Here is a 461,373-nt window from a genome sequence, read left to right as displayed (position 1 = left end):
TGACTGCCAAGGAAACGCCCCCACATCAAAAGAAGTGCCGACCGCCAGAGCGGACAGCACAAAAATACGGCCGTTACGGCTCGATCACACAACCTGTTCATTGAAAAAAACTGAAGAGACTCCCGATGCTGCGCCCCAAGACGAGTACAGACGTACTCGATGGACCTTGTGCAAGGTCACCAGGCATCACAGCAAATCACAGGTTCGCCGACCCGAGAATACGGGGCGACCCGCTTCAGAGAATAACCCTATTAAAAAGCGTAGCTTCCGACAGGCTACACAAAACTAAATACCTGGCATGGAACCTAATATCGGCCGGCGACGACAATACTAAAACAGCAGCACAGGTCAAAACCACCTGAAACGCTGCTGGCGTGTCACGACGATCGACCGAAAGGAGCTGACCATGCAACCACGCCAACACAACACTGCGTCTGCCAGCACTCATTCATCCCGGCAAGACGAGCGCCAATACTACTGCCTGCCAAGCCTCAGTGGGTACTCGAATTCGGTTCTTTACCAAGTTGTACCTGCCGGGCGGAACTTCTTTCATATTCGCGAAGTGACCAGTGGCCGGGTCATAGGCTTTCGCAGCGACCATATCCGGGCCTGCAAACTGGCCAAGGAACTGGAAGCCAGCCTGTATGACCCCCATGGCGCAATCGTTTCGTCACCTGGCTGACTTTACTGCGCCGCCGCCCGCCAACAACTGCCATACTGGCCCGTCCATTGAAGTTTGCCCCCTGCGGGTCAGGTTTCATCAGTGCAGTTACCTTGAAGGGAAGGCTATACGTGACGGAATTTGATATTGGTGAATTTTTCATCCATGGCGACGCCAGGGAAGTGGACGGGGAGTTTCAAGCGGTCATCGTGATGCGCGCCAAGCCGCCGCTGAAGGCTGTCACCACGCACCAGGTGGAAAAGGACCGTTGGTTCAAGACCGCAGACGCCGCCGCCATCGCGGGCAAGGAAGCCGCCAAGGCGCTCAAGACCGCCGTCGATTCAGGCGCGCTGACCTCCTGAACCCCGCCCCCCTACACGCCTTCCGGCTTGTACCCCAGTCGCAACCCACCCCAGTGCCGGCCCTTGACCATGATCGGCACCGACAGGTCATGCATCAACTCGCCGGTATCGCGGGTGTAGGTCTGGAGCAATACTGCCTGCTGATGGCTGCCACAGCGAATCCCGGTGCGGTCCTCGAACTTGCGCTTGGTGCGATTCTGCACCGCGTCCACCTGGGCATCGCCGGTCAAGGCTTGGGCAAACGCCTTGTTGTGCGTCGGTACATAGCCTTGCGGCGTGCAGGCAATGGCGAACACCAAGCCCTCGTGACGCGGCAGCAACGCCTCCTGGATCCCCGGTAGCACCTGGTCGGTGTATCCGTCGAAGCGCGTGTGGTACTTGCTCGGCCGCGTGTTCGGGATTGGCGTGTAGCTGCGGTCGAACAAGTCCTCCAGGCTGATGCGGTTTTGCAGCACATCGGCCTCGAACTGCGCGGCGATACGACTCGCGCCTTCACGGGCGAGGTCGTAGATGCGCTGGTGATAGTCATCCAGCCCGACTTCGGCCAGACGCTCACTGATGGTTTCGGCCTGGCCTTCCATCTGCACGGCGGCGTCGGCCAGTTGCCGGGTTTGCTGGTCACTCACGGCCAGGTCGCTGCGCATTTGCTCCACGGCATGGAACAGGCTGTCGAGCTGGGTGCGGTTGGTGTCGGTGCCCTGGGCGATCTCGTTGACCTGCCCTTCCACATCCGCCGCCAGGCTGGCGATGTTCGACAGTTGCTCGCCGGCGTGCTCCACCTGCTCGACACCGGTGTTGAGGTCGGCCGACAACTGGCGAATCTGCTCCACCACCTGGGCCGTGCGCTGCTGGATATCGGCGACCATCACCCCGACTTCATCCGTCGCCGTGGCGGTACGCCCGGCCAACCCGCGCACCTCATCGGCGACCACGGCAAACCCACGACCATGCTCACCGGCCCGCGCCGCTTCAATCGCCGCGTTCAAGGCCAACAGATTGGTCTGGCTGGCGATGGACTGGATGACCAGGGTCACCCGCTGGATTTCCTCACTGCGCTGGCTCAAGGCTTCGATCAATTCACGGCTGGCATTGGCACGCTGGCTGAGCTGGTGCATGCGCGTGATGGACTGCGCCAGCACCTCACGCCCTTCGGTGCTGCGCTGATGGGCCTGGCTGGCCGCACCGAGCGCCTGGCGGCTGAGCTGGGACGTGACCTGCTCGGTGCCGATCATCACTTCGGCGCTGCTGACGATCTGTTTGGCCGCGCTCAACTGCGATTGCAGGCGAGCGGCCAGTTGCTTGACCGAGTAGGCCACGCCGGCAGCGGACAGCGCGTTATGGCTGGTGGTATGGGACAAATCACGCGTCAACTCGCCAATCGCGTCCGTGGCAGCGGACTGCGCGACAACGGGCGTAGGACTTTTCAGGCGAGGCAGCCAGGTCACCAGCAAAACCAGTGGCAGGCAGAGGTACAGCGGCAGGCCGGCAAACACCAGGCCCAACAGGATCAGCACCAGGGCGGTGCTCTGCAAGAGCGGCGTCAGCCAGCCGGGCAGCCCGCGCGCCACCGTTTGCGGTGGCACTGCTGCGCCCATCAGAGATCCGTCTCCAGCCATCGTCGTTACCCCACTGTTTGTCATTATTGTCGCTGCATTAAACGCCACTATCTGGCCATTATCCATGGGCCTTTAGTGGGGTAGCTTGCAGCAGATCAATAGACGGGGCGTAACGGGTATTGCCTGGGGGCCACGTCTGCGCCCCCCAGCTTCAGCGCATCAGGCTTGGCGCTGGTGCTTGTCGATCTGCTCGTGGCGCTCTTGCGCTTCGATGCAGTACTTGGTGGTCGGGCTGATCAGCAGGCGCTTGAGGCCGATAGGCTCGCCGCTGTCATCACACCAGCCAAAGGAATCTTCCTTGATACGCTCAAGTGCACGCTCAAGTTGCGGCAGCATGCGCTGGTCGCGGTCGATGGCATTCACCAGCCAGGTGCGCTCTTCTTCGACGGAAGCGGCGTCAGCCGGGTCGGCCGGGGTGTCCAGGCTTTCAATGGCGATACGGTTCTGTTCAATGCGCTCGTGGTGTTCCACTTTCATGTCTTGCAGCAACTGCTCAAAAAAAGCGTGCTGTTCGGCATTCATGTAGTCATCCGCCGGCATGGCCAGCAACTTTTCCTTTGTCATTGATTTCTCTATAAAAAATACGTGCATTAAGGCGAATAAGGGAGCGTTCCGGCCGACCTCTGCAGGTCTCGGAAGGGCGCCATCCATTTCAAGCGCCACCCGGCACTCAATTTACGAGGGGCGGCAGTCTAAGGCCGACTTGAGGGCGCAGCAACTGAAAAGACAGGCAATTTTTCCGAGATAACCCTTAAAAGCACCAGGACGGGCTTGTTGGACGGTTATCGGAGTGCGTTTATAGCAGGAAAGTTCTTAAAGCAGCTATAAGCCGCAAGCTGCAAGCGACAAGCTGTAAAGCCCGTCTTGCTTGCAGCTTGCGGCTTGCAACTTGTGACTTGCAGCTCACAGCCGCCCTTTAACGCTTCAACTTGCGCTTGTTGCGGTACTGGTCGATGACCACCGCCACCACGATAATCAGGCCCTTGATGATGTCCTGGATATACGCATCCACCCCGACAAAGGTAAACCCGCTGGCCATCACGCCCAGGATCAGCGCGCCGATCACCGTGCCGGTGATGCGCCCTACCCCGCCCGCCAGGCTGGTACCGCCGATCACGGCAGCCGCAATCGCATCCAGCTCATAGGACATGCCCATGCCAGCCTGACCCGTGGCCGCACGCGCCGAGGCCACTACACCGGCCAGGCCCGCCAGGAGACCGGCGATGCTGTAGACGATGATCAAGTGGCGCTTGACGTTGATCCCGGAGGTCCGCGCCGCCTGCATGTTGCCGCCGATGGCGTAGGTGTACTTGCCGTATTTGGTATAACGCAGGGCGATATGGAAGATCACCGCCACCACCAGGAAGATCACCACTGGCATCGCGCCATGGCCGATGGCCGTGTACGAATCAGACAGCATGCTCACCGGCTGGCCTTCGGTGTAGTAACGCGCCAGGCCACGGGCCGAGACCATCATGCCGAGGGTGGCAATGAACGGCGGGATGCCGGTCACGGCAATGATGCTGCCGTTGATCGCCCCCGCCAGCAGCCCCACGCCCAGCCCCATCGCCACCGGGATCCACACCGGCAAGTCCGTCAGGCTCGGGAAAACGGCCCGGGAAAAGTCGGAAGTCTGCGCCAAACTGGCAGCGATCATCGCCGACAGCGCCAGCACCGAGCCGGATGACAGGTCAATCCCGGTGGTGATAATCACCTGGGTCACGCCAATCGCCAGCAGGCCGATGATCGACACTTGCAGGATCATCAGCACCAGGCGCTGGGAGTTCATCAGGAAGCTCTGGTCGCGCACGATCCAGCCAAACAACTCGAACACCAGGCCGATGCCGATCAGCACCAGGAAGATACTCAACTCGGTCGGCATGCGCCGGCGGGTTTTGGTCGGCGCCGTGGCCGGTTTGTTATCCGTTATTGCGTTCATAGCCCATCACCTTTTTTATTCTGTACGTCAGTGAACTGCCGTCATACCGGAAGCCAACTGCATGACTTTTTCCTGGGTCGCTTCGGAGCGATCCAGGGTGCCCATCAATTCGCCTTCGTGCATCACCATGACCCGGTCGCTCATGCCCAGCACTTCGGGCAGCTCCGACGAAATCATGATCACCGCCATGCCTTCGCTGGCAAGGAAGGAGATCAAGCGGTAGATCTCGGCCTTGGCGCCGACGTCGATGCCCCGCGTCGGCTCATCGAGGATCAGCAAGCGTGGGTTGGTCATCAACCAGCGCGCGAGCAAGGCTTTTTGCTGGTTGCCACCGGACAAGGTGTCGATGCACTGCTCAAGGGACGGGGTTTTCACCCGCAGCTTCTTGCACATGTCTTCGCACAGTGCGCGCAGGGCTTTCTGCTGGATAAAACCATTGCCCGAATAGTGCGGCAGCACGGCCATTTCCATGTTTTCCAACACCGACAGGCACGGGAACAGGCCGCTGAGCTTGCGGTCCTCGGTCAACAGCGCAAAACCTTTCTCGATGGCCATGTGCGGGTCGGTGATGCGCACCGCCTTGCCGTCCAGGGTGACCTGACCGCTGCTGCTGGGGGTGATGCCGAAAATGGTCTCGGCCACATTGGTGCGGCCCGAGCCCATCAGCCCGGCAATGCCAAGAATTTCGCCGGCATGCAGGTCGAACGAGACATTCTTGAACACGCCGTCCAGTGTCAGCTCGCGCACCGACATCAGCAGATCACCGATGGGCGTCTCGCGCACCGGGAACAACTGGCTCAGCTCACGGCCCACCATCATCGAGATCAGGCTGTCGCTGTTCATGCTGTCGGCGCGTTGCAGGCCGATGTAATGCCCGTCGCGGAACACCGCCACTTCATCGGCAATCGCAAACACTTCGTTCATTTTATGCGTGATGTAGACGATGCCTTTGCCCCTGGGACTTGAGGTCGGCAATGATCGAAAACAGGTGGGCCACTTCCTTGTCGGTAATGGCCGAAGTCGGTTCATCCATGATCAGGATGTCGGAGTCGTAGGACACCGCCTTGGCAATCTCGACCATCTGCCGCTCGGCGATGCTCAGGTTGCCGACGTGTTCTTCCGGGTCCAGGTTGATCCGCAGGCGGGCCAGCAACTCGGCGGTGCAGCGGTGCATTTCGCGGTGGTTGACCATGTGCAGGCCGTTGAGCTGCTCGCGGCCGATCCAGATGTTCTCGGCGATGCTCATGTGCGGCATCAGGTTGAGTTCCTGGTGGATCATCGCGATCCCGGCCTTTTGCGCCGCCAGCGGCGTCTCGAACACGATGGGCTTGCCCCGCAGGCGGATTTCCCCGGCGTCGGGCTGGTAGATGCCGGCGATGATTTTCATCAGCGTCGACTTGCCCGCACCGTTCTCGCCCCATCAGCGCCAGTACCGTACCCGGGCGTACCCGCAGTTGCACATCGGCCAGGGCCACGACGCCGGGAAAGCCTTTGCTGATGTTGACGATTTCCAACAGGTAGGGTTCTTCCAACTCAATCGGCTGGACGCCGAGAGGCTGCGAGACAGTGGCTTGAGCGAGCATAGGGAGGTACTCCATCGGCAGGGCGGCCGCAGCTGCCCTGCTGGCTTATTGTTGTTATTTGAAGTCTTTGAGGTTGTCCAGCGTGATCAGTTTGAACGGGATGACGATGTTCTGTTCGGTCGCCTCCTTGTTCGCCAACTTGCGTGCCGCGTCCACCGCGCCGACGCCTTGGCCCTTGGCATCCTGGAAGACCGACGCGGCCATTTCGCCCTTGGCGATCGCGTTCAGGCCATCTGTGGTGCCATCCACACCGGCAATCAACACACTGCCCGGCTTGCTCCCGGCGGACTTGAGGGCCATGGCCGCGCCAATCGCCATTTCGTCATTGTTGGAGAGCACGGCGTTGAACTCGCGGCCCTGGGTCAGCCAGTCATTGGTCAGGGTCATGCCACGATCACGCAGCCAGATACCGGTCTGCTCCTGCTCGATCTTGATATCGGGGTATTTTTTCAGGACATCCTTGATGCCCTTGGTCCGGTTGGTCGTGGAGTTGTTGGCCAGGTCACCCAGCAGGATCACGATATTGCCCTTGCCGCCCATTTTTTCGGCGATGTACTGCATCTGCAGCCGGCCGGCCTCTTCATCATCGGAGGTCACCGCCGCTACACCTTTGGGCAAGTCTTTCTGGTCTGGCCGGCGATTGACGTACACCAGTGGAATCCCGGCTTCGGTCGCGGCCTTGCTGATGCGTGCCGTGGAGGCTGTGTCCACCGGCGTGACGATAATCGCATCGACCTTCTGGCTGATGAAACTCTCGACCTGGCTCAGTTGCTTGACCACGTCGGCGCGCGCATCTTCGAACTGCAACTGCACGCCATCGCCCTTGGGCAGCGCCTTGACGTGCTGTTCCATATAGCCGCGAACGCTGGTCAGGTAGTTGTCATCGAAACTGGAAAAGGTCACGCCAATCTTCAGGTCGGCGGCCATGGCAGCACCGCTGCCCAGCAACAGGGACAAGGCCAGCGCGGTAAAACGGATCGGGGTCTTCATGAACGGTCTGTCTCCACTTTCTTGTTGGTTTTTTGGACGTTGCGTTTATCAGAGCTCGGCAGGCAGCCGGACGACGGGTGCGCCTGGAATGCAGCACACCAGCGCGCCTTTGTTTTCGACGCACAACACATTGAGAAAGGAGAAGTAGAACGGCCGGGCGCGGGGCAGGCCGCGTGGCGCAAGGGCTGGGCGTAAAACTCGCAGTACAGCGTTGAAGATTTTCATCTGACGGTACCTGGTTGTTTTTGATCTTGTTTTTGTTGAGTCGCCGGGATCGAGTCCGCGGCGTACTTTATGCAACCTGGAAAAGACTTTATTGGAAAATAATTTCCATATCAACATGTTTTAGAATTTTATTCTATTTTTGTTGAAACCACCTGCTGGCGCTCGGCGCTGAGGCGTGCGGCGTCCAATATACGGGTGGTTTCCAGCGCGTCATAGGCATCCACCGGCAACGGCCCCTGCCCTTGCACAGCCCGTTGCAACTGCTGATAGAACTGCGTCCAGCAGCCCTTTTCCGACGGCACCCGCTCGCGTTCCGGACCTTGCTCGAACCAGCCCCAGCGCCGGTGTTCTTCCGCGCCCCAATGCTCGCCTTCCGTTTTCGGGGTCTTGCCGGCCATCAACGCCTCTTCCTGGCCGTCCAGCCCTTCGACGGTGTAACAACCCAAGGTGCCACTTACGCGAAAGCGCGGCGCCTGGCTGTTTTGCAAGGCGCTGCCCCACAGGTGGGAAATCACGCCATTGGCGTGGGTCAGGGAGACGAAAAAACCATGATCGAGGCTCGGGTGCTCCGCGCTGAACTGTAGCTGCGCGAAAACCCGATCCACCGGACCGAACAGTTGCAGGGCCTGGTCCACCAGATGGCTGCCGAGGTCACGCAACCAACCGCCGCCGCTGGCATTGCCGACGGCTTGCGGGCTGTAGCGTTCCACACGGGATTCAAAGCGGGTGATGCTGCCCAGGGCGCCGGCATCGATGAGTTTGCGCAGGGTCAGGTAGTCCGAATCCCAGCGCCGGTTCTGGTAGACGCTGAGCAGCACCTCATGGCGTTCGGCGGCGGTAATCAACGCCTGGGCCTGTTCGGCGTTGGCGGCGAAGGGTTTGTCGCTGACCACCGGGATGCCGTGTTCGATGGCTTCCAGCACCAGCGCGGGCCGGCCTTTGAGGGTGGTGGAGATGACCAGGGCGTCGACACCGGCTTCGACGATCTGGCCGATGGAATCAAAGGCCTTGAGGCCGGGATGGTCGCTTGCCAACTGCTGGCGGCGTTCGGGGGATCGTGTGACGACGCCGACAAAGGTGGCGCCGGGCAAGGTTGCAATCAGCGGCGCATGAAAAAAGCGCCCTCCGTGGCCGTAGCCGACTAGTCCGATTCGCATGATTTCACTCCTTACTTGAACTGCAAACCCGATGCAAATGTGGGAGCTGGCTTGCCTGCGATAGCGGTGTGTCAGACTACACATCTGTAACTGATGTACCGCTATCGCAGGCAAGCCAGCTCCCACAGTTTGAATCGGGTTTCTTCAGTGGGTTAGCCGTAGAAGTGCGGGCGATCCGGCAAGCTCACTTTCACAATCTGCTCGCTGTTCTGCGCTTCAATGCACGCATCCGCCGCCACCGCTGCCGCAAAGCCATCCCACGCCGAAGGCCCACCCACCTGCCCCGCACGCACGCTGTCGATAAACGCCTGCAACTCCACGTCATAGGCGCCGATAAAACGGTCCTTCCAATCCATCAGAATCGCATTCGACAGCTTCGCACCGCTGCGCAGTTGCACCTGTGAAGGCTCCGGCAGCTTGGCGATACCGGTCTCCCCCACCACTTCGCACTGGATGTCGTAGCCGTATTGGCAGTTCACAAACACTTCCACGTCGATGCGCGTGCCCTTGGCGGTTTCCAGCAGCACGATCTGCGGGTCGCGCAGGTGGGCCAGGGCCTTGCTGGTCTTGCGCGGGAACACCACCTGCACCGACACGTAGTCGTCGTTGAGCAGCCAGCGCAACACATCCAGCTCGTGGATCAGGGTGTCGGTGATCGCCATGTCGGTCTTGTAGTTCTCGCCCACCGTCGGGTTGCGGTGCGCGCAGTGCAGCATCAGCGGCTCGCCGATCTGGCCGCTGTCGATCACTGCTTTCAGGGCGCGATAACCTTCGTCATACGGGCGCATGAAGCCCACTTGCACCAGGCGCTTGCCGTAGGCAACTTCGGCGTCGACGATCTTGCGGCAACCGGCGGCGGTGACCGCCAAGGGTTTTTCGCAGAACACCGGTTTGCCCGCGGCGATGGCGGCGAGCACGAACTCTTCATGGCTCGGACCCCAGGAGGTGACGAGCACCGCCTCCACTTCTGGCGAATTGATCAGCGCGTGGCCGTCGGCATACACCTCGGCGCTGATGTTCAAGTCCGCCACCACCTTGGCCGCTTGCTCCAGGTTGATGTCGGTCACCGCCACCACCTGGCTGTTGAGCAGGGTCTGGCTGCAACGACGGATGTGGTCACGGCCGATGGCGCCGGTACCGATGACTCCAAGCTTCAACGACATGTAAAAACTCCTCTTGTTATTAGTACTGCCGGGCTTTCGCCAGCTGTTCATTGAGTTTTTTTGCAGCGGCGTTCGTGCGTGCGCTGGTGGACACCTGCGCCACCCCCACCCGCCACCACGACAGGTAGCCGTGGATCATGGTTTTTGGCAGGACCTTGATATCAATCAGCGTCGACACCGTTTGTGTGCGCGCATCCGCCAGCGCCGCTTCGAGTTGTTCCACGGTGCTGACCTTGTAGGTCTTGCAGCCATACGCCGCCGCGCTCATGGCGAAGTCCACCGGCACCAGGCCGCCGTCGAGCTTGCCGCTCTCGGGGTTGCGGTAGCGGAACTCGGTGCCGAAGCTGTCCATGCCATTGCCGATCTGCAGGTTGTTGATGCAACCAAAGGCCATGTTGTCCAGCAGCACCACGTTGATCTTGCGCCGCTCCTGGATCGAGGTGGCCAGCTCCGAGTGCAGCATCATGTAGGAGCCATCGCCGACCAGGGCGTAGACCTCTTTGCTCGGCTCGGCGAGTTTCACCCCCAGTGCGGCGTTGATCTCGTAGCCCATGCAGGAATAGCCGTACTCGACGTGGTAGGTGTTGACGCCCTTGCTGCGCCAGGCGCGCTGTAGGTCACCGGGCAGGCTGCCGGCGGCGGCGACGATGATGGCGTCGTCGGCCAGGGTGTCATTGAGCACGCCGAGCACACGGCTCTGGGTCAGGCACGAGCCGGTCAGTTCGATGAATTCACGCAGGACGCCACGGTCGAGGTGGTCATCGACTTCGGGCACGAAGCCGTCGCCGTCGTATTCCACCTGGTGCACGCGGTCGACCTCGGCATCCAGCTGCGCCTTGGCCTCCACGATCTGTTCGCCCCAGCCGGAACGGTAATCGCCAAGGGCGTCGGCCAGCGCTTCAAGGGCCAGCTGCGCATCGCCGAGCACTTGCACGGCGTCGAGCTTCAACACGTCACAAGGGCTGATATTGAGGTTGAGAAACTTCACATCCGGGTGCTTGAACAGCGACTTGGACGAGGTGGTGAAATCGGTATAGCGGGTGCCGATACCGATGATCAGGTCGGCCTCCGGCGCCAGCAGGTTGGCGGCCAGGCAGCCGGTTTCGCCAATCCCGCCGACGTTCAACGGGTGGCTGGAGACCACCGCGCTCTTGCCCGCCTGGGTTTCCGCAAAAGGGATATCAAAACGCTCGGCAAACGCTTGCAACGCCGCATTCGCGCCGGAGTACTTGACCCCGCCACCGCAGACGATCAGCGGCTTGCGCTTGCCCCGGAAGGCCGCCAAGGCATCGCCGATCATCGCGGTGGTGGCCGGGCGCCGGTCGATACGGTGCACGCGTTTTTGCAGGAAATAGTCGGGGTAGTCCCAGGCTTCAGCCTGCACATCCTGCGGCAACGCTAACGTGACGGCGCCGGTTTCGGCAGGATCGGTGAGTACACGCATCGCATGGATCGCTGCGGTCATGAGCTGCTCGGGACGGTTGATGCGGTCCCAGTATTTGCTCACCGAACGGAACGCGTCGTTGGTGCTGATGCTCAGGTCGTGGAACTGCTCGATCTGTTGCAAAACCGGGTCGGGCTGGCGGCTGGCGTAGACATCGCCGGGCAACAGCAGCAACGGGATACGGTTGGCCGTGGCCGTCGCGGCGGCGGTGAGCATATTCGCCGCGCCGGGGCCGACGGAGGCGGTACACGCATAGACCTTGCGGCGCAGGTGCTGCTTGGCAAAACCGATGGCCGCGTGGGCCATGCCCTGTTCGTTGCGGCCCTGGTGCACCACCAGGTCACCGGCGTCCTGTTCCAGCGCCTGGCCCAGGCCGAGCACGTTGCCGTGGCCGAAAATGGTGAACACGCCGGCGACAAACTTGCTCTGCACGCCATCGACTTCGATGTATTGGTTGTCGAGGAACTTCACCAGGGCCTGGGCCATGGTCAGTCGGGTTGTGGTCATGTCGCGCCCCTTAAAGGTCCAGTAGCCAGCTGTGCTGCGGGTCGTTGTGGAAATGCCAGGCACGCTTGGGGCCGGCCATCACGTTCAAGTAATAGGACTCGTAACCGTACGGCACGCTGACCGGGTGGTAACCCTTGGGCACCACCACCAGGTCGCTGTTCTCCACGGCCATGGCCTGGTCGATGCTGCGGTCGTCGGTGTACACGCGCTGGAACACGAAGCCCTGGGGCGGATTGATCTGGTGGTAGTAGGTTTCTTCGAGAAAGCTCTGGTGCGGCAAATCGTCGGTGTCGTGCTTGTGCGGCGGGTAGCTCGACGAATGCCCGGACGGCGTGCGCACTTCCACCACCAGCAGGGAATGGGCCGGCGACGTGTCCGGCAGGATGTCGCACACGTAGCGGGTGTTGGCGCCCTTGCCGCGCACGCTGCGCTTGCAGTCGTCCGGGCGGATCAGACGGGGCTCATAGCCTTCGGTGCCAGGGGCGGCGCACACGGCAATCTGCACATCGCTCAAGGCGGTGACCTGGGCGACGGTGCCGGGCGGCAGGTAAGCGGCAAACGGTGATTTGTCTTCAAACACCGACTGGCGATCACCGAGGTTCTGCCAATTGAAACCCTCGCCTTCGATGTTCACCCGACCGCTGAGCAGCACCAGGCACAGCTCCTTATCACCGGCGCTGACCGGCAAGGTTTCCCCCAGGCTCAGGCGGTAGGCTTTAAAGCCCACGTACTCCAGGCGCCCGTCTTCGAGGGCGACCATGGTTTGCCCGCGTTTGTTGCTCTTGACCAACAGGCTCATGCTTGTGTCCTCTCGGTGAGCAGCGCACGCAGGGTGTCGTAGCCCTTTTTGGCATAGATATAGCTGGGCGCCACGGCCGGGTCCTGCTCGGCTTCCACCACCAACCAACCCTCGTACTTCGCGGCCAGCAGTACGTCGAGCAGTTCGCCAAACTCGATGTCGCCGTCGCCGGGCACAGTGAAGGTGCCGTTGACGATGCAATCCGGGAAGCTCCACATCTGGTTGCGCGCCAGTTGCACCACCGGCTTGCGCACGTCCTTGAAGTGCACGTGGCAGACGCGGTCGATGTGTTTTTTCAGCACCTCGAGGGGCTCGCCGCCGCCCATATAGCAATGGCCGGAGTCGAACAGCAGGCCGACTTCCGGGCCGGTGCGCTTCATGAGTTGATCGATGTCTTCCGGGGATTCAACGTAGGCGCCCATATGGTGGTGATACGCCAGGCGCACGCCCTGGGACAGGGTGAAACGCGCCAGCTCAGTGAGCTTGTCGGCATATTCCTGCCAGGCCTGCTCGCTGTGGAACCGCGGGCGTTCGATCAGGCGGATGCGTGAGCCCTGGATCGAGTCGGCCACTTCGCCGTACACCAGCACCGTCGCGCCGTTTTGTTTGAGCAGCTCGACGTGAGCGGCGATGGCCTCGATTTCTTCCGCCACCGAACGCCGCGCCAGGCGGCTGGAGTACCAGCCGGAGACCAGCGCCAGGTCGTACGGGCGCAGCACATCGCCGACGCCCTTGGCGTCCTTGGGGAATTTGCCGTTGAGTTCGAAACCTTCGTAGCCGATTTCCTTGCCTTCGCTCAGGGCGGTGCTCAGGGGTGTTTCACCACCCAGGGCCGGCAGGTCGTCGTTGCTCCAGGAAATCGGGTTGATGCCAATTCGGATTGCGGGCATGGCTGCACCTTTTATTGTTTTCAGATAGCACTGAGATCTGCTTTATGTGGGAGCTGGCTTGCCTGCGATTGCAGTGTGTCAGGCGATGAATCTGTGACTGGCAGACCGCTATCGCAGGCAAGCCAGCTCCCACATTGGAATGCATTTCAAGTTTTATGCGCGGGCGCTGCGCCAGGCATTGATCAGCTGTTCAAAGGTCGCCTGCACGCGCTGGATCAAAGCCTCATCATCGATTTCCCCCGCCAGCCACGCACGGCTCGGCTCCTGGAAGATCGTGCGGCCCACCGCAAAACCACGACAGGTCGTGCTCTGGCCCGCTTGCTGGAAACCCTCGGCCAGGCATTCGGCCGAGGCGTTCAATCCCAACAAGACCACGCCACGGCAATACGGGTCACGTTCCTGGATCAGCTCATCGAGCTTTTTCCAATCCTCGGCCGACTGCGCCTCGATCTTCCACCACGCCGGGTAGATGCCCAGGTTGTACAAGCGCTTGAGGCTGCGATACAGCACATCCGGATACGTGGACGGGTGATCCTTGGGCGGGATGACTTCCAGCAACAGCTCATGGCCACTGACCACGGAGGCGTCGTACACCGCCTTGAGCTGGGCTTCCTGCTCAAGACGCAACAGCGGTTCGTCGTCCGGGTGGTATTGCACCAGGCACTTGATGATTTGTTCCTGGGGCCAGGCAATCAGGTTGCTGCCCAGCGAACGCCCGTGTTCCAGCGCCAGCGGGCGCGAGTTCTGCACCTCCACCGGGCGCGCGATCCACCAGCCGCGACCGCTGGCAGCATTGAGCGCGTCCTGGCCGAAGCGCTGGTCGGCCAACAGGCCCACATCGGCCTCGACGCCCTGCTCGCTCAGCTTGCGTTCCACACGTTCGATGGCCTGGATAAACAGCTGCTTGATCGCACTGATGCGCGTGGTGTCCTGGCCGCCGCGCTGGGCCAGGTCCACCAGTTGCCAGCGGTGATCGAAGGCAAAGATGAACAGCTGCTTCCAGGCTTTGCGCGGCACCGTCACGCGGTGCAGGCGTTGCAGGGTTTCGTCGCGGTCGGGGCGGGTGATCGGCACCGGGCTGTTGAACAGGTATTCCAGCTCGGCCGGGGTCGGCATGGCCGGCGCGCAGGCGTGGCGTGACACAACAAGACCGCCGCAGGCGTTGGCCAACTGGCTGCAACGTTCGTCGCTGGCGTCGTTGATCCAGCCGCTGAGAAAGCCCGACATGAACGCATCGCCAGCGCCGAGCACGTTGAGCACTTCAACCCGCACGCCGGGATAGATCGCGCCATCTTCCAAGCGCGAAGGGATTGCGCCGTGGATCACCGTGCAACCCTGCGGGCCGAGCTTGACCACCAGGGTCGCCGGCGTCAGTTCACGCACGCGGCGCAGGGCGGTGAGCAAATCTTCGCTGCCGCCGGCGATGAGGAATTCTTCTTCCGTGCCAACGATCAGGTCAAAGCGCGGCAGGATCGTCTGCACATGGGCACTGACATTCTGGTCGGCAACAAACCGCGTCTCGCCGTCGGCCTTGCCCGCCAGGCCCCAGAGCACCGGGCGGTAGTCGATATCCAGCACGCGCTTGACGTTGTGCTTGGCCGCATAGTCCAGCGCCTGGATGCTGGCCTTGTACACGCTGTCGGTGGAGAAATGCGTGCCGGTGATCAGCAGGGCTTTGCTGGAGGCAATAAAGGCTTCGCTGATGTCTTCGGCGCGCAGGGCCATGTCGGCGCAGTTTTCGCGGTAGAACACCAGGGGGAAGGTTTCGCGGTCCTTGAGGCCCAGCAGCACCAGCGCGGTGAGGCGCTCCGGGTCGACCTTGATACCGCTGACATCGCAGCCTTCACGGGCCAGGGATTCGACGAGGAAGCGCCCCATATGGTCGTCGCCGACCCGGCTCAACATCGCCGACTTGAGGCCAAGCCGGGCGGTGCCAAAGGCGATATTGGCGGAGGAACCGCCGAGGTACTTGGCAAAGCTGGACACGTCCTCAAGCCGCGCACCCACTTGCTGCGCATAGAGGTCGACGCCCAGGCGCCCGAGGCAAATCAGATCCAATTGACGCCCACTGGCAAAACGAGTCTGGCCCATGCTGGCTCCTGTTATTTTTATCAGCCTGCGTTGTGCCGCCGTGGCGACGGCAAACGCTCTTGGTGGGATGCAGACTAGAACGTCCGGCGACGGCAATCAATATTTATTCCAGAATTATTTTTAGTGGAATATATTTTCCAATACGTCAGCATAGGGGCACGCCAGCCGCCGTGCATCGTTTCAGCAGGCCACGCGGGCCGTGATGCCGGGGTATTTTTTTGCGCCTACCCTGTAGACTTGCGCCACCCATCAGCGCAACAGAACAACACGCCAGAAGGATTGCCCATGTCCCGCACCGATCCCGAGACCACCCTGGAAGACACCGTCGCCAGCCCTCCGATCAATGCCGAACGTCTGTTGCAGCTGATCACCGACGAATATGAAAGCCTGCCCCGCCAGCTCAAGCGCATCGCCAGCTACATGAGCCAGCAGAGCGACCGCATCATGGTGGACCGCATCAGCGACATCGCCCGCGAGTGCGAAGTGCACCCGTCGGCCATCGTGCGGTTTTCCCAGCGCTTTGGTTTCAGTGGCTTCAGTGAGATGCAGGCGCTGTTTCGCGAGGCCTACACCCACAAGACCACGCCGGTGCAGAACTACCAGCAGCGCATCCGCAGCATGATTGCCAACAAGTCGCAGAAAGCCAGCGGCGGCGACCTGGCGCGCGAATGCGTCAACGCGACCTTGTCCGGTATCGAACGGTTGGGGCTGGAACTGGATGACGTGGCCTTCGACAAAGCCGTGGACCTGGTGGTGAACGCCGACAATATCTACGTGGTCGGCGTGCGCCGTTCCTTCGCGGTGGCCGATTACCTGGTCTACAACCTGCAGCACACCAACAAGCGCATCCACCTGATCTCCGGCCTGGGCGGCAGCTACCGCGAGCAGATGCGCAGCGTGCGCGCCAATGACCTGGTGATCGCCATCAGCTTCACGCCCTACGGCAAAGAGACCCAGCACTGCCTGCGCATCGCCCAGCATCATCAGGCCAAGACCCTGATCATCACCGACAGCAACCTGTCGCCCCTGGCCAAGCGGGCGAACGCGGTGCTGTTGGTGAATGAGGGCTCGTCGTTTGCCTTCCGCTCGTTGAGCGCGACGTTGTGCCTGTGCCAGGCGTTGTTTATTGCGGTGGCGTATCGCTTGGAGTTGAAGGTGGATGAGATTCACGAGCAGGTGGGGTTTGATGATTGATCAATAGCTGCGCCAACGCGCGGCCGTGATAGCGGATCTGCGCCAGGGTCAGGGCGGTGTAGCCGATGATCACCGCCGGTGGCAGGCCCTGGACATGGCAGAACTTGCCCAGCGGTTGCAGCGTTAACCCGACTTGCGCAGCGCGGGCGCAGAAATCGCCCTCCTCCACCCCCACCGGCAACCACAAAACAAAGTGCAACCCGGCCTGCTGGCCGCTGATCGTGCAACCCGCCAGGCACTCGAGCAGCGCATCGCGTCGCGCCTGATAGGCCTGGCGTGAAGCACGCAAATGCCGCACAACGCGCCGCTGCGTAGAAACTCCATCAACCCCAGCTGATCCGTCGCCCCCACCGAATGCCCGGTGAGTTGCAACCTGCGCAGCAGCGAGCGGCGAAGCCCTTTGGGCACCACCATGAAACCCACGCGCAAGCCCGGGAACAGGTTCTTGTTGAAGCTGCCGCAGTAGATCACTCGGTCGCCACTGTCCAGGGACTTGAGCGCAGCCAGCGGCGCGGCGTTGTAGTTGTATTCGCTGTCGTAGTCGTCCTCGACCACCCAGGCATCGGCGCGGGCGGCCCAGTCCAGCAGCGCCAGGCGCCGCGATACCGTCAGGGTCATGCCCCAGCGGCGCTTGGTGGGCCGGGGTGACGTAGGCCAGACGTGCCGTGTCAGGGAGCTGGTCGGTGTCGAGGCCTTCGGCGGTGACGGGAATACTGTGCACCTGCGCACCCGCCAGAGCGAACAAGCGTCGCGCCGGCAGATAACCGGGGTCTTCCACACACGCGCTGTCACCCGGCTTGAGCACCGTGCGCGCAATCAGGTCGAGGGCGTGGCGGATGCCACTGGTGACAATCACTTCATCCGCCTCGCACTGCATACCGCGATAGCTGCGCAGGTAGTCGGCGATCTGTGCGCGCAATTCAGGCAGGCCAGCGGGATGGGCCGCTTCGAGCACGCCCGGCCCTACCGTCAGCAAGCCACGGGAAATACAACGGGCCCAGGCCTTCAAGTCGAACAGGCTGGCATCCGGGCGCCGCGCGACAAAGGGCACATGACTCTGCACGCCCGCGTCCGGTTGATCGGGTACGACCTCGCGGCGCGGTGCGGCGCTCGCCACCGGTGCGGCAATGAATTGCTCGGGAATCACCGCACACACCCGCGTGCCAGAGCCCGCCAGCCGCTGCACATAGCCTTCGCTGTGCAGCCGATCAAACGCTGCCTCCAGCGTGCCCCGGGACACCAGCCATCGCTGCGCCAGGCTGCGGGTGGACGGCAAGCGGCTGCCGGCCGGCAACTGCCGGTTGAGGATCGCCGCGCGCAGGGCGTCGTAGGCGCCCTGCTGCTTCCCGGCGCGCAGGCTGTCGGGGCGCGGCAGGTCCAGGGCAGTTGCAGCTTTTCCGCGGCTCATAGTGGTCCAGTCCATTGCGCCGTAAGTGGCCCTCAGGATTAAACCACAATGGCACTAGAGTTTGAGTCCTACCCCTTGCGAAGAAACTTCCCATGACCCAACGCGCCCTCTCCACCGGGTTCTGGCTGGTGCTGCTGACCGTGCTGATCGCCCTGCCGCGCATCACCCTGGACCTGCACCTGCCCGCCCTGCCGGCCATGGCCGACCACTTCCGCAGCAGCGACAGCCAACTGCAACTGACCCTGACCCTGTACACCCTCGGCTCGGCGATTTCCCTGCTGATCGCCGGCCCGCTCACCGACCGCTTCGGCCGCCGCCCGGTGCTGCTGGCCGGGCTGTTGCTGTACGTAGTGGCGACCGTGGCCTGCGCCCTGGCCGACAGCCTCACGGTGCTGATCATCGCCCGGTTGTTCCAGGCCCTCGGCGGTTGCTGCACCACGGTGATCGGCCGCGTGATCGTGCGTGATCACTTCGACCGTCACGAGCAGGCGCGCTTGCTGGGGCTGATCTCCATGGCCATGGCCGTGTCACCCATGGCCGCGCCGGTGCTGGGCAGCCTGATGCTGCCGTTCATCAACTGGCGTGGACTGTTTGTGCTGCTGGGGGTGATCGGTGCCGTGCTGTGCCTCGTGGTGTTTCGCCGCCTGCCCGAGACCCGTCCGCCTGCCGTCGCCGCCGCGCCGCCGAGCAATCTGTTGCGCATCTACGGTCAGCTCCTGCGCGACCGTTATTTCCTGCGCTATTCCCTGGCCATTGGCTGCGTGTACAGCACGTATTTCCCGTTCATTGCGGAGTCGTCGGCGTTGTTGCAACGGGGCTATGGCCTGTCTGCCACGGCTTATGCGCTGGTGTTTGCGGCGACCATCAGCGGCTACATGCTGGGGGCGAATCTGTTTCGCCGGTTGGTGCTGCGGTTCGAGCCGGATCGGTTGATTGCAGGTGCCATCGCATTGAATGTGCTGGGCAGCCTGATGCTCGCGGCGGCGACCGCCGTGTTGCCGGGTGAATGGCTGGCGATCGTGTTGCCGATGGTGGTGATCATGGTGTCGGTAGGGATGGTGATTCCAGCCTGTCAGCTGGCGGTGTTGCAGCCGTATGGCGCGATTGCGGGGACGGCGTCGGGGCTGTTCTTTTTTACCCAGATGTTTTTGACAGCATTGAGCAGTTGGGCGACGGGGTTGTTGTCCGATGGCACCCCAACTCCCTTGGTGATCATGACTGTCGCCGCAAGCACCTTGCTGGTCACAGGTTGGCTGATGCTGCGCAAAACCAAATGTGGGAGCGGGCTTGCCCGCGAAGGCGGTGTGCCAGTCAACTGATAAGTCACTGACAGACCGCATTCGCGAGCAAGCCCGCTCCCACAGGGGACCGAGCCAGACTCAGGTTTAGTGCATGAAGATGGCGATCAAGATGATGACCGGGATAGGCACACCGAGGAAAAAAAGCAGTATCGAGCGCATGATGTTCTCCTTGAATTAACGGACAAAGTGTTCGGTTTCGACATACACCACTGCATCACGACGACGACCGCCGTAGGTGGCAGCGAAGCTGGCAAAGAACGCGCCGATCAGCAGGGCAATGAAGGTCCACAGCGCTGTGTAGGCGGCCACTTTGGCGGCGGTATCCGCGGCCTGCTTGGCTTTGAGCTTGGCGTCTTCGACGGCTTTACGGGCGTCGCCATACACCTTGTCGATACGTGCCTCGGCATCCGCCTGGCTGAGGTTGGTGCGCTGGCTGATCAACTGGGCCAGGTAGGCGCGGTCCTCGGCAGCGAGTTGGCCATCGTTGCTCAGGGTACGGGCGAAGATACGTGCAACCACGCCGTGAGCGGCATCATCGCTGACGGCCACCGGGCGGTCATCTCGGAACAGGCTGTCGACGTAGTAGCCGAAGTCATCGCCCTTTACCGCCGTGCCCACGGCCTGGGTCACACCCGAGGCCACGCTGGCCCCCGCCTGCACGCTGCCGCCGACCACGCTGCTCACGGAGCCGACGATCAAGGTTGCCGCCACCAGCGTGGCAACGGCCCAGGACAGAAAGCCATGGGCGGTATCACGGAAGTACACCTCATCGCCATGCATATTGGCCCACTTCACCCGCAACCGGCCGGCGATGTAACCACCCAGGCCCGACGCGACGATCTGGGTAAAGGCCAGCCAGATAATCGTGGAAATGCCCAGTCCCTTGGCACTGATACCGCTGTTGGCCCACGGCGACACCGCCGAAAAGCCCAGGCCGAAGCCCAGCAGCACGAGGATCAGGGACAACGCCGCCGCAGCAGCCGCCCCGGCAAAGATCGCCCCCCAGGAAACCCCGGAGCGCGCGCTCGATTCTTGTAGCGTGGATGAGGATGTGATCATTGTTGTTTTGCTCCCGGCAGGAAAAATGGTGTTACATGTCTCGGGAGTGACAGTGCAGGCACCATGCCAGTCGCCTGAAAGTTAAATACCTAGCATTTTCAATAACTTAAATAACTTGAACTTCCTAGGACCATGCAACTTGCAAGAACACACCCTTCCAGGCAGGCGTTCTGCAACCTCCAGCCAGACACAGGACCTGTGGGATCGGCGGTGGGGCATAAATGGTGGTGGTTTTGCCAACATGAAGTTTAATTTAGGAAGCGTTCAGGCATTTCTTGGCAAAATGCCCGCACTTCTAGTGTGAATCGCTCACCAGGTAATCCTATGACCCGCATTTTGACCATCGAGGATGACGCCGTAACAGCCCGCGAGATCGTCGCCGAGCTGAGTAGCCATGGACTGGACGTAGATTGGGTAGACAACGGCCGCGAAGGCCTGGTCCGCGCCGTGAGCGGCGATTACGACCTGATCACCCTCGACCGCATGCTGCCGGAACTCGATGGCCTGGCCATCGTGACCACCCTGCGCACCATCGGTGTGTCGACACCGATCCTGATGATCAGCGCCCTCTCCGACGTGGACGAACGGGTGCGCGGCCTGCGCGCCGGCGGTGACGACTACCTGACCAAGCCCTTCGCCTCCGATGAAATGGCCGCCCGCGTCGAAGTGCTGCTGCGGCGCAAAAGCACGGTCAAGGAATTCGAGACCGCCCTGCGCGTGGCCGACCTCGAACTCAACCTGATCAGCCGCGAAGCCAGCCGTGCCGAGCAGCCGCTGAGCCTGCTGCCCACTGAATACAAGCTGCTGGAATTCCTCATGCGCAACACCGGGCAGATCCTCTCGCGCATGATGATCTTCGAGGAAGTCTGGGGTTACCACTTCGACCCTGGCACCAACCTGATCGACGTGCACATCGGGCGCCTGCGCAAGAAAATCGATCCACCGGGCCTCACGCCGCTGATCCGCACGGTACGAGGTTCCGGTTATGTCATTGCTGAACCCCTCTAAGGGCTGGCGTTCTTCCAGCAGCCGCTTGCTGGCGCTCTACAGTTCGTTGTTTGTGGCCTGGAGCTGCATCCTCATGGGGGTGCTGTATTACGAGGTGTCGGGTTACCTGGGCGACCTTTCGCGCCATTCGCTGATGCAGCGCCAGCACCTGTTCCAGCGCTTCGACGGCGAGGAACTGGTGGAAGCGCTGACCACCAGCATGACCTTCGACATGAAGGGCGTGGACGCCTACGGCTTGTTCGACGAACAATTCAACCCGCTGAGCGGGCCGATCCGCGCCGTGCCGCCCGACCTGCCGCTGGACGGCAAGATCCACGCCCTGGCCAATTGCGTCGACTCCGACGACCCCAAGTTGCCCAAGGACAGCTGCGACGCCGTGGCCACCCACACCGACGACGGCCGCTGGCTGGTGCTGGTGCGCGCCAACGGTTCGCTGTTTGGCGTGACTCGGATCATCTGGCATGCGCTGTTGTGGGCGCTGTCGTTGACCATCATCCCCGGCGCCGCCGGCTGGCACCTGCTGCGCCGCCGCCCGTTGCGGCGCATTCGCGGCATCCAAGCCAGCGCCGAGGCCATCGTCGCCGGCGACCTGACCCACCGCCTGCCACTGTCGAACCGGCGTGACGAACTGGACATGCTCGCCGCCATCGTCAACGCCATGCTCGACCGCATCGAAAAGCTGATGAACGAGGTCAAGGGCGTGTGCGACAACATCGCCCACGACCTGCGCACCCCGCTGACCCGCCTGCGCGCGCAGCTCTACCGCATCCGCCAAGAGGCCGAACAGGACTCCCACTACGCGGTAAAACTGGACGATGCGATTACCGAAACCGACACCCTGATGGCGCGCTTTCGCGGCTTGCTGCGCATCTCCGAGCTGGAAGACCACCAGCGTCGCTCGGGTTTCCTGGTGATGGACCCGCTGCCGCTGCTGCGCGAACTGCATGATTTCTACCTGCCGCTGGCCGAAGAAGGCGAGCTGCAACTGGTGCTCGACACCCCGGAATCCCTGCCCTGGATTACCGGCGACCGCGCCCTGCTGTTCGAAGCCCTGGCCAACCTGCTGAGCAACTCGATCAAGTTCTCCCCGGCCGGCGGTGAAGTGATCCTGCGCGCCGTGAACGACGCCGGCAGCACGCGCATCGAAGTACACGACTCCGGCCCGGGCATCCCGATAGCCGAACGCAACGCGGTGTTCCAGCGTTTCTATCGCGTGGATGAAAACGACCAGCAAGGCGGGTTTGGCTTGGGCTTGTCGATTGTCGCGGCGATCATCAACCTGCACGGGTTCAAGCTGGAAGTGGGCAGCAGCGCGAGCGGCGGTGCACGGTTGGTGCTCGAATGCCGGCAGCAACTGATGCCCGAGTAACCCAAACACCACAAAACCCTGTGGGAGCTGGCTTGCCTGCGATGGCGGTGGGTCAGCTTGCTCATAGGGCACTGATACACCGCTATCGCAGGCAAGCCAGCTCCCACATCAGATGTGCTGTGTGTCAAATCAGGCCGGGAAATTCGCCCGCAGCGCCTCGACCCCACCTTTGTAGACACCGGCAAACAGCTCTTCCACCGCCGCATCCGTCACACCCTCCACCGGCGTGAACACACCCGACCAGGTCACCTTCGCCGACGCATCCGTCAACGCTTCAACCTGCAACGTCGCCAGGTAGGCACTCACCGGAAACGGTGATTGCTCAATGGTGTAGCTGTAGGTGCGCGCCACATTGTCAAAGGTCTGCAAACGCTCGACGATCTCGCCACCGTCGGCGGTCGTCAGGTGACGCAGGCGCCCGCCTTCACTCGGCTCGCTCTTGGCGATCAGCGGCAGCCATTTCGGCAAGTCGTTGAAGCCGCCGACCAATGCCCAGACCTTGTCAGCGGATACCGGGATTTCAATTACTGCGGATGCTGTTGGCACGTCAAATCTCCAAAAGTCATAGGAAAACGTCGCCCAGCCTGCCACGGCCGGCGCTTCAATGCATCAACTCCCGCACCCGATACCACAACATCCCCAACGCCAGCAGCGGCGAGCGCAACACCTTGCCGCCGGGAAACGTCATGTGCGGCACCTGGCTGAAAATATCCAGGCCCTGGCTGTGCCCGGCATGAATCGCTTCGGCCAGCAGGCGTGCGCACCAGTGGGTCACGTTCAAGCCGTGACCCGAGTAACCCTGGGCGTAGAACACATTGGGGTACTGCTGCAAGCGCCCCACCTGGGGGAAACGGTTGGCGGTGATGCCGATCTTGCCGCCCCACTGGAAGGCGATTTCGGTACCTGCCAACTGCGGGAATACCTTAAGCATTTTCGGCTGCATATACGCGGCGATATCGGCCGGATCACGCCCTGAATAATGACAGGCGCCGCCAAACAACAGGCGGCGGTCGGCGGACAGGCGGTAGTAATCCAGGCCGACTTTCTGGTCGCACAGCGCCAGGTTCTGCGGGATCAGTTCATTCGCCAATGCCTGCGGCAACGGCTCGGTAGCGATGATGTAGCTGCCCGCAGGCAGCACCTTGCCGCTCAGGCGCGGTTCCAGTTCTTCAAGGTGCGCATTGCACGCCAGCACCAGGCTGTTGGCCCGTACGGTACCAGCGGTGCAGCGCACCTGCACGGTGTCGCCGTGGACCAGTTCCAACACTTCGGTGTGCTCGAAAATCCGCACGCCGAGGGACTCGGCCACCTGCGCCTCGCCCAATACCAGATTCAACGGGTGCAGATGCCCGGCCCCCATGTCCACCAGCCCCCCGGCATACATCGTCGAACCCACGACCTGCGGCATATCCTCTGCACCGACGAGGCGGGTTTCATGGGCATATCCCATCGCCGCCAGATATTCCTGTTCCCCCTTGAATGCAGCGAATTGCGCCGGCGTATTCGCCAGCTCACAAAAGCCCCAGCGCAGGTCGCAGTCGATGCCATGCGCGCGAATACGCTCCCCCACCAGCGCCACCGACTCGATCCCGGCCCGCTCCAGGTAGCGCACACCCTCCTCGCCCACATACTTGGCGAACCCCGACACATCGTGGCCGATGCCGCGTATCAACTGCCCGCCATTGCGCCCGCTGGCGCCCCAGCCAATACGCCGGGCCTCCAGCAGGATCACCGAGAGCCCGCGCTGGGCCAGTTCGATGGCCGTATTCACGCCGGTGAAACCACCGCCGATCACGCACACATCGGCGCTCAGGTCGCCGCCCAACGCCGGGCGCTCGGGCATGGCATGCGCCGAAGCACGGTAGTAGGACTGGGCGTGGTCACTGGACTGCATCATTTATTGGTCTTCACTTTGCTCCAGGCGCGGGTCATCAGGCGCATGGTCGCCGGGGTCGGCGTGGTGGAAATATAGAGTTTGTCGAGCACGTCCTGGGACGGATACACCTCGGGGTTGTTCACCAGCTCCGGGTCCATAAAGGCCTTGGCCGCCGGGTTGGCGTTGGCGTAGCCCACCGAGGCGCTGACCTTGGCGATCACCTCAGGGTCCAGCAGGTAGTTGATGAAGGCGTGGGCCTGTTTCGGGTTGCTCGCGTCGGCAGGAATGGCCAGTAGGTCAAACCACAGGTTGGAGCCTTCCTTGGGGATCGAATACGCAATATTCACCCCGTTCTTGGCTTCCTTGGCACGGTTGGCCGCCTGGAACACATCGCCGGAATAACCGAAGGCCACGCAGATATCACCGTTGGCCAGGTCCGAGATGTATTTGGAGGAATGGAAATAGGTGATGTACGGGCGCAGCGTCAGCAGCTTGGCCTCGGCCTGTTTGTAGTCCTCGGCGTTCTCGCTGCGCGGGTCCTTGCCCATGTAGTTGAGGATCGCCGGGAACAGCTCATCCGCCGAATCAAGGAAGGCCACGCCGCACTGGTTGAGTTTCTTGATGTTCTCCGGTTCGAACAGCACCGCCCACGAGTCGATATGGTCGATGCCCAGCACCTGCTTGACCTTGTCGACGTTGTAGCCGATGCCGTTGGTGCCCCACAAATAGGGCACGGAGTGGGCATTGCCCGGGTCGTTCTTCTCCAGCAGCGCCAGCAGTTTGGGGTCAAGGTTCTTGAAGTTCGGCAACTGCGCACGGTCCAGCTTGAGGAATGCGCCGGCCTTCACCTGGCGCGCGAGGAAGTGGTTGGACGGCACCACCACGTCATACCCGGTGCGCCCGGCGAGCAGCTTGCCCTCCAGGGTTTCATTGGAGTCGAACACGTCATAGATCGGCTTGATTCCGGTCTTGGCCTGGAAATCGGCCAAGGTGGTCTCGCCGATGTAGTCAGTCCAGTTATAGATACTGACCGTCGGCGCCGCCTGGCTGGTGCTGCTGAATGCAGCCACCAGGGCCAGCGGGAGAAGCTTGTGCACAAGACGCATATCGACACCCCTTTTATGGATTTTTTAGACGCTCAACAGCAGGAACTCACGTTCCCAGGAACTGATCACCCGCTTGAAATTCTCATGCTCGGCGCGCTTGACCGCGACGTAGCCGCGCACAAACTTGTCGCCCAGGTAGTGCCTGACCGTGGCGCACTCCTCCATGCGCGCCAGGGCGTCCTCAATGGTGATCGGCAGGCGCAGGTTGCGCCGCTCGTAGGCGCGGCCTTCCACCGGCGCACTCGGCTCGATCTTCTCGATCATCCCCAGGTAGCCACACAGCAGACTAGCGGCAATTGCCAGGTACGGATTGGCATCGGCGCCGGGCAGGCGGTTTTCCACGCGCATCGCCTCGGGGCTGGAGGTGGGCACCCGCAGGCCGACGGTGCGATTTTCTTCGCCCCACTCCACGTTGACCGGTGCCGAAGTGTCCGGCAGGAAGCGGCGGAACGAGTTGACGTTGGGCGCGAACATCGGCAGCAGCTTGGGAATGTACTTTTGCAGGCCGCCGATATGGTGGAGGAACAGCTCGCTCATCTTGCCCTCGGCGTCGACAAACACCGGTTTGCCGGTGGCGATGTCCACCACGCTCTGGTGCAAGTGCATGGCGCTGCCGGGCTCGTCGGCCACCGGCTTGGCCATGAAGGTCGCCGCAACGTTGTGCTTGAGCGCCGCCTCGCGCAGGGTGCGCTTGAACACGGTGATCTGGTCGGCCAGGTCGAGGGCGTCGCCGTGGCGGAAGTTGATTTCCATCTGCGCCGGACCGTCTTCGTGGATCAGCGTATCGAGGTCCAGGCCCTGGGCTTCGCACCAGTCATAGACGTCTTCGAACAGCGGGTCGAATTCGTTGGCGGCGTCGATGGAAAACGACTGGCGCCCGGTTTCCGCCCGGCCGGAGCGGCCTACCGGGGTTTTCAGCGGCAGGTCCGGGTCTTCGCAGCGCTGGGTCAGGTAGAACTCCATTTCCGGCGCGACAATCGGCTGCCAGCCTTGCTCGGTGTACAACTGCAAGACCTTCTTCAGCACGTTGCGCGGCGACAGCTCGATGGGGTTGCCCTGCTTGTCGAAGGTATCGTGGATCACAATCGCGGTGGGCTCGATAGCCCACGGCACCACGTAGGTGGCGTTGGCCACCGGGCGGCAGACCATGTCGATATCGGCCGGGTCCAGCAGGTCGTAGTAGATATCGTCGTCGACGAAATCCCCGGTCACCGTTTGCAGCAGCACACTTTCCGGCAGGCGCATGCCGCGCTCATGCAGGAACTTGTTGGTGGGCGCAATCTTGCCGCGGGCGATGCCCGTCAAATCACTGATCACGCATTCGACTTCGGTAATCTTGTGTTCTTTCAGCCAGGCGGACAGCTGATCGAAAGGGGCGTTCATAAGGACCTCGGCAGGGTTGCCCGGCTTGTATTGCCGGCGCATTGAGGTCTATCTTGGGCCGGCCTTCGAAGCGCATCTATCCACTTTGCACGAACCACAACGCACCAATAGAGTGCGCACGGATCTCCCATGACCCAGGCAACCGCCTCTCGCGTCCAGGCCTTCACCACCGGTGATGTGGCCGCCCAATGCAGCGCCACACCCGGTTGGGTGCAGCAGTACCAGCAGATGTCCCCGGGGCATTTTGCCGGGCAGATCCGCTACCTCGACCTGCAGGGCGTGGAGGTGTACGAAGAGTGCATGAACACGCGGGTGGAGCAGCATTTCAACGCGCCGCCGGGGTCGTTGGCGTTCTGTTTCGACGGCAGCGATAACGCGCTGTATATGCTCAACGGCGAAAGCCGCAACACCTGGATCACCCCGGAAAACTACCGCGAAGTGGCCGTGGTGTTCGGCCCGCAGTTCGTGCAGCGCCAGGGCCTCGATGTGGCGAAGCTGGAAGGCCTGTTCATGGCCCCGCTGAGCGGCCAGCAAAATGCCCTGTTCACCCGCTGGCTCAGTGGCACGCTGACGCGAATGGCCACCGTGAGCGACCCCGTCAGCCTCACCCAGCAACTGCTCGACGACTGCCTGTTTATCCTCGACAACGCCTGCGTCGGCCTGGACCGCAGCTCGTTGCAAAAGCGCAGCGAAGCACGCCGCTTGATGGCCCGCATCGGCGAATGGGCGGCGGATGCACCGGACGAGACCGTCAACCTGCTGGAACTGGCGCAGATTGCCGGCGTGCCGTTGCGCCAGTTGCAGCAAGGCTTCAAGACCTACACCGGGATGAGCCCGGCGCAGTGGTTAAGGTTGCGCCGGTTGAATGGGGCGCGGCGGGAGTTGTTGAGCGGTGCTGACACAACGGTGGCCGAGGTGGCGATGAACTGGTCGTTCTGGCATTTGGGGCGGTTTTCCAACAGCTATCGGGCGTTGTTCAAAGAGCTGCCCAGCGAAACCCTGAAACGCCAAGGTTGAAATGCAGTCAAAAACTGTGGGAGCTGGCTTGCCTGCGATAGCGGTGTATCAGTGCCCAATGAGCAAGCTGACCCACCGCTATCGCAGGCAAGCCAGCTCCCACATTTAGAGCTTTGTCAGGCTTGGGATTTGAGGAAGGTGGCCATCAGTTGGTTCACCTGCTCCGCCGCCTCCAACTGCACCATATGCCCCTGCCCCGACAGCACCTCCACCTGCGCCTCCAACCCCTGCGCATGCCGCACCGGGATGATTGCATCATCACTGCCCCAGATCACCAGACTCGGCTGACGCCCCACCACATGGCGCAAATCCTGCGCCTGCTGCCCGCCCGCAAACAACGCGCCGTTGAGCTGGCGCAACGCCTGATCCACCCCCTCCAAACGCTTGAACTTGAGCATGTCCTCCAGCATCTGCCGCGTCACCAATGCGGGGTCGCTGAACAGCTGCGTCAGTTGCGGCTTGAGGGCGTTGCGGTTGCTGGCCTCGGCAAACCCTTGCAGGTACTCGCCGTTGATGTCCGCACCGAGGCCGGCGCTGGCGATCAGGGTCAGCGAGGCGACGCGCGCGGGGGCCTGGTCGGCAACGGTCAGGGAAACCAAGCCGCCCATGGAATGCCCCGCCAGGTGCACGCGGTCCAGCTTGAGATGATCGAGCAGGTCCAACACGGCCTGGCTCAACTCGCCAGCATCGCCGCTGTGCAGCTGCTTGCCCGACTCGCCGTGCCCCGGCAGATCCAGGGCGATCACCCGCCGCTCGGCAGCCAGCGCCGGTTGGTTGAACAGCCAGTTGTTCAAGTCGCCGCCAAAGCCATGCACCAGCACCAGCGGCGTGCCGCCCTCGCCTAGGTCGAGATAGCGCAGCAGACGCCCGCCGATCTCGACCTTTTGCGCGCTGGGCCCCGATGCTTCGGCTTCGGCCGCACTGGCGACAAACCCGGCATTGAAGCCTTCGATCACGGCATCGATCTCTGCCTCAGACGCCTCACCCTCAACGACAATCCCCAGCAACGCGCCCACCGGCAAGGTCTCATCGCTCAGCGCCAAGACGCGGCGCAGCACGCCACTGAACGGCGCTTCCACACTGCTGGAAATCTTGTCGGTCTCCACATCCAGCACTTCCTCGCCCTTCTCCACCCGGTCGCCGGGTTGCTTGAGCCAGATATCGATGCGCCCTTCGGTCATCGACAGCCCCCATTTGGGCATGGTCAGGGTATGGATCATGCGGCATTCCTCTTGTCGGCGATCTTCAGCACGGCGGCCTCGATCTTCGCGGCGTTGGGGATGTACAGGTCTTCCAGCGCATCGGAGAACGGCACCGGCGTGTGCGGCGCGGTGACCATTTCAATCGGCGCACGCAAGGAAGAGAACGCCTGCTGGGCGACCAAGGCGCTGATATCGGTGGCAATGGAACAGCGTGGGTTGGACTCATCGATCACCACCAGCCGACCGGTTTTCTCCACGCTTTCGAGGATGCTGTCGACGTCCAGCGGGCTGGTGGTGCGCAGGTCCAGCACTTCGCAGTCGATACCCTGGCGCGCCAGGTTGGCGGCGGCTTCCAGGGCGATGTGCACCATGCGCCCGTAGGTCACCAGGGTCACGTCCTGGCCTTCGCGCACAAAGTTGGCTTCGCCGAAGGGCACGGTGTACAGCTCTTCCGGGACTTCACCTTGCAAGCTGTAGAGCATCTTGTGTTCGAGGAAGATCACCGGATCGTTGTCACGGATCGCCTGGATCAGCATGCCCTTGGCGTCATACGGCGTGGCCGGGCACACCACCTTGAGGCCGGGGATGTGCGTCCACATCGAGGTGAGCATCTGCGAGTGCTGGGCCGCCGCGCGCAGGCCGGCGCCGTACATGGCGCGGATTACCAGCGGCGTGGTGGTCTTGCCGCCAAACATGTAGCGGAACTTGGCCGCCTGGTTGAGCAGTTGGTCGAGGCAGCAGCCGATAAAGTCGACGAACATCAATTCACACACCGGGCGCATCCCACGGGTGGCCGCGCCGACCGCCATGCCGACATAGCCAACCTCGGACAACGGCGCGTCCAGCACGCGCTCGGGGAACTGCGGGTACAGGCCCTTGGTCACGCCGAGCACGCCGCCCCAGGCGTCTTGTTCGCCCGGGGCACCGGTGCCGCCGCTGACGTCCTGGCCGATGATGAACACGCTTTGGTCACGGCGCATTTCCTGGGCCAGGGCTTCGTTGATTGCCTGCTGGTAGCTGATTTTGCGAGCCATAAGATTCTCTCCAGAGCTTGTTGTTATTAGGGATAGGCGACGTAGACATCGCTGAGCAGGTCGGCGGCCTGGGGCTTGGGATCGGACTTGGCGCGGCGCACGGCGTCTTCGATCAACTGCGCGACTTCGCTGTCGATGCGTTCGAACTGCGCCGCGTCCAACCAGCCTTCGGCGCTGCAACGCTGGCGGAACAGCGCCAGGCAGTCGGCGCTGTCCCGCAGGTTTTTCACTTCATCGGGGCCACGGTAGGTTTGCGCATCGCCCTCGAAGTGGCCGTAGAAACGGCTCAACTTCACTTCCACCAACGTCGGCCCCTGGCCTGTGCGCGCACGCTCGACGGCAACGCCGAGGGCGGCGTGCACGGCGAAGAAGTCATTGCCATCGACGATCACCCCCGGCATGCCAAAGCCCACGGCACGCTCGGCGATGTCCTTGCACGCCACCGACCAGCCGGAACCGGTGGCCTCGGCATAACCGTTGTTTTCGGCGACGAACAGGCACGGTAACTTCATGATCGCGGCCAGGTTCATCGCTTCAAACACCGCGCCCTCGTTGGAGCCACCGTCGCCAAAAAACGCCACGGCCACGCCCTGGCTGCCCTTGAGCTTGGACGCCAGCGCCGCGCCCGCCGCCAGCGGTGCGCCGGCACCGACGATGCCGTTGGCGCCGAGCATGCCCTTCTCCTGGTCGGCGATGTGCATGGAGCCGCCCTTGCCGCCACACACGCCGGTCTTCTTGCCGTAGATCTCGGCCATCATGCCGAACACATCCACGCCCTTGGCGATGCAATGGCCGTGGCCACGGTGGTTGGAGGCGATGCAATCGTCATCGTTGAGGTGGGCCATGACCCCGGCGGCGCTGGCCTCTTGGCCAGCATAGAGATGCACAAAACCGGGGATCTCGCCGGTGGCGAATTCCACGTGCAGGCGTTCTTCGAAATCACGGATGGTGCGCATCACGGTGTAGGCATGCAGCAATTGATCGGTGGACAGGTGAGTGGACATCTTGTTGTTCTCCAGGTTGTCTCGACACACAAAAGGCTGATCGTGTTCAGCTACAAGGCCTTCAGCACAGCCTGTGCCAAGGCCCGGAAAAACCTCGCAAAGCCTTGATCCAGAGCAGTTGTGGTGGTGCGGCACGGCACCGCAGAATGAGACGCGGCATTGCACCGCACAGGCCGCGTCTCAGGCGCGGTGAGACGCGGCGTCTCAGCTGGGGCAGTTGGTCAGGCCAGACTTGTCCCGCGCGACCCATGCGCGCTTAATGGCGGGCATAACAACAAAGATCGAGAACCGGAGGCCTTATGCTCGCCGCGAACTCCAGGGAACACGTCGACTGCGTCAGTCGCGTGGTCCGCAATGCCGACCGCCTGCCCCAGGCGCCGGTGCCGTCGCTGATTTTCGATTCGTGGCGGCGCTCCATGGAGCAACACCACCTCGACCCCGGCTCCTTGCAGGGGCCACGCATCCTCAGCGAACCCTTGCTCAAGGAATGCCGCGAGCGCGCCGAACTGTTCATGCGCATCGCCGGCGAGGCGGTCGGCCAACTGCACCATCGCGTGCGCCACGCCGACTATTGCGTGATGCTCACCGACGCCCAGGGCCAGACCATCGACCACCGCGTGGACACCGCGATCCGCACCGACTGCCGCAAGGCCGGCCTGTACCTCGGCACCTGTTGGTCGGAAGCCGAAGAAGGCACCTGCGGCGTGGCCACGGTGCTCACCAGCAAGGCCGCCGTGACCGTGCACAAGCGCGACCACTTTCGCGCGGCGTTCATCGGCCTGACCTGCTCCGCCGCACCGATCTTCGATCCCCAGGGCAACCTGCTCGGGGTGATGGACGCCTCCGCACTCAAATCCCCGGATGACCGGCGCAGCCAGCACCTGGTCCGCCAGCTGGTGGCGCAAAGTGCCGAAGCCATCGAAAACGCCTTCTTCATGCACAGCGCCCGCGAGCACTGGGTGTTGCAGGCCCACAGCACGCCGGGCTTTGTCGACAGCCAACCGGACCTGTTGCTGGCCTGGGACCGCGACGGCCGCTTGCATGCCTTGAACAGCAAGGCACGCCAGGCCCTGCGCCTGCGCTTTGGCCAAGTGCCGGCGCATATCGGCGAGGTGTTCGACCTCGACGCGTTGCGCGCGGTGACCGATCAATCCGCCCAGCAATTGCACTGGCTGGCGCAGCCTGGCGCCTTGCACGCACGCGTCAACGCGCCCCGTCGTACACCGACACGCACCGCGCTGGCGCCGCAGGTCGATGCGCGAGTGGAAGAACACCTGCGCCTGGCCGTACGGGTCAAGGACCGCAACCTGCCGGTGCTGGTGCAGGGCGAAACCGGCGCCGGCAAAGAAGTGTTCGCCCGCCAACTGCATGAGCGCAGCGCCCGGCGCAGCGGGCCGTTTGTGGCGGTGAACTGCGCGGCGATCCCCGAGAACCTGATTGAAAGCGAGCTGTTCGGCTATGTCGCCGGCGCCTTTACCGGGGCCTCCAGCAAAGGCATGCCGGGCCTGCTGGTGCAGGCCGATGGCGGCACCTTGTTCCTCGATGAAATCGGCGACATGCCGTTGGCCTTGCAGACGCGCCTGCTGCGGGTGATGGCCGAGGGCGAAGTGGCCCCGCTGGGCGCGGCGAAGACGCGTGCAGTGGATATCCAGGTGATCTGCGCCAGCCACCGGGACCTGGCGGTATTGGTCGGTGAAGGCCGCTTTCGCGAAGACCTGTACTTTCGCCTGGGCTGCGCACGCTTCTGCCTGCCGCCGTTGCGTGAGCGCACGGACAAGCTGGCGCTGATCAATCGGTTGCTGGAGCAGGAAGCACGCCATGTAGGTATCGGCAGCGCCGCGTTGGAGTTGCTGCTGGGCTACGCCTGGCCGGGCAATGTGCGACAACTGCGGCATGTGCTGGCGTATGCCAGCGCGGTGTGTGAGGGCGATACGGTGCAGGTGGCGGATTTGCCGGTGGAGGTGCGTGGGGAGCAGCGAGAAGCGTTGGTTGAAGAGCGCGTGAGCCCCCGAAAGGCAGATAGTCCTGGATGCGTTGATTCGCCATCGCTGGAAGCCTTTGCCGACCGCGCAGGCGTTGGGGATCTCAAGAGCAACCCTGTACCGCCGAGTCAATCAACTGGGCATCGACATGCCCAACAAAACCACCTGACACAATGGGATCAACATGTGGGAGCTGGCTTGCCTGCGATAGCGGAGTATCAGTGCCAAATAGGCAAGCTGACCCACCGCTATCGCAGGCAAGCCAGCTCCCACATTAGACCGAGTAGACCCTGCCTTATCAGCGGTAGACCAGGCCGCCGTCGATCAGTGGCGCCTGCCCCGTCATGTAATCCGCATCCGGCCCCGCCAGGAACGAGACCAACCCCGCCACATCCTCCGGCGTCTCCGCGCGGCCCAACGCAATGCCATCCACGTACTTCTTGTACGTCGCGCCAATCTCGGCACCGGTAATCTCAGCCATGCGCTTGTCGATCTCGACCCACATATCCGTGCCCACCACCCCCCCGGGCAGTACGCATTCACGGTGATCCCCGCGCTCGCCAATTCCTTGGCCGCGGCCTGGGTCAACGCGCGCACGGCAAACTTGGTGGCCGAGTACACGCCGAGCAGCGCAAACCCTTCATGGCCGGCGATGGAACAGGCATTGATGATCTTGCCCTTGCGCTTGAGCGCCTTGAATTTCTTGCCGGCGGCCTGGATGCCCCACAGCACGCCCTGCACGTTGATGCCCAGGGTGCGTTCGACTTGCTCCGGGCTCACGTCCAGCAGCGAATCGATCTGCGCCACCCCGGCGTTTGTTGACGATGATGTCAAAGCCGCCAAGGGTCTGGTGTGCATGTTCGACAGCGGCCACCACTTGCTCCAGCTTGGAGACGTCAGCGACAAACACCGCCGCCTTGCGGCCCAGGCCCACCACTTCGGCGGCCACGGCTTCGAGCTTGGCGCCATTGATGTCCACCAGAGCGATGTCGGCACCGTCCTGTGCCAGACGCAGCGCAATGGCGCGGCCGATGCCCTGCCCGGCGCCGGTGACCAACGCAACTTTTCCAGCAATAGCCATGACACTCTCCTGCATTCGATGAGGGAAGCCTTGTCTATCGCAGGTCCCTGCCATGGCTGTCGAGGCGCAACGGGATTGGCGTGAGGGCTGAGACGGGGCGTCTCAAGCCGCGAACCATTCTCGAAAACTTGTAAAAGCGCGCACTTATGCCTAGCTTATGCGCCCCCCGCCCTGCGCTTTAAGGCCCTGCCCCCATGGTTTTGCGTTTTCGTCCCGTTGTCACTTCACGTTTCGCCCTCGGCCTGCTGCTGAGCGGCAGTATTGGCAGCAGCTTTGCGGCTGAGCTGGAACTGCCGGCGGTGAACGTCCAAGGCCAGGATGAGTCCGGCCTGCGTAGCCAAACTGCGTCGGTGGGTGGCTTCGACGAAGCGCCGCTGTTGGACACCCCGGCCTCGATCACCGTGCTCAATGCCGCGCTGATCAAGGACCAGCAAGCGCGCCTGCTCAGCGAACTGCTGCGCAACGATGCCTCGGTGGGCGACAGCTACGCACCCATCGGCTACTACGAAAACTTCGTGGTGCGCGGGTTCTCGCTGAATGCGGCGAGCAGCTACAAGATCAACGGGCGCACCATCACCGGCGAGCAGAACGTCGCCCTGGAAAACAAGCAGCAGGTGGAAGTGCTCAAGGGCCTCGCCGGTTTGCAGAGCGGGATTTCCGAGCCCAGCGGCGTGATCAACTACGTGACCAAGCGCCCGGAAGATGTGCGCTCGGTGACGGTGGCCACCGATGATCGCGGCAGCGGTTATATCGCCACCGACGTCGGCGGCTGGTTTGGCAGCGAAAAACAGTTCGGCCTGCGCGCCAACGTCGCCCATGAAGATTTGAACTCCTACGTCGAACACGCCAATGGTCAGCGCGATTTCCTGTCCCTGGCCTTCGACTGGAACATCAGCCCCGACGCCGTGCTGCAACTGGACGCCGAATACCAGGACAAGCAACAGCGCTCGGTGCCGGGTTATCAGTTGCTGGGCGGCACCGAGGTGCCCCACGGCGCTTCGCCGAAGAAGCTGCTGGGGCACCAGAGTGGGTCGAAGCAGGTGAGCATTGATTCGCTGAACCTCAACGGCAAGTTTGAGTACCGTTTCAGTGATCAGTGGAAAGGCAGCGTGAGTGCGGCGCGCAGCAAGGTGGTGATTGACGATTACAGTTCGTTTGCCTGGGGCTGCTATGGCTCCTCCAGTTGCACAGCGAAAGTGCCGAACTACTTCAGCCCCGAAGGCGACTACGACGTCTACGACTACCGTAGCCCTGACGACACCCGCCGCGATGACGAAGTGCAGGCGGCGATGACCGGCCTGTTCGACACCGCGGGCCTGGGCCATGAGCTGACCTTCGGCACCAGCGCCTTCCGCCGGGTGATCGACAAGCGCAAGTCGGTCAACGAGTACATCGGCACCACCAATATCGACGTTGATGCACCCACCTTCCCGCCCACCGACAAACCCTTGAACGACAGCCACCGCAACCTGGACAGTCGCCAATATGGCCTGTTCGTCACCGACCGCATCCGCTTCAACGAGCAGTGGCAAACCATTCTCGGTGGCCGTGAAGTGCGCCTGGATGAAAAAGCGTTCGACGGAATCACTGGCAACCAGACACGCCACACCCAGCAATACGTGTTCCTGCCCCAGGCGTCGTTGATCTACAAACCGGTGGAAAACATCTCGCTGTACACCAGCTACAGCAAAGGCCTGTCCCTGGGTGGCACCGCGCCGTGGTTCGCGACCAATGCAGACGACACCCTCGCCCCTACGACCTCCCGCCAGATTGAAGCCGGGGTGAAATACGACTGGCGCCGCATCAGCTTTGCCGCCGCCGTGTTCCAGACCCGCCAGGCGTACCAATACGCCAAGCCGGACGACGCGGGTGATTTCACCTTCGTGCAACAAGGCGAGCAAAAGAACACCGGCCTGGAACTGTCAGCCAACGGCTGGGCCACCGAGCGCTTGCAGATCGCAACCAGTGTCGCCGCCATTCGCGCACGCGTAACCGGCAGCGGCACCCCGGAGTACGAAGGCCACCAGGCGATCAACGTGCCCAAGCTGCGCGCCAGCGTGTATGCAGACTATGCGTTGCCGTGGGTCAACGGCCTGGCGGTGCTGGGCGGTGTGCAATACAGCGCGAAGAAATCGGCCAATCGCGACGGCACCGTTGAGGTTGGGGATTACGCGGTGGTGAATGTGGGCAGCCGCTACACGACCAAGGTGGACGGTTATGAAACGGTGTTTCGCCTGAGCGTCGACAACCTGTTCGACAAGCGCTACTGGCGCGACGCGGGCGAGTACATGGGCGATGACTATCTGTTCCAGGGCGCGCCGCTGACGGCGCGCCTGAGTGCCTCGGTCAATTTCTAAATCTTCGACATTTCATACGGGCTTGTGGCGTTAGTCATCTGAAACAACTCGGCAAACAGTAACAAGCGCTGCCATGCAGCGCACTTGCCAACTGAAATACGCTTCAAGCCCGCCACAAAGAAACAAGCCAAAACACTTCCCCCCTCGCCCCACTTTTTACCATCGTTATACTCAAAACCGCTCTTGAGACCACTTCCCAATCCAACAACTCGACAACAACACGGGAGTAACGATGATCAGACAACATTGGCCCACCACTCACCCTGCGCAACTCTATCGCCCCGGGCACTACGGGAATACATTCAATACAAATACCCCACCCGGCAAAAAAGACACCCCTATTAACAACCAGATATCCAATAACACAAAACAACCCAGGCATCTGGATCGAATAGATACATCACTGGCCAAGGCCGCGGCAGCCGGAATTGATATATCAAAAACAAATCTTCCTGCTGGAATCGCCATACATCCCGACCTGATGTATTCATTTATATTCAACTCCGACACCAATACATGGAGCATTGGCGGCAAGAATGTCAGTTATCTAACACCATTCAACGTGGGCGCTGCAATTCCAGACTCTCAACCGCCCTTAACATTTTTTTCGTTGACACAGGATAACTGGGTACCCCATGTCAGCCTGCCGACGAAGGCTGCCCATGACGACGTTATCATCTTCAGCTCATCGGCCAGCAAGAGTGTGACAATCACAAGCAAGGACCTGAATCCGGTAACACCGCAGGTTGTGGGGAAAAACGAAAAACTGGTTTTCCGCTATTCTGCTCCCGAGCGTCGCTGGAAAGCCGAGCACGTCGAAAACAAAACCAAGCAGCCAGTACCGCCTCAGAAGGACGTGGTCCAGCCGCCCTTCATACCCGACCGCAAGGATGTACAACGAATAGCACCCAACGGTCCCAAGACTGTCGTTGCACTGACTGATACCAACACGCCAGCGCACCTTCAGTTGCCCAAGCATGCAAATAATCGTGATCGTATTACCGTAACGTCAAGCGCCAGGACGCCAGTATCCATCGACGCCGACAACATCAATAACCCGGGGGCAATGAAGCTGGCAGCGGGAGAGACCTATGACTTCATGTATTTCGACAAGACTAAAAAGTGGGAAATACTCAGTGCCCCGCACACCTACCATTCAGCCGCCCGATTGAATAACGGCAACGTGCCCGACCTGACCACGCCTAAAACATTTATAGACATAAATTCAAAGGACTGGCAAAGCACAATCAATCTTCCAAGCGGTGCAAAAAATGGCAGCAGAATAATCATCCAGTCCAAGTCGGAACTTGCCGGCACCATCAACTACGGCACGGCCAAGGAAACGCTAAAGCCCGGCGAGACGATTTCATTTAAAGTCAACGAGCAGGGTCAGTGGGCCAGGGAAACCGTAACAATCGAACTGTTACTACTTTACAGTGACAAGGCGCGCAAACGATTGGGCGGTGAAGGTATGCACACTCGGCTGACTGAAGGGCTAAAACTGACCAATGAAGCACTTGAAAACTCGGGCGCCAACTTCAGATTCCGCAGTACGGCGATGAAAGAGATACCGGCCAAGTCACACTGGCAATACCTGAAAGACCCCATCAATGATCTGCGATCTGACCAGACGGTTAAATCCATGCGGGATAACTTAAAGGCTGACGGAATATATTACGAAGGCACGGAAATCGGCGGCGGCCTGGGCCATGTCGGGCCCATTAACGATTTCACCCTGTCGGTAGGCTCCATCAACGCACCTACGACGGTGATGCGCCATGAACTGGGGCATAACATGGGTGTGCAACATGGCGGGGAAAGCCGCTCGTACAATCAAGGCTACTCGAAATTCCGGACCGTGATGGGCGGCAACGACATACCCTTTTACTCGACCCCCCATCGATACACGCGTGACGGTCAACCGCTGGGCATAGACAACGAAATTGATGCCGTCCGCACGATGAACCAACTCTCCGCTCGGGTTGCGGGTTTGCGCTGAATACCGGCCGCTTGCCATCACTTCGATCTGAATCAGCGCCATTTCGCTAGCGGACGCATGCGGGGTCGCAACTTACCTAACCGGTAAAACCAGGACCCCGCCGCCTTCCGGTAAAACGCTTACTTCGGCATCTTGCGGAAACCCACCGCCAAGCGGTTCCAGCTGTTGATGGTGGCGATGGCCACGCTCAGGTCGATCTGCTCCTTGGCGCTGAATTGCTCGGCCAGGGCGTTGAAGTCTTCGTCCGGGGCGTGGGTGTGGCTGATCAGGGTCAGGCTTTCAGCCCAGGCCAGTGCCGCACGTTCACGCGGGGTGAAGAACGGCGTTTCGCGCCAGGCCGACACGGTGTAAAGGCGGCGCTCGGTTTCACCGCCCTTGCGGGCATCGGCGGTGTGCATGTCGAGGCAGAAGGCGCAGCCGTTGATCTGCGACACACGCAGGCGCACCAACTCCAGCAGCGGCAGCTCGATGGACAGTTTGCCGACGGCGGTTTCCAGGGCCATCATGGCTTTCATGGCGTCTGGGGAGGCAGTGTAGAAATCGGTACGGGTTTGCATGGTGGAACTCCAGAACGGTGGGGATTGGTGGCTAGATTAGTCACCGCACCGCTCGGGAGGAATATCCAATTCAGGCTAAGAACAGGTGACCAATCGCGTTACAGGCCGCGCTTGCGCAACCACTGCAAAAAGCCCTTCTTCACCGGCACCACCGGCGCTTCCTGAGTCAACACCTGCGCCGCATGCAGGCGGAAATCCAGCAGCGCCTTCATCGCCTCGCCAATGTCATGCCGCGCGTCCAGGCACGGCTTGAGGTATTCCTTTTCAATGCGGTACAGGGTGCAAAAGGTCTTCGCCGAAAAGTCCGCCAGCGCCGCCTTGTCGGAGAGGATGCCCGCCTCGCCAATCACCTCGCCCGGCCCCATGCGCCCGGCTTCGAACGTGTGGCCGTCCTTGATCAGCATCACCGAGACCACGCCGGTCTCGACGATAAACAAATGATCGCTGACCTCCCCCGCCGGCAGGATCATCTCGCCGCTGCGGTAGGTGTGCAGGGTCATGTTCTGGCTGAAGGTGTCTTTTTCTTCCTGGCGCAGGGTGGAGAAAATCGGCGAGCGTTCCAGCAAGGCGCGGGCGGCGGACATCGCCGATGGCGTGCTGCCTTCGGTGGCCGACAGCAGGCTCACCCCCGCCGCTTGCAGGTGGCGGAAGGCCAAATCGTACAGCTGGTTGCGCACTTCGCGCTTGAGGGCCATGGCCGGGACAAAACCGCTGATCTCGTATTCCACGCCACCACTGGCACTGGTCTTGAACGCGACACTGGGCGCCGGTGTGACCAGCAGCGGCCGGCACCCTTGCATCGCCCGCTCCAGCGCCTCGATGACGATCTGCGGGCGCGCATGGGGGCTGACTTGCAAGCTGACCGCCAGGCCGAACATATCCGCCGGGCGCGAAAAGTTGATGATCTTGGCCTTGGCCGCCAGGGAGTTGGGAATCACCGCCATGCTGCCCTGGGAGGTTTGCAGGCGAGTGGCCCGCCAGTCGATATCGGTGACGCGGCCTTCGGTGCCGTCGATGGAAATCCAGTCATCCAGCTGGTACGGCTTGGTGGTATTGAGCACGATCCCCGAGAACACATCGCTCAAGGTGCTTTGCAACGCCAGGCCGACAATGATCGCCACCGCGCCCGACGTGGCCAGCACGCCCTTGACCGGCAGATCGAGCACGTAGGCCAGGGCGGCGATGATCGCAATCAGGAAAATCACCGCGCCAAGCAAATCCTGCAACAACCGCCCGGTGTGCCCGACCCGCTGCATCATCACCGCACCGAGCAACACCGTCAGCGTACGCGCCGCGAACAGCCACCAGCCAATCTGCAAGGCCGTGGCGGCCAGGTGCAAGGCGGTGTTGTCGGCATACGGCGCGACTTGCATGGGGTTCATGCCATCGTTGAACAGCACGGCGCTGAACACCGCGAAGATCAACAGGCGCGCGGCGAGCTTCCAGTTGGCGAGGTTGACGGAGATCAGGCGCCAGACGGCGATGTCGATGAAGATCAGCGCCAGGGCGCAGAACATCGGGTGATCGGAGATAAATGACGGCATCCAGGCGGCTCCAGGGCGAATGCGCTGAAGATCGCATGAAATGGCAACGCTGGAAAACGAAATGTGGGAGCTGGCTTGCCTGCGATGCGGGCACCTCGGTGTGTCAGTGACACCGGGGTGATGCTATCGCAGGCAAGCCAGCTCCCACAGGGGTTTGGCGGGGGGTGGTTAATCGTGCATCTGGCCAAACCTGCCCGAGTGGAAGTCCTCGAACGCCTGGTGGATTTCCTGCTCGGTGTTCATCACAAACGGCCCGTGCCCCACGATCGGTTCATCGATCGGCTCACCGCTGAGCAACAGCACCTTGGCATCGTCGTTGGCCTCCAGGCTGATCTGGCTGCCATCACGTTCGAACAACACCAGCTGGCCTTGGCGTGCGACTTCCTCGCCGTTGACCAGCACCGTGCCACGCAGGATCACCAGCGCGCTGTTGCGCCCGGCGTGCAGGTCCAGGGTCACGGGTTTGCCGGCGTTGAGGCGCAGGTCCCACACGTCGATTGGCGTAAAGGTCCGCGCCGGGCCCTGGGTGCCAGCGAATTCACCGGCGATCAGGCGCAGTTGCCCGGCAGCGTTGGCCAACGGCAGCACGGGGATATCGCCGTCAACGATGGTCTGGTAACCGGCATCGGCCATTTTGTCCGCTGCCGGCAGGTTGACCCACAGTTGCACCATCTCCAGCGCACCGCCTTTGCGGGCGAAGGCTTCGGAGTGGAATTCTTCGTGGATGATGCCCCGGGCAGCGGTCATCCATTGCACGTCGCCGGGGCCGATGATGCCGCCGGCGCCGGTGGAGTCGCGGTGTTCGACCTCGCCGTCGTAGACGATGGTCACGGTTTCAAACCCACGATGGGGATGTTGGCCTACGCCGCGACGCTCGTCGGTGGGGGTGAAATCAGCCGGGCCGGCGTGGTCCAGCAGCAAAAATGGGCTGATGTGTTTGCCCAGGTTGTCGTAGGAAAACAGTGTGCGCACCGGGAAACCGTCGCCGACCCAATGGCCGCGTGGACTGGTGTAGATGCCGATGAGTTTTTTCATGATGTTCCTCCAAAGTGGATACACCTTAAATCCGATAACAATAATGCGCTAGACGGCAAAAATGACCTTGATCGTTCTACTGATGGAACGACATACCGGCACCTCACGACAAATCCGCGTTAATGATAATGACTCGTAGTAATATCCGCCCTCTCCCGCTCAACCCACCGAGGGCTGCAATGCCGTTTGCCGCAGCAACTGTCGCACCGCGCGTGCTGGTGGTGGATGACCACCGCAAGATCCGCGAACCGCTGGCCACCTATCTGCGCCGCCACACCTTCGAGGTGCGCACCGCCGAAGACGCGGCCGGCATGTGGCAATTGCTCAAGCGCCAGGCGTTCGATGTGGTGGTGCTCGACGTGTTGCTGCCGGATGGCGATGGCTTTGAGTTGTGCAACCAGTTGCACCGGCGCAGCAATACCCCGGTGATCCTGCTGACCGCCCGCGACAGCGCCGCCGACCGCATTCGCGGCCTCGACCTGGGGGCCGACGATTACGTCACCAAGCCCTTCGAACCGCGTGAACTGGTGGCGCGCATCAACAGTGTGTTGCGCCGCCAGGGCCGCAACGCCGGGCCAGTCGCCTCCACGAGTGGCGCGCGCGCGTACCAGTTCGCCGGCTGGCATTTCAGCGCGGCCAGTGCCACGTTGACGCGCGCAGACACTCCGGCGATTCAACTCAGCACCGCCGAAAGCCGCCTGCTGCAAGTGTTCCTCGACCACCCCAACCGCCTGTTGCCCCGCGAACGCCTGATCGACCTGACCGCCGCCGCCGACAGCGACGTCAGCGACCGCGCCATCGACCGCCAGGTCAGCCGCCTGCGGCGCAAGCTGGCCCAGGGCGACGCCACGCCGGACCTGCTGCGCACCATCTGGGGCGGCGGCTACCTGCTGGCGGCCGAGGTCAGTGAGTGCACGCCCTGAGCCGGCTGTGGCCGCGCACCCTGGCGCGGCAACTGAGCCTGTTGTTGCTGCTGGCGTTGCTCGCGTCCAACGCCATCGCGATGCTGTTTTTGCAACGCACCGGCAGCCTGATCCACCCGCTGTCCCGCAGTTTCAGCCTCGAGCGCCTGGGGATTGCGCACCACACGGCCATCGACCTGCCGCCGACTGAAACCGCACATCTGCTGGAAGCGATGAGCACGGGCGACACCCGTTTCTGGATCGGCTCCACGCCGGAAGTCCCACCGTTTGAGCTGCGGCCGGAAGAACAACGCCTGGCCAACGAACTGCGCAGCCAACTGCAATTGGACAGCGCCGCACGCATCGGCATGCAGCTGGAACGCAGCAGCGGCGCCAACGCCCGCACCCACGTGTTCAGCCCCGCCGGCTGGGCTCCGTTGCGCCTGCGCAGCAGTATCCCGTTGCCCAACGGTAACTATCTGAACGCCGTGCAATATCCGGCCGGCGCCTATGAATGGGGCCGCGTATTGGCCTACAGCCTGCCTGTCACCACCCTGCCGGTGCTGCTGATCGTGATGTTTTTTATCGCCCGCGTGGTGCGCCCGGTGAAAACCCTGGCCCAAGCCACCGAGCGCGTGAGCCGCGGTGAATGGATCGCCCCGCTGGCGGAAACCGGCGCACAGGAAGCCCGCGACCTCACCGCCGCCTTCAACATTATGCAAGCCAACCTCGCGCGGCATGTCGAAGGCCGCACGCGGATGCTCGCCGCCGTCAGCCATGACCTGAACACACCGATCACCGAGTTGCGCCTGCAAGTGGAACTGCTGGAGCCCGGCGAGACCCGCGACGATATGCTGGAAAGCCTCGCCGAACTGAGCGCGATGGTGCGCGAAACCCTGAATTTCGTGCGCGATGATGCGGTGCAGGAAGCCACCGCCACCCTGTCCCTGAGCGGCCTGCTGGATGACCTGGCCAAGCGTTATCAGCGCCTGCAACAGCCCGTCACCTGGCACGGCGCGCCGCCGCTGATGCTGACCTGTCGCCCCTTGGCGCTGAAACGCGCGCTGACCAACCTGATCGATAACGCCCTGCACCATGCCGGCGACGCCAGCCTGGGCCTGCGCCGCGAAGACGACGGCTGGCTGCGGATCGAGATCCTCGACCACGGCCCCGGCTTGCCCGAGGACTGGTTGAGCAAAGTCTTCGAGCCCTTTGTGCAACGCGGCGTCAGCGACGGTGGCGTGGGGCTGGGCCTGGCGATTGCACGCTCGTGCATCCAGGCCCATGGCGGCGAGTTGCTGCTGGAGAATCGCCCGCCCGCCGGCCTGTGCGCAGTGGTGCGCTTGCCCGCCGCGCTTTAGAAGTTCAGCGTGGCGCCCATCCACAGCGTGCGGCCGTAGTTCACCGTGCCGTAGGTTTCATCGTCGAGGCGCTTGTCGGTGAGGTTGTTGAGGGACGCGTTGAGGGTCAGCGAGTCGGTCACGTCGAACGAACCGCCAAGGTCCGCCGTGGTGTAGCCCGGCGCCGGCTTGTCGGTGGTAATGGTGTTGCCGGTTTCTTCGCCGTAGTAACTCAGCGAGGCCCAGGCCTGAGTGCGGTCGTTGATGCTCCATTCCGTGCGCACATTGGCTTTTTGCTCGGGGGTGAGGGCCAGCGGTGCGCCTTTGTTGGCGCCGCTTTTCTGCTCGGAATCGGTGTAGGTGTAGTTGGCCTTGAGCAGCACGCGGTCGCTGATGTCCCATTGGCCGTTGAGCTCGACGCCCTGGATGATCGCCTTGTCGACGTTGACCCGCTCCATCACGGTGTAGCCATTCCACATACGCTCGGTGGTGACGGTGGAGAGCTTGTCCTGGAAGTCGTTGTAGAACAGCGTCACGCCGCCCGAGAGGTTGTCGCGGTTGCTCCACAGCGCCGAGATTTCGTAGTTGGTGCTGGTCTCGGGCTTGAGGTCGGGGTTGCCGAACATCACGAAACGATTGCGCCGCAGGTAGGCGTAATCGGCGACCACCGCGCGCAGCTCCGGCGCCTTGAAGCCACGGGCGATGCCGCCTTTGAACGTCCACTGCTCGCTGGCGCGCCACACGCCGTAGACCCGCGGGCTGATGTGGGCGCCGTACTCTTCGTGCTCATCCAGGCGCAGGCCGGTGGTGAGGGCGAAGGTGTCGGTGACCGACCATTCGTTCTCGGCGAACAGGGCTTTTTGCGCGACGGAGAAGGTGTAGTCGATACGGTCGCCGAGGCCCTGGTTCCAGTCGGTCAGCTCGCTTTTGTTCCATTGCAGGCCGACGGTGCTGACGTTATGCGCGGTGGGCACCACCAGCTTGGCGTCGAACACGGTGTTCTTGATCTCGGGCTTGCGTCCGTAGATATCGGTTTGTGCCGGGGTGGCCTTGCCTTCGCGGCTGGAGGTTTCCTGGGACAGCGCGACGTCCGACGTGGCCCAACCCCAGCGCCCCTGGTGGGACAGCGACCAGTGATCGCGGTTGTTCTCCTGTTCGCGGGTGGCCCAGTTGGCGCTGGTGCCGTCGCCGTTTTTCAGGCGGGTGGCGCCGGCTTCCAGGAGGATGTCGTGGTCGATGCTCGGCGTGAAGGCCAGGCGCGCGGTGAGGTCGCGGTGGTCGGCGTTGCTGAAGCCATTGGTTTGCTCGATGTCGTCGTCGGCCTGGCGGTCGAGGTAACGGCCCCACACCTGCAAGCCGAGGAAATCCTCTTTTAGCGGGCCGCTGAGGTAGAACTGGGTCTGGCGCGCATTGCCTTGGTCGCTGTGCTGGCGCGCGGAATAGTCATAGCCGATGGAACCGCCCCAGGTTGGCGAGACCTTGCGGGTGATCACGTTGATCACCCCGCCGATGGCATCCGAGCCGTACAGCGACGACATCGGCCCGCGCACCACTTCAATCCGCTCGATGGCGGCGGCCGGCGGTACAAAACTCTGCTCGTAGCCGCTGTTGCCGTTGACCCGCGATTCACGCGCGCTCTGCCGTTTGCCGTCGACCATGATCAAGGTGTAGTCGGCCGGCATGCCACGGATGGAGATGTCGGTTTCATTGGCGCCGCCGTTGACCGTCACCCCTTCCACATCACGCACCGCGTCGCCCAAGTCGCGGTAGGACTTGCGGCGCAGCGCTTCACCATCGATCACCGTGACCGACGCCGGCGCGTCTTCCACGCTTTGGGCAAAGCCGGCAGCGGTGACCACCACATCGTTGAGTTGCAGGGCAACGGGCTCGTCGGCATAGGCGTTGAAGCTACCGGCGACCAGCAGCGCCAGGGGGGTGAAGCGAAAAGCAGGAAGCATGGAGGGGGACCTTAGGAGTGGACTCAAAAGAGAATCGTAATCATCCAGGCCCGGATAACTTGGACAAAGTGTGACATCTCCATAAGCGCCCCCGCCCACCTCAAAGTCAGATGGAGATCAAAATGTGGGGGCTGGCTTGCCTGCGATAGCGGTGTATCAGCTAGCCCATCCATGGCAGACAGACCGCCATCGCAGGCAAGCCAGCTCCCACATTTGATCGAGGATGTTTCCAGATGAGTGGGCGGCATCAAGAAAGAAGAGACTGGCTTATTTTTTATTTCGATCATAATATTCAACAAAATATTACCGACGTAATTTTCTGTAATACCCCCGGAGCCCGCCATGCACCCTTCTCCCCTGCGCCTTCTCACGCCCCTGGCCCTGTTGATCATCCTCAGCGGCTGCAACAGCCAGGCCGACACCGCCGCCCAAGTCCCCCAACCACGCCCGGTACTCGCCGCCAAGGTCGAAGCCGCCAGCACCCAGCAAAACGCCTACACCGGCGTGGTCGCGGCGCGCACGGAAAGTGACCTGGGCTTCCGCGTCAGTGGCAAAGTCATCGAACGCAAGGTCGATCCCGGCCAGCACGTCTCCCGTGGCGACACCCTGCTGGTGCTGGACATCGGCGACTTCGAACTGGCCCTGCGCTCGGCGAAAAACCGCGTCAACGCCGCCCAGGCCCAACTGCGCCAACGCCGTGACGACGAAAACCGCTACCAGCGCCTGGCCAGCACCGGCGCGGTGTCGCGGCAGATCTTCGACCAGTCGGCGACCAACCTGCGCGTCGCCGAAGCCGAACTGGCCGCCGCGCAATCCGATGCCAGCCAGATCGAGAACCGCCGCACCTACTCCGTGCTCAAGGCCGACGGCGACGGCATCATCACCGACGTGCGGGTGGAACGCGGCCAAGTGGTCGCCGAAGGCCAAGTCGTCGCCCGCCTGGCCCATGACGGCGCCCGCGAAGCCATCGTCAACCTGCCGGAAAACAGCCGCGACCAAGCCTCGCAACGCGCCCTGGCCTTTCCCTTTGGCGCACCGGATCAAGCGGTAACCGCCACCCTGCGCGAACTGTCCGCCAGCGCCGACCCCACCACCCGCACCTACCGTGCCCGCTACGTGTTGCATGGCGCCGTCGAGCGCTTCGCCCTCGGTTCGACCATCACCGTGCGCCTGCAAGGCAACGGCCAGGCCCAACACACCCGCGTACCCATCGGCGCCTTGCAGGATGCGGGGCAAGGCACCGGCGTGTGGCTGATCGGCGCGGACGATCGCGTCAGCTTCGCCCCGGTCAACGTCGTCAGCCTCGGCCAGGAAGACGCCCTGCTCGACAGCGGCGTGGCCCCCGGCCAACTCATCGTCGCCCTTGGCGCCCACCTGCTGCACAACGGGGATGCGGTGCGCCTGCTGTCCGCCCAGGCACTGGCCCTCAACCGCAAGCAGGACCACTGAACATGCGCGGTATCAATCTCTCTGAACTGGCAGTCAAACACCGCGCGGTCACGCTGTTCCTGATCCTGGCGATCCTCGCCGCCGGGGTCTTCTCGTCGGCAAGCTGGGCCGCGCCGAAGACCCGTCGTTTACCGTCAAGGTCATGACCATCACCGCCGCCTGGCCCGGGCGCCACCGCCCAGGAAATGCAGGAACAGGTGGCCGACCGCCTGGAAAAACGCCTGCAGGAACTGGACGACTACGACCGCGTCGAGACCATCGCCCAACCGGGCTTCGTGTCGATGCGCATGACCTTCAAGGAGTCCACGCGCCCCGGCGAGATCCAGGACCTGTTCTACCAGACCCGCAAAAAACTCAGCGATGAAGCCGCGAAGCTGCCCAAAGGCGTGATTGGCCCGTTCTTCAACGATGAATATTCCGACGTGTACTTCGCCTTGTACGCACTGGAAGCCGAGCACTTGCCCCACCGGCAACAGGTGCAGATGGCCGAAGAACTGCGCCAGGGCTTGCTCAATCTGCCGGGGGTGAAGAAGGTCAATATCCTCGGCGAGCAAGCGCAGCGGGTGTTTGTCGAGTTTTCCTACGAACGCCTGGCGACACTGGGTATCAAGCCGGAGCAGATTTTTTCCGCACTGGCCGCGCAAAACGCCGTGGCGCCGTCGGGTTTTGTCGAGACGGCCGGCGCCCGCGCCTATATCCGCATCGACGGCGCTTTTGACAGCCTGGCCTTGATCGAAAACGTGCCGCTGGAAGTCAACGGTCGCGTCCTGCGCATCGCCGACGTGGCCACCGTCAGCCGAGGCTATGAAGACCCGCCCAGCTACCGCATCCGCCACCAGGGCGACCCGGCGCTGATGCTTGGCGTGATCATGGAAAAGCACTGGAACGGCCTGGACCTGGACAACAGCCTCAAGGCCGAGGAAGCCAGAATCCACGCCGACCTGCCCTTGGGCGTGAACTTCGCCAAGGTCGCCGACCAGGCGAAAAACATCCGCCTGGCGGTCAACGAGTTCATGTTGAAGTTCTTCGTCGCCCTGGCGGTGGTCATGCTGATCAGCCTGTTGGCCCTGGGCTTTCGCGTCGGGTTGGTGGTGGCGGCGGCCGTGCCGCTGACCCTGTCGATCGTGTTTGTGATCATGCTGCTCACCGGTCGCGAGTTCGATCGCATCACCCTCGGTGCACTGATCATTTCCTTGGGCTTGCTGGTGGACGACGCGATCATCGCCATCGAGATGATGGTGGTAAAACTGGAAGAAGGCTTTGACCGGATTCACGCCGCCACCTTCGCCTGGAGTTCCACCGCGGCGCCGATGTTGACCGGTACGCTGGTGACCATCATCGGTTTTCTGCCGGTGGGGTTTGCGCGCTCTGGAGCAGGGGAATATGCCGGCAATATCTTCTGGATCGTCGGTTTCGCGCTGATTTCATCTTGGCTGGTGGCGGTAGTTTTCACCCCGTATCTCGGCGTGAAACTGCTGCCGCAGATCAAACCGGTGCCCGGCGGGCACGAGGCAATTTACGCCGGGCGTTATTACCAGAAGCTACGCGGCGTGGTCGAAGCCTGCGTGCGTCGGCGCTGGCTGGTGACCGGTTTGGTGGTGACGGCGTTTGTGCTGTGCGGGTTGGGCATGGGGCTGGTGAAGAAGCAGTTCTTCCCCAACTCCGACCGTTCAGAACTGATTCTTGAGGTGTATATGCCACCCGGCAGTGCGTTCAAGAGCACCGAAATGGTCGCCGCCCAGCTGGAAAAGGCCCTGCTGCAAGAACCGCAAACCACCCTGGTGGACACCTACGTGGGCGGCGGCGCGCCAAGGTTTTTCCTGTCGTTGAACCCGGAATTGCCTGACCCGGCATTCGCCAAGTTGATCGTGCAAACGCCAGATTCCCACGCCCGCGACGCCTTACAGCTACGCATGCGCGAGCGCATTGCCGCAGGCGAATTCCCGGCCGCCCGTGTGCGCGTGACGCAGTTGCTGTTCGGCCCGCCGGTGCCATTCCCGGTGGTTTTTCGCGTTTCCGGGCCCAACGTGGAGGTGCTGCGCGGCGTCGCTGAAGACGTGCGCAAGGTCGTCGCCGCGAACCCGCTGACCAAGGACGCCTTCCTCGACTGGGGCGAGCGCACCAGTGGCTACCGCCTGGTGCTCGATCAAGACCGCCTGCGCCTGCTGGGCTTCACGCCGAACGAGGTCAAATCCCAGCTCAACGCCCTGCTCAGCGGCAACCCGATCACCGAAGTGCGCGAAGGCAACCGCACCGTGTCGGTGGTCGCCCGCGCCCAGGGCAGCCAGCGCGAAAACCTCGGCAACCTCAACAACATGACCCTGACCAACAGCACCGGCACGGCGGTACCGCTGGCCCAGGTCGGCCACTTCCAGGCGGTCATGGAGGAGCCGATCCTCAAGCGCCGCAACCGCGCGGCCACCGTGGAAGTGCGCGCCGACATCATCGACGGCCTACAGCCGCCCGATGTGGAAATGGCCGTGTACAAGGACCTGCAACCCCTGCTCGCAACGCTGCCCGCCGGCTACCGCATCGACATCGGCGGCCCGGTTGAAGAAAGCGCCAAGGCCAACGTCGCCCTGGCGGCGCTGTTCCCGATCATGATCCTGCTGACCCTCACGGTGATCATGTTCCAGGTGCGCTCGTTTGGCGTGACGTTCATGGTCTTCGCCACCGCGCCGCTGGGCTTGATTGGCGCGGTGCCGACCTTGCTGCTGTTCAACCAGCCGTTCGGTTTCAACGCGATCCTGGGGCTGATCGGAATTGGCGGGATCCTGATGCGCAACACGCTGATCTTCACCGACCAGATCCGCCAGAACCAGGAACACGGCATGGCCATCCGCGAGGCGATTGTGGAAGCCACGGTACGGCGCGCGCGCCCGGTCATCCTCACCGCGTTGGCGGCAGCGCTGGCGTTTATCCCGCTGACGTTGTCGGTGTTCTGGTCGTCCCTGGCCTATGTGCTGATTGGCGGGGTGCTGGTGGGCACGCTGTTGACGCTGCTGTTCCTGCCGGCGCTGTGCAGCCTGGTGCTGGGGCGAGAGAAGACACGAGTTGTCGAAACGTCCCACCCAAGCGCCGGATAAGCTCTACTCCCCCACCCTGAAAACCTCTGCAAAGTCCCTCGCCTGATTTCACAGTGCGAGGGATTGCAAATGGATTTTCATGTTGTAGGGACACTGTCGTGAACCCGGCCATTGGCAGGCTGGCCCTGACCCCAATGGACGCGAAGACGGTCGATGCCGAAGGTGTCTTCCGCGATTTTCGCGAATGCCTGAACAGCTTTGACGACTGGGCGCAACGCTTCTGGAGCGTTGCGAAGCTGGATGTCGAGCAGGTGTTCAAAGTCGGCGATGAAGTGGCGCTGGTTGCGCCGATCAATCGCTCGATCATACACAGCAGCACCGTGTTCACATGTCCGGCCAATGGCACGTTGACGCTGGTGCACATGTTTCAGAGCACGCGTTTCGTGCCCATCGGCAACACGCCGGTGGTGCTGCAACGCGTTGATCCCAATGGCGGCCCGCTGGGCGAGCCCATTCACAAGACCATCGGCCCGACCGGCATCCTCGAAATCACCGAGTGTGATCGCAACCAGCTGTACCGGATCAATTTCTACCCCAACGTTTCCCAAGATCACGTCAAGGCGCTGTACGCGTCCTACCAATCGGTGATCGCCGAACTGGAAGTTCGCCTACGCGAAGCGTGGACGAATACCTTCCAGGACCAGTGGAAAACCTACACCGACGCCAGCCCGCTGGAGCGTCGCCGGATGGAGGAAAGGGCGTTTCTGGTTGGCATGGGTAAGACGCTCTACAACCTGTGGGACAACATCCCACTGCTGTATGAGCTGCTAGCTGATATCAAGCCCAACAGCGAAAAGCTGTTGCAGTACCTCTCCCAAACCGAACTCGACGATCTGCTGGCACTGGGCAAAGACACCCTGGCCAACGGTTTGCTGGTGCTCAGTGATGAGCCGCTGTTGTTCATCTATGTGTCGGCGGTGGTCAGCTGGATGCGCATGCTGCCACCGCAGGAAGTCAGCGAGCTGATGGGGGAAATCACCAGCGAGGTGTTGATTGCCTTGCTGCTGATCAGGGTAGGCGCCGCGATGGGAGTTGCGTTGCAACTAGGGGCGCATGTGTTGCGCGCTATGAAGTCCGAGCGCGCACGGCAGGGGTTGGCGTTGTTGGCCAAGCAACTGGCGGGGCCGAAGCTGGACGCGCATGTCGAAGCATCGAAGCCGTTGTTGCTGGGTGGACCGGCGACGGCGATCAAGACGATCCCGGATGTACCGTTGAAGGCTGGGGATCAGTTGGTTGCGAACCCGGTGCCGATGGTGCGGGATAAGGCCACGCAGCGGACGGTATTGGTTCGCCAGGACGCGGTCGATGACGTGCCCGCTTCGGGTAGGAATGCCAACGGCGATGCGGCGGTTTCTGCGGACAAGACCCTTACCAATGGCTGCCCAGTGTCGATGGTCACCGGGGAGGAATTGCTCACTCTCACTGACGGCGTGCTCGACGGGATTTTGCCGCTTGAGTGGACGCGGTTGTATCGCACCAGTGCGGTGGAGGTGGAGTGTGGGCTGGGGTTTGGCTGGAGCCATTCGCTGGCCCACAGGCTTTGTGTATCGGGCGATTCGGTGGTGTGGACGGATCATGAAAATCGGGCTACCACCCTGCCCTTGCCGACGGTTGCTCGGCCGGCGATCACCAATAGCTTGGCCGAAGCGGCCATTTATCTAGGTACTTTGCCTGACGAGTTGGTGCTGGCGCAGGCGTCGCGTTTCTACCATTTCCGGGATGGTTTGCTGACAGCCATCAGCGATGCGTATGACAACCGGCTGCGCATTTCCCGGGATGTGTTGGGGCGTATCGAACGGCTGGATAACGGTGCCGGACGTTCGCTGTTTTTGCGCTATTCGCACGACCGTATCGTGGCAGTGGATTACCAGATTCAGCGGGCAGAGGGGTCTGATCCCTACGTCTGGGTGACCGAGTACAGCATTGTGTCCTACGCCTATGACGACCTTGGACGGTTGGTTTCGGCGACCAATGCTGTCGGTGAAAGCGAGACTTATCGCTACAACGAGCAGCATGTGATTCTTGAGCGTGGCTTGGCTGGTGGGGCGAGTTTCTATTGGGAGTGGGAAAGGTCTGGCAAGGCCGCGCGCTGTGTCCGGCATTGGGCGAGCTTTGCGCAGATGGACACGCGTTATGCCTGGGGGGACGACGGGCGCGTCACGGTGTTTAACGCCGATGGCAGCCAGGAAGTCTACGTCCACGATCAGCGGGCGCGGTTGGTGCAGCGGGTTGATCCCGATGGCGCGACGCATTTCAAATCCTACGACGACAAGGGCCGATTGACGGTCGAGCAAGACCCGCTGGGGGCGGTTACGGCGTATCAGTACGACGAAGCCGGACGCTTGGTGGCGCTGTTTCCAGGGGATGACGAGCCGACGTCCTACGAGCATGACAACGGTTTCGTACGGGTTGTGCGGCGTGGTGAGGCGGTCTGGAAGTACGAGCGCAATGATCAGGGCGATGTCACGCGCAGGACTGATCCAGACGGCAATGTCACGGACTACAGCTACAACAGATACGGGCAACTGACGGGAGTTTGGTACCCGGATCACAGTTGCCATCGGCTCGTGTGGAATGAACGTGGGCAGTTGGTGGAGGAACAGTTGCCCAATGGCGGCGTCAAGTGCTATCGCTATGACGATGTTGGGCGGCAGGTTGCCCGTGAGGATGAACACGGTGCGTTGACCCAGTACCAGTGGGACAGCGTGGGTCGGTTGATTCGTGTGGTTTTGCCAGACGATTCAACACGGGAATATAGCTACAACCCGTACGGAAAAATCACCGCTGAATGCGATGAACTGGGCCACGTCACCCGCTACGAATACGTCGATGGCCTACACCTCATCAGTCGCCGCATTAATGCTGACGGCACCCAGGTCAGATACCGCTACGACAACGTGCGCTTATTGCTGACCGAGATCGAAAACGAAGTCGGCGAAACCTATGCATTGCAGTACCACCCCAACGGCCTGATCCAGCAGGAAACCGGCTTCGACGGCCAGCGCACGGCCTACGTCTACGACCTCAATGGCAACCTGCAGGAAAGAACCGAACACGGCGACGATGGCAGTCAGCTCGTCACCCACTACGAGCGCGACTTCGCCGGCCGCCTCGTACGAAAAACCCTGCCCGACGGCGGAGTTGTGGGTTACACCTACGACCGCCAAGGCAACCTCCTCGGCGTCGACGACGGCCACTGGTCATTGGCCTACGAATACGACCGACAAAACCGCCTCACCGCCGAACACCAAGGCTGGGGCACCTTGCGTTACGGCTACGACGCCTGCGGCCAGGTGCAACACCTGCGCCTGCCCGACAACAACCGCATCACCTTCAACCACGGCAAAGGTGGCCACCTCGCCACCGTCGAACTCAACGGCGAAACCCTCACCTCGCACCTGTTCAAAGCCGGCCAGGAACACCAACGCCAACAAGGCCAACTGCTCAGCCACTACCACTACGACGACCAGCACCGGCTGCACGCCCACAGCGTCACCCAACAGCAAAACCACCTGTACCGTCGCCAATACGACTACGACCAGGCCGGCACCCTGAGCCGCATCCTCGACACCCGCAAAGGCGAACACCACTACAGCTACGACCCGCTAAATCGCCTGACCCGCGCCGACCATTCCCAGGATCACCAAGAGCGTTTTTCCCACGACCCGGCAGGCAACCTGCTGATGCAAAACCGCCCAGGCCCGGACATCGTCGCGGGTAATCGGCTGATGATCCAGGGGGATCGGTACTACGACTATGACGCGTTCGGCAACCTGATCCGAGAGCGTCGGGGCAAGGGCCATCAACTCGTTATTGAATACCGCTACGACTGCCAACATCGGTTGGTCAGCGTCACCACACCCAGCGGGCAAACCGCCAGCTACCGCTACGACCCCTTCGGTCGACGCATCAGCAAAACCGTTGACGGCCTGACGACCGAATTCTTCTGGCAAGGCGAAAAACTGATCGCCGAACACCACGCAGAGCGCCATCGCAGCTACCTCTACGAACCCGACAGCTTCCGCCCACTGGCCCTGCTGGAAGGCTTCGGCCCCAACGCCACCCAGCCCTACCACTACCAACTGGACCACCTCGGTACGCCCCAGGAACTGACAACTCCCGAAGGCAAAATCGCCTGGTCCGCCCACTACCGCGCCTACGGCGAAATCACCCGCCTCGACGTCGGAACAATCGACAACCCGCTGCGTTTCCAAGGCCAATACTTCGACGCGGAAAGCGGGCTGCATTACAACCGGCATCGCTACTACAATCCGGATATTGGTCGCTACCTGACGCCGGATCCGGTGAAGTTGGCGGGGGGGATCAATGGGTATCGGTATGTGCCTAATCCTACGGGGTGGGTTGATCCGTTAGGGTTGAACACTTGTCCTAGTGGCGACGGTTGCAAACCGAGTACAACCGTTCGCCCCTCTGCGGAAAGCGTTAATCTCGGCGAACCTACGACTCCTCAGCTGTCACGTGCGGAGCGACAGGCGAAAATTGATGAGCTCGCAGAATCAAACGCTCATCGACGTTTATTGGAACTTGAGGAATCAATCCCTGGAGCACACTTCGTAGAAAAGCACGGTGCCCAAACGTCGTTAGAATCACAACTTGAACGAGTACAGACAGCTAAAAATCCCACTACTGGGGAAATTGAGATCTTCGATAGAGGAAGGAGAGCGGGACAACCAAGGCTTCCCAGTGCCGCTACACACTTCCTCAGCCACCGAGACCAATTAAATACAATTGATCGCGCTATTTTAATTTTCAAACTGAATGGTCGAGCAGAAATTCAGAAACCGATGAACATGGGAAAAGTCGTCGGTGAAGGATATAAAAGAGATGGGTTAGAATATGGAAAGCAAACTAAAGCGACCGTACATTTAAATCAAGACGGAAAGCCAATCACTGCGTATACGGAGTTCTGAAAATGAAAAAGGGTCCAAACCTAGAAATACTCAAAGGCCTGCTATTTACCTACAGCATAGAGAACACCGAGGATCGAGAGCGAGAAGAAATAATAGTCTCGAAAGACGTCAACAACGAAACTGAGCTTTCAGAACTTTTTGATACGTTAACTAAGCCAGATTTTCTCTCATACCGAAGAGATGAGCAAGAGTGGTTCATAGACACCCTCCAACACTATCTGTCTACGGACGAAAACTTTGAGTCCGTATTTTATTTACTCGACACATATTTCGAACAAGAAATAAACAACAAAAGGGAATTTATGAAAGTGCTACTCAACTGCCTAAAAAGCTACAGCACGTAACCGTTAGAGAGCTCTATATTCGCTTCTAGCAAGCAGGTCCCTACACCGACCTCAACCAACCAACCTGCACCGAACTCACCCGATTCCGCCCCCCACTCTTCGCTTCATACAACGCCAAATCCGCATCATTCAACCAACTGGTGGAATCCACATGCCCCAGTTGGTACGGCGCCAACCCAATACTCAAGCTCGCACGCAAGGTCGGGTCCTGCGCATAGGCCAGGGCATTGAAGCGATCCCGCAACGCGTCCATCACTTCCGTGGCGCGGTTGAGGGGCATGTCTGGCAGGATCACGCAAAATTCATCCCCGCCGTAGCGCCCGGCCAGGTCGGTGGCGCGCAGGTTCTGCCGTAGGACTTTGCTCAGCCGGCGTAGGACGATGTCGCCGGTGACGTGGCCATAGGTGTCGTTGATCGTCTTGAAGTGGTCGATATCGATCAGGGCGATGGCCGCGCCGGTCTGGCCACGGCGGCAGCGTTGGAATTCGAGTTCCAGTTGGTCTTTCCAGGCGCCGTGGTTGAGCAGGCCGGACAGGCTGTCGGTGCGGCTCAGGGCCAGCAGTTCGCGTTTATGCGAGGCCAGGGTGACCGCCTGGCGGTAGCAGATCCAGCCGAGGGCCAGGGGGTACACCATCAGGATCGGCAAGCAGGCGTAGAGTTGCGCCTGGGTGGTCACGCCAACAAACGCCGGAGTAAATACCAGCAGCGCAGTGCCGATGCCCAGGCCCTGGGCGAGCCAACCGGTGAGCATGAAGCGCAGCCCGCCGATGGCGACGTTGTTCATGGTCATCATCGACAGGGTGGTCACGCCGGGCAGCGGGTTGAAGTGCATGGCGCCGACCCAGAAGCCGCCGCAGAAGGAGTCGATCAGCAAGTTGCGCCGCTCGCTGCGCAGTGCGTGCTCGGAGCGGCGCGAGATCAGGAAGGCCATGTGCGGCCAGATGAAGGCGTTGGTCAGCATCAGCGCCCACACCCAGGGGTGCGGGTCCAGCGGGTACATCGCAAACGCCACGCACACAAAGCCGAGTGTCAGCCCCAGGGTGCGGGATTTGTACATGCGCGAAGCAAGCGGAAGTCCCTTTCCTCCGACGGCTGCCATGGTGGGGTGCGATCCTGAGGGTGTGCTCGGAGTCTATCAGGGCAACGGCAAATCGCCACTACCGCTCATAAGCTCAGTGCCCTCAGTAGGAAAAGCCCCGCGCCAGCATCAAGGCAACCCCCAGCAGCAGCACCGCCGTGACCCGTTGCAGCAGCACGCGCCGCGCGGGGTTTTCCAGGACATGCTTGATGCGCTGGCCGAAATAGCAGTACAGGCAGCCGCTGGCGAACTGCAACACCAGGAAGGTCAGGCCCAGGATGGCGATGTCCGACGCCGAGTTGTGCTCCCCTCCCCCGGCAAACTGTGGGAACACGGCGCTGAACATGATGATCGCCTTGGGGTTGGAAAACCCCGTCAGCAAGCCCTTGCTGAACAGGCTGCGCGCGCCCTCCACGGCGCCGGCCTTGTCGAGCGGCACGCCGCTGCTGGTCCACTGCTTGTAGGCCAGGTAAAGGATGTAGGCCACGCCCACCAGCTGAATACCTTGGGTAATCGCGATATTGCCCTTGATCAACTCCGAAAAACCCACGGCAAAGATCAGGATGGAAATCAGGTACGACACACTGGCGCCGATCTGGGCGGGGATCGATCGGCGCAGGCCGTCTTTCAGGCCCAGGCTCAACAGCAGCATGGTCATGGGGCCGGGGCTGAAGGTCAGGGTCGCGCAAAACAGTAGGAAGTAGAGAAACGAAGAGAGCGTCAATGCGCTGGTCATGGCCGTGGACCTTGAAGGAGAAGGCTCGCAGTCTAGGCAAGTGGCCTTGCACGAGGCAGGTAAAGTGCGGCCTAATCCGCCCGAACTTCACCGGTAAAATCACCGGCAAAGATAAGGAAGCCCCATGTTCGTCTCCACCATCGCCTTTGTGCCAGGCACACCCAAGGTGCAACAGATCGTCGAGGCGTTCAGCCAGGCCATCGAGACGGGCGAGTGGGCGCCGGGCAGCAAGTTGCCGTCCGTGCGCGAACTGGGCCAGACCCTCGGTGTGAGCAAGTTCACCCTCAATGAAGCCCTCGACCGCCTGCGCGGGCGCAACCTGCTGACGTCCAGCCAGGGCCGTGGCTATTTCGTCGCGGTGGACAGCGCCCGCCCGGCTTCATCGGCCTGGGTCGAATTGCTGCCTCAGGATCTGCTCAGCGTACTGCGCCGCCCGCTGGCCACGGTCTACGGCGACCTGCGTCCCGGTGGCGGCCACTTGCCGGAAGACTGGCTGGACAGCGACGCCATCCGCCAAACCCTGCGCAGCGTGGTGCGCGCGCCGTCGTTGCGCATCGCCGGGCTGGGCACGCCGGCCGGGCTGCTGCCGCTGCGCCAGGCCTTGCAGCAGAAGTTGCACGGCGAAGGCTTGTCGGTGCCGGTGGAGCAAATCATCACCACCCCCAACACCGTGCAGGGCCTGGACATGCTGATGCGCCTGCTCGCCCGCCCCGGCGACAGCGTGTTGCTCGACGCACCGTGCTACTTCAACTTCCACGCCAACCTCGCCCTGCACGGCGTCAAGGTGCTGACTATCGAGCGGCGCCCCGACGGTTTCGACTTTGTCGCCCTCGAACAACTGCTGGCCGAACATCGCCCCAGCCTGTACCTCACCACCGGCGTGCTGCACAACCCGACCGGGCACTCGTTCAGCCCCGGCCAGGCGTTCCGGCTGTTGCAACTGACGCGCCAGTACCAGTGCCACATCATCGAGGATGACCTCTACGGCGACCTGCACCCCAACCCGCCACCGCGCCTGGCCGCCCTCGCCGGCCTGGACCAGGTCACCTACCTGTCGGGTTTCTCCAAGATCCTCAGCGCCAACACCCGCGTCAGCTACGTGGTGGCCGCGCCGCAACTGGCCGCCAACCTGACCAACATGAAGCTGATGAGCGGCGGCATCACCTCGGAGCTGTTTGAACAGGTGGTGTACCGCATGCTCAGCGAAGGCAGTTACGCCAAGCATCGCAAGCGCATGCAGCAGCGTCTGACGGAGGCCGGCGGACGCGTTGAGCAATGGCTCAAGCGCTGCGGTTGCGTGTTGCCGATGGGCTATGAAGGCGGGATGTTTATCAGGGCGCACCTGCCGCCGGGCGTCAACGGCGAGCGATTGGCCCAGGACGCCTTGAAGCAAGGCATGGTGCTGGCGCCGGGCACGCTGTTTGGCTACGACCCGGCCCTGCCGGAGGCGATGCGCTTCAATGTGGCCCACAGTGATGCACCACAGGTGCATCAGGTGTTCGAAGCGCTGCTGCGCAAACACCGCATTAGCGGCGATGGGCCAGCGAGCGCACGCAGCGATCCCCCAGGCTCTGCACGCCCTGCACCAGCAGCACCAGCACAACCACCGTCACCACCATGATCTCGTTGTTGAAGCGCTGGTAGCCGTAGCGGATTGCCAAATCGCCCAGCCCGCCGCCGCCAATCACCCCGGCCATCGACGAAAAGCCGATCAGCATCACCAGGGTCAACGTCACCCCGGCTACCAGCGCCGGCAGGGCTTCGGGCAGCAACACCTTGAGGATCACATGGCGGATATCGCCGCCCATGGCCACGATGGCTTCGATGCGGCCCTTGTCCACTTCGTCCAGCGCGGTTTCGACGATGCGTGCAAAAAACGGGAACGCGCCAATGGTGATCGGCACCACGGCGGCGGTGCTGCCCAAGGTGGTGCCGACAATCAGGCGCGTCAGCGGGATCAATGCGATCAGCATCACCACAAACGGCAATGAGCGCCCGAGGTTGATCACCGCGCCCAATCCACGGTTGAGGCGTGGCAATGGCAACAACCCGCCGCGTCGGCTGATAAACAGCAACACGCCCAGGGGCAAACCGATCAACAAGGTAAACAACCCGGCCAGCAGCACCATGTACAGGGTTTCGCCGGTGGCGTTGAGCAGCAGTTGCAGGATGTCATGCCAATCGGTCTTCATACCGCCCTCACCACTTGCAGGCTGGGGGCCAGCGAACGACCGAGGCGCGAGGCCGGGTCGGCTTGCAGTTGCACCAGCGTGCCGCTTTCCACCACGCGGCCATCGGCCAGGGACACCGCGCTGTCGCAAATCGCCTTGACCACTTCCAGCTCGTGGGTGATCAACACAATGGTCACCCCCAGTTTGCGATTGATATCGCGTAACAGCTCAAGGATCGACGCCGTGGTTTCCGGGTCCAGCGCGCTGGTGGCTTCGTCCGACAGCAAATACGCCGGCCGCGCCGCCAGCGCACGTGCGATGCCTACGCGTTGTTTCTGCCCGCCCGACAGCTGCGAAGGAAACGCCTGGGCCTTGTCACTCAAGCCCACCAACGCCAACAACTCGGCGACCCGCGCCGCACGCTCGGCCTTGGGCACATTACCGATCTCCAGCGGCACCGCGACGTTATCCGCCACGTTGCGCGAATGCAGGAGGTTGAAGCCCTGGAAGATCATGCCGATGCGCTGGCGTTGCTCGCGCAAGGCCTTGCCGGTGAGTTGCGTGAGGTCCCGGCCGTCCAGCAGGATGCGCCCGCTGCTCGGCCGTTCCAGCAGGTTGAGGCAGCGCAGCAAGGTGCTTTTGCCCGCGCCGCTGCGCCCGACGATGCCAAAGATCGAGCCTTCGGCGATGTGCAGCGAGACGTTGTCCAACGCCGGCGGCTGGCCGTCGGCGTAGGTTTTGCTGACGCCCTCGACGGCGATCATTCGACCGCCACCGGGATTACGGAGCCTGCGTATTTCTCGCTGATGAACTTGGCCACCTGCGGCGAGCGCAGGTCCTTGGCCAATTGCTCGATGCGCGGGTCCTGCGCCAGTTTTGGCGTGGTCACCAGGATATTCGCGTAGGGGTTGCCCTTCGCCGCTTCCAGCCCCAACGCGTCCTTGGCCGGTTCCAGGCCGGCTTCCAGGGCGAAGTTGCCGTTGATCACCGCCAGGTCCACATCATCCAGCGCGCGCGGGATCTGCGGCGATTCGATTTCAAGAATCTTCAAGTGCTTGGGGTTTTCGGCGATGTCTTTTGGCGTGGCCTGGTCCTTGGCCGCATCGTTGAAACCCGGCTTGAGCTTGATCAAGCCATTGGCTTGCAACAGGTACAGGGCACGGCTCAGATTGGTGACGTTGTTCGGCACGGCAACGGTGCCTTTGTCCGGCACCTGGTCAAAGCTTTTGTGGCGGCGCGAATAAATGCCCAGCGGCTCGATGTGCACGGTGGCGGCCACGGTGAACTTCTGTCCGAGGGCTTGCTCCTGAGAGGCCAGGTACGGCAGGTGCTGGAAGTAATTGGCGTCCACATCACCATGGGCCAGCAACTCGTTGGAGTTCACGCCGCTGGGGATCTCGATGATTTTCAGCTTCAGGCTCGGGTCGAGTTTCTGTACGTATTCGAGGATCTGCGCGTGGGGAATCGGGTCGGCGGCAACGCGCAAGGCATCGGCTGCCGACACGTTGAACGCGGCCAGCAACACTGCCAGGGTAAGGGCGGATTTCTTCAACATGGGTGAACTCCAGATCAGGCGGACAGTGCTTGGGGAAGTGTGGCGTCGGCGTAGAAACGCTGGGCGACATCGGGGTGCGAACGCAGGCGGCCTTTCAGGTAGTTCCAGCCGACATCGCGCAGCAGCGGGTTGCGCGGGTCGCTTTCGGGGCCGTGGGCATCACGCAGCAATTCAGGGGCAAGCTGGTACACCGGCACCACTGCGTCCAGCTGCGCGCCGAGGAAAAATGCGAGGGACAAGCGCTCGCTGCCCACCGGCGGCGAGACCACACGGTGCACGGTGGCGCGCAGGTAACCGTTGCTGGCCAGCTCGAGCAATTCGCCGATGTTCACCACCAGCGTGTCGGGGCGCGGCGACGCATCGATCCAGCGACCGTCCTCCACTTCCACCTGCAAGCCGGCTTGCTGGTCTTGCAGCAGGAAGCTCAAGAAACCGGAGTCCTTGTGCGCGCCGACGCCTTGGCGACTTTGCTGCGCATGGCGGCCGGGGTAGCGGATCAGCTTGATATGTTCGTTGGGTCTTTCGCCGTACAGCGCGTCGAAGGCGTTTTCCGGCAGGGACAAGGCCTGGGCAAACGCGCGCAACAGGCGCAGGGCCATTTGCGTCATCGCCTGCTGCCAGGCGAGCACCAGGGGCTTGAGGTCGGGCAACGCCTGCGGCCACAGGTTGGGGCCTTGCAGGCGGGCCCAGGCGGCGGGGTGTTGTTGCGCATTTAATGGCTCCCGCTCGGCGCCGACGTCGAACTGTTCGCGCAGGTCTGGCTGGCCGCGGGTGATCTCCGAGGCGGCGCGGTTATAGCCGCGAAAGTGCGGGGAATTGATCATGCCGACAGCGAGTTTGTCGGCTTCAGGCAAGGCAAAAAACGCCCGCGCCTGCTGCTGCACCTGGGCGAGCAACGCCGCGTCGATACCGTGGCCGGTGAGGTAGAAAAAACCGATATGCCGCGCGGCAAAACGCAGCTCGTCGAGGAACTGCTGGCGTTGCTGGGGGCCGGCGTCGAGCAGTGACAAGTCGAGCAGCGGCAAGGTGGTGATTGACTGAAGCTGCGACATCGGCGGCTCACTCCATGAACGTCTTGGGTTGGAGCGACCAATCTAAATGATCTTAAAAAATCGTAATAAATACCTTTTTGGCATTAGCTTAGGCCGCCCAGCGGCCGAACTCGGTCAAAGTGTGGGAGCAGGTTTCTGTGGGAGCTGGCTTGCCTGCGATGCAGGCACCGCGGTTCGCCAGTTAAACCGCGCCGCTATCATCGCAGGCAAGCCAGCTCCCACAGAAAAGCATTCCGGCCTGCTGCCTTCAGCCCGGCAGCGGAATCACCCGCAACGGCCTTACCGACTTATACGAAAAACTCGAATAAATCTCCTTGACGCACGGCAGCGTCTGCAACACCTCCCGCGCAAACTCGCCAAAGGACTCCAAATCCTTGGCCACCACTTCCAGCAAAAAGTCATAACGCCCCGACACGTTATGGCACGCGACAATCTCCGGGATCTCCAGCAATCGCTGTTCAAACGCGCGGGCAATTTCCTGGGTGTGGCTCTCCATCATGATGTTCACGAACGCGGTCACCCCATACCCCAGCGCCTTGGGCGACAGGATCGCCTGGTAGCCACTGATCACCCCGCTCTCCTCCAGGTTGCGCACCCGGCGCCAGCACGGTGAGGTGGTCAGGGAGACGCGGTCGGCCAACTCGGCCACCGTCAGGCGGGCGTTGCCTTGCAGCGCGTTTAAAAGGGCTTTGTCGGTACGGTCCAGGCTTACGGGCATAACGTGCCTCTAATCATTATTTTTATGGGGTTTTCGTCCCGTGGCGCGGGATTTGTCAGCAAACTTTGCAACGTTCATCTGTGGTTATGAGCATAGCATTGTAGGAAATAAGGAGCGTCCGACATGAACAATAAACACAATGCATTCGGCTTTTCCACCCGCGCCATCCACCACGGCTATGACCCGCAGGACCACCATGGCGCCCTGGTGCCGCCTATCTATCTGTCCGCCACATTCGCCTTTCCTACCGCCGAATACGGCGCCGCCTGCTTTGCCGGTGAAGAAAGCGGGCACTTCTACACACGCATTTCCAACCCGACCCTGGCCCTGCTGGAATCGCGCATGGCCACCCTGGAAAACGGCGAAGCCGCCGTGGCATTCAGCTCCGGCATGGGCGCGATTGCCGCGACGTTCTGGACCTTGCTGCGCCCCGGCGATGAAGTGATCGTCAGCCAGACCCTCTACGGCTGCACCTTCGCCCTGCTGCACCATGGCATCGGCGAGTTCGGCATCAAGGTGCGCCACGTTGACCTGACCGATCTGGACGCCTTGCGCGCGGCGCTCAGTCCCGCCACCCGCATGATCTACTGCGAAACCCCGGCCAACCCCAACCTGCAACTGGTGGATATCGCCGCCGTGGCCGCCCTGGCCCATGCCCAGCCGAATATCACCGTGGTGGTCGACAACACCTACTGCACGCCGTACCTGCAACGCCCGCTGGAACTGGGCGCCGATGTGGTGGTGCACTCGGCCACCAAGTACCTCAGCGGCCATGGCGATATCACCGCCGGCATCGCCGTGAGCAGCCACGCCCTGGCGCAACGCATCCGCCTGCAAGGGCTCAAGGACCTGACCGGTGCGGTGATGTCGCCGCAGGATGCGTCCCTGCTGATGCGCGGCCTCAAGACCCTGGCCCTGCGCATGGACCGCCACTGCGCCAACGCCCAGGCCGTGGCCGAAGCCTTGCAGGCCCACCCGGCCGTGCAGTGGGTGACCTACCCGGGGCTGCGATCCTTCCCACAATACGAATTGGCACAGCGTCAGATGAAAATGCCCGGTGGCATGATCGCCTTCGAACTCAAGGGCGGCATCGACACCGGGCGCCGCTTCATGAACGCGCTGCAACTGTTCACCCGCGCCGTCAGCCTGGGGGACGCCGAGTCGCTGGCCCAGCACCCGGCCAGCATGACCCACTCCACCTACACCCCGGAGCAGCGCGCGCACCACGGCATCAGCGAAGGCCTGGTGCGGTTGTCGGTGGGGCTGGAGGACGTTGCCGATCTGTTGGCGGATGTGCAGCAGGCGCTGGCCAAAAGCACGCGCGCGGCACCGCGCCACGCGGCCAGGGTCGAGCACGCGCTGAAATAAATCGTAGGTGCGACGTTGTGCTTTCCCACAACGGTGGTCGGATCGCTCCGACTACCGTTATGCAGTTTTAATCTAGATTAATCCGGATTGGATCCCCTTCCCGCCGCCCCGCTGTACTAGCATACGTCTCGGCGGGAAGCGCTCTCATCGTGGGGTATTCGCACTAGTTGATTCCCGCCGCGTCACGGCTGAATACCTGCACTCGAAACTCATGGACGAAGCAGATGAACTCACACCTGTTCCCACATATAGGCAAGGTCATCGCCAGTACCGGCAGTCGCCATTTCCCACGCATGCTGCATGACCTGATCCTCACCCAACTGGCCGTGGACGCCACCCATATCACGCAGCTGCGGGTCAGTTCCGAAGGGCACACCCGCCGCGCGATCAGCCCGGTCTACACCGATTCAGTGGCGGTCATGGGTAACGAACAACCCGCCGCCCAATTGCACCTCACCCGCCACAAGGACGATGTGCGCTACGTGCTCTCGGTGTACCGCTCGCCCCCCTCGGAAAATTTCTCGCCCCAGGAACGCAGCATGCTGCAGGACTTCTCCACACTCCTGCTGCCCATGGTGGAAAAACACATCGCCGCGATCCAGCCGTGCCGGCTCGACACCGATTCGGTGATGGCGCAGAACCAGGGCATCGAAACCCTGCGTCGGCGCATCGAAGAACGCCTGGTGCAATCGGGGCTGACCCTGTCCAGGCGCGAGCTGGAAGTGTGTGTCGGCCTGCTGGCCGGGCGTACTGCACCGGAACTGGCGGAGCAGTTGGCGTTGAAGGTCAACACCATCGAAAGCTACCTCAAGCGTGCGTCGATCAAGCTGGGGATCAGCGGGCGGCATTCGTTGTTGCGGTGGATGTATGCCACGGAAGACACCACCAGCCTTTAGGCCAACACAGTTCTGACTGTAGGAACTGGCTTGTGTGGGAGCTGGCTTGCCTGCGATAGCGGTGGGTCAGCAACCCATAGGCTGGCTGATACACCGCTATCGCAGGCAAGCCAGCTCCCACATTTGAGTCCTAATTGTTTGAACGGACTCAATCCCGCGCCAACGCCTCAATCGGATCCAGCCGCGCCGCATTCCGCGCCGGCACAAACCCAAACACAATCCCGATCAACGTCGAACAGGCAAACGCCGTCACCACCGACCCCAGGGAAAACACCATTTCCCACTCCTTCACAAACAGCGAAAACAACCCGCCCAACGCATACGACAGCGCGATCCCGATAATCCCGCCGATCAAACACACCATCACCGCCTCCACCAGGAACTGCTGGCGGATATCTGATTGCCGCGCCCCCACCGCCATGCGAATGCCGATCTCGCGGGTGCGCTCCGTGACCGACACCAACATGATATTCATCACGCCGATGCCGCCCACCAGCAAGGAAATCACCGCGATCAACGACAGCAGCAACGCCAGCGAGCGGCTGGTTTTCTGCACCGTCTGCATGATGCTGTCGAGGTTGTTGGTGAAGAAATCCTTGGTGCCGTGGCGTTGCAGCATCAGCTGGTTGACGTTGTCTTCCACCACCTTGCTCGGCTGGCCATCCTTGATGCGCAGGGTGATGCTGTCCAGATGGCGCTGCCCGAGCAACCGCCCCGCCGCCGTTTCATACGGCACCCACACGTTCAACGCCTTGCTTGCGGCAAACATGTTCTTGTTGTCGGCGGTCACGCCAATCACCGTGCACGGCAGGTTGCCCACCAGGATCACCTGGCCCAACGGGTCAACGTTGGGGCCAAACAGGCGTTGGCGGGTGTTGTGGTCGATCACCACCACCTGCGCCTGGCGCCGCGCATCGCTTTCGCTGAAGGCGATGCCGGCTTCGAGTTTCAGACCCTTGACCTTGAAGTACCGCTCGCTGACGCCATTGACCTGCGCATCCAGGTCGATATTGCCAAAGCGCAGCAACAGGTGGCGGCCCACCACCGGCGTGGCGCTGTCCACGTAATACAGCTGGTTCAACGCCTCCACATCCGAGGGCAGCAACGTCTCGATGGCCGACGCGCGGCTGTCGCCAAAACTGCTGCCGGGAAAAATATCGATGGTGTTGCTGCCAATCGCCTGGATGTCCTTGAGCACATAGCGCTTGGCGCCTTCGCCGATGGCCGAGATCGACACCACCGAGGTGATGCCGATAACAATCCCGAGCATGGTCAACAAAGTGCGCATGCGATGGGACACCAGCGCGACCCAGGCCATGTTGAACGCTTCCTTGAACAACCCCAGGCTCGCCACCAGGCGCCGCGCGCCGCTGCGTTTGGGCGCGATGGGCGCTTCGCTGGGCAGCTCGGGGCCGGCATTGAGGCGGTCACTGACGATTTCACCGTCGCTGACCTCGACGATGCGCTGGGCATTGGCCGCCACCTTGGGGTCATGGGTGACGATGATCACCGTGTGCCCGGCCGCATGCAGCTCGGCAAGAATCCCCATGACCTCCTTGCCACTCGCCGTGTCGAGGGCGCCGGTGGGTTCGTCGGCGAGGATCACTTCACCGCCGTTCATCAGCGCGCGGGCGATACTCACCCGCTGTTGCTGCCCGCCCGAGAGCTGGCTGGGGCGATGGCTGACGTGCCCAGCCAGGCCCAGACGCGCGAGCAACTCCCGCGCGCGGCTGTGGCGCTGGGTTTGCGGCGTGCCCGCATAGATCGCCGGCATTTCCACGTTGTGCAACGCGCTCAGGTGCGTCAGCAGGTGGTAACGCTGGAAGATAAAGCCGAAGTAGTCGCGGCGCAGCTCGGCCAACTGCTCGTCGCCCAACGAACGGGTCTCGATGCCGTTGATCTTGTAGCTGCCGGCCGTGGCGTAATCCAGGCCGCCGAGGATATTCATCAGGGTCGACTTGCCCGAGCCCGACGCACCGATGATCGCCAGCATTTCCCCGGCCTCGATCGTCAGGTCGATGCCCTTGAGCGCAATGAATTCACGCTCGCCGGCCATAAAACTGCGGGTGATGCCCTTGAGTTCCAACAGTGGCTGGCTCATCCGTCAGTTCCCCGCCACGGCAGGCGTGGCGTCGCCGATCACCACTTTATCGCCCTCGACCAGGCCGTCGAGGATCTGCACCTTGACGTTGTTGTTGATCCCGGTCTGCACCTCACGCGCCTGCGCCCGCCCTTTGCCGTCCAGCACCCGCACGGCATGACGGCCGTCGTTGTTGCGCGGGCCGAGCGCCGCCACCGGTACGATCAACGCCGCCTGGGCGGTGGCGAGCACGATGCGCACCTGGGCGGTCATGGCGATGCGCAGGCGATGGTCGGGGTTGGGCACATCGAACAGCGCGTTATAGAACACCGCGGTGTTCTGCTTGGGCGTGCCGGCGGCCTGGGTTTCAAGGAAGTTCTGCGGCGCCGGCTCCGTGCCGCGCAGCGTTGCGTAGTAGCGCTTGTCGGCCTCGCCGAGAATGGTGAAATACACCTTCTGGCCAGGGCTGATATGGATCACATCCGCCTCCGACACCTGGGCCTTGACGGTCATGGTGTCCAGGTCCGCCAGTTTCAGCAGCACCGGCGCCAGTTGGCTGGCGATCACCGTCTGGCCTTCCTGGGTGACGATGCCCACCACGTCGCCATCGATGGGCGCGACGATCCGGGTGTAGGCCAGGTTGATCTTGGCGGTGTCGATCTGGATATGCGCGCTCTTGATCTGCGCATCCAGGGACAACAGGTTGGCCTGCTGCACCTGGAACGTCGACTCGGCGTTCTCGAAATCCTGGCGCGACACCGACTCGTCATCCTGCAAGCCCTTGTAGCGCTCGTACACCGAGCGCGCCTGCTTGAGCTGCGCCGCCGTGGCGCGGCGCTGGGCCTGGAGGTTTTCTTCATCGACCTGGGCCTTGCGCAGGGTGTTTTGCAGGATCAGCGGATCGATTTCCGCCAGCCACTGGCCCTGCTTCACCTTGTCGCCAACCTTGACCTTGAGCGACTTCAACTGCCCGGACACCTGGGCGCCGACATCGACCTGCTTGACGCCCTCCAGCAAGCCGGTGGCCAATACGGCGTTTTCAATATCGCCACGCTCCGCCGTGGCAGTGAGGTATTGCGGCCCCTCGGCGGGGGCTTGCACGGTGTAGACAATCAGGCCGACGGCAATGGCCAACACGCTGAACAGACCCGCTTTGCGAAATTTTGAAGTGTGCATAAATGACCATAGGCAAGTGATAAATGTGGGAGCTGGCTTGCCTGCGATTGCAGGCGTTCAGTCAATACATGGACGACTGATCCACCGCCATCGCGGGCAAGCCCGCTCCCACACGTCCCGCCTGCCACCACTGGGCAAGCCCCTGCACATTCGGCGCCTTGAGCAACGTGAAGTGATTGCCGCCGCCATACCACACCTCCAGCTCCCGGCCCTGGCGGCGCCAGCCCTCGATCATCAAACCCTGTTCCCGCTGATTGCCGGCCGCGTCCAATGCCGGGTCTTGCGCCAACACCAGGCGCACCACGCCGTCAAAGCGCCGCCCCGGTCGGTACACCGTGCGCAACGCCGCCGCATAGGTGCGGGCCGGCCCGTCCATCGCCGTCACACCAGCCCGCGCCGGCAACAAGCCAACCGCGACCATGCCGGCATGCAAGCACTGACGCTGCGCCAGCTCATCGCGCCCGGCGAAGTCCAGCGGGTCGATCCCCAGGGACTTGCCCGCCGCCAACTGCATCGACTCGATCAGGCGCAGCAACGCCGTCGTGGTCGTATACGCGCGGCCCGCGCCACCCGGCGCTTCGCTGTCGATCACCGTGAGCGACGCCACCTCGCGTCCTTGCGCCTGCAACTGCAACGCCATCTCCAGCGCGACCCAGCCGCCAAACGAATGCCCGACCAGATGCACCGGGCCGTGCGGGCATTCCTGCGCCAACGCCGCCAGATTCGCCCGCGCCGCCGCTTCCACCTGGCTGTGGGGCACCGCCTCGCCATCCAGGCCACGGGGCTGCAAGCCAAACAGCGGCCAGTCGCGCCCCAGAGCTTCGCTCAAGCCGACAAAACCGGTGACGCTGTCCCCCGCCCCCGGCACGCAGAACAGCGGCGCGTGCCCGGCACGCCCGCTCTGAATGCGCAGCAAGGGCAAATGTGCCGTCGGCGCCACCGGCGTGCAGGTCGCCAATGCCTCGGTGATTGCATGGCCCAGCGTCTGGATATGCGGCGCCTGCATCATGCTCTGGTGATCACCCGGCACTTGCACCTGGCGCAACTGCCCCGGCGCCAGCGCGTCTTCCCAGCCCAGGGAAACGCTACGCCGTGCCAACTCGGTGGGCCGTTCTTGCGCGCTGAACAGATGCACCGGTATCGGCAACGGGAACAGGCTGTAATGCGCCAGCGCATGCCCATGCCCGACTTCCCGTTCAAGGTAATTCGCGAGGTCGGCATCCGTTGCCGCCGCCATTTGCGCGTGCAGCAAACCGCCCGCGCGACAGCGTTGCAGCAACTCGGCAAATTCCAGCTGGGCGATGTCTGCGTCCAACTGCCCAAGGCTCGCCAGCGCATCCGCCCGGCCCAGGGTTTTCCAGTACGCCGTGCACTGCAACAGCAACTGGCGCTTGAGCGCATCCGCCCCGCTCCAGCGCGCCTTGCCTTGATCGGTCAAGCGCGGTACGTAGCTGTCGAGCAAACCGAGAAACGCCACCGGCTCATCCGCGCCCAGCAGTTGCATCGCCACTTCATAGGCCAGCACGCCGCCAAACGACCAGCCGGCCAGTCGATACGGCCCGTGGGGCTGAATGTCACGAATCAGGCCGACCAGCCGCGCAGCCAGGCCTTCCATGCTGTTCAGGTGCGGCTCGCCGAGGGCCACACCCGGCAGGCCATAGATCGGATAGTCGCCGGGCAGATGCTGGCCCAGCGCCGGAAAATACACGTCCATGCCGCTGAATTCGTGGACCAGGAACAACGGCGCCTGGGTGCCTCCACTACGCACGGTGATCACCGGGCTATCACGCAACGGTTCGTCAGTACGCTGACGCAACAGCGCCGCGACCGCCTCCACATTGGCATGCTGGAACAGTTCGGCCAGGGACACCGGCAACCCCGCTTCCTCCAGCACGTTCACCAACCGGATCGCCAGCAACGAATGCCCGCCCAGCTCGAAAAAGCTGTCATGGCGCCCCACCTGTTCCAGCTTCAACACCTCAGCCCAATGGTGCGCCAAGGCTTGCTCCAAGGTATCGACCGGCGCTTCGAACTCACGGCTGATCAGCGCCTGCAACGGCGGCACCGGCAAGGCCTTGCGGTCCACCTTGCCATTGCCGGTCAACGGCAACCGCGCCAACGCCACATAGGCCGACGGCAGCATGTAGTCCGGCAATTGCTCAAGCAGATGGGCACGCAGCTGGTCGATCTCCAGGGGCTGCGCCGCCCAGGTGAAATACGCCACCAGACGCTTGTCCCCCGGCACGTCCTCACGGGCCAGCACCACCACGTCCTGGATACCCGCCAAGGTGCCCAGGCGCGCTTCAATCTCGCCCAGTTCGATACGGAAACCGCGAATCTTCACCTGGTCGTCATTGCGCCCGATGCACTCCAGCAGGCCGTCCGCCGTCCAGCGGCCAAGGTCGCCGGTGCGGTACAGCAGCGCGCCGCCATTGAACGGGTCGGCGACGAACTTTTCGGCGGTCAACACCGGGCGATTCAAATAGCCCAGGGCGACGCCATCGCCACCGATGCAGATCTCACCCGCCACGCCCAATGGCACGGGCAGCAAGTGCGCATCCAGCACATGCACCTGAGTATTGGAAATCGGCCGGCCGATGGGCACGCTGTCGGCGCCATCGGCCAGCGCGCGTACCTCATGGGTGGTGGCGTAGGTGGTGCTTTCCGTCGGCCCGTAGCAATGCACCAGGCGCAATGCCGGTGCCCGCGCCAACAAACGGCGAAACGCCGCCGGGTCGGCCCGCTCGCCGCCGCACAGGAGGATGCGCAGGCCCGCCAGCGCCTCGGGGATCAGTTGCACATAGTGGTTGAACAACGCCGTGGTCACGAACAGCACCGTCACCTCGGCCAGGGCCGCGCCAAACGCCACCGGGTCAAGCACGCTGGCGTGATCGATCACCTGGATCTGCCCACCGTTGAGCAACGGCCCCCACACGTCCATGGTGCTGGCGTCGAACGCCGGGTTGGAGGCGAACGCCACGCGGTCGCTGGCATTGAAGTCGGCGTAGCCATTGTTGAGCACCAGCCGCGTAATGCCGCGATGGGGCACCAACACGCCTTTGGGCGTACCGGTGGAGCCGGAGGTGTACATGATGTACGCCACGCTGTCCGACGACTGCGACAGGCCGGGGTTGTGGCTCGGTTGCGGGTCGAGGGCCAGGGTGTCCAGGTCCAACCGTCGGACCGCGCCATCGACAACGGCATCGCTGCGCGTCAACACGCAGGCGGCGGCACTGTCTTGCAGCATGAACCCCTGGCGCTCGGCGGGCGCATGGATGTCCAGCGGCACATAGGCAGCCGCGCATTTGAGCACGGCGAGTTGGCTGACCAGCAGGTCCACGGAGCGTGGCAACAGCAGCGCAACGTTATCGCCGGCCCGCACCCCCAGCCCCAGCAGGTGATGGGCCAGACGATTGGCGCGGCGGTTCAGCTCGCCGTAACTCAGCCGCTGCGCGCCCTCCACCACGGCCAGCGCGTCGGGCCGCGCCTGGGCCTGGGCTTCGAACAGGCGCTGCACCGTGTGTTCCCGTGGAAACAGGCGCGTGGTGGCGTTGAATCCGGCCAACTGGCGGCGCTCGGCAATCGACAGGATCGGCAAGTGGCCGATGGCAACCGCGCTGTCGTGCTCCAACGCCTGCACCAGTTGCTCCACGGCGGTGTGCAGGTAGTCGCAGACGCGCCGCGCGCCCTGCCCCACGGCCGTCAAGGTGAAGCCATCGGCCAGGTCATCGACACTCAGGGACAAGCCGTAATTGCTGTGTTCCTCGGCCTTGAGCAGTTGAATGCCCTGCCAGCCCTCGCTGCCCACTGGCGCGGCGCTGTGGCGATAGTTGAACAGCGTGCCAAACAACGGCGTGCCCACCGGCACGCCGCTGCAACGCTGGGCCAGCGCCAGCGGCGCATGTTCGTGGCTGAGCAACTGGGTCAGGCGCCCGTGGGTTGCGCGCAACGCGTCCAGTACGCTGTACTCACCCAGATCGACCCGCAACGGCAAGGTATTGATAAACACCCCGATGGCGCGCTCGGCGCCGTCACCACCGTGCAAACGACCGAGCATCACCGTGCCGAACACCACCTGCTCGCGGCCCGCCACCTTGCCCAGCACATGGGCCCAGGCCAGGTGCATCAGGCTCGCGGCGCTGACGCCCGCTTGGCGCGCCTGCACCCGCAGGCGCTGGCTCAATGCAGAATCAATCTGCCGCTGGACATGTTCATCGGCGCCAAGCGCTTCGACGTCGGTCGGCTCATCGATAGCGCCGAGCATCTCGCTAAAGAACGCCGCGTGATCATCCACACCCAGGCGGGTCTGGGCCACATAGTTGCGATACGGCACGGCCGCGCCGAGGGTGTGCGCGGTGCCCAGCAGGAACGCCTGCATCTCGTGTTGCAGGATGTCCAGGGCGATGTGGTCCATCACCAGGTGGTGGAACAGCAAGGTGGCAACCACGCGCTGGGGTTCCTCGGCATACACCAGGCGCATCAGCGGCGCCTGGGCCAAATCCAGGCGTGCCGGCAACGGTCCCGTTTCAACGCACAGCGCGGCCTCACGCCACACCACTTGCAGCGGTTCTTCCAGGCCCTCCCAATGGAACGACGAACGCAACGCGTCATGGCGCTGGATCACCGCCTGCAAGGCCTGGGCAAACGCGTCCAGACGCGCGCGGCTGTCGAAGGCGAACTGCGCGCGCAGCACATAGTCGTCGCTGCCCTGCGCGGCACGATGGTGGTAGAGCATGCCGGCCTGCAACGGCGCCAGCGGGTAGATGTCCTGCACATTCGCCGCACCACCAGGAATGCAGGCGACAACGCGGTCGATGGCCGCTTGATCGAGGGTGATCAACGCCAGCATGTCCGGGGTGATCCGCGTGCAATCAGGCGTTATGCGATTGGCCGGCACCGCGACTTCGCGCCCGCCGCCCAACGCAGCAGCCAAGGCCGCCAATGTCGGCTGGCCAAACAACACTTTCACATCCGCCGAGAGCCCGAGGCGGCGCATGCGCCCCACCAGGCTCACCGCCAGCAGCGAATGCCCGCCCAGTTCGAAGAAGTCATCGTGACGCCCTACGCGCTCCACATTGAGCAGCTCGGCCCACAGGCTGGCCAGGGCGATTTCCGTATCGCCCTGGGGCGCCTCGTAGTCGCGTGTGATCACTGAATCCGCGCCCGGTGCAGGCAAGGCCTTGCGGTCGAGCTTGCCGTTGGGGCTCAGGGGCAGCGCGTCGAGGTGCACGAACAGCGCCGGCACCATGAACTCCGGCAGGTGCTGCAACAGATGGGCGCGCAAGGCGTCGATCTCGCTGCGCACGCCGGTGTAATACGCCACCAGGCGCTCGTCGCGGGCGATCACCGCGGCTTCATCGACGCCCAGATAGTCGATGAGACGCGCATGGATTTCCCCCAGTTCGATGCGCAGGCCACGGATCTTGACCTGATCGTCGTTGCGCCCGAGGTATTCAATAGTGCCGTCGGGCAAATAGCGGCCAAGGTCACCCGTGCGGTACATACGCGCGCCGGTGAATGGGTCCTTGAGGAAACGTTCGGCCGTCAGCTCAGGCCGGTTCAGGTAACCCCGCGCCACTTGCACACCGCCGATGAACAGCTCGCCGACCACCCCCAACGGCACCGGTTGCAATTGCTCATCGAGCACATACATGCGTGTGTTGGCGATGGGTTTGCCGATGGGCGTGTTGTCCGGCGTAACGGCGCCTGCGCAATTCCAGGCGGTCACATCCACCGCTGCTTCGGTCGGGCCGTACAGGTTATGCAGCTCGCTACCCGGCAACTGCTGCTTGAAGCGGCGCACCAGGCTGCCGGGCAAGGCTTCGCCGCTGCACATCACACGCACCAGGCCAGCGGCCTGGGGCATGTCGCCGTGGGCAAGAAAGACGTCGAGCATCGACGGCACGAAGTGCAGCGTGGTGATCTGCTCGGCCGCGATCACTTCACACAGGTACAGCGGCTCTTTGTGCCCACCCGGGCGCGCCATCACCAGCCGCGCGCCGGTGAACAGCGGCCAGAAGAACTCCCACACCGACACGTCGAAGCTGAACGGGGTTTTCTGCAACAGCGTGTCAGCGGCAGTCAGGCCGTAGGCGTCCTGCATCCACAGCAGGCGGTTGACCACCCCGGCGTGGTCGTTGATCACACCCTTGGGCTGGCCGGTGGAGCCGGACGTGTAGATCACATAGGCGCCCACGGCGTTGACCTGCGGGTTGTCGAGGGGTTGCTGCAACCAGGTCGGCTGCTCCAGGTCGATCACCGGCACAGAACCCAGCAATAATGCACGCGTCGAGCCCTGGGCCAATACCACTACGGGCGCGCTGTCTTGCAGCATGTAGACCAGGCGTTCTGGCGGATACGCCGGGTCCAGCGGCACATAGGCAGCGCCGGCCTTGAGGATCGCATAGAGGCCGACCACCATGTCCAGGCCACGCTCCACGCAGATCGCCACCCGCGAATCCACCTGCACGCCTTGCTCCAGCAGGTGATGCGCCAACTGGTTGGCCCGTGCGTTCAGCTCGGCATAGGTCAACACATGGTCGCCCGCCTTGAGCGCAATGGCATCCGGCGTGCGGGCCACTTGCGCTTCGAACATGCCGTGCAGGGTCTGGTCGAGGTCGTAATCCACCTCCGTGGCGTTGAACTCAACCAACAGCTGCTCACGCTCCCGCTCATCCACCAACGGTGCATGGGCCAACACCGCCTGATCGTTATCGACCATGGCCTGCAACACGCGGGTGAGGTAACCGGCATAACGGCGCACCGTCGCTTCATCGAACAAGGCCTGCGCATATTCCAGCGCGCCGAGAATGGCGCCCTGCACTTCGCCCAGGTCCAGGGACAAATCGAACTTGGCAAAGTGGCTGTGTTCGACGATGCCCTCCAGCGCCAGCTCGCCCAAGGCCAGGGCCGGCGCGCTGCTGTCCTGCCAGGTGAGCAGGGTCTGGAACAGCGGGCTGTGGGCCAGGCTGCGGGTGGGCCGGGTGATTTCCACCACTTGCTCGAACGGCAGGTCCTGATGGGCCTGGGCGGCCAGCGCCTGGGCCTTGACCCGCGCCAACAGCGCCTCAGTGCTCACATCGCCCGAGGTGTCGATGCGCACCGCCAGGGTGTTGACGAACAGGCCGATCAGCCCTTCCACCTCGACCCGGTTGCGATTGGCCACCGGGGAGCCAATCACCAGCTCCGGCTGCCCGGACAGCCGCGTCAGCAGCGAGGCCCAGGCCGTCATCAGGATCATGTAGAGCGTGGTGCCGTGGCGCTGACCCAGAGCCTTGAGCGCAGCCGTCAGGCGCTCATCCAGACGCACCTCGACACTGCTGCCGGCGTAGTCCTGCCGCGCCGGACGCGGGCGGTCGGTGGGCAGCGTAAGCAACACCGGCGCAGCGGCCAGCGCCTGCTGCCAGTAAGCGCTTTGCCGATGCAGCACTTCACCGCTGAGCCACAGGCGTTGCCACACCGCAAAGTCGCCGTACTGGATCGCCAGCGGCGGCAACGGGTCGGCCTGGCCCAGGCTGAAGGCCTTGTACAGCGCCATCAGCTCACGGGTGAGCACGCCCATGGAGCCGCCATCGGAGACGATATGGTGCAGGGTCAGCAACAGCACATGGTGATCGTCGGCCATCACGATCAAGCGCCCGCGCAGCAGCGGGCCGCGCTCCAGGTCGAACGGCGCGGACGCCTCGCCGTGGATCAACGCCTCCAGCGCCTGCTGCGGTTGCGGGTGGAGCCGCAGGTCTTGTACTTGCAGGGGCAGCACGTCTTCTGGCGGCAGGATCAGCACCCGCGCCTCGTCGCCGTGCTGGGCGAAGCGGCTGCGCAGGGTTTCATGCCGCGCGACGATCCGCGCCAGCGCCCGTTGCAGCGCCTCCACATGCAACTGCCCACGCAACCGCAGGCCGATGGGAATGTTGTAGGCCGTGTTGGCGCCTTCCAGAAGCGCGAGGAACCACAGGCGCTGCTGGGCGAACGACAGCGGCACGGCGTCGTCGCGATTGGCCGGGAGGATGTCCGGCAAGGTGCTACGCCCGGCGCTGGCCAGCACATCGGCGACGGCAGCCAGTTCGGCGTTGGCGAACAGGTCGCCGAGCAACAGCTCCACACCGAGGCGCTGGCGCACCTGCGAGACCATGCGCATCGCCAGCAGCGAATGCCCGCCCAGTTCAAAAAAGTGATCGCGGCGCCCGACCCGCTCAACCTGCAACACATCGGCCCAGATCTGCGCCAATACCGTTTCGATCTCGCCCTCGGGCGCGGCGTACTCGCGGCTGAATACGGCGGCCATGTCCGGCGCCGGCAGGGCCTTGCGGTCGAGCTTGCCGTTGGCGGTCAGGGGCAGCGCCGGCAGTTTCACGTAGGCCACCGGCACCATGGCGTCCGGCAGGTGCGCCACCAGGTGGGCGCGCAGTTCAGCGACGGTCAGCGGGTCCAGCTGCGGGTTCTCGGTGAAGTACGCCACCAAGCGTTCTTCGCGCACCAGCACCACCGCCTCCTGGACACTTGGCAATTGGTTGAGCTGGCTTTCGATTTCCCCCAGCTCGATGCGCACCCCGCGAATCTTCACCTGATCGTCATTGCGCCCCAGGTACTCCAGGTTGCCATCGGGCAACCAGCGCGCCAGGTCGCCGGTGCGGTACATGCGCCCGGCGTTGAACGGGTCGTGCAGGAAGCGTTCGGCCGTCAACTGCGGGCGGTGCAGATAGCCGCGCGCCACGCCCTTGCCGCCCACGTACAACTCCCCCGCCACGCCCAACGGCACCGGGCGCAGTTGTTCATCCAGCAGGTACACCGTGGCATTGGCGATGGGTTTGCCGATATGCAACGGCTGCCCCGTCTCGACCTTGCCGGACGTGGCCACCACCGTGGCCTCGGTGGGCCCGTAGTTGTTGATCACCTCGAAGCGCTGCCCACGGCCAAACTGGCGCAGGCGATCACCGCCGATCAGCAAGGTGCGCAACGTCGGGTGCTCGATGCGCTGGCTGAAGGCGTACTCGGCCACCGGCGTCGGCAGGAAGCTCACATCCAGCGGCTGCGCGCACCACCAGGCCAGCAGTGCGTCGATGTCCTCATTGCCGTCCTGGGCCGGTGGCAGGTGCAGGGTCGCGCCCACGCACAGGGCCGGCCACACTTCCCAAGCCATCGCGTCAAAGCCGAAACCGGCGACGCTGGCCGTGTGGCGCCCGGCACGCAGGTCGAAGGCGTGGCAATGCCAGTCCACCAGGTTGGCCACCGTGTGGTGTTCCACCATCACGCCTTTGGGCTGGCCGGTGGAACCGGAGGTGTAGATCACATACGCGAGGTTCGCCGGCGTCACCGCCACCTGGGGATTGCACGCCGAATGGTGCTGCCAGGTGTAGCGGTCAAGGTGGATCACCGGCACATCAAGGGTCGGCAGGCGCTCCAGCAACGCCTGTTGGGTGAGCACCGCCACCGGCGCGCTGTCGCTGAGCAGATAGTGCAGGCGCTCGGCCGGGTGCGACGGGTCCACCGGCACATAGCAGGCGCCGGCCTTGAGCACCGCGAGCAAGCCGGCCAGGGTGTCGAGGCCACGGCGCGCAACAACGGCCACGCGCTCGTCAGGCTTCACCCCGAGGGCCAGCAGGTGATGGGCCAGCAGGTTGGCTTGTTGATTCAGCTCGCTGTAGGTCAGTTGCCGGCCTTGCTGCACGACGGCGATGGCGTCTGGCGTGAGGGCGGCCTGGGCTTCGATGCGCGCGTGCAGTGTGCTGCCCTGGGGGAAATCGGCTTGGGTCGCGTTGAACTGTTCCAGCAGCAAGTGCTGTTCGGCAGCGGGCACCACCGCGACCTGGTCCAGCGCGGTCTGCGGCGCCTGCTCCAACGCCGTCACCAGGTTTTCCAGGGCGGTTTGCAGGTAGGCACAAACGCGCTGCGGATCGACCTGGGTGGTCGCCAGCAGCCGCAGGATAAAACCGTCGCCCAGGTCATCCACACTCAGGGTCAGCGGATAATTGGTACGTTCATCCGAGCGCAACGTCTCGATACCCTGCCACGCCGCTTGAGCTTCGCTGCTGCCAGTGGCGCTGTGGCGATAGTTGAGCAAGGTGCTGAACAACGGCGTCGGCGCCAGCACGCCACTGCAACGCTGGGCCAAGGCCAACGGCGCATGTTCATGGCGCAACAGCCCGGTGAGGCGTGCATGGGTAGCCTTGACGGCGCTGCGCACGTCCTCACCGCCCACGTCCAGGCGAAACGGCAAGGTATTGATGAAAATCCCCAAGGCGCGCTCCGTGGTGTGCCCGCCCTGCATACGGCCCATCAGCACCGTGCCGAACACCACCTGGGACTTGCCCGCCAGCGCGCTCAACACCCGCGCCCAGCTCAGATGGAACAGGCTGGCGACGCTCACCCCCAGCCGCCGCGCCTGGGCGCGCAGGCGCTGGTTGAGTGCATCCGCCAGCGGCCAGTCGAGTTCGTTGATCCCGCGGCCATCGCCCTGCACATCCTGCAAGCCAAAGGGCAAGGTCGGCTCGGCCACATCCCCAAGCATCTGCCGGAAGAACGCCTCATGCTCCTGCTCGCTCACCCCCAGCCGCGCCTGGGCCACGTAGTCGCGAAACGGCACCGCCGCCCCCAACTGCGCGCCCTGGCCTTGCAGGAACGCCTGCATTTCGTGGCGCACCACCTCCAGGGCGCTGTGGTCGAGGGCCATGTGATGGAACAGCAGCATCGCGACGATGCGCTGCTGCGCCGGGTCCGCCGCCCAGGCCAGGCGTAGCAGCGGCGCCTGGGTCACGTCCAGGCGGTAATGGCGCGCGTCGAAACGGGCGTGCAGTTGTGCGGCGATATCGCCGTCGGCCGGGTCCAGTTCCACCGCCTGCACCGGCAGGCTTGCCTTGCGCCACACCACTTGCGACGGCTGCTGCACGCCTTCCCACACCACGCCGGTGCGCAGGATGTCATGCCGCTCGATCACCCCTTGCAGGGCCAGGGCAAACGCGTCGAAACGCTCGGCACTGTCAAAGGCGAACTGCGACTGCATCACATAGGGGTCACCCTGCGCGGTGCGCACATGGTGGAACAGGATGCCTTCCTGCAACGGCGCCAAGGGGTAGATGTCCTGGATATTCGCCACGCCGCCGTCGACGCTGGCGACGATGCGCTCGATCTCGTCCTGGCTCAGGCTGGACAAGGTCAGCATGGCCGGCGTGATGTGCTCGGCATCGGCGGGGATGGCATTGGCCGGCACCGCGTTGGCGGCCGCGTATTCACCGGCCTTGAGCAACTCGATCAGCGCCGGTTTGTGTTCACGCAAGGCGGCGAGGATCAAGGGATCGCTCAACGCCTGCTTGTTGCCTTGCACCGCCAATTGCTCGCCCTTGAGCGCCAGTTGTACATCCTTGGTTTTCAGTGTCGCCAGCAGTTCGAGGATGCTCACAGGACGATCTCCATTCGTTCGGTTATTGCGGCGTAGCCGGCCAGGGTCGGCTGTTCGAACAACGCACGCACATCGGCTTCCATGCCCACCTGGCGCAAGCGCCCGATCAAGCTCACGGCGAGCAGCGAGTGCCCGCCCAGTTCAAAGAAATTGTCCTGGCGCCCGACCCGCTCCACCTTGAGCAGTTCGGCCCACAGCTGCGCCAGCAGGATCTCGGTGTCGCCCTCGGGCGCTTCGTACGCGTGTGCACTTAGCGCCTCTACATCCGGTGCCGGCAGGGCCTTGCGGTCGAGCTTGCCGTTGGGGCTCAAGGGCAAGGCGTCGAGGTGCACAAACAGCGCGGGCACCATGAAATCCGGCAGGTGGCGCAGCAGATGCTCGCGCAGGTCGCCGACCCGCGTGCCGGTGTAATAGGCGACGAGGCGCTCGTCACGGGCGACCACAGCGGCTTCGTTGACCTGGGGATGCTCCAGCAGGCGCGCCTGGATTTCCCCCAGTTCGATGCGCAGGCCACGGATTTTCACCTGGTCATCGTTGCGGCCCAGGTATTCCAGATTGCCGTCGGGCAGGAAGCGCCCGAGGTCGCCGGTGCGGTACATGCGGCCGCTGCTGAACGGGTCCTTGAGGAAGCGCTCGGCCGTCAGCTCAGGCCGGTTCAGATAACCCCGTGCCACTTGCACGCCGCCGATAAACAACTCGCCGACCACCCCGAGCGGCACCGGTTGCAATTGCCCATCCAGCACGTACATGCGCGTGTTGGCGATGGGTTTGCCAATCGGCGTGTTGTCCGCCACCTCGGGGCGCGCGCAGTTCCAAGCGGTCACGTCCACCGCCGCTTCGGTCGGCCCGTACAGGTTGTACAGGCCGATCCCCGGCAGTTGCTGCTTGAAGCGCCGCACCAGGCTGCCGGGCAAGGCTTCGCCGCTGCACATCACGCGCACCAGCCCGGCGGCCTGGCGCACATCGCCGTGGGCGAGGAACACGTCGAGCATCGACGGCACAAAGTGCAGCGTGGTGATCTGCTCGGCCGCGATCACTTCGCACAGGTACAGCGGGTCTTTGTGCCCACCGGGGCGCGCCATTACCAGCCGCGCGCCGGTGAACAGCGGCCAGAAGAACTCCCACACACCGACACGTCGAAGCTGAACGGGGTTTTCTGCAAGACCCGGTCGTGGGGCTTGAGGCCGTAGGCGTCCTGCATCCACAGCAAGCGGTTGACCACCCCCGGCGTGGTCGTTGATCACGCCCTTGGGTTGGCCGGTGGAGCCGGAGGTATAGATCACATAGGCGCCCACGGCGTTGACCTGCGGGTTGTCGAGGGGTTGGTGCGACCACGTCGGCTGCTCCAGATCGATTACCGGGACTGCGCCCAGCAACCCACGCGTCGAGCCCTGCGCCAACACAACTAGCGGGGCGCTGTCTTCGAGCATGTAGGCCAGGCGTTCTGGCGGATACGCCGGGTCCAGCGGCACATAGGCGGCGCCGGCCTTGAGGATCGCGTACAGACCGACCACCATGTCCAGGCCGCGCTCCACGCAGATCGCCACGCGGGAATCCGGCTGTACGCCCAGCGCCAACAGGTGGTGCGCCAGCTGGTTGGCTCGCGCGTTCAGCTCGGCGTAGGTCAATACGACGTCGCCCGCCTTGACCGCAATGGCCTCTGGCGTGCGGGCCACCTGCGCTTCAAACATCCCGTGCAGGGTCTGATCGAGGTCATACGCCACCTCGGTGGCGTTGAAGGCGCCGAGCACTTGCTGACGCTCCAGGGCTTCCAGCACCGGCAGGCGATTGACCGGCAACTGCGGCGCCTGCTCCAGCGCTTCCACCAGGCCCTGCAAGGTCACTTGCACATAGCCGCAAATGCGTTGCGCGCCGATTGGCGTCGCCGCCAGGGCGGTCAGGCGGAAACCGTCGCCCTGATCATCCACGTTGAGCGTCAACGGGTAGTTGGTGCGCTCTTCGCTGGCCAAGGTCTCGATGCCCTGCCACGCCTCGGACACCGGCGCCTGCCGGCTGTCACTGTGACGATAATTGAGCATCGCGCTGAACAACGGCTGCGGCGCGGCGACACCGCTGCAGCGCTGGGCCAGCGCCAGCGAGGCGTGTTCATGCCCGAGCAGCGCGCTCAGCCGCCCATGGGTGTGCTTGACCGCAACACGCACGCCGGTTGAGTCGATGTCCACCCGCAACGGCAAGGTGTTGATGAACATGCCCAGCGCGCGGTCGCTGCCCTTGCCGCCTTGCATGCGGCCCAACAGCACGGTGCCGAACACCACATTTTCCTGGCCGGACGTACTGGCGAGCACCCGCGCCCAGGCCAGGTGAAACAGGCTCGCCGCGCTGACCCCAAGCACACGCGCCTGGGCCCGCAGGCGTCGGTTGAGGTCGGGCGTCAGGTGCTGCTGGGCCTCTTCGATGGCCGTGCCGTCGCCGCGCACATCCTGCAGGCCGAATGGCAGGGTCGGTTCATCGATATCCGCGAGCATCTCGCGGAAGAAGTGTTCGTGCGCCTGCTCGCTCACCCCCAGGCGCGCCTGGGCCACGTAGTTGCGGTACGGCGTCGCGTCCCCGGCGGGCTGTGGCTGCCCGAGCAGGCTGGCTTGCATCTCGTGGCGCACGCGGTCGAGGGCGGTGTGGTCGAGGGCAATGTGGTGGAACAGCAGCAGTGCATCCACCCGTTGCTGATACGGGTCCTGGGCATACACGAGTCGGATCAACGGCGCCTGATCCAGCGGCACGCGGTAGTGACGCGGGTCAAAGTCCTGCAACTCACCGGCCTGCACCTGCAACCGAGCCGTGCGCCACACCACTTGCAGCGGTTGCGTCAGGCCTTCCCAGACCACGGCGGTGCGCAGGATGTCGTGGCGGTCGATCACCTGTTGCAGCGCCTGGGCAAAGGCCTGCAGGCGTTCCAGGCTGGCAAACGCCAGGTGCGATTGCAGCAGGTACGGGTCGCCCTGCCCGGCCGTGATGTGGTGGTACAGAATGCCTTCCTGCAACGGCGCCAGCGGGTAGATGTCCTGCACGTTGGCGGCGCCACCGGGGACCTGGGCGACCACGTGATCAATCGTGCCCTGGTCCAGCGTCACCAGCGGCAGCAGGTCCGGGGTAATGCGCGGGCAATCGGCAGAAATGCGATTGGCCGGCACCTCGACCTCGCGGCCACTGCCCACGGCAGCGGCCAGTGCGGCCAGGGTCGGTTGGCCGAACAACACGCGCACATCGGCACTGAGGCCGGCCTGGCGCATGCGTTCGATCAGGCTGACGGCCAACAGGGAATGGCCGCCCAATTCAAAGAAGTGGTCATGCCGGCCGACCTGTTCCACCTGCAACACCTCGGCCCAGATCGCCGCCAGGGTGGTTTCGACGCCACCTTGGGGCGCAGCGTACTCACGGCTGAGCAACGCACCTTGATCCGGTTCAGGCAAGGCCTTGCGGTCGAGCTTGCCGTTGGCGGTCAGGGGCAGCGCGTGCACCTGCACATAGGCCACCGGCACCAAGGCCGCGGGGAGTTGCACTTGCAGTTGCGTGCGCACGTGCTCGATATCCAGCGTTTGCCGGGCGGTGAACCAGGCGATCAAACGCTCTTCGCGCACCAGCACCACCGCTTCGCCAACACCGTCGAGTGCGGCGAGATGGCTTTCGATTTCCCCCAGCTCCACGCGTATGCCGCGCAGTTTCACCTGGTCATCGTTACGGCCCAGGTACTCGAGATTGCCATCGGGCAACCAGCGCGCCAGGTCGCCCGTGCGGTACATGCGGCCGCCGTTGAACGGGTCTTGCAGAAAGCGTTCGGCGGTCACGTCCGCGCGGTTCAAGTAACCCCGCGCCACGCCGCTGCCGCCCACATACAATTCACCAGCCACGCCCAACGGCACCGGGCGCAAGTGCGCGTCCAGCAGGTAGACGCTGGCATTCGCCATGGGCCGGCCGATATGCAGCGCCTGCCCGGCACGCACGCGGCCGGAGGTGGCCACCACCGTGGCTTCGGTGGGGCCGTAGTTGTTGATCACGGCAAAGCGCCGTTCCTGATTGAACTGACGCAGGCGGTCGCCGCCGATCAGCAGGATGCGCAACGTCGGGGTGCAGCAGTTGCTGACTGAAGGCGTACTCGGCCACCGGCGTGGGCAGGAAGCTCACGTCCAGCGGCTGCGCCAGCCACCAGGCGAGCAGCGCGTCGATCTGTTCATTGCCCACCTCGGCGGGCGGCAAGTGCAGGGTCGCGCCGGCACACAGCGCCGGCCAGACTTCCCAGGCCATCGCGTCGAAGCCAAAGCCGGCGACGCTGCTGGTGTGGCTGCGGGCATCCTGGCCAAAGGCGTCGCAATGCCAGTGCACGAGGTTTTCCACGGTGTGGTGTTCGACCATCACGCCCTTGGGCTGGCCGGTGGAGCCGGAGGTGTAGATCACGTAGGCCAGGTGCGCCGGGGGTCAGCGCGCTGAGTTGTGGATTGCTGGTGGGCTGGTCCAGGCCGTGCTCATGCAGGTCGACAGGCACAAAACCGCCCAACAGCGCGCGCGTGCTGGCCTCCGCAAGCACGGCCACCGGGGCGCTGTCTTGCAGCAGATAGGCAATGCGCTCGGCGGGATACGCCGGGTCGATGGGCACGTAGCCGGCGCCCGCCTTGAGGATGCCGAGCAAGCCCACCAGCATCTGCGGGCCGCGACGGCAGCAGATCGCGACGCGGTCGTCGGGCTGCACACCCAGCGCCAGCAGGTGATGGGCCAGTTGGTTGGCGCGCCGGTTGAGCTGCTGATAGCTCAGGGAGACGCCGTCTTGCACCACGGCCACTGCGTCCGGTTGGCGCTCGGCCTGGACTTCGAAGGCGCCATGAACGGTGTGGCCGGTGGGGAAATCTGCGGCGGTCGCATTGAATTCCCGCAGCAGCGTTTCGCGCTCCGCCGCAGGCAGGCTTGGCAGCTGGGTGAGCGCCGTCGGCGTTACGCTTTCCAGGCTGGCGACCAACTGCTCCACAGCGTTGTGCATGTAGCCGCACAGGCGCTGGGCGCCGATCTGCGGCAGCGCCAGTACCGTCAGGCCAAAGCCTGTGCCGAAGTCGTCCACGCTCAAGGTCAGCGGGTAATTGCTGCGCTCTTCGCCGCCCAGCAACTGCACGCCAGCCCAGATACCGTGACCGTCGCGGGCCATGGCTTTGGGGCTGCTGTGGCGGTAATTGAGCAGGCTGCTGAACAACGGCGCCCCCGCTGCCACGCCGCTGCAGCGCTGGGCCAGGGCCAGCGCTGCATGCTCATGGCCGAGCAAGGCGCTGAGCCGCGTGTGGGTCGCCTTGACGGCCGACGCCGCGCTCGCCGCCAGGTCCACCCGCAGCGGCAAGGTGTTGATGAACATCCCGAGCGCGCGGTCCGCACCGTCGCCCGCTTGCAGGCGGCCCATCAACACGGTGCCAAACGCCACCTCGTCACGCCCGCACACCAGCCCCAACACCTGTGCCCAGGCCAGGTGCATCAGGCTCGCCGCGCTCACACCGCAACGCCGCGCCTGCTCACGAACCCGCTGGGCCAGCGTCGCGTCCAGGGCTTGCCCGGCCTCTTCGATATCACGCCCGTCGCCCTGCACATCCTGCACGCCAAACGGCAGGCTCGGTTCATCGATGTCGGCAAGCATCTCGCGAAAGAACTGCTCGTGTTCCGCCTCGCTAACACCCAGGCGCGCCTGGGCCACGTAGTTGCGAAACGGTGCGGCAGCCGGCAACGCATGTGCTTGGTTGCACAGAACCGCTTGCATCTCTTCGCCGACCACCTCCATGGCGGTATGGTCCAGCGCCAAGTGATGGAACAGCAGGATCGCCGCCACGCGGCCATTGGCCGGGTCCTCGGCGTAGACCATGCGCAGCAGCGGTGCCTGGGTGAGGTCCAGGCGATAGTGACGGGCATCGAAGCGCGCGTGCAGTTGGGCGATGACGTCGCCGTCGGCCGGGTCCAGGGCCACGGCCTGCACGCTCAGCTGGGCGTCGCGCCACACCACTTGCACCGGGCTGTCCAGGCCTTCCCAGACCACGCCGGTGCGCAGGATGTCGTGGCGCGCCACCACCTGTTGCAGCGCGCCCATAAAACCGTGCAAGCGCTCCAGGCTGTCGAAGGCCATGCGCGATTGCAGCAGGTACGGATCGCCCTGCTCGGCGCTGAGGTGGTGGTAGAGGATGCCTTCCTGCAACGGCGCCAGCGGGTAGATATCCTGCACATTCGCCGCGCCACCGGGGACGCTGGCGACGATACGGTCAATGGTCGGCTGATCCAGTGGCAGCAGGGTCAGCATCGACGGCGTGATCTGCGTGCTGCCGGCGGCAATGCCATTGGCTGGCACCACCACTTCGCGCCCGCTGCCCACCGCCGCTGCCAATGCCGCCAGGCTTGGCTGGCTGAACAGCACGCGCACGTCGCAGCTGAGGCCGACCTGGCGCATGCGTTCAATCAGGCTGACCGCCAGCAACGAGTGGCCGCCCAGTTCGAAGAAATGATCGTGCCGGCCGACGCGTTCCAGCTTGAGCACGTCCTGCCAGATCTGGGCGAGAGAGGTTTCCACTGCGCCTTCCGGCGCTTCGAAGCCACGGCTGAGCAACGCGCTCGCGTCGGGCACCGGCAGGCCCTTGCGGTCGAGCTTGCCGTTGGCGGTGAGCGGCAACAGGGCCAGCCACACATAGGCCGACGGCACCATATAGTCCGGCAAGCGGCCTTGCAGGTGGGCGCGCAGGGCTTGGATGTCCAGCGCGGCCGGGGCGGTGTAGTAGGCCACCAGGCGTTTGTCGCCGGGCACGTCTTCGCGGGCCAGCACCACCACGTCTTTCACGTTGGGGAAGGCGGCGAGGCAGGTTTCGATTTCCCCGGGTTCGATGCGGAAACCGCGAATCTTCACTTGCAGGTCACTGCGCCCCTGGTACAGCAAGGTGCCGTCGGCCTGCCAGCACGCGAGGTCGCCGGTGCGGTAGAGCACGCCGTCGCCGAAGGGATTGGCGATGAATTTTTCGGCAGTCAGTTGCGGCTGGTTCAGATACCCCAACGCCACCCCCGCACCGCCGATATACAGCTCGCCGGTCACACCCAGCGGCAGCGGTTGTTGGCGCGCGTCCAGCACAAAGGCCTGGGCGTTTGCCAGCGGTCGGCCGATGGGAATCGCCGCCGTACCCGCCGTGGTGATTTCAAAGGTGGTGGAGAATGTGGTCGCTTCGGTCGGCCCGTAGCCGTTGAGCAGGTGTTGCGGCTTGCCGTGGGCGAGTACGCGGTTGATCACCAGCGGGTCGAGCACATCGCCGCCGACGATCAGGTAACGCAGCTGGCGGAACACCGGCAACAAGGCATCGGCGTACTGATGGAACAGCCCGGCGGTCATCCACAGCACGCTGACGGCTTGCTCCTCTAGCAACGCGGCGAAGGCGGCCTGGGACAACAGCACCGCCTGCTCGACCACCACCACGCAACCGCCGTTGAGCAAGGGCGCCCACACGTCGAGGGTGCTCGCATCGAACGCCGGGTTGGAGGCGAAGGCCACGCGGTCGCGCGCGTTGAAATCGGCGTAGCCGTTGTTGAGCACCAAGCGCGAGATTGCGCGATGGGGCACTTGCACGCCCTTCGGCGTGCCGGTGGAGCCGGAGGTGTAGAGGATGTAGGCGACGCTCTCCGAGGACTGGACCAGCTCGGGATTGCGTGGCGACTGTGTGTCCAGCGCCAGCACGCCGAGGTCGTCGAGCACCCGCCGGGCGCCGCTGTCCTGCACGATAAAGGCCTGGCGCTCGGCCGGCGCGTTGATATCCAGCGGCACATAGACCGCCGCACATTTGAGGATCGCCAGCTCGCAGACCAGCAGGTCCAGGCCGCGCGGCAGGGCAATCGCCACGCTTTCCCCCGGCTGCACGCCTTGGCCGATCAAGTAGTGCGCGAGGCGGTTGGCGCGGTGGTTGAGGTCGCGGTAGCTCAGGGACAACGGACCGTGCACCGCCGCCACGGCTTCGGGGTGTGCCTGCGCCTGGGCTTCGAACAGGTGGTGCACGGTGCGGTGCGCCGGGTAGTCGCGGGCGGTGGCGTTGAAGTCCACCATCAGTTGGCGACGCTCGGCGGGCGGCAGGATCGATACAGCCTGCAAGGGCGTGGTCGGCGCCTGTTGCAGCGCCGTCACCAGGTGGCGCAGCGCGGTAAGCAGGTACTGGCCGACACGTTGCACATCGAGGCTGGCCACGCCTTGCACGGTGAGCGCGAAACCCGCGCCGAGGTCATCGACGTTGATCACCAGCGGATAGTTGCTGCGCTCTTCGGAGCTGAGGATCTCGATGCCCCGCGCCGCGAACGGGTTGGCGCCCGGCGCTTCGTCCACCGCGCTGTGGCGATAGTTGAGCAAGGTGCTGAACAGCGGCAGCGAACCCGGCACGCCACTGCAACGCTGGGCCAGGGACAACGACGCGTGCTCATGGCCAAGCAATTGCGCGAGCCGTGCATGGGTGGCGCGCACGCCGGCTTGCACGCCCACCGCGCCGAGGCTGACGCGCAATGGCAAGGTGTTGATAAACATGCCCAGCGCCCGGTCCGCGCCCTCGCCGCCCTGCATGCGCCCCAGCAACACGGTGCCGAACACCGCCTCCTGCTGGCCGGACACCTGCGCCAAGACTTGCGCCCAGGCCAGGTGCACCAGGCTCGCCGGGCTGACGCCCAGTTGCCGCGCCTGTTCGCGCAGGCCCAGGCTCAGTTCGGCTTCCAGCGCCAGGTGCGCTTCGAGGATGCCGCTGCCGTCAAGATTCACGTCGTGCAGACCAAAGGCCAGGGTGGGTTCGTCAATATCGCCGAGCATCGCGCTGAAAAACGCTTCGTGCTGCGCCTGGCTGACCCCGAGCCGCGCCTGCGCCACGTAGTTGCGGTACGGCACCGCCACGGGCAAGTGCGCACTGCGCCCGTCCAGGCTGGCGCTTATCTCTTGCACCAGCACCTGCAACGCGGTGTGGTCGAGCAGGATGTGGTGCAACAGCAGGATGCCGACAAAACGGCCCTGCTGCTCGCTGTAGGCGAAATGCATCAGCGGGGCGCGGGACAGGTCGAGGCGAAAGTGCCGGGGGTCGAAGCGTTGTTGCAGCTGGGCCAGGGATTCGTCGATACGTTCGACTGTCAGCGACGCCTGGCGCAGGACCACTTGCACCGGTTCGTCGAGGCCGTCCCAGAGGATTGCCGTGCGCAGGATGTCGTGGCGTTCGATCACGCTGTGCAGGGCGTAGTTGAACGCATCCACCGCCGCTTGGTCGGCAAAGCTGAACTGCACCTGCAACCCATAGGGATCACCCTCGGTGGTTGCCAGGTGGTGGTACAAGATCCCCGCCTGCAACGGGGCGAGGCCGTAGATGTCTTGCACATTGGCCAACCCGCCGGGCACGCGGTTGAGGATGTGGTCGATGGCGGCCTGGTCCAGGTCAACCAGGGGCAGCATCTCGGGGGTGATGCTCGCGCTGGCCGGGGTAATGAGGTTGGCCGGGACGTGCACCTCGTCGCCCACCGCAGCGGCCAGCGCCGCCAGCGTGGGCTGGCCGAACAGCACACGCACGTCGGCGCGCAGGTCCAGCTGGCGCATGCGCTCGATCAGCTTGACCGCCAGCAGCGAATGCCCGCCAAGCTCGAAGAAATTGTCATCGCGCCCTACGCGGTCGACTTTCAGCAGGTCTTGCCAGATGGCGGCTATGGCGATTTGCGCCGCACCCTCGGGCGCCTGGTAGTCGCGGCGGGCCAGCGCCTGGGCGTCCGGTGCGGGCAAGGCCTTGCGATCGAGCTTGCCGTGGGCGGTCAGCGGGAAGGCATCGAGTTGTACAAAGGCGCTGGGCAGCATGTAGTCGGCAAGGCTGCGCAGCAGATGGTCGCGCAAGGCGCCCGCACTGAATGCGCCGTCGGCAATCACATAGGCCACCAGGCGCTGGTCGCCCGGCGCGTCTTCACGGGCAATCACGATGGCCTCGCGCACACCCTCGGCGCTGGCCAGATGGGCTTCGATTTCACCCAGTTCGATGCGGAAACCGCGGATCTTCACCTGATCATCGTTGCGCCCCAGGTAGTCGACGCTGCCGTCGGCACAGCGGCGGCCAAGGTCGCCAGTCTTGTACAGGCGCTGGCCGCTGGCGGGGTCGGTGAGGAAGCGTTCGGCGGTCAGCGCCTCACGGTTGAGGTAACCGCGCGCCACCCCGGCGCCTCCGACGTACAGCTCGCCGACCACGCCAATCGGCACCGGCTCGCGGCGTGCGTCCAGCACGTGCAGCTGCAAATCGGGGATGGCCACGCCAATCGGGCTGACGCCGACCCGCTGCGCATCCGCCGCTTCCAGGGCGCGATAGGTCACGTGCACGGTGGTCTCGGTGATGCCGTACATGTTGACCAATTGCGTGCCGGCGTTGAGCGCGCGGGCATACCAGGGCTTGAGCATCCCCGGTTCCAGGGCTTCACCGCCGAAGATCACCTGGCGCAGCGAATGGGCCTGCAGGTTGTGCTGTTGCGCCGCGATCAACTGGCGGAACGCGCTGGGTGTCTGGTTGAGGATGCTCACGCCGGCGTCGCACAGCAGCGCATAGCACTCATCCGGCGCGCGGCTGACCAGTTGCGGCACGATCAGCAACTGGCCGCCGTGGATCAGTGCGCCCCAGATTTCCCACACCGAGAAGTCGAAGGCAAAGGAGTGGAACAGCGCCCACACATCATTGCGGTTGAACCCGAACCAATGCCCCGTGGCGCTGAACAGCCGCGCGACCTGGCGGTGCTCGATCATCACGCCCTTGGGCTGGCCGGTGGAGCCGGAGGTGTAGATCACATAGGCGAGGTTGGCCGGGCTCAAGTCCAGGCGCGGGTTGACGATGGATTCGTCGCGCAGGCCGTTGAGGTCGATCTGCGCCAGCGTGCCCACCAGGTGGCGGGTGTTGGCTTGCACCAGCACCGCCAGCGGCGCGCTGTCTTGCAGGGTGTAGGCGATGCGTTCGCGTGGGTAGGCCGGGTCCACCGGCACATAACCGGCGCCCGCCTTGAGGATGCCCAGCAGGCCGATGATCATTTCCGGACCACGCTCCACACAGATCGCCACGCGATCATCAGCGCACACGCCTTGGGCCAGCAGGCGATGGGCGACCTGGTTGGCGCGTTCGTTGAGTTGGCGGTACGTGAGGCGTTGTTGCTCGAAACGCAGGGCGATGGCGTCGGGGTGGGCGGCGGCGTGGGCTTCGATCTGTTGGTGGATCAGCGGGCTGTCGGCGTAGGTTTCAGGGCTGTGGTTGAAGCTGTGCAGCAGGTGCTGGCGTTGGTCTTGCGTGAGGATCGCCAGGCTGTCCAAGGGCGTATCCGGGCGTTGCTCAAGCGCCTCGGCAAGGCTGTCGAGGGCCGTGTGCAAGTAGCCGGCAACCTGCCGGGCGTCGAGGGACGCGTGCACCATCACCGTCAGCGCGAAGTCTTCCCCCAGGTCGTCGACGTTGACCGTCAGCGGGTAGTTGGTGCGTTCTTCGGCGCCCAGCACCTGGATGCCTTCGGCGACCTCGATGATGGCCGCCATGTCCGTGGCCGCGCTGTGACGGTAATTGAGCATGGCGCTGAACAACGGCGCAGGGGCCACCACGCCGCTGCAACGCTGGGCCAGCGCCAGGGACGCGTGTTCGTGCTGGAGCAAGGTGGTGAGGCGCGCATGGGTCGCCTGCACCCCGGCGCGCACGCCCTGCCCGCCCACATCCACGCGCAGCGGCAAGGTGTTGATAAACATGCCCAAGGCCCGTTCACCGCCCGCACCGGCGCCCATGCGGCCGAGCATCACGGTGCCGAAGACCACGGCGTCGCGCCCGCACACCACCCCCAGGACACGGGCGAAGGCCAGGTGCATCATGCTCGCCACGCTGACGCCCAGCGGCCGAGCCAGGGCGCGCAGGCGTCGGCTCAGGGCGCTGTCGACCGGGATGCGCGCTTCGTCGATGCCCTGGCCGTCGCCCTGCACATCCTGCAACCCGAAGGGCAGCGTCGGCGCGTCAATATCGGCCAGCATCTCGCGGAAAAACCCTTCATGGGCCTGCGCGCTGACGCCGTGGCGCACCTGGGCGATGTAGTTGCGAAACGGCACGGGCTCGGCCGCTTGCGCGTGCTGGCCCGCGAGGTACAGCTGGATTTCCTCGCGCACCACATCCAGGGCGGTGTGATCGAGGATGGTGTGGTGGAACAACAGCATCGCGTCCACACGCGCGCTGCCTGGGTTGTCGCGGTACACCAGGCGCAACAGCGGTGCCTGGCCCAGGTCCAGGCGCACGTTGCGTGGGTCCACGTGCGCCGCTTCGCACACCAGCGGCGCCTTGCGCCACACCACTTGCAACGGCTCGTCGAGGCGCTCCCAGGCCATCGAGGTGCGCAGGATATCGTGGCGGTCGATCACCCATTGCAGCGCCTCGGCAAAGGCGTGCAGGCGGGCGCGGCTGTCGAACACAAACTGCGCGTGCAGCACGTAGGGGTCGCCCTGCTGCGCCGACAAGTGGTGATAGAGCATGCCCTCCTGCAGCGGCGCCAGCGGGTAGATGTCCTGCACGTTCGCCGCGCCACCGGGGATGGCGGCGACGATGCGGTCGAGGGCGGCCTGGTCGAGACTGACCAGCGCGAGCATGTCCGGGGTGATGCGATACGCGGGGCTCAGCCAGTCGCCGCCATGCTCGGCCACCAGCGCCAGCAGCCGGGGCTTGTGGGCGATCAGTTGGTCCCAGACGCCCTCCTCCAAAGCCTCGTCGTCACCCAGGACGATCAGGTCGTCGTCTTCCCGTTGCAGCCGGATCGCATGGGTGGAAATCACTGCCAATAATTCGCTGAACTGCATGGGGGTAACCTGCCTGGTAAGTCACGGTTGAGGAGAAAGTCCGTTTTCAGCTGCCGCTTGGTTCGGGGTATCGGTAAAAAATGCGGACGCAGCCGGATGCCTGAAAGGGCTTCCGGTAGAGGTGAAAAACTAAGGGATTTGGCGGCTGGGAGGTGACATGGGAAGCGGGGACAAGGGGAAATCGGCGCAGTGCCGAGGTTATTCGCAGGCCCCCAGCTGCGGCACCAGTTGGATATCCACACGCCGATTGGCTGCGCGCCCGGCCTCGGTTTGATTGCTTGCAAGCGGTTGGCTCGCGGCCAAGCCCTGCACGGCAAAGCAGCTGTCGGCGAGGTCGCCCATGCGTTGCATCCAGTCCCGCACCGCCGTGGCACGGGCGTGGGACAGGGCCAGGTTGTGCTCAAGCGCACCGCTCGCATCGGTATGCCCGGCGATGACGATCAGCCAGCCAGGCCGGGCCTTGATACCGACCAGGGCGTTGACCAGGAGCTTGGTCGAACCCGGTTTCAGGGTTGCGCTGCCGCCCTCGAACAGCGCCAGGCTGTCCAGCCGGATCGGTTCGGGCAGCGGGGTTTCAGTCTGCGCCGGCGTGCGCCATAGCTGCCATCCAGCCCCCATCGCGATGGCGAGTGCTGCGGCGCACAACCACAGGCCCCGGCGCGACCTTCGCGTGACTAAGGCGGGAGGCGGCAGAACCACCACCGGCGCCAACGGTATTTCGCCTGGGACGGCCGGTTGTTCCAAGCGTTGGCTGATCTGGCTGATGTGCTGTCGCAGCGCCGCCAGTTTCACCAACGGCGCACTGAGCTGAGGAGACAAACACGCCTGCAGTCGCGCCAGTTCGGCGTCCAGTTGCACCAGCACGGCAAGGCCGGGCGACGCCGCCGCCTGGCTGCGCAACAGCAGGTGCAGATGCTCGAACAGCCACTCCAGCAGGCCCACGCGCACCGTCGCCAGCGGCGGCCAGACCCGTGACCATTCAGCGCTCAGCGCCGTGATCAACACCACGCCCTGGAGGACGCCCTCGGGCCCGTAGCGCTGGCCCCGCGCCAGGGTGTAGAAGCAGGCGCTATTGAGCTCTACGCCATGTTCCTTGAACAGCGCCAGGCAGCCTTGCTCGACTTTGGCCCAGTCCACATCAGGCCGCGCAGGATGGCCGAGCTTTGCCATCTCGCTGTGCAAGGCCGTGAACGCCGGGCAGTGGCGTGGGTCGCCACCGACCTGGATATGCATCTCAAACAGTGCCGTCATTCGACCGTCCTTGTCGGTTTAGCGTGACTTTGCCCACGGGCCCCAGGGTGGTGCCGACACTCACGTGCTGCCCGTCTTTCAATTGCAGCGCCAGGGCGTATTCAAGATGCCCCGGCAGCACCTGGGGCAGCAGCTCGATGGCGAGCGCCTCCAGGCGCGGTTCGTACTTGAGCAAGGTGGCGTGCATGATCCCCATCAGGCTGTGGGCCGTGGCGGGCAGGCCTTGCAGGATCAGGCCCATGTCCGGCAGGCCGTAATCGGGCAAATGGCTGAGCGCTCCTGCGCGGCTGTTGAGGATACGTTGCAGGTTGTCCAGGACGGACAGGCTGTACTGGTCGGCTTCGCTGACGTGATGCAGGGGCAACTCACCGGCGAAATGCTGCAACAGCAACTCGTACAGCGAAGGGTTGGCTTCGCCCATGGCTCAGTCCTCCGCCAGGGGCCGCAGGGTCAAGCGGTTATCCGCCAGTTCGATCACCCGCGGCCGATCAGGGTCGAGGTCGGCGCGGGCCAGTGTCAGGCGCCAGCTGTTCGTGCGGGCGTCCGGGCTGCGAAACAGCGCCACTATCGTGACGAACTGTGCCTCTTTGTCCATGGGCACGCTCAGCGGCGCACCCGCTTCGGGCTTGACCACTACCGTGCGTTTGTCCAGCAACGCGCCGGCCAGCAGTTGCGCGTCATCGCCCAGCAGGCGGTCGTAGGTCGCTTGTGTCACGGCGGTGTCGTCGCGCAATTGGTAGACCCGCACCAGGGTCGGCACCGACAAGGCATTCATGTCACCGGCATCGGTGTTCAGGGCGGTGCGTGCGCTGAAATCCAGGTGCAGGGTTTTCACCTGCTTGTAGAAAATCGCCTGGGTGGTGGCGGCCGTGCCGTCGGCCACGGTCTGGGCCAACCCACAGCCACCGAGGGGCAGCGCAAGCAGCACCAGGCTAAAAAGAGTACGCGACATGTTGAGTCTCCCGGTTGCAGGGGTTTATCGACAGGCCCTGGTAGCGGCCCAGGTTGATGGTCAGGCGCTGCTGCTCTGGCGCTTGCCAGGCATCAGTGCCCAGGCCCGGCACAGCGGTCATGCCCAGCCGGATCGGCGCCTGCCCCAGCACCGGGACCGGCAGGCTGCGCAGCGGCAGGGTCAGTTGCAGCTTCGCCGTACAGCGCCACCCCAGGTAGACGCGCAGCAGCACCAGCAGATCCTTGTGCAACGGGCCCGCCGGCAACCAGTCATGGGCTTCCTGCGGGTCGTCGGAGTTGAGCACCAGCCGCAACTGGCTGTTGCCATCGCGGGCGACACGGCCGAGGGCCGCTTGCTGGGCCAGGCGCACCGGACGCTGCGGGCAAAGACTTGCGGGCCGCGCAAGCACGATGTCCTGCGGCCAATGTGCGGTGACTTGCACCCGGGTGTTGGGGGCCAGCAACTTGACCAGCGCGCTGATGCCTTCGGCATTGCGCGTGGGCAGGCGCATCACGCTGAGCAAGGCCAGGAAACGCGAGAGCGGCGTGCCGATCTGTTCGGCGGTGCCGGGAATGCCCAGGCCGATAAGGCCCAGCAGGCACTGTGAAGTCGCGTCAACGCCACCCGGCTCAAAGGTGGCCGGGTAGGAGTACTTGCGCCAGATCCGATAGAACTGGGTGAAGATCCGATGGTTGAACATATCCAGGAAGGCTTCCAGCGCCTCGTGCCCGTCACGGCGTTGGGCAATGTCATCCAGATAGGTGCCCGGCAGAGGCGAATCCACCCCGTACAAACCAAGCAGGCGGGTGCGCACCGTGGCCGGGCCTGCGGTAGCAGTTTCAATCCCCCGCAACTCGCCGCCGGGAAAGCCCATGCCCGGGTCGGGCCGAAAGCGCACCGCGTCATCGCCCGGATGCGCCGTACTGCCCAGGGGCGGATGGCCGGGCAAGGCCTGCTCCAGCAACTGGCAAAACCGGTACAGGCTGGCTTCAGCCACTGGCCCGTGCAGCACCTCAAGCAAACCGCTGGCGCTCAGCCGGGAATACGCTGATTGTGGTTCTCGTTCCATCGCAGGCACTTTCCGGTGGGTTGCAGGACCAGCGTGAGCTGGGTGTACAGGTGCACATCCGCATAGAGCGCAAAAAAGCGGTTGAGCATCTCGCCAAACAGGCTGATATCGCCCTGCCCTGAAAAACCGTGGGCATCCAGGACGATTTCGATATCCACGCCGCGCAGCAGGAAGCCCTTTTCAAAGCGCTGCACCAGGTGATGGCGGACCTCGGCAATCGCCGCCAGGCGCCGCCGGTTCAGCTCGCTGCCCGTCCAGTCATAAAGCGCCAGTGTTCCGCGCAGCACTTCGGCGTTGTCGAGCATCGGCAGGAAGTTCGAACCCAGGTGGCTGAGCACCCGCCAGTGGAAACGGTCGCGGTTCGGCGGATAGCAGGGCATGGTCGGCGCACACAGGTTGCGCACGCGCACGCCGGCCTGGGTGGATTGAGTCACGGTGTCGAGCAAGGTGCTTTGCAGGGCCTTGCGGGGCAGTTGGCCGTGGGTGCCGGTGAGGCGCAACGACAGGCTTTTGTGGGCCAGCAAGCGGTCTTTGTCGAAGCCTTCGCCGCCGAGGATCAGCCAGGTGTCGTGCAGGCCATTGGGCGCGCGCTTGAGGCGCGCATGGAAATACCGCTCGGGCGCTTCGTCGCGCAACATGCCGCCTTTGTGGCGAAAGCTGGTGAACGGCACGTAGTCCTCGCGCTCGGCGTTTTCCGAGACGGTGACCCGATCCACCGAATAGCTTTCCGTGTGGCCGTCCTGGACCCGCATGGGGCGCAGCAGGTAGTCGGTTTGCAGCGGTGCCAGGGTCAGCGGGTCCGCTTCCAGTGCAAACAGATTGATCACCGGCACGGCGTGCAGGCGGATGTGTTCGCTGTTCAGCTCGAACGTGGCAGGCCAGGGCTCGCGCAATACCACTTCCAGCTCGAACCAGGCCACGCCCGGCGCGATCTGCAATTGCTCCAGCCCGCACAGGGTCACGAACATGAACTTCTCGCGAAAGGCGAAGTACTCCAACAACAGCTGGTAGCCGCTGAAGGCGCTATCGCCCTTGGGCCACAACCGGTCCTCATCGGCAAACCCCTTGGGGCTGAAATGCCCGGCCAGCGGTTGACGTTCGGTCTGCCCCGGCCAACGCACATACAGCCCTTGGACATTGAGGGTCAGCGCCTGATGCAGCGCGCTGGCCAGCGGCGCGTCGGCGTTGAGGTACAACGGCAGGCGACTCAGGTCGATCTGGCTCCAGTCGCTTTGCGGCCCACAGGCAAACCGCAGGCGCAGACGTGAGCGGCCGTCGGCGTCGTAGCCGCGTCCGACTGCCGTCAGGGCCAGCGGCTGCAGGGTCAGGTCCTGGGTGGTGGTGTAACGACAACGAGTGCGATGAGGTCCAATCGGCTGCGACAGCACTTCAAAGCCCTGGGCGATGGCTTCACTGCGTTTCATCTGCTCCAGTTCGGGCACCAGTTCGATCACCGACAACGACGGAATCGTGCGCAGGTAATGCGGCCACAACAGACTGACCAGGCCTTCGGTCAGTTCCGGCAGATCGTCGTCGAGCTTTTCCCGCAGGCGCCCCATCAGGAACGCGAAGCCTTCGAACAGGCGCTCCACATAGGGGTCCTGCGCGCCTGGTTTGTCCAGGTTGAGCTGCGCTGCCCGGTCGGGAAACGCGTCGGCGAACTCCTTGCCCGCCTCGCGCAGGTAGCGCATCTCGGCATCGAAATAGCGCAGTGTCAGATTGTCCATGTCCATCGCTATCATCCTGATTGTTGACGTTCAGCCACACAGCACGGCGGCGCGCACCGGGTCGATGACCACCAGCGCCGCCAGCAAGGCTTCCATCCTGCGGGCGAGGCTCGGTTTGTCGGTGTCGTTGCGCTGGGCTTTGATGCGCAGCAGTTTGAGCAGTCGCGCCTTGACCTCGAAAAGCAGGTCGGGCTCCCACTCGGCCAAGGCCTGGCGTTGCGCGCAGGCATCCAGTTCACCCAGCAGATGGATGGCCAGGTCGCCCTTGCCGTGTTGTTCGGCGACACGCGCCATCAGCAGGCGCAGCAGCCAGCGCTGGCGCCCGGTCTGAATCCCGGGACGAGCCGCGAGCCAGGCCAGGGCCTGGTCCACGCCGTCGCTGTCGGCCTGGGCCAGGGCCTCGCTTTCCAGCAGCAGGATGTCGGCGGCATCCGCCGTTGGTGCGACGGGCGCAACCGGAAGCCAGGCCTGGGGGCGGTTGCCGCAGACGTGCTGGGCGATCCACTCGCGGGTGGTCTCGTCGGCGAACGGGCTGGCGTCGCTCCAGCGCAGGTCTTCCAACCCCGGCAGGCGCTCAAGGAACATGCCCAGGTCACGCTTGGCAATCTCCGCCCAGCCATCCTGGGGCGGCGGTTGCCGGCTCAGGGCCTGGTACAGATACCATTGCAGATCGAGCCAGAAATGGTTCACGCCCTCGGCGTAGATGCGCTCGACCTGATCGAGCAGCTCGGTCCAGCCCTGTTGCAGGTACAGGCGCTTGAGTTGGGCGCGATAGTCGCCACGCGGCGGCGCCAGGCGGGTGTTGCCACTGGCCTCTTGCGGGGGCGCCTGATGCACCGTGTCCCAGCGCAGGCTTTTCATCAGGCGGTGGGCGGCCAGCCAGCCCTGGGGTTGCTCACGAAGGTAGGCGGCCAAGGCGCGGCCGCTGTCCAGCAGGTCGCGGCCGGACTTGATCATGGGTGCGGGCGACGCCGGACTGGCGCTGTTCTGCGGCACCAGTGCGTCCATGCCACCGGACTGCGCGAGCCGGGCAGTCAACGCCGCATACAGCGGGCCCAACATCGGCCGCTGCGCCTGCGGCCACGCACTCACGCCCCGCTCCAGCCAGGCCAGCGCCGCGGCGGTTCGGCTGGCCTCGGCCTTGACCACTTCCGGGTACAGCAACAGCGTGTCCAGCACCTTGGCGCTGGCCAGCCATTCCAGGGCCAGCTTGCGGCTGTTGCCGCGCGCGGGCAGCACCTCGGCGCCGAAACGTTCCACCAGGGCCGCCAGCAAGCAGAGACCGTCGGCCAGCCCGGCTTCGCCGTCCTGCTGCAAGCGCGCCCACAGGTAATACGTGGCCACGCGCAGGTCCTTGCAATGGTGGAGCAACAGGTTCTGCGCCAACTCGGCAACCTGTTCGGCATCCGCCCCCGAGAGCTTGTTGACCTCTTCGCGCATGTGTTGGAAGTCGTCGTTATAGGCCGGGTCTTCACCAACGGCGCAGCCGGCATTGATCGGCAACAACCAGGGTTGCCAATGGCCCGCCTCGGCCTGGGCGATGGACAACTCACCAGCAACAGCGGCAGCTTGATCCCACGCTTGCGCACCAGGGCGGCCTGGTAGCCAAAGGTTCGCACCCGCCCCAGCAACGCCGCGCTGTCAGCATGGGCACTGGGGTTGACGATAAACATCACGCAAAGTTGAGCCCCCCAACCGGGACGCAACGCGAGGATGGCGTCGCTGATCGCCGGCAATTGTTCCAGGCTTGGCACGCGCACATAACCACCCGACGGAATCACCCGCAGCTCCAGCCGCTCGGCGCAGGCCGGGCCAAACAGTGCATCGAGCCCATCGCCACAGACCAGCAGCACCGGATGCCGGAAGGACGCCGCCGGCAAGGCGGCCGCATCGTCAAGCTGCACGGATGCGCGCAACGCGGCTGCCCTGCGGTTCACGGCGACCCAGGCCAAGCCGATGCCACTCAGCCCGAGCAAGACCCCGGTAGCGCGCACCCAGACGGTGAGTGGAACGATGGCCAGCAGCGCCAGGAGCAATCCCCCACCCCACAGGACGAGCACTCGATGAGAAGTGATGCTCATCTGGCCCTCACGCTTGATCAGGCAAGAGCGAAACCACCGTATCGCTCAACAGTTGATCCAACCCCCACCACATCGCCGCCAACATCACGGCGGCAGCGAGCACATGCAGCAACGGCGATCGCAGCCAGCCTAGCCCCCAGACCACGCCGCCACGCGCCTGGGTAATCAGGCTCTGGCTGAGCCTCAAGGGTGCGACATGGGCATTGAGCGCGTTCAACAGGCGCTCGCGTTCGGGGTCGTTCGGGTCACGGTAGCGACCCTGAAACCCGAGCATCAGCACACGCTGGAACACCGTCAGGACCTGCCGATCAGGCGCGGGTTCGCCTAATACGGCCTGCATGTCCTCGTATAGGAACTCGCCCGCCTGATGATGGTTGAAGAACTCGGCCTGGAGCGGTTTTGCCCACGCGGCCTGATCGTCTTTTTTCGCAAAGGTGAGCACCGTCTCGTCCAGCAACGCGCACTGCGCGTGGGAGATGTAGTCGATGGCGCGCGGGGCCATGCCCGCCGCTGCGAGCCGCTGCCGTACCCGTTCGACCTGCTCGACGCAAAGCGGCCACAGCGGCGGCTGACCCTCGGAGAAAGCGCCCTGGCGCAACTCGACCACCAGGAGATAGGTGTCCTGCAACAGCTCATCGATGTCCACAGGCAATACGCTGCGCCCGCTCGAATTGACCCGGCTCATGTGCGCAACACCGCAAACAGTTCGAGTTTGACCTCGACCAATGTGCTGGGGACGTAGAACGCACACACCCCTTCGGCCAATACCGCCTGCCCTTTCGGATGCGCAAAATTGAGCGCGAAATACTGGTTTTCCAGCCGCAGGGGAATCGCCGCGGGCACATGAGCGAGCGCCAGCAAGGGCACACCGTCGAGTGCCGCGTTGATCAGGTAATCGACCTCGTCCGGCGTGCCCACCTTGCACAACTGCGGGAACTGCTCCTGCAACTGCGCAGCCGGCAGGCGGCTGCGTACCGACAGGTAGAAATCCGCGCCGTCAGGCTCGCGCAGGCGCGGGTCATGCAATTTGACCTGCCAACGATTGGCGCCGTGCACCTCCAGTTCCAGGGCAACCACCCGCGACGGCAGGCTGGCTTCCAGCAACAACGAAATGGTGTTCATCAGGGGCGCGAACACCACTTCCAGCTGGTCGTGATGGTAGGCCGGCACCTTGTCGATATCGTGTTCCAACGAAAACGTCAGCAGGCTGCCTGCGAGTTTGATCAGTTCCCCATAGACCTGCTCGGGATGCCTGGCAGGAAAGTCCCGCAGATCGGCCAGTACCGGCTGGTAGGTATTCAGCGCATTGAGCAGCCAGAACAACGAAACGTCGGCCACGGCAAAGTCGGCCATGCGTTGGTTGCTCTCACGCCGCATGCCCATGAGCCGCTGCCGTTTCGCGGCCAATTGCGTCAACAGGTTGTCCAGCTGGCGCAGCAAGCCTGGATGCGCCGCAAAACTCAGCAGCGGCGGCACATAGACCGGGTCAAGGCTCCAGGCGCCCTGCCCGTCGCGGGCCAGGCGCGCAATGGGACAGGTGACGTAATCGGCGTTGTCATCACTGTGCAGGCGCAGGCTCAGGGTGTGCTCCAGCACGCCGATGGATTGCTTCTCATCGGCGTAGAGGTCCTGGACTTCGCGCCAGTCCTGGCGATAGCGGGTGGGCCGGTCGGGGTTGCCACCGTCAAACAGGCAGTTGTTGCCATTGGCCTGTTCCAGCGGCAACGCCACGTGCACGAGCACCGCTTGATCGGCCGGCAACGGTGCCAACTCCAAGGCAGGCGGCAGGCGGTCCACAGCGTCGGTATCGACCCACGTACCGTCAGGCAGGCGTACACACAATTGGCTGGCCTTGAGTTTGCCCAGGCGCAAGGCGTCCAGATCAAACCCGACCGCCTGGACACCCCACGGGTGCACCAGGCTCAGATGAGCGAGCTGTTGGTGGGCCCAGGCCTCCCATCGGGCCTGTTGCTGGAACTGCTGCGCCGACAGCAATACGCCGCTGGCCCACAGTGGGCGATCAATCTTCATGGCATCGTTTCCCTACGATGGACTCAGGCCTTGGCCTTGGGCATTTGCGAAACCAGCGAGAGGTTCACGTCCATGCCCTCCACCTGGAAATGCGGCACGGCGTACAACTTGACGCGGAAGAAGCCCGGGTTGTCGTCAATGTCCTCCACCGTCACCTTCGCCTCGCGCAGCGGGTGCGAGGCCTGCAGGTCATCGCCGGGATCGGTCATTTCGGTGACAAGCCCGCCAATCCATTTGTTGAGTTCCAGCTCCAGCAGGCGCCGGTCTTTGGTGGTGCCGATGTTTTCGCGCTGGATCAACTTCAGGTAGTGGGCGATGCGCGACAGCAAGAAGATGTAGGGCAGCCGCGCGTTGATGCGGCTGTTTGCCGTGGCATCGGCGGTGTCGTACAGGGCGGGTTTCTGCGCGGAGTTGGCAGAAAAGAAGCATGCATAATCGCGATTCTTGTAGTAGGACAGGGGGATAAACCCGAGGTTGGCAAATTCGAACTCGCGGGTTTCCGGGATCATCACCTCCGACGGAATCTTCACCTGGTTGCCAGTGCCCAGGTCGTACAGGTGAATGGGCAACTCGGTGACCGCACCACCGGACTGCGGCCCCCGGATCTGCACACACCAGCCATTGCCGATGAAGCTCTTGACCATGTTGGCGGCGAACGCGAAGGAGGCGTTGGTCCACAGGTACTTGTGGTGATCCGGCCCCTTGACGCTTTCGATGTAGTTGAAACTGCGCACGGGAACGGTGTCGGGACCATAGGGCAGCCGCCCCAGCACACGCGGCATCGTCAGGCCGATGTAGCGCGCATCATCACTGTCCCGGAACGACTTCCACTTGATGTATTCGGCACGGTCAAAATAATTGCCGATATCCTTGATCGCGGCCACTTCTTCCATGGACGCCTTGCCAAAGAACGCTGGCCCCACGGCCCCCACGAATGGCATATGGGCAGCGGCCGCCACTTTGGAGATATTGCGCAGCAGAGCTATGTCCTGGGGGCTGCGGTCGAATTCGTAATTGGAGATGGCGGCAGCGATGGGTTCACCGCCCGGCGTGTCGTATTCCTGGGTGTAGGTATGCAGGTAGAGGCCACTCTGGGCAATTTCCGGCGCGTCTTCAAAGTCCTGTACCAGATGCTCTTTACTGATATCCAACAGTTCGATGCGCACGTTCTGGCGGAAATCCGTCTGGTCGATCAGCGATTTCACCCCACGCCAGGTCGATTCGACGCGTTGAAAGTCCGGGTGGTGCATGATTGCATCGAGTTGACGGCTTATTTGCCGGTCCAGCGCCGCGATATGTTCATCCAACAGCACCTTGTCCAAACGCTCGAATTTATGTGAAGACTGTTTCAGCAACTGCAGAAATACATTAACCGCCGCAGTAACCCGCTCATCAACCGACACGTCGGAAAGTGCTTCAGTATTTTGAAACACCTCAAGCCCGCCCAACTCCATCACGGGATTCAAGTTGATCTTGCTGAACAGCGCAGCGTAGACCCCGCCACTGTTTTCCGACACGGCAGCATTGCCGTTGGATTGAGATCCAGAATGTTCTACCGACATAGTCAAACCTCCCTTTAAACCGATAGAAATGAATTAACGGCTTGGCGCCAGTGCAGCCAATTCAGCCCGAAGTTCATCACTGAGCGCATCGTCCTTGAGGATGCGTTCCAACTCATGGCGAAAGGTCACGTTATCCAACAGGTTGGATTTGAGATCGCGCAACAGATTGCGCATCGCCAGCAGTGCACGCAGCTGCGGGACCTGCCGCGCGACCTGCTCCGGCTCGAAGTCCTTCAGGCGCTGGAAGCTCAACTCGACGGCGGTGTCGGCGGCCTCATCCGGCAAGGTGTTTTCCACCACCAGTTTGAGCCCTGGCGAGAATTCGCCGAGGACGCTATCAACGTTGTTCTTATTGATATTGATCTTGCCCCGCTCCGACAGCGGGCGTTGCTCTTTGCCGTTGCTGTAGTCGCCCATCACCATTAACTTCAAGGGCAATTCAACTTTTTTCTGGGCGCCGCCGGTATGTAAGTCCAGCTTGATATTGACCCGCGCCTTGGGCACTTCATTTTGAAAACTATCGAGCGTCATAACCCCATCCTTGCCGTATGGCGAACTAATAAATCGGCCGAAGAGGGACTTTATAGTCTGCCCCTGCCGCACCGATGTCTGTCGCCGCAAGAATGGAGTATCCCGGATATTATTTACCAGCCCCCGAACCACGCACGGGAACTTTCGCCAGAGCTTTGAGGATGCATCCTACAAAGTACCCAGATAAACTTTATTTCAACTTTTCATTTATTCACAAACAACAAAAAACGAAATATCTGTCAGAAGAAGAGCTTTCACCCAGACAACAACCTACAACTCGATTATTAAACTTGGGTATAGCCAGATTTTCCCTAACATCAACAGGCGTAAATCCTACAAATACAAGAAGGGAAAGAGAACGACCGGCCGCCTTTCAAAAGGCGATACACGACCAATACCGCAGGGAGCACCTTAGCGCCCCACTGCGGTTCATTGACATCGTAAAAGTTGTAGTTGGCTGCGGCGCGATCAGGCCTCTGGCCGTTTCACCTTCAAATGCCGCGCATACCAGGGCCGTTGCGGCACCCGCTTGAACAACCCCTGCAGCACGTCATCCTCCGTGCCAAAGGTGATGCGCAACGCCAGTTTCATGGTCTCCGGGTCCATCTCCATCGACCGCCCCATCTGCAACCCTGGCGTGGTGCTGCAACCATGGGTATCCGGGCCTAGCCACGGGTCACCGACTTCCACCCAGCGCCCCGGCGCAAACCACGCCACGCCGTTGACCTCAAGCCGGCTGACTTCGCCCGGATTGAAGCGTTCATGGGCACGGAACCAGTCTTCGACACGGTCGTCGATCCAGCCGTGGAAATGCCAGAACACCGGGTTCACATGGGACGAAAACGGGTCGCCGAGAAAGTCGTTCTCTGCCGCATACCAACGCGGGGCAAAGTCTGCGGGGTCGCGGGCGAACGGCACCGGGCCGCCGTTGGAGGGGTCGCGCGGCACCGAGGCCCAGCGCATGTGCAGCCAGTCGTGCAAGCCCAGTTCCATTTCGGAACCGAGCTGGCCCAGGGTCAATTTGGCCAGGTAGCGGGGATCGCGGTATTGGGATTCCCACACCTGGAAATTGCTGTGGTAGGTCTCGGCCGCCTTGATGTCGCTGACCCACTGGGTGTAGTCACCGTCTTCGGGCGCCGACCAGGTGGGCGGCAAGGCGAAGCCGTCGTGGTTATCGAAGTAGCGAACGAAGCCTAGGCGATCACCCTCCAGCGCCGGTTGTGGCTCTGGAAATTGCGGCCAGGATGGCAGGTCTTGCATCGAGCGCGCCGTGCCGAGCATATGGCGATGCATAAAGAAGAAGTCGATGCCCGAGCCGTTGCGGTCCTTGCGTTTGCCCCGTGCATCGCGCTCCTGGCCACGCGGGCCGGGTTGCCAACCGATACCGCGCAGAGCGTCGCGTTTTTCTTCGGAGAGCTTGTGCCATTGGTCACGGGTCGCGTGCCAGAGTTGGTGGAACAAGCGGTGTTCGGCGGAGATCAGCCAGGCCAGCAGGGTTGGATTCAGGCCGATGCGCTCGCGGGCTTCGGGGAACAGTTGTTTGTGCGCGACGAAACGGTGGTCGCGCTCAATCAGTGCCAGTGGGCGATCAAGGTTGAGGATCTGCCCGCTGAGGGTGCCGCTGCCGGCGTTGCCGAACACGCCCCAGACTTCGTCGAGGGTCATCTTGAATTCATAGGCGGGCACACCGCCGGGGGCGTCGCGGTCGATCAGGCGCCAATAGAGCGTGGCGCCCTCCCCCGTAAGCAGGTCGCCAAGGATGCGGTAGCGCGGCTCCCCGGCCGCGCGCAGGTTGGCGGCAGTGTCGAGGTAACCGCGCAGGCCACGACCACGCGGGGCGATGTCCAGCAGCAGCTCCAGGCCTTGCAGCGGCAGGCCCTTGAGGCCGGCGTCGCGGCCTTCCAGGCGCAGGCTCCAGACGCCGCGCAGGCTGTTCGCCAGGTGCTGGCCGGTGGTGTCGGCCAGGTCCACCGTGGCTTCGCCCGGTGTAATGGGGAATTCTTCTTCACGCGTCAGCTCGCGATGGGCATAGAACGCCGCCGGCACGGCCGCGCCGGTCAGGGCCAGGCCTGCGATGAACCCACGTCGAGAGATCGTCATTGTCTACCTTAGGAAACGGCTTAATCAGAGCTAGAACGTTTGCTGGCCGGGGAAATTTACCGCGGGCCCTTTGGCGCCTAAATTTTTGCCCCCAGCGCTCGTTCTTCCCTGATAGCAAAGGCCGCAACTGACTGAGATGGCAATGACAAAACCACGTTCGAAAAAGGCGCTGTACATCGGCTTGCCGCTGGCACTGGCCATCGGCGCCGGGGCCGGTTTCCTGGCCTGGGATCACTGGTTCAGGGGCAACGCCGGCTACCCGCTGGAGGTGATCAAGCAGGCCAATGAGATGCAGGATCGCCTGTTGTCGTTCGACAGCCATATCACCGTGCCCCTGGATTTCGGCGGCGTCGGCAGCGAGGCCGACAAGGATGGCAGCGGCCAGTTCGACTTGGCCAAGGCGGCACGCGGGCGCTTGTCCGGCGCGGCGCTGACCATCTTCGGCTGGCCGGAAATCTGGAACGGCGAAAACGCGCCACACAAACCCACCGAGGGTTTTGTCGAAGAGGCCCGCCACGAGCAGGAGGTGCGCTACAAGATCATCTCCGGCATGGTCCGCGACTTTCCCAACCAGGTGGGCATCGCCTACACCCCGGACGACTTCCGCCGCCTGCATGGCGAAGGCAAGTTCGCGATCTTTATCAGCATGCTCAACGCCTATCCGTTGGGCAATGACCTGAACCAGCTGGATTTCTGGGCGGCGCGCGGCATGCGCATGTTCGGCTTCAGCTATATCGGCAACAACGCCTGGTCCGACTCGTCGCGCCCGCTGCCGTTTTTCAATGATTCCACCGATGCCCTCGACGGCTTGTCGCCGATTGGCCAGCAAGCCGTGCACCGCCTCAATGACCTGGGGGTGATCATCGATGTGTCGCAGATGTCGACCAAGGCCCTGGAACAGGTGGCGCAATTGAGCCGCACGCCGATGATCGCGTCCCACTCGGCACCGCGTGCGTCGGTGGATATTCCGCGCAACCTCAGCGACAAGGAACTGCAACTGATCAAGCACAGCGGCGGCGTGGTGCAAGTCGTCGGCTTCCCGGCGTACCTGCGCCCGTTGAGCCAGCCGACCCAGGACAAGCTCAACACCCTGCGCGCGCGTTTCGACTTGCCGCCACTGCCAAACCTGGCCATGGCCTTGATGCCCGGCGACGCAATCATCGCCGCCTGGCCCGGGCAGAAATTCGGCCAATACGCCCAAGGCCTGTACGGCATCCTCGAGGAAGAACCCAAGGCCAGCCTCAAGGATTGGGGCGACGCCATCGACTACACCGTGCGCAAGATCGGCATCGATCACGTCGGCATCGCGTCGGACTTCAACGACGGCGGCGGTATCGACGGCTGGGAAAACGTCGGCGAGGTGCGCAACGTCACCGCCGAACTGATCCAGCGTGGCTACTCCGAAGCCGATATCGCCAAGCTGTGGGGAGGCAACTTCCTGCGAGTGTGGGACCAGGTACAAAAAGCCGCCAAGCCCTTGGCCAATCGCTAATCACCTAGAAGCACGTCCATGACCGACCGCCGTACGTTTCTCAAGCAGGCCGGCGTCTTTGCCGCCAGCCTGCCGCTGCTGCCCGAGGCACTGGCTGCCACTGCCGCGCCTGCGACAAATAATCCATGGACGGACCTCAAGCAGCTATTCAACCAGGACCCGAGTTACCTGCACTTCTCCAACTTCCTCGTCGCGTCGCACCCAAAACCGGTGCGTGACGCCATTGAACGCTACCGCCAGCAGATCGACCACAACCCCGGGCTGGCGATGGATTGGGGCCTGGAGGAAACCTGGAAACGCGAAGGCCAGGTGCGCGAATGGGCCGGCCGTTATCTAAAGGCCGCACCCGCGCAGATCGCCCTCACCGGCAGTACCTCCGAGGGCCTGGCGATGATCTACGGCGGCATCCAACTGCGCGCCGACCAGGAAATCCTCACCACCGTGCACGAGCACTATGCGACCCAGAACGTGCTGGATTTTCGCGTGCGCAAGCAAGGCACCCAGGTGCGCCGGTTCCAGCTGTTCGAGAGCGCCAACCGCGTCTCGGCCGACGAAGTGCTCGGCAATATCCAGCGCAACATCCGCCCCAACACCCGCGTGCTGGGCATGACCTGGGTGCAGTCCGGCAGCGGCGTGAAGCTGCCCATCGGCGAGATCGGCCAACTGGTCAATGAACACAACCGCCACCGCGATGACAACGACCGCATCCTCTACGTGGTCGATGGCGTGCATGGCTTTGGCGTGGAAAACCTCGATTTCCCGGACATGCACTGCGACTTCTTTATCGCTGGCACCCACAAGTGGATGTTCGGCCCACGCGGCACCGGGCTGGTCTGCGCCCGCGACAGCGAGAACAAATACGTCACGCCGATGGTGCCGACCTTCTCCGAAGACACCAATTTCGCCACCACCATGACGCCCGGCGGCTTCCATGCGTTCGAACATCGCTGGGCGGCGGATGAGGCCTTCAAGCTGCACCTGCAACTGGGCAAGGCGCCGGTGCAGGCGCGCATCCATGCCCTCAACAGCGAGCTGAAAGAGCACCTGCTGGCCCACCCGCAGATCGAACTGGTCACGCCACGCAGCCCTGAACTGTCGGCCGGCTTCACCTTCTTCCGGGTCAAGGACCGGGACAGCAACGACATCGCCGATGACCTGATGAAACAGCGCGTGGTCATCGATGCGGTGAACCGCGACGCCGGCCCGGTGATCCGCACCGCGCCTGGCCTGCTCAATTCCTCCGACGAGATCCAGCGTTTCATGGCCCTGCTGAGCCCACTGCTGTGATGTCCATTTTTCCTTTTGACAAGAGGCCCACATGATTCCATCCCGACTCAAACCCCTGGCCGCCCTGACGCTGGCGACCCTGTGCGGCGCCCTGTTGCCGGGCCTGGCCCAGGCCGCCACGCCGCAGCCGGGCAAGGTATTCAAGGACTGCAAGGACTGCCCGGAAATGGTCGTGCTGCCCGCCGGCACCTTCACCATGGGCACGCCCGAGGATGAAGTCGGCCGCGAGCCCGACGAAGGCCCGATGCACGACGTGACCTTCGCCAAGCCCTTCGCCATGAGCCGCTTCCATATCACCGCCGGCGAATGGGACAGCTACGTGCGCCAGACCGGCGTGAAGATCGCCAACGGCGACACCCGCCCCGGCCGCGAATGCATCGCCAGCAAACCCCGCTACCCGCAAGGGCCGCGCCAGCCGGCGGTGTGCATGGACATGGACGACATCAAGCAGTACGTCAGCTGGCTGTCAAAAAAGACCGGCCAGCAGTACCACATGGTCAGCGAAGCCCAGCGCGAATACGCCGCGCGTGCCGGGACCAAGGGGCCCTTCCCGTTCCCGTTTGACGCGGGCAAGGGCTACAGCATCGCCGAGCACGCCAACACCTACGGCCCGGCGGACGGCTACAGCTATTCCTCGCCGGTGGGCAGCTACGCACCGAATGGGTTTGGCCTGTATGACATGCACGGCAACGTCTATGAACGGGTTGCCGACTGCTACCACGAGAACTATGTGGGCGCGCCGACCGATGGCAGTGCCTGGTCGGAGCAGACGTGCGAGGCCTATATCATTCGCGGCAATGACTGGGGCGAAGCGCCGGTGTTTTCGCGCTCGGGCAACCGCAACAATATCTACCCGCAGACGCGGGGGGATTGGATTGGTTTTCGTGTAGTGCGCGAACTCTGAAGCACTGAACATCCCAATGTGAGAGCCAGCCCATGTGGGAGCTGGCTTTTGTGGGAGCTGGCTTGCCTGCGATAGCGGTCTATCAGTGATTTATGTGCAAACTGGCCCACCGCTATCGCAGGCAAGCCAGCTCCCACATTTTTGATCGGTGTGCGCTTTAGATTTTTGCCAACAGCCCCAACCCCTCATGCAACGCCGGGAACAAGCTGTTATTGAAGTTGTTCCAGCGCAGCTCAAGAATCGTGTCTTCAGGCGAAATCTCCGTCTTCAACACGTCGTGAAACACCTCCCCCGAATCAATGCCGTTATCCACGTAATGAAACGATGCACCGGTGAGGTACAGCGGCTCCGACGGCGTGGTGGCCTTGGTCGCCCAATCCGTCACCGTCAACCCGCGCGCGCCGTACAGCGCATTCCACGTGGCATACGCGCCGCGACGCTCGTAGGGCGATTCGATGCGGGTAATACCGGGGTGAATGTTCATGATGCGCCGCGCAAACGGTGCACCCGGCCGCACCAGTTCATCGAGGATCACCAGCAGGCCATCCAGCACCACGATGTCAGCCTTCAATTCCACCAGCGTGTCATGCAGGCGGCGTTCGAAGTCCTGCTTGCCAGCGATGTGTTCCGCACTGCCCCGTGGCAGGCGGCGATAGGTGGATGGCACGCTCAGCAGCAGGTCGTTGACCAGCTTGCCCTGCACCCGCAGTTCCGCCGGGTACAGCCATTGGCGGCCAGGTTGGTAGGCAAACCCGTAATCCTTGACCAGTTGCTGGTCCCGTGGATTCTGCTCGTCATCGTCGTACACCACGCCGACCAGGTTGTAGGCCTCGCCCAGCGGCGTGTCGTTCAGCGAACCCGCGAGGAACTCCAGCACCGACTTCATATAACGCTCGTGATCCTTGTAGGCCACCGGCTGCCCGGCCTTGTCGGCGGCGGCGTTTCTCAGGGACCACACGTACACCAGATTCTTTTTCGTCATTGTTTCGCTCTCGCTGGATGGACTGCGCGCTGCGTCGGTACGCGTGCGCCTACACCACAAGAACGAACCAGCGCGCCGCCAATTTATCCACGCCGGCCACCGCCGGGCACGCCGCGCTAAATACTCGCCGCGATGCTTCGTTTGTCATGGGTAAGGGTCTGTGTGCCCAGCCCCTCTATTCACTCTCCGGGAAGTATTTATGACCGACCCCAAGCGCGGCGCCTTCAATGGTCTGCTCGCATTGCTCAGACCCTTTCGAACCCTGGTGACGGTGTCCGTCGCCCTGGGCATGGCGGGTGGCCTGGCCATCACCTTCTTGCTGGCCACCATCAACAACGCCCTGCACTCCTCCACCGGCATGACCCAGGGCGTGGTGCTGACGTTTGCCGCCCTGTGTGTGCTGGCCCTGACCAGTTCGATTGTGTCCGACATCGGCACCAACTATGTCGGCCAGCGCATCATCGCGGCGTTGCGCAAGGAGCTGGGTGAGAAGGTGCTGTCGGCGCCCATCGAACAGATCGAACGCTATCGCTCCCACCGCCTGATTCCGGTGCTGACCCACGACGTCGACACCATCAGCGATTTCTCCTTCGCCTTCACCCCGCTGGCCATCGCCACCACCGTGACCCTCGGCTGCCTGGGCTACCTGGCGTACCTGTCGGTGCCGATGTTCCTGCTGATGATTGTCGCCATCGCCATTGGTTGCAGCGTGCAGTTCATCGCCGGGGCCAAGGGCATTCGTGGCTTTGACGAAGCCCGCGACCTCGAAGACGAACTGCAACGCTACTACTCGGCAATCGCCTCGGGGGCCAAGGAACTGCGTATCCACCGGCCACGACGCTACCGCATGAACACCCACCGCATCCAGGAAACCGCCGACCGGATCAGCGATATCCAGGTGCGTTCGGTGAACATCTACATCGTCGCCAAGACCTTTGGCTCGATGCTGTTCTTCGTGGTCATTGGCCTGGCCCTCGCCCTGCAGGCCTACAGCCCCAACCCGGATCCGGCGGTGATCACCGGTTTCGTGCTGGTGCTGCTGTACATGAAAGGCCCGCTGGAACATGTGGTGGGTTACCTGCCGATCATCGGCAAGGCGCGCATCGCCTTTGCGCGCATCACCGAACTGGCCGACCGGTTCTCATCGCCGGAACCGCACTTGCTGATGGACGCCAGCGAAGCCCCGCACCCGCAGGTGCACAGCCTGGAACTGCGCGGCGTGAGCTACAGCCCGCCGCCGGTGGAAGGCAGCGAGCCGTTCCACCTGGGGCCGATCAACCTGAGCATCAAGCAGGGCGATATCGTGTTTATCGTCGGCGAAAACGGTTGCGGCAAGACCACCCTGATCAAGCTGCTGCTTGGCTTGTATCAACCCCAGGCCGGGGAAATCCGCCTCAATGGCGACACCGTGACCGACCCGGTGCGCGACGACTACCGCCAGTTGTTCACTACCGTGTTTGCCGACTACTACCTGTTCGATGACCTGGTGCAAGGCAGCGCCACGCAGTCGCTGGACAGTGCGACCAAATACCTGGAGCGCCTGGAAATTGCGCACAAGGTCAGCGTCAAGGACGGCGTGTTCAGCACCACCGACCTGTCCACCGGCCAGCGCAAGCGCCTGGCGCTGGTCAACGCCTGGCTCGAAGAACGCCCGGTGCTGGTGTTCGACGAATGGGCCGCCGACCAGGACCCGGCCTTCCGCAAGATTTTCTACACCGAGCTGCTGCCGGACCTCAAGCGCCTGGGCAAGACCATCATCGTGATCAGCCACGACGACCGCTATTTCGACATCGCCGACCAGTTGGTACGCCTGCGCGCGGGCAAAGTGGTGCACGAAATGGAGCCGGCGTGAAAAAAGTTTTCCGGTTTCTCCAAGTAGGAACGTCTCACTAGTGGTAATGAGAATCTAACTCAATAAACATCTATAATCTGCCCACTAAAACATAGAAGAGAAAGCATTCATGTCAGTACGACTCGGTCTGAGCCCCCTGAGCAAAGCGCTGTCCATGCGCCGGGCCCTGCACTTCAACCTGTTGCCCAGCGCGCTGGCCCTGGCCGTGTCGCTGCCGATTGCTGGCTATGTGCAGGCACAGGAACTTGAGATCGACGTTCCGGCCCAGCCCCTGGGGAGCGCACTGCAAGAATTCGGTCGCCAGACCAACCTGCAAGTGCTGTACAGCCCGACCGACGTGGAAGGCAAGCGCAGCAATGCCGTCAAGGGCAAGCTCGACCCGGACCGCGCCATCACCAGCCTGCTCAAGGGCACCGGTGTCGGTTACGGCCTGCAAGGCAACACCATCAGCATCAGCGCCCATGCCGCTTCCGGCATGGAGCTGGGCGCGACCCAGGTGACCGCCAACCAACTCGGCACCGTGACCGAAGGCACCGGTTCCTACACGCCGGGCACCATCGCCACTGCAACGCGCCTGGTACTGACCCCACGGGAGACGCCGCAATCGATCTCCGTGGTCACCCGCCAGGCCATGGACGACTTTGCTCTCAACTCGATTGACGACGTGATGCGTCATACGCCCGGCATTACTGTGTCGACCTATGACAGCGAGCGCACCAACTACTACTCGCGCGGCTTCTCCATCAACACCTTCCAGTACGATGGCATCCCGACCCTGCGTGACGCCCAGTACTCCGCCGGCCAGACCCTTACCGACATGGCCCTCTACGACCGCGTCGAGGTGCTCAAGGGCGCCACCGGCCTGCTCACTGGCGCCGGCGGCGTGGGCGGCACGCTCAACCTGATCCGCAAGAAACCGACCGCCGAGTTCCAGGGCAACATCGAACTCGGCGCCGGCTCCTGGGACAACTACCGCTCGCAGATCGACGTCAGCGGCCCGTTGACCGAATCCGGCAACATCCGTGCGCGTGCGGTCGCGGCCTACAACGACAAGCACTCGTTCCTCGACCACTACACGCGCAAGACCAGTGTGTTCTACGGGATTCTTGAAGCCGACCTCGACGAAGACACCCTGCTGACCGTCGGCGCCGACTACCAGGACAGCGACCCCAAAGGTTCCAGCTGGACCGGCAGCCGCATGATCTTCGACGCCGAAGGCAAAGAACTGGACTTGCCACGCTCGTTCAACAACGGGCCGAAATGGGGTTCGTGGGCGCAGTACACCCGCACCGCCTTCGCCACCCTGGAACACAACTTCAGCAATGGCTGGGTCGCCAAAGGCCAGTACAACCACCAGATCAACGGCTACCACGCGCCGCTGGCCGCCCTGTCCCAGGATCGAGGCAACCAAAGCTCGCTTTACGCACGTAAACACGTCGGCGAAACCACCAGCGACAGCCTGGATGGCTACGCCACCGGGCCGTTTGAACTGTTTGGCCGCGAACACGAACTGGTGGTGGGCCAGTCCGTCTCCATCAGCAAATGGAAAGGCAAGAGCTACGACGCCACCTTTGCGCCGGGCACCAACTCTGCGGACTTCTACAACTGGAACGGCAACATTCCGGAACCGGCGTGGTACCTCACCCGCGTCCTCGACCAGACCAGCCGCCAGACCGGCAGCTACGTCACCAGCCGTTTCAGCCTGACCGACGAAATGCACCTGCTGCTCGGCGCGCGCCTGGCCAACTACCAGGTCACTGGCACCAGCCGCTCTACCGAAAGTGGCAAAGTCGTGCCGTATGCCGGCCTGACCTACGACCTGAACGACAACTTCACCGCCTACACCAGCTACACCGAGATCTTCCAGCCGCAGACCGACTACCGCGACCGCAACGACCAGATGCTCGAACCGGATGAAGGCAAAAACTACGAAGTCGGTATCAAGGGCGAGTTCTTCAACGGCGCCCTGAACACCAGCCTCGCCTACTTCGAAGTGCACGAGACCAACCGGCCGGAACTCGATACTTCTGAGGGTGCGAGCCTGATCAACGACTCGCCGTACTACGGCATCAAGTCCAAGACCAAGGGCTACGAAGCGGAAATCTCCGGCGAAATCGCCACCGGCTGGCAGTTGCAGGCGGGTTACACGCACAAGGTGGCTCGTGACGACAGCGGCAACAAGATCTCCACCTGGGAACCGGAAGACCAGGTCAACCTCTACACCACCTACAAGCTCACCGGCCCGCTGGACAAACTGACCATCGGCGGTGGCGCACGCTGGCAGAGCGAGGGTTGGAAGTCGATCCGCAACTCTGGCCTGCGCCGCTCCGAAATCCTCACCCAAGACCCGTACTGGCTGGTTGACCTGATGGCCCGCTACCAGATCACCAAGAACCTGTCGGCGAGCGTCAACGTCAACAACGTGTTCGACAAGAACTACTACACCAACATCGGTTTCTATGACTCCGCCTACCCTGGCGACCCGCGCAACTTCATGGTCACCACCCGCTACAACTTCTAAACCCGGCGTCCAAACAAAAGCCCCGTATCGCGAGATACGGGGCTTTTTTTGTGCCTGCAAAAACACGGTGAGTCAGGTAACAAGGATGTCGTCTGTGCCGCCGCCATCGCAGGCAAGCCAGCTCCCACATTTTGAACGGTGTACACCTGACACAGCCTGTAAACCCACTCCCCTGTGGGAGCTGTCGAGCTTTAGCGAGGCTGCGAAGGCGGCGGCACAGGCGAAAGAGATATCGCCTGTACCGCCGTTTTTATGCCAGCGCGGCCACCAGGCTCTTGATGAACTCGGCATTATCGACAATCCGGTGGTGAGTCGTGTCAATCACCACCGAACGCTCGATCCCCGCCTGCCCAATCACTTCACGCAAACCACTTTCAATCAACGTCTGGTGCATCCCCGCTTCGCTGCGCGCCGCCCACCAGCAACTGACCGAGGCCTTGATCGGCCGGAAATCGGTAGCCTGCAAACGCTCATCGAGGATCTGCTTGATCGCCCACGACCGCTCGGTTTCACCACCGCTTTGCAGCTCGGCCTTGAGCGCCTGGAAGCTGGCGCCCAATGCCCCATCCGCCCAGTCGCACAGGTGCTGCCACTGCTGCTCCTCATCGTGATCCACCTGCTGAGCCTGCTGCCACTGCGCCTGGATCTGCTCGGCAGACGCCGGGAACATCACTTCCATCATCTGTGCCCGGCGTTCCACCGCACTCGATTCCGGCTGCGACTGCCCAACGCCCTGCTCCCAGAACGCGGTAAACCGCGCCGGCGGTGGCGCGTCGATCCAGCCGACAAACTCCACCGTACGCCCGGCCTGCTCCAGCAGGTAAGCCACTTCCATCGCCAGGTTGCCACCCAGCGACCACCCCGCCAGGCGGAAAGCCCCCTGCGGCTGCGCGTCCAGCAGTTGCTGCGCATAGTCCGCGACCATCTGCGTCCAGCCCGGCACCGTGCCGTCCTCTTCCACCAAGGCCCGGCAAATGATGCCGAACACCGGCCGTTGCTCACGCAACGCCAAGGCAATCAGCTTGTAGCAATGCACCGAGCCGAAACTGGGGTGGAACAGGTACAGCGGCGTACCTTGGGTCTGGCTGTTGAGCGGCACGATCAACGAACTGGGCGCATCACCCTCGATGCAACGGGCTTGCCCGGCCACCGTAGGGTTCAGCATCAGCTGGTTGACCGCCAGCGCGGCGCCGCAGAGACGGTTGATCCGTTCCTTGAGCAGCAACACCAACAACGAATGGCCACCCAACTCAAAGAAGTTGTCGTGCACACCGACGCGCTCAACCTCCAGCACCTCGGCCCAAATCCCTGCAATCCGCTGCTGCAACGCGGTTTGCGGCGCCGCGAATTCACGGCCTTGGCCAGCGGCATCCGGCTTGGGCAGCGCCTTGCGGTCCAGCTTGCCGTTGGGACTCAACGGCATCTGCTCCAGCACCACCCATTGCGCGGGCACCATGTAATCCGGCAAGTGCTTGGCCAGATGGCCGCTGACGTCCCCACGCCACTCGACGTCGGCGGCGTGCAGCACCACATAGCCCACCAGCTGTTTGTTATCGACCACCAGCACCGTGGCTTCGCGCACCGATGGGTGCTCCAGCAGACGCGCTTCGATTTCACCCAGCTCAATACGCAGGCCGCGCAACTTGACCTGATGATCGAGGCGCCCGAGGTATTCGATCACCCCGTCGCCACGCTGGCGCACGCGGTCGCCGGTGCGGTACAAACGCGCGCCGCTGTGGAACGGGCATGGCACAAAACGCTCGGCGGTCAACGCCGGACGCCGATGATAACTGCGCGCCAGGCCTTCGCCGCCCAGGTACAACTCGCCGGCAACACCGACCGGCACCGGCAGCAGCTGCGCATCCAGCACATGGGTGCGCAGGTTGGCGATGGGTTCGCCGATAGGCACGGTGTCGCTGCCCTCATCGACGCAGGTCCAATGGGTCACGTCGATGGCCGCTTCGGTCGGGCCATACAGGTTGTACAGGCCGGCGGCGGGCAGTTTCGCAAAGACCTGCTGCTGAGCATCCACCGGCAACGCTTCGCCACTGCACACAATGCGTTGCAGGCTGTGGCAGGTGGACACGGCCGGGTCTTGCAGGAAAGCCTGCAACATCGACGGCACAAAGTGCAGCGTGGTGACGTGCTCGGCGTTGATCAGGCTGACCAGCCTGGCCGGATCGCGATGATCGCCCGGCGCTGCCACCACCAGGCGTGCGCCGGTCATCAGCGGCCAGAAGAACTCCCACACCGACACGTCAAAGCTGAACGGGGTCTTTTGCAGCACCGTATCCCGCCCATCCAAACCATAGGCTTGCTGCATCCAGCACAGGCGGTTGGTCAGTGCCGAATGGCGATTGCCCGCGCCTTTGGGTTGGCCGGTGGAGCCGGAGGTGTAGATCACATAGGCGAGGTTTTCCGGGTCGATCACGATGCCCGGGTTGTGCTCGCCATAACCTTCAAACCACGACTCACCCAGCACCAGGCTGTGCAGCCCCGCCGGAATCGGCAGTTGCTCCAGCAAATGCGCCTGGGTCAGCAGCAGCTTCACGCCGCTGTCTTCGAGCATGTAGGCCAGGCGTTCACGCGGATACTCCGGGTCCAGCGGCACATAGGCACCGCCCGCCTTGAGGATCGCCAACAGGCCGACGACCATTTCGATGGACCGCTCCACGGCCACGCCCACCAACACATCCGGCCCCACGCCCGCTTCGATCAAGCGATGGGCCAGGCGGTTGGCGCGGCGGTTCAGTTCGGCGTAGCTCAGGCGCGTGTCACCAAACGCCAGCGCTGGCGCATCCGGGGTACGGGCGACCTGCTCTTCCATCAGTTGGTGTACACCGCGTTGCAGCGGATACGTCTGTGCAGTGGCGTTCCAGTCGTGGACCAACCCCTGCTGCTCGGTCTCGTCCAGCAACGACAACTGGCCAATGCGCTGTTGTGCATCGCCGGCCATGCCGTCCAGCAGGTTCAGCCAGTGGCGCGCCATCCGCGCCGGGGTGGCCGCGTCGAACAGGTCAGTGGCGTAGATCAGCGAGGCAAACAGCGCGTCACTGGATTCCTGGGTGCTGAGGCTCAGGTCGAACTGCGCGGTGCGGGTTTCCCATTCCAAGCCGCTGACATCCAGGCCCGGCAGTTGTTGCAACTGGTCAGCGCTGTCGGTCTGGTGATTGAACATCACCTGGAACAACGGGTTGAAACTCAGGTTGCGCTCGGGGTGCAACGCCTCGACCAACTGTTCGAACGGCAAATCCTGGTGCGCCTGGGCTTCCAGCGCCCGTTGCTTGACCTGTTGCAGCAGTTGGCTGACCGTCAGTTGCCCGTCGATGTCGGCCTTGAGCACCTGGGTGTTGACGAAGAAGCCGATCAGGCGCTCGGTTTCCTCACGGTTGCGGTTGGCCACCGGCACGCCGACGCGGATGTCCTGCTGGCCGCTGTAGCGGTGCAGCAAGGTCTGGAACGAGGCCAGCAGCAGCATGAACAGCGTGACTTCCTCACGTTGCGCCACCTGCCGCAGCTTCGCCAGCAAGGCCGGCGGCACGCTGATGTCGAGGCTCGCGCCGTGATGGCTTTGCAGGGTCGGGCGCGCATGGTCCAACGGCAATTCCAGCACCGGTTGCTCACCGCCCAGGCGCTCGCGCCAGTAGTCGAGCTGGCGGTGTTTTTCGCCGGCCTCCATCCAGCCGCGCTGCCAGCTCGCGTAGTCGGCGTATTGCAGCGCCATGGCCGGCAGTTGCAGGGCCTGGCCCTGGCTGAAGGCCGCATACAGTTGCACCAACTCATCGACCATCACCTGCATCGACGCACCATCGGAGACGATATGGTGCTGCACCAGCACCAGCACATGCTCATCCGCCGCCAGACGCAGCAGGCTCACGCGCATCAGCGGGCCGTGTTGCAGGTCGAACGGTTCGGCGATCTGTGCCTCCACCAACGCCTGCAAGCCCGCCTCATCGGCATCCAGTCGCAGGATCTCAACGTCGGCGTGCGCGGCAATCACTTGCACCGCGCGCTCGCCGTCCTGTTGCACGTGGGTGCGCAGGCTTTCGTGACGGGCCACCAGGGTGTCGAAACTGCGCTGCAACGCGGCCGTGTCGAGGTGCCCCTTCAGGCGCAAGGTGCCGGGGATATGGTAAGCAGCGCTGTGCGGGTCCAGCTGCCAGAGGAACCACTGGCGCTCCTGGGCATAGGACAACGGCAACGGCTCTTCACGCCCCACCGCCAGCATCGGCGGCGCCAACGGCTGGGCGTTCACGGCGTCGGCCAGCACGCTGGCGACGAAGCCGTGCAGGCGCGGCTGTTCGAACACGCTGCGCAGCGGCACTTCGCGACCGAGCAGATTGCGCAGGCGCGAGATCACTTGCATCGCCAGCAACGAGTGGCCGCCCATTTCAAAGAAGTGGTCGCTCAGGCCAACGCGTTCGGCGCCGAGGATGTCGGCCCAGATTGCGGCGACTTGTTGTTCCAGTTCGGTGACCGGTGCGACCCAATCCTGTTGCGACTGGCTGGCGTCCGGCTTAGGCAACGCCTGGCGGTCCAGCTTGCCGTTCGGGTTGAGCGGCATGCGGTCGAGGAAGATCAGGTGCGCGGGCACCATGTAGTCCGGCAGTTGCTCGCGCAGCACGGCTTTCAGGGCTTCGGCGTCAGTTTCAGCGGCCACAAGATAAGCGACCAATTGATTGTCAGCCGCCAACACCAAAGTTTCGCGCACGCCCTCCTGGGCCAGCAACAGCGCCTCGATTTCCCCCAGTTCGATGCGGAAACCACGGATCTTCACCTGATGGTCCACGCGGCCAACGTATTCGATCACGCCGTCGGCGCGGTAACGCGCAAGGTCACCAGTGCGATACAAGCGATCACCGCCGAACGGATCGGGGACAAAACGCTCGGCAGTCAGCAACGGACGATTCAAGTACGCCCGGGCCAGACCGCACTCGCTGCCGATGTACAACTCGCCGACAGCGCCCAACGGCGCCAGATTCAAATCGCGATCCAGCACGTACAGCGCACGCCCCGGCAACGAACGGCCAATCGGGCTGGCGGTGGCGCCGATGGTTTCCGCGCCGCTGGTGCAGTCCAGCACGCTCGACACCACGGTGGCTTCCGTCGGGCCGTAGGTGTTCAGCAGGCGTACATGACCAAGACCCGCCTTGAGCCACTGCGCCGGACCGTCCAGCGGCATCGCTTCGCCGCCGATATGGATCTGACGCAACGCACCGTAAGAACGCGGCCCCGCTGCCAGGCAATCGAGCAGGAACAGGTTCCAATAGGCGGTCGGCAAGTCCGCCAGGGTGATGCCTTGGCGGATGATTTCCGCGTACAGGCGGCCGCTGTCCCACAACTCCGCACCGCGCAAAACCACGGTCGCGCCATGGGTTAGCGCCGGATACAGCTGCTCGACGAAACCATCGAAGTTCAACGTGGCGAATTGCAGGACACGATCATCCTCGGTCAACCGCGAATAACCCGCCGCAATGCTGGAAAACTCGGTCAACGCCGCGTGGTTGATCGCCACGCCTTTCGGTTTGCCGGTGGAGCCCGAGGTGTAGATCACATAGGCGAGGTTCTGCGGACCAACCACTGCCTGCGGATTATCCTCGGCAAACAGAACGACCTGATCAATCGCCACGCTGCGCAGCCCTTCGGGCAACGGCATCGGCACGTGGGATTGGGTCAGCACCAGGCTGACGCCGCTGTCTTCGAGCATGTGCAGCAGGCGTTCGCGCGGGTATTGCGGGTCCAGCGGCACATAGGCACCGCCGGCCTTGAGGATCGCCAGCAGGCTGACCACCATGGCAAACGAACGCTCCACCGCAACACCGACCAACACCTCGGGGCCGACGCCTTGGGCGATCAGATAATGCGCCAACTGGTTAGCCTGCCGATTCAGCTCGGCGTAAGTCAGCGTCTGCTCATCGAGACACAGCGCAATCGCGTCGGGACGCCGTTGTGCTTGCCGCTCAAACAGCCCGTGCACACCCAACGGGCTGTGGAATGCCGCAGCGCCGTTGTTCCACTGCACTTGCTCGACACCGGCCAGCAGCGCCAGCTCGGCAACCCGTTGGTGCGCATCGGCGGCCACCGCGTGCAACAGGTGCTGCCAATGCTGCGCCATGCGCGCGATGGTCGCGTCGGTGAACAGGTCGGTGGCGTAAGTCAGCGTCGCAAACAGGCCATCGGCCGAGGCCTGGGTATCCAGGCTCAAGTCGAAATGCGCCGGATGGTTGTTGGACTCCAACCCCTCCAGACGCAGGCCCGGCAGTTGTTCGCCGCGCTGCACACGCAGCTCGGACTGGTGGTTGAACATCACCTGGAACAACGGGTTGTGGCTCAGGCTGCGTTCCGGTTGCAGCGCTTCCACCAGCTGTTCGAACGGCAAGTCCTGGTGCGCCTGGGCTTCCAGCGCGCGGCGCTTGGTTTGTTGCAGCACCTGGGCAAAGCTCATCTGCCCGTCGAGATCGGCCTTGAGTACCTGGGTGTTGACGAAGAAGCCGATCAGGCGCTCGGTCTCCACGCGGTTGCGGTTGGCAATCGGCACGCCGACGCGGATGTCCGACTGGCCGCTGTAGCGGTGCAGCAGGGTCTGGAACGAGGCCAGCAACAGCATGAACAGCGTCACGCCTTCGCGCTGCGCCAGGGCCTTGAGGCCGGCGACGGTATTCGCCTCCAGCGCCACGTCCAGGCGCGCACCGCGATAGCTCTGCACGGCCGGGCGCGGATGGTCGAGGGGCAATTCCAACACCGGTTGCTCGGCGCCCAACAGCTCGCTCCAATAGTTCAGCTGGCGTTGCTTCTCGCCGGCGTCCATCCAGGCGCGTTGCCACAGCGCGTAATCGGCGTATTGCAGGGGCATGGCCGGCAACTGCAGGTCACGGCCCTGGCTGTAGGCGGCATACAACTGCACCAGCTCATCGACCATCACCTGCATCGACCAGCCGTCCGAGACGATATGGTGCTGCACCAGCACCAGCACATGTTCCTGCGCGCTCAATTGCAGCAGCTTGACCCGCAGCAACGGGCCCTGGCGCAGATCGAACGGGCGGGCGATTTCCGCTTCCACCAACGCTTGCACCTGTTCGGCGCTCGGGTGGTCGAGGGTAACGCTGTCGATGTGCAGCGTGGCCGCCGGCAGCACCTGTTGCAAGGTGCGCTCGCCGGCGCTGACAAATACGGTGCGCAGGGTTTCATGGCGCGCCAGCAGGCTGTCGAAGCTGCGCTGCAACGCCGCGCGGTCCAGTTCACCGCTCAGGCGCAAGGCGTTGGGCACGTGATAGGCGGCGCTTTGCGGCTCCAGCTGCCAGAGGAACCACTGGCGTTCCTGGGCGTAGGACAGGCTCAACGGTTGATCGCGCCCCTCCGCCAGCATCGGCGGCGCCAACGGCGTTTCATCGGTTTGCAGGGCCTGCAAGGCCAGGACGAAACCTTCCAGTTGCGGCTGTTCAAACAACGTACGCAAGGCGATTTCCCGCGCCAGCAATTGGCGCACCCGCGAGATTACTTGCATGGCCAGCAGGGAATGCCCGCCCAGCTCGAAGAAGTGATCGCTCAGGCCGATGCGTTCGGCGCCGAGCACATCGGCCCAGATCGCGGCGACTTGCTGCTGCAACGCGGTGACCGGCGCGACCCACACGCCTTGGGACTGCGCGGCATCAGGTTGCGGCAGGCCCTTGCGGTCGAGTTTGCCGTTGGGGGTCAGCGGCATTTTGCTGAGGAACATGAAGTGCGCCGGCACCATATAGTCCGGCAGGTGGGTTTTCAGGGCGCGGCGCAGGGTTTCGCGGAACTCGGTTTCGTTGGCCAGCGGCGCATCGGCGGGCACGACGTAGGCCACCAGTTGCTTGCCGGTCGGGCTGTCTTGCGCGACGACGACGGTTTCACCGACGCTGTCCTGCTCCCGCAGACGCGCTTCGATTTCCCCCAGTTCGATGCGGAAACCACGGATTTTCACTTGGTGATCGACGCGGCCAAGATAGTCCACCACGCCGTCCGGGCGGCCACGGGTCAGATCGCCGCTGCGGTACACACGGCTGCCGGGTTTGCCGAACGGGTCCGGCACGAAGCGTTCGGCGGTGAGCGCCGGACGCTCCAGGTAACCCCGCGCCACGCCCTCGCCGCCCAGGTACAACTCACCGGCCACGCCGATGGGTTGCAGGTTGAGTTGGGCGTCCAATACGTAGCCGCTGCGATTGCCCAACAGTGTGCCAATCGGTGCGTAAACGGCGCCGCATGGATCGCCACGGCGGGCCTTCCACAACAGCGGTGTGACCACGGTTTCAGTGGGGCCGTAGCCGTTGAACAGATACGTCGGCTTGAGCGCACGCCAGGCCAGATCGTAACTGGCCTGCGCCACTGCATCTCCACCGAAACAGTAGACCCGCACAGCCGGTGGGTTGCCATCGCGCTCGGCGTGCTCGGCCAGCTGTTGCAGGTACACCGGCGGGAACACCGCCATGGTCACGTTGTGGCGATGCATCTGCGCGTAGGTGTATTCCGGCAACCATAGGCTGTCGTCACGGATCAGCACGCTGGCACCGTTTATCAGCGGGTGCATCCAGCCTTCGTGGGAACCGTCGAAGGCGAAGGACATGAAGTGCAGTTCACAGTCGCTCGGGCTGGTTTCGTAGCGTTCGCCGGTGGCGATGATGTGTGCCACCAACGGGCCGTGGGAGACGGCGACACCTTTGGGCATGCCGGTGGAGCCAGAGGTGTAGATCACATAGGCGAGGTTGTCGCCGTCCAACGCCACTTGCGGCGCCGTCTCGGCGTAATCCTCGGTGTGATCAATCGCCAGCACTGCAAGACCTTCAGGAATCGGCAGTTGCGGCACCGCACTGCTGTGGCTCAGCAGCAACTTCGCGCGGCTGTCTTCCATCATGTACAGCAGGCGATCACGCGGATACTCGATGTCCAGCGGCACATACACGCCACCGGACTTCATCACGCCGAGGAACGCCACCAGGCTTTCGGCACAGCGCGGCATGGCGATGGCCACACGCACTTCCGGGCCGACGCCACGGGCGATCAGCGCATGGGCCAAACGGTTGGCCTGACGGTCCAGCTCGCCGTAGCTGAGGGTTTGCGCGTCGAACTTGACCGCCACCGCCTGGGGATTTTCACGGGCGCGGTCGGCGAACAGCTCATGCACCAAACGGGCACTTGAGAAGCCGGACTCGCTGCGATCCCACAGTTGCAGAATGTGCTGCTGCTCATCGCTATCAAGCAGGTTCAACTGCGCCACGTTCTGCTGCTGATCGGCAACCATCGCCTGCAACAGGTTCTGCCAATGCCGCGCCATGCGCGCAATGGTCGGCGCGTCGAACAGGTCGGTGCTGTAGCCCAGCGACGCCCACAGGCCGTCGCGGCTGTCGTGGGTGTCCAGGTCGAGGTCGAAGTGCGCGGTGCGCCGCTCCCAGGCCAGGTTTTCAATGTTCAGGTGCGCCAGTGCCAGCGGCTCACGCGGCCCGTCGGTCTGGTAGTTGAACATCACCTGGAACAGTGGGTTGAGGCTCAAGCTGCGTTCCGGTTGCAGCGCTTCCACCAGTTGCTCGAACGGCAGGTCCTGATGGGCCTGGGCGTCCAGCGCCCGTCTCTTGACCTGTTGCAGCAGCTGCGCAACGGTGGTCTGGCCGTCGATATCCGCCTTGAGCACCTGGGTGTTGACGAAGAAGCCGATCAGCCGTTCGGTCTCGACCCGGTTGCGGTTGGCGATAGGCACGCCGACGCGGATGTCCTGCTGGCCGCTGTAGCGGTGCAGCAAGGTCTGGAACGAGGCCAATAGCAGCATGAACATGGTCACGCCTTCGCGCTGGGCCAGGGCTTTGAGACTGGCTGCCAGCGCCGCCGGCAACGGCACGTCGAGGCGCGCGCCGCGATGGCTTTGCTGGGCCGGGCGCTGGTGATCGAACGGCAATTCCAGCACCGGTTGCTCGCCGCCCAGCAGGTCGCGCCAGTAGCTCAACTGGCGTTGCTGTTCGCCGGCCTCCATCCAGTCGCGTTGCCACAGCGCATAGTCGGCGTACTGGATCGGCATCGCCGGCAACTGCGCCACTTCGCCCCTGCTGTAGGCGCTGTAGAGCTGCACCAGCTCATCCACCATCACGGCCATCGAGCCACCATCGGAGATGATGTGGTGCTGCACCAGCACCAGCACATGCTCATCCGCCGCCAGGCGCAGCAAGGTCACGCGCAGCAGCGGGCCCTGTTGCAGGTTGAACGGCCGCGCGATTTCGGCGGCGACCCGCGCGTGCAGGTCGGCCTCGTCGATATCGGCCAGCTCGATAGGCAGCGTGACCTGCGCACCAATCACCTGCACCGCGCCCTCGCCTTCTTGCTGCACATAGGTGCGCAGGCTTTCGTGGCGCGCAATCAGGGTGTTGAAGCTGCGCTGCAAGGCCTCGCTGTCCAACTGACCGCTGAGGCGCAAGGCGCTGGGGATATGGTAGGCGGCGCTGTCGGGGTCCAGTTGCCAGAGGAACCACTGGCGCTCCTGGGCGTAAGACAGCAGCAGCGGTTGCAGGCGGTTGCGCGCCAGCAGCGGTGGTGCCTGTTCGACGCTTTCCAGCGCCTGCACCGCCGCCACAAAACCGGCCAACCGGGGTTGTTCGAACACCAGTTTCAACGGTACTTCCTGCGCCAGGGCGTGGCGCAGGCGTGAGACCACTTGCATGGCCAGCAAGGAATGGCCGCCCATCTCGAAGAAGTGGTCGCTCAGGCCGACGCGTTCGGCGCCAAGGATGTCGGCCCAGATCGCGGCGACTTGTTGCTCCAGTTCGGTGACCGGCGCGACCCATTCCTGTTGCGACTGGCTGGCGTCCGGCTTAGGCAACGCCTGGCGGTCCAGCTTGCCGTTCGGGTTGAGCGGCATGCGGTCGAGGAAAATCAGGTGAGCGGGCACCATGTAGTCCGGCAGTTGCTCGCGCAGCACGGTTTTCAGGGCTTCGGCGTCAGTTTCAGCGGCCACAAGATAAGCGACCAATTGATTGTCAGCCGCCAACACCAAGGTTTCGCGCACGCCGTCCTGGGCCAGCAACAGCGCCTCGATTTCCCCCAGCTCGATGCGGAAACCACGGATTTTCACCTGATGGTCCACGCGGCCGACGTATTCGATCACGCCATCGGCGCGGTAACGCGCGAGGTCGCCGGTGCGGTACAGGCGGTCGCCGCCGAAGGGATCGGGGACGAAACGCTCAGCGGTCAGCAACGGACGATTCAGGTAAGCGCGAGCGAGGCCGCACTCGCTGCCGATATACAACTCGCCGACAGCGCCCAACGGCGCCAGATTCAAATCGCGGTCCAACACGTACAACGCACGCCCCGGCAGCGAACGACCAATCGGGCTGGCGGTGGCGCCGATGGTGTCTGCGCCGCTGGTGCAATCCAATACGCTCGATACCACGGTGGCTTCGGTCGGGCCGTAGGTGTTCAGCAAACGCACATGGCGAAGACCCGCCTTGAGCCACTGCGCCGGGCCATCCAGCGGCATCGCTTCGCCGCCGATATGGATCTGGCGCAAGGCCCCGTAAGAACGCGGTCCCGCCGCCAGGCAATCGAGCAGGAACAGGTTCCAATAGGCCGTCGGCAAGTCGGCCAGGGTGATGCCTTGGCGGATGATTTCCGCGTACAACCGGCCACTATCCCACAGCTCGGCACCGCGCAATACCACGGTGGCGCCATGGGTCAGCGCCGGGTAAAGCTGTTCGACGAAGCCATCGAAGTTCAGCGTGGCGAATTGCAGGACGCGATCATCCTCTCTCAACCGCGAATAGCCCGCCGCAATGCTGGAAAACTCCGTCAGTGCCGCGTGGTTGATCGCCACGCCTTTCGGTTTGCCGGTGGAGCCCGAGGTGTAGATCACATAGGCCAGGTTCTGTGGGTCGACCGACCGTTGCGGATTGCCCTCGGCACACCGCTGCAACGCGTCTGCGGCGTTGTCGATATCCAGCCGCGCCACGTCAGCGGGCAACGGCAATTGCTGGGCGGACTGGCACAACACCAGGCGCACATGGCTGTCTTCGAGCATGTGCAGCAGGCGTTCGCGCGGGTATTGCGGGTCCAGCGGCACATAGGCGCCACCGGCCTTGAGAACCGCCAACAGGCTGACCACCATGGCGAACGAACGCTCCACCGCGACGCCCACCATGACTTCCGGGCCAACGCCCTGGCCGATCAGGTAGTGGGCCAACTGGTTGGCCTGGCGATTCAGTTCGGCGTAGGTCAGCGTCTGCTCATCCAAACACAGGGCAATCGCGTCGGGACGTCGTTGGGCTTGCCCCTCAAACAGGCCGTGCACACCCAGCGGGCTTTCGAAGGATGCACCGCCGCTGTTCCAGGCGTTCAGCATGTCGCGCTGTTCAGCGTCGGCCAGCAACGTCAGTTGCGCGAGACGGTTGCCAGCGCTGGCGACCATCCCGTGCAGCACGGTTTGCCAATGCTGCGCCATGCGCGCCACGGTGGCCGCCTCGAACAGGTCAGTGGCAAAGGTCCAGGAGGCCCACAGACCGCTGTCGGTTTCTTCGGTGTCCAGGCTCAAGTCGAACTGCGCGCTCTCGCTGGCCCACTCCAGTGACGTCACGCCCAGCCCTGGCAATTGCTGCGCGCCGGCGTTTTTACGGGTTTGCGCCTGGTGGTTGAACATCACCTGGAACAGCGGATTGTGGCTCAGGCTGCGTTCCGGTTGCAGCGCTTCCACCAGTTGCTCGAACGGCAGGTCCTGGTGACTCTGGGCCTGCAACGTGCGCTCCTTGACCTGGGCCAGCAACTGGCGAAAGGTCATCTGGCCGTCAAGGTCGGCCTTGAGCACCTGGGTGTTGACGAAAAAGCCGATCAGGCGCTCGGTCTCGGCGCGGTTGCGGTTGGCGGTGGGCACGCCGACACGGATGTCCGACTGCCCGCTGTAGCAGTACAGCAGGGTCTGGAACGACGCCAGCAACAGCATGAACAGGGTCACGCCTTCGCGCTGTGCGAGGGCCTTGAGGCCGGCGACCAACGCCGGTTCCAGCGCCATATCCTGACGCGCGCCGCGATAACTCTGGCGCGCCGGCCGTGGGTGATCGAACGGCAGTTCCAGCACCGGCTGGCTGCCACCGAGCTGTTCGCGCCAGTAACCGAGCTGGCGCTCCCTCTCCCCCGCTTCCATCCAGCGCCGCTGCCACAGGGCGTAGTCGGCGTATTGGATCGGCAGCGCGCCGAGCTGGCAGTCCTGGCCCTGGCTGTAGGCGGCGTAGAACTGCATCAGCTCTTGCACCATCACGCCCATGGACCAGCCGTCGGAGACGATATGGTGCTGCACCAGCACCAACACCTGCTCGTCTTCGCCCAGGTTGAGCAGGTTCACCCGCAGCAAGGCACCCTGCTGCAAATCGAAGGGTTCGGCGATGAGTGCCTGCACCCGCGCTTGCAGCCCGGCTTCGCTGACCGCGCTTTCAACGATCTCGACGACGGCGTGGGCCAGCACCACTTGGGAGCGGTTGTCGCCGTCCAGGTGCAGGCGCGTGCGCAGGCTTTCATGACGCGCCAGCAGGCTGTCGAAGCTGCGCTGCAAGGCGCTTTTATCCAGGCGCCCGCTCAGGCGCAGCACGCCGGGGATATGGTAGGCGGCGCTGTGCGGGTCCAGTTGCCAGAGGAACCATTGGCGTTCCTGGGCGTAGGACAGCGGCAGCGCTTCACCGGCCTCGCGGGCCGGGGCAATCGGCAGTTGCCCGAAGTTCATGCCACGGGTTTGCAAACGTTGGTAGAACTGCTGGCGTTGTTCCAGAGGCAGGCGAAGAAAGCGCGACACCAGGTCGATATTAGGGTTGGAAAGCATGGTTCAAATCGCCTCTAGTTCGCTCAAAAAGTCACGAAGATCATCAAAGTCTTCCGCGCTGCCGGCACGGAATGTCGCGGCGGCCTGCACATAGGCGCGCAGCGTTTCGGTCTGGAACACTTCCACCAGCGGCACTTCCAGGCCCAGCTCAGCCTGGACCCTCGAGGTGATCTGGATCGCCAGCAAGGAATGGCCGCCGACTTCGAAGAAGTTGTCGTTCAGGCCCACTTGCTCAAGGCGCAGCACGTCGGCCCAGATGGCGGCGACCTGCTGTTCCAACTCGGTTTCGGGGGCCACATAGTGTTGTTGCAACTGGCTGGCGTCCGGCTCGGGCAGGCCCTTGCGGTCGAGCTTGCCGTTGGGGGTCAGGGGCATCTGTGCGAGGAACATGAAGTGCGCGGGGACCATGTAGTCCGGCAGGCGGGTTTTCAGGGCGCGGCGCAGGGTGTCGCGGAAGGCGGCGGTGTCGGCCAGGTTGGCGTCGGCCGGGACCACGTAGGCCACCAGTTGCTTGCCGGTCGGGCCGTCTTGCGCGACGACGAGGTTTCGCCGACGCTGTCCTGTTCCCGCAGGCGCGCTTCGATTTCCCCCAGTTCGATGCGGAAGCCACGGATTTTCACTTGGTGATCGACGCGGCCAAGGTAGTCGACCACGCCGTCCGGGCGGCCACGGGTCAGGTCGCCGCTGCGGTATACGCGGCTGCCGGGTTTGCCGAACGGGTCCGGTACAAAGCGTTCGGCGGTGAGCGCTGGACGCTCCAGGTAACCCCGCGCCACGCCCTCGCCGCCCAGGTACAACTCGCCGGCCACGCCGATGGGTTGCAGGTTGAGTTGGGCGTCCAGCACGTAGCCGCTGCGGTTGCCGAGCAAGGTGCCAATGGGTGCGTAAACGGCGCCGCATGGATCGCTGCGACGGGCTTTCCACAGCAAGCAACGGTGTGACCACGGTTTCCGTCGGGCCGTAGCCGTTGAACAGATAAGTCGGCTTCAGCGCACGCCAAGCCAGATCGTAACTGGCCTGCGCCACTGCATCGCCGCCAAAGCAGTAAACCCGCACGGCCGGTGGATTGCCGTCGCGCTCGGCGTGTTCAGCCAGCTGTTGCAGATAAACCGGAGGGAACACCGCCATGGTCACGTTGTGGCGATGCATCTGCGCGTAGGTGTATTCCGGCAGCCACAGGCTGTCGTCGCGGATCAACACACTGGCGCCGTTGATCAGCGGGTGCATCCAGCCTTCGTGGGAGCCGTCGAAGGCGAAGGACATGAAGTGCAGTTCGCAATCGCTTGGGCTGGTTTCGTAGCGTTCGCCGGTGGCAATGATGTGCGCCACCAATGGACCATGGGAAACCGCCACGCCTTTGGGCATGCCGGTGGAACCGGAGGTGTAGATCACGTAAGCGAGGTTGTCGCCATCCAATTCCACCTCTGGCGCGGTCTCGGCGTAGCCCTCGGTGCGATCAATCGCCAGCACCTCCAGGCCGTCGGGAATCGGCAATTGCTGCAACGCGCTGCTGTGGGTCAGCAACAATTTCGCGCGGCTGTCTTCCATCATGTACAGCAGGCGATCACGCGGATATTCGATATCCAGCGGCACATACACGCCACCGGACTTCATCACGCCGAGAAACGCCACCAGGCTTTCGGCACAGCGCGGCATGGCGATGGCCACGCGCACTTCCGGGCCGACGCCACGGGCGATCAGCGCGTGGGCCAGGCGGTTGGCCTGACGGTCCAGCTCGCCGTAGCTGAGGGTTTGCGTGTCGAACTTGACCGCTACCGCCTGGGGATTTTCGCGGGCGCGATCCGCGAACAGTTCATGCACCAAACGGGCGCTTGAGAAGCCAGACTCGCTGCGATCCCACAGCTGCAGGATGTGCTGCTGTTCATCCGCATCCAGCAACTTCAATTGGCCAATGTTCTGCTGCTGATCGGCAACCATCGCCTGCAACAGGTTCTGCCAATGCCGCGCCATGCGTTCGATGGTCGTGGCGTCAAACAGGTCGGTGGCGTAGCTCAGCGAGGCGCGCAGTTGCGCGGCCGACTCTTCGATATCCAGCGTCAGGTCGAACTGGGCGACCGCTTCGTCCCAGGCGACCGGACTGATAGCCAACTCGCCCAGGCGCTGCAAATGCCCGCCCGCCAGGCTGATATGGTGGTTGAACGCTACCTGGAACAGCGGGCTCAGGCTGAGGCTGCGTTCCGGTTGCAGCGCCTCCACCAGTTGCTCGAACGGCAGGTCCTGATGGGCCTGGGCTTCAAGGGCGCGCTGTTTGACCTGGGCCAGCAGTTCACGCACGGTGGTGTGCCCGTCGATATCCGCCTTGAGCACCTGGGTGTTGACGAAGAAGCCGATCAGGCGCTCGGTCTCGACCCGGTTGCGGTTGGCGATAGGCACGCCGACGCGGATGTCCTGCTGGCCGCTGTAGCGGTGCAGAAGCACCTGGTAGGACGCCAGCAACAGCATGAACAGCGTCACGCCTTCGCGCTGGGCCAGGGCTTTGAGGCCGTCCAATAGCTGCGCAGGCAGCGGCACATTGAGGCGCGCGCCACGATGGGTCGGCACCGCCGGGCGTTGGTGATCGAACGGCAGTTCCAGCACCGGCTGTTCGCCGCCGAGCAGTTCGCGCCAGTAATCGAGCTGACGGGCCTTCTCCCCCGCTTCCATCCACTGGCGTTGCCACACGGCGTAGTCGGCGTACTGGATCGCCAGCGCCGACAGTTGCAGGGTTTGCCCCTGGCTATAGGCGGCGTAGAGCTGCACCAGCTCATCCACCATCACTTGCATCGACCAGCCATCGGAGATGATGTGGTGCTGCACCAGCACCAGCACATGTTCGTCCGCCGCCAGACGCAGCAGGCTGACGCGCATCAGCGGGCCTTGGCGCAGGTCGAACGGCGCAGTGATGCGCGCCTCGACCAGGGCTTTCAAGCGTGCCTCATCGGCGTCCACCAGCGTGAGTTCGATCGCCACGTGCGGGCGGATCACTTGCACCGTGCGGTCGGCGTCCTGCTGCAAATGGGTGCGCAAGCTGTCGTGGCGCGCGGCCAGGGTGTCGAAGGCGCGCTGCAAGGCGGCGTGATCCAGCGGGCCCTTGAGGCGCAAGGCGCTGGGCACGTGATAGGCGGCGCTGTGGGGGTCCAGTTGCCAGAGGAACCACTGGCGTTCCTGGGCATAGGACAGGGCCAGCGGCTGGTCGCGTTCGATGCGCTGTATCTGACTGATCTGCACCTGTGTTTCACCCAGTGCGCGGACAAAATCGCCGAGCACGGGTTGATCGAACAGGGCTTTCAAGCCCACCTCGAGGCCGAGATCGTGGCGGATGCGCGACACGGCCTGGGTCGCCAGCAGGGAATGCCCGCCCAACGCAAAGAACTGATCGTTGAGGCCGACCTGCGCCACGCCGAGCACCTCGGCCCAGATCGCGGCGATCTGTTGTTCCCGCTCGGTGTGCGGCGCAAGGTATTCACGCGCCTGCACGTCGACTTTCGGCAGGGCCTTGCGGTCGAGCTTGCCGTTGGGGCTCAGGGGCATGCGCTCAAGCGCCAGCCATTGCGCCGGGACCATATAGTCTGGCAGGTGCGCGGCCAGATGGGTGCCCAGCACTTCACGCCAGTCATCAGCGGCGTCATGCAGCACCACATACGCCACCAGGTAGTGGCCATCGACCGCCAACACGGCGCTCTCGCGCACCGTGTCGTGTTCCAGCAGGCGCGCTTCGATTTCCCCCAGTTCGATGCGTTGGCCACGCAGTTTGACTTGATGGTCGATGCGCCCCGCGTATTCGATCACGCCGTCGTCGCGGTAACGCGCCAGGTCACCCGTGCGGTACAGGCGCTCACCGGCAACAAACGGATGGGCGATGAAACGCTCGGCCGTCAGCGCCGGGCGACGGTGATACCCGCGCGCCAGGCCGATGCCGCCGAGGTACAACTCGCCCAGCACGCCGACGGGCGCGGGCTCGAAGTGGCTGTCGAGAATGTAGCAACCGAGGTTGGCAATCGGCCGGCCAATCGGCACGGCATCGCGGCCTTCATCGATGCAGGTCCAGTGGGTCACGTCGATGGCCGCTTCGGTCGGGCCGTAGAGGTTGTAGAGCCTGACCTCGGGCAACTTGGCAAAGACCTGCTGCTGGGCGTCCACCGGCAGGGCTTCACCGCTGCACACAATGCGGTGCAAGGTGTGGCAGGTGGCAACGCTCGGCTCTTGCAGGAACGCCTGCAACATCGAGGGCACAAAGTGCAGCGTGGTGATGTGTTCGGCGTTGATCAGGCTGACCAGCTTGGCCGGATCACGGTGATCGCCCGGCGCGGCAACCACCAGGCGGGCGCCGGTCATCAGCGGCCAGAAGAACTCCCACACAGACACGTCGAAGCTGAACGGGGTCTTTTGCAGCACGCTGTCGCTGACGTCCAGCGCGTAGGCTTCCTGCATCCAGTGCAGGCGGTTGGCCAGGGCGGCATGGCGGTTGCCGGCGCCTTTGGGCTGGCCGGTGGAACCTGAGGTGTAGATCACGTAGGCGAGGTTTTCGCCGTGCAGGTCAATGTTCGGATTGACGTCGCGGTAGCCGTCGAAGGTTGACTCGCCCAGCACCAGGGTTTCGAGGCTCGATGGAATCGGCAGCTGTGCCTGCAGATGCGCCTGGGTCAGCAGCAGTTTTACTCCGCTGTCCTCCAGCATGTAGGCCAGGCGTTCACGCGGGTATTCCGGATCCAGCGGCACGTAGGCGCCACCGGCCTTGAGCACGGCAAGCAGGCCCACGACCATTTCAACCGAACGCTCCACTGCCAGACCGACCAGTACATCCGGGCCCACGCCGGCTTCGATCAAGCGGTGGGCCAGGCGGTTGGCGCGGCGGTTCAGTTCGGCGTAGGTCAAGCGTTGTTGCGCGAAGGCCAGCGCCGGCGCATCCGGCGTGCGGGCAGCTTGTTCTTCGATCAGGTGGTGCACGCAATGCTGCAACGGATAGTCGCGGGCGGTGGCGTTCCAGGCGTAGACCACCTGTTGGTGTACGGCGTCGGTCAGCGCCGGTACATCCCCCAGGCGCCGAGGTGCTGGCTGGCTCAAGCCGTGCAGCAGGTGCTGGAAGGACCCGGTCAGTTGGCGGATTTCATCTTCGCCAAACAGCTGCGTATCGAAGCTGAACTCAAACTCCAACGTCGTCCCCGCGCCGAGCAAGATGGTGAGTGGATAGTGCGTCTGCTCCAGGTTCTGCACATTGCTGAACGCAAGCCCGGCAGGCGCACCATGGGCCAACGCCTCGGAGACCGGATAGTTTTCCACCACCAGCAGCGTGTCGAACAACGCCACACCGCCCGCCCCCGCCCAGCGCTGGATATCGAACAGCGGCGTGTGCTCGTGTTCGCGCAGGCTGAGGTTGAGGGCCTGCACCTGTTGCAACCACTCGCCGACCCACAGTTGCGGGCTCGGCGTGGCAATGACCGGCAAGGTGTTGATGAACAGGCCGACTTGCTGTTCAACCCCCGGCAAACCGGCCGGGCGCCCGGAAACGGTCGCGCCGAAGGCCACGGTATCCTGGCCGGTGTGGCGTTGCAGCAACAGCAGCCAGGCCGCTTGCACCAGGGTATTGAGGGTGACTTTGTGCGACTGCGCGAAGGCCTTGAGTTGCGCGCTGTGCGCCGGGCTCAGGTGCAGGTGTTGGCTGCCCTTGGCCGCTGCGGGCGCCGTCGAAACGCCGCGCGCCAGTTGCGTCGGCGTGTGCAGCGTTGCCAACTGGTTTTTCCAGAACGCTTCGCTGAGGGACGCGTCCTGCGCCTGCAACCAGCCGATGTAATCGCGGTAGTGCCCGTGGATCGCCGGCAACGGCTGGCCGGCATAGTGCTGCAAGACTTCGCCGAACAGCTGCGCACGGCTCCAGCCATCCAGCAGGATGTGGTGGTTGGTGTAGATCAGATGGAAGCGGTCGTGGCCGGTGCGTACCAGTTTCAGGCTGAGCAGCGGCGCCTGTTCCAGCACAAAACCCTGGGCGCGGGTGGATTCGCTCAGTGCGTCCAGCGCTGCTTGCTGATCGGGGCGCGCCTGCCAGTCGTATTCGGCGAACGGCAACGCGACATCCCGATGGACCGCTTGCAACGCTTGCGCTTGCGCGTCCTGCCAGATGAACCCGGTACGCAACATGTCGTGCCGCGCCAGCACCTGTTCCCAGGCCCGCTGGAAGCGCGGCACGTCGAGGCCGTGGATGTCGGCGCGCAGCTGGCTGACGTAGATGTCGTCCTGGCCTTGCTGGTACAGGCTGTGGAACAGCATGCCCTGCTGCATCGGCGACAGCGGGTACAGGTCCTGCACGCCACGGGGAGTGAGCGCCAACTCATCCAGTTGCGCCTGGGTCAGGCATGCCAGAGGCACGTCGGCCGGGGTCAGGCCGCCGTGTTGCGGGTCGAGGCAGTGGGCGATCAGCGCCCGCAGTTCCTGCTGGTAATCGTCTGCCAGGCGTTGAATGGTCGACGCCTGGAACATCTCGCGGCTGAAGCCCCAGCTCAGGCTCAGTTCACCGCCGTACACCTGCCCTTCCAGCGTCAGCCAGTTGGCCAGCGGCGCCTCGGCGTCCTGGGCCTGGCCGCTGCCTTGTGTGGCGGGGACGAACAGCGCGGACGCGTCGAACTGCCGGTCGAACTGCCCCAGGTAGTTGAAGGTGATGCGCGGCGGAACCAGGCCCGCCAGGGCTTCGCGGGATTCAGGCGTGCCCAGGTAGCGCAGCAAGCCGTAGCCCAGCCCCTTGTCGGGCACGGCGCGCAGTTGCTCCTTGACTGATTTGATCGCGCTCGACAATTCGCCGTCGGCCTGCAATCGCACCGGGAACAGGCTGGTGAACCAGCCGATGGTGCGGCTCAGGTCGACGCCGTCGAACAGGTCTTCGCGACCATGGCCTTCCAGCTGGATCAGCGCCGCGTGCTGGCCGCTCCAACGGCTGAGCACCCGCGCCAGCGCGGTCAGCAGCAGGTCGTTGACCTGGGTGCGATAGGCCGCCGGGGCGTCTTGCAGCAGTTGGCGCGTTTGCTCGGCGTCGAGACGGATGTCGATTTTGCTGCCCAGACGGTTTTGCAGGCCGCCCTGGGGGTTGTCACACGGCAGGTCGGCGTCGACCGACTGCGCCTGCCAGTACGGCAGTTGCGCGTCGAGGCTGTGGGCGTGGGCCTGCAACTGCTGCGCCCAGGTTTGATAGGCGCTGGTTTTGGCCGGCAAGGCGGCTCTGTTGTAAGCCTGTTGCAGGTCTTCCAGCAGGATGCGCCACGACACGCCATCGACCACCAGGTGATGGACCACCAGCAGCAGGCGCTGGGTGCCATCGGCCAGGGTGATCAAGGCGGCACGCAGCAGCGGGCCGTGTTCCAGGTCGAGGCTACGCTGGGCTTCATCGCACAGGGCGGCCAGTTCGGCATCACTGCTGGCACGGGATTGCCACAACACCGAATCGGTGACGGCAGCGGCATGGTTTTGCTGCCAACCATCGGCCTGCTGAACGAAGCGCAGGCGCAGGGCATCGTGATGGTTGATCACCTGGGTCAACGCCGCTGCAAGACGCGCAGGCTCCAGGGCCTCACGCGGGGTCAACAGCAGTGACTGGTTCCAATGCTGACGCGCCGGGATCGCCTGGGCGAAGAAGGCATGTTGCACCGGGGTCAGGATCACGTCGCCGCTGACCGGGCCTTGATCGATCAGCGTGGCCTGCTCGAAGCTCGCCACCCGCGCCAAACTGCGCACGCTCTGGTACTGGAACAGGTCGCGCGGGCTGAGGCGAATCCCCGCCTGTCGGGCACGGCTGACCACCTGGATGGAGATGATCGAGTCGCCGCCCAGCTCGAAGAAGTTGTCGTCGAGGCCGACTTGCGCGATGCCCAGCACATCGCTCCAGATCGCCGCCAAAGCGCTTTGCAAAGGGTTTTCCGGGGCACTGTAGGCCTGTTGCGGCGCGGCGTCCGGCAAGGGCAGCGCCTTGCGGTCGAGCTTGCCGTTGGCGGTCACCGGCAGCTTGGCCAGGGCGATGAAGTGGGTCGGCACCATGTATTCCGGCAGGCTGCCGAGCAGCCAGGCCTTGAGGTCGGCGGGCTCGTCCTGTTCGTGGACGAGGTACGCGACCAGTTGCTTGCCGCCGTGCACCAGCACCACGGCTTCACGCACCGCGGGGTGCTGCATCAGGCGCGTCTCGATTTCACCGAGTTCGATGCGCAGGCCGCGCAGCTTGACCTGATGGTCGAGGCGGCCGAGGTATTCGATGACGCCGTCGGCGCGTTGGCAAACACGGTCGCCGGTGCGATACAGGCGCTCGCCAGCCACGAACGGGCTCGGCACAAAGCGCTCGGCGGTGAGCGCCGGACGCCGGTGATAACTGCGGGCCAGGCCCGTGCCGCCCAGGTACAGCTCGCCGGACACGCCGGCCGGTACCGGGTTGAGTTGGGCGTCGAGTACGTAGGTGGCGAGGTTGGCGATTGGCCGGCCGATGGGCACGCTGTCGGCGCCTTCGTCGATGCAGGTCCAGTGGGTCACATCGATGGCGGCTTCGGTGGGGCCATAGAGGTTGAACAGGCCGGCCTGGGGCAACTTGGCGAAGACCTGGGTTTGCGCATCCAGCGGCAAGGCTTCGCCGCTGCACACAATGCGCTTGAGGCTGGCGCAGGCGTGCACGCCCGGCTCATGGATAAACGCCTGCAACATCGACGGTACAAAGTGCAAGGTGGTGATGCCGTGGCGGCCAATGGTCTCGATCAGCCGCGCCGGCTCGCGGTGTTCGCCAGGGGCGGCGACCACCAGGCGCGCGCCGGTCATCAGCGGCCAGAAGAACTCCCACACCGACACGTCAAAGCTGAACGGGGTTTTCTGCAGAACCGCATCACTGTCGTCCAGTGCGTAGGCCTGCTGCATCCAGCACAGGCGGTTGACCAGCGCGCGATGGCTGTTGCCGGCGCCCTTGGGTTTGCCGGTGGAGCCGGAGGTGTAGATCACGTAAGCGAGGTTCAGCGCCTGGATCGGCACGGCAGGCGATTGTGCGCTGTAGCCGCCAAGCCACGGCGCGGGCTGGTCCAGGGCGATCACCCGGATGCCTGCGGTCGGCAGTTGCGCCAGCAGGCTGTGCTGGCTGAGCAGCAGCGTGATGCCGCTGTCTTCGATCATGTACGCCAGGCGTTCCTCGGGGTACTCGGGGTCCAGCGGCACATAGGCGCCGCCCGCCTTGAGAATGGCGAGCAGGCCCACCACCATGTCGATGGAGCGCTCGATGCAGATACCCACCAGCACGTCCGGGCCAACGCCGCTCTCGCGCAGCAGGTTGGCCAGCCGGTTAGCGCGGGCGTCGAGCTGGGCGTAGGTCAGCGTGGAGCTGGCGAACGTCAGCGCCGGAGCATCCGGGGTGCGCTGCACCTGGTCTTCGATCAGGTGATGAATGCCGCGCTCGGTCGGATAGGCCTCGGCGGTGTGGTTCCAGGCGACGACCTGCGCGTGGCGGTCCTCGGCGCTGAGCATCGGCAACTCGCCAATGCGTTGCTCGCCATCGGCAACCATGGCCTGCAACAGGCTGATCCAGTGCGCGGCCATGCGTGCGATGGAGGGCGCGTCGAACAGGTCGTTGGCGTAGGTCAGCGCCGCATGCAGGGTGCCGGACTTTTCGTAGGTGTCGAGGGTCAGGTCAAACTGGGTGGTGCGGCCTTGCCACTCCACAGCGGCCAGCTCCAGGCCGGAGGCGGTGCGGATGCTGGCGATGTCCGCCACCAGCGGCTGGTGGTTGTACATGACCTGGAACAGCGGCGTGTGGCTGAGGCTGCGCTCGACTTTCAGCGCTTCCACCAGGCGCTCGAACGGCAACTCCTGATGATCCTGGGCACCCAGCGCGTGCTCCTTGATGCCTTGCAGCAACTCGCCGACGCGGGTTTGCCCGGTGAGTTCGGTGCGCAGCACCTGGGTGTTGACGAAAAAGCCGATCAGGCCCTCGACTTCACTGCGGTTGCGGTTGGCAATGGGCACGCCGATACGGATATCGCCCTGCCCGGTGTAACGATGCAACAGCACGTTGAAGGCGCCGAGCAGCAACATGAACAGGGTGACGTTGTGCTGCTGGGCACAGCTGCGCAGTTGCGCGGCCAGCGCCGGCTCGATCGCGAAATTATGCCGCGTGCCCTGGTAACTGGGCATGGCCGGACGCGAGCGGTCGGTGGGCAATTCCAGCACCGGGTGTTCGTCGCCCAGGCGCGCCTGCCAGTAGTCGAGCTGGCGCGCCTGCTCGCCCGCTTCCAGCCAGCGGCGCTGCCACAGGGCGTAGTCACTGTATTGGATCGGCAACGGCGGCAGTTGTGGTGCTTCGTTGCGCTCATGGGCGTCGTAGAGGCGGATGAATTCGTCGATCAGCACGTTCATCGACCAGCCATCGGAGACGATGTGGTGCAGGGTCAGCAACAGCACGTGCTCATGGGTGTCGAGCTTGAGCAGTTGCACGCGCAGCAGCGGGCCGCGCTCCAGGTCGAACGGGTGCAGCGATTGTGCGGTCGCGGCGGCATTGACGGCGGGCTCGCGCTCGGCTGCGGTCAGGGCGCTGAAATCCAGGTGGTCGATGACCAGCGAGGTCGGCGTGGCGGCTTGCAGCAGGCGCTCATCGGCCTGGCGCTGGAACACGGTGCGCAAGGTTTCGTGCCGCGCCACCAGGCTGGCGAACGCCTGTTCCATGGCCTCCAGGTTCAGCGCGCCCTTGAGCCGCACCGCGCCCGGCAAGTTATAGGCGCCGCTGGCCGGGTCCAATTGCCACAGGAACCACATGCGCTGCTGCGCGTAGGACAGCGCCTGGCGATCCTCCGTCTCCACCCCTGCCGGAATCGGAAACCGGGAAAAGTCCACGCCTTCTTTCTGCAAGGCTTGCAGGAACAGTTGGCGTTTTTCCAGGGGCAACCCGATAAACCGGCGAGCAAGTTTCAAGGAGTCTTCAGCATTCATTTCTTGGAGTCCGGGGCAATAGGCGGGAAGCACAAAGGCACGTCGTCCCTATAAAACGAACCGGAGGGGGAAAAATTAGCGGGGGGATGGAGGCTGCGTGGAACCGCCCTACAAGAAACCGGAGAGCCATTGCGGCTCAGTAGAAATCAGCGTCGAAGACGACTGCCTGTCTGGCAAGCTTTTGTACATCGACGCCCTGCACAGTTATGAAGGACAAACCCGAAAAGAACTTGAGATTGCCTTTCGCGCAGCAGTGGATGGGTTCATCACCCCAACCGCCGATACCCCAGCACCGCTGACCCCAACACCACCGCCCCCGCCACCAACGCCACCCAGAACCCGCTGGTGGCGCCAAAGTGGTCGATCATCCAGCCGGAGCTGGCGGCGCCGATGGCCACGCCGATGCTCAGGCCAGTAATCAGCCAGGTCATGCCTTCGGTCAGGCGGCTGGGCGGGACGATGCGCTCCACCAGGGCCATGGATACGATCAGGGGTCGGCGCGAAGAACAGCCCGGAAATGAAGATCGCCACCGCCAGGCCCGGGATGTTGGTCACCAGCAACAACGGCAAGGTGGTCAACGCCGTGGCCACGCCGCAGCACAGAAACTGCTTGGGCAACGGCGCCTTGAGCTTGAGCGTGCCAAACGCCAACCCCGCCAGGCACGAGCCGATGGCGTACACCGACAGCACGATGCTCGCCGCCGCCGGCTGGCCCTGGTGCTGGGCGAAGGCCACGCTGACCACGTCCACCACGCCGACGATCACGCCCCATGGCCAGCAACAGGATCATCAGGATCAGCACCGACGGCGAGGCGATCAACCAGCCGCTGTGGTGGTCGTGGTGCGCATGCACGGGCGGTTCGGTTTCACGTTGCAGCACAAAGGTGGTGACGCCCACCGCCAGCAACAGCGCGGCGACCAGCGGCCCGGCCTCCGGGAACAGCACCACGCTCAGGCCCACCGAAATCGGCGGGCCGATGATGAAGCACACTTCATCCAGCACCGATTCCAGGGCAAACGCGGTTTGCAGCTGGGGTTGCCCGCGGTACAACTCGGTCCAGCGCGCCCGCACCATGGCGGACATGTTCGGCATGCAGCCGGCCAGCGCGGCGAACAGGAACAGCGTCCAGCTCGGCGCCTGCAAACGGGTACACAGCAGCACCATCAACAACCCGCCGCCACCGATCAACGCGGCGATGGGCAGCACCCGGCCCTGGCCATAACGGTCCACCAAGCGGGAAACCTGCGGCGCGCAAAACGCCGTGGCCAACGCAAACACCGCCGCCACCGAACCCGCCAGGCCGTAGCCGCCATGCACCTGGGCAAGCATGGTGATCAGGCCGATGCCGGTCATCGACACCGGCATGCGCGCAAGCATGCCGGCCAGTACAAAAGCCCGCGCGCCTGGGACCTGGAATAACGCGGCGTAAGGGTTTGCCATCTTGCTGGACCTCTTCCTTTGCGTCCTGGGGCTTGCCATCTGCAGCCACCAAGGCAGAATACATACGGTGCGTATGTGACGAATCATGCTTAACATACGTACCGTATGTCAATCACTCACTTGACCACAACGAGCCATACCATGAGCCGAGCCCGTGCCGAAATGATCGAAGACACCCGCGCCCGGCTGATCGCCAGCGCCCGCCAGGCGTTCGCCATGCAAGGGTACGCCAACACCTCGATGGACGACTTCACCGCCCGCGCCGGGCTGACCCGTGGTGCGTTGTACCATCACTTCGGTGACAAGAAAGGCCTGCTGGCGGCCGTGGTCGCGCAACTCGACAGCGAGATGGATGCGCGCTTGCAGCGCATCACCGACCAGGCCCAGGACCCCTGGGCCGGTTTTTGTGAGCGCTGCCAGACGTATCTGGGCATGGCCCAGGAGGGCGAGATCCAGCGCATCGTATTGCAGGACGCCCCGGCCGTGCTGGGAGACAGCGGCGCCCAGCAACACTGCGTGGCCTCCCTGAGCCAGTTGCTGGAGGGCTTGATGCAGGACGGGGTGATCCACCCGGTGCCGAGCCAGGCGCTGGCTCAGTTGATCAATGGCAGCCTGGTCAGCACCGCGTTGTGGATCGCCCGGGATGAAGACCCGGACGCGCGGTTGAAGGAAGGTTTGCTCGGTTTAGCGCAACTGCTGCGCGGTTTGAAACTCACACCAACCGCGTGATCTGCTTGTGCCGCCACACCAGCCGGTAATACGCGACCTGCAACCCCAGCATCGCCAGGTAGGTCACCGGAAACGCCATCCACACGCCTTCCAGGCCGAAGTGCGCGTTGAGCAGGTACGCCATCGGCAGCTCCACGCACAGCACGCAGAAGATCGAAATCGCCACCGGCATCAACACCACGCCGCTGGCGCGCATGATGCCGCCGACCACCGCCTGGAAACCGAACACCAGGATGCTCCACAGCATGATATGCAGCAGGTGCTCGGCGTTGACCCGCGCCGCGTCGTCGGTGATGAACAAACCGAGTAGCCAGTGCGACAGCACATACCCCAACACGATCAGGCCGCCGGTGAGGCAGGTGTTGATCAGCAGCCCGGTGCGCAGGATCGGCCCGATACGCTCCAGGCGCCCCGCGCCAATGGCCTGGGCACCGAGGATCGACGCGGTGATGGCAATCGACAACGCCGGGAACTGCACGTAGTTGACGATCTGCGTCACCGCACCATAGGCCGCCGTAGCCTGGGAGCCGTGGCCGTTGACCAGGGCGAGGATGACCAGTTCCGACAGCGACAGCACCACCATCTGCAAGCCGGTAGGCAGGCCGATACGCAGGACTTTGCCGAGGATCACGCGGTCCAGGCGCAAGGCCGCAAGCAGCTCGCGGTCCGGCGCCATCACATGGTTCTTGTGGCGCAGGCGCAGAACCAGAAACAACATGGCCAAGGCGTTGCCCACCAGCCCGGCGAACACCGCGCTCTGGATGCCCATGGGCGGCAAGCCGATCCAGCCGCGAATCAGCGCCGGCGTCAGCAACAAGCCCACCAGGGTGGAGACCACCAGCGCCAGCAGCGGCGAAACCGTATCGCTGACACCGCGCAACAACTGGGTATAGAGGATAAAAACCAGCAGCAGCGGCATGATCAACATCATCATCTGCGCATAGCCCACCGCATCGTCCAACACGTCAATCGGCGTGCCCAACGCTTGCAACGCGGGGCGCGCAAACAGGCTGCCAAGCACCGCCGCGATCACCCCCACCAACGCGCCCAGGGTCAGGGTGGCGCCGGTGATCACCTTGACCAGACCGGTCTCCTGCGCGCCCCAGGCCTGGCCGATCAGCACCGAGGCACCGGCGCCCAGGCCAATCACCAGGGCGATAAAGAAAAACACAATGGGGAACATCCCCGACACGGCTGCCAGCGCCTGGGTGCCAAGCATTTGCCCGACGTAGATGCCGTTGAGGGTGCCGGAAAAGCTTTGCAGGAAGTTGGACAGCACCATCGGTGCCAGAAAGATCAGGTAGATCTGCCACAACGGCCGTTGCTGGGTGACTTCCATGGGGGTTCGAATCCGTGAATTATGGTTGGGCGGTAAAGGCATTGCGCGACAGCCAGGCCAGGTATGTCTGCACGTCCAGCGGCCAGTGCGCGATCGTGTGGGCAAAGGCGGCGGCGTCCTGGGCAAACAGCGCGCGCGAGGCATCTTCAAAACCGGGCAGGTTGCCCGCGATGGCGCTCATGAAACGATCTGGCTTCCTTGCCCTGGCGTATCTGATCACGGGAGGCGTGCAGGTTGCGAGCGTCATCCACCAACCGGCGCAAAGCCGCCGAGGCGCCACCGCGTTGCTGGCCCAGCCATTCCCAGTGGCGTGGCAACAAGGTGACTTCGCGCGCGACCACGCCCAGCTTTGGCCGCCCCACCGAGGGCGCGGCGGGTGGTTCGTCCGCCGCCTCGACCTGCTCTGGCTGATCCGGCGCATAATCCGACGGCCAGGGGTAATCCACCTGGGTGCCGGTGGCGTCATCGAATACCAGGAAACTGCCGGTGGCCAGGTCAAGGCCTGACAGCGTGCGGGCCACCTCGGCGTAGGAGCCCGCCGCCACGCGTTGATGGCTGATGAAGGCAGTGCACAGGGGAATGTTTGGCGTAGACATGGATTATCACCCGGGTGTAATTTGTTTTACCCGGGTTATATTAGTTGGAATGTTGCAGCTTGCAAGCGCTTTTACGCAGACGCGGAGCGTCAAGGGCTGCATTCCCACGCGGAGCGTGGGAACGATCAGCGTGGGAACGATCATTGGCGCGGGGGTAATCGGCAGCGCACGTTTATGGGTGGTATTGGCGTACGCGGTTTCCACGATTCCCCTCACCCCGCTCGCTGACGGGTTGCCCCATCAGGTAGGCATCGATTTCTGCATAGGTGCAGCCATAGGCGTGTTCATCCAACTTGCCCGGCAGCAGCTCTTCCAGGTCGGCGGTCGGGTGTTTGTGCACCAGATTGTCCGGCGCGCCCAGGGCCGTGGCCAGCAGGCGCACTTGGGTCTTGGTCAGGCCGGACAGCGGCGCGAGGTCGCAGGCGCCGTCGCCGAACTTGGTGAAAAATCCCATCAGCGCTTCAGCGCCGTGGTCGGTGCCGACGACCAGGCCGTTGTGCAGGTTGGCCACGGCGTATTGCGCGATCATCCGGGTGCGCGCCTTGACGTTGCCCTTGATGAAATCGACGTGGGCGGCACTGGCTTCGCTGGCGGTCAGGCTGGCCATCAGGCCGTCGACGCTGGCGGCGATGTTCAGGGTGTCGACCTGGTCCGGGGTGATAAAGCCCAGGGCAGCCTGGGCGTCGCCCTCATCGGCCTGGGTGTTGTAGGGCAAGCGCATGGCGATAAACCGCGCGGCGTAGCCTGCCTCGCGCAATTGCTCGCACGCCAGCTGGCACAGGCGCCCCGCCGTGAGGGAGTCAACACCGCCACTGATGCCCAGCACCAGGGCCTTGCAGCCCGACTGGTGCAACGTGGTCTTGATGAAGTCGATGCGCCGTTGAATCGCCTGGGACTCGCCGCCCCTGGCCAGCGTGCGGTCGATATTCAGTTCCCGAGCGATACGTTCCTGGGTTTGCATGTCACACCTCCACGCTGGCGACGTTGAACACCTTGGCCGCGTACTGCAAGAACGAGGGGTCTTCGCAGACGTTCTTGATCGGGTCGTCGGAGAACTTCACCACCGGTTCGCCGTGCACCCGCACCAGTTTCATCACGATGCTCAATGGCTCCACTCCGTCGACGTCACACGCCAGGCTGGTGCCCATGCCAAAGCCGAACCGCGCCTTGCCCCGTACGTGGCGCAGGATCGGCAGGCATTTTTCGAAGTTCAGGCCGTCGGAGAACATCAGGTCCTTGGTCATCGGGTCGATGCCCAGTTGCTTGTAGCGGGCCAGCACCTTGTCGGCCCAGGCGATGGGATCGCCGGAGTCCTGGCGCAGGCCGTCGTAGAGCTTGGCGAAGTACAGGTCGAAGTCCTTGAGGAAAAACTCGGTGCTGATGCAGTCGGTCAGCGCGATACCGAGGCGGCCGCGGTATTCGCGCACCCAGTTTTCCAGGGCGGCGTTCTGGCTCTCGCGCAGGCGCCCCAGTTGCTGGTGCACCATCAGCCATTGGTGCGCCATGGTGCCGATCAGCGGCAGGTCGAACTCATAAGCCAGGTGCGCGTTGCTGGTGCCGACGAACTGGCCGGGGAAGTCGCGGCGCATGATGTCGATCACTTCGCGCTGGGCCTTGAACGACAGGCGCCGGCGCGTGGAAAAGTCGGACACGCGCAGGTCGGCCAACTCGTCGCGGCTGAGGTTTTTCTCCAGCCAGTCGAACTTCTGATAGAGCTTGCGGGTGACGTCTTCCAGGGTCACATCGGGGTATTGGTCACGGTTGCGCAACTCGCTGACCAGGGCCAGCACCGGTTGTTCGAACATGATGCAGTGCAGCATCGGGCCGATGACGCGGATGTTCAGTTGGCCGTCGATTTCACTGACATGGATATAGCGCAGGTTGAACCGGAACAGGCCGAGAAAGCGCTCGTAATCCGGGGTGAGGTATTCGCGAAAGCGCGGGTTGAACAAAAAGCGCAACTCGCCTTCACGCATGTGCAGGCCGGCGAGCTTTTCCAGCTCGTCGCGCAGTGCCGGGATCAAGTGACCGAGCTTTTCCCGTGAACGCACGATGAAGTTGTATTCCACATCGACGTTGGGGTGCTGGTGCAGCACGGCCTGCATCATGGTGAAGGTGTAGTAGTCGGTGTCGAGCAGGCCCTGGATCACCGGGGCGTTGTAGTCGTAGGCACTTTCCATGGTGGGTCTCCTTAACGCGTGGCCATCGCGGCCAGTTCTTCGCGGGTGCTGCTGATGGCGGCACCGGCCTTGCGCAGTTCATTGAGCGCTTGAATACCGCCCTCCTCGCTGATCCCCCGGCACGCCGGCACGTGCAGCACCACCTCCAGGCCCGCCTTGAGCAGTTGCAACGCGGTGGTCTTGACGCAGTAGTCCAGGGCCAGGCCGCCGACGATCACACGCACCACGCCGTGGGCTCTCAGGTACTCGATGACGCCGGTGGAGAGTTTGTCGTGCAGGTCGTGGTAGCAGGCGCCGTAGGGGTGCAGGTCGGGTTCGACGCCCTTCCAGATGAAGTAGTCGTAGTCGTACGGGGTGGGCAACTCGTCCAGCAGCGTGAAGCCCTCGGTACCCGGGACGCAGTGGCTGACCCAGGTCACGTCGGCGTGGGCCAGGCCGGTGGGTTGCAGCATCTCGCTGTGCTGCGCGACGACCCAGGGTGCGTGCGGGGTGTGGGCGTCCTTGCTGCCAACGCGGTGGCCGGCGAGGCTGGCCATGTAGTTGAGCTCGGCGCCGATGCGGTCACCGCCGACCACCGGCAATTCGTTGGGGCACAGGGGCGTGAAGCTCTTCTGGGCATCGACGTCGAATGAAGCAATGGCGGTTTTTGCGAGGGTCATGGCGGTTCTCCTGTGGCCTGGAAACAAAAGTACACGTCATGTACTTTCATGGCAAGAAACATTTGTTTATCTAGTCTTTATTGAGTTCATGACATATCTGTTCGATCCGTTAGACTGTGACCCGCCACTGCTTATAAGGATGTTCCATGCCGCTCAGCGCCTACCTGCATACCGTCGACCTTTGCGTCCTGTTCTACTGCCGCGCGTCCGGCGAATTGAAACTGCTGCTGAACCAGCGCGACGCCGAGCCCTTCGCCGGGCATTGGGCGCTGCCGGGGGTGGTGGTGAATGGCGGCGTGCAGGATCTGAGCCTCAAGGATGCCGTGGAGCGGTTGCGCGCCAGTGACAAGGTGGGGTTTGAGCTGGCCTGGAGCGAACAGGTGGGTACGGTGGGGGATGCGTTTCGTGATCCGCGTTGTTGGTCGTCGTCCACTTATTACCTGGCGATTGTGGCGGATGAGGTGGCGCTGGCCGAGCATCAGGCCTGGTTTGCGCTGGAGGCGGTGGCGGATGGCAGTATCAAGCTGCCGTTCGATCACAATCTGATTGTGGCGGCGGTGCAGGAGCGGTTGTTGTCCAAGTCGCTCTATAGCAGCTTGCCGTTGATGTTTTTGGGGGGGGAGTTCAGTGCGCCGCAGGCGACCTCGATTTTTTCCCTGGTGCTGGGGCGGCCGGTGTTGAAGACCAGTGTTCGGCAGCGGTTGTTGAAGTTGGCTGAGGCGGGGTATTTGCGGGAGACGGGGCGCAAGAAGCCGGGGGACGGTGGGCGGCCGCAGGCGACGGTCGCGGTTTTGAAGCCTGGGGAGGTTTATTTTTTTGATCGGAGTTTTGCTGATTAGTGGTTTGGTCGGGGGGGGCATATCCGTTATTTAGGTAACGGCAGCTTATGGTTCCGCCCTTACGGCGGCTCACTTTGGAAAAGCCCCAAAGTAAGCAAAGGGCTCTTGCCCCAACACTCGGTGCCTCGCCCAGGCTCGGCATGCCCAAATCCATGTCGAATTCCGGCCAGCGTGTTTAACGGGGCGCCCAAGATCAAAATCAAAAACAAAGCGCGGCGGCCTAGTAGCCGACCTAATCGATGAAGCGTGCGCATTCCCCTGTGGGAGCTGGCTTGCCTGCGATAGCATCAACTGGGTGTGCCTGATGTACCGAGGTGTCTGCATCGCAGGCAAGCCAGCTCCCACATTTTGAACCGAGATCGACACAAAGAATCGGTCGGCTCTGAGGCCGCCGCGCTCTGGCTTTTGATCTGGGGTCGCCCCGTCAAACACGCTGGCCGAACGCAGGCTTGAATCCGTGGGCAACCCGGCAGGACGCCGGGTTGCCCACGGATTCAAGCCTGCGTTCGGGCACACCGAGCCTAGGCGAGGTGCCGAGTGTTGGGGCGAAGCGTTTTTGGTTACTTTTTGCGCTCTTCAAAAAGTGACCCGCTGTAAGAGCGGAACCAACAGTGGCCGTTACCTAAATAACGGATATACACACCAACACCCCCTAGCTCATCCAATTCCCCCCATCAACGTTATACGTCTGCGCCACCACATAATCCGCCTCCGCCGAAGCCAAAAACACCGCCATCCCCGTCAAATCCTCAGCCGTCCCCATCCGCCCAAACGGCACCTCCTCCCCTACCCGCCGCTTCTTCTCCCCCGGCGCCAGCCCTTCATGCCGGGCAAACAACGCATCCACCCCATCCCAATGCTCCCCATCCACCACACCGGGCGCGATGGCATTGACGTTGATCCCCTGCTTGATCAGGTTCAACCCCGCCGACTGCGTCAAACTGATCACCGCCGCCTTCGTCGCGCAATACACCGCCACCAACGGCTCCCCACGCCGCCCGGCCTGGCTGGCCATGTTGATGATCTTGCCGCCGTGCCCCTGGCGGATCATCTGCCGCGCCGCCGCTTGCAAGGTGAACAACGTCCCCGCGACGTTGATCGAAAACAGCCGCTCATAACTATCCCGGGTGATATCGACAATGGGCGCCAAATCAAACAACGCCGCATTGTTGATCAAGATATCCAACTTGCCGACCTCGGCGACCGCGGCGGCAATCGCGCCATCGATGGAGGCCTGGTCGGTGACGTCCATTTCCACGGCATACGCCTGTGGCCCCAGTTCGGCAGCTGTTGCCTGGGCCCGCTGCAGGTTGATATCAGCGATGGCGACACTGGCGCCCTCGGCAATGTAGGCCTGGGCAAACGCGCGGCCGATCCCGCGCGCCGATCCGGTGATCAGCGCGCTTTTACCTTCAAGTCGTTTCATGGGGCATGTCTCTGGAGAATTATTTTGGATAACCCGCGCGTTTCATTTCGCGCTCGGTAGTGGCCTGGGCCTGGAGCAATGCCTGGTCAACCGACATGCCTCCGGTCAGCGCCGCCGAGAACATCTTGCCCACCGAGGTGCCGATGGCCTGGAACTCGGGGATGGTCACGTACTGGATGCCCACGTACGGCACCGGCTGGGCCGACGGGTGCGCCGGGTCGGCGTGCTTCATCATCTCCAGGGTCACCTGGGCAAACGGCGCAGCCTTCAAGTAGGCGTCGTTGTAGGTGGACTGGCGAGTGCCGGGCGGTACGTTGGTGATGCCTTCTTTATCGGCGACCAGTTGGATGTAGTCCTTGGACGTGGCCCAGGTGATAAAGGCCTTGGCCGCATCCTTGTGCTTGGACGTTGCCGGGATCGCCAGGGACCAGGCGTACAGCCACGAGGAGCCTTTGTCGGTGACTTCGGTGGGCGCGGCGGCAAAGCCTACGCGGTCGGCCACCTTGCTTTGGCTCTTGTCGGTGGTGAAGGAGCCGGCAACGCTGGCGTCTACCCAGATCGCGCATTTGCCGCTGTTGAACAGCGCCAGGGTTTCGTTGAAGCCGTTGCTGGACACCCCTGGCGGGCCGTATTGCTTGAGGCTGTTGACGTAGAAATTGGCGGCGGCGGTCCATTGCGCGCTGGTCAGCTCAGGTTTCCACTGCTCGTCGAACCAGCGCGCGCCAAAGGCGTTGGCCATGGTGCTCAGCAAGGCGATGTTCTCGCCCCAGCCGGCCTTGCCGCGCAGGCACAGGCCGTATTGGTCTTTGTCCTTGGCGGTGAGCTTGGCGGCGAAGGCACCGAGCTGGGTCCAGGTCGGATGCGCGGGCATGCTCAGGCCGGCCTGCTGGAACAGGTCGGTGCGGTAATAGGTGACGGTGCTTTCGCCGTAGAACGGCAACGCGTAGAGGGTGTTGTTGACCGACAGGCCCTGGCGGACCGAGGGGAAGATATCGTCGACGTCGTAGTCGGCCGGCAGTTGGGTCAGCGGCTCCAACCAGTGTTTGGCGCCCCACAGCGGAGTTTCGTAAGTACCGATGGTCAGCACATCGAATTGCCCGCCCTGGGTGGCGATATCCGTGGTGAGGCGTTGGCGCAGCACGTTTTCTTCGAGCACCACCCAGTTGAGCCGGATGTCCGGGTGCTGTGCTTCGAACACCTTGGACAGGCGCTGCATACGGATCATGTCGCTGTTGTTGACCGTGGCGATGGTCACGGTGTCGGCGGCGTGGCTGGGCATGGCCAACGCCAGGCCGGACAGCAGGAACAACGCTTGCGGGAGCTTGAGCATGGCGGTATCCACCTGTTGTTTTTGTTGTTGAAAGCCGATTACAGCAGGTTGGTCCAGCCCTCACAAACCCGTGGCGGATGCTCGACTGGTACTTTTTTAACCGTGCGCCCCAGGTTAAAAAAGTATCAGTGCCCGGCAAAACCAGGGGTAGCGCCGACACCGCGCAGGCGCGTATTTTGAAGCGCTACCAAGAACAACAAGAAGCCCCGCCATGCCTGTCAGCCGCGCCCAGCTGTTCGAGCACCGCCCCGCCGAACTGGAAGTGATCCTGCCCGAGCCGGACCACTGCTTTCGCTGGTTCGAACACGATTATCCCTATGACCTGGCGCGCTGGAACCACCACCCCGAGTTTGAGATTCACCTGATCCGCCAAGGCAGCGGCAAGTTGGTCGCGGGCGACTATATCGGCGCCTTCGGTGCCGGCCACGTCGCCCTGATCGGCCCCGACCTGCCCCACGACTGGATCGGCGAACTGGCCCCTGGCGAGTACCTCAAGGGCCGCGACGTGGTGCTGCAATTCGACGGCGCCGCCCTGCTCGCCTTGCGCAAGACCCTGCCGGAACTGGGCGACTTGCAGCCGTTGTTTGAGCACGCCCGGCGCGGCCTGCAATTTCACGGTGGCACGGCGCTGCGTGCCGCCGCCCTGATGGAAGACATCGGCAAAGCCCAGGGCCTGCAGCGACTGGTGCTGTTCCTGCAATTGCTCGATACCCTCAAGAATGCCCCGCCGCCGCAGGTCCAGGCGCTGGCCAGCCCGTGCTACGCGCCAACCCTGGATGCACGCAGCGCCGAGCGGATCAACAAGGCCTTCGACTACCTGATGCGCGAACTCGCGGGGGACGTGCGCCTGTCAGTGATTGCGCAGCAACTGGAGATGAGCGAACCGGGCTTTTCACGCTTTTTCAAGCGCAACACCGGCCACGGCTTTATCGACCTGATGCGCAAGTTCCGCGTGCAACGCGCCTGCCGTTTGTTGCTGCAAAGCGAGATGTCCGTGGCGGCGATCTGCTTTGAGGTGGGCTACGCCAACCTGTCCAATTTCAACCGGCACTTTCGCATCGAGATGAATCAGACGCCGAGCGATTATCGCCGGGAAACCGCGCTGCACCGGTTTATCCCCTCGACAAAATGACACCGGGTCAATTCTGACCAAAAGGTCGACTAATCGCGCTTTTTCCCAACCTATTCAAGCCAATAGTCAAAGTTGGTACAGCGTACGCAAACGTTTGCGGAACGAACTTGCCAGCCAAGTTCACCACGACCCGCAGAATCGGGTCCAAACCGCGTACGAATAGGGATTTTCAATGCACTTCACCGCAAGGCAACCTGCCGCCCTTGGTGTTTCCCTGCTACTGGCCGCCGTTACGGGACTACTCAGCGCGCCCATTTTCGCGCAGGAAAAACCCCTCGATGACTCAGCACAGGGCGAAACCCTCAGCCCGGAAGCCAGCCCGACGAAAAAAGGCGTGTACCTGTCGGACTGGTTCAACCAGGACCTGACATTGATCGGCAGCAAAGACATCAGCTTCGGCCCCAAGCCGTCCGACGACATTTACCTGGAGTACGAGTACTTCGGCCGCAAGGGCCCCTTCGAACTCTATGGCTATATCGACGTGCCAAAGATCCTCGGCATCGGTAACAGTAATGACAAAGGCGTGTGGGACCATGGCTCGCCGGTGTTCATGGAGCACGAGCCGCGCATCTCCATCGACTACCTGGCGGGCCGCAGCCTGGCCATCGGGCCGTTCAAGGAATGGTATGTGGCGTTCGACTGGATCTACGACCACGGCAGCAACAAGGCCAACCGCGCCAACACCCTGTACAGCGGCCTGGGCACCGACATCGACACCCATTCGCGGGTCAATCTGTCGGCCAACTTCTACGGGCGCTACCAGTGGGAAAACTACGGCGCCAGCAATGAATATTCGTGGGATGGCTACCGCGCGCAAATGAAGTACATCGTGCCCATCGGCAAGTTCGACAACGGTGCCTCGCTGACCTACATCGGCTTCACCAACTACGACTTTGGCTCCGACCTGCACAAGGACAACCCGGCGCGCACCGCCAACTCGTTGGTGGCGACCAATGTGCTGCTGTATTCGTTTACCCACCTGCGGTTCACCCTGGTCGGTCGTTACTTTCATAACGGTGGCAACTGGGAGGATGGCAGTGAGTTGAACTTCGGCGAAGGCAACTTCCGTGCGCGTTCCGATGGCTGGGGTTATTACGCCGGCGTAGGTTATCAATTCTGATCGAGGAGCTTTTTGGATGAACGTACTTTCCCGTCTGTCGTTGGCTGTGGGCCTGACTCTGTTACCGCACGTGGTATTGGCGGATGCGCCGATCAAACCCAAGGTGATGCTGATCACCATGTTCGCCCCCGAGGCGCAAACCTGGATCGATCGCCTGGAACTCAAGCAGGAGGTCCGCGTGCCGGGCCTGTCCGCCGAATACCCGGTGATCCGCTGCAACACCCAGGACGTCTGCCTGCTCGTCACCGGCATGGGCCAGACCAACGCAGCCGCGTCCACCCTGGCCCTGGCCTTGTCGCCCAAGTTCGACCTGCGCCAGAGCTACTTCCTGATCGCCGGGATCGCCGGCATCAGCCCCAAGCACGGCACCATCGGTACTGCGGCCTGGGCCCACTATCTCGTGGAGTTCGGCACGCAGTGGGAACTGGACTCGCGGGATGCGCCGAAGGATTGGCCGACCGGTTACATCGGCATCAACACCAAAGGTCCCAACGAGAAACCGCCGCTGGACTACAAGACCGAAGTGTTCGAGCTCAACCCCAAGTTACAGGCCAAGGCGTTTGCCCTGTCGCATCAGGTTGAGCTGACCGAAAGCAAGGAATCGGCGGCCTGGCGCAAACACTACCCGGCTGCTCCGGCCAACCAGCCACCACAGGTCACCCGCTGCGACACCCTGGCGGGCAACACCTGGTTTTCCGGCACGCGCTTGAGCGAACGGGCCGAGGTGTGGACCAAACTGTTGACCGATAACAAGGGCGAGTACTGCACCACCCAGCAGGAGGACAACTCCACCTATGAAGCACTGCTGCGGGCCAGCCGTGAGGGGTTGGTGGATATCCAGCGCTTGGCCGTGGTGCGTGCGGGTTCGGACTTCGACCGGCCATATCCGGGCTACAGCGAGGTGGACAACCTGCTGAAATACGCGGACCAGGGTGGGTTTGTGCCGGCATTGGAGAACCTGTACCGCACGGGTAATCCGCTGGTGCAGGCGATCCTCAAGAACTGGTCGGCGTGGGAAAAGGGCGTGCCTGAGGCCTAGTCACAACCACCTGTTGGCGAAAAACTCATGTGGGAGCGGGCTTGCCCGCGATAGCGATAGATCAGCCACTGATGTGCTGGCTGGACTACCGCTATCGCGGGCAAGCCCGCTCCCACACAGGTTTTCCTACAGTACTTAGACCGGGTCAGGGCAGGAAGATGATCTTGTCTACGCTGCCACTGTTCACTTCCACATAGCTTTGCAACCCCTCCACCAACGCCACTTCCCGCAACCCCGTCGGCAGCGGCAGCGAGCCCTCATCAAAAAACCGCCCGAACTGCTCCAGCATCACCGCGCACTGCTCGCAGTTGTAGAGCAACGAGTTGATCCCCACCACCGAACCGCCCTTGCGGTACAACGCCAGGGCCGGCAATTGCACCTGGCCGTCCACCGGCGCGGCGATGATGGCGATGCGACCAAACGGCGCCAAACCGGCGACCGCTGCGGGCAACCAGAAACCAGTGGTGTCGAAGATCACATCGGCGCCGCCCTTGAACACGCTGTTGACCTGCACGCCCAAGTCTTCTGGCTTGCCCAAGGCAATAGCCTCTACCCCCTGCTTCTGCAACACCTCGACCTGCTCCGCCCGCCGCACCGCCGCCAGCACCTGGGCGCCACGAATGTTCGCCAGGGCCAAAGCCGCACTGCCTACGGCACCGTTGGCGCCAATCACCAGCAACCGCGTACCTTTGCCGACGCCGCTGCGCTCCAGGGCATCCCAGGCGGTGGTGTACGGCACGCCAAGGCTGGCGGCCTGGGCGAAACTCAGATGGCTGGGCTTGTGCGCCACACCTTTGGCTGAAACGGTGAGGTACTCAGCGTGGGAACCGTCGGCAAAAAAACCGAGATCTCGCCCCGTGCCCCAGACCTCCTGGCCAAGCAACGCCTGCGGACCTTCAACGACAACGCCGGCAAAGTCACGCCCGGGAATGCGGGGCAAGGTGGTGTAGGGGAAACGGCCGAGCACGTTTTTCACGTCGCTGGGGTTCAATCCCGCCGCCTTGATCTGCACCAGCACTTCACTGGCGGCGGGCACCGGGGTGGCGACGTCGACGTAACGCAGGGAGGCGAGATCGCCGGTGGCGGAAAATTGCAGTGCTTTCATGGCCAACATCCATCGAAGGGAAAAAAGGAAATCAGGACAACCAACCGCTGACCAGCTGCCGCCCCAAGGGCCAGAGCTTTTCGCCCAGCAACATGCCCATCAGGCCGACCAGGGCGATGGCCGGTGGCGCGGGCGAGCGGAAGTCCAGGGCGCCGTAGAGCACGCCGACAAACAAGCCGATGGCGAGGGAAATCAGGTAACTCATGGGAGGGCGCCTGGTGGGTGGATGGGCTCAGTGTAGAGAGCGCACGCCTGAAGCATCGGCCAAGTGCTTCAGATTATCGGCCAACCCCTCAACCGACGTAGTGCGACGGCGCCACCCCGAGCTCGCGACGGAACATGTCGCTGAAACTGCTTGGCGAATAAACCCAATGACCGCGCGATGCTGCTGACCGGCTGGCCCTGGATCAACTCCGCCACCGCCGTGGCCAGTTGCACCTGGCGCCGCCATTCGGCGAAACCCATGCCCAGGTGGTGCTGGAACAGCCGCGACAAGGTGCGCACGCTGGCACCGGCCGCCTCGGCGTGTTGTTCGAAGGGGACTTCCAACGAGGGCGCGGCCATCACGGCCTGGCAGGCGTTGATCAAGCGACGGTCGGCCTCCACCGGCATGGCGATGCGGATCGGCGAGCGGCGCGCCCGTTGCAGTTCCAGCAACGCCAGGCGCACCCACCGCGTCGTAATAGCCCGCATCACCGCTGTCACCCTCGTCCACCAACGTGACGATCAGTTCACGCAGCAAGCCGCCGACCTCGATCACCTGCACCTGGCTGTCCAACGTCGCCGCCAGCGCCGGGCGCAGGTAGATATTGCGCATCTGCAAATCCGACACCACGCGAATCCCGTGTTCCACCCCCGGCGGCAACCAGACGGCACGCTGGGGCGGGACCACCAGGGCTTCGCGTGGGGTTTCGACCCACATCACGCCGCTCATGGCGTAGAGCAATTGGCCCCAGTCGTGGCGATGGGGCTCCACGTACAACCCACGCGGGTAGGTGCGTGCCAGGGGTTGCACGGGGACGGCGTGATCACTGAGGTCGGGGGGCGCGGCCAGGGCCATGGGGAGTACGTCAGTCGGGATCTGGGCGTTCATGGTAATCAGTGACGCGCGCCAAGCCGAGCTGATTTTTAGAAGCAGCACACAAATCCCAATGTGGGAGCGGGCTTGCCCGCGATAGCGGTGTGTCAGTCGATACATTTCTTGACTGATCTACCGCTATCGCGGGCAAGCCCGCTCCCACAGGGGGCACTCCCACATTTTTTGACTGCGTCAGTCGGCCTGACGCGTGTTACTGCGATACATGAACACCAACGCCAACGCCAGGCACAGCATCGCCACAATCCGGCTCCCCGACAACTCGATCGCCGGGTTGCCCAGCCAGCCAAAGTTGTCGATCAACATCCCCATGCCCAACTGCCCGACGATCACCGCCACCGTGGCCACCGCCGTGCCCACAATCGGCACCGCGCCGACCATCACCATCATGTACACCACGCCAAACAAGGCGCCGGTCAGTTGCCATTTCGGCACTTCCAGCAAGCTCACGGCCTGGGTGGGTTCAAAGAAGAAAATCAACAGCGCCGTGGTCAGCGCGCCCACGGCAAAGGTCAGCAGACTGCTGCGCAACACACCCACCGTCTGGCCCAGGCGCCCGTTGATCGCGGCCTGCACACTCAACACCGCACCGGCGGCAATCACCAGCACCAACAACAGAATCAGATTCATCGCCTTACCCTCGTGCAATCAAGATCAGTGCCGCCACAATCAACGCCAACGCAATCCAGCGTTCACCATTGACCCGCTTGCGCGCAGTGCCGAACCAGCCGAAATGGTCGATCAACACGCTCTTGCCCACCTGCCCGGACAGAATCGCGATCATGGTCATGGCGATGCCGATATGCGGCGTGGCCAGGGTCAGCACCACCACGTACATCGGCCCCAGGAAGCCGCCGATCAACTGCCAGCGCGGTAGGTCGGTCAATGCCGGGCCCTTTTGCGGGCCGCTGAACAACAGCAGTAAATACAGAATCGCCGAGCCGACGCCGAAGATGCTCAACGTCGCCCACAAATGGCCGACCTGCACACCCAAAGGCCCCAGCAACCCGGCCTCCACCGACAGGCCCATGCCCGCCAGGATCACCAGCGGCAGCAACAACAGCCGCAAGAGGTTTTTCTTCGGCACGGCCAGCGCCGCGCCCTCCATGGAACTTGCCTGCATACATCACCTGCGCTTCAAGAAAGAGACATGGCGCGCATTATCCGGTGGTGGTGCTGTGCGATAAATGGCAGCATGCCGACAACACCTTTGCGCAATACGCACAGCATGGAGTCCCGATGCAGGGTTTGAATGAACTGAGTTTCAAGGCGCTGCGCCTGTTTGTGGCCGTGCTCGACCATGGCAGCTTTTCCGAAGTGGCCCGCCGCGAAAGCCTGGCGCCCTCCTCTATCTCCCGGCAGATCCAGCTGATGGAACAGGCCCTCGGCCAGCAATTGCTCTACCGCCACACCCGTGCGGTCAGCCCCACCGAGGCCGGGCGCCTGCTCGGGCATCACGCGCGCCTGCTGCTGGAACAACTGGAAACCGCCGGCCAGGCCTTGCAGGAACAGGAGCGCGAACCCAGCGGCCTGGTGCGCATCAACGCGCCGATGGTGTTCGGCCAGCGCCACCTGTCACCGTGGCTGGGCGAGCTGTGCCGGCGCTATCCCAAGTTGCAACTGGACATCCAGCAGACCGACACCTACGTCGATCCCCTGCAAGACGGCACCGACCTGCTGTTTCGCATCGGCGTGCTCAACGACTCGGGCATGCAAGCGCGCATCTTCGCGCCGCAGCGCTTTCGCATCGCCGCCAGCCCCGCCTACCTGGCCCGCCACGGCACGCCCAAGCATCCCGACGAATTGGTCAACCACCACTGCCTGGCCTACAAAGGCATCACCGGCCAGCAACGCTGGTTCTTCCGCCGCGACGGCGGCGACTGGACGCCCTACAGCGTCAAGGGCCCGATCACCGGCAACCACGCCGACACCCTGACCCACGCCGCCGAACAAGGCCTGGGGCTGGTGGTGTTTCCGTCCTGGCTGATTGGCGAAGGCTTGCGCGCCGGCACCTTGCAAGCGGTGCTCACGGAGTACGAAGTGGCGACCACGCTGGAGCCGCAGCAGATTGCCGCGCTGTGGCCGGGTAGCCGGCGGTTGTCGCTGAAGGTGCGCACGGTGATTGATTATTTTGTGGAGTGTTTTGGGGTGGTGCCGTATTGGGATCGGTGAGGCTTTTGAGGATTTTTCCGAACTTCGCAAGTAGGTTCGTTCTGATTGTTCGGGCCACTATTTTGCGGAACCTCGCTCTGGAGCAGACTTTGCCGAAATCATTTTCGGAGAGATGCCATGGACTTCATCTACGACAAAAAACCCCATACCAAGCGAGCGGCTACAGCCAGTTGTCAGGCCGTCTTTGATAGCTCACGGAGCAGTGACTATATTTGGCCCAAACAGGGGGAAATCCGCATGAATACCGTGCCCTTGGGTGAAGCTAAAAACAATCTGTCAAAACTGGTCGATGAAGCCGCCGCCGGCAAAACCATCACCATCTCCAAACATGGCCGCGCGATGGCGCAACTTGTCCCCATAACGAAGCCCAAGGGGCCGCGAATTGGTGCGATGAAAGGCATGTTTGTTGTTCCTGACGACTTTGATGCGCCTTTACCGGACGATCTACTGGACGCCTTCGAGGGCAACCCTCTATGAGGGTCTTGTTGGATACCCACATTTTGCTTTGGTCGCTGACTGATGACCCCAAACTCTCCAGCAAAGCTCAAAAACATATTGAGAATGCGGCAGAAATTTACGTCAGCGCTGCAACATTCTGGGAAATGGCAATCAAGGTCGGCTTGGGGAAACTCAATGTAGACATGAACAAGCTCCGTGAACTTTGCCTGGACAGCGGCTTCGTCGAGCTACCCATCACGACTGAACACGCCAGTGCCGTAAAGGATCTTGAGCATCATCACAAAGATCCCTTCGATCGGCTCATCGTCGCAGTCGCCATGAACGAGCCGATGAGGTTGATTACGGCCGATCCGCACGTAGCCCAGTACACATCCCTTGCGATTCTGGTGTGACGCCCAAACGTTACGACTCAAAACACCCACTGCCCAATCAACCACCCATTCGCCCCACTGATCACCGCAAACAGCAACCACGCCAACACCCGGGTCGGCAGCCGATTCACAAACGGCCCCATCAGTTGTTTATCGCCAGTCATGCGGATCAACGGATACAACGCAAACGGCAACTGCAGGCTGAGCACCACCTGGCTGAGAATCAACAACTTGCCAATGGCTCCGTCCCCCAGCAACCACACCCCGAGAAACGCCGGGATCAGCGCCAACCCGCGAGTAATCAGGCGGCGTTGCCAGCACGGAATCCGCAGGTTGAGGTAGCCCTCCATGATCACTTGCCCGGCGATGGTGCCGGTGAACGTCGAGCTTTGCCCGGACGCCAGCAATGCCACACCAAACAGGAGATGCTGGCAAAGGCGCCGCCCACCAGCGGGTCGAGCAAGTGGTAGGCGTCCTGGATTTCCACCACGTCGGTATGGCCGGTCTTGTAGAACGCCGCAGCGGCCAGCACCAGGATGGCGGCGTTGACCAGCAGGGCCAGGGCCAGGGAGCCGATGGTGTCGATGCGCGCCAGCTTCACCGCGTCCTGTTTGCTGGCGAGGTCCTTGCCAATCAGGCGGGTCTGCACAATCGAGGTGTGCAGGTAGAGGTTATGCGGCATGACCGTGGCGCCCAGAATGCCGATGGCCAGGTACAGCGGCGCAGCATCGCTGATGGCCGACAGTGACGGCGTGAAGCCGCTGAGCACATCCGGCCAGTAGGGCTTGATCAGCAGCAGTTCGATGAAGAAACACACGCCGATCGTTGCCACCAGCGCCAGCATGATCGCTTCCAGGCGGCGGAAACCACGGTTCTGCAGGGCCAGGATCAGCAGCGTATCGAACGCGGTGATGACAATGCCGGTGGTCAACGACACGCCGAGCAGCAGGTGAAACGCCAAGGCGCAACCAAGCACTTCGGCCAGGTCGGTGGCGATGATGGAGATTTCCGCCAACAGCCACTGGGTACGTGCGGAACGCTGGCTGTAGCGCTCGCGGCACAGTTGCGCGAGGTCCTTGCCGGTGGCGATGCCCAGCCGCGAGCACAGGCACTGCACCGCCATCCCCGCCAGGCTGGCCAGCAGCACCACAAACAGCAGGCTGTAACCGTAGCGCGAGCCCGCCTCGATGGCCGTGGCCCAGTTGCCGGGGTCCATGTAGCCGATGGAAATCAACAGGCCGGGACCGGCGAACATCAACATCCGCTTGAAGAACGACGCCTTGGGGTCAACGGCAACGGAGCCGGCCACCTCCGGCGGGCAGAACGGGGCGGTGGCGATTTTCGGCAGGCTGAATTTCACGCGGTATTCCAGGCAAATGCATAGGGCGGGAAGCTTATCAGTCGGACGCAACCGTGCGCATCACCGTGTCCCGGGGCAGGTCGAACGCTTCCACCACTTGCACCACCAGGTCCATTTCCTGGTTCAGCGCCTCGCGTTCCATGCGCTGGCGGATCACGCCCACCACCAACACCGCCAGGGTGGTGATCGAATAGGCCGGGCCGGAAAACGCGCGCACCCCGCTGACCAACAGCATCGCTGCCGCCAATGCCTGGCCCACCACCGGAATCGCCGTGGCCGCCCCGCGCCGCAGGATAAACCCGGTGAGTCCCGCCAACGCCGTGCCACTCAACGCGGTGGTGGCCGAGCGGCCTACGCTGAAGCGCGCAAACACCCCCTGCTCCTTTTGCGCCGCCGCCTGCAGTTCGGCGTCGAACGCCTGCCGGTCGGCGCTATCGAGTTTGTCCTTGTACTGCTCGATAAGGTGTTCCGCGACCTGCGCTTCGATATCTGCCAGCTCGACCGTATCCAGCGACTGATCGAACTTGATTCCCAGCCGCTGTGCGACATCTTCGGCGATCTGGCGGTAACTCACGCCATGGCCCCGGGCGAGGTTCATAAAGCTGTCGCCGCCCATGCGCTGCAATTCGATGGCCAGTTTCAACGGCTCGCGCACGCTGGCATCAATCGATGCACTGCGCTTTTGTGCCATCAGTTCGGCGAGGAACTTCAACTCATCCGGCCGCGCCTGCACCAGCGCCGGGAACAGCTCCCCATCCTCTTCGGCAAAGCGCACTTCGCTGCTGCGCTGGTCAGCGCGGATCATGCCGCGCCGCTCCTGCAACAGGTCGGTGTACTGCACCACGGTCTTCAACTGCGGCCAATACGCCGCATGATCGAAGGTCGCCAGGTGCACATTGCTCACCTTGGCCTTGAGGGCAGGCGTCAACGGGATGGCGTAACGCCCGATGCAACGCTCGTTATCCGGCTTGATCGCCAGCGCCCAGTCCTTGCTGGAATGACAGTTGATCAGCCGCCCCTGGAGCGGCGCCGACACCTCATCCCACGGGCTCGACGTACAGATCGCCCCGCCCATCAGCAGCACGTTGTTCAACGGCAGTTCGCGGGCCGTCTCCGGGTTGGCCAACAGGCTCTTGACCAGGATGCGCGCGCCCAGGGAATGGCCGACCAGATTGATACGCCGTACCGGCAACGCCTCGGCGTGCAGGTAGTTGGCCAGCTCGGGCAGCAAGGTCTGGGCGACCTCATCGACACGCGCCTCGACACTTTTGTAATGGTCCAGAAAGTAGGCAATCGCCTTGCCCACCCCCACGGTCGCCGCGCCCAGGCCACCACCGCCAAGCATCGCGCCGATCACCTCCTTGAACGGGGCGAAGAGGTTTTCCAGGAAATGCCCGGCCGGCCAGAACAGCATCACATTGGTCGAGCCTTCGATGCTCGCCAGTTGCGCCGTGAAGTTGCCCAGTTGCTGGCGGTTGAAGAAGGCCGAGTAACCGTGAACGTAGAGATTGAGCACATCGCCCTGGGGCTCGCCGCACATCACAAAAGTGGGCTTGCGGGTGCGGTGCATTTCATCCCACTGGTGCTGCATGGGGCGGTGACTCCTGGTGACGATGGACGGCGATAGTAACAAAGCGTGGCCGGCACAGAGGTGAATCCTGACCGGCGCAGCCTCAAAACAACGACGCCGCCTTGGATTTGGCCAGGTAACGCGCCGGAGAATCCCCCAGGTTGCGCCGGAACACCGAGGTGAACGCGCTGGAGCTGCTAAAGCCCAGCCCGAGCGCCACATCGGTGATGGACGCACCGTGGCTGAGCCGCGCCGTGGCTTCCAGCAGGCACACCTGCTGGCGCCAGGCCACAAAGGTCATGCCGGTGTGCTCCAGGAACTGTCGGGTAAAGGTGCGCCGGCTCATGCTCGACCACTCGGCCATGGTGTCGAGGGCGATGGTCTGCGTGGGCGCGTCCAGGAAACGCTGGCAGGCCCGGGCCAGGCGCGGCTCGGCGGGCAACGGCGCGCTGAGGGGCACCTCGGGCATGGCGCCGATTTCATCCACCAGCAACGTCAGCACGCAGCGCTGCCGGACGCTAAGCGGCGGCGCCTCGATCGTCAGTGCCGCTTCGAGCAAATGCCGCAGCAGCGGCGAGACTTCGAACACCTGGCAATGGCCCTGCAAACCCGCACGCTCGGCCGCTTCGTCGTCGAGGTAGGTGTTGAGCATAAGCACATCCCCGCGCATCTGCATTTCATGGGGCACGCCGCCGGGCACCCAGATCGCGCGCTGCGGCGGCACCACCCAGTTGCCGAGGTCGGTGAACATCTTCAGGGCGCCGGTGGACGCGTAGGCGAACTGCCCACGGGCATGGACATGCCGCGCAAACACGGTGCCGGACGCGTATTCGTGCAGCGTCACCAGCGCTTCGGGGTCGTTGTCAGTAAAGATCGGGATCATGGCCCGATATTGTCAAAGGATGACCTGACATAGCAAGCGGGCCATTCACCTGCGGCTTAACATCAACGCCTTTGAACACGCCTGCCCGCTTAAGGAAAAGCCCATGCAGAAAAAACACTTGGCCCTTGCCCTACTCGTCACCCTGGTCTGGGGCTTGAACTTTCCGATTACCAAACTTGGCCTGCGCGGTATCGATCCCTTTGTGCTCACGGGCATCCGATTTGCCCTCGCCGCCTTGCCACTGGTGTTTTTCATCCGCCGCCCGGCCGTGCACTTCGGCTACGTGGCCGCGTATGGGGTGATCTTCGGCCTGGGCATGTGGGGCGTGATCAACTACGGCATCCAGGTCGGTGTGAGCCCCGGGATCGCCTCGCTGATCATCCAGCTCAGCGTGTTTTTCACCCTCGGCTGGGGCGTGGTGCTGTTCAACGAAAACCTGCGGGACGCCCAACTGGTCGGCGCCGGCCTGACCTTGCTCGGCCTCGCAGGAATCGTCGTCACCCAGGAAGGCAGCCACGCTGTACTGGGCGTCATGCTGATCGTCCTCAGCGCGTTTGCGTGGAGCGTGGGCAACGTCATCATCAAGCAGTCAGGCGTGAAGGAAATCTTTGCGTTCATGGTGTGGGCCAGCCTGTTTCCACCGATCCCGCTGTTCCTGATGGCCTGGTGGATACACGGCAGCGCCGCGTTCGACAGCCTGCCTGCCAGCCTCGACGTGATGGCTATCGGCTCGATCCTGTTCCAGGTCTACCTGGCCACGCACTTTGCCTATTGGGGCTGGAATTCACTGCTCAAGGCGTACCCCGTCTCGACGGTGGCGCCCCTGTCATTGCTCATCCCCGTGTTTGGCATCGCCAGTTCGATGTTGATCATTGGTGAACGCATCTCCACGCTGGAACTGATCTCGATAGCGATCATTCTGCTGGGGCTGGCGGTGGGGTTGTATCGCCGGCCGGTAAACTTGCCCGAGCGCAAAAGTGCGTAAGAGGCAAAGCACAGATTTCATTCCCCAACGCAATCACACCGCAAAAACACAATTTTCGACACGTAAAAAGCGCTCTAATACGCTCCTGTTGATTCGTTTCAAGATCCTGGAGTCCCCAATGCCCCATGAAGGCAACCTGTTACAAGCAGCCGTGGTGTTCCTGCTCGCCGCCGTGTTGACCGTGCCGCTGGCCAAGCGCCTGCAACTGGGCGCGGTGCTCGGTTATCTGTTCGCCGGTGTGATCATCGGCCCGTCAGTCCTGGGCTTGGTGGGCAATCCGCAAAGCGTGGCGCAATTTTCCGAGCTGGGCGTGGTGTTGCTGCTGTTTATCATCGGCCTGGAATTGTCGCCCAAGCGCCTGTGGGTGATGCGCAAGGCGGTGTTCGGCGTCGGGCTCGCCCAGGTGTTACTCACCGGTTTGGTGATGGGCGTAGTGGCGTTGTGGCTGTTTGGCCAGTCGTGGAACAGCGCGATTGTGCTGGGCCTGGGTCTGGCGTTGTCGTCCACCGCGTTTGGCCTGCAAAGCCTGGCCGAGCGCAAGGAGCTGAACCAGCCCCACGGCCGCCTGGCCTTTGCCATCTTGCTGTTCCAGGACATCGCGGCGATCCCGTTGATCGCCATGGTGCCGTTGCTGGCCGGCAGTGATCACCCCACCACCGAAGCCCAGGGCCTGCAACATGTGTTGCAGATCCTCGGCAGCATCGCCGTGGTGATCATCGGCGGGCGCTACCTGTTGCGGCCGGTGTTTCGCATCGTCGCCAAGACCGGTCTGCGCGAGGTGTCCACCGCCACGGCGCTGCTGGTGGTGATCGGCACCGCGTGGTTGATGGAGTTGGTGGGCGTGTCCATGGCCCTGGGTGCCTTCCTCGCCGGCCTGCTGCTGGCGGACTCGGAATACCGCCACGAACTCGAATCCCAGATCGAACCCTTCAAGGGCTTGCTGCTGGGTCTGTTCTTTATCAGCGTGGGCATGGGCGCCAACCTCAGCCTGCTGCTCAGCTCGCCGCTGCTGGTGATCGGCCTGACCCTGTTGTTGATCGGCCTGAAGTTGCCGCTGCTCTACGCCGTCGGCCGCATGGTAGGTGACCTCAACCGCGAAAGCGCCCTGCGCCTGGGCGTAGTGCTGGCGGCGGGCGGTGAGTTCGCCTTTGTGGTGTTCAAGATCGGCCGCGACCAGGGCCTGTTCGAACCCCACCTCTATGATGTGCTGGTGCTGACCATCACCCTGTCCATGGCCGTCACCCCGCTGCTGCTGTTGATCTGCCCGAAGCTGTTCAAGCCCAAGGTCAAGCCGGTGGAAGTGCCCGAGGAATACCGCACCATCGAAAGCGATGCGCCCCGCGTGATCATCGCCGGCATGGGCCGTATGGGCCAGATCGTCGCGCGGATCCTGCGGGCGCAAAACATCTCGTTCATCGCCCTCGACACCTCGGTGGAAACCATCGAACTGACCCGCAGCTTCGGCGGCATGCCGGTGTTCTACGGCGACCCGCAGCGGCCCGAGATCCTGCACGCGGCCAAGGTCGATCAGGCGGAATTCTTCGTGATCGCCATGGACGACCCGGAGATCAACATCAAGACCGCCGAACTGGTGCGCAACCTTTACCCGCACATGAAGATCATCGCCCGCGCCCGTAACCGCCAGCACGTTCACCGGCTGGTGGACCTGGATGCGTCGCCGGTGCGCGAAACCTTCTACTCCAGCCTGGAAATGAGCCGCCGCACCCTGGTCGGCCTCGGTTTGACCCAGGCCCAGGCCGATGCGCGCATCACCCGCTTCAAGAACCACGACCTGCAAGTGCTGGCCGCGCAACACGCGGTGTATGACGATGCGGCCAAGGTGATGCAGACCGCCCAGGAAGCTCGGGCGGAACTGGCGCGGCTGTTTGAGATGGACCGCCTCGAAGAAGAGTCCGACAAGGTGTAAGACCCGGGGTGAACGACATTGCGAAATTTCTGACAGAATACGCCGCAATTTCGTTCATCCCTGGAGCGCTTCATGGCCACTTTCACCCAGACCGCCGCCCTGCTGGCCCTCGTGCTTGCCGCCGGCAGCGCGTTCGCCGCCACCCCACCGGCCACACAGAGCATCTCCACCCTGGGCGGCAAATTCACCTTCAGCCTGCCCAAGGCCTACGTCGCTGACACCCTGCCGGTCAGCAAGGCCGAAGACAGCAGCACAGCCACCCAGGGCACCTTGTACGCCAACCAGACCACCAAAAGCGTGGTGATCGTCGCCGAAACCGTGCGTACCGACGGGGTAAACATCGGGGATAACGACGCGCCATTCCTCGACGGCGCCGTGGCCGGTTTCGTCAAGGACCAGAGCGCCGCCCTGCCGGATTTCAAGAAACAGAATGAGAAGAAGCTGACCTTCAAGGGGTTGGGTTTGCGCCAGGTGGACAGCACTGCGACGCAGGGCGGGGGCAAGACGCTGAACAGCACCTTCCTTGGTGGATCGGGCAACCACATGCTGGTGATCCAGGCGATTTCCCGGGGGGATGATGCCAAGGGGCATGCAGAGCTGGTTAAGCAGATTACAGCCGGCAAATAAGCCAATTTGCCAAGCAACACAAAACCAATGTGGGAGCTGGCTTGCCTGCGATGCAGGCACCTCGGTCTTTCAGTGACACCTCGGTGATGCTATCGCAGGCAAGCCAGCTCCCACACAAGCCAGCCTCCACACTTCCCGTGTTTACCTCAGGCTCTTTTCCAGCCAGGCCTTCAAGTCCTGCACTTCAGCCTCACTGATGGTATGCGGCATCCCCACATACCCGTGAAACTCCGGCTGCAACCCCACCGCCTGCAACACCTCATTCGCCCGGGTCGCGGAGGCATACGACAGCGCCTGGTCCAACGTGCCATGGCCGATAAAGATCGCCAGCTTGTCCAGTGCCGCATCCGCTTTCAGCTCAGCCTTCAACACCGGCAACACACTGCCACTCAACGCCGCAATCCCACGCAGCAGCGCGGGCTTACGCAACCCCACTTCGTAGGACATGATCGCGCCCTGGCTGAACCCCACCAGAAACACCCGGTCCGGTTGGGTGTGGTACTTGGCGGTGGCCTGCTGCACAAAGTCTTCGATCAGTTGGGCGCTGCGCTGCAAGTCGGCGGTCTCGCCGTCGTAGTCGCCGTCGCCGGGTGTCTTCGCAAACCAGCGATAGCCACTCGCGTCCACCGGCATTGGCGCCCGCGCAGACAGGTAGGTCCAGGTCGACGGCAAGGCGTCCTTGAGCCCAAACAAATCTTCCTCGTTGCTGCCAAACCCGTGCAGGAAAATCACCAGCGGCTCGTTGCGCGCATCGCCCTGAGTCTGTTCCAGGTACGCCAGCGGCAAGTCGCGGTGCAAGGTGTCGTCGGCTTGGGCGGCACCGGCCAAAAGCGCCAGCGTCAGGGCAAACAGCTTGAGCATGGGACGTTACCTCAGGGTTTGCGCAGCAGATAGGTGTCCATGATCCAGCCGTTGGCCAGCCGCGCGGCCTTGCGCACGCGCTCGATGTCGTCGGCCACTTCGGCGACTTTGCCGCTGATCAGGATTTCGTCCGGCGTGCCCAGGTAGGCCCCCCAGTAAATATCCAGGTCCTGGTCGGCCACGGTACGGTAGGAATCTTCCGCATCGAGCATCACCACCAGCGTATCCGCATCACTTGCCTGCCCTGCCGCCAAACGGCGCCCGGTGGTGATCTCGATGGAGCGGCCAATGCGGTTCAGCGGCACTTTGTGCTGGGCGGCCAGGGCCTGCACGCTGGTGATGCCGGGAATCACCTCGAATTCAAACGCACTGCGCCCACTGGCCAGGATCGCCTGCAGGATACGGATGGTGCTGTCGTACAGCGCCGGGTCACCCCAGGCCAGGAATGCGCCCACTTCACCGTCGGCCATTTCCTCGTTGATCATGCGTTCAAAGGTGTGCTGCTTGTCGCGGTTGAGGTCCTGCACGGCCGTGGTGTAGTCAATTTCACCGCGCACGCGCTCGGGGCAGTCGGCCTCGACGAAGCGGTAGCCGGGCTCGGTGATGTAGGTCTCGCAGATCTCGCGGCGCAGGTCGATCAACTTGTCTTTGCTCTGGCCCTTGTCCATCAGGAAAAACACGTCGGTGCGATTGAGCGCCTTCACGGCCTGCATCGTGATGTAGTCAGGGTTGCCGGCGCCAATGCCGATGATCAGGATGCGTTTCATGGGTTGCTCTCATTGCGGGGCGTGGATTTTGCCATGTTCAGGGGCTCAGGCGTGAGTTTCCAGGCGCAGGCGCCAAACGCCATTGAAGCGTAGCTCGGTGGCGGACAGCGGCTCGACGTCGATCAGGTAGAACATCGACAGCGGAAACTGCATGACGTACAGCATGGCGGCGCGGATCACGAAGGGGTGGGTGATGGCGACGACATGGCCGGGCTGGGTTTCCAGGGACTGCATCCACTGCGCCACCCGCGCGCAGACCTGATCCACCGATTCGCCACCGTGGGGGGCGCTGGCGCTGTCGGTCAGCCACTCTTCCAAGCCGTCGCCCGCCAAGCGGCCGACGTCCTGGCCTTTCCACCGTCCGAAATCAGCATCGCGCAATGCGTCCTCAACCACCGCGTCGTGGCCGAACAAGCCCGCCGTCTGCCGGGTGCGAGCCTGCGGCCCACACAGCAGGCGACGGGGTTTCTTGTAGCGATCGGCCAGGGACAGCGCCGCGCGTTGCCAATCCATTGCCACCGATTCGTCATCGGGGAAAAACCCGCGTTTTTGCAGGGGCGTGACGGCATGGCAGATAAGGGTCAAACGGGTGGACTGCATGCGATTCACGCCAACAAATGAAGGCCTGTAAGACTGGCGCAGTTATTCACGGCGTGCAACGCATTGTGTCGGGTGGGTTGCTTCTGTGTTGGCTGACAGGCCGCCTTCGCGGGCAAGCCCGCTCCCACAGGGGATTGGGTTTGCAGGCCAGATCAGGTTTGCACCGATCAAACTGTGGGAGCTGGCTTGCCTGCGATGGCGCTGGGCCAGCCGCCACCATCACCTCAGTCAAACCACTCCTTGCGCCCCTCAAACGTGCCAACGATCAACTCGACAATCACCTGCACCGCCTGCGCGTCCTGCACTTGGGCATTCACCGCCAGCCACACCTGGCGCTGCATGCTGTCGGCCAGCAACCCCGGCAGCGCCACCAGGCCGCGGTCGAAGCTGCTCATGTAGTGCGGCAGCAAGCCGATGCAGGCGCCGCAGCGGATCATTTCCAGCATCAGCGAGTAGGCCTGCACTTGCACCACGGCGGCGCGGCGTTGGTCGACCACGTGGTTCCACGGTTGCAGGGCGCCGACCTGCACGTCGGGTTGCCATTGCACGAGCATGTAGTCGTCGAGGTCATCCACGCTGTCGGGGCGCGTGGTCAGCCGTGAGTAGCGCTTGGCGATATGCGGCAGGTAATGCAGGCGCGCCAGCGGGCGTGGCGGTTGGATCGGAAAGCTCGGGCCGGGCGCGGGGCCGTCGGTGTCGGAGAGCCACAGCACCACGTCCACGTCCACCGCTTGCAGGGACAGCTGACTGTCGATGGAGATGATCTCCAGGCGCACGCTGGCATTGCGGCGCAGCAAGGCGATCAGGTCGCGGCCGAGGATGTCGTGCAGGATCGGCTCGGCCACCGCCAGGCGGATCAGCGGCTGTTCCACCACCGGCAGGCGCCGCTCATGGGCCAGCGCAATCAGTTGCGCCTGCAATTGCAGGCCGTCGCGGCTGAGCACCAGGCCGTTGCCCTGGTAGGTGAACAGCGCATGGCGCACCTGTTCTTCCAGCTGCGCCAGGCGCTTGCGCAGCAGCGTCGATTTGATATTCAGGCTGCGCGCTGCCTGCATGAAACAGCCACAGCGCGCACTCACCAGGAAGTAGCGCGCCACCTCCGGCTCGATCTCGCAGGCCAGGGCCGGCCAACTGCTGCGCGGCTCGCTCGCCGTGCGATAAGCGGCGGGCGCCTGGGGGCCGGACGGTTCTAGATATGCCATGGGAGACTCCCTGTCTTGTTGGTCTGTGCATCCAATGCGGGTTGTCGCGACTTACTCCAGCACCTTGTTCAGCGCGGCGCCGTCGATACTCAAGGTGGCGGTGTTGAGCATGCCTTCCAGGTAGGCCTTGGCGATCTGCTCCTGACGTTGACTGCGCAACGCCTCGGTCAGGCGTTCACGCAGTTCCTCCAACGTCGCCGTGCGCGCCGGTTGCTGGGCGGTGAGCTTGAGCACATGGAAGCCCGCCGCACTCTGCACCACGTCGGACACACCACCGACCTTGAGCCGCGCCACCGCCTCGCGAACCTGCGGCACCAACTGCTGCAACGGTTGCATCCCCGAATCGCCGCCACGCTGGGCGGTGTTCGGGTCTTGGGAGTATTGCGTGGCCAGGGCGGCAAAATCCCCCGGCGTGGCCTGGGCCTTGCGGCTCAATTCCTGGGCCTGGCGGCGCACCGCTTCGGCAGCTTGCGGGTCGTTCACGGCAAGGAAAATCTGGCTCACCCGAACCATCGGCGGCGTCACCCACTGCGCCTTGCCGGCGTCGTAGGCCTGTTGCAACTCAGCCGCGCTGGGATAGCCCGCCGGCACTTGGCTGACCGACAGCATGTAGTCGCGAAACACGATCTGCTCGGTGGCGGCGCGGGTCTGCTGCTCCACCTCCGGGCGCTGGCGCCAGCCCTGGGCGTCGGCCTGTTCCAGCACGGCCTTTTGCGCCAGGCGTGAGCGCAGCCAGGTTTCCAGCGCGCCACGGTTGCCGCGCAACTGCTCGCGGGTCTCCGCCGGCAGGCTCGCCAGCACGCTGTGCATTTCCGTCAGGTCGATCTGCTGGTTGCCCAGGCGCGCCACCGCCGGGCCGCCCGCCGGCGCGGCGAGCACCGGCGCCGGTTGCTGCGCCGCCACTGGGTCGCTGCCCGGCCGCAGGCTCAAGCCCACGGCCACCACCAGCAAGGCCAGCGCACCCGCGCCGACCATCAAGGTTGGCTTTTTCACAATACCGGCGCCTCTTCGCCCACCGATTGCGCGGCAGCCTGCAACTGCGCGGCCTGCTGGCTGTATTCACGCAGGTAGACAATGAACTCCTGCAACAGGCGGTCCCACAGTTCCAGCTGGCTGCGCAGGTAGGTGACGCTGACGCCCGCTACTACCACGTCCATTTCCATCAGCAGGAATTCACCCTGCACCGACAACCGCGCAAACCGGCGCGATGCGTTCCACACCTGGGCCAGGCCTTCCGGCAGTTCGCCCTGGATGCGCAGCGCGCAGCTGTAGGTGAAATCCACATAGCCGCCCTGCTCGCCCGCCGGGTTGCCGAAACGCACGGCAAAGCCGATGCCCTGGCTGGCGCTGAGCAATTGCACGATGCCGTTCTGCTCGCTCGGGTTGACCCGGTAGCCGGCTTCCTGCAGCAGTTCGGTGAGGCTCTGGACGGTGACGCTGGTGATCAATTCGCTCATGGTGAAGTCTTCCTTGTCGATCAGTGATTGGCAGTTGCCTGGGGCGCATCAAAACGGCTCTTGTACAAATCGTCGCCAAAGCCCTGGGCCAGTTCCTCGAACTTGACCCGCGCACCGCTGGCGAAGGGCTGGCGGATGCTCATCACCTCGGCCACATCGATTTTTTCGTAGGCCGCCAGCAGTTGCTGGGCCACGCCGTACATCTGTTGATTCTTGACTGCACATTGCTGCACTTGTGTGTCACGTTCGCTCAGCTTGGCTTGCAGGCTGGCGCGTTCGGCTTCCTTGCCCTTGGCCAGCACCAGCAGTTCCTCGTAGGCCTTCTTGAACTTGCCGATCTGCTCGTTGCTCGCCGCCACCTGGGCTTGTGCCTGGCTGTGCAGGTTTTGTTGCTGGCCGGCCATTTGCTCGGCGACGCCACGGGTCTTTTCCAGCTCGGCAGTCAATTGCTTGATCTGCGCCTGGGCCTGCTTGGCCTGGGTTTCAGCGGCGATGCGCGCGGCACTGGCCTGGGCCTGTTCGCTTTGCAACGCCTGCAACTGCTGGGTGGTGCTGCGCAGTTGGGTACGCAGGCGCTCTTCCATGCCTTCGGCGCTGGCGCCGGTGGCGACGAACAACAACAGCAGCCCGCAGATTCGCGTGTTCATGTGGCATCTCCTGTGCGCGTCAGAAGCGCGTGTTGAGTTCCAGTTGCATCACATCCACTTCAAACGGCTGGCCGTAGACTTCCGAAGCGCTCAACCAACGCGCGCTGGCGTAGATGTTCTTTTCGATGCCGTAGTTGGCACCAATGAAGTAGCCCTTGGCGTTGGTGCCGCCGAGGTGGAACGACGAGTCGTTGAAGCCATCGGGCAAGGCGTCGGGCTGGATGTATTTGTAGCCAGCCAACACGTTCCAGTCGCCGCGCTTGCGCATCTCCAGGGCACTGCCGAGGGTGAACGAGACCATCAACGCATTGCCGCCACTTTCAAACTCGCCGTTGCTGTTGAGGTTGTTGACGATGTGGCCTTCGCTGCGCTTGAGCATCTCGCCCTTGTCGTAGCCCAGGTTGTGGATGAAGTTGGCTTGGCTGCGCAGCTTGAAGTCGCTTGGCAGCTCGCTGTCCCACACCGCGTTGAGGTCGAGGAGGTTGAACTTGGACGCAAGGCCCACGAACTGCGGCTCCGGCGTCTTGCCAGGGGTGGCCGGGTTGGGCGCGATGTCACGCAGGTTGAACACGCTGTTGCCCTTTTGCATAAAGGCCACGCGCGAGCCGTCGGTGTCGCAACCCGGCTTGCCTTCCCACGGCTTGCACAGGCTGGAGCGTTCGCCTTCGATGTTCTGGAACTGGTAGTAGGCGCCCGCGAGCTTGAGGTTGTTGCTGCGATTGATCTTCCAATCGGCGCCGATCTGCCCGCCAAACAGCCATTTGGTGTCGCTTTCTTCCTTGTCGAAGCCGTTGCTGCTGGCGGTGTCCGAGGTGTATTCCACCGGGAACGCGCCAAGGGTGCCGAACAGGTTCCAGTCGCTGGCAAGGCGGTGGTTGAAGATCGCCGCCACGCCGTCGAAGTTGAGGTCGTTGGAATACATCATGTCGGTGGAATAGAACGGGTTGGCAATCCGCCCGCCGGTCAAAGTCACCATGTCCGAAGCTTTCCAGCTCAGGTAACCCTGGTCGAGCCAGATGTCCTTCTTGCCGAAACCACCGCCCAGGGTCTGGGTGGTGGACACCGGGTTGTTGTCGGAGCCGGTGCCGAGGCGGATGCCGGCGGTCCATTCCGGCGAGATCACCGCTTTCATGCCCAGGCGGGCACGGATGCGGAACAGGTTTTCGCGGTCTTCACGGGTGTTGAGCAACGGCGGCAGCTGCGTGCTGGAGTTCGGGTTGACGTCATACGGCCCGTTGTTGTTGAGCTTGGCGTAGTCGGTGATGGTGTCGTCGTTCTTGCCCGAGAAGTAGCGCGACTCGTCACGCAGGCGGATATCGCCGTCAAAGGTCACGCGGGACACCCAGTCCGGGAAGGTATTGGGCTGGGCCCAGTTTTCCTGCTTGGCGGTGGCCATGACTTCGGCTTTCACCTGGTCGCGGATCTGATCGCGCACCGCTTGCGGCACGTACTGCACGCGCACATCCCCTGGCGCAGCTGCAGGCCCTGCGGCGACCACCGGGGCGGCATTCGCCTGGCGCGCTTGCAGGGCTTCTTTTTCCGCCTGGGCGATCAGCCCGTTGGCGGTGTCCTGGGTCAATACGCCCTGCTGCACCAACAGGCGGATCAGGTTGATGGTGACGTTTTCCGATGGCGCAACCGGGGCAGCCGTCGCCTGGCCAACCAGGGTCGCGATGACCATGCCGACCGCCAGGGTCAGTCGATTCACGGGGGAAATCATGTGTACGCAACTCCTGTAAAAAACCGTAGAAAAGGGTTCGATCATTCCGGGCGCCGGCCCTTGAGGGACAGGCGTACCGGCATCGTTACGGCGGCGGGCACCCGTTGCGTGGCATGGGGCGCGCGCAAGGCGGCCAACACCTGGGCATCGGTCTCGGCATCACCGCTGGACTTGGCCAACTCGGCACGGGTGACCTGGCCATCGGCGTTCAGCCACAAATCGGCCTGCACCGCGTACGCCTTCTTGCGCAACTCCGGGTCCTCGCGCAGCAGGCGCTGAAACACCCCTGCCAGGTACTGCTTGTACGTGCCGGTGCCCAGACCGCCGCCACCGGAACCGGCCATGCCGCCGCCTTTGCCGGCGCCGATGTTGAAACCGTCATTGCCCGACTGGGCATCGCCGTCGATCTGCATCGGGTTGGCCAAATCGTCCGCCGGCGAAGGCGGTGCTTCGTCCGCGGGCTTGACCTCTTCCGGCTCGGGCGTGGGCACCGGCTCGGGGATTTTTTCTTCGACCTGGGGCTCAGGTTCCTTGGGCTTTTCCGGTGGCGGCGGTGGCGGTGGCGGCAACGGAATAATCGTCGGGATCTTTGGCGCTTCACGGCGCACGCCACTCATGTCATTGGCCCACTGCCACAAGAACCAGGCCGCCACCGCGCCCAGCAAGAGGCCTGCGCCCCACTTCAACGGGCGCAGCGGCGGCTTGTTCTTGACCGGCAAGGGCGGCATCGGGATCTGTGCGGTCATGGCTCAGCCCTGGCTCGGTTTGCCGGTGACCAGCCCGACCTGGGACAGCTCCAGCCGTCGCAGCAAGTCGAGTACCTCGATCACCTTCTGGTACTGCACCAACGCGTCGCCGCGCACGATCACCGGGAAGTCCGGGTTCTGCGCTTTCTCAATGCGCAGGCGTTCTTCCAGCTCGCCAAGGGTCACCGGGTACGCGTCAAGGAAGACCTGGCCGCCGTCGTTGACGGAAATCGCCTTGGTCTTGGCCTCCGACAGCGACACCGAGGCGCTGGCCTTGGGCAAGTGGATCTGAATGCCCGAGACCTGGGCGGTGGCGGTGAGGATAAACATCACCAGCACCACCATCAGCACGTCCACCAGGGGCGTGATGTTGATGCTATCGACGGCGGCATCATCGTCATCGTCGTGGGAGGCGTTTACGGAAGCCATGCTGATTCTCCTCAGGCCGGGACGGCGGCGTGATGCTCGCGGCGGTGCGCGGCTTCACTGGACTGGCTCTCGCCGTGCATCTCGGCCAGGCGGGTGATGAACTCATCGACGAACACACGCATGTCCGCGCTGACTTCCTTGTTGCGCGTGATCAGGCGGTTGTAGCCAAACAGCGCGGGGATCGCGACGAACAGGCCCATGGCCGTGGCCAGCAACGCGGCGGCCATACCTGGGGCGATGGCGTTGATGTTCACGTCACCGGCCATGGCCGTGCCGAGGAACACCACCATGATCCCCAGCACCGTACCGAGCAGGCCGATGTACGGGCCGCCGGCGATGGCGTTGGACAGGGTCGAGAGCTTGGAACTGAGGGCCTGGTTTTCGCGGGTGCGCACGCCGTCCATGGAGCAGCGGATGGCTTCGATGGTCGCCGCCGAGACGGACGAGGTGTCGGCGCCCTGGGCGCGGCGGGTGCGGATCTCCTTGACCGCCACCAGGTACAGGCGCCACAGCGACGAATGCTGCAAGCGCTGGCCCAGCGGGGCGTCATCGGCATACATCTCCAGGCGCGTGCCGATCTGCGCGAAGTGTTCGCGGAAAATCTCGTTGGCGCCGCTGACGCGGCTGACCTGGCGGTTCTTGCGCAGCATGATCACCCACGACTGGAACATCATCGCCACCAGCACCAGGATGATCACCCAGGCGTCCACCGGCACGGCGTTGAGCAAGAAGCCCAGGCTGCCGAAACCAAAGCCCGACTGCTCTTCATCGACGCCGTAGGCCACCAGTTTCGACTCGGCACCTTGGGCGCTGGCGTCGGCCAACAACAATGTGGCCGGGCGCGCAACCTTGGACAGGCGCAGCTCATCGATGGCGCCGGCGAACGGCAGATGCGTGGTGCCGGCGTCCGGCAGATCGCCGCCAATCGCCAGTTGGGAATTGAACGCTGGCAGTGCGACCGCCAGGCTGGCCGTCTCGCGACCATTTACATACAGCGCAATTTTTTCACCCTCGGCGGTGAACGCCAGGTGCTGCCATTGCCCAGGGTTCAGCGGTTGAGTGGAGACCACGCGTTGGCCATCGACTTCCACAAACGGCGTGCCCTGGTTCAACCCCAGCAGCAGGCTGTGGGGACCGTCGCGGCGGGCGAGGACGATCTGTTCGCCGCTGGCCTGATCCAGGCGCAACCAGGCGCTGAAGGTGAACGCGCCGCCTGCGGCATGTTGCAGCGATGGGCTGGCCGGCAACAGCAGCGGCTGGCCGCCGAACTGCAAGGCGCGGCCGATCACGCCGTCGATGCTCGCGCCGGTGGCGTTGAGCGAGGTATTGGCGTAGGCCGTGGTGTCGCGGGCCGGGGTGCCGTTGGCCCCGTCAAAGTGGTACAGCGCGGTGTAGTTCGGGTCGAACGCCAACTGGCCGTTGCTGGTGGCCGGGGCTTTTTGGTTGCCGTAGTACATCCACAGGTCCTGGCGCTGGCCGCCTTCGACCTTGGGCACATCGACCCAGATCAGCGCCATGCCCATCAGCGGGTCGAAGCTTTCGATCTGGTGGTTGAACACGGTCTTGTCATCGGCACTGACAAAGCGCAGGTCGGCGCCGTCGTCCTTGACCCCGTCAAAGGTGAAGTTGCCGGTGTGCAGGCGCACCAGCAGCGCGGTGCGGCCCAGGGCCTGGTTGATCGCGGCGCCTTGGGCGGTGGTGTCCACGGTGATCTGCTTGCGGTAGTGCCAGTCGTCTTGCCACCAGGCATGGGCGGTGGCCGGGAGCGTGAAGCCCAGGCAGATCAACAGGCTCAGGATTAGGCGTTGCATGGGTGAAGTCTCCGAAAGAAAAAGTCAGAAAGTCGCCTGCACACTGAAGTGCAGTCGCGAGTCCTGTTTCTGGGTGTTCGGTCCATTGAGCAGCGGGTAGCCCCAATCCAGGCTGCCGGACAACCATTTGCTCAAGCTGGCGCGGGTGCCCAGGCCGACACTGGCCAGGCTGTATTCGTCTTCTTGCTCGGGCAGCGGGTCGTGCAGGCGCAGGCGTGCGCCTTCGGCGAACGCATAAAAGCGCCACTCCTGCACATAACTGCCGAGGTACTTGGCCACCGACGGCGTGCGCAGCTCCTGGGACAGCAAGTAACCCTCATCCCCGGTGCGCTCTGCCGCCAGGTAGCCGCGCACCGAAGTGGCACCGCCGGCGGAATACTGCTCGTTGGACACCAACGGCCCCGAGGCCAGCTGGAACGCCGCCTTGGACGCCGACTGCCAGTTGTTGGCGAAGGTGTAGGTGTAATTCAGGTCGCCCTTGAGCACCGCAAAACTGGCGTTGGCCTTGTAGCGCTTGTAGTCGAACTCTTCGGCATCGCTGCCGTAGCCAAAGAACGCGCGGGTGCCCACCACCAGGTTCAAGCCCAGGCCCAGCTGGGATTGCTCGGTGTAGCGATAGCCGTTGTAGCCGAGGGTGAACGGCGCGTACTTGAGCGGCACCTGGTCGCGGCTGGCACCGAATTGCATCTCTTCGTCGAAGTCTTTGAAGTCGATGCCGAACGAGAAGGAGTTGGCCCAGACATTGGTCGCCGGCAGGTTGTAGATCGCCGACACGCCGTAGGAATGGCCCTTGCCGAGCACGTTGCTGCCGCCGATGGTGGCGATGTTGCTGTCGGACTGGTAACCGCTGAACTGCAAGGTCCAGCGCTCATCCAGCGGCGCGCTGTAGGAACCCGACCAGACCTTGGCGTTGCTGCTGTCCTGGGGCGCGGTGAAATAGGTGAGGGATATGCTGTGGCCCAGTTGCCAGAGGTTGTCGTAGCCCAGGGTGGCCACCGAGCGCAGCTTTTCGGTGTCGGCGCTGTAGTCGTTGTTCAGGCCGAGGCTGGCGTGCCAGGGGTTCTGGTCTTCCACCTGCAAGTCCACGTCCATGGTGCCGGGGCGCTGGCCTTCGTGCACCAGCGGCGTGACCTGGCGCCCGACGCCGCGGTTGAGGCCGGCGAGCTGGGTTTGCACGGTGGCAAAGTCCGGCACCTCGCCTTCCTTGAGGGCCGGCACTTCGTCGCGGATCTCCACCGGCGAATAATGCTTGGCGCCGACCACGCGCACGCGGCCGATCTTGGTTTCGCTGACTTGCAGGTAGACGATACCGTCATCGACCTTCTGCTCCGGCAGCTCGACAAACACCGACTGGTAGCCGCGCGCCTGGTAGATCTTTTGCAGCGCATCACGGGCGCCTTCGATATCGCCCAAGGTCTTTTGCGGGCCGAGAAACGGGTACACCGCCTCCTCGATCGCCGCCGCATCGAGCACGGTATTGCCGCGCACGAAGTACTCATTGACGTCGACCCGGCGTGCCGCGCCCTCCTCCTCGGCCTGCGCGGGCAGGGCCAAAGCCCCCAGCGTCAGGCAGCACAGCGCCAGCGTTGACTTGAACAGATGCTCCACACCGCCCCCTAACTTTCCAAGATTCTGCGCCGTCGCCGTTTGCTCGGCGTTTGGCCTGCTCAATTGCTGGTTGTCGACAGGTGGCTGTGCCGGGCCAGCCAGGTGTGCAGCAAGGCGAAGTTCAGCGAGAACTCCGGCATGTGCAGCAAGGCGCCACAAAACACTTCACCGATGATGGTCTGGATCAACTGCACCGCACGCGGGTTGCCCAGCACACTGGCGATGTCCCGTTGCAGGACATGGATGCCCCACACTTTCTGGTTCAGGTCGAGGCCGACAAACCAGCGGAACAGCAGGTTGTAATTGAGTTGCTCGTGCAGTTGTTGCTCGCTGGGCACCGAATACAGCAGTTGCAGCAGGAGGATGTGCACCACGGTGTGCGGCGCAATCAGCATGCCCGGCTCGGGCTGGAGCCAGTCGCGATGGCTGTCGAGCACCTCGTCGATCTGCGGGCGCAGCAACACCAGCGAATGCCCCGCCGGGATAAAGCTGGAGACTTCTTTCAACGCGCCCTGCCAATCGTCCTGGGAGACGATCCACACCCACGGCGCGCCGTAGCGGTACACCGAAACCGGCTTCTTGCGCGCGGCTTCGACGATCTTCGACAGGCGCTGATCGAGCTCCTGCATACCGACTTTCGAGTAACGTTCCATAGTTCCCATTTGCCCCACTCCTGGCGTCCTGCTGACGGCTTTGGCGACGACTTTTGATCGTATCCAGCGCGTTACATAGGAGAGACGGGGGTGGGTGGGAGCTACCGAACTTTTGTCATGAAAGCTTCATTTATGATTGGCTGGGGGGCAATTTCGCAAGGCCGGGCACAGCCAAAAATATGGGAATGGGCTTGTGTGGGAGCGGGCTTGCCCGCGATGGCGGTGTGTCAGTCAGCCTATTCATCCACTGATCCACCGCTATCGCGGGCAAGCCCGCTCCCACATTTGGATCGGCATACATTTTCAAGCATCAAAAAAAAGGGCGATCAGTGATCGCCCCAAAGCTACATCGAGAGGTCCTTCAAAAAACTACAAACTGATCTGCTTGCGCTCCTCATCCGTCAACCGCGCCCGCGCCTGTTCGCTCAGCGGCCCGGCGCCCAGCACCTGCACCGGGCTGTTGGGGTTGTAGCCGGAGCTCTTCTGCTCCGGCTCACGCGGTACCGGCTCCGTGCCAAAGCCCAGCACTTCCACGGTGACAATCGACGGCCGCCCCTGCTTCGCCGCCGCCTGCTGATTGCGCGCCGCGTCTTCTGCAGCCTGGGACGCCGCCGCCCCCGCCGCGCTGGCCGAGCTCATGGCGCCGGTGTTGACCGTGGCCGAGACCGGCACCCCGGACGACTTGCCCTGGGTCTGGATATTCGCCGCGTTCACCACCCGCAGGGCCGCGATGTTGATGTTGCCCGACACGCGAATGCCCGCCTCGCCCGCATCGATGGTGCCCAGCGGCGCGATCAGGTCGATGTCCCCCGCCGGCACTTCCGGGATCGGGTTGAGCGTGGCGATCCCCGCGCCGGTACTCGGCACCGACGGCGACAGGCTCACGTTGCCCCAGTTGTCATAGACCCGCTTGGGCGGCGTGTACACCACGGTGGTCTTGGAACCGCGCCCGGCGTTGATGTCGCCCTCGGCGGTCCAGCCCATGATCGAGCCGCCAAAGGTGGTCATGATCCGGCTTTGCCCGAGCAGGATGCTGCCCATGGAGTACAGCTGGATATCCCCGGCGCCCTGGGTGATCACCCCGGCCGTGGACGGTGGTGCCGCGCCTTCGATGCCGAAGGTCTGGCCGCCGCCCGGGGTGAACATCTGGATCGAGCCGCCGGCATTGGTGTGTACGCCCGAGCCGTTGAACAAGGTGATATCGCCCTGATAGGTGATCGGGTTGCCGGCCACATCCTTGTCCGGGAACAGCGCCGCAATCGCCGTGCGGCCACGCAGGTAGCTGCCCTGGCGCACGCCGCCGTCCTCGTTGTACTCGCGGCCAGCGGCCTTGAGCTCGGCGAAGTACACGTCGCGGGCAAACACCCGTTGCTGCTCGGCAGGCAGCGCCGCGTAGTAGGCCCGCGCCTGCTCGCTGTCGCCGACAAAACCGAAGCGCTCGGCCAGCCAGGTGACCAGTTCGTTTTCGTAGGTCTTGGCAACCTTGACGCCCTGCAACGACTCACCGGGTTGCGCCTGGTTGAGCGGGTTCAGGTAGGTCGCGACAAAGCGCTGGTAATCCGGCCCGTTGGCGCCGACACCGGCCTGCATGACGATGCTCGCACCGGGGCGGGTATCGCCCGGCAGGATCGCGCCAAGGCTGGTCACGCTGTGCTCGCCACCGGCGCCGGTCAGCAGGATGTTGCGCCCGGCGGAAACTTCCAGCAGGCCGGGGCCGGCGACTTGGAAGTTGCTGAAGAGGATGTCGCGGCCGGCGGAGACGATGGAGATGTCGTTGGGGTTTTTGTGCAAGAAAAGGTTATTGCTCGAACCCGCGTCAGTCCTGTCCAGGCCAAAGCTACGACCACTGCTGACGATATCCCGCCCGGCCATCATCCTTATCGCACCGTTACCTTCATACCAAGTCTCACCTTCATGCAGTGACCCTGGGGTTGCGCTAAACGTGATAATCCGACCACTGCTTACTCCGACCAGATCGCCGTCCATCGCATAAAAACGCGCCGGTTCAGCACTGCCAACGGCGGACGCAGCTGCCGTAGCTGGCCCAAACGCAAACAACGACAAGGAGCCCAAGCTGCCACTGGCTGGCAGGTTACTGGCCACCACCGCAGTGCCAATACGAGCTTGATAGGCAGGATTCCAAGGGGTTGCCAGCGAACTTTGCGCCGCCCCGGACTGGCTGACCGCCATACCACCGCCGTAGATCGAGCCCTGAGCAAGGAATTGCAACTGGCCGTTCTGCCCCGGTGCCAGCAGCAAGGGGTAGCTGTAGTTTCCGTCGTTGTTGGCTTGCAGTTCGGCCGCTTTACCGTAATACAGACTCCCGCCAGCCGCCGTTGCCCGCACAATTGACGGATAGACCACCGCCAGGTCGGCCGGCGTATCGGATCGAGTAAACGGCGTCAGGTTCCCACCCAAGGAGAACAGATCGATAGCCGTGTCCTTGGTCCACAACGTGAACCAACTGGCGCCGGTACCCAGGGTGGTGCCTTGTGCAAACGGCGAGGCATGGCTGATCGACACCCGGCCCGGGTCTTCAACGTTCTGTACCACCAGATCCGCCAGGGCCTGCACATTGAACGTCGCGTCGCCCGGCACCAGGGTCAGCCCACCACGCGCCACGCCACGGGTCGAGACCAGCGGGTCGAATGCACGGGTCTCGCCGGGGCTCTGTTCGGTAGATGTATTGCCGTACAACAGATCGACGCTGCCCACGCTGGCGCTGCGCAACTGCACATCGCCGCGAAGGTTGACCAGCACGCCATCACGGTGGTCATCGGAGCTTGCAAGACTGGCGGGGTTCAAGCTGCCACCGATGCGCACCCGCAGGTCGCCGCCGCCGGTCAACTGCAAGCCGCCATCGCTGGCGACCCTGCCCGTACTGCCGACTGCCAGCACCAGGCCTTGGCTATGGGGGTTCAACGCCGTGTTGCTGAGGCCATAACCTAGCGTATTCAAGACCCCGGCGTTGCCATCGACGTTGACCGTCAGATCGCCGCCGCCGAGGGTGCCAAATCCGGTGAAGCCAAGCATGGTATCGGCCCCCGAAGGCGTCGCAGCGTAACTACCGAAGTTGATCCACCAGGCGCTCGGTTGCGCCTGCCCTCCGGTCGCCACCGCATTGCTGCCCTGGCGCCACAGCCAGTTGCCGACGTTGGCCGAGTCGGTCCCGATATCCTTGGGATCGGGGCGCCCGACAGTGTTCAGAGTGGTGCTGGTGATATCACCGGTCAAATCGCCCCCGGCAGTGATCGTCAGATTACCCCCTGCCTCTGGATACCACGCCCGGTACAGGCTGGTGGGCGAGCCGTTGACGAATTGCTCGAACAGGCTGCCCGCGCTCAGCACAGTTTTCGCCACCCCCTGCTTCGCCTTGGCCTGGTTATACGGGTCGCCCTCGAACGTGCCCGACGAAGACGTACCGGCGGTGTACACCCCATACAACGAGTCCATGCTCAGGTTGCCTGCGCTCAACAAGTCCAGGTCGCCGGTGCCGGTGCGGATCACGCTGAAACGTGTGCTCGCCGGTGCAGCCGCATACTCCAGCGGGTTTTTGAGCTGGCAAAACATCATGCTGGCGGCGCACAACTGGTCCACGGTAAACCGGTTGAAGCGATACACCAGTTCGTCGGTCATCTCGGCACCCAGCGTTACCACGACCCCCGCCCTCGCGAAGCGATCGACGGAGTACTGGGTGAAGACATAAGCCCCTGTGGTCTTGCAGAACTGCGGGGACGCACCACAAAAATCATTGATCGAACCCTGGTTGAGGCCATCGAGTACCCGCTGATCAACGGGATCACCCGCCTTGACGGTCACCCCTTTGCCCCCCAGATACGCGACCGCAGCCGCCGTCCAGACTTCCACGCCGCGCGGCGGCAATTGCTTGGCGAACATGCCGTAATGCGTATCCGCCAGATGCAGATCACCGCTGCGCGGATGCGCTTGCAGGATGCGACTGTCGGCAGCCTCGGTATCGGCGCCTGCAACCAAGCGCAACGACCACGACTGCGTGCCCTCGGCCAACATAGGCGCGATTGCCCACAGCTGCCCGGACCCGCCAGCACGCAGTTGCACCGACCTCACGCCATCGGGCAATTTCACGTTGGTGCCGGCAGGAATCAGCGCGCCTTTGGGCAAGTCCTTGGTGCCATCGAGCAACACAAGGTTGTTGCTCAGGTTGGCCTGATGCACGCCTGGCAACGGCACGCCTTTCGGCCAGAGCATGCCCTGCAACACGGTGCCCTCGGTCAACAGCGTACCGGCGCCCAATTGCGTGCCCTCGGCCAATGTCTGCGCCTCGCTGAGCAAGGTGCCCGCGGCGAACAACAGATTGCCGCCCGCATCGCGCACATCCGCCGCGACGACGCTGCCAGCCGCCAATACCAGCTCCTGGCCCAGTGTCGCCGTTACCGGCAGCCGGGTATTGGCCGCGACCGTCAGGCCCTTGATCGGCAGGTCATAGTTCAGCGTGGTGCCCGCCGGGAACGCCGTGCCATCGGCCAGGGTCACGCCGTTGCCCGGCACCACCACCGTACCGCCCCGGTAGTCGATACCCGGCAGCAACACCCAGCCTTTATCGTCCGCCGACGACGGTGGCGGCGCGAAGCCGTCGTTGATGCTGCCGTAGATATTCAGATCGCCACCGGCACGCAGGGTCAGGCTGCCGGATTCACCGGAACCGTAGACCGTGTCGTCCTGCTGGCTATGGGGGTTGAGGCTGGCGTAGCGATAACGGGACAGGTCCAGGTCGCCCTGCACCACCAGGTCACCGTCCGCCGTCTTGCTGACGATTTCCACGCCGGGGCGCACATGGAAAGCATCGGCGTAGGTGGCGTTGTTCAGCCCGGCGAGTTTGTTTTGCAGCAAGTCGGTGTTCTGCAACGCGGCGTTGATGAAGTCGTTGCTCAGCGCGTGCTTGCCATCCAGGTAGCCCTGGGTGATCTCCTGATAGGGCTTGCCGCTGGCGGTGGCGTCGGTTTTTTCCGGGGCATCGTCGTAGGTGGCCATGCCATTGAGGCTGATGGAACGCGCGCCCTGGATCGTCACGCGGCCGCTGGCGTCAATGGCAATGTCATTGCTGCCGAGGCGTGGCGCGTTGAGTTCCAGGGTGCCGCGATTGCGCCCGTCGTTGCCGGCCGCGCCGTCAGTGCCGTGGCGCAGGTCGATACGGGCGCCGCTGGCAAGGGTCAGTTGGCCGTCGCCGGAGCCCAGCACCACCATGGCGCGGTTGGGCGAGTCGATGATCTTGCCGTAGCTGTCCACCCGCAGCTTGCTGCCGTGGGCGTCGAGTACCGCCGTGCCGTCAAGGGTCAGGCCGTGCTTGCCGGCCAGGGTAATGCTGCCGACGCGCTCACCGCTGGCGTCCACCAGGCCGTTGACCCGCAGGCGGCCGTTGTCGAGGGACACGCTGATGTTGCCGGCCTTGAGGCCGTTGCCGATGGTCAAGTCGCCCTGCTTGAGCTGGAAGCTGCGGCCACCATAGACCGCGCCCTGGTTGAGGCGCCCGTTGAGGTCGGCAAATTGCTGGTCGAGGGAACCGCTGCCGCCCAGGTGCTGGGCCTGGAGTTCCACGGTCGCGGCCTCGTAGGGCATCGACGTGCCACCGGCGGCGTAATAACCGCTGCTGCTGCCCAGGATCTTGCCTTGCAGATCGACGATACCGGCCGCCGCGTCGGTTGCCACCGCGCGCAATTTACCGGCCTGGTTGTGCTGGGCCGACAGGTCGATGGTCGAACCGGCGGCCTGGCGGATATTGCCGTTGCGGCTGTCGAGCAACACGTCGCCGCCCCAGCCGTATTGGATTACATCGTTGAAGGCGATGGGGCGCCCGGCCACGTCGATCAGTGCGTCATCGGTCAACACCACATCGCCACGGGCACTGAGGCTGACCTTGCCGCTGGGCAACACCACCGCCCCGGCCACGCGAATGCTGTCGCCTTGCAAGGCCAGCTCGGCACCCTGGCCGCTGGCGGTGCCACGGGGACCGGCGGAGGCGCCGATATCAATTGCGCCACCGGCGGTAATGCGGTTCACCGAGCCGGCAGCACCGGTCATCAGCGGAGTGCGAATGGTCAGGTTGCCGCCGCTGTACTGGAAGCCGGTGACCGGGTCATAGGCGCCCTGGCTCTGGTACACCTTCAGGCTGCCCTTGTGGTTGGCGGTGACGCGCTCGCTGGCGTTGAGATTGACGTTGGCAAACCCGAGGGCCAGGCGGTCGAAGCTTTTCACATTGCTCGGCTGGCCGAAGTCGCCATAGCCAAACTCGATGCGCTCGGCGTTGATGTCGAGGCGCCCGCTACCAGTGCCCGCGCCGCCTGTCACCACCGCGCCAGGGGCATTGGTGGCGCCCAGCCAGATCAGGTTGGCGGTGTGGATCGTCGCCACATCATTGGCGCCACCGGCGCCATACATCGCCGGGGTGGACAGCATCAGGTTGCTCAGCAGCGACTTGCCGGTGAGCGGGTCGTAGGTGTCGAGGCTGGTGGTGCCGTAGAAGTTGAAGCTGTCGCGGGCGGACAGTTGCAGGGTTTCCAGGGCGGGCGCGCCGAATTGCGTGTCGCCGCGCAACAGGCGGTCGAGCAGCGCTTGGGTCAGGGTCAGTCCGGCCGGCACGCGGTTCCCCGCTGCGGCCAGGGCTTCGACGCTGCCCAGGTTGATCGCGCTGACACCGAGGTTGAGGTGACGGGTGCCGTAGCGCACTGAGTCGCCCAGGTTGGAACGTGCCGTCGGTCAACGCGACGATGCTGCCATCGGAATACAAGCCAGTCCCACCACTGCACGCGCCACTGTCGCAAGCCCCCACGTTAATGCCCTGACTGACACCGCCTTGCGAGCGCGCACTGACCACATTGAGTAGCCCGTTGGACACGGCCAGCATGTTCAGCACCTGGTAGGTAAACCCGTCACGCGCGTCGTAGCTGGCCTTGCCACGCCCGAGGGTGTTGATCGAGGCGCCCTGCTCGACCACGATCCCACCGGTGTCGCTGACCAGGAACACTTCCGGCGCGGCAAGGGTGGCGCCTTCGCGCAACGTCACCGTGCTGTTGGCGCCATTGAGGCCTCCTGCCAGCCCGATGAAGTTGCCGGATTGGCCGTACTCCACCACGGTCATCCCGCCCACCACCAGGCGTGAGGCGCCCAAGGCATTGAGGGTGTCGGCCTTGAGGGTGATGCCGGCGTAGTCTGCCGTGGCGGCCTTGCCGGCGCCGATCACTTCAATGCCCTGCCAAGTTGGGTCCGTCACGGCCACCGTACCGCCGTACCCGCCGGAAGCAGGATCAAACCGCCCTACGCCCTCGAACGAAAAGCCATCGGCACCCGCACCGGGGCGCAGCGCCAGCTTCAAGGTCTTGGCGTCGGCTTCCAGCATCGGTCGCGGCACACCTAGCCGCGCGGCATCGGCTTTGGCGAACTGGGCATAGCCTGTTTCGTTGTATTGGGAGTAACGGCGCAGGGTATCGGCGGAAGTCAGGATCAACTGGCTGGCGATGCTGTTGCTGATCCCGGTATTGGCAATCGACAGGTGCCCGGAAGTGGCCCACGAGCCATTGCGCATCAAGGTGGTCGCCGCGTCGCTGCCAAGCCCGGCGAGGCCATTGACCTCCACGCGAAAGGCCCCCGGCAGCAGCGCGTAGGTGGAGGGCATCAGGGTGTAGGTGCCCGCCGGCAACCCCGGCACGCCGGCGCCGATCGTGACCTGCTGGCCGACCATTGGCGCTGAAGCGCCGCCCTCCGGCGCCACGGGCGCGGCACCCGGCTGGATCCCCGGCACAATTGCATAGACCGGGTTGGTGGCCAGGCCCGGCAGCACAAACCCGCCGTTGGCGCCGAACTGCACCAGCGGGTTGAAGCGCGCGTCAGTGGAGCCGCCACGGCCGGAAATAAAACCAGCCCCGAGCAATTCGCCACCGCCGGACAGATCCAGCGTGGCCTGCGGCTGCACGGCCACCGTGGTACCGCCGAGGATCACCCCGACGCTCAGATCGCTCATCGCCGTGGCCACGCCACCCTGGCCGATAAACGTGACCTTTTGCCCGTTATAGCGGTACTCCTGGCCGTCCAGCGTGCCGCCATACGGCAGCACCAGGCCCTTGCCACTCACCGAGGTGAGACTGCCCGGCAACAATTGCACCAGACTACTGCCCATACTGCCGATGTCGATCAGGCCCAATGGCGCACGCACCACACCGCCCTGGCGAACCGTCGCCGCGCCCAGTTGCAGGCGGCCGAAGGCCGAATACGGCATGGCGGCGTCGGCGCTGCCGGTACGGCCGATGGTCAGCGTACGCAGCGGGTCGAATTGGATCGAGTTGGCAGTCACTTCCCCCAGATATCCGGCGATCACCCGCGCACTGGCCTGGGTGCCCGGATACAACTGGGCCGCGCGCAGGGTCATGTCGCCATGGGTCAGCAATTGCGTGCTGATACCCGGCGCAATGGCGTTCTCATTCGGCCCGGCGAGGAAGCGCAGGTCGCCCTGGCTGGTCAGGTTCACCTGATCAAAACCGCGACGCTCGATGTCCAACAAACTCCAATCCGCCTGATTCAGGCTGCCCTTGAGGCCAAACAACACACTGCCGCGCACATCGATCAGGTTGCCACTGGCATTGAACTGCGCGGCTGTCTCCAGAAACGACGGCTTGGGCAGCTCGATAATCGGGCGAATGTACTGATCCTTGCCGGGCGTGTTGATGCCGTTGAGCAATAGATACGGCGCCGACAGGTTGACCCGCGAATCACCCGCAGCATTTTCACTGAGGGCAAACGCCGAACCGAACAGTCGCAGGCTCTGCCCCAGCGCCAGTGCAACGTCGCCGTCAAAGCCCATGATGCCGTTGCTCATCAGCGCCAGGTTATCAAAGCCACCCGCGCTGACTTGATCCACCCCCAGGCGCCCATGGCCATATTCCAGCCCTGCGGCGGCCTCCTCTGGCGTGCCGGCCAGGTCGTGACGCTGATGGGTCTGGCTGAGCAGCAGTTCACGGCCCTTGAGCACCTGATCGACGGCGGTAAACCGCTCGTAGTTCGGACTTTCCAGCGCCACCGCCAGGCTACCGCCCGCCGCGCCAGCACCGCCCGCCCGGGCGACAAAACTGCCGTCCAGGTACAGGCCGTTATTCGACGCCAGGCTGATGCTGCCGCCATTGCTGGCCTGCTGTACCAGGCCCTGCCCGGCAATGTTCAATGGCGCCTGGGTGCCGGAAGCGTCGAGGCGCGCGCCTTCGCGCACCACCACAAACAAATCACTGGCGGTGGCAATGCCCGTCGTCAGGTCGAGGGTGCCGCCGATATTGATGGTGCCGCCGTCGCGGACCACGCCATAGGCGCGGCCACGGTTGTCCAGCGCGGTCGCCGCCCGCGCTGCGGCATCGATCAGCGCGTGTTCGCCGACCCAGATCGAGCGACCATGGCCGAGGGAGTTCACCGCATCGGACGCGGCGGCGCGCAGCCCTCCCAGGGTGATGCTGCCGCCCCAGGCATTCAGCGTGCCGTCCATGTTCAGTTGACCGACGCTGCGCAGGTTGATGGCCTGGCCCGGGTCAACATTGATCACCGCGCCTGGGCCCACGGTCAGCACGGTGCTTGCCATTTGCTCGGCGGTGGAGTTGTTCTCGCCGGCATTCAGGCTCAGGGTTGCGCCACGGCGCTGGGTCAGTACGCCCTTGATCGCGTCTTCTTGGTAGAGCGCGGGGGTCCAGCGCTCCAGGGCGATGGCCGGATCGCTGCCGGTGGCGGCAGACAACGCCTGCTCACCGGCGCGCAGCACCGGAGCAGTGACATCGACCTGCGTGCCGTCGGTGACCAGCAAACCTTCGTTGCCCGTGATGTCGTAGGCCGAAAAGCCCTTGTTGAAGAAGTCACCCGCCAGTTTCAGGGTGTCGGCATCCGCAGCCACGGCGCTGTCGCCGATCTGCACCTTGCGTGTCTGCAACGCCAGGGTGCCGCCGCCGTTGACGCCGTAGCCGCGCAGCTCGCCGTCCAGGCCCAAGGCACCGAGGGCGCTCAAGGTCACGTTGCCGCCCTTGCCGCCCGCCAGTTTGCCGTCCACACCGAGCGTGGCGCCGGAAGACGCGTCCACCACGCTACCGGCCGCCAGGCTGATGTTGCCGGTGCCACGCAGCGAGACCTTGCCGCCGTTCACATAGGCCACGCCGGTGTTGTTGGCCGCGTCCAGCAGCAAGTTGTTCCAGCGCCCACTGACGTCCAGCTTGACCCCTTCCGCCACCGTCAGGCTGCCGTCGCCCGGCAGGATCGTGTCGGCCACCGCGCCGTCCTTGAGCGGGTCGACCTGGCTGAGAATGTTCCCGGCATGAATGCTGCCGCCGTGGGCCGTGAGGTTGGCGTTGACCGCCACCCCCGGCACGAACAGGGTGATGGTGCCGCCATCGGCGACGTTGAGCGCACCGTTGACGCTGACCTGCTGGTTGGCCGCAACCTTGACCGCGCCCAACTGGAAGCCGTTGAGTTGCTCGCTGTCGAGCACAATCTGGCCCTGACGCTCGCTCGGCAGTTCCGTGGTGAGGTCGAGGCCGTCGGCGATTTTTTGCGTGTTGCTGTCGATCAACACCTGCTCGGCGGTCGCGCCCAACGCATAACGCAAGGTGCCCGTGGTCTTGTTATAGATCGGCACGTACTGGCCAATGATCAACTGCGCGCGCTGGGCCATCGCGTTCTGCGACTGCTGGTAGCCGTCGAGGTTGATCGCCGGTGCCTGCATCTGCCGCTCGCCCTGGAACACATCACTGACCACCTGCCCTTCGAGCACCGCACTGGTGGTGCCGACCACCAGCTTGCCGGCATCGCGGCCCACGGTATAACCGGCTTCGTTGCGCCCCTGCGGCGCAATCAGCGGGTTGTAGTAATACTCGGTCTGGCCCCAGCGCACGCTGGTGTCTTCATAACCCTTGTAGATTCCGGAATAGAGAATGTCCCCCGGCGCCCGCGACAGCTCATACAAGCGGCGATCCGGACCCTTGAGCCAGGTTTGCCGGATGTAGCCGTCCTGCACATCCACGGTGCCGCCCGACAGGTTGATCTGCGCGCCCTGCTGGGTCACCACATCCTTGCCGGTAAAGGTCACGGTGCCGCCCTGGGCCATCCACTCACCCACCGAGTGGCCCTGGGTGCCGAGGTAGCCGCCGACTTCCAGCAAGCCGCCCGCGGTGTACCAGCGGTCCGTGGCGTAGCCGTTGGTGCCCGCCGCGACAAACACCAGCTCACGCAGGTCCACCCACACGTCGTTGTTGATCAGTTGCCCATTGTCGCGGTTGACCGCGGCATCGCGCTGTTCGTTGCCCTGCACGTTGATCTTGATGTTGTTGGCTTCCATCGCCACCTTGACGCCGACCGCCCCCGACACGTCGATGATCGCGCCATCGCGCACCAGGCTGCGCTGGCCGGCGCTGACTGCGACCTGGCCGCCGGTGGCCAAGGTGATCGAGCCTTTCTGGAAGTCCACGGTGCCGCCGCTGACGATCTCGATGCGCGACTGGTCGGTGCGGTCGGCCACCGCGCTGAGGTGGTCGAACTGGCCGTCGATCAGGTTGGCGGGCTTGCCGTCGAGCAGGGTCAGGCCGTTGTTCTTCTGGGTATTCAGCGCAGTGCTGCCGCTGGCATCCAAGAGGATTGCGGTGGTGCTGCCGGCGCCGAGGGTGACGCTGCCGGCGCTGTCGCTGGCCGAGTTGAGCAAGTGAATCGTGCCGCGTGTGTCCACCGAGGTGCTGGCCAGCGCGACGCCGTTTTGCTGGACCTGGTGACCGGTCAGGGTGATGTCGCCGGTGGACGCCATGATCAGGCCGCTGTTGCTGACCTTGCCCGCCGCGCTCTCGAAGTTGAGGGCGGTGGCGACTTCATTGCCACGGGTGGTGGAACGCTCGTTGCCCGCCGTGCCGACGCCTTTGCGGATGTAGAAGCTGTCACCGGCCGCCAGGGTGGTCTGGCCCTTGGCGGTGATAATGGTGCCGGCGTTTTCCACCTCGGTGCCGAGCAGCAAGGCATAACCGCCCGCGTCGGTGGAGGTGGCGGCGTTGTGGGTCTGGATCAGCGCACCGCGTTGCACCTCGACCTTGCCGGCCGCGTCGGTGAAGGTCGGCTCGGTGCCGGTGGTATCGACGTAGAGGCCGCGTTGGGTGAACTGCTCATCGGTGATGTTCGCCGCCGCCGCCACCAGGTTGCGCACATTGACCTGGCTGGTGCCGCCGAAGACCACGCCGTTGGCGTTGATGATCATCACCGTGCCCGCGCCCTTGATCTGGCCCTGGATCTCGCTCGGCCGCGCATTCGGATCGTTGACGCGGTTCAGCGCGGCCCAGTTGGACTGCTGCTGGAAGTCCACGGTGGTGTTGCGCCCGACGTTGAAGGTCTCCCAGTTGAGGATCGCCTTGTCGGCGGTCTGCTCGATGCTCACCGTGGTCTTGCCACCCGCCTGGGACTGGGTCGGCGCCTTGGCGTTGATCCAGCCCTGGGTCAGGCTGTTGTCCACCTGCAAACCGCCCTTGCCCAGGCCATCGGGAATAGTCGACACCTGCCCCAACGCCGCCTGCCGCCCCGCCGCCTGCGCCGCCTGCTGGGCCGCAATCGCCGCGACGCTGGTGTTCAGCGTGCTGATGGACCGCGCCAGGCGCTGGTTGACCTGCGCCTGCTGGCTCAGCGTCGGCATGCCCGGCACCTGCCCCGCGCTCAAACGCGCAGCGGTGGTGGCGCGCGTCGCGCCTTTTTCGGCAAACCACGCAGCACTGAACGCCTGGGCGGCATGGGCATTGCCCGCCACCATCAACAAGGCAATGGCCTGGGCCAGCGGCTTGAGGCGCAACACGGTCTGGGCACGCGGGCCCTGGGCATTCAGCTTGAGCGTGGGTTTGCAGCGGACCATCGGGAATCTTCCTTCTTTGTTAGCGCCCCGGGGCAAGACAGGCGCACGTATGAGGGTTAGGCGGTTGGCGAGGGGCGCGACTGAACTTCTGTCATGCAAAGTTCATATACGGCTGCTAACGCAAAAAAAATCAGCAACGGCGCAGGCCGTTGCTGATCGGTGGTGCGGGTCGTTGAAAGCAGGGGTTACAGCGGACGACCGATTTGGTTGCAGACGCTGGTGTTGCCGATGCCTTGGGCGTTGGAAGCGGTCGCGAAGGTGTCGGTTACCGCTTGTTTCCAGTTAGCTGGCAGCGGTACGAAGCGGTTGTCGTTGATGGCGGTGTCGTTGTTGATGGCTGCATCGTAGTGACGCAGGAAGAAGTCTTGCACTTGGGTGGTTTGGTTCGCGTCGGCGTAGCACTGGCTGAAGATCAGGTTAGTGAAGCCCAGGATCGGGTAGCCGGTGGATGGGTAAGCGAAGGTGGACGAACCGCTTGCAGTGGCGGCGAATACTGGAACCCAGTTGTCCTGGTCGGTGGCGTCGATGAACGAACCGTTAGGGCGGGCTTGGGTTGGAGCAAGGATCTGACCGATAGCGGCCGATACGTTGCCTGGAGCCGGCGAAACACCGCCAATCTTGGCAACTTTGGTGGCGTCATCCAGACCGGCCAAAGTAGTCGCCGCGTAGTCCGGGCTCATGTAGGTGATTCGGCCTTGGGCAGCGTTCAGCGCAGTCATCACGCCTTGGCTGGTGGTAGCAGGCACTGCGCCGGCTGGCAAGGTACCGGCGCTGACGCCAGCGACGAAGCCGTAGCTGTCTTTGAAGGTCGTGGTGATGGCGAACTTCTTGGCTTCGGTGCACTTGGCATTGAGGAAGCGGGTGAACAGCTCGGTGGTGCCGCTCGACTCGTCACGGTAAACCACGACGATCGGGCCAGTACGGCCGGAGCCGGTGATTTGGTTCCAGGTGGTCAGGCGACCGGAGAACACGCCGCACAGTTGCGGAACAGTCAGGTCAACCGCGTTGGTGCCGGTCTTGTTGAACGGAATGGCAACCGAAGTGGCCACCGAAGGCACCTGGATCAATTTGCCCCAGGTCGGTTGTTTGTTGGTTTTGTAAGCCAGCAGCTCGGCAGCCGACAGCTTGGAATCGCTACCCGCCCAGTGCACGTTCTTGTTGGTCACACCAGCCACAAACTTGGTGTAGTCGTTGTTCAGGAAAGCCGCCTTGCCGTTGCCGCTGCCGACGCCGATGTAAGGGGCGAAGCCGGCAGTCAGTACGCCGGCAGTCTGGTACAGCGGCTGTGGCAGAGTGGCGCCGCCGCCGTTTACGTCTGCGAATGCAGCCTGTGCCGAGCACAGGGCAGCGAGGGTCATGGATACCGCGAGAACGTTGCGCTTAAACATGAAGAAGCTCCTTTCGTCGTGTTTGTACGTTTGGGGTAGATGGCTCTTGCATGACGCCATGGCTTCGGTCCCAAGCCGTCTTGCGGGGGTGGCCAGGGGTGAAAACCATGGGAGAGAAAGTCGCAGTTTCCGATGACGGTTATGGGAAAAAACCTCGGGAGGAAACGCTTGATTTTTAAAAAGATTCTCGGGTGTTTTGGTCATGGTTCCGAGCGGTTTGGAGGTAGGTGACAGCGAGGTTTCAGTGGGTGGGGCTGGAGGCCGTATAGCGCTTGGGATGTGACGGAATGAGGAACCCGAGGTTGAACGGGAGTACCCAAATTCACTGAACACACAGACCCCATGTGGGAGCTGGCTTGCCTGCGATAGCGGTGGGTCAGTCAATGAATTTGTATCTGGTCCACCGCTATCGCAGGCAAGCCAGCTCCCACAGTTGATTTGTGTTCACACAGCAGGATCAGGTGACGAGTTGGTTGATTTCGATGATGGGCAGCAATACGGCCATGACGATGACGAGCACGACAGCGCCCATCACCACGATCATCAGCGGCTCCAGCAACGCGGTCATGCCCATCGCCCTTCGCTCAATATCCCGCGACAACGTCTGCGCCGCGCGCTCCAGCATCGGCGGCAGCGAACCGGTTTTTTCGCCGCTGGCGATCAGGTGGATCAGCACCGGTGGGAACACCTTCTCCACCGCCAGCGCCGGGGCGAGGTTGACGCCTTCGCGCACTTTGGCCGTGGCGTCGCTGACGCACTGATCAAGGCGGTCGTTGGACAGGGTTTGCCGCGCCGCTTCCAGCGCGCGCAACAGCGGCACACCGGCGCCGCCGAGGATCGCCAGGGTCGAGGCGAAGCGTGCGGTGTTCAGGCCCAGCACAAAGCGCCCGATCAGCGGCAGGCGCAACACCCGGCTATGCCAATTCAGGCGCGCCACGGGGTTGCGCAGATACAGGCGCCAACTCCAGAAACCGCCGACGATCCCGGCAAAACACAGCCAGCCCCAGGCGCGGATGAAGTCGCTGGCGTTGAGCATCGCCAGGGTCAGCCCCGGCAAGTCCTGGCGTGCCTGGGAGAACGCGCTGACCACCTGCGGCACCACGTAGCTCAACAGGAAAATCACAATGCCGATGGACACCAGCCCCACCACCCCGGGGTAGATAAACGCGGTAAGGATCTTGCCACGCAGGTTGTTGCGTTCCTCGATGTAGTCGGCGAGGCGTTCCATCACCTGGGCCAGGTCGCCGGACTCCTCCCCCGCCGCGATCAGCGCGCGGTAGATCGACGGAAAGTCCCGTGGCCGTGCGGCCAACGCCTCCGCCAGGCGCATGCCGCCGCGCACATCGGCGCGCACGGCGGCCAGGGTCTGGGCGATGTGTTTTTTCTCGGCCTGCTCCACCGTCGCGCTCAGCGCCGCTTCCAACGGCAGGCTGGCGCCCAGCAGGCTGGCCAGTTGGCGCGTGGCCCAGGCCAAATCGTTGTCCGAGAGCTTGGGGGTGAACAGGCTACTGCTGGCGACCGATGGGTTGCCTTCGAGCTGCACCAGCAACGCGGTCAAACCGCGCCCGCGCAGGCTGGCAAACGCCGCGCTCTGGCTGTCGGCCTCCACATGCCCGGACTCGACCTTGCCGCTGGCATCGGCGGCTTCAAAACGATAGCGATTCATCAGGCGTCCCGTGTCACACGCAGGATTTCTTCGGGGGCGGTGGCGCCGCTGCGCACCCAGCGCTCGCCGTCTTCACGCATGCTGAACATGCCGGCGCGGCGGGCGGCCAGGCGCAGGTCCTGCTCACCGGCGCCCTGGTGGATCAGGCTGCGCACGTCGTCATCGACGCTGAACAATTCATGAATCCCCGTACGGCCGCTGTAGCCGACCTGGTTGCAGTGCGCGCAGCCGACCGGGCGCCAGGTGCCGGGCGCGGCCGGGTCTTCCTGCTTGCAGTGCGGGCACAGGCGACGCACCAGGCGCTGGGCCAACACGCCCAGCAACGACGAGGCGAGCAGGAAGGGCTCGACGCCCATGTCGATCAAGCGGTTGACCGCCGACACCGCATCGTTGGTGTGCAGGGTCGCCAGCACCAGGTGACCGGTGAGCGAGGCCTGCACGGCGATTTGCGCGGTCTCCAGGTCGCGGATCTCGCCGATCATGATGATGTCCGGGTCCTGGCGCAGGATCGCGCGCAGGGCGAGGCCGAAGGTCATGTCGATCTTGGCGTTGACCTGGATCTGGCTGATGCCCGGCAGGTCGTATTCCACCGGGTCTTCGACGGTGAGGATATTGCTGGTGCTCGCGTCCAGCCGCGCCAGGGCGGCGTAGAGGCTGGTGGTCTTGCCGCTGCCGGTGGGGCCGGTGACCAGCACGATGCCGTGGGGCTGGCGGATCAGGGTGTCGAGGCGCGCCAACAGTTGGGGCTCCATGCCCAGGGTTTCCAGTTGCAAGCGCCCGGCTTGTTTATCCAGCAGGCGCATGACCACGCGTTCGCCGTGACCGGTGGGCACCGTGGACACGCGAATGTCGATGGGCCGCCCGGCCACGCGCAGGGCGATGCGGCCGTCCTGGGGCAGGCGTTTTTCGGCGATGTCGAGTTGGGCCATGATCTTGATCCGCGACACCAGTGCGCCGTGTAGCGCTTTGCGCGGGGACACGACGTCGCGCAGGGTGCCGTCGACGCGGTAGCGCACCACGGAGTGGGTTTCGTAGGGTTCGATGTGAATGTCGCTGGCTTCGTCGCGGGCGGCTTGGGTGAGCAAGGCGTTGATCATGCGGATCACCGGGGCGCCGTCCTGGGTGTCGAGCAGGTCGGTGACTTCGGGCATGTCTTGCATGAGGCGGTCGAGGTCGACCTCGTTTTCGGCGGCGCCGACGACGGCGGCGGCGCTGCCGGTGTCGGCGTAGGCGCTGGTGAGGAGGCCGTCGAGTTCGTCGTCGCGGACGTGTTCGATGGGGGATTGGCCGAATTGGCGGTGGACTTCGCTGATGGACCAGCCGGGGGTTGAGGGGCACACCGTTAGCAGCATGCCTTCGGCGTTGGTGCGCAGGAGGATGCGTTGGGATTTGGCCCAGGCGTAGGGGAGTAGGCTCATTGGCGTGGCCCTGTTTTTATGGGTACATATCCGTTTTTTGGGTAACGGCGGCTTAGGGTTCCGCCCTTACGGCGGCTCACTTTTGAAGAGCGCAAAAGTAAGCAAAACGCTCTTGCCCCAACACTCGGTGCCTCGCCCAGGCTCGGCATGCCCGTAATCCGACATGGATTTGGGGGGCCGCCGCCACGCGCCATCCATGGCGCGGGGCGGCTAAACCGGCATCCATGCCGGTTTACCCCCCAAATCCATGCCGAATTCCGGCCAGCGTGTTTAACGGGGCGCCTAAGATCAAAAACACAGCGCGGCGGCCTGATAGCCGACCGGGTCTCTGGAGCTGACGCGGTACCCTGTGGGAGCTGGCTTGCCTGCGATGGCATCAACTGGGTTTGCCTGATGTACCGAGTTGTCTGCATCGCAGGCAAGCCAGCTCCCACAGGATGGTGCACACCCGACCCGCTCTTGATCTGCTTTTGATCTGCTTTTGATCTTGATGTTGATCTTCGTCGCCCCGTCAAACCACGCTGGCCGAACGCAGGCTTGAATCCGTGGGTAACCCGGCAGGACGCCGGGTTAGCCGTCCTGGGCCAGGGATGGCCCATGACGGCGGCCCACGGATTCAAGCCGGAGTGAGGGCACACCGAGCCTAAGCGAGGTGCCGAGTGGTGGGGCGAGGACCTTTTGGTTACTTTTGGGTCCTTCCAAAAGTGACCCGCTGTAAGAGCGGAACCATAAGCCGCCGTTACCGCAGCAACGGATATGCCCCCCATCACTGCGGCACCGCCCGAATCACCGCTCTAGGCCCCTGCTGACCAGGAATCGCCTTATCCACCGAGGGCAACTGCGGCGCCTGCACATCCGGCATCGCCCAACTATGCTCCGGCTGCACCCCCCCCTGCGCCCGCCGCATAAACTCATACCGATTCAACGTAATACTGCGCCCCGCCCCACTGTCGCGAATGATGTAAGGCCGCAAAAACACCATCAGATTGGTCTTCGTCACACTGCGCTTTTCATTGCGAAACAACGCCCCCAACCCCGGAATATCCGACAACCACGGCACCGCATCATTGCTCTGGCTGTACCCATCCTGCAGCAACCCACCCAGCACCATGATCTGCCCGTCATCCAACAGAATGCTGGTATCAATCGCCCGCTTGTTGGTCACAGTCCCCGCATCCACCGAAGCCCGCGTGTCCACGCTGCTGACTTCCTGATAGATATCCAACTTCACCGTGCCACCCTCGGAAATCTGCGGCCGCACATTCAACTTCAGCCCCACCTCCTCCCGCTGCACCGTCTGGAACGGGTTGTTGCTGGTCCCCCCGGCCCCGGTCACATAGCTGCCCGTGACAAACGGAATCGTCTGCCCGACAAAAATGCTCGCCGCTTCGTTGTCCAGGGTCAGCAGGTTCGGCGTCGACAGCACGTTGGTGCCGCCCTTGCTCTTCAACGCGCGGGCCAACACCTTGAGGTCGAGCACCTTGCCAATCCCCGGAATGTCCACGGTGCCGTTGACCAAACCGATGTTCAGCCCCTTGGGCAACACGTCGATACTGGTCTTGCTGGTAGGCGTCGAATTCACGCCACTGCCGCCAAGGTTGACCCCGCCAAAACCGCCCTTGCCGCCCAGGTTACCGGCCTGCCATTGCACGCCAAACTCGGTGGCATCGTCCTCGCCGACTTCGACGATCAGGCTTTCAATCACCACCTGCGCGCGGCGTTGGTCGAGCATGTCGATCACTTCCCGCAGGTTGCGGTACAGCGGGTCCGGCGCGGAGATCAGCAAGGTGTTGGTGGTCGCATCGGCCTGGATGGTCACGCCGCCGGCACTGAACGCGGTGTCCTGGTCCTTGCTGGTAGTGGCGCCGGTGCTTTGTTTGTCCTGGCCGTAACTCGATTGCACGCCGCTGCCGGTGGGCGTGCCGCTGCTGTTTTGTGCGGCGCTGCCTTGGCTGTTCTGGCCTGTGCCGCCCATGGCACTGAGCTTGCCCCGCGCCTCGTCGCTGACCCCGGACTCACTCTCGCCGGTCAACAAGCCGCGCAGCGACTGCGCCAGCTTGCCCGCCTGGGCGTTGCGCAGGTACACCACGTGCATATTGCTCGGGTTGCTCTGGGCATTGTCGAGTTTGTAGATCAGGTTGCGCGCCAGCTCGGTGCGCTCGGGGCTGCCGGAGCGGATGATGATCGAGTTGGAACGCGGGTCGCCGACCACGTTGATCTTCTGGGTCTGGTCGGCGCCTTGGGTGTCGAGCAGTTCGGCGACCATTGCCGCGATGTCGACGGCGATGCCGTTCTGCACCTTGACCACGTCGGTGTCGATGGCGCTGGGGGTGTCGATGCCGCTGATGATCTGCGCCACGCGGGCGAGGTTTTCTGCGTAGTCGGTGATGACGATGCTGTTGTTGCCAGGGTAGGCGTTGATCGGGTTGTTCGGCGACACGATGGGGCGCAGCACCGGGATCAGGTTCACCGCGTTTTCGTATTGCAGGCGGAAGGTGCGGGTCTGCATGCCGCTGCTGCCGGCGCTGTAGATCGGCCCGCCGAGCAGCTTGGCATCGGCTTCGGGCACCACTTGGGCGACGCCGCCCACGTCCACCACGCTGAAGCCCTGCATGCGCAGCGCCGCCAGCAGCATGTCGTAGGCCTGGTGCGCCGGCACCTGGCCTTCGCTGACCAGGGTCAGGTTGCCTTTGACCCGCGGGTCCACGAGGAACTGTTGGCCAGTGGCGCGGGACAAGGCGCGCACCACCGCCTGGATGTCCGCGTCGACAAAGTTCAGCTGCACCGGCTGGTCACCCAGCGGGTTGCGCGCCTTGATTGCGGCCGGGGCGTGGCCACGGGCGCTGTGGGTGATCGGGTGTTGCACGGCCGGTTTGGGCGCGAGTTCGCGTTGGCGGTCCAGCGGGCTGTCGCTGCTGCGGCGGGTGTCGGCCAGGGGTTGGCCGAGTTCGCTGTCCACCAGCAACGGCTTGGCCGCCTGGTTGCTGCACGCACTCAGGGCCAGCAACAGCAACGGCGCGGCCATACGAAACGGGGGAACTGACCACTTCATGAAGCTTCCTTAGCGCCAAGCGCCTGATCCATGCGAACGGTCCCGGACACAGTGCCGGCCGAGTTATCGACGGCATCCCCAGCACGTTGCAAACGCGCCTCGGACACCTCCAGGGAAAACGAACGGGGATTGCCCAGCAGCCAGTCCACCACCGCGTCGGCCGGGGCGTTGTCGAAGGTCAGGTGCCAGCCGCCCGGGGCCTGCGCCTGCAATTGGTAATGGCCTTGCAGGCCGGCGCTGTCGAGGGCCTGGCGCAGCGTGGCTTCGTCAGCCTGGCGCGGCGCGGCGACGCCTTGCAACAGCACCTGCAAGGCTTCGGCCTGGGCGCGCAACTTCGGGGTTTCGGCCTGCCAGTAGTCGATTTTTTTCAGCGCGGGCTGGATCAGGATCAGCCAGGTCAACAGGCCCGCCAGCAGCACGCCGACGCCGGACAGCATGCGTTTTTCACGCAGGGCCAGGCCGTTCCAGAACAGCCGCAATTGCCGCGCCCACTTATTCATCGCTGGCTCCCGTCGCTGCCGGGCCAATGCTCCAGCCCTTCTCGTCGCGTGTCGCGGCAAAACCGGCTTGGGCCAGCGCGGCCTGCCAGTCGGCCTGGGCCGTGGGGTTGCGGCTGTCCGTGAGCAATTGCAGGTGCAGGCGCCCTTGTTCAAAGGTCAGGCGCTCGACGCTGGCGACCATAAACGGCAGGTTGCTGCCCGCCAGTTGCAGCAGGCTGCTGAAGCGCTGGCCCGGGTCGGCGGCGGCACCGGTCTGGCGCGCGGCCAATTGTTGCCGGGCCTGCTGCAAGGGGTTGAGCACCACCGGCAATTCGGGAAATGCCTGGCGCACCTGCTGGCTCATCAGCGCCTTGATGCGCTGGCCTTCCTCCACCTGACGCGCGGCGTAGAAGTTGAGGCCCAGGGTCCACACGGCCGTGGCCAACGCGACACAGGCCAGCGCCCTGCCCCAGCCGCCGCTGGCCGCCTGGCTGAGGCGTGCGTGCAAACCCCAGGCGGGGGCTGCGCCCGTCCAGCGCTGCGCGGCGTCCACCAGCGGCACATCAAGGCCTTGCTGACCCAACGGATGCACGGCGCCTTGGTGCAGGCTGTCGCGGGTCAACAGGTAGCCGTCGTCCAGGGCGGCCGCGCCCACCGGCAAGGCATAGGGCGCCGGATACAGGCCACGTAACTTGAGCGGCACCTGGGCCAGCCGTTCCAGCCCGGCCTTGGGCACCCAGGCCACTTGCACGCGGCCTTCGCTGTCGCGCGGGCCGTGGGCCACGTGCATGTGTTCCAGCGGGCCGAGGATCAACGCCTGCGCGGCGCAGGCCACGGCGGCGGCGGTTTTTGCGGCGGGCAGTGGCGGCAGTTCAAGGCTGGTGAGCAGGCTGTCGCGCGGATGCAGGAAGCACTCCGCTGCCTGACGGTGTTTGCTCAGTTGGAGCAGGCTTTCATGGCCTTCGGCGACGACCACGCCACGCTCCAGCCAAACGAATTTGACTGCACTGTCGGCGCTCAATTGATCCAGCGGCGGCAAGCCAATGCGCAAGCGTTTCATACGCCCACCCGCGACCAGATCACCTGCGGCTGGCGCTCTTGCGGGCGATGCAGCAACGCGTCGATGGTCACCCGCCGCTGCTCACGCCGCGCCTGGCCCTGCACGCGAAACCATTCGCTGGTAATGCCCACCTGCACCGACTCCACCGCCACCTGGGGCAAGTGCAGGCGGTTGACGAAATCCCCACGGTTGATAAACCACTGGCCGCTGTCACGCTCCGCCACCAAGACTTGGGCCTGGGACAAACTGAGCTGCGGCACCACGGCGCTGAGCACTTCGGCGCTGGCGGTGTTGCCGTTGACCCAGCTCTGCCCGGGCAGCACGCTGATATACCCTTGCAGGCGCCGCAGCAGCAGCGGGTCAAGGCCTTCAATGGCGCTCAACTCGTCCACGTTGCGCAGCATCGGGTACTTGGCCGGCACTTCGTAGGAGCCGATCACCCGTTGGCTGATGCGCCGACTCACCGCCGGATCGACCCCCAACGTACGGCACAGGCGCTCGAAGCTTTGCAGCTGCTCGGCATCCGGCAGCTGGCGGTTGACCAGGTTGCGCAGGTTGAACTTGCCCTGCTCGTCCTCGATGCGACCTTCAAACGCACCCCGTTGGGCATAAGCCCAAGGCTGGTCGAGGCGCGTCAACACGTCCTTCTGGCGCGCCTCCCACAACATCTGCCGGCTGCGCTCAAGGCTGCCCTGCAACAGCCACTGGCCCTGCACGCGTAATTGTTCGGCTTCGAGGCTGCGGGTGAACACGGTCTGGCGCGTGAGCATGCCGCCGGCGATCACCGCCACCACGGCCGCGATCAGCAACGCGCTGATAATCGCCATACCGCGCTGCTTCGCCGCTGGGGGCGAATGCCGTTTCATGGCGCGCCTTACAACTGCCAGGAGCCGATATCGGCATTCACGCCGTCGCCATCCGGCTGGCCATCGGCGCCGAGGGAGAACACATCGACCTCACCGTTGGCGCCCGGGTTGAGGTAGTGATAAGGGTGGCCCCACGGGTCATTGGGCAGGCGGTCGAGGTAGGCGCGCCAGCTGCTGTTTTTTGCATCCGCCGGACGTTCCACCAGCACTTTCAAACCCTGGGTCATGTTCGGGTAGCTGCCGTGGTCGAGGCGATAGAGTTTCAGCGCCTGCATCAACCCGCCGATGTCCTGCTTGGCGGCGGTGGCGCGTGCCTGGTCCGGGCGATCGAGCACCTTGGGCACGACCATTGCCGCGAGAATCCCGAGGATGACCACCACCACCATGATCTCGATCAAGGTGAAGCCACGCTGGCCGCGAGGGCTGGGCAAGGGGGTTGTTAGGCGCGCGATATCCATCTCGACATTCCTTGGCTGGGGTGCATTTCGTGGCGCAGTGTTGCAAGAACACATGTCAGTCGTATTGAAAATCCTCGGGAGTTTCGGTCGCCAATCGGTCAACTCGCGGCGCTAGTCTGCGGGCCTGTTTCCCGCCTTTGAGAGCGCCATGGTCGGCCGTCGCAACGCGCAAGGTTTTACCCTGATTGAAGTGCTGGTGGCGCTGGCGATCATCGCCGTGGCCATGGCCGCCGCCGTGCGCGTGGCCGGGCTGATGACCCAGAGCAATGGCTTGCTGCGCGATAAATCCATGGCGTTGCTGGCGGCGCAGAGTCGCCTGGCGGAACTGCGCCTGGAAGGCCACTTGCGTGGCGGCATAAAGACGTTCGACTGTGACCAGGGCCGTTTGAAACTGCGCTGCGAGCAAACCATCAACGCCGATGGCCGCCTGTTTCAAGTGACCCTGCGGGTGCTCGACGCCAGCCGCGAAGCGCCGCCCCTGGCGCGGCTGGACACCCAGGTCATGGCCGAGTGAGGCGTGGCAACGCGGGGCCATCCGGCAGTTTGTCGAGGTTGACGCGGACCTTTTCGCCGCCGCGCTCAAGCTCCACGGCGCTGCCTTCAATCGCCGTCAGGCGCACGCCGGGGCTGAGGCGTTCGCCCACCAGGAAGCTGCGCGGTGGGCCATCGTTGAGGCTGAGGATCGCCACCGCACCGCGCGCGCCGGCCAGTACGCCGGTGACCTTGACGTGCAGGGCGCTCGGCGCGTTGCCAAACCACTGCAACGCCGGGCTTTCGCTGCGGGCCGCCAACGCCTGGGGCGAGGCCTGGGGCGTGTGGGATTCAGCGGATGTGAGCAGCAGCGGCGTCCAGATCACCACGCCCGCCAACGCCGCGAGCAAGGCCAGCGCCTGCACGCCGTGGGCGGGTGAAACACGAAGGGCGAATGCCATGGGGTGGACCTCCTGTTTGTCCGTGGCCTCAGCCTACAGAGCAATTCCCACTTTTTTATTTCACAAACTCGCCAGTTCTCCAGGAGCCGACGGATGAAACAGCAAGGCTTCACCCTGATCGAGCTGATGGTGGTGCTGGTGATCATCGGCATCGCCAGCGCCGCCATCAGCCTGACGATCAAACCCGACCCGCTGAAACTGCTGCGCAAGGACGCCGAACGTCTGAGTCAGTTGCTGCAAATCGCCCAGGCCGAAGCCCGCGCCGACGGCCGCCCGATCAGCTTGCGCGCCGATACCAAGGGCTTTCGCTTCAACCGCCGCAGTGACGATGGCCTGGGCGTGGAAGCGTTCCAGGGCGACGCCCAACTGCGTCCGCGCTTATGGGAGAGCACGCCGATGCAACTCACCGTCGAGCCCCGGCAAACCCTGGTGCTCAATGCCGAATGGATCAACCCACCGCTGCGGGTGGTGCTGTCGGACGGGCAACACAGCCTCAGCCTGCAACGGGACGCCGCCGGTTTGCTGCGGGTGGTGAGCCAGCCATGAACAAGTCCCAACAAGGCTTCACCCTGATCGAAGTGATGGTGGCGATCATGCTGATGGCGCTGGTCAGCGTGATCGCCTGGCGCGGGCTCGACAGCGTGACCCGTGCCGACCAGCATCTACAGGCCAGCACCGAACAGACCGAGGGGTTGTTGCGGGCGTTGAACCAGATGCAGCGCGATATCAGCCTGCGCGCCAGCGTTGAACTGGCCGAACCCGGTACGGCAAAGGACGCTGGACTGGCCGCCGTGACGGTGCGCAGCTCCGACAGCAAGGGCTTTCGCCTGGAGGTGATCCGCAGCGCGCCAGCCACAGGCGATGGCTTGCAACGGGTGCGCTGGTGGCTCAAGGGCGACTCGCTGTACCGGGCCGCAGCGCCCGCGCGGGACCGCTTCCCACTGCCGGCGGCCAAGGACGGCGTGGTGGTGCTCGCGGGGCGTGAGTGATGTGCAGGTGCGGGTGTGGGACAAGGACAAAGGCTGGCGCCAGTTGAGCGGCAATAAGCGCGAGGAGCCGTTGGGGCTGGAGATCAGCCTGGTGCGCGAGACACCGCAGGGGGTGGAGCGATATCGGCAGGTGGTGGGGCCGTTGCAGTAAGGCGCCTCAACTCAACAACACCACCCCACCCGGCAGCTCCGTGCACTTGGCGCCGTACGCGTCGCGAATCAGCAACGCCACGCCCGCCAGCTGCTGCAAGCTGAAGCGCGCCTGCACCCGGCGCTGGCCCAGTTCCTTGTTGAGCAACACCAGCATCCCTGGGCGGGCGGTAGCGATTGATCTCGTCCACCACCGTGGCCAGCGTGGCGTTGTTGAACACCAACACCTGTTCGCGCCAGGCCACCACGGCTTGGGTGTCGACCACCACGGGCGCGCCGATGCCCGCCGCGCTGTAGGTCAGTTGACGGCCGCTGCCCAGGCTCACACTGTGCCCGCCGGCGTCCACCGACAGCGAACCCTCGATGCAGGTCACGCACACGCTGTGGTCGGTGTTGCGCAGATTGAAGCGTGCCTGCGCGGCACTGACCCAACCGTCACCGGCCTGGACCCGCAGCGGCTGCGCCAGACGGGCGACCACCTCGACTTCGCCTTCCAGCAATTCAATCCCCTCACCGATCCGGCTGATGCGCGTCTGGGTATTGAGCTCCAGGCTGACCCCGTCACTCAACAGCACTTGGCGCTGCTCACCGACCTCGGTGCGATAGTCGGCCGTGAGCCCGGCAAAACCACCCGGCGTGCCGACGCGCACCATGACCAACGCCGCCGAGGCAGCTATCGCGCCGCCCAGGAAGGCACGGCGGCCAAAGCTGCGCGATGGCGCGGCGTGCTCCAGGGCGGGGGCCAGTTGCTGCCACAGGACCTTGGTTTGCTCGAACGCCTGGGCATGCTCCGGGCTCTGGGCACGCCAGGCCTGCAAGGCCTTGGCGTCGGCCACGGTGGCGCGGCCCGACGTCAGCAGGAGCAGCCAGTCGCGGGCTTCATCGTGCAAAGGACTGGCGGAGGCTGCCCGGGCGGTGGAGAGGTTAAAAATGTTCAAGCGCGCACATACTCACGGTTTTATCAGGGACTCGACACTAAGACGGTTTTCCGGCCCCGGGACCGAACCGCTGAATCACTTTTCTTTCGAGGCGCTTGGCGCAGTGGCCGAGGGCGGCCTTGATTTCCTTCTCGACCATGCGCGTGGAAATGCCAAAACGCTGGGAGATTTCCAGGTGCGGCGCTTCCTCCAGACGCGCGGCGATGAGGATTTTGCGCCGGCGTGCGGGCAGCTCATACAGGGCTTTGACCAGCGATTGCACCTCGCGCTGGCCGCCCACCACCCGCGACGGGTCCTGGGCTTCGTCGGCGGCTTGCAGCAGCTCCTCGACTTCGCTGCCGGTGAGCAGGCGCGCGTCGGCCTGGCGGCGGTCGGCAGCGATGTTCAAGGCCATGCGGTAGAGGTAGGCGTTGGGTTGTGCGAGGTTTGGCGGCACGTCCATGCGGTCCACCCGCAGGTAGGTTTCGTGCAGGACGTCGTTGGCCAGGTCCTCCGAGCCCAGGCGCTTGCGCAAACGCACCTTGAAGTCTTCGTAGGACGCCAGGAACAAACTGACCATCGTGCTGTGCCCGGTATTTTTCATCCGTGCGTGGCTCCCTTCCCTGCTGTGCATTCCATGCGTGTTCCTGTGGTGTCGGGCATCAAAAGCAACGTCACCGGCTGGCGCAGCGAGCTCGGCGCGGGGCGTTCGACCCGGGCCGCACTGAGGTTGCGCACCAGTGCTTCATCGCGTTGTTCATCGCCGGTGGAGCTGACCAGCCGGCTGTACTCGATCAGCCCATCCGGGTTGACCCACACCTGCACCAAGGCGCGAAAACTGCCGGGACGGGTCAGGGGCGAACCGCACAGGCTGGTCTCGATGGCCTGCTGCAAGGCCGTGGCGTAGCTGTTGTTGATCCGCGCGGCGTTGCGTGCCGACGCGCCCTTGGTGGTGGCCGGCCGGCTGACCTGCGCCAGTTGCAGGGTGAACGCATCACTGCGGGCATAACGCGCCATCAGGCCACTCCCGGTCAGCAACATTGCCAGAGCCTCCTGCGCCGTGAAGCGCCCATGCACGCTGATGGAGCGCCGGCCCCGGGTCAGTTCGCGGTCCACCAGCACCGCCATGCCGGTGGCGCGGCTGTAGGCTTGCAGGGCGTGCTCCAGGTTTTGCGCCGGCAGGTCCAACGTCAGCAATACGGGTTCCGCCTGCGCTATACGGCCGCCTGCCAGCAGCCACAGCAAGACCAGGGCGCATACGGCGCGCCGCCAGGCCCCCTGTTCACCCCCCGCTCTGCATCGCTGCACGGCCGACGTGTCCTTGAAAACCGTCATCCTGAGGCCAGTTTATGAACCTGATGTTACGGTGATGGCAAAAAAAACGTCACGGTGACGGGATGCCCGCTGCACTACACTTTCAAGCCTTACCGGCCCACTTCCCAGGGCCTGCCAGGAGGCCCGATGAAACTGTTCCCCAGCCTTGCCAGCCTGTTGCTGTGCGCCGCCCTGCCCGTGCTGGCCCACGCCGACAACAGCAAAAGCACCTGCACCGAAGTCTCGGTGGACGGCTACAAGGCGCCCGACTACGGCTGCCTGAGCCAACAGATGGGCAGTGACAGCAACGCGACCAAGGCGGCGAAAAAAAACCGTGAGGCGCAAAACATTCCCGTCGACAAGCGCGCGCCGAACGCCGTGGGCCTGTCCACCCCGGCAGCCACCAGCGTGCGCATGGGCAATAGCTTCGGCACCTCGGTGAAACCGCAACGGCCTTGAGCCGTTTGACGAAATTTTCATCTGTGCCTGCCTATGATCGCCTCCCTCGTTGGGGAGTAACCGGCTTCTGACCCTGTTGGAAGCGTTCGTATCAACATATTCGGCAACCTGCCGTGGTACGAACATCGCTTTGCGGTTGGTGAGACCAGCGACACTTCCATGCCTAAAGTCGGGCGCGTGGACGTGTCGTTGTGTCCCATAGCCCGACTGGAAGCCTGACCGTGAACCCCATTTCCCTGATCCTCCTGGCCCTGGCCATGTCTACCGACGCCTTTGCGGCGGCCATCGGCAAAGGCTCCAGCCTGCACAAACCGCGCCTCACCGAAGCCCTGCGCGCCGGCCTGATCTTTGGCGTGATCGAAGCCATCACCCCGATGATCGGCTGGGCCATCGGCCACGCCGCCACGCGCTGGGTGGAAGACTGGGACCACTGGATCGCCTTTACCCTGCTGGTCGCATTGGGCCTGCACATGATCTACAACGGGCTCAAGGCCGAGGATGAAGAGGCTGAAAAGCCGACCCAGCACTCCTTCATGATTCTTGCCGTGACGGCCTTTGCCACCAGCATCGATGCCCTGGCGGTGGGTGTGGGCCTGGCGTTTGTCGATGTGAATATCCTGGTGGCGTCGGCGGCGATTGGCCTGGCGACCATGACCATGGTGACCATTGGCATGATGCTTGGGCGGGTGCTGGGCACGGTGGTGGGCAAGCGTGCGGAGATGGTGGGCGGGGTGGTGTTGATGGTGGTGGGTGCGACGATTTTGTATGAGCACTTGTCGGTCTAAGCAACAGCGCTGAGCAAACAGGTGGGTGCGGGCTTTTCTGTGGGAGCTGGCTTGCCTGCGATGGCATCACCTTGGTCTAACTGAAAGACCGAGGTGTCTGCATCGCAGGCAAGCCAGCTCCCACAGAAAGCAGTGCCCACAATCAAGTGGGCGGTGTTACTAGGCCGCGTTGCGTTCTTTCTTCAAGCTGTCCATATCAATCACAAAGCGATACTTCACATCGCCCTTGAGCATCCGCTCATACGCCTCATTGATCCCCTGGATATCGATCAACTCGATGTCCGAGACAATCCCATGCTTGGCACAGAAGTCCAGCATGTCCTGGGTCTCCTGAATCCCGCCGATCAACGACCCCGCCAGGCTGCGGCGCTTGAAGATCAGGTTGAACACCGACGGCGACGGGTGCGGGCTGTCGGGGGCGCCAACCAGGGTCATGGTGCCGTCACGCTTGAGCAGGTTGAGGAACGCGTCGAGGTTGTGGGGCGCGGCGACGGTGTTGAGGATGAAGTCCAGGCTGTTGGTGACGGCGGCCATTTCATCGGCATTCTTCGACACCACCACCTGGTCGGCGCCCAGGCGCAGGCCGTCTTCGCGTTTGTTCGGTGAGGTGGTGAACAAGGTCACATGGGCGCCCATGGCGTGGGCGATCTTCACCGCCATATGGCCGAGGCCGCCCAGGCCGACCACGCCGACTTTCTTGCCGGGGCCGACCTTCCAGTGGTGCAGCGGCGAATAGGTGGTGATGCCCGCGCACAGCAACGGCGCCACGGCCGCCAGGTTGCTGTCATCGTGGGAGATGCGCAGCACGAACTTCTCCTTGACCACGATGCTGTCGGAGTAGCCGCCAAAGGTGTTTTCACCGCCAAACACCGGGCCGTTGTAGGTGCCGGTAAAGCCGTTCTCGCAATATTGTTCTTCGCCTTCGGCGCACGACGCGCAGTGTTGGCAGCTGTCCACCATGCAACCAACGCCCGCGAGGTCGCCGACCTTGAAGTTTTTCACGCTGGCGCCCACCGCCGTGACGCGGCCGACGATTTCATGGCCGGGCACCGACGGGTACAGGGTGTTGTTCCACTCGTTGCGCGCGGTGTGCAGGTCGGAGTGGCAGACGCCGCAATACAGAATGTCGATCTGCACATCCTCCGCCCCCGGCGCGCGGCGCTCGAAGGTGTAGGGCTTGAGAGCATCCTTGGCGTTCTGCGCGGCGTAGCTGTAAGTCTTGGCCATTTCGTTCACCTGTGTGATCGGACAGTGGAAGTCAGTGGACCAGCATAGACGCTGAACCGTTCAACCGAGCACACCGGTACAAGCCCTTCGTCCGGTTTCACGCAATAGTGAGCTAGAGTTCTCAGCCCACCCACCCAGGAGTTTTCCATGAGCACATTCGTTGCCAAAGACGGCACCCAGATCTACTTCAAGGATTGGGGCAGCGGCAAGCCCGTCCTGTTCAGCCACGGCTGGCCGCTGGATGCGGACATGTGGGAATACCAGATGGAATACCTGAGCAGCCGCGGCTATCGCACCATCGCCTTCGACCGCCGTGGCTTTGGCCGCTCGGACCAGCCGTGGACCGGCAATGACTACAACACCTTTGCCGACGACATCGCCCAGCTGATCGAACACCTGGACCTCACCGACGTGACCCTGGTGGGCTTCTCCATGGGCGGCGGCGACGTGTCCCGCTACATCGCACGCCATGGCAGCGCCCGTGTCGCCGGCCTGGTGTTGCTGGGCGCCGTGACGCCGATCTTCGGTCAAAAATCGGATTACCAACAGGGTGTGCCGCTGGACGTGTTCGCCGGGTTCAAGGCCGAGCTGCTGAAGGACCGCGCGCAATTCATCAGCGACTTCAACGCGCCGTTCTACGGCATCAACAAAGGCCAGAACGTCTCCGCCGGCGTGCAGGCCCAGACCTTGCAGGTCGCCCTGCTGGCGTCGCTCAAATCGACGGTGGATTGCGTCACCGCGTTCTCCGAGACCGACTTCCGCCCGGACATGGCCAAGATCGACGTGCCGACCCTGGTGATCCACGGCGATGGCGACCAGATCGTGCCGTTCGAAACCACCGGTAAAGTGGCCGCCGAGCTGATCAAGGGTGCCGAGCTGAAAGTTTACAAGGACGCGCCCCACGGGTTTGCCGTGACTCATGCCCAGCAGTTGAACGAAGACTTGCTGGCGTTTCTGAGCCGCTGAAACACCGTCTCCTTATTTGGCCGGGCTTGCCCGGCCTTTTTTTCAGCTGAAACGCTGGCTCGGCACCAGGCGGCCTGGCCCGCTGATCAGCAGCGTGGTGAAAATAATCAGCAGCAACCAGCCGAACTGCGCCTCGAACAGGCTCCACTCCGGGTGCACCACCAGCAACGCAATCAACAATACGCTGAGGATCGGCAAGCACGCCCAGCGCACAAGCACCCCGGCGATGATCAGCAACGGGCACAGCACCTCGGCGAAAATCGCCAATGACAGCGTGACCGTCGCCCCCAGGTGAAACGGGTCCTCGATCAACTTCAATTGCTCGCTGTAATTGAGCAACTTGGGCAAGCCATGCACCCCTAGCAGCAACACCGCTCCGCTGGCCCTCAGAAACAACAGCCCCAGATCCTGATACTTCGATTCGTTCATATGCGCTCCCGTTGAGTTGACCCTCTGTCGAGGTCAATTCTGGCGGCAGGCGCGCATGCAGGCTTGCAAGCCTGTGCTGACCTCAATCCCCCGTGCCGGCAAACGCCGCGACGATTTCATCGATCACCCCCCGCACCCGCGCGGTGTGGCGCAGGTCGGCGTGGGTCACCAGCCACACGTCGTAAGGCAACGGCCGCACACGCTGCGGCCACAGGCGCACCAGACCGTCGCGCTCGCCGGTGTACACCGGGATTTCGCCGATGCCGATGCCCGCGGCAATCGAGCGGCGCACCAGCAGGCTGGAACCCAGGGCGGCAACGATGCGTCCGCGACCCAGCGGCTCGGACACCAGGGTCAGGTCTTTATGCTGTTGCAGGTGAGGCCCATAGACCACCAGGTCGTGGCCGTCGAACTGGCTGCCGGGCTCGGGCACACCGTGCCGGTCGATATAGCCTTGGGACGCAAACAACCCCACCGGCCAACGGGCGAGACGCCGGGCGATCAGATCAGGGTTGTCGGGGCGCGTGTTGCGCACCGCGATGTCGGCTTCGCGCTTGGCCAGGCTGAGGATCTGGGTGGAGGCGTCCAGTTGCACGCGTATGTCGGGGTGTTTGTCGTGCAGGCGGGCGATGGCCGGGATCAGGAAATCGATGGCCAGGGAGTCGGTGGTGCTGACCCGCACGGTGCCGATCAGGCGGTCATCCAGGCCCTGGATCTGGCGCTCCAGATCGAGGGCCGAACGCTCCATTTTTTCCACCGAGCGCAGGGCCGCTTCGCCCACGGCAGTCAGCGCGTAGCCCTCGGAGGTGCGCAGGAACAGCGTCGCGCTCAAGGACTTTTCCAGGGCGTTGATTCGACGGCCCACGGTCGCCTGATCCACCCCGAGTACCCGCGCGGCGCCGCGCAGCGTCGATTCGCGGCAGACCGCGAGGAATACCCGTGCATCGTCCCAGTTCATCGTCTCCCCCAGTGCTGCATATATGCATCTCTGTGCCGCCAAATCGCAGCATTATTGCATCAGTGTCCGGCGCTATGCTGGGGTCCGAGAAAAATACCCGGGACCTACGACCGTTCGCCGCGGTCCCAACCCATACGCTCACCGTTACAGGACACCCACAATGACCCTGCCTACCGACATGACCCTGATCGAAATCACCACCCCCGGCGGCCCCGAGGTGCTCAAGCCTCGCCAGGCGCCCGTGCCCGCCCCGGCCGCTGGCGAAATCCTGATCCGTGTGCACGCCGCCGGGGTCAACCGCCCCGACGCCCTGCAACGCGCGGGCAAGTACCCGATGAAACCCGGCATGAGCCCGATCCCCGGCCTGGAAGTGGCGGGTGAAGTGGTGGCGCTGGGTGACGGTGTCAGCGAATACGCCCTTGGCGACAAGGTCTGCGCCCTGACCAACGGCGGCGGTTATGCGCAATATTGCACGGTACCCGCCGGCCAGGCGCTGCCGATCCCCGACGGCCTGTCGTGGATTCAAGCCGCGGCGATCCCGGAAACCTTCTTTACCGTGTGGGCCAACCTGTTCGGCATCGGCGGCGCCCACCAGGGCCAGCGCGTGCTGATCCACGGCGGCACCAGCGGCATCGGCACCACCGCGCTGATGCTGTGCCGCGAGTTCGGCATCCACACGTTCGCTACCGCCGGCAGCGCCGAAAAATGCGCCGCCATCCGTGACCTGGGGGCCGAGGCGATCAACTATCGCGAGCAGGACTTCGCCGAGGTCATCGGCGCCGAGGGCGCGAATGTGATCCTCGACATCATGGGCGGCTCGTACCTCAACAACAATCTCAAGGCGTTGAGCATGGACGGCCGCCTGGTGATGCTGGGCTTTCTGGGCGGCGCCAAGGCCAATGACGTGGACCTGCTGACCATCCTCGGCAAACGCGCGATTGTGACTGGTTCGTTGTTGCGCGCGCGGACCAAGGACGAGAAGGCCGCCATTGCCGAGCAGTTGCGCGAACATGTCTGGCCGGTGCTGTCAGCCGGGCGCTGCCTGCCGATGATTGATCAGGTGTTTGACTACACCGAGGCTGACAAGGCCCATGGGCGGATGGAAGGTGGGGAGCATATTGGCAAGATTGTGTTGCAGGTGATCTGACCCCAGCACCCATCAACTGTGGAAGCCGGTTTGTGTGGGGTTGGCTTGTGTGGGAGCTGGCTTGCCTGCGATAGCATCACTTCGGTACACCTGATGCACCGAGGTGCCTGCATCGCAGGCAAGCCAGCTCCCACAAAAGCCAGCTCCCACAGTTGAACTGTGTTGTTTAGGAGGCCGCAGCGTAAGTCGGGTAATCGGTGTAGCCCTGCTCCGAGCCGCCGTACATGCCTTCAACCCGCAGTGGGTTCAGCGGCCAGCCGTTAAACAGCCGTTGCGGCAGATCCGGGTTGGCAATAAACGGCCGACCAAACGCAATCAAGTCCGCCAGCCCCGACTGCACCAGTTTCTCACCGCGTTCAGCGGTATATCGCCCGGCATAGATGATCCGCCCGCTGAAACTCTCGCGCACGGCACGGCGGAAGGTTTCCGGCAGTTCCGGCGCGTTGTCCCAGTCGGCTTCGGCGATGGACAGGTAGGCGATGCCCGCCGCTTCCAGCACTTTCACGGCTTCGATATAGGTGTGGTGCGGATCCTCTTCCACCAGGCCGATATACACCCGGTCCTGGTCCGTGCCGCTGAACAGCGGCGAAAAACGCACACCCAGGCGTTGCGCGCCGATGGCCTCACTGACGGCCTCGACGATTTCCCGCAGGAAACCCAGGCGATTGTGCAGTGAGCCGCCGTATTCATCCTCACGCTGATTGGCATGGGCCGAGATGAACTGGTTGACCAGGTAACCGTTGGCCGAATGAATCTCCACACCGTCAAACCCGGCCGCTATCGCGTTGCGCGCCGCCTGGGCATACAGCCCGACCAGGTCCTTGACCTCTTGCGTACTCAGCGCGCGCGGCACCGGCGGTTGCACCAGTTCACCGACGCCCGGCGCGGTTTCGATAAAAGCCTTGACCTGCTGCGGCTGGATCGCCGACGGCGCAACGGGGGCTGCGCCCTCGGGTTGCAAATCGTGATGGGACACGCGCCCCACATGCCACAACTGGGCAAAGATCACCCCGCCCTCGGCATGCACCGCGTCGGTGACCTGGCGCCAGCCCTCGATCTGCGCCGGCGTGTAGATGCCCGGCGTCCACGCGTAGCCCTGGCCACGCGGTTCGATCTGCGTACCTTCGCTGACCATAAACCCCGCCGAAGCGCGTTGGCGGTAGTACTCGGCCATCAGGTCGGTGGCGATATCACCCGGTTGGGCGCTGCGCTGGCGGGTCAACGGTGGCAGCACAATGCGGTTGTTCAGGGTGTGTCGGCCCAGTTGCAGCGGGGTGTTCAAAACGTTGTCGGTCATGTGGGGTTTTCCAAATCCTGGACGAGCAAAAGCCTTGGCGACTCCGTGGAGTCGCCAATCAATAAAAAGTGATGAGTTAACTTACGCGGTGAGTTTCAGCAGCGCCTTGGCCACATCGCTGGAGCTGCCCGGGTTCTGCCCGGTGACCAGCAAGCCATCGACGATCACAAAGGATTGCCAATCAGCGCCCTTCTCGTACTTGCCGCCGAGCTTCTTGAATTCGTCTTCCACCAAAAACGGCACCACGTCGGTCAATTCCACCGCCGCCTCTTCCGAGTTGGAGAAGCCGGTGACGCGACGGCCCTTGACCAACGGCTCACCGTTGACCGCCTTGACGTGGCGCAGCACGCCCGGCGCATGGCAGACAAAACCGATGGGCTTGCCGGCGCGTTCGAACGCCTCGATCAGCGCTATCGACACTGGCGACTCCGCCAGGTCCCACAGCGGGCCGTGGCCGCCTGGGTAGAACACGGTGTCGAAGTCGGCGGCGTTCACCGCGTCCAGCTTCAGCGTAGTAGCCAGCGCCTGCTGCGCAGCCGGGTCGGCGGCGAAGCGGTGGGTCTGTTCGGTCTGGAAGTCCGGCAGGTCGCTGACCGGGTCCAGCGGCGGCTGCCCGCCGGCCGGGGATGCCAGCACCACGTCGGCACCCGCATCCAGGAACGCGTAATACGGTGCCGCAAACTCTTCGAGCCAGAAACCGGTCTTGCGGCCGGTATTGCCCAACTGATCGTGAGAGGTCAAAACCATCAATACTTTCATTGTCGAGTGCCTCGGGATGACTGAGGGTTGAAGCTTAGGAGTCGGGGCGCAACGGCACAACGTCATATCCGCAAGGTTTTCGGACATGCACGCTGGCAGTTGCCGTTTGCCCGCCAGCCGCCGACAATCCCACCTCCCCCGCCCCTTGGAGAGATGCGATGCACAGCGTTGCGCTGCTGGTTTACCCGAATTTTGAATGCCTGAGCCTCAGTGTCGGCTCGGTGTTCGAGTGCGCGAACCTGCTGCGGGGCGAGCCGGCCTATGAGTTCCACCTGGTGTCGGAGCGTGGCGGCGCGGTGATGACGTCCCAGGGGTTCTCGGTGAATACCACGCCGATCCGGCCCGAGGGCTATGACACGCTGATCGTCGGCGGCTACATGGAATTTCGCCTGCCGGAGGCCAACCTGCTGGCGCTGGTCACGGCCGCCGCCGCCCAATCGCGGCGGGTCGCGTCGTTGTGCATGGGCATCTTCGTATTGGCCGAAGCCGGCCTGCTGGAAGGCAAACGCACCACCACCCACTGGATTCACGCGCCGGCCTTTCGCAAGCGCTACCCGCAGATCCAGTTGGACGAAGACCGCTTGTTCGTGGTGGACGGCCAGATCTGGACCGGCGCCGGCATGAGCGCCGGCGTAGACATGGCCCTGGCCATGGTCGAGAACGACCTGGGCAGCGACCTCGCGCGGCGCATCGCGCGCAAACTGGTGATCGCCCAGCGCCGGGGCAGCGAACAGTCGCAACTGTCGGCATTGCTGGAACTGGACCCGAAATCAGACCGCGTGCAGCTGGCCTTGGCCTACGCCCGCGAAAACCTCACCCACGATCTGTCCGTGGACGCCTTGGCCGACGTCGCACGGCTCAGCCCGCGCCAGTTCAGCCGGGTGTTCCGCGAAGAAACCGGGCAAACCCCGGCCAAGGCCATCGAAGCCCTGCGAGTGGAAGCCGCGCGCACGCTGATGGAAACCAGCCGCCACCCGGTGGAAGTGGTGGCCCGCGAAACCGGTTTTGGTGACCGCGAGCGCATGCGCCAGGCGTTCCTGCGCGCCTTCGGCCAACCGCCGCAGGTGATGCAGCAAGCGTTTAATGCAGCGCCACCCGCGTAATCAAGTAGCTCACCAGGTTAGGTTCATCCTCCAGCTCCAGGGTCTGCACCGGGCGCGGCAGGTTATCCAGCACGGTGCGCCAGAACGCCTGGGACACTTCGTCCTGATCATAGAAACGCACCAGCCAATTGGCCGCGCCGCTGCACAGCACCTGGGTGGCAATGGCGCGGCCGATGCCTTTGCGGCGATAGCGCTTGAGAATAAACAGATCGGCCAACTCCAGGGCGTCCATCCCCGGGATTTCACTGCCTTCGATCAGCAGGAAGCCGGCGATATAGCCATCCACCAGCAACAGATTGGCGCTCCACTGCGGGTCTTGCCAGTAGCGCGCCAGGTGTTCGTCATGGATGTAGAAACGGCCGTCGCCCTCGACATCTTCCTGCTCCCAGTCCGACGACTCGTAGGCGTAGTACTGGTAGAGATTGCGGATCAGCTCGGCGTCTTCGGGGCCGGTCTGGATCAGTTCTACGGTGGTTTCAGGCATGGGACTCTCGGTGAAAAATGCAGGGCGCCATTGTTCACAAAACCTTCATGCAGGCCAATACATTGTCCAACCTTTCTGTTTGCTGAACCGAAGGCGGATTTGTGCGGGGCCATGGCAACATCCTGAAACATTTAGCCTAGACTGCCCGGGATTCCGTTTTTTTCTCAAGGACACGCACTGTGAGCAACGTCTGTACCGCGGGCCTGGATGTGGGCTTTGCCTCCCTGGATTACTTGCAAATCTTCATCCTGGGCGTGATCCAGGGCATCACCGAGCTGTTGCCGGTGTCGTCCACCGCCCATATGCGCGTGGTGCCCGCCCTGATCGGCTGGCAAGACCCGGGCTCGGCGTTTTCGGCGGCGATGCAATTGGCGGCGCTGGCGGCGGTGGTCAGTTACTTCTGGCGCGACGTGCGCCAAGTGACCACCGGCAGCCTCAGTGCGGTGCGCCGAGGCGACTACAACGACCGCTGGTTCAAGCTGGCAGTGGCGATTGTACTGGCGACGATTCCCATCGGCATCGCCGGATTGGCACTGTCTTCGACCTTGAACGCGTGCAACTCGCCGTTGCGTGGGTTGATGGTGATCGGCATTTCCTGCGTGGTCATGGCCGTGCTGCTGGCCGTGGCGGAAGTGCGCGCACGCCACACGCGGGAAATGGGTGAGATGCGCCTGCGTGACGCGTTGATCGTCGGCATTGCGCAGATTGGTGCGTTGATTCCGGGGGTATCGCGCTCGGGCTCGACCTTGACCGCCGCGCTGTTCCTCAACTTCAAGCGTGAAGAGGCGGCGCGTTTCTCCTTCCTGCTGGGCCTGCCGGCCATTGCCCTCGCCGGGCTGAAAGAGCTGTGGGTGCTGCTGCACGCCGACTTGCCGGCCCACGCCTGGCCCCATCTGCTGTTTGGCCTGGTGGTGGCGAGCGTCTCGGCGTTTTTTGCGATCTGGGGGTTGATGAAGTTTTTGGAGCGGTTTTCGACTTGGCCGTTTGTGATTTACCGGGCGTTGTTGGGGGTGTTCCTGATTGTGGCGGTCAGCACTGGCCTGCTGACCTGACACCGTTCTAAGACCAACAAATATCCAATGTGGGAGCTGGCTTGCCTGCGATAGCATCAACTGGGTGTGCCTGATGTACCGAGTTGTCTGCATCGCAGGCAAGCCAGCTCCCACATTTGAACCGAGATCGACACAAAGAATCGGTCGACTCTAAGGCCGCCGCGCTCTGGCTTTTGATCTTAAGCGCCCCGTTAACCACGCTGGCCGAACGCAGGCTTGAATCCGTGGGTAACCCGGCAGGACGCCGGGTTAGCCGTCCTGGGCCAAGGATGGCCCATGACGGCGGCCCACGGATTCAAGCCGGAGAGAGGGCACACCGAGCCTAGGCGAGGTGCCGAGTGGTGGGGCGAGGACCTTTTGCTTACTTTTGGGTCCTTCCAAAAGTGAGCCGCCGTAAGGGCGGAACCATAATCAGCCGTTACCTAAATAATGGATATGTACCCCGACCAAAAAATCTCAGCGCCCAACACATAGCTATCGCGGGCAAGCCCGCTCCCACATATTGGCAGATCATTTCTGACAGCTGCGCCACACCTCGCGGATCAACGCTTGCAGCTTCAAGGCCTCACTCCAGCGATCACTGATCTCACGGCCATCCGCCCCAGTGATCGCATAGGGCGGCGGGCCCAGCTCGCAGGTGAAGGACAGGCTGTGCGGCGTATCGGGCCGCGCCAGCCAGTCTTCGATCCCGTAGCGCCACCACTCGGTGAAGCGCTGCACCCAGGGTTGGTGCTGGGGAAACTCCAGCGACACCTGCACCTGTTCGCTGCTCGCCACACGCCCATGAAAACCCCAGCTGTGGCGCAGGATCGTACGGATCTGTTCATCATCTTCAACGGCACCCGGCTCGGGCAGTTCGCGCCCCACCACGTAATGGGACAGGTCGGCCAGCAGCTGCAAATCCGGCATCTGCGCCAGCAGATCCAGGGTGAACAGCAGGTCGTTGGTCAGCCGATAGCGATGGGTTTCCAGCAACACCGGAAAATCCACCTGCTCGGCCAGGCGCTGCCAGCCTTCCACCAGCCGCGCGGCTTCGGCCTGGGTGCGCGGGCGCACGTCGGCCTGCAAGGTGAGGTGGTGACAGCCATGGCGGCTGATCACATCCAGCGCGGCCGCCAGGTCATCCACCGATTGCGGGAACAGTTGGCCCTCGATCTGCAAGCCCCTGGCCGAGGCGGCGGCGTGCAGGCGGGTAACATCGGCGGGCTTCCAGTAGTGGTCGGTGATGCCGTCGAAACCGGCGGCTTTGATGCGGTCCAGTTGCGCCTCGAGAGGACCGGGTTCGGTCTGCATCGCCCACAGGGATTGGAATACCAGGAATTGGCGCATCTTAGCCTCGCAGCAGGTGTTTGAGGGACAGTTCGGGGTCGGCCAGGTCGGCCGCGCTCAGCACCACACGCGCCGTGATCAGGCGTTCACACAGCTTGATATCCTTGGCCGCGCCACTGCCCGGCGCCCAGCCGCAGGCGCCTTGCAAACGCTGCTCGGCGTCGAGGTAGAACTGCAGCAAGCCGCCACCGGGCAAGGTGCGGCTGACCACGGCGGGCGTCATCGTCCCCACGGTGAGCAAGCCCCAGTCGTACTGGTCGGACCAGAAACCCGGCAGCGCGTCGAAGGGCAACTCGCGCCCCAGCAGGTTCAGCGCCGCATGCCGGCCCTGGGCTTCGGCGTTGCGCCAGGTTTCCTGGCGCTGGTACAGGCCATCCTGGCGAAACTCGCAGACATCGCCGGCCGCATAGATGTTGGCCGCGCTGGTGCGCAGAAACCCATCCACACGAATGCCCTGCCCCACGTCCAACCCGGCCGCCGTCGCCAGCTCGATATTGGGCAGCATGCCGATACCCACCACCACCCGGTCGCAGGGCAGGCGCTGGCCGTCCACCAGCAGCACGCCCTCCGCCTGGATGGATTCCAGTGCCACGTTCAAGCGCACATCCACGCCGTGCTCGCGATGCAATTGCAGCAACGCCTCGGAAATGACCGGCGGCAACACCCGCCCCGCCAGGCGCGGCCCGGCTTCCAGCACCGTCACTTCACAGCCCAGGCCACGGGCCGTCGCTGCCACTTCCAGGCCGATAAACCCGCCGCCGACCACCACTAATCGCGTGCCAGGCGTGAGCGCATCACGCAGGGCCAACGCTTCATCGTGGGTACGCAGGTACAGCACGTCGGCCGGCGCCTGGGGCAAGCGCCGGGCGCGGCCACCGGTGGCCAGCAACAAACCGGCGTAGGGCAACCATTGGCCGTCGGCGAGTTGCAGGCGGTGTTGCTCGGGCTGCAACTGCGTCACCGGGTTGGCGGCAATATGTTCGATGTTCAACGCGGCCAAGCGCTCCTCGTCGCACAGGCTGTAGCCGGCCAGATCCGCCGTGCCTTGCAACAGCCCCTTGGACAGCGGTGGCCGTTCGTAGGGCAAGTGCGGTTCGTCGCCGATCAGGATCAGCCTCCCTGTGTAGCCTTCTTCGCGCAGGGTCAGCGCTGCACGGCCACCGGCATGGCCGGCGCCGACGATAATCAAGGGCGCGTTCATCGTCACACCGTGACGGCGAGCAACACCCGCCCCGCTTCGATCCGCACCGGGTAGGTCTTGAGGTTGACGCACACCGGCGCGCCCATGGCCTTGCCGGTGCGGTAGTCAAAGCGCCCGTTGTGCTTGGGGCATTCGATCACGTGGTCCATCACCAGGCCGTCGGCGAGGTGGATTTTCTCGTGGGTGCACAGGCCGGCGGTGGCGAAAAACTCATTCTCCGCCGAGCGATACACCGCGTAGGTGTGGGCGCCGTGGTCGAAGCGCAACACGTCTTCTTCGTCTATTTCGCCCACGGCGCAGACGTCGATCCATTGATCGTTCATGGCATTTGTCTCCAGGTGATTGGCTAATCCTGTGGCGAGGGAGCTTGCTCCCGCTGGGCTGCGAAGCGGCCCCAACCTCAGCTGTCAGGATTTGTCTGAAAAAATGCGGTGCCGTCATTGGGGCTGCTGCGCAGCCCAGCGGGAGCAAGCTCCGTCGCCACAGGGTGTTGGGCGCTGGATGAAATAATTCGGATCGCTGCGCTGCTTCCACACCGTCGGCAGGATTTCCTTGTACGCCGCGAAAAGGTTCGCGTACGGCGGCGGGCAGTCACCACGGATCTCTTCGTGCAGTTGCTCAAGCGCGTGGTACGGCACCATCGGGTACATGTGGTGTTCGAGGTGGTAGTTCATGTCCATGTAGATAAAGCGCAGCACGCGGTTCATGTAGATGGTGCGGCAGTTGCTGCGGTGGTCGAGCACGTCTTCGGCAAGGCCGACGTGTTGGGTCAGGCCGAACAGGTAGCCGAGCCATGCGCCGTAAATGCTAGGCAGGCCGATCAGCATCAGCGGCAACCAGCTGTGCAAGTAGAGCGCGGCGCCGATGACCACGGCATAAATCCCTACCCAGATCCGCGCGGCACGGAACACCTTGGGCCATTCGGATTCAGGGATGAAGTCGGCCTCTTGCGCGCTCATCTTGCCGGCGGCATGACGGGCCACGCCGCTGAAGGTCTTCCAGGCCAGGGGCAGGTTGAACAGGCTCAAGAACATCATCAGCAAGCTCGGCGGACGCGGCTCGACGATCTCCGGGTCGCGGCCGACGACAATGGTGTCGGTGTGGTGCCGCGCATGGCTCCAGCGCCACACATGGGGTTCGAAGATGCACATGAAGCTTGCGATCTGATACAGCACATCGTTCATCCAGCGGGTCTTGAACGCGGTGCCGTGGCCGGTTTCGTGCCAGCGCGGGTTGGACGCGGTGCCGTACAGCACGCCGTACACGATAAAGAACGGCACGCAGGCCCAGGAGCCCCAGAACCAGTAGCCGCCAAACCCGCTGGCGACCAGCGCGAGCAGCCACAGGGCAGTGTCGCGCAGGGCCGGGCCGTCGCGGCGCTGCATCAGTTCTTTCATGCGTTTGCGGGAAATCGGTGATTGATACCAGCTGGCCGAGACCAGGCCTTTTTCGGCGGCGCGGGCGGCTTCGAGGCCGGTGAGGCTGTAGTCGCGCCGGGCGGTGTGAGCGGTGTGTTCAGGCATTGTTATTGTTCTCCGCAAGCGTGGGTTTCAGGTGCGTTGTGCAACCCACGATAGAGAAGCGCTAAATCGCCCTCAAGGCCTTGAATCCATTCCCTATCAAGCTATCATCCAGGCCCAGCGGGGCTTGATAGTTTTCTATCAAGACGCTCAAGGGGCCAGCCATGCACAACAATAAACGCCCAACCATCGCCACTGTTGCCGCCCAGGCGGGCCTCAGCGTAGCCACCGTCGACCGGGTGTTGAACGCCCGCGCGCCGGTCAATCCAGACACCGCCGAACAGGTGTTCCAGGCCGCCGAAGCCGTGGGCTATTTCGCCGCGCGGCTGATCGGCCAGCGCATCCGCGAACGCCGGCCGACTTACCGCTTTGGCATCCTGCTGCTGGCCACCGCCCAGGCGTTCTACGCCAGCCTGGCGCAGGCGATTGCGCAGGCGGCCGAGCACCACGCCGGGGCCAACCTGACCTGCCAATTCGACTACATCGTCGATCGCAGCCCCAGCGCCATCGTCGCGCAGATCGAACAACTGGCGGTGCAATGCGACGCCCTCGCCGTGGTGAGTTTTGCCCACCCGCTGATCAATGCCACGTTGGCGCAGATCCGCGAAGCCGGTGTGCCCGTGGTCGCCCTGCTCTCGGATATCCACGAACACGCGGCGGAACCCTACGTCGGCCAGGACAACCACGTCGTCGGCCGCACCATGGGCTGGCTGCTCGCCCGCACCTGCGGCGCGCGCAAAGGCAGCGTGGGGATCTTGCTCGGCGGCCACCGCTTCCTCGGCCACCAGGCGCGGGTCACGGGCCTGCACAGCTACCTCGCCGAACACGCGCCGGGGCTCAAGCCGCTGGAGCCACTGATCAACCTGGACAACTGCGACATCACCGAAGAAGCCACCCTCGACCTGATCACCCGCCACAGCGACCTGCGCGGCCTGTGTGTGGTGGGCGGCGGCGGCGACGGCATCATCAGCGCCCTGGCGCAGCTGCCCAAGCGGCCGGCGTTGTGTTGCATCTTGCAGGAGTCCACGGAGCTGTCGCGTCAGGCGTTGAGCCAGGGGTTGGTGGATGTGGTGATGGATTCGCAGCCGAGGCAGACGGCGGTGGCGTTGGTGGAGTTGTTGGTTGAATTGCAGAGCGCCGAAGCGTTCGATCCGGTCAGGCATCGGGTGTACGTACCGCCTCAAATCGTCACCTCAGAAAACATCTGCACCTGATACATGGAGATCAAAAACTGTGGGAGCTGGCTTGCCTGCGATAGCGGTGGGCCAGGCACCTCAGTAGTGACTGATGTACCGCTATCGCAGGCAAGCCAGCTCCCACAGGTTGATCGGCGTGAGGCTCAGCTATTGCGATAGTCGCTGGCACTCAAGCCAAACCTACTCATCTTGTTGTACAGCCCGCCCCGCGACACGTTCAGCTGCCGCGCGGCCAAGCGGATATTGCCACCCGTGCTTTCCAGCGCCGCAACGATCGCATTCATTTCATGGCTGCTGAGGTCCTGCGCCGGCTGCGGCTCGTACACGCGCTGCGACGCGCGCGGCTTGGTGTCCAACGGCAGGTCAAGCGGCTGGATCAACGCCCCCATCGCCAGGTTGGTCGCGCGCTCAATGCTGTTTTCCAACTCACGCACATTGCCCGGCCACGGGTAGGCACACAGCAACGCCAGCGCATCCGGCGCAAAGCCCTCCACGGACTTGCGCAACGAACGGGCGTAACGCGCAAGGAAGTGCCGCGCCAGCAACGGAATGTCTTCACGGCGCATGCGCAGCGGCGGCACGGTCAGGTTCAACACATTGAGGCGGTAGTAAAGGTCTTCACGAAACGCACCCTCGGCCACCGCCTGGCTCAGGTTGCGGTGTGACGCGGCAATGATGCGCACATCCACGCGCCGCGAGTTCTTCGCGCCGACGCGGGTCACTTCGCCCTCCTGCAACACCCGCAGCAGGCTGACCTGGGCGTCGAAGGCCATGTCGCCAATTTCATCGAGAAAAATCGTGCCGCCATCCGCCAGTTCGAACTTGCCCGCCGAGCCGCCCCGGGTGGCGCCGGTGAACGCGCCTTCGACATGCCCGAACAGTTCGCTTTGCACCAGGTCGCGCGGGATCGCGCCGCAGTTGACCGCCACGAAGGGGCCTTTGTGGCGGTCGCTGCCGTTATGGATCGCCTGGGCAAACAGCTCTTTGCCGGTGCCGCTTTCGCCGAGGATCAGGGTGGTGGAGTCGCTGCGACTGGCGATGCGCCCCAGGTGCAATGCGTCCTGGATCGCCCGTGACTGGCCCTGGATGGTGTCGAAGGTGTAGCTGGCCTGGGTGCCGATGATGCGCCGGGTGATTTCGCGGATGCGTCGGTTCTCGCGCAGCGAGACGATCACCCCGCCCTGCTCCAGCGGGCACACTGAAACCAGACAGGCGAGCTGACTGCGGTCGTGCAGGTGGAACGTGCAGTCGAGGTCGCGCACGGGTTCGCCGAGGGTATCGCTCAGCTCGCTGCGGCCCAGCTGCTGGAACGGGCGGCCGATCAGCTCCAGCCCCACGCCGAACAACTGCCGGGCGTAACGGTTAAGCGCCTTGATGCAGCCGCGCTCATCCAGTACCACCAGGCCTTCGTTGAGCACTTCGAGCACGGTTTGCTGTTCTTCCAGCAGCGCTTGCAGGGCCATCTGCCTCGACACGGCGTCCGCCGCCGCTTGCACGGTGCCGAGGGTGTGGAAGTGGAACCAGCCGGGCTCGGCGGTGAGGGTGAGCATGGCCAGGGTCTGGCCCTGGGCGTTCTTGATCGGCGCGGCGGCGCAGTGCATGCGGCGCTGGCGCAGGCCCGTGGCGAAGTTTTCCTCGGCCAGCACGTACACCAGACGGTCCTCGGCCAGTGCCAGGCCGGTGCAGTTGGTGCCTTGCACCGACTCCAACAGGCGGCTGCCCACCGGGGTGATGTCCAGCCCGCAAAAGTACAGGGTGGTGCCGTCGGCATCGGTGAGGTTGATATGCCCGCGCGGGTTGTAGGCCAGCAGGCCATGCATGACCTGCGCCGCTGCGGCGATCAGCACGCGGTGCGTGGCCAGGGTCGCGCTCAGGCTATCCGGCGCGACAAAGCGATAGGCGTTGTCCGCCGGATCAATCCCCGCCTGCACACTGCGCCGCCACGACTCCCAGATCACTTGACGCACAGCCGCCGGGCGTTCAACCGCGCCAGCCAGGCACGCGTGCCATGCCTGTTCCAGCGCGGCCACGGGGCCGTCATTCAGCGCTGCCGGCCCCAGGGCGGTGAGGTAGTCGAGGTCTTGTACGCTGAACGTCATGCTCATTGCGGGGTGTCCATGTTCATGTTTTTGACATGTCAGTATAGGCATGTCATCAAAATGAACACTTTTTGTTTATGGATTTTTAATAATTGTTGTTTATCAACCACTTATAATTTGGCACAGCCTTTGCTCCTACCCCTTTACCCATCAGGACTGTCCTGAGGCCAACAATAAAAAAGGGGTCACTTCATGAGTACACAGAACATCCGCCTGGGCTTGATCGGTGCTGGTCGCATGGGCAGCTTCCACGGTTTGACGGCGGCGCGGCATATCCCCGGTGCCAGCCTGGTCGCCATTGCCGACCCGACTCCGGGCCAAGCCGCCCGCCTCGCCGCCGAACTGGGCGTGGACAAGGTCTACACCGACCCGCAGCAGCTGCTCGACGACCCGGACATCGACGGCGTGATCATCGCAGCCCCCGCCCGCAGCCACGCCGAACTGGTGATTAGCGCCGCCCGCGCCGGCAAGGGGATCTTCTGCGAAAAACCCATGGCCATCACCCTCGATGAAGCCGACCGCGCCATCGCTGCCGCCGCCGATGCCCATGTGCCGTTGCAGGTCGGGTTCAACCGGCGCTTCGCCAAGAGCTTTCGCACTGCCCACCTCGACGTCGCCGCTGGGCGCATCGGCACCCCACAGTTGCTGCGCTCGGTAACCCGCGACCCGGCGTTGAACAATCCCGCTGCGTCGCCGCAATGGGTGATCTTCCTCGAAACCCTGATCCACGACTTCGACACCCTGCGCTACCTCAACCCCGGCGCTGAAGCCGTGCAGGTGTATGTGATGGCCGATGCGCTGATCGCCCCGGCGTACAAGAGCAAAGGCTTCCTCGACACCGCCGTGGTCGCGATCCGCTTCGACAACGGCGCCATCGCCACCGCCGAGGCCAACTTCCAGGCCGTGTACGGCTACGACGTGCGCGGCGAAGTGTTCGGCAGCGAAGGCATGCTGAGCATGGGCAGCCTGAATGATTCGGACCTGGTGCGCTACCTGGCTCAGGGCATCCAGGCCGATACCCAGCGCCTCGACACCGACCTCTTGCGCGACGCCTACATCGCCGAACTCAATCACTTCGCCGACTGCCTGCGCACCGGCGCCAAGCCGATGGCCAGCGGCGAAGACGCCCGCGCCGCCCTGGCGATTGCCCGCGCGTGCATCGAGTCGTTCCAGCAAGGCAAGGCGGTGGCCGTATGAGCCCGTTCAAACTGGCGATTAGTGCCGAGATGGTGTTTCTCGACCTGCCCTTCATCGAGCGCGTAAAGCGCATCCATGAGCTGGGCTTCAGCGCCGAGATCTGGAACTGGACCAACAAGGACATCGGCGCCCTCGCGGCCACCGGCGCCGACTTCACCTCGATGACCGGCTACATCAGCGGCACCCTCACCGACCCCGAGGGCATCCGCCAACTGCTCGACAGCGCCCGCGAATCCCTCGGCGTTGCCGAGCGCTTGAATTGCCCCAGCCTCAACCTGCACGGCACTGGCCTGGGTGAAGGCGGGCTGCCGGTGCAACCGGTCAGCCACACCACCGGGCGCATGTGGCTGAGCGCCTGCAAGACCCTGGAAAAAATCGCCCGCCTGGGGGAAGACGCCGGCCGCGTGTTCCTGCTGGAAAACCTCAACACCGAAGTGGACCACCCCGGCACCCCATTCGCCCGCGCCGACGACACCCTGGCGCTGATCGAAGCCGTGGGCAGCCCGCACCTGAAAATGAACCTGGACCTGTACCACGCGCAGATCGGCGAAGGTAACCTGATCGAACTGATCCAGCGCGCCGGCAGCGCCATCGGCGAAATCCAGGTGGCCGACGTGCCGGGGCGCAAGGAACCCGGCACCGGTGAAATCCACTACCCTGCGATTGCCAGGGCCTTGCATGCCATGGGCTACACCGGCGTGGTCGGACTCGAAGGCTGGGCCAGCGGCGACAGCGAACTGGCCCTGGAGCGATTCCGTCAAGCGTTCACCCTATAACAATAAAAGGACCACCCTTATGAACCGCTATTCGTTGATTGTTGCCTCGCTGTTGCTGCTGTTCAGCCCGTGGGCGCTCGCCGATTACCGCATCGGCGTGAGCATTGCGCGGGTCGACGATAACTTCATGACCTACGTGCGCAACGGCCTGGAAACGGCCGCCAAGCAGCAAGACGTGAAGATCCAGTTCGAAGACGCCCAGGGCGACGTGGTGCGCCAACTCAACCAGGTCGAAGGCTTTCTCAACCAGAAAGTCGACGCGGTGATCGTGCTGCCGGTGGACACCTCCGCCACCGCCAACATGACCCGCGCCGCCGTGGCCGCCAAGACGCCGTTGGTGTACGTCAACCGCCACCCGGATGAACGCACGCTGCCCAAGGGCGTGGTCACCGTGGCCTCCAATGACATCGAGGCCGGGCAGTTGCAGATGCGCTTCCTCGCGGAAAAACTCGGCGGCAAAGGCAACGTGGCGATCATCATGGGCGACCTCGCACAGAACGCCACCCACGACCGCACCGAAGGCGCCAAGCAGGTGCTCAAGGACTTTCCCGGGATCAAGGTGGTCGAGCAGCAAAGCGCCGAATGGCAACGCAGCAAAGGCATGGACCTGACCAGCAACTGGCTGCTGGCAGGCACCCAGTTCGATGCGATTGTCGCCAACAACGACGAAATGGCCATCGGCGCCGGGATGGCGTTGCAACAGGCGGGCAAGGCCAAGGGGGATGTGGCGATTGTCGGCATCGACGGTTTGCCGGATGGGTTGGCGGCGGTGAAGCGTGGGTTGTTGGCGGCGTCGGTGTTCCAGGACCCGAAGGCGCAGGCGGCCAAGGCGGTGGAGTCGGCGATTCGGATGATCAAGGGTGAAGCGATCGAGTCGGAAGTGTGGGTGCCGTTTGAGCTGATCAAGCCGGAGCAGGTGGCGGTGTTCGAGCAGCGCTACAAATAGTCTGGAGTATACAGATACAACTACTGTGGGAGATCTAACTGTGGGAGCGGGCTTGCCCGCGATGAGGGAGTGTCAGTCGACTGATGTGTGACTGACACACCGCTATCGCGGGCAAGCCCGCTCCCACAGGGGTTCTCCTACATTTGCTCTACTGCGTCAGTCCAGGTCGCTGGCGTCGTGGCGTTCGGCCAACTGTTCCTCGACCGGCCCCGACACCCGGTTCACCCGCCGCCCCCGCTGCACTGCCGGCCGCGCTTCAATCGCCTCGGCCCAACGCAGCACGTGCTTGTACTCATGCACCGACAAAAACTCCGCCGCCCCATACAAGCGCCCTTTGACCAACCCACCGTACCAAGGCCAGATGGCAATATCGGCGATGGTGTACTCATCACCCGCAATGTACTCACTCACCGCCAGACGCTGGTCCAGCACATCCAGCTGACGCTTGGTCTCCATGGCAAAGCGGTTGATCGCGTATTCCATCTTGCTTGGCGCATAGGCATAAAAATGCCCGAAGCCGCCGCCCAGGTATGGCGCGCTGCCCATCTGCCAGAACAGCCACGACAGGCACTCCGCCCGGGCCGCAGGCTCTGTTGGGAAAAACTCGCCGAACTTCTCTGCCAGGTACTGCAGGATCGCGCCGGACTCGAACACGCGAATCGGGTTTGCGCCGCTGCGGTCGAGCAACGCCGGGATCTTGGAGTTCGGGTTGACCCCGACAAAGCCGCTGCCGAACTGGTCGCCGTCGCCGATCTTGATCAGCCAGGCATCGTATTCGGCGCCGCTGTGCCCCAGGGCCAGCAGCTCTTCCAGCAGGATCGTGACCTTCTGCCCATTGGGCGTGGCCAGGGAGTACAACTGCAGCGGGTGCTTGCCGACCGGCAGCTCTTTGTCATGGGTGGCGCCGGCGATGGGCCGGTTGATGCTGGCAAAGGTGCCGCCGTTTTCGGTGTCCCAGGTCCACACTTTTGGGGGTACGTAGTCGGTCATGCTTACTGCTCCAGAGGCGCTTGCGATCAACGAAGCGCTCCAGACTAAACCAAAGGCTGATGGCTCGTCACACAGTGAATGCCGCCGCCACCCGCCGCAATCGCGTCGATATTGAGCTGGAGCACCTTGCGCTGCGGGTAGAGCCGGGCCAGCAAGTCCAGCGCCTTGCGGTCTGCCAGCGGGTCGCCGAACTCCGGGGCGATAACCGCACCGTTTATCACGAAGTAATTGATGTAGCCCGCAGCGAAGTCCGGGTTGCCCTGGCTGAAGCGGTTTTTGCGTGGTTTGAGCGGCGGCGACACGGTGTGTACCTGCAATGGGCGGCCGTCGGCGTCGCTGGCGTTCTTGAGGATCTCCAGGTGCGCCAGGGTGACCTTGTGATCGTAGGATTCAGGGTCGGTGTCGAGGTTGGCCAACACTACGCCCGGCGCGACGAAGCGCGCGTAGAAATCCACATGGGCGTCGGTGATGTCCTTGCCCTTGATGCCCGGCAGCCAGATGATCTTGCGCAGGCCCAGGCGCTCCTTGAGTTCGGCCTCGACCTCGGCCTTGCTCCAGTCGGGGTTGCGGTTGCGGTTGATCCAGCTGCTTTCGGTCATGATGCCGGTGCCCAGGCCATCCACTTCGATGGCACCGCCCTCGCCCACCAGTTCGCTGCGCACAGGCTTGGCCCCGGTCTCTTCGGCGACCAGCGCGGCCAACAGCGCATCATCGGCGTGCTGCTGCTTGTTGCCCCAGCCGTTGAAATTGAAGTCCACGGCACGCTGGGTGCCGGCGCCATCGATGACAAAATTGGCGCCGGTGTCGCGCATCCAGATGTCGTCCAGCGCGGTTTCGACAAAGTTGATATTGCGTGTGCCGCAGTGTTTTTCGGCCAGTGAACGTTCGTCTTCGCGGCAGAACACGGTGACTGGTTCATACGCGGCAATCGCCCGGGCGATGCGGCCCAGGGCGGCTTGCACATCGGCGGTGAAGTCCTCCCAGATCGCGTCCTGGGCGCCAAAGGCGATGAAGGCCTGGCGGTGTGTTTCGCCTTCGTCGGGCATGTAGAAACCGCCGCGAGTGGCGGCGCGCAGGTGCGGGGCGATCAGGGTCATGGCGCTGACCACAGCGGCTTGTTGGATGAAGGTGCGACGGGTTGGCATAAGCGGCTCACTTGACGGTTGCTGTCTTGAATTTAGTCCACACGCGCATACGTGCACGCATATCGGCCTGGGGGATGTCCTTGCCGGCGATCAGCCGCGTGAAGGTAGCCGCATCGGGGTAGATCTCGGGGTTGTCGCGCAGGCTGGCTTCCACGTCCGGGCGGGCCTTGGCGTTCGACGTGGGGTAGCCGGTAAGGTTGGTAATGGCAGCCATGTTCTGCGGGCGCATCACGAAGTTGATAAACGCGTAGGCGTATTCCGGGTGCTGGGCATCGACGGGGATGGCCATGGTGTCCATCCATACCGTGGTGCCTTCGCGGGGGATGTGATAACCAAAGGTCACCGGCTTGCCGGCCGCGTCGGCGGCGCGCTGGGCCTGGGTCATGTCGCCGCTGTAGCCGAGGGACAGGCACAGGTTGCCGTTGACCAGGTCGGTCACCGGTTGCGACTGGAACTTGCGGATATAAGGGCGCACCTTGAGCAGCAACTCACTGGCCGCCGCCAGGTCCTCGGGCTTGGCGCTGCGCGGGTCGCGGCCCAGGTAGTTGAGCACTACGGCGAGGACTTCGTCCGGTGAGTCGATCAGCGAAATCCCGCAATCGGCGAACCTGGCCGCCAGCTCCGGCTTGAACAGCAGGTCGAGGCTGTTGACCGGCGCGTTCGGCAGGCGTTGTTCAATCTGCCGGGTGTTGTAGGTCAGGCCGATGGTGCCCCAGGTATACGGCACCGTGGCCTGGTTGGAATGCTCGTAGTGGCTGCGCAGCTGTTGCAGGCCCGGCTCGATATCCGCCAGCGCAGTAAGCTTGGCGGGGTCCAGGGTCTGCAGGCTGCCCGCACGCATCAGCCGTTCGGCCACGGTGTCGCCGGGGAAGATCAGGTCGTAGCCGCTGCCGCCGGCCATCAACTTGGCTTCCAGGGTTTCGCTGCCGTCCATCACGTCGTAGATCACCTGAATGCCGGTTTCCGCGGTGAAGTTGGCCAGGGTATCGGCGGCGAAATAGTCGGCCCAGTTGTAGAGCTTGAGGGTTTTGTCATCGGCCGACGCACAGGCACTGGCGAGTAGCAGCGCACAACTCAAGAGTATTTTCATGATGGACGACCGTCGAGGGTGAGCAGGCTGGCGTACATCTCCGGGCGACGGTCGCGGAAGATGCCCCAGGTCAGGCGCTCTTCGCGCATCGCCGCCAGATCCAGGCGCTGCACGAGCACGCCGGTGCTGTCGCGATCGGCTTCGGCCAGCAACTTGCCCTTGTGGTCGCAGATAAACGATGAGCCATAGAAAGCCATTTGCAGCGCCGGATCGGTGGTCGCCACTTCGCGGCCGACGCGGTTGGCGGCCACCACTGGCAGGATATTCGCCGCCGCATGGCCGCGCATGGTCACCTGCCAATGGTCCCGCGAATCCAGCGTCGCACAGCCCGGCTCCGAGCCGATGGCGGTGGGAAACAGCAGCACCTCGGCGCCTTGCAACGCCAGGCAGCGCGCGGTTTCGGGAAACCACTGGTCCCAGCAGATGCCGATGCCCAGGCGTCCGAAGGCCGTGTCCCACACGCGAAAACCCGTGTCGCCGGGGCTGAAATATTCCTTCTCCTGATAGCCGATGGCGTTGGGGATATGGGTCTTGCGGTACACCCCCAGCAAGCGCCCATCGGCATCCGCCACGCTGAGGGAATTGAAGAACGCGTTGCCGGCCTTTTCGAACCAGCTCAACGGCAGCACCACCCCCAGCTCCCTGGCCAGGGCGGCGAAGCGCTGCAGCACGCGGCTGTGGGCGTACTCCTCGGCCAGCGCCAAATGCTTGTGGTGCTGCTCGATGCAGAAGTACGGCGTGGCAAACAGCTCCTGCAACAGGATCACTTGCGCGCCCTGCGCGGCAGCGTCCCGCACCAGTTGTTCGGCGCGGTCGAGGTTGGCGGGCAGGTCCCAGGTGCAGGGCATCTGGGTGGTGGCAATCGTCAGCAGGCTCATGGCTTCACCCACACTGGCTGTTGCTGGGTGATGCAATGCACGCCGCCGCCGCCATGGGCCAGGTGGTTGATCTGCACCGGCACGATTTCGCGACCGGGGAACGCCTGAGCCAGCACCTGCGCCGCCTCCCGGTCGGCCGCAATGCCATAGGCCGGCATGATGATCGCGCCGTTCGCGATGTAGAAGTTGGTGTAGGAGGCGCAGAACACGTCGGCTGCGCTGTCCACGGCGTCGCTGGCTTCGTACAGCTCGATCATCTCGAAGCGCCGGCCCCGGGCGTCGGTGGCCAGTTCGAGGGCGCGGCGGTTTTCGCGTACTACGTCGGCGTAGACCGAGCCTTGATCACGGGTAGCGTCCACCAACAGCACGCCGGGGCGGGCGAAGGCACAGACGCCATCGACATGGCCGTCGGTCATGTCGCCGGTGACGTGATCCGGGTCGCCGGGCAGCCAGATGGTGTTGCGGATGCCCAGCAGGCGCGCGAAGATCTCTTCGATCTCGGCCTTGCTCATGCCGGGGTTGCGATTGGGGTTGAGCAGCACCGATTCGGTGGTGATCAGCGTGCCCTCGCCATCGACATGGAGGGCGCCGCCTTCGTTGCTCAGCGCGGTACCGAAGCAGTCCAACCCCAGGTGGTTGAGCACCCGGCGCGCCAGGCTTTCATCCAGGTCATGGGCGGACTTGCCGCCCCAGGCGTTGAAGCGCCAGCTGACCCCAGCCACGCCCTGCGGCTGGCAGATAAAGGTCGGGCCGGAATCGCGGCACCAACTGTCGTTGACCGCCTGCGGGATCAACTCGATGCCGGTGCCACACAACGCCGTGGCACTGGCCAGCGCGGACGGATCCACCAGCATCTTCACCGGTTCGAAGCGCGCGATGGCGTTGGCGACCCGGGCAAAGTCCTGCTGCACCTGGGCCAGGGTCACGCCCCAGGTGGTCTCCCACAAGGCTTGGTTATGGGGCCAGACCATCCAGGTCGCCGCGTGTGGCGACCACTCGGCGGGCATCCATCCAATGCTGTCAGGAATTGTAGTGTGCTGCATGACAAGCCCCCATCAGTTAAGTCATTGTGTTCAGCGAAAACTGCCCACGGGTTCGTGCCACACATGCTACGTAGGCGCATAAAGCCGAACAAACGATGAATTTTGTAGAAAACTGATTAGAGGAACTTATCAGCATGCTTAACCACTGGCCGCCACTCGGCACCCTGCGCGGCTTTGAAGCGGCCGCCCGACTGGGCAGTTTCCACAAGGCCGCCGAAGAGCTGCACCTGACCCAATCGGCCATCAGCCAACAGATCCGCAGCCTCGAGGCCTACCTGGAACAGCCGCTGTTCTTGCGCAGCGGGCGCAGCGTCAGCCTGACCGACGCCGGCCACGACTTTCTCAGCACCACCCAGGCCCTCCTGCAACAACTGGCGGTGGGCGTGCGCCGCCTGGGGCAGTACCGCAAGCCCAATCAACTGGTGCTCAACACCACGCCGACCTTTGCGCGCCATTGGCTATTACCGCGCTTGGCCGACTTTCGGCGCCAGCACCCGGAGGTGGACCTGTGGATTTTCAGCACCGACGAAGTGCCCGACATGGCCAGCCAGACCATCGACCTGGCGGTGCGTGACGACATCAGCTCCCAGGCCGAATGCAGCTTCAAGGTGCTGCACGCCGACCGGCTATTCCCGGCGTGCCACCCGCGCCTGCTGCACACGCCGCCGGCGCAGCGCACGACCCTGCACGGCGAGCGGGAAATGGACTGGAGCCACTGGGCAGTAGACGCCGGGATCGATGTGGGCCAGCAGGATCAGGGCCTGAATTTTTCCGATCCCGGCCTGTTGCTGGATGCGGTGTGTACGGGCCTGGGCATCGGCCTGGTCAGCCAGCTGCTCAGCCACCAGGCCCGCGCCGATGGCGTGCTCACACCCTTGGTGGACGCGACGATTCGCGGGCCCAGTTGGGCGTTGCTGACTCACCGCGACAGCGAGAACGACCCGCTGGCGCGCAGCTTTACCGCGTGGCTGCTGAGCCATCTGCAAATAGACGTGGCATAAGCCGCGCCAGTGCAATTACTCTCTTGGGCCAATGACGTTGAGAGCAATGGAGGCTTCATGAAACTGGTCGGCATGTTGGACTCGCCTTACGTACGCCGCGTGGCTATCTCCCTGGACCTGTACGGGGTGCCGTTCGAGCATCAATCACTGTCGGTGTTCCGCACCTTCGACGAATTTTCGCAGATCAACCCGGTGGTCAAGGCCCCCACCCTGGTGCTGGACGACGGCACGGTGCTGATGGATTCCAGCCTGATCCTCGATTACCTGGAAGCCCTCGCCCCGGCCGATAAAAAGCTGCTGCCCCAGGCGCCCGCCGCACGCGCCCGCGACCTGCAAGTGCTGGGCCTGGCGCTGGCGGCCTGTGAGAAGAGTGTGCAGATCGTCTATGAACACAACCTGCGCCCGGCCGAGAAACTGCATGCGCCGTGGCTTGAGCGCATCAGCGGGCAACTGCTGGCGGCCTATGGGTTGCTGGACAAGCTCGTGGCCGGCGATGACACACTGAACCAGGCTAGCCTTACAGCTGCTGTGGCGTGGTCGTTCAGCCAGTACACGGTGGCGTCGGTGGTGAAGGCCGAGGCGTTTCCCAACCTGCAACGCCTGGCTGAGCGGCTGGAGCCGCATGCCGCTTTCAAGAAATACCCCATCGAATAAGCACCGCCCGCTCACCTGTCGGGTGAGTTTTTTTGTGGGAGCGGGCTTGCCCGCGATTACGGTGTGTCAGTTGATGCATCTGTTACTGACGCAGCGCTATCGCAGGCAAGCCAGCTCCCACATTTGACCTGTGCCACGCTTTAAGAATTTTTACACCCTGAGGCTGCCGCGTCAGACTAGCCCGCCGCCAGATACGCCCCCTGTGCCTCAAGCACGCGAATCCTGCGGTAATCCGCCGCGATCACTCCAGGATCGGCATGTACCAGATACACCGTACCCGGCTGACTGAACACATCCTGAGTCACACCTATCGGCTGCCCCTCTTCAACGTAGAACGCCGCATCGAAGAAGGATTCAAGCTTGAGTAACTCCCCCAGGAATAAGTCCTTTTTGAAGCGACCCTGCGCATGGCTGATCAAACAGACGTTATAGGTGTGTCGCAAGCGCCGATAATCGAATGGCCTTGCCAACCATTGCGCAAATACATCAGGTGCCGTGATGGATAAAACCACTGCCTCGATTTGCCCCAACCCTGTGGTTTCCCCGCAAACATCGGGGCGCAGAATGCCATCGGTGCGTGCAGCGATCTCCACCAGTTTGGGACCGTCTTCAGTGAGCATGACCTCTGCATGAGTAGGGCCGTTGCGGACCCCCAAGCTGCGCACCACTGCTCGGGTGTAGTCCACCAAGAGAAAATACTCTGCGCAGTCACAGCTGATCAGCTCATCGATGTCGTAGAGCACTCCGCCTGTTGCAGTGCGCTGCTTTTGGTATCGCACCACCTCAGTCACCAGTTGTTCGCCGTCGAGCGAAACCATATTGACCACATACTCCACTCCCGCCAGGTACTCCTGAATCAGTACCTGGGTATTGGCAATGTTCAACTTGTTGGTGGTACCCAGCAGTTTGCCAATGGCAACCTGACAAGCCTTCAGGTCGTCACAGATAAATACGCCGTCAGCCCCAGCGCTTTCGACCGGCTTGATCACGACCGGAAAGCGACCGTGATCATTGATCCAGCCCTTGGCCAACTGCCAACTATCTACCAAGAACTGCCGCGCAGCGGGTAGTTGCGCCTGGGTAATACATTGGATCATCTCGTACTTATTACGGCGGGCGGTGCTCTTGTCGATGGCATTGCGATACGGCAATTGGAAGTGATCGTTCAACTGATCCGCCAGCAGCACACCCGTTTCAGCGCCGGCAATAATGAACTGCGGCTTGAACCTTTCAACACTTGCCAGAGTGGCGCAGCTATCGGCATTCACCATCATCTGCTCGTAAATCGAGCGTTCAAAACCCTTGTAGTAGTAGCTGTCCAACCCCTCCGACGAAGCCACATGCATCAGCACACAACCTGCATCGTTCAAGCGCTGGGCTACAAACTTTCCAGACGAAAAACCATCGACTACCACCACCCTTGTCATGCTGCACCTCGCTTCATGGCGCATAGCGCTCGCCCTGCCAGTAAAACCACAATGACGCTGACCGCCGCGACACTGGCGATGGAGAACTCGATTCGAGCGTCGAGGTACTGCAATAACAAAACAAATACGGGAAGGGTCAGTAAGACCAGGGAGACATGAATCGGAGTGAGGTAGTAGATGGTTTTCTGGACCAGGTAGATCGGCAGCACATGCCCCACTACAACCAACATTATCATCGGCAACACCCACTCACGACCCAGTAAAAAACTCCCGCCAGTGGCCGGTATTGCAATGACGCACACACCTATCATCGCAATGTTTCTGACGGCCAGGATTTCGTCGATGGACCATCGCCGCTCAAACAGCTCTTTGGAGAACACCGTGTACATGACCGTACCCACTGCGCATACCAACACACTGGCAATCCCCAGCAAACGCTGTTCCACAGTGGTAGTGGCAATACCGCTGTCACCGGCAAAGGAATTGAACAGCATGATCGCCACCGAAATAAGCACCAGGCATGAGACCAGCGCATCGACGAACGCGACCTTGACACTGCGCTTGTTGACCAGCGCAATGATCAGCGTAAGCGCCGGGCCGCAAGCGACTGAAGCGACGCCGACTACGGCAGGCTCCAGGTAGCGCAGCGCATAAAACAGGCCGCCCCAGTTGAGTAGCACTGAAATATTGACCGTTGCGACCAACTGCCAATGTTCAATAATTTTTGAACATAAAATATTTGCGCTACGACGGAGGGTGCATGCAGCAAAAAAAATGGCTGAGGCGGTGAAACAATAAAACATCACTAGAAGCGTACTAATCGCCTGAGTCATAAAAGCAACGTACACGTCGAAGATTGCGCTAATCAAACAAAAGATCAAACCAATAATTACGCCTGTACGCACCATAGATTTACCCGCCCTCAAGCTCTGCCAAAAAACTCAAACACCCCCCTTCACTCACAACCATTAATACTTAAATAAGCTCTATCTTTATTACTATTATTTAAATAGAGGCTCGCCACTTCCAAAAGCGGCGCCTTACCAATATCTATCAACTCCATACTGGGCACCCCTATCTTTTCAGAGAACGAATTTAACGCTAGCAGATTATCTTCAGGATAAACAGCTAGCCGAACGGATAGGTCGCAGCAGACCGGAGTTCTTCCAAACTCTTGCATACACGCCTAAAACTTCTGAAAAACAAAAACAACTTAACGCGAACCCACTATATCCAGGATATTTCCTACCCTCTGCATGACTTATAGTCGCTATGACAGGACTTCAGACCCTGGCAGCCGCTGCTCATCAGCAATCCGCGAGCAGCATCCGGGCTTCAAGAAATACCCAATCGAATAAACACCACCATGGGCGCAGCTTTCTGTGGGAGCGGGCTTGCCCGCGATTGCGGTGTGTCAGTCATACATCAGTCGACTGGCACGCCCTCATCGCGGGCAAGCCCGCTCCCACAGGGGTTCTGTGTTGTCGGGAAGGTTAGCGTCTGGCTCAGACCCACCCACCATCCACAATAAAGTTCTGCGCCGAACACATCGCCGACGCATCCGAGGCCAGAAACAACGCCATATCGGCGATATGCTCCGGCAGCACGCTGCCCGGCAGGCATTGGCTGCGGGCGATCAGGGCCTTGGCGTCATCGTCGACCCACATCGCCAGCTGCTTCTCGGTCATCACCCAACCCGGCACCAGGGTGTTCACGCGGATCTGGCTCGGCCCCAGTTCCCGTGCCAGGGCGCGGGTCATGCCGTGGGCGGCGGCCTTGCTGGCGGCGTACACCGGGTAGCCGGCCGAGGCCATCATCCAGCCGACCGAGCCGAGGTTGATGATCGCCCCGCCGCCTGCGCTTTTCATCATCGGCACCACGGCTTTGGCGGCAAAGAAGGCGTGCTTGAGGTTGACGCTGATGAGCTTGTCGAAGGTGTCCGAGTCGATCTCTTCGAGGGTGTGGCGCACGTCATTGGCGGCGTTGTTCACCAGCACGGTGATCGGCCCCAGGGAGTGTTCGAAACGCGCGATGGCGGCCTTGTAGGCGATCTCGTCGGGTGATGTCGCAGTGCACAAACTCCACCGTGCGCCCCTGGGCACTCAACAGCGCCGCCAGGCGTTCGCCCTGGCTTTGCGCACGGTCCACAAAGCCGACCTTGGCGCCCTGTGCGGCGAAGGCGCGCACCATGAACTCGCCAATCCCCGATGCCCCTCCAGAGATCAGTACGGTCTTGCCTTCCAGGTCGGGGTAAACGGCGTGCTGGGTAGTCATAACGGCTTGCCTCACTTAATTAGTCTTATTTTATTTTGCATAAAAGGCGTTTAAGGCTATAAATCTGCTGTCGTATCGACAAAATATCGCACATTAGTAGAACTATTCCACTCAAAACAACAAAAAGGAAGTTCGATCATGAAGCACCCTCGTTACCTCCTCTCGGGCCTGGCGATGTCCATGCTGATCGCCAGCGGCGGCGCCCAGGCGGCAGGCCTCAGCAGCGAGCACAAGCCTTTCGGCAAAACCAATGACGGCACCGCCGTCGAGCAATATGTGCTGCGCAACAGCCATGGCATGCAAGCCACGGTGATTACCTACGGCGGCGTGTTGCAGTCGCTGCAGGTGCCGGACAAACACGGCAAGGTCGCAGACGTGGTGCTCGGCTTCAACGACGTGCAGGGTTACCAGGCTGGCACGGCGTTTTTCGGCGCGACCATCGGCCGCTTCGGCAATCGCCTGGCGGGCGGCGCCTTTGAGCTCGATGGCAAACGCTACCAGGTGCCCCTCAACGACGGCCCCAACGCCCTGCATGGCGGCGCCCAGGGTTTCGACAAGCACGTGTGGACCGCCACGCCCGTGAAGGCCAAGGACTCGGTGGGCGTGACCCTCACTTACCTGTCCAAGGACGGTGAGATGGGTTTCCCCGGCAACCTCAAGACCGAAGTCACCTACCGCCTCAACGACAACAACGAATTGCATATCGACTACAAGGCCACCACCGACAAACCCACGGTGCTCAACCTGACCAACCACAGCTACTTCAACCTCGCCGGCGCCGGCAATGGCGACATTCTCAAGCACGTCGCCACCCTGCACGCCAGCCATTACACGCCGGTGAATGCCACGTTGATTCCCACCGGTGAACTGGCGCCGGTGAAGGGCACGCCGATGGATTTCCTCACGCCCACGCCGATTGGCCAGCACATCAAGGAGGATCATCCGCAGCTCAAGTTTGCCGAGCCCAAGCAAGGTGGGTTTGACTTCAACTGGGCGCTGGACAGCAAAGGTGACGTGAAAAAGCTGGCTGCCGAGGTGCATGATCCCGAGTCGGGGCGGCGCTTGCAGCTGTTTACCACCGAGCCTGGGGTGCAGTTTTATACCAGCAACTTTCTGGATGGGACGGTGAAGGGCAAGGCTGGGAAGACGTATCAGCATTGGAGTGGGTTTACGTTGGAGACCCAGCATTTTCCGGATGCGCCGAATCAGCCGGCATTTGCGTCCACCCGCCTGAATCCTGGGCAGACCTACACCCAGAACACCATTTTCAGATTCACCGCGGACTAGAGCCCTGAGCTGGCTTCTGTGGGAGCTGGCTTGCCTGCGATGCAGGCACCTCGGTGAGTCAGGTCTACCGAGGTGATGCTATCGCAGGCAAGCCAGCTCCCACAGGGATCAGCGTTGTTTCATGCGGTCGATTACAACCGCCAGCAACAGGATCGAGCCACGGATCACGTACTGATAGAACGTGTCGATATTCTTCAGGTTCATCGCATTCTCGATAATCGCCAAAATCAACACCCCCGCGATCACATGCCGGATCATGCCAATCCCACCACTCAACGACACTCCGCCCAGCACGCACGCCGAGATCACCGTCAGTTCAAACCCCTGGCCAATCATCGGCTGGCCCGAGGTCATGCGTGACGCGAGGATCACCCCGGCCAGCGCGCCGATCAGGCCGTGTACGGCAAAGATCAGGATCTTGGTGCGGTCCACATTCACCCCCGCCAGCAACGCCGCTTCCGGGTTGCCGCCGATGGCCATGGTGTTGCGCCCGTAGGTGGTGTAGTTGAGCAGCCAGCCAAAAAACAGGAAGCACAGGATGGTGATCAGGATCGGCACCGGCACGCCCAGCAACTGGCCGTTGCCGAACACAAAGAACTGCTCCTGGGACACGCCCACCGCCTTGCCATTCGCAAAGATGTAGGCCAGGCCGCGCACGATCTGCATGGTCGCCAGCGTGGTGATCAACGCGTTGACCCGCAGCTTGGCAATCACGATGCCGTTGATCAGCCCAACAACCAGGCCCATCAACAGTGCCGCGCCAATGCCGAGCATGACGCTGTCGGTATCGCGCATCACGATGGCCGCGACCACCCCGGCGCAGGCAATCACCGAGCCCACCGACAAGTCGAAGTGCCCCGACGCCAGGCAGAACAGCATGGTGCACGCGGCAATGCCGACGGTGGAAATCGCCAGGCCCAGGCCGCGCATGTTCAGCGGCGAGAGGAAGTTGTCGATAAGCAAGGCGCACAGCAAAAAGATACTCACCGCCGCCAGCAGCATGGCCCAGTTGTCGAGCAGTGCGCGCAGGTCCAGGGGTTTGCGTGCCGTGGGCAACGCGTTGTGTTGAATGGTCATAGTCGTCTCTCAGTTCGCCACGCTGCGCGGCAAAGCCAGTTGCAGCAGGTTGGATTCAGTCGCGTGGGCGCGGGTTTGTTCGCCGCGTAGCGCGCCTTCGCACAGCACCAGGATGCGGTCGCTGATGCCCATCACTTCCATCAGGTCGCTGGACACCACGATCACTGCGATCCCCTGGGCCGCGAGGTTATGGATGATCTGGTAGATCTCGGCCTTGGCGCCGATATCGATGCCACGGGTCGGCTCGTTCAGCAGCAGGACTTTCATCGGCATCGACAGCCAGCGCCCGAGGATCGCCTTCTGCTGGTTGCCACCGGACAGGTACATGATTTTCTGCTGCGCGTTGGGCGTCTTGACCTTCATGGCCTTGATCTGGTGCTCGGCGTTGCCTTTTTCCCAGCCGTCGCGCAACAGCCAACCGAACGCGGAATGGGCGCCACGGGCACTGATATTGATGTTCTCGGCGACGCTGGACAGCGGGATGATGCCTTCCTTCTTGCGGTCTTCCGGGCACAGCAGCACGCCGGCGGCGATGGCGTCGCGCGGTGAGCGCAGGTGCAACGGCGCGCCGCACAGTTCCAGGCTTCCGGCACTGGCGCGCTCCAGGCCGCTGAGCAGGCGGAACAGTTCAGTACGCCCTGCCCCGACCAGTCCGAACAGGCCGAGGATTTCACCCTTGCGCACGTTGAAGCTGATCGGCTCACGCAGGCCGAGGCCTTGCAGACCGTCGACCTTGAGCGCCACGTCGCCATGCTCACGCGGGCGATAGTCGTAGATGTCCTGGATATCGCGGCCGACCATGCACGTCACCAACTGGTCATGGCTCAGCGTGTTCATGTCATCGAAGGTGCGCACAAAACGGCCGTCCTTGAACACCGTCACCGCGTTGCAGATGCGGAACACCTCTTCCATGCGGTGGGACACGTAGAGCACCACTTTGCCCTCGTCGCGCAGGCGCGTGATGATCGCCATCAAGCGGTCGATCTCCCGCGCCGACAGGCTGCTGGTGGGCTCGTCAAAAGCAATCACATGCGCGCCACGGGACAGCGCCTTGGCGATTTCCACCAGTTGCCGCTGGCCCAGGGACAACCGCCCCAACTTCTCCGCCGGGTCGATTTCATCCGCCAGGCCCTTGAGGCAAGCGAGGGCCTGCTTGCGCAGCAGCCCCCGATTGACCACGCCAAACCGCGACGGCAAATGCCCGAGGAACAGGTTCTCGGCCACGGTCATTTCCGGCACCAGGTGCAGCTCCTGGTGGATCACCGCCACGCCGCTGGCGATGCTGTCGGCGGCGCATTTGAAGGCCATCGTCTGCTCGCCAATCTGCACCGTGCCGCTGCTCGGAATGTAGGCGCCGCCAAGGATTTTCAACAGCGTCGACTTGCCCGCGCCGTTCTCGCCCATCAAGGCATGTACCTGCCCGGGCTGGGCGCTGAAGCTGATGCCGTCCAGCGCCTTGACCCCGGGAAAGGTCTTGCCGATGCCGTCAAAGCGCAGGGCCACAGCGGTCATTGCCACAACCCGATTTTGATCAGTTCTTCCTTGAAGTTGTCGCGGGTAATCAGCGTCACTTCATCCATCGCGGTGTACTTCGCCGGTTCCGTGCCTTTGGTGACCCACTCGTACATCATCAGTGCAGTGTTGTAGCCCTCGATATGCGGGCTTGGCAGCATCGAGCCGAAGAAACCGCTGTTGGGCTTTTTCAGTTCGCCGATGGCGTCGGTGCCATTGATGCCGATACCGATCACATTCGCCGCCTTGAAGCCGGCGCTTTCCGTGGCACGCACGCCGCCGAGCACAGTGTTGTCGTTCATGCCGCCGATAATCAGGTTTTTCGCGCCGCTGGGCAGCTTGACCAGGGCCGAGTTGGTGGCGTCCATGCTGCCCGGTACATCGAGGGTCTTGGCGGCGGTGAAGAGAATGTGGTCCTTGGGAATGCCCGCTTCTTCCAGGGATTTGACCGAGCCGTCGGTGCGTTTCTTGCCCGTGTCGAGTTCGTTGAAGGTGTTGATGACCGCGTAGGTGTCCTGCCAGTCCCAGCCGCGTTTTTTCGCTTCGGCGGCCATGGCCGCGCCTTGTTTCTGGCCGACTTCAAACGCCGCCATGCCCAGGTACGGCACGTCTTCCATGAAGTTGCCCTTGGCATCGACAAAACGGTCATCCACCGCGATCACTTTGAGACCGTTGGCCTTGGCCTTGGCGACAATGGCCGGGCCGAGGGACACGTCCGGTGGGCAGATCACAAAACCCTTGGCGCCATTGGCGGCCAGGCTGTCGATGGCCGACAGGGTCTTCTCGCCATCGGGCACGGCGATCTTGATCACCGTGAAACCGTGTTCCTTGCCGGCTTTTTCGGCGAAGGCCCATTCGGTCTGGAACCACGGTTCTTCGGCCTGTTTGACCAGGAAGCCGATCTTCACTTCTTCAGCGGCCAGCAACAGCCCGCTCAAGCTCATGGCCGAGACCGCCACAGCGGCGCAGCACAGGGAACGGATACCACGACGACGATTCATACGGTGACTCCTTGTTGTTGTTTTTAAGTCTTGGGGGGTTAACCGGCAAAGCGGTGACAGGGCTTGCCTGGCACGTCGAGTTCGATGGCCAGCACGGCACCGTCCAAGGGGTGATCCAAAGGGCTGGCGGCGCTGGTGATGTAAAGGGTGGTGAGGGTTGGCCCGCCGAAGACGCAACTGGTGGGCCGGCTGACCGGCAGCTCGATGACGCGATCCACCCCGCCATCCGGTGCGATGCGCAGCAGGCAACCGCCGTCCCAGCGGGCGTTCCAGATATAGCCCTCCACGTCCATCGCCGAGCCGTCCGGCCCGCCGCGTTCGTGGGGGCCGAACCAGGCATCGGCGGCGCCGAGTTGGCCGTCCGCCTGGATCGCAAACTGGTACAGCGTGCGGTCCAGGCTGTCGCCAAAATGCACAAGGCTGCCGTCGTCGTTCCACAACAAGGTGTTGGGAATGCCCAGGCCGCTGAGCAACGGCGTGACCCGCGCGTCGGCATCGATACGAAACAGGCCACCGGAACGCCGCGTCACCGGCAGGTCTTCGCCCTGCTCACCGATATTGTTCTGCATGGTGCCCAGCCACAGACGGCCCTGGGCATCGCAGCGTGCTTCATTGCCCCGGTTGCCCGGTTGCGGGTCGGCGACGCACAGCAAGGTCAGCGCTTCGCTGTCGAGGTCGAGGCGATACACGCCGCTGCTCAAGGTCACCAGCGCATCGCCGCGTTCACACGGGATAAACGCCGAGACATGCTCGGGCAACTGCCACACCCGCAACTGCCCGCCCATCAAGCGCAGTGCCTGTTTGCCGGCGATATTCACCCAGTACAGCGCCTGGGTCGGCACGTCCCAGAACGGGCCCTCCCCCAGTTGCGCACGGTGTTCGGTAACGGCGTGAAACGACATGGTGCCTCCTGGATTTTTTGTTGTTCTCAGGTCTGCGTTTTACAACGGATCGCGCGACGGCGTGCCATCCACCAGGCGCTGGATACGCAACGGGTTGGCGTTTTTCAACGCATCGGGCAGCAGTCTATCAGGGTAGTTCTGGAAGCACACCGGGCGCAGGAAACGGTCGATGGCCAGGGTGCCGACCGAGGTGCCACGGGCATCGGAGGTCGCAGGATACGGGCCGCCGTGCACCATCGCGTCGCAGACTTCGACGCCGGTGGGGTAGCCGTTGAGCAGGATGCGCCCGACTTTCTGCTCCAGCAGTGGCGTCAGTTCGGCGAACTGTTGCAGGTCATTCAGCTCGCCAATGATGGTCGCCGTGAGCTGGCCGTGCAGGCCGTGCAAGGCGGCGCTGAGCTGGGCCTGGTCGGCGACTTCGACAAACACCGTGGTGGGGCCGAAGACTTCTTCCTGCAGCACTTCATCGCCTTCGATCAGCAGGCGCACATCGGCCTTGAACAGCTGCGGCTGGGCTTGATGGCCCGCCTGTGGGTTGCCTGCCAGATGCTCGATGCCGGGGTGCGCGAGGAGTTTTTCCAGGCCCTTGCCGTAGCTGCCCAGGGTGCCGGCGTTGAGCATGGTCTGCGCCGGTTGGTCGCCGATCAATTGCGCCACCTGCTGGGTGAACGCGGTAAATGCAGGCGATGCGAGGCCGATCACCAAGCCCGGGTTGGTGCAGAACTGGCCGCAGCCTTGCACCACCGACGCGGTGAGGTCGCGGGCGATGGTGTCGGCGCGGGCCTGTAGCGCCTGGGGCAAGACGATTACCGGGTTGATGCTGGACATCTCGGCAAACACCGGGATCGGCTGCGGGCGCGCCGCCGCCATATCGCACAAGGCGCGACCGCCCTTGAGCGAGCCGGTAAAGCCCACCGCCTGGATCGCCGGGTGCTTGACCAGCGCCTCGCCGACGCCGCCGCCAAAGATCATGTTGAACACACCGGCCGGCATCCCGCTGGCTTCGGCGGCACGCAGGATTGCATCGGCCACGCATTCGGCCGTCGCCATATGCCCGCTGTGGGCCTTGAACACCACCGGGCAACCGGCGGCCAACGCAGCAGCGGTATCCCCGCCCGCCGTAGAGAACGCCAGGGGGAAATTGCTCGCCCCGAACACTGCCACCGGGCCGAGGCCGATGCGGTATTGACGCAGGTCCGGGCGCGGCAGTGGCTGGCGCTCCGGCAAGGCCTTGTCGATGCGCGCGCCGTAGAAGTCGCCGCGCCGCAGCACGCTGGCGAACAGGCGCATCTGGCCGCTGGTACGCCCGCGCTCGCCTTTGATACGGGCGGCGGGCAGCGCGGTTTCGCGGCAGACCAGCGCGACGAAATCATCGCCCAGGGCGTCCAGCTCATCGGCGATCGCATCGAGGAACTGCGCGCGGCGCGCCGCGCTCAGGGCGCGATAGGCTGGATAGGCCTGCGAAGCGGCCTTGGCGGCGGCGTCGACTTCCTGCGGCGTGGCCTGGTAGAAATCCAGGGGCAAGGCTTCGCCGGTGCTTGCATCGACACTCTTGAGGGTCACGCTGCCGTTGGCGCTGCGCTGGCCGCCGATGTAGTTGTGGCCGAGAAACTGGGACATGAAGGGGCTCCTTAAAGGGTGATGACGTGGCCGGGTGCGAATGCCGCGTCGCTGCTGCCGACACGGTTGACCAGCGGCGCGCCGAACTCTGCCTGGCTGATCTCGAACACATCCCCCGGCTGGGTACGTATACCGTCGGCGAATGACAGCGTGGCGGTGCCGAAGAAGTGGATATGCACATCGCCCGGCCTGAGGAACTGGCGGTACTTGAAGTGGTGGTATTCGAGGTTGTCCAGGCTGTGGCACATGTTGGCTTCGCCGCTGAGGAATTCGTTCTGCCAGATCACTTCGCCGTCGCGCAGGATGCGGCTGCTGCCTGCCAGATGCTGCGGCAATTCGCCGACACGCAACTCGGGGCCGTAGCTGCAACTGCGCAGCTTGGAATGGGCCAGGTACAGGTAGTTCTTGCGCTCCATGACGTGGTCAGAGAATTCGTTGCCCACCGCAAAGCCGACGCGATAGGGCTGGCTGTCCGGGCCGATCACGTACAAGCCGCCGATCTCTGGCTCTTCACCGGCGTCTTCGGCAAACGGCGGCACCGGGAACGCGGCGCCGGGGCGCACGACGATGCTGCCGTCACCCTTGTAGAACCACTCGGGTTGCACGCCGGCAACCCCGGCCGCTGGCTTGCCGCCCTCCACGCCCCATTTGAAGATGCGCATGGTGTCGGTCAGCGCGGTTTCGTCACCGGCCTGGTGCATCTTGTCGCGGGCCGAGGCGCTGCCGAGGTGGGTCAGGCCGGTGCCGCTGATGAGCATGTGGGCGGGGTCGGGATGGTCCAGCGGCGGCAGGATCTTCAAGTCGGCCAGCAGTGCCGCGTAGTCATGGCTGGCGCCCAGGCCCAGGCTGTCGACCTGTTGGGCCAGGCCGACACCGGCTTCGATGGCCGCCAGGGCCAATTCACGCACGCTGCGCGCAGCCTTAACCTCGCGCAGCGTGTTGCCGTCCACCACGCCAACCCGGCGCTCACCGTTGGGCAATTCAAACTGAACTAAACGCATGCAACTTCTCCTTGAATCAAGTACGTGAAGCGCCACGGGCGCTGGCGGCGAATTGGTCGGCGGGCAGCACGTGCTTGCGTTCCAGCACGCGGTACACCACGAAGGTCAGGATCAGCCCGAACACCATCACCCCGGACAGGAAGTACAGGCCCGAGGCGAGGTTGCCGGTGTATTCCTTGAGCGCACCAATCACAAACGGGCCAATGTAGCCGCCGAGATTGCCCACCGAGTTAATCAGCGCAATGCCTGCCGCCGCACTGGCGCCAGCGAAGAAACGCCCCGGCAAGGTCCAGAACACCGCCGTGCAGGAAAACAACGCGAACGCCGCCAGGCACAGCGCGGCCATTTGCAGCACCGGTACGCTCAGCCACGCGCTGAAGAACAGGCCGATGGCGCCGAGCACATAGAGCACGGCGAGGTGGCCGTAGCGATCATTCAAGCGGTCGGAACTGCGCGGGATGATCAACAGGCCAACGATGCCGAAGATGTAGGGCACGGCGGAGATGAAGCCGGTGGTCAGGTCGCTGCCGCCGAACTGCTTGATCAGGGTCGGTAGCCACAGGCCCAGGCCGTAGATGCTCAGGGTCACTGGCAGGTAGAACAGCGCCAGCAGCAACACGCGTTTGTCCTTGAGGGCATGCAGCGGGTTGCCGTGGCGGGTCTGGCCGTAGGCTTGCAGGTCTTTGGCCAGTTCGCCGGTGAGCCAGGCTTTTTCCTCATCGCTCATCCAGCAGACCTGCTTGGGGCCGTCCGGCAGGTAGCGCAGCACCGGCCAGGTGAGCAGGATCGCCGGGGTGCCAATCACGATGAACAGCCATTGCCAGCCGTGCAGGCCGAGGATGCCGTCCATGCCCAGCAGGCCTCCGGACACGGGCCCGGTGATCATCATCGCAATCGGCTGGGACAGGATGAACAGCCCGAGGATCTTGCCGCGATGGCGTACCGGGAACCATTGGGTGATGTAGTACAGCACGCCCGGAAAGAACCCCGCCTCCGCCGCACCGAGCAGGAAGCGCATCACATAGAAACTGTGGGGCCCCTGCACGAAGGCCATGCCGATGGTGATCGCGCCCCAGGTGATCATGATCCGCGCAAACCAGCGCCGCGCGCCGAAGCGGTCGAGCATCAGGTTGCTGGGGATCTCGAACAGGAAGTAGCCGATAAAGAACAGGCCTGCGCCCAGGCCATAGGCGGCATCACCGATGCCGATGTCGGCGCCCATGTGCAACTTGGCAAAGCCCACGGCGGAACGGTCCACGTAGGCGATCAGGTACAGCAGGATCAGGAAGGGAATCAGTTTCAGCGTGATGCGCCGAATAAGCCGCAGTTCCTGGCTCATGGGGGTCGATCTCCACATTGTTGTTTTTATAGAAGCTCGGGGCACGCCTCTCGCGGAAATCCGCCAGGGCCATACCTCAGTTGAGACCGACTATATAGTATGACTATTTGCAAAACAACTCTTCCAAATAGGCGTTTTTACGCTTATGTTTAAGCACGCACAGAACATATAGTCATACAATAAGAGAATCGATCATGTCTGATAAAAAGCCCGGCCTACGCTCCGCCCAGTGGTTTGGTACCGCCGACAAGAACGGCTTCATGTACCGCAGCTGGATGAAGAACCAGGGCATTGCCGACCATCAGTTCCATGGCAAGCCGATCATCGGCATCTGCAATACCTGGTCGGAGCTGACGCCGTGCAACGCGCATTTCCGCCAGATCGCCGAGCACGTCAAACGCGGCGTGATCGAGGCCGGTGGCTTCCCGGTGGAGTTCCCGGTGTTTTCCAATGGCGAGTCCAACCTGCGCCCCACCGCCATGCTCACCCGCAACCTGGCGAGCATGGACGTGGAAGAAGCGATTCGCGGCAACCCGATTGACGGCGTGGTGCTGCTGACCGGCTGCGACAAGACCACCCCGGCCCTGCTGATGGGCGCCGCCAGTTGCGACGTGCCGGCGATCGTGGTCACCGGTGGGCCGATGCTCAACGGCAAGCACAAGGGCCAGGACATTGGTTCGGGCACCGTGGTGTGGCAGCTCAGCGAGCAGGTCAAGGCCGGCACCATTACCCTGGATGATTTCCTTGCGGCCGAGGGCGGCATGTCGCGCTCGGCGGGCACCTGCAACACCATGGGCACGGCCTCCACCATGGCGTGCATGGCCGAAGCGCTGGGCACCTCGTTGCCGCATAACGCGGCGATTCCGGCGGTGGATGCGCGGCGGTATGTGCTGGCGCATATGTCCGGCATGCGTGCGGTGGAGATGGTGCGTGAAGACTTGAAGCTGTCGAAGATCCTCACCAAAGAGGCGTTTGAAAACGCGATCCGGGTGAATGCGGCCATCGGCGGTTCGACCAACGCGGTGATCCACTTGAAGGCCATCGCCGGGCGCATCGGTGTCGAACTCGACCTCGACGACTGGACTCGCATGGGCCGTGGCATGCCGACCATCGTCGACTTGCAGCCGTCGGGGCGCTTCCTGATGGAAGAGTTCTACTACGCCGGCGGCCTGCCTGCGGTGTTGCGTCGCCTCGGTGAAGCCAACCTGATCCCCCATCCCAATGCCTTGACGGTGAACGGCAAGTCCCTCGGCGAGAACACCAAGGACTCGCCGATCTACGGCAGGGACGAAGTGATCCGCACCCTCGACAACCCGATCCGCGCCGACGGCGGCATTTGCGTATTGCGCGGCAACCTGGCGCCGCTGGGGGCGGTGCTCAAGCCGTCCGCCGCCAGCCCGGAGCTGATGCAGCATCGCGGCCGTGCGGTGGTGTTCGAGAACTTCGACATGTACAAGGCGCGCATCAACGACCCGGCGCTGGACGTGGACGCCAACTCGATCCTGGTCATGAAAAACTGCGGGCCCAAGGGTTACCCAGGCATGGCCGAGGTGGGCAACATGGGCCTGCCGGCCAAGCTGCTGGCCCAGGGCGTGACAGACATGGTGCGTATTTCCGACGCGCGCATGAGCGGCACGGCGTACGGCACGGTGGTCTTGCACGTGGCACCGGAAGCCGCTGCGGGCGGGCCGTTGGCTACGGTGAAGGAAGGTGACTGGATCGAACTGGACTGCGCCAACGGTCGCCTGCACCTGGACATCCCCGACGCCGAGCTGGCGGCACGCATGGCGGATCTGGCGCCACCGCAAAAAATGATCGTCGGCGGTTATCGCCAGCTGTATATCGACCACGTATTGCAGGCGGACCAAGGCTGCGACTTTGACTTCCTGGTGGGTTGCCGCGGGGCGGAAGTCCCCCGGCATTCCCACTAATTGGGATGCTATGATGCCGCGTCTTTAAGTCAGAGCCTTCCCGTCGTTATGGATCACCAGCCGCCCAAGCCGCGCAAGAGCATGCATGCCCAGATCGTTCAGGACTTGGGCATGCACATCGTTTCCGGGCGCTTCAAGCCCGAAGAAAAGCTGCCCCTGGAGGCCACGCTTTGCGAGGAGTACAAGGTCAGCCGCTCGGTGTTGCGCGAAGCCACGCGGGTGCTCAGCGCCAAGGGCCTGGTGTATTCCAAGCCACGGGTGGGTGCGGTGGTGCGGCCACGCTTGAAATGGCATTTGCTCGACCCGGACGTGCTGTCCTGGTTGATGCAGTCCACGCCCCACAGCGAATTCTTCAACACCCTGGCCGGTGTGCGACGCATCCTCGAACCGGAGATCGCCGCCATGGCCGCGACCACCGCCACCGATGAAGACATCGCCACCATCGAAAAAGCCTACCTGGGCATGGAAACGGCGAAGACCCACGAAGAGCTGTTGCAGGCCGACCTGGACTTCCACCGCGCGATTGCCGACGCCACGCGCAACGACCTGCTGGCCTACATGTGCAACATGCTCTCGCTGCCGCTGCGCGAGTCGATCAACATCACCAACCGCCGCCCGGATATCCAGGGGCTGAGCCTGCCTCGGCACAAGGCGATCCTCACCGCGATCCAGAACCGCGATGCACTGGGTGCGCGGCATGCGTCGCTGGTACAGTTGGATGACACGCGGGTGGCGTTGGATACGGTGATGAATGTGTTGACGCCGCTCTGACAGCCTGTGGGAGCGGGCTTGCCCGCGAATGCGGTCTATCAGCAACAGATTCATTGGCTGACACACCGCTATCGCAGGCAAGCCAGCTCCCACATTTGACCGTGTGCACACATCAGCATATGGGAACAGATCAACCACTGTGGGAGCGGGCTTGCCCGCGAATGCGGTCTGTCAGCAGCAGATTCATTGGCTGACACACCGCTATCGCAGGCAAGCCAGCTCCCACATTTGGCCGTGTGCACACATCAGCATATGGGGACAGATCAACCACTGTGGGAGCGGGCTTGCCCGCGATAGCGCTCTATCAGCAATAGATTCATTGGCTGACACACCGCTATCGCAGGCAAGCCAGCTCCCACATTTGACCGTGTTCACAGATCAGCATGTGGGAACAAATTCCATAGCCCCAGGTTAAAGGGTGTAGGCGATACCGACCTGTACGGTACGCGGCGCGCCTGGGTAAGCGTAGATATTGCCGAAAGCCCCTTCTTCAAACTCACGGTTGAACAGGTTCTTCACGTCGAGGTTGAGCCGCACTTTGTCGTTGACCTTGTAGTAGCTGAGCAGATCGACAACGGTGTAGGCATCCATCGCGAACGCGGTGTTGGCCGTCTGCCCTGCACGTTCATCCACGTATTTGGCGCCTGCACCCAAGCCAAGGCCCTTCAGCGTGCCGTCCTGGAACTCGTATACGTTGAGCAGGCTGAAGCTGTTGCGCGGGATGTTCATCAGGCGGGTGCCGGAGCGGATCGTGTTGTCCTTGGTCACTTCGGCGTCCACATAGGCATAGCCACCGATAAGGCGCCATTCCGGCGTGAGGTTGCCCGCCACATTGAGGTCGAAACCACGGCTGCGTACCTGGCCTGCCGCAACGCTGAAGGCCGAATCCACCGGGTCGGTGGTGAGGACGTTTTTCTTCTCGATCTGGTAGATCGCCGCATCGACGCTCAGCTGGCGATCCAGTGCTTCCCACTTCACGCCGATCTCATAGGACTTGCCCTTCTCCGGCTCGAACCCGCCACCAACGCGCGCCGCACCGGTGTTCGGCTTGAACGAGCGCGCAGCATCGGCATAGACCGCCACGGTGTCGGTGAGGTCATAGGTCACCCCCACACGCGGAGTGACCGCGTTGTCTGCGGCGCTCCACGGCTTGACGCCGGTCACATAGCTTTCGTAGTCGTGCTCGAAGCGCTCGAAACGCGCGCCGGCCAGTACTTTCAGGCGTTCGGTGAGGGCCACCTGATCTTGCACGAACGCGGCATAGGTCTTGAGGTTTTCCTTGTCGTGGGTCGGTGTGCGGGTGAGCGGCGGACGCGCCTGGCCGTAGACCGGGTCGAAAATGTCGATGGGATAGGTCCCTGCCACTGCGCTGGAACGCTGGATGATCGACTTGTAGTCGTAGTCTTCGAACTCGACACCGGTCAACAAGGTGTGATCGAAACCGCCAGCGGAGAAATGCCCGGTGAGGTTGAGCTGGGTGTCTTTATCGGTCCATTCCAGCTTGCGGTAGTTGAAGTTGCGTTGCAGGGTGCGGCCGTCGGCGCTCAGGCTGGTGGGGCCGTTGGCTTCAATGCCGTTGCCTTGCAACGTCCCATCCAACCACTGGAACCCACCGCCCAGGGTCCAGTTTTCATTCAGCAGGTGCTCGAAACGCAACTGGGCCATGCTGTTGTCGTTGTGCAGCTTGCCCACATCCTTGTCGCCCCAGAACGTGTCGCGCGACGCGCTGCCCTTCTGATTGGCAAAACGCGTCAACCCACGGTCCAGCGGGTGGTTGTTGCGCATGAAGTCGCCTTCGAAGATCACCTTGGTGGCGTCGGTGGCTTGCCAGCTGATCACCGGCGTCACGCCGTAGCGTTCGGTTTCGACGTGGTCACGGAAGGTCTCGCCGTCCTCGCCCACCACGTTCAGGCGATAGGCCAGGCGGCCTTCTTCGTCCAGCGGGCCGGAGGCGTCCAGGGTGCCGCGCTGCATGCCTTGGTCATTCAACTGGCTGCCCAGGGTCACGGTGCGCTCGGGCAACGGTTGCTTGGACACCACGTTGAAGGTACCGCCTGGATCGCCACGGCCGTAGAGCATGGTGGCCGGGCCGCGCAGCACTTCGAGGCGTTCGATGGTGTTGGCGTCCGGCATGTTCGGGTAGCCACGGTTGATCGGGAAACCGTTGCGGTAGAACTCGCCGGTGGTGAAGCCGCGCACGGTGAAGGTGGTCAGGCCCTGGCCGCCGAAGTTGTTGGCACGGCCGACGCCGCCGGCGTAGTCCAGGGCGTCTTGCAGGCGGGTGGCGCCGATGTCTTCGACGGCGTCCTTGGTCACCACGCTGATGGACTGCGGGGTTTCATGGATCGAGGTGTCGGTGCGCGTCGCACTGGCGGAACGTGTGGCCAGGTAGCCTTTGACCGGGCCCTGAGCGGTCTCGTAGTCGGCGGTGCCGGTGATGGAGGTGGCTTGCAACTCCACGCTGGCCTTGTCGGCGGGGGCGACTTCGGCCCAGGTCAAAGGGGAAAACGCCTGAAGCACACAGATGGAAACCAGGGTACGACGCATGAATGATGAACCTAGTGAATGGGCCAAATGGGGCGGCATAGCTGCCATATTTTCGCGGCGCGATGGTATATCACGCGGCCCATTATTGATATGCGTTCTCATTCACTATTTTTTGGGTAACCGGTTTGTATCGAATTGATAAACGCCAGGCACAAAAAAGCCACTCTTGCGAGTGGCTCCTAAAACGCTGGCGCAAGCCTTAGCGGTAGCGTTCCAACCAGTGCGCATAAGGCGCCGGCAAGGTCCACGACGACTTCTCGACGCCCAGCTCCTTGGCCGCGAAGTACGCCCAATGCGGATCAGCCAAATGGGCCCGGCCAACCGAAACCAGGTCCAGGTGCCCAGCCTGCAAGGCACTTTCTGCCAGTTGCGGCGTACCAAAGCCCCAAGCCGAGGTCACCGGGATACCCGCTTCACGGCGCACACGCTCGGCAATCGGCCCCATGAATGCCGGGCCCCACGGGATATTGGTGTCGGGAATGGTGAAGCCGACGCTGACGCTCAACAGGTCCAGGCCACCGGCCTTGAAGCGGCGGGCCAGTTCGATGGATTCGGCGAGGGTCTGCTCGTCGCGGCCGTCGTATTCCAGCACGCCGAAACGGGCGGTCAGCGGCAGGTTTTCTGGCCAGACTTCACGCACGGCGGCCAGGGTTTCCAGGAGGAAGCGGCTGCGGTTGTCAAAGCTGCCGCCGTAGGCGTCGGTGCGCTGGTTGGAGTGTTCCGAGAAGAAACTCTGACCCAGGTAACCGTGGGCGAAGTGCAGCTCGATCCATTCAAAACCGGCGTCACGGGCACGGCGCGCACCATCGACGAAGTCCTGGCGCACGCGGGCGATGTCGTCCAGGGTCATGGCGCGTGGCACCTGCGGCAGGTTCGCACCAAAGGCAATCGCCGACGGCGCGATGGTTTCCCACGCGCGCGGGTCGGACGCGGCCATATGGTCATCGCCTTCCCACGGGCGGTTGGCGCTGGCTTTACGCCCGGCGTGACCGATCTGGATGCCCGGCACCGAACCCGCAGCCTTGATGGCTTTGACAATGGGCACGAACGCCGCGGCGTGGGCATCGCTCCAGATCCCGGTGCAACCCGGGGTGATGCGGCCTTCCGGCGCAACGGCAGTGGCCTCGACCACCACCAGCCCTGCCCCACCACGGGCCATGCCCGCGAGGTGCACGTGGTGCCAGTCGTTGACCATGCCGTCATCGGCCATGTATTGGCACATCGGCGGGATGGCGATGCGATTGCGCAGGGTGACGTCTTTGAGTGTGTAGGGTTCGAACAAAGCGGCCATGGGACGACTCCGGCAAAGTGATGGTTGATTCGATAGTTCGATGGTAATCGAACTATAGTATTCAGCGATACCCCCCTGTTATCATTCATTTCATGCGAGCCTTCAAACACCCCCTTGTCCAAGACCTTACCCTAGAACGTGTGCTCTATGCGCTGAGCGACCCGGTGCGCCTGGAAATCGTGCGCTGCCTGGCCGGCGTAGCCGAAGCCACCTGCGGCGAATTGGATGGTGGGCGGCCCAAGTCGAGCATGTCCCACCACTTTCGCGTGTTGCGTGACGCGGGGTTGGTGCAGACGCGGAGTGTGGGGACTACGCATATGAATGCGTTGCGGGCGGAAGATCTTGAGGAGCGGTTTCCCGGGTTGCTGGCCAGTATTCTTGCCCAACGGTAAAGGAAGGGTTACTCCAAAGGTGGAATCAACCGCCCTCTGTAAGTGTTGTAGATGTGTTGAACCTCGGGGTTGTCCAGGCTCTCGTAGGTAATCCCCTCCTTATCAAGCCCATCCAACCCTTTGATGCCACCGATCATTGCTGCCCACTCGTCACGGTCGGCAATGTCCACCACAAAGGGTTTCAAGTAATGACTCAGATGCCCTTTGAACGGTGACTCAATCTCCTCGCTGAGCGCCCTGAGGTAGTCATCCTTGTTTGTTCTGTGCCATTCAATCGCGAACCTGGCTCGATAACAGAGCTCCATAAACACCAGCAAAATCGTACGTCCGTTGCCATCCAGAAAAGGATGGGCGAAGGCTAGCTGGCCCATTACATCGCCTGGATTGTCGCGAAAGCGTTTTTTGTTCGACGCCAATTCAAGTGCATAGTCGACTGAGAGCTTGATTGAGCCTGGATGCTCGAAGACGGTACGGTAAGGATCTTTTTCGGAGCCTTTGAAAACCGCGAGATGCGGTACAAGCTCGTTCCGATCCTTGCCCGCCCAGGGATAGAAACCCGAAAACAGGATCTCGTGCACTTTGAGCACCGACCTGTAGTCGATAGGTTTTTTCCTGGCAAGAAACTCAAGCGCCTCTTCCAGGCTCAACTCAAACGAAAGATGCTCGGATTCTTTGACTTCGGCAGGGTCTTTGAGTTGGAGGGTGTTTTGAAGATATCCAGCGGTTTCAAAATCACCGAAGGGATCAAACATCATGCGCTGAGTTGCTTCTTTAAACGGCGCTTTTCCTGAAGATAGCTGCCTTGGAGAGCCAGGGTTTCTGACTTGCTCAGAACCCCCTTTCTCTTGAGGTTCACCAACAACTGCTCCACACCATCCAACTCGACCACATCGCCAGCCAGGCCGGTGATCGCCACAGCCATTCGGCTTATACCGTCACGTTCGGCGGTGACATGATGAATTTCAGCCATCTTGCGCACTTTATTGGCGATGGTTTCATGGGCTGCACTAGTCATTGGAAACTCCTCAGTTAGCCGTCGAAGCATAGCATGGCGTTCGTTTCCGCTCTCCCCCCAGCGAACCTTTCCCCCCAAACCCACGTCCGACCTAAGGCACTCTTGCCCACCGCTCGCCGCGAGGTCGTCGTTTGAAAGCTGCCATCGTCAAAAAATACCGCCTGATCATCAAGACCATGGGCTATGTAGGCTGGGCCCTGTTCTGGCTGTTGCTGTGGGATGTCGCCGTCACGGTGGATTTCATGCTGTTCCTCACCTACAAGATCAACCTGCCGCTGATGCCCCTGACCCTGCTCGGTTCGGCGTTGGTGGTGCTGATCAGTTTTCGCAACAGCAGCGCCTATAACCGTTGGTGGGAGGCGCGCACGCTGTGGGGGGCGATGGTCAACAATTCGCGCAGTTTTGCGCGCCAGGTGCTGACGCTGCTGGATGACCCCGACAGCGAGGTCAACCCGGTCAAGGCCACGCTGTTGCGTCGGCATGTGGCCTATGTGAACTGCCTGGCCGCGCACCTCAAGGGCCAGCCGTGCCCCGATGAGGTGCGCGCATTCATCCCCAGCGAAGAGTTCGCGCGCAATGGCACCACCAACAACTTCGCCAACGACATCCTCACCGGCTCGGCAGCCTTGCTGGCCAAGGAATACAAGGCCGGCCACCTGGACAGCATCCGCTTGGCGCGGCTGGAGTCGACCCTGGTGGATTTGTCCAACGCCCAGGGCGGCATGGAGCGTATCGCCAATACGCCGCTGCCCTACCCCTACGTGTATTTCCCGCGCCTGTTTATCTCGCTGTTCTGCCTGATCGTGCCGGTGGGCCTGGTGGAATCCCTCGGTTGGTTCACCCCGCTGGCCTCGACGGTGGTGGGTTTCATGTTGCTGGCCATCGAGCGCATCGGCACCGACCTGCAAAGCCCGTTCAACTCCAGCGAGCACCAGATCCAGATGGACACCATCTGCGAAACCATCGAGAAAAACCTGCAATCGATGCAGCGTGATGCCCTGGGTGGCGAGCGCATCGGTTAAACCCTGCCAACGGCCTAAAGTGCGTGACCCACCGGTCGATATACCGGGGGTACGCATGGGCTATCCCCTCTAAAAACAACACATGCGACGCTCTTCGCTTTCCTCCGCCTTGCCAACTCTAATAAGTACCCTGCGGGAGATGTCATGAATATCAAACACAAGCTGACCTGGGCGTTTGCGGCTATCGCGTGCGTGCCGGTGATCCTGGTGGCCGTGCTGGTGGTACTGAACCTGCGGGATGCGGCCGAGGCCAATTTCGTCGACAGCAGCAGCCGTGAAATCCGCCAGATCGACAACGGCATGAAGCAATTCTTCGACGGCATCAGCCAGAACGTCGAATTTGTCGCCAAAGACCCACGCATCGCCGCCGCCAAAGACCTGAAAAGCTACGCCGGTGCCGACGCCGCGCAAATCCCCCTGACCCCGACCAACCAAGCGCTGCTGGACATCTTTGACCAGTTCGCCAAAAGCCACCCGAGCACCGCCTACCTGTCCCTGGGCCTGAGCGACGGCGGCTACGCCAGTTGGCCCGACGACACCAAACTGAACAACTACGACCCGCGCCAACGCCCCTGGTACAAGGCCGCCGTGGCCGCGCCGGGCAACACCGTGCGCACCGGCGCGTATTACTGGGCACCGGATGACGTGGTGCTGATCGGCACCGTGCGCACCGTCGCCGACGCCACCGGCAATATCCTCGGTGTGGTCGGCCTGGACGTGTCGCTCAAGCAACTCACCGAACTGGTGCGCAACATCAAGCTCGGCGACAGCGGCTACCTGATGCTGGTGGAAGCCAACGGCAACGTGTTGGTGGACCCCAGCGATGCCAAGCACAACTTCAAGCCCCTGGCCGACCTCGGCCCGCAATACGCCGACCTGGCCAAGCGCACCGACGGCGCCACCCAGATCGAGATCAACGGCGTGCCCTACATGGCCAACGTGGTCAGCTCCAAAGACCTCGGCTGGCGCTTTATCGGCTTGATCAAACGCGACGAAGTGATGGCCGGCGCGTCGAGCCTGACCTGGTTGATCGCTGCCATCGCCGCGGCCCTCGCCGTGGTCTTCGCCCTGGTCGGTGCAAGTTTTGCCAGCATGATCGTGCGCCCCATCCGCAGCGTTGCCGACGGCCTGCAGGAAATCGCCGAAGGTGAAGGCGACCTGACCCGCAAACTCACCGTGCAAGGCAAGGACGAAACCGCGACCCTGGCCGGCTGGTTCAACCAGTTCCTCGGCGCGATTGCGCAACTGGTGCAACGCATCGGCAGCGCTTCCACCGACCTGCAAAGCGCCGCCGCCGATACCAGCACCGTGGCCAACAACATGAACCAGGCCGCTGGCCGCCAGCGTGAAGCCGTGGAACTGGTAAGCACCGCGTTCAACGAGATGGTCGCCACCGCCAACGAAGTCGCGCGCTCGTGCAGCGCCGCCGCCACCAGTGCCGACGAAGGCTATCGCGACGTGCACGACGGCCAGCAGCACATCGGCGAAGCCACCGGCAGCGTGCTCAAGTTGAGCGAAGACCTGCAAAAGTCGACCCAGACCATGCAGTTGCTGGAGCAGGACAGCCAGAACATCAACACCATCCTCGACACCATCCGCTCGATTGCCGAGCAGACCAACCTGCTGGCGCTCAACGCAGCGATCGAAGCCGCACGCGCCGGCGATCAGGGCCGTGGTTTTGCGGTGGTGGCCGACGAAGTGCGCGCCCTCGCCCGCCGCACCGCCGACTCCACTGGCGAGATCGACAGCCTGCTGGGCAACCTCGCCCGCCGCACTCAGGAAGTCACCCAGCAGATGCAGGGCAGCCTGCTGGTGTCCCACACCAGCGTGGAACGCATCCAGCAGGCCCGCGACAGCTTCGACAAGATCCGCGGCTCGGTGGACTCGATCCGCGACCAGAACACCCAGATCGCCACCGCCGCCGAAGAGCAGCACCAGGTGGCCGAAGAGATCAACCGGCACATCGCGCAGATCCATGCCGATGCGCAACTGGTCGAAGGCTTCGCCCACTCGGCGCAGACCGGCTCGGGTCGGTTGACGGATATTTCCGGTCAGCTCAAAGGGTTGGTGGGTCGGTTCAAATACTGACGTGACCGTGGGGCCCTCGACGTCAGCGTCGAGGGCTCATGCGCCAACTGATCAACTGATAGATCCCCAGCAAAGCCCCAGCCAGCAGCAGTGTCCACTGCACGCTCAGCGCCGCCGCCAACAGCCCGGCCAGCAGGCCACCAATCGCTTCAAAGCCGAAACGCATGGCGATATAAAACGCAATCACCCGCCCGCGCAGCGCTTCCGGCGCGGCACTTTGCAGGGTCATGTTGCTGCTGACATTGCTCACGGTGATGCCGAATCCCAGCCCGGCCAGCGCCGCCAGGGTCAACCCCAACGGCGGATTCGCCGCCACCGCACACAACGACATCGCGCACACCACCGTGCCCATCACGATGATGCGGCTCAGGCTCGATGAACTGCCGGCGAACGCCAGGAAAATCGTCGCGACAAACGCGCCGGCTCCCGCCGCGCCCCACAGCCAGCCGAGGGTTTGGGCATCGCCGCTGAAGGCGTGCTTGGCCAGGATCGGCAGCAGCACCGTGTAGCAGGACGCCAACAGGTTGACCATCACCACGCTGATCAGCAGGCGGCGGATTGACCGGGTGTTCCACAAATAGCGCAACCCTTCGCGGAAGATCTCCCCGGTCGAACCCTGCGCCCGCACCTGCGCGCGGCTTTGCACCTTGCCCAAGCCGATCAACAGCATGCCAAAGGCGATGGACGTGAGCAGGAAACAACCGGCCTCGCCGCTCCAGGTGATCAGCAAACCGGCCAGCGGCGGGCCGATAAAGCGCGCGGCGTTGATCAGCATGGCATTGAGCACAAGGGCGTTGGGCAGGTCCTTGGGCTCATCGACGAAACTGGCGATCAAGGCCTGGCGCAACGGCGTTTCCAGGGCATTGAGCAAACCCAGCAGCAGCGCCATGGCGATGATCACCTCGCGGCCCATCCACTGTTGCCAGGTGAGCACCGCAAGGACCAGCGATTGCACAGCCAGGACAGCCTGCACCGCCATCAGCAGGCGGCGCTTGTCGTGGCGGTCGGACCAGGCGCCCGCCAGCGGCCCGACCAGCAACTGCGGCAACAGCGTCAGAAACGCAATCGCCCCCAGCAGCACCGCCGAGCCCGTCAGATGATAGGCCAGCCATGACAGCGCGACCTGTTGCACCCATTTGCCCAGGGTGGAGAGGCCCTGGCCGACAAAGTAGATCTGGAAATTACGATGGCGCAGCGCGCGGATCGGCGTGGGCCAGCGGGTGGTAGACGCAGGATTCAAATAAACTCGCAGCCCTTTTGTATAAGGGATTTAAGGACCCAGGTTCGGTCGTTTTCGCCCAGCGCAATCTGTTCCAGTTGCTTCTGTTCGGCGGCATGTTTGGCGTGGGCGCGATCATACACCTCGGCGACCTGGTCGAACGGCACGCAGAGCAAGCCGTCTTCATCACCGATCACCAGGTCGCCCGGCTCGATCACCATGCCGGCCAGGGCAATCGGCACATTGACCTCGCCCGGGCCGTCCTTGTAAGGGCCGCGATGGGTGATACCCGCCGCAAACACCGGGAACTCCCCGGCGCCAATGCTCGCCGCATCGCGAATCGCGCCGTTGATCACAATGCCGGCCACGCCTTTCTTGATCGCATACGCCACCATCATTTCGCCGATCAGCGCGTTGCTCAGGTCGCCGCCGGCATCCACCACGATGACGTCGCCGGGCTGGGCGATATCCAGCGCGTGATGCAGCATCAGGTTGTCCCCGGGGCGCGCCTTGACGGTCAACGCCGGGCCCACCAGCACGCCGCTGCGATGCATCGGTTTCAAGCTCGCGCCGCCGGCGGTCATGCGGTGCATCGAATCACTGATATTGGCGACGGGCACGCTGCGGTAGCGCTCGACCCACTCGGCGGCGACCTTGCGTTGCTGCTTGAGCACTCTGAATCCGATGGACATGGGGTATTCCTCTGCTGGTTTTTATGTTGTTTTGAAACGTCATTTCAAAATTAACATCATGATTTGCAGCCAGCAAGGCTAAAACCGGATTCAAAACCCCAACACTCTGCGCTGAAAAAAATCTTAAACCCGAATAAACGTTAGATTCCATTGGGATTTTCCACTAATCCAACGTCGTTCAAAACGGCGCGGTTAAATTTATTTATTGCAACGCCATTTCATTATGCTAGCTTTCAACCACTGTTGAGCGCCGCAATACGCCGCCAACTGCACACAGACAAGAAAACCAAGGTGCGCACAATGACCCGAACCCTCCTGCTGACCGGCCCGGAACTGACCGCCGACGCCATGGCCCACGCCGCTGCCCACGGCGTACGCATCATCCCCACCACGCCCTATGCACCCGCCGATGAACTCACGGCGATCATTGCCCGCGAACAACCGGACGCGATCATCGTGCGCCAGGGCAAGCTGACCCGGGAGATGATCAACGCCTCGGCCGCGCTGAAAATCATCGCCAAGCACGGCGTGGGCTACGACACCATCGACATCGCCGCCGCCGCCGAGCGCCAGATCCCGGTGACTATCGCCCTCGGCGCCAACGCACAATCGGTGGCCGAGCACGCCCTGGCCCTGATGTTCAGCGTGGCGCGCCAGACCGCCCTGCTCGATGCGCGCATGCGTGACGGGCATTGGGACAAAGCCACCTCGGTGGGCATCGAACTGTCCGGCAAGACCCTCGGCCTGGTCGGCCTGGGCGCCATCGGCCAGATCCTCATGGACCTGGTGGCCCCGTTGCGCATGAGCATCAAGGTGTTTGATCCCTACCTGGCGGACTTGCCGAATGTCGAGCGGGTCAACAGCGTGGATGAGCTGCTGGCCAGCTGCGATATCATCAGCCTGCATTGCCCGCTGACCGAGCAGAACCGCAACCTGTTTGGCGCGGCGCAGTTCAAGCGCATGCGCCCGGGCGCGATCCTGATCAACACCGCGCGCGGTGAACTGATCGACACCGAAGCGCTGGTCCATGCCCTGAGCACCGGGCAAATCGCCGGCGCCGGCCTCGACACCTTCAACCCCGAACCACCGCCGGCGGACTCGGCGCTGTGGGGTTTGCCGACACTGGTGGCGACACCCCACGTCGGCGCCAACACCGCCGAAGCCCGTGACCGCGTGGGCCTGCTGGCGCTGCAACAGATCATCGATTTCTGGGACGGCACCGCGCCGCCGCCGCGTGCGGTGGTCAACCGCCATCTCTACGCACACTGACATCGCCCGCGCGGTAATCGCGGGCCCATCACGCTTCTCCAAAAAAAACAAAACGGGAGAGAGTCATGTCCATCAGTTCTACCGACATCAGCGCCATCGAGCGCTCAACCATGCGCAAGGTGGCGTGGCGGCTATTGCCGTTCCTGATCCTCTGCTACCTGCTGGCGATCATCGATCGCGGCAATATCGGCATGGCTTCGTTGCAGATGAACCAGGACCTGGGCCTGACCCCGGCGATCTTCGGCTTTGCCAGCAGCCTGTTTTTTGTCTCCTACTTCCTGGTGGAAGTGCCGAGCAACCTGGCCCTGCAACGCTTCGGCGCGCGGGTGTGGATTGCGCGGATCATGATCACCTGGGGCCTGATTTCTGCCGGCACTGCGTTTGTCACCGGCGCCAACTCGCTGTACGTGATGCGCTTTCTGCTGGGCGCGGCCGAGGCCGGATTCTTCCCTGGCGTGCTGCTGTACCTCACTTACTGGCTGCCCGCCGCGTACCGTGGGCGTATGGTCGCAATCTTCATGGTGGCGATTCCCGGCGCCAACTTCATCGGCTCGCCACTGTCCGGCCTGCTGTTGAGCATGGACGGCTGGTTCGGCATGCGCGGCTGGCACTGGCTGTTCATCATCGAAGGGATTCCCGCCGTACTGCTGGGCATCGCCTGCCTGTTCGTGCTGACGGACCGCCCTGAGCAAGCCAAATGGCTGAGCCATGAGCAACGCCACTGGCTCACCAGCCGCCTCGACGAAGAGCGCAGCCGCAAGACGGCCATCGGGCACATCTCGCTGTGGAAATTGCTGCGCCACAAACACATCTGGGTGCTGGCACTGATCTACTCCGGCGCCTCGGCGGCGGGCAGCACCATGAGCGTGTGGGCCCCGCAACTGCTCAAGACGTTTGGCCTGAGCAACCTGGAAATCGGCATGGTCAACGCCATTCCTTACGGGCTGGCATCGATCCTGATGATCCTGTGGGGCCGCAGCTCCGACAAGACCGGCGAACGCCGCTGGCACACCGCGACCACCTTGCTGCTGATCACCGCAGGCTTGCTGCTGGCGCTGGTGACGTCTTCGCTGGTGGCGACGGTGTGCATGTTGTCGATGGTGCTGATCGGTGCGTACTCCATGAAAGGCCCCTTCTGGGCGCTGGTATCCACCTGGCTCTCCTCCTCCACCGCTGCCGCTGGTTTGGCCGCTGTGGGCGCGATGGCGAACCTGATTGGTGGCGGGATCATGGTCAATGTGTACGGCACCATTCATCACGCCACCGGCAGTTATGCGCTGGCACTGCTGCCACTGGCGGCGCTGTGTGCGGCGGGCGCGGTGATGGTGTTGTTGATGGGGCGCAAGCAGATGAAGGAAACCGTGGCGTTCAACAAAGCGGCCAACGCCAGCTGACTGTGGGAGCTGGCTGTGGGAGCTGGCTTGCCTGCGATGCAGGCACCTCGGTACATCAGGCACACCCAGTTGATGCCATCGCAGGCAAGCCAGCTCCCACAGAGAAACGCGCCAGCTCCAGAGATCAGGTCGGCTACTAGGCCGCCTCGCTTTGCTTTTGATTTTGGGCGCCCCGTTAAACACGCTGGCCGGAATTCGACATGGATTTGGGGGGTAAACCGGCAGGGATGCCGGTTTAGCCGCCCCGCGCCATGGATGGCGCGTGGCGGCGGCCTCCCAAATCCATGTCGGATTACGGGCACACCGAGCCAGGGCGAGGTGCCGAGTGTTGGGGCAAGAGCGTTTTGCTTACTTTTGCGCTTCTCAAAAGTGAGCCGCCGTAAGGGCGGAACCAATAGCCGCCGTTACCCAAATAACGGATATGTACACCCACAGACCGCCATCGCAGGCAAGCCAGCTCCCACCCTGGAGCGGTGTGTAACCAATAACAACTCAGTCGCCTGACAGGCCGTCTTCGCGAGCAAGCCCGCTCCCACAATGGGATCGCGCAATAACCGAGAACACCCAAGATTGCCCCCACCCGCCAATACCAGTATTTTGCAGCCTACCCCCAACAAGGAGCACCCCATGGTAAAAACCCGCCCACGCCCCGCAGTCACCGGGGTGGCTTCGGCCGATCGGGTGCTCACCGTGCTCACCGCCTTCAAGATGGGCGACACCGCCCTGGAACTGGCCGAACTGGCCGCCCGCACCGGGCTGGTCAAAAGCACCATCATGCGCCTGATGGTGTCCCTGGAAGACCACGGCCTGATCACCCGCCTCGCGGACGGCCGTTATCAACTGGCCACCGAAATCATGCGCCTGAACACCGTCTACCAGGACGGCCTCGACCTCGAACGCCACATCACCCCGCTGCTGCACCGCCTGACCCAGGAAACCGGCGAAACCGCCTCCTTCTACGTACGCCACGGCGCCTATCGCATGTGCCTGTACCGGGTGAACTCGCCCCACCACCTGCGCCTGCACCTGCAACCGGGCGACACCCGCCCCATGGACGGCGCCGCAGGAGCCGAAGCGTTGCGCACGCCCTACTCGCTGGCCGCAAAGATGATCAAGCCGATCTTCTCCCACGGCGCCACCGACCCCCACGCCGCGTCCATGGCCCTGCCGATCTTCGGCCCCGGCGAAAACCTCATCGGCGCCCTGGTGCTGTCCGGCCCCGCCAGCCGCCTGACCGCCGAGCAAGCGCAGACCCTGCACCCGCTGTTCCAGCAAGCTGCCGTCGAGCTGACCCGCAGCCTGGGTGGCGATGCCCTCGCCGATGACGCCGCCGCACACGGCAAAAAACCCGTCTAAAGTCTCTAGCAGACGCGTGCAGCAGCTGGGTGCGATGCACATCGCACCCTGGGCGACATTTGGCCACACCGCATCATCGCAGCAACTGTAATAGTCTATTGCAGGACTCTAATGTACTAACTAGTTACTTATCTTGCTAAAATCGCGTCTTTGCCCTCTCACCTTCGAGCATTTATCGATATGAAACGAGCATCGCGCGCCGCTGGCGTCCCTAGATTTATCCTGCTGGGCCTGGGCGTGATCATCGCCCTGCTCGGCGTGGCGCTGGCCGTTGGCGGCGTCAAACTGGCCAGCCTCGGTGGCTCGCTGTACTTCCTGATCGGCGGCCTGGCCATGGCCCTTTCCGGCCTGCTGATCGCCTGCCGCAAGCCGGCCGGTGCGTGGTTGTTCGCCGCGTTCCTGGTCGGCACGGCCATCTGGGCGGTAGCGGATGTCGGCCTGGTGTTCTGGCCGCTGTTCTCGCGGGTGTTCATGTTCGCGGCGATCGGCATGGTGGTGGCCCTGGTCTACCCTTGGCTGGTCGGCCGCCCGGCACGCGCCGCCTATGGCGTGGCCGGCGTGCTGGCTGTTGGCGTGGTGGTCGCGGCGGGCAATATGTTTGTCGCCCACCCAAGCGTGGCGCCCACCGGTGCCGGCCCTGGCATCACCCCGGTGAGCCCGGCCGATGCGCAGAAAGACTGGGCGCACTACGGCAACACCGAAGGTGGCAGCCGCTTCGCCGCGCTGGACCAGATCAACCGCGACACCGTCAACAAGCTGAAAGTGGCGTGGACCTACCACACCGGTGACGTCGCCATCAGCGACGGCAACGGCGCCGAAGACCAGCTGACGCCCCTGCAGATCGGCAACAAGGTGTTCATCTGCACCCCGCACAACAATCTGATCGCCCTCGACGCCGACACCGGCAAAGAGCTGTGGAAGAACGAAGTCAACGCCAAGTCGGCGGTGTGGCAGCGTTGCCGGGGCATGGCCTACTTCGACGCCACCGCGCCGATTGCCCAGCCGACCCAACCCAACAGTTCGCCGATCATTGCCGCCAGCGTCCCTGCCGGTGCGCAGTGCCAGCGTCGCCTGCTGACCAACACCATCGACGCGCGCCTGATCGCCGTGGATGCCGACACCGGCAAATTCTGCGAAGACTTCGGCACCCACGGCCAAGTGGATTTGAAAGCCGGCCTGGGTAACGTACCGGACAGCTACTACCAACTGTCCTCCGCCCCGCTGATCGCCGGCACCACCGTGGTTGTTGGCGGCCGCGTTGCCGACAACGTGCAGACCGACATGCCCGGCGGCGTGATCCGTGGCTTCGACGTGATCACCGGGAAAATGCGCTGGGCCTTCGACCCGGGCAACCCGGAAGACAAAAACGCCCCGGCCGACGGCAGCACCTACGTGCGCAGCACGCCGAACAGCTGGGCGCCGATGTCCTACGACCCGCTGATGAACACCCTGTTCCTGCCGATGGGCAGCTCGTCCACCGACATCTACGGCGTTGAGCGCACGCAGCTGAACCACAAATACGGCGCTTCCGTGCTGGCGCTCGACGCCTCCACCGGCGCGGAAAAGTGGGTGTACCAGACCGTCCACAATGACCTCTGGGACTTCGACCTGCCGATGCAGCCAAGCCTGATCGATTTCACCGCGCCGGGCACCGACAAAGCCGTGCCTGCGGTGGTGATCGGCACCAAGGCCGGGCAGATCTACGTGCTCGACCGCGCCACCGGCAAGCCGCTGACCGACGTGCAGGAAGTGCCGGTCAAGGCCGCCAACATCCCCAACGAACCGTACTCGCCGACCCAGCCGAAATCCCTCGGCATGCCGCAGATCGGTGCGCAAACCCTGACCGAATCGGACATGTGGGGCGCCACGCCGTACGACCAGTTGCTGTGCCGCATCGACTTCAAGGGCATGCGCTACGACGGCCTGTACACCGCGCCGGGCACCGATAAATCCCTGAGCTTCCCGGGTTCCCTGGGCGGCATGAACTGGGGCAGCCTTTCCACCGACCCGGTGCATGGCTTTATCTTCGTCAACGACATGCGCCTGGGCCTGTGGATCCAGATGGTGCCGTCGCAGAACAAGGCGCAATCCTCGTCCGGTGGCGAAGCGCTGAACACCGGCATGGGCGCCGTACCGCTCAAGGGCACGCCGTATGCGGTGAACAAAAACCGCTTCCTCTCGGTGGCCGGCATTCCGTGCCAGGCGCCGCCGTTCGGCACCCTGACCGCCATCGACATGAAGACGCAGAAAGTCGCCTGGCAAGTGCCGGTGGGCACCGTTGAAGACACCGGCCCGCTGGGTATCCGCATGCACCTGCCGATCAAGATCGGCCTGCCGACCCTCGGCGGCACACTGTCCACCCAGGGCGGCCTGATCTTTATCGCCGGCACCCAGGACTTCTACCTGCGCGCCTTCAACAGCGCCAATGGTGATGAAATCTGGAAAGCCCGCCTGCCCGTCGGCAGCCAGGGTGGCCCGATGACCTACGTGTCGCCGAAAACCGGCAAGCAGTACGTGGTCATCACCGCTGGCGGCGCACGCCAGTCCACTGACCGTGGCGACTACGTGATCGCCTACGCCCTGCCTTAACCCCTCGATCCAGCGCGGTGCTCCCCCGCACCGCGCTTTCTGTCTGGAAGAACCCGCATGACCCCCACTTCTCATATCCCCTTCGGGCGCCTGTTGCTGGGCGTTGCCCTGAGCGCCGCCCTGCCCGTGCAAGCCGATGACAGCACCCTGACCGGCGACTGGGGCGGCCTGCGCCGCGAACTGGAAGACAGCGGCATCCGCTTCACCGGCGACTACAGCGGCGAGACCGCCTACAACGCCCACGGCGGCCAGCACCGCTCGGCGCGCTACTCGCAAAACCTCAAGCTTGGCGTGCAGTTCGACCTGGGCAAGCTCTACGGTTTCAACAATGGCGACCGCATCCAGCTCACCATCAACGACCGTCGCGGCAACAGCGCTTCCGAAGACCTGGTGGGCAACCGCCTGCCGATCCAGGAAAACTACGGCGGCCTCTACACCCGCCTCACCGAGCTGAGCTACGAGCGCACCCTGTTTACCCCGGCGCTGAACGTCAAGCTGGGCTACATGGCCATGGGCAACGACCTCGGCGGCCTCGACAGCGGCATCCTGTGCAACTTCATGAATGCCGGTTTCTGCGGCCACCCGCTGAACATGTCCGGTGGCAGCGGCTGGACCAACTACCCGAATGCGCGCCTCGGTGCACGGGTCAAATACGACTTCGCGCCGAGCTGGCAGTTGCGCGTGGCAGCCTTCAACGTCGACCCGGAAAGCAACGGCAACTCCAGCCGCGCCTGGCACCTGACGCCCAAGCACACCACCGGTACCGTGGTGCCCATCGAGTTAGTCTACAAGCAAGCAGGCCGCCTGCCGGGTGAGTACAAGCTGGGCTATTACTACGACAGCTCGGACGTCAAACGCATCGGTAGCAATAAAGAAGTCAGCGGGCGCAGCGGCCATTACCTGCTGATCGATCAAGCCGTGTGGGCGTCGGATTCATCCGCCGGCCGCGTGCTGCACGCCTTCGGCCAATACTCGGCGGCCAGCACCGCCGCCGCGCCGTTCACCAAGTGGTATGGCGCAGGTGTGGTGCTGTACAAACCGTTCGACGGCCGCCCGCGCGACACCGTCGCCCTCGGTTATGGCGGTGCGGTGCCCAACCCGCGCAGCCGCGATGTGCAGGAACTGGCGGCGTTGAATGCCGGCAACGACTACCCCAACCTGAACAACGCCGAGCAGTTGATCGAACTGAGCTACGGCTACCAGGCCACGCCCTGGCTGACCTTGCGCCCGGATGTGCAATACATCATCGAGCCGGGGGCGTTTTCCGGGGACAACATCGACAACGCGCTGGTCCTCGGCTTGCAGGTCAAAGCAAGCTTCTAACCTGTGGGGGCAGGCTCAGTAGTAAATGACCTGCACCACCATCACCGCCTCGAACGCACCCACCTCGGGATCGCCCAGCGACACCACCGTCGCGCTGAACGGCACGTCGATATGGCTGACATCCGCCGCAAACGTCGCCAGCGGGAAGGGCTCGTTGATCGGCACCAACGCATTGTGGGCATCATGCACCTGGATGCCAAACTGGCTGTCGGCCGCCGGCAGGACCGTGTATTGGCCCTGCTGATTGGCCGTCACCAGGGTGGCGCCGATGTTGATCGCGCTGCTGCATTTTTTCTCCAACGCCAGGCTGAAGGGCTTGGTGGGGTTGACCGGTGACAACCCGGTGGCGGTTTTCTGGATCACGCCGAAGTCGACGATGCCGGGTTCCGGCGTCACGGTGACATCCACTGTGCAGGCCGTGCCGACAATGTTCTGCAAGCCACTGAGCTTGAAACGGAAGTTGTTGAACGGGTTGCCCATGCCGCCATTGAGGCCGTACTGGCCGTCAAACTGGAACACGTCATACGTATCCTGCGACGGGCGTTGCAACGGCAGCAGCCCGCGCTTGCGGATCACCACCTGGAACGCAATGTTCGGCGTGGCCAACGAGCACGGCAACATCTCCGCATTGTTGGTCGCGTCTGGGCAGCCACGGGACACAAACCCGGTGTTCACGCCCTGGGTCGGGTCGGAACTCCAATCACCATCCCATGCCGTCACCTGGCGGTACACCAGCCCGAACTCGATGCCCCAGGCCGTGGCATTGAGGCCCGCCGGGTTGCCGTAGAAATAGATCGGGTCGTCTTCGTTGTAGTGAATGTCCCGCAGTTTCCAGCAGTTGGCCGGCACCACGTGGGTCTTCGAACGCCAGATGATCGTGCCGTCGGGCACGGTGTCCGGCACCGACACCGGGCCGATGTATTCGCTGAGAAAATCGCCATCGGTCTGCGACTTGCACACCAGCGCCCACGATGCCGTGGAAAACCCCAGCATCAGCACGGCCATCCCCAACCTCAGCAGCGGCTTGAGGTTCACGGCGCCACAGCCTTGCATGCCTCGGCCGCGCAGTGGAACAAGGTGTCGGTCTGGCCGCCGAAATCATTCATGTTCGACACGCGCAACTCACTGAAGGTGAGGCTGCTCAACGGCAAGCGTGCGCCGCTGTGGGGGGCGATCATGATGGTCTCCACCGGCATTTTGTCCTGTTGCGGCCCGGCCAGCAGGCCGACCACGGTGATGTGGAACGGCGTCGGGTTGTCGATCAGCAGCTGCTTGCCGACGCTGTCGATTGTCAGGTTGAGGCCCTGGGCCAGGTCGGCCCCGCGTTCGCGCTTCACCGACGCCGGGCGGTAGAACAGCTTGATCTTCGATTGCAGGGCAATCTGCATCGCATTCACCGCTTCGCTCTTGGGCGGGATCTCGCGGATGTTGAGGTAGAACACCGACTCGCGGTCCTTGGGCAGCGAGGTCTCCGGCAGCTTGACGATGCGCAGCATGCTGCTTTCATTCGGTTCGATGCGCTGCAACGGCGGCAGCACCATAAACGGCGCGCTGATCTTTTTACCGTTGGCGTCCTCGATCCACGACTGCACCACAAACGGCAGTTGCAGGTTCTTGTTGCTCACGGTGACGCTGACCGAGGTCGCGCTTTCTTCAAAAATCACCCGGGTGCGGTCGGGTACCACGGCGGCATTCGCCACCAACGGCACACAGACCAGCGCCAGGCGGGCCAAACGGGTAAACATCATGCGAGACATCAGGGTGCTCCAATAGGGTTGAAAGTGGCGTCACAAACAGCGCACGGGCGTGGCGACGTTGGTGACGACGTCTTCGTCGGGTAATACCGCCAGCGCGCAGGTCTGGCTGTCATCCCAGCGCGCCACCAGTTCGGCGCCGGTCTTGGCGCCCAGCAAATAGGTGATGCCCGCCTCCCCGACGATGCCCACTTCCTTATGGTTGTGTTTGTCCTGGACCGAGGCGCCGAAAGGCACCGGCTGGCCGTTTTGCTGGATCAGCTCGACATAGGCGTTGTGGCCCTGGGCGGCGGCGAAACTGACGTAGCCGATAGCGCCCTCGGTCAGTGCCAGGCGCTGGATCGGGTTGGACACTTCGGTCTTCAGCGGCAGTTTTTCCAGGTTGACCCGCGCCTCATAGGCCTGGAACGACGGCAGGCCGTCCATCACCGTGTAGCCCCGGCTGTTGGTGCGCGCCTGGCCGGTGAAGGTCACGTCGGGCACGCCTTCGGTGGACACCAGCAAGCGCGTGTCGCCGTTCGAGCCGTTGCCGTGGGCGGTCACGCCATGACGGGTCAGCACCAGCGAGCTGTCGAGTTCGCCGGTGAACGAGCGGTAGGTGCTGCCATCGGTGGTCGCCGAGGCATTCGCGCGGTAGGTCGAGGCGCGCTGGCCGACGTAGGCGTTGACGTATTTGTTGTCGCCCACCCCGCCGTACACCTGGTAGTTCATGCCCTCGCCGTCATCGTGGCTGAAGCCGACACTGGCCGACGACGCCCCCGACGTGCTGCGTTGCAGGTTGGTCGACATCATCGAGCGGCCGCCCAGGGGAATGCTCACGCCGAGGTAGAGCTGCGAGTCACTGTTCTGCGCATTGCGCGTCTGGTAGGCCGACAGGTTGAGGTTGATATTCTTCACATTGCCCAGGGTGAAGCTGCGCGCCAGCGTCAGGCCGAAACGGTCCGAGGGCGCGGCGTCCCAATAGGTCGAGTGATCAAACGACAGGCTGGTCGACAACCACGAAAAACGCTTGGCGAGCATCACCGAGTAACGTTGCTTGCCCGAGTTCAAGCCATAGGATTCGGGGTCGCCGACAAACTGCGAAAAGTTGGTGAAGGTGCGGTCGGAAAAGCGATAGCCGAGAAAGCGCAGGTCGGTGCCAATGGCGTCGAAGTGCTTGGAATAGTTGATGCGGTAGGAGTTGCCCACCGCCGTCTCGCCGGTCCAGCGCAACTTGGCCCGCGAAGTGTTGACGTCGGCCGACACCGCGCCGAACACGCCAAGGTCGCGGCCGACGCCGACCGCATGGGACATGTAGTCCGTCGCGGTCAACACGCCGCCGTACGCCGTCCAGTCCCGCGACAAACCATAGGCCAATTCGCCGGCAACAAAGCCCGGCTCGGTGCCGCCGCGCCCGGTCAGCCGGGGCTGGCCCGCCGACAGCTTGTAGCGCAACTCGCCTTCGCGGGACAGGAATGGCACCGCCGCCGTGGTCACGGTGAAGGTCTGTTCGCTGCCGTCTTCTTCGCGCACCTTCACGTCCAGCGTGCCTTGCACACTGCTGTTGATGTCCTGCAGGCTGAACGCGCCCGGCGTCACGGTGGTCGAGTAGAGCACGCGGCCCTGTTGCGACACCGTCACCGTGGCGTTGGTGCGGGCCAGGCCGCTGATCAGCGGCGCGTAGCCGCGCAGGTTCGGCGGCAACATGCGGTCGTCACTGCTCAGGCTGGCGCCGCGCAGGGCGAAGGTGTCGAACACGTCGGAGTTGAGGTAGTCCTCGCCCACCGACAGTTTCGAACGGATCGACGGCAGCGCCCGGTAGGCATACAGGCGGTTCAACTGGAACGCCTTGGCGTTGACCTGGCCGCCTTCGTTGCCGCTGGTTTGCTGGGCTTGATAGTCGGCGCGCAGGCGCCACGCGTCGACGTTGACGCCGGCAGTGCCGTAACTTTGCAGCGTGGTGGAATCGCCGGCCGCCGCCGCGCCCGAGGTCTCGCGGCGGTTGGCGATCACCCGGTAATCGAGCAGCGCGCCATCCAGGCCTTCGCTCCAGGCGGCGGGCGGAATGTAGTTGGGGTCGTCATATTCGAATGACGCCTGGGGCAGGCTGATCAGCAGCCGGCCGAGGTTCTGCGCATAATTGACGCTGGCGTTGGCGATGCCACTGAGGTCAACGCATTGGCCCTCGGCAAGGCGTGGCAGTGCGCTGAACAGTTCGGGCTTGAGACCAAAGGTCGCGACCAGTTCTTCGGGCAGGCAGGCATAACTTTGCTGCGGCTGGCTGCCACTTTTAAATTCGATGGAACGGGTACCGAAATAACGTTGGTTGACTACAACATCCAATAAGTAACTGCCGGGCACGGTGTAATGCGCGTGGGTAAACTGGCCGAGGCTGACACCGTCGTTACCGTCGATATTCAAAAACTCTGTATTGAACTCCAACGCCTCGCTATTACGCGCGCAGCAGAGAAATACGCAAGACACCAGAAGTTTGCGGCAGCACACGGGAGTGACCCTTTTGGCAGTACTGTGACAGGTAATAAAAAAGGGGCTCGCGCCCCTTCTTTACAACAACGCATAAAGCACTATCAGTTGTAGGCAACGGTAAAGTTGGCAACGCTGTCTGCTTCACCGGTGGTCACCGATGCCGCGGTGGCTTCGTACATGGCGGCGAAGGTGACGGTGTTGTTGCCGTCTTGCAGCACGACTGGGGCAACTTGTTCAGTGCCGTTGTCGAGCATTTCACCGGCACTGGCTTGCAGGCGGATACCGACGTTCTGTGCCAGACCGGTGGTGGCGAACAGGCCTGGAACCACTGGGTCTTGCACGCCGCTGAAGGTGAAGCGCGCGTTTTTCTGGGTGGCGGTGTCGCACTCGGTCAGGATGATGTCGAACTTGGTCGGCGTCGAACGATCACCGATCGCACGGAACTGGTTCGATGGCACTTGGCCCAGGGACACGGTCTGGTCCAAAGAGTTGGCGTCAATCCCGCAAGCGCCGGAAACGATTTCCCCGATGAAACGCACGGTGCCCGGGTTACCGGTACCCGGCGTCGCGGCGTTGGCGAAGGAAGCAAGACCCATAACAACAGTAGCGGCAGTAACAGCGACAAGCTTTTTCATGAGTACAACTCTTAGGTAATTGATTAGTTGCCTTGAAGCTACTTGCGCTCAACTCAACGTTACCGACACTTAACAAGATCCCCCCCGAAGAACAGCTTTCATCCGTTAAAACAGTTCAAGTCTTTACTTGATTGTTTTTGCTGTTCAGTCAGTTCAAGTGCGGTCATCGGTGTTGCTGGTTGATACGTTCAAGTGCTTCTAGTGCGGGACAAATAATGGGCTGTACGCATAACTGCAAATGTAATCCCGTTCCGTCCGACGTGTAGGAATTTTCCTCACTGTATTGAACAGATCGCCTCCATCACCCGGTAGCCATCCACCGGTGCGGTCTTGCTGATGTCCAGTTCGAACGTGCAACTCTGCGCGGCCTTGTCGCCCCACTTCATGTTGAACACCTTGCTCTCGCCCACCGCCATCAACACCTGCCCGGCCTGCCCGACCACGCCGACGCTGATGCCTTTGGCGTCGAGTACCGAGGTACCGAACGGCGGCAAACCACCGTCCTGCAAGCGCACATTGAGCACGACTTTTTCCGAACGGCTGGCCGCAAACGTGGCCTTGACCACCGCGCCGCGACGCGGCACCACATTGGTCACGCCGTCCTCGATATCGATGTCGGTGTCCAGCTCGCCGGTGTCCAGCGCCACGCGGTTCTTGCGATAGGGCATGACGTACGGCACCAGGGCGTAGCCCTGCTTGTTGGTCAAGGTGCCGGGCGCGTTGAGCACGCCGACGTTGGGCGTGTCCTTGATTTCCACCAGGGCCACGGTCTCGCCAAGGGTCTGGCCGAACTCCACGCCATCGCCGTGGGCCAACACCGAGCCGGCGGCGCTCACCGAGGTCTGCCGGTAGCCGCTGCCGACGCTGACACCCGCGCCCAATTGGGCGAACGGCGCGCGGTAGCCGAGCAAGGCCGAGCCGTTATTGCCGGCGTTTTCCGAGCGGTTGGCGTTGACGTTATAGGTGACCTCGCCATCGCGCCCGCTCAGGCCGGCACGCTGGTCCAGGCTGCCGTCGGTGTTGCGGGTGACGGCGTAGGTGCCGGTGCTGCGGGTCTGGCCGAGGGGCATGGACACGGTCAACACCACCTGATTGCTCTGGCCGTAAGTGTCGGTGAGGGTTTTGCTCGCATACACGCCATAGGTCACGCCTTTGAACTGGGTGTTGAAACCGACCTGCATCTGCTTGTCCTGGCGCGACGAGCCCCAGTAGTTCTGCTGGCTCATGTTCAGGTAGAACGAGCCGTAGCGGTCCAGGGCCTGATTGACGCTGGCCTCGACCTTGCTGCGGCGGGACAGGTCGTAGTCGTCATCCGGCGCTTGCAGGCGCACGGCCTCGTCGAAGTCGCGATAGCCTTCGGTGGAGTAGCGATAACCGGCGAAGCGCACCGAGGTGCCGCTCTCGAACGCCTTGCCGTACCGCACGCTGACGCTGTGGCCCTTCTGGTTGCCCTGGGCCTGCGGCACATCGGTTTGCGCGCCGGTGACGTCCAGCGACACCGCGCCCAGGCTGCCGAGGCTTTTACCCATGCCCACCACGCCGGCGCGGTAGAAGTCGGCGCCGAGCAGGCCGCCATACAGGGTCAGGTCGAAAGGCAAGCCGTAGGCCAGCGACGCCTGGGCAAACGCCGGGCGCTGCCCGCCGTCCACCGCGTTGTATTCGCCGACGGTCATGCTGTAGCGCCAGGTTTTTTCCCGCAGCATATTGCCCAGGGTCGCGTAAGGCTGGGTGAAGCGCCGCTCGCGGCCGTCGGCCTCGGTGATGACGACCTCCAGGTCGCCGCTGCCCGACGCGGCGTTGAGGTCGTTGATCTCGAACGCGCCCGGTGCGACGTAGGTGGTGTACAGCGAATAGCCGTTCTGGCGCACCTCGACCTTGGCCTGGGTTTCCGCGATGCCGCGGATGATCGGCGCGTAGCCCTGCATCGAATCCGGCAACATGCCCATGTCCGAGGCCAGCTGCACGCCGCGAAACGGAACGCTGTCGAACACATCGCCCGGAGTGAAGCTTTCGCCGACGGTGAGCGTGCCCTTGAGAGCCGTCACGTCACGCTGCGCGTAGGTGTTGCTGCGCTGCCAATCGCGCCTGCCCTCTTCGTCCTGGAGAAACGACGTGCTGGTGCGAAAGCGCCAGTCGCCCAGGTTGAAACCACCGTTGGCGTACAGGTTGTACTGGCTGGTGCTGCCCCGTGCATCGGACTGGGTCTGCGATGCCGAGAACTGGTAGTTGAGCATGCTCGCATTGATCCCCCGGTCCCAGTCTTGCGGCGCGACATAACCGGCCGCGTCACGGCGCAAGGCGATCTGCGGTACGCTGATATCGAGGGCCAGGTAGTTCGCGTCAAAGCTCACCGACGCGCCGTCCACCAGGGTCGCCAGGTCCACGCAGTCCGGCAGGGTTTCACCTGGCACCTGGAACGCTTCGAGCTTCACCCCCAGCTCGGTCAGGAATGCCTCCGACAGGCACGCGCGTACTTCACCGCTTTGCTCATCCTTGATGAAGGTCATGTCGCGCCGATCAAAAAAGCTCTGGTTCAGGCGAATGAGCACCGGGTAGGTGCCGGGGCCGATGCTGCCGCTGTTGGCAATCGCGTCCAGATCCAGGTTCGGCCCGGTACCAGTGCCGCCAAATGACTGCATGAAGCTGGCGTCAAACTTCATCGGTTCATCGGCGTACGCCGCCGTGCCCAGCAACGCCGCCAGAATGGCAACGGACAGACGCAGCGGGGCAAAATGCACGGACGGGCCGTCAAGGTTCAGGGCATCGATTCGCATGACAATACTCAATACGCTGCCGCCACGTTGCAGGGGCAACGCGGGGGCTCGTTCGCGAGGAAAAGGGCTGGGGTGTCAGGGCGCGCTGTTCAGGGAGACTTTTGCAGGCTCGCTGTAACCGCCGTAGTCGTTGATCGCGGAGAACAGCACGTCACCGCTGCGGCCGCTGAAACCGGGCAACGCATAACGCTGGCTGCTCATCGGGGCGACCATCTTCGGTTCTTCGACCTCGACGGTCTGCGCGCCCGCGATCACCTTCACGCCAATGAAGGACACGTGAAACGCCGAAGGGTTGTTCACCACCAACACGCTTTTGCCCTGCTCCTGCGCGAGGCTCCAACGAAGTTGTGGCAGTGCCTCAAGCGGGTTGCCCTGGAGGCCGGCCGGGCGATAGAACAACTTGATGCGGGTGCGCATGGCGATCTTCAGGGTGTTCTCGCCCGCCTTGCCGGCTACCGGGATTTCCTGGGCGTTGAAATAAAACACCGACTCACGATCCTCGGGTAATGCACCGGGGACCTTCTGGATGCGCACCATCTGTTCTTTGCGCGGGTCCAGGCGAAACAGCGGCGGCGTGGCCACGAAGGGTGTGGCGGTGCTGTTGTCGTCGGCCTCGGTGTTGATCCAGGTCTGCACCGCGTAGGGTTGCGCCGTGGTGTTGCCGACGCTGATGGAGGCGTCGCGCTTGTTGCCGTCGAACACGATGCGCGTGCCGCCGAGCATCACACCGGCCTGGCTGGCAACGCTGAGCAGCGCGCTGCCCAGCAAGACGGCCAACACCGCTGTGGTTTTGAAAGGGGTCGCAGAACGTTTCATCTCGATCATCCTCTTGGCGCCCCAACCCGACAGGGTTGAGGCGTGGCACAAGGTTTACTGGTAGTCGACGGTGAACGCGGCCTTGGCGTTGGCCGGACCTGCGGTCGCGGCGCCGGTGGCGATGTAGTTGGCGGTGAAGCGCAGCGGTTGGGTCAGGTCCAGGTACGGCGAGGACTCCAGGCCCAGTTGCACGTCCTTGCCGGTGGCATCCTTGATCTGCACGGCAACGTTGGTGGCCACGCCGGCGTCAGGCGTCAGGCCGATCCACTGGCCGCTGGCACCGGCGTTGCCGCTGAGGGACAGGAACTTGACCACGGCTTTTTTGCCGGTGACGCTGCAACCCGGGGCCGTGGTGTCGATGGTCAGGGTGAAGGCACCGCCGCCGCCCACTTGGCCAGCCGAGGCCAGGGAGGTCGCGGGCACGCTGCCCAGGCCCACATCACCGGCACCGGCCGAACCGTTGAGGTCCGAAACCACCACCGGGCAGGTGTTGTCGGTGACGCTGCCGATGAAGTTGATTTCGCCGTCTGCCGCCATGGCAGCTTGCGATGCGCCTGCCAGTACCAGGGCCAGGGTCAAACCTTTGAGAGCAAACTTTTTCATGATCACATCCACAGAAATAGAGAAGTGTCTGTAAGCCATGTTCAGGCCTTCAGACGGATCGACGTGGCAACCCGGCTGCGGGGTAGCGCGTTTCGTCTGGGGTCATTATCGAAAGGCAAGAGGTAAGCATCTGTAGGAAACGTCGCTGTGCGCGTAGGACATTTCCTACGAATGCAGCGTGCCGTGCAGCCATGAACGCCAACGCCACACCCCTGGCAAACCGGGCTGTGGCGTTGGCGGTAAAGCGTGGAAACAACCCTGCTCACTCAGCGATAGGTCACCGAAAAACTCGCATAACCATTGGCCGAGCCTGGCTCGGGCGTCGGCCCGTCGCCGGTCTGGATATAGCGGGCCTTGAGCGGCACCGAGGTGGTGCCGCTGACGATGCGGTTGAGGCGCACCGGTTGCCCCAGGTTCATTGGCCTGTCGTCGGCGCTGAGTACCTGGATGGCCACGCCCTGGGCGGTGGAGTCGCTCGACAGGCTGAGGATGCCGTTGGCCGCATCGATGATGTTGGAGGTCTTGTTGCCATCGATCTGAATGTTGGCGAAGTTGCCATTGAAAAACCCGCCGGCGTTGTTCGGGTAGTTGCTGCCCGCCGTACACGAGTTGAGGGTGATGGCGAACGACGTGGCCGGCGTGGTGGAGTGCTTGCCGTTGAACACGCGCTTTTCCCAGGTGCCCATCGGCACGTCGATCTGGTTGCCGGGCGCGGCGGGCATCGAACAGCCGGCCACGGTGACGGTGGCCCTGAAGGTCAGGTCGAACATCGCGCCCATGTTCGAGGAGCCGCTGGCGACCAGTTGGTTGATGCTGTGGGTGCCGGCGGCAATGTCACCGGTCTTGACCAGGGCGAAGCGAAACATCGCCGAGGGCATGCTCGCCCAGGTGCCGGAGTTGTAGGTCAGGTTGACCGGGATAAAGCGGCTGGGGTTGTCGGCCGGGCCACGCCAGGCGGCGGCAAAGCCGGTCATGTAGATGGCCAGGCCGATGCCCGGCACGTCGGTCTGCAACAACGAGCCGGCCGGGACACTGAGCGTATCCACGCGGATATCCGGCGCGCGCGGGCCGATCAGCGTGGTGTTGTAGAACGCCGAAATGCCGCACTGCAGGGTGTCGCCAAAGTTGATCGCACGGATCGGCGAAGGGTTGTTCAAGGTGGTGCCCACGGGCACATCGCGCGGGGCGAACACCGTGCCCATGTTGAACGCCAGCGGCTTGACCGTGGTGCTGCCCGAGGTCCAACGGCAATCGGCCAGCGCCGGTGCCGCCGCCAGCAACAGCGCCGATGCACCCAGCGCCCTGGCAAGTCTTGATCTGAGATTCATGCTTGAAGTCCTCGTAGAAGCGCCGTAGTCGACTCAGCGATAGGTCACTGAAAAGCTCGCATAGCCGTTGGCAGAGCCCGGCATCGGCGTCGCGCCGTCGGCCGTCTGGATGTAGCGTGCCTTGAGCGGCACCGTGGTGGTGCCGTTGACGATACGGCTGAGGCGTACCGGTCGGCCGAGGTTCATCGGCGAGTCGTCGGCGTTCAACACCTGGATGGCCACGCCTTGTGCGGTGGAATCGCTCGACAGGCTGAGAATGCCGTTGGCCGCATCGAGGATGCTGGAGGTCTTGTTGCCGTCGATCTGGATGTTGGCGTAGTTGCCGGTAAAGGCGCCGCCGGGGTTGTTGGGGTAGTTGCTGCCGGCAATGCAGGCATTGAGGGTGATGGCGAATGCTTGCGCCGGCGTGGTGGAGTGCTTGCCGTTGAACACGCGCTTTTCCCAGGTGCCCATGGGTACGTCGATCTGGTTGCCGGGCGCGGCTGGCATCGAACAGCCGGCCACGGTGATGGTGGCGGCAAAGGTCAGGTCGAACATGGGGCCCATATCCGACGTGCCGGAGGCGACCACCTGGTTGACGCTGTGGCTGCCGGGGGCAATCTCGCCGGTCTTGACCAAGGCGTAGCGAAACTGGAGGTTGGGCATCGTCACCGGCGTGGGGTTGTCGTAGGTGAGCGTGACCGGGATAAACCGGTTGGGGTTGTCTGCCGGCGCATTCCACTGCGGCGAAAAACCGGTCATGTAGATGGCCAGGCCCACCCCGGGCACGTTGGTCTGCAACAACGCATTGCCGGGGATCGTCATGTAGTCCACCGGTGTACTGACCGCCAGCGGGCCGATCAACGTGGCGGTGTAGAACGACGGTGCGCTGCACCTGAGGGTGTCACCGAAGTTGATGACCTGGGCCGGTACCGGGTGATTGTTCAACGTACTGCCTGCGGGGATGTCGCGCGGTGCGAAGAAGGTGCCGGCGTTGAACATCAGCGGCTTGACCGCGTTGTTGCCCGAGGCCCAGCTGCAATCGGCCATCGCCGGTGCCGCCGCGAGCAACAAAGCGCAGGCAAGTGAGGGTCTGAAAATCATGATTGAAGCCCTGGTAAAAGCGACTGCAGGCAGGAGTGGCCGTCAGCCTGGCAGATGAGCGGAGTCGGGCACGAAGACCGGATGAGGGGTGATTATCGGGAATCGACATCACCTTACCCGTAGCTCATTTCCCACCAGCTTGTAGGAAATTTCCTCAGCTAGATCACCGCCTGCTGGTACTCCCGTGGCGTACAACCAAACTCCCGGCGAAACACCGTGTGCAGGTACTGCGCCGATTTGAAACCACAGGCCTGGGCAATGTCGGCAATCGCCTGGTCGCGGCTTTCCAGGCCCTTGGCCGCAGCGGCGAGTTTGAAGCGCAGGATCTCGTCATGCACGCTGCAGCCGCGCACCTGGCGAAAGTGCGACTCCAGGGACGAGCGCGAGATACCCACGTACGCCGCCACTTGGGCGGTCTTGATCCCCTGGCAGGCGTACTGGCGGATAAACAACAGTGCCTGCATCACATAGGGGTCGCCCAAGGGTTGGTGCAGGCTGGAGGCTTGCACGTTGATCGCATCCGGCGGCACCAGGATCTGCTCCCCCGCGCACGGCTTGCCGTGCAGCATCTGGTGCAACAGCGCGGCGGCGGTGCGGCCCATGGTCTCGGTGCCCTGGATCACCGAACTTAGCGGCACCCGCGTGAGGGTGCGGGTCAGCGGGTCGTTGTCGATGCCGATCAACGCCACCTCTTCCGGCACCGCAATGCCGGCAGTGAGGCAGGCCTGCAAGAGCTGCCGGGCGCGGGCGTCGGTGACGGCGATGATGCCGATGGGTTTGGGCAGGCTGTGCAGCCAGGCAATCTGTTGCTCGACGGCGCTGTCCCACAGCGGCGCGCTGGTGCCCAGGCCGCGATAGACCTCGACGTGCAGACCATCGCGTTGCAGCAGGCGGCGAAAGGCTTTCTCACGCTCCTGGGCCCAGCGGTTGGCCTGGGCTTCGGGCAGGCTGAAACAGGCGAAGCGCGTGAGCCCGGCTTCGATCAGGTGCTCATAGGCCAGCTTCATCAGGGCATGGTTATCGGTGGCCACATAGGGAATGCCCTGCGGATAGGCCCGCGCATCTGCGTAGGAACCGCCCACCGCCACCACCGGCACCTTGATCCCGGCCAGCGCCTCGCCGATCAGCGGGTCATCGAAGTCGGCAATGATGCCGTCGCCCTGCCAGCGCTCGATGCCTTTGAGGCGGCACAGGAAGTCTTCTTCGAGGAACAAGTCCCAGGACGCGCGGGTGCTGCTCAGGTAATTGCCGATGCCGGCGATGATGCCGCGGTCGTAGATCTTGCTGCCGTTGAACAACAAGGCAATGCGGTGCACGGGCGGTAGGGTTTTCATTGTTTTTATCCTCGGGCCGGTCGCCACAGCCTAGCCCCCGCCACGCAAAATCGCACCACCCGTTGGTGATTTTCATAATCGCCAGGGCCAACGCCGTTGCTAGTATCGAGCCACCGCCAAGAACAATAAGGAAAACGCCATGCCGTACTTCCCCGGTGTCGAGAAGGTCCGCTTCGAAGGCCCCAGCAGCGACAGTCCCCTCGCCTTTCGCCATTACGACGCGAACAAGCTGATCCTCGGCAAACCCATGCGCGAACACCTGCGCATGGCCGCCTGTTATTGGCACACCTTTGTCTGGCCGGGAGCGGACATGTTTGGCGTCGGCACCTTCAAGCGTCCGTGGCAGCGCAGCGGCGACCCGATGGAACTGGCCATCGGCAAGGCCGAGGCGGCGTTTGAGTTTTTCTCCAAGCTGGGCATCGACTACTACAGCTTCCACGACACCGATGTGGCCCCCGAAGGCAGCTCGCTGAAGGAGTACCGCAACCACTTTGCGCAGATGGTCGACCACCTCGAACGCCATCAGGAACAGACCGGCATCCAGCTGCTGTGGGGCACCGCCAACTGCTTCAGCAACCCGCGCTTTGCCGCCGGCGCCGCCAGCAACCCGGACCCGCAAGTGTTCGCCGTGGCCGCCGCCCAGGTGTACAGCGCGATGAATGCGACGCTGCGGCTCAAGGGCGCCAACTATGTGTTGTGGGGCGGCCGTGAAGGCTACGAAACCCTGCTCAACACCGACCTCAAGCGCGAGCGCGAACAACTCGGGCGCTTTATGCGCATGGTGGTGGAGCACAAGCACAAGATCGGTTTCAAGGGCGACCTGCTGATCGAGCCCAAGCCCCAGGAGCCGACCAAGCACCAATACGATTACGACAGCGCCACGGTGTTCGGCTTCCTGCACGAGTACGGGCTGGAGCAGGAGATCAAGGTGAATATCGAGGCCAACCATGCGACGTTGGCCGGGCACAGTTTTCACCATGAGATCGCCACGGCGGTGTCCCTGGGGATCTTCGGCAGCATCGACGCCAACCGTGGCGACCCGCAGAACGGCTGGGACACCGACCAGTTCCCCAACAGCGTTGAAGAGATGACCCTGGCCACCTATGAAATCCTCAAGGCTGGCGGGTTCAAGAATGGCGGCTATAACTTTGATTCCAAGGTGCGCCGCCAGAGCCTGGACGAGGTGGACCTGTTCCACGGGCATGTGGCGGCCATGGATGTCCTGGCGCTGGCCCTGGAACGCGCGGCGGCGATGGTGCAGAACGATCGCTTGCAGCAGTTCAAGGACCAGCGGTATGCCGGTTGGCAGCAGCCGTTGGGCCAGGCGGTGTTGGCCGGTGAGTTCAGCCTGGAATCGCTGGCCTTGCATGCGTTTGCCCAGGAGTTGAACCCGCAGGCGGTGAGTGGCCGCCAGGAGATGCTTGAAGGGATCGTCAATCGGTTTATCTATCGCTGACCGTGTTTGTTTTGAGTCTTCCAACAACAATAAAAGGACACACAAACCATGAAACGCACACTTATCGCCACTGCCCTGGCCCTGCTCGCCCTGCCGGTGATGGCCGACCCGGCGCACCCGAAGATCGGCTTCTCCATCGATGACCTGCGCCTGGAACGCTGGTCCCGCGACCGCGATTACTTTGTCGCCGCCGCCGAAAAACTCGACGCCAAGGTCTTCGTGCAATCGGCCGATGCCAACGAGCAAAAGCAGATCTCGCAGATCGAAAACCTCATCTCCCGTGGCGTCGATGTAATCGTCATCGTGCCGTTCAACGCCACCGTACTCACCAACGCCGTCGCCGAAGCGAAGAAGGCCGGGATCAAGGTGGTGTCCTATGACCGCCTGATCCTCAATGCCGACATCGACGCCTATATTTCCTTCGATAACGAAAAAGTCGGCGAGATGCAGGCCAGCGGCGTGTTGCAAGCGGCGCCCAAGGGCAACTACTTCCTGCTCGGCGGCGCGCCCACCGACAACAACGCCAAGGTGCTGCGCGAAGGCCAGATGAAGGTGCTGCAACCGGCCATCGACAAGGGCGATATCAAGGTGGTCGGCCAGCAATGGGTCAAGGAGTGGAACCCCACCGAAGCCCTGAGCATTGTCGAGAATGCCCTGACCCGTAACGACAACAAGATCGACGCCATCGTCGCCTCCAACGACGCCACCGCCGGCGGCGCGATCCAGGCCCTGGCCGCGCAGAAACTGGCGGGCAAGGTGCCGATCTCCGGCCAGGACGCCGACCTCGCCGCGATCAAGCGCGTGATCGACGGCACCCAGACCATGACCGTCTACAAGCCGCTCAAGCTGATCGCCAGCGAAGCGGCCAAGCTTTCGGTGCAACTGGCGCGCAGTGAGAAACCGGCCTACAGCTCGCAATACGATAACGGCAGCAAGAAAGTCGACACCATCCTGCTCACCCCCACCCCACTGACCAAGGCCAATATCGACCTGCTGGAAAAGGACGGGTTCTACACCAAAGAGCAGATCGCCGGGCAATGACCGCCATGGCCGACTACCTGCTGCAAATGAAGGGCATCGTCAAAACCTTTGGCGGTGTCAACGCCCTCAACGGCATCGACCTCAAGGTGCGGCCGGGGGAATGCATCGGCCTGTGCGGCGAGAACGGCGCCGGCAAATCCACCCTGATGAAGGTGCTGTCGGCGGTCTATCCCCACGGCACCTGGGACGGCGAAATCCTCTGGGACGGGCAACCGCTCAGAGCGCAGTCCATCAGCGAAACCGAGGCGGCGGGCATTGTGATCATCCACCAGGAACTGACCCTGGTGCCCGACCTCTCGGTGGCCGAAAACATCTTCATGGGCCACGAACTGACCCTGCCGGGTGGGCGCATGAACTACCCGGCGATGTTCCACCGCGCCGAAGCCCTGATGCGCGAGCTCAAGGTGCCGGACATGAACGTGGCACTGCCGGTGTCGCAGTACGGCGGCGGTTACCAGCAGCTGGTGGAAATCGCCAAGGCCCTCAACAAACAGGCGCGCCTGTTGATCCTCGACGAGCCCTCCTCGGCCCTGACCCGCTCGGAGATCGAAGTGCTGCTGGACATCATCCGCAGCCTCAAGGCCAAGGGTGTGGCCTGCGTGTACATCTCCCACAAGCTCGATGAAGTGGCGGCGGTGTGCGACACCAGCGCGGTGATCCGCGACGGCAAGCACATCGCGACCACGGCCATGGCCGACATGGACATTGCGCAGATCATCACGCAGATGGTCGGCCGCGAGATGAGCAACCTCTACCCCACCGAGCCGCACGACATCGGCGAGGTGATTTTCGAGGCGCGCCACGTCACCTGCTATGACGTCGACAACCCCAGGCGCAAGCGTGTCGACGACATTTCCTTTGCCCTCAAGCGCGGCGAAATCCTCGGCATCGCCGGGTTGGTGGGCGCCGGGCGCACGGAACTGGTGTCGGCGCTGTTCGGCGCCTACCCCGGGCGCTACAGCGCCGAGGTGTGGCTGGACGGCGCGGTGATCGACACGCGCACGCCGCTCAAGGCGATCCGCGCCGGGCTGTGCATGGTGCCCGAAGACCGCAAGCGCCAAGGCATCATCCCCGACCTCGGCGTGGGCCAGAACATCACCCTGGCGGTGCTCGACACCTACGCCCACCTGACGCGCATCGACGCCGAAGCCGAACTGGGCAGCATCGACCAGCAGATCGCGCGCATGCACCTAAAGACCTCCAGCCCGTTCTTGCCCATCACCAGCCTGTCCGGTGGCAACCAGCAAAAGGCCGTGCTGGCGAAAATGCTGATGGCCAAGCCCCGGGTGCTGATCCTCGACGAACCCACCCGCGGCGTGGACGTGGGCGCCAAGTATGAGATCTACAAGCTGATGGGCGCGCTGGCGGCCGCTGGTGTGGCGATCATCATGGTCTCGTCGGAACTGGCGGAAGTGCTGGGGGTGTCTGACCGTGTGCTGGTGATCGGCGAGGGCCAGTTGCGCGGCGACTTCATCAACGCCGGGCTCACCCAGGAACAGGTGCTCGCCGCTGCGCTCAGCCACAACAATAATAATGATCGGAAGACCGCGTAGATGAATCAGGTCAAACAACTGTTCAGCCGCTACAAAATGCTCGCCCTGGTGATTGCCGTGGCGGTGATCTGGGTGTTTTTCAGCTGGCAGACCGAGGGCGGGTTCCTCACGCCGCGCAACCTGTCCAACCTGCTGCGGCAGATGTCGATCACCGGGATTCTGGCGTGCGGCATGGTGCTGGTGATCATCAGCGGCGAGATCGACTTGTCGGTGGGCTCGCTGCTCGGGTTGCTCGGCGGGTTGGCGGCGATCCTGGACGTGGTGTATCACGTGCCGTTGCTGGCCAACCTGAGTCTGGTGGCGCTGTGCGGGCTGATGATTGGCCTGGCCAATGGGTATATGACGGCCTATCTGCGCATCCCGTCGTTTATCGTCGGCTTGGGCGGGATGCTGGCGTTTCGCGGGATTTTGCTGGGGATCACGGGCGGCACCACTATTGCGCCGGTGTCGCCGTCGCTGGTGTATATGGGCCAGGGGTATCTGCCGCATTCGGTGGGCATTGGGCTCGGGGTCTTGTTGTTTGCGCTGACGGTGTTTCTGACCTGGAAACAGCGGCGCAATCGCGCCTTGCATGGCTTGGCGGCACACGCGCTGGCGCGGGATCTGCTGCGCGTCGCGGTGATTGGCGCCGTGCTCGCCGGGTTCGTCACCACCCTTAACAGCTACGACGGCATTCCCGTGCCGGTGCTGCTGTTATTGGTGCTGCTGGGCGTGTTCAGCTACGTCACCAGCCAGACCGTGTTCGGCCGCCGCGTGTATGCGGTGGGCAGCAATATGGAAGCCACGCGCCTGTCGGGAATCAACGTGCAGGCGGTGAAGTTGTGGATCTTCGGCATCATGGGCGTGATGTGCGCGCTGGCTGGGCTGGTCAACACGGCGCGCCTGGCGGCGGGTTCGCCGTCGGCGGGCAACATGGGCGAACTGGACGCCATCGCCGCGTGTTTTATCGGTGGTACCTCGATGCGCGGCGGCTCGGGCACCGTGTATGGCGCGCTGCTCGGGGCGTTGGTGATTACCAGCCTGGACAACGGCATGTCGATGCTGGACGTGGACAGCTACTGGCAAATGATCGTCAAGGGCAGCATTCTGGTGTTGGCGGTGTGGGTGGATGTGAGTACGCGCACCGGTAGACGCTGAGAGCTTTATTGTCCCAATAACACCGCCCCGTCGCCCTCCTGCCCCAACCGATCCCCCGGATTGCGCAGCGGGCAGTCGGCCAGGGACAGGCACCCGCAGCCGATGCACCCATCGAGCTGGTCGCGCAGTTGGGTGAGGCTGTTGATTCGCTCATTCAACAGGTCGCGCCAACGCGTAGAGAGCTGCGTCCAGTCCTTGGCCGTCAGCGGTCGCCCCTGCGGCAGTTCCTCCAGTGCCGCCTTGATGGTGGCCAATGGAATCCCCGCGCGCTGCGCCACCTTGATCACCGCAATGCGGCGCAGCACGTCACGGTGGTAGCGCCGCTGATTGCCTGGGCTGCGTTGGCCGTGGATCAAACCCTTGGCTTCGTAGAAATGCACCGTCGCCACGGTCACCCCGCTACGCCGCGCCACTTCGCCGACCCCGAGGGGGATGTGCACATCGATTTTCGCTGCCATCGGCGCCTTGACCTCATCTATACATGAGGTCTTATAAAGAGTGTCGGCTTGTCCTGGCAAGCCTTCATTCCTTTGACATGGAGTCTCCATGAACACAGCGCAAACCTCTCCTTCCAACTGGGCGGCCTTGCTGTCCGGTGCAAACGGCGTACGCTCACTGGCCCTGGCAGGCGGCGTGGTGCTGCATGCGATCAACGTCTACATCGCCACCACGATTCTGCCGTCAGTGGTGCAGGACATCGGCGGCATCGACTATTACGCCTGGAACACCACGCTGTTTGTCGCCGCCTCGATCCTCGGTTCGGCGTTGTCTGCGCGCTTGCTGGGGCGCCTGGGGCCGCGCGGGGCGTACCTGGTTGCCAGCCTGGTATTCGCCGGCGGAGCATTGGCCTGTGCGTTTGCGCCGTCCATGCCGGTGATGCTGGTCGGACGGCTGGTACAGGGCCTGGGCGGTGGGTTCTTGTTCGCGCTGTCCTACGCGATGATTCGCCTGGTATTCGATGAACGCTTGTGGCCACGGGCAATGGCGTTGGTCTCGGGGATGTGGGGTGTCGCAACGCTGGTCGGGCCCGCAGTGGGCGGCGTGTTTGCCGAACTGGGCCTCTGGCGGGCGGCGTTCTGGGCCTTGATCCCAGTGGCCGGGTTGTTCGCCGTGCTGGCCGCCGCAGTCCTGCCTGGGCGCAGCACAGACCGCGTTGCGCCCACACCGTTGCCGATCACGCAGTTGGGGTGGCTGACGGCGGCGGTGCTGGCGGTGTCGGCCGGCAGTGTCTCGTCCACCCTGCTCCTGAACCTTTTGGGGCTCGCAGCGGCCGCCCTGTTCACTGGGCTGCTGATCCTCACGGAAAGCCGCGCCCGCCATCGACTGTTGCCCGCCGGAGCCTTTCGGCTGGCCACTGCGCTTGGCGCGCTGTACGCCACGATGGCGTTGTTGGCCGTCGCAGTCACCAGTGGCGAAATTTTTGTACCGCTGTTCCTGCAAGTCCTGCACCACCAGTCGCCACTGCTGGCCGGTTATCTTGCCGCACTGATGGCGGCCGGCTGGACGCTGGGGTCAATCGCCAGCGCCGGCATAACGGGCGCGAATGTTCGCCGGGCGATCCTGGCCGGACCGTTCCTGGGTGTGCTGGGCATGCTGGCGCTGGCGCTGCTGATGCCTGGCGAAAGCCATGGCGATGCGCAGACGCTTGTGCCGATCTGCGTGGCCCTTGTCCTGATCGGCCTGGGGGTAGGCCTGGCATGGCCACACTTGTTGACCCGGGTGTTCCAAGTGGCACCCGCCGGCGAACAGGACCTGGCCTCTGCGTCGATTACCACGGTGCAACTGTTCGCCACCGCGTTCGGCGCAGCACTGGCGGGCATGGTCGCGAACATCGCGGGCCTCACTGAACCCGGCGGAATCGAAGGCACGGCAAGCGCGGCGGTGTGGTTGTTTGGGATATTTGCGCTGGCACCGGTGGTGGGTGTGCTGATTGCCAGGCGGGTGGTTCAACGGGTCGGTTAGTGGCTGCTGATCTGCTTTGACCTGGGCTTCGAAGACGCCCTGCTCTACATTGCCTGGAACTCGATTAAAAAAGGTGGGAGCGGGCTTGCTCGCGAATGCGGTGGATCAGTGAATATATCTTTGACTGACACACCGCATTCGCGAGCAAGCCCGCTCCCACATTTTGACCGTGCTCCCATGGGGTTACTGGCGTTTTGTCATGGTTTGTAAAGGGCCAGCAAGTCGTGTCGCTTTAAATTGCAGGACGTTTCCGAGACAATCCCCGCCGCCTTGTGCCTGCTGGAATCGGTGGCTAGTCTGCGGTCCGTCACTGCTCATTCAGTGATCGGGTTTAGTCGCCCGGAATGACACAAGGCGCATGGTCACATGAAGTTTTATGGTGGCTGTGCGCAGGGCACCTTCGGGTGCGCCGGATTTCCTTGTGGCCGGTCGACTAACCTGCGTACAGCCGCCACCCTTCGTTTAGTCGCGACAGGTGTCGGCTCCCAATCACACAAGGAGTTACACCATGAACAAAGCCCTACCCGACCCACCTATCGACCCGGCAAAAGACCGCGCCGCCTTCAACCGCGCCATCGACCATTACCTGCCAGCCCAAGGCTTCCACTCGGTCAACGAAGACCTGAGTTTCGAAGACGCCCTGCTCTACACCGCCAGTTTGCTGGACAGTGCTTCGGCGACGGCGCTGGATTGTGGTGAACAACTGGAGAGCCCCGAACGGGCGAAGATTCTGGCGGTGTGGCACCTGCTGGAGATTGCCCGCACCACGGTGGACCGCTCCATCAACTGCCTGAAACTCGTTTAAAAATGTGGGAGCTGGCTTGCCTGCGATAGCGGTCTATCAGTCGAAAAACAGGTGACTGACACTCCGCATTCGCGGGCAAGCCCGCTCCCACAATTTGACCGTGTACAGGCTTTGGTTATGTGGGGAACGATCAAAAAACGTAACAACTGCTACGGTCTTCATTCTCGTAGCGCCACGACTGGATAATGCCCTCGCCCGAGACGAGCACAGAGTATCGACAGTCGCGGATCCAGGTCACGAAGTAGCGCTGGCCGTCGCCCTCCTTCACAACCTGGTCGTAGACCTTGTTCTTGTTGACCGGGGACCAATAGGAATCGCCACAGCCACGGCTGCAATCGTCATAGAGGTGGGCATCGAAGCGCGTGCCGACAAAGGCGTTCATACCGCCCGTCCATACCGAATAAGACGGTGCACAACCGGCCAGCAACGTGCCCAACAAGGCGATACCCATGATTGTTTTCAACGCATTCTCCAATGGAAAGGGAAAGTCATTTACCGTGACGCCGGGCTGGTTTCATCGTCTTTATAAGCCGAAATCAGCAGGTAGAGGGCGACCAGCAACGCGTAAACCAGCGTCAGGATAGACAACCAGAAAACCCCGTATCGGGCCATATACGCGTCGAGGCCAATGACCTCCTCAGACACGCGAACCTGTGCCACACCATCGCTGTAGCCGATGTGCACGTCTTTCTCCATGAGCGTTTTCAGATCACCCTGAAAATAAACCCAGATCCGGTAGACGCCGTTTTGCACAATCGCCGGAATCTCCACGCTGCTCATCAACTCCGGTTTGAGGGTATCGATACGTGATTCGTCGCGGATCTGAACGACGCCTTTCTCAGGTAGCTTGATGTGCACTTCCTTGATGACCTTGCTGCCGGTGTTCCTGAGGGTTATCAACAGCCTGACCGGGTAGTTGTCAGGCCCCCTTTCGAACGGCGCGTCGAACAAGGCCAGATAGGGGGCCTGGCTCAGGTCAACGATCTTGTTGATCTGTTCGTGGCTGAGGGCACCGTTGCCGGCCTGCTTGATGTTGTCATACAGGCGCGTGTAATCGAGGTGTTCCTTGACCGTATCCAAGCGCTCGGTGAATAGACGTGGCGCACTGTCGTATTGGTAGGAAAGATCGGCTTCGAGTTTGTTGTCGTCCTTTAGCACCACATAAATGCTCAGGACTGACAGCAGTGCCCCCGGCAACGCCAGCAATACTCCGAATTTTACCCAGCTCAACGTGGCATTTCCCTATTGATTGATTTGACTGTGGTCGCTCGCTGGGTGAGCGTGCCAAGTTCCTTCAAGTAGGGCAAGCGCCCGGTTCCTGGCGCTGGGGCATCTGCTGGAGACGGGTAAAAAAATGTGGGAGCGGGCTTGCTCGCGAATGCGGTGTATCAGTCGAAACAGAGGTGACTGACAGTCCGCATTCGCGAGCAAGCCCGCTCCCACACAAGCCCGCTCACATTGGATCTTCTACAACCTGGGGTTATTTGGAGACCGGCATGGCGAATTCGGCGCCTTGCTCGATGCTCTCCGACCAGCGCTGCATGATCGACTTCTGCTTGGTGTAGAAGCGCACACCCTCAGTGCCATAGGCATGCATGTCGCCAAACAGGCTTTTCTTCCAGCCACCAAAACCGTGCCACGCCATCGGCACCGGGATGGGCACGTTGATGCCGACCATGCCCACCTGGATACGCCGCGCGAACTCGCGGGCGATGTTGCCGTCGCGGGTGAAGCAGCTGACGCCGTTGCCGAACTCGTGGTCGTTGACCAGTTTTACGGCTTCGCCGAAGTCGCTGACGCGCACGCAGGCCAGCACCGGGCCGAAGATTTCTTCGCGGTAGATGCTCATCTCGCGGGTCACGTGGTCGAACAGCGTCGCACCCAGCCAGAAGCCATTTTCCAGGCCGGCTTCGGTCGGTACGTAGTCACGGCCATCCAGCAGCAGTTGGGCGCCGGCCTGCACGCCTTGCTCGATATAGCCGCTGATGCGCTCCAGAGCCGCGCGGGACACAATCGGGCCCATCTCGGCTTTCAAATCGCGGCCGTCGGTGATGCGCAGTTGCTTGGCACGTTCGGTCAGGGCGGCGATGACTTTGTCACCCACATCCCCCACCAACACCGCCACGGAGATGGCCATGCAGCGTTCGCCCGCACTGCCGTAGGCGGCGCCCATCAGGGCATCCACGGTTTTTTCGATATCGGCGTCGGGCATCACCACCATGTGGTTTTTCGCCCCGCCCAGGCCTTGCACGCGTTTGCCGTGACGGGCGCCGGTTTCGTAGATGTATTGGGCAATCGGCGTCGAGCCGACAAAGCTCACGGCCTTGACGTCCGGGTGTTCGATCAGCGCGTCCACCGACTCCTTATCACCCTGCACCACGTTGAACACGCCTTTGGGCAGGCCGGCTTCACGCAGCAGTTCGGCCATGAACAACGAGGCGCTTGGATCGGTCGGGCTTGGCTTGAGAATAAAGGTGTTACCCGCCGCGATGGCAATCGGGTACATCCACATCGGTACCATCACCGGGAAGTTGAACGGCGTCACGCCCGCGACAACGCCCAGCGGCTGGCGCATCGTCCAGTTGTCCATGCCCCGGGAAACCTGGTCGGAGTACTCACCTTTCAGCAGGTTGGGAATGCCGCAGGCGAATTCGAGGATGTCGATGCCACGGTCCACTTCACCCTGGGCATCGGTAAACACCTTGCCATGCTCGGCGACGATGATGCGCGCGAGGTCGTCCTTGCGCGCACGCAGCAGGTGCAGGTATTCGAACAACACCCGCGCGCGGCGGATCGGCGGCGTGTCGGCCCAGCCGTCGAAAGCAGCCTGGGCAGCGGCAACGGCTTCGTCCACGGTCTGGCGGCTGGCCAGGGCGACGCGGCCGGTCTTTTCACCGGTGGCCGGGTTGAAGACGTCCTGATAACGGTCATCGCGGGACACGCGCTGGTCGTTGATGTAGTGCTCGATTGTAATTGTCATGGCAGTCGATCCCAGGTGGATAAGCGTTGGACACACGATAGGCTTTCGCTTTGTTCCAAACCAGAGCAGAATCCTGAACTTATTGTCCACCTACGCGAACAATACAATCATGGAAAAGGCTGAAATCGAAGGGCTGTGGACCCATATCCACTGGCTGTCAGTGCTGGAAGAGCACGGCACCTACACCGCCGCCGCCGCACGTTTGGGCGTGAGCAAGTCGGCCGTGAGCCAGCGCATTTCCGACCTGGAAAAGGCCACTGGTACAAGCCTCGTCACTCGAACGACGCGCAGCGTGCGCCTGACGGACGCCGGGTTGTCGCTGACCCGCGAAGTGCGCAGCGCCTACGAGCAGATCGCCCGCAGCTTCTCCTCGGTACGCGACTCGGTGGGGGAGATTCGCGGGCTGGTGCGGCTGACAGCGCCGGTGGCATTCGCCCGTCAGCAGTTGGTGCCGCACCTGTCGGAGTTTTTACAGCTGTACCCGCAGGTGCGCATCCAGCTGGATGTGTCGGATGCCTTGAGTTCGCTGGCGGCCGAGGGCTACGACCTTGCGGTGCGCCACGGTTTCCAGGTGCCGGAAACCCACGTGGCGTGGAAGTTGTGCGATACCGGTTCCGTTCTGGTTGCCACCCAGGACTACCTGCAACGCCACGGTGAACCGCGTGAGCCTGGCGATTTGTCCACGCACAACTGCCTGTTCTACCCGCGCGGCACCGACCAGCCCGCCTGGACCTTCGAGCGCGGCAGCAAACACGTCGAACGCCTCACCGTGCCCATCTCCGGCAGTTTCGCCACCAACAACAGCGAGGCCCTGCGCGATTCCGCCCTCAACCACCTGGGCATCGCCCTGCTCCCGGATTTCAGCGCCCACACCGCACTGGCCAGCGGCAAGTTGGTGCAGGTGCTCAAGGGCTGGACACTCAAGGGTGCGTTTGCCGATGAGATCTACTTGATCCGGCCGTATTCGCCCCATGTGCCGAAGTCGGTGAGTGTGTTGGTGGGCTACCTGAAGGAAAAACTGTCGGGTGGATTTCGCTACGTGGGGTGAGGTTTATCGCTTGCCCGGCAGAACTAAAAGTCCATAATGGACAAATAAGTTCAATCACGGAGATTTCCATGCCCAGCACGCCTCAAGTGATAAACCAAACCCGGGCCCGCGAACTGCTCGCCCAAGTCGATGTCCCGCAGATCCTGCACAAGCTGTTCCGCGACCTGGCCGCTGGGCAGGCGGTGCAGCCGGCCCAGCAACTGGTGGAATTCCCCCACGGTGCCGGCGACTTTATCAACTACCTGGGCGTGCTGGCCGAAGACGGTGTTTACGGCGTAAAAACCTCGCCCTATATCGTGCGTGAACAAGGGCCGCTGGTGACGGCCTGGACGCTGTTGATGTCGATGCACACCGGCCAGCCGCTGCTGTTGTGCGATGCTGCCGAGTTGACCACCGCACGCACGGCCGCGACGACGGCACTGGCGGTGGATGCATTGGCGCCTTTATCCGCGCGGCGTCTGGCGATTATTGGCAGTGGCAAAGTAGCGCAGGCCCATCTGCACTACGTGAAAAACCTCCGGGATTGGCAGAGCATCAGCCTGTTTTCACCTGGCCTGGCCAGTGCCGACAACACGGCCATCGCCCACCTCCAAAGCCTCGACCCACGATTGAGCATCGCGCCGAGCAGCGATGCGGCTGTCGACGCCGCCGACGTGATCCTGCTGTGCACCTCATCGGCCGGCCCGGTCATCGATCCCGCCCGCTTGAGCAAACCGGCGCTTATTACCTCCATCAGCACCAACGCCCCACGCGCCCATGAAGTGCCGCCGCAGTCGCTCAATGCCATGCAGGTCTTCTGCGACTATCGCCAGACCACCCCAGGCTCGGCCGGTGAAATGCTCATCGCCACGGAACACCACGGCTGGGACAAACGCCACATTGTCGGCGACCTGCCCGAATTGCTCAGCGAACACGTACAACGTCCGACCTACGACCGTCATGTATTCTTCCGCTCCATCGGCCTGGGCCTGGAAGATATCGCCCTGGCCAATGCCCTCTGGAGACACCTATGAGCCACGCAGACTTCATCATCATCGGCGGCGGCATTGCTGGCGCGTCCACCGGTTTCTGGTTGTCGCAGCACGGCAAGGTGCTGGTGCTGGAACGCGAAAGCCACCCGGGTTATCACTCCACCGGGCGTTCGGCGGCGCTGTACACCGCCGCCTATGGCACCCCGCAGGTGCGCGCGCTGACGCTGGCCAGCCGTGAGTTTTTCGACAATCCCCCTGTCGGGTTTTGCGAGCACCCGTTGCTGACGCCAAGGGGCGAAATGACCGTGGACTTTATCGGTGACGCCGCCGAGTTGAACGCGCAATACCTGAGCGCCAAGGCCACCGTTGCGCAGGTTGAATTGCTCAGCGCCGACGAAGCCTGCGCCAAGCTGCCGATCCTGCGCCGCGAAAAAGTCCACGGCGCGTTGTACGACCCGACCGCCAGCGATATCGACACCGACGCGCTGCACCAGGGCTATCTGCGGGGCATCCGCCGCAACGGTGGCGAGGTGCTGACCGATCACGCCGTGCAGGGTTTAAGCCGTGATGCCGCAGGCGTTTGGCAGGTACAGGCTGGCGCAGAAACCTACACCGCCCCGACCCTGATCAACGCCGCTGGCGCCTGGGCCGACCAGATCGGCGCAATGGCCGGCGCCGCACCCATTGGCCTGCAACCCAAGCGCCGCTCGGCGTTTATCTTCGCCGGCCCCGAAGGCCTCGACACTCACCACTGGCCGATGCTGGTGGCGCTGGACGAATCCTTCTACATGAAGCCCGACGCCGGCATGTTCCTCGGCTCGCCGGCCAACGCCGACCCGGTGGAACCCCAGGATATCCAGCCCGAAGAACTGGACATCGCCATGGGCATCTACCAGATCGAAGAAGCCACCACCCTGACCATCCGCCGCCCGACCCGCACCTGGGCCGGGCTGCGCAGTTTTGTCCCTGATGGTGATTTGCTGTCCGGCTTCGACTCCCAGGTGCCTGGCCTGTTCTGGGTCGCCGCGCAAGGCGGCTACGGCATCCAGACGTCACCGGCCATGGGCCAGGCCAGTGCGGCACTGGTACGCGGCGCGCCCTTGCCGGAGCCACTGGCGCGGTTCGGCCTCGACGCTGGTATGCTCTCCCCCGCCCGCCTGGAGCCCCATTGATGAACAGCGCCGAACAAGAACAGAGCATGCAGAACTTCCGTGCGATGGCCGACGCCATCGCCACGTTGTTCTTTCCCCACGCCGAAGCGGTGTTGCACGATTTGCGCTCGCAAAAGGTCGACTACATCGCCAACAACCTGTCGAAACGGGCGATTGGCGATGACTCGGCGCTGGAGGACATGCTCAGTGATGACGTCAGCGAGGTGAATATCGGCCCGTATGAAAAGCTCAACTGGGACGGCCAGAAGATTCGCAGCCTGAGCACCGTGCTGCACGACCACAAGGGTCGACGCGCCTGGCGGTGTTGTGCATCAACCTGAATATTTCGCTGTTTGAAAACGTCAAGGCGGCGTTGGATTTGTTCCTCTCGCCGAGCAAGCTGATCCCGCAGCCGGACTCGTTGTTTCGCGATGACTGGCAGGAGCGGATCAATACGTTTTTGCATGCTTGGATGCGTGAGCGGCAGTTGAGTTTGAACCTGCTGACCCGGGATCATAAACGCGAGCTGGTGTTGGCGTTGCATGCCGAGGGTGCGTTCAAGGGCAAGAGTTCTTCGAACTATGTGGCCAATGTGCTGGGGATGGGGCGGGCGACGGTCTACAAGCACCTCAAAGAATTAAAAGGTATCTGAGCACACCTCTATTCCCTGTGGGAGCTGGCTTGCCTGCGATGGCGGTCTTTCTGTGTACATATCCGTTATTTGGGTAACGGCTACCTATGGTTCCGCCCTTACGGCGGCTCACTTTGGAAAAGCCCCAAAGTAACCAAAGGGCTCTTGCCCCAACACTCGGTGCCTCGCCTAGGCTCGGCATGCCCGTAATCCGACATGGATTTGGGGGGCCGCCGCCACGCGCCATCCATGGCGCGGGGCGGCTAAACCGGCATCCCTGCCGGTTTACCCCCCAAATCCATGTCGAATTCCGGCCAGCGTGTTTAACGGGGCGCCTAAGATCAAAAACACAGCGAGGCGGCCTAGTAGCCGACCTGATCGATGAAGCGTGCGCGTTTCCCTGTGGGAGCTGGCTTGCCTGCGATGGCATCAACTGGGTTTGCCTGATGTACCGAGGTGTCTGCATCGCAGGCAAGCCAGCTCCCACAGGTGCCAGTTCACACAGTTGAATGGTGAGCGACTGGACAAATACCGGTCGGCTCTAAGGCCGCCGCGCTCTTGCTTTTGATTTGGGGTCGCCCCGTCAAACACGCTGGCCGAACGCAGGCTTGAATCCGTGGGCAACCCGGCAGGACGCCGGGTTAGCCGCACTGGGCCATGGATGGCCCATTGCGGCGGCCCACGGATTCAAGCCTGCGTTCGGGCACACCGAGCCTAGGCGAGGTGCCGAGTGTTGGGGCGAGGACCTTTTGGTTACTTTTGGGTCCCTCCAAAAGTGACCCGCTGTAAGAGCGGAACCATAGGTGGCCGTTACCTAAATAACGGATATGTACACAAAAAGACCGCCATCGCAGGCAAGCCAGCTCCCACATCAACCTACTCAGCCCGAACATCCCAGCTCAGCCTCAATCGCCGTAGATATCAGACTTGAAATACTGCTCTGAAATCTTCTGGTACTCACCACTCGCACGAATCCCGTCAATCGCCTTGTTCAACTCACTGACCAACTCACCATTGCCCTTGCGCACCGCAATCCCCGCGCCTTCGCCCACGTATTTCGGGTCCTTCAGCTCCGGTCCGACAAACGCATAGCCCTTGCCCCGTGGCATCTGCAGGAAGTCATTCAGCGGGATGGTATCGGCAAAGATCGCATCCAGGCGCCCGGCCGCGAGATCCATGTAGATCTCTTCGTTGTTGCTGTAGCGCTTGACGCTGATGCCCTTCGGTTCAAACACCTCGGTGGCATAGCGGTCGGTAGTGGTGGCGCGCTGTACACCGACGGTCTTGCCCTTGAGGCTGGCGTATTGGTCATCCACCATGGCGCCGTCCTTCATCACCAGGCGCGAAGACGTAAAGTAGTATTTGTGGGTGAAGTCCACCGACTTCTTGCGATCTTCGTTGATGGTCATGGACGACAAGGCCAGGTCGATCTTCTTCACCTTGAGGGAAGGAATCAGACCATCGAACTCACCTTCGACCCACACACACTTGACCTTCATCTGCGCGCACAGGGCATTGCCGATGTCGTAGTCGAAGCCGACGATCTCGCCTTTTTCCGTCTTCGATGCAAACGGCGGGTAAGCCGCTTCAATGCCGATGCGCAGGGTTTTTTCGGCTGCCAGCAGGTGGCTGGACGCGAACAGGCCCAAGGCCAGGGCGGTGATGAGGGGGAGTTTCTTCATGATGAGGTTCTCGCGGGTTGTTGTTGGTTTGGCAAGAGAGAAGAAAACGCTGCAACGATCATTTTGTACTTATAATTCCATACTGGACTTTTACGTCTTTACCGTCAATCACAGTTGTAGCGCGTATGCACCAACACCCGGGTAAACGCCGGCGCGGCCCGCGCACCCTCCCGCGCCCCGCGAATCCAGCGCACCGCCGCCGCCACCTCGCCGACAAAATCGTGGGACAGCACATAGTCCATCACCCCGGACTCAAGCATCGCGCGGGTATGCCCGGTCAACTCGTGCCCGACGAACACCGGCCGCTGTTCGCCGGGGATGGTGCCGATGGCCTGCGCCACGCCACGGTTGGCCCCGGCGACGTTGTAGATCGCCGCCGGGTAGTCGTGTTTGGAGAAGTAGCGCAGCAACTGCTCGGCAGTGGTCTGCGGGCGGTCGTCAGACACCATCCGCTCATCGATCTTCAGGTGCGGGAACTCCGCGCGCAGTACCCGCCGAAAGCCCATCTCACGTTCCTGCTGGCAACGGAACGCCATGCTGGTGACCAGCAGGATCTTCGCCTTCTGCCGCGCCAGCGCGTTGCCGATCAGCAAGCCGGCGACGCTGCCGGCGGCGTACTGGTCGTTGCCCACGTAGGCGCTGCGTCCGGAGTTGGGCAAGTCGGTGGTGAGGCAGACAACGGGGATTCCTCGGCGACACAAGGCGCGCACGGCGCGGTTGATCGCCGGGTGTTCACGGCAGACCACAATCACGCCGTCGGCGGTGGCGCCATCGGCCTGCACACGATCGGCGAATGCTGCTGGATCGACGCTGTTGCTAGGGGCGTAATGACCTTCAACAAGCACGCCGGGCGTTGAGCTGTTCACCGTCTCCTGTGCCTCGGCCAGGGTCGTGTTGAAGGTTTCCCCCGAGTCGCAGAACAGTTTGATCTGCAGGGTCGCCGTGCCGTTGGCGAGGTCTTGCCTGAGCTTGTCCAGCGCCGCCAGCACTTTGAGCCGCGTCTGTTCGCGCACCCCGGCACGGTGGTTGAGCACGCGGTCCACGGTGGCGACGCCGACCCGGGCGACCTTGGCGATCTGCTCCACCGTGGGGCCCTTCCCAGAATGGCACAGGGGCTTGCTGAGACATGGCGGACTCGTCCTGAATGATGTGAATACCCTCATTTATAAAACCGTATGCCCGTGCTTTAAGAATTCTTTGTGCAGTGCAACTTGAGGGAAATCCCATCAGTTTTGGCCCTTGCTCGTCCTTGAACGCCGGCGAACCACTGCGAATAATCGCCCCATAACAACCACAACACGTGTCAGGAGCTTCGCGATGAAATTGGGATTTGTCACCGATACCCTCGGCAACCTGCCATTGGGCGATGTGCTCAAGCACGCTGAACGCATGGGCCTGTCGGGCCTGGAAGTGAACACCGGGGGCTGGTCCACCGCGCCGCACTTCAACCTGCAGCAGATGCTCGACAGCAACGCCGCTCGCCGCGATTTCACCCGCAGTTTCGAACAGCACAACCTGGAAATCATCGCCCTCAACGCCAACGGCAACCCGCTGCACCCGACCCAGCCGGAACAGGCCCAGTGCCTCAAGGATACGATCCGCCTGGCCGGTGAACTGGGGGTCAAGACCGTGTGCACCATGTCCGGCCTGCCCGAGGGCCAGGCCGGCGATCGCATGCCCAACTGGGTCGTCGCCTCGTGGCCACCGGAGACACAAACCATGCTGCGCTACCAGTGGGAAGAACGCCTGCTGCCGTTCTGGGGCGAGATCGCCGACCTGGCCAAGGCCCATGGCGTGGAGCGCATCGCCCTCGAATTGCACGGCAACCAGTGCGTGTACAACGTGCGCTCGCTGCTCAAGCTGCGCGACGCCATCGGCCCGGTGATCGGCGCCAATCTCGACCCGTCGCACCTGTTCTGGATGGGCGCCGACCCCCTGGCCGCCGCCGACGCCCTCGGCGATGCGCTGTACCACGTACACGCCAAGGACACGCTGCTCAACACACCGGTACAGGCGGTGGATTCACTGCTGGAAAACGGCTCGCTGATGGACGTGTCGGCGCGCAGCTGGTCCTATATCACCCTCGGTTTCGGCCACGGCGAACAGTGGTGGCGCCAGTTCTGCTACCGCCTGAAAATGGCCGGCTACGATGGCTGGTTGTCCATCGAACACGAAGATGTGCTGCTCAACAGCCTCGAAGGCCTGGAAAAATCCGTGGCACTGATGCAAGGCGTGATGCCGGTCGCCGCCAGCGACTTCAAACCGCAAGCGATCTGAAGTCAGGGCTTCAGGTTCTTGATGCTGGCAAACGTCGACTCGCCCCGCGCCTGCTCCAGCACGTTGATCGGCATGGGCGCGGGCGCGCTGTGAAGGATCGGCTTGACCACGATGGAGCGCTCACTGTCGGTGGCCGAGCGCTCATCGCTGGGCGGCACGCCAAAGTACTCGCGGTAGCATTTGGAGAAGTGCGGCGTGGACACAAAGCCACAGAGCACGGCCAGTTCGACGATGGAAATCGGCGTCTGCTTGAGCAACTGCCGCGCGCGGATCAGCCTTAATCTGAGGTAGTAGCGCGAAGGCGAACAGTGCAGGTATTTCTGGAACATCCGCTCCAGCTGGCGGCGTGACAACGCCACGTACGCGGCCAGTTCGTCGAGGTTGATCGGCTCTTCCAGGTTGGCCTCCATCAGCGCGACAATGTCCTGCAGCTTGGGTTGCTGCGTGCCCAACATATGCTTGAGGGGCACACGCTGATGATCCTGCTCGTTGCGGATGCGCTCGTAGACAAACATGTCCGAAATCGCGGCGGACAGTTCATGCCCGTGATCCCGGCCGATCAGGTGCAGCATCATGTCCAGCGGCGCGGTGCCACCGGAGCTGGTGAGGCGGTCGCGGTCGAGGGAGAACAGGCTGGTGCTGAGTGTCACCCGTGGGAAGGCTTCCTGCATCGCGGCCAGCCATTCCCAATGCACGCTGCATTCATAACCATCGAGCAAGCCGGCCCGCGCCAGCACCCAGCTGCCGGTACAGATGCCGCCAAGGCGTTTCGAGTAACGCGCCTGGCTGCGCAGCCACTTGACCAGTTCGCCGGTCACGGTGCCTTGGATACCGATACCGCCGCACACGATCACGCTGTCGGCCACCGGCACGCTACTGATCGAACCGTCCGGGGTGATGGGCACGCCGTCGCTGGCCCACACCGGGTTGCCATCCAGGCTTGCCGTGTGCCAGCGATACAGCTCCTGGCCGGCCAACTGGTTGGCCATGCGCAGTGGCTCCAGGGCCGACGCCAAGGAGATCAGCGTGAACTGGTCCAACAGCAAAAACACCAGGCTGTTGATCGGCCGCGCGCTCATGGCTGGGTGGCTGCGGACACGGCCTGAGGTTGGGGTTCGGGATGCCGCGCGGTGATCAAGCCGACCAGGGCAATCAGCAAGGCCAGCACGAGGGTGGATGACACCTCGAAGCTGTGCGCGGGCGTGACCAGCATCACCGTCAACGCGCTACAGATGAACGCGATGACCAACCAGGTCAACCAGGGAAACAGCCACATCTTGAACGTCAGCGTGACGTTGCGGCGCAGCAACACCTTGCGCATGCGCAGCTGCGACACGGCAATCACCAGGTACACCAGCAAGGCAATCGCGCCGGAGCTGGCGAGCAGAAACTGGAACAGTCCGGCCGGCATGAAGTAGCTGAGCAAGGTCACGCCCGCGCCCAGCACCGTACTGGCGATCACCGCACCCCGTGGCACGCTGGCGGCCGAGGTCTTTTTCATCAGGGCGGGCGCATCACCGCGCTTGCCCAGGGAAAACAGCATGCGCGAGGCAATGTAGATCGAGGAGTTCATGCAACTGGCGACGGCGATCAACACCACGATATCCACCAGCAGCTTGGCATGGGGAATGTTCATCAGTTCCAGGGCGCGCTGATAGGAGCCCACCGAGGCCAGCAGCGGGTCATCCCACGGCACCACGGAGATCACCACGAAGATCGACAACACGTAGAACACGCCGATGCGCCACATCACCGAACGGGTCGCCCGCGCGATATTCTGCGCCGGGTTGCTCGACTCGGCGGCGGCGATCGTCACGGCTTCGGTGCCGATAAAACTGAACATGATGGTAATGAACGCGCCGACCACCGCCGACAGCCCATTCGGCGCAAAACCGCCGTGTTCCTCCATCAGGCGGCTGAGCCCGCTGGCCTCGCGTTCGGGAATCCAGCCCATCAGCACGGCAAAGCCCAAGCCAATGAAACCGATGATCGCCACCACCTTGGCCATGGCGAACCAGAACTCGAATTCACCGTATTTGGACACGCTGAACAGATTGGTCACCACCAACAAAAAGATCGACAACAAGGCAAAGAGCCAAGCGTCGATCTGCGGGAACCACTGGTTGAGGATATGCCCGGCGGCCAGGGCTTCGATGGGGATCACCAACACCCAGAACCACCAGTACAACCAGCCGATGGTGAAGCCGGCCCAGCGGCCGATGGCCTGGTCGGCGTAGGTCGAGAACGAGCCGGTGTCCGGGTTGGCCACCGCCATCTCGCCGAGCATGCGCATGACCAGCACCACCAGCAGCCCGGAAAACAGATAAGCCAGCATCACCGCCGGCCCCGCCGCCGCAATCGCGTGCCCGGAACCGACAAACAACCCCGCGCCGATAATCCCGGCGATGGAGAGCATGGTGACGTGGCGCGGCTTGAAGCCCTGCGCCAACTGGCCGTTGGAATCCTTGGTGTTCAGGCTATTCATCGTTGTTTTTATTCTCGGTGATCGACGTAAGGCGTACTGACTGGAGAGTCAGGCGATCATCATTTCTTAATGATGAGTCACCTTACGCGGGCCGGCTGGAGCGAAAATAGCCTGGGTGCGGCATGAATGCGTCTGATATCGACATCCGTGCGCTAGAAATCCACGCTGGCCGACAACTGCAACGTGCGCGGATAGCCCGGCGAAAACGCGCCGTACGACGCCACGCCCGACCAGTATTCGCGATCAAACACGTTCTGCACCGTGGCACGGAAGGTCGTTGGTCGTCCGTCGATCTTCGTCGCATAACGCGCGCCGGCATCGATGCGCGTCCATGAATCCAGCTGCTGGGTGTTGGCCTGGTCGACGAACTGGCGGTCGGTGTAGATCGCGCCGCCGGTGAGGGTAAAGCCTTCCAGCCCTGGGGTGTCCCACTCGGCCCAGAGGTTGGCCTGGATATCCGGCACGCCCACCGGTTTGTTGCCACGGTTGGCGGCGGTGGCAGATTTGGTCAGCTCGCCATCGAGGAAGGTCACGCCGCCCATCAGGCGGGTGCCGGGGGCCACTTCGCCAAACATACTCAGCTCGACACCGCGGTTGCGCTGTTCGGCCTGCACCGAATACACGCCGTTGGCACCGGTTTCGCCGCTGGGTTTTTCGATCTGGAACAAGGCCACCGTGGTCATGAAGGTGCCGTGTTCGTACTTCACACCGAGTTCGTGTTGCTTGGACTCATAAGGCGCGAAGGTTTCCCCGGCATTGCTCGCCGTGCCGGGTGCCGCGTCGCCTTTGCTCAAGCCTTCGACATAGTTGTAGTACAGCGACACGTCCTCCCACGGCTTGACCACCACACCGAGCAACGGCGTGTTGGCGCTGGCGCCATACCGCGCACTGACGCCGCCGGCGGCGTTGTAGTTGCGCGACTCGATGGCTTGGTGGCGCATGCCGAGGGTCAGCTGGATGCGGTCGTCGAGCATGCCCAGGGTGTCGGTCAACGCGATGCCGGACAGTTCCGTTTCGGAAATGCGCAGCACCTTGGGCGTGTTGATGTATTGCTTGGGCGTGTCCACCGGGTGGTAGATATTGGAACGGATCAGCGTGCCGTTGTTGATGCCCCGCGACAATTCATCCGTGTAACGGGTCGCCATCAGCGTGGTGGTGTGCGTCACCGGGCCGGTGGCAAAGAGTCCGCGCGCGCCCACATCGGCGGTGGAGCGGTCGACGTTGAATTTGTAGTAGCCCGGCGTGTTACTGGTGTCGCCGGCGTCATTGAGGATGCGCGGCACCTGGTCGGACATGCGCTTCACATCCGAACGCCCGCCACCGGCATGGGCGAACACCGTGAGGTTGTCGTTCAGGTCATATTCGCCGCCGAGCAGCAGCGACTGCTCCTTGGTGTCCGACCAGCCCCACTTTTGCGGCAGGCTGGTGCGGCCATTCGGCGCCGACGGCACCTGCACGCCCGGTTGAATGGTGAACGGCCGCGAGGCGCCCTCCCAGCTTTCCTTCTGGCTGATGTAGTCAAGGTTCAAACGCAGGCGTTCGCCGCGATAATCCAGGGCGATAGCGCCGATGCCGACGTCGCGGCTCTGGTTGTCCACGGCCGTGTCGCCGCCCTGCAGGCTGCCGTTGAAACGTACGCCAAACTGGTTTTCATCACCGAAACGACGGCTGATATCGAGGTGGCCGCCGACCTGGCTGTCGGAGGCATAGCTGCCGGTAAAGCGCGTCAAATCCTCGTCCAGCGGGCGCTTGGGGACGATATTGATCACCCCGCCCACGCCGCTGTTGGGGGAGATACCGTAGACCAGCGCACCCGGGCCCTTGAGCACTTCGATGCGCTCGGCGTACTCGGTGAACGCGCGGTAGTTGGGCGCCACGCCGTACACGCCGTCGAACGCCAACTCACCGAGGTTGCCCTCGCCAATTGCGAAACCGCGCACGAAAAACGAGTCGACAATACCGCCCGACTGCCCGGTGGAACGCACCGAAGGGTCGCGCTCCAACGCATCGGCGACGGTCACGGTTTGCAAGTCGGCGAGGGTCTTGGCGGTGTAGCTGGTGACACTGAACGGGGTGTCCATCACGTCCTTGTTGCCCATCATGCCCAGGCGCGCGCCCCGGGCGACCTGGCCACCGGCGAACACCTCGGGCAGGGTTGTGGGGCCGTTGTAGACGGCGTTGACGTTCGTCGCGTCAAGGGTCAGGCTCTGCGCGCTGTCGTCGTGCGACTCGGCGCTGGCGGCCCAGGCGTTGCCGCTGGCGGCGGCCAGCAACAGGGCAGTACGGATGGCGAATGTTAACCGGCTGGCAACGGGCATGACGTCGGGGTCCTTGGATCGGATGAGAATTACTCCTGATGCCAGCCGACCGGCGAAAAAGTATCAGCCCCCTGTGAATTTTTTGAAAACCGAGACTGAGCCATGCCACCGACCCGCGTCCTGATTTCCCTGCTGTTCGCGATCCAGCTCGTGTCGATGGGCGCGATGGAAATGAGCGGGCCGTTCTGGCCGGTGCATCTGCGTGGGATGACTGACTCCGATGCGCTGTTCAGTTTCGCCAGCATCGCCGTGTACGTCGGGCCGATGCTTGGCATCCTGCTGACCAGCGCATTCTGGGGGCGTATCGGTGATCGTCATGGGCACAAGCTGATGATGATCCGCGCCTTGGTCGGCCTGACCCTGACCCAGTTGGCGTTGGCGCTGGTCAGCGACATCTGGGCGATCCTGTTGCTGCGTTTTTTGCAGGGCGCATGCGCCGGCTATATCGCCCCGGCCCAGGCGTATGGGGTGAGCATCGAAGCGCCGGCGCGGCGCGCACGCCTGTTTGCGCTGTTGCAGATTTCCACCAACGTCGGCTCGCTGCTGGGCGCGGTGCTCGGCGGCTTGATCCTTGATCACGCGACGTTTTTCTGGATCAACCTCAGCGCTGCCGCACTCTGCGCGGTGTGCACGCTGATCGCTGCGTTGACCTTGCCCGACGTGCCGCCGCAGAAGAAAACCGTGGCCGCGTCCAGCGCCGTGGTGTGGCGCGGTTCGGCGCTGCTGCCGCTGTTGGCGGTGATGGGCATTCTGCTGTTGGCGCGGCTGCTGCCGCAGACCTCGTTCGCGCTGTATGTGAGCAGCACCTTCAACGTCAGCAACGCCTGGGTCGGCCTGTGCTACGGCTTGCTTGCGCTGGGTTTCATCCTGTCCGCGACCACGTGGGCGCGGCACTTCGAAGGCCGCAGCCAAGCCGACTCGCTGCAGCGCATCGCCTGGGTGGTGCTCGGGTGCATCGCCCTCACCGCCCTGGCCGGCATCACCCGCAACCCGCTGGTGTTTGCCCTTGGCTACCTGGTGTGGGGCGTGTTGCTCGGCGCCACCACGCCGGTGCTGATGGCGCTGATTTCCAAGACCGCCGACAGCACAAGCCAGGGCCACGTGCTGGGGATCGCCCAGGGCACGGCGCAATTCGCCTCGATTGCCGGCATCTCGCTCGGGGGCCTGCTCAGCCAGGTGTATGGGCTGGCGTACACCTACCTGTTCGTCTGCGTGGCCTATGGGCTGGCGCTGCTTGCGATTCTCGCGTTGCGCTCACGCAGGGTTGTCCCTTAGCATTGGGAATACTTCTCAATTGCACGGTTGCGCGTCATGAGCGAAATCCTCGAAGCCGATCACACCCAGCACCTGCGCGCAATCGAGGCGCTGTACAGCGGCCATCACGGCTGGCTGTACGCCACGCTCAAACGCAAACTCGGCAATGCCATGGATGCGGCGGACCTGGCCCAGGACACCTTCACGCGCATCCTCGCCTCCCAGGTCACGGTGATCGACCAGCCACGGGCCTACCTGACCTGCGTGGCCAAGGGCATCCTGGTCAATTGGTACCAGCGCAAGGCGCTGGAACGCGCCTACCTGGAAGCCCTGGCCAGCGCGCCGCTGCAAGAGGCGCCGTCGGCCGAAACCCACTTCATGGTGCTGGAGACCCTGCACGAAATCGACGCGATGCTCGACGCGCTGCCGCCGCTGGTCAAGCGCGCGTTCCTGCTGTCGCAGCTCAACGGCCTCAAATACGACGACATCGCCGTACAGTTGGGCGTGTCGCTGATCACCGTCAAACGCTACATGAAACAGGCGTTTGTGCAGTGCCTGATGCTGGTGGAATGAATGCTCAGCCTGCGCAAGGAACCGCCGCTGCCCGCTGACGTCCTCGAAGAAGCCGCCGAATGGCTGATGCGCCTGAGCGAAAACGACCTCAGCGCCAACGAACGCGCCGAATGGGAGCGCTGGAAGGTCAGCAGCCCCGAACGCGACCGCGCCTGGGCCCGGGCGCAGTTGCTGCAAAGCAAGCTCGGCGGTTTGCCGCCGGCGCTGGCGATGTCGGCGCTGGATCGTCCAAGTCATCCTGAACGCCGCGCGGCGCTGGGCAAGCTGGCGTTGTTGCTGGCGGTGATGCCGGTCGGTTGGGGCGGTTGGAAGCTGGCGCAGTCGCAGCAGTGGACGGCGGATTACCGCACCCACGTCGGCGAGCGCCGGGAGCTGGTGCTGGCCGATGGTTCGCGTATCACGCTCAACACTGACACGGCGATCGATGTGCGTTTTGATAGCCAGCAGCGGCTGGTGCAGTTGCGTGAGGGGGAGATCCTGGTGCAGACGGCGGCGGATGCTGTGCGGCCGTTTCTGGTGAGTACGCGCCAGGGGCATATGCAGGCGTTGGGGACGCGCTTTACCGTGCGCGAACTGGGTTCGCGGACTTATCTGGCGGTGCTGGAGGGGGCGGTGAAAGTGGTGTTGGCTGAGAATCGGCAGGGTGCGCCGTTGGTGGTCAATGCGGGGCAGCGTATGGATTTTTCTGCGCAGACGTTTGGTGGGGTTGAGGTTGCTGACCGGAATGTTGGGGCGTGGGCTCAGGGGATGTTGATGGCGGACAAGATGCGCCTGGCGGATTTTGTTGCGGAGCTGGCGCGGTATCGGCGGGGGGTTGTGCGGTGTGATCCGGCGATTGCGGGTTTGCTTATTTCTGGGGCGTTTCCGGTTGGTGATACGCAGCGTGCGTTGAATATGTTGGTGGGGACTTATCCGGTGGTTGTTAGGGGGCATTTGAGTGGGTATTGGGTGACGCTTTCGGCGGCTTGAGCTTGGGTTTTTTTGGAGTGAGTACATATCCGTTGCTGCGGTAACGGCGGCTTAGGGTTCCGCCCTTACGGCGGGTCACTTTGGAAAAGCCCCAAAGTAACCAAAGGGCTCTTGCCCCAACACTCGGCACCTCGCCTAGGCTCGGTGTGCCCGTAATCCGACATGGATTTGGGGGGCCGCCGCCACGCGCCATCCATGGCGCGGGGCGGCTAAACCGGCATCCCTGCCGGTTTACCCCCCAAATCCATGCCGAATTCCGGCCAGCGTGTTTAACGGGGCGCCTAAGATCAAAATCAAAAGCAAATCGCGGCGGCCTAGTAGCCGACCGGGTCTCTGGAGCTGACGCGTTCCCCTGTGGGAGCTGGCTTGCCTGCGATGGCATCAACTGGGTATGTCTGATGTACCGAGTTGCCTGCATCGCAGGCAAGCCAGCTCCCACATTTTGAACCGAGCTCGACAGGACAAATACCGGTCGGCTTTAAGGTCGCCGCGATCTGGTTTTTGATCCAGTGGTGGAGATCAAGAGCGAAAACTTGTGGGGCTGGCTTGCCTGCGATGGCATCAACTGGGTGTGCCTGATGTACCGAGTTGCCTGCATCGCAGGCAAGCCAGCTCCCACATTTTAAACCGAGCTCGACAGGACAAATACCGGTCGGCTTTAAGGTCGCCGCGCTCTGGTTTTTAATCCAGTGGTGGAGATCAAGAGCGAAAACTTGTGGGAGCTGGCTTGCCTGCGATGGCATCAACTGGGTGTTTCTGATGTACCGAGGTGTCTGCATCGCAGGCAAGCCAGCTCCCACATTATGAACCGAGCTCGACAGGACAAATACCGGTCGGCTCTAAGGCCGCCGCGCTTTTGCTTTTGATCTGGGGTCGCCCCGTCAAACACGCTGGCCGAACGCAGGCTTGAATCCGTGGGCAACCCGGCAGGACGCCGGGTTAGCCGCCCCGCGCCATGGATGGCGCGTGGCGGCGGCCCACGGATTCAAGCCTGCGTTCGGGCACACCGAGCCTAGGCGAGGTGCCGAGTGTTGGGGCGAGGACCTTTTGGTTACTTTTGGGTCCCTCCAAAAGTGACCCGCTGTAAGAGCGGAACCCTAAGCCGCCGTTACCTAAATAACGGATATGTACACCTCAAAAAAAAACCACCCCCAGCTGATACTTTTCCCAATCTCAACTGGCAAACACATCAACCCCACCCCACAGGCCCCCCACCCATGCTAGTGATCCGCAGCGCACTGCTCAGCCTGGCCCTCACCAGCGCCGCCATGGCCGCGCAGTTGGACGCTGTCACCCTACACGCCTACCACATCACCCCCGGCCCCCTAGGCGCCACGCTGTCGAGCTTCGCCGTGGACGCCGGCATCGCTCTGTCGTTCCTCCCCGCCCTCACCGAAGGCCTCACCAGCCCGGGCCTGTCCGGCACCTACTCGACCGAAGAAGCCGTCACCCGCCTGCTCGCCGGCAGCGGCCTGGAAATGGTCTTGCGCGAAGACGGCAGCTACACCCTGGTACAACGCCGCGTCACCCTGTCACAAACCACCGTCAGCGCCACCGAGCAGCGCGCCGACAGCCTGCCACCGGCGTACTCCGGCGGCCAGGTCGCGGTCGGCGGGCGCCTGGGCATGCTCGGCAACAGCGACGTGATGGACGCCCCGTTCAGCGTCAGCACCTACACCGCCGCGTTGATCAAGGACCAACAGGCCACCACCGTCGGCGACTTGCTGGAGCGTGATTCCTCAGTGCGCTCTACCGGGCAGACCGGCGGCATTGTCGATTCGGTTTTCATCCGTGGCTTCCCGGTCGGCGAAGGCAACCTCGGCGAGTTGGCCTTCGACGGCGTGTACGGCGTAGCGTCCAACTACCGCGTGTTCACCGAGTACGCCGAGCGCATCGAAGTGGTCAAGGGCCCCGGCGCCTTGCTCTACGGCATGTCGCCCAACAGCGCGGTGGGCGGGGGTGATCAACGTGGTGCCCAAGCGCTCCCTCGACGAAGACCTCACCCGCTACACCGCCAGTTATGCCCAGGATTCGCACCTCGGCAACCGCATCGACATCAGCCGCCGCTTTGGCGACGAGCGCCGTTTCGGCCTGCGCCTCAATGGCGGCGTGCAGCAAGGCAACACGGTGATCGATGACCAATCCCGTGAAGTCGGGATTGGCGCGCTGTCCCTGGATTATCAGGGTGAACGCCTGCGCACCAGCCTGGACCTGATCTCCCAGGAAGAGGAAAGGAATTCGACGCCGCGTCGCGCCCGTTCCTGATCGCCCCCGGCGTGGCCATTCCCAGCGCCGCCAACGGCCGCACCAACGTCAGCCAGGACTGGGGCTGGTCGCGCACCCGCGACAAATCCGCGTTGCTCAGCGGCGAATATGACCTCAGCGACAACCTGACCCTGTTCGCCCACGCCGGTGGCGGCAAATCGGCGGTGGCGCGCATGTCCGACCAGACCCCGAAAATCATCAACGCCGCCGGCGACACCGATTCGACGCCGGGCTATTACCGCTTCGAAGTGCAGCGCTACACGGTGGACGCCGGCGCCCGCGTGCGTTTCGACACCGGGCCGGTCAGCCACAGCACTGTGGTACAAGCCAGCCGCTATCGCGATGAGCTGTCGCGGGGGATTATTTCCGGCACCTCGGTGTTGTCGAATATCTACCACCCCGTCGACCGCCCCAAGCCGTCGATTGCCAAGCCGGACGCGCCGAAAGTCTCCGCCACCGAGCTGTCCGGCGTGGCCATCGCCGACACCCTGTCCGTGCTCGACCAGCGCGTGCAAGTCACCGTGGGCCTGCGCCAACAGCGCATCCAGTCCAACAACTACAACAGCGCCGGCGCGGTGACCACGGCCTACGACGACGGCAAGACCACGCCGCTGTTCGGCGTGGTGCTCAAGCCGTGGCAGCACGTGGCGTTCTACTACAACTACCTCGAAGGCCTGAGCAAGGGCGACGTGGCGCCGTCCAACGCGGCGAATGCCGGGGAGATCTTTGCGCCGTACGTGTCCAGGCAGCATGAAGTCGGGGTCAAGCTCGACTACGGCACCTTCATGTCCACCCTGGCCCTGTTCCAGATCGAAAAGCCCAGCGGCGAATTGGCCGCCGGGCGCTTCTCGGTGCAGGGCGAACAGCGCAACCGTGGCCTGGAATTGAACCTGTTTGGCGAAGTCGCCCCCGGCACGCGCCTGCTCGCGGGCGTGACCCTGCTGGATGCGCAGCTGACCCAGACCGGCATTGCCGCCAACCGCGGCAATAGACCGGTGGGCGTACCCGAGGTGCAAGCCAACCTGTGGGGCGAATGCGACACGCCGTGGGTCGACGGGCTGACGTTGACCAGCGGCGCGATCTACACCGGCAGCCAGTACGTCGACCAGGCCAACACCCAACGCCTCGATCCCTGGACGCGCATCGATGTCGGCGCGCGCTACAGCACGCGCATCGCCGAGCGGCCGACCACGTTCCGCGCCACGGTGCAGAACCTGTTCGACCGCCAGTACTGGTCCGGCGTGGCCTCCTACGGTGCGTTCTCCCAGGCGTCGCCACGCACCCTCCTCCTCTCGGCCACGGTCGATTTCTGATACCTGCAAGGGCTCCCATGATGCTTTCGATTGTTCGACGCGGCCACGTCCTGGCGGCGCTGTTGTTCACCGGGTTACTGGCCATGCCGGCGGTTGCTGCGCCCACCACGGTCACCGACCTGCTCGGGCGCCAGGTCAAGGTCAACCTGCCGGTGCAACGGGTGATTCTCGGCGAGGGCCGCCAGCTGTACCTGGTGGCCGCGCTGGACACGCACAACCCCATCGAACGCATCGTCGGCTGGCGCAAGGACCTGATCCAGTCCGACCCCGACACCTACAACGCCTACCTGCGCAAATTTCCCGCCATTGCCAGGATCCCCACCTTTGGCGGCTTTGAGGACGGCACCTTCGACATCGAACAAGCCATCTCCCAGCGCCCCGACGTGATCATCCTGAATATCGAGGCGCAACACGCCACCGAGGATGCGCGCTATATCGAGAAGCTCGACGCCCTGGGCATCCCGGTGGTGTACGTGGACTTTCGCAACCAGCCCATGACCAACACCGAGCCGACCATGCGCCTGTTCGGCCAACTGTTCGGCAGGGAGCAGCAGGCCGAGGCGTTTATCGCGTTTCGCAACAGACAGATCCGCCGCGTTACGGACGTGATCGCGGCGCAGCAACCCGCGCGCCCGGCGGTGTTTATCGAGCGCATCGGCGGCTATACCGACGATTGCTGCCTGAGTTTCGGCAATGAGAACTTCGGCCTGTTCGTCGAGATGGCCGGCGGCAATAACATCGCCAAGGGCATCATCCCCACGACGTTCGGCCAGTTGAACCCCGAGCAGGTGATCGTCGCCAACCCGGCGCAGGTGGTGGTGACCAGCGCCAACTGGGAGGCGTTCGCGCCGGGTGGGCATTGGGTGGGTGTCGGCCCCGGTGCAGACATGAACGAAGCCCGGCGCAAACTGGCGTGGTACACCCAACGCCCGGCCTATGCCGGGATCAAGGCCCAGGAAAGCCTGGCGTTCCACGCCATCTGGCACCAGTTCTACAACAGCCCGTACCAGTTCGTGGCGATCCAGCAATTGGCCAAGTGGTTTCACCCGACGCTGTTTGCCGACCTCGACCCCGAAGCGTCCTTTCGCGAACTGCACGAACGCTTCCTGCCGGTGCCGTATGAGCCGGGCTACTCTGTGAGCCTCAAGCCATGACCGTGACCTACCGCCGCCTGGTCCTGCGCAAACGCCTGATCCTCTGCGCCCTGGCCGTGCTGTTGCTGGGCAGCGTGCTGCTCGACCTCGCCCTCGGCCCGGCGCGCTACAGCCTCAGCGAAGTGCTCGGCGCCCTGCTCTCGCCAGACAGCGCAGCCCCGCAAGTGCGCGTGGTGATGTGGGACATCCGCCTGCCCGTGGCCCTGATGGCCGTGGCGGTGGGCGCCGCGCTGTCCCTGGCCGGAGCGCAGATGCAGACCATCCTCAACAACCCGTTGGCCAGCCCCTTTACCCTCGGCCTGTCCGCCGCCGCCAGCTTCGGCGCGGCCATGGGCCTGGCGTTTGGCGTGGCGTTGTTTCCGCTGGCGGCGCAGTACATGGTGCCGCTCAATGCGTTCATCATGGCCATGCTCTGTGCGTTGCTGATCCACTTCCTCAGCCTGCGCCGTGGCGTCACCGCCGAAACCATCGTGCTGCTGGGCATCGCCCTGGTGTTCACCTTTAATGCGCTGCTGGCGCTGGTGCAGTTCTTTGCCACCGAGCAAGCCGTCGCCGCCGTGGTGTTCTGGACCATGGGCAGCCTGACCAAGGCCACCTGGCCCAAGCTCGGGGTGATCTGCCTGGTGATCCTGATTACCCTGCCGATCTTCGCCAAGCGCGCCTGGGCCCTCACCGCCCTGCGCCTGGGCGATGACAAGGCCGCCAGCTTCGGCATCAATGTGCGCAGCCTGCGCTTCCAGACGCTGATCATGGTCAGCCTGCTCGCCTCGTTCCCGGTGGCGTTTGTCGGCACCATCGGCTTTATCGGGTTGGTGGGGCCGCACATCGCACGGATGCTGATCGGCGAAGACCAGCGCTTCTTCCTGCCCGCCTCGCTGCTGACCGGCGCGCTGATCCTGTCGGCCAGTTCGGTGGTGAGCAAAACCCTGATCCCCGGCGCGATCTTCCCGATTGGCGTGGTCACCTCGCTGATCGGCGTGCCGTTCTTTATCTCCCTGATCCTCAGCGGGAAGAAAAACTCATGGTAAGTATCCAGCTGGACGACGTGGGCGCCTGCTACGGGCCGCGCACCATCATCCGCGGCGTCAGCACCGCGCGGTTTGTCGGCGGCCAGGTGGTCGCCGTGGTCGGCCCCAACGCGGCGGGCAAATCCACCCTGTTCAAGCGCATCGCCGGGCTGATCGACGGGCCCGGTGAGGTGAACCTGCAAGGCTCGGCACAGGGCGTGCAAGGCATCAGCTACATGCCCCAGGGCCTTAACGCCAGTGCCCGGCTGACGGTGTACGAATCGGTGCTGCTGGCGCGCAAGCAACTGGCGCCGGGCTGGGTGGTGCACGATGACGAGCTAAAGCTGGTGGATGAAATGCTCGACGCCCTCGGCATCCGCGACCTGTCGTTTCGCAACCTCGGCGAACTCAGCGGTGGCCAGCAACAGTTGGTGTCCATCGCCCAGACCCTGGTGCGCGAGCCCGAAGTGCTGCTGATGGACGAACCCACCAGCGCCCTCGACATGCACCGCCAGGTCCAGGTGCTGAACTTTATGCGCGCCCTCGCCCGCCAGTGCCAGGTCATCGTGTTTATCGCCCTGCACGACCTCAACCAGGCCCTGCGCTTCGCCGACCAGGTGCTGGTGATTGCCGACGGCACGGCCCAGGGCAGCGGGCCGAGCCATGAGGTGATCAACGAGGCGATGTTGCGCGCGGTGTACAAGGTCGAGGCACGTATCGAGCGGTGTAGCCGGGGGCAGCACCATATCCTCATCGACGACATTGTCTGACTGACCCATTCCTCGCGAATCCTTGCCTGATCCTGCGGACTTGACGACAGCCGGCCACATGGCCCTTGCGCGGTGGTCTAAAGTTCGACACTAAGCGGCCAACGCATTTCCTATCAAATAAAGGCCGCACCTACCGTCGATCAGCAGGTGAGCCATGGAATTACGAATCAACCAGACGACCTATCAGGTCGATGCTGATGCCGATACCCCGTTGCTGTGGGTCATCCGCGATGACCTCGGCCTGACCGGCACCAAGTACGGCTGCGGCCTGGCCCAGTGCGGCGCCTGCTCGGTGCTGGTGGACGGCAATGTGGTGCGCAGTTGCGTAACCCCGGTGGCCGGCGTGGTCGGGCGTGAAATCACCACCATCGAGGCGATCGAAGCCGATGCGGTGGGCAAGCATGTGGTCGCGGCCTGGGTCGAGCATCAGGTGGCGCAATGCGGGTATTGCCAGTCCGGGCAAGTGATGGCGGCCACGGCGCTGCTCAAGCACACCCCCAAGCCCAGCGCTGAGCAGATCGACGCGGCGATGGTCAACCTGTGCCGTTGCGGCACGTACAACGCGATTCATGCGGCGGTCAACGACCTGGCCCAGCAGGAGAACGCCTGATGAAGACGCGCGATGACTTTTTCGATGGCCCGGTGAACCTGTCGCGCCGGCATTTCCTCGCGAGTACGGCGGTGGGTGCGCTGGTGATCGGCTTCGGTTTGCCGCTGGGTTCGCCCAGGGTGCAGGCCGCCACCGCCGAACGTGGCACCCAGGTGCCGGCGTTCCTGGAGATTCGCCCGGACGGCAGCGTGCGCTTGCTCAGCCCGTTTATGGAAGGTGGGCAAGGCACGCACACGGCGATGGCGCAGATTGTCGGCGAAGAACTGGACGCCGACCCCGCCACATTCACTGTCGAAGCCGCGCCGCCTGGCGAAGCCTATGTGGTGATGGAAAACGGCATGCGCATCACCGGCGGCAGCATGTCGGTGCGCATGAGCTACCCGACCATGCGCCGCCTCGGTGCATTGGCGCGGGCCATGTTGTTACAGGCCGGCGCCGAGCAATTGAACGTGCCGCTGGCCGAACTGAGCACCCAACCCGGCCGCGTGGTACACGCCGCGTCCGGGCGCTCCCTGGGCTACGGCGAGTTGGCCGGGCGCGCCCTGGACATGCCGGTGCCGGACCCGGCCACCATCACCCTGCGTGATCCGAGCCAGTTCCGCTGGATCGGCAAACCGGTGCGCCGCGTCGATGCCTACGACAAATCCACCGGCAAGGCGCAATACAGCATCGACTTGAAGGTCGACGGCATGCTCCACGCCGCCGTGCAACACGCGCCGCGCCTGGGCATGACCGTAGGCAGCCTGCGCAACCAGGCGCAGGTCGAAGGCATGAAAGGCGTGCATTCGGTGCACCAGTTGCCTGGCGCCGTGGCGGTGGTGGCCGAACGTTGGTGGCACGCCAAGCGTGCGGTGGAGGCGATCCAGGTCGATTGGCAGGAAGCCGGTGCCGACGCCAACGTGCGGGTGATGCCCGCCGACTTTTCCAGCGATGGCTGGCGCGACGTGCTCGCGGCCCAGCAAGGCCCAGCCCGTGACGATGAAAACGAAGGCGATGTCGCCGCCGCGCTGAAAGGCGCCAAGACCCGCGTCGAGGCCACCTACCACAACCAATACGTCAACCACGCCCAGCTGGAACCGCCGTCCGCCCTCGCCCGCTTCAACGCCGACGGCACGCTGGACATCTGGCTGCCCAACCAGGCGCCGGACATGTTCCGCGCCGACATCGCCAAGCGCGCCGGTCTCGACCCGGCGCAGGTCAATCTGCACTCGCCGTTGCTCGGCGGCTTTTTTGGCCGGCACTTCCTGTATGACTCCGCCAGTCCGTATCCCCAGGCCATCGCGCTGGCCAAGGCGGTCGGCCGGCCAATCAAGCTGATCTGGAGCCGCGAAGAAGAATTCCTGCGCGATGTGCTGCGCCCGGTGGCGGTGGTCAAATTCCGCGCCGCGCTGGATGAAAAAGGCTTTCCCGTGGCCATCGAGGCGGTGAGCGCCACCGAAGGCCCGACCGAAGCGATTGCCGGCAAACAGGGCGACAAACTCGACCCCACGGCGTTGGAAGGGTTGTCGGGCAAGTCGTATGCCATCCCCAACAAACGCATTGCGCAGATCTACGTCAAGGGCCCGGCGATGCTGGGCTACTGGCGTTCGGTGGGCAATTCGCTGAATGACTTTTTCTATGAAGCGTTTCTCGATGAGCTGGCCGACAAAGGCGGCCACGATCCCTATGAGTTGCGCCTGCACCTGCTGCTGCGCGACAACCCACGGCTGACCACCCTGCTGCAAGCGGTGGGCGAGTTGTCCGGCGGTTGGAAACGTGGGCCGTTCACCACCGCAGACGGCAGCCGCCGGGCGCGCGGCGTGGCCATGGCGTCGCCGTTTGGTTCCCACGCGGCGGTGATCGCCGAAGTGTCGATTGAACAGGGCCAGGTCAAGGTGCATGACATCTGGGAAGCGATTGACCCGGGCAGCATCGTCAACCCGGCAATTGTCGAAGCCCAGGTGAATGGCGCGGTGGCGCTGGGCTTGTCCCAGACGCTGCTGGAGGAAGCGGTGTTTATCGACGGCAAGCCACGGGCGCGCAACTACGACCTGTACCCGATCCTGCCGCCGTCGCGGATGGCGCGGGTGCATGTGCGGATCGTCGAGAGTGGCGAAAAGATGGGTGGCATCGGCGAACCGCCGTTGCCGGCCGTCGCACCGGCCGTGGCCAATGCGGTGGCGCAGTTGACCGGCCAGCGCATCCGCAGCCTGCCCATGAGCCGTCACACCTTCAGCTAACCGCCAGGAATTGCCCATGAACAACCGTCGATTCGCAAGAACCGCAGGCTGGCTGGTGCTGCCCTGCCTGGTCGCCGCAGGCGTGCTGGCCTGGTATGTCACCCGCCAGCCCGCTTCGCCTTTTGAACAAACACAAAGTGCTGACGCCGCATTGGTCAGCCGCGGCGAGTACGTCGCCCGGCTCAGTGACTGTGTGGCCTGCCACAGCCTGCCGGGCAAGACGCCGTTCGCTGGCGGCCTGGAGATGGCCACGCCGTTGGGGGCGATTCACGCCACCAATATCACCCCGGACCGGGAGCACGGTATCGGTGGCTACACCCTGGCCGATTTCGACCGTGCGGTGCGCCATGGCGTGACACCGGACGGACGCCGGCTGTATCCGGCGATGCCCTACCCGTCTTACGTGAAGCTCAGCGACGACGACATTCGTGCGCTGTACGCGTTCTTCATGAAAGGCGTGCAACCGGCCAGCGAGCCGAACATCCCCAGCGACATCCCCTGGCCGCTCAACCTGCGCTGGCCCATCGCGCTGTGGAACGGTGTTTTCGCGCCGAGCACACCCTACGCGGCCAAACCCGAACAGGACGCCCTGTGGAACCGTGGCGCGTATATCGTGCAAGGCCCCGGCCACTGCGGCAGTTGCCACACGCCGCGCGGGTTGGCGTTCAACGAGAAGGCGCTGGACGAATCCGGCGCGCCGTTCCTCGCCGGCGCCCTGCTCGACGGCTGGTACGCACCGAGCCTGCGCCAGGACCCCAACACCGGGTTGGGACGCTGGAGCGAGCCGCAGATCGTGCAATTCCTCAAGACCGGGCGCAACGCCCACGCGGTGGTCTACGGCTCGATGACCGAAGCGTTCAACAACTCCACCCAGTTCATGCAGGACGACGATTTGGGCGCCATCGCCCGCTACCTCAAGTCCCTGCCCGGCGACCCACAGCGTGACGGCACGCCGTGGCAATACCAGCCAGCCACCGCCAGCACCGGCCCGGGCGCCCACACCTATGCGACCCGTTGCGCGTCCTGCCATGGCCTGGACGGCAAGGGCCAACCCGAGTGGATGCCACCGCTGGCCGGCGCCACCTCGGCCCTCGCCAAGGAAAGCGCCTCGGCGATCAACATCACCCTCAACGGCTCGCAACGGGTGGTGGCGGCGGGTGTGCCGGACGCCTATCGCATGCCGGCGTTTCGTGAGCAGCTGTCGGACCAGGAAATTGCTGAAGTCCTCAGCTATATGCGCATCACCTGGGGCAACCACGGCGGCGCGGTGGATGCGCAGGCGGTGGGCAAGTTGCGCGGGCATACCGATCCGGCCAGTAGCAGCCCGATCATTTTGCATATGCGCTGACACTGGCCAGATGATCGTTCCCACGCTCTGCGTGGGAATGCCGCCGGTGACACTCTGCGTCACGCCTTCAGAACGGACGCAGAGCGTCCGGGGATGCATTCCCACGCAGAGCGTGGGAACGATCGACTGGAGCCGGGCACTACCAGTCGTATCAATACAGCTCAACTGTGGGAGCTGGCTTGCCTGCGATAGCGGTGGCACGGTTGCATGATTTGCAGCTGACGGTCAGTGATGCCGGGCCGGGGTGTCGGGTGGAATTGGTGGGGCGGGTGTGATTTCGTTCAGCTGCGGATATTGAACCTGCACATCCTGCACATAGACTTGTGCCTGATGTTTGAGCCAGTCAAACATCCGGGCGATATTCGGTTCTGACTGTCGCCCATTCCGGCAAATAAGGTAGTACGCCGCGGGCGACATCATCACAGGACCGTTCAAGGCGACTAAAGAACCGTCCTTCAATGCGTCGTACACCAACGCTGTGCGGCCCAAGGCAATCCCGTCACCTTTCAACGCCAGGCTGATAGCCAGGCTGGAATCCGGGAAGCGCGGCCCATGATGATACGGCGGCGCAGCCAACCCCTGGAACGCGAACCAGCTTTCCCATCCTGGGCACACTTGATCGTCAACGCGATGAATCAGCGGGTACTGTGGGATGTCCGCCAATGCGATATCACCGTGGGCCTTCAAGAACTGCGGCGAGCACACAGGGAACACTGCGTCACGCATCAGCAATTCAGCATGATGATCTGGATACTCGCCGTACCCCATCACAATCGCGACATCGAACTGATGAGCGCCGAGGTTGGCGCTGTGCATATCCGCGCTGGTCAACACCAGATCAAGGTTGAATGAGGCCTCGGTGTGAGAGCCATGCATTCTGGGAATCAACCAAGTCGAACAGAGCGAGGACGTGCAGGAAAGATAAAGCGGCTGGGATTTATTGGGGTTAAGCGAATGCAGTACCTGCTCAAGAGCCTTGAAAAACCCATCGGTGACCGGCAATAGCGCCTGCCCCGCTACCGTCAGCTTGACGCCCCGCGAATGCCGCTCGAAAAGCTGCACGCCCCACCACTCCTCCAACCCTGCAATTTGATGGCTGATGGCGCTGGCGGTCAGGTTCAGCTCAGCAGCCGCACGCGCAAAGCTGCCGGTTTTTGCGGCACTGACAAAGGCTTGCAGCATGGGTGTAGGGGGCGGACGTTGGGCCATCAAGCGCTCACTTTGATCAGGATGATCCCGCAAACAATGACGAACGCCGAAAGCATCCGCCGCCAGCCGAAGCGTTCATGAAAGAACAGCGCGGCGATGATCGCGCCGATAATAACACTGGTTTCGCGCAGCGCTGAGACCTTGGCAACCGCGTCCAACGACAGCGCGAACAGCACCAGGCCGTAGGATGCCAGGTAAAACACACCCCCCATCGCACCCATTCGCCAATGGTTCCGAACCGCTTGCGCAAGCGCCGAACGCTGCTTGATAAACGCCAGCAGCGGGATGGGGATGCTTTGGAACACCGTCAGATAGATGATGTATTGCAGCACCGTCTCACTGGCCCTGACCCCTTTGGCATCCACCACCGTGTAGGACGCTATGAAGGCCCCGGCACACACCGCCATCAGAATCGGCTTGAACATGTGCGCCGTCATCTTGCGAACAAACGTCAGGCTGATAATCCCCCCACAAATCAGCAGCACACCCACCATCGCCTGAAACGACAGTTGTTCATGCAACATGAAGTAGGAAAACAGCGCGACCAAAACAGGCGGTACACCGCGCATCACCGGATAGACCTGGCCAAAGTCGCCCGTTTCGTACGCTTTGATCAGAAACAGTCGATAGATCGTATTGAGCACCACCGAAATCACCACATAATCCCATACCTCCGGGCTCGGCAGATTGACCATCGGCAGCGCGGCCAGGCAGATCAGCAGCGCCGTGCCATCGACCATGGCCAGGGTCATGAAACGGCTGCTTCCGGCACGGACAACAGCGTTCCAGGTGGCGTGCAGGAAGGCGGAGATCAGGACCAGGGTGATAGCGATGTTTGAGTTATCCATGGGGCTCGGCTGAGAGGGGAAACGAAGGCAGCGATTTAACGTGGCCTGTGGGATAGCCAAAAGCGAAAGCTCGTCAGCCCAGTGGTGAAAATTCGTCATGTCAGGATCGTCCCTCCAAACACTGGAGATCCAATGTGGGAGCGGGCTTGCTCGCGAAGGCGGTGTGCCAGTAGCCAAAAATGCTAGCCGAACTACCGCTATCGCAGGCAAGCCAGCTCCCACATTTGGATATGTGCCTGGCTCAAAAAATAGGCACACCCGCAATCCCCTGTGGGAGCGGGCTTGCCCGCGATGGCGGCGTGTCAGTCACCAAAAATGCTAGCCGAACCACCGCTTTCGCAGGCAAGCCAGCTCCCACATTTGAATTGCGCCTGGCTCAAGAAATAGGCACACCAGCCATCCCCTGTGGGAGCCGGCTTGCCCGCGATGGCGGCGTGTCAGTCGCCAAAAATGCCAGCCGAACCACCGCTTTCGCAGGCAAGCCAGCTCCCACATTTGAATTGCGCCTGGCTCAAGAAATAGGCACACCAGCCATCCCCTGTGGGAGCCGGCTTGCCCGCGATGGCGGCGTGTCAGTCGCCAAAAATGCCAGCCGAACCACCGCTTTCGCAGGCAAGCCAGCTCCCACATTTTGATCTCCATGCATCAGGGGGCTTGGGTGGGTTGCTGGCGTTTTGTCATGGTTTGTAAAGGGCCAGCAAGCCGTGTCGCTTTAAATTGCAGGACGTTTCCTAGACAATCCCTGCCGCCTTGTGCCTGCTGGAATCGGTGGCTAGTCTGCGGTCCGTCACTGCTTATCAGTGATCGGGTTTAGTCGCCCGACATCCAGTTGTGCGCAAGCTGTCACCGTGTTCATGGTGGCTGTGCGCAGGGCACCTTCGGGTGCGCCGGAGCCAACTGGCCGGTCGACTAACCTGCGTACAGCCGCCACCCTCGTTTAGTCGCGAAGGGATCGGCTCCTTACCTACCAGTTGGAGATACACCATGAACAAGGTTGTCCCCGATCCACCCTTCGACCCCGCCAAAGATCGCGCCGCCTTCAACCGCGCCATCGATCATTACCTGCCCACCCAAGGTTTCCACTCGGTCAACGAAGACTTGAGCTTCGAGGATGCCCTGCTCTACACCGCCAGTTTGCTCGATAGCGCGTCGGCCACTGCGCTGGATTGTGGTGAACAGCTGGAGAGCCCCGAACGAGCGAAGATTTTGGCGGTGTGGCACCTACTGGAGATTGCCCGGACCACGGTGGATCGCTCGATCAACTGCCTGAAACACGGTTAAAAAATGTGGGAGCTGGCTTGCCTGCGATAGCGGTGTATCAGTCGCCTAAAATGCTGGCTGATCCACAGCTATCGCAGGCAAGCCAGCTCCCACATTTGAATTGCGTCTGGCTCAAAAAATAGGCACACCAGCCATCCCCTCTGGAATCGGCAGTGTCTGATAGCCCCCATCACATTTGTTAACCGTTTCTTTGACGTTTTTTTCTCATTCCTCGCTCTACATTCGCCGCGCCCAAACATGCAAATGATTCCTATTGGTCTAGTCTCAATCGACCACCAGCGGACTTCCCGTGCAGCCATAAAAAACCGGAGCGCTCACCGCATGACCACTCGTCTTCCGTCTTTCCTCAAAACAGCCCTGCTCACCACTGCCCTGCTCAGCGCCGGGCATGTCTATGCCGCCGATTCGGTGGGCATCGTGGTGTACAACGCCCAGCACGAAAGCCTCACCAAGGCGTGGGTCGAGGGGTTCACCCAGGAGACCGGGATTCCGGTGACGATCCGCAACGGCGACGACACCGAGATGGGCAACCAGATCGTGCAGGAAGGCGCGGCCTCTCCCGCCGATGTGTTCCTCACCGAGAACTCGCCGGCCATGGTGCTGGTGGACAACGCCGGGCTGTTCGCGCCGGTGGCGCCTGCCACCCTGGAACAAGTGGACGCCGCCTACCGCCCGGCCCATGGCAAGTGGATCGGCATTGCCGCGCGTTCCACGGTGTTTGTGTACAACCCGAGCAAGCTCAAGGAAGCCGACTTGCCCAAGTCGCTGCTGGATCTCGCGTCCCCTGACTGGAAAGGCCGCTGGGCCGCCTCCCCCGCCGGTGCCGACTTCCAGGCCATCGTCGCCGCTGTGCTGGAGCTCAAAGGCGAAGCCGCCACCCTCGACTGGCTCAAGGCGATGAAGGCCAACGCCAGCATCTACCGTGGCAACAGTGCCGTGCTCAAGGCGGTCAACGCCGGCCAGGTGGACAGCGGTGTGATCTATCACTACTACAGCTTTGTCGATCAATCCAAGACCGGCGAAAACAGCAAGAACACCCAGCTGCATTACTTCAAGCACCAGGACCCGGGCGCGTTTGTGAGCATTTCCGGCGCCGGCGTGCTGGCTTCCAGCAAACATCAGGAACAGGCCCAGGCCTTCGTGAAGTGGATCACCGGCAAAGACGGCCAGGCGATCCTCAAGGACGGCAATTCGTTCGAGTACGCCGTCGGCCAAAACGCCCAGTCCAACCCCAAGCTGGTGCCGCTGGCGCAGCTGGACGCGCCAGAGGTGGATGCGTCCAAGCTCAACAGCAAAAAAGCCGTGGCGTTGATGACCCAGGCCGGACTGCTCTGATTGTTGCCTGAAACGTCACTCCAAGGCGTCGCCCACCCGGCGCCGCGTAGACGCCGCCACGGCCTGTTCAGGGGCCGTGGCGGCACGTGGGTCACCAGCCTGTCGGTGTTGGTTTCGTTGTTGGCGCTGCTGCCGATTGCCTTTGTGATCGGCGTGTCCTGGCAGATCGGCTGGGCACAGATCGAAGCCTTGGTGTGGCGCCCGCGCGTCGGCGAATTGCTGGTCAACACCGTGCTGCTGGTGCTGCTCACCCTGCCCTTGTGCATTGCGCTGGGGGTGGCCCTGGCCTGGCTGACCGAACGCAGCAACCTGCCGGGCCGCCGCGTGTGGTCGTTGTTGGCGGTGGCGCCACTGGCGGTGCCGGCGTTTGTGCACAGTTATGCGTGGGTCAGTTTGGTGCCGTCGATCCATGGCTTGCCGGCCGGGGTGTTGGTGTCGGTGATTGCCTATTTCCCCTTTCTTTACCTGCCGGTGGCGGCGACCTTGCGTCGGCTGGACCCGGCGATTGAAGACGTGGCCGAGTCCCTGGGCCTCAAGCCCTGGGCGGTGTTTTTCCGGGTGGTGTTGCCGCAACTGCGCCTGGCGATCTGCGGCGGCGCGCTGCTGGTGGGCCTGCATTTGCTGGCCGAATACGGCCTGTACGCGATGATCCGTTTTGATACGTTCACCACGGCGATCTTCGACCAATTCAAGTCCACCTTTAACGGCCCGGCGGCGAATATGCTTGCGGCGGTATTGGCCCTGTGTTGCCTGGCGATGCTCACCGTCGAATCCGCCGCACGCGGCCATGCGCGTTATGCGCGAGTCGGTTCCGGCAGCGCCCGTGAGCAACGCGTCGTCGAACTGGACACCGGCACCACCCTGCTCGCCCTCTGCCTGCAAGCCGCGACCTGCGCGCTGGCCCTCGGCGTGCCGCTGGTCACGCTGGGCAAATGGCTGATCGCCGGTGGCAGCGAAGTCTGGCAGTTCGGCGAGCTGTTGCCGGCGTTGCAGCAAACCGTGCAACTGGGCATTGCCGGCGCGCTGTTGACCACCTGCGCGGCGGTGCCGATTGCCTGGTTGTCGATCCGCGCGCCGGGGCGTTTGCAGCGCATCCTCGAAGGCTGCAACTACATCACCAGCTCGTTGCCCGGCATTGTCGTGGCGCTGGCCCTGGTCACGGTGACCATCCACTTCGCCCGGCCGATCTACCAGACCACCCTCACCGTGCTGCTCGCTTACCTGCTGATGTTCCTGCCCCGCGCGCTGGTGAGCCTGCGCGCCGGCATCGCCCAGGCGCCAGTGGAGCTGGAAAACATGGCGCGCAGCCTCGGCCGTTCGCCGGGCCGTGCGTTATGGCTGATTACCATGCGCCTGGCCGCGCCGTCTGCCGCAGCGGGGGCGGCGCTGGTGTTCCTGGCGATCACCAACGAGTTGACCGCCACCCTGCTGCTGGCGCCCAACGGCACGCGCACCCTGGCCACCGGGTTCTGGGCGATGACCAGCGAGATCGACTACGCCGCCGCCGCGCCCTACGCGCTCATCATGATCCTGCTGTCACTGCCGTTGACCGGCCTTCTCTACCACCAATCCAAACGCACGGCAGGCCGATGAACGCCCTCGAACTGAACGCACTCTGCAAATCCTTCGGCGCCCAGCGCGCCCTGGCGGACGTCAGCTTGTCGGTGCCCACCGGCAGCCGCACGGTGATCGTCGGGCCGTCCGGCTCGGGCAAGACCACCTTGCTGCGGATGATCGCCGGCTTTGAATTTCCCGATACCGGCAGCCTCACGCTGAACGGCCAGACCCTGGTGGACAACACCCACGCCGTGCCCGCCCACCAACGCCAGATCGGCTACGTGCCGCAAGATGGCGCGCTGTTTCCGCACATGACCGTGGCCGACAATATCGGCTTTGGCCTGGCGAGCCAGGGCGAGGCGCGCCGCGCACGCATCGCCGAGTTGATGGACAGTGTGGCCCTCGACGCCAACATGGCGCGGCGCTGGCCCCACGAACTCTCCGGCGGCCAGCAGCAACGCGTGGCGCTGGCCCGCGCCCTGGCGCAACAGCCACGGCTGATGTTGCTGGATGAACCGTTTTCCGCCCTGGATACCGGGCTGCGTTCGGCGATGCGCAAGATGGTTGCGCGGTTGCTCAGCGACGCGGGCATTACCACCATCCTGGTGACCCACGATCAAAGCGAAGCACTGTCGTTCGCCGATCAGTTGGCGGTGATGCGCCAGGGCCGGCTGGTGCAGTCGGGCCATCCGATGGACCTGTACCAATACCCGGTGGACGAACAGACCGCGTTGTTTCTCGGCGAGGCCGTGGTCATGCCCGCCCGCGTCGAAGCCGGTTGGGCGCACTGCGACCTGGGGCGCGTGGCGGTGGACAGCAAGCTCGACCACGACGCCACCCGCATCATGCTGCGCCCGGAACAATTGCAACTGAGCACCAGCGACCTTACCGGCTGCCCAGGCGTAGTCACCGAGCGCGAGTTCGGCGGCAATACCTGCACGCTGACCGTCAAGCTGCACGCCAACGGCCACGCGATCCTGGTGCGCAGCTCCGGCCTGCAAGCGCCGCCGATGGGCAGCGTGGTGCACCTGACCACCCTCGGCCTGGCGCATATCCTGAATAAAAGCCGCGCCCTCAGTCCCGGCTAAGTGTCGTGCCGTACCTTCTCTCCTGCGCCAACCACAGCGCGGTCAAGGAGGGGTAAGCCCGATGAATGCCACAGCAGCCCGTTGGCTGAACAAAGTACCCGAGGTCACGCTGGCCTTCTGGGTGATCAAGATCCTGTCCACCACCGTGGGCGAGACCGGCGCGGACTACCTCGCCGTGGAGGCCGGCTTCGGCGCCGGCTGGACCAGCCTCGGCATGGCCGCGCTGCTGGCCGTGGCGTTGTTCGGCCAACTGCGCACCAAGGCCTATACGCCGTGGATCTACTGGTTGACCGTGGTGTTGGTGAGCATCGTCGGTACGCAAATCACCGACATCCTCACCGACAAACTCGACGTCAGCCTCTACACCAGCACGGCGATTTTCTCGGTGCTGCTGGCCCTCAACTTTATGGTCTGGTACCGCACTGAACGCAGCCTGTCGATCCGCGCCATCGTGACCCCGCGCCGTGAGTGGTTCTACTGGACCACGGTGCTCTGCACCTTTGCCCTCGGCACCGCCGCCGGCGACCTGGCCACCGAAGCGCTGGGCCTGGGCTTCACCGTGGGCGCGATGATTTTTGCCGGTCTGATCGGCGTCGCCCTGCTGGCCTGGCGCCTGGGGGCCAACCCGGTGTTGACGTTCTGGATCGCCTACATCCTCACCCGACCCTTCGGCGCATCCCTTGGCGACCTGCTGACCCAAGCCAAGACCTACGGCGGCCTGGGCATGGGCGCCAACTGGACCAGCGCGATCTTCCTCTGCGTGATCGTGCTGCTGGTGGCCGTCGCGCAACTCAGTGTCGGCAATCGCCAAACCATTACCCAATGACGACTCATCTCAAGGAAAACCTTATGCGCCCTGTGCAAAACCTGATTCGCCGCGCGGCCATCGCCGGCGCCATTGCCCTGCTGAGCATCGCCACCGGCTGCTCGAAACCGGCCGACAAACCGGCGAGCGCCACCAGCCCTTCCACCAGCCAACGCCAGGCGTCAAAGCTGGGCGACCTGTCGGAGTTCCGCAACATTGCCGTGGACGTCTCCGCCCTCGTCGCCAATAACGACCTGGCGGGCGCCAAAGCCCGCATCAAGGACCTGGAAAGCAGCTGGGACGCCGCCGAAGCCGGGATCAAGCCGCGTGCCGCCAACGACTGGCACGTACTGGACAAGGCCATCGACCGCGCGCTCTCGGCGTTGCGTGACGGCAACCCCAACAGGGCCGACTGCAAGGCCTCGATGGATGACCTGCTCAAGGCCTTCGACGCGATGAAAGGCTGACGCCTGGCGCCGCAGATGCTTCACTACACACGCGGCGATCACCTCGCCGCGTTGGCTATTTCAGCGGAGAGCGCGATGCGCATATTGCTGGTCGAAGACGACCCCATGATTGGCGACGCGATCCAGCGCGCCCTCAGCGATGCGAGCTATGCCGCCGACTGGGTGAAGAACGGCCTCACCGGCCTGGCTGCCCTCGACACCCATCCCTACGACCTGGTGCTGCTGGACCTCGGCCTGCCCGGCAAGGACGGCCTCGATGTGCTGGACACGATCCGCGCGCGCAACAACCCCGTGCCGCTGCTGATCATCACCGCCCGCGACAGCCTCGACGACCGCCTGCGCGGCCTGGATGGCGGCGCCGATGACTACCTGCTCAAACCCTTCGACATCCCCGAACTGCTCGCACGCATCCGCGCCGTTTTGCGCCGCAAAGGCGGCAGCGCGCAGTCGGTGCTGGGCAATGGCGTGGTGACGCTGGACCTGCTGTCGAAGCAGGCCACCCTCGACGGGCAACCCGGCGTGGCGCTGTCCAGCCGAGAATTCGCGTTGTTGCAGGCCCTGTTGATTCGCCCGGGGGCGATTCTGTCGCGCAGTGAATTGGAAGACCGCCTGTATGGCTGGGGCAACGAAGTGGAAAGCAACGCCATCGAGTTCCTGATTCACGCCTTGCGGCGCAAGTTGGGCACTCATGTGATCAAGAACGTCAGGGGCATGGGATGGATGGTTTCAAAAGGCGTTTGAGTGAATCGGTGCAACTGCGCCTGTCGGTGACGCTGTCCCTGGCGATTCTGTTGGTGGCGCTGCTGGCAGGCGTGTTTGCGTTTGTCTCGGCCTTTGAAGAGGCCCATGAACAGCAGGACGAGACCTTGCGGCAGGTGGCCATGCTGTACGACCGCCAGCAGATGACCTTGCAGTACCCGCAGGGCATGGCCATCGACGGCGACGATGAAGAAACCCGCTTGATCATCCAGCACCTCGGTGATGGCGCGCACGCCACGGGCAGCAACGATGAAGCCCTGCCGCTGCCCTTCCCCGCCAGCCTGGCCGACGGCCTTTCCACAGTCGAGGTGGCGGGCGAAGCCTTCCGCGTGCTCGTGCGCACCACCGCCCACGGCGAGCGCATTGCCGTGGCCCAGGAGTCGGCGGCCCGGGACAAGGACGCCCGCGAAAGCGCGTGGCGCAGCCTGTTGCCGTTCCTGATCCTGTTTCCAGTGCTGTTGCTGGTGGTCGGCGATCTGGTGCGCAAGCTGTTCCGCCCGATTGGCGTCCTGGCGGCGCAGATCGACCGGCGTGCCGAGCACGAACTGCACCCGATTGACGAGCAACACCTGCCCACCGAAGTGCGCCCGTTTGTGGTGGCGATCAACCGCCTGCTGGCCCGGGTCGGCCAGTCGATGGACGCCCAGCGGCGCTTTGTCGCCGACGCCGCCCACGAGCTGCGCTCGCCGATGACCGCGCTGGCCTTGCAGGCCGACCGGCTGGCCGGCGCGGACCTGTCGCCCCAGGCCCGCGAGCGTTTTGTGCCGTTGTCCCGGGGCATCGAACGCGGGCGCAAGCTGATCGACCAGCTGTTGAGCCTGGCGACGGCGCAAGCCACCTCGGAGCGTGTGCAAAGCGGGCTTTCGGTGCATGAGGTGTATCGCCAGGTGCTGGAGGATTTACTGCCACTGGCCGAGCGCAAGGGCATCGATATCGGCGTCGATAGCCCGCAGGACGTGCAGGTGCGCTTCAACGAAATGGACCTGTTCACCCTGGTGAAGAACCTGGTGGATAACGCCATCCGCTATACCCCGGAGGGCGGGCGCATCGATCTGTCGGTGGCGGTGATGGCGGGCGCGGTGCGGCTGCAAATCAAGGATTCGGGGCCTGGGATTGCCGTGGCGGAACAGGCGCGGGTGTTCGACCCGTTCTATCGCAGCCTGGGTACGGATGAAGCGGGTTCCGGGCTGGGGCTGTCGATCGTCAAGGCCATTGCCGAGCGCACGGGGACGCGGGTGGAGCTGGGGTTTAGCGACCCGGTGGCACAGCGTGGGTTGTGTGTTTCGGTGTGGATTGCCCAGGCGTGAATCGATTCAACTGTGGGAGCTGGCTTGCCTGCGATGGCGGCGGATCAGACAACACACCTGTAACTGACCGACCGCTATCGCCGGCAAGCCAGCTCCCACATAAGCCCGGTTCCACATTGAAACCGGGGAATACCAGGGTTCGGCTTACATGTCGTACCGCACCGCCATACCAAAGGTACGCGGCGCTCCAGCGTCGATGATTTCGTCGTCGCGGTTGTTGGTAACGTACTGCTTGTCGAAGGCATTTTTCACAAACCCCGACACCGCCACATTCTGGGTGACCTTGTACTCGCCGCTGAAGTTGGCCAGCACATAGTTGTCGCTGCGACGCTCGCCCGTGACCTTGCCGGCCGCGTTGAATTCATACGCCGACGGCGCACTGCTCTGATAGGTGACGTCGGTGTTCAGCGTCAGGCGTTCGTTGACGCGGTAGAGGGCGCCCACCGACCCCTTGTACTTCGGCGCATACAGGAAGGCTTCGCCACTGCGGTCCTGGCCACGGTCGGTGACGAAGTCCTTGTACTGGCTGTCGGTGATCGCGCCGCCGAGGGTCAGGGTCAGCTGTTCGCTGAGGTCTTTTTCGACGAACACTTCCAGGCCCTTGATGTCGCTGCGACCGGCGTTGTACACGTTGATGATATTGGTGTTGGCCTGACGCACGCTGACCTGTTGGTCTTTCCAGTCGGTGTAGTAGAGGTTGGCGCGGGCGCGCAGCGTGTCGTCGAAGAAAGAACCGCGATACGACAGCTCATAGTTGGTGGTGTATTCCGGGTCATAGGCCTCGTGGCCACTGCCGGAACGCACGTTGACGCCGCCGCCGCGATAGCCCTTCTGCACCATGAAACCGAGGTACTGGCCGGCGGCGAGTTCGTAGTTGAGGCCCACTTTGGGCAACAAGGCCGCGAAGGATTTGTTGACCTTGCCTGCGTCGGACAAGTCGTCCTGCTTGATATTGGTGTCGTTGCTCTCGCGGTCGTAGCGCAGGCCGGTGATCAGGGTCCAGCGCGGGGCGAAGGTCCAGTCGACTTCGCCAAACAATGCCTTGTTTTCGATGGTGGTGGCGCCTTTGACGGTGGCCGCCAAATCGCCATCGAACAACAGCTGATCATGGAAGTTGTTGGTGTTGTGGCCGTAGTAGGCGCCGACAAAACTCTTCACCGTGTCCGAGCTGTAGTTGAGGCGCAGTTCCTGACTGAACAGGTTGCCATCCTGGCGCCGGCGGATCACTTCGTTGTCGACGGCGTTCTGGTCGAAGTCCAGGCGGTTGTTGTAGTCGGAGGCGGTGTTGGCGGTGAGGCTGGTCAGCGACCAGTGCTCGTCGAGGCGGTAGTCGAGCTTGGCGCTGACGGTGTCCTGGATCAGGTTGTCGTAGGCCTGGGTGTCGGACGAAATCTTGTAGTAACGCACCTTGTCCTTGTTGCGCATCACCGAGTTGTCGCCCTGGCGGTGCTCGTTGTGGGCGTAAGTCAGCAGCACATCGAGGTCGTCGGTGGGCACGATCAGCAATTTGCCGCGCGCATTGCTGGTGCGATGGGGGTTGGCGTCCTTGCCCAGGGCGATGTTGTCGATGTAGCCGTCGCCGTCCTGATAGTCCAGGGCGATACGCCCGGCGATCTTGTCGTCGACAATGGACCCGCCACCGGCCACGGCCGCGCCTTTTTCACCGTAGTTGCCGACGTTGGTTTGCGCCGAAAACGTCGGTTGGAACGTCGGGTTGCGGGTCTGGATCACCACGGCGCCGGCCAGGGAGTTGCGGCCCTGGGTGGTGGACTGCGGGCCGAGGAACACTTCGACCTGCTCCACATCCCACAAGCCGGTCGGCGTCAGCGTGAGGGTACGGTTGGGCTGGACGGCGCCATCGACATACACCGACACCGCGCCATTGAGGGTCGCCGGGCCCTGGTCGTCGAAACCGGACACCGGCACGCCGCGAATCCCCCAGTTTTCATTGCCGGCCTGGCTGTACACACCGGGCGTACGGGCGAAGACGTCGACCAGGCTGTGGTCGGCCTTGTCGCGCAGTTGCTGTTCGGTCACCACCACCACGCTGGACTGGGTCTGTTCCAGGGTGCGGTTGATTTTTTCGCCGCTGACGGTGATCGGCGCGATTTCCAGGCTGTTGCTCTCAGCCGCCCAGGCGCCGTTCGCCAGGCACGCCATGGACCCTACGGCCATCGCGATTGTAGTTTTTTTGACATTCACGCCCTGCACCCCTACGCCAGATAGTTATTGTTTTTGCTGCAGGCGAAAGGTGGCCAGACGCCAGCGGGGCGGAGTTTATGCGATAAAAATGCCGAAATAAACAGAATTGATAATCCATCTCATTCGCGACGTAACCCGTCAAATGTATCCGACTCAACACACACCACTTCGATTTGATCGTTCCCACGCCGAGTGCTGGAACGATCATGAAAATTAATAATTTTATAAATTATCTAAATAACAATATTTAATAATTAGCTTATTCGAAAAAAGAATTTCACTCAGGTTTTTTATAGTAATAAATTCAGTTCAACCCCACCTTAATCGTTTCCCCTACCTCGCTTTCGACGCTGTACCCACGCCACGGGCCAGTACCAGAATCAATGGACTATTGCTGACATGCCCGATATCACCTGCGCCCTACCGCTGAAGAAGTTCCACCTGTCCTTGCTGACCAGTTCCCTGCTCTTGGCGGCCGCGCCGTCGTTTGCCGATGACGCCAAGCTCGACACCGTGACCGTGATCTCCACCGGCCTGCGCGGCCAGGAGCGCACCGTGGCCGACAGCCCGGCGCCGATTGACGTGATCAACAGCGACCAGTTGCTCAAGACCGGCCGCGCGGAGTTGTCCGAGGCGATTGCCAAGTTGCTGCCGTCGTTCAACTTCGGCACCAATATCGCCGGCTACAACTCGGTGACGCGGCCCTTGAGCAACCGCAGCCTGGGCCCGGCGTACACCCTGGTGCTGGTCAACGGCAAACGCCGGCACAACGGCGCCACCGGCCAGCGCGGGTCCATCGACAACAGCGGCGCCAATGCGGTGGACATCGACCTGATCCCGGTCAGCGCCGTAGACCATATCGAAGTGCTCAAGGACAGCGCCGCCGCGCAGTACGGCTCGGATGCGGTGGCGGGCGTGATCAACATCATCCTGAAAAACACCAAGAGCGGCGGCCATCTGGAAACCAGCTACGGCCAGCTGTTTTCAGGCGAAGGCGAGACGATCAAGGTGGCTGGCGACCAAGGCTTCGAGCTGGGCCAGGGCGGCTTTTTCCACCTCTCCGCCGATGCGCGCAAACGCGGCAATGCGTCGTGGAACGACAAGGCCGACAGCAGCGTCAAGGCCTTCAACGACCCGGCCAAGGAAGCGGCCTGGGACCGCGTGGCGATCAAGAACGGCGACCCCGACCTCAAGGCCTTCAACCTCGCCTACAACGCCGAACTGCCGCTGGAAAACCTCACGCTGTACTCGTTCTCCACCTACGGCGAACGGGATGCCGAAGCCGCCAACTATTTCCGCCTGCCCACCGGCACCGCCGCCGTGCCCGAGGTGTTCCCCGACGGTTACTTCCCGCTGAACAACATCAAGGACCGCGACTACCAGTTGCTGTTTGGCGGCAAGGGCGAGTTGGCCGAGTGGAACTGGGACCTGAGCACCACCTACGGGCGCAACAACGTGCACCACTCCAGCGACCTGAATATCAACCCGTCCCTGGGCACCGCGTCGCCGACCAAGTTCGACAACCTGGCGACCTTTCGTTTTGAACAGTGGGTCAACAACCTCGACTTCACCCGCCGCTACGACAGCCTGTTCAACCTGACCACGCCGGTGCAGGTGTCGGCCGGCCTGGAACATCGCTGGGAGCATTTCAGCACCTTCGCCGGTGACCGCGAGGCCTATATCACCGGCACCTACCCCGCCGCGTCGGGCGCGCAGGCGGCGGTGACGATTCGCCCGGAAGATGAAGTCAGCCTGATCCGCAACAACGTCGCCGGCTACCTGGATTTGGGTTTTGACCTGACCGACAAATGGTTCCTGGACGTGGCCGGTCGCGTCGAACATTACGACGATGACTCAGGCAACACCTTCGGCCTCAAGGTCAATTCACGCTATGAACTGACCGACAGCGTGGCCGTGCGCGGCACCGTCGGCACTGGCTTCCGTGCGCCGTCCCTGACGCAGATCGGCTACACCGTCGCCGACAACCGCGTAGCCCTGGATGCCGACGGCAACGTGGTGCCCGCCGTGACCCGCCTGACCCCATCCGGCAGCAACCTGGCCAAGGCCCTCGGTGGCGATGACCTCAAGCCGGAAAAATCACGCAACCTCGGCCTCGGCCTGACCTGGCAACCGGCGCCGCGCACCAGCATCACCGCCGACGCCTACCTGATCGACATCGACGACCGCATCGCCCTCACCAGCACACATCTACGACCGCGGCAACGGCGCGATCAACGCGATCCTCACCGCCCAAGGCGTGCCGTCCGGCACCTGGGTCAACTACTACACCAACGCCTTCGACACCCGCACCAAGGGCCTGGACGTGGTCGCCGACCACACCACGCCGCTGGACGCCTATGGCGAGGTGCGCTGGAGCCTGGGCTTCAACTGGAACAAGACCACCATCCAGGACAGCCGCGACACCCCGGCCGCGCTGGCTAACACCGGCGTGACCCTGGTGGGCCGCGACCGCGCCGGCGACCTCACCGACGCCTCGCCCAAGACCAAATGGATCCTCGGCGCCAACTGGAAGATCGACGACCTCGCGGTGAACCTGCAAACCGCGCGCTACGGCGCGGTCAAGACCCTCGCGGTCAACCCCAGCGGCGACCGCAGCTTCGGCGCCAAATGGATCACCGACCTCGACGTGAGCTACACCTTCGTCGACCACCTCACCGTGAGCATCGGCGGCACCAACATCTTCGACGTGCGCCCCGACAAGCACGCGGTGTACAGCAACCTGGGCCTGGCGGCCTACGGCAACCCGCCGTTCTACCCGGGCGGCGGCTACTGGTACACCAAGCTGGCCTACGACTTCTGATCCACACCGTGCATGCACCCGAACCGCCACATGAGGGCTACCCATTGACTACCTCCAACTTGATGAGCCGCTTGCTGGCCCCGTGCGCCCTGGCGCTGGCCCTGGCCGGCTGCTCGCCTGCGGGTGAGCAGGCCCAGGCCAACAAAACCCTGAATATCGCGTTCTTTGGCGACAACACCACGCTGGTCAGCGTCGACCCGTTCCAGGTCTATTGGCTGGAACACCGGGTGCTGCTGCGCAATGTCGCCGAGTCCCTCACCGACCAGGACCCGGAAACCGGCAAGATCATCCCGTGGCTGGCCAAAAGCTGGGAGGTCAGTGACGACGCGCTGACCTACACCTTTCACCTGCGCGACAACGTGACCTTCAGCAACGGCGAACGCTTCGATGCGAAGGCGGTGAAGACTGCGTTCGACAGCGACAAGGCCCTGGCCACCGAGCTGCCGGCCACGTTTGGCGCGACCTACCTGGCGGGTTACGACCATGCCGAAGTGGTGGATGACTTCACCGTCAAGCTGGTGCTGTCGCGGCCCAACGCGGGCTTCTTGCAGGCCACCTCCACCACCAACCTGGCGATCCTCGCGCCCGCCTCCTATGCGCTGACCGTCAAGGAGCGCTCCCTGGGCAAGATCATCGGCACCGGGCCCTTTGTGCTGGCGAGCTACACCCCGGAAGTCGGCGCGCACCTGACCAAACGCAAAGGCTACGCCTGGGCCTCGGCCAATATGAAAAACCAGGGCGAAGCCCATCTGGATGCGATCGACGTCAGCTACATCCCCGAAGAAAGCGTGCGCAACGGCCTGTTCCTGCAAGGCAAGGCCGACATCCTGTGGCCGCGCAACCCGTTCTCCGAAGTGGACCTCAAGCTGTTCCAGTCCAAGGGCGCAACCATCCAGAGCCGCTCGCTGCCCGGCCCGGCGTTGAACCTGTACCCCAACACCCGTGGCGAACGCATCCTCGCCGACCGCCAAGTGCGCCTGGCCGTGCAGAAGTCCATCGACCGCACGAGCTACGCCAGCACCGTGTACAACGCCGAGTTCCCGGTGGTGCAAGGCATCTTCGACGTGACCACGCCCTTCGCCAAGAGCCAGGCGGCCAAGCTCGGCTACGACCCGGCGGGCGCCGAACAGCTGCTGGATGGAGCCGGCTGGGCCAAGGGCGCCGACGGTTACCGGCAGAAAAACGGCAAGCGCCTGAGCCTGAGCTACAACATCAGCCCGGCGGAAACCGCCGGCGACGTGTTGATCCAGGACCAACTGCGCAAGGTCGGCATCGAGTTGAAACTCAGCGTGGTCACCCGCGCCGAGTGGGTGGCCAACAACTCCGCCGGCAACTACGACCTGACGATCAACTACATGACCCGCGCCGACCCTATCATCCTGCAAACCATCCTCGATCCACGCACCGCCAACAGCTCCACCGTGGCCACCAACACCTATGAGCCGGCGGTGCTGGAAAAAGCCAAGGGCTTGTTCGATGCCGGCATCACCGCCACCCAGGGCCCGCAACGCGCGGCGGCCTATGGCGCCCTGCAAGACCTGCTGATCGACGAAAGCTCGGCCTTCCCGGTGTATGAGCGGGTGTGGCAGGCCGCGACTTCGGCCAAGGTGAAAAACTTCCGCTGGACCGCCGAAGGGTTCGCCCTGCTGGGTGATATCGAGATCGGCACGCCATGAGCCGCTACCTGATCGGCCGTGTCGGCCAGGCGCTGCTGGTGTTGTGGGGCGCCTACAGCATCACCTACTTCATCCTGTATCTGCTGCCGGGCGACACCCTGTCCCTGATGCTCAGCGCCTCGGGCATGGAGGCCGATGCGCTGTCGGTGGAAGACCTGGCCAAGGCACGCGCTTATTACGGCTTGGACAAGGGCGTGTTCGAGCAGTACTTCGACCTGCTGTGGGGCGCGCTGCGCGGTGACTTCGGCCAGTCGCTGTCGATGAACCGCCCGGTGGCTGATTTGCTGGTGGAGCGCCTGCCGCAAACCCTGTCCCTGGCGGGCCTGGCCATCGTGCTGTCGTTGCTCGGCGGCATTGGCCTGGCCTACCTCACCGCCTACATCCGCTGGCAACCGTTGAAAAAGGCCCTGACGCGCCTGCCGTCGCTGGGCTTTTCGGTGCCGGTGTTCTGGATGGGCCTGTTGCTGATCCAGGTGTTTGCGTTTGGCCTGGGCTGGTTTCCGGCCACCGGCAGCAAGGGCTTTGAAAGCCTGATATTGCCGGCGGTGACCCTGGCGATTCCCAGCGCGGCGGTGTACGCCCAGGTGCTGCAACGCAGTTTCCAGGGTGTGTGGAAGGAGTCGTATATCGCCACCGCCTACGCCAAGGGCCTCAGCCGCGGCCAGGTGCAGGCGCGCCACGGCTTCAAGAATGCGGCGCTGCCGATCCTCACGCTGATCGGCTTGCAGGTGGGCAACACGGTGTCCGGCGCAGTGCTGGTGGAAACCATCTTCGCCCGCTCCGGCATCGGCCGCCTGGCCCAGGAAGCCGTGTTGCGCCAGGACATCCCGGTGGTGCTGGCCATCGTCGCGGTGTCGGCGGCGGCGTTTGTGCTGGTCAACCTGCTGGTGGACCTGCTGTACCCGTGGCTCGACCCGCGTATCTCCCACACGCCAAAGGTGTCCTAGACCATGACCATCCTTGAGCAGAACCTGCGCGGCAAAGCCCTGCCGGCCAGCCAACCGCTGTGGCGCCGCCGCAGCCGCCTGCAACGCGCCACGGCGGTGTTGCTGCCGTTGTTGCGCAAACCCGGTTTCAGCCTGGCGTTGTTGCTGGTGCTGTTCGCGCTGGTCAGCGCCGTGGTGCCGCACCTGCTGACCGGCTTTGATCCCTACGCCACCTCGCCCGCCGACAAGCTGCGCGCGCCCAATTTCACCCACTGGTTCGGCACCGATGAACTGGGCCGCGACCTGTTTACCCGGGTGGTCTACGGCGCGCGCCTGTCGATGCTGGCGGCGTCGCTGGCGGTGGGCATTGCGCTGGTGGGCGGGCTCGGGTTGGGCATCCTCTCGGGCTTTGCCGGTGGGCGGATCGACTCGCTGATCATGCGTTTTGTCGATGTGCTGCTGGCCCTGCCCGGCGTGCTGCTGGCCCTGGCGATTGTCACCGCTATCGGCTTTGGCACGGTGCCGGTGGCCATCGCCGTGGGCGTCGGCATCATTCCGGGGTTCGCCCGCACCACCCGTGCCGAAGTGCTGCGGGTCAAGACCCTGCCCTATGTCGAGGCCGCGCGCCTGGGCGGCGCCAGTTGGGGGCGCACCTTGCTGCGCCATATCCTGCCGAATGCCTGGGGCCCGGTGGCGGTGTTGGCGACCCTGGACTTCGGTGCGGCGATCCTTGCCACCGCCGGGCTGAGCTTCCTCGGTTTCGGCGCGGTGCCCCCGGCCGCCGAATGGGGCACGTTGATCGCCAACGGCCGGCACTTTCTGATCACCGCGCCGTGGGTGTCCCTGTTGCCCGGCCTGTTCCTGGTGGCCGTGGTGTTCAGCCTCAACCATATCGCCCGCACCTTCGAGGAGACCCAGCGATGAGCGCTTTAGTGGATGTGCGCCAACTCAGTGTCAGCTACCGTTCCGGCGGGCAACTCACCGCCGCCGTCAAACAGCTGTCGCTGGCGATTGCCGAGGGTGAAACCGTGGCGATTGTCGGCGAGTCCGGCTCGGGCAAATCGACCCTGGCCAACGCGATCCTCGGCTTGCTGCCGGACAACGCGCAGATCAGCGGCGGCGCGCTGTGGATCGCGGGCAACGACCTGACCCACGCCAGCGAACGCCAGAAGCGCGGCGTGCGCGGCCGTACCGTCGGGCTGGTGCCCCAGGACCCGATGGTCAGCCTCAACCCGACGTTGCGCGTGGGCCAGCAGATCGCTGAAGCGCTGATCCTCGCGCACGGCAAACGCTACCCCGGCGTCGATGCCGATATTGTCGAGCTGCTGCAACAGGTGGGCATCGACAAACCGGTGTTGCGCGCCCGCCAGTATCCCCATGAACTCTCTGGCGGCATGCGCCAGCGGGTGCTGATCGCCATTGCCCTGGCCGGCAACCCGCGCCTGATCATCGCCGACGAGCCCACCAGCGCCCTCGACGTGACCGTGCAGCGCAAGATCCTCGACCACCTGCAACGCCTGGTCAGTGAGCGCGGGATTTCGCTGCTGATCATCACCCACGACCTCGGCGTGGCCACCGACCGCGCCGACCGCATCCTCGTCATGCAGCACGGTGAACTGGTGGAACAGGGCCCGCCCCGGCAGATCCTCGACGCGCCGCAGCACGACTACACCCGCGCCCTGATCGCCGCCGCACCGGCGTTTGCCCGGCGCCGCGAGCCCTTGCTGAACCTGGACCCGACGCAGGCGCCGATCCTCAGCCTGCACCACGTGGGCAAGACCTTCGCGCTGCCCAAGGTCAAGGGCGAAGCCAGCACCTTCCTGGCCCTGGAAGACCTGAGCCTGGAGGTTTACCCCGGGCAGACCCTGGCGATTGTCGGCGAGTCCGGCTCGGGCAAGAGCACGGCGCTGCGCATCGCCCTCGGCCTGGAGAAGCCCAGCCACGGCCGCGTGCACTTCGAACAGCGGGACATCACCGACCTCAGCTGGCGCGAATTCCGCCCGCTGCGCCAGCGTATCCAGCTGGTGCAACAGAACCCGTTCGCCGCGCTGGACCCGCGCCTGACCATTTTCGAGAGTATCGTCGAGCCGCTGGAATCCTTCGGCCTGCTCAAGGGCGCCGCCCTGGAACAGGCCGCGCGCGAACTGATCAGCCGCGTGCACCTGCCCATCAGCTACCTGGACCGCCTGCCCCGCGAACTCTCCGGCGGGCAATGCCAACGCGTCGCCATCGCCCGCGCCCTGGCGTTGAAACCGGACCTGTTGCTGCTGGATGAACCGGTCAGCGCCCTGGATGTGTCGGTGCAGGCGCACATTCTCGACCTGCTGGAAGAGCTGCAACGGGAGATGGGCATTGCCTATGTGCTGGTGTCGCACGACCTGTCGGTGGTGGCCAACTTCGCGCACCAGGTGCTGGTGTTGCGCCAAGGCCGCGTGATCGAACATGGCTCGGTGGAACACATCTTCAACCGCCCCGCGACGGCGTACACCCGCGAGCTGATTGCGGCGATTCCGGGGCGGCAAGCGGCGGCGTGAGGGCATGACGCAGAGCGTCATAGTCGGCATTCCCACGCAGAGCGTGGGAACGATCAACCCGTGGGAGCGGGCTTGCCCGCGATAGCGGAGTATCCGCTGATGCATCCGGTGACTGACACACTGTCATCGCGGGCAAGCCCGCTCCCACGATTTTAACCGCGCCTATCGGCTCGAGGACGCTGGGCAGGCACGCCACTCCCCGGCAGGTGGCTCATCCGTTGATCACTGCGCTGACTGGGGATGGGGCAGCACCATCGAATACGCCCCCTGATGGTAGAGCAACGGCGCGTGGCCAAAGTCATCGAAGCGCACGACTTTACCGATCATGATCCAGTGATCCCCACCGTCCACCTGCTGGTACTTCTCGCAGTGAAAGTGCGCGGCGCAGTCGGCAAACACCGGCGCCCCGCCTTCACCGCGTTCATGGGCGATGCCCGCAAAGCGGTCTTCGCGGGGGCGGGCGAAATTGTTCGACAGCGCGATCTGGTGGGCCGCGAGAATGTTCACCGCAAAGTGGCTCGCCTGCTCGAACACTGCATGGCTGCTGGAACGTTTGTCGATGCTCCACAGCACCAGGGGCGGGTCCAGGGACACCGAGTTGAAACTGTTGGCCGTCACCCCGACCTGTTGGCCGCGCTCGGTGGCGGCGGTGACCACCGTGACGCCGGTAGCAAAGTTGCCCAGGGCACGGCGAAAGGCGCGTGTATCAAATTCAGTAGACATGCAAGACTCCTGGCGCCATCGCACGCGGCGCCGATGATGGGTGTGGTGGACAGGCCGATCAGACCATCGTCGGGGTCAGGCTCAAGCCCCATCAGCTCACGCCCGAGGATCTGCGCGCAGACGTCATAGTCGGTGTAGGCATGTGCCCCGGTCATATGGGCGTCGCGCCACAACCGTTGCAACTCATTGCTCTCCATCCACGCCCCGCCACCGGCGGCTTCAAACAAGCGGTCTACCGCCTGGATACACATCTTGACCGCATACGCCTGGTTGGTGCGCCAGAACGCCAGGGTTTCCCTGGACGGGTACACCTGGCGCGCGCCATGTTCGGCGTGTTCCTGCCAGGTCTTTTCGAGGAAGGCGCGGGCTGCGGCCACCCTGATGGGTCGATTCGGCCAGGCGCATCAGGGCCGGCGTGGCCGCGCCAACCTGGGCGCCGGTATAGGCGCGCACCCGATGACGCGTCTTCTCCCGGAAAGCCTCAAGCATGCGCTCGGCGACACCCAGGCTGACCGTTGAGAAACCGCTGGCGAAATACGGGCGATAGGGCGTGAAGTAAATCTGGCTGTCGGGGTACAGGCCGAAACCGGCGGATGTGCCTTCCATCATGTCCCTGGCTTTCTGGATGCGATGGTTGGGCACAAACGCGCCCTCGACGCTCAGCGTCTTGGTGCCGCTGCCGCGCATGCCGAGGGCGAACCAGTCGTCGAGGATTTGATAGTCGCTGCGGGGCAACACGGCGAAGCAGTAGTCCTGGCCGCCCTCGCTGTTCTGTCGGCGGCAGCCGAGGATGGCCCATTCGGCATGGTCACTGCCGCTGCTCCAGCCCATCTGCCCGCTGAACCGCACGCCACCTTCGACCTCTTCGACCTTGCCGAACGGCGCGATGCTGCTGCTGGCAGTGGCATCGGGGTGGTCCAGCCAGAGCTCGTCCTGCAGTTGCCGGGGAAACATTGCCAGCTGGTGGCTGTGGGTACACAGCAAACTCACCGCCCAGGCCGTGCTGGCGCACGCACCCGCCAGCAGTGCGATGCAGTCGCAAAACGCCGGGAGGGACATTTCCAGGCCGCCGTAGGCCTTGGGCTGGAACGCGCGGTGCAGGCCGATGCTTTTGAGCAAGGCAATGTTCTGCGCTGGCACTTTTCGCTCGCGCTCGGCTTGCGGGGCGTTTGCGGCGATCGTCGGCAGGAGAGGCTTGAGGTCTTCAAGCAAGGAATTGGAAGGCTGCATCAGGACACCTGTTTTTATTGGATTTGGTGTCCAGTATTGCCAGCGCGGGTCATCGGTGAAATGGATGTTCCATGGAGACGCTTGTACTTTTCACCGCTGCGTCAGTCGGTGACGGCGGCGCTTTTGCCCTCCCCCTGCGCCGACATCAGGATCGCCAGCACAATCAGCGTCGCGCCGGCGAGCATCCGCCACGAGGGCGTTTCGTGGAACAACCACCAGGCGCAGGCGATGGCGTACACCGGCTCCAGCGAGATGATCATGCCGGCGCTGCGGGCGTTGAGGCCCTTGAGGCTTTTGACGAACAGGGCTTGGGAGACAGCGGTGCACAGCACGCCGAGGATGGCCAGGTGAGTCCAGTCAACGGCATCGAGTTCCACCAGGTCAAACACCGCAAACGGCGCCATGATCAGCGCCACCGTGGCGTTCTGCCAGAACACCACTTGCACGCCATTGCGCCCGTCGGTGGCGCGGCGGTTGGTCATGGCCAGCAAGGCGAACGACAGCCCCGAGGCCAGGCCCCACAACAAGCCGACGGTGCCCTGGTTGGCGAGTTCGAACGACGGCGTCACCAACACCAGGCCCAGGGTCACCAGTAGCAACAACAGCGCTTCGGCCAGATGCGGCCGGTCACGGAAGACCGCCATGTCGAGCAGGGTGATAAAGGCCGGAAAGCTGGCAAAGCCAAGGGTGGCAACCGCCACGCCACCGACCTTGATCGCGATGAAAAAGGTCACCCAATGGGCGGCGAGCATCAGCCCCGAAAGTGCATAAATCGACAGTTTCCTGAGGTTCAGGCCGCGCAGCAGCGCACGGTCTTGCAGCTGTGCGAACACCGCCAGGGCCAGCAGCGCAAACGCTGCGCGGCCAAAGGTGATCACACTGGCGCTGGCATGGATCAGTGCGCCAAAAATACCGGTCAAGCCAAACAGCAGTGCAGTGATATGGGCAGAAGTAAGGGCAGTACGATAGGCAGTCATGAAAAGAGCTTCGCGAAAACGAGCTGGGCCGTGGACTTCTTATTGTTGACCCGGTGGAAAGGGAGGCGCCTCGATCGCCGCTTGCGTGGAGCTTTGTAGGGAGGCGCCTGGTTTTTTTAGCCTTCGGACACGTCGATCCAGATGGTCTTGATCTCGGTGTACTGGTCGTGGGCCCAGATCGACTTGTCACGCCCGCCGAAGCCGGACTGCTTGTAGCCGCCGAACGGCGTTGAAGCATCGCCCTCGCCGAAGCAGTTGACCGTGACGATACCGGCGCGGATCTCGCGGGACAGCTTGATCGCATGGCGCAGGTTGTCGGTGTACACCGACGCGGCCAGGCCGTAGATGGTGTCGTTGGCCAGGGCGATGGCTTCGTCCAGGGTGGTGAACGTGGTCACGGTCAGCACCGGGCCGAAGATTTCCTCCTTGAACAGCAGGCTATCGGCGCTGACGCCGTCGACCACGGTGGGCTGCACGTAGATACCCTCTTCGGTCTTGCCACCGAAGACCACGCGCAGGTTTTCGTGGCCGGCCTGCACCAGGTACGAGCTGACTTTGTCGAAGTGCGCCTGGCTGACCATCGAGCCCAGGCGGTTGTCCGGGTCCAGCGGGCTGCCCATCTTCCAGGCCTGCAGCTGCACGCCGATGCGCTTGAGCAGTTCATCCTTGACGTCGGCGTGGACGATCAACCGCGACGAGGCCGAACAGTTCTCGCCCATGTTCCAGAACGAACCGTTGACGATATGCCCCGCCACCAAATCGAGGTCGGCGACGTCGTTCATCACCACGGCGGGGTTCTTGCCACCCAGTTCCAGGACGATGCGCTTGAGGTTGGACTCGGCGGCGTAGTGCAGGAACAGGCGACCGGTGTCGGTGGAGCCGGTGAAGCTGACCATGGTCACGTCCATGTGCCGGCCCAACGGTTCGCCGACTTCGCGACCGCCACCGGAGACCACGTTGAACACGCCATCCGGCACGCCGGCCTGGGACGCCAGCTCGGCCACGCGCAGGGCGGTCAAGGTGGTTTCCTTGGCCGGCTTGACGATGATCGAGCAACCAGCCGCCAGGGACGGCGCGATTTTCCAGGCGAGCATCAGCAGCGGGAAGTTCCACGGCAGCACCAGGCCGACCACGCCGATGGCTTCGCGCACCACCAGGGTCAGGGCGTCGTGGCCCACCGGTGCGGTGTTGTCGTAGATCTTGTCGATCAGCTCGGCGTGCCAGCGAATCATGTGGATGGTTTCCGGCACGTCGGTCAGTTGGCACTCGCGCACCGGCTTGCCGCTGTCGAGGCTTTCGAGCACGGACAGTTCGTGGGAGTGTTGCTCCAGCAGGTCGGCAAAACGCAGCAGGACTTTCTTGCGCGTGCCGGGGCTGAGCTTGTGCCAGCGGCCATCGTCGAAAGCCTGTTTGGCCGAGGCCACGGCGACATCCACGTCGTCGCTGTTGCACGCGGTGATTTGCGCCAGCACTTCACCGGTGGCCGGGTTGGTGGTGCTGAAGGTGTTGCCCGACACCGAGGTGTAGGGCGCGCCGTTGATAAAGGACGTGGTGGGGAACTGGATATCCTTGGCGATGGCCGCGTATTCGGCGGCGCTGAGCAGGTGGGTCATCATGCACCTCCAACAATGCGCGCGACGTCACGCTTGAGATTGCTGATGACGGTTTCCAGCGCCTGTTTTTCGTCTTCGAACAGCGGTTGCAGCGGTGCACGTACGCTGCCGGTGCGCAGGCCGTTGAAGGCGCAACCGGCCTTGATCGCCTGGACGAATTTGCCACCTTCGAGGAAGTCCATCAGCGGCATGAAGGCGCTCATGATCTTGCGGCCTTTGTCGAAGTCTTTTTCGATCACGCAGGCTTCGTACAGGGCGATATGTTCACGCGGCACGAAGTTGGAACCGGCACACACCCAGCTGCGCGCGCCCCAGGCGAAGAATTCCAGGGCCTGGTCATCCCAGCCGCAGGACAGCGCGATGTGCGGGTACTGAGTTGCAAGGCGGTGGACCTGGGCCATGTCGCCCGAGCTTTCCTTGATCGCCACGACGTTTTTCGAGGCGCTGACGGCCTTGAAGTATTCATCGCCCATGCTCACGCTCATGCGGCCCGGGTAGTTGTAGAGCATGATCGGCAGGCCAGCAGCCTCGTCCACGGCCAGGGCGTGGATGGCGTTTTCCTGTTCGGTGGGCAGCGCGTACGGCGGCGAGCCGACGAGGATCGCGTCGGCCTTGATGGCGCGGGCGGCCTTGGCGTATTCCACCGAGTCTTCGGTGCGGATGGCGCCGGTGCCGACGATCAGCGCGACGCGGTTGCCGATGACTTCCTTGGCGTGGGCCGCGAGGTCGATGCGCTCCTGGGACGTGTGCGCGTAGTACTCGCCGGTGGAGCCGCCGATGATGATGCCGTGGACTTTGGATTCGATCAGGTATTCGAGCACGTCAGCGAAGGCTGCGTTGTCGATCTGGCCGGTGGCGGTCAACGGGGTGATTGCCGGGGTGTAGATGCCTTCGAATTTCATGGGTGTTTCTCCAACAGTGAAAGAGGTGTGTTTTCGCTCAGCTGCTCAAGGCCGCTGCGTCCCGCAAGTTCAACGAGCGTGTTTCCGGGGCCATGGCCCAGGCGGCGGCCAGGCCGATAAAGGTCACGCCGGCAGCGACGTACATGGTGTTGCCGATGCCGATGGAGGTCAGCGACAGCGGCACCAGGTAGGTGCCCACGGCGGCGCCGACCCGCGACAACGAGGTGCCGATGCCGACGGCAAAGGCGCGGATTTCGGTGGGAAACAATTCATTCGGGTACACCAGTTGCAGCACTTGGGCGCCGCCGATGAACACGGCGTAGGCGCCGAACAGGCACAACACCAGCAATTCATGGCTGTTGGAAAACGCCGCCAGCAGCAACAGCGCCAGGCCCGACCAGAGGAAGCTGTGGATCAGCATGCTGCGCCGGCCGATGGTGTTGATCAGCCGGGTGGCGAGGATGCAGCCGACCACAAACAGCAGCGTGATGAACATCGAGCCGTAGGAGGCCCACTCGCCTTTCAGGTTGAGGGCTTGCAAGACTTTGGGGGCGAAGGCGTAGACGGCGAACACCGGGATGATCGAGCACGACCAGAACACCGAGACAAAGAACAGGCGCTGGCCGTAACCCGAGCGCAGCAGGTCGCGGAAGGTCATCTTGCGTTCGTCCGGCTGCTCCGGCAGGTCGCGCAGCGAATAGTGCGTGCCGTACACACGCTTGATCACCTGCTCGGCCTCGGCGTCGCGGCCTTTGCTAAGCAGCCAGCGCGCCGATTCCGGGGTGCCCAGGCGCAACACGAACAGCACCAGGCCGATCACCGCCGCACTGGCCAGCGCATAGCGCCAGGCGTCGTCGGCGCCGGTGTTGATAATGGCGTTGCCGACCACATAGGCAAACGCGGCACCGGCGAACCACAGGATGGTCAGCGCGGCGAGCCGTGGCCCGCGTTGTTTCTTCGGCAGGAACTCCACCAACAACGAAGTGGCCACCGGGTATTCAATGCCCACGGCCAGGCCGATGATGAAACGCAGGGCAAACAAGAGCCACGCCGATTCAACCCAGAACTGCGCCAGGGAACACAGGATAAATAACGAGGGGCCAATGAAATAAACTTTCTTGCGCCCCAACTTATCGGTCAACCAACCGCCGATAAAACCGCCAAAGAACACGCCAATCAAGGCCGATGCGGCAATCAAACCCTGCCAGAACTCGGTCAATTGCAGCGCATCGGTTATTTGCAACATGGCAATACCGATAATGCTTAAAACATAACCATCGACAAATGAACCACCGCCCGAACGGGCCGTGAGCAATCGGTGAAAGTTATTAAGAGGTACATCCTCAACTGAGGCATTCGGACTTGTCATTATTATCTCCTACTTCGCTTCGTTCATTCGCCGGGGTACAACGCACACTTGAAATCCAGGCGAATGAAAGCCGTCTCAATCAAAAACCGCAGTCGCTGAAACGCCTGCTGTTGTCCAATCAATAGATTAAGTTCGGTATTACGTGTTGATGATGGTGCGAATCAGCTTTCCTGGCCGGCGCGGCTTTGTCCCCATAACAAGTTCATGTTTACACCCGCTGATAACAGCGGCTCCGGTGGGTTTCTGCTGGGGCCCGGGGACGTCAACAGGAAGTCCACCAGGTGATTGCTTTTGCCCGCCAGCCACTCGGCCAGCAAGGTGCCGGTGACGGTGCCACGGGTCACGCCCAGGCCGTTGCAGCACAGGGCGCCGTAGACGTTTTTGGCCAGCTCGCCGAAGTGCGCCATGTGGTTGCGCGACAGGCTGAGGGAGCCGCCCCAGGTGTAGTCGAAGGTGACGTCGCGGTGCAGCGGGAAGCGCCGGTCGAAGGATTCTTTGTGGCGTTTCACAAAGCGTTGCAGGTATTTGGGATTGCTGCGCCCGTCGGCGTTGTAGCTGAAGCTGTTGCGCACCAGCAGACGGTTGTCGACGGTACGGCGCAAGGTGGTGCCGAACGGGTCGGCGGGGATCACGCCCCAGAACGGGTCGCCGCCCAGGCGCGCCTGCTCGTCTTCGCTCAGTGGCCGGGTCAGGCTGGCGTAGGTGAAGATCGGCAGCATGCGGCTTTTGAGGAAGCCGAAGCTCATGGCGAAGGCGTTGTTGGTAAGCACAAGCTTGTCGGCGATGATGCGGCCGTTCTTGTGGATCAGCACGGTTTTGTCGCCGTACTCGACGGCGGTGATCGGGGTGTTTTCGTAGAGGGTCACGTTGGCCGGCAAGGTGTCTGCCAGGCCTTTGACCAGCGCCGCCGGTTGCACCAGCGCGGTGCCTGGGGTGAACAGCGCCTTGCGATAGAAATCGGTGCCGATGCGGCTGGGCAAGTCAGCGGCGTCGATCACCTGATAGGCCTGCCCGAGCTTGTCGAGGCCACGGCGGTAGGCGTCCAGCACGGCAATGCCGCGGTCTTCGATGGCGGCCTGGTACTTGCCGCAATCGCGCCACTGGCAGTCGATGCCGTGCTGCTCGACCAGCGCGCGCAGCATGGACTGCCCGGCGAGGTTGAGTTCCATGCTGATCCTGGCGGTGGCAATGTCGCCGATATAGTCTTCGGCGCCGATGTCGTGGGGCAAGTCGATGGCAAAGCCGGCGTTGCGCCCGGAAGCGCCGTAGCCGACTTCCTGGGCTTCGATCAACACGATCTCGTCATCCGGGAAGTTCAGCGCCAGCTGGCGCGCCGCCGCAAGGCCGGTGAAGCCTGCGCCGACCACGGCCCAGCGCGTGGCGCTGATACCACTATGGCGCGCACGTGCCACGCGCGGCGGGCTCAGGTGGAACCAGCCACAGGTTGAATCGTCTGCCGGGGTGTTTCTGATGAGTGCCATTATTCGCGACCTGGGTTCTTTTATAGTTGTTAGAGCTAACAGCTACCCGTCTGCATCGCGTCGCTTCGGCCTGCATCAAAAGGTCAAAGCGTGAGCGCTACATCCAGGCCTTCGGGCGCCGCGTACTCGGACATCCGCCGACGGGACAGTTCGAGGTGGGCCTTCACGATTTCCCCGGCCAAGACCGGATCGTGGTGTTCGATTGCGCGGATCATGTCGTCATGCTGCTGGGCAGCCACTTCCAGGTCTTCCTGCATGTCCACCGTGGTCGGGTGGCGGTAGAAGATCTTGCCCAGACGGGCATGGTCGATCAGCAAGCGCTGCAAGCTCGGCATCAGGTAGGCGTTGTGGGCCATCTTGCCGATCTGCAGGTGGAACTCGTCGTTGTACAACACCCGGTTCTCCACATCCTTTTCCTCGATGGCGGTCCGGAACAGCGCCTGGATGCGCTTCAATTCCACCACTTCGGCCGGGGTTGCGTGGGAACAGGCCAGTTGCGTCGTCGCGATATAAATCAACGGCGCCGCGAGGAAAAAACTGCGCAGCGACTGGTAACTCATCGCCGATACCCGCGCGGCCCGGTTGGCTTCCAGGTCGATGTACCCTTCCGCCGCCATTTGCCGCATCAGTTCCCGCACCGGTGGGCGCGACAAACCGAACTCATCACACAGCGCCAACTCGTCCACCACGGCACCCGGTGCCAGTTCCATGCTGAGGATGCGACGACGCAGCGCTTCACCCAATACCGCCTTGCGGTCAATGCTGGGCTCGACCGGAGTCGGCGTAGTGAGTTCTTTGGTAGCCATGGTGAAACCTTCCTAAGTAGTAAGTGCACACGGTCTACTACCTGTATTCGCACTATAAAACAACAATATTCTAATTGTCTACAATTAATATACACAGTAAAAACATCGTCGATAGCCCTGTGCCTGCGGGCTTTACCGGCTATTTGACGAGGCGAATTTCCTTGGACGGACGATGCCCGAAATAAGCGCTGTAGCACTTGCTGAAATGACTGGGCGAGACAAACCCACAGGCCACCGAGACCTCGACGATGGTCAGCGAGGTGTGCTGCAACAAGCGCCGCGCCTCGGTGATGCGCAGGTCCATGTAGTAGCGCTGCGGCGAGGTGCCCAGTTGCTCCTTGAACAGCCGCTCGATCTGCCGTCGCGAGCGCCCGGCATACAGGCACAGGTCCTCCATTTGCAGCGGCTCTTCGAGGTTCACGTCCATCAGGTTGATCACCTCGCGCAGCGGCCCGCTGACCGACACGCTCAACAGCGGCTTGGCGCGCCGAAAACGCGAGGCCTCGAACGCGAGGATGTCCTCGATGCCATCGGTGAGGGTCTTGCCGTGCAGGCTGCGGATCCACTCCAGCGCCATATAGAAGGCGCCCGTGGGACTCGATGCCGTGAGGCGATTGCGATCCACCACATAGGCTTCACTGGTGACATGACTGAGCCGCGCAATCTCCGCCAGCGCCGGGCGATGCTCGGGGTGAATCGCACAGCGATAGCCCTCCAACACCCCGGCCCGGCCGAGAAACCAGGCGCCATTCCAGATGCCCGCCAGTGCAACGCCCTGCTCCGCCGCTGCGCCCAGCAACAGGCTCAGCTCATCGTTGTAGCGCAGCGGGGTGCGGTAGCCGCCGCAGATCACCAGCACGTCGAGTTGCAGCACCGCGTCCAGGCTCAGGCGCGCATCGGGCCGGATCACCAGGCCCAGGTCGCTGACCACTTCGTCAAACGCCAGGCCAAAGGTTTGCGTGGCAAACGACTCGGGCCGGATCAGGTTGGCGGTGACAATCGTGTCCAGCGCCTGGGTAAAGGCCGGCAGCGAAAAATGCTCCAGCAGCACAAACCCGGCGCGCGCCCGGCGCACTTCCTGGCCGGGGTGATCGTTGAGATAACGCAGGTTCTTGCACTGCATGACATCGCTGAATTGGCGTCGCGCTACCACGTCACGTCCGCCGTGCCTGGCGCTGCAAGGCGCCGCGTGACAAGCGATCGAGCAACAAAGCCACCGCGACAATCGCCAGCCCGGCACGCAGGCCCAGGCCCATTTCCATGCGGGTCAGGCCGCGCGTTACTTCGGCGCCCAGGCCTCCCGCGCCGACCAAGCCGGCCAGCACCACCATCGCCAGCGACAGCAGAATGCATTGGTTCAGCCCCACCAGCAGCGTCGGCGCCGCCGTGGGCAATTCGATCTTGAACAGGATATGCCGCGGCGAAGCGCCCATGGCCTGGCCCAACTCCAGCAAGTCCTTGGGCAGTTGTTTGAACGCCAACGTGGTCAGGCGCAGCATCGGCGGGATGCCATAGACGATGGTGGCAATGATCGCCGGTACGCGCCCCAGGCTGAACAGCATCACCGCCGGGATCAGGTACACCCACGGCGGCACGGTTTGCATGATGTTGAGGATCGGCAGCAGCGCCGCATCCACGCGCTTGACCCGTGCCGCCAGGATGCCCAATGGGAACGCCACGCTGACCGAGATCAGCACCGCCACCGAGACCAGCGCGATGGTCTGCATCGACGCCACCCACAGGCCGGCAAACAAGCAGAACGCCAACATCAGCCCGGCAAACACCGCGACGCGCCAGTTGGCCAGCACCCACGCCAGCAGCACCACGATGGCGATCAATACATAGGCGTGAGGCGCGAGCAGCGCGGTTTCGATGGCGCCGAGGGTGGCTTCGATGATCTTGCTGATCAGCACAAACAGGCCGTGCAGGTTGGCATTCAGCCAATCAATGGCCGGCGCCAGGAAAGCACCGGGGGAGAAGCGAAAGTCCGTCAGGTTCATTGGCTGGCTCCGGTGCGCGATTCAGCGGCGCTTTGGGCAAGGCGGTCGAGGATCATCGTGAGGATGACGATGGCCAGCGCGGCGTTGATCGACTTGGCGATATCCAGGGTGCGCACCGCGCCGTAGATGGCTTCACCCAGCCCACCGGAACCGACGATCCCGGCGATCACCACCATGCCGAACGCCATCATCAGGCTTTGGTTCACCCCCGCCATGATGCTCGGCATGGCGAACGGCAAGCGGATCTTGAAGAACATCTGCAGGCCGGTGACGCCGCTGGCATCGCCCAGTTCGACAAACTCCTTGGGCGTCATGCGGATGCCCAGCGAGGTCAGGCGCAAGGCCGGTGGCACGGCGACAATAAAGGTCGCCAGCAACGCCGTCGCCGGGCCGTAGCCGAGCAAGGCGATGGCCGGCAGCAGGTAGATGTACGGCGGCAGGGTCTGCACCAGGTCCAGGCACGGGTCGACCACGCGGTCGAACGCCGGCGCCAGCCCGGCCAACACGCCCAACGGCACCGCCACCAGCAGCGCCAGCAACGTCGCCGTGAGCACCAGCGCGAGGGTGCTGACGGTCTCGGGCCACAGCCCGATAAAGCTGCACAGCAACAAGGCCAGCGCCGCCAACACGGCAAACCGCAGCCCCACCATGCGCCAGCCCAACAGGCCGATCACCAGGGCGATGACATAGAATGGCGGCGCGGCGAGGCACCACAACACGCCCTTGAACACGCCGTTCAGCGCGGTGTTGACGGTTTCGAAAAAGAACTCGCCGTTGTCCTGCAACCACATCAGGCCCGCGTCCACGGCAGCGTCGAACTGGGCGGAAAAATCCGGGGTGGTCATGGTGTGGTCTCCAGCACCGGCGCCACGGCGTGGGCCTCATTGGGGATGCCTTGCACACCACGCAGCAGATCCTTGGCCGTGATGATGCCGACCACCACGCCGTGCTCGACCACCGCCAGCGGTTCCAGGTCGGCGCCGATGGTCAGGCCGATCAAGGCGTCGATGTCGGTATCGGGCGAGGTCTGCGGCAACCGCGAAAAATCACACAGCGGGAAGGCCTGGCGGTACGCCGCGATGGGCGTCATCACCGAGTGGGCCTTGACCAAGTGCAAGCGCGAGATGCCCGCGACGAATTCGGCGACATAGTCGTCGGCCGGGTTCAACACGATGTCTTCGGCGGTGCCGACCTGGATGATCACCCCGTCCTTCATGATGGCGATGCGATCACCGATGCGGATCGCCTCTTCCAGGTCGTGGGTGATGAACACGGCGGACTTGCCCAGCTCTTTGGTGAGCTGGCGGAATTCGTCTTGCAACTGGCGACGGATCAAGGGATCGAGCGCGCTGAACGGCTCGTCCATGAGGATGATCTCCGGGTCGGCGGTCAACGCTCGCGCCAGGCCGACACGCTGTTGCATGCCGCCCGAGAGTTCGCTGGGGTAGCGCGCGGCCCAGTCGCTCAGCCCGACCTTGGCCAGCGCACGTTCCGCCACCTTGTAGCGCTCGGCCTTGCCGACGCCCTGCACTTCCAGGCCGAACGCGGTGTTTTCCAGCACGGTGCGGTTGGGCAGCAGCGCCACGCTCTGGAACACCATGCCGATATTCTTGGCGCGCACGTCGCGCAGTTGCGCGGGCGACAACGCGGACAAGTCCTGGCCCTTGACCAGCACCTTGCCGGCGCTGGGGGTGATCAATTTGTTGAGCAAGCGGATCAGGGTGGATTTGCCACTGCCGGACAACCCCATGATGCAAAAGATCTCACCGCGGCGAACCTGCAGGCTCACATCCGACACCCCGACCACGCAGCTGAAATCCTGCAAGACCTGGGTTTTGCCAAGGCCCTTGTGGACGACCGCGTCCATCGCCGCCTTGGCATTCTGACCAAAGATTTTCCAGACCGACTGGCAATCCACAAGCACTTCGTTGGTGTCTATTTTGACCGTTGTCATTGCTAAGCCTATTGAACCAGTCGGGCTGGTTTTTCTAATGGATCAGAACGCGTTGTCCGTACCTGGCAGTGGCAAAAATGCTTCGAGGGTTATTGTTTGATATTGGCCCAGCGCTTCATCAGGTCGGCGTGGTTGTCGGCCCAGACGGCGACGGCCTGGTCCATGGTCTGGCCATCCTTGACGGCGCCGTTGATCGCGGTGATATCGGCCAGGGGCACGTAGACGCTGGCGATGACTTCTCGGGCATGGGGGTTTTCGGCGGCGAAGCCCTTGTGGCCGATCCAGTAGTAGGCTTGCGGCGGGGCGAAGGAGCCTTTGGGGTCCTTGAGGAACTTGAGGTCGAACTTCTGCGCCATCCACGACGGTTCCCAGATGGTCACGGCGACCCATTCTTTGCGGTCAACGGCGGACTTGAGGGCGGCGGTCATGGCGGCGGTACTGCCTTCGAGCAGTTGCAGCTTGAAGCCGTAGTCCTTCACCGCTTTGTTGGCATCGCTCATCAAGCCCGAACCCGGCTCGATACCGATGATCTTGCCGCTGAACTTGTCGGCGTTGTCGTTGAGTTGTTCCAGCGAGTCGATATCGACGTACTTCGGCACGGCGATGGCCTGGTACAGGCCGTAGGAGACCGGCGAGAGTTTTTCCAGGCGGTTCTTGTTCTTGTTCCAGTAATCCTGGGTGGCGTAGTCGGTCTGCGACGCCAGGACTTGCACATCGCCCTTGGTCAACGCGGCATACGCAATGCCAACCTCGGAGAACTCGACCACCTTGACGGTGTAGCCGGCGTTTTCCAGGACCTTCCTGGTCACGCCGGTAATGGGCGTCAGGTCTTCCCAGGACATGGTGCCGACGGTGATGGTTTTTTCTTCGGCCTGCACCGGAAGTGTCACCAGCCCCACTAACGCAACCGCACAAACGGTTTTCCAAAATGTCTTCATGGCATGCCTCGATCTACGTTGTAGTTATAGTTTCAAACCTCCTGGGATGGAGGTCGATGTGAGGGGACAACGGGTAAATTCGGCACCGCAAACGCGGCTGGGTGAAGCCAGACTGGCATGGGCAAAAGGGTCGGTCAATAGGATGTATTTTCTCTGTATACATATAGAATTCAGATAAAACACAATTGATATTATATTTTCTCGTTTGAATTCAATCGCTTAACCGCAGGCATTAAAAACTCGACAGGTCGCTCTCAGGAAAGTATCGGGTCGCTTTTGGAATGCTGTCTTGCCGGTAAAAGTGGCTGAAAACGCCGCGCCGGTTAACTGATCGTTCCCACGCTCCGCGTGGGAACGATCATCCCAGGCAAAAAAAAGCCACTCGTACGAGTGGCGGTTTTTTGCAGCTGACAGGTCAATCGTGACCCGCACCGGCCTTGAAACTCGACGGGTTGATCCCGAACTGCTTGCGAAACGCCGTCGCAAAATGGCTGGCATTCGCATAGCCCAGGTCCGACGCCACCCGCATCACCGACGCCTCCCCCTCCATCAAGCGACTGCGCGCCTGGGTCATGCGCGCGTGCTGGAACACGCCGTAGACGCTGTTGGCAAACAGCTGGCGAAAGCCCCGCGTCAACTTCGGCTGGCTCATCCCGGCCTCCCGTGCCAGCGCTGGCAGGCTGGGCGCCTTGCCCAGGTCCGCGAGCAGATACTCGCGGGCGCGCAGCAAGCGTTGGCGGTCGAGGGGGCTGAGGCGGCAGGTGCAGGCGAGGTTGCGCCGGGCTTGCAGGAACAGGCTGACCAACGTGACGCTCTGGCCGTACAGCCACAGGCTGCTGCGCGACTGGGACAGGTCCATGGCGTTGCACAGCAGGTGCGCGGTGGCGCTCATTTCGCCGCTGCGGTAGCCGTCGAGGAAGCAATGCTCACACGCCAGCGCACTGCCCAGGGTCGGATCAATCTCCACGTCCCACTGGGCCAGCAACTGCGGGTTGATCATCACGGTGATGTTGTCGATCTCACCCTGCTGGTGATACAGGCCCTCGCGGCTGCGCCCGAAGCTGATGCTGCCGGCGCCTTCGTTGATCGCATGGCGTGTGTGCCGGCGACCGTCGTGAAAGCTGCAATGGGCCTTGCCCTTGAGGCGGTGGGTGAAGCTGAAGTGGATGCGTTCGCTGTCGTCCTGCAATGGCAGCTCCACCGGCTGCGCAAAGGTGCTTTGCCAGCGCACGAGGTCCAGCCCGCCGTGCAAGGTCACGCGGGTGACCCGGCACTGGTTGCCGGGGCCGAATTCGCCGCGATAGCCGTTGGCAATGATCTGCGAGACCGGCGTGGGTGCCTGAACAGCTGACATCGTTGAATCTCCCTGCTGACCGGATACGGCTCGAATCAGACCACATCGGGGTAGAGTCGCGCAATTGATAATCACTAGCATCTTGACCGTTATCGCGACTCTCCAAAACCCTCAGCCAAGGCCCCATCATGTCGACTCGCCGATTCGCGCAAAGTAGTTACACTATAACAATAGCTATCAGTTTGACACTTAGTCATTCCGCCTACGCCGACGCGCCCGCCGAAGCGCTGCAACTGCCCGCCTCCACCGTCACCGCCCGCATGACTCAGGAAGACCCCAAGGAAGTGCCCATCAGCCTCAGCGTGATCAGCGGCGAACAGCTGCGCGTGCAACGCCTGGACACCCTGGAAAGCGCCCTGCGCAACACTTCCGGGGTCAGCGTCAACTCGTCCGGCGGGCCGAATGACTTCAACGTGCTGATCCGTGGCGTGGGTTCGCTGTACCAGATGTCGATGGATGACAGCTCCGTCGCCTTCAACATTGATGGCGTGCCCGTGTCGTCGCGCAGCCTGGGGTTCGAGACGCTGGACGTGGAGCGCATCGAAGTGCTCAAGGGCCCGCAAGGCACGCTGTCCGGGGCCATCGGCCAGGCCGGCGCGGTGAACATCACCACCCGCCAACCGACCCGCGAACTGCAAGGTTATGTGCGCGGCGAAGTCGGCCAGCAAGGCCAGTTCCTCAGCGAAGGTGCGATCGGCGGCCCGATCAGTGACCAACTCAGCGGGCGCCTGGCCATGCGCAGCGCGGGCTATGACAGCTGGATCGACAACGACCAGACCAACCACCCGCTGACCAAGCCGCGCAACGAAGCCTTCCGTGGCAGCCTGCTGTGGGACGTCAACGACGACACCCACGTGCTGTTCAGCGCCGAGCGACAAAAGACCAAACGCGCGACCAACTCCCTGGTGCTGCGCCCCTACGGCAGCGACCCGAGCCTGGACCTCAGCCCCGGCCTGTTCGATGACAACTACAAGACCACCGAGCGTTATGCGATCAAGCTCGACCACGACTTCGCCAACAGCCGCCTGACCTCCACCACCGCCACCAGCACCGCCGATTTCGAGGGCCTGATCGCCTATGACAGCAAACTGATGGGCGCCCTCTACGGCACCCCGAGCGAGTTCTGGGTGGTGGACAAATCCTTCGAGCGCAGCTGGAGCCAGGACGTGCACCTGAGCGCCCTGCCCGACGCCGACGTGTTCTGGGTCACCGGCCTCGCTGCCACGCGCAACGAACGCAGCTACGACACCCCGCGCAATACCTACGGCACCTCCGGGGCGAAGTTCCGCGATTTCACCACGACCACCTATGCGGGCTACGGCGAAGCTACCTTCCCGCTGACCGAGCGCCTGAAGTTGACCACCGGCTACCGCCATTCCTGGGACCGCAAGACCTATGACGGGCAGTATTTCGCCGGCAGCGACGCGGTCAACGACTCGCGCAAACTCACCGACCACTACGGCACCGGCCGTGCGGCCCTGAGCTACGCCATCAGCCCGCAGACCAATGTCTATGTGCAGTTGGCGCGGGGCTATAAGTCCGGTGGTTTCAATGACTACGCCTCGCAGGTCAGTGACAGCCAACCGTACAAGGCCGCCGTCAGCAAAACCGCCGAGCTGGGCTTCAAGAGCGAAACCGCCGACCGCCGTGGCAGCCTCAATGGCGCGCTGTTCTTTACCCGCGTCCACGACGACCACCTGCTCGGCTACGACGCCGCCACCTTTGCCACCAACGCGTTCAACGCCGACACCCGCACCCGGGGCGCCGAACTCGAAGGCAGTTGGCACTTCGACCACGGCCTGACCCTGGCCGCCAGCGCCACCTACCTCGACGCCAAGATCACCAGCGCAGTGCTGGGCATCCAGGCCGGTGACGTCAACGCCGGCAACCGCACCCCGGACGTGCCGCGCTGGAGCGGTAACTTCAATGCCAGCTGGAAACACCCACTGGGCAGCTTCGCCAGCCTCGGCGACACCACATTGAACACCAGCCTCAACTACCACCTGGTGGGCGAGCGCGCGGCCGACCCGCAGAACCATTTCAACCTGGACAACTACGAGAAACTCGACCTGCGCGCAGGCCTCGAAAGCCGCTTCGGCGAGGTGTATGCCTTCGCCGACAACCTGCTGAACCAGACCTACGACACCTACGGTTTCTACAGCGACCCGGTGGCCTATGGCGCCCCGGCACGCCGCCGCACCCTGGGCGTCGGCTACACCTATCAGTTCTGAATAAACCGGGGAGCCGGCGTGCCGACTCCCCGCGCCTCAAAACGCGTAGCTGTACCCCACCCCCGCCGAACGCCCGCGTGCCGGCATCCCCGTCAGCACTGCGTCGGTCGAGTAGGCGCCGTACAGGTCATACCGCGCATCCAGCAGGTTGTCGCCCCACAGGTAGATTTCCGAACCGCCGCTTTCCAGGCCCAGGTGCAGGTCCAGCTTGGCGTAGCCCTTGAGGTCATAGTGATTCTGCGCGTCGGCCGGGCGGTTTTTCTGCACGCGGTAATTGAGCAAGGTGTTCAGGCGTGGCGCGGGCAGGCCCAGCAGGCTCGGCAAGTCGCGCGTCCAGGCCAGACTGAAATTGCCACTCCACAGCGGCACATCCGGGACACGGCTGCCCGCGGCCACATCGCCGCCGGAGACGCCCGGTGCGTCGGAGGTCACCACCGCGTTGGTGTAGCTCACGGCACTGCCCAGGGTCAGCTCATCGTTCACATGCCAGGTCGTCGACAGCTCGGCGCCCTTGCTGCGGGTGTCGGCGTTCACTGCGCTGACGGCCAGGCTGGTGAAGTCGTACCCGAGCAAATGGTCATCGGCGACACGGGTGATAAACAGCGCGCCTTCCACACTCAGCGCACCGCCGGCACTTTCATGCTTGAAGCCCAGTTCGGCGGCATTCACCTTGGCTGCTTTGTACGGCTCGCTGTCCTTGACCGAGGTGGCGTAATCATTGAACCCCGCAGACTTGTAGCCACGCGACAACACGGCATACAGGTTGGTCTGCGCGGTCAGCGCATAGGCCAAGGCCACGCGGCCGGTGCTGTAGTGGTCTTGCAGCTGGCGGCTGTCGCCGGTCACCGCGCCGCCACTGGCGTAGTCGGCGCCATAGGTCTTGCGGTCCCAGCTGTGGCGCAGGCCGGTGGTGAGCTTCCAGCGCTCGGCAAGCGGCACGGTGATCTCGCCATACGCCGCGTAGCTGTTGGTACTGAAGTCGCGCTGTTGCCAGGAGCCGTTGGTGAAGTTGTCCGAATCGAAACTGCGCTCGGAGCGCGCCAGGTTCACCCCGCCGACCCAGAACACCTCGGCGTCCGGCAATGAGCCCAGGCGCAGGTCCTGGCTCCACACCTGCTCGCGGGCGGTGTCTTCGATCAGGTATTCGAATGGCGCACCGTAAAGGGCGCGGGTGATGTTGCGGTCGTAGCCCTTGACCCCATTGAAATCGGTGCGGGTATAGGCGCTGATCGAGGTGAGGCGCGCCTGCGCCAGGTCGTGGTTGAGTTCGAAGGAGTAGCGCTCGTGGGTCTTCTGGTTGCCGTCGAACACGCCGGGGGTGTAGTCCAGGCGCGGGCGGTGGCCGAACGGGCGCAGCATTTCCAGCCCGGCGTAATGCTCGGCGCGTTGGCGCTCGGCCACCAGCAGGCCCGTGGTGCCGCTGTCGTTGTCCCACAGCAGGCTGCCGCGCAGGGCCAGGTCGCGGGGACGGGTCAATGGGTCGCCGTCCTGTTGATCATCGACCCAATTGTCAAAGCCTGAGCGGCGCACGGCGATGCGCCCGGCCAGGGTGTCGGTCAATGGCCCGCCCACCGCGCCCTCGGTCATGAATTGGCCTTGCTGGCCGACTTCGCCGCGCACATAACCTTGCACTTCACGGCTCGGCTTGCGCGTGGTGACGTTGATCGCGCCGGCTTCGCTGTTGCGTCCCAGCAACGTGCCCTGGGGGCCCTTGAGCACTTCCACTTGCTGCACATCCAGGGTGGCCATGGCCGCATTGCGCACCGACATCGGCACGCCGTCTACATTCAGCTGCACCGAGCCGTCATCCATGCTCATCTGGTTCAGCGAACCGACACCACGGATGCGCACGTTGGCATCGTTGGCGCCGCCCCACGAATTGACGTCCACCCCCGGCGTGGCGCGCAACGCGTCTTCGAGGGTGCGCAGGCGCCGGGTCTCCAGGGCCTGGCCGTCGAGCACCGTCAGGCCGAACGGGATGTCCTTGGCGCTCTCCTGATGCAGCCGCGCGCTGACCGTCAGCGGCGCCAGTTCGAGGGTCTCGGGGCTGGGCCGGTAGTCGGCGGCAAACGCGCTGCACATCTGGCTGGACAGGGCCAGGGCCAAGGCTTGGGTGAGCACGTTGGCACGCCAGCCTGGCGGTCGGCGCAGGGGTTTGAGGGTGACTTGGGCAGGCATGTAGAACTCCAGGGATAAGGGTTTCAGGACATTCATTCCGGTGTTCCCCAGCGCTCACGCGCCTGGGTCACCACGGCTTCCGAGGGCGCGCCGAGCAGGCCCTGGATCGAAACGGGCCATCCCTGGCCAGTGCGCACGGCGGCAGTCATTGCCAGCAGTTGTTCGGGGCTTTGGCTGGCGACCCAGTCGAGGCTGGCCAGCGGTGCATAGAACGCGGCCCAGCCCTGCGCACGGGCGCTGGCCAGGGTGCCGACGGGCTCGCCGTCGCTGCCCAATGCGCGGGTCAGGTCATCGGCCATCAGCGTGATCAAGGCAGCGCGGGCCTGTGGACCGTCCACCTCGCCCACACAGAGCAAGCCCAAGGCCCCGGCCACGCCCTGGCTGAGCCACACATGCCCCGGTTGTTCGCGCAGGTCGCTGGCACTGATCAGCTGCTGGCGCGCCAGCAGTTCGGCGATCTGCGCGCGCCGCGCCCAGCGCCCGACGCCGCTGGCCGCCACGTCCCAGTGAGGTGTCTGCGCCAGCAGCAGGTGCGCGTTGCTCAGGCGACTGGCGCCCATGCCGCTGGGCCACTGGCTCAGTTCGCTGACGGTCGGGCTTGCGCCCAGGCGCCGGGCCACGCACGCGGTCATCGCCGTGAGGTCGTCGCGCACTTCGCGGGCGGTGTGCTGGCGGCTGGCATCGGCCAGCACCTGCACGCCGTCGAGGTTTTGGACCGAGGCCAGTGGCGTCGGGCGGTAAGCGAAGTCCAGGGGATGTTGGCTGTGGCCGCTGAACGGCTGCCCATCCAGGCTGATCGTCCATTGCCAATCCCCGGCCGGGGCCACGGCTTGCGCCGCCACGGCCGCGCCCATCGGTAACACCGGCATCAGCGCGGGCAACCCGGCGGCAATGCGTTGCGCGGGGGCACGCAAGGCGCGCTCCGGGTCCAGGCCCAGGCGCGGCAGCACCCGGCGCGCTTCCAGCCATGTGGCCTGGGGCGTCAGCCACAGGCCGTCACCGTCGGCGGGCCAACCGCTGGCGCTGACGGTCCAGTGCAACGTCACGCTGCACCCGGCCGCCGCACACGACCCCAAGGGGATGCGCAGGTGGTCGCTGGCCTGCTCGACGGCGACCGCTTGACCCATGACGCTGGCGCCGGTCACGTGTAAACCCGGCGGCAGTTCGGCGTCCAGATGGCCGTTGGCAGCCATCACCCGGTCCAGGCGCCACTGCCCTTGCACCTGCCGACGCCCGCTGTCGATCTGCACCTGCACCTGTCCACCGGCGACCTGCCATGCGCCTGCATCGGCCAGCCAACGCTGTTCCCAGGCAGCACGTTCGGCCAGCTCGTCAGCGCTGGAGCGGTAATCGCCCTGCTCCACCAGGTGGCGATGCAACAACACGCCGGTGCCGAGCATGCCCAGCACACCCAGCGCCAGCAGCGACGCGGGTAAACGTCCGACTCCACGGGGCGCGAGCAAGGCCGCCAGTGCGACCATCACCGCACACCCCGCCAGCTTCCAGCCCGCCAGCGTCGCCAGATACAGCCACCACGGCGCCCAGCCGGTCAACGCCGACAACGCCACATGGGCCGGGATCGCCATTTCATAGGGCGGGTAACTCACCAGCCCAAGCTCGTGATTGAGCACCAGGAAAAACGTCAGCAGCATCGACGTCGCGTAAGCCAGGCCGGTGCGGCGGATCAGCGTGTGTACCAGCAGCGTCAGCAGTGCCAATTCCAGCAACGGTGGTGCGAATACCAGCAGTTGATAGGTCAGCACAAACCCCGGGGCCAGGCTTTGCGGTGCAACCAGCGCAGTGATCAACAGGCTGGCGGCACCCGGCACCAGTGCCAACAGCACCGTCGCCACCGCCACACACAGCACCCGTCCAAAAAGGCGCACCCACGCCGGGGCCGGCGTGGCGTGCAGCATCGCGCCCAGGCCTTCGACGTCATCGCGTCGGCACACCAACCCCACCAGCGCCGCCAATACAAACGCGAGCACCAGGAACAGCGCGCTGGACAGCAACGGCAAGCTCAAGTCCGCCCTCGGCACCATCGGCCCACGGGCGTGCCACACCCCATGGACAAAGCCGCTGAGCATGCCCATCACCATCAGCAGCGCCAGGGCCAGCCACCACACCTTGCGGGCGAAAATTTGGCGTGACTGCCAACGGGCTTCGTACCACAACGCCCGAAGCCAATGGCTGCGCAGCACGGGGCCGAGCACCGCGGTACCCTCGGCCAAGCGCATCGGCGGCTCTGCCAGTACAGCGCCGGAACGACGCCCCATCAGGCCCTCACGCGTGGTGCGCGCCAAGACCCAGGCCAACAGCACCAAGGGCAGCGCACACCACAGGCTGCGGTTGAGCCAGAAGCCTGGGGTCAGGGCCAGCAGGGCCTCGGATTTCTGCGCCGCCGTCCAGGTTTCCACTTGGGCCTGGGCAAAGGTAAACAACGACGGATCCAGGCTGGCCGCCAGCAACGGGTTGATCTGCCCGCCCTTGAGCACCACCACCGCAAACATCCACAACAGCATCAGTACCGTGGCCAACGCAAACGGCGCCGCCAACCCGCGACTGCGCAACGCCAGCAGGTAATACAGCGCGCCGATGCCGGTGCTTACCGGCAACAACAAGGCCACCCAGGCGAACCCCAGCGCCGACCACGCGGGCGCGCCGATGCTCGCCGCTGGCACCCAGCCTAGCCAAGCAAGGATCGGGCTGAGTAAGAAGCCCACCACCAGGGCGCTGGCGAGCAACCCGGCGACCATTGCCGCGCCGATAAAGCGCCCCCACAACAGCGCCGGCAGCGACACCGGCAAGGCCAGCAGCACCTCTTCCAACTGCGCCTTGCGGTCGCGCAGGGCTGGCTGGGCAAACACCCAGGCCCAGGCAAAAAACAGGAAGAACATGCAACCGCAGGACATCAGGTAGATCAGGCTCGGGGCGTTGCGCGGGATATCGCTGGCGCCCATTTTCTGCACGTAGTCGGCGTTGGTCAGGGACATCAGCAAGTAGCCGGCCAGGCCGAGGAACACCAGCACGGGAATCCCGCTGCGCAGCCCGGCACGCAGTTCCACCCAGGCTTCGCGGCGCATCAGGGCAAAGTGGTTCATGCGTCGGGCGCCTCGCCGGCCTGGGCCAAGGCCAGGTAATAGATATCTTCCAGGCGCGGTGCGTGGGGCGTAAAACGCGGATCAAGGGGCCGTTCGCCGTGCACGATCACCCGACTGCCTTGCGGGCTGGCCGCCACATGCAACGCGGCCGGCAAGGGTTCGCCACGGCCAAACGGCGCTTGCCACAGGCGCCCCTGCTCGGCCGCCAGCAGGTCCGCCGGGCGGCCTTCGACGATGATCCGCCCAGCCGCCAGGACGGCCAGGCGACTGCACAGGTTTTCGACGTCTTCGACGATATGGGTCGACAGCAGCACAACCGACTCGGCGGCGACGTCCGCCAGCACCCGGTGGAAACGGTTGCGTTCCGCCGGGTCGAGGCCCGCCCGTGGGCTCATCGACAATCAACAAGCGCGGCGCGCCCACCAGTGCCATGGCAATGCCAAAGCGGCGCAGCATGCCGCCCGAATACGTGGCCAACGCACGGTGCGCGGCGTCTTGCAGGTTGACCTTGCCCAGCAGGCCTTCGATTTCCTCGCGGCGTTGCCGGGCATCGGTGCGCCCCTTGAGCCAGGCGAAGCGGTCGAGCAGGTCACGCGCACTCACGCCGGGATAAGCGCCCAGTTGCTGCGGCAGATAACCGAGGCGCTGGCGCAGGTGATCGGCGTCAGCCAGCACGTCCACGCCATCCAGATGAATACTGCCGGCGTCGGCGGGTTGCAGCGTGGCCAAGGTGCGCATCAGGCTGCTTTTGCCGGCGCCATTGGGCCCCAGCAAGCCGTACATGCCGGGGCCCACGCTCAGGTCCACGCCGCGCAGCGCTTCGACCGCCGTTGTTGTAGCGCTTGCGCAGACCGCGCACTTGCAAACCTGAATCGACTGACATCTGCCACTCCAAGGACACCGGTTGGGGGAAATACCTGCCCACGAAACAGGCAGCCTGGAACGGTAGCCAGGGCCACCGGTGGGCCTCTACCCGATTCAAGTCATTTTCCAACCGTATCGCGCCGCTGGTGGGGTCGGGATGTCGAATGCGGGGCGAATTGGACTCGATGCGGGTAGCCGTCAAATCTGGAGTGACTAGCATCGTTTGCCCCGCAGAAGACCTACGGAACACCGATGACAACTGCCCTGGACACCTTGAAACGCCCGGTCAACCCACTGATTCGCCTGGGTGTGCTGTTTGCCGCGATTGGCGCGCTGGTCAACCTGGTGCCCTCCATCGGCCTGACCGAATTGGCCCGGCTGCTCCTGGCCAGCGACGCCGCGCGTCACACCTTGTGGTCGTGGGCGGCGCTGGTGGTGATCGCCCTGAGCCTGGGCTGGATGGCCAACGGCGTGGCGCTGTGGCTTACCCACGTGGCCGATCACCGCCTGCAAGCCGGCTTGCGTGACGCGATGGTGCGCAAACTCGGGCGCGTGCCCCTTGGCTGGTACAGCGACACCACGTCCGGCGCGGTGCGCAAAGTGGTGCAGGATGACCTCGAAGACCTGCACCACCTCGTCGCCCATCACGCCGTGGAACTCACCGCCGCCGTCGTCACGCCCCTCGCCGGGCTGGTATGGCTGGCCAGCCTGAACGGCTACCTGGTGGTGCTGGCGGTGCTGACCCTGCCGGTCTATGCGCTGGCCTACGCCCTGATGATGCGCGGCTTCGGCAGCAAGATGCAGCTGCTGGACCAGAGCATGACCCGGGTCAGCGCGGCGATTGTCGAGTTCGTCCACGGGATTGCGGTGGTCAAGGCCTTCGGGCGCAGCGGCCAGGCCCATCGCAGCTATCAGCAGGCGGTCAACCAGTTCAGCCAGCAGTACGCGGGTTGGGTGCGTCCGTTGTTGCGCCTTGAAGCGTTGTCGTCGATGGCCCTGAGCGTGCCGCTGATTCTGCTGGCCAGCCTGGGCGTGGGCAGCCTGCTGTTGGCGCGGGGCTGGGTCACGCCGCTGGAGTTGTTCGCCGAAACCCTGGTGGCGGTGGTGATCCCGCAATCGTTGTTGGTGATCAACCAGAGCCTGACCGCGCAACGCACCGCCCTGGCGGCTGCGGCACGCATCGAAGCCCTGCTGAACATCGACGAACTGCCCAGCCCGACCGCCTGCCAATCGCCCGAAGGCAGTGCCATTACCTTCGACAACGTGCAGTTTGGCTATGACCCCGCCCACCTGATCCTCGACGGCATCACGCTGCATTGCCCGGCGGGCACGGTCACCGCGCTGGTGGGGGCATCGGGCGCAGGCAAGTCGACCCTGGCCAAGTTGGTGCCGCGCTTTCACGACGTCAACGCTGGGCGGGTATTGGTCGGGGGTGCCGATGTGCGCCAGATCGACCCGCACCAACTGTACCGGCACGTCGGCTTTGTGCTGCAAGACGCACAACTGGTGCACGGCAGTGTGGCTGAAAACCTGCGCCTGGGCCGGCCAGAGGCCAGTGACGAGGACGTGCAGGCGGCCGCGCGTACGGCGCAGATCCACACGCGTATCGAGGCGCTGCCCCGTGGCTACCAGTCGGTGATTGGCGAGGACGCGATATTCTCCGGCGGCGAAGCCCAGCGACTGTCCATCGCCCGCACGCTGCTGGCCGATACGCCGGTGCTGATCCTCGATGAAGCCACCTCCCACGCCGATCCAGCCTCCGAAGCGCTGATCCAGGACGCCCTGTCGGCGCTGGCCAGAGGGCGCACGGTGCTGGTGATCGCCCATCGCCTGGCCAGCATCCGCGGGGTCGATCAAATCGTCGTCCTCGATCACGGCCGCGTGGTGGAGTGCGGCCGTCACCCTGACCTGCTGCACGCCGATGGCGCCTACGCCCGCATGTGGCGCGCCACCACCCCCGACCTGGAGATGTCCTTGTGATCCGCAGCCTGCTCACCCTGTTGGGCCCGGCCCATGCCGCGCGCCTCTACCGTTACCTCGCCTGGCTGGTGGCCAGTGCCGTGCTGCAAGGCCTGGCGGTCGCGTTGCTGGTGCCGATCCTGCACGCGCTGTTCGCCGGCGACTTGCCGGCGGCACTCGCCTGGTTGTGTGCCCTGGCGGCCATGGTGGTGCTGACGTGCATCGCCCACTACCAGCAGGCAATGCGCGGTTTTGCCCTGGCGCTGCTGGTGCTGACGACCCTGCATGAGCGCCTTGGCCAACACCTGATGCGCCTGCCCCTGGGCTGGTTCAACGCGGAAAAGGTCGGACGCCTGTCGCGCAGCGCCACCAGCGGCACGTTGATGATCACCGGTCTGTTTGCCCATTACCTGGGGCCGGTGGTGTGCGGGGTGGTGGTGCCGGCCACGGTGGCCCTCACGCTGTTTGTGTTCGACTGGCGCCTGGGACTGACCGCCGTGCTCTGTGCGCCGCTGATCTACGCCACCCATCACGGGTCGGCTAACGCCATTGCGGCCAATGACCAGCGCGTCGAAGCCGCCGCGACCCTGGCCGGCAACCGCGTGGTCGAGTTCGCCCGCTACCAGCCGGTGCTGCGCGCCTTTGGCCAGGCGCGGGACGGCTATGCACCGTTGCACGCGGCTAACCTGGCGCAGAAACACGCGGCCGGTTCGATGCTGGCGCAGACCTTTCCCAAGTTGCTCGCCGGTGGCCTGACCGTGCAATTGGCCTTCGCCCTGCTGGTGGGCGTCGGCATCGCCCTGGCGGCAACCGGTGCAATCGACGCCATCCAACTGGTCGCACTGCTGGCCCTCGCCGCCCGCTTCGTCGGCCCGCTGGCCGAAGCTGCCGCGCGCAGTGGCCTGTTGCGCATGGCCGGCAACGACCTCGATCAACTGGTGAGTATCCTGCGCGAACCCGGCCTGCCGGAACCGGCAAGCAGCCAGCCCCTGACGGCGCCCGGCAGCCTCGCGTTTGAACGCGTGAGCTTTGCCTATCCCAGTGGCTCCACGGTGCTCAAGGACCTGAGTTTCAACGTCCCGGCCCATTCCATGACCGCCATCGTCGGCGCCTCGGGTTCGGGTAAAACCACCATCACCCGCCTGCTGATGCGCTTCTTCGATGCCAGCGAGGGCCAGGTCAAGGTGGGTGGCGTCGATGTCCGCGCACTCACCAACTCGCAGCTGATGGCGCAGTTGTCCCTGGTGATGCAGGACGTGTACCTGTTCGACGACAGCCTGGAAGCCAACATCCGCGTGGGCAGCCCCGATGCCAGTGCGCAGCAGGTGGCCGAAGCGGCGCGCCTGGCCGGGGTCGATGAAATCATCGCGCGCCTGCCCCAAGGCTGGCACACCCCCGTGGGCGAAGGCGGCGCCAGCCTCTCCGGCGGCGAACGCCAGCGCGTGTCCCTCGCCAGGGCCCTGCTCAAACGCGCGCCGATCCTGTTGCTGGACGAAGCCACTGCGGCGCTCGACCCGCAGAAAGACGCTTACGTGCAAGCTGCAATCCGCACGCTGATGCACCGCGCCACGGTGCTGGTGATTGCCCATCGCCTGCCGACCATCATGGCGGCCGACCAGATTCTGGTGCTGGATGAAGGGGGGCTGGTGGAGTGCGGCACTCATGCGCAGTTGCTGGGGCAGAACGGACGGTATGCGGGGTTCTGGAAGGAGCGTCAGCGAGCGGGGGGATGGCGGCTGGAGCGAGCGGCGCAAGGCGCCGACCGTGGGTAAACAGCTCAACGCATGGTCAACCCACCGTCCACCGCATATTGGCTGCCAGTCACGTATGACGCATCATCGGACAGCAAAAACAACGCAACTGCCGCAGCCTCGGCCGCAGTGCCGACACGTCGAAGGGGTAATTGATTGACCAGCCCATCCTCGAACTGCTGCCGCACTTCATTGGCCATGAAGTTTCGGAAGTTGGTATCAATCGGCCCGGGAACCAATACGTTCACACGGATCCCCCGCTCGCCCAATGCCGCCGCACAACACCTGGCCATTGAAATCATCGCGCCTTTGGTCGCGGCATAGACACTGGCCATTGGGGCCGACTCGTAGGCGGAGGTCGAGGAGGTCAAGACAACCGATGCGTGGGGAGACAACAGGTCCTTCAATTTTGCGATCTGTAGCAAAGGCCCTCGCGCATTGGCATTCATCATGCGATCAAAAAACGCCGCCTCTGTGTCTTCAATGGCGCCCACTTGCGCGTAACCGGCATTCAGCCATAAGCCATCCAGACCGCCCATTTCTTTAACGACGTCCACCAACTGCGCAATGGCCGATGGATCCGATGCATCGTTTTTAAATACCCATGCACTGGAAGGCAGAATATCCGCAGCTTCTTCAAGGTGTTCCCGGCTATAGCCGGTGACAGCGACCCGACCGCCCTCGTCCGCAATACGCTTGGCGCCTGCCAGCCCCATGCCACTCGTACCACCGGTAATCAAGATCCGTTTACCTGAGAATCTGCCCATAGGTCTTGCTCCATTGCCGACATGAAAATCTCAATGCGGGGGCAGTATTGCGTAATTGGATCCATTTGATAATGCGCTAATATCCGCATGACCCATTAAGGAAGTGGACACAATGCGCGGCAACGAATACTCCCAACTCCAAGCATTCGCCGCGGTTATTCAGCAAGGCAGTTTTGTCCGCGCCGCAGCCCACCTGGGGATGTCCGCCTCCGCGCTGAGCCAGACCATCCGTAATGCGGAAGAACGCCTGGGTGTTCGCCTGGTCAACCGTACGACACGCAGCGTATCGCCAACCGAAATAGGCGCACGGCTCCTTGCTGAGCTTCTGCCTGCCCTGGCGTCGCTGGACTCGGCCGTCGCCCGGCTAAAAGAGTCCAGCGAAGGCCCTAGCGGGCTGTTGCGCATCAACACTACCCGCGTTGCAGCCACTCATTACCTTGCGCCGCTGATCGGACCCTTTCTGCAGGCTTACCCCCGGTATTCATTTCGATATCGTCACCGATGAACGTCTCGTGGACATTGTCGCCGGAGGGTTCGACGCCGGAGTCAGGCTCGGCAAAAAGCTGGACCGCGATATGGTCTCCCATGGTCTCGGCGGCCACCTGGAAATGATGGTCGTTGCCTCTGCAGACTACCTCACCCGCTATGGCACCCCGCACACGCCTAGAGACTTAGCGAACCATCAATGCCTGACATACCCGATGGCCTACGGACGGAAGCCTGTATCGCTGGGAGTTTGAGCGCAATGGCGAGCTTCTCGAAATAGCTGCCCAGGGGCCATTGGTGGTGACAGAGCCGGAAATGCTGACGCAGGTCGCACTCGACGGTGTGGGCATTGCGTACCTGTTCAGGCACCAAGTGGCAGACCTTATCGAGACAGGCCAACTGGTCCACCTTCTCAAAGAGTGGACGCCGACCTTTCCGGGGTTCTATTTGTATTACCCCAGCCAACGGCAAATGGCCCCGGCCCTGCGCGCTTTTGTGGATTTTGTCGTGCAGTATCAACAACCCGATTCCGGCGCTCTCGATACGCCCGAGGCAAGCACGCCATCACGCGTTTAAACGCTTTGCCGTGAACCGGCTCAAATCGCGGGCAAGCCCGCTCCCACATTTGATCGTTCCCACGCTCTGCGTGGGAATGCCGCCGGTGACGCTCTGCGTCACACCTGCAAGGATGGACGCAGAGCGTCCAGGGATGCATTCCCACGCAGAGCGAGGGAACGATCAAGAACCGCCTAGAAATAGTGAACGTACAGCTGGCTCAAGCCTCAGAACTGTACCCAGTGCGCTCACTCAATTCATCAACGTGGAGAGCTCCATGCGACCCAAAACATCTTTTATCTTTGATCTGGATGGAACACTGACCGACAGCGTGTACCAGAACGTGGCGGCATGGAAAGAAGCGCTCGATTCCGAAAGTATTCCATTGGCCATGTGGCGCATTCATAGAAAGATCGGCATGAGCGGAGGGTTGATGTTGAAAACCTTATCGCGCGAGACGGGCGTGACGATTACCGAAGAGCAAGGAAAGCTTTTAAGTAAAAAACATGCCGCTGCCTATGAAGCGCTCAAAGGGCAGATACGTGCACTCCCAGGTTCAGTCGAGCTACTCAAGACGCTTACCCACGAGAATATAAAGTGGTGTATCGCAACCAGTGGGGGCCTGCCTACCGCCACGATTAACTTGAAGGCGCTTGGCTTAAATATGAATGACATTAATATTGTCACTCGTGACGATGTGAAATATGGCAAACCCGACCCGGATCTGTTCCTTGCCGCAGCGCAAAAGCTCAATGCCCCCATTGAGGACTGCGTCGTCGTTGGCGATGCTATATGGGACATGCTTGCAGCCAGGCGCTGCAAAGCGACAGGCGTGGGCTTGCTCTCGGGTGGCTACGATATTAGCGAGCTAGAAAGAGCAGGCGCTCTGAGAGTCTACGAGGACCCGCAAGACCTATTACTCCATTTGGAGGAAATAGCCTCCCGACCTTGATTTACAACAATAATACAGGGGTAATTATGTCGCCTTTTGATATACAACGAATGCTGATAGATGAATTCCCACTCTCATTTTTGCTAGAGGTCTGTTTTCGAGCTACGTTTGCTTTTCTAGCGGTTTTTCTTTTTCTGAAATCCAGTGGCAGACGAGGCATTCGGCAACTGTCGCTGTTTGAGCTTGTTGTGATTCTAACGCTGGGTTCAGCTGCGGGAGACGTATCGTTCTATCATGATGTGCCGCTATTGCCGGTCGTCGTAGTATTTCTAACGCTATTATTGCTTTACCGCCTGATCGTCATGGCGACGACAAAGAGCAGGAAATTTGAAGCCTGGATCGACGGTTTGCCCGTTACGGTTATTAACAATGGCCTGTTCGAAATGAAGGCATTCGAGACGCTCAACATGTCAAATAGCGAATTATTAATGGAACTTAGGCAGCAAGGCGTTGAACACCTGGGACAAGTGAGATTAGGTATCGTCGAAACGGATGGAGATCTCAGTCTTTACTTTCATGACGAGAACGATCTCTGCCCTGGGTTATCGGTCCTTCCTAAAGAGCATCGACCTGAATATCAGAAAGTTCCCGCTTCTGCACTCTACTGCTGCGTGAAGTGCGGTTTCGCGCAATCTATCGATAAGGAGCACGAGGCCCGCTGTTTACGCTGCAGTCATGACATCTGGTCAACGCCTTTGAGCAACCACCGCTCCAGGTAAGGTTTTCACATGAGAAGCGCACATTACGGACGGTCCTCGCCCCTTGCCCAAAGGGAAACCACCTAACAACCGTTATTTCACCGAAACCGCTTTTGTCAGATTCTGCTGCATATAAGCCAGAAAACGGCGTTGAAACAGCATCGTATGCTCATGCGCCGCCTGCTCCGCCTCGTCGGCGTTACGCGCAGCGATGGCTTCCACGATGACATCATGGTCGCGCCCCAACCGTGTGGTGGTGCTGGCCGTGCTGACGATGTAGTCAAAGTGCAGATGCAGGAGCCGCTGGCCTTCACCCAACAGTTTTTCGTAGTAACTGATGAAATACGGGTTCTTGCCCGCCTCGGCGATGGCGATGTGGAACGCCTTGTTGGTCTCGGACATGGCCTGGAAGTCGCCCGAGGTCACGGCTTCGAGGTAGGCCGCGTCCGCCGCACGTATGCGCTTGAGGTCTTCTTCGTCGTGCTGAGTCGCCGCCAGACGGGTCACGGCACGCTGGATCAGGTCAAGCGCCGAGACGTAGTTGGGGAAGTCCTCGATTTCAAACGGCGTAACCAGCGTGGTGCGGTTGGGCAGGATCGTCACCAGGCCCTCGCTGATCAACCGAGCCAATGCGTCCCTGACCGGCGAGCGGGACAGTCCGAATTGCGCGGCAAGCGACACCTCGTCCAGCGGCGACCCTGGTTTGAGCTTGAGCGTGAGGATCTGTTTGCGCAGTTCCTCGTAGATATATCGGCCACCATGGCGCTTGGTACTGGTCTCAGGGGTGTCATTGCTCATTGGGTCACTCTCAGGGTTCTTACCGGTCGTTTGACCGCACGCAAGGTTAACACCGGCGCAGGTTCAGTTAAAAACCTTCGCCCCAGGTGTCGCTCAACATAAACCCCGGCCGCCAGTGGATCATCCGGATCGACGCCGATCTGGTGCATGCCGTACACCCAGGCCCGCCCGGTGATGCGCGGCAAAACGGCGGCGCGATCGCCCACTTCGGTCAACCCCAGTAGCTCAACCTGGAACTCGCCGCCGATGGTCGAGCGGGAGGTCAGCTGATCGCCGGGGGCGACTTGCCCACGGGCACTCAACGTCGCCAGGTTGGCCGAGCTGCCGGTGCCGCAGGGCGAGCGGTCGACACGGCCGGGGGGCAAAGTGGTGCAGGTTTGCCAGGTGGTGCCGTCGATGCGGTTGCGAAACATCACATACGCCACGTCGTTCAGGCTCTCGATCAGCGGATGCTGCACGCTGACCTGATCGTTGATGATGGTTCGCAGCCGTACACCTGCATCCGCCAGCGCACGGGCATTGTCGGGCGCGATGCTCAAGCCGACTTGCTCGACATCGATCAGGGCGTAGTAGACCCCGCCAAAGGCAATATCGACATTGATCGGGCCGAACGCTTCGGTCTGTATGCGCACGTCCAGGTGCTCGACAAACGCTGGCACCATATCCAGTGAAACACTGACGCAGCGCCCATCCACACACTGCGCACGGGCAGTGACCAGCCCAGCCGGGGTATCGAGCACGACCGTGGTGGATGGCTCCTCCATCGGCAAAATACCAAGCTCCAGCAGCGCTGTGACCACACAGATGCAGTTGCTGCCCGACATCGCATGCGCCTTGTCGGCCTGCAACACGATGAAGCCGGCCTGGGCTTCTGGCCGCGTCGGCGGCAGCAACAGATTGACCGACATCTGCAGGCAGCCACGGGGTTCCAGCACCACCAGGCGACGCAGGCTATCGTCGACCTCATTGATGTAGTTCATCTTGTCGAGCATGGTCTTGCCGGGGATGTCGAGGACACCCCCGGTAATGACCTTGCCAACCTCGCCTTCGCAATGCACATCGACCATTTGCAGCGTTTTCTTCCAGCGCATGGCGCTCTCCCTTACTTGATGTACCAGCCCCACGGCTGGTCGCTGTCGTAGCGGGTGATCTGCTTGGTTTCCAGGTAGTTGTTCAGGCCCCACTCCCCCAACTCCCGGCCGATGCCGCTTTGTTTGTAGCCGCCCCACGGCGCTTCGGTAAAGGTCGGTTGAGAGCAATTGACCCAAACAATGCCGGCGCGCAGACGACGTGCCACGCGTTCCGCTCGCACCAAATCCTTGGACATCACTGCCGCCGCCAGGCCAAAGCGCGAATCGTTGGCGCTCTTCAGCGCTTCGGCTTCATCGTCGAATGGGCGCACGCAGACCACCGGGCCAAAGATCTCTTCATTCCAGATCCAGCTGTTGACGGGCACATCGGCGAAAATCGCCGGGGTCAGGAAGTAGCCGATGTTGCAGTCGGCAGGCCGCGTGCCACCGTACAGCAGCGTGGCGCCCTCCTCCTGGCCACGCGCGACGGCTTGCAGAATCTTGTCGTACTGCGTGCTGTTGACCAGCGGCCCGAGCAACACGCCCTCCTTCATGCCGTGGCCGATGCTGAGTGTGCGCGTCTCTTCCACCAGGCGTTTCAACAGCGGCTCATACAGCCCGCGCTGGACCAGCACGCGTGAGGTGGCGGAGCACACCTCGCCCTGGTTCCAGAAGATCCCGAACATGATCCACTCGACGGCGGCTTCGATGTCGCTGTCGTCGAAAATGATGAAGGGGGATTTGCCGCCTAATTCCAGGCTGATGTTTTTGATGTCGCGGGCCGCGGCTTGCATGATTTTCGCGCCGGTCGGCACGCTGCCGGTGAACGCCAGTTTATCGATGCCCGGATGCTCGCTCAGCGGCGCACCCGCATCCGGCCCCAATCCCGTGACCACGTTCAACACCCCGGCCGGCAAGCCCGCTTCATGGGCGATGTTCGCCAGTTCCAGCGCAGTCAACGGCGTCAGTTCAGACGGTTTGAGCACCATGCAGCAACCAGCGGCTAGCGCCGGCGCGACCTTCCAGGCCGCCATCAGCATCGGGAAGTTCCAGGGGATGATCGCCCCAGCCACGCCCATCGGCTCTTTGCGTGCGATGCAACTGAAGCGCTCATCGGCAAGCGGTACGGTCTGCTCCTGCCGGGTATCAAGCCCTTCGGCAAGGTCGGCGTAAAAATCAAAGCAGCCAGCGGTGTCGCCGATATCCCATTGGGCTTCGGGAAACGGTTTGCCGTTGTCCTGCACTTCGAGCGCCGCCAGTGTGTCCAGGCGCTCGCGGATACCGGCGGCGATGCGCCGCAATACCACGGCCCGTTGCGCGCCAGTGGTCTGTGGCCACGGTCCTTCGTCAAACGCTTTGCGTGCCGCTTTTACGGCCAGGTCGATATCGGCGGCGGTGGCGGCAGCAACCTGCGCCAGCAGCGTTTCATTACTCGGGTCGATGGTCGGGAACGTGCCGCCCAAGACAGGCTTTACCCAGTGACCGTCGATGTACAGATGCTCGTAGGACTTCATAAGGAACCTCAGGTAAACGCAAAGCGTCGGGCGCTGAATGGCGTCAGGTCTTGTGCGGGTGGGCGCTCGGCGACCAGGTCGGCAATCAGGCGCCCGGTGGTGGCGCCCAGTGTCAGGCCAAGCTGACCGTGGCCAAAGGCGAGGAAGACATTGCTCAGCCGCGCACTGCGGTCGATCACCGGCTTGGTGTCGGGCAGAAAGGGGCGGTACCCAATGCCGTATTCAACGTCGTCGAGTTGCAATTGCGGAAGAATCTTGCGGGCCTTTTCCAGAATGATGTCGGCCCGCTTGAAATTCGGCTCGGCATCCGGCCCGGAGAACTCGATGGTGCCGCCGATCTGCAAGCCACGGGTCATCGGTGCAAAACAGAAGCCGCCGTCGGCATAGATCACCGAGTGACGCACCTCTACACCCGAATGGGGCAACAGCACCTGGTAGCCGGCGATGCCCGCCAGCGGGACTGAACCGCCGATCTGCGAAAAAAACTGGCGTGAGCCTGTGCCCGCCGCGATCACCACGTGGTCAGCCGGGTAACGCTCACCGCTGACCAGGGTCACGCCACTGGCGCGGTCAGCATTTTCGTCGATGGCCCGGACCTGCCCGCGCACGCGCACGCCGCCCTGGTCGATAAAGCTTTGCGTGAGCGCAGCGATGAACCCTTGGGTATCGCTGACCGCACGCCAATCCGGAAACAACAGGCCGTGGCTGAACTTACCTGCCAGGGCCGGCTCCAGGTCCGCAATCGCCGCACGGTCCAGTACTTCGGACTTGAAACCCAGGGATCGACGCAGCTCCATATGCGGACCTTCCTGGGCCAACCCTTCGGCGGTATCAAACACTTCAATGATCGGCCGCTCGCCCATCAGGGTTTTATCGGCACAACGCGCCAGCAGTGGCGCGTAGTCTTCATAGACATGGTGCGTCAAGGTCGCCATTTCATTGGCGATATCAACGATGCGCGAATGCCGGGCACAGGCCACAAAGCGCAGAAACCACGGCAGTATCCCGGGCAGTGCGCTGGGACGCAGCGCCAGCGGGCCCTTCTGATCCACTAGCCAGCCCGGGATCTTTTTCAGAATGCCCGGCTTGGACAACGGAATGACCTCACTGACCGCCATCTGCCCGCAGCTCCATTTGGCGGTGCTGTCACCCGGCGCTTGTGGGTCGATCAGTGTGACCCGATGACCTTCGCGTTGCAGATACAAGGCACAGCACACCCCGACGATGCCGCCGCCGATAACGACAGCCGATTGGCCGCTGGTGGGCAATTGCGTGTTGATCATAAAGCCCCTCGATTCGCGCAGAACCTGCGTGTATGAATCCGCATCGGCACTGGGCACCGATGCGGGTCGATATCAGCCCTGGAGCTTGTCGAATTCGCGACGGAATTCGGACTTTTCCTCAGGGGTCAGCGGCAGCAACGGCATGCGTGCCACGCCCACATTGAAGCCAGCCAGCTCACAACCATACTTGACCTTCTGGATGAACTTGCCACTTTCCAGGTTATTCATCAGCGGGAACAGCGAGCGCACGATCTGCTGGGCCCCTGCGAGTTGGCCACTGACGTAGTGTTCATAGAACGCCACGATTTGCGGCGCAAGGAAGTTTGCCGGCGCGCAGATCCAGCTGGTCGCGCCCCACAGGAAAAAGTCCAGGGCCTGGTCATCCGAGCCGCACGAGAGCTGGATCTTGCCCTTGTAGCGTTCATCAATCTCGATGGCCCGCAACAGATTGCCTGCGCTCTCTTTGATGGCGATGACGCGTTCGTGGTCCTTGAGCGCATCCATGACGCTGTAGCCCACCTCCACGTTGGTGCGAATCGGGTAGTTGTACAGCACGATGTTCACATCGGGCACCGCATCGAGGATGGCGTTGTAGTGACCAATCAATTCATCCTGGGTCGGGATGGCGTAGTACGGAGGCGCGATCAGCAAATTGCTGTAGCCGGTGTCGCGCGCCTGTTTGACTTGTTCGATCACTTCGCGGGTACACGAACCATTGGCGCCGGCGATCAGCATGACGCGACCATTGGCGACTTCGCGCACGGTGGCCATGACCTGGCGGCGCTCTTCATTGGTCAGCGCATAGTATTCGCCGGTCGAGCCCAATGGGACCAGGCCGCCAACGCCCTGCTTGATCTGGTACTCGACCAGGGAGGCCAGCACGTCGTAGTCGACCGCGCCGTTTTTATCGAAGGGGGTAACCAGGGCCGGCATGATGCCGTTGAGTTGTTGCATGAGTGCGTCTCCAGTGTGTGGGTCAGTAGGCGTAGCGTTTGAGCATCCGGGTTTCGACGACCCCGACCAGCCGGGTCAGGGGGAACGCCACCAGGAAATAGATCACCGCCACCGCCGATAAAAACTCCACCGGGCGTGCGGTACTGTTGGAAATGTTTTGCCCGACGAACATCAGGTCGGCGATGCCCACGGATGAAATCAGCGCGCTCTCCTTGAACAGGCTGACGACGTTGGAAAGCAGCGGCGGTATGGCCCGCAGCAGTGCCTGCGGGAAAATCACGTAGAACACCTTGTTCCACTTGGCCACGCCGAGGGCGGTGCAGGCGTCGTGCTGTTCGCTGGGGATGGATTTGAGTGCGCCGCGGAAGGTCTCGCTGGTAATGGCGGTCATGTAGAGGGTCAACGCCAGCAACACAGAGACGTAAGGCGGCACATCAAGGCCAAATACCACCGGCAGGCAGAAGAAAATCCAGAACAACTGGATCAACAACGGCGTGCCGCGAAACAGCTCGACGTACAGCCCGGTCGGGATGCTGATAAAGCGGTTTTTCGACAGGCGCAGCAGGCTCAGCAAAAAGCCGAAAACACTTCCCAGCAGCGCACAACCCACGGTGAATGCCAGCGTCAGCGCAAGCCCCTTGGCCAGAACCTGCCAGTAAGAAAACACCACCATAAAATCCAGATGCATGACGATCTCCTCAGCGCGCGAGCGCGGCGTCCTGACGGCGTTCGAGCCACTGCACGCACTGCGCAATGGGCAGGGACAATGCGAAGTAGATCAAGGCAATCAACGAGTAGGTTTCCAGTGGCCGGTAAGCCTCGGTGGCGATGCTCTTACCCACGTACATCAGGTCGGCGACGGCCACGATGGCGACCAGCGCACTCTGTTGCAGGATGGAAATGCCATTGGTCATCAGCACCGGCAAGGCCGTGCGCAACGCCTGGGGCAAGATCACGTAGAGCGTGCGTTGCCACGGCCGCAGGCCGAGCGCGACACAGGCATCCAGATGCTCCCTCGGCACCGCCTGCACACCGGCCCGATACGCTTCGGCGTTGAACGCGGTGAGGTTCAGGCCGAGGGCAAGCACACCCATGGTGATGGGGTCGATAAACACGTTGAACAGCATCGGCACGCAGTAAAAAAACCACACGATCTGCAACAGCGCCGGGGTGCACCGGAAGAACTCGACAAACAGCTGCGCGGGCCAACGGATGAAAAACCAGCGGCTGAGCGTCAGCAGGCACAGGCCAAACCCCAGTACCAAACCAACCACGTTGGAGATCAGCGCAAGCTGCAAGGTGACCTTCAGGCCATCCCACAGCGCGCCCCAATTGCCGGTCAGAAAGTGAAAATCGAATTCATAATTCATGGCGGCGTGCCTCACTCCAGGTGCAGGACTTTTTCCAGGAACTCGCGGGTACGCGGCTCCCTGGGCTTAGTGAAGATCTGCTCCGGCGGGCCCTGCTCGACCACTTTGCCCTGGGCGCAGAACACCACGCGGGTGGCGATGCTGCGGGCAAAATGCATGTCGTGCGTCACGATGATCATGGCCATTTTTTCTTCGGCCAATTGCATCATCACGCCTTGCACTTCGGTGACCATTTCCGGGTCGAGGGCCGAGGTCACCTCATCGAACAGCATCAGCTTGGGTTCCAGCATCAAGGCGCGAGCGATCGCCACGCGCTGCTTTTGCCCGCCGGATAACTGGCTCGGGTACACATTGAGCTTGCTCTCCAGGCCCAGCCGCGCCAGAAACACCCGCGCTTTTTCCGTGGCCTGAGCCTTGGAAAGACCATGCACTTTCATCGGCGCCAGAATCAGGTTGCCCAGCACCGACAAATGCGGGAACAAGGTGTAGTGCTGGAACACCATGCCCACCTGGGCTTGCAACGTCGCATCCAAGGGTTTGCCGGCGCCACGGCCGCAGCCGTCGATGTAGGGTTTGCCCTGAAAGGCGATGGTGCCGCCCTGAATGCTTTCCAGGCCCATCATCACCCGCAGCAACGAACTCTTGCCGCTACCGCTCGGACCAATGATCACCAGCCGGTCATCCGGACGCATGTCGAGGTTCAGGTGGTCCATCACCACCAGGCCTTCGCCGTAGGACTTGTAGACGTCTCGCAACTGGATGAAATCGCCCTTGGCCGAATCAAGGGTGAGCGAATCCTGTGGCTGGGCAGCCACCAAATAAGGCGCGGTCATAGCAGGTCTCCAGGAGAGCGCCTGTTGCCAGCCGCTCTCGGGAAAATCAAAACATCACTGAGGGGTTTTATCGCCGGCGTTGGCGAGCGCAGAAGCCTTGTCCACCAGCGAGGAAATCTCCCCGGTTTCTCGACGTTGCGTGAGGTAGATGTTCAAGACTTGCAGGTCTGAAGGTGCCGCATTGCGTGGCAAGCCAAAGGCGACGCCCTGTTTCGCCAGTGCCGGTACGGGCAGGATTTCCTTGGTCCAATCCGGGTTGGCGATGGCGAAGAGGTGGTTGGTGTCATTGGCATCGACCAGTATATCGGCGCGCTTGGACATCACCGCCAGACGGGTTTCATCCATACCCGGCAGGCGCATGATCGTGGCGTTTTTCACCACGCTGGAGATGGCTTTGTCAGCCGCCGTGCCCGACATCACGGCGATGGAAACACCGGGTTTGTCATAGTCGCTGATGGCATTGCCAGCACTGGCAAATTTGGGATTGTCTTTGTTGGTCAACAGCGAGATCTGGTAGTCGGTCGCCGGCACCGAGAAGGTCACCGCCATGGCGCGTTCCGGCGTTTGGTTGAGTGCCATGGCCAGGTCCCACTTGCCGCCTTGCAGGCCAGCCACCAGGTTGTCCCAGTTGGTGTCGACGAATTCGACTTTGACCTTCAGCACCTTCTCGCCGAAGTCCCGGCACAAGTCGACAAAGTAGCCGCTGTACTCGCCCGAGCGCGCATCGCGCATCACATAGGGCGCCGCCACAGCTGCCCCGCAACGCAGTACACCGGCCTTTTGGATGCCTTGCCACAACGTGGGATCAGCGGCTTGTGCGGGCGCTTGCGCCAGCAGCGCGCCGAGTACAGCGACGCCTGCGAGCAGCTTGCGCAGGGGGGAAGAATGGAGCTGTTTCATGTTGACCTCACCGATATTTAGTTTTTTTTGGGCAGAAAGGTACAAGCGTTGAAGCTGCATACGCTGTCATGTATGCAGCGCTGTATGCAGATTAGATCTGTACGATTTGATGTGTCAATCGTTCGTAGGAATTTTTATTTTCAGGTGGAGGACGTTTCAGGGATTTGCCCGCGTGCCGCTTCGCGATCCGTCAGATTTGTGCCATTTTGTGCAAAATTGGTGATGGTCAGCCCTATGACACTGCAACAGCTCAACTACTTTCTTGCCGCCATCGAGCACGGCACATTCTCCAAGGCCGCCGAAAGCCTGCATATTTCCCAGCCGTCGCTGTCGGAGCAGATCCTGCGGCTGGAGGAACATCTGGGCACACACGTGTTCATCCGCACCAACCGCCGATTGATGCTGACCGAAGCCGGCAGACGGCTGCAGCCGTTTGCGCAAGGCATGGTGACTTCGGCTCGCCAGGGGTATGAAGCCGTGCAGGCGGTGCGCGAACTGTCTGGCGGGGTTGCCAGTTTCGGTACCTTCGGCACCGCGCATCACTACTTCCTCACCGACTTGATCGAAGAGTTCCGCACCCTGCACCCGGATATGCGCATCAAGATCGTCGGCTACAACTCCTCGGAGATCGCCGAACTGGTCAGCCAGGGGGAGATCGAAGCGGGGCTGGTGATGCTGCCCATCAAGCAGCAGAACCTGACGGTGAGCGAGCCCGTGTGGTCGGCCCAGGTCGGCTATATCAGTGCTGACCCCGAGCGCCTCAAGGGGCCGAAAACCATCAATGACCTGGCGGTGGCGCCGCTGATTCTTACCGAAGCGCGCTGGCGCTCAGCCGACCCGATCCGCCGCCTGCTGGCGCAACTGGCAGCCAAAGGTGGCGAAGTGTTGGACCCGATCATTGAGGTCGAACACCAGATCACCGGCTTCGAATTGGCGGCGCGCGGCTTGGGCGATGTGATCGCGACCCGGCCGATCCTGCACCACCTGGGCTTCAATGATCGCCTGGGCTGGGCGCCTATCACCCCAGCGATTTTCGAAGTATTTGGCTTCATCCATCGCCACGACACGCCCATCTCGCCGCCCACCCGCGTGCTGCTCAACCTGATGCGCACGCACTTGAGTCGCATCCAAAGCCGCTACGCGCACCTGGAGTCGTTTTAGCTATAGGCGATGCCTATAGGAAGCACATGACTTGCCCCATTCATCCGCTTGGTCCTTGACCGGATACTCATTCCACGGACGCCAACAATAGGCGCTTCCAACGTTTGAGTAATGGGGAGTCATAATGTCCAATCAACCACGCTACTGCATCATCGGTGCCGGCGCCGCAGGCCTTGCTGCCTTGAAGACCCTGACTGACGCCGGTTTCCAGGTGGACTGTTTCGAAAAGTCCGCGCACATCGGCGGCCACTGGAACACCGACTACGATGCGCTGCACTTGATCACACCCAAGAGCAGTTCGTTTTTCGATGGGTTCCCCATGCCCGCCGACTACCCCGTGTACCCAAGCCGCGATCAGATCAAGACCTACATGAACGCGTACACCGACCAGTTTGGCCTGCGCGAAAAGATCACCTTCAACACCGCTGTCAGCAGCATCAAGCCCCTGGGCGACAACGGTGAAGCCGGCTGGGATGTGACCCTGGCCGATGGCACCAGCAAGCGCTATGCCGGGGTGTTGGTCGCGAACGGGCACTTGTGGGATTGCAAAGTGCCTGAAGTCGGCAAGCGCTTTACCGGCGTGTCGATCCACTCCGGTGAATACCGAAACGTGCAGCAGATCAAAGGCAAAGTGCTGGTGGTCGGCTTCGGCAACTCCGGGTGCGACCTGGCGGTGGATGCCGCCCAGGCGCGCCTGGACACCACCATCGCCATCCGCCGGGGCCAGTTGTTCCAGCCCAAGACCGTGTTCGGCCTGCCTCGCGGCGAGTTGCCGTTGCTCGGCCAACTGGCGCCGGAACAACAGAACATGATCATGAACATGCTGATCATGGCCAGTGTCGGCACCCACAAGAACTACCCCGGCCTGCCCGCGCCGGAAACCTATGACCTGGACGCCCAGCCGCCGGTGGTCAACACCCTGCTGCTGTACTGGATCCAGCACGGCCGTATCAAAGTGGCGCCGGGCATCGAAACCATCGAGGGCAAGACCGTCACATTCACCGATGGCAGCCAGGCCGACTACGACACCATCCTGTGGGCCACCGGTTTCAATACACGCCTGCCGTTCCTCGACGAAAGCCTGCTGCAATGGCGTGATGGCGCACCACTGCGCACCGCCGCCATGACCCTGCCGACCAACCTTGAAGGCCTGTTCTACATCGGCCTGGGCGCGCCGCGTGGCCCGCAATGGCCGGTGTACTGCGAACAGACCAAGCTGGTGATGCGCTTCCTCAAACTGCGCGCCGCCGGGATGAAAGGCCTCGCCGCCAAGTTCGCCCAATTGCAAACCGCCGACTCGCGCATCGACATCGTCAAACGGGAATGGCTGGCCAACTACCAGGAAACCCAGAGCCAACTCGACGTTCTCGAACTGGCCCTGCCTACCCCTGCCCCACAACCTCAACTCGCCTGATCGGAACCCTAATTATGAGCACTGCACCGAACGCCAGCGTCATCATCACAGGCACCTCCTCCGGCATGGGCCAGGCCGTCGCACAACGCTTTCAGGATGAAGGCTGGCACGTGGTCGCCGTCGATGTGACGCCGAGCAAGCAGCCTGCAAGCGCCCTGTTCTCGCCCGTGGTCGGCGACATCACCCGCGAAGACAGCCTGACCGACGCCATTGACGCGGCCCTCGACGGCAAGGCACCGCTCAAGGCGGTAATCAACGCGGCAGGGATCTTCCCCACCTCGTCCCTGGAAAGCTTCAGCGAAGCGCTGTACCGCAAGATTTTCGACATCAACGTGCTTGGCTCGCTGAACATTGCGCGGATCGGCAGCCGCCATCTCAAGGCCGCAGGCGGTGGCGCGATTGTATTTTTCGCCTCGGTGGATGCGTTTACCGTGTCCAAGAACCAGTTGCTGTACAGCGCTTCGAAGGCCGCCGTGGTGGCGATGACGCGCTCGCTGGCCATTGAGCTGGCGGATGACAACATCGTGGTCAACGCCCTCGCCCCAGGCTGGGTCGACACCGAAGGCACCCGCGCGGGTGGCCGCATTGAAGCGGCGGTGGCGTCGATTCCACTCAAGCGTGCGGCACGGGTTGAAGAGATCGCTGATTGGGTCTGGCAACTGAGCGCCAAACCGGGCTATGTCACCGGTGAATCGCTGTGCATCGCCGGTGGTGTATTTATGCGCTGATTCGCTGTATCGCAGGCCCCACGCGTTAGACGTGGGCCTGACTCCCTATTGACTGCTGCCTCACTACAATTATTCCAGAGGGCAATATCATGGGCGAAGTTTACGCTTCCTCGATTTCACCTGATTATTCCGCCGAGCGTGCGCCGGCCCAACCTGCTCGCAAACGCCTGACCAAAGCTGTGGTCGGCGTGACGCTGGGCAACATGGTCGAATGGTTCGACTTTGCACTGTACTCCTCCCTTGCCGGCATCATTGGCAAGACGTTTTTCCACGACGACAACCCCACCACGCAATTGCTGGCGATCTACGCCACCTTCGCCGCAGGCTTTCTGATCCGCCCCCTGGGCAGCCTGGTGTTCGGGCCGATTGGCGACAAATACGGGCGGCGTACCGCGTTGTCGTTAAGCATCAGCCTGATGGCCATCGCCACGTTTGCCATTGCATTGATCCCCAGCCATGCCAGCATCGGCGTGGCCGCGCCCATCCTGCTGATTCTGATGCGTCTGCTGCAAGGCCTCTCCACCGGTGGCGAATATGGCGGTTCCTGCACCTTTATCGCCGAACACTCGCCCGACAAACGCCGCAGTTTTTTCACCAGTTGGCTGGAGTTCGGCAATATCTCCGGGTTTTTGCTCGGCGGTGCGGTGGTCAGCCTGTTTACCCTCGGCTTGGGTGATGAAGTCATGCAGGACTGGGGCTGGCGCGTGCCCTTCGCAATCGGTGGATTGCTCGGTTTGATCGCGCTGTACCTGCGCCTGGGCCTGGAAGAAACCCCAGTGTTCAAGGAAATCCAGGCCAGCGAAAAACTGCACAAAGCCAACACCCCCAAACAAAGCCTGTTCAGCCTGCTGGTCAATGAGTGGCCAAAGATCCTGCAATGCATGGGCCTGGTGACGGTGTTCAATGTCACCTACTACATCATCCTCGGCTACATCCCCGGCTACCTGGAAAACGTGCTGGGCTACAGCAAATCGTTCGCCATGTCCCTGGGCATGACCGCCACCCTGTTCATGCTGGTGCTGATCCCCGTGTCCGGCCTGCTCGCCGACCGCTTGGGGCGTAATCGCATGATCATCAGTGGCTGCGTGCTGCTGATCGTGATGGCGTTCCCCTGCTTTATGTTGCTGCACACCGGCAACGCAGCATTCCTGCTGGCGGCGTTGTTGATCCTGACGCTGTCCCAGCTGTTCTTCGAAGGCGCCATGCCGGCGACCATGACGTCGCTGTTCTCCGCCCGCGTACGCTTCAGCGCCCTGGCCCTGAGCTACAACATCGCCGTGTCGCTGTTCGGCGGCACGGCGCCCTTGATCAACACCTGGCTGATTTCTGCCACCGGCAACCAGATGATCCCGGCCTGGTACCTGATTGCCGGCGCCGTGATCGGCCTGGTGTCGATCCTGTTCGTCAAAGATTCCACCGGCCAACCCCTCCCAAAATGAGAACCACCATGACCAGCAAAACCGCACCTCGCCAAAACATCTCCTCCGGCGGCCAGTACGAATCCGTGTTCGGTTATTCCCGCGCCGTGCGCGTCGGCAACCACCTGCATATTTCCGGCACCTGCGCCTCGCCCGACTACGAGCACAGCAATGCCTACGAGCAGGCCCAGGCCATCCTGGTGACCGTGAACAAGGTGCTGGCCGAAGCCGGCATGAGCGCCGCAGACGTGGTTCGCACCGTGGTCTACCTGCGTGACATCAACGATGCAACGCCGGTGGCCAAGGCCCACAGCGAAGTGTTCGATGCGATTCGCCCGGCCAGCAGCCTGATCCAAGTGGATTCGATGCTGCGCCCTTGGCAGAAAGTTGAAATCGAAACCTACGCGATCGTCGCCGAGTAAACCGCTCGGTTAAGCCAAGGGGCCGCGCATCTGTCGCGGCCTTTTTTATGCGCCGCGTTTCTGCCGGAAAACCTTCGGCGAGATCGCCGCATGGCGTTTGAAAAACCGGGTGAAATACGCAGGATCGTCAAAGCCCAACTCATCAGCCACCTGGCTGATGGTCAAGGTGGTGTAGATCAGCAAGCGGCGGGCTTCGAGCATCAAGCGGTTATGCAGGATATGCAGCGCACTGCTGCCCGTCAGGCGTTGGCACACCTGGTTCAGGTAGGTGCCGGTAATGCCCAATTCATTGGCCAGGACTTCGATGGCCACGTGTTGCTTAAAGCATTGCTCGACGCGTTTCTGGAAGCGCTGCAAGTGGTGCAAGCCTTTGCTGTCCACGCGCGGCGGTGCTCCGCCGCTATCCGACAAGCGCCCGATCTGTACCGCCAGCACTTGCACCACGCCTTGCAGCGCAGCATCGCGGCCCATGGCGGAGCCGGTGTACTCGTTATGCAGCAAGCTGAACAAGGCATCGAGCACGCCGACCTGGGGATGATCGGCAAGCCGATAGTGCTGGCCCCGGGCAAATGCCTCGCCGGGGGCGATGAGTTCATCGAGAAAGGTCTTCTGGATGGCGACCGAATAACCGTCCGCTCCGGGCTCCAAGTCAAAACCATGGATCGCCATCACCGGCACCACAATCAAGGCTGGCCCGCTCAAGGCATGCCGGGCGGCCTCCAGTTGCACCTCAAGCGTACCGCTGCGCAGGTACACAAAGTGCACCAAGTCAGCGTGTCGATGATTGGGAATATGCCAGTCCAGACGGCCGCTGCGCTCGCAGATCAATTCACTGTGCAGCGGCTCTGGCGAGGCCCACGGCAGTATCTCACCGTAGAGTTTGAAGGTCGGCACCGTGCGCTGTAACGCATCGGGCAATGCCCTCATAACAGGCCCAGGGCCCTGCGTGCCTGGGCGATGGAAGCCGCATCGATGCCAGCGAACAGGTTCGCCGTACTCTTCACCACACCGGTGCACTGGGCAATGCCCACCATGGCTTCCAGGTATTTGAGGGCCACGGTGGAAGAGTCCACCACCGGCACTTGAGTGCCCGTGACCTGGCGGTAGCCGATGCGCCGCAGCAACGGCCCGTAATAGGCACAGCCCACCAGGATCACGTCCGCACCCTCGGCAATGCACTGCTGCGCCACGGCTTCCAGGCGTGGGATAAAGCTCGTCTGCGGCGAGTGAGTCGCTTCCAGCAATAACTCCAGGCTGGAAAACGGTTTTATCGAACGAACCGGCTGACGAATACAGCGCTCACTCAGGCCATACCCGACGATGTCGCGCTCGATGGCCACGGCGGTTTTATCCGACACGGTGATCACCGCAAAGCGCTGGCCCATGGCGAGCGCGGCCAACATCGATTGTTCGCCCACCGAAGCCACCGGAATGTCGAGCATTTCTCGCGCCTCCCATAACGGGTCATTCCAGCAGCCGAGAAACACACCGTCGTAGCCGTCGGCCTGGGCCTGGATGGCCGCTTCCACCATCAGCACCGAATTCAGGTGCTCGGCGTAGAGCGAACGGGTGAAGCCGCCGCTGTTATCGAGGAAACGGAAGTCCAGTTGCACACCCGGCGCCACGGCCGCGCCCACACTCTGGTGAATGGTGTTCCACAACGATTCAAGGGCCGCGTTGCGGCCCGTGGGGTGTATCCAGCAGAGTTTCATCGCGCGTCTTCCTGTAGACAAAAAAAACCGGCAGCCCTGGCCGCCGGTAAATGAGGAAACAGCTTCAGGGCATCGGTTTACCGGTGCGGTCTTCGGTCATCAGAATCGCGATCAGCCCCACCACGGCGGCGCCGATCAGGTAGTAAGCCGGGATCATGGTGTTGCCGGTCTGGCCGATCAGCCAGGTATTGACCAGCGGCGCTGTGCCGCCGAACAACGACACCGACAGGTTGTAGCTCAGGGCCAAGGCACTGAAACGCACCGGTGCCTTGAACAGCGACACCAGCGTGGCGCCCATCGCGCCTTCAAACAGTAACTGCGCAACCAGCAGACCGAGCACCGCGACATACACCAGCACCACGTTGTGGGTTTGCAGCATCGTGAAAGCGGGGATCGAAAATACAATCAGCAGGATGCAACCCAGCGCGATCAAGCGCTTGCGCCCTACCCGATCAGCCAGCAAACCGGAGAACGGCACCAACAGCAGCATGCTCAATGTGCCGACCATCCCCAGCACGCTGCCGAAGCTGGCGGAGTAGCCCAGTTCATTCGTCAGGTAGCCGGGGATGTAGCCCAACACTACGTAGTAACAAACGTTGTAGATCGCCACCAGGCCCATGCTCTTGATCAGGTTGGGCCACTCGTCCACCAGCATCGACAGCAGGCTGCGTTTGTTGGCCACCTGTTTGCGTTCGTTCTCTTGCAGCTCTTTGAAGATCGGGGTTTCTTCGAGGTTCAGGCGCAGGTACAGGGCGATCATGCCGAGCAGGCCACCGATCACAAACGGCACGCGCCAGCCCCAGGCACGCATGGTGTCTTCACCAAGGGCGAGCATCAAGGCGCTGACCACTACGCCGCCGAGCAGGAAGCCCGAAAGGATGCCGACCTCCAACCAACTGGTGAGGAAGCTGCGGCTTTTATCCGGCGCATGTTCGGCGATGAAAATCACCGAACCACCGTATTCGCCCCCGGTCGACAAGCCCTGGAGCATGCGCATCGCCACCAACAGAATGGGGGCCGCTATACCGATGCTTTCGTAAGAAGGAATCAACGCAATGCAGAAGGTTGCCACCGCCATCAGCGCGATGCTCAGGGTGAGCGCCGTACGGCGCCCATAGCGGTCGCCAATAGGCCCGAAGACCAGGCTGCCCAACGGCCGCATCAGGAACCCGGCGGCGAAGGTGGCGTAGATGGCGATCAGCTGTGTGGTGCGGCTTTCGCTGTGGAAGAAGATGTCGCCGATCAGGACCGCCATCGACGAATACAGCGCGAAGTCAAACCACTCCACCATATTGCCCAGCGTCACGCCGAGCACGGCTTTACTCAAGGGTTTGCTGGTGGACTTGGCTGTCTGTTGCGCATGGGGGTCATTACCCGCCTGCCCGTCGATCAGGCCGGGGGCTGCTGTCGATGTACCGTTCATGGTGCACGCCTCTGAAATTATTGTAGTTCGTGGCAGAGTGGTGGACGGGTCGATCACTCAGGGTTGGACACGGCAGGATCGAGTCTTGGCTGCAATCTTCTGCGAGGTGTCCGGCCCATGGGTACGGAGTGATCAGGAGCCCGTGGCGCATTGTTGCGCCCTTTTTGCGAGCGGATGAACAGGGCGAATCCAGTGGACCCTATAGGGAACCCCTATACCTGACGGGGCAGTCAGCCTGCCCTTCTTTGCGCGAGCAAAACCGTCTAGCTCGTGGCAGTTCATCGATAAAGGGAGGGTGTGAGTTTTTCAGGGACAGTTAGAAAAAGTGCAAATTTGCGCCGTTTTTTGCCCTTATTTTCGCCGGGTGACTCATGAAGACTAAGGGCGTCGTTGCGTCTTTTTCGCGATGAATCTCTGGAGATACAACAATGACAACGCCCTCCCCCCTCCACACCGATTGGCTCGGCATTGCTGGCAAGGTCTGCGTCGTCAACGGCGCAGCCAGCGGCATTGGTGCCTCGATTGTCAGCGCGCTGGCCGAAAGCGGCGCCCATGTGGTGCTGCTTGATCGCAACCTGCAAGGGTGCGAACAGTTGCAGCAGTCGTTAAACGACTACCCCGGCCGCAGCTTGAGTATCGCCTGTGATATCGCCGACGAGTTTCAGGTCAAGGCCGCCGCCGAACGTGTCGCCCAGGCGTTTGGCAGCTGTGACGCATTGGTTAACGCCGCCGGCATTCTGCGTGCAGCCAACCTGGCCGAAATCGAACTGGCCGACTGGAATGCCCTGCTGTCGGTCAACCTCAATGGCTACCTGCTGTGTGCCCGTGAGTTCGGGCGCCTGATGCGTGAGTCGGGCGCCGGGAGCATCGTGCATATCAGCTCGATCTCCGCGCAGATTCCACAGCCTTACAGCGGTGCCTACTCGCCGAGCAAGGCCGCAGTCGAGGCCTTGTCCAAGCAGCTGGCGGTGGAATGGGGGCCGTTTGGCATCCGTAGCAATTGCGTGGCGCCGGGAATGATTCGTACAGCACTGACCGCCGCTTATTACGATCATCCAGGCATCACTGAAGCGCGCGAAGCCTTTACCGCAACGCAGCGTATCGGCACGCCCGAAGACATCGCCAACGCCGTGCTGTTTCTGCTCAGTGAGCGCTCGTCGTATATCAGCGGCACCGAGGTGGATGTGAATGGTGGGCTGTCCTGCATGTTGATGGGCAAGATCCCACGCCCGGGGTTTACGGCAACCGCAAAGTAACCCCGGGTCATGGATAAAACACCGGCCTGGTATAGGCCGGTTTTTTTACTCCACGGCTTTGACCATGTCTTCGATGACCTTCTTCGCATCACCAAAGACCATCATGGTCTTGTCCAGATAGAACAGCTCGTTATCCAGACCGGCATAACCACTGGCCATCGAGCGCTTGTTGACGATGATGGTCTTGGCCTTGAAGGCTTCGAGGATCGGCATGCCGGCAATCGGCGAGTTCGGATCGTTCTTGGCCGCCGGGTTGACCACGTCGTTCGCGCCCAACACCAGCACCACGTCGGCCTGGCCGAACTCGGAGTTGATGTCTTCCATCTCGAACACCTGGTCGTAAGGCACTTCGGCCTCGGCCAGCAGGACGTTCATGTGGCCGGGCATGCGACCCGCCACCGGGTGGATCGCGTACTTCACGGTGACGCCGCGGTGGGTGAGCTTTTCGGTCAGTTCCTTGAGCGCATGTTGCGCCCGCGCCACTGCCAGGCCGTAGCCCGGGACGATGATCACGGTGTCGGCGTTGGTCAGCAGGAAGGTCGCATCGTCGGCCGAGCCGGATTTGACCGGGCGGGCTTCTTTGGAACCGGCTGCGGCACCCGCGTCCGGCGCATTGCCGAAACCGCCGAGCAGTACATTAAAGAAGGAACGGTTCATCGCCTTGCACATGATGTACGACAGGATCGCGCCGCTGGAGCCCACCAGGGAGCCGGCGATGATCAGCATCGAGTTGTTCAGCGAGAAGCCGATGCCCGCTGCGGCCCAACCGGAGTAGCTGTTGAGCATCGACACCACGACCGGCATGTCGGCGCCGCCGATCCGGGATGATGATCAGCACGCCGAGTACGAACGCCAGGGCCAGCATCAGCGCGAAGGCGGTGAGGTTGCCGGTGAACATGAACGCCAGGCCCAGGCCCAGGGTCAGCAGGCCGAGTACCAGGTTCAATTTATGCTGGCCGCCAAACTGTACCGGTGCGCCCTGGAACAGGCGGAACTTGTACTTGCCCGACAGCTTGCCGAACGCGATCACCGAACCGGAGAAGGTGATGGCGCCGATGGCGGCACCAAGGAACAGCTCCAGGCGGTTGCCCGCAGGGATCGCATCACCGAGGTGTTTAACGATACCCAGGGACTGCGGCTCGACCACCGCAGCAATCGCGATAAACACCGCTGCGAGGCCGATCATGCTGTGCATGAACGCCACCAGCTCCGGCATCTTGGTCATTTCTACGCGCTTGGCCATGATCGAACCGGCGGTGCCGCCGACCAACAGGCCGACAATCACGTAGCCGATACCCGCAGTCGCCAGCTCAGCGCCGAGCTTATAGATGAGGCCCACGGTGGTGAGCACCGCCAGTGCCATACCGAGCATGCCGAACAGGTTGCCGCGACGCGACGTGGTCGGGTGCGACAGGCCTTTGAGGGCCTGGATGAAGCAGATCGACGCGATCAAATAGAGCGTCGTTACCAGATTCATGCTCATTACTTCTGCACCTCTTCTTTCGCAGCTTTGGGCGCTTTCTTCTTGAACATCTCAAGCATCCTACGAGTAACCAGGAAGCCACCGAACACGTTCACCGCCGCCAAAGCCACGGCCAGGGTGCCCATGGTCTTGCCCAGCGGGGTCACGGTGAGGGCGGCGGCCAGCATGGCGCCGACGATCACGATCGCGGAAATCGCGTTGGTCACCGCCATCAGCGGTGTGTGCAGCGCGGGCGTCACGTTCCAGACCACGTGGTAACCGACATAAATCGCCAGCACAAAGATGATCAGGTTGTAGATACCGGGGGAGATAAGCTCTTCCATCGTCTGAATCCCTGCTTAGGCGTTTTTGCGGATGACTTGGCCGTCGCGGCACATCAGGCACGCGGCGACGATGTCGTCTTCGAGGTTGATTTCAAACTGCCCTTCCTGGGTGAAGACCAGCTTCAGGAAGTCCAGCAGGTTGCGCGCGTACAAGGCCGACGCATCGGCGGCGACAGCGCCGGCGAGGTTGGTCGGGCCGCAGATGATTACGCCGTTTTCCACCACGACTTGGTCGGCGACGGTGAGCGGGCAGTTGCCACCTTGGGCGGCGGCGAGGTCGATGACCACGGAGCCGGGTTTCATCTGCGCGACGGTGTCGGCGCTGAGCAGGGTCGGTGCCTTGCGGCCGGGGATCAGCGCGGTGGTGATGACGATGTCGGCTTGCTTGGCGCGTTCGTGTACGGCCAGGGCTTGGCGCTGCATCCAGCTGGTGGGCATCGGGCGGGCGTAGCCACCAACGCCGACGGCGCATTCGCGTTCTTCATCGGTCTCGTAGGGCACGTCGACAAACTTGGCGCCGAGGGATTCGATCTGCTCTTTCACGGCCGGACGTACGTCGGACGCTTCGATGACTGCACCCAGACGTTTCGCCGTAGCGATGGCCTGCAGGCCAGCAACACCAGCGCCGAGGATCAACACGCGCGCAGCTTTGACGGTGCCGGCGGCGGTCATCAGCATCGGCATGAAGCGCGGATAGTGATGAGCGGCGAGCAGCACGGCCTTATAGCCGGCGATGTTGGCCTGGGAGGACAGCACGTCGAGGCTTTGGGCGCGCGAGGTGCGCGGCGCAGCTTCAAGGGCAAAGGCGGTGATGCCCTGCTCGGCGAGCTTGGCGATGGTTTCGTTGCTGAACGGGTTGAGCATGCCCACCAAGACGGTGCCGCTTTTGATCAGCGTGAGTTCGCTGTCGCTGGGGGCCACCACCTTGAGAATCAGCTCGGCGCCAAACGCATCGTTGGCGCTGCCAATGGTTGCGCCTGCCGCTTCATAGGCACTGTCCGTGATGCTGGCTTTAATGCCGGCGCCGCTTTGTACAGTGACCTTATGGCCCTGGCCGATCAGCTTCTTGATGGTTTCCGGGGTGGCAGCCACCCGCGTTTCACCGGTACTCGTTTCAAGCGGTACTCCAATATGCACTTTCTTATTCTCCAACCGCCATGACTATCAGCGTTGGATTATCACACCGTGCTATTGGCGGGATGAAGGGTGCGTCTACGGTGCCAACCATAGGTTATGGCTATGGTAAGTGCAGCTGGCGTAAAAAAGACGCCTCGGTGGCTACTTCATAAATTTCAGGCAAAAAAAAGCCACTCGTTAGAGTGGCTTTTTCTTTGTGTTTGGAGCGGGAAACGAGACTCGAACTCGCGACCCCGACCTTGGCAAGGTCGTGCTCTACCAACTGAGCTATTCCCGCTTGGTGATGCGCATTCTATACAAATCTCGTAACCGGTCAACCCTTTGATTCAAAAAAGTTTTATTTCTTTTCAACGGTGGTGCGCAGATGAGGCCAGGCGGCACGCAGGTACTGGAGCATGGACCACAGCGTCAGGCCCGCCGCGATCAGCAGCAAAGCGTAGCCAGTCAGGACCCAGAACGAGAAGTCCGATGGGTTGGCCAGCAGGATCACGAGCGCGAGCATCTGCGCAGCGGTTTTCCACTTGCCCATGTTGGACACGGCGACGTGGGCGCGGGCACCGATTTCAGCCATCCATTCGCGCAGCGCCGAGACGACGATCTCGCGGCCGATGATCACGGCGGCTGGCAAGGTCAGCCACAGGTTGCCGTGTTCCTGCACCAATAGGACCAGGGCTACGGCCACCATGAGTTTGTCAGCCACGGGGTCGAGGAACGCACCGAAGGGCGTGCTCTGTTCAAGACGGCGGGCCAGGTAGCCGTCGAGCCAGTCAGTGGCAGCCGCAAAGGCGAACACGGAGCTGGAGGCGGCATAGCTCCATTCGTACGGCAAATAGAACAACAGAATGAAAATCGGAATAAGCAGGACGCGTAGAACGGTGATCAGATTAGGGATATTCATCGGCACAACTGGCTACGAGGTGGAAAGGCATTCTATTCGCTGTGCAGATTGGCATAAATCAGCTCAGCGAGCTTTTTACTGATACCGGGTGCTTTGGCTATTTCGTCAATGCTGGCACGGGAGAGCTCTTGCAAGCCACCAAAATGTTTAAGCAAGTCGCGACGTCGCGTCGGGCCAACCCCCGCCACCCCTTCCAGGGTTGAGGTTCGCCGGGTTTTGCCGCGACGGGCGCGGTGGCCGGTAATTGCAAAACGGTGGGCTTCGTCGCGGATCTGTTGAATCAGGTGCAACGCGGGTGAGTCGCCCTTCAAGGTGAACTCATGGGCGGCATCATTCAAGTACAACGTTTCGAAGCCGGCCTTGCGCGTGGCGCCCTTGGCGACGCCGAGGAGGATCAGGTCGGGCACCGCCAGTTCGTTGAGCACGTCACGGGCCATGGACAGCTGCCCTTTGCCGCCGTCCACCAAGAGGATATCCGGCAACTTGCCCTCGCCGTCCTTCAACTTGCTGAAACGCCGGGTCAGGGCCTGGTGCATGGCGGCGTAGTCGTCGCCGGCGGTGACGCCTTCGATGTTGTAGCGCCGGTAGTCGGACTTGATCGGCCCTTCCGGCCCGAACACCACGCAGGAGGCCACGGTGGCCTCGCCGCTGGAGTGGCTGATGTCGTAGCACTCCAGGCGCTGCGGCGGCTCGTCCAGGTTGAGGACCTCGGCCAGGGCGTCGAAGCGTGCGGCAACGTGCTGTCGATTGGCCAGGCGCGCGCTCAGGGCCTGCTCGGCGTTGGTCACCGCCAGTGTTTGCCAGCGGGCCCGGGTGCCGCGTACGCGGTGGCTGATGTCCAGCTCGCGGCCGCGTAGTTCGTGGATCGCCGCGATCAGCGTGGGGAAATCTTCGTGAACCACGTTGACGATCAGTTCGGACGGCAGGTCGCGCTCAGGGCTGCTGACGTAGTACTGGCCGAGAAACGCAGCCATGACTTCGGCCACGTCCTCATCGATACCGGTCTGCGGGAAGAAGTTCTTGCTGCCCAGCACCCGCCCGCCACGCACGCTGATCAGGTGCACGCAGGCGCCGCCGGGGTTGACGAAGGCGGCGATCACATCGACGTCGCCGGTGCCGCCTTCCATGCTCTGCTGGTCCTGCACGCGGCGCAGCAGGGAGATCTGGTCGCGCAGCTCGGCGGCGCGCTCGAAATCCAGGGTGCTGGCGGCCTGTTCCATGGCGGCGGAGAGTTCATCGGTGAGCGCATTGCTGCGTCCTTCGAGGAACATCACCGAATGGCGCACATCTTCGGCGTACTCGGCGGGCTCGACCAGGCCCACGCACGGCGCCTTGCAGCGCTTGATCTGGTATTGCAGGCACGGTCGGGTGCGGTTCTTGTAGAAGCTGTCTTCGCACTGGCGCACAAAAAAGGTCTTTTGCAGCAGGCTCAGGCTTTCGCGGATCGCGCCAGCACTGGGATACGGACCGAAGTACTTGCCCTTCTGCTTCTTCGCCCCGCGATGGATGCTCAGGCGTGGAAAGTTGCCGTCAGACAAAAACACGTAGGGGTAGGACTTATCGTCGCGCAGCAGGATGTTGTAGGGCGGCCGCCATTCCTTGATCAGCGTCTGCTCAAGCAGCAGCGCTTCGGTCTCGTTGGCGGTGATGGTGGTTTCGACCTGGGCGATGCGCGCGACCAGTGCCGCCGTCTTGGGCGCAAGGCCGCTCTTGCGAAAATAGCTCGCCAGGCGGTTCTTCAGGTTCTTGGCTTTACCGACGTAAAGCAGGCGTGCCTCGCTGTCGAACATGCGGTACACGCCAGGGCGGCCACTGCAGGTTGAGAGAAAGGCACTCGGATCAAACGGCGTGGTCATGTCAGGCGCTGGCGTCCACCATGCCGTGGCGTACCGCGAGCAGGGTCAGTTCAACATCACTGCTGATGGTGAGTTTCTCGAAGATGCGATAGCGGTAGGTGTTGACGGTCTTGGGCGACAGGCACAGCTTGTCCGAGATCGTCTGTACCTTCTGGCAGCCGACGATCATCAAGGCAATCTGGATTTCCCGCTCCGACAGCGCATCAAACGGTGAATCACTCACGGGCTGGAAGGACTTGATCGCCAACTGCTGGGCAATCTGCGGACTGATGTAGCGCTGGCCGGCAAACACCAGGCGAATGGCTTGCACCATCTCGGCCAGGCCGGCGCCCTTGGTCAGGTAACCCGCGGCCCCGGCCTGCAGCAGGCGCGTAGGGAAAGGATCTTCCTCGCACACTGTCACCACCACGACCTTGATATCCGGGTGGCTGCGCAACAACTTGGTCGTTGCGCCAAGACCGCCGATGCCCGGCATCTTGACGTCCATCAACACCACATCGGGCTTCAACTCACGCGCCTTGATCAGGGACTCTTCCCCGGACTCAGCCTGGCCGACTACTTGCAGGCCATCGATGTCAGCCAGCATTCGTGTAATGCCTGTACGAACGAGATCATGGTCATCGACTACTAGCACCCTAATCAAGCAGACACCTCGCGATATGGTCTTATAGGTTGCTGAACACCTTAGCAAAAAACCAAGGCGCAGACCTAGCTGCAAGCGTCATATATATAGCGTTTGAACGAACCGCACTCGCCCGCCGAATGGCGGGCGACCGAGTTTGCGGGGTAAAACGTCAGGAATCCTGGGATTGCGCCTTGGCTTTGCCATTCAAATGAAATGAATGCTCGGCCAGGGTTGAAGTCAAGCGGCGGATAGCATCCTGATCTTCCTTGAACATCGCCCGGTAATCGCCCAATACTTTCTCTTCGACCCGGCTTAGGTGTTCCGATTGAATCGGCGTGGCATTCCCCGGTCAACACATACAGGATATCTACACCTCTTTCGGCGACACGAGACAAGTAGTCCGCTTTAGGCGCGCGCCCTCCACTTTCATATTTACCTTGTGCATTGGCTTCAACGCCTCCGATCTCACCAAAAACTTTTTGCGACAGGCCAAGTCGCTCTCTTTCTTGCCTCAAACGCGAACCGATTCCACTCATTTGGATGTATGATCCTATTTGGCACACCCCAAGAGGTGACACACTCATCTCTTTGTTAAACGAACTTGAACGGTTTTGAACTATGCCCGGAATCCGTACTGCTGCACAAGCCAAGGCCTGGCTGGAACATCAAGGAAAGTCAGTTCAAGCGTTCGCCCGTGAACATGGCGTTGATCCGGCAACCACCTATCAAGTGCTCGCTGGACGCAAAAAGGGACGGCGTGGTGAGGCCCATAAGGTAGCGGTCCTTTTGGGCATGAAAGAAGGGATCATCCTTTCTGAGGCTGATGGCCAAAACAACGATCAGGAAGTCGTCTCCTAAGGTCAGTATGCGCTTATTAGGATTCGGCGCAGGTTTAGCTTGAGGGGCAGACGCGCTCCATCCGCCAGAAGCAATCTTCCTCCCCGACGATGTTCAGCCCCATGCGCTGATAGAGGCGTTTCGCCGGGTTGGTCTTGAACACGGTCAAGCGCAACAAGCCCTGTGCACAGGCCTTGAGCGCCATCTGCTCCAGCACCCAACTGCCAGCACCCTGCTTGCGACAGCTTTCGAGCAGATGCAGTTCGCGGATATACAGCGCCCGGCTGTCACGACTCAGGCTGATAAAGCCCAGGACGCAGTCGTCGCGGCAAATCAGCCAGTTTTCCCGACCGGCCCACGCGGTATCAAAACCGTCGTTGGACCACAGCAGGCCATATTGCGTGTAATAGCCGCTCATGGCCTCGTGGGTCAGTGTGCGTGCGAATGCCAGGTCGCGATCCGTCGCGGCGCGCAGGTGGAATGCCATTTACAGAGCCATCACTTGGCCAGACCACTGTCCGTTTTCGCGGCGGGCTATCACCAATGCGTCCCCTGCACCCGGCACCGCAGCCAGCAAGCTGCCATCATCGGCCCAGATCGCACTGCGGCCCGCGCACACGTAGCCGCCGGATGGGCCACCATGATTGGCCATCAACACCAACAGGCCATGCTCAGCGGCGTAGCCCTGCAGTAGGGCGCTGTCTGTTGCGTAGCCGCCTTCACTGATCAACACACCTGCGGCGTACACATTCGCCCCGGTTTCAACGGCAGAAAGTGCATGACTTGCGTGGGAAAAGTCCGCACACACCGCCAGCGCAATCCGCTCGCCACCCCACTCGAGTACAGCACCGCCCTGCCCCGGGACAAATGCAACCTCTTCACCCGGATGCAGGTGCTGCTTGGTGTACACCGCCAGGGAGCCGTCCGCCCCCAACACCAATGCGCCGATCGACACACCGGCCTCAGGCGCCAAACGGATCGGCATCCCCACCACCGCCGTCAGCCTCAGCGCCTGCGCCATTTCACGCAGCGGCGCGAGTACCGTGTCATCCGGGGCGATTGCCAACCCGGCAGCCAATGCCGGCTCATAGCCTGTCAATGACAACTCTGGAAACACCAACACTTGCACACCGTGCTCCGCTGCCACGCCCATGAACGCCAGATGCCGCTGGAGATTGGCAGGTATGTCGCCCGCAACGGCGATCGTTTGAGCAGCAGCAAGGGCAAAGGCAGTCATGGTCGCGTCCAGGCAATCAATATCAAAGTGTTACAAGCATATCTCGGTCAATAGCGCTAAGTACCCCCAAGCGATAGAAATTACCCATTGAATCCTCCTGCGTGCCTCGAGTAAGCTCCCCCCATCATTTGGAGACACACCATGTTGCAACTCACCCACACCCAGGTTTGCCCTGCTGCCAGCGCCCCGCGCTCGGTGTCGGCTACCCGTGTATGCGGTTCGAGCGCAGCGGTAAGCTTTTATTTTGGGTATTGGTTTAGCCACTGGCGCGCCTGATACCTGAAATCGGCGGCCACTACTCAAGGGGTCGCCTGCCAGAGAAATCTAACCCCCGGTCGGCTCCCCGACCGGGGGTTTTGTTTTTTGGCCTGCAGACAAAAGCCCTTCATAAAATTTTGCAAGAACACTTAAGGAATCACGACATGAACTACGCCACCTATTACCGCTACGACACTTGCACTGCATGGCGATTTAGCAAGCTCCGCTCGGGACAGCCTGCCGCCTCCGATCGGTCACCTATTGGTGGCAAGCCAACACACGTAGCCGATACGGCCAATTGTCGAACACCCCAGTAGGGCCAAGCGTGCGGGAATAACCCGCCGCTTGCCCAGGAAGCCTTGAATATGAACGCTGCCACCGCCGCTCTGCCTGTTACCAATCTGTCCAGCGCCAATGAAGCCCTGACCCAGCGCCTGCCCAGCTCCCTTGAGCTCAAGCACCAGCTACCTCTCAGCCCGTTCCTCAACGAACAGATCCACGCCCATCGCCAAGCCGTGCGCGCCATCCTCAATGGCGAAGACAAGCGCTTGCTGGTGATTGTCGGCCCGTGCTCGATCCACGACCCGGAATCGGCCATGGAGTACGCACGCAACCTGAAGAAACTGGCCCTGGAAGTCAGTGACCAGATGCTGCTGGTGATCCGCGCCTACGTCGAAAAACCCCGCACCACCATCGGCTGGAAAGGCCTGGCCTACGACCCGCACCTGGACGGCAGCGATGACATGGCCGCCGGCCTCACCCTGTCCCGTCAATTGATGCGCGAAATGCTGCGCCTGGGCCTGCCGGTTGCCACCGAACTGCTGCAACCCATGGCCGCCGGCTACTTCGATGACCTGCTCAGCTGGGTAGCGATTGGCGCGCGCACCACCGAGTCGCAGATCCACCGCGAGATGGCCAGCGGCCTGGGCATGCCCGTGGGCTTCAAGAACGGTACCGACGGCGGCGTCGCGATTGCCTGCGATGCGATGCGCTCGGCCTCCCACCCGCACCGTCACTTCGGCGTCGACAGCCAAGGCCATCCGGCGATCATCCAGACCCCGGGCAACCCCGACACTCACCTGGTGCTGCGCGGCGGTCACCGTGGGCCGAACTACGACGAGCAAAGCGTCGCCCAGGTGAAACACGACCTGGCCAAATCCAAGGTGGCGGCGCGGATCATGGTCGATTGCAGCCATGCCAACAGTGGCAAAGACCCCTTGCGTCAGCCAGCGGTGTTCAACGAGGTGCTGGAGCAGCGCCTGCAAGGCGACTCCTCGCTGATCGGCATGATGCTGGAAAGTCACCTGTTCGAGGGCTGCCAGCCACTCAGTGCATCGATGCAATACGGCGTATCGGTGACCGACGGTTGCCTGGGCTGGGACGCTACCGAGCAACTGCTGCGCAATGCCGCGCAGCGGCTGCGCGAACGCACCACACTCGCCTGACCGATGACCCGCCAGACATGTGGGAGGGCCTCCCTCCCACACCTGGACCATGCAAACCCCGGTCGCGATTCGTGACCTGGGGTAAAGAGTCCTTTTCAGAATCGGCGGTTTTTCCGAAGGCACAACGGACGGATACTCGTCGTCATTGTTGATATCCCTTCAGGAGCTACCGATGTCCACCGCCCCACACACCATTCCAGCCTTCGGCCTCGGCACCTTCCGCTTGCAGGGCAAGGTGGTGATCGACTCCGTGAGCACTGCCCTGGAACTGGGCTACCGCGCCATCGACACCGCGCAGATCTACGAAAATGAAGCCGAGGTTGGCCAGGCCATCGCCGACAGCGGTATCCCGCGCGACGAGCTGTTCATCACCAGCAAGATCTGGATCGCCCATTTCGCCGAAGGCCAGTTGATCCCCAGCCTGCGCGAAAGCCTGCGCAAATTGCGTACCGACCATCTCGACCTGACCCTGATCCACTGGCCGTCCCCGGAAGACCAGGTACCCGTTGCCGAATTCATGGGGCAGTTACTGGAAGCCAAGCGTCTGGGCCTGACGCGCCAGATCGGTATTTCCAATTTCACCCTGGACCTGATGAAACAGGCGATTGCCGCTGTGGGCGCCGAAAATATCGCCACCAACCAGATCGAACTGCACCCCTACCTGCAAAACCGCAAGGTCGTGGATTTTGCTACCGCCCACGGCATTCGGATCACCTCCTACATGACCCTGGCCTATGGCGAAGTGCTGAACGATCCGGTGATTCAGCAAATCGCAGAACACCACCAGGCGACGGCGGCACAAGTCACGTTGGCCTGGGCCATGCAAATGGGTTACGCGGTGATCCCGTCGTCTACCCAACGTGCCAACCTGCAAAGCAACCTCAAGGCACAGCAACTGACCTTGAGCGCCGCCGAGTTGGCGAAGATTGCCGGCCTGGAACGCGGCCACCGCCTGACCAGCCCCAAGGGTATCGCGCCGCTGTGGGACTAAGCCCCGGCGACGGGCGTTCGGGACAACTCCCGCAGCCAGGGCAATACCCGCAGGCCGCGGGCGGCTTCGGGAGGGTCGATGATATCCATGAAGTGTTCGAGGTTGACGTTGTCCGGCACGCCAGGCAGCCGTACCAGCACCGCTGGCGTGATGCCGGCAGGCTGGCCCAGGTCCAGGTGGTCATAGACCAGCACATGGCGCACCTGGAGCTGGGGCCCGCTGGCCTGGGCGGCCAGCCCCGCATTGATGATGAGCACGTCGAACGGCTCAGCCGGAACGGCGGCAAGCACCTGGGCCTCGTCGAAGGTTTGCACTGGCACGATCCGGTGATATCCCAGTTGATTGAGCATTTTCTCGATGTACAACCGTTGCAGATGTTGCTCGTCGGCAATCAGGATGGTCAGTGCTTTATTCGGCATGGCAAACCCCTGGGTAGGCAGTGCTCGGCAGTGAGCGCGGACCATTTTCCAGACATATACCGCAGACAAAATCAGGTATGTTCCCTCTTCGCGTAGGAGTTATCCCAAATCAACTGAGCGGCAATCAGAGTTGATTGCAATAAACGCTCAATGCCTGATGCAGATCGCTGATCGCTGCGCTTACCCCCTCAATCGCTGGCCCCAGCGCCTGCCTGTCCTGTGTCTCACACGCAGCCTCCAATGCTTCACAACGGTCGATCAGCGCCTGCGCCTTGACCATTCGTGCGCCCCCCTTGGCACGGTGCGCGAGGTCATGCAGCCTGGCAAAATCAAACGCCTGTTGAGGCAACGACAACCACTCGAGGTCGGCTTTCAGGCTTTCGATCAACGGGATCAGTAATTCTTTGAGGGCGCCCCGGTCATCCCCGGTCAGTCCGGTCAGTGTGCTCAGATCCAGCATCGGCAGGCCGTCAGCCTGGGCAACGCGCGCGGCGCGCGAAGCGAGCGCCAACCGCAGGTCGTCAAGGCTGGTGGGCTTGAACAGGCAGCCGTCCATACCCGCCTGCCGACAGCGCTCCACCTCCTCTGGCTGGGCATTCGCGGTAAAGCCCAACAACAAGCACGGCACCAGGCCTCGCTGACGCTCTTGGGCGCGGATGTCATGCGCCAACTGATAACCGTTCTTCAGCGGCATGTTGCAATCGGTGATGACCACGTCAAAGTGCCCCGCCTGCCAGTATTGCACCCCTTGCAGGCCGTCGTCGGCAGTGGTGATGCGGTGCCCCAGGAAGCTCAGTTGTCGGCCCAGCAACAGTCGATTGGCACGGTAGTCGTCCACCACCAGGATATCCAATGCCTGGGGCGGTGGAGTCTCCAGCACCGCCGATAACACCTGGGCCGGCAAAGCCGCCGTTACCGCCAACACCATCCGCACATCGACCCGCGTGCCTTGCCCCAGCACACTGCTCAAGTGCAACTGGCCACCGAGCATTTCGCACAGATTGCGGCTGATCACCAGCCCCAGACCAGAGCCACTGCGTGCCGACTGCTCGGTATTGCTTCCTTGGATAAACGGGTTGAACAGCCGTTGCTGGTCCTCCGCGCTGATGCCAATGCCGCTGTCTTGCACCCATAACCGCAGCGTCAGTTGGTCTCCTGCCACCACCCCCTGCGCACCGAGCTGCACCTGCCCCCTGGCGGTGAACTTGATCGCATTGCTCAACAGGTTCGACACGACCTGTTTGAAGCGCAGCGGATCGATCAGTACCGCTCGGTCGATCGTCGAATCAAGCTCAACCTGCAGCACCAGGCCCTTGGCCCGTGCCAGCCCGTCAAACACCCGCACGACTGATGCCAACTGCTCTTTCAGGTTCGCCGGTTCCAGGGCCAGGGACAAATGGCCGGATTCGATGCGCGCGATATCAAGAATATCGCCGATGAGCTCCAGCATGCTGCGCGAGGCCACCGACGCCACCTCCAGCGCATCACGGTCCGCCCGCCCCTGTTCGGCGTTTTTCAAGGCCAGTTCGATCATGCCGATCACTGCGTTCATCGGCGTGCGGATCTCATGGCTCATCGTCGCCAGAAAGGTGGTCTTCGCCCGGTTGGCGGCGTCGGCGTCATCCTTGGCGTCTTGCAACTGGCCCAGCAGACGCTGGCGTTCGCTGACATCCACCCAGCCTGCGATCATGCCCACCACGCTGTCATCGCCATCACGGTAGGGCAGCATCCATTGGTAGATGGTCAGCACTTCACCACTGGGCACCCGGAGGATGCGGTCCTGAATCTGCGGTTCGCCCCGCGTCATCAACCGCATATAGTCATCATGAAAAGACTGGGCCTGAGGCGGGTTGCCGGTGTCGGTTTCCATCACCGTCTTGCCGATCACATCCTCCAGCTTGAAGCCAAACACATCGAGGTAGGCGTTGTTGCAGGCCATCAACCGACCCTGGCGGTCGCGTACATAAATCGGGTGGGGCGTGCCATCGATCAGCACGCTCATGAAACGCATCTGGTCGCTCAAGGCACGCTCGGCCTGAACCCGCGTACGAATCAGGCGGCGCAGGTAAATGGCCCAGCCCAGGGTCGCCAGCAGCAGCAACGCGGCCAGGGCGAAGCCTTGAACGATTGCCGTGCGATGGCGCAACCAGTAGCTGTCGCCGATGATCACTTCGCTGCGCCAGTGGTTGGTCAACTCGTCCATTTCTTCCGGCGTGATGCTCAACAGGGCCTTGTCGAGGATTGAATACAGCTCCAACTGGCTGCGATTGACACCAAAGGTAATCCGCGCGGGCTCAGTACCCACCGTGCTGGTCATACGCAGCCGGTCACGATAGTGGCGCGCAATCATAAAGCGCGCACTGATCAGCGAAACGACGGTGGCATCGACGCTACTTTTGGCCACCAACTCCATGGCCTGTTCAGGGTTTTCCACATAGACCAACTCGATGCCGGGGTAGTCCTGGGCAATCTGCGCAGCAAGGCTGTTGCCGCCGATAAACGCCACGCGCTTGCGCGGCAGGTCCTCAAGGGTGACCACGCTGTCATCATCGGCGCGTACCACCAGCACGTAAGGGTTGGACAAGTAAGGTCGGGTAAAGCGCAATTTATCGGCGCGTTCGACGCTCGGGGTGATCACCGCCAGCATTTCAACCTGACCGCTGCTGATCTGGTCGATTTGCCGCAACAGCGAGCTGTCCCGCACCACCTCGAACTTCAAGCCAGTGCGCAAGCTGATCCGCGACAGGACCTCGGCGCTCAACCCTTCAAACTGCCCGTTCTCGTTGAAGAAAGACAGCGGGACGAACTTGTCGAGTACCGCCACCCTCACCCGCGGATGCTTCTCCAGCCAGCGTTGCTCACTGTCGCTCAAGCGCAACCGCTCAGCCCCCAGGGCACCACCGCCACCGGCGCTCCAGCGACGCAGGATTTCCATCTGCTGCGCGGCCGGGATAGCGGCCAGTGCAGCATTGATGATCTTCAGCAGCCGCTCGTTATCCAGGGTGAAGGCAAACCCGAACGGGTTGACCTCCAGGGCAGAGAAATCCTCAATGCGGACGTTGTTGAGATGATTCTTGTTGATCAGGTAGCGGGTGCTGATGGCGTCACCCAGGTAGACATCTGCCTGGCCGAATGCCACTGCGCCAATAGCCTGGTGAGTCGAGCCATACAACTGCAATTGCGCGCGGGGGTAAAACGCCTGGACGGCATTGGGCTGCATGTAGTGGTAGAGCATCGCCACACGCTTGCCCGCCAGGTCGGCCGGCAACGACTGGCTGGCGCCTGAGCGGGTCACGAGGGCCGGTTGGTCATTGGCGTAGGAGCGTGACAGTACCAACTGTGTATCCGCCGCCTCATAACCATTGGCCGACCCTAGGAAATCCAGCGCACCTGACTTGAGTGCCTCGATCACTTCATCGCGGGTGTCGTAGCGCCTGACTTCAATCGTGACATTGAGTATCTGTGCGATCAGCGCCGCATAATCGGCGGAGATGCCTTCAAGTTCGTCATTGTTGTTACTCAGGTCGAACGGCGCGTAATCAGGGGCCGACACCCCCATGACCAAGGTGCGCCGTTCTCGCAGCCAGCGCCAGTCCGTTTCATCAAGCTGCACCGTGGATTTTTCAAGACTGGAATGGCCCAGCAATCGCAGCACATGAGGTTCATCCAGAGCCATCGCCACCCAGGGCAAAGACCCCATCAGCAGGATGGCAGTGAATTTCGCCAGCCGAAGGGTGGCCATTTCAGATCAGATGGTTGCGCTGGGCGAATTTAGACAAATGCACCACGGAAGACATGCGCAGCTTCTCCTTGAGGCGCGTCTTGTAGGTACTGATGGTCTTGTGGCTCAGCAGCATGTCTTCGGCAATTTCCTTGTTGCCAAGGCCCAGGGCCAGCTTCTGCAACACCGTCAACTCGCGATCCGAAAGCCCCTCCACCAACTCGAGCTCGGTGGTTTGCAGATCATCGCGGCGCACCGAACTGGTCGGCAGGCTGGGAAAGCAACTGTAGTTGGACATTACCGCCTTGATCGCTTTTTGCAGCTCGTCCAGCTCACCGGTCTTGGCGACAAATCCCATGGCTCCGGCACGCATGCAGCGAGTGGAAAAGAACACTGCCAGGTAGGACGTGAGCACCAGAATCTTGCACGGCAAGCCCAACGCCTTTATTCGGCTGATCACTTCCAAGCCGCCAAGCTTGGGCATCGCCAGATCAAGGATGACCAGGTCCGGGCGCTCCTCTCGGGCAACCTGCATAGCGTCAGCGCCATTCCCCGCTTCATAAATCTTATCGAAGCCTTCCTGCTTCAAGAGATAGCGGACCGTGGCGCGAATAAACGGGTGATCATCGACAATCAAAGCTTTGCTCATAAAACCCACCTGAGAAGACAAAGTAACCTGACATATCACACGGGACCCGAGCACCTGTGAAAAATGACAGTTCCGACAAACGGCACTGCACTTCATCAGGACACTCGCCAGGCTCAACCTGGCCCCTCCAATAGAACACCACCACTGCCAGCTGATGCCGTGCCTTTGTTATTGGGCAGCCGCAAGCGCGCAACTTTAACAACGGCGAGGTGTTTAAATTGAAGGGTTAGTCCTGATTGCATGTAGGACTTTTCCTCACAAAAGCATAGCCAACCCTATGCCAGGCATTTGACCCACTACTCCGTGGTACTTGGGCTCCAGAAGGCCTGCACCACCAAGGCCGAGGTGGAAATGCGTGCGACCAGCGCGTCCAGCTCGTCACCATCGACAGACGTCACTGCCAGAGTCGCTTCGATCTCCACTTCTTCGCTGCCAAACGGGCGCACATCCACGTCACTGGCGGGATAGTTGCAACGCGCCAGCTCCGCTTCCAGCAAGGCCAGCACCGCCTTTTGCTGGGTACGCCGCGCAACGACATAAAGAATGTTGGTGACCTCCGCCGACACCACATCCAACGGCTGACGGTTAATGTTGTTGACGATTGGCCGCAGCAGCGTATTGGCCGCCAGCACAAACAAGGTGCCCAGCAACGCCTCGAGAATCAGGTCGGCACCGGCACAGGCCCCCACCGCGGCCGACGCCCAGAGCGTGGCGGCGGTGTTGAGACCACGTACATTGCCTTCTTCGCGCATGATCACCCCGGCACCGAGAAAACCGATGCCCGACACCACATACGCAACCACCCGCACCGCGCCTTCCGCGCCGCCCAGGCGGTTGGCCATATCGACGAAAATCGCCGCCCCCACCGCCACCAGCACATTGGTGCGCAAACCCGCCGTGCGCTGGCGGTACTGGCGCTCGAAGCCGATCAGGCCACCGAGGATAAACGCGGCGGACAGGCTGACCAGGGTATCGACCAGGGAATTGAAGTTGATGTTGTTGATGGCTTGCATGAAAAAACTCCATGAACGCTGCGGCACATTGAAAGGCCGCCGCACGGCTTTGCAGAAACGGGAGTTCCGGGCAGCAGGTCGCACACCGGGGTTACCCAGGTGTGGGTCAGCGTCGATGAGAGGGATTCAGGCAGGCGCCAGGAATGGCTGCTGCCGGGATGCCGCTTCTCGCTTGGGGCGAGACAACGGCATCGGGAAAATGCGCGCTACCTTGCCAAGGCTGTGCCGGTTACCAGGACCGGCCGACGACTGTCGCTCGAACAAGTACCCACTGAGGGTCTCCGCTATTGATGAAAACGGGCGAAGCTTACGCCCCGACTGCGGGAGAGTAAACCGTAGGAAAGTGTCCGTATTGTGAACAGGAAATTTCTTCAGAATAGGTTCAGGAACCACTTTCTTGAGCCCGGACGAGTCAGGGCCGATCCCGAACCACCCGCACCAGGTAGTCCTCAACCTGCCCACCCGCCAGCGCCTTGACCTGAATCGACACCCTGTTCACCTGCCGCCCCATGGTGATCCCCTCGCGAGTCCGCACCTGCACGTACCCAAGCCTGGGCCAGAAGCGTTCGGCCTTGGTATTGCCGACGACCACCGTCAACCGCAGCCATTGAGCCCCTTGCCCGGCAGCCCAGCGTTCAAGGTCCGCATGCAGCCGCTGAGCCAGCCCAGTGCCATGCAAGCGCGCCTCCACCAGCAGCAAGCCGATATGCCACACACCGACCGCCAATAAATCCGCGGCGATGTTCACCACGGCAACCAAGCGGCCTTCGGCATCGCGATAACCCAGCCAGTACATCCGAGTGCAACGCCAACCCGCCGGCAACGCACCCTGCAACTCTTCACGCGCCTCGGTCGGCGTGGCGGGCTCGCCGTTGACCGCGATGAAATACTCTGGCGCCTGCTCGAAAAACCGTTGCAACTCGGCTTCATCACGGTCGCCCAACTCAACCACCCGAATACCGTCAGTGGTGCAACCCGGCAACACCTGTCGATCAACGTCCATGTTCACCCCGCCTCACTCATCCCGCGTCAGCACTTCCAGCAATTCGATCTCAAAGCGCAGATTGCTGCCGGGCTTGATATGCGCGCCCATCGAGCGCTCGCCATACGCCAGGTGCGCCGGCACGAACAGTGTGCGTATGCCGCCCACCTGCATGCCCATCAGGCCTTGGTCCCAGCCCTTGATGACGCGTCCGGTGCCGATGACACACTGGAAGGGTTTGCCGCGCTCCCAGGATGAGTCGAACACAGTGCCGTCTTCCAACGTGCCCGTGTATTGGGTGGTGATCAGCGCGCCCTTGACCACGGTTTTACCGTCGCCCAGGCGGATGTCGGTGATCTGGAGTTCGTCGTTGCTCATGAAGGTCTCGTAGGATGCGTGAAGGCTGGGGTTTTCCCAGAACTGAGTGGGTTTGGCAAGTGCAGCGCGACACCGCGCGCCCACACGAAGCAACTCCCCTGCACTATCCTGAGCTCCAGGTGTCGTACTCCCATGCGCCCAACCGCCGGAGCCCCCATGCCCCAAGATGTCCTCGCCAAAGAAACCAACCGCCGCCAATTGCAGCAGATCATCTCCGGCCTGTCCGACGGGATCATCCTCGCCGAAGTCGACCAGACCCTCCTCTGGGCCAATGAAGCCGCACTGAGCATGCACGGTGTTGATAACGTCGAGGCGCTGGGCGCCAACACCCGGGAATACGCCGAACGCTTCGCCCTGCGTTATCGCAACAACCATCCTGTGCTGCTGGAAAACTATCCTCTGGCCCGTGCAGCAGCGGGCGATGAATTCAGTGACGTGGTGGTGGAGGTCACGCCCACCGACGATGCGGACAAGACCTGGGTCCACCGCTTGCGCAGCCTGGTGATCAGCGATTCACACGGTGCACCGGAGTTGCTGGTGCTGATCCTCAGCGACGCCACCGAGTGGGCCAGCGCCGAACAGCGCTTCGAAAAAACCTTCAATGCCAACCCCGCACCCGCCGTGATCTGCCGCCTGAGCGACCTGCGCTATATCAAGGTCAACCAGGGGTTTTCTGGAGATGACCGGCTACAACCGCGACCAGGTCATCGGTAAATCCGTCTATGAGCTGGACGTGCTGGAACACGCCGAGCGCAAGGACCTGGCCATCCAGCGCCTGGGCGAAGGGGCGACCATCCCGCAGATGCAGGCCGAGCTGAAATTGCCCGCGGGCGGCAGCAAGCTGGTGATCGTTGCCGGCCAGCCGTTGGACATGAACGAGGAAGACTGCATGCTGTTTTCCTTCACCGACCTGGAGCCACGGCGCAAGGCGGAGATCGCCCTGCGCCAGAGCGAAGAGCGCTTCGCCAAGTCGTTCCGCCTGACACCGGTACCGACCCTGGTGTGCAGCGCCGACAACCGCCAAGTGGTGGACGTCAACGAAGCCTTCATGAGCATCACCGGCTATATCAGCGAAGAACTGATCGGCAAAGCCATCGAAGACATCGACTTCATCGACAGCCCCCAGGCGGGTGCGCAGTTGTTTGCCACCCTGGAAAAGTCCGGCAACCTGGACGGTCAGGACCTCAAGGTGCGCAAGAAAGGTAACGAGGTGATCGACTGCGTGGTGTCTGCCGATACCGTGATCATCGAGGACGTGCCCTGCTACCTGCTGGTGCTGATGAACATCACCGAACGCAAACGCTCGGAGCTTGAACTGGTGGCCGCCATCGAAGAAGTGATGCAGGACGCCTCCTGGTTCAGCCAGACGCTGATCGAGAAGCTGGCCAACGCCAAAAGCGTCAACAGCCCCAACCTGCCGAACGTGGCCTTCACCGACCTGACTGCCCGCGAGCGGGATGTACTGGGCCTGATCTGCGAAGGCTTGGCCGACAAGGAGATCGCCTCACGCCTGAAACTGGCCCCCAACACCGTGCGCAACCATGTGGCCACGGTGTACTCCAAGCTCGGCGTGCACAGCCGCAGCGCTGCCATCGTCTGGGCCCGTGAACGCGGGCTGTTTGCCGGTGAACTGCGGCTTAAAAAGTAGGCGCTTGAAGTGCAAATGCACTAGTACACCTAGTGCGAATTCGCCTTATGGCGCGCGCGGGCAATCAATAACCTTCAGGTGTCGAAGTTCATGCCCTGAAGGAACCCGCATGTTTACCCTCTCTCAACTGCGAAATTGCATCGAAGAAGGCCTGTCGCCGCTGACGTGTGAATTCACCCTGTGCCGGGATGCGTCGCTGACCCTCAAGGTCTACGACGCACAAACCGGCCGGGTTGACCTGGTGGTGACCGGGATCAGCACCAATCGGCTGCAGACCCCGCAAGAAGTGGCAAAGATGGTGGACGAGCTGCGCTACGAACTGCAATGCAACACCGTCGGCAAGCTCACGCTGGAGGATTGGCCTTCAGCGACGCCCCAATGAAATAGAACACCCCACCGCCCACGATAAACGCCCCCAGCATGTAGAACATGTAGTGGGCCGGCAGGCTGGCCAGCACCAGCCCACACAACACCGGTCCCAGGGCCGCGCCGAGGTTGGACAGGTTCTGCGCGCCGTAGTACATGCCGCGCAGGTGGTCCGGGGCGATGCGGTCGATAAACATGTACTCGGCCGGGAACACGATAATCTCCCCCACCGTAAACACCGCCATCGCCAGTACCCACCACAGCACGCTGGTAGACAGCGCAAAGCCGATCAACCCCAGCATGAACATGCTCAAGCCGAAAATCAGCCATTGGCTCAGGTGACGGTGGGAAATGCGTCGGCCAATCACGTACTGCAAGGCAATCACCAGCACGGCGTTGGTGGTAAGGACCGCGCTGATTACGGTGTAGGTGTATTCCGCAGTGGTGGTGGTCACCAGATATTGCGACAGGTAGGCCGTGAACTGGCCGAACACCACCGCACTGAGCAGCCCGCCAAGGGTGAAGCACACCAGTCGGTGATCCTTCAACAGCACGCGGCCAACGGCCATAAACGACACCGGCTTCTGCGTCGCATCCACCGTGGTCAGCGTGCGGTCGCCCCAGCGCCAGTACAGCAGGAAAAACACCACCCCCAACAGCGCCGACAAGATAAACGGCAGGCTGATATCCAGCTTCGCCACCACTGCCCCGAACGCGGGCCCGACGGCATAGCCAATATTGGTCAGGGTGTACTTGATGGAGAACACCTCGCTGCGTGCCTCTTCCGGCAACAGGCTGGCGAAGCCGGCTTTCACCGCGATGTCGATAACCGCGTAAGCAAGGTTGATCAGGATCAGGCAGCTATAGAACGCCCAGATATTCTGCGCGAGGACCGTACCGATAAAGCCCAGCACAAACAGCACACTCAGGCCAAGCAGCAGCCGGTAGCTGTTGATGCGGTCGACAAGAAAACCGCCGTACACGCTGAGCAATGAACCGACGATCAATGAACTGCCAATCACCAGGCCGACCTGGGTGATGTCCAGGCCGAAGTGGCTGGTCAGGTAAATCACAAGATAGGGAAAGGTGATCGCCTTGGCCAACGTCAGCATCAACGTGGCGGACAGCAACAGGTTCACGGTGCGGGGGTAGTTTCTTATTGTGGCAAGCATCCTGCTCTCTTTTTTCAAGGTAACGCGGCCTCTACAGCCGGCTACCTTAACTCAGGAGCGGGGACAAAATGCAAGGTCATTTCTTGACGGGCGTGATCTCGAGAATCGTGCCGTTGGTGGTCTTGAGCAGCACAAATCTATCACCGACCCGTGCCCATTGGCTGTCTTGCTCCGGCTGCTTGAGGCCGCGTTTTTTCCAATCACTGACGGCCGATTCCTTGCGCATCAGAATGTCCGGCGCACGGTCGCCTTCTTTCAAGTCGCGGGTGTTGATATTGGAAGGCTGCACGGTTTCCTGCGGGGTATCACCGGCCTGCACGACAAAGCTGGCGGTGGACAGGCTGGTGGCGAGCAACAGGCTGGCAACGAGGGATTTGGCTTTCATGGGTGCTCCTTCAATCAATGGGCGTACCCAAGTTCCGACCGCTGCCACACGCGATCATTCAACCCGAATTTTCAAGCCTGCACCCAACCTGTGGCGAGGGAGCTTGCTCCCGCTGGGCTGCGCAGCAGCCCCAAAAGCCTCCACCGAGGACTATCTGAAAAACCGTAGCGCATGGGTGGGGGCCGCTTCGCGGCCCAGCGGGAGCAAGCTCCCTCGCCACAGGGGATTCAACAATCGCAGATAGCCCATTGCCCATATGAAATAATTCCTGTAATTTTTCATGAAATTATTCGACATAAATTTCATGACACCCCAAGAAGAACTCGCCACTCTCGCCGCGTTGATCCACGACCTGCGCAAGCACAAGAAGCTCACCCTCGCCCAGCTCGCGCAGAAAATCGAGCGTTCGGTGGGTTTCCTGTCCCAGGTCGAGCGCGGCCTGTCACGCCCGACCGTGGCAGACCTGACCGCCATCAGCCACGCCCTCGACGTGCCCACCACCTACTTCTACAGCCAGCCCAAACCGAAAGCGGTGGACTGGATCACCCGCCCCAACGAGCGGCGCACGGTGTATTACGCCAACGGCATCACCGACATCCTCGTGTCGCCAAGCATGAACGGTGCCTTTTCGATGCTCGACAGCCTGCTCGCCCCCGGCGCCAACAGTGGTGAACAGACCATGAGCGACCGCGCCGAACAGGCCGGTTTTGTGCTGGAAGGCGAATTGACGCTGTGGGTGGAGGGTGAAACCGATTCCGTCACCCTGGGCCCTGGCGACAGCTTTCACCTGGCCAGTTTCGCCCACTGTCGCTACGCCAACCTGACCGACCTGCCCGCCCGCGTGTTGTGGGTTTACAACTAGGAGCTGCACCCGTGAAAAGCCATTCCTCCACCTTGCTGGCCGAAGTACGGACCTTTCGCCAGAACCACCCCGACGTGCGTTACGTCGACCTGATCGCCCTGGACATTCCGGGGCATTTCTACGGCAAGCGTTATCCCATCGAGATGCTGGAAAAAGTCGCCGCCGGCAGCCCGCTCAAGCTGCCGCAGAACGCAGTGCTGCTAGGGGTTCAGGGTGGTTTGTTCAAGATTGGCGATTACTGCTTCAACGACGGCGACCCAGACGCCAACCGCCGCCTGGTGCCCGGCACACTCAAGCCGGTGAGCTGGGAATCGCAGCCGCTGGGGCAGATGCTGATCACCTCGGACGGCACCGAAGCGCCCATCGAATTCGAACCCCGCGAAGTGCTGGCCAAGGTGCTGGAACGTTTGCACCACAAAGGCATTCACCCGGTGGTGGCGTTTGAGCTGGAGTTCTACCTGTTCGACAAGAAACTCGCCGACGGCCTGCCGCAATTCGCCCGCGACCCGCTGAGCGACGACGCCGACGACCAGCCCAACCTGCATATCGAACGCCTGTCGCGCTTCAGCGACGTGCTCGACGACATGGCGCAAACGGCCAAGGCCCAAGGCATCGACATCACGGTGATCACCGCCGAAATCGGCCCCGGTCAGTTCGAGATCAACTTTGGTCACTTGGACGACGGCCTGCGCGCCGCCGACTGGGCTGCCCTGTTCTGCCGCAGCACCCGTGGCGTGGCGCTGAAACACGGCTACCGCGCCAGCTTCATGGCCAAGCCCTACCTGCAATACCCCGGCAGCGGCATGCACGTGCATGTCAGCCTGTATGACGCGGCGGGCAACAACCTGCTGGCGGCGCACCAGCAGCAACCGCTGCGCCATGCCGTGGCCGGTTGCCTGGAGTTGCTGCCGCACTGCATGCCGATCTTCTCGCCCAACCACAACGCCTTCCGCCGCCTGGGTGGCACGGTCAACGCCGCGACCCGCGCCAGCTGGGGCTTTGAAGACCGCGACGCCTGCGTGCGCATCCCCGAATCCGACCCGCGCAACCTGCGCATCGAACACCGCCTGGCCAGCGCCGACGCCAACCCGTATCTGGTGCTGGCAGCAATCCTTGTTGGCCTGGAACACGGCCTTGAAGCCAAGCGCGAACCCATCGCCCCGTTGAACGACGACCGCAGCAGCGGCACCGATTTCCCCGTGGAAATGCTCGATGCCGTACGCGCCATGCAACACCAAGCCGTATTGCGCGATAAGCTGGGCGCCGAATTTGTCGACGTGTACTGCGAGAACAAACGCCAGGACCACTTGGCGTTCCAGCAAGAGATCCACGCCAGGGAATACCGCTGGTTTCTCTAAATCACCCCATGGAATCACCGATGACCGACCAAAGCGCCCCGGCCCTGAAAGAAATCTTCAACGTCGAACGCCTGCAACACATCGCCAATGAGATGAGCGCGGTGTACCCGGCGTTCGATGCCAAGGGCTTTCTCAAGCACGCCAAGGCCGGGCTGGCCGAGTTGTCGGTGCTGCAGCGCATGGCGCGGGTCAGCGAGAGCCTGCACGCGGTGATCCCCCTCGACTACCCGCAAACCCTGGAACTGCTTTACGCCCTGGCACCGCGCCTGAACAGCAGCTTTGTCAGCCTGTTCCTGCCGCACTACGTGGCGAGCTACGGGCTGGATGACGTCGAACGCTCCATGGCCGCGCTCAAATATTTCACCACCTTCGGTTCCGCCGAATTCGCTATCCGCCCCTTCCTGCTGCGCGACTTGCCGCGCACCCTGGCGGTGATGCAAACCTGGTCGCTGGACGCCAACGACCATGTGCGCCGCCTCGCCAGCGAAGGCTCGCGACCGCGCCTGCCGTGGTCCTTTCGCCTGGCCGAGGTGCAAGCCAATCCCCAGCTGTGCGCATCGATCCTCGACAACCTCAAGGCCGACCCCAGCCTGTACGTGCGCAAGTCGGTGGCCAACCACCTCAACGACATCACCAAGGACCACCCGGACTGGGTCCTCACGCTGATCGAAGGCTGGTCACTGGACAACCCCCACACCGCCTGGATCGCCCGCCACGCCCTGCGCAGCCTGATCAAGCAAGGCAACACCCGCGCGCTGACGATCATGGGTGCAGGGGCCAAGGCCGAGGTGAAGATTCATCAGTTGAGCGTGACACCCGCGGTGATCAACCTGGGAGAGCGGATCAGCTTGTCGTTCAACCTGGAATCCACCGCCGACACCGCGCAGAAACTGGTGGTGGACTACGCCATCGACTACATAAAAAGCGCCGGGCACAGTGCGAAAAAAGTGTTCAAGCTCAAGGCGTTTACCCTGGGCGCGGGTGAACAGCAGAGCATTCGGCGCGAGCAACATATCCGTGAACTGACGACTCGCAAGCACTATCCCGGCAAACATGCCGTGCACGTGCTGGTCAATGGCGAGAAGCTCGCCAGCGCCGAGTTCGAACTGCTAAAACCCTGACATAAATCAAACAAAAGGCTCTATCTCGGGCCTTTCAGCCATATAAATTGTCGAACAATCCTCGCCTTCTCCGTTGCGATCCATTATCATCCGGCGCCTTCTCGCTACCTGCCAGGTAGCTGTTTCAATGTGTCACCCGAGGCGCCCATGTACCGTTTTGCGTTTTACCGTCCCTTGCTTGCCATCAGTCTGGGGCTCGCAGCTCCCTCCGTTTTCGCCGCGCTGCAACCCTTGGCCGAAGCCCCGCTGGCCAGCGACACCGAGCTGCATTGCCACTTCAACCGTGATGCCAGCACTGACTGCACCACCACCTACCACTACACCATCCTCAAGCCCAACGGCCGTGAGATGCTCTCGCGCATCGACTTCGACTACGCCGAAGGCGACACCTTTGAAGTGATCGCTGCGCAATCCACCCAGCCCGGCGCCAAGCCGGTTGCGCTGGCGGCCACGCAGATCGACACGCGCACCGCGCCCAACCCGGACCAGGGTTTCAGCCGCGACAAGCAGACGTCCCTGGCCTTTCCCAACCTGCGCGTCGGCACGCAGATCCGCTACACCGTGCGCGAGCACCGCCCCGCCAAGCCGCTGATGACGCAGTTTCACTACGCCCTCAAGTTCGGCCCCAGCGCGGCCCGTCGCGACCGCTTCAAGGCGCGGTTTACCGCCGAGCGGCCGATCCAGTGGCGCAGCGAGCTGTTCGATGGCTTCAAGGTGACGCCATCGGCCAACGGCAAGACCCTGGACGTGGTGCAAAAAGCCCCGACCTTTCTCAATTACATAAACGAATCATCCAACGCCGCGCTACTGCGCATCCCGCGTATCGAAGTGGGCAGTGCCATGGAGCAACAGGCGTACTTCGGTGATTTCGCCCAGCGCTACAACCAGATCCTCGGTGCCCGCCTGCCGCCACACAGTGCGGCCGCCGTCGCCGCCGCGCGCGACTTGGCGCCCGCCGAACGGGTCGGGGCGCTGATGCAACACCTCAACGATCACTACCGTTATCTCGGCGATTGGCGTGCCACCGAGCGCGGCTATGTACCGTTCAACCTGGCGGAAATCGAGCAGCATGGGTATGGCGACTGCAAGGATCTGGCGATCCTGCTGACCGCCATGCTCAAGGCCAGCGGCATCCCCGCCGAAACCGCCTGGGTCAGCCGTGGCGATGTGGTGGAGTCGCTGTTGATCCCCGGCACCAACGCGCCCAACCACGCCATCGTGCGCGCCGAAGTGGACGGCCAGGTCTGGTGGCTGGACCCGACCAACCCGGTCTTTGCCCCGGGCCAGACCATGCCCGATATCCAGGACCGCTGGGTGCTGGTCAACGACGCCCAGGGTCAGGTGCGCACAGAACATATCCCGCTGGAACGCCCCGAAACCAGCCTGCGCCTGGACAAGCAGGTGCACTACGACCAGCAAGGCAACGCCGCGATCCAGGCCACCCTCACCTTCAGCCGCCTGCCGCTGATGCAACTGAGCGTCGCCGACCGCCAGCAAGGCAGCACCGCCACCGACCAGAACATCTGCGCCAACTTCGGCCATGAAATCAGCGACTGCCACGTCAGCCGCGCGGCCAGCGGTTTTGTCGTTCACGACGGGTATCGCGTCAACGCAACCATGAACGACCAGCGCGCGCTGGAGAAACTGGCGGATGGCTACGTCTACACCGATGAGTCGCTCAAAGGCCGCTGGGATGCCTTCGTCTACTACCGCCGCCAAGGGCAGCAGGCCGACCTGGACCAGGGCAACCCGGAAACCAATGACTACACCATCACCCTGAGCGGTGGGCAGATGGATAAAGCCATTCCCGGCTGCCAGGTGCGCTCGCCGTGGTACGACCTGGACCTGGAAGGCCAGCGTGAAGACGGCGCGCTGCGCTATCACTATCGCCTGACCCAGAAGATGCGCTGGCTGACCCATGATGAAATGGTCAGCGCGGCGTTTGGGAAGATGGTCGACGAGGCACGGGCGTGTGCGGAGCAGGTGCATCAGGTGGTGAAGCTCTAATACCCACCTGACACAACCCTATTCCTGTGGGAGCTGGCTTGCCTGCGATGGCATCACCTCGGTTTGCCTGATACACCGAGGTGCCTGCATCGCAGGCAAGCCAGCTCCCACAAAAACTGCTCCCACAGGTTTAATCCGGTTTCAGTCAGTTGGACTCGCCGAGCAGCAAGCCTTGCTCCCGTGCACACAACTCCACCACGTAATCCCACAACACCCGCAACCGCACCGATTTGTGCAACTCCCGCCGCGAGCTGATCCAGTAGCTGCGCATGATCCCCTCCCCCGGCAGCAACGCCACCAACTCCGGGTCTGCCGAGGCCATGAAACACGGCAACACGGCAATCCCCAAGCCCGAACGCGCCGCCTGGTGCTGGGCGATCACGCTGGTGCTGTGGAACACCACCTTGGGGTTGCGGCAGAAGCTGCTGAGGAATTTCAGTTCCTGGCTGAACAGCAGGTCGTCGACATAATCGATCCACGCGTGCGCCGCCAGATCCTCGCGCTTTTCAATCGGCGGGTGGCGGTCCAGGTAGGCGCGGCTGGCGTACAGCGCCAGGCGATAGTCGGTGAGTTTGCGCGTGACCAGTTGATCGACGCTGGGGCGCTCCAGGTGGATGCTGATCTCGGCTTCGCGGTTGAGGATGCTGACGAAGCGCGGCACCGCCACCAGTTCCACTTCCAGGCCCGGGTAGCGCTCAAACAAACCACCCATGCGGCTGGCGAGGAACATCACCCCCAGCCCTTCGGCAACGCCCAGGCGGATCTTGCCCAACGGCGCGGCGCTATGGGTGAGTTCGTCTTCGGCCAGCAGCGCGACGTTTTCCATGGCTTCGGCGTGCTTGAGCAGGGCTTCGCCGGCGGGCGTCAGCTCGTAGCCCTGGGCGTGCTGCACGAACAGCGCGGTGCCGAGGCTTTTCTCGATGGCCTCGATATGCCGGGCGACGGTGGCGTGGGTGGTTTTCAGGCGTTGCGCGGCGGTGAGCAGGCGGCCGCTGCGCTGTAACTCGAGAAAGTAGCGCAGGTCATTCCAGTCGAACATATCGCCTCCCTCTCCATGGTCCCGGGTCGCGTTATTTCAACGCGCTGTTTAAAAACGCACAGCAGCTGGGTAAAAACTAACATTTTTAAGACGAAAACTAACAACTAGGATGGAGGCAATAAGAAAAACAAGCGAGACCCCAGATGCCCACTGCAACTGCTGAATACGATTACATCGTCGTAGGCGCCGGCCCCGCAGGCTGCCTGCTGGCCAATCGACTGTCCGCCAACCCCGCCCACCGCGTGCTGCTGCTCGAAGCCGGTGGCCGCGATAACTACCCCTGGATCCACATCCCCGTCGGCTACCTGTACTGCATCGGCAACCCGCGCACCGACTGGTGCTTCAAGACCGAAGCGCAGGAAGGCCTGCAAGGCCGTGCGCTGAGCTATCCACGGGGCAAGGTGCTGGGTGGCTGCTCGTCCATCAACGGCATGATCTACATGCGCGGCCAGGCTCAGGACTACGACGGCTGGGCGGCGGCCGGCAATCCGGGCTGGGCGTGGGACGATGTGCTGCCAGTGTTCAAAAAGAGCGAAAACCATTTTGCCGGTGGCTCGCAATTCCACAGCGACGGCGGCGAGTGGCGGGTCGAGCAACAGCGCCTGCACTGGCCGATCCTCGACGCGTTCCGCGATGCCGCCGCGCAAAGCGGTATCGCCAACATCAACGATTTCAACACCGGTGATAACGAAGGCTGCGGCTACTTCCAGGTCAACCAGAAGGCCGGCGTGCGCTGGAACGCGGCCAAGGCGTTTCTCAAGCCGATCCGCCAGCGGCCCAACCTCACGGTGCTGACCGAAGTGGACGTGGACCGCGTGCTCCTGGAAAACGGCCGCGCCACGCAAGTCGTCGGCCGCCAGTTGGGCCAGTCGCTAAGCTGGAAGGCGCGCAAGGAAATCGTGTTGTGCGCCGGTTCAGTCGGCTCGCCAGGTATTTTGCAACGCTCGGGGATTGGCCCCTCCGGCGTGCTCAAACCGTTGGGCATCGAAGTCGTGCGTGAGCTGCCCGGCGTCGGCGGCAACCTGCAGGACCACCTGCAATTGCGCCTGATCTACAAACTGGAAAACGCCCGCACCCTCAACCAGATCGCCGGTTCCGTGTGGGGCAAGCTGGGCATGGGCCTGCAATACCTGTACGACCGCAGCGGCCCGCTGTCGATGGCCCCCAGCCAGCTCGGCGCGTTTGCCCGTTCGGGCCCGGAACAGACCTCGGCCAACCTCGAATACCATGTGCAGCCGCTGTCCCTGGAGCGCTTTGGCGAGCCGCTGCACGCGTTCCCGGCATTTACCGCGTCGGTCTGCGACCTGCGCCCGCAAAGCCGTGGCCGCGTGGATATCCGCTCGGCCAACCCGGCGGATGCGCCACTGATCCGGCCCAATTACCTCAGCCATCCAGAAGACCTGCGCGTGGCCGCCGATGCCATCCGCCTGACGCGCCGCATCGTTGCCGCACCCGCCCTGCGCGCATTCAAGCCGGTGGAGTACCTGCCCGGCGATTCGCTGCAAAGCGAAGATGAACTGCACGAAGCCGCGGCGCGCATCGGCACGACCATCTTCCATCCGGTGGGCACCTGCCGCATGGGCAGCGATGCCGATGCGGTGGTCGACGCCCAACTGCGTGTGCACGGCGTGCCCGGCCTGCGCATCGCCGATGCCTCGATCATGCCGCGCATCACCTCCGGTAACACCTGCTCGCCCACGCTGATGATCGCGGAAAAAGCCGCGCAGCTTATTCTTTCGCCGAACACAAGGAGCCTCACCCCGCAGAGAGAAACGGTTCATGCAATCTGAATAGCGGCGCCACACCTGGCGCCGACAGTGGAACAACAATAAATAATCACTGTGAGGGCTACCCGATGTCAGAACATGCTCAACCCCTGGGCTCGGTCATAGACGCGAGCACCAACAACGACTCAAAGAAAGTCATCTTCGCCTCGTCCCTGGGGACGGTGTTCGAGTGGTATGACTTTTTCCTCTACGGCGCGCTGGCGGCGGTTATCAGCAAGCAGTTCTTTGCCGGGGTCAACGACACCACGGCGTTTATCTTTGCCTTGATGGCCTTTGCGGCCGGCTTTGTGGTGCGGCCCTTCGGTGCGCTGGTGTTCGGCCGCCTGGGCGACATGATCGGGCGCAAGTACACCTTCCTGGTGACCATCATCCTCATGGGCGTGGCGACGTTTTGCGTGGGGCTGTTGCCGACCTACGCCAGCATCGGCATCGCGGCACCGATCATCCTCATCGTGCTGCGCATGCTCCAGGGCCTGGCGCTGGGCGGCGAATACGGCGGCGCGGCGACCTATGTGGCCGAGCATGCACCGGCGGGCAAGCGTGGTTTTCATACCAGCTGGATTCAATCCACCGCGACCATCGGCCTGCTGCTGTCGCTGTTGGTGGTGCTGGCGTGCCGTTACTTCACTGGCGACCAGTTCGAAGTATGGGGCTGGCGTATTCCGTTCCTGTTCTCCATCGTGCTGCTGGGCATTTCCACCTGGATCCGCATGAGCCTGCACGAGTCGCCGGCCTTCCTGAAAATGAAAGAGGAAGGCAAGGCGAGCAAGGCGCCGATCAGTGAGTCGTTCGGCAACTGGGACAACCTCAAGGTGGTGCTGATCGCGCTGTTCAGCATCAACGGCGGGCAAGCGGTGACCTTTTACGCGGCGCAGTTCTATGTGCTGTTCTTCCTCACCCAGTTCCTCAAGATGGACCCGGCCCTGGCCAACATGTTGCTGATTATCAGCGTGGTGATTGGCGCGCCGTTCTTTATCTTCTTTGGCTGGCTGTCGGACAAGGTCGGGCGCAAGCCGGTGCTGATGCTCGGCCTGCTGCTGGCCACCGTGCTGTACTTCCCGATCTTCAAGAGCCTGGCGCACTACACCAACCCGGCGATGGACCAGGCCAGCCAACAGGCGCCGATCACCGTGCTGGCCGACCCGGCCACCTGCACCTTCCAGTTCGACCCGGTGGGCAAGGCGAAATTTGACAGCCCATGCGACAAGGTCAAGACCTTCCTGGTCAAGCAGGGCCTGCCCTACAGCAGCGCCGCCGCCCCGGCCGGCAGCCCGGTGCAGGTGAGCGTGGGCGAAGTGCGTATCGACGGTTTTGACGAAGCGGCCCTGCGCGGCGCCGTGACCCTGGCCGGCTACCCGAGTTCGGCGGACGTGGCCCAGGTCAACAAAACCATGGTGGTGGTGCTGATCGTCGCGCTGATCCTGATCGCGGCCATGTGCTACGGCCCGCTGGCGGCGCTGATGGTGGAACTGTTCCCGACGCGTATCCGCTACACCTCGATGTCCCTGCCGTATCACATCGGCAACGGCTGGTTTGGCGGGTTCCTGCCGACGGTGTCGTTTGCGTTGGTGGTGTACACCGGGGATATTTTCTACGGCCTGTGGTACCCGGTGGTGGTGACGGGGGTGAGCCTGGTGGTGGGGATGATCTGCCTGAAGGAAACCCGGCACGTGGATATCGATAACAACTGATCTTCCACCCCTGAAGATCCCTTGTGGGAGCGGGCTTGCCCGCGATTGCGGTGTGTCAGTCGATAGATTCGGCACAGACAGGACGCCATCGCGGGCAAGCCCGCTCCCACATTTTGTTTTGCGCCGCTCACACAAATTGCTGTACATCCATACAGATAATGGTTGATCAATGCTCGCTGACTGAGCATCCTGCACAGCATCAACCCGATCTGATGTGATGACCATGCGGCTGTACCTCTGTGAAAAACCCTCCCAGGCCAAGGACATCGCGGCCGTGCTCGGTGCCAGTCGCCGGGGCGACGGCTGCTGGCTGGGCAATGGGGTCACAGTCACCTGGTGCATCGGCCACCTGCTGGAAACCGCCCCGCCCGACGCCTACGACGCCAAGTACAAGCGCTGGGTGCTGGCCGACCTGCCGATCGTCCCGGAAAAATGGAAGATGCGGGTCAAGCCCAAGACCGCCAGCCAATATAAGGCGGTCAAGCGCCTGCTGGGGGAAGCCCAGGAACTGGTGATCGCCACCGACGCCGACCGCGAAGGCGAGATGATTGCCCGCGAACTGGTGGAACACTGCCGTTATCGTGGGCCGATCCAGCGCTTGTGGCTGTCGGCGCTGGACGATGCGTCCATTCGCAAGGCCCTGGCCGCACTCAAGCCCGGCGCCGAAACCTTCAGCCTGTACCACTCGGCCCTTGGCCGTTCCCGCGCCGACTGGCTGATCGGCATGAACATGAGCCGCTTGTTCACCCTGCTCGGACGCCAGTCCGGGTATCAAGGCGTGCTGCCCGTGGGCCGCGTGCAAACCCCGACCCTGCGCCTGGTGGTGGACCGCGACCGCAGCATCGCCGATTTCGTCCCGGTGGCGTATTGGGCCATCGACGTCGACTTGCAGCACCAGCACATGACCTTCACCGCCCAATGGCGCGCGGCCGAGGATGGCTGCGATGACCAGGGCCGTTGCCTCAACCCGCAACTGGCGCGGGACGCGGCCGATGCGATGCGCAACGCGGCCAGCGCGCGCCTGGTCAAGCTGCGTACCGAACGCATGCGCGAGGTGGCGCCCCTGCCCTTCGACCTGGGCACCCTGCAGGAAATCTGCTCCAAGAAGCTCGGCCTTGGCGCCCAGGAAACCCTCGACATCGCCCAGTCGTTGTACGAAACCCACAAGGCCATCACCTACCCACGCAGCGACTGCGGCTACCTGCCGGTCAGCCAGCACAGCGACGCGCCGAAGATTCTCGCCGCGCTGGGCCGAGCCGATGCTGCCGTGAACGAGCTGATGCCCCATCTCGACCCGCAACGCCGTTCGCGGGCGTGGAGCGACGCCAAGGTCAGCGCCCACCACGGCATCATCCCCACCGGCGCCGGCAAGGACGCGGGTCAACTCACCGGCAAGCACCGCGCGGTGTACACGTTGATTCGCGCGCGTTACCTGGCGCAGTTCCTGCCCAACCATGAATACGACCGCACCCAGGCGGATTTCGACTGCGCCGGGCACGCGTTGCGCGCGGTGGGCAAGGTGGTGATCGAACCCGGCTGGAAACGCGCCCTGCCCGAAGCCCTGGCGCCGGCCAAGGGCCGCGAAGCCCCTGCACCGCAAGCGTTGCCCACGCTGGTGCAAGGCCAGGAGTATGCGGTGGCCAAGGTCAACCTCAAGGACCTGTGGACCCAACCGCCCAAGCCCTTTACCGAGGGCGACCTGATCAAGGCGATGAAGAACGTCGCCAAACTGGTGGAAGACCCACTGCTCAAGCAAAAGCTCAAGGACACCACGGGCATTGGCACCGAAGCCACCCGCGCCGGGATTATCCAGGGCCTGCTGGACCGTGGTTACCTGGTGAAAAACGGCAAGGCCCTGTCGGCGACGCCTGCGGCATTCAGCCTGATCGACGCTGTGCCCCGCGCCATTGCCGACCCAGGCACCACCGCGATCTGGGAGCAAGCCCTGGACATGGTGCAAAGCGGTGAGATGAGCCTGGAAGAGTTCGTCGCCAAGCAGGCGGCCTGGATGAGCAAGCAGGTGGCGCGCTGCAATGGCCTGCGCATGACCATCACCGGCCCGCCAGGCCAAGGCGCTGCGCCGTGGAAAAAGAAGCGCAAGAGCGCCCCACGCAAGACGGCCGCCAGCCCCCGGCGCGGCAAAAAACCGGCAAATGCCGGGTAAAAGCGGAAAAAAGTCCGGCGAATGACGTTTTTCGACGGGTTTGACGCCGCTTTGGACCTTGCCCTCCCGTGGGCCGTCTAGGATTCTGTAGGGGACCCGCTGACTTCCTAACCACAACACCGGAGTGGCCGCCATGAAAACCGTTGCACAAGTGCTCAAAGCCAAGGACCAGAAGAATCAGGAAGTCCATGTCATCAAACACGACCACACCGTGTTTGAAGCGCTGGTCCGCATGTCGGAGAAAAACGTCGGGGGCCTTGCCGGTCGTCAGGGATGGCGTCGTGGTGGGCATCATCAGCGAACGTGACTATGCACGTAAGATCATGCTCAAGGGGTTGTCGTCGGTCACCACGAAGGTCCACGAGGTGATGAGCTCACCGGTGATCACCGTCGACACCCACAAGAAAGTCGATGAGTGCATGAACATCATGACCGACAGCCACCTGCGCCACCTGCCTGTCGTCGAAGATGGAAAACTGCTGGGCCTGCTGTCCATTGGCGACCTGGTGAAAGAAGCCATTGCCGACCAGGCAGACCTGATCAAGCAACTGGAGCAATACATCCGCGGCGAATAGGGGAACCCATGCTCGACAGCCTGGAACATCAGGACGACCACCTCGACACCCTGCACCGGGCCATGGCCGAACGGCGCTTTCTGGTGCTGACCGGTGCGGGCATCAGCACGCCTTCGGGCATTCCCGATTATCGCAACAGCGAAGGTGTACGCCGGGGCAAGGCGCCGATGATGTACCAGGAATTCCTCGCTACCGCCCAAGCCCGCCGCCGTTATTGGGCGCGGGCGATGCTGGGTTGGCCGAGGGTGCGCATCGCCCAGCCGAACCCCGCCCATCGGGCCCTGGCGACCCTGCAACAACGCCAGCGCATCAGCGGGTTGATCACTCAAAACGTCGACACCCTGCATGACCAGGCCGGCAGCCATGACGTGATCGAGCTGCACGGCAGCCTGCACCGCGTGCTGTGCCTGGACTGCCAGCAGCGCAGCCCGCGCGATGTGATCCAACAACGGATGGAACACGAGAACCCCTACCTGGCCGGCGTCGATGCCGTGCAAGCGCCCGATGGCGATACGTTGCTGGATCCGGCCTTTGAAGAACGCTTCCAGGTCCCCCACTGCCCCCATTGCAACGGTCAACGCTTGAAACCGGATGTGGTGTTCTTCGGCGAGAACGTCGCCCAGGCGACGGCCGCCAAGGCCATGGCGGCGGTGGCGCAGGCCGAGGGGTTGCTGGTGGTCGGTTCATCGCTGATGGCTTATTCGGCGTTTCGCCTGTGCAAGGCGATGGTTGAACAAGGCAAGCCGGTGATTGCCATCAATCTGGGCAAGACACGCGGGGATGAACTGTTGCAGGTAAAGATCGAAGCTTCGTGCGAACGGCTGTTGCCGTTGCTGGTTGAGCGACTGAGCTAGCAACACCTCCCCTCTAAAATATGAGCAAGGCTTGTGTGGGAGCTGGCTTGCCTGCGATAGCGGTGTTTCAGTTACAGATGTATCAACTGGCTGACCGCTATCGCGGGCAAGCCCGCTCCCACAGGGTTTTGCAGTGAATCATTGAGCTGCGAACCCCGACCCGCCACGCCAAAAAATGACGCCCAAGTCACAATTCCACGCATCCCCCCGCCGCCACGGCGATTTATGTAGTGACCAAAAATAATCACTACATAACCGTTGACGTAACCTTTTTGTCCTTGCATTATCGAGACGTCTCCCGGATCGGGAGCGTTGGTAACAAGCGTTTTGAAAGAGCTCGTCTGACCGCCGAGCTGTTTTTTCCGGATGTGCACTGCCCACAAGGCAGATTGATGAAGCTGACCGGCCCGCAAGGATCGGTACAAGGAGCTCAAACGCTGCTTGTCTTCGTTATGAAACCATGGCGTAGCAGTTCATCAGCAAGACTACATGCATCAGGTTCAAGACCCTGCCCGTATTCGGCAGACCGTCGCTGACGCCCGGTTTTCGCAACCGGAGACAACTAAGCAGTTTTAACGAATCAATTGATAGATCGCCAACTGGTCAAGGGGCTTACACATGAATCTGAACAACCAACCAACTATCGACGAATTGGCTGAGATGTTCGCAGCGCAGAAAGACACTCTCGACGACCATATCCTGTGGATTGGCAAATCGGGCGAAGTGCAACTTGACTGCCTGGCGCCCAATACCCAAGAAGCCGAATTTGACCGTAATAACCGTGAACTGGCAGCACGCCTGAAGGTGTACCGCCGGGGCCAGGGTTATGTCGGCAAGAAGGCTGCGGCTGATCGCAACTTTATCGAACAAGTATTCGACACCCTTAACAATGCCTGGGCAGCCGTCAAGGACAGCTCGCAAGTTAAAGTGATTGATCGCTACTACTAGAAAGTAACTTGTACACTCCTGTGGGAGCTGGCTTGCCAGCTCCCACACTTGTTTGTGGTGTATTCAGAAAGTTGGAAAACGCCCCTTCGCCGCCTCATCCCGAAAGATATCAAACAGCACTTGTGCCGCCGCCGACAGTTCATGCCCCGGTTTGGTCAGCACGCCTATCGGGCGCTCGATCACCGGATCGCACAATGTAATGCAATGAGCACCCGCCTCTTCCATCTGCCGCGCGCATAACGCGGGCACGGCGCTGACCCCCAAACCACTCGCCACCATCTTGCCCACCGTCGCCAGTTGATGGCTTTCCAGCGCCACCGGCAACTTCATCTGCAAGGCCCCCAAGTGTTCTTCCAGCATCACGCGCACGGTCGAAGGCCGTTGCAAGGTGATGAAGGGGTGTTCCAGCAGGGTTTTCCAATCGACCTCACTACACTGCGCCAGCGGCGAATCGCCCGGCACCACGGCAATGAAACGGTCCAGATACAGCGGCGTAAACGCCAGTGACGAACCCTCTGACGGCTCGAACGCCACACCCAGCTCCACCTGGCGGTCGCGCACCATCTCCAGCACCTGCTCGTTGATCAAGTCATGCACGGTCACATTCACCTGAGGGTAACGCGCACGGAATATCTTCAGGATCGGCGGCAGCAGGTTGCCGGCAAACGAAGGCATCGCCGCCACCGTCACCCGCCCGCGCTGCAGGGTGAAGCGCTGGCGCAATTCGTCTTCGGCGTTGTCCCAATCGGCAATCAACCGGCGCGCCAGCGGCAACAGGGATTCCCCTTCTGGCGTGAGCGCGACGTTGCGGGTATTGCGACTGAACAGGCGCCCGCCCAGCCCTTCTTCCAGGCCCTTGATGGTCAAGCTCAAGGCCGATTGGGAGAGGTGCAGGCGTTCACAGGCGGCGGCAAAGCTCAGGCTCTGGGCCACGGCGAGAAAGGCGCGCATCTGTTTAACTGTCATGAGGCTGCTCCGGGCGACGACTCAACTATGCTGTTTTTTAAATCAATCAACCTTAAAAAACCACTTAACAAATCAATCCAGCAGCGCAACACTCGGTTCATTGGCTGGCCCACAAACAATAAAAGAGGTGCATATGGCAGGTTTCGATAAACGCGTGGCGTCCTATGAAGAAGCGCTGGCAGGCCTGGAAGACGGCATGACTGTGCTCTCCGGTGGTTTTGGCCTGTGTGGCATTCCAGAAAACCTCATCGCCGAGATCAAGCGCAAAGGCACCCGCGACCTGACCGTGGTTTCCAACAACTGCGGCGTCGACGGTTTTGGCCTGGGCGTGCTGCTGGAACAAAAGCAGATCAGCAAGGTGATCGCATCCTACGTCGGCGAAAACGCGCTGTTCGAAAAACAGCTGCTCAGCGGCGAGATCGAAGTGGTGCTGACCCCCCAAGGCACCCTGGCAGAGAAAATGCGCGCAGGCGGCGCCGGTATCCCGGCCTTCTTCACCGCCACCGGCGTCGGCACGCCCGTTGCCGAGGGCAAGGAAACCCGCGAATTCAAAGGCCGCCCGTACCTGATGGAAGAGTCCATCACCGGCGACTTCGCCATCGTCAAAGGCTGGAAAGCCGACCACTTCGGCAACGTCATCTATCGCCACACCGCCCAGAACTTCAACCCGCTGGCCGCCACCGCCGGCAAGATCACCGTGGTCGAAGTCGAGGAAATCGTCGAACCGGGCGAGCTGGACCCGGCGCAGATCCACACCCCTGGCATCTACGTCGACCGGATCATCTGCGGCACGTTCGAGAAGCGCATCGAACAGCGCACCGTACGCAAATAATCCGCCTCCAGCCCGAACAATAAGGACTCAGAACATGGCTCTTACCCGCGAACAAATGGCTCAACGCGTCGCCCGTGAAATGCAGGACGGTTTCTACGTCAACCTCGGTATTGGCATCCCGACCCTGGTGGCCAACTACATCCCCGACGGCATGGAAGTGATGCTGCAATCGGAAAACGGCCTGCTGGGCATGGGACCGTTTCCGACCGAAGACACCATCGATGCCGACATGATCAACGCCGGCAAACAGACCGTCACCGCGCGCATTGGCGCATCGATCTTCTCCTCCGCCGAGTCCTTCGCGATGATTCGCGGCGGCCACGTCGACCTCACCGTGCTCGGCGCCTTTGAGGTGGACGTACAAGGCAACATTGCCTCGTGGATGATCCCCGGCAAACTGGTCAAGGGCATGGGCGGCGCCATGGACCTGGTGGCCGGCGCAGAAAACATCATCGTGATCATGACCCACGCGTCCAAGGACGGTGAGTCCAAGTTGCTCAGCCAGTGCAGCCTGCCGCTGACCGGCGCGAACTGCATCAAGCGTGTACTCACGGACCTGGCGTACCTGGAAATCGAAAATGGCGCTTTTGTCCTCAAGGAACGCGCACCTGGCGTCAGCGTTGAGGAGATTGTGAGCAAGACCGCCGGTAAACTGATCGTCCCGGACCACGTTCCAGAAATGCACTTCCAGTGAGGACAGATCTCATGCAAGACGTCGTGATTGTTGCTGCCACCCGTACCGCCGTGGGCAGCTTCCAGGGTTCGCTGGCGAATGTTCCGGCACCGGAACTGGGCGCCGCCGTGATCCGTCGCCTGCTGGAGCAAACCGGCCTCGACCCGGCCCTGGTGGATGAAGTGATCCTCGGCCAGGTCCTCACCGCAGGCTCGGGCCAGAACCCGGCCCGCCAGGCTTCGATCCTCGCCGGCCTGCCCCACGCAGTGCCGAGCCTGACCCTCAACAAAGTCTGCGGCTCCGGCCTCAAGGCCCTGCACATGGGCGCCCAGGCCATCCGCTGCGGCGATGCCGAGGTGATCATCGCCGGCGGCATGGAGAACATGAGCCTGGCCCCGTATGTATTGCCCGCCGCGCGCACCGGTTTGCGCATGGGCCACGCCAAGATGATCGACAGCATGATCACCGACGGCCTGTGGGATGCGTTCAACGACTACCACATGGGCATCACCGCCGAGAACCTGGTGGACAAGTACGGCATCAGCCGTGAAGCCCAGGATGCGTTCGCCGCTGCCTCCCAGCAAAAAGCCGCTGCCGCCATTGAGGCCGGGCGTTTCGCCGATGAAATCACCCCGATCCTGATCCCGCAGCGCAAAGGCGACCCCGTGGCCTTCGCCGTGGATGAGCAACCCCGCTCCGGCACCACCGCCGAATCCCTGGGCAAGCTCAAGCCGGCATTCAAGAAAGACGGCAGCGTCACCGCCGGCAACGCCTCCAGCCTCAATGACGGCGCCGCTGCGGTGCTGCTGATGAGCGCCGACAAGGCCAAGGCCCTCGGCCTGCCGGTGCTGGCGCGCATTGCCAGCTACGCCAACGCTGGCGTCGACCCGGCAATCATGGGCATCGGCCCGGTCTCGGCGACGCGTCGCTGCCTGGACAAAGCCGGCTGGAGCCTGGGCGACCTGGACCTGATCGAAGCCAACGAAGCCTTCGCTGCGCAAGCGCTGGCGGTGGGCAAAGAACTGGAATGGGACGCGGACAAGGTCAACGTCAACGGCGGCGCTATTGCCATCGGCCACCCGATTGGCGCCTCAGGCTGCCGCGTGCTGGTGACCCTGCTGCATGAAATGATCAAGCGTGACGCCAAGAAAGGCCTGGCGACGCTGTGCATCGGTGGCGGCCAGGGTGTGGCGCTGGCCCTCGAACGCAGCTGATTGGCAAGAGCACTATTGAAAAGGCCCGGTTCCACGAAAACCGGGCCTTTTCTTTACCCGCTCTATCTGAATAAACACAGTCCAACTGTGGGAGCTGGCTTGCCTGCGATTGCGGTGTGTCAGGCTACAAACCTGTCACTGATGGACCGCTATCGCAGCGATGCGGCGACCCGACAAGCCAGCTCCCACATTTAATCTCTATCGTTCATCAGAGCGGGGCACCGCAAACACCGCATTCGCCCGCACCACCACCTTCTCCCCCACTTGCACACTCACCGTGGCAAACGCCATCTGCCGCCCGCGCTTGTGATGTTCCAACTTCACCACCATCCACTCCCCCACCTGCACAGCCCCCAGGTAGTCCAAGGTCATGCTCGCGGTAATCAGCGGCAGCGGCGGTTCGCTGGAAAAGGCCATCGCATACCCCATGCCGACATCCGCCAAGGTCGCCAACACCCCGCCATGCACGGTGCCACGGCCATTGGCGTGACGATTGTCGGCACGCAGGCCGATCTCCAGTTGCAGGCCTTCACCCCGGCAGTACGCCGGGCCCAACAAGTCGAGCAACGGGCTGCTGCGGGGCAGTGAAACAAAACCTTCGGGGACAGCGATCATGGCGGGTTCTTCCTTGGAGTCAGGCCTGAGGTGTACTCCAGCCCCTCTGCGCCAGCCACCACCATCAGCGCTGCAAATCCTGCACGATGCTTTGCGTTAATCCGCCAGACCCGCTTTAATCGCCGTCCAAATTTCCCCGCACCTCCCAAGGAACCGCAATGCGCCATCTGGACGGCAAAGCCACACCGCTTATTTTGATCTTGCTCGCAGGCCTGACCCTCGCCGGTTGCTCGCCCAAGGATCACTCCCGCGCACGAGCAATCAACGGCGAACAAAGCCAGGCCGGCGCGCAATTGGCCTATGAGCACGAACTGACCCTGGCCCTGCCCGGCGCCCTGCTCGCACCGCGTATGCAGGCCACGCGCGAAGCCTGTGAAACCGCACGCTTTGGCGCCTGTAACATCCTCGGCATCACCGAAGACGGCAACGGTGGCGAGATCATCCTGCGCATCGCGCCCGCCGGGGTGGAGCCGATGGTCGCCATGGCCACGGAAGGCGGCACGCTCGGCCAACGCATCACCACCGCCGAGGACCTGGCCGACGCCGTCGCCGATGTGCGCCGCCGCCAGGATCGTCTGCAAGCCCAGCAACAGCGCCTGGATGAATTGGCCAAGCGCAAGGACATCACCGTCAGCGACTTGATCGCCTTGAGCAAAGAACAAGCCGCCATCGAAAACGAATTGCAGGAACTGGCGCAAGTCTCCGCCAACCAGCAACGCCGCCTCGACACCAACCGCGTGACCCTGAACTTCCGCTCCTCCGACGGCGCAAACCAGCCGTCACGCTTTAGCCGCATGTTCAGCAACCTCGGCGACAACCTGGTGAACGGCACCGCCGACGCCCTGGAACGCGCAAGCTATGTGCTGCCGTTTGTGATTCTGGCATTCCCGGTGGTGTGGTTGTGGGTGTGGTTGTGGCGCCGGTTTATCAAGCGCCGCAGCTGATCAGCGCTTCATGCAGCGCTGATAGCGCTCATCCACGCGCTTGGCAAACCACGCCGTGGTCAGGTTGCGGGTGATCTTCGGGCTCTTGAGCACGATGCCCGGCAGGATTGCCCGTGGCATCGGCTTGCCGGCCGCCTTGTCCGCCAGCGCAAACACGCGTTTGTAGAGGGTGGTGCCTTCAAAGTCCAACTGCTCGCCCTGCTCCAGCTGGCTGCGGATGCTGGGGTTGCGCATATCCAGCTTCGCGCCCAGTGAGCGCACCGCCAGCTCGGTGGTGCCGGGCAGCAACGAGCCGTAGCGAATCAGGTCGCCATCCAGCGCCAGCTCGGTGCCAGAGACGCGGCTGACCGCCGCCTGGAAGGCCGCGTTACGGCTGGCGTACCAGCCCGCGTTGAAGTCGGCGAAGCGGTACAGCGGTTGACCGTAGTTCACCGGGTAGCCGAGCAGGTGAGCGATGCCAAAGTACATGCCGCCACGGCGGGTGAAGACTTCGCGTCGGATCGTGCCATCCACCGTGTAGGGATAACCCCGTGCCTGTTTCTGCGCGAACTCGATGCTGACTTGCATCGGGCCTGCGGTATGCACGGGGTTGAAACCGCCGAACAAGGTGTTGCCCAACGGCACCATGCTGATGAAATCGTCAAATATGCCGCTCAAGTCCTTCTCGGTGCGCGCGGCATTCAGGCGCTCGGCGTAGGACTTGCCGGTGGGCGAACGCAGCTGCAAGGTGGTGCGCACCACCACTGCTGGCACATACACCTTGGCGGCGCGACGCAGCATCTCATCTTGGGCAATCTTGCCCATATTCGGCACGGGTGGGTCGACCTGGTAGGTGGACTCCTGCTCGGTCACCGCCAGTACTGCGCAGATATTCTCGGTGCTCGGGTCGATCTTCTGGGTGTCGAAGGCCGTGTAGATGTCCTGGGCCCAGCCCTTGCGATCCGCCACGGTCGCCGGCAGCAGGCGCACGATCTGCGCCTTCACCTCGGCTGCGTTACGCTCCGGCTGTTGCGGGCCGCGCGCAGTGGAGCAACCGGCCAATACCAGCAAGGGGGTGAGGCACAGGATCAAGCGGCGTAAGGGCATGGGTGCTTCCTTGAATAACGACGGACCGGGCATATCGACCCGCAAGTGTAACCAGGGTTCGCTGACCGGGTGCGCTCGCCAACCCGCGTCTATCGTGACAGGATCTGACATTGACCATTCCTACACGGAGTTTGAATGCCATGCTCAGCCTGAATTTTCTCGTCACTTGCCTGATTGTCGTACTGATTCCCGGCACCGGGGTGATTTTTACCGTGTCCACCGGCCTCACCGCCGGCAAGCGCGCCAGCCTGTTCGCCGCGTTGGGCTGCACTGCCGGGATCATCCCGCACCTGCTGGCCTCGATTCTCGGCCTGTCCGCCTTGCTGCACACCAGTGCGTTGGCGTTCGACCTGCTCAAGTACGCCGGCGTCGCCTACCTGCTGTATGTGGCCTACGCCACCTGGCGCGATCGCTCGGCCTTTGCCGTCAGCGACACGCCCGTGGTCGCCAGTGCCCGCAGCCTGATGCTGCGCGGCCTGCTGATGAACATTCTCAACCCCAAGCTGACGATTTTCTTCCTGGCCTTCCTGCCGCAGTTCGTCGCGCCCGGCAGCACGGCGCCCACCGTGCAGATGCTGGTATTGAGCGGCGTGTTCATGGCGATGACGTTCGCGGTGTTCGTGATGTATGGCCTGCTGGCCAATGTGTTTCGGCGTGCGGTGATCGAGTCACCACGGGTGCAGAACTGGCTGCGGCGCAGTTTTGCGGCTGCCTTTGCGGGGCTGGGGTTGAACCTGGCGTTTGCGCAGCGTTGATCTTGGTGGGGTCTGGCTTATGTGGGAGCCAGCTCCCACACAAACCAGCTCCTACATCTTTAGATCCCCGGCCAAGGCCAGGTCCATCGCGAAGTAGGTGAAAATCAAATCCGCCCCAGCGCGTTTGATCGAGCCGAGGGTTTCGCGCACCACGCGGTCCTCATCAATCGCCCCCGCCTGGGCGCCGAACTTGATCATCGCGTACTCACCGCTCACCTGGTACGCCGCCACCGGCAGGCGCGAGGCTTCGCGGATGTCGCGGATGATGTCGAGGTAGGCCCCGGCCGGCTTGACCATCAGCGCATCCGCGCCTTCCCTGTTCATCCAGCAGCGATTCACGCACGGCTTCGCGGCGGTTCATCGGGTTCATCTGGTAGCTTTTGCGGTCGCCCTTGAGCGCGCTGCCGCCGGCTTCGCGGAACGGGCCGTACAGCGCCGAGGCGAATTTGGTGGAGTAGGCCATGATCGGAATGTGGGTGAAACCGGCATCATCCAGGGCGCGGCGGATCGCCTGGACCTGGCCGTCCATCGCCGCCGACGGTGCGATCACATCGGCACCGGCGCGGGCGGCGGCCACGGCTTGCTTGCCGAGGTTGACCAGGGTCGCGTCGTTATCAACGTGGGCGCCGTGCATCACGCCGCAGTGGCCGTGGTCGGTGTATTCACAGAAGCAGGTGTCGGACATCACGATCATGTCCGGCACGGCGTCCTTGATGATCGAGGACATGCGCGAAACCAGGCCACGTTCCTTCCAGGTGTCGCTGCCGCTGGCGTCCAGGTGGTGGGACACGCCAAAGGTCATCACCGACTTGATGCCGGCGCGGGCGTAACGCTCGATCTCGGCGGCCAGTTTCTTCTCCGGGATACGCTGCACGCCCGGCATGCTGGTAATCGGCACGAAGTCGTCGATTTCTTCTTCGACAAAGATCGGCAGTACCAGGTCGTTAAGGGTGAACTCGGTTTCCTGGAACAAGCCACGCAACTCCGGGGAGCGGCGCAGGCGGCGTGGGCGGGCTTGGGGGAACTGGCTGGTCATGGCGGTCCTGAAATAGGGGTAAAAACTTTGGGGCGAAAGCTTATGCCCACCGGCATAGGCAACACAAACGCCGAGGGCCCAACAGTGTATTGCGAGGCCCGCAACAATTCATTGATCTAGAGCTGTAGACGCCCTTCAATGCACACCGCGACCGCGCCGCCCACCCAGACATCATCGCCCTGGCGCTCGACGCGAATGCGCCCCGCACGGCCCAAGGCCGTGCCCTGGCTGACCACATAGCGCTCAGGCGCCAAGCCTTCGCCCAACAGCCATTGGGCGATACCGGCATTCAAGCTGCCGGTGGCCGGGTCTTCGGGGGCGCCGTCTCCGGCGATGAAGCCGCGTACTTCAAACTGCGTATCCACCGCGTCGCGCACGGGGTCGCAGGGGGCGATCACGCCAACAGCCAGGCCGAGCAATTGCCCATAGTCCGGCTGCAGGCCCAGAACCTGATCACGATCGGCCAGCATCAGCGCCAGCCACCCCGCGCCATTGTCCACCCATTGGCTGCGCACAACGTCTGCGGCGCTCAAGCCCAACCCCTGACAGACACGCGCCAGCACGGGCGCCTCCACCGGACCTGCGCGCAATAATGGCGGCGCAATAAACGCCAGTTCATCGCCCTGGCGGCGCACGCGCACCAGGCCGATTTCGCACTCCTGGATGATGTCCTCGCCCTTGGGTACACCGCCTGCCTGCAGCCACGCATGGCATGAGCCCAGCGTCGGGTGCCCGGCGAACGGCAGTTCCTGCACGGTGGTAAAAATTCGCACCCGGTAGTCAGCACGGGGATCACGGGGTGTCAGCAAAAATGTGGTTTCACTGAGGTTGGTCCAGTTGGCGAAATCGGCCATCTGCTGGTCCGTCAGGCTGTCAGCGCCCAACACCACCGCCAGGGGGTTGCCCTTGAGCGCGACGCTGCTGAAGACATCCAGTTGTTTGAAAGCAAAGGTCGGCATGGGTCAGCTCGGAATATTCAGGCCACGGATCACCGCCGGCCGGGCGACAAAGCCATCCAGCGCGCGCAGCACATTAGGGAAATCGGCGATGCCCACCAGGTCGCCAGACTCGTAGAAGCCGATCAGGTTGCGAATCCATGGAAAGGTGGCGATGTCGGCGATGCTGTAATCGTCGCCCATGATCCAGGTGCGGCCCAGCAGGCGTTTTTCCAGCACGCCCAGCAAGCGCCGGGACTCAGCGGCGTAGCGGTCGCGGGGGCGCTTGTCCTCGTAGTCCTTGCCGGCGAACTTATTGAAGAAGCCCAACTGGCCAAACATCGGGCCGATACCGCCCATCTGGAACATCAGCCATTGCAGGGTTTCGTAGCGGGTGGCCGGGTCTTCGGCGAGCAACTGGCTGGTTTTCTCCGCCAGGTAGATCAGGATCGCGCCAGACTCGAACAGCGCCAGCGGCACGCCACCGGGGCCATCCGGGTCGATGATCGCAGGGATCTTGTTGTTGGGGTTCAGGGACAGGAACTCGGGGGACAACTGGTCCTGGGTCTCGAAGCTGACCTTGTGCGCCTCGTAGGGCAAGCCCAGCTCTTCGAGCATGATTGAGACTTTTACCCCGTTGGGCGTGGGCAGCGAGTACAGTTGCAAGCGCTCGGGATGGTGCGCGGGCCATTTGCTATTAATCGGGAAGGCAGCGAGTGGGTTCATCGGGAAATCCCCTGAGCAGAAAGGCCACATGATAGTCATCTGCCCGGTGTCCTGCATGGGTCATCAATGCGCAACATCCGCGACTTATTATCCCGCGTGGGCGAACCAATACGCCCTTGGGCACTCTTAAGTGCGCTTTGACGGTGAATGGAGGCACCTTGCTATAACGACAGGAAAACCGCAGGACGCCCTGGGCGTCACTGGGGCCGGGCATGTCGACCCTCACCCGATGCACTGAAGACTCTAGACCAATGACAATCAAGCCTCCGTGCCTTGCGCAACGCCTGAAACGCTATTCATACATCATGTTGCCGCTGTTGCTGGTGGGCGGCGCCATCGGCCTGACCCTGGAGTCGCGCACCAGCCGTGCCGAACAGGCCGACGGCGTACAAACCCTGGTATTCCTGCGCCACGGCGAAAAACCCGCCGGCGGCCTGGGCCAACTCAATTGCCAGGGCCTGAACCGGGCGATGAACCTCGCCACGGTGCTGCCGGAAAAATTCGGCAAGGCCAACTTTGTGTTCGCCGCCAACCCGACGCGTAATGTCGAGGAAGGTGAGTTCGACAACTCCTACAGCTACATTCGCCCACTGATGACCATCAGCCCCAGCGCCATCAAGCTCGGCCTGCCGGTGAACATCAAGTTTTCGGCGAACGACACCAGCGCCCTCGCCGACGAGCTGGTGGAGGACAAGTACCACAACTCCATCATCTACACCGCGTGGTCCCACGGTTATCTGCCGGAGTTGATCAACAAGGTGGCGAGTGAGGCGGTCGGCGAAAAGCACACCATCACCGACGACTGGTCCGGCAGCGACTACGACACCCTGTATGTGCTGACACTGACCTGGCATAACGGCAAGGCGTCGTTGCTGAGCCGCAACTACAAGCAAGGTTTGAACAACGGCGAAGAGTCCTGCCCGGAACCGACGCAGGTCAGCGCCGAATCCTGAGCACAAAAAAGGCCGGCTGCACTCTTGGGAGTGCAGCCGGCCTTTGTGTTCCTGCGGTTACTGCCGGGCAGCGAGCAAACGCTTATGGCGATTGCGCCGCGCGATGTTCAAGCACTCGATCGCCGCCGAGAACGCCATGGCCGCATACACGTAGCCTTTCGGTACATGGGCGCCGAAGCCTTCGGCGATCAACGTCATGCCGATCATGATCAGGAAGCCCAGGGCCAGCATCACCACGGTCGGGTTGTCGTTGATGAACTTGGCCAGCGGTTCAGCCGCCACCAGCATCACGATCACCGAAGTCACCACGGCAATGATCATGATCGGCAAGTGCTCGGTCATGCCCACGGCGGTAATGATGCTGTCGATGGAGAACACCAGGTCCAGCAACAGGATCTGCCCGATGGCCGCCGCGAAGCCGATGGCTACCGTGTTGCCGACGCTGGCCTTCTCTTCGGGCTCCGGGTCCATGCTGTGATGGATCTCGGTGGTGGCCTTCCAGACCAGGAACAGGCCGCCGGCGATCAGGATCATGTCCTTCCACGAAAACGCCTGGCCGAACACTTCGAACACCGGCGCGGTGAGTTGCACGATGAACGCAATGGTGCTCAACAGGCCCAGGCGCAACACCAGCGCCATGCTGATGCCGATGCGCCGCGCCTTGGCCCGGTGCTGCTCGGGCAGCTTGTTGGTGAGGATCGAGATGAAGATCAGGTTATCGATGCCCAGCACGATTTCCATGACGATCAAGGTCGCCAGGGCAACCCAGGCGGTGGGGCTGGCGGCCAGTTGTAAAAGGTAATCCATAGGTCAGTCCTGACGTTGTGCTGGGGAATTAGGTTTCTTTGGTGTCGGAAGCTTCTTTAGCTTCATCTTCTTGCTTCTCAGGCTTGATCAGCCCTTGAGTCGCTTCACTCAACGCCTGCTCGGCGGCTTTGTGGGTGTCGTCGATCGCTTGCTTGGCCGATTCGGTGGCCTTGCCCAACACCTGCTGCGCGCTTTTTTCGACCTGGTCACAACCGCTGACCACTACCAATGAAAGCGCAAGCAACGCTGCCGTGCCCAGGGAATTGAGTTTCATGATGTATTCCTCGTTAGAACCATTGGGTCCAAGTAGTGGCCCCGCGATAGCGAGGCATTCTATGCAGGTGAACAGTTCAGGAAAATTCGTATTTTTCTCGCGTATACTTCGGTTTTTACGAAGTGAAGGTAAGCATGCTCAATTACCGACAACTGCATTACTTCTGGGTCGTGGCCAAGACCGGCAGCATTGTGCGCGCCTGCGAGCAACTGAACCTCACGCCCCAGACCATCAGCGGGCAGATCAGCCTGCTGGAGCAGACCTTTGGTATCGCGCTGTTTCAGCGGGTCGGCCGCCAGTTGGAACTGACCGAGGCCGGGCGCCAGGCCCTGCCCTACGCCGAACAGATGTTCCAGACCGGCAATGAATTGGAAGCGATGCTGCGCGCGCAGCCCAATGAACAACAGATCGTGTTTCGCGTCGGGGTGGCGGATGTGGTACCCAAATCCATCGTCTACCGGCTGATCGCGCCGACCATGGAACTGAGCGAGCCGATCCGCATCACCTGCCGTGAAGACAAACTCGAACGCCTGCTGGCCGACCTGGCGATCCAGCGCCTGGACCTGGTGATCTCCGACAGCCCGATGCCGACGCACCTCGATATCAAGGGCTACAGCCAGAAGCTCGGCGAATGCGGCATCAGTTTTTTCGCCACCCAGGCGCTGGCTGACCGCTATGGCGGCGATTTCCCACAGTGTTTGCAGGGTGCGCCGCTGTTGATTCCGGGCGCGGAGACGGTAGTGCGCAGCCGCTTGCAGCGCTGGTTTGCCGAACAGCAGATCCAACCCAAGATCATTGGCGAGTTCGACGACAGTGCGTTGATGCAGGCATTCGGCCAATCCGGCAGCGGGATCTTTATCGCCCCCAGCGTGATTGCCGATGAAGTGGTGCGCCAGTACGGCGTGGCGCTGATCGGCCAGACCACGGCGGTGACCGAGTCGTTCTACGCGATCTCGGTGGAGCGCAAGGTCAAGCACCCCCGGCATCGTGGCGATTACCGAAGGGGCACGGCGGGAGTTGTTCACCGCCCTGCCCTGACGCCTCAGGCGCTGGCTGCGACCGGCTGCTTGGCAGTCATCAGCCACAGTGCCAGCAGGATCGACACCAGGATAAACCCGGACGCCGCAAACCCCAGGCTGCCCAGGCCGAAGGTGTCGATCACATGCCCACCGACCAGCGCGCCCAGGCCAATCCCCAGGTTGGCCCCGGCGATGTTCAGGGACGCGGCAAACGCCGGCGCATGGGGTGCGGCTTTCATCAGGCGCACATGGCTGACCAGGAACATCGCCGCCTGGGTCACGCCCCACACCGCCATCGCGGCGGCCAGGCCAATGGTGGAGTGAATCGCCGGCACCAGCGCCACCATGCCTGCAATCATGAAACCGCAGAACACCATGGACGCGATCAGCGGATGGCGATCCACCGCGCGACCGCCCAACGAATTACCCAGCAAGCCGACCGCACCGAAGCCCATCAGGCACCAGCCCACCAGCGTGCCGTCAAAGCCGGCCAGGCGCTCGAGGATGTCCGCGAGGTAGGTGTACGCGGTGAACATGCCGCTGAACACCAGGATCGACAACAGGATATGGCCCTGCATCAGCGGGTTGCGCAGGATCTTGAACTGCGAGCGCAGCGACACCTGGTCGTTTTTCGGCTGGGTCACCGGCAGGTAGATAAACAACAGCAACGCCTTGGCTAGCGCCACGACCGCGAGGATGGCAAACGCGCTGCGCCAGCCGAACATATCCGAGATCAGCGTGCCCACCGGGATGCCGAACACCGTGGCGCAGACGATGCCGAAGCCAATCTTCTCGATGGCGCGCCCGGCGAATTCCGGGCCGACGATATCCACCGCCGTTTCACTGGCCAGGGCCCAGAACACCGGCAAGCCCAGCGCCGGAATCAACCGCGCCAGGGCCATCACCCAGATATTCGGTGCCAGCGCGGCCACGGTATTGGCCACGCCGAACAGGATCAGGATGCTGATAAACAGGCGCTTGCGTGGGAAACGTGCGCAGTAGGCGGTGAGAAACGGCCCGAATGCCGCGACGGTAAACGCGAACAAGGTCACCAGCAGCCCGGCCTGGGACACGCTGACATGCAGGTCCCGGGCGATGGACGGCAGCAGGCCGACGATGATGAATTCCGTAGTCAGCACGGTAAAACCGGCGGCCGACAGCAGCAGGATGGGGAACAGCATGAAAACTCCAGAAACGACGACAGCAACGACAGCCCAATGGGCCCGCTGACAGATAGGAAAGGTGAGAGGCGAGAATCTTAACAGAGTATGTCTGGCTTTGCCGAAACCCTACAGCTGCGGGTGACGGAATGCCGCAGCGCCAGGGAGCTTTCCTACAGCGTGCTAGACTCCGCGCCTGCTTCCTACAGCCCTTTCTGCCTGCACTGCTGCGCCCAACTAAAAAAATCAGAGACAACTGTTTATGACTGCTGCCCCTTCCCTGCTCCAGCGCCTGACACGCGTCAGCCTGGTTACACAAATTGTCATCGGTTTGATCGCCGGCATTCTGCTCGCGCTGTTGGCGCCCCAAGCGGCGCAAGCCACCGGCTTTATCGGCAAAGTGTTTGTCGCCGCGCTCAAGGCCGTGGCGCCAATCCTGGTGTTTGTGCTGGTAATGGCGTCGATCGCCAACCATAAACACGGCCAGGAAACCCACATCAAACCGATTCTGTTCCTCTACCTGCTGGGCACTTTTGCCGCCGCCGTGGTCGCGGTGATTGCCAGCATGTGGTTCCCGTCCTCGCTGGTATTGATCACCCATGACGCCGCCGTCAGCGCCCCCGGCGGGATCGGCGAAGTGTTGCAAAGCCTGCTGTTGAGCGTGGTCGACAACCCGGTCAGCGCGCTGATGAATGCCAACTTTATCGGCATCCTGGCCTGGGCCATCGGCATGGGCATCGCCATTCGCCATGCCGGCGAAACCACGCGCACCGTGCTGGACGACCTGTCCAACGGCGTGACGTTGATCGTACGGGTGGTGATCCGCTTCGCCCCCCTGGGCATTTTCGGCCTGGTCGCCTCGACCCTGGCCACCTCCGGTTTCGGCGCCCTGCTCGGTTATGCGCACCTGCTGGTGGTGCTGATCGGTTGCATGCTGTTTGTGGCGCTGGTGGTCAACCCGGCCATCGTGTTCTGGAAACTGCGCCGCAACCCCTACCCGCTGGTGCTGATGTGCTTGCGCGAAAGCGGCATCACCGCTTTCTTCACCCGCAGTTCGGCGGCGAACATCCCGGTCAACCTGGCGTTGAGCAAGCGCCTGGGCCTGCATGAAGACACCTACTCGGTGTCGATCCCGCTCGGTGCCACCATCAACATGGCCGGCGCCGCCATCACCATCACCGTGCTGACCCTGGCCGCCGTGCACACGCTGGGCATCGCCGTCGACCTGCCGACCGCCGTGCTGCTCAGCGTGGTCGCCGCGATCTGCGCCTGCGGTGCTTCGGGCGTGGCCGGTGGCTCGCTGCTGCTGATCCCGCTGGCGTGCAGCCTGTTTGGCATCCCCAGCGAGATCGCGATGCAGGTGGTTGCGGTCGGTTTCATCATCGGTGTGTTGCAGGACTCGGCGGAGACTGCGCTGAATTCGTCCACCGATGTGCTGTTTACCGCTGCAGCCTGCCTGGGCAAGGAAGAGCAGCCGGCCTGACCTGCGCGCACAAAAAAGCCGGGGCGGTTCTTGAGTGAACCGCCCCGGCTTTTTTGTGGCGGCTTAGAACGCGCCCATGTAGTCGCGCTTGCCCACTTCCACACCGTTGTGGCGCAGCAAAGCGTAGGCGGTGGTGACGTGGAAGAAGAACTGCGGCAGGCCGTAGGTCAGCAGGTAGGACTGGCCGCTGAAGCGTTTCTCTTTCGGCGTGCCTGGGCGGGTGATGATCTCGATGCCTTCCTTGCCGTCGATCTGCTCCGGCTTGATGGTGTCGACAAAGGCCAGCACCTTGGCGATCAGGGCTTGCAGGTCAGCGAAGGTCACTTCGCCATCTTCGTATTTCGGCACTTCGATCTCGGCCAGGCGCGCGGACACGCTCTTGGCGAAGTCGACGGCGATCTGCACCTGGCGCACCAGTTGGAACATGTCCGGGAACAGGCGCGCTTGCAGCAAGGCATTCGGCTCGATGTTCTTGGCGGTGGCGTGGGCTTCGGCCTTGGTCAACACACCGCTGAGGGCGGTGAGCATTTGCTTGAAGACTGGGATGGAAGCGGCGTACAGGGAAATGGTCATGGCAGTCTCATGGGTGATGGCACGGTTTGAACAGGCGACGATTATAGACCGCCCGGTCGCTTGTCTTTTATTTTTTCCGGCTTACGCTAGGCACTTCACTGCATAGGGAAAGCGCGATGACCGCCGAGCACGACACCGACACCCCTGAGCCGCGCCTGAACAGCACGGAAATCCGCATCCTGGGCTGCCTGATCGAAAAACAGGCGACCAACCCGGAAACCTACCCCCTGACCCTCAACGCCCTGGTGCTGGCCTGCAACCAGAAGACCAGCCGCGAGCCGGTGATGAACCTCAGCCAGGGCCAGGTCGGCCAGAGCCTGCGTGCACTCGAAGGCCAAGGCTTTACCCGCCTGGTCATGGGCAGCCGCGCCGACCGCTGGGAACATCGCGTGGACAAGGCGCTGGAACTGGTGCCGGCCCAGGTGATCCTGATCGGGCTGCTGTTCCTGCGCGGCCCGCAAACCGTCAATGAGCTGCTGACCCGCAGCGGGCGCATGCATGATTTTGAAGACGCCGAGCAGGTCGTGCATCAGCTGGAACGCCTGATTGCACGCGGGTTGGCACTGCTGGTGCCGCGCCAGGCGGGGCAGCGGGAAGATCGCTATACCCATGCGCTGGGGGATCCGGCGGATATCGAGGTGATTATGGCGGCGCGGGGTAATCCGGTGGAGCGTGGGACAGCGGGTGTTTCCGCCGAACGCATCGAAGAATTAGAAGCACGCATCGCCGCCCTGGAAGAACGTCTGACCCAGCTGGAGCAGGCATAACACAATCCAATGTGGGAGCTGGCTTGCCTGCGATAGCGGTGCAACAGGTTAAATACCTGTGCCTGACACTCCGCCATCGCGGGCAAGCCCGCTCCCACACAAGCCCACTCCCCCATTGGATCTTCGGTGGGCCTCAGGTGCGGGCGAAGGCCACTGCCGCCTGGAACTGTTCATCGGTCGGCCGCACCCCGGTGTACAGCACAAACTGCTCCAGCGCCTGAATCGCGATCACTTCCAACCCGGTAATCACCCGCTTGCCCTGGGCCCGCCCACGCACGATCAACGGCGTTTCGGCGGGGATCGCTACCACATCGAACACAGTGTCCGCCGCATCGACAGCCGCTGCGTCAAACGCCAGCGCATCCGCCTCTGCGCCACCGGTCATGCCAATCGGCGTCACGTTGATCAGCATCTGCGGGCGTGCATCACCCAACTCCGCCTGCCATTCGTATCCCAGGTTCTGCGCCAACGCGCGGCCCGCCGCTTCGTTGCGAGCGACGATCAGGCCATTGCCGTAGCCGCCGTCACGCAAGGCGCTGGCCACGGCCTTGGCCATGCCGCCGCTGCCACGCAGGGCGAAGGTCGAGTCTTTTGGCACGGCGTGTTTCACCAGCAGTTGTTCGATGGCGATGTAATCGGTGTTGTAGGCCTTGAGGCGGCCGTCGGTATTGACGATGGTGTTCAGCGAATCGATGGCTTGAACCGAATCGTCCAATTCATCCACTAAGGCAATGGCGGCCTCTTTGAACGGCATGGAAACCCCGCAACCACGGATGCCCAAGGCACGGATACCACCGATCGCGCCGGGCAAATCCTGGCTGCTGAAGGCCTTATAGTAGAAGTTCAACCCCAGCTGTTCGTACAAGTGGTTGTGAAAACGCAGGCCAAAATTCCCGGGGCGCGCCGACAGAGACATGCACAGTTGGGTGTCTTTGTTGGGGTGCATCTGCATGGGTAACTCCTTGAAGTAAGCAAATCGGTACAGACCTTACACAACCTTTACCAATCGGCCGTGCTGTTTTCCAGAAATACGTTGTCTTAAAAGTATCCCCGCGACAATCCTTGAGTCTATTGATTGCAGACCACAAGCGCAGGGGCTAACCGAGGAATGACCATGATTCGTACAATCCCCAAAATCGCCTTGCTGGTTGGCGCACTCGCGATGGCAGGCCAAGCCTCCGCCCACGGTGGTGGTTGGGGTGGCCCGGCTGTGTTGGGTGCGTTAGTCGGCGCCGCCGTCGTGGGCTCCGTGGTTGCCAGCCAACCGCGCGAAGTCTATGTGCAGCAACAGCCGGTGTATGTGCAACCACAGCCGGTGTATGCCGCGCCGCCGCCGGTCTACTACGCACCGCCACCGCCGGTGTACGTGCAACAACAGGTTTACTACCGCCCGGCGCCGGTCTACTACGGCCCACCGCGTGGCTATTACGGCCCTCCCCACGGCTATTACGGCCGCGGCTGGTAAGCGCCAATCGTCTGAAACAGGCCTCGCCCACCCAGCGGGGCCTTTTTTTTGCATGAAAAGTCTGGATTTATCGCGCCAAGGTCGCTGTGAGGACAATGGCCGAGGCGCAATCACACATGATCAACACCATTGTCTACTTGCTTGATCGGGGCTCGCGCTGTCATGTTTGTGTCACGACACACTCCCACTATCGAGCCTGTCCACCCAATAACAACAAGGACGACTGACCATGCCCACGCAACACCCACACCGCACCGCTGGCCTGTGTACGTCTAGCAAGGTCTATAGCGCCCTCACCGAACTCAAGCATCTGGAAGGCCACCGCAGCGCCAAGTTCCTCGCGTTGCTCGCCGAAAACCTGGTGCGCAAGGGTTTGCTCAGTGAGCAGGAAGTAGTGGTAATGCTCGATCACGTGGTGGACTGACGCGTCACGTCAATGTCCACTATCGAGACAGGTGATTTTTCCTACACCCCACTGCCGCGTAAGGTGACCTCCATAGCGATTGGAGGTCCTTATGCCCACTGTTCAAATCATGTCTGTCATCGGTAGCGCCGTTCCCGCCCCTCTGCGCGAGCTGGGGTTGCTGGCCTGCTGGTATGTGGTGCGCGATGGCGAGGCCATCAGCGGCCCGCTGACCTCCTTGTCCGCCGCCAAGAAACAGCTGCAGCAAGCCTCGACCTTCAAGCTTCACGCCTGAAGCCTACGGCAGCGGCAACTTGACCCGCGGCTTGCTCTCCACGAACAGCGCCCAGCTGGACATGAACAACGCCGCCACCAGTGGCCCGATCACAAAGCCGTTCAGGCCAAACACCGACAGCCCGCCCAGCGTCGAGATCAGGATCAGGTAATCCGGCATCTTGGTGTCCTTGCCCACCAGGATCGGTCGCAGCACGTTGTCCACCAAGCCGATCACGAACACGCCAAACAAGGCCAGCACCACGCCCTGCCAGATCGAACCGCTCAACAGGAAGTAAGCGGCCACCGGCCCCCACACAATGCCGGCGCCCACCGCAGGCAACAGTGATAGAAACGCCATCAGCACCGCCCAGAGCAACGCACTGGGAATGTCCAGGAACCAGAAGATCAACCCGCCCAGTGCGCCTTGCGTCACCGCCACCAGCACGTTGCCCTTGACCGTGGCACGCACCACCCGGTTGAACTTGAGTTGCAAGCGCCGCTTCTGCGGCTCGGCCAACGGCACCGCCGTGCGCACTTTACGCACCAATTCGGGGCCGTCGCGCAGCAGGAAGAACAGCAGGTACAACATGATGAAAAAGCTTACGAGGAAGTCAAACGTGCCCTGGCCAAAGCTGAACGCCTGGGACGCAAAGAACTGGCTGCCTTGCATCGCGCTCTTGACGATCTTCTCGCGCAGCCCTTCCAGGTTGCCCATGCCAAAGCGATCCAGCAGGTGCTGGAAGTACGGCGGCAGGAAGTTCTTGAACTGCTCGATATAACCGGCCACGTCCAGCTTGCCGCTTTCGACGTTTTTATAGAGCGTCGCCCCTTCTTGTACCAGCAAAGCGCTGGTGATGATCACCGGCAGGATCGCGATCACCAGGCACACCGCCAGGGTGGCCAGGGAGGTCAAGTTGCGGTTCCAGGCGAAACGCTGCTGCAAGCGGCGCTGCATCGGCGCAAAGATGATGCCGAGGATCACCGCCCAGAACACCGCGCCGTAGAACGGCAGCAATATCCAGATAAAGGCGACGGTCACCAAGGCCAGCAGTAACAGCAGGGTTTTGAATTGCAGGTTGGTTTGATTCATGTCCGGTCCATGTCAGAAAAGCAGAAGACCTGCGTAGGCCCCTGCTGCTTAGTCCACGCCCAGCGCTACGAGTGCCCTCTTTGTTGCAAGCCTAGACCCAGATCAATAAACCCCGCGCCGGCGTGCTCTACCCTGCCGCACTTTTTTGACTCAAGTACCGACCATGCCCCCTGTTATTGCCCCCGAACTGCTCGCCCCCGCCGGCACCCTGAAAAACATGCGCTATGCCTTCGCCTACGGTGCCGATGCGGTCTACGCCGGCCAGCCGCGCTACAGCCTGCGGGTGCGCAACAACGAATTCGACCACGCCAACCTGGCCCTCGGCATCGACGAGGCCCATGCCCAGGGCAAGCGTTTCTACGTGGTGGTCAACATCGCGCCGCACAACGCCAAGCTGAAAACCTTCCTCAAGGACCTGGCCCCGGTGATCGCCATGGGCCCGGATGCGCTGATCATGTCCGACCCCGGGCTGATCATGCTGGTGCGCCGGCACTTCCCACAGATGCCGATCCACCTGTCGGTGCAAGCCAACACGGTGAACTGGGCCAGTGTGGAGTTCTGGCAGCAGCAAGGCATCTGCCGGGTGATCCTGTCGCGGGAATTGTCCCTGGAAGAGATCGGCGAAATCCGCGAGCACGTGCCGGCCATGGAACTGGAAATTTTCGTCCACGGCGCCCTGTGCATGGCCTATTCCGGGCGCTGCCTGCTCTCCGGCTACATGAACAAGCGCGACGCCAACCAAGGCACCTGCACCAACGCCTGCCGCTGGAAATACCAGGCCACGCCGGCGGTGGAGAACGCCACGGGCGAGATCGTCCAGCAATTCCAGCCGACCCTGGGCATTGGCACGCCCACCGACCAGGTGTTCCTGCTGCAGGAAGCCAACCGTCCGGACGAACAAATGCCCGCCTTCGAAGACGAGCACGGCACCTACATCATGAACGCCAAGGACCTGCGCGCCGTACAGCACGTGGAGCGCCTGACCCATATGGGCGTGCACTCGCTGAAAATCGAAGGCCGCACCAAATCCCACTTCTATTGCGCGCGCACCACCCAGGTGTATCGCCAGGCCATCGATGACGCGGTGGCCGGCCGCGCCTTTGACCGCAGCCTGATGACCGACCTCGAATCCCTGGCCCAGCGCGGCTACACCGAAGGTTTCCTGCGTCGGCACGTGCACGACGAATACCAGAACTACCAGAACGGCAGCTCAGTCTCGGAACGTCAGCAGTTTGTCGGAGAATTGACCGGCGAGCGTCGGGGCGAGTTGGCCGAGGTGAAGGTGAAGAACCGCTTTGCCGTGGGCAATCACCTGGAGTTGATGACGCCTGCGGGCAATTTCCACTTTGACCTGGGGATGATGCACAACGCCAAGGGCGAGGCCATCGAGGTGGCGCCGGGGGATGGGCACACGGTGTATGTGCCCGTCTCTATGGAGATGGACCTGCGCTTTGGCCTGTTGATGCGCGACGTTTAAACGCGCTGACTACAGGGTCATTGCCGCCAGCCAGCCAAACGCCAGCAGCGGGATGTTGTAGTGCAGGAAGGTCGGCACCACGGTGTCCCAGATATGGTGGTGCTGGCCGTCGATATTCAGACCGGAGGTCGGGCCGAGGGTGGAGTCCGACGCCGGCGAACCGGCATCGCCCAAGGCGCCCGCTGTGCCGACGATGCACACGATGGCCATCGGGCTGAACCCCAGTTGCACACACAGCGGCACGAAAATCGCCGCCAGGATCGGCACCGTCGAGAACGACGAGCCGATACCCATGGTCACCAACAGCCCCACCAGCAACATCAGCAACGCGCCAACGCCACGGCTATGGCCGATAAACGCCGCCGAGGTTTCCACCAGCGAACGCACGTCGCCGGTGGCCTTGAGCACTTCGGCAAAGCCCGACGAGGCGATCATGATGAAGCCGATCATCGCCATCATTTTCATGCCTTCGGTGAACAGGTCGTCGGTGTCGCTCCAGCGCACGATGCCCGACACCGAGAAGATCAGGAAACCCGCCAGCGCGCCAATGATCATCGAATCCAGCCACAGCTGAATGATGAACGCCGAGGCAATCGCCAGGCCGGCCACCAGCAAGGTCAGCGGGTTGTATTGCACCGCGACTTGCTCGACGCGCTCGATTTTCTCCAGGTCGTACACGCGTTTTTTACGGTAGCTGACAAACACCGCCACCAATAATCCCACCACCATGCCCAGCGCCGGCAGGCCCATGGCGTGGGTGACGTTGACCTGGCTGATGTCCACGCCGCTCTTGGCCACGTTGGCCAGCAGGATCTGGTTGAGGAAGATATTGCCGAAGCCCACTGGCAGGAACATGTACGGGGTGATCAAGCCGAACGTCATCACACAGGCGATCAGGCGGCGGTCCAGTTGCAGCTTGGTCAGCACGTACAACAAGGGCGGCACCAGCAACGGAATAAACGCGATATGGATCGGCAGGATGTTCTGCGACGCAATCGCCACCCCCCACAACAGGCCGATCAGCAGCCATTTGACGTGGCTGCCGCCGCTGGCTTCCTGGCGGTCCACCAGCATCAGCGCCTTGTCGGCCAGGGCGTGGGCCAGGCCGGACTTGGCAATCGCCACAGCGAAAGCGCCGAGCAAGGCGTAGGACAAGGCCACGGTGGCACCGCCGCCCAAGCCGCCGTTGAAGGCTTTGAGCGTGGCGTCGATGCCCAAGCCACCGGTGAGGCCACCCACCAGGGCGCCGACGATGATGGCGATGACCACATGCACGCGGGACAAACTGAGCACCAGCATGGTGCCGACCGCGGCAATGACTGCGTTAATCATGGATACCTCAAGCAGAAACATAAAAAACAGGCATGCCTGCGCCAGGGCAGGCCAAAGGCGGCTGCCAGCGTGCAGGCTTGAAGGAGGTCTTATTAGAGGGCGCGCACTTTGCCGCAGGCAGGGCTGCATGTCAAAAAACGGCGTCGCTTTGAGCATTCAATTGAACGTTTAAATAATAAAGAATCTTAAACAGCGGCCGATAACCTGATTCACTGTGTTTTCAGGTTAAGGATGCTCCTCGATGTCCCTCAGACAGCTGTCCATTCAATGGAAAATCACCCTGCTCGCCGGCCTTTGCCTGCTGGGAATCGTGACCCTGCTGGTGGGTCTGTCGCTGTATCGCATGGAGCAGAGTTCCACGCAGGTCAAGGCGTCCAGCATGCAGATGCTCGACGAAGCCGCCCAGGCGCGCATCGAGGCCCAGGGTGAAGGCCAGGCGCTGGGCATTCGTCGCCAGTTCATGGACGCCTATCAATATGGTCATGGCTTTTCACGCCAGGTGCTGTTCTTGCGCGAGCAGGCGGAAAAGCGCTTCCTTGACGCCTTCGACACCCGCGAAGACCTGACCCGTCAGGTCAAGGCCGCCTTGCAGGCCAACCCGGACCTGCTCGGTTTGTCCCTGGTCTTCGAAGCCAACGCGCTGGACGGCAAGGACGAACTGTTCGCCAACCAGGCCGAGCTGGGCAGCAACGACAAGGGCCGCTTCGCCCTCTACTGGTCGCAGCCGACCCCTGGCAAACTGGAGTCGATGGCCCTGCCGGAAAGCGACATGGCCGACACCAGCGTCGGCCCCAGCGGTGAAAAGGCCAACGCCTGGTTCACCTGCCCGCGCACCACGCTCAAGCCGTGTGTGATCGAACCCTACTTCTATGTGATCAACGGGCAAAACGTGCTGATGACCAGCATCGTGTTCCCGCTGATGGCCAACGGCAAAGTCATCGCTTCGCTGTCGGTGGACATCAACCTCAACAGTCTGCAGGCCGTGAGCCAGCAGGCCAGCCGCAAGCTGTACGACGGCCAGACCCAAGTCAGCATCCTCAGCCCCACCGGCGTGCTCGCCGGCTACAGCCCGGATGCGAGCAAGCTCAGCCAGCGCCTGGACCAGGTCGACACCACCAGCGGCGCGCAACTGATCGGCTTCTTGTCCAGCGGCACACAGATCCGCAGCCTGCGTACCGAGCATCAGCTCAAGGTGCTCGCGCCCTTCGCGCCGATCCCCGATGGCAAATTGTGGGGCGTGTTGCTGGATGTGCCGGAAAAAGTCCTGGTCGCACCCGCCGAGGCGCTGAAAACCCAACTGGATGCCGACAATGCCCGGGGCACCCTGCTGGAGCTGGGCCTGGGCTTGCTGGCGGCGGTCGTCGGCCTGATCCTGGTGTGGCTGATGGCCCGCAGCGTGACCCGGCCGATCCTCGGCGTGGCGCACATGCTCGAAGACATCGCCAGCGGCGAAGGCGACCTGACCCGCCGCCTGGCCTACGACAAACAGGACGAGCTGGGCCAACTGGCCGGCTGGTTCAACCGCTTCCTCGACAAACTGCAACCGATCATCGCCGAAGTGAAGCGCTCGGTGCAGGACGCCCGTGGCACCGCCGACCAATCCGCCGCGATTGCCACGCAAACCAGCGCCGGCATGGAGCAGCAGTATCGCCAAGTCGACCAGGTGGCCACCGCCTCCCATGAAATGAGCGCCACTGCCCAGGACGTCGCCCGCAGCGCGGCCCAAGCCGCACAGGCCGCCCGCGACGCCGACCAGGCCACCCGCGAAGGCCTGACCGTTATCGATCGCACCACCACCAACATTGGCAACCTGGCGGCCGACATGAGCACCGCCATGGCCCAGGTCGAAGGCTTGGCCGCCAACAGCGAGAAAATCGGCTCGGTGCTCGAAGTGATTCGCGGCATTGCCGAGCAGACCAACCTGCTGGCCCTCAACGCCGCCATCGAAGCCGCCCGCGCCGGTGAAGCCGGTCGTGGTTTTGCGGTAGTCGCCGATGAAGTGCGCAACCTGGCACGCCGCACCCAGGAATCGGTGGAAGAAACCCGCCTGGTGATCGAACACCTGCAAAGCGGCACCGAGGAAGTGGTGGGCTCCATGGGCAACAGCTATCGCCAGGCCCAGGGCAGCGTCGAACAAGTCGGCCAGGCCGTCACCGCCCTGCGCCAGATCGGCGAGGCGGTCACGGTGATCAGCGACATGAACCTGCAGATCGCCAGCGCCGCCGAAGAACAAAGCGCCGTGGCCGAAGAGATCAACAGCAACGTGGCGACCATTCGCGATGTGACCGAGTCGCTGTCGGAGCAAGCCAATGAATCGGCGCGGGTGAGCCAGGCGTTGAACAGCCTGGCGAATCAGCAACAGGGGTTGATGGACCAGTTCCGGGTCTGAATGAGCGACACCGGCCCTGATCCTTAAGCAGATCTAATGCGGGAGCTGGCTTGTGTGGGAGCTGGCTTGCCTGCGATGCAGACAACTCGGTACATCAGACAAACTGAGTTGATGCCATCGCAGGCAAGCCAGCTCCCACAGTTTGATCAGTGTTTTATCCGTTCTGGCGCTTGGGCAGTTCGATCAGCACCTTGAGCCCGCCCAACTCGCTTTCCTGCAACTGCAACACCCCGCCCCACACCTCGACGATATCCCGCACGATCCCCAACCCCAGGCCATGGCCATCGATCTGTTCGTCCAGGCGCGTGCCACGGCTGAACACCTGGTCGCGCTGGGTTTCGGGGATTCCGGGGCCGTCGTCTTCCACTTCCAGCAAGTAACAGCGCTCGGTTTCGCTGACGCTCAAACGCACGTCGGCATCCGCCCATTTGCAGGCGTTGTCCAACAGGTTCCCCAGCAATTCCAGCAGGTCGGCACGGTCCCACGGCAGTTGCAGGCCGGGCGCTGCGTGGTAGCTCAGGTCCAGGTGTTCGCCGTGGATCATGTTCAACGTGGCCAGCAGGCTCGGCAACTCCTTCTCGCAGTCGAACAAGGCGCCGGGCAAGGTTTCACCGGCCAGGCGGGCGCGGTTGAGTTCACGGCCGAGGCGCTGTTGCACCTGCTCCAATTGGTCGCGCAACAGCTTGGCCAGTTCGGGATGGTCCTTGAGTTGTTCGCTGGAGGCCACACTCAACAGCACCGCCAGCGGGGTTTTCAGGGCATGGCCAAGGTTGCCCAGGGCGTTGCGCGAGCGCTTGAGGCTGTCTTCGGTGTGCGCCAGCAAGTGGTTGATCTGCGCCACCAGCGGCTCCAGCTCCAGCGGCACCTGGGTGTCGAGCTGTGAGCGCTGGCCTTGTTGCAGCTGGGCGATCTGGTTACGTGCGGTTTCCAACGGACGCAAGGCCCGGCGCACGGTCACCCGTTGCAACACCAGCACCAGCAGCAGTGCCGCCAGGCCCAGCACCAGACCGATCTGACGCATCAGGCGAAAGCTTTCGCGCACCGGCGTGTAGTCCTGGGCCACGCTGATGGAAATCGCCTGGCCGAAGCGCTTGTAGTCCTCACGCAGCACCAGCAGTTGCTGGCCTTCCGGGCCCAGTTGCAGGTTGCCCTTGAGCCCAGCCTCAGGCAGATACGGCAGATCCTGGTCCCACAGCGAGCGGGAGCGCCAATGCTTGTCGGCAAAATCGATACGGAAATAGTGCCCGGAAAACGGGCGCTGATACGCCGGCGACAGGCGCTTCTCATGCAACTGCAAACCGTCTGGGCCGCGCACCAGCGCCACCAGCAGGCTCTCGCTGTCGTTGCGCAGGCCCGCTTCCAGATAACGCTGCAAACCGGTTTCGAACAACCACAGACTGGTTTGCGCCAGGGCGATGCCGACGATCACCATCACGCTGATCAGCCCCAGGCTCAGGCGCCGTTGAATCGACCTCATGCGGGGCTGGCGCCAAACCGGTAGCCCTGGCCACGGCGGGTTTCGATCACACTGCGACCCAGCTTGCGGCGCAGGTGGTTGACGTGGACCTCCAGCACGTTGGAGTCGCGCTCGGTTTCGCCGTCATACAGGTGTTCAGCCAGATGGCTTTTCGACAGGATCTGCTCGGGGTGCAGCATGAAATAGCGCAGCAGGCGGAATTCGGCGGCGGTCAGCTGGATTTCCGCACCATCGCGCAGCACACACTGGCGCCCTTCATCCAGATGCAGGCCGGCCGCTTGCAGGGTGGGCTGGTTGGCCTGACCGTGGGAGCGGCGCAACAACGCCTGGATGCGCAAGTACAGTTCTTCCGGATGAAAGGGTTTGCTCAGGTAATCATCCGCGCCCGCCTTGAGCCCTTCGATGCGCTCGGCCCAGGAATCACGGGCGGTGAGCACCAGTACCGGGATGGCCAGCGCGGCGGCGCGCCACTGCGCCAGCACGTCAAGCCCCGGCAGGCCCGGCAGACCGAGGTCGAGGATGATCAGGTCATAGGGTTCGCTGCGGCCCTGGTACACCGCGTCGCGCCCGTCGGCCAGCCAATCGACGGCGTAGCCTTGGCGTTGCAGGCCGGCCAGCAGTTCATCGGCCAAGGGTACGTTGTCTTCCACCAGCAGCAGGCGCATCAGTCTTCCTCATCTTTGATCAACGCACCCGTGGTCGCGTCAAGCTTGATCTCTCGCACCACGCCTTCGGCGGTGACCAGTTCCACTTCATAGGCATACTGGCCGTGCTTCTTCTCAAGCTCGGCCTCCAATAACCGGGCGCCCGGGTGGCGCGCCATGGCTTGGTCCAACAGCCGTTCCAAAGACAGGATCACCCCTTGCTGGCGCAATGCAAAGGCTTCGTCCTGATCGAGGTCACGAGCCGCCAGGCTTGAGCAAAAAGCCAGGAGCACCAACGCGATTCGACTGCCGGCACGTAGATTTACCTTCATTAGGTTTCCTGATGATTCTTGAGAACCTGCCCGGTGAGCGCGTCCAATTCAACTTCCCACTCGATGCCGTTGGCATCTTCCAGTTCGACTTGGTAGAGGTACTTGCCATACTCCTCATCCAGGTCGGTATCCAGCAGCGTCGAGCCAGGATGCAGGGCCAGGGCCGTGGCTTCCAGCTGATCAAAGGCGACAATAGTAACAGTGCCGGGTAATTTCAGCGGCTTGTCAGGGTCCACTGCCCAGGCCTGTGGCGCCAGAGACGCCATGATACTGGCGGTGACCAGCGCTGTGAGGCGCTTCATGATGAGTCTCCGTTTCAGGATATTTTTCCTACGCCGGCCACCGTAACCGCTGCAACTTAACTGAAACTGAATTGCCACCATGGCATTCTTGCCCCAACCCCTGCTGCCACAGAGACCGGTATGACAGCCATCCACATCAAGTTTCCCGCGCTGACGCTCAAGGCCGGCAAACGGGCCTTTGCGCGCATTCGCGAACAAGGCCTGAAGCCGGCCGATGTCGGCATCCTCCCCGGCGCGGCCGGCGGGCCCAAGGCGTTGGGCATCCAGGGCCTGGACCTGGCCCTGTTCGGCGACTGGCTGCCCCGCGCGCCACGGGAACGCGCGCTGATCGGCGCGTCCATCGGCTCCTGGCGGTTTGCCAGTGCCTGCCTGCCCGACCCCGTGCAAGGCCTGCTGGACCTCGGCCGCCTGTACAACGAACAGCGTTTTGCCAAGGGCGTAACCATGGCCGAGGTCAGCCAGAGCTGCCGGCGCATGCTCGACGACCTGCTGGCCGGCCGTGATGCACGGGTGCTGGACAACCCGGACTATCGCCTGAACATCATGGTGGTCAAAAGCCATGGCCTGCTCGCCGATGATCACCGGGGTCGCCTGGGCCTGGGCCTGTCATCGGTGATTGCCGACAACCTGCGGGGCCGCGCGCGGCTGGCGCGGCATTTCGAGCGGCTGATCATCCACGACCCACGCCAGCCGCCCCCGGTGCACCCGTTGACGGACTTCCCGTCACGCTTCCTCGCCCTGGCGCCCGGCAACCTGCGCCAGGCCCTGCTGGCCTCCGGTTCGATCCCCATGGTGATGCAAGGCGTGCGCGACCTGCCCGGCGCCGGCGCGGGCACCTACCGAGATGGCGGCCTGCTGGACTACCACCTCGACCTGCCCTACCACGGCGACGACATCGTGCTGTACCCGCACTTCACCGACCGGGTCATCCCCGGCTGGTTCGACAAGGGCCTGCCGTGGCGCCGCAGCAATCAACAGGGTTTGCAGGACGTGCTGCTGCTCGCGCCGTCCAGGGACTACCTGGCGCGCCTGCCCCACGGCAAACTGCCGGACCGCAGTGACTTCAAGCGCTTCCTCGGCGATGACGCCAGCCGCAACAAGTACTGGCAAACCGCAATGAGCGAGAGCCAGCGCCTGGGGGATGAGTTTCTCGCGTTGGCCGACAACGGCCAGTTGGGCGAACACCTGCAAGCCCTTTGACCCAGTGGTATGCGCGGCGACGGAGCAAGCTGTTAAACTCGCCGCCTGCCAGATACCTGAACGAGCTGAAAACACTGTGGAAATCTTCAAGGAATTTACTTTCGAGTCCGCCCACCGCCTGCCGCACGTGCCGGACGGCCATAAATGCGGGCGCCTGCATGGGCATTCGTTCAAGGTGGCCATCCACCTGAGCGGCGACCTCGACCCCCATACCGGCTGGATTCGCGACTTCTCGGAGATCAAGGCGATTTTCAAGCCGCTGTATGAGCGCCTCGACCACAACTACCTCAACGACATCCCCGGCCTGGAAAACCCTACCAGCGAAGTGCTGGCCAAGTGGATCTGGACCGAATTGAAACCCCTGCTGCCGGAACTCAGTGCGATTCGTATCCACGAGACCTGCACCAGCGGTTGCATCTATCGCGGTGAGTGATTCGACACTGTGAAAAAGCCACCTGTGGCGAGGGAGCTTGCTCCCGCTGGGGCGCGAAGCGGCCCCTGCTCTTTGTTGAAAAGCGTGGGACTGCTACGCAGTCCAGCGGGAGCAAGCTCCCTCGCCACAAGTACAGCGCCCTTAACCAGGAGCACGCTGTAATGATGCGCCCCGCCACTGTTGAGGATGTTGCAGCCATTGAGGCTATCGTCCAGGCTGCCTACTCGCCCTATATCGAACGGATCGGGCGCCAACCCGGCCCGATGCTGGAAGACTATCGCCAGTTGATCGAGGCCGGCGGGGTTCACGTGCTGGACAACGCCGGGCGCGTGCAAGGTTTTATCATCCTCGCCGATGCCGGCACCGCCCTGCTGCTGGATAACCTGGCTGTCGCCCCGGATGCCCAGGGTCTTGGTTTCGGGCGCCAGTTGATGGATTTTGCCGAGCGCCAGGCAATCGATGCGGGCTACGCGGCCATCTTCCTGTACACCAACGAAGCCATGACTGAGAACCTCACGCTGTACCAACGTCGCGGCTACGTCGAAACCCATCGGGCCGAAGAACACGGCCTGCGCCGCGTGTACATGAGTAAATCCCTTTAGGAGCCCCCATGGAAAACACCTGGCTGGCCCAAGCCAAGCGCCTGCAAGCGCTAGCGTCTACAGGCCTGCACTTTTGCACCGACGATTTCGAACGCGAGCGCCTGGAAGAAATCGCCGAGATTGCCCACAGCATGCTGGCGCAGTTGGGCAACGTACCGCTGGAACGCATCACGGGGCTGGTGTCGGACTTTGCCCAGCGCTATTCAACGCCGATGCTCGACGTGCGCGGTGCGGTGATCGAGGGCGATCGGATCCTGCTGGTGCGCGAATTGACCGATGGCTGCTGGGCGTTACCAGGCGGTTACGCCGACATCGGTTTGTCCGCCGCAGAAAACATCATCAAGGAAATTCGCGAAGAAGCCGGGCTGACCGTTACCGCGCGGGCGCTGTATAGCGTCACCCACAAGGCCAAGGGCCTGTATCGGCCGGACGTGCGGGATTTCTACAAACTGTATTTCCTGTGTGACCGTGTGGACCAGTTGGCGCCGATGGCGGGGTTCGAGACCACCGAGGTGGGCTTTTTCCGCCTGGATGAATTGCCGCCACTGTCCCGTGGACGCACCATCGAAAGTGATCTGGAAGCCGCCTTCGCGTTCCATCGCGGCGAGACGACACAGACGCTGTTCGACTGATCCAATTTGCATCACCGCGCACCGCTTTCGTGCCTGATGAACGACGTTGCCCCCGTCGACAGCTGTATCGCCGCAGCATCGCGCGGATTGGCACGTCCGGTGCAACTGCCTCTGTGTCACGACTCAGGGAGCAAGGCACATGACGCAGCACGAACCAGGCAATGATTACCCCCTCAGCGAAGTCCCCCTGCATGCGCGCAAGGGCCTGGCGTCAACCGCCATGGTGCTGCTGGGCTTCACGTTTTTTACCGCGACCATGTTTGCCGGCGGCAAGCTGGGCGTGGCGTTCAGTTTCAGCGAGATGCTTGGTGTCGTGGCCCTGGGTAACCTGTTGTTGGGTATCTATGCCGCAGGCCTGGGTTACATCGCCTTCAAGAGCGGGTTGAATTCGGTGCTGATGGGGCGCTTCTGCTTTGGCGAAGTGGGCAGCAGGCTCAGCGATTTGATCCTCGGTTTCACCCAGATTGGCTGGTACGCCTGGGGCACCGCCACGGCGGCCGTGGTGCTGGGCAAATACTTCGAGCTGAGCGAGGGCAGCGTGCTGGGATTGATGATGCTGTTCGGCCTGGTGTTTTGCGCCACGGCGTACGTGGGCTATCGCGGATTGGAGATTCTGTCCTATATCGCGGTACCCGCCATGGGCATCCTGCTGTTTTTATCGATGTGGGTGGCCACGGTAAAAGTCGGCGGACTCGATGGGCTGCTGGCGGTGGTGCCAACCGGCGAGTTGGACTTGTCCACCGCGATTACCCTGGTATTCGGCACCTTTGTCAGCGGTGCGACCCAAGCGACCAACTGGACGCGGTTTTCGCGCTCGGCCAAAGTCGCAGTGCTCGCCAGCCTGATTGGCTTCTTTATCGGCAATGGCCTGATGGTGTTGATTGGCGCGTATGGCGCCATCGTCTATCAGCAGCCCGACGTGGTGGAGGTGTTGCTGCTGCAAGGATTTGCCATGGCCGCCATGGCCATGTTGCTGCTCAACATCTGGAGCACCCAGGACAACACGATCTACAACTTCGCCGTGGCGGGCTGCAACTTGTTGCGCACTCGGCGACGCAAAACCGTGACCCTGGTCGGTGCTGTGATCGGCACCCTGCTGGCGATGCTGGGCATGTACGACCTGCTGGTGCCGTACCTGATCCTGCTGGGAACGGTGATTCCACCGATTGGCGGGGTGATCATGGCGGACTTCTTCTACCGTTATCGCGGCCACTACCCACGATTGGCGGATGCACACCTGCCGGCGTTCAACTGGCCCGGACTGGTGGCGTACGCCGTGGGCACGCTGCTGGCATTTCATTCGCCCTGGGTCGCGCCGCTGGTGGGCATTGCCGCCGCGAGCATAACCTACATACTGCTGACCACCGTCCTACGGGCAAGGTCGCCATTGGCCAGCGCCGAGGCATAATGCTCACCTGATTGCTTTTTGCCCAAGAGGAACTTGCCCATGCACATCATCAATGCCCGCCTGCGCAACCGTGAAGGCCTGCATGATCTGCACCTGGAACACGGCAGGATTGCCAGCATCACCCCACAAACAACCGTGCCGGAGCTTCAAGCTGACGACCTCGACGCCGCCGGCAACCTGGTGATCCCGCCCTTCGTCGAGCCCCATATCCACCTCGACGCCACGCTCACCGCCGGCGAGCCACGCTGGAACATGAGCGGCACCTTGTTCGAGGGCATCGAGTGCTGGGGCGAGCGCAAAGCCACCATCACCTTTGCCGACACCAAGGCCCGCGCCAAGCAAACCATCCAGGCCCTCGCCGCCCACGGCATCCAGCATGTGCGCACCCACGTCGACGTCACCGACCCCAACCTCACGGCGCTGAAGGCCATGCTGGAAGTGCGCGAGGAAAGCACGCACCTGATCGACCTGCAAATCGTCGCCTTTCCCCAGGAAGGCATCGAGTCCTACCGCAACGGCCGTGAGCTGATGGAAGAAGCCATCCGCCTGGGCGCCGATGTGGTCGGCGGCATCCCGCACTTTGAATACACCCGCGACCAGGGCGTGAGCTCGGTGAAGTTCCTGATGGACCTGGCCGAGCGCACCGGTTGCCTGGTGGATGTGCATTGCGACGAAACCGACGACCCGCACTCGCGCTTTCTCGAAGTGCTCGCCGAAGAAGCCCGCAGCCGTGGCATGGGCGCGCGCGTCACCGCCAGTCACACCACGGCCATGGGTTCCTACGACAATGCCTACTGCGCCAAGCTGTTTCGCTTGCTGGGGCATTCCGGCATCAGCTTCGTCTCCTGCCCGACCGAGAGCATCCACCTGCAAGGGCGCTTTGACAGCTTCCCGAAACGCCGCGGCGTGACCCGCGTCAACGAGCTGCTCGAAGCGGGCATGAACGTGTGCTTTGGCCAGGACTCCATCGTCGATCCGTGGTACCCACTGGGTAACGGCAACATCCTGCGCGTGTTGGAGGCGGGTTTGCATATCTGCCATATGCTCGGCTATCGAACCCTGCAAAGCGCCCTCGACCTGGTCACCGATAACAGCGCCAAGGCCATGGCCCTGGGCGAGCGCTACGGCCTGGAGCCGGGGCGGCCGGCCAACCTGTTGATCCTCTCGGCAGACAGCGACTATGAAGTGATTCGCAGCCAGGGCCTGCCGCTGTACTCGATCCGCAACGGCAAGGTGCTGATGAAGCGTCAGCCTGCGCAGGTGGAGTTTGTGATCAGCTAGTTTGCCGACGCGCTGTGCCGAACAGGCTGACACTGAGCAACGTGTCAGCCGTGGCCTGCAAGCGCACCGGTGCGGTGCCGCCCGGCATCACCACTGCAACCTCGCCCGCCACCACCCAACCCGCGCGCCACGCCGCACAGGCCACGGCGCTGGCACTGGTGCCGGACGACGCCGTGGGCCCTTCGCCGCGCTCAAAGACGCGGGCGATCACGCGGTTGTCGGTTTCCCGCGCGGCCCATTGCAGATTGACCCCGGCGGCACAGGGCTGGCCACGGCCAACCGGCGGCGCAAAGGCAATCGCCTGCAAGGGTTCGAACAGCGCGGGTTGCTGCATCTGCGCGTTGTCCGGCAAGGCCGACGCGTGCTCCACCAACGTTACGCAATGGGGGTTGCCCACCCGCACAAATTGACTCTGCGCCCAGTGCGGGTTGATCGCCGCCAGTGCGCTGACATGGCTGAGTCCGGCGCTGCCCTCGTCCGATGCGCCAACGGCCAGTGGCCCAAACGCAGGCTGGCCCAAGGCAAGCCAGAATCCCGCCACCTGCTCGTACACCGCAGGTTCCACCCAGGTGGTCACCGGCGAGGCACCGCCGGGTTGGTCGTGATGCACGCGCAACTCACTGGCCGCCGTCATCAAGCCCTGGTCCGTGAGGGCCTGGGCAAAGATCGTCAGGCCATTGCCGCTGCGCTCGGCCAGGGTGCCGTCCGTGTTGACGATCAACAGGTCAAACGGTGGCTCGGCCTGGAATAGCCCAATCAGCAAGCCATCGCAACGGTGGGCCTTGGCCGCAGGCGGGCGCGGCGTCGAGCCCCAACCGCATTCGGCGGCAATCGCCGCCGGCGCCCAAACCTGGCGCTCACGCACAGCCTGGGCGGCAGTGCCGGCGAGGGCGATGCCTTGGTCGCGTAAAAAAGCCGGGCTGACCACCCCGTAGATATTGCCCCGTGCATCGTAGAATCGGGTCATGGCAGCGCCTGCCGGGAGTTTTTCATCAGTTCATCCGCTCGCTTGCCTATGGGTTGGGGCAGCAGCGTATTACAGAATGCCCTGTCTGTGGGAAGCGGCCTGGAAGGTGCGTAACCCACTGCAAGAAGCCTGGGGTTCGCCAGTTCCTGCAGGGATTACGCACCTTCCAGATCGCCTCCGGCAGAGCCGGCATCCCTTACGTGGCGAGTAACACTTAAAGCGTTCCCAGTTTGTAAAAATAAACTTCACAGCCGCCGCCTCAGCGGGAACCCGGCTCGCTCAGCAAGGCCTGATGTGCAAGGATGTCGCGCCGGACATCGTTCGTTGAACGCAAAACCAAGGATTTTCCATGACCGCCATCCCCACCCCTGCGCCCGTGATTCCCGGGCGGCTGGAGCAAATGTCCACTCGCATCGCATTTTTTATCGCCGGCTTCGGCATCGCGGCCTGGGCGCCGCTGGTGCCCTACGCCAAGGCACGTGCGCAGTTGAACGAAGGCACGCTGGGCCTGTTGCTGCTGTGCCTGGGCGTGGGTTCGATCATCGCCATGCCGGTGGCCGGCGCACTGGCGTCACGCTACGGCTGCCGACGCGTGTTGAGCGCCGGCACGATCCTGATCTGCCTGGCCCTGCCGATGCTGGCCACCGTGAGTACGATTCCATGGCTGATGGCTGGTCTGTTCCTGTTTGGCGCAGGCCTGGGCACGGTGGACTCAACGGTCAACCTGCAAGCCGTGATCGTCGAACGGGCCAGCGGCAAAACCATGATGTCGGGCTTTCATGGCCTGTTCAGCCTGGGGGGCATTGTCGGTGCGGCCGGTGTCGCCGGGTTGCTGGGGCTGGGCATGACGCCGTTGCAGGCGACCCTGGTGGTGATCGTCATCATGGCCGTGGCGTTGCTCAAGGCCGGGCCGCACCTGTTGCCTTATGGCAGTGAAAGTTCGGGACCGGCGTTTGCCGTGCCCCATGGCGTGGTGCTGTTTATCGGCTGCCTGTGTTTTATCGTGTTTCTTGCCGAGGGTGCGGTGCTCGACTGGAGCGCCGTGTTCCTCAGCGCCGAGCGCGGCCTCGACGAAGCCTACGCCGGCCTTGGCTACGCCGCCTTTGCCCTGACCATGACCGCCGGGCGCCTGACCGGTGACGCCATTGTGCGCCGCCTGGGCGCCACCCGCGTGATCGTGATCGGCGGCGCCCTGGCCACGGCGGGCATGTTACTGGCCACCCTGCTCCCGGCGTGGCAAACCGCGCTGCTCGGTTATGCGCTGGTGGGCGCCGGTTGCTCGAACATTGTGCCGGTACTGTACAGCGCCGTCGGCAAGCAAACGGTGATGCCCGAACATATCGCGGTACCGGCCATCACCACCCTGGGCTACGCGGGTATTCTCGCCGGGCCGGCGGTTATCGGCTTTATTGCTCATGGCAGCAGCCTGAGCACCGCCTTTGTACTGATTGCCCTGCTGCTCGCGGGCGTGGCCATCAGCGGCAAGATTCTCAAGGTGTAAAACCACCCACAAAGCCCTGGTGTCACAGGGCTTTGTGGGCCTTGTCCTGCTCAAGCCAGCGCTCCAGGCCTTTATTGCTGATCCAGCCTTCCTGGTGGGCAGGGCCGAATATCCGCGTGCCGCTGGCGCGCTCCAGCGAACGCAATAAACCCGGGCGCTCAAGGATGTTCTTGGCCGTGTACACACTCAGTTCGCTGTACTGCTTGCCGGGCAAACCGGTGGCCGGGTCCAGCACCGGCTGGCCGTATGGGCCGACGGCGTCGGGATCGCCCATCAGGGCCCTGAGTGCGGCAATTTCCACGTACTGGTGCTTGTCAAAAAAGAACGTTCTGTCCTTTGTCTGATCGCGCAACTGCTCGAATAACGCCTGCAAGGCTTTGACTACCTGTGCGTTGTCCTGGCCATGGAACGGGTCCTGGCTGAAGGCGCCTGGGGAGCTGTTGCCCTGCAAGACACTAACGGCGACCGCCAGGCTGTCGCGGGTGATATCACCGTCACTGCTCAGGATTGCGTCCCGCAGAGGCGGACGCTGGATGATCTCGCGAGCCGCCAGGATGGCGTGGTCCAGCTTGTCGCTCTCGCCCATCGTGGCTTCGGCCACCTGCCGCAGGGATGACAACGTCAGTCGTCCGTCCCTCAAGAAAGGGTGCAGCAAACCAAAGCTGTCCCTCAGTGTTTCGGCCAACTGGCTGTCCTTTGAGTCGGCGCCCGGCGGCAAAAGGCTCGCACGCGGCACCAGTGGGTTCTGCAAGGCACGGTGATGCAGGCCGGGCACGCCGCCGCGCAACAGCGCTGGCCGC

At 63.0% G+C, this 461,373-nt stretch carries 333 protein-coding genes, 1 tRNA gene, 32 pseudogenes and 1 riboswitch (1 of these 367 running past the window's edge); of the genes and pseudogenes, 146 read left to right on the top strand and 220 right to left on the bottom strand.

All coding sequences use genetic code 11. From position 1 onward, the window contains the following. The first annotated feature begins 406 nt into the window (after positions 1 to 406). Positions 407 to 682 (top strand): hypothetical protein, encoded by a 276-nt coding sequence (locus PSH87_RS11800; RefSeq protein ID WP_305433754.1) that lies wholly within the window; start codon positions 407 to 409, stop codon positions 680 to 682. 110 nt (positions 683 to 792) lie between these two features. Then, entirely contained in the window at positions 793 to 1,023 is a 231-nt protein-coding gene (locus PSH87_RS11795) for a hypothetical protein (protein WP_017735805.1), read from the top strand. Between the two features lie 11 nt (positions 1,024 to 1,034). On the opposite strand, the gene PSH87_RS11790 is transcribed toward PSH87_RS11795, so the two are convergent. The 12 genes and pseudogenes from PSH87_RS11790 to iolC all read right to left on the bottom strand — a co-directional run bounded on the left by PSH87_RS11790 (position 1,035) and on the right by iolC (position 15,427). After that, entirely contained in the window at positions 1,035 to 2,255 is a 1,221-nt protein-coding gene (locus tag PSH87_RS11790; protein WP_370695319.1) for a methyl-accepting chemotaxis protein, read from the bottom strand. A gap of 543 nt (positions 2,256 to 2,798) precedes the next feature. Then, positions 2,799 to 3,203, bottom strand: a complete 405-nt coding sequence (locus PSH87_RS11785) for a TraR/DksA C4-type zinc finger protein (protein ID WP_010564800.1) — start codon at positions 3,201 to 3,203, stop codon at positions 2,799 to 2,801. A gap of 352 nt (positions 3,204 to 3,555) precedes the next feature. Further along, on the bottom strand, positions 3,556 to 4,578 hold the full coding sequence (locus tag PSH87_RS11780) for an ABC transporter permease (protein ID WP_124526318.1): 1,023 nt from the start codon (positions 4,576 to 4,578) through the stop codon (positions 3,556 to 3,558). Between the two features lie 27 nt (positions 4,579 to 4,605). Further along, positions 4,606 to 6,161, bottom strand: a pseudogene (locus PSH87_RS11775) (sugar ABC transporter ATP-binding protein). Between the two features lie 54 nt (positions 6,162 to 6,215). Further along, the gene (locus PSH87_RS11770) at positions 6,216 to 7,151 is read right to left on the bottom strand and encodes a sugar ABC transporter substrate-binding protein (protein ID WP_124526320.1); all 936 of its coding nucleotides are present in this window, start codon (positions 7,149 to 7,151) and stop codon (positions 6,216 to 6,218) included. Between the two features lie 48 nt (positions 7,152 to 7,199). After that, a complete protein-coding gene (locus PSH87_RS11765) occupies positions 7,200 to 7,376 on the bottom strand; it encodes a hypothetical protein (protein ID WP_167337367.1) in 177 nt (58 codons plus the stop codon). A gap of 128 nt (positions 7,377 to 7,504) precedes the next feature. Continuing rightward, the gene (locus tag PSH87_RS11760; RefSeq protein ID WP_305433751.1) at positions 7,505 to 8,533 is read right to left on the bottom strand and encodes a Gfo/Idh/MocA family oxidoreductase; all 1,029 of its coding nucleotides are present in this window, start codon (positions 8,531 to 8,533) and stop codon (positions 7,505 to 7,507) included. A 152-nt stretch (positions 8,534 to 8,685) separates the two neighbouring features. Then, complete coding sequence (locus PSH87_RS11755; RefSeq protein ID WP_017735811.1) at positions 8,686 to 9,696, bottom strand: Gfo/Idh/MocA family protein; 1,011 nt, start codon at positions 9,694 to 9,696, stop codon at positions 8,686 to 8,688. A gap of 19 nt (positions 9,697 to 9,715) precedes the next feature. After that, positions 9,716 to 11,647, bottom strand: a complete 1,932-nt coding sequence (iolD, locus tag PSH87_RS11750; protein ID WP_305433750.1) for a 3D-(3,5/4)-trihydroxycyclohexane-1,2-dione acylhydrolase (decyclizing) — start codon at positions 11,645 to 11,647, stop codon at positions 9,716 to 9,718. Positions 11,648 to 11,657: 10 nt separating this feature from the next. Then, positions 11,658 to 12,446: a 5-deoxy-glucuronate isomerase gene (gene iolB, locus PSH87_RS11745; protein ID WP_017735813.1), complete on the bottom strand. Its 789-nt coding sequence runs from the start codon at positions 12,444 to 12,446 to the stop codon at positions 11,658 to 11,660. After that, positions 12,443 to 13,336 (bottom strand): myo-inosose-2 dehydratase, encoded by an 894-nt coding sequence (gene iolE / locus PSH87_RS11740; protein WP_017735814.1) that lies wholly within the window; start codon positions 13,334 to 13,336, stop codon positions 12,443 to 12,445. The genes iolB and iolE overlap by 4 nt, the downstream gene beginning before the upstream one ends. A 153-nt stretch (positions 13,337 to 13,489) precedes the next feature. Continuing rightward, complete coding sequence (gene iolC / locus PSH87_RS11735; protein ID WP_017735815.1) at positions 13,490 to 15,427, bottom strand: 5-dehydro-2-deoxygluconokinase; 1,938 nt, start codon at positions 15,425 to 15,427, stop codon at positions 13,490 to 13,492. 285 nt (positions 15,428 to 15,712) lie between these two features. Here iolC and PSH87_RS11730 point away from each other — a divergent pair, with 285 nt between their 5' ends. Beyond that, entirely contained in the window at positions 15,713 to 16,621 is a 909-nt protein-coding gene (locus PSH87_RS11730) for a MurR/RpiR family transcriptional regulator (RefSeq protein WP_017735816.1), read from the top strand. Here the strand turns inward: PSH87_RS11730 and PSH87_RS11725 are convergent. Then, positions 16,551 to 18,029: pseudogene (locus tag PSH87_RS11725) on the bottom strand (PLP-dependent aminotransferase family protein). The gene PSH87_RS11730 and the pseudogene PSH87_RS11725 overlap by 71 nt on opposite strands. Before the next feature lie 92 nt (positions 18,030 to 18,121). On the opposite strand from PSH87_RS11725, the gene PSH87_RS11720 reads away from it, so the two are divergent. Next, on the top strand, positions 18,122 to 19,348 hold the full coding sequence (locus PSH87_RS11720) for a multidrug effflux MFS transporter (protein WP_305433746.1): 1,227 nt from the start codon (positions 18,122 to 18,124) through the stop codon (positions 19,346 to 19,348). 156 nt (positions 19,349 to 19,504) lie between these two features. Here the strand turns inward: PSH87_RS11720 and PSH87_RS11715 are convergent, their stop codons facing one another. Then, positions 19,505 to 20,389: a hypothetical protein gene (locus tag PSH87_RS11715; protein WP_305433745.1), complete on the bottom strand. Its 885-nt coding sequence runs from the start codon at positions 20,387 to 20,389 to the stop codon at positions 19,505 to 19,507. A gap of 324 nt (positions 20,390 to 20,713) precedes the next feature. Here PSH87_RS11715 and PSH87_RS11710 point away from each other — a divergent pair, with 324 nt between their 5' ends. Beyond that, positions 20,714 to 21,397, top strand: coding sequence for a response regulator transcription factor (locus PSH87_RS11710; RefSeq protein WP_003219726.1), 684 nt, complete (start codon positions 20,714 to 20,716; stop codon positions 21,395 to 21,397). After that, positions 21,375 to 22,766: a HAMP domain-containing sensor histidine kinase gene (locus tag PSH87_RS11705; protein WP_305433743.1), complete on the top strand. Its 1,392-nt coding sequence runs from the start codon at positions 21,375 to 21,377 to the stop codon at positions 22,764 to 22,766. The genes PSH87_RS11710 and PSH87_RS11705 overlap by 23 nt, the downstream gene beginning before the upstream one ends. A 129-nt stretch (positions 22,767 to 22,895) precedes the next feature. Here the strand turns inward: PSH87_RS11705 and PSH87_RS11700 are convergent, their stop codons facing one another. The 4 genes from PSH87_RS11700 to PSH87_RS11685 are packed head-to-tail and all read right to left on the bottom strand — an operon-like array spanning position 22,896 to position 27,131. After that, complete coding sequence (locus PSH87_RS11700) at positions 22,896 to 23,312, bottom strand: SRPBCC family protein (protein WP_305433742.1); 417 nt, start codon at positions 23,310 to 23,312, stop codon at positions 22,896 to 22,898. Positions 23,313 to 23,367: 55 nt separating this feature from the next. After that, positions 23,368 to 24,663, bottom strand: a complete 1,296-nt coding sequence (locus tag PSH87_RS11695) for an FAD-binding oxidoreductase (protein WP_305433741.1) — start codon at positions 24,661 to 24,663, stop codon at positions 23,368 to 23,370. Further along, entirely contained in the window at positions 24,660 to 25,748 is a 1,089-nt protein-coding gene (locus PSH87_RS11690) for a polyamine ABC transporter substrate-binding protein (protein WP_305433739.1), read from the bottom strand. Before PSH87_RS11690 ends, PSH87_RS11695 begins: the two co-directional genes overlap by 4 nt. Before the next feature lie 24 nt (positions 25,749 to 25,772). Continuing rightward, a complete protein-coding gene (locus tag PSH87_RS11685) occupies positions 25,773 to 27,131 on the bottom strand; it encodes a glutamine synthetase family protein (RefSeq protein ID WP_305433737.1) in 1,359 nt (452 codons plus the stop codon). A 129-nt stretch (positions 27,132 to 27,260) separates the two neighbouring features. Here PSH87_RS11685 and PSH87_RS11680 point away from each other — a divergent pair, with 129 nt between their 5' ends. Then, entirely contained in the window at positions 27,261 to 28,148 is an 888-nt protein-coding gene (locus PSH87_RS11680) for a helix-turn-helix domain-containing protein (RefSeq protein ID WP_305433735.1), read from the top strand. A 116-nt stretch (positions 28,149 to 28,264) separates the two neighbouring features. Here PSH87_RS11680 and PSH87_RS11675 read toward each other — a convergent pair whose 3' ends face one another. The 3 genes from PSH87_RS11675 to PSH87_RS11665 are packed head-to-tail and all read right to left on the bottom strand — an operon-like array spanning position 28,265 to position 31,388. Next, positions 28,265 to 29,368: an acetoin dehydrogenase dihydrolipoyllysine-residue acetyltransferase subunit gene (locus PSH87_RS11675; protein WP_305433734.1), complete on the bottom strand. Its 1,104-nt coding sequence runs from the start codon at positions 29,366 to 29,368 to the stop codon at positions 28,265 to 28,267. After that, positions 29,365 to 30,384 (bottom strand): alpha-ketoacid dehydrogenase subunit beta, encoded by a 1,020-nt coding sequence (locus tag PSH87_RS11670; RefSeq protein WP_305433732.1) that lies wholly within the window; start codon positions 30,382 to 30,384, stop codon positions 29,365 to 29,367. Before PSH87_RS11670 ends, PSH87_RS11675 begins: the two co-directional genes overlap by 4 nt. 26 nt (positions 30,385 to 30,410) lie before the next feature. Further along, a complete protein-coding gene (locus PSH87_RS11665) occupies positions 30,411 to 31,388 on the bottom strand; it encodes a thiamine pyrophosphate-dependent dehydrogenase E1 component subunit alpha (protein ID WP_257781812.1) in 978 nt (325 codons plus the stop codon). Between the two features lie 299 nt (positions 31,389 to 31,687). Between PSH87_RS11665 and PSH87_RS11660 the strand changes: the two are divergent. Continuing rightward, positions 31,688 to 33,539, top strand: a pseudogene (locus PSH87_RS11660) (sigma-54-dependent Fis family transcriptional regulator). Positions 33,540 to 33,668: 129 nt separating this feature from the next. Here the strand turns inward: PSH87_RS11660 and PSH87_RS11655 are convergent. Further along, positions 33,669 to 34,451, bottom strand: a pseudogene (locus tag PSH87_RS11655) (acetoin reductase). Between the two features lie 194 nt (positions 34,452 to 34,645). Between PSH87_RS11655 and PSH87_RS11650 the strand changes: the two are divergent. Together PSH87_RS11650 and PSH87_RS11645 are read left to right on the top strand one after the other, a co-directional pair. Further along, a complete protein-coding gene (locus tag PSH87_RS11650) occupies positions 34,646 to 36,808 on the top strand; it encodes a TonB-dependent siderophore receptor (protein ID WP_305433730.1) in 2,163 nt (720 codons plus the stop codon). Between the two features lie 232 nt (positions 36,809 to 37,040). Continuing rightward, positions 37,041 to 38,807, top strand: coding sequence for a hypothetical protein (locus tag PSH87_RS11645; protein WP_305433729.1), 1,767 nt, complete (start codon positions 37,041 to 37,043; stop codon positions 38,805 to 38,807). A 119-nt stretch (positions 38,808 to 38,926) separates the two neighbouring features. Here the strand turns inward: PSH87_RS11645 and PSH87_RS11640 are convergent, their stop codons facing one another. From PSH87_RS11640 to PSH87_RS11630, 3 genes are all read right to left on the bottom strand, one after another. Then, on the bottom strand, positions 38,927 to 39,364 hold the full coding sequence (locus PSH87_RS11640) for a carboxymuconolactone decarboxylase family protein (protein ID WP_017737301.1): 438 nt from the start codon (positions 39,362 to 39,364) through the stop codon (positions 38,927 to 38,929). A 98-nt stretch (positions 39,365 to 39,462) separates the two neighbouring features. Next, the gene (locus PSH87_RS11635; protein ID WP_124530083.1) at positions 39,463 to 40,908 is read right to left on the bottom strand and encodes a mechanosensitive ion channel domain-containing protein; all 1,446 of its coding nucleotides are present in this window, start codon (positions 40,906 to 40,908) and stop codon (positions 39,463 to 39,465) included. A 168-nt stretch (positions 40,909 to 41,076) separates the two neighbouring features. Next, entirely contained in the window at positions 41,077 to 41,943 is an 867-nt protein-coding gene (locus tag PSH87_RS11630) for a pirin family protein (protein ID WP_305433723.1), read from the bottom strand. Positions 41,944 to 42,122: 179 nt separating this feature from the next. Between PSH87_RS11630 and PSH87_RS11625 the strand changes: the two genes are divergently transcribed. Together PSH87_RS11625 and PSH87_RS11620 are read left to right on the top strand one after the other, a co-directional pair. Continuing rightward, positions 42,123 to 42,866 (top strand): response regulator, encoded by a 744-nt coding sequence (locus PSH87_RS11625; RefSeq protein WP_305433722.1) that lies wholly within the window; start codon positions 42,123 to 42,125, stop codon positions 42,864 to 42,866. A 20-nt stretch (positions 42,867 to 42,886) separates the two neighbouring features. Beyond that, positions 42,887 to 44,206, top strand: coding sequence for an ATP-binding protein (locus PSH87_RS11620; protein ID WP_305434301.1), 1,320 nt, complete (start codon positions 42,887 to 42,889; stop codon positions 44,204 to 44,206). On the opposite strand, the gene PSH87_RS11615 is transcribed toward PSH87_RS11620, so the two are convergent. Continuing rightward, positions 44,203 to 46,143, bottom strand: a complete 1,941-nt coding sequence (locus tag PSH87_RS11615; RefSeq protein ID WP_305433721.1) for a TonB-dependent receptor domain-containing protein — start codon at positions 46,141 to 46,143, stop codon at positions 44,203 to 44,205. The genes PSH87_RS11620 and PSH87_RS11615 overlap by 4 nt on opposite strands. A gap of 342 nt (positions 46,144 to 46,485) precedes the next feature. On the opposite strand from PSH87_RS11615, the gene PSH87_RS11610 reads away from it, so the two are divergent. The 3 genes and pseudogenes from PSH87_RS11610 to PSH87_RS11600 all read left to right on the top strand — a co-directional run bounded on the left by PSH87_RS11610 (position 46,486) and on the right by PSH87_RS11600 (position 55,609). Continuing rightward, the gene (locus tag PSH87_RS11610; RefSeq protein WP_305433719.1) at positions 46,486 to 47,592 is read left to right on the top strand and encodes an efflux RND transporter periplasmic adaptor subunit; all 1,107 of its coding nucleotides are present in this window, start codon (positions 46,486 to 46,488) and stop codon (positions 47,590 to 47,592) included. Between the two features lie 2 nt (positions 47,593 to 47,594). Further along, positions 47,595 to 50,678, top strand: a pseudogene (locus tag PSH87_RS11605) (efflux RND transporter permease subunit). Between the two features lie 134 nt (positions 50,679 to 50,812). Then, positions 50,813 to 55,609 (top strand): RHS repeat-associated core domain-containing protein, encoded by a 4,797-nt coding sequence (locus PSH87_RS11600; RefSeq protein ID WP_305434299.1) that lies wholly within the window; start codon positions 50,813 to 50,815, stop codon positions 55,607 to 55,609. 384 nt (positions 55,610 to 55,993) lie between these two features. Here the strand turns inward: PSH87_RS11600 and PSH87_RS11590 are convergent, their stop codons facing one another. Both PSH87_RS11590 and PSH87_RS11585 read right to left on the bottom strand, forming a co-directional pair. After that, positions 55,994 to 57,052: a diguanylate cyclase gene (locus tag PSH87_RS11590; RefSeq protein WP_305433715.1), complete on the bottom strand. Its 1,059-nt coding sequence runs from the start codon at positions 57,050 to 57,052 to the stop codon at positions 55,994 to 55,996. 82 nt (positions 57,053 to 57,134) lie between these two features. Further along, positions 57,135 to 57,767, bottom strand: coding sequence for a LysE family translocator (locus PSH87_RS11585; RefSeq protein ID WP_305433713.1), 633 nt, complete (start codon positions 57,765 to 57,767; stop codon positions 57,135 to 57,137). Positions 57,768 to 57,891: 124 nt separating this feature from the next. Between PSH87_RS11585 and PSH87_RS11580 the strand changes: the two genes are divergently transcribed. Next, positions 57,892 to 59,388, top strand: coding sequence for a PLP-dependent aminotransferase family protein (locus PSH87_RS11580; protein ID WP_305433711.1), 1,497 nt, complete (start codon positions 57,892 to 57,894; stop codon positions 59,386 to 59,388). Here PSH87_RS11580 and PSH87_RS11575 read toward each other — a convergent pair. From PSH87_RS11575 to PSH87_RS11555, 5 genes are all read right to left on the bottom strand, one after another. After that, a complete protein-coding gene (locus PSH87_RS11575) occupies positions 59,294 to 59,959 on the bottom strand; it encodes a methionine ABC transporter permease (protein ID WP_305433709.1) in 666 nt (221 codons plus the stop codon). The genes PSH87_RS11580 and PSH87_RS11575 overlap by 95 nt on opposite strands. Next, the gene (locus tag PSH87_RS11570; RefSeq protein WP_305433707.1) at positions 59,956 to 60,702 is read right to left on the bottom strand and encodes a methionine ABC transporter ATP-binding protein; all 747 of its coding nucleotides are present in this window, start codon (positions 60,700 to 60,702) and stop codon (positions 59,956 to 59,958) included. Before PSH87_RS11570 ends, PSH87_RS11575 begins: the two co-directional genes overlap by 4 nt. Beyond that, complete coding sequence (locus PSH87_RS11565) at positions 60,699 to 61,493, bottom strand: MetQ/NlpA family ABC transporter substrate-binding protein (RefSeq protein WP_305433705.1); 795 nt, start codon at positions 61,491 to 61,493, stop codon at positions 60,699 to 60,701. Before PSH87_RS11565 ends, PSH87_RS11570 begins: the two co-directional genes overlap by 4 nt. A 14-nt stretch (positions 61,494 to 61,507) precedes the next feature. After that, positions 61,508 to 62,545: an isopenicillin N synthase family oxygenase gene (locus PSH87_RS11560; protein ID WP_305433703.1), complete on the bottom strand. Its 1,038-nt coding sequence runs from the start codon at positions 62,543 to 62,545 to the stop codon at positions 61,508 to 61,510. A 247-nt stretch (positions 62,546 to 62,792) separates the two neighbouring features. Further along, on the bottom strand, positions 62,793 to 63,263 hold the full coding sequence (locus PSH87_RS11555) for an Lrp/AsnC family transcriptional regulator (protein ID WP_017739424.1): 471 nt from the start codon (positions 63,261 to 63,263) through the stop codon (positions 62,793 to 62,795). 123 nt (positions 63,264 to 63,386) lie between these two features. Between PSH87_RS11555 and PSH87_RS11550 the strand changes: the two genes are divergently transcribed. After that, a complete protein-coding gene (locus PSH87_RS11550; protein ID WP_017739423.1) occupies positions 63,387 to 64,631 on the top strand; it encodes a methionine gamma-lyase in 1,245 nt (414 codons plus the stop codon). 224 nt (positions 64,632 to 64,855) lie between these two features. Beyond that, a complete protein-coding gene (locus tag PSH87_RS11545; RefSeq protein WP_305433702.1) occupies positions 64,856 to 65,527 on the top strand; it encodes a helix-turn-helix transcriptional regulator in 672 nt (223 codons plus the stop codon). Positions 65,528 to 65,675: 148 nt separating this feature from the next. Here PSH87_RS11545 and PSH87_RS11540 read toward each other — a convergent pair whose 3' ends face one another. The 16 genes from PSH87_RS11540 to PSH87_RS11460 form a co-directional block, all read right to left on the bottom strand. Then, the gene (locus PSH87_RS11540) at positions 65,676 to 67,628 is read right to left on the bottom strand and encodes a MacB family efflux pump subunit (RefSeq protein WP_305433700.1); all 1,953 of its coding nucleotides are present in this window, start codon (positions 67,626 to 67,628) and stop codon (positions 65,676 to 65,678) included. Between the two features lie 3 nt (positions 67,629 to 67,631). Then, entirely contained in the window at positions 67,632 to 68,783 is a 1,152-nt protein-coding gene (macA, locus tag PSH87_RS11535) for a macrolide transporter subunit MacA (protein WP_305433698.1), read from the bottom strand. 61 nt (positions 68,784 to 68,844) lie between these two features. Further along, positions 68,845 to 80,178 carry a non-ribosomal peptide synthetase gene (locus PSH87_RS11530; RefSeq protein WP_305433696.1) on the bottom strand — a complete coding sequence of 3,778 codons (11,334 nt, stop codon included), beginning with the start codon at positions 80,176 to 80,178 and terminating at the stop codon, positions 68,845 to 68,847. Then, positions 80,175 to 84,254: an amino acid adenylation domain-containing protein gene (locus tag PSH87_RS11525; protein WP_305433695.1), complete on the bottom strand. Its 4,080-nt coding sequence runs from the start codon at positions 84,252 to 84,254 to the stop codon at positions 80,175 to 80,177. Before PSH87_RS11525 ends, PSH87_RS11530 begins: the two co-directional genes overlap by 4 nt. A 110-nt stretch (positions 84,255 to 84,364) precedes the next feature. Next, positions 84,365 to 92,986 carry an amino acid adenylation domain-containing protein gene (locus tag PSH87_RS11515; RefSeq protein ID WP_370695306.1) on the bottom strand — a complete coding sequence of 2,874 codons (8,622 nt, stop codon included), beginning with the start codon at positions 92,984 to 92,986 and terminating at the stop codon, positions 84,365 to 84,367. A gap of 198 nt (positions 92,987 to 93,184) precedes the next feature. Further along, positions 93,185 to 94,237, bottom strand: a complete 1,053-nt coding sequence (locus PSH87_RS11510) for a type VI secretion system ImpA family N-terminal domain-containing protein (protein ID WP_305433693.1) — start codon at positions 94,235 to 94,237, stop codon at positions 93,185 to 93,187. Next, positions 94,221 to 94,658 (bottom strand): type VI secretion system baseplate subunit TssE, encoded by a 438-nt coding sequence (gene tssE, locus PSH87_RS11505; RefSeq protein WP_017735413.1) that lies wholly within the window; start codon positions 94,656 to 94,658, stop codon positions 94,221 to 94,223. The genes PSH87_RS11510 and tssE overlap by 17 nt, the downstream gene beginning before the upstream one ends. Before the next feature lie 3 nt (positions 94,659 to 94,661). Continuing rightward, positions 94,662 to 95,189: a type VI secretion system lipoprotein TssJ gene (gene tssJ / locus PSH87_RS11500; RefSeq protein WP_305433691.1), complete on the bottom strand. Its 528-nt coding sequence runs from the start codon at positions 95,187 to 95,189 to the stop codon at positions 94,662 to 94,664. Then, positions 95,170 to 96,258 (bottom strand): type VI secretion system baseplate subunit TssG, encoded by a 1,089-nt coding sequence (gene tssG / locus PSH87_RS11495; protein WP_305433690.1) that lies wholly within the window; start codon positions 96,256 to 96,258, stop codon positions 95,170 to 95,172. The genes tssJ and tssG overlap by 20 nt, the downstream gene beginning before the upstream one ends. Continuing rightward, on the bottom strand, positions 96,222 to 97,991 hold the full coding sequence (gene tssF, locus PSH87_RS11490) for a type VI secretion system baseplate subunit TssF (protein ID WP_305433689.1): 1,770 nt from the start codon (positions 97,989 to 97,991) through the stop codon (positions 96,222 to 96,224). Before tssF ends, tssG begins: the two co-directional genes overlap by 37 nt. Before the next feature lie 24 nt (positions 97,992 to 98,015). Beyond that, complete coding sequence (gene tssA / locus PSH87_RS11485; RefSeq protein WP_305433688.1) at positions 98,016 to 99,533, bottom strand: type VI secretion system protein TssA; 1,518 nt, start codon at positions 99,531 to 99,533, stop codon at positions 98,016 to 98,018. A gap of 540 nt (positions 99,534 to 100,073) precedes the next feature. Continuing rightward, on the bottom strand, positions 100,074 to 100,751 hold the full coding sequence (gene tssL, locus PSH87_RS11480) for a type VI secretion system protein TssL, short form (RefSeq protein ID WP_026136649.1): 678 nt from the start codon (positions 100,749 to 100,751) through the stop codon (positions 100,074 to 100,076). Then, the gene (tssK, locus tag PSH87_RS11475) at positions 100,748 to 102,097 is read right to left on the bottom strand and encodes a type VI secretion system baseplate subunit TssK (RefSeq protein ID WP_017735583.1); all 1,350 of its coding nucleotides are present in this window, start codon (positions 102,095 to 102,097) and stop codon (positions 100,748 to 100,750) included. Before tssK ends, tssL begins: the two co-directional genes overlap by 4 nt. A gap of 23 nt (positions 102,098 to 102,120) precedes the next feature. Further along, positions 102,121 to 103,659 (bottom strand): type VI secretion system contractile sheath large subunit, encoded by a 1,539-nt coding sequence (tssC, locus tag PSH87_RS11470; RefSeq protein ID WP_305433685.1) that lies wholly within the window; start codon positions 103,657 to 103,659, stop codon positions 102,121 to 102,123. Between the two features lie 33 nt (positions 103,660 to 103,692). Next, on the bottom strand, positions 103,693 to 104,190 hold the full coding sequence (gene tssB, locus PSH87_RS11465; protein ID WP_017735585.1) for a type VI secretion system contractile sheath small subunit: 498 nt from the start codon (positions 104,188 to 104,190) through the stop codon (positions 103,693 to 103,695). Positions 104,191 to 104,658: 468 nt separating this feature from the next. After that, positions 104,659 to 106,290: a PvdJ/PvdD/PvdP-like protein gene (locus PSH87_RS11460; protein ID WP_305433684.1), complete on the bottom strand. Its 1,632-nt coding sequence runs from the start codon at positions 106,288 to 106,290 to the stop codon at positions 104,659 to 104,661. A 142-nt stretch (positions 106,291 to 106,432) separates the two neighbouring features. Between PSH87_RS11460 and pvdM the strand changes: the two genes are divergently transcribed. Genes pvdM through PSH87_RS11445 form a run of 3 tightly spaced genes read left to right on the top strand, consistent with a single transcriptional unit; the run spans position 106,433 to position 109,973 of the window. Further along, positions 106,433 to 107,782, top strand: a complete 1,350-nt coding sequence (pvdM, locus tag PSH87_RS11455; protein ID WP_305433682.1) for a pyoverdine-tailoring dipeptidase-like protein PvdM — start codon at positions 106,433 to 106,435, stop codon at positions 107,780 to 107,782. A gap of 18 nt (positions 107,783 to 107,800) precedes the next feature. Further along, positions 107,801 to 109,069, top strand: coding sequence for an aminotransferase class V-fold PLP-dependent enzyme (locus tag PSH87_RS11450; protein WP_305433680.1), 1,269 nt, complete (start codon positions 107,801 to 107,803; stop codon positions 109,067 to 109,069). A gap of 31 nt (positions 109,070 to 109,100) precedes the next feature. Next, positions 109,101 to 109,973 (top strand): formylglycine-generating enzyme family protein, encoded by an 873-nt coding sequence (locus PSH87_RS11445; protein ID WP_305433678.1) that lies wholly within the window; start codon positions 109,101 to 109,103, stop codon positions 109,971 to 109,973. Between the two features lie 157 nt (positions 109,974 to 110,130). On the opposite strand, the gene PSH87_RS11440 is transcribed toward PSH87_RS11445, so the two are convergent. Beyond that, positions 110,131 to 110,955 (bottom strand): N(5)-hydroxyornithine transformylase PvdF, encoded by an 825-nt coding sequence (locus tag PSH87_RS11440; protein WP_305433676.1) that lies wholly within the window; start codon positions 110,953 to 110,955, stop codon positions 110,131 to 110,133. A gap of 199 nt (positions 110,956 to 111,154) precedes the next feature. On the opposite strand from PSH87_RS11440, the gene PSH87_RS11435 reads away from it, so the two are divergent. Then, positions 111,155 to 112,807 carry a cyclic peptide export ABC transporter gene (locus PSH87_RS11435; RefSeq protein ID WP_017735591.1) on the top strand — a complete coding sequence of 551 codons (1,653 nt, stop codon included), beginning with the start codon at positions 111,155 to 111,157 and terminating at the stop codon, positions 112,805 to 112,807. A gap of 154 nt (positions 112,808 to 112,961) precedes the next feature. Continuing rightward, positions 112,962 to 115,328, top strand: a complete 2,367-nt coding sequence (locus tag PSH87_RS11430; protein ID WP_305434297.1) for a TonB-dependent siderophore receptor — start codon at positions 112,962 to 112,964, stop codon at positions 115,326 to 115,328. A gap of 250 nt (positions 115,329 to 115,578) precedes the next feature. Here PSH87_RS11430 and PSH87_RS11425 read toward each other — a convergent pair whose 3' ends face one another. From PSH87_RS11425 to PSH87_RS11415, 3 genes and pseudogenes are all read right to left on the bottom strand, one after another. Beyond that, entirely contained in the window at positions 115,579 to 129,132 is a 13,554-nt protein-coding gene (locus PSH87_RS11425; protein WP_305433675.1) for a non-ribosomal peptide synthase/polyketide synthase, read from the bottom strand. 3 nt (positions 129,133 to 129,135) lie between these two features. Next, the gene (locus PSH87_RS11420) at positions 129,136 to 140,064 is read right to left on the bottom strand and encodes an amino acid adenylation domain-containing protein (protein WP_370695305.1); all 10,929 of its coding nucleotides are present in this window, start codon (positions 140,062 to 140,064) and stop codon (positions 129,136 to 129,138) included. 266 nt (positions 140,065 to 140,330) lie between these two features. Beyond that, positions 140,331 to 141,505 (bottom strand): annotated as a pseudogene (locus tag PSH87_RS11415) (MFS transporter). Between the two features lie 141 nt (positions 141,506 to 141,646). On the opposite strand from PSH87_RS11415, the gene PSH87_RS11410 reads away from it, so the two are divergent. Beyond that, a complete protein-coding gene (locus PSH87_RS11410) occupies positions 141,647 to 142,234 on the top strand; it encodes a TetR/AcrR family transcriptional regulator (RefSeq protein ID WP_305433673.1) in 588 nt (195 codons plus the stop codon). On the opposite strand, the gene PSH87_RS11405 is transcribed toward PSH87_RS11410, so the two are convergent. The 5 genes and pseudogenes from PSH87_RS11405 to PSH87_RS11385 all read right to left on the bottom strand — a co-directional run bounded on the left by PSH87_RS11405 (position 142,218) and on the right by PSH87_RS11385 (position 147,008). After that, positions 142,218 to 143,573, bottom strand: coding sequence for an MATE family efflux transporter (locus PSH87_RS11405; RefSeq protein ID WP_305433671.1), 1,356 nt, complete (start codon positions 143,571 to 143,573; stop codon positions 142,218 to 142,220). The two genes, PSH87_RS11410 and PSH87_RS11405, sit on opposite strands and share 17 nt — an antisense overlap. Before the next feature lie 19 nt (positions 143,574 to 143,592). Beyond that, positions 143,593 to 144,169: pseudogene (locus tag PSH87_RS11400) on the bottom strand (DUF2239 family protein). Between the two features lie 150 nt (positions 144,170 to 144,319). Further along, positions 144,320 to 145,130: pseudogene (nadE, locus tag PSH87_RS11395) on the bottom strand (ammonia-dependent NAD(+) synthetase); the annotation flags it as partial. Between the two features lies 1 nt (position 145,131). Then, complete coding sequence (gene pncB / locus PSH87_RS11390) at positions 145,132 to 146,349, bottom strand: nicotinate phosphoribosyltransferase (protein ID WP_017735601.1); 1,218 nt, start codon at positions 146,347 to 146,349, stop codon at positions 145,132 to 145,134. Positions 146,350 to 146,360: 11 nt separating this feature from the next. Continuing rightward, on the bottom strand, positions 146,361 to 147,008 hold the full coding sequence (locus PSH87_RS11385; protein WP_305433670.1) for a nicotinamidase: 648 nt from the start codon (positions 147,006 to 147,008) through the stop codon (positions 146,361 to 146,363). Positions 147,009 to 147,154: 146 nt separating this feature from the next. Between PSH87_RS11385 and PSH87_RS11380 the strand changes: the two genes are divergently transcribed. After that, on the top strand, positions 147,155 to 147,847 hold the full coding sequence (locus PSH87_RS11380; protein WP_017735603.1) for an NUDIX hydrolase: 693 nt from the start codon (positions 147,155 to 147,157) through the stop codon (positions 147,845 to 147,847). Positions 147,848 to 148,499: 652 nt separating this feature from the next. Here the strand turns inward: PSH87_RS11380 and PSH87_RS11375 are convergent. After that, the gene (locus tag PSH87_RS11375) at positions 148,500 to 149,273 is read right to left on the bottom strand and encodes an L-iditol 2-dehydrogenase (protein WP_305433669.1); all 774 of its coding nucleotides are present in this window, start codon (positions 149,271 to 149,273) and stop codon (positions 148,500 to 148,502) included. A 19-nt stretch (positions 149,274 to 149,292) separates the two neighbouring features. Then, positions 149,293 to 150,552 (bottom strand): sugar ABC transporter substrate-binding protein, encoded by a 1,260-nt coding sequence (locus PSH87_RS11370; protein ID WP_370695318.1) that lies wholly within the window; start codon positions 150,550 to 150,552, stop codon positions 149,293 to 149,295. Positions 150,553 to 150,814: 262 nt separating this feature from the next. Between PSH87_RS11370 and PSH87_RS11365 the strand changes: the two genes are divergently transcribed. From PSH87_RS11365 to PSH87_RS11355, 3 genes are all read left to right on the top strand, one after another. Further along, the gene (locus tag PSH87_RS11365) at positions 150,815 to 151,735 is read left to right on the top strand and encodes an AraC family transcriptional regulator (RefSeq protein WP_017738367.1); all 921 of its coding nucleotides are present in this window, start codon (positions 150,815 to 150,817) and stop codon (positions 151,733 to 151,735) included. A 172-nt stretch (positions 151,736 to 151,907) separates the two neighbouring features. Next, complete coding sequence (locus PSH87_RS11360) at positions 151,908 to 152,855, top strand: nucleoside-specific channel-forming protein Tsx (protein ID WP_017738368.1); 948 nt, start codon at positions 151,908 to 151,910, stop codon at positions 152,853 to 152,855. Between the two features lie 16 nt (positions 152,856 to 152,871). Beyond that, positions 152,872 to 153,894: a purine nucleoside permease gene (locus tag PSH87_RS11355; RefSeq protein ID WP_017738369.1), complete on the top strand. Its 1,023-nt coding sequence runs from the start codon at positions 152,872 to 152,874 to the stop codon at positions 153,892 to 153,894. 145 nt (positions 153,895 to 154,039) lie between these two features. Here PSH87_RS11355 and PSH87_RS11350 read toward each other — a convergent pair whose 3' ends face one another. The 5 genes and pseudogenes from PSH87_RS11350 to PSH87_RS11330 all read right to left on the bottom strand — a co-directional run bounded on the left by PSH87_RS11350 (position 154,040) and on the right by PSH87_RS11330 (position 157,218). After that, complete coding sequence (locus tag PSH87_RS11350; protein ID WP_305433666.1) at positions 154,040 to 154,999, bottom strand: zinc-binding alcohol dehydrogenase family protein; 960 nt, start codon at positions 154,997 to 154,999, stop codon at positions 154,040 to 154,042. Positions 155,000 to 155,030: 31 nt separating this feature from the next. After that, positions 155,031 to 155,204, bottom strand: coding sequence for a DUF1427 family protein (locus tag PSH87_RS11345; RefSeq protein ID WP_017738371.1), 174 nt, complete (start codon positions 155,202 to 155,204; stop codon positions 155,031 to 155,033). Positions 155,205 to 155,292: 88 nt separating this feature from the next. Continuing rightward, a pseudogene (locus PSH87_RS11340) lies at positions 155,293 to 156,059 on the bottom strand (helix-turn-helix transcriptional regulator). Positions 156,060 to 156,269: 210 nt separating this feature from the next. Next, positions 156,270 to 156,725, bottom strand: coding sequence for a DMT family transporter (locus PSH87_RS11335; RefSeq protein ID WP_017738373.1), 456 nt, complete (start codon positions 156,723 to 156,725; stop codon positions 156,270 to 156,272). Between the two features lie 4 nt (positions 156,726 to 156,729). Continuing rightward, positions 156,730 to 157,218, bottom strand: a complete 489-nt coding sequence (locus PSH87_RS11330; protein ID WP_026136997.1) for a DMT family transporter — start codon at positions 157,216 to 157,218, stop codon at positions 156,730 to 156,732. A gap of 116 nt (positions 157,219 to 157,334) precedes the next feature. Here PSH87_RS11330 and PSH87_RS11325 point away from each other — a divergent pair, with 116 nt between their 5' ends. The 3 genes from PSH87_RS11325 (at position 157,335) to PSH87_RS11315 (ending at position 159,118) form a co-directional block, all read left to right on the top strand. Continuing rightward, positions 157,335 to 158,267, top strand: a complete 933-nt coding sequence (locus PSH87_RS11325; protein ID WP_305433663.1) for a LysR family transcriptional regulator — start codon at positions 157,335 to 157,337, stop codon at positions 158,265 to 158,267. Between the two features lie 117 nt (positions 158,268 to 158,384). After that, on the top strand, positions 158,385 to 158,744 hold the full coding sequence (locus tag PSH87_RS11320) for a type II toxin-antitoxin system Phd/YefM family antitoxin (protein ID WP_017738376.1): 360 nt from the start codon (positions 158,385 to 158,387) through the stop codon (positions 158,742 to 158,744). Continuing rightward, positions 158,741 to 159,118, top strand: coding sequence for a type II toxin-antitoxin system VapC family toxin (locus tag PSH87_RS11315; RefSeq protein WP_017738377.1), 378 nt, complete (start codon positions 158,741 to 158,743; stop codon positions 159,116 to 159,118). The genes PSH87_RS11320 and PSH87_RS11315 overlap by 4 nt, the downstream gene beginning before the upstream one ends. Before the next feature lie 17 nt (positions 159,119 to 159,135). On the opposite strand, the pseudogene PSH87_RS11310 reads toward PSH87_RS11315, so the two are convergent. From PSH87_RS11310 to PSH87_RS11300, 3 genes and pseudogenes are all read right to left on the bottom strand, one after another. After that, positions 159,136 to 160,457: pseudogene (locus tag PSH87_RS11310) on the bottom strand (Nramp family divalent metal transporter). A 37-nt stretch (positions 160,458 to 160,494) separates the two neighbouring features. Continuing rightward, complete coding sequence (locus tag PSH87_RS11305) at positions 160,495 to 162,048, bottom strand: DUF726 domain-containing protein (protein WP_305433662.1); 1,554 nt, start codon at positions 162,046 to 162,048, stop codon at positions 160,495 to 160,497. Between the two features lie 82 nt (positions 162,049 to 162,130). Then, positions 162,131 to 162,910: a helix-turn-helix domain-containing protein gene (locus PSH87_RS11300; RefSeq protein ID WP_305433660.1), complete on the bottom strand. Its 780-nt coding sequence runs from the start codon at positions 162,908 to 162,910 to the stop codon at positions 162,131 to 162,133. A gap of 103 nt (positions 162,911 to 163,013) precedes the next feature. Between PSH87_RS11300 and PSH87_RS11295 the strand changes: the two genes are divergently transcribed. The 3 genes from PSH87_RS11295 (at position 163,014) to PSH87_RS11285 (ending at position 166,449) form a co-directional block, all read left to right on the top strand. Further along, positions 163,014 to 163,895, top strand: a complete 882-nt coding sequence (locus PSH87_RS11295; protein ID WP_305433658.1) for an EamA family transporter — start codon at positions 163,014 to 163,016, stop codon at positions 163,893 to 163,895. Between the two features lie 118 nt (positions 163,896 to 164,013). Next, positions 164,014 to 165,822, top strand: a complete 1,809-nt coding sequence (locus PSH87_RS11290; RefSeq protein ID WP_305433656.1) for a monovalent cation:proton antiporter-2 (CPA2) family protein — start codon at positions 164,014 to 164,016, stop codon at positions 165,820 to 165,822. Positions 165,823 to 165,894: 72 nt separating this feature from the next. Further along, positions 165,895 to 166,449, top strand: coding sequence for a hypothetical protein (locus tag PSH87_RS11285; RefSeq protein WP_305433655.1), 555 nt, complete (start codon positions 165,895 to 165,897; stop codon positions 166,447 to 166,449). Positions 166,450 to 166,590: 141 nt separating this feature from the next. Here the strand turns inward: PSH87_RS11285 and PSH87_RS11280 are convergent, their stop codons facing one another. The 23 genes and pseudogenes from PSH87_RS11280 to gspG form a co-directional block, all read right to left on the bottom strand. Then, entirely contained in the window at positions 166,591 to 167,310 is a 720-nt protein-coding gene (locus tag PSH87_RS11280; RefSeq protein ID WP_305433653.1) for an alpha/beta hydrolase, read from the bottom strand. 11 nt (positions 167,311 to 167,321) lie between these two features. After that, the gene (gene cobF, locus PSH87_RS11275) at positions 167,322 to 168,077 is read right to left on the bottom strand and encodes a precorrin-6A synthase (deacetylating) (RefSeq protein ID WP_305433652.1); all 756 of its coding nucleotides are present in this window, start codon (positions 168,075 to 168,077) and stop codon (positions 167,322 to 167,324) included. Between the two features lie 45 nt (positions 168,078 to 168,122). Then, positions 168,123 to 168,677 (bottom strand): histidine phosphatase family protein, encoded by a 555-nt coding sequence (locus tag PSH87_RS11270; RefSeq protein ID WP_305433651.1) that lies wholly within the window; start codon positions 168,675 to 168,677, stop codon positions 168,123 to 168,125. Positions 168,678 to 168,901: 224 nt separating this feature from the next. Then, the gene (locus PSH87_RS11265) at positions 168,902 to 169,879 is read right to left on the bottom strand and encodes a LysR family transcriptional regulator (protein ID WP_017738387.1); all 978 of its coding nucleotides are present in this window, start codon (positions 169,877 to 169,879) and stop codon (positions 168,902 to 168,904) included. Between the two features lie 51 nt (positions 169,880 to 169,930). Continuing rightward, entirely contained in the window at positions 169,931 to 170,872 is a 942-nt protein-coding gene (locus PSH87_RS11260) for a peptidylprolyl isomerase (protein WP_305433649.1), read from the bottom strand. Then, positions 170,869 to 171,336 (bottom strand): YbjN domain-containing protein, encoded by a 468-nt coding sequence (locus PSH87_RS11255; protein ID WP_017738389.1) that lies wholly within the window; start codon positions 171,334 to 171,336, stop codon positions 170,869 to 170,871. The genes PSH87_RS11260 and PSH87_RS11255 overlap by 4 nt, the downstream gene beginning before the upstream one ends. A gap of 20 nt (positions 171,337 to 171,356) precedes the next feature. Then, positions 171,357 to 171,983 carry a DNA repair protein gene (locus PSH87_RS11250; protein ID WP_305433647.1) on the bottom strand — a complete coding sequence of 209 codons (627 nt, stop codon included), beginning with the start codon at positions 171,981 to 171,983 and terminating at the stop codon, positions 171,357 to 171,359. 19 nt (positions 171,984 to 172,002) lie between these two features. Further along, positions 172,003 to 173,703, bottom strand: a complete 1,701-nt coding sequence (locus tag PSH87_RS11245) for a putative porin (RefSeq protein ID WP_305433645.1) — start codon at positions 173,701 to 173,703, stop codon at positions 172,003 to 172,005. Positions 173,704 to 173,744: 41 nt separating this feature from the next. Beyond that, a complete protein-coding gene (locus tag PSH87_RS11240) occupies positions 173,745 to 174,449 on the bottom strand; it encodes an energy transducer TonB (protein WP_017738392.1) in 705 nt (234 codons plus the stop codon). 3 nt (positions 174,450 to 174,452) lie between these two features. Beyond that, positions 174,453 to 174,878: a biopolymer transporter ExbD gene (locus tag PSH87_RS11235; protein ID WP_017738393.1), complete on the bottom strand. Its 426-nt coding sequence runs from the start codon at positions 174,876 to 174,878 to the stop codon at positions 174,453 to 174,455. Positions 174,879 to 174,889: 11 nt separating this feature from the next. After that, positions 174,890 to 176,689, bottom strand: a complete 1,800-nt coding sequence (locus PSH87_RS11230) for a DUF2341 domain-containing protein (RefSeq protein ID WP_017738394.1) — start codon at positions 176,687 to 176,689, stop codon at positions 174,890 to 174,892. Positions 176,690 to 176,713: 24 nt separating this feature from the next. Beyond that, complete coding sequence (locus tag PSH87_RS11225) at positions 176,714 to 178,297, bottom strand: ShlB/FhaC/HecB family hemolysin secretion/activation protein (protein WP_305433643.1); 1,584 nt, start codon at positions 178,295 to 178,297, stop codon at positions 176,714 to 176,716. A 265-nt stretch (positions 178,298 to 178,562) separates the two neighbouring features. Further along, positions 178,563 to 178,659, bottom strand: a pseudogene (locus PSH87_RS28835) (transposase); the annotation flags it as partial. Positions 178,660 to 179,319: 660 nt separating this feature from the next. Further along, entirely contained in the window at positions 179,320 to 185,652 is a 6,333-nt protein-coding gene (locus tag PSH87_RS28830; RefSeq protein WP_370695304.1) for a filamentous hemagglutinin family protein, read from the bottom strand. Positions 185,653 to 190,651: 4,999 nt separating this feature from the next. Then, positions 190,652 to 191,611 (bottom strand): annotated as a pseudogene (locus PSH87_RS28825) (filamentous hemagglutinin N-terminal domain-containing protein); the annotation flags it as partial. A gap of 398 nt (positions 191,612 to 192,009) precedes the next feature. Continuing rightward, positions 192,010 to 193,212 (bottom strand): substrate-binding domain-containing protein, encoded by a 1,203-nt coding sequence (locus PSH87_RS11210; RefSeq protein ID WP_305433641.1) that lies wholly within the window; start codon positions 193,210 to 193,212, stop codon positions 192,010 to 192,012. A 457-nt stretch (positions 193,213 to 193,669) separates the two neighbouring features. Then, positions 193,670 to 194,878, bottom strand: a complete 1,209-nt coding sequence (gspF, locus tag PSH87_RS11205; protein WP_305433639.1) for a type II secretion system inner membrane protein GspF — start codon at positions 194,876 to 194,878, stop codon at positions 193,670 to 193,672. Beyond that, complete coding sequence (gspE, locus tag PSH87_RS11200; protein WP_305433638.1) at positions 194,878 to 196,296, bottom strand: type II secretion system ATPase GspE; 1,419 nt, start codon at positions 196,294 to 196,296, stop codon at positions 194,878 to 194,880. Before gspE ends, gspF begins: the two co-directional genes overlap by 1 nt. A 766-nt stretch (positions 196,297 to 197,062) precedes the next feature. Next, positions 197,063 to 199,348, bottom strand: a complete 2,286-nt coding sequence (gspD, locus tag PSH87_RS11195; RefSeq protein ID WP_305433636.1) for a type II secretion system secretin GspD — start codon at positions 199,346 to 199,348, stop codon at positions 197,063 to 197,065. Further along, entirely contained in the window at positions 199,345 to 199,848 is a 504-nt protein-coding gene (gene gspM, locus PSH87_RS11190; RefSeq protein ID WP_017734608.1) for a type II secretion system protein GspM, read from the bottom strand. The genes gspD and gspM overlap by 4 nt, the downstream gene beginning before the upstream one ends. Then, the gene (gene gspL, locus PSH87_RS11185; protein ID WP_305433635.1) at positions 199,841 to 200,887 is read right to left on the bottom strand and encodes a type II secretion system protein GspL; all 1,047 of its coding nucleotides are present in this window, start codon (positions 200,885 to 200,887) and stop codon (positions 199,841 to 199,843) included. The genes gspM and gspL overlap by 8 nt, the downstream gene beginning before the upstream one ends. Beyond that, a complete protein-coding gene (gspK, locus tag PSH87_RS11180) occupies positions 200,884 to 201,753 on the bottom strand; it encodes a type II secretion system minor pseudopilin GspK (RefSeq protein ID WP_305433633.1) in 870 nt (289 codons plus the stop codon). Before gspK ends, gspL begins: the two co-directional genes overlap by 4 nt. An 8-nt stretch (positions 201,754 to 201,761) precedes the next feature. After that, positions 201,762 to 202,211 (bottom strand): type II secretion system major pseudopilin GspG, encoded by a 450-nt coding sequence (gspG, locus tag PSH87_RS11175; RefSeq protein ID WP_017734605.1) that lies wholly within the window; start codon positions 202,209 to 202,211, stop codon positions 201,762 to 201,764. 148 nt (positions 202,212 to 202,359) lie between these two features. Between gspG and gspI the strand changes: the two genes are divergently transcribed. Continuing rightward, entirely contained in the window at positions 202,360 to 202,725 is a 366-nt protein-coding gene (gspI, locus tag PSH87_RS11170) for a type II secretion system minor pseudopilin GspI (protein WP_305433631.1), read from the top strand. On the opposite strand, the gene PSH87_RS11165 is transcribed toward gspI, so the two are convergent. Continuing rightward, on the bottom strand, positions 202,712 to 203,143 hold the full coding sequence (locus PSH87_RS11165; RefSeq protein ID WP_305433629.1) for a type II secretion system protein N: 432 nt from the start codon (positions 203,141 to 203,143) through the stop codon (positions 202,712 to 202,714). The genes gspI and PSH87_RS11165 overlap by 14 nt on opposite strands. 93 nt (positions 203,144 to 203,236) lie before the next feature. Between PSH87_RS11165 and gspH the strand changes: the two genes are divergently transcribed. Together gspH and gspJ are read left to right on the top strand one after the other, a co-directional pair. Beyond that, the gene (gspH, locus tag PSH87_RS11160) at positions 203,237 to 203,689 is read left to right on the top strand and encodes a type II secretion system minor pseudopilin GspH (RefSeq protein ID WP_305433628.1); all 453 of its coding nucleotides are present in this window, start codon (positions 203,237 to 203,239) and stop codon (positions 203,687 to 203,689) included. Next, positions 203,686 to 204,283 (top strand): annotated as a pseudogene (gene gspJ / locus PSH87_RS11155) (type II secretion system minor pseudopilin GspJ). Before gspH ends, gspJ begins: the two are co-directional and overlap by 4 nt. A 6-nt stretch (positions 204,284 to 204,289) precedes the next feature. Here the strand turns inward: gspJ and PSH87_RS11150 are convergent. From PSH87_RS11150 to PSH87_RS11140, 3 genes and pseudogenes are all read right to left on the bottom strand, one after another. After that, positions 204,290 to 205,220: pseudogene (locus PSH87_RS11150) on the bottom strand (FecR domain-containing protein). A gap of 37 nt (positions 205,221 to 205,257) precedes the next feature. Further along, a complete protein-coding gene (locus tag PSH87_RS11145) occupies positions 205,258 to 205,803 on the bottom strand; it encodes an RNA polymerase sigma factor (RefSeq protein WP_305433626.1) in 546 nt (181 codons plus the stop codon). Further along, positions 205,800 to 206,444, bottom strand: coding sequence for a secretin and TonB N-terminal domain-containing protein (locus tag PSH87_RS11140; RefSeq protein WP_305434295.1), 645 nt, complete (start codon positions 206,442 to 206,444; stop codon positions 205,800 to 205,802). Before PSH87_RS11140 ends, PSH87_RS11145 begins: the two co-directional genes overlap by 4 nt. 216 nt (positions 206,445 to 206,660) lie before the next feature. On the opposite strand from PSH87_RS11140, the gene PSH87_RS11135 reads away from it, so the two are divergent. Together PSH87_RS11135 and mntP are read left to right on the top strand one after the other, a co-directional pair. Next, positions 206,661 to 206,972, top strand: a complete 312-nt coding sequence (locus tag PSH87_RS11135; protein ID WP_305433625.1) for a hypothetical protein — start codon at positions 206,661 to 206,663, stop codon at positions 206,970 to 206,972. A gap of 39 nt (positions 206,973 to 207,011) precedes the next feature. Then, a riboswitch (yybP-ykoY riboswitch) is annotated at positions 207,012 to 207,179 on the top strand. A gap of 14 nt (positions 207,180 to 207,193) precedes the next feature. After that, the gene (mntP, locus tag PSH87_RS11130) at positions 207,194 to 207,757 is read left to right on the top strand and encodes a manganese efflux pump MntP (protein ID WP_257783095.1); all 564 of its coding nucleotides are present in this window, start codon (positions 207,194 to 207,196) and stop codon (positions 207,755 to 207,757) included. 159 nt (positions 207,758 to 207,916) lie between these two features. On the opposite strand, the gene PSH87_RS11125 is transcribed toward mntP, so the two are convergent. Next, complete coding sequence (locus PSH87_RS11125; RefSeq protein ID WP_017734595.1) at positions 207,917 to 208,984, bottom strand: NAD(P)-dependent alcohol dehydrogenase; 1,068 nt, start codon at positions 208,982 to 208,984, stop codon at positions 207,917 to 207,919. A 147-nt stretch (positions 208,985 to 209,131) separates the two neighbouring features. Here PSH87_RS11125 and PSH87_RS11120 point away from each other — a divergent pair, with 147 nt between their 5' ends. Next, a complete protein-coding gene (locus PSH87_RS11120) occupies positions 209,132 to 209,950 on the top strand; it encodes an alpha/beta fold hydrolase (RefSeq protein WP_305433623.1) in 819 nt (272 codons plus the stop codon). A 42-nt stretch (positions 209,951 to 209,992) separates the two neighbouring features. Here PSH87_RS11120 and PSH87_RS11115 read toward each other — a convergent pair whose 3' ends face one another. Further along, entirely contained in the window at positions 209,993 to 210,379 is a 387-nt protein-coding gene (locus PSH87_RS11115; protein WP_305433621.1) for a DoxX family protein, read from the bottom strand. Positions 210,380 to 210,461: 82 nt separating this feature from the next. Further along, entirely contained in the window at positions 210,462 to 211,337 is an 876-nt protein-coding gene (locus PSH87_RS11110; protein WP_017734592.1) for a LysR family transcriptional regulator, read from the bottom strand. Positions 211,338 to 211,497: 160 nt separating this feature from the next. Here PSH87_RS11110 and PSH87_RS11105 point away from each other — a divergent pair, with 160 nt between their 5' ends. Beyond that, positions 211,498 to 212,484 (top strand): NAD(P)H-quinone oxidoreductase, encoded by a 987-nt coding sequence (locus tag PSH87_RS11105; protein WP_305433620.1) that lies wholly within the window; start codon positions 211,498 to 211,500, stop codon positions 212,482 to 212,484. Between the two features lie 166 nt (positions 212,485 to 212,650). Here the strand turns inward: PSH87_RS11105 and PSH87_RS11100 are convergent, their stop codons facing one another. Both PSH87_RS11100 and PSH87_RS11095 read right to left on the bottom strand, forming a co-directional pair. Next, complete coding sequence (locus PSH87_RS11100) at positions 212,651 to 213,781, bottom strand: alkene reductase (protein WP_305433619.1); 1,131 nt, start codon at positions 213,779 to 213,781, stop codon at positions 212,651 to 212,653. Between the two features lie 81 nt (positions 213,782 to 213,862). After that, positions 213,863 to 214,540 carry a type 1 glutamine amidotransferase domain-containing protein gene (locus PSH87_RS11095; protein WP_305433618.1) on the bottom strand — a complete coding sequence of 226 codons (678 nt, stop codon included), beginning with the start codon at positions 214,538 to 214,540 and terminating at the stop codon, positions 213,863 to 213,865. A gap of 158 nt (positions 214,541 to 214,698) precedes the next feature. Here PSH87_RS11095 and PSH87_RS11090 point away from each other — a divergent pair, with 158 nt between their 5' ends. Beyond that, complete coding sequence (locus PSH87_RS11090) at positions 214,699 to 215,643, top strand: GlxA family transcriptional regulator (protein ID WP_305433616.1); 945 nt, start codon at positions 214,699 to 214,701, stop codon at positions 215,641 to 215,643. Here PSH87_RS11090 and PSH87_RS11085 read toward each other — a convergent pair. Next, positions 215,621 to 216,240: pseudogene (locus PSH87_RS11085) on the bottom strand (GNAT family N-acetyltransferase). The gene PSH87_RS11090 and the pseudogene PSH87_RS11085 overlap by 23 nt on opposite strands. A gap of 66 nt (positions 216,241 to 216,306) precedes the next feature. Between PSH87_RS11085 and PSH87_RS11080 the strand changes: the two are divergent. Further along, positions 216,307 to 217,179 (top strand): undecaprenyl-diphosphate phosphatase, encoded by an 873-nt coding sequence (locus PSH87_RS11080; RefSeq protein WP_305433615.1) that lies wholly within the window; start codon positions 216,307 to 216,309, stop codon positions 217,177 to 217,179. Between the two features lie 510 nt (positions 217,180 to 217,689). Here PSH87_RS11080 and PSH87_RS11075 read toward each other — a convergent pair. The 4 genes from PSH87_RS11075 to PSH87_RS11060 form a co-directional block, all read right to left on the bottom strand. Continuing rightward, complete coding sequence (locus PSH87_RS11075) at positions 217,690 to 218,508, bottom strand: sugar phosphate isomerase/epimerase (protein WP_305433614.1); 819 nt, start codon at positions 218,506 to 218,508, stop codon at positions 217,690 to 217,692. 1 nt (position 218,509) lies between these two features. After that, on the bottom strand, positions 218,510 to 219,709 hold the full coding sequence (locus tag PSH87_RS11070) for an NAD(P)/FAD-dependent oxidoreductase (RefSeq protein WP_305433613.1): 1,200 nt from the start codon (positions 219,707 to 219,709) through the stop codon (positions 218,510 to 218,512). Positions 219,710 to 219,711: 2 nt separating this feature from the next. Then, positions 219,712 to 220,032: a MocE family 2Fe-2S type ferredoxin gene (locus PSH87_RS11065; RefSeq protein WP_257782880.1), complete on the bottom strand. Its 321-nt coding sequence runs from the start codon at positions 220,030 to 220,032 to the stop codon at positions 219,712 to 219,714. A gap of 114 nt (positions 220,033 to 220,146) precedes the next feature. Then, positions 220,147 to 221,232 carry a fatty acid desaturase family protein gene (locus PSH87_RS11060; protein ID WP_305433611.1) on the bottom strand — a complete coding sequence of 362 codons (1,086 nt, stop codon included), beginning with the start codon at positions 221,230 to 221,232 and terminating at the stop codon, positions 220,147 to 220,149. 161 nt (positions 221,233 to 221,393) lie between these two features. On the opposite strand from PSH87_RS11060, the gene PSH87_RS11055 reads away from it, so the two are divergent. After that, complete coding sequence (locus PSH87_RS11055) at positions 221,394 to 222,443, top strand: LacI family DNA-binding transcriptional regulator (RefSeq protein WP_017735291.1); 1,050 nt, start codon at positions 221,394 to 221,396, stop codon at positions 222,441 to 222,443. 125 nt (positions 222,444 to 222,568) lie between these two features. Here the strand turns inward: PSH87_RS11055 and PSH87_RS11050 are convergent, their stop codons facing one another. Beyond that, the gene (locus tag PSH87_RS11050) at positions 222,569 to 224,530 is read right to left on the bottom strand and encodes a sigma-54-dependent Fis family transcriptional regulator (protein ID WP_305433608.1); all 1,962 of its coding nucleotides are present in this window, start codon (positions 224,528 to 224,530) and stop codon (positions 222,569 to 222,571) included. A 186-nt stretch (positions 224,531 to 224,716) separates the two neighbouring features. On the opposite strand from PSH87_RS11050, the gene PSH87_RS11045 reads away from it, so the two are divergent. The 3 genes from PSH87_RS11045 to PSH87_RS11035 are packed head-to-tail and all read left to right on the top strand — an operon-like array spanning position 224,717 to position 227,443. After that, positions 224,717 to 225,721 (top strand): Gfo/Idh/MocA family oxidoreductase, encoded by a 1,005-nt coding sequence (locus PSH87_RS11045; protein ID WP_305433606.1) that lies wholly within the window; start codon positions 224,717 to 224,719, stop codon positions 225,719 to 225,721. After that, positions 225,718 to 226,497 (top strand): TIM barrel protein, encoded by a 780-nt coding sequence (locus tag PSH87_RS11040; RefSeq protein WP_257782885.1) that lies wholly within the window; start codon positions 225,718 to 225,720, stop codon positions 226,495 to 226,497. The genes PSH87_RS11045 and PSH87_RS11040 overlap by 4 nt, the downstream gene beginning before the upstream one ends. 19 nt (positions 226,498 to 226,516) lie before the next feature. Beyond that, complete coding sequence (locus PSH87_RS11035) at positions 226,517 to 227,443, top strand: sugar ABC transporter substrate-binding protein (RefSeq protein WP_305433605.1); 927 nt, start codon at positions 226,517 to 226,519, stop codon at positions 227,441 to 227,443. Between the two features lie 156 nt (positions 227,444 to 227,599). On the opposite strand, the gene yghU is transcribed toward PSH87_RS11035, so the two are convergent. From yghU to PSH87_RS11010, 5 genes are read right to left on the bottom strand one after another with little or no spacing between them, the layout of a single operon-like run. Continuing rightward, complete coding sequence (yghU, locus tag PSH87_RS11030; protein ID WP_305433603.1) at positions 227,600 to 228,433, bottom strand: glutathione-dependent disulfide-bond oxidoreductase; 834 nt, start codon at positions 228,431 to 228,433, stop codon at positions 227,600 to 227,602. A 44-nt stretch (positions 228,434 to 228,477) separates the two neighbouring features. After that, positions 228,478 to 229,578 (bottom strand): agmatine/peptidylarginine deiminase, encoded by a 1,101-nt coding sequence (locus PSH87_RS11025; protein ID WP_305433601.1) that lies wholly within the window; start codon positions 229,576 to 229,578, stop codon positions 228,478 to 228,480. 7 nt (positions 229,579 to 229,585) lie between these two features. Beyond that, the gene (locus PSH87_RS11020) at positions 229,586 to 230,668 is read right to left on the bottom strand and encodes an extracellular solute-binding protein (RefSeq protein ID WP_305433600.1); all 1,083 of its coding nucleotides are present in this window, start codon (positions 230,666 to 230,668) and stop codon (positions 229,586 to 229,588) included. Next, on the bottom strand, positions 230,665 to 231,546 hold the full coding sequence (gene aguB / locus PSH87_RS11015) for an N-carbamoylputrescine amidase (protein ID WP_017735505.1): 882 nt from the start codon (positions 231,544 to 231,546) through the stop codon (positions 230,665 to 230,667). Before aguB ends, PSH87_RS11020 begins: the two co-directional genes overlap by 4 nt. Further along, entirely contained in the window at positions 231,543 to 232,589 is a 1,047-nt protein-coding gene (locus PSH87_RS11010) for an agmatine deiminase family protein (protein ID WP_305433598.1), read from the bottom strand. Before PSH87_RS11010 ends, aguB begins: the two co-directional genes overlap by 4 nt. 134 nt (positions 232,590 to 232,723) lie before the next feature. Here PSH87_RS11010 and PSH87_RS11005 point away from each other — a divergent pair, with 134 nt between their 5' ends. Together PSH87_RS11005 and PSH87_RS11000 are read left to right on the top strand one after the other, a co-directional pair. After that, positions 232,724 to 233,590, top strand: a complete 867-nt coding sequence (locus PSH87_RS11005; RefSeq protein WP_305433597.1) for a LysR substrate-binding domain-containing protein — start codon at positions 232,724 to 232,726, stop codon at positions 233,588 to 233,590. Positions 233,591 to 233,647: 57 nt separating this feature from the next. Further along, positions 233,648 to 234,244, top strand: a complete 597-nt coding sequence (locus tag PSH87_RS11000; protein ID WP_305433595.1) for a glutathione S-transferase family protein — start codon at positions 233,648 to 233,650, stop codon at positions 234,242 to 234,244. A 176-nt stretch (positions 234,245 to 234,420) separates the two neighbouring features. On the opposite strand, the gene PSH87_RS10995 is transcribed toward PSH87_RS11000, so the two are convergent. From PSH87_RS10995 to PSH87_RS10985, 3 genes and pseudogenes are all read right to left on the bottom strand, one after another. After that, positions 234,421 to 235,695 (bottom strand): ATP-grasp domain-containing protein, encoded by a 1,275-nt coding sequence (locus tag PSH87_RS10995; protein WP_305433593.1) that lies wholly within the window; start codon positions 235,693 to 235,695, stop codon positions 234,421 to 234,423. After that, positions 235,668 to 236,579 carry a DMT family transporter gene (locus tag PSH87_RS10990; RefSeq protein WP_305433591.1) on the bottom strand — a complete coding sequence of 304 codons (912 nt, stop codon included), beginning with the start codon at positions 236,577 to 236,579 and terminating at the stop codon, positions 235,668 to 235,670. The genes PSH87_RS10995 and PSH87_RS10990 overlap by 28 nt, the downstream gene beginning before the upstream one ends. Before the next feature lie 597 nt (positions 236,580 to 237,176). Further along, positions 237,177 to 237,945: pseudogene (locus PSH87_RS10985) on the bottom strand (SDR family NAD(P)-dependent oxidoreductase). Between the two features lie 138 nt (positions 237,946 to 238,083). Between PSH87_RS10985 and PSH87_RS10980 the strand changes: the two are divergent. Further along, positions 238,084 to 239,232, top strand: a complete 1,149-nt coding sequence (locus PSH87_RS10980) for an aldose epimerase family protein (RefSeq protein ID WP_305433589.1) — start codon at positions 238,084 to 238,086, stop codon at positions 239,230 to 239,232. Between the two features lie 108 nt (positions 239,233 to 239,340). Here PSH87_RS10980 and araH read toward each other — a convergent pair whose 3' ends face one another. Genes araH through PSH87_RS10945 form a run of 7 tightly spaced genes read right to left on the bottom strand, consistent with a single transcriptional unit; the run spans position 239,341 to position 247,684 of the window. Then, positions 239,341 to 240,309, bottom strand: a complete 969-nt coding sequence (gene araH, locus PSH87_RS10975) for an L-arabinose ABC transporter permease AraH (RefSeq protein ID WP_305433588.1) — start codon at positions 240,307 to 240,309, stop codon at positions 239,341 to 239,343. A 9-nt stretch (positions 240,310 to 240,318) separates the two neighbouring features. Continuing rightward, a complete protein-coding gene (gene araG, locus PSH87_RS10970; protein ID WP_305433586.1) occupies positions 240,319 to 241,821 on the bottom strand; it encodes an L-arabinose ABC transporter ATP-binding protein AraG in 1,503 nt (500 codons plus the stop codon). Continuing rightward, a complete protein-coding gene (locus PSH87_RS10965; protein WP_305433584.1) occupies positions 241,818 to 242,822 on the bottom strand; it encodes a substrate-binding domain-containing protein in 1,005 nt (334 codons plus the stop codon). Before PSH87_RS10965 ends, araG begins: the two co-directional genes overlap by 4 nt. A gap of 38 nt (positions 242,823 to 242,860) precedes the next feature. Beyond that, positions 242,861 to 243,724: an SMP-30/gluconolactonase/LRE family protein gene (locus tag PSH87_RS10960; RefSeq protein WP_305433583.1), complete on the bottom strand. Its 864-nt coding sequence runs from the start codon at positions 243,722 to 243,724 to the stop codon at positions 242,861 to 242,863. Positions 243,725 to 243,763: 39 nt separating this feature from the next. Continuing rightward, on the bottom strand, positions 243,764 to 245,344 hold the full coding sequence (locus tag PSH87_RS10955; protein WP_305433581.1) for an aldehyde dehydrogenase (NADP(+)): 1,581 nt from the start codon (positions 245,342 to 245,344) through the stop codon (positions 243,764 to 243,766). A gap of 11 nt (positions 245,345 to 245,355) precedes the next feature. Beyond that, on the bottom strand, positions 245,356 to 246,345 hold the full coding sequence (araD1, locus tag PSH87_RS10950; RefSeq protein WP_305433580.1) for an AraD1 family protein: 990 nt from the start codon (positions 246,343 to 246,345) through the stop codon (positions 245,356 to 245,358). Between the two features lie 16 nt (positions 246,346 to 246,361). After that, entirely contained in the window at positions 246,362 to 247,684 is a 1,323-nt protein-coding gene (locus PSH87_RS10945; protein WP_305433579.1) for an MFS transporter, read from the bottom strand. Between the two features lie 194 nt (positions 247,685 to 247,878). On the opposite strand from PSH87_RS10945, the gene PSH87_RS10940 reads away from it, so the two are divergent. Beyond that, positions 247,879 to 249,615 (top strand): IlvD/Edd family dehydratase, encoded by a 1,737-nt coding sequence (locus PSH87_RS10940; protein WP_017739604.1) that lies wholly within the window; start codon positions 247,879 to 247,881, stop codon positions 249,613 to 249,615. Between the two features lie 48 nt (positions 249,616 to 249,663). Further along, the gene (locus PSH87_RS10935; RefSeq protein WP_017739605.1) at positions 249,664 to 250,386 is read left to right on the top strand and encodes a FadR/GntR family transcriptional regulator; all 723 of its coding nucleotides are present in this window, start codon (positions 249,664 to 249,666) and stop codon (positions 250,384 to 250,386) included. Between the two features lie 411 nt (positions 250,387 to 250,797). Here the strand turns inward: PSH87_RS10935 and PSH87_RS10930 are convergent, their stop codons facing one another. After that, the gene (locus PSH87_RS10930) at positions 250,798 to 252,933 is read right to left on the bottom strand and encodes a TonB-dependent siderophore receptor (protein WP_305433577.1); all 2,136 of its coding nucleotides are present in this window, start codon (positions 252,931 to 252,933) and stop codon (positions 250,798 to 250,800) included. A 199-nt stretch (positions 252,934 to 253,132) separates the two neighbouring features. Further along, complete coding sequence (locus tag PSH87_RS10925) at positions 253,133 to 254,224, bottom strand: NADH:flavin oxidoreductase/NADH oxidase (protein WP_305433576.1); 1,092 nt, start codon at positions 254,222 to 254,224, stop codon at positions 253,133 to 253,135. Positions 254,225 to 254,316: 92 nt separating this feature from the next. Here PSH87_RS10925 and PSH87_RS10920 point away from each other — a divergent pair, with 92 nt between their 5' ends. Further along, on the top strand, positions 254,317 to 254,616 hold the full coding sequence (locus PSH87_RS10920) for a helix-turn-helix transcriptional regulator (protein WP_177414127.1): 300 nt from the start codon (positions 254,317 to 254,319) through the stop codon (positions 254,614 to 254,616). Positions 254,617 to 254,624: 8 nt separating this feature from the next. Here PSH87_RS10920 and PSH87_RS10915 read toward each other — a convergent pair whose 3' ends face one another. Both PSH87_RS10915 and PSH87_RS10910 read right to left on the bottom strand, forming a co-directional pair. Next, the gene (locus PSH87_RS10915; protein ID WP_305433573.1) at positions 254,625 to 255,371 is read right to left on the bottom strand and encodes a Fic family protein; all 747 of its coding nucleotides are present in this window, start codon (positions 255,369 to 255,371) and stop codon (positions 254,625 to 254,627) included. Then, a complete protein-coding gene (locus PSH87_RS10910; RefSeq protein ID WP_305433571.1) occupies positions 255,368 to 255,631 on the bottom strand; it encodes a hypothetical protein in 264 nt (87 codons plus the stop codon). The genes PSH87_RS10915 and PSH87_RS10910 overlap by 4 nt, the downstream gene beginning before the upstream one ends. 131 nt (positions 255,632 to 255,762) lie before the next feature. On the opposite strand from PSH87_RS10910, the gene PSH87_RS10905 reads away from it, so the two are divergent. From PSH87_RS10905 to PSH87_RS28815, 3 genes and pseudogenes are all read left to right on the top strand, one after another. Continuing rightward, positions 255,763 to 256,653 carry a bestrophin family protein gene (locus PSH87_RS10905; RefSeq protein WP_305433569.1) on the top strand — a complete coding sequence of 297 codons (891 nt, stop codon included), beginning with the start codon at positions 255,763 to 255,765 and terminating at the stop codon, positions 256,651 to 256,653. Positions 256,654 to 256,797: 144 nt separating this feature from the next. Further along, positions 256,798 to 257,832 (top strand): annotated as a pseudogene (locus tag PSH87_RS28820) (cache domain-containing protein); the annotation flags it as partial. A 372-nt stretch (positions 257,833 to 258,204) separates the two neighbouring features. Further along, positions 258,205 to 258,741: pseudogene (locus PSH87_RS28815) on the top strand (methyl-accepting chemotaxis protein); the annotation flags it as partial. A 22-nt stretch (positions 258,742 to 258,763) separates the two neighbouring features. Here the strand turns inward: PSH87_RS28815 and PSH87_RS10895 are convergent. Together PSH87_RS10895 and PSH87_RS10890 are read right to left on the bottom strand one after the other, a co-directional pair. Next, a complete protein-coding gene (locus PSH87_RS10895) occupies positions 258,764 to 259,981 on the bottom strand; it encodes an MFS transporter (RefSeq protein WP_305433565.1) in 1,218 nt (405 codons plus the stop codon). Next, on the bottom strand, positions 259,978 to 260,652 hold the full coding sequence (locus PSH87_RS10890) for an RraA family protein (protein ID WP_017735513.1): 675 nt from the start codon (positions 260,650 to 260,652) through the stop codon (positions 259,978 to 259,980). The genes PSH87_RS10895 and PSH87_RS10890 overlap by 4 nt, the downstream gene beginning before the upstream one ends. 300 nt (positions 260,653 to 260,952) lie before the next feature. Here PSH87_RS10890 and PSH87_RS10885 point away from each other — a divergent pair, with 300 nt between their 5' ends. The 5 genes from PSH87_RS10885 (at position 260,953) to PSH87_RS10865 (ending at position 268,583) form a co-directional block, all read left to right on the top strand. After that, the gene (locus PSH87_RS10885; protein ID WP_305433562.1) at positions 260,953 to 261,921 is read left to right on the top strand and encodes a hydroxyacid dehydrogenase; all 969 of its coding nucleotides are present in this window, start codon (positions 260,953 to 260,955) and stop codon (positions 261,919 to 261,921) included. Positions 261,922 to 261,986: 65 nt separating this feature from the next. Continuing rightward, positions 261,987 to 263,315, top strand: coding sequence for an MFS transporter (locus tag PSH87_RS10880; protein WP_017735511.1), 1,329 nt, complete (start codon positions 261,987 to 261,989; stop codon positions 263,313 to 263,315). 627 nt (positions 263,316 to 263,942) lie between these two features. Beyond that, complete coding sequence (locus PSH87_RS10875) at positions 263,943 to 264,671, top strand: IclR family transcriptional regulator (RefSeq protein WP_305433560.1); 729 nt, start codon at positions 263,943 to 263,945, stop codon at positions 264,669 to 264,671. Positions 264,672 to 264,851: 180 nt separating this feature from the next. Then, positions 264,852 to 267,260 carry a glucose/quinate/shikimate family membrane-bound PQQ-dependent dehydrogenase gene (locus PSH87_RS10870; protein ID WP_305433558.1) on the top strand — a complete coding sequence of 803 codons (2,409 nt, stop codon included), beginning with the start codon at positions 264,852 to 264,854 and terminating at the stop codon, positions 267,258 to 267,260. 57 nt (positions 267,261 to 267,317) lie between these two features. Then, entirely contained in the window at positions 267,318 to 268,583 is a 1,266-nt protein-coding gene (locus PSH87_RS10865; protein WP_305433556.1) for a carbohydrate porin, read from the top strand. A gap of 15 nt (positions 268,584 to 268,598) precedes the next feature. Here PSH87_RS10865 and PSH87_RS10860 read toward each other — a convergent pair whose 3' ends face one another. The 10 genes from PSH87_RS10860 to PSH87_RS10815 all read right to left on the bottom strand — a co-directional run bounded on the left by PSH87_RS10860 (position 268,599) and on the right by PSH87_RS10815 (position 281,376). Continuing rightward, positions 268,599 to 269,618 (bottom strand): fimbrial protein, encoded by a 1,020-nt coding sequence (locus tag PSH87_RS10860; protein WP_305433555.1) that lies wholly within the window; start codon positions 269,616 to 269,618, stop codon positions 268,599 to 268,601. Beyond that, positions 269,615 to 270,340: a molecular chaperone gene (locus PSH87_RS10855; protein ID WP_305433553.1), complete on the bottom strand. Its 726-nt coding sequence runs from the start codon at positions 270,338 to 270,340 to the stop codon at positions 269,615 to 269,617. Before PSH87_RS10855 ends, PSH87_RS10860 begins: the two co-directional genes overlap by 4 nt. 30 nt (positions 270,341 to 270,370) lie before the next feature. Continuing rightward, complete coding sequence (locus PSH87_RS10850; RefSeq protein ID WP_305433551.1) at positions 270,371 to 272,758, bottom strand: fimbria/pilus outer membrane usher protein; 2,388 nt, start codon at positions 272,756 to 272,758, stop codon at positions 270,371 to 270,373. A gap of 146 nt (positions 272,759 to 272,904) precedes the next feature. Then, complete coding sequence (locus PSH87_RS10845) at positions 272,905 to 273,438, bottom strand: fimbrial protein (RefSeq protein WP_026137152.1); 534 nt, start codon at positions 273,436 to 273,438, stop codon at positions 272,905 to 272,907. A 275-nt stretch (positions 273,439 to 273,713) separates the two neighbouring features. Then, the gene (locus tag PSH87_RS10840) at positions 273,714 to 276,212 is read right to left on the bottom strand and encodes a fimbria/pilus outer membrane usher protein (protein ID WP_305433549.1); all 2,499 of its coding nucleotides are present in this window, start codon (positions 276,210 to 276,212) and stop codon (positions 273,714 to 273,716) included. Between the two features lie 75 nt (positions 276,213 to 276,287). Beyond that, positions 276,288 to 277,028, bottom strand: coding sequence for a molecular chaperone (locus tag PSH87_RS10835; protein WP_305433547.1), 741 nt, complete (start codon positions 277,026 to 277,028; stop codon positions 276,288 to 276,290). 54 nt (positions 277,029 to 277,082) lie between these two features. Then, positions 277,083 to 277,631, bottom strand: a complete 549-nt coding sequence (locus PSH87_RS10830; protein WP_017739488.1) for a fimbrial protein — start codon at positions 277,629 to 277,631, stop codon at positions 277,083 to 277,085. A 266-nt stretch (positions 277,632 to 277,897) separates the two neighbouring features. Beyond that, positions 277,898 to 278,959, bottom strand: coding sequence for a fimbrial protein (locus tag PSH87_RS10825; protein ID WP_305433545.1), 1,062 nt, complete (start codon positions 278,957 to 278,959; stop codon positions 277,898 to 277,900). A 33-nt stretch (positions 278,960 to 278,992) separates the two neighbouring features. Further along, complete coding sequence (locus tag PSH87_RS10820; RefSeq protein ID WP_305433543.1) at positions 278,993 to 280,042, bottom strand: fimbrial protein; 1,050 nt, start codon at positions 280,040 to 280,042, stop codon at positions 278,993 to 278,995. A gap of 158 nt (positions 280,043 to 280,200) precedes the next feature. Beyond that, entirely contained in the window at positions 280,201 to 281,376 is a 1,176-nt protein-coding gene (locus PSH87_RS10815; RefSeq protein WP_017739485.1) for a XylR family transcriptional regulator, read from the bottom strand. Between the two features lie 139 nt (positions 281,377 to 281,515). Here PSH87_RS10815 and xylA point away from each other — a divergent pair, with 139 nt between their 5' ends. Genes xylA through PSH87_RS10795 form a run of 4 tightly spaced genes read left to right on the top strand, consistent with a single transcriptional unit; the run spans position 281,516 to position 286,563 of the window. After that, positions 281,516 to 282,832 carry a xylose isomerase gene (gene xylA / locus PSH87_RS10810; protein ID WP_305433541.1) on the top strand — a complete coding sequence of 439 codons (1,317 nt, stop codon included), beginning with the start codon at positions 281,516 to 281,518 and terminating at the stop codon, positions 282,830 to 282,832. A gap of 48 nt (positions 282,833 to 282,880) precedes the next feature. Then, positions 282,881 to 283,873 carry a D-xylose ABC transporter substrate-binding protein gene (gene xylF / locus PSH87_RS10805; RefSeq protein WP_305433540.1) on the top strand — a complete coding sequence of 331 codons (993 nt, stop codon included), beginning with the start codon at positions 282,881 to 282,883 and terminating at the stop codon, positions 283,871 to 283,873. Continuing rightward, positions 283,870 to 285,426: a D-xylose ABC transporter ATP-binding protein gene (gene xylG / locus PSH87_RS10800; RefSeq protein WP_305433539.1), complete on the top strand. Its 1,557-nt coding sequence runs from the start codon at positions 283,870 to 283,872 to the stop codon at positions 285,424 to 285,426. The genes xylF and xylG overlap by 4 nt, the downstream gene beginning before the upstream one ends. Continuing rightward, positions 285,427 to 286,563, top strand: coding sequence for a sugar ABC transporter permease (locus PSH87_RS10795; RefSeq protein WP_305433537.1), 1,137 nt, complete (start codon positions 285,427 to 285,429; stop codon positions 286,561 to 286,563). It abuts the gene before it with no gap. A 5-nt stretch (positions 286,564 to 286,568) separates the two neighbouring features. Here PSH87_RS10795 and soxR read toward each other — a convergent pair whose 3' ends face one another. Further along, positions 286,569 to 287,021 carry a redox-sensitive transcriptional activator SoxR gene (gene soxR, locus PSH87_RS10790; protein ID WP_305433535.1) on the bottom strand — a complete coding sequence of 151 codons (453 nt, stop codon included), beginning with the start codon at positions 287,019 to 287,021 and terminating at the stop codon, positions 286,569 to 286,571. Positions 287,022 to 287,109: 88 nt separating this feature from the next. Between soxR and PSH87_RS10785 the strand changes: the two genes are divergently transcribed. After that, positions 287,110 to 288,525 (top strand): MFS transporter, encoded by a 1,416-nt coding sequence (locus PSH87_RS10785; RefSeq protein WP_305433533.1) that lies wholly within the window; start codon positions 287,110 to 287,112, stop codon positions 288,523 to 288,525. Positions 288,526 to 289,033: 508 nt separating this feature from the next. Continuing rightward, positions 289,034 to 289,330 carry a hypothetical protein gene (locus PSH87_RS10780; RefSeq protein ID WP_226456003.1) on the top strand — a complete coding sequence of 99 codons (297 nt, stop codon included), beginning with the start codon at positions 289,034 to 289,036 and terminating at the stop codon, positions 289,328 to 289,330. Between the two features lie 130 nt (positions 289,331 to 289,460). Here the strand turns inward: PSH87_RS10780 and PSH87_RS10775 are convergent, their stop codons facing one another. The 3 genes from PSH87_RS10775 to PSH87_RS10765 form a co-directional block, all read right to left on the bottom strand. Beyond that, a complete protein-coding gene (locus PSH87_RS10775) occupies positions 289,461 to 289,781 on the bottom strand; it encodes a hypothetical protein (protein WP_257784079.1) in 321 nt (106 codons plus the stop codon). Positions 289,782 to 289,822: 41 nt separating this feature from the next. Then, positions 289,823 to 290,560: a hypothetical protein gene (locus tag PSH87_RS10770; RefSeq protein ID WP_305433532.1), complete on the bottom strand. Its 738-nt coding sequence runs from the start codon at positions 290,558 to 290,560 to the stop codon at positions 289,823 to 289,825. A gap of 250 nt (positions 290,561 to 290,810) precedes the next feature. Further along, positions 290,811 to 292,310, bottom strand: coding sequence for a CoA-acylating methylmalonate-semialdehyde dehydrogenase (locus PSH87_RS10765; RefSeq protein ID WP_257783729.1), 1,500 nt, complete (start codon positions 292,308 to 292,310; stop codon positions 290,811 to 290,813). Between the two features lie 109 nt (positions 292,311 to 292,419). Between PSH87_RS10765 and PSH87_RS10760 the strand changes: the two genes are divergently transcribed. From PSH87_RS10760 to PSH87_RS10745, 4 genes and pseudogenes are all read left to right on the top strand, one after another. Continuing rightward, a complete protein-coding gene (locus PSH87_RS10760; protein WP_305433531.1) occupies positions 292,420 to 293,358 on the top strand; it encodes a LysR family transcriptional regulator in 939 nt (312 codons plus the stop codon). 68 nt (positions 293,359 to 293,426) lie between these two features. Continuing rightward, positions 293,427 to 294,371, top strand: a complete 945-nt coding sequence (locus tag PSH87_RS10755; RefSeq protein WP_305433530.1) for an ornithine cyclodeaminase family protein — start codon at positions 293,427 to 293,429, stop codon at positions 294,369 to 294,371. Continuing rightward, on the top strand, positions 294,368 to 295,501 hold the full coding sequence (locus PSH87_RS10750; protein ID WP_305433528.1) for an FAD-binding oxidoreductase: 1,134 nt from the start codon (positions 294,368 to 294,370) through the stop codon (positions 295,499 to 295,501). Before PSH87_RS10755 ends, PSH87_RS10750 begins: the two co-directional genes overlap by 4 nt. Next, positions 295,501 to 296,132 (top strand): annotated as a pseudogene (locus tag PSH87_RS10745) (transcriptional regulator). Before PSH87_RS10750 ends, PSH87_RS10745 begins: the two are co-directional and overlap by 1 nt. An 884-nt stretch (positions 296,133 to 297,016) precedes the next feature. Here PSH87_RS10745 and PSH87_RS10740 read toward each other — a convergent pair. Continuing rightward, the gene (locus PSH87_RS10740) at positions 297,017 to 297,793 is read right to left on the bottom strand and encodes an ABC transporter substrate-binding protein (RefSeq protein WP_305433526.1); all 777 of its coding nucleotides are present in this window, start codon (positions 297,791 to 297,793) and stop codon (positions 297,017 to 297,019) included. A gap of 104 nt (positions 297,794 to 297,897) precedes the next feature. Next, the gene (locus PSH87_RS10735) at positions 297,898 to 298,878 is read right to left on the bottom strand and encodes a LacI family DNA-binding transcriptional regulator (protein ID WP_305433525.1); all 981 of its coding nucleotides are present in this window, start codon (positions 298,876 to 298,878) and stop codon (positions 297,898 to 297,900) included. A gap of 232 nt (positions 298,879 to 299,110) precedes the next feature. Here PSH87_RS10735 and PSH87_RS10730 point away from each other — a divergent pair, with 232 nt between their 5' ends. Beyond that, positions 299,111 to 300,070 (top strand): sugar phosphate isomerase/epimerase, encoded by a 960-nt coding sequence (locus tag PSH87_RS10730; RefSeq protein ID WP_305433523.1) that lies wholly within the window; start codon positions 299,111 to 299,113, stop codon positions 300,068 to 300,070. Between the two features lie 2 nt (positions 300,071 to 300,072). Here PSH87_RS10730 and PSH87_RS10725 read toward each other — a convergent pair whose 3' ends face one another. The 3 genes from PSH87_RS10725 to PSH87_RS10715 form a co-directional block, all read right to left on the bottom strand. Beyond that, on the bottom strand, positions 300,073 to 301,149 hold the full coding sequence (locus PSH87_RS10725; protein WP_305433522.1) for a GlxA family transcriptional regulator: 1,077 nt from the start codon (positions 301,147 to 301,149) through the stop codon (positions 300,073 to 300,075). After that, positions 301,146 to 302,555: a GABA permease gene (gene gabP, locus PSH87_RS10720; protein ID WP_305433521.1), complete on the bottom strand. Its 1,410-nt coding sequence runs from the start codon at positions 302,553 to 302,555 to the stop codon at positions 301,146 to 301,148. The genes PSH87_RS10725 and gabP overlap by 4 nt, the downstream gene beginning before the upstream one ends. A gap of 152 nt (positions 302,556 to 302,707) precedes the next feature. Beyond that, positions 302,708 to 304,873, bottom strand: coding sequence for a TonB-dependent siderophore receptor (locus PSH87_RS10715; RefSeq protein WP_305433520.1), 2,166 nt, complete (start codon positions 304,871 to 304,873; stop codon positions 302,708 to 302,710). A 102-nt stretch (positions 304,874 to 304,975) separates the two neighbouring features. Here PSH87_RS10715 and PSH87_RS10710 point away from each other — a divergent pair, with 102 nt between their 5' ends. The 3 genes from PSH87_RS10710 to PSH87_RS10700 are packed head-to-tail and all read left to right on the top strand — an operon-like array spanning position 304,976 to position 307,669. Further along, positions 304,976 to 306,148, top strand: coding sequence for an MFS transporter (locus tag PSH87_RS10710; RefSeq protein ID WP_305433518.1), 1,173 nt, complete (start codon positions 304,976 to 304,978; stop codon positions 306,146 to 306,148). A gap of 36 nt (positions 306,149 to 306,184) precedes the next feature. Next, complete coding sequence (locus tag PSH87_RS10705; RefSeq protein WP_257783171.1) at positions 306,185 to 306,700, top strand: sigma-70 family RNA polymerase sigma factor; 516 nt, start codon at positions 306,185 to 306,187, stop codon at positions 306,698 to 306,700. Next, a complete protein-coding gene (locus PSH87_RS10700) occupies positions 306,701 to 307,669 on the top strand; it encodes a FecR domain-containing protein (RefSeq protein WP_305433515.1) in 969 nt (322 codons plus the stop codon). Positions 307,670 to 307,983: 314 nt separating this feature from the next. Here PSH87_RS10700 and PSH87_RS10695 read toward each other — a convergent pair whose 3' ends face one another. Next, complete coding sequence (locus PSH87_RS10695; RefSeq protein ID WP_370695303.1) at positions 307,984 to 308,457, bottom strand: hypothetical protein; 474 nt, start codon at positions 308,455 to 308,457, stop codon at positions 307,984 to 307,986. Between the two features lie 429 nt (positions 308,458 to 308,886). On the opposite strand from PSH87_RS10695, the pseudogene PSH87_RS10690 reads away from it, so the two are divergent. The 7 genes and pseudogenes from PSH87_RS10690 to PSH87_RS10660 all read left to right on the top strand — a co-directional run bounded on the left by PSH87_RS10690 (position 308,887) and on the right by PSH87_RS10660 (position 318,355). Beyond that, positions 308,887 to 311,247 (top strand): annotated as a pseudogene (locus PSH87_RS10690) (TonB-dependent siderophore receptor). Between the two features lie 20 nt (positions 311,248 to 311,267). Further along, positions 311,268 to 312,401, top strand: coding sequence for an ABC transporter substrate-binding protein (locus tag PSH87_RS10685; RefSeq protein WP_305434292.1), 1,134 nt, complete (start codon positions 311,268 to 311,270; stop codon positions 312,399 to 312,401). Continuing rightward, positions 312,398 to 313,429 (top strand): iron ABC transporter permease, encoded by a 1,032-nt coding sequence (locus PSH87_RS10680; protein WP_017736908.1) that lies wholly within the window; start codon positions 312,398 to 312,400, stop codon positions 313,427 to 313,429. The genes PSH87_RS10685 and PSH87_RS10680 overlap by 4 nt, the downstream gene beginning before the upstream one ends. Beyond that, a complete protein-coding gene (locus tag PSH87_RS10675; protein WP_305433514.1) occupies positions 313,423 to 314,178 on the top strand; it encodes an ABC transporter ATP-binding protein in 756 nt (251 codons plus the stop codon). The genes PSH87_RS10680 and PSH87_RS10675 overlap by 7 nt, the downstream gene beginning before the upstream one ends. A 154-nt stretch (positions 314,179 to 314,332) precedes the next feature. Then, on the top strand, positions 314,333 to 314,788 hold the full coding sequence (locus PSH87_RS10670) for a (2Fe-2S)-binding protein (protein ID WP_305433513.1): 456 nt from the start codon (positions 314,333 to 314,335) through the stop codon (positions 314,786 to 314,788). Beyond that, entirely contained in the window at positions 314,788 to 317,007 is a 2,220-nt protein-coding gene (locus PSH87_RS10665; protein ID WP_305433512.1) for a xanthine dehydrogenase family protein molybdopterin-binding subunit, read from the top strand. The genes PSH87_RS10670 and PSH87_RS10665 overlap by 1 nt, the downstream gene beginning before the upstream one ends. 16 nt (positions 317,008 to 317,023) lie before the next feature. Continuing rightward, positions 317,024 to 318,355, top strand: a complete 1,332-nt coding sequence (locus PSH87_RS10660) for a cytochrome c (RefSeq protein ID WP_305433511.1) — start codon at positions 317,024 to 317,026, stop codon at positions 318,353 to 318,355. Between the two features lie 225 nt (positions 318,356 to 318,580). Here PSH87_RS10660 and PSH87_RS10655 read toward each other — a convergent pair whose 3' ends face one another. Further along, positions 318,581 to 319,564, bottom strand: coding sequence for a LysR substrate-binding domain-containing protein (locus PSH87_RS10655; protein WP_305433509.1), 984 nt, complete (start codon positions 319,562 to 319,564; stop codon positions 318,581 to 318,583). After that, on the bottom strand, positions 319,564 to 320,412 hold the full coding sequence (locus PSH87_RS10650) for an EamA family transporter (RefSeq protein ID WP_370695317.1): 849 nt from the start codon (positions 320,410 to 320,412) through the stop codon (positions 319,564 to 319,566). Before PSH87_RS10650 ends, PSH87_RS10655 begins: the two co-directional genes overlap by 1 nt. 984 nt (positions 320,413 to 321,396) lie before the next feature. Here PSH87_RS10650 and PSH87_RS10645 point away from each other — a divergent pair. From PSH87_RS10645 to PSH87_RS10610, 8 genes are all read left to right on the top strand, one after another. Then, the gene (locus PSH87_RS10645) at positions 321,397 to 321,693 is read left to right on the top strand and encodes a hypothetical protein (RefSeq protein WP_305433505.1); all 297 of its coding nucleotides are present in this window, start codon (positions 321,397 to 321,399) and stop codon (positions 321,691 to 321,693) included. A 321-nt stretch (positions 321,694 to 322,014) separates the two neighbouring features. Beyond that, a complete protein-coding gene (locus tag PSH87_RS10640) occupies positions 322,015 to 323,028 on the top strand; it encodes an iron ABC transporter substrate-binding protein (RefSeq protein WP_305433503.1) in 1,014 nt (337 codons plus the stop codon). After that, a complete protein-coding gene (locus PSH87_RS10635; protein WP_370695302.1) occupies positions 323,029 to 324,621 on the top strand; it encodes an ABC transporter permease in 1,593 nt (530 codons plus the stop codon). It begins immediately after the preceding gene. Then, positions 324,618 to 325,673 carry an ABC transporter ATP-binding protein gene (locus PSH87_RS10630; RefSeq protein ID WP_305433501.1) on the top strand — a complete coding sequence of 352 codons (1,056 nt, stop codon included), beginning with the start codon at positions 324,618 to 324,620 and terminating at the stop codon, positions 325,671 to 325,673. The genes PSH87_RS10635 and PSH87_RS10630 overlap by 4 nt, the downstream gene beginning before the upstream one ends. A 61-nt stretch (positions 325,674 to 325,734) precedes the next feature. Beyond that, a complete protein-coding gene (locus PSH87_RS10625; protein WP_305433499.1) occupies positions 325,735 to 326,499 on the top strand; it encodes a hypothetical protein in 765 nt (254 codons plus the stop codon). Between the two features lie 23 nt (positions 326,500 to 326,522). Further along, positions 326,523 to 326,945 (top strand): hypothetical protein, encoded by a 423-nt coding sequence (locus PSH87_RS10620; protein WP_305433497.1) that lies wholly within the window; start codon positions 326,523 to 326,525, stop codon positions 326,943 to 326,945. 75 nt (positions 326,946 to 327,020) lie between these two features. Then, positions 327,021 to 327,686 (top strand): response regulator transcription factor, encoded by a 666-nt coding sequence (locus tag PSH87_RS10615; RefSeq protein WP_124529265.1) that lies wholly within the window; start codon positions 327,021 to 327,023, stop codon positions 327,684 to 327,686. Continuing rightward, positions 327,662 to 329,011 carry an ATP-binding protein gene (locus PSH87_RS10610; protein WP_305433495.1) on the top strand — a complete coding sequence of 450 codons (1,350 nt, stop codon included), beginning with the start codon at positions 327,662 to 327,664 and terminating at the stop codon, positions 329,009 to 329,011. Before PSH87_RS10615 ends, PSH87_RS10610 begins: the two co-directional genes overlap by 25 nt. Before the next feature lie 144 nt (positions 329,012 to 329,155). Here PSH87_RS10610 and PSH87_RS10605 read toward each other — a convergent pair whose 3' ends face one another. After that, the gene (locus PSH87_RS10605) at positions 329,156 to 331,213 is read right to left on the bottom strand and encodes a TonB-dependent receptor (RefSeq protein WP_305433493.1); all 2,058 of its coding nucleotides are present in this window, start codon (positions 331,211 to 331,213) and stop codon (positions 329,156 to 329,158) included. Between the two features lie 399 nt (positions 331,214 to 331,612). Between PSH87_RS10605 and PSH87_RS10600 the strand changes: the two are divergent. The 5 genes and pseudogenes from PSH87_RS10600 (at position 331,613) to PSH87_RS10575 (ending at position 339,170) form a co-directional block, all read left to right on the top strand. Continuing rightward, positions 331,613 to 334,034 (top strand): annotated as a pseudogene (locus tag PSH87_RS10600) (TonB-dependent receptor plug domain-containing protein). A 62-nt stretch (positions 334,035 to 334,096) separates the two neighbouring features. Beyond that, positions 334,097 to 335,710, top strand: coding sequence for an ABC transporter substrate-binding protein (locus PSH87_RS10590; RefSeq protein WP_305434289.1), 1,614 nt, complete (start codon positions 334,097 to 334,099; stop codon positions 335,708 to 335,710). Next, the gene (locus PSH87_RS10585) at positions 335,707 to 336,657 is read left to right on the top strand and encodes an ABC transporter permease (RefSeq protein ID WP_305433490.1); all 951 of its coding nucleotides are present in this window, start codon (positions 335,707 to 335,709) and stop codon (positions 336,655 to 336,657) included. Before PSH87_RS10590 ends, PSH87_RS10585 begins: the two co-directional genes overlap by 4 nt. 3 nt (positions 336,658 to 336,660) lie before the next feature. After that, complete coding sequence (locus tag PSH87_RS10580; protein ID WP_305433489.1) at positions 336,661 to 337,560, top strand: ABC transporter permease; 900 nt, start codon at positions 336,661 to 336,663, stop codon at positions 337,558 to 337,560. Next, positions 337,557 to 339,170: an ABC transporter ATP-binding protein gene (locus PSH87_RS10575; protein WP_017737444.1), complete on the top strand. Its 1,614-nt coding sequence runs from the start codon at positions 337,557 to 337,559 to the stop codon at positions 339,168 to 339,170. The genes PSH87_RS10580 and PSH87_RS10575 overlap by 4 nt, the downstream gene beginning before the upstream one ends. 240 nt (positions 339,171 to 339,410) lie before the next feature. Here PSH87_RS10575 and PSH87_RS10570 read toward each other — a convergent pair. From PSH87_RS10570 to PSH87_RS10505, 14 genes and pseudogenes are all read right to left on the bottom strand, one after another. Beyond that, positions 339,411 to 339,893, bottom strand: a pseudogene (locus tag PSH87_RS10570) (flavin reductase family protein); the annotation flags it as partial. 71 nt (positions 339,894 to 339,964) lie between these two features. After that, positions 339,965 to 341,123, bottom strand: a pseudogene (locus PSH87_RS10565) (p-hydroxyphenylacetate 3-hydroxylase oxygenase component); the annotation flags it as partial. Positions 341,124 to 341,224: 101 nt separating this feature from the next. Further along, entirely contained in the window at positions 341,225 to 342,100 is an 876-nt protein-coding gene (locus PSH87_RS10560; protein WP_305433487.1) for a DMT family transporter, read from the bottom strand. A gap of 116 nt (positions 342,101 to 342,216) precedes the next feature. Next, positions 342,217 to 343,713 carry an aldehyde dehydrogenase gene (locus tag PSH87_RS10555; RefSeq protein ID WP_305433485.1) on the bottom strand — a complete coding sequence of 499 codons (1,497 nt, stop codon included), beginning with the start codon at positions 343,711 to 343,713 and terminating at the stop codon, positions 342,217 to 342,219. Continuing rightward, positions 343,713 to 344,615, bottom strand: coding sequence for a dihydrodipicolinate synthase family protein (locus tag PSH87_RS10550; RefSeq protein WP_305433484.1), 903 nt, complete (start codon positions 344,613 to 344,615; stop codon positions 343,713 to 343,715). The genes PSH87_RS10555 and PSH87_RS10550 overlap by 1 nt, the downstream gene beginning before the upstream one ends. Before the next feature lie 37 nt (positions 344,616 to 344,652). Then, entirely contained in the window at positions 344,653 to 345,984 is a 1,332-nt protein-coding gene (locus PSH87_RS10545; protein WP_305433482.1) for an MFS transporter, read from the bottom strand. Between the two features lie 161 nt (positions 345,985 to 346,145). Next, complete coding sequence (locus PSH87_RS10540; RefSeq protein WP_305433480.1) at positions 346,146 to 347,465, bottom strand: FAD-binding oxidoreductase; 1,320 nt, start codon at positions 347,463 to 347,465, stop codon at positions 346,146 to 346,148. 83 nt (positions 347,466 to 347,548) lie between these two features. Beyond that, complete coding sequence (locus tag PSH87_RS10535; RefSeq protein WP_305433478.1) at positions 347,549 to 348,271, bottom strand: GntR family transcriptional regulator; 723 nt, start codon at positions 348,269 to 348,271, stop codon at positions 347,549 to 347,551. Between the two features lie 139 nt (positions 348,272 to 348,410). Next, positions 348,411 to 349,424 carry a GlxA family transcriptional regulator gene (locus PSH87_RS10530; RefSeq protein WP_026136868.1) on the bottom strand — a complete coding sequence of 338 codons (1,014 nt, stop codon included), beginning with the start codon at positions 349,422 to 349,424 and terminating at the stop codon, positions 348,411 to 348,413. A 1-nt stretch (position 349,425) separates the two neighbouring features. Continuing rightward, entirely contained in the window at positions 349,426 to 350,271 is an 846-nt protein-coding gene (locus PSH87_RS10525) for a proline/glycine betaine ABC transporter permease (RefSeq protein WP_124525137.1), read from the bottom strand. Then, positions 350,268 to 351,116, bottom strand: a complete 849-nt coding sequence (locus PSH87_RS10520; RefSeq protein ID WP_017737455.1) for a proline/glycine betaine ABC transporter permease — start codon at positions 351,114 to 351,116, stop codon at positions 350,268 to 350,270. The genes PSH87_RS10525 and PSH87_RS10520 overlap by 4 nt, the downstream gene beginning before the upstream one ends. Beyond that, positions 351,113 to 352,225: a glycine betaine/L-proline ABC transporter ATP-binding protein gene (locus tag PSH87_RS10515; protein ID WP_305433475.1), complete on the bottom strand. Its 1,113-nt coding sequence runs from the start codon at positions 352,223 to 352,225 to the stop codon at positions 351,113 to 351,115. Before PSH87_RS10515 ends, PSH87_RS10520 begins: the two co-directional genes overlap by 4 nt. A gap of 89 nt (positions 352,226 to 352,314) precedes the next feature. Further along, positions 352,315 to 353,163: a glycine betaine ABC transporter substrate-binding protein gene (locus tag PSH87_RS10510; protein ID WP_305433473.1), complete on the bottom strand. Its 849-nt coding sequence runs from the start codon at positions 353,161 to 353,163 to the stop codon at positions 352,315 to 352,317. Positions 353,164 to 353,578: 415 nt separating this feature from the next. Next, positions 353,579 to 354,517 carry an AraC family transcriptional regulator gene (locus PSH87_RS10505; protein WP_305433471.1) on the bottom strand — a complete coding sequence of 313 codons (939 nt, stop codon included), beginning with the start codon at positions 354,515 to 354,517 and terminating at the stop codon, positions 353,579 to 353,581. A gap of 182 nt (positions 354,518 to 354,699) precedes the next feature. Here PSH87_RS10505 and PSH87_RS10500 point away from each other — a divergent pair, with 182 nt between their 5' ends. Continuing rightward, entirely contained in the window at positions 354,700 to 356,748 is a 2,049-nt protein-coding gene (locus PSH87_RS10500; RefSeq protein ID WP_305433469.1) for a TonB-dependent receptor, read from the top strand. A 36-nt stretch (positions 356,749 to 356,784) separates the two neighbouring features. Here PSH87_RS10500 and PSH87_RS10495 read toward each other — a convergent pair whose 3' ends face one another. From PSH87_RS10495 to PSH87_RS10480, 4 genes and pseudogenes are all read right to left on the bottom strand, one after another. After that, positions 356,785 to 358,926, bottom strand: coding sequence for a TonB-dependent receptor (locus PSH87_RS10495; protein WP_370695316.1), 2,142 nt, complete (start codon positions 358,924 to 358,926; stop codon positions 356,785 to 356,787). 32 nt (positions 358,927 to 358,958) lie between these two features. Further along, positions 358,959 to 362,027 carry a hypothetical protein gene (locus PSH87_RS10490; protein ID WP_305433465.1) on the bottom strand — a complete coding sequence of 1,023 codons (3,069 nt, stop codon included), beginning with the start codon at positions 362,025 to 362,027 and terminating at the stop codon, positions 358,959 to 358,961. Then, positions 362,024 to 362,422, bottom strand: coding sequence for a hypothetical protein (locus PSH87_RS10485; RefSeq protein ID WP_305434388.1), 399 nt, complete (start codon positions 362,420 to 362,422; stop codon positions 362,024 to 362,026). The genes PSH87_RS10490 and PSH87_RS10485 overlap by 4 nt, the downstream gene beginning before the upstream one ends. A 49-nt stretch (positions 362,423 to 362,471) precedes the next feature. Beyond that, a pseudogene (locus PSH87_RS10480) lies at positions 362,472 to 362,810 on the bottom strand (ATP-binding cassette domain-containing protein); the annotation flags it as partial. A 333-nt stretch (positions 362,811 to 363,143) separates the two neighbouring features. On the opposite strand from PSH87_RS10480, the gene PSH87_RS10475 reads away from it, so the two are divergent. Both PSH87_RS10475 and PSH87_RS10470 read left to right on the top strand, forming a co-directional pair. After that, entirely contained in the window at positions 363,144 to 364,871 is a 1,728-nt protein-coding gene (locus PSH87_RS10475; protein ID WP_305433463.1) for an ABC transporter ATP-binding protein, read from the top strand. Beyond that, on the top strand, positions 364,868 to 366,622 hold the full coding sequence (locus tag PSH87_RS10470) for an ABC transporter ATP-binding protein (RefSeq protein ID WP_305433462.1): 1,755 nt from the start codon (positions 364,868 to 364,870) through the stop codon (positions 366,620 to 366,622). The genes PSH87_RS10475 and PSH87_RS10470 overlap by 4 nt, the downstream gene beginning before the upstream one ends. A gap of 5 nt (positions 366,623 to 366,627) precedes the next feature. Here the strand turns inward: PSH87_RS10470 and PSH87_RS10465 are convergent, their stop codons facing one another. Further along, the gene (locus PSH87_RS10465; RefSeq protein WP_305433460.1) at positions 366,628 to 367,368 is read right to left on the bottom strand and encodes an SDR family oxidoreductase; all 741 of its coding nucleotides are present in this window, start codon (positions 367,366 to 367,368) and stop codon (positions 366,628 to 366,630) included. Positions 367,369 to 367,480: 112 nt separating this feature from the next. On the opposite strand from PSH87_RS10465, the gene PSH87_RS10460 reads away from it, so the two are divergent. The 5 genes from PSH87_RS10460 (at position 367,481) to PSH87_RS10440 (ending at position 370,080) form a co-directional block, all read left to right on the top strand. Then, on the top strand, positions 367,481 to 367,873 hold the full coding sequence (locus PSH87_RS10460) for a LysR family transcriptional regulator (protein WP_305433458.1): 393 nt from the start codon (positions 367,481 to 367,483) through the stop codon (positions 367,871 to 367,873). A 7-nt stretch (positions 367,874 to 367,880) separates the two neighbouring features. After that, a complete protein-coding gene (locus tag PSH87_RS10455) occupies positions 367,881 to 368,108 on the top strand; it encodes a LysR substrate-binding domain-containing protein (protein ID WP_305433457.1) in 228 nt (75 codons plus the stop codon). Between the two features lie 43 nt (positions 368,109 to 368,151). Next, positions 368,152 to 368,430, top strand: coding sequence for a LysR substrate-binding domain-containing protein (locus PSH87_RS10450; RefSeq protein WP_370695301.1), 279 nt, complete (start codon positions 368,152 to 368,154; stop codon positions 368,428 to 368,430). Positions 368,431 to 368,686: 256 nt separating this feature from the next. Further along, positions 368,687 to 369,361 (top strand): HAD family phosphatase, encoded by a 675-nt coding sequence (locus tag PSH87_RS10445; RefSeq protein WP_305433455.1) that lies wholly within the window; start codon positions 368,687 to 368,689, stop codon positions 369,359 to 369,361. Between the two features lie 26 nt (positions 369,362 to 369,387). Next, a complete protein-coding gene (locus tag PSH87_RS10440) occupies positions 369,388 to 370,080 on the top strand; it encodes a DUF421 domain-containing protein (protein WP_305433453.1) in 693 nt (230 codons plus the stop codon). 72 nt (positions 370,081 to 370,152) lie between these two features. Here the strand turns inward: PSH87_RS10440 and PSH87_RS10435 are convergent, their stop codons facing one another. The 9 genes from PSH87_RS10435 to PSH87_RS10395 form a co-directional block, all read right to left on the bottom strand. Continuing rightward, the gene (locus PSH87_RS10435; protein ID WP_257780643.1) at positions 370,153 to 370,857 is read right to left on the bottom strand and encodes a GntR family transcriptional regulator; all 705 of its coding nucleotides are present in this window, start codon (positions 370,855 to 370,857) and stop codon (positions 370,153 to 370,155) included. Then, positions 370,854 to 371,948 carry a proline racemase family protein gene (locus tag PSH87_RS10430; protein ID WP_305433452.1) on the bottom strand — a complete coding sequence of 365 codons (1,095 nt, stop codon included), beginning with the start codon at positions 371,946 to 371,948 and terminating at the stop codon, positions 370,854 to 370,856. Before PSH87_RS10430 ends, PSH87_RS10435 begins: the two co-directional genes overlap by 4 nt. A gap of 11 nt (positions 371,949 to 371,959) precedes the next feature. Next, complete coding sequence (locus PSH87_RS10425; protein WP_305433450.1) at positions 371,960 to 373,441, bottom strand: aldehyde dehydrogenase family protein; 1,482 nt, start codon at positions 373,439 to 373,441, stop codon at positions 371,960 to 371,962. A gap of 8 nt (positions 373,442 to 373,449) precedes the next feature. Then, positions 373,450 to 374,724, bottom strand: a complete 1,275-nt coding sequence (locus PSH87_RS10420) for an FAD-binding oxidoreductase (protein ID WP_305433449.1) — start codon at positions 374,722 to 374,724, stop codon at positions 373,450 to 373,452. 72 nt (positions 374,725 to 374,796) lie between these two features. Then, positions 374,797 to 375,678: a 4-hydroxy-tetrahydrodipicolinate synthase gene (gene dapA, locus PSH87_RS10415; protein WP_305433447.1), complete on the bottom strand. Its 882-nt coding sequence runs from the start codon at positions 375,676 to 375,678 to the stop codon at positions 374,797 to 374,799. A 22-nt stretch (positions 375,679 to 375,700) separates the two neighbouring features. Next, positions 375,701 to 376,366, bottom strand: coding sequence for an amino acid ABC transporter permease (locus tag PSH87_RS10410; RefSeq protein WP_305433445.1), 666 nt, complete (start codon positions 376,364 to 376,366; stop codon positions 375,701 to 375,703). Positions 376,367 to 376,376: 10 nt separating this feature from the next. Beyond that, the gene (locus tag PSH87_RS10405; protein ID WP_057432510.1) at positions 376,377 to 377,048 is read right to left on the bottom strand and encodes an amino acid ABC transporter permease; all 672 of its coding nucleotides are present in this window, start codon (positions 377,046 to 377,048) and stop codon (positions 376,377 to 376,379) included. A gap of 11 nt (positions 377,049 to 377,059) precedes the next feature. Continuing rightward, complete coding sequence (locus PSH87_RS10400) at positions 377,060 to 377,881, bottom strand: amino acid ABC transporter ATP-binding protein (protein WP_305433442.1); 822 nt, start codon at positions 377,879 to 377,881, stop codon at positions 377,060 to 377,062. Positions 377,882 to 377,935: 54 nt separating this feature from the next. Continuing rightward, the gene (locus PSH87_RS10395) at positions 377,936 to 378,781 is read right to left on the bottom strand and encodes a transporter substrate-binding domain-containing protein (protein WP_305433441.1); all 846 of its coding nucleotides are present in this window, start codon (positions 378,779 to 378,781) and stop codon (positions 377,936 to 377,938) included. Positions 378,782 to 379,015: 234 nt separating this feature from the next. Here PSH87_RS10395 and PSH87_RS10390 point away from each other — a divergent pair, with 234 nt between their 5' ends. From PSH87_RS10390 to PSH87_RS10370, 5 genes are all read left to right on the top strand, one after another. Beyond that, the gene (locus tag PSH87_RS10390; protein WP_057432512.1) at positions 379,016 to 379,942 is read left to right on the top strand and encodes a LysR family transcriptional regulator; all 927 of its coding nucleotides are present in this window, start codon (positions 379,016 to 379,018) and stop codon (positions 379,940 to 379,942) included. 124 nt (positions 379,943 to 380,066) lie between these two features. Next, the gene (locus PSH87_RS10385) at positions 380,067 to 381,356 is read left to right on the top strand and encodes an NAD(P)/FAD-dependent oxidoreductase (protein ID WP_305433439.1); all 1,290 of its coding nucleotides are present in this window, start codon (positions 380,067 to 380,069) and stop codon (positions 381,354 to 381,356) included. A 14-nt stretch (positions 381,357 to 381,370) separates the two neighbouring features. Next, positions 381,371 to 382,084, top strand: coding sequence for an SDR family NAD(P)-dependent oxidoreductase (locus PSH87_RS10380; RefSeq protein ID WP_087694423.1), 714 nt, complete (start codon positions 381,371 to 381,373; stop codon positions 382,082 to 382,084). A gap of 89 nt (positions 382,085 to 382,173) precedes the next feature. Beyond that, on the top strand, positions 382,174 to 383,523 hold the full coding sequence (locus tag PSH87_RS10375) for an MFS transporter (RefSeq protein ID WP_257780633.1): 1,350 nt from the start codon (positions 382,174 to 382,176) through the stop codon (positions 383,521 to 383,523). Between the two features lie 8 nt (positions 383,524 to 383,531). After that, the gene (locus tag PSH87_RS10370; RefSeq protein ID WP_057432519.1) at positions 383,532 to 383,924 is read left to right on the top strand and encodes a Rid family hydrolase; all 393 of its coding nucleotides are present in this window, start codon (positions 383,532 to 383,534) and stop codon (positions 383,922 to 383,924) included. 45 nt (positions 383,925 to 383,969) lie between these two features. Here PSH87_RS10370 and PSH87_RS10365 read toward each other — a convergent pair whose 3' ends face one another. The 3 genes from PSH87_RS10365 to PSH87_RS10355 all read right to left on the bottom strand — a co-directional run bounded on the left by PSH87_RS10365 (position 383,970) and on the right by PSH87_RS10355 (position 387,059). Next, positions 383,970 to 384,851: a helix-turn-helix domain-containing protein gene (locus PSH87_RS10365; protein WP_305433434.1), complete on the bottom strand. Its 882-nt coding sequence runs from the start codon at positions 384,849 to 384,851 to the stop codon at positions 383,970 to 383,972. Further along, positions 384,848 to 385,636 carry an aspartate/glutamate racemase family protein gene (locus PSH87_RS10360; protein WP_305433433.1) on the bottom strand — a complete coding sequence of 263 codons (789 nt, stop codon included), beginning with the start codon at positions 385,634 to 385,636 and terminating at the stop codon, positions 384,848 to 384,850. Before PSH87_RS10360 ends, PSH87_RS10365 begins: the two co-directional genes overlap by 4 nt. Before the next feature lie 64 nt (positions 385,637 to 385,700). Further along, positions 385,701 to 387,059, bottom strand: coding sequence for an MFS transporter (locus PSH87_RS10355; RefSeq protein WP_305433432.1), 1,359 nt, complete (start codon positions 387,057 to 387,059; stop codon positions 385,701 to 385,703). 428 nt (positions 387,060 to 387,487) lie between these two features. On the opposite strand from PSH87_RS10355, the gene PSH87_RS10350 reads away from it, so the two are divergent. Further along, positions 387,488 to 388,315 carry an SDR family NAD(P)-dependent oxidoreductase gene (locus PSH87_RS10350; RefSeq protein ID WP_305433431.1) on the top strand — a complete coding sequence of 276 codons (828 nt, stop codon included), beginning with the start codon at positions 387,488 to 387,490 and terminating at the stop codon, positions 388,313 to 388,315. Positions 388,316 to 388,360: 45 nt separating this feature from the next. Here the strand turns inward: PSH87_RS10350 and PSH87_RS10345 are convergent. From PSH87_RS10345 to PSH87_RS10310, 8 genes and pseudogenes are all read right to left on the bottom strand, one after another. Continuing rightward, positions 388,361 to 389,798: pseudogene (locus PSH87_RS10345) on the bottom strand (NAD(P)(+) transhydrogenase (Re/Si-specific) subunit beta). Beyond that, positions 389,798 to 390,121 carry an NAD(P) transhydrogenase subunit alpha gene (locus tag PSH87_RS10340; protein WP_017736000.1) on the bottom strand — a complete coding sequence of 108 codons (324 nt, stop codon included), beginning with the start codon at positions 390,119 to 390,121 and terminating at the stop codon, positions 389,798 to 389,800. The pseudogene PSH87_RS10345 and the gene PSH87_RS10340 overlap by 1 nt, the downstream one beginning before the upstream one ends. Positions 390,122 to 390,136: 15 nt before the next feature. Next, on the bottom strand, positions 390,137 to 391,258 hold the full coding sequence (locus PSH87_RS10335; protein WP_305433429.1) for a Re/Si-specific NAD(P)(+) transhydrogenase subunit alpha: 1,122 nt from the start codon (positions 391,256 to 391,258) through the stop codon (positions 390,137 to 390,139). A 201-nt stretch (positions 391,259 to 391,459) separates the two neighbouring features. Then, a tRNA-Gly gene (locus PSH87_RS10330) sits at positions 391,460 to 391,535 on the bottom strand. 60 nt (positions 391,536 to 391,595) lie between these two features. Continuing rightward, positions 391,596 to 392,156, bottom strand: a complete 561-nt coding sequence (gene pgsA, locus PSH87_RS10325; RefSeq protein WP_003232771.1) for a CDP-diacylglycerol--glycerol-3-phosphate 3-phosphatidyltransferase — start codon at positions 392,154 to 392,156, stop codon at positions 391,596 to 391,598. Between the two features lie 32 nt (positions 392,157 to 392,188). Further along, positions 392,189 to 394,012, bottom strand: a complete 1,824-nt coding sequence (uvrC, locus tag PSH87_RS10320) for an excinuclease ABC subunit UvrC (protein ID WP_026136870.1) — start codon at positions 394,010 to 394,012, stop codon at positions 392,189 to 392,191. 1 nt (position 394,013) lies between these two features. Then, positions 394,014 to 394,655, bottom strand: a complete 642-nt coding sequence (gene uvrY, locus PSH87_RS10315) for a UvrY/SirA/GacA family response regulator transcription factor (protein WP_026136871.1) — start codon at positions 394,653 to 394,655, stop codon at positions 394,014 to 394,016. A 151-nt stretch (positions 394,656 to 394,806) separates the two neighbouring features. Beyond that, positions 394,807 to 395,173, bottom strand: a pseudogene (locus tag PSH87_RS10310) (helix-turn-helix domain-containing protein). Positions 395,174 to 395,255: 82 nt separating this feature from the next. On the opposite strand from PSH87_RS10310, the gene PSH87_RS10305 reads away from it, so the two are divergent. Further along, the gene (locus PSH87_RS10305) at positions 395,256 to 395,495 is read left to right on the top strand and encodes a DNA-binding protein (RefSeq protein WP_017737468.1); all 240 of its coding nucleotides are present in this window, start codon (positions 395,256 to 395,258) and stop codon (positions 395,493 to 395,495) included. A 34-nt stretch (positions 395,496 to 395,529) separates the two neighbouring features. Here the strand turns inward: PSH87_RS10305 and PSH87_RS10300 are convergent, their stop codons facing one another. Continuing rightward, on the bottom strand, positions 395,530 to 395,961 hold the full coding sequence (locus tag PSH87_RS10300) for a GNAT family N-acetyltransferase (RefSeq protein WP_305433427.1): 432 nt from the start codon (positions 395,959 to 395,961) through the stop codon (positions 395,530 to 395,532). Further along, a complete protein-coding gene (locus tag PSH87_RS10295) occupies positions 395,962 to 396,711 on the bottom strand; it encodes a carbon-nitrogen hydrolase family protein (protein WP_305433426.1) in 750 nt (249 codons plus the stop codon). It lies immediately after the preceding gene. Between the two features lie 623 nt (positions 396,712 to 397,334). Between PSH87_RS10295 and PSH87_RS10290 the strand changes: the two genes are divergently transcribed. Beyond that, positions 397,335 to 398,414, top strand: a complete 1,080-nt coding sequence (locus tag PSH87_RS10290) for a 3-deoxy-7-phosphoheptulonate synthase (protein ID WP_017737472.1) — start codon at positions 397,335 to 397,337, stop codon at positions 398,412 to 398,414. A 172-nt stretch (positions 398,415 to 398,586) separates the two neighbouring features. Continuing rightward, entirely contained in the window at positions 398,587 to 399,405 is an 819-nt protein-coding gene (gene dkgB / locus PSH87_RS10285; RefSeq protein WP_017737473.1) for a 2,5-didehydrogluconate reductase DkgB, read from the top strand. Here dkgB and PSH87_RS10280 read toward each other — a convergent pair. From PSH87_RS10280 to PSH87_RS10255, 6 genes are all read right to left on the bottom strand, one after another. Continuing rightward, positions 399,402 to 399,824, bottom strand: a complete 423-nt coding sequence (locus tag PSH87_RS10280; protein WP_017737474.1) for a hypothetical protein — start codon at positions 399,822 to 399,824, stop codon at positions 399,402 to 399,404. The genes dkgB and PSH87_RS10280 overlap by 4 nt on opposite strands. A gap of 124 nt (positions 399,825 to 399,948) precedes the next feature. Further along, the gene (locus tag PSH87_RS10275) at positions 399,949 to 403,566 is read right to left on the bottom strand and encodes a transporter substrate-binding domain-containing protein (protein WP_305433425.1); all 3,618 of its coding nucleotides are present in this window, start codon (positions 403,564 to 403,566) and stop codon (positions 399,949 to 399,951) included. Between the two features lies 1 nt (position 403,567). Next, a complete protein-coding gene (locus PSH87_RS10270) occupies positions 403,568 to 404,194 on the bottom strand; it encodes a response regulator transcription factor (protein ID WP_017737476.1) in 627 nt (208 codons plus the stop codon). A 296-nt stretch (positions 404,195 to 404,490) separates the two neighbouring features. Further along, positions 404,491 to 405,207: an MgtC/SapB family protein gene (locus PSH87_RS10265; RefSeq protein WP_305433423.1), complete on the bottom strand. Its 717-nt coding sequence runs from the start codon at positions 405,205 to 405,207 to the stop codon at positions 404,491 to 404,493. 412 nt (positions 405,208 to 405,619) lie between these two features. Beyond that, positions 405,620 to 406,210, bottom strand: coding sequence for a GNAT family N-acetyltransferase (locus tag PSH87_RS10260; protein ID WP_017737478.1), 591 nt, complete (start codon positions 406,208 to 406,210; stop codon positions 405,620 to 405,622). Positions 406,211 to 406,222: 12 nt separating this feature from the next. After that, positions 406,223 to 406,567, bottom strand: coding sequence for an FKBP-type peptidyl-prolyl cis-trans isomerase (locus PSH87_RS10255; protein WP_017737479.1), 345 nt, complete (start codon positions 406,565 to 406,567; stop codon positions 406,223 to 406,225). 156 nt (positions 406,568 to 406,723) lie between these two features. Here PSH87_RS10255 and PSH87_RS10250 point away from each other — a divergent pair. Then, a pseudogene (locus PSH87_RS10250) lies at positions 406,724 to 408,215 on the top strand (PAS domain S-box protein). A gap of 109 nt (positions 408,216 to 408,324) precedes the next feature. Continuing rightward, entirely contained in the window at positions 408,325 to 408,597 is a 273-nt protein-coding gene (locus tag PSH87_RS10245; RefSeq protein ID WP_017737481.1) for a DUF1652 domain-containing protein, read from the top strand. Here the strand turns inward: PSH87_RS10245 and PSH87_RS10240 are convergent. Next, positions 408,560 to 409,753: an MFS transporter gene (locus PSH87_RS10240; RefSeq protein ID WP_026136873.1), complete on the bottom strand. Its 1,194-nt coding sequence runs from the start codon at positions 409,751 to 409,753 to the stop codon at positions 408,560 to 408,562. The two genes, PSH87_RS10245 and PSH87_RS10240, sit on opposite strands and share 38 nt — an antisense overlap. A gap of 76 nt (positions 409,754 to 409,829) precedes the next feature. After that, the gene (locus PSH87_RS10235; RefSeq protein WP_305433420.1) at positions 409,830 to 410,138 is read right to left on the bottom strand and encodes an RcnB family protein; all 309 of its coding nucleotides are present in this window, start codon (positions 410,136 to 410,138) and stop codon (positions 409,830 to 409,832) included. Positions 410,139 to 410,442: 304 nt separating this feature from the next. Here PSH87_RS10235 and PSH87_RS10230 point away from each other — a divergent pair, with 304 nt between their 5' ends. The 4 genes from PSH87_RS10230 to PSH87_RS10215 all read left to right on the top strand — a co-directional run bounded on the left by PSH87_RS10230 (position 410,443) and on the right by PSH87_RS10215 (position 415,486). Beyond that, positions 410,443 to 411,000 carry a helix-turn-helix domain-containing protein gene (locus PSH87_RS10230; protein WP_124525170.1) on the top strand — a complete coding sequence of 186 codons (558 nt, stop codon included), beginning with the start codon at positions 410,443 to 410,445 and terminating at the stop codon, positions 410,998 to 411,000. 11 nt (positions 411,001 to 411,011) lie between these two features. Next, positions 411,012 to 412,358 (top strand): glutamine synthetase family protein, encoded by a 1,347-nt coding sequence (locus PSH87_RS10225; protein WP_305433417.1) that lies wholly within the window; start codon positions 411,012 to 411,014, stop codon positions 412,356 to 412,358. A gap of 20 nt (positions 412,359 to 412,378) precedes the next feature. Then, positions 412,379 to 413,479 (top strand): DNA alkylation repair protein, encoded by a 1,101-nt coding sequence (locus PSH87_RS10220; protein WP_305433415.1) that lies wholly within the window; start codon positions 412,379 to 412,381, stop codon positions 413,477 to 413,479. 147 nt (positions 413,480 to 413,626) lie between these two features. Continuing rightward, positions 413,627 to 415,486 carry a DUF3857 domain-containing transglutaminase family protein gene (locus tag PSH87_RS10215; RefSeq protein ID WP_305433414.1) on the top strand — a complete coding sequence of 620 codons (1,860 nt, stop codon included), beginning with the start codon at positions 413,627 to 413,629 and terminating at the stop codon, positions 415,484 to 415,486. Positions 415,487 to 415,631: 145 nt separating this feature from the next. Here the strand turns inward: PSH87_RS10215 and PSH87_RS10210 are convergent, their stop codons facing one another. Beyond that, a complete protein-coding gene (locus PSH87_RS10210) occupies positions 415,632 to 416,525 on the bottom strand; it encodes a LysR family transcriptional regulator (protein WP_305433413.1) in 894 nt (297 codons plus the stop codon). 143 nt (positions 416,526 to 416,668) lie between these two features. Between PSH87_RS10210 and PSH87_RS10205 the strand changes: the two genes are divergently transcribed. The 5 genes and pseudogenes from PSH87_RS10205 (at position 416,669) to PSH87_RS10185 (ending at position 423,596) form a co-directional block, all read left to right on the top strand. Further along, entirely contained in the window at positions 416,669 to 418,315 is a 1,647-nt protein-coding gene (locus PSH87_RS10205; RefSeq protein ID WP_305433412.1) for a GMC family oxidoreductase, read from the top strand. A 65-nt stretch (positions 418,316 to 418,380) separates the two neighbouring features. Beyond that, complete coding sequence (locus PSH87_RS10200; RefSeq protein ID WP_207041916.1) at positions 418,381 to 420,003, top strand: MFS transporter; 1,623 nt, start codon at positions 418,381 to 418,383, stop codon at positions 420,001 to 420,003. A gap of 223 nt (positions 420,004 to 420,226) precedes the next feature. Further along, entirely contained in the window at positions 420,227 to 422,167 is a 1,941-nt protein-coding gene (locus PSH87_RS10195; RefSeq protein WP_305433410.1) for a DNA topoisomerase III, read from the top strand. Positions 422,168 to 422,300: 133 nt separating this feature from the next. Continuing rightward, positions 422,301 to 422,742: pseudogene (locus tag PSH87_RS10190) on the top strand (CBS domain-containing protein). A gap of 8 nt (positions 422,743 to 422,750) precedes the next feature. Further along, a complete protein-coding gene (locus tag PSH87_RS10185) occupies positions 422,751 to 423,596 on the top strand; it encodes an NAD-dependent protein deacetylase (protein WP_305433409.1) in 846 nt (281 codons plus the stop codon). Between the two features lie 71 nt (positions 423,597 to 423,667). Here the strand turns inward: PSH87_RS10185 and PSH87_RS10180 are convergent, their stop codons facing one another. Further along, positions 423,668 to 423,880, bottom strand: coding sequence for a hypothetical protein (locus PSH87_RS10180; RefSeq protein ID WP_305433407.1), 213 nt, complete (start codon positions 423,878 to 423,880; stop codon positions 423,668 to 423,670). 334 nt (positions 423,881 to 424,214) lie between these two features. Between PSH87_RS10180 and PSH87_RS10175 the strand changes: the two genes are divergently transcribed. Next, a complete protein-coding gene (locus PSH87_RS10175; RefSeq protein WP_017736562.1) occupies positions 424,215 to 424,544 on the top strand; it encodes a hypothetical protein in 330 nt (109 codons plus the stop codon). Positions 424,545 to 424,607: 63 nt separating this feature from the next. Here the strand turns inward: PSH87_RS10175 and PSH87_RS10170 are convergent, their stop codons facing one another. Continuing rightward, positions 424,608 to 425,510, bottom strand: coding sequence for a LysR family transcriptional regulator (locus PSH87_RS10170; protein ID WP_026136770.1), 903 nt, complete (start codon positions 425,508 to 425,510; stop codon positions 424,608 to 424,610). Positions 425,511 to 425,643: 133 nt separating this feature from the next. Here PSH87_RS10170 and PSH87_RS10165 point away from each other — a divergent pair, with 133 nt between their 5' ends. From PSH87_RS10165 to PSH87_RS10155, 3 genes are read left to right on the top strand one after another with little or no spacing between them, the layout of a single operon-like run. After that, complete coding sequence (locus PSH87_RS10165) at positions 425,644 to 426,342, top strand: CoA transferase subunit A (RefSeq protein WP_003190329.1); 699 nt, start codon at positions 425,644 to 425,646, stop codon at positions 426,340 to 426,342. 34 nt (positions 426,343 to 426,376) lie between these two features. Beyond that, positions 426,377 to 427,036, top strand: coding sequence for a CoA transferase subunit B (locus PSH87_RS10160; protein WP_017736560.1), 660 nt, complete (start codon positions 426,377 to 426,379; stop codon positions 427,034 to 427,036). Positions 427,037 to 427,047: 11 nt separating this feature from the next. Beyond that, positions 427,048 to 428,229 carry an acetyl-CoA C-acetyltransferase gene (locus PSH87_RS10155; protein ID WP_305433404.1) on the top strand — a complete coding sequence of 394 codons (1,182 nt, stop codon included), beginning with the start codon at positions 427,048 to 427,050 and terminating at the stop codon, positions 428,227 to 428,229. Between the two features lie 198 nt (positions 428,230 to 428,427). Here the strand turns inward: PSH87_RS10155 and PSH87_RS10150 are convergent, their stop codons facing one another. Further along, positions 428,428 to 428,844, bottom strand: a complete 417-nt coding sequence (locus PSH87_RS10150; RefSeq protein WP_305433402.1) for a PaaI family thioesterase — start codon at positions 428,842 to 428,844, stop codon at positions 428,428 to 428,430. A gap of 158 nt (positions 428,845 to 429,002) precedes the next feature. Between PSH87_RS10150 and PSH87_RS10145 the strand changes: the two genes are divergently transcribed. Continuing rightward, positions 429,003 to 429,788, top strand: coding sequence for a DUF4349 domain-containing protein (locus PSH87_RS10145; RefSeq protein ID WP_305433401.1), 786 nt, complete (start codon positions 429,003 to 429,005; stop codon positions 429,786 to 429,788). Here the strand turns inward: PSH87_RS10145 and PSH87_RS10140 are convergent, their stop codons facing one another. Continuing rightward, positions 429,789 to 430,874 carry a DUF1615 domain-containing protein gene (locus PSH87_RS10140; RefSeq protein WP_305433399.1) on the bottom strand — a complete coding sequence of 362 codons (1,086 nt, stop codon included), beginning with the start codon at positions 430,872 to 430,874 and terminating at the stop codon, positions 429,789 to 429,791. 140 nt (positions 430,875 to 431,014) lie between these two features. Here PSH87_RS10140 and PSH87_RS10135 point away from each other — a divergent pair, with 140 nt between their 5' ends. Continuing rightward, positions 431,015 to 431,629: a LysE family translocator gene (locus PSH87_RS10135; RefSeq protein WP_124525184.1), complete on the top strand. Its 615-nt coding sequence runs from the start codon at positions 431,015 to 431,017 to the stop codon at positions 431,627 to 431,629. Positions 431,630 to 431,680: 51 nt separating this feature from the next. Here PSH87_RS10135 and hemB read toward each other — a convergent pair. From hemB to PSH87_RS10120, 3 genes and pseudogenes are all read right to left on the bottom strand, one after another. Then, a pseudogene (gene hemB, locus PSH87_RS10130) lies at positions 431,681 to 432,665 on the bottom strand (porphobilinogen synthase). Between the two features lie 116 nt (positions 432,666 to 432,781). Continuing rightward, entirely contained in the window at positions 432,782 to 433,624 is an 843-nt protein-coding gene (locus tag PSH87_RS10125) for a PhzF family phenazine biosynthesis protein (protein ID WP_017736553.1), read from the bottom strand. 3 nt (positions 433,625 to 433,627) lie between these two features. Further along, on the bottom strand, positions 433,628 to 434,326 hold the full coding sequence (locus PSH87_RS10120; RefSeq protein ID WP_305433397.1) for a glutathione S-transferase N-terminal domain-containing protein: 699 nt from the start codon (positions 434,324 to 434,326) through the stop codon (positions 433,628 to 433,630). A 251-nt stretch (positions 434,327 to 434,577) separates the two neighbouring features. Between PSH87_RS10120 and PSH87_RS10115 the strand changes: the two genes are divergently transcribed. Then, positions 434,578 to 435,279, top strand: coding sequence for a histidine phosphatase family protein (locus PSH87_RS10115; RefSeq protein WP_305433396.1), 702 nt, complete (start codon positions 434,578 to 434,580; stop codon positions 435,277 to 435,279). Between the two features lie 57 nt (positions 435,280 to 435,336). Here PSH87_RS10115 and PSH87_RS10110 read toward each other — a convergent pair whose 3' ends face one another. Together PSH87_RS10110 and PSH87_RS10105 are read right to left on the bottom strand one after the other, a co-directional pair. Next, positions 435,337 to 436,086: a TerC family protein gene (locus PSH87_RS10110; protein WP_017736550.1), complete on the bottom strand. Its 750-nt coding sequence runs from the start codon at positions 436,084 to 436,086 to the stop codon at positions 435,337 to 435,339. 28 nt (positions 436,087 to 436,114) lie between these two features. Then, the gene (locus tag PSH87_RS10105; RefSeq protein WP_305433395.1) at positions 436,115 to 436,360 is read right to left on the bottom strand and encodes a hypothetical protein; all 246 of its coding nucleotides are present in this window, start codon (positions 436,358 to 436,360) and stop codon (positions 436,115 to 436,117) included. Between the two features lie 134 nt (positions 436,361 to 436,494). Here PSH87_RS10105 and nhaR point away from each other — a divergent pair. Beyond that, positions 436,495 to 437,398, top strand: a pseudogene (gene nhaR / locus PSH87_RS10100) (transcriptional activator NhaR). A gap of 4 nt (positions 437,399 to 437,402) precedes the next feature. Here the strand turns inward: nhaR and PSH87_RS10095 are convergent. Then, positions 437,403 to 438,560, bottom strand: coding sequence for an MFS transporter (locus PSH87_RS10095; RefSeq protein WP_017736547.1), 1,158 nt, complete (start codon positions 438,558 to 438,560; stop codon positions 437,403 to 437,405). Between the two features lie 241 nt (positions 438,561 to 438,801). Here PSH87_RS10095 and sstT point away from each other — a divergent pair, with 241 nt between their 5' ends. After that, positions 438,802 to 440,022 carry a serine/threonine transporter SstT gene (gene sstT / locus PSH87_RS10090; RefSeq protein ID WP_017736546.1) on the top strand — a complete coding sequence of 407 codons (1,221 nt, stop codon included), beginning with the start codon at positions 438,802 to 438,804 and terminating at the stop codon, positions 440,020 to 440,022. A 63-nt stretch (positions 440,023 to 440,085) separates the two neighbouring features. Here the strand turns inward: sstT and PSH87_RS10085 are convergent, their stop codons facing one another. Then, entirely contained in the window at positions 440,086 to 440,595 is a 510-nt protein-coding gene (locus tag PSH87_RS10085) for a DUF1993 family protein (RefSeq protein ID WP_305433393.1), read from the bottom strand. A gap of 116 nt (positions 440,596 to 440,711) precedes the next feature. Between PSH87_RS10085 and PSH87_RS10080 the strand changes: the two genes are divergently transcribed. Then, a complete protein-coding gene (locus tag PSH87_RS10080) occupies positions 440,712 to 441,362 on the top strand; it encodes a YceH family protein (RefSeq protein ID WP_305433391.1) in 651 nt (216 codons plus the stop codon). 133 nt (positions 441,363 to 441,495) lie between these two features. Here the strand turns inward: PSH87_RS10080 and PSH87_RS10075 are convergent, their stop codons facing one another. Continuing rightward, the gene (locus tag PSH87_RS10075; protein WP_305433390.1) at positions 441,496 to 442,314 is read right to left on the bottom strand and encodes a shikimate 5-dehydrogenase; all 819 of its coding nucleotides are present in this window, start codon (positions 442,312 to 442,314) and stop codon (positions 441,496 to 441,498) included. 156 nt (positions 442,315 to 442,470) lie between these two features. Between PSH87_RS10075 and PSH87_RS10070 the strand changes: the two genes are divergently transcribed. The 3 genes from PSH87_RS10070 (at position 442,471) to PSH87_RS10060 (ending at position 443,525) form a co-directional block, all read left to right on the top strand. Beyond that, entirely contained in the window at positions 442,471 to 442,827 is a 357-nt protein-coding gene (locus PSH87_RS10070) for a hypothetical protein (protein WP_026136767.1), read from the top strand. 229 nt (positions 442,828 to 443,056) lie between these two features. Continuing rightward, positions 443,057 to 443,251 (top strand): hypothetical protein, encoded by a 195-nt coding sequence (locus PSH87_RS10065; RefSeq protein WP_017736541.1) that lies wholly within the window; start codon positions 443,057 to 443,059, stop codon positions 443,249 to 443,251. 91 nt (positions 443,252 to 443,342) lie between these two features. Then, positions 443,343 to 443,525, top strand: a complete 183-nt coding sequence (locus PSH87_RS10060) for a hypothetical protein (RefSeq protein ID WP_017736540.1) — start codon at positions 443,343 to 443,345, stop codon at positions 443,523 to 443,525. A 3-nt stretch (positions 443,526 to 443,528) separates the two neighbouring features. Here the strand turns inward: PSH87_RS10060 and PSH87_RS10055 are convergent, their stop codons facing one another. Continuing rightward, positions 443,529 to 444,596, bottom strand: coding sequence for an AI-2E family transporter (locus tag PSH87_RS10055; RefSeq protein WP_305433387.1), 1,068 nt, complete (start codon positions 444,594 to 444,596; stop codon positions 443,529 to 443,531). 163 nt (positions 444,597 to 444,759) lie between these two features. Here PSH87_RS10055 and yegQ point away from each other — a divergent pair, with 163 nt between their 5' ends. Further along, positions 444,760 to 446,073, top strand: coding sequence for a tRNA 5-hydroxyuridine modification protein YegQ (yegQ, locus tag PSH87_RS10050; protein ID WP_305433385.1), 1,314 nt, complete (start codon positions 444,760 to 444,762; stop codon positions 446,071 to 446,073). Between the two features lie 9 nt (positions 446,074 to 446,082). Here yegQ and PSH87_RS10045 read toward each other — a convergent pair whose 3' ends face one another. Then, on the bottom strand, positions 446,083 to 447,402 hold the full coding sequence (locus PSH87_RS10045; RefSeq protein ID WP_177325334.1) for a Na+/H+ antiporter family protein: 1,320 nt from the start codon (positions 447,400 to 447,402) through the stop codon (positions 446,083 to 446,085). 244 nt (positions 447,403 to 447,646) lie between these two features. On the opposite strand from PSH87_RS10045, the pseudogene PSH87_RS28810 reads away from it, so the two are divergent. After that, positions 447,647 to 448,888: pseudogene (locus PSH87_RS28810) on the top strand (chemotaxis protein); the annotation flags it as partial. Between the two features lie 396 nt (positions 448,889 to 449,284). Then, positions 449,285 to 449,794: pseudogene (locus tag PSH87_RS28805) on the top strand (methyl-accepting chemotaxis protein); the annotation flags it as partial. 154 nt (positions 449,795 to 449,948) lie between these two features. Here PSH87_RS28805 and PSH87_RS10035 read toward each other — a convergent pair. The 4 genes from PSH87_RS10035 to PSH87_RS10020 are packed head-to-tail and all read right to left on the bottom strand — an operon-like array spanning position 449,949 to position 452,549. Then, on the bottom strand, positions 449,949 to 451,271 hold the full coding sequence (locus PSH87_RS10035) for a sensor histidine kinase (RefSeq protein WP_305433383.1): 1,323 nt from the start codon (positions 451,269 to 451,271) through the stop codon (positions 449,949 to 449,951). Next, the gene (locus PSH87_RS10030; RefSeq protein ID WP_017736534.1) at positions 451,268 to 451,936 is read right to left on the bottom strand and encodes a response regulator transcription factor; all 669 of its coding nucleotides are present in this window, start codon (positions 451,934 to 451,936) and stop codon (positions 451,268 to 451,270) included. Before PSH87_RS10030 ends, PSH87_RS10035 begins: the two co-directional genes overlap by 4 nt. Then, positions 451,936 to 452,247 carry a PepSY domain-containing protein gene (locus tag PSH87_RS10025; protein ID WP_017736533.1) on the bottom strand — a complete coding sequence of 104 codons (312 nt, stop codon included), beginning with the start codon at positions 452,245 to 452,247 and terminating at the stop codon, positions 451,936 to 451,938. The genes PSH87_RS10030 and PSH87_RS10025 overlap by 1 nt, the downstream gene beginning before the upstream one ends. After that, positions 452,247 to 452,549 carry a PepSY domain-containing protein gene (locus tag PSH87_RS10020; protein WP_017736532.1) on the bottom strand — a complete coding sequence of 101 codons (303 nt, stop codon included), beginning with the start codon at positions 452,547 to 452,549 and terminating at the stop codon, positions 452,247 to 452,249. Before PSH87_RS10020 ends, PSH87_RS10025 begins: the two co-directional genes overlap by 1 nt. 120 nt (positions 452,550 to 452,669) lie before the next feature. Here PSH87_RS10020 and PSH87_RS10015 point away from each other — a divergent pair, with 120 nt between their 5' ends. The 6 genes from PSH87_RS10015 to codA all read left to right on the top strand — a co-directional run bounded on the left by PSH87_RS10015 (position 452,670) and on the right by codA (position 458,105). Beyond that, positions 452,670 to 453,749, top strand: a complete 1,080-nt coding sequence (locus PSH87_RS10015; protein ID WP_305433380.1) for a patatin-like phospholipase family protein — start codon at positions 452,670 to 452,672, stop codon at positions 453,747 to 453,749. A 76-nt stretch (positions 453,750 to 453,825) separates the two neighbouring features. Then, complete coding sequence (gene queD, locus PSH87_RS10010) at positions 453,826 to 454,182, top strand: 6-carboxytetrahydropterin synthase QueD (protein ID WP_017736453.1); 357 nt, start codon at positions 453,826 to 453,828, stop codon at positions 454,180 to 454,182. 161 nt (positions 454,183 to 454,343) lie between these two features. After that, a complete protein-coding gene (locus PSH87_RS10005; RefSeq protein WP_305433374.1) occupies positions 454,344 to 454,784 on the top strand; it encodes a GNAT family N-acetyltransferase in 441 nt (146 codons plus the stop codon). Between the two features lie 8 nt (positions 454,785 to 454,792). Beyond that, complete coding sequence (locus PSH87_RS10000; protein WP_257780490.1) at positions 454,793 to 455,416, top strand: NUDIX hydrolase; 624 nt, start codon at positions 454,793 to 454,795, stop codon at positions 455,414 to 455,416. A gap of 139 nt (positions 455,417 to 455,555) precedes the next feature. Next, entirely contained in the window at positions 455,556 to 456,824 is a 1,269-nt protein-coding gene (codB, locus tag PSH87_RS09995; protein WP_305433373.1) for a cytosine permease, read from the top strand. A 39-nt stretch (positions 456,825 to 456,863) separates the two neighbouring features. Beyond that, complete coding sequence (gene codA / locus PSH87_RS09990) at positions 456,864 to 458,105, top strand: cytosine deaminase (RefSeq protein ID WP_017736452.1); 1,242 nt, start codon at positions 456,864 to 456,866, stop codon at positions 458,103 to 458,105. Here codA and PSH87_RS09985 read toward each other — a convergent pair. After that, complete coding sequence (locus PSH87_RS09985; protein WP_305433372.1) at positions 458,098 to 459,072, bottom strand: diaminopimelate epimerase; 975 nt, start codon at positions 459,070 to 459,072, stop codon at positions 458,098 to 458,100. The two genes, codA and PSH87_RS09985, sit on opposite strands and share 8 nt — an antisense overlap. A gap of 349 nt (positions 459,073 to 459,421) precedes the next feature. On the opposite strand from PSH87_RS09985, the gene PSH87_RS09980 reads away from it, so the two are divergent. Beyond that, positions 459,422 to 460,573 carry an MFS transporter gene (locus PSH87_RS09980; protein WP_017736450.1) on the top strand — a complete coding sequence of 384 codons (1,152 nt, stop codon included), beginning with the start codon at positions 459,422 to 459,424 and terminating at the stop codon, positions 460,571 to 460,573. A 22-nt stretch (positions 460,574 to 460,595) separates the two neighbouring features. Here PSH87_RS09980 and PSH87_RS09975 read toward each other — a convergent pair whose 3' ends face one another. Further along, positions 460,596 to 461,373: the 3' portion of a type III secretion protein gene (locus PSH87_RS09975; RefSeq protein ID WP_305433370.1), read on the bottom strand. The gene runs 173 nt beyond the window's last position; the window shows 778 of its 951 coding nt (coding positions 174–951); the start codon falls outside the window, past its right edge; the stop codon is at positions 460,596 to 460,598.

The sequence above is a fragment of the Pseudomonas sp. FP453 genome, assembly GCF_030687495.1.
Taxonomy (GTDB): Bacteria; Pseudomonadota; Gammaproteobacteria; order Pseudomonadales; family Pseudomonadaceae; genus Aquipseudomonas.
This window is presented reverse-complemented; position numbering and strand designations above follow the sequence as displayed.

What these genes read in the sequence shown, in the direction of transcription:
- PSH87_RS11800 (WP_305433754.1), top strand. Translation starts at nt 407, where the DNA reads ATGCAACCACGCCAACACAACACTGCGTCTGCCAGCACTCATTCATCC.
- PSH87_RS11790 (WP_370695319.1), bottom strand. Translation starts at nt 2,255, where the DNA reads ATGATCGGCACCGAGCAGGTCACGTCCCAGCTCAGCCGCCAGGCGCTC.
- PSH87_RS11785 (WP_010564800.1), bottom strand. Translation starts at nt 3,203, where the DNA reads ATGACAAAGGAAAAGTTGCTGGCCATGCCGGCGGATGACTACATGAAT.
- PSH87_RS11780 (WP_124526318.1), bottom strand. Translation starts at nt 4,578, where the DNA reads ATGAACGCAATAACGGATAACAAACCGGCCACGGCGCCGACCAAAACC.
- PSH87_RS11770 (WP_124526320.1), bottom strand. Translation starts at nt 7,151, where the DNA reads ATGAAGACCCCGATCCGTTTTACCGCGCTGGCCTTGTCCCTGTTGCTG.
- PSH87_RS11765 (WP_167337367.1), bottom strand. Translation starts at nt 7,376, where the DNA reads ATGAAAATCTTCAACGCTGTACTGCGAGTTTTACGCCCAGCCCTTGCG.
- PSH87_RS11760 (WP_305433751.1), bottom strand. Translation starts at nt 8,533, where the DNA reads ATGCGAATCGGACTAGTCGGCTACGGCCACGGAGGGCGCTTTTTTCAT.
- PSH87_RS11755 (WP_017735811.1), bottom strand. Translation starts at nt 9,696, where the DNA reads ATGTCGTTGAAGCTTGGAGTCATCGGTACCGGCGCCATCGGCCGTGAC.
- iolD (WP_305433750.1), bottom strand. Translation starts at nt 11,647, where the DNA reads ATGACCACAACCCGACTGACCATGGCCCAGGCCCTGGTGAAGTTCCTC.
- iolB (WP_017735813.1), bottom strand. Translation starts at nt 12,446, where the DNA reads ATGAGCCTGTTGGTCAAGAGCAACAAACGCGGGCAAACCATGGTCGCC.
- iolE (WP_017735814.1), bottom strand. Translation starts at nt 13,336, where the DNA reads ATGCCCGCAATCCGAATTGGCATCAACCCGATTTCCTGGAGCAACGAC.
- iolC (WP_017735815.1), bottom strand. Translation starts at nt 15,427, where the DNA reads ATGGGCCAGACTCGTTTTGCCAGTGGGCGTCAATTGGATCTGATTTGC.
- PSH87_RS11730 (WP_017735816.1), top strand. Translation starts at nt 15,713, where the DNA reads ATGTCCCGCACCGATCCCGAGACCACCCTGGAAGACACCGTCGCCAGC.
- PSH87_RS11720 (WP_305433746.1), top strand. Translation starts at nt 18,122, where the DNA reads ATGACCCAACGCGCCCTCTCCACCGGGTTCTGGCTGGTGCTGCTGACC.
- PSH87_RS11715 (WP_305433745.1), bottom strand. Translation starts at nt 20,389, where the DNA reads ATGATCACATCCTCATCCACGCTACAAGAATCGAGCGCGCGCTCCGGG.
- PSH87_RS11710 (WP_003219726.1), top strand. Translation starts at nt 20,714, where the DNA reads ATGACCCGCATTTTGACCATCGAGGATGACGCCGTAACAGCCCGCGAG.
- PSH87_RS11705 (WP_305433743.1), top strand. Translation starts at nt 21,375, where the DNA reads ATGTCATTGCTGAACCCCTCTAAGGGCTGGCGTTCTTCCAGCAGCCGC.
- PSH87_RS11695 (WP_305433741.1), bottom strand. Translation starts at nt 24,663, where the DNA reads ATGATGCAGTCCAGTGACCACGCCCAGTCCTACTACCGTGCTTCGGCG.
- PSH87_RS11690 (WP_305433739.1), bottom strand. Translation starts at nt 25,748, where the DNA reads ATGCGTCTTGTGCACAAGCTTCTCCCGCTGGCCCTGGTGGCTGCATTC.
- PSH87_RS11685 (WP_305433737.1), bottom strand. Translation starts at nt 27,131, where the DNA reads ATGAACGCCCCTTTCGATCAGCTGTCCGCCTGGCTGAAAGAACACAAG.
- PSH87_RS11680 (WP_305433735.1), top strand. Translation starts at nt 27,261, where the DNA reads ATGACCCAGGCAACCGCCTCTCGCGTCCAGGCCTTCACCACCGGTGAT.
- PSH87_RS11675 (WP_305433734.1), bottom strand. Translation starts at nt 29,368, where the DNA reads ATGATCCATACCCTGACCATGCCCAAATGGGGGCTGTCGATGACCGAA.
- PSH87_RS11670 (WP_305433732.1), bottom strand. Translation starts at nt 30,384, where the DNA reads ATGGCTCGCAAAATCAGCTACCAGCAGGCAATCAACGAAGCCCTGGCC.
- PSH87_RS11665 (WP_257781812.1), bottom strand. Translation starts at nt 31,388, where the DNA reads ATGTCCACTCACCTGTCCACCGATCAATTGCTGCATGCCTACACCGTG.
- PSH87_RS11650 (WP_305433730.1), top strand. Translation starts at nt 34,646, where the DNA reads ATGGTTTTGCGTTTTCGTCCCGTTGTCACTTCACGTTTCGCCCTCGGC.
- PSH87_RS11645 (WP_305433729.1), top strand. Translation starts at nt 37,041, where the DNA reads ATGATCAGACAACATTGGCCCACCACTCACCCTGCGCAACTCTATCGC.
- PSH87_RS11640 (WP_017737301.1), bottom strand. Translation starts at nt 39,364, where the DNA reads ATGCAAACCCGTACCGATTTCTACACTGCCTCCCCAGACGCCATGAAA.
- PSH87_RS11635 (WP_124530083.1), bottom strand. Translation starts at nt 40,908, where the DNA reads ATGCCGTCATTTATCTCCGATCACCCGATGTTCTGCGCCCTGGCGCTG.
- PSH87_RS11630 (WP_305433723.1), bottom strand. Translation starts at nt 41,943, where the DNA reads ATGAAAAAACTCATCGGCATCTACACCAGTCCACGCGGCCATTGGGTC.
- PSH87_RS11625 (WP_305433722.1), top strand. Translation starts at nt 42,123, where the DNA reads ATGCCGTTTGCCGCAGCAACTGTCGCACCGCGCGTGCTGGTGGTGGAT.
- PSH87_RS11615 (WP_305433721.1), bottom strand. Translation starts at nt 46,143, where the DNA reads ATGCTTCCTGCTTTTCGCTTCACCCCCCTGGCGCTGCTGGTCGCCGGT.
- PSH87_RS11610 (WP_305433719.1), top strand. Translation starts at nt 46,486, where the DNA reads ATGCACCCTTCTCCCCTGCGCCTTCTCACGCCCCTGGCCCTGTTGATC.
- PSH87_RS11600 (WP_305434299.1), top strand. Translation starts at nt 50,813, where the DNA reads ATGGACGCGAAGACGGTCGATGCCGAAGGTGTCTTCCGCGATTTTCGC.
- PSH87_RS11590 (WP_305433715.1), bottom strand. Translation starts at nt 57,052, where the DNA reads ATGGCAGCCGTCGGAGGAAAGGGACTTCCGCTTGCTTCGCGCATGTAC.
- PSH87_RS11585 (WP_305433713.1), bottom strand. Translation starts at nt 57,767, where the DNA reads ATGACCAGCGCATTGACGCTCTCTTCGTTTCTCTACTTCCTACTGTTT.
- PSH87_RS11580 (WP_305433711.1), top strand. Translation starts at nt 57,892, where the DNA reads ATGTTCGTCTCCACCATCGCCTTTGTGCCAGGCACACCCAAGGTGCAA.
- PSH87_RS11575 (WP_305433709.1), bottom strand. Translation starts at nt 59,959, where the DNA reads ATGAAGACCGATTGGCATGACATCCTGCAACTGCTGCTCAACGCCACC.
- PSH87_RS11570 (WP_305433707.1), bottom strand. Translation starts at nt 60,702, where the DNA reads ATGATCGCCGTCGAGGGCGTCAGCAAAACCTACGCCGACGGCCAGCCG.
- PSH87_RS11565 (WP_305433705.1), bottom strand. Translation starts at nt 61,493, where the DNA reads ATGTTGAAGAAATCCGCCCTTACCCTGGCAGTGTTGCTGGCCGCGTTC.
- PSH87_RS11560 (WP_305433703.1), bottom strand. Translation starts at nt 62,545, where the DNA reads ATGTCGCAGCTTCAGTCAATCACCACCTTGCCGCTGCTCGACTTGTCA.
- PSH87_RS11555 (WP_017739424.1), bottom strand. Translation starts at nt 63,263, where the DNA reads ATGCCCGTAAGCCTGGACCGTACCGACAAAGCCCTTTTAAACGCGCTG.
- PSH87_RS11550 (WP_017739423.1), top strand. Translation starts at nt 63,387, where the DNA reads ATGAACAATAAACACAATGCATTCGGCTTTTCCACCCGCGCCATCCAC.
- PSH87_RS11545 (WP_305433702.1), top strand. Translation starts at nt 64,856, where the DNA reads ATGAACTCACACCTGTTCCCACATATAGGCAAGGTCATCGCCAGTACC.
- PSH87_RS11540 (WP_305433700.1), bottom strand. Translation starts at nt 67,628, where the DNA reads ATGAGCCAGCCACTGTTGGAACTCAAGGGCATCACCCGCAGTTTTATG.
- macA (WP_305433698.1), bottom strand. Translation starts at nt 68,783, where the DNA reads ATGCACACTTCAAAATTTCGCAAAGCGGGTCTGTTCAGCGTGTTGGCC.
- PSH87_RS11515 (WP_370695306.1), bottom strand. Translation starts at nt 92,986, where the DNA reads ATGCAGTTCAGCGAATTATTGGCAGTGATTTCCACCCATGCGATCCGG.
- PSH87_RS11510 (WP_305433693.1), bottom strand. Translation starts at nt 94,237, where the DNA reads ATGACGGCACTGTTTGAGATGCATATCCAGGTCGGTGGCGACCCACGC.
- tssE (WP_017735413.1), bottom strand. Translation starts at nt 94,658, where the DNA reads ATGGGCGAAGCCAACCCTTCGCTGTACGAGTTGCTGTTGCAGCATTTC.
- tssJ (WP_305433691.1), bottom strand. Translation starts at nt 95,189, where the DNA reads ATGTCGCGTACTCTTTTTAGCCTGGTGCTGCTTGCGCTGCCCCTCGGT.
- tssG (WP_305433690.1), bottom strand. Translation starts at nt 96,258, where the DNA reads ATGGAACGAGAACCACAATCAGCGTATTCCCGGCTGAGCGCCAGCGGT.
- tssF (WP_305433689.1), bottom strand. Translation starts at nt 97,991, where the DNA reads ATGGACATGGACAATCTGACACTGCGCTATTTCGATGCCGAGATGCGC.
- tssL (WP_026136649.1), bottom strand. Translation starts at nt 100,751, where the DNA reads ATGAGCCGGGTCAATTCGAGCGGGCGCAGCGTATTGCCTGTGGACATC.
- tssK (WP_017735583.1), bottom strand. Translation starts at nt 102,097, where the DNA reads ATGAAGATTGATCGCCCACTGTGGGCCAGCGGCGTATTGCTGTCGGCG.
- tssC (WP_305433685.1), bottom strand. Translation starts at nt 103,659, where the DNA reads ATGTCGGTAGAACATTCTGGATCTCAATCCAACGGCAATGCTGCCGTG.
- tssB (WP_017735585.1), bottom strand. Translation starts at nt 104,190, where the DNA reads ATGACGCTCGATAGTTTTCAAAATGAAGTGCCCAAGGCGCGGGTCAAT.
- PSH87_RS11460 (WP_305433684.1), bottom strand. Translation starts at nt 106,290, where the DNA reads ATGACGATCTCTCGACGTGGGTTCATCGCAGGCCTGGCCCTGACCGGC.
- pvdM (WP_305433682.1), top strand. Translation starts at nt 106,433, where the DNA reads ATGACAAAACCACGTTCGAAAAAGGCGCTGTACATCGGCTTGCCGCTG.
- PSH87_RS11450 (WP_305433680.1), top strand. Translation starts at nt 107,801, where the DNA reads ATGACCGACCGCCGTACGTTTCTCAAGCAGGCCGGCGTCTTTGCCGCC.
- PSH87_RS11445 (WP_305433678.1), top strand. Translation starts at nt 109,101, where the DNA reads ATGATTCCATCCCGACTCAAACCCCTGGCCGCCCTGACGCTGGCGACC.
- PSH87_RS11440 (WP_305433676.1), bottom strand. Translation starts at nt 110,955, where the DNA reads ATGACGAAAAAGAATCTGGTGTACGTGTGGTCCCTGAGAAACGCCGCC.
- PSH87_RS11435 (WP_017735591.1), top strand. Translation starts at nt 111,155, where the DNA reads ATGACCGACCCCAAGCGCGGCGCCTTCAATGGTCTGCTCGCATTGCTC.
- PSH87_RS11430 (WP_305434297.1), top strand. Translation starts at nt 112,962, where the DNA reads ATGCGCCGGGCCCTGCACTTCAACCTGTTGCCCAGCGCGCTGGCCCTG.
- PSH87_RS11425 (WP_305433675.1), bottom strand. Translation starts at nt 129,132, where the DNA reads ATGCTTTCCAACCCTAATATCGACCTGGTGTCGCGCTTTCTTCGCCTG.
- PSH87_RS11420 (WP_370695305.1), bottom strand. Translation starts at nt 140,064, where the DNA reads ATGAATGCTGAAGACTCCTTGAAACTTGCTCGCCGGTTTATCGGGTTG.
- PSH87_RS11410 (WP_305433673.1), top strand. Translation starts at nt 141,647, where the DNA reads ATGAGCCGAGCCCGTGCCGAAATGATCGAAGACACCCGCGCCCGGCTG.
- PSH87_RS11405 (WP_305433671.1), bottom strand. Translation starts at nt 143,573, where the DNA reads ATGGAAGTCACCCAGCAACGGCCGTTGTGGCAGATCTACCTGATCTTT.
- pncB (WP_017735601.1), bottom strand. Translation starts at nt 146,349, where the DNA reads ATGGAAAGTGCCTACGACTACAACGCCCCGGTGATCCAGGGCCTGCTC.
- PSH87_RS11385 (WP_305433670.1), bottom strand. Translation starts at nt 147,008, where the DNA reads ATGACCCTCGCAAAAACCGCCATTGCTTCATTCGACGTCGATGCCCAG.
- PSH87_RS11380 (WP_017735603.1), top strand. Translation starts at nt 147,155, where the DNA reads ATGCCGCTCAGCGCCTACCTGCATACCGTCGACCTTTGCGTCCTGTTC.
- PSH87_RS11375 (WP_305433669.1), bottom strand. Translation starts at nt 149,273, where the DNA reads ATGAAACGACTTGAAGGTAAAAGCGCGCTGATCACCGGATCGGCGCGC.
- PSH87_RS11370 (WP_370695318.1), bottom strand. Translation starts at nt 150,552, where the DNA reads ATGCCCAGCCACGCCGCCGACACCGTGACCATCGCCACGGTCAACAAC.
- PSH87_RS11365 (WP_017738367.1), top strand. Translation starts at nt 150,815, where the DNA reads ATGCCTGTCAGCCGCGCCCAGCTGTTCGAGCACCGCCCCGCCGAACTG.
- PSH87_RS11360 (WP_017738368.1), top strand. Translation starts at nt 151,908, where the DNA reads ATGCACTTCACCGCAAGGCAACCTGCCGCCCTTGGTGTTTCCCTGCTA.
- PSH87_RS11355 (WP_017738369.1), top strand. Translation starts at nt 152,872, where the DNA reads ATGAACGTACTTTCCCGTCTGTCGTTGGCTGTGGGCCTGACTCTGTTA.
- PSH87_RS11350 (WP_305433666.1), bottom strand. Translation starts at nt 154,999, where the DNA reads ATGAAAGCACTGCAATTTTCCGCCACCGGCGATCTCGCCTCCCTGCGT.
- PSH87_RS11345 (WP_017738371.1), bottom strand. Translation starts at nt 155,204, where the DNA reads ATGAGTTACCTGATTTCCCTCGCCATCGGCTTGTTTGTCGGCGTGCTC.
- PSH87_RS11335 (WP_017738373.1), bottom strand. Translation starts at nt 156,725, where the DNA reads ATGAATCTGATTCTGTTGTTGGTGCTGGTGATTGCCGCCGGTGCGGTG.
- PSH87_RS11330 (WP_026136997.1), bottom strand. Translation starts at nt 157,218, where the DNA reads ATGCAGGCAAGTTCCATGGAGGGCGCGGCGCTGGCCGTGCCGAAGAAA.
- PSH87_RS11325 (WP_305433663.1), top strand. Translation starts at nt 157,335, where the DNA reads ATGCAGGGTTTGAATGAACTGAGTTTCAAGGCGCTGCGCCTGTTTGTG.
- PSH87_RS11320 (WP_017738376.1), top strand. Translation starts at nt 158,385, where the DNA reads ATGGACTTCATCTACGACAAAAAACCCCATACCAAGCGAGCGGCTACA.
- PSH87_RS11315 (WP_017738377.1), top strand. Translation starts at nt 158,741, where the DNA reads ATGAGGGTCTTGTTGGATACCCACATTTTGCTTTGGTCGCTGACTGAT.
- PSH87_RS11305 (WP_305433662.1), bottom strand. Translation starts at nt 162,048, where the DNA reads ATGCAGCACCAGTGGGATGAAATGCACCGCACCCGCAAGCCCACTTTT.
- PSH87_RS11300 (WP_305433660.1), bottom strand. Translation starts at nt 162,910, where the DNA reads ATGATCCCGATCTTTACTGACAACGACCCCGAAGCGCTGGTGACGCTG.
- PSH87_RS11295 (WP_305433658.1), top strand. Translation starts at nt 163,014, where the DNA reads ATGCAGAAAAAACACTTGGCCCTTGCCCTACTCGTCACCCTGGTCTGG.
- PSH87_RS11290 (WP_305433656.1), top strand. Translation starts at nt 164,014, where the DNA reads ATGCCCCATGAAGGCAACCTGTTACAAGCAGCCGTGGTGTTCCTGCTC.
- PSH87_RS11285 (WP_305433655.1), top strand. Translation starts at nt 165,895, where the DNA reads ATGGCCACTTTCACCCAGACCGCCGCCCTGCTGGCCCTCGTGCTTGCC.
- PSH87_RS11280 (WP_305433653.1), bottom strand. Translation starts at nt 167,310, where the DNA reads ATGCTCAAGCTGTTTGCCCTGACGCTGGCGCTTTTGGCCGGTGCCGCC.
- cobF (WP_305433652.1), bottom strand. Translation starts at nt 168,077, where the DNA reads ATGAAACGCATCCTGATCATCGGCATTGGCGCCGGCAACCCTGACTAC.
- PSH87_RS11270 (WP_305433651.1), bottom strand. Translation starts at nt 168,677, where the DNA reads ATGCAGTCCACCCGTTTGACCCTTATCTGCCATGCCGTCACGCCCCTG.
- PSH87_RS11265 (WP_017738387.1), bottom strand. Translation starts at nt 169,879, where the DNA reads ATGGCATATCTAGAACCGTCCGGCCCCCAGGCGCCCGCCGCTTATCGC.
- PSH87_RS11255 (WP_017738389.1), bottom strand. Translation starts at nt 171,336, where the DNA reads ATGAGCGAATTGATCACCAGCGTCACCGTCCAGAGCCTCACCGAACTG.
- PSH87_RS11250 (WP_305433647.1), bottom strand. Translation starts at nt 171,983, where the DNA reads ATGAACACGCGAATCTGCGGGCTGCTGTTGTTGTTCGTCGCCACCGGC.
- PSH87_RS11245 (WP_305433645.1), bottom strand. Translation starts at nt 173,703, where the DNA reads ATGATTTCCCCCGTGAATCGACTGACCCTGGCGGTCGGCATGGTCATC.
- PSH87_RS11240 (WP_017738392.1), bottom strand. Translation starts at nt 174,449, where the DNA reads ATGACCGCACAGATCCCGATGCCGCCCTTGCCGGTCAAGAACAAGCCG.
- PSH87_RS11235 (WP_017738393.1), bottom strand. Translation starts at nt 174,878, where the DNA reads ATGGCTTCCGTAAACGCCTCCCACGACGATGACGATGATGCCGCCGTC.
- PSH87_RS11230 (WP_017738394.1), bottom strand. Translation starts at nt 176,689, where the DNA reads ATGCAACGCCTAATCCTGAGCCTGTTGATCTGCCTGGGCTTCACGCTC.
- PSH87_RS11210 (WP_305433641.1), bottom strand. Translation starts at nt 193,212, where the DNA reads ATGTTTAAGCGCAACGTTCTCGCGGTATCCATGACCCTCGCTGCCCTG.
- gspF (WP_305433639.1), bottom strand. Translation starts at nt 194,878, where the DNA reads ATGAATCGCTATCGTTTTGAAGCCGCCGATGCCAGCGGCAAGGTCGAG.
- gspE (WP_305433638.1), bottom strand. Translation starts at nt 196,296, where the DNA reads ATGAGCCTACTCCCCTACGCCTGGGCCAAATCCCAACGCATCCTCCTG.
- gspD (WP_305433636.1), bottom strand. Translation starts at nt 199,348, where the DNA reads ATGAAGTGGTCAGTTCCCCCGTTTCGTATGGCCGCGCCGTTGCTGTTG.
- gspM (WP_017734608.1), bottom strand. Translation starts at nt 199,848, where the DNA reads ATGAATAAGTGGGCGCGGCAATTGCGGCTGTTCTGGAACGGCCTGGCC.
- gspL (WP_305433635.1), bottom strand. Translation starts at nt 200,887, where the DNA reads ATGAAACGCTTGCGCATTGGCTTGCCGCCGCTGGATCAATTGAGCGCC.
- gspK (WP_305433633.1), bottom strand. Translation starts at nt 201,753, where the DNA reads ATGAAACGGCATTCGCCCCCAGCGGCGAAGCAGCGCGGTATGGCGATT.
- gspG (WP_017734605.1), bottom strand. Translation starts at nt 202,211, where the DNA reads ATGGATATCGCGCGCCTAACAACCCCCTTGCCCAGCCCTCGCGGCCAG.
- gspI (WP_305433631.1), top strand. Translation starts at nt 202,360, where the DNA reads ATGGTCGGCCGTCGCAACGCGCAAGGTTTTACCCTGATTGAAGTGCTG.
- PSH87_RS11165 (WP_305433629.1), bottom strand. Translation starts at nt 203,143, where the DNA reads ATGGCATTCGCCCTTCGTGTTTCACCCGCCCACGGCGTGCAGGCGCTG.
- gspH (WP_305433628.1), top strand. Translation starts at nt 203,237, where the DNA reads ATGAAACAGCAAGGCTTCACCCTGATCGAGCTGATGGTGGTGCTGGTG.
- PSH87_RS11145 (WP_305433626.1), bottom strand. Translation starts at nt 205,803, where the DNA reads ATGAAAAATACCGGGCACAGCACGATGGTCAGTTTGTTCCTGGCGTCC.
- PSH87_RS11135 (WP_305433625.1), top strand. Translation starts at nt 206,661, where the DNA reads ATGAAACTGTTCCCCAGCCTTGCCAGCCTGTTGCTGTGCGCCGCCCTG.
- PSH87_RS11125 (WP_017734595.1), bottom strand. Translation starts at nt 208,984, where the DNA reads ATGGCCAAGACTTACAGCTACGCCGCGCAGAACGCCAAGGATGCTCTC.
- PSH87_RS11120 (WP_305433623.1), top strand. Translation starts at nt 209,132, where the DNA reads ATGAGCACATTCGTTGCCAAAGACGGCACCCAGATCTACTTCAAGGAT.
- PSH87_RS11115 (WP_305433621.1), bottom strand. Translation starts at nt 210,379, where the DNA reads ATGAACGAATCGAAGTATCAGGATCTGGGGCTGTTGTTTCTGAGGGCC.
- PSH87_RS11110 (WP_017734592.1), bottom strand. Translation starts at nt 211,337, where the DNA reads ATGAACTGGGACGATGCACGGGTATTCCTCGCGGTCTGCCGCGAATCG.
- PSH87_RS11105 (WP_305433620.1), top strand. Translation starts at nt 211,498, where the DNA reads ATGACCCTGCCTACCGACATGACCCTGATCGAAATCACCACCCCCGGC.
- PSH87_RS11100 (WP_305433619.1), bottom strand. Translation starts at nt 213,781, where the DNA reads ATGACCGACAACGTTTTGAACACCCCGCTGCAACTGGGCCGACACACC.
- PSH87_RS11095 (WP_305433618.1), bottom strand. Translation starts at nt 214,540, where the DNA reads ATGAAAGTATTGATGGTTTTGACCTCTCACGATCAGTTGGGCAATACC.
- PSH87_RS11090 (WP_305433616.1), top strand. Translation starts at nt 214,699, where the DNA reads ATGCACAGCGTTGCGCTGCTGGTTTACCCGAATTTTGAATGCCTGAGC.
- PSH87_RS11075 (WP_305433614.1), bottom strand. Translation starts at nt 218,508, where the DNA reads ATGCGCCAATTCCTGGTATTCCAATCCCTGTGGGCGATGCAGACCGAA.
- PSH87_RS11070 (WP_305433613.1), bottom strand. Translation starts at nt 219,709, where the DNA reads ATGAACGCGCCCTTGATTATCGTCGGCGCCGGCCATGCCGGTGGCCGT.
- PSH87_RS11065 (WP_257782880.1), bottom strand. Translation starts at nt 220,032, where the DNA reads ATGAACGATCAATGGATCGACGTCTGCGCCGTGGGCGAAATAGACGAA.
- PSH87_RS11060 (WP_305433611.1), bottom strand. Translation starts at nt 221,232, where the DNA reads ATGCCTGAACACACCGCTCACACCGCCCGGCGCGACTACAGCCTCACC.
- PSH87_RS11055 (WP_017735291.1), top strand. Translation starts at nt 221,394, where the DNA reads ATGCACAACAATAAACGCCCAACCATCGCCACTGTTGCCGCCCAGGCG.
- PSH87_RS11050 (WP_305433608.1), bottom strand. Translation starts at nt 224,530, where the DNA reads ATGAGCATGACGTTCAGCGTACAAGACCTCGACTACCTCACCGCCCTG.
- PSH87_RS11045 (WP_305433606.1), top strand. Translation starts at nt 224,717, where the DNA reads ATGAGTACACAGAACATCCGCCTGGGCTTGATCGGTGCTGGTCGCATG.
- PSH87_RS11040 (WP_257782885.1), top strand. Translation starts at nt 225,718, where the DNA reads ATGAGCCCGTTCAAACTGGCGATTAGTGCCGAGATGGTGTTTCTCGAC.
- PSH87_RS11035 (WP_305433605.1), top strand. Translation starts at nt 226,517, where the DNA reads ATGAACCGCTATTCGTTGATTGTTGCCTCGCTGTTGCTGCTGTTCAGC.
- yghU (WP_305433603.1), bottom strand. Translation starts at nt 228,433, where the DNA reads ATGACCGACTACGTACCCCCAAAAGTGTGGACCTGGGACACCGAAAAC.
- PSH87_RS11025 (WP_305433601.1), bottom strand. Translation starts at nt 229,578, where the DNA reads ATGCCAACCCGTCGCACCTTCATCCAACAAGCCGCTGTGGTCAGCGCC.
- PSH87_RS11020 (WP_305433600.1), bottom strand. Translation starts at nt 230,668, where the DNA reads ATGAAAATACTCTTGAGTTGTGCGCTGCTACTCGCCAGTGCCTGTGCG.
- aguB (WP_017735505.1), bottom strand. Translation starts at nt 231,546, where the DNA reads ATGAGCCTGCTGACGATTGCCACCACCCAGATGCCCTGCACCTGGGAC.
- PSH87_RS11010 (WP_305433598.1), bottom strand. Translation starts at nt 232,589, where the DNA reads ATGCAGCACACTACAATTCCTGACAGCATTGGATGGATGCCCGCCGAG.
- PSH87_RS11005 (WP_305433597.1), top strand. Translation starts at nt 232,724, where the DNA reads ATGCTTAACCACTGGCCGCCACTCGGCACCCTGCGCGGCTTTGAAGCG.
- PSH87_RS11000 (WP_305433595.1), top strand. Translation starts at nt 233,648, where the DNA reads ATGAAACTGGTCGGCATGTTGGACTCGCCTTACGTACGCCGCGTGGCT.
- PSH87_RS10995 (WP_305433593.1), bottom strand. Translation starts at nt 235,695, where the DNA reads ATGCGCCATGAAGCGAGGTGCAGCATGACAAGGGTGGTGGTAGTCGAT.
- PSH87_RS10990 (WP_305433591.1), bottom strand. Translation starts at nt 236,579, where the DNA reads ATGGTGCGTACAGGCGTAATTATTGGTTTGATCTTTTGTTTGATTAGC.
- PSH87_RS10980 (WP_305433589.1), top strand. Translation starts at nt 238,084, where the DNA reads ATGAAGCACCCTCGTTACCTCCTCTCGGGCCTGGCGATGTCCATGCTG.
- araH (WP_305433588.1), bottom strand. Translation starts at nt 240,309, where the DNA reads ATGACCATTCAACACAACGCGTTGCCCACGGCACGCAAACCCCTGGAC.
- araG (WP_305433586.1), bottom strand. Translation starts at nt 241,821, where the DNA reads ATGACCGCTGTGGCCCTGCGCTTTGACGGCATCGGCAAGACCTTTCCC.
- PSH87_RS10965 (WP_305433584.1), bottom strand. Translation starts at nt 242,822, where the DNA reads ATGAATCGTCGTCGTGGTATCCGTTCCCTGTGCTGCGCCGCTGTGGCG.
- PSH87_RS10960 (WP_305433583.1), bottom strand. Translation starts at nt 243,724, where the DNA reads ATGTCGTTTCACGCCGTTACCGAACACCGTGCGCAACTGGGGGAGGGC.
- PSH87_RS10955 (WP_305433581.1), bottom strand. Translation starts at nt 245,344, where the DNA reads ATGTCCCAGTTTCTCGGCCACAACTACATCGGCGGCCAGCGCAGCGCC.
- araD1 (WP_305433580.1), bottom strand. Translation starts at nt 246,345, where the DNA reads ATGCGTTTAGTTCAGTTTGAATTGCCCAACGGTGAGCGCCGGGTTGGC.
- PSH87_RS10945 (WP_305433579.1), bottom strand. Translation starts at nt 247,684, where the DNA reads ATGAGCCAGGAACTGCGGCTTATTCGGCGCATCACGCTGAAACTGATT.
- PSH87_RS10940 (WP_017739604.1), top strand. Translation starts at nt 247,879, where the DNA reads ATGTCTGATAAAAAGCCCGGCCTACGCTCCGCCCAGTGGTTTGGTACC.
- PSH87_RS10935 (WP_017739605.1), top strand. Translation starts at nt 249,664, where the DNA reads ATGGATCACCAGCCGCCCAAGCCGCGCAAGAGCATGCATGCCCAGATC.
- PSH87_RS10930 (WP_305433577.1), bottom strand. Translation starts at nt 252,933, where the DNA reads ATGCGTCGTACCCTGGTTTCCATCTGTGTGCTTCAGGCGTTTTCCCCT.
- PSH87_RS10925 (WP_305433576.1), bottom strand. Translation starts at nt 254,224, where the DNA reads ATGGCCGCTTTGTTCGAACCCTACACACTCAAAGACGTCACCCTGCGC.
- PSH87_RS10920 (WP_177414127.1), top strand. Translation starts at nt 254,317, where the DNA reads ATGCGAGCCTTCAAACACCCCCTTGTCCAAGACCTTACCCTAGAACGT.
- PSH87_RS10915 (WP_305433573.1), bottom strand. Translation starts at nt 255,371, where the DNA reads ATGATGTTTGATCCCTTCGGTGATTTTGAAACCGCTGGATATCTTCAA.
- PSH87_RS10910 (WP_305433571.1), bottom strand. Translation starts at nt 255,631, where the DNA reads ATGACTAGTGCAGCCCATGAAACCATCGCCAATAAAGTGCGCAAGATG.
- PSH87_RS10890 (WP_017735513.1), bottom strand. Translation starts at nt 260,652, where the DNA reads ATGTCCATCGGATTCAGAGTGCTCAAGCAGCAACGCAAGGTCGCCGCC.
- PSH87_RS10885 (WP_305433562.1), top strand. Translation starts at nt 260,953, where the DNA reads ATGACCCGAACCCTCCTGCTGACCGGCCCGGAACTGACCGCCGACGCC.
- PSH87_RS10880 (WP_017735511.1), top strand. Translation starts at nt 261,987, where the DNA reads ATGTCCATCAGTTCTACCGACATCAGCGCCATCGAGCGCTCAACCATG.
- PSH87_RS10875 (WP_305433560.1), top strand. Translation starts at nt 263,943, where the DNA reads ATGGTAAAAACCCGCCCACGCCCCGCAGTCACCGGGGTGGCTTCGGCC.
- PSH87_RS10870 (WP_305433558.1), top strand. Translation starts at nt 264,852, where the DNA reads ATGAAACGAGCATCGCGCGCCGCTGGCGTCCCTAGATTTATCCTGCTG.
- PSH87_RS10865 (WP_305433556.1), top strand. Translation starts at nt 267,318, where the DNA reads ATGACCCCCACTTCTCATATCCCCTTCGGGCGCCTGTTGCTGGGCGTT.
- PSH87_RS10855 (WP_305433553.1), bottom strand. Translation starts at nt 270,340, where the DNA reads ATGTCTCGCATGATGTTTACCCGTTTGGCCCGCCTGGCGCTGGTCTGT.
- PSH87_RS10845 (WP_026137152.1), bottom strand. Translation starts at nt 273,438, where the DNA reads ATGAAAAAGCTTGTCGCTGTTACTGCCGCTACTGTTGTTATGGGTCTT.
- PSH87_RS10840 (WP_305433549.1), bottom strand. Translation starts at nt 276,212, where the DNA reads ATGCGAATCGATGCCCTGAACCTTGACGGCCCGTCCGTGCATTTTGCC.
- PSH87_RS10835 (WP_305433547.1), bottom strand. Translation starts at nt 277,028, where the DNA reads ATGAAACGTTCTGCGACCCCTTTCAAAACCACAGCGGTGTTGGCCGTC.
- PSH87_RS10830 (WP_017739488.1), bottom strand. Translation starts at nt 277,631, where the DNA reads ATGAAAAAGTTTGCTCTCAAAGGTTTGACCCTGGCCCTGGTACTGGCA.
- PSH87_RS10825 (WP_305433545.1), bottom strand. Translation starts at nt 278,959, where the DNA reads ATGAATCTCAGATCAAGACTTGCCAGGGCGCTGGGTGCATCGGCGCTG.
- PSH87_RS10820 (WP_305433543.1), bottom strand. Translation starts at nt 280,042, where the DNA reads ATGATTTTCAGACCCTCACTTGCCTGCGCTTTGTTGCTCGCGGCGGCA.
- PSH87_RS10815 (WP_017739485.1), bottom strand. Translation starts at nt 281,376, where the DNA reads ATGAAAACCCTACCGCCCGTGCACCGCATTGCCTTGTTGTTCAACGGC.
- xylA (WP_305433541.1), top strand. Translation starts at nt 281,516, where the DNA reads ATGCCGTACTTCCCCGGTGTCGAGAAGGTCCGCTTCGAAGGCCCCAGC.
- xylF (WP_305433540.1), top strand. Translation starts at nt 282,881, where the DNA reads ATGAAACGCACACTTATCGCCACTGCCCTGGCCCTGCTCGCCCTGCCG.
- xylG (WP_305433539.1), top strand. Translation starts at nt 283,870, where the DNA reads ATGACCGCCATGGCCGACTACCTGCTGCAAATGAAGGGCATCGTCAAA.
- PSH87_RS10795 (WP_305433537.1), top strand. Translation starts at nt 285,427, where the DNA reads ATGAATCAGGTCAAACAACTGTTCAGCCGCTACAAAATGCTCGCCCTG.
- soxR (WP_305433535.1), bottom strand. Translation starts at nt 287,021, where the DNA reads ATGGCAGCGAAAATCGATGTGCACATCCCCCTCGGGGTCGGCGAAGTG.
- PSH87_RS10785 (WP_305433533.1), top strand. Translation starts at nt 287,110, where the DNA reads ATGAACACAGCGCAAACCTCTCCTTCCAACTGGGCGGCCTTGCTGTCC.
- PSH87_RS10780 (WP_226456003.1), top strand. Translation starts at nt 289,034, where the DNA reads ATGAACAAAGCCCTACCCGACCCACCTATCGACCCGGCAAAAGACCGC.
- PSH87_RS10775 (WP_257784079.1), bottom strand. Translation starts at nt 289,781, where the DNA reads ATGGGTATCGCCTTGTTGGGCACGTTGCTGGCCGGTTGTGCACCGTCT.
- PSH87_RS10765 (WP_257783729.1), bottom strand. Translation starts at nt 292,310, where the DNA reads ATGACAATTACAATCGAGCACTACATCAACGACCAGCGCGTGTCCCGC.
- PSH87_RS10760 (WP_305433531.1), top strand. Translation starts at nt 292,420, where the DNA reads ATGGAAAAGGCTGAAATCGAAGGGCTGTGGACCCATATCCACTGGCTG.
- PSH87_RS10755 (WP_305433530.1), top strand. Translation starts at nt 293,427, where the DNA reads ATGCCCAGCACGCCTCAAGTGATAAACCAAACCCGGGCCCGCGAACTG.
- PSH87_RS10750 (WP_305433528.1), top strand. Translation starts at nt 294,368, where the DNA reads ATGAGCCACGCAGACTTCATCATCATCGGCGGCGGCATTGCTGGCGCG.
- PSH87_RS10740 (WP_305433526.1), bottom strand. Translation starts at nt 297,793, where the DNA reads ATGAAGAAACTCCCCCTCATCACCGCCCTGGCCTTGGGCCTGTTCGCG.
- PSH87_RS10730 (WP_305433523.1), top strand. Translation starts at nt 299,111, where the DNA reads ATGAAATTGGGATTTGTCACCGATACCCTCGGCAACCTGCCATTGGGC.
- PSH87_RS10725 (WP_305433522.1), bottom strand. Translation starts at nt 301,149, where the DNA reads ATGAGCGCGCGGCCGATCAACAGCCTGGTGTTTTTGCTGTTGGACCAG.
- gabP (WP_305433521.1), bottom strand. Translation starts at nt 302,555, where the DNA reads ATGAATAGCCTGAACACCAAGGATTCCAACGGCCAGTTGGCGCAGGGC.
- PSH87_RS10715 (WP_305433520.1), bottom strand. Translation starts at nt 304,873, where the DNA reads ATGCCCGTTGCCAGCCGGTTAACATTCGCCATCCGTACTGCCCTGTTG.
- PSH87_RS10710 (WP_305433518.1), top strand. Translation starts at nt 304,976, where the DNA reads ATGCCACCGACCCGCGTCCTGATTTCCCTGCTGTTCGCGATCCAGCTC.
- PSH87_RS10705 (WP_257783171.1), top strand. Translation starts at nt 306,185, where the DNA reads ATGAGCGAAATCCTCGAAGCCGATCACACCCAGCACCTGCGCGCAATC.
- PSH87_RS10700 (WP_305433515.1), top strand. Translation starts at nt 306,701, where the DNA reads ATGCTCAGCCTGCGCAAGGAACCGCCGCTGCCCGCTGACGTCCTCGAA.
- PSH87_RS10685 (WP_305434292.1), top strand. Translation starts at nt 311,268, where the DNA reads ATGCTTTCGATTGTTCGACGCGGCCACGTCCTGGCGGCGCTGTTGTTC.
- PSH87_RS10680 (WP_017736908.1), top strand. Translation starts at nt 312,398, where the DNA reads ATGACCGTGACCTACCGCCGCCTGGTCCTGCGCAAACGCCTGATCCTC.
- PSH87_RS10675 (WP_305433514.1), top strand. Translation starts at nt 313,423, where the DNA reads ATGGTAAGTATCCAGCTGGACGACGTGGGCGCCTGCTACGGGCCGCGC.
- PSH87_RS10670 (WP_305433513.1), top strand. Translation starts at nt 314,333, where the DNA reads ATGGAATTACGAATCAACCAGACGACCTATCAGGTCGATGCTGATGCC.
- PSH87_RS10665 (WP_305433512.1), top strand. Translation starts at nt 314,788, where the DNA reads ATGAAGACGCGCGATGACTTTTTCGATGGCCCGGTGAACCTGTCGCGC.
- PSH87_RS10660 (WP_305433511.1), top strand. Translation starts at nt 317,024, where the DNA reads ATGAACAACCGTCGATTCGCAAGAACCGCAGGCTGGCTGGTGCTGCCC.
- PSH87_RS10655 (WP_305433509.1), bottom strand. Translation starts at nt 319,564, where the DNA reads ATGGCCCAACGTCCGCCCCCTACACCCATGCTGCAAGCCTTTGTCAGT.
- PSH87_RS10650 (WP_370695317.1), bottom strand. Translation starts at nt 320,412, where the DNA reads ATGGATAACTCAAACATCGCTATCACCCTGGTCCTGATCTCCGCCTTC.
- PSH87_RS10645 (WP_305433505.1), top strand. Translation starts at nt 321,397, where the DNA reads ATGAACAAGGTTGTCCCCGATCCACCCTTCGACCCCGCCAAAGATCGC.
- PSH87_RS10640 (WP_305433503.1), top strand. Translation starts at nt 322,015, where the DNA reads ATGACCACTCGTCTTCCGTCTTTCCTCAAAACAGCCCTGCTCACCACT.
- PSH87_RS10630 (WP_305433501.1), top strand. Translation starts at nt 324,618, where the DNA reads ATGAACGCCCTCGAACTGAACGCACTCTGCAAATCCTTCGGCGCCCAG.
- PSH87_RS10625 (WP_305433499.1), top strand. Translation starts at nt 325,735, where the DNA reads ATGAATGCCACAGCAGCCCGTTGGCTGAACAAAGTACCCGAGGTCACG.
- PSH87_RS10620 (WP_305433497.1), top strand. Translation starts at nt 326,523, where the DNA reads ATGCGCCCTGTGCAAAACCTGATTCGCCGCGCGGCCATCGCCGGCGCC.
- PSH87_RS10615 (WP_124529265.1), top strand. Translation starts at nt 327,021, where the DNA reads ATGCGCATATTGCTGGTCGAAGACGACCCCATGATTGGCGACGCGATC.
- PSH87_RS10610 (WP_305433495.1), top strand. Translation starts at nt 327,662, where the DNA reads ATGGATGGTTTCAAAAGGCGTTTGAGTGAATCGGTGCAACTGCGCCTG.
- PSH87_RS10590 (WP_305434289.1), top strand. Translation starts at nt 334,097, where the DNA reads ATGAGCCGCTTGCTGGCCCCGTGCGCCCTGGCGCTGGCCCTGGCCGGC.
- PSH87_RS10585 (WP_305433490.1), top strand. Translation starts at nt 335,707, where the DNA reads ATGAGCCGCTACCTGATCGGCCGTGTCGGCCAGGCGCTGCTGGTGTTG.
- PSH87_RS10580 (WP_305433489.1), top strand. Translation starts at nt 336,661, where the DNA reads ATGACCATCCTTGAGCAGAACCTGCGCGGCAAAGCCCTGCCGGCCAGC.
- PSH87_RS10575 (WP_017737444.1), top strand. Translation starts at nt 337,557, where the DNA reads ATGAGCGCTTTAGTGGATGTGCGCCAACTCAGTGTCAGCTACCGTTCC.
- PSH87_RS10560 (WP_305433487.1), bottom strand. Translation starts at nt 342,100, where the DNA reads ATGACTGCCTATCGTACTGCCCTTACTTCTGCCCATATCACTGCACTG.
- PSH87_RS10555 (WP_305433485.1), bottom strand. Translation starts at nt 343,713, where the DNA reads ATGACCCACCTGCTCAGCGCCGCCGAATACGCGGCCATCGCCAAGGAT.
- PSH87_RS10550 (WP_305433484.1), bottom strand. Translation starts at nt 344,615, where the DNA reads ATGAAATTCGAAGGCATCTACACCCCGGCAATCACCCCGTTGACCGCC.
- PSH87_RS10545 (WP_305433482.1), bottom strand. Translation starts at nt 345,984, where the DNA reads ATGACAAGTCCGAATGCCTCAGTTGAGGATGTACCTCTTAATAACTTT.
- PSH87_RS10540 (WP_305433480.1), bottom strand. Translation starts at nt 347,465, where the DNA reads ATGGCACTCATCAGAAACACCCCGGCAGACGATTCAACCTGTGGCTGG.
- PSH87_RS10535 (WP_305433478.1), bottom strand. Translation starts at nt 348,271, where the DNA reads ATGGCTACCAAAGAACTCACTACGCCGACTCCGGTCGAGCCCAGCATT.
- PSH87_RS10525 (WP_124525137.1), bottom strand. Translation starts at nt 350,271, where the DNA reads ATGAACCTGACGGACTTTCGCTTCTCCCCCGGTGCTTTCCTGGCGCCG.
- PSH87_RS10520 (WP_017737455.1), bottom strand. Translation starts at nt 351,116, where the DNA reads ATGACCACCCCGGATTTTTCCGCCCAGTTCGACGCTGCCGTGGACGCG.
- PSH87_RS10515 (WP_305433475.1), bottom strand. Translation starts at nt 352,225, where the DNA reads ATGACAACGGTCAAAATAGACACCAACGAAGTGCTTGTGGATTGCCAG.
- PSH87_RS10510 (WP_305433473.1), bottom strand. Translation starts at nt 353,163, where the DNA reads ATGAAGACATTTTGGAAAACCGTTTGTGCGGTTGCGTTAGTGGGGCTG.
- PSH87_RS10505 (WP_305433471.1), bottom strand. Translation starts at nt 354,517, where the DNA reads ATGTCAGCTGTTCAGGCACCCACGCCGGTCTCGCAGATCATTGCCAAC.
- PSH87_RS10495 (WP_370695316.1), bottom strand. Translation starts at nt 358,926, where the DNA reads ATGCCTGCCCAAGTCACCCTCAAACCCCTGCGCCGACCGCCAGGCTGG.
- PSH87_RS10490 (WP_305433465.1), bottom strand. Translation starts at nt 362,027, where the DNA reads ATGAACCACTTTGCCCTGATGCGCCGCGAAGCCTGGGTGGAACTGCGT.
- PSH87_RS10485 (WP_305434388.1), bottom strand. Translation starts at nt 362,422, where the DNA reads ATGAGCCCACGGGCGGGCCTCGACCCGGCGGAACGCAACCGTTTCCAC.
- PSH87_RS10475 (WP_305433463.1), top strand. Translation starts at nt 363,144, where the DNA reads ATGACAACTGCCCTGGACACCTTGAAACGCCCGGTCAACCCACTGATT.
- PSH87_RS10465 (WP_305433460.1), bottom strand. Translation starts at nt 367,368, where the DNA reads ATGGGCAGATTCTCAGGTAAACGGATCTTGATTACCGGTGGTACGAGT.
- PSH87_RS10460 (WP_305433458.1), top strand. Translation starts at nt 367,481, where the DNA reads ATGCGCGGCAACGAATACTCCCAACTCCAAGCATTCGCCGCGGTTATT.
- PSH87_RS10445 (WP_305433455.1), top strand. Translation starts at nt 368,687, where the DNA reads ATGCGACCCAAAACATCTTTTATCTTTGATCTGGATGGAACACTGACC.
- PSH87_RS10440 (WP_305433453.1), top strand. Translation starts at nt 369,388, where the DNA reads ATGTCGCCTTTTGATATACAACGAATGCTGATAGATGAATTCCCACTC.
- PSH87_RS10435 (WP_257780643.1), bottom strand. Translation starts at nt 370,857, where the DNA reads ATGAGCAATGACACCCCTGAGACCAGTACCAAGCGCCATGGTGGCCGA.
- PSH87_RS10430 (WP_305433452.1), bottom strand. Translation starts at nt 371,948, where the DNA reads ATGCGCTGGAAGAAAACGCTGCAAATGGTCGATGTGCATTGCGAAGGC.
- PSH87_RS10425 (WP_305433450.1), bottom strand. Translation starts at nt 373,441, where the DNA reads ATGAAGTCCTACGAGCATCTGTACATCGACGGTCACTGGGTAAAGCCT.
- PSH87_RS10420 (WP_305433449.1), bottom strand. Translation starts at nt 374,724, where the DNA reads ATGATCAACACGCAATTGCCCACCAGCGGCCAATCGGCTGTCGTTATC.
- dapA (WP_305433447.1), bottom strand. Translation starts at nt 375,678, where the DNA reads ATGCAACAACTCAACGGCATCATGCCGGCCCTGGTTACCCCCTTCGAT.
- PSH87_RS10410 (WP_305433445.1), bottom strand. Translation starts at nt 376,366, where the DNA reads ATGCATCTGGATTTTATGGTGGTGTTTTCTTACTGGCAGGTTCTGGCC.
- PSH87_RS10405 (WP_057432510.1), bottom strand. Translation starts at nt 377,048, where the DNA reads ATGAATTATGAATTCGATTTTCACTTTCTGACCGGCAATTGGGGCGCG.
- PSH87_RS10400 (WP_305433442.1), bottom strand. Translation starts at nt 377,881, where the DNA reads ATGACCGCGCCTTATTTGGTGGCTGCCCAGCCACAGGATTCGCTCACC.
- PSH87_RS10395 (WP_305433441.1), bottom strand. Translation starts at nt 378,781, where the DNA reads ATGAAACAGCTCCATTCTTCCCCCCTGCGCAAGCTGCTCGCAGGCGTC.
- PSH87_RS10390 (WP_057432512.1), top strand. Translation starts at nt 379,016, where the DNA reads ATGACACTGCAACAGCTCAACTACTTTCTTGCCGCCATCGAGCACGGC.
- PSH87_RS10385 (WP_305433439.1), top strand. Translation starts at nt 380,067, where the DNA reads ATGTCCAATCAACCACGCTACTGCATCATCGGTGCCGGCGCCGCAGGC.
- PSH87_RS10380 (WP_087694423.1), top strand. Translation starts at nt 381,371, where the DNA reads ATGAGCACTGCACCGAACGCCAGCGTCATCATCACAGGCACCTCCTCC.
- PSH87_RS10375 (WP_257780633.1), top strand. Translation starts at nt 382,174, where the DNA reads ATGGGCGAAGTTTACGCTTCCTCGATTTCACCTGATTATTCCGCCGAG.
- PSH87_RS10370 (WP_057432519.1), top strand. Translation starts at nt 383,532, where the DNA reads ATGACCAGCAAAACCGCACCTCGCCAAAACATCTCCTCCGGCGGCCAG.
- PSH87_RS10365 (WP_305433434.1), bottom strand. Translation starts at nt 384,851, where the DNA reads ATGAGGGCATTGCCCGATGCGTTACAGCGCACGGTGCCGACCTTCAAA.
- PSH87_RS10360 (WP_305433433.1), bottom strand. Translation starts at nt 385,636, where the DNA reads ATGAAACTCTGCTGGATACACCCCACGGGCCGCAACGCGGCCCTTGAA.
- PSH87_RS10355 (WP_305433432.1), bottom strand. Translation starts at nt 387,059, where the DNA reads ATGAACGGTACATCGACAGCAGCCCCCGGCCTGATCGACGGGCAGGCG.
- PSH87_RS10350 (WP_305433431.1), top strand. Translation starts at nt 387,488, where the DNA reads ATGACAACGCCCTCCCCCCTCCACACCGATTGGCTCGGCATTGCTGGC.
- PSH87_RS10340 (WP_017736000.1), bottom strand. Translation starts at nt 390,121, where the DNA reads ATGGAAGAGCTTATCTCCCCCGGTATCTACAACCTGATCATCTTTGTG.
- pgsA (WP_003232771.1), bottom strand. Translation starts at nt 392,156, where the DNA reads ATGAATATCCCTAATCTGATCACCGTTCTACGCGTCCTGCTTATTCCG.
- uvrC (WP_026136870.1), bottom strand. Translation starts at nt 394,012, where the DNA reads ATGACCACGCCGTTTGATCCGAGTGCCTTTCTCTCAACCTGCAGTGGC.
- PSH87_RS10305 (WP_017737468.1), top strand. Translation starts at nt 395,256, where the DNA reads ATGCCCGGAATCCGTACTGCTGCACAAGCCAAGGCCTGGCTGGAACAT.
- PSH87_RS10300 (WP_305433427.1), bottom strand. Translation starts at nt 395,961, where the DNA reads ATGGCATTCCACCTGCGCGCCGCGACGGATCGCGACCTGGCATTCGCA.
- PSH87_RS10295 (WP_305433426.1), bottom strand. Translation starts at nt 396,711, where the DNA reads ATGACTGCCTTTGCCCTTGCTGCTGCTCAAACGATCGCCGTTGCGGGC.
- PSH87_RS10290 (WP_017737472.1), top strand. Translation starts at nt 397,335, where the DNA reads ATGAACGCTGCCACCGCCGCTCTGCCTGTTACCAATCTGTCCAGCGCC.
- dkgB (WP_017737473.1), top strand. Translation starts at nt 398,587, where the DNA reads ATGTCCACCGCCCCACACACCATTCCAGCCTTCGGCCTCGGCACCTTC.
- PSH87_RS10280 (WP_017737474.1), bottom strand. Translation starts at nt 399,824, where the DNA reads ATGCCGAATAAAGCACTGACCATCCTGATTGCCGACGAGCAACATCTG.
- PSH87_RS10275 (WP_305433425.1), bottom strand. Translation starts at nt 403,566, where the DNA reads ATGGCCACCCTTCGGCTGGCGAAATTCACTGCCATCCTGCTGATGGGG.
- PSH87_RS10270 (WP_017737476.1), bottom strand. Translation starts at nt 404,194, where the DNA reads ATGAGCAAAGCTTTGATTGTCGATGATCACCCGTTTATTCGCGCCACG.
- PSH87_RS10265 (WP_305433423.1), bottom strand. Translation starts at nt 405,207, where the DNA reads ATGCAAGCCATCAACAACATCAACTTCAATTCCCTGGTCGATACCCTG.
- PSH87_RS10260 (WP_017737478.1), bottom strand. Translation starts at nt 406,210, where the DNA reads ATGGACGTTGATCGACAGGTGTTGCCGGGTTGCACCACTGACGGTATT.
- PSH87_RS10255 (WP_017737479.1), bottom strand. Translation starts at nt 406,567, where the DNA reads ATGAGCAACGACGAACTCCAGATCACCGACATCCGCCTGGGCGACGGT.
- PSH87_RS10245 (WP_017737481.1), top strand. Translation starts at nt 408,325, where the DNA reads ATGTTTACCCTCTCTCAACTGCGAAATTGCATCGAAGAAGGCCTGTCG.
- PSH87_RS10240 (WP_026136873.1), bottom strand. Translation starts at nt 409,753, where the DNA reads ATGCTTGCCACAATAAGAAACTACCCCCGCACCGTGAACCTGTTGCTG.
- PSH87_RS10235 (WP_305433420.1), bottom strand. Translation starts at nt 410,138, where the DNA reads ATGAAAGCCAAATCCCTCGTTGCCAGCCTGTTGCTCGCCACCAGCCTG.
- PSH87_RS10230 (WP_124525170.1), top strand. Translation starts at nt 410,443, where the DNA reads ATGACACCCCAAGAAGAACTCGCCACTCTCGCCGCGTTGATCCACGAC.
- PSH87_RS10220 (WP_305433415.1), top strand. Translation starts at nt 412,379, where the DNA reads ATGACCGACCAAAGCGCCCCGGCCCTGAAAGAAATCTTCAACGTCGAA.
- PSH87_RS10215 (WP_305433414.1), top strand. Translation starts at nt 413,627, where the DNA reads ATGTACCGTTTTGCGTTTTACCGTCCCTTGCTTGCCATCAGTCTGGGG.
- PSH87_RS10210 (WP_305433413.1), bottom strand. Translation starts at nt 416,525, where the DNA reads ATGTTCGACTGGAATGACCTGCGCTACTTTCTCGAGTTACAGCGCAGC.
- PSH87_RS10205 (WP_305433412.1), top strand. Translation starts at nt 416,669, where the DNA reads ATGCCCACTGCAACTGCTGAATACGATTACATCGTCGTAGGCGCCGGC.
- PSH87_RS10200 (WP_207041916.1), top strand. Translation starts at nt 418,381, where the DNA reads ATGTCAGAACATGCTCAACCCCTGGGCTCGGTCATAGACGCGAGCACC.
- PSH87_RS10195 (WP_305433410.1), top strand. Translation starts at nt 420,227, where the DNA reads ATGCGGCTGTACCTCTGTGAAAAACCCTCCCAGGCCAAGGACATCGCG.
- PSH87_RS10185 (WP_305433409.1), top strand. Translation starts at nt 422,751, where the DNA reads ATGCTCGACAGCCTGGAACATCAGGACGACCACCTCGACACCCTGCAC.
- PSH87_RS10180 (WP_305433407.1), bottom strand. Translation starts at nt 423,880, where the DNA reads ATGCAAGGACAAAAAGGTTACGTCAACGGTTATGTAGTGATTATTTTT.
- PSH87_RS10175 (WP_017736562.1), top strand. Translation starts at nt 424,215, where the DNA reads ATGAATCTGAACAACCAACCAACTATCGACGAATTGGCTGAGATGTTC.
- PSH87_RS10170 (WP_026136770.1), bottom strand. Translation starts at nt 425,510, where the DNA reads ATGACAGTTAAACAGATGCGCGCCTTTCTCGCCGTGGCCCAGAGCCTG.
- PSH87_RS10165 (WP_003190329.1), top strand. Translation starts at nt 425,644, where the DNA reads ATGGCAGGTTTCGATAAACGCGTGGCGTCCTATGAAGAAGCGCTGGCA.
- PSH87_RS10160 (WP_017736560.1), top strand. Translation starts at nt 426,377, where the DNA reads ATGGCTCTTACCCGCGAACAAATGGCTCAACGCGTCGCCCGTGAAATG.
- PSH87_RS10155 (WP_305433404.1), top strand. Translation starts at nt 427,048, where the DNA reads ATGCAAGACGTCGTGATTGTTGCTGCCACCCGTACCGCCGTGGGCAGC.
- PSH87_RS10150 (WP_305433402.1), bottom strand. Translation starts at nt 428,844, where the DNA reads ATGATCGCTGTCCCCGAAGGTTTTGTTTCACTGCCCCGCAGCAGCCCG.
- PSH87_RS10145 (WP_305433401.1), top strand. Translation starts at nt 429,003, where the DNA reads ATGCGCCATCTGGACGGCAAAGCCACACCGCTTATTTTGATCTTGCTC.
- PSH87_RS10140 (WP_305433399.1), bottom strand. Translation starts at nt 430,874, where the DNA reads ATGCCCTTACGCCGCTTGATCCTGTGCCTCACCCCCTTGCTGGTATTG.
- PSH87_RS10135 (WP_124525184.1), top strand. Translation starts at nt 431,015, where the DNA reads ATGCTCAGCCTGAATTTTCTCGTCACTTGCCTGATTGTCGTACTGATT.
- PSH87_RS10125 (WP_017736553.1), bottom strand. Translation starts at nt 433,624, where the DNA reads ATGCCGACCTTTGCTTTCAAACAACTGGATGTCTTCAGCAGCGTCGCG.
- PSH87_RS10120 (WP_305433397.1), bottom strand. Translation starts at nt 434,326, where the DNA reads ATGAACCCACTCGCTGCCTTCCCGATTAATAGCAAATGGCCCGCGCAC.
- PSH87_RS10115 (WP_305433396.1), top strand. Translation starts at nt 434,578, where the DNA reads ATGACAATCAAGCCTCCGTGCCTTGCGCAACGCCTGAAACGCTATTCA.
- PSH87_RS10110 (WP_017736550.1), bottom strand. Translation starts at nt 436,086, where the DNA reads ATGGATTACCTTTTACAACTGGCCGCCAGCCCCACCGCCTGGGTTGCC.
- PSH87_RS10105 (WP_305433395.1), bottom strand. Translation starts at nt 436,360, where the DNA reads ATGAAACTCAATTCCCTGGGCACGGCAGCGTTGCTTGCGCTTTCATTG.
- PSH87_RS10095 (WP_017736547.1), bottom strand. Translation starts at nt 438,560, where the DNA reads ATGCTGTTCCCCATCCTGCTGCTGTCGGCCGCCGGTTTTACCGTGCTG.
- sstT (WP_017736546.1), top strand. Translation starts at nt 438,802, where the DNA reads ATGACTGCTGCCCCTTCCCTGCTCCAGCGCCTGACACGCGTCAGCCTG.
- PSH87_RS10085 (WP_305433393.1), bottom strand. Translation starts at nt 440,595, where the DNA reads ATGACCATTTCCCTGTACGCCGCTTCCATCCCAGTCTTCAAGCAAATG.
- PSH87_RS10080 (WP_305433391.1), top strand. Translation starts at nt 440,712, where the DNA reads ATGACCGCCGAGCACGACACCGACACCCCTGAGCCGCGCCTGAACAGC.
- PSH87_RS10075 (WP_305433390.1), bottom strand. Translation starts at nt 442,314, where the DNA reads ATGCAGATGCACCCCAACAAAGACACCCAACTGTGCATGTCTCTGTCG.
- PSH87_RS10070 (WP_026136767.1), top strand. Translation starts at nt 442,471, where the DNA reads ATGACCATGATTCGTACAATCCCCAAAATCGCCTTGCTGGTTGGCGCA.
- PSH87_RS10065 (WP_017736541.1), top strand. Translation starts at nt 443,057, where the DNA reads ATGCCCACGCAACACCCACACCGCACCGCTGGCCTGTGTACGTCTAGC.
- PSH87_RS10060 (WP_017736540.1), top strand. Translation starts at nt 443,343, where the DNA reads ATGCCCACTGTTCAAATCATGTCTGTCATCGGTAGCGCCGTTCCCGCC.
- PSH87_RS10055 (WP_305433387.1), bottom strand. Translation starts at nt 444,596, where the DNA reads ATGAATCAAACCAACCTGCAATTCAAAACCCTGCTGTTACTGCTGGCC.
- yegQ (WP_305433385.1), top strand. Translation starts at nt 444,760, where the DNA reads ATGCCCCCTGTTATTGCCCCCGAACTGCTCGCCCCCGCCGGCACCCTG.
- PSH87_RS10035 (WP_305433383.1), bottom strand. Translation starts at nt 451,271, where the DNA reads ATGAGGTCGATTCAACGGCGCCTGAGCCTGGGGCTGATCAGCGTGATG.
- PSH87_RS10030 (WP_017736534.1), bottom strand. Translation starts at nt 451,936, where the DNA reads ATGCGCCTGCTGCTGGTGGAAGACAACGTACCCTTGGCCGATGAACTG.
- PSH87_RS10025 (WP_017736533.1), bottom strand. Translation starts at nt 452,247, where the DNA reads ATGAAGGTAAATCTACGTGCCGGCAGTCGAATCGCGTTGGTGCTCCTG.
- PSH87_RS10020 (WP_017736532.1), bottom strand. Translation starts at nt 452,549, where the DNA reads ATGAAGCGCCTCACAGCGCTGGTCACCGCCAGTATCATGGCGTCTCTG.
- PSH87_RS10015 (WP_305433380.1), top strand. Translation starts at nt 452,670, where the DNA reads ATGACAGCCATCCACATCAAGTTTCCCGCGCTGACGCTCAAGGCCGGC.
- PSH87_RS10005 (WP_305433374.1), top strand. Translation starts at nt 454,344, where the DNA reads ATGATGCGCCCCGCCACTGTTGAGGATGTTGCAGCCATTGAGGCTATC.
- PSH87_RS10000 (WP_257780490.1), top strand. Translation starts at nt 454,793, where the DNA reads ATGGAAAACACCTGGCTGGCCCAAGCCAAGCGCCTGCAAGCGCTAGCG.
- codB (WP_305433373.1), top strand. Translation starts at nt 455,556, where the DNA reads ATGACGCAGCACGAACCAGGCAATGATTACCCCCTCAGCGAAGTCCCC.
- codA (WP_017736452.1), top strand. Translation starts at nt 456,864, where the DNA reads ATGCACATCATCAATGCCCGCCTGCGCAACCGTGAAGGCCTGCATGAT.
- PSH87_RS09985 (WP_305433372.1), bottom strand. Translation starts at nt 459,072, where the DNA reads ATGACCCGATTCTACGATGCACGGGGCAATATCTACGGGGTGGTCAGC.
- PSH87_RS09980 (WP_017736450.1), top strand. Translation starts at nt 459,422, where the DNA reads ATGACCGCCATCCCCACCCCTGCGCCCGTGATTCCCGGGCGGCTGGAG.